This window comes from Emticicia sp. GW821-FHT11C11 (assembly GCF_058808615.1).
Genome location: NZ_JBXARV010000004.1, coordinates 1 through 426,343 on the forward strand (window position 1 = coordinate 1; position 426,343 = coordinate 426,343).

General features: G+C 41.5%; 350 protein-coding genes, 5 tRNA genes, 1 other RNA gene and 1 riboswitch. Of the genes, 202 read left to right on the forward strand and 154 right to left on the reverse strand.

Features of this window, described 5'->3' with window-relative positions; genetic code table 11:
* Positions 1 to 219 precede the first annotated feature (219 nt).
* From AC1RRY_RS19825 to kdpF, 9 genes are all read right to left on the reverse strand, one after another.
* A complete protein-coding gene (locus tag AC1RRY_RS19825; RefSeq protein WP_492823800.1) occupies positions 220 to 2,799 on the reverse strand; it encodes a cation-translocating P-type ATPase in 2,580 nt (859 codons plus the stop codon).
* A gap of 170 nt (positions 2,800 to 2,969) precedes the next feature.
* Positions 2,970 to 5,663, reverse strand: a complete 2,694-nt coding sequence (locus AC1RRY_RS19830; protein WP_492823798.1) for an alpha-L-rhamnosidase — start codon at positions 5,661 to 5,663, stop codon at positions 2,970 to 2,972.
* A 251-nt stretch (positions 5,664 to 5,914) separates the two neighbouring features.
* Complete coding sequence (locus AC1RRY_RS19835; RefSeq protein ID WP_492823797.1) at positions 5,915 to 7,654, reverse strand: sensor histidine kinase; 1,740 nt, start codon at positions 7,652 to 7,654, stop codon at positions 5,915 to 5,917.
* Between the two features lie 210 nt (positions 7,655 to 7,864).
* Positions 7,865 to 8,998 (reverse strand): sensor protein KdpD, encoded by a 1,134-nt coding sequence (locus AC1RRY_RS19840; RefSeq protein ID WP_492823796.1) that lies wholly within the window; start codon positions 8,996 to 8,998, stop codon positions 7,865 to 7,867.
* A 385-nt stretch (positions 8,999 to 9,383) separates the two neighbouring features.
* Positions 9,384 to 10,439: a porin gene (locus tag AC1RRY_RS19845; protein ID WP_492823794.1), complete on the reverse strand. Its 1,056-nt coding sequence runs from the start codon at positions 10,437 to 10,439 to the stop codon at positions 9,384 to 9,386.
* A gap of 212 nt (positions 10,440 to 10,651) precedes the next feature.
* Positions 10,652 to 11,260 (reverse strand): K(+)-transporting ATPase subunit C, encoded by a 609-nt coding sequence (locus AC1RRY_RS19850; RefSeq protein ID WP_492823818.1) that lies wholly within the window; start codon positions 11,258 to 11,260, stop codon positions 10,652 to 10,654.
* Between the two features lie 4 nt (positions 11,261 to 11,264).
* Positions 11,265 to 13,307, reverse strand: coding sequence for a potassium-transporting ATPase subunit KdpB (gene kdpB, locus AC1RRY_RS19855; RefSeq protein ID WP_492823792.1), 2,043 nt, complete (start codon positions 13,305 to 13,307; stop codon positions 11,265 to 11,267).
* An 8-nt stretch (positions 13,308 to 13,315) separates the two neighbouring features.
* Positions 13,316 to 15,043 carry a potassium-transporting ATPase subunit KdpA gene (gene kdpA, locus AC1RRY_RS19860; protein ID WP_492823790.1) on the reverse strand — a complete coding sequence of 576 codons (1,728 nt, stop codon included), beginning with the start codon at positions 15,041 to 15,043 and terminating at the stop codon, positions 13,316 to 13,318.
* Positions 15,044 to 15,048: 5 nt separating this feature from the next.
* The gene (gene kdpF / locus AC1RRY_RS19865; RefSeq protein WP_492823816.1) at positions 15,049 to 15,126 is read right to left on the reverse strand and encodes a K(+)-transporting ATPase subunit F; all 78 of its coding nucleotides are present in this window, start codon (positions 15,124 to 15,126) and stop codon (positions 15,049 to 15,051) included.
* Positions 15,127 to 15,492: 366 nt separating this feature from the next.
* Here kdpF and AC1RRY_RS19870 point away from each other — a divergent pair, with 366 nt between their 5' ends.
* Positions 15,493 to 15,618, forward strand: a complete 126-nt coding sequence (locus AC1RRY_RS19870; protein ID WP_492823788.1) for a hypothetical protein — start codon at positions 15,493 to 15,495, stop codon at positions 15,616 to 15,618.
* A 70-nt stretch (positions 15,619 to 15,688) separates the two neighbouring features.
* On the forward strand, positions 15,689 to 16,141 hold the full coding sequence (locus AC1RRY_RS19875) for a hypothetical protein (protein WP_492823786.1): 453 nt from the start codon (positions 15,689 to 15,691) through the stop codon (positions 16,139 to 16,141).
* A gap of 1 nt (position 16,142) precedes the next feature.
* Here AC1RRY_RS19875 and AC1RRY_RS19880 read toward each other — a convergent pair whose 3' ends face one another.
* The 6 genes from AC1RRY_RS19880 to AC1RRY_RS19905 form a co-directional block, all read right to left on the reverse strand.
* The gene (locus AC1RRY_RS19880) at positions 16,143 to 17,480 is read right to left on the reverse strand and encodes a sigma-54-dependent transcriptional regulator (protein WP_492823784.1); all 1,338 of its coding nucleotides are present in this window, start codon (positions 17,478 to 17,480) and stop codon (positions 16,143 to 16,145) included.
* Positions 17,481 to 17,613: 133 nt separating this feature from the next.
* Entirely contained in the window at positions 17,614 to 17,952 is a 339-nt protein-coding gene (locus AC1RRY_RS19885; RefSeq protein WP_492823782.1) for a type II toxin-antitoxin system RelE/ParE family toxin, read from the reverse strand.
* Complete coding sequence (locus AC1RRY_RS19890) at positions 17,942 to 18,157, reverse strand: hypothetical protein (protein ID WP_492823780.1); 216 nt, start codon at positions 18,155 to 18,157, stop codon at positions 17,942 to 17,944. Before AC1RRY_RS19890 ends, AC1RRY_RS19885 begins: the two co-directional genes overlap by 11 nt.
* 122 nt (positions 18,158 to 18,279) lie before the next feature.
* Entirely contained in the window at positions 18,280 to 19,608 is a 1,329-nt protein-coding gene (locus tag AC1RRY_RS19895) for a hypothetical protein (protein WP_492823778.1), read from the reverse strand.
* A 153-nt stretch (positions 19,609 to 19,761) separates the two neighbouring features.
* Positions 19,762 to 20,511, reverse strand: coding sequence for a ThuA domain-containing protein (locus AC1RRY_RS19900; protein WP_492823776.1), 750 nt, complete (start codon positions 20,509 to 20,511; stop codon positions 19,762 to 19,764).
* A gap of 172 nt (positions 20,512 to 20,683) precedes the next feature.
* Positions 20,684 to 21,436: a ThuA domain-containing protein gene (locus AC1RRY_RS19905; RefSeq protein WP_492823774.1), complete on the reverse strand. Its 753-nt coding sequence runs from the start codon at positions 21,434 to 21,436 to the stop codon at positions 20,684 to 20,686.
* Positions 21,437 to 21,576: 140 nt separating this feature from the next.
* On the opposite strand from AC1RRY_RS19905, the gene AC1RRY_RS19910 reads away from it, so the two are divergent.
* The 8 genes from AC1RRY_RS19910 to AC1RRY_RS19945 all read left to right on the forward strand — a co-directional run bounded on the left by AC1RRY_RS19910 (position 21,577) and on the right by AC1RRY_RS19945 (position 33,179).
* Complete coding sequence (locus AC1RRY_RS19910) at positions 21,577 to 22,578, forward strand: YitT family protein (protein ID WP_492823772.1); 1,002 nt, start codon at positions 21,577 to 21,579, stop codon at positions 22,576 to 22,578.
* 79 nt (positions 22,579 to 22,657) lie between these two features.
* Positions 22,658 to 23,182, forward strand: coding sequence for a gamma carbonic anhydrase family protein (locus AC1RRY_RS19915; protein ID WP_492823770.1), 525 nt, complete (start codon positions 22,658 to 22,660; stop codon positions 23,180 to 23,182).
* A gap of 122 nt (positions 23,183 to 23,304) precedes the next feature.
* The gene (locus tag AC1RRY_RS19920) at positions 23,305 to 23,880 is read left to right on the forward strand and encodes an RNA polymerase sigma factor (protein WP_492823768.1); all 576 of its coding nucleotides are present in this window, start codon (positions 23,305 to 23,307) and stop codon (positions 23,878 to 23,880) included.
* Positions 23,877 to 24,158, forward strand: coding sequence for a hypothetical protein (locus AC1RRY_RS19925; protein WP_492823766.1), 282 nt, complete (start codon positions 23,877 to 23,879; stop codon positions 24,156 to 24,158). Before AC1RRY_RS19920 ends, AC1RRY_RS19925 begins: the two co-directional genes overlap by 4 nt.
* Before the next feature lie 317 nt (positions 24,159 to 24,475).
* Positions 24,476 to 25,495 (forward strand): FecR family protein, encoded by a 1,020-nt coding sequence (locus AC1RRY_RS19930; RefSeq protein WP_492823764.1) that lies wholly within the window; start codon positions 24,476 to 24,478, stop codon positions 25,493 to 25,495.
* Between the two features lie 381 nt (positions 25,496 to 25,876).
* On the forward strand, positions 25,877 to 29,299 hold the full coding sequence (locus AC1RRY_RS19935; RefSeq protein WP_492823762.1) for a SusC/RagA family TonB-linked outer membrane protein: 3,423 nt from the start codon (positions 25,877 to 25,879) through the stop codon (positions 29,297 to 29,299).
* A 103-nt stretch (positions 29,300 to 29,402) separates the two neighbouring features.
* Positions 29,403 to 31,019, forward strand: coding sequence for a RagB/SusD family nutrient uptake outer membrane protein (locus tag AC1RRY_RS19940; RefSeq protein ID WP_492823760.1), 1,617 nt, complete (start codon positions 29,403 to 29,405; stop codon positions 31,017 to 31,019).
* A gap of 228 nt (positions 31,020 to 31,247) precedes the next feature.
* Complete coding sequence (locus AC1RRY_RS19945) at positions 31,248 to 33,179, forward strand: heparinase II/III domain-containing protein (protein ID WP_492823758.1); 1,932 nt, start codon at positions 31,248 to 31,250, stop codon at positions 33,177 to 33,179.
* A gap of 151 nt (positions 33,180 to 33,330) precedes the next feature.
* Here the strand turns inward: AC1RRY_RS19945 and AC1RRY_RS19950 are convergent, their stop codons facing one another.
* The gene (locus AC1RRY_RS19950) at positions 33,331 to 34,488 is read right to left on the reverse strand and encodes an MFS transporter (protein WP_492823756.1); all 1,158 of its coding nucleotides are present in this window, start codon (positions 34,486 to 34,488) and stop codon (positions 33,331 to 33,333) included.
* 542 nt (positions 34,489 to 35,030) lie between these two features.
* Between AC1RRY_RS19950 and AC1RRY_RS19955 the strand changes: the two genes are divergently transcribed.
* The 10 genes from AC1RRY_RS19955 (at position 35,031) to AC1RRY_RS20000 (ending at position 52,710) form a co-directional block, all read left to right on the forward strand.
* The gene (locus AC1RRY_RS19955) at positions 35,031 to 35,588 is read left to right on the forward strand and encodes an RNA polymerase sigma-70 factor (protein ID WP_492823754.1); all 558 of its coding nucleotides are present in this window, start codon (positions 35,031 to 35,033) and stop codon (positions 35,586 to 35,588) included.
* Positions 35,589 to 35,631: 43 nt separating this feature from the next.
* Positions 35,632 to 36,654: a FecR family protein gene (locus tag AC1RRY_RS19960; protein ID WP_492823752.1), complete on the forward strand. Its 1,023-nt coding sequence runs from the start codon at positions 35,632 to 35,634 to the stop codon at positions 36,652 to 36,654.
* A 568-nt stretch (positions 36,655 to 37,222) separates the two neighbouring features.
* Positions 37,223 to 40,354, forward strand: a complete 3,132-nt coding sequence (locus AC1RRY_RS19965; protein ID WP_492823814.1) for a SusC/RagA family TonB-linked outer membrane protein — start codon at positions 37,223 to 37,225, stop codon at positions 40,352 to 40,354.
* Positions 40,355 to 40,368: 14 nt separating this feature from the next.
* Positions 40,369 to 42,252: a RagB/SusD family nutrient uptake outer membrane protein gene (locus AC1RRY_RS19970; protein WP_492823750.1), complete on the forward strand. Its 1,884-nt coding sequence runs from the start codon at positions 40,369 to 40,371 to the stop codon at positions 42,250 to 42,252.
* Positions 42,253 to 42,339: 87 nt separating this feature from the next.
* The gene (locus AC1RRY_RS19975) at positions 42,340 to 45,732 is read left to right on the forward strand and encodes a VCBS repeat-containing protein (protein ID WP_492823748.1); all 3,393 of its coding nucleotides are present in this window, start codon (positions 42,340 to 42,342) and stop codon (positions 45,730 to 45,732) included.
* A 123-nt stretch (positions 45,733 to 45,855) separates the two neighbouring features.
* Positions 45,856 to 47,163, forward strand: a complete 1,308-nt coding sequence (locus AC1RRY_RS19980; RefSeq protein WP_492823746.1) for a vanadium-dependent haloperoxidase — start codon at positions 45,856 to 45,858, stop codon at positions 47,161 to 47,163.
* 110 nt (positions 47,164 to 47,273) lie between these two features.
* Positions 47,274 to 48,986, forward strand: a complete 1,713-nt coding sequence (locus AC1RRY_RS19985; RefSeq protein WP_492823744.1) for a GMC oxidoreductase — start codon at positions 47,274 to 47,276, stop codon at positions 48,984 to 48,986.
* A 36-nt stretch (positions 48,987 to 49,022) separates the two neighbouring features.
* Entirely contained in the window at positions 49,023 to 50,063 is a 1,041-nt protein-coding gene (locus AC1RRY_RS19990; protein WP_492823742.1) for a glycoside hydrolase family 2 TIM barrel-domain containing protein, read from the forward strand.
* Positions 50,064 to 50,612: 549 nt separating this feature from the next.
* Positions 50,613 to 52,082 (forward strand): arylsulfatase, encoded by a 1,470-nt coding sequence (locus tag AC1RRY_RS19995; protein ID WP_492823740.1) that lies wholly within the window; start codon positions 50,613 to 50,615, stop codon positions 52,080 to 52,082.
* A 301-nt stretch (positions 52,083 to 52,383) separates the two neighbouring features.
* Positions 52,384 to 52,710, forward strand: coding sequence for a LytTR family transcriptional regulator DNA-binding domain-containing protein (locus tag AC1RRY_RS20000; RefSeq protein ID WP_492823738.1), 327 nt, complete (start codon positions 52,384 to 52,386; stop codon positions 52,708 to 52,710).
* A 212-nt stretch (positions 52,711 to 52,922) separates the two neighbouring features.
* On the opposite strand, the gene AC1RRY_RS20005 is transcribed toward AC1RRY_RS20000, so the two are convergent.
* Genes AC1RRY_RS20005 through AC1RRY_RS20020 form a run of 4 tightly spaced genes read right to left on the reverse strand, consistent with a single transcriptional unit; the run spans position 52,923 to position 56,303 of the window.
* Positions 52,923 to 53,561, reverse strand: coding sequence for a DedA family protein (locus tag AC1RRY_RS20005; RefSeq protein WP_492823736.1), 639 nt, complete (start codon positions 53,559 to 53,561; stop codon positions 52,923 to 52,925).
* 32 nt (positions 53,562 to 53,593) lie between these two features.
* On the reverse strand, positions 53,594 to 54,046 hold the full coding sequence (locus AC1RRY_RS20010) for a VOC family protein (protein WP_492823734.1): 453 nt from the start codon (positions 54,044 to 54,046) through the stop codon (positions 53,594 to 53,596).
* A gap of 47 nt (positions 54,047 to 54,093) precedes the next feature.
* On the reverse strand, positions 54,094 to 55,962 hold the full coding sequence (locus tag AC1RRY_RS20015; RefSeq protein WP_492823732.1) for an ABC-F family ATP-binding cassette domain-containing protein: 1,869 nt from the start codon (positions 55,960 to 55,962) through the stop codon (positions 54,094 to 54,096).
* 47 nt (positions 55,963 to 56,009) lie between these two features.
* On the reverse strand, positions 56,010 to 56,303 hold the full coding sequence (locus AC1RRY_RS20020; protein WP_492823731.1) for a hypothetical protein: 294 nt from the start codon (positions 56,301 to 56,303) through the stop codon (positions 56,010 to 56,012).
* 84 nt (positions 56,304 to 56,387) lie between these two features.
* Between AC1RRY_RS20020 and AC1RRY_RS20025 the strand changes: the two genes are divergently transcribed.
* Together AC1RRY_RS20025 and AC1RRY_RS20030 are read left to right on the forward strand one after the other, a co-directional pair.
* Complete coding sequence (locus tag AC1RRY_RS20025; RefSeq protein WP_492823729.1) at positions 56,388 to 58,331, forward strand: LTA synthase family protein; 1,944 nt, start codon at positions 56,388 to 56,390, stop codon at positions 58,329 to 58,331.
* A gap of 133 nt (positions 58,332 to 58,464) precedes the next feature.
* Entirely contained in the window at positions 58,465 to 59,061 is a 597-nt protein-coding gene (locus AC1RRY_RS20030; RefSeq protein ID WP_492823727.1) for a porin family protein, read from the forward strand.
* 214 nt (positions 59,062 to 59,275) lie between these two features.
* Here AC1RRY_RS20030 and hemJ read toward each other — a convergent pair whose 3' ends face one another.
* Positions 59,276 to 59,818 carry a protoporphyrinogen oxidase HemJ gene (gene hemJ / locus AC1RRY_RS20035; protein WP_492823725.1) on the reverse strand — a complete coding sequence of 181 codons (543 nt, stop codon included), beginning with the start codon at positions 59,816 to 59,818 and terminating at the stop codon, positions 59,276 to 59,278.
* A 91-nt stretch (positions 59,819 to 59,909) separates the two neighbouring features.
* Here hemJ and AC1RRY_RS20040 point away from each other — a divergent pair, with 91 nt between their 5' ends.
* From AC1RRY_RS20040 to AC1RRY_RS20070, 7 genes are all read left to right on the forward strand, one after another.
* On the forward strand, positions 59,910 to 61,787 hold the full coding sequence (locus tag AC1RRY_RS20040; RefSeq protein WP_492823723.1) for an OmpA family protein: 1,878 nt from the start codon (positions 59,910 to 59,912) through the stop codon (positions 61,785 to 61,787).
* A 122-nt stretch (positions 61,788 to 61,909) separates the two neighbouring features.
* Complete coding sequence (gene trxB / locus AC1RRY_RS20045; protein WP_492823721.1) at positions 61,910 to 62,851, forward strand: thioredoxin-disulfide reductase; 942 nt, start codon at positions 61,910 to 61,912, stop codon at positions 62,849 to 62,851.
* An 89-nt stretch (positions 62,852 to 62,940) separates the two neighbouring features.
* The gene (locus tag AC1RRY_RS20050; protein WP_492823719.1) at positions 62,941 to 64,062 is read left to right on the forward strand and encodes a peptidoglycan DD-metalloendopeptidase family protein; all 1,122 of its coding nucleotides are present in this window, start codon (positions 62,941 to 62,943) and stop codon (positions 64,060 to 64,062) included.
* Between the two features lie 351 nt (positions 64,063 to 64,413).
* A complete protein-coding gene (gene bshB1 / locus AC1RRY_RS20055) occupies positions 64,414 to 65,133 on the forward strand; it encodes a bacillithiol biosynthesis deacetylase BshB1 (protein ID WP_492823717.1) in 720 nt (239 codons plus the stop codon).
* Between the two features lie 33 nt (positions 65,134 to 65,166).
* Positions 65,167 to 66,021 (forward strand): hypothetical protein, encoded by an 855-nt coding sequence (locus AC1RRY_RS20060; RefSeq protein ID WP_492823715.1) that lies wholly within the window; start codon positions 65,167 to 65,169, stop codon positions 66,019 to 66,021.
* A gap of 173 nt (positions 66,022 to 66,194) precedes the next feature.
* Positions 66,195 to 66,674, forward strand: coding sequence for an RDD family protein (locus AC1RRY_RS20065; RefSeq protein ID WP_492823713.1), 480 nt, complete (start codon positions 66,195 to 66,197; stop codon positions 66,672 to 66,674).
* 103 nt (positions 66,675 to 66,777) lie between these two features.
* Positions 66,778 to 67,170 carry a DUF2752 domain-containing protein gene (locus tag AC1RRY_RS20070; RefSeq protein WP_492823711.1) on the forward strand — a complete coding sequence of 131 codons (393 nt, stop codon included), beginning with the start codon at positions 66,778 to 66,780 and terminating at the stop codon, positions 67,168 to 67,170.
* Positions 67,171 to 67,516: 346 nt separating this feature from the next.
* Here AC1RRY_RS20070 and AC1RRY_RS20075 read toward each other — a convergent pair whose 3' ends face one another.
* The 3 genes from AC1RRY_RS20075 to AC1RRY_RS20085 form a co-directional block, all read right to left on the reverse strand.
* Entirely contained in the window at positions 67,517 to 69,790 is a 2,274-nt protein-coding gene (locus tag AC1RRY_RS20075; protein ID WP_492823709.1) for an NADP-dependent malic enzyme, read from the reverse strand.
* Between the two features lie 130 nt (positions 69,791 to 69,920).
* Positions 69,921 to 71,234, reverse strand: coding sequence for a cation:dicarboxylate symporter family transporter (locus AC1RRY_RS20080; RefSeq protein ID WP_492823707.1), 1,314 nt, complete (start codon positions 71,232 to 71,234; stop codon positions 69,921 to 69,923).
* On the reverse strand, positions 71,234 to 71,725 hold the full coding sequence (locus AC1RRY_RS20085; RefSeq protein ID WP_492823705.1) for a YybH family protein: 492 nt from the start codon (positions 71,723 to 71,725) through the stop codon (positions 71,234 to 71,236). The genes AC1RRY_RS20080 and AC1RRY_RS20085 overlap by 1 nt, the downstream gene beginning before the upstream one ends.
* 264 nt (positions 71,726 to 71,989) lie before the next feature.
* Between AC1RRY_RS20085 and AC1RRY_RS20090 the strand changes: the two genes are divergently transcribed.
* The gene (locus AC1RRY_RS20090) at positions 71,990 to 73,816 is read left to right on the forward strand and encodes an ABC transporter ATP-binding protein (protein WP_492823703.1); all 1,827 of its coding nucleotides are present in this window, start codon (positions 71,990 to 71,992) and stop codon (positions 73,814 to 73,816) included.
* Positions 73,817 to 74,082: 266 nt separating this feature from the next.
* Positions 74,083 to 74,556 (forward strand): YdeI/OmpD-associated family protein, encoded by a 474-nt coding sequence (locus AC1RRY_RS20095; protein WP_492823701.1) that lies wholly within the window; start codon positions 74,083 to 74,085, stop codon positions 74,554 to 74,556.
* Positions 74,557 to 74,560: 4 nt separating this feature from the next.
* Here the strand turns inward: AC1RRY_RS20095 and recQ are convergent, their stop codons facing one another.
* On the reverse strand, positions 74,561 to 76,702 hold the full coding sequence (gene recQ / locus AC1RRY_RS20100) for a DNA helicase RecQ (RefSeq protein WP_492823699.1): 2,142 nt from the start codon (positions 76,700 to 76,702) through the stop codon (positions 74,561 to 74,563).
* A 335-nt stretch (positions 76,703 to 77,037) separates the two neighbouring features.
* Between recQ and AC1RRY_RS20105 the strand changes: the two genes are divergently transcribed.
* Positions 77,038 to 78,654, forward strand: a complete 1,617-nt coding sequence (locus AC1RRY_RS20105) for a M28 family peptidase (protein ID WP_492823697.1) — start codon at positions 77,038 to 77,040, stop codon at positions 78,652 to 78,654.
* An 88-nt stretch (positions 78,655 to 78,742) separates the two neighbouring features.
* Here the strand turns inward: AC1RRY_RS20105 and AC1RRY_RS20110 are convergent, their stop codons facing one another.
* The gene (locus AC1RRY_RS20110) at positions 78,743 to 79,216 is read right to left on the reverse strand and encodes a hypothetical protein (RefSeq protein ID WP_492823820.1); all 474 of its coding nucleotides are present in this window, start codon (positions 79,214 to 79,216) and stop codon (positions 78,743 to 78,745) included.
* Here AC1RRY_RS20110 and AC1RRY_RS20115 point away from each other — a divergent pair.
* From AC1RRY_RS20115 to AC1RRY_RS20225, 23 genes are all read left to right on the forward strand, one after another.
* Positions 79,107 to 79,853: a MotA/TolQ/ExbB proton channel family protein gene (locus AC1RRY_RS20115; RefSeq protein ID WP_492823812.1), complete on the forward strand. Its 747-nt coding sequence runs from the start codon at positions 79,107 to 79,109 to the stop codon at positions 79,851 to 79,853. The two genes, AC1RRY_RS20110 and AC1RRY_RS20115, sit on opposite strands and share 110 nt — an antisense overlap.
* Before the next feature lie 60 nt (positions 79,854 to 79,913).
* Positions 79,914 to 80,513 (forward strand): ExbD/TolR family protein, encoded by a 600-nt coding sequence (locus AC1RRY_RS20120; RefSeq protein WP_492823695.1) that lies wholly within the window; start codon positions 79,914 to 79,916, stop codon positions 80,511 to 80,513.
* A gap of 33 nt (positions 80,514 to 80,546) precedes the next feature.
* Positions 80,547 to 81,098, forward strand: coding sequence for an ExbD/TolR family protein (locus AC1RRY_RS20125; RefSeq protein WP_492823693.1), 552 nt, complete (start codon positions 80,547 to 80,549; stop codon positions 81,096 to 81,098).
* A gap of 27 nt (positions 81,099 to 81,125) precedes the next feature.
* The gene (locus tag AC1RRY_RS20130) at positions 81,126 to 81,953 is read left to right on the forward strand and encodes an energy transducer TonB (protein ID WP_492823691.1); all 828 of its coding nucleotides are present in this window, start codon (positions 81,126 to 81,128) and stop codon (positions 81,951 to 81,953) included.
* 2 nt (positions 81,954 to 81,955) lie between these two features.
* Positions 81,956 to 82,198 (forward strand): hypothetical protein, encoded by a 243-nt coding sequence (locus tag AC1RRY_RS20135; protein WP_492823689.1) that lies wholly within the window; start codon positions 81,956 to 81,958, stop codon positions 82,196 to 82,198.
* Positions 82,199 to 82,349: 151 nt separating this feature from the next.
* The gene (locus AC1RRY_RS20140; RefSeq protein ID WP_492823687.1) at positions 82,350 to 83,249 is read left to right on the forward strand and encodes a PstS family phosphate ABC transporter substrate-binding protein; all 900 of its coding nucleotides are present in this window, start codon (positions 82,350 to 82,352) and stop codon (positions 83,247 to 83,249) included.
* 229 nt (positions 83,250 to 83,478) lie between these two features.
* Complete coding sequence (locus AC1RRY_RS20145) at positions 83,479 to 85,206, forward strand: hypothetical protein (protein WP_492823685.1); 1,728 nt, start codon at positions 83,479 to 83,481, stop codon at positions 85,204 to 85,206.
* A gap of 170 nt (positions 85,207 to 85,376) precedes the next feature.
* Positions 85,377 to 85,955: an adenylate kinase gene (locus tag AC1RRY_RS20150; RefSeq protein ID WP_492823683.1), complete on the forward strand. Its 579-nt coding sequence runs from the start codon at positions 85,377 to 85,379 to the stop codon at positions 85,953 to 85,955.
* 250 nt (positions 85,956 to 86,205) lie between these two features.
* Positions 86,206 to 87,198 carry a GTPase ObgE gene (gene obgE / locus AC1RRY_RS20155; RefSeq protein ID WP_492823810.1) on the forward strand — a complete coding sequence of 331 codons (993 nt, stop codon included), beginning with the start codon at positions 86,206 to 86,208 and terminating at the stop codon, positions 87,196 to 87,198.
* 103 nt (positions 87,199 to 87,301) lie between these two features.
* Entirely contained in the window at positions 87,302 to 90,019 is a 2,718-nt protein-coding gene (locus AC1RRY_RS20160) for a sialate O-acetylesterase (RefSeq protein WP_492823681.1), read from the forward strand.
* A 122-nt stretch (positions 90,020 to 90,141) separates the two neighbouring features.
* Entirely contained in the window at positions 90,142 to 91,380 is a 1,239-nt protein-coding gene (locus AC1RRY_RS20165) for a sialate O-acetylesterase (protein WP_492823679.1), read from the forward strand.
* A gap of 271 nt (positions 91,381 to 91,651) precedes the next feature.
* Positions 91,652 to 93,778 carry a T9SS type A sorting domain-containing protein gene (locus AC1RRY_RS20170; RefSeq protein WP_492823677.1) on the forward strand — a complete coding sequence of 709 codons (2,127 nt, stop codon included), beginning with the start codon at positions 91,652 to 91,654 and terminating at the stop codon, positions 93,776 to 93,778.
* A gap of 305 nt (positions 93,779 to 94,083) precedes the next feature.
* Positions 94,084 to 94,461, forward strand: a complete 378-nt coding sequence (locus AC1RRY_RS20175; protein ID WP_492823808.1) for an NADH-quinone oxidoreductase subunit A — start codon at positions 94,084 to 94,086, stop codon at positions 94,459 to 94,461.
* A gap of 177 nt (positions 94,462 to 94,638) precedes the next feature.
* On the forward strand, positions 94,639 to 95,181 hold the full coding sequence (locus AC1RRY_RS20180) for an NADH-quinone oxidoreductase subunit B (protein ID WP_101726045.1): 543 nt from the start codon (positions 94,639 to 94,641) through the stop codon (positions 95,179 to 95,181).
* A gap of 144 nt (positions 95,182 to 95,325) precedes the next feature.
* Positions 95,326 to 95,826, forward strand: a complete 501-nt coding sequence (locus tag AC1RRY_RS20185) for an NADH-quinone oxidoreductase subunit C (protein ID WP_492823675.1) — start codon at positions 95,326 to 95,328, stop codon at positions 95,824 to 95,826.
* Positions 95,827 to 95,882: 56 nt separating this feature from the next.
* A complete protein-coding gene (gene nuoD / locus AC1RRY_RS20190; protein ID WP_492823673.1) occupies positions 95,883 to 97,130 on the forward strand; it encodes an NADH dehydrogenase (quinone) subunit D in 1,248 nt (415 codons plus the stop codon).
* Between the two features lie 16 nt (positions 97,131 to 97,146).
* The gene (gene nuoE, locus AC1RRY_RS20195; RefSeq protein ID WP_492823671.1) at positions 97,147 to 97,644 is read left to right on the forward strand and encodes an NADH-quinone oxidoreductase subunit NuoE; all 498 of its coding nucleotides are present in this window, start codon (positions 97,147 to 97,149) and stop codon (positions 97,642 to 97,644) included.
* A 5-nt stretch (positions 97,645 to 97,649) separates the two neighbouring features.
* Positions 97,650 to 97,859: a zinc ribbon domain-containing protein gene (locus AC1RRY_RS20200; RefSeq protein WP_492823669.1), complete on the forward strand. Its 210-nt coding sequence runs from the start codon at positions 97,650 to 97,652 to the stop codon at positions 97,857 to 97,859.
* A 4-nt stretch (positions 97,860 to 97,863) separates the two neighbouring features.
* Positions 97,864 to 99,198, forward strand: coding sequence for an NADH-quinone oxidoreductase subunit NuoF (gene nuoF / locus AC1RRY_RS20205; RefSeq protein ID WP_492823667.1), 1,335 nt, complete (start codon positions 97,864 to 97,866; stop codon positions 99,196 to 99,198).
* A 33-nt stretch (positions 99,199 to 99,231) separates the two neighbouring features.
* The gene (locus AC1RRY_RS20210) at positions 99,232 to 100,326 is read left to right on the forward strand and encodes an NADH-quinone oxidoreductase subunit G (protein WP_492823665.1); all 1,095 of its coding nucleotides are present in this window, start codon (positions 99,232 to 99,234) and stop codon (positions 100,324 to 100,326) included.
* A gap of 10 nt (positions 100,327 to 100,336) precedes the next feature.
* Positions 100,337 to 101,512: an NADH-quinone oxidoreductase subunit NuoH gene (gene nuoH / locus AC1RRY_RS20215; RefSeq protein WP_492823663.1), complete on the forward strand. Its 1,176-nt coding sequence runs from the start codon at positions 100,337 to 100,339 to the stop codon at positions 101,510 to 101,512.
* Between the two features lie 56 nt (positions 101,513 to 101,568).
* Positions 101,569 to 102,120, forward strand: a complete 552-nt coding sequence (locus tag AC1RRY_RS20220) for a 4Fe-4S binding protein (protein ID WP_492823661.1) — start codon at positions 101,569 to 101,571, stop codon at positions 102,118 to 102,120.
* A 34-nt stretch (positions 102,121 to 102,154) separates the two neighbouring features.
* The gene (locus AC1RRY_RS20225) at positions 102,155 to 102,700 is read left to right on the forward strand and encodes an NADH-quinone oxidoreductase subunit J family protein (protein ID WP_492823659.1); all 546 of its coding nucleotides are present in this window, start codon (positions 102,155 to 102,157) and stop codon (positions 102,698 to 102,700) included.
* Between the two features lie 211 nt (positions 102,701 to 102,911).
* On the opposite strand, the gene AC1RRY_RS20230 is transcribed toward AC1RRY_RS20225, so the two are convergent.
* The 3 genes from AC1RRY_RS20230 to AC1RRY_RS20240 all read right to left on the reverse strand — a co-directional run bounded on the left by AC1RRY_RS20230 (position 102,912) and on the right by AC1RRY_RS20240 (position 106,627).
* Complete coding sequence (locus AC1RRY_RS20230) at positions 102,912 to 105,593, reverse strand: ABC transporter permease (RefSeq protein ID WP_492823657.1); 2,682 nt, start codon at positions 105,591 to 105,593, stop codon at positions 102,912 to 102,914.
* A gap of 8 nt (positions 105,594 to 105,601) precedes the next feature.
* Positions 105,602 to 105,955 carry a PadR family transcriptional regulator gene (locus tag AC1RRY_RS20235; RefSeq protein WP_492823655.1) on the reverse strand — a complete coding sequence of 118 codons (354 nt, stop codon included), beginning with the start codon at positions 105,953 to 105,955 and terminating at the stop codon, positions 105,602 to 105,604.
* Between the two features lie 315 nt (positions 105,956 to 106,270).
* Positions 106,271 to 106,627 (reverse strand): hypothetical protein, encoded by a 357-nt coding sequence (locus AC1RRY_RS20240; RefSeq protein ID WP_492823653.1) that lies wholly within the window; start codon positions 106,625 to 106,627, stop codon positions 106,271 to 106,273.
* Positions 106,628 to 106,809: 182 nt separating this feature from the next.
* Between AC1RRY_RS20240 and ade the strand changes: the two genes are divergently transcribed.
* Positions 106,810 to 108,456 carry an adenine deaminase gene (gene ade, locus AC1RRY_RS20245; RefSeq protein WP_492823651.1) on the forward strand — a complete coding sequence of 549 codons (1,647 nt, stop codon included), beginning with the start codon at positions 106,810 to 106,812 and terminating at the stop codon, positions 108,454 to 108,456.
* 199 nt (positions 108,457 to 108,655) lie between these two features.
* Here ade and AC1RRY_RS20250 read toward each other — a convergent pair whose 3' ends face one another.
* Together AC1RRY_RS20250 and AC1RRY_RS20255 are read right to left on the reverse strand one after the other, a co-directional pair.
* Positions 108,656 to 109,603 (reverse strand): threonine ammonia-lyase, encoded by a 948-nt coding sequence (locus AC1RRY_RS20250; protein WP_492823649.1) that lies wholly within the window; start codon positions 109,601 to 109,603, stop codon positions 108,656 to 108,658.
* 10 nt (positions 109,604 to 109,613) lie between these two features.
* Positions 109,614 to 110,054 carry a DinB family protein gene (locus AC1RRY_RS20255; RefSeq protein WP_492823647.1) on the reverse strand — a complete coding sequence of 147 codons (441 nt, stop codon included), beginning with the start codon at positions 110,052 to 110,054 and terminating at the stop codon, positions 109,614 to 109,616.
* Positions 110,055 to 110,425: 371 nt separating this feature from the next.
* Here AC1RRY_RS20255 and AC1RRY_RS20260 point away from each other — a divergent pair, with 371 nt between their 5' ends.
* The 7 genes from AC1RRY_RS20260 to AC1RRY_RS20290 all read left to right on the forward strand — a co-directional run bounded on the left by AC1RRY_RS20260 (position 110,426) and on the right by AC1RRY_RS20290 (position 116,716).
* Positions 110,426 to 111,067, forward strand: coding sequence for an outer membrane beta-barrel protein (locus AC1RRY_RS20260; RefSeq protein WP_492823645.1), 642 nt, complete (start codon positions 110,426 to 110,428; stop codon positions 111,065 to 111,067).
* Positions 111,068 to 111,077: 10 nt separating this feature from the next.
* The gene (locus AC1RRY_RS20265) at positions 111,078 to 111,563 is read left to right on the forward strand and encodes a hypothetical protein (RefSeq protein ID WP_492823643.1); all 486 of its coding nucleotides are present in this window, start codon (positions 111,078 to 111,080) and stop codon (positions 111,561 to 111,563) included.
* Between the two features lie 12 nt (positions 111,564 to 111,575).
* Entirely contained in the window at positions 111,576 to 112,067 is a 492-nt protein-coding gene (locus AC1RRY_RS20270; protein WP_492823641.1) for a hypothetical protein, read from the forward strand.
* 12 nt (positions 112,068 to 112,079) lie between these two features.
* Positions 112,080 to 113,000: a hypothetical protein gene (locus AC1RRY_RS20275; RefSeq protein ID WP_492823639.1), complete on the forward strand. Its 921-nt coding sequence runs from the start codon at positions 112,080 to 112,082 to the stop codon at positions 112,998 to 113,000.
* Between the two features lie 42 nt (positions 113,001 to 113,042).
* Positions 113,043 to 114,254 (forward strand): hypothetical protein, encoded by a 1,212-nt coding sequence (locus AC1RRY_RS20280; RefSeq protein WP_492823637.1) that lies wholly within the window; start codon positions 113,043 to 113,045, stop codon positions 114,252 to 114,254.
* Between the two features lie 76 nt (positions 114,255 to 114,330).
* The gene (locus AC1RRY_RS20285; protein ID WP_492823635.1) at positions 114,331 to 116,070 is read left to right on the forward strand and encodes a tetratricopeptide repeat-containing sensor histidine kinase; all 1,740 of its coding nucleotides are present in this window, start codon (positions 114,331 to 114,333) and stop codon (positions 116,068 to 116,070) included.
* Positions 116,063 to 116,716: a response regulator gene (locus tag AC1RRY_RS20290; RefSeq protein WP_492823633.1), complete on the forward strand. Its 654-nt coding sequence runs from the start codon at positions 116,063 to 116,065 to the stop codon at positions 116,714 to 116,716. The genes AC1RRY_RS20285 and AC1RRY_RS20290 overlap by 8 nt, the downstream gene beginning before the upstream one ends.
* A 144-nt stretch (positions 116,717 to 116,860) precedes the next feature.
* Here the strand turns inward: AC1RRY_RS20290 and dapF are convergent, their stop codons facing one another.
* The 6 genes from dapF to AC1RRY_RS20320 all read right to left on the reverse strand — a co-directional run bounded on the left by dapF (position 116,861) and on the right by AC1RRY_RS20320 (position 122,555).
* Positions 116,861 to 117,637, reverse strand: coding sequence for a diaminopimelate epimerase (gene dapF / locus AC1RRY_RS20295; protein WP_492823631.1), 777 nt, complete (start codon positions 117,635 to 117,637; stop codon positions 116,861 to 116,863).
* 53 nt (positions 117,638 to 117,690) lie between these two features.
* Positions 117,691 to 119,142 (reverse strand): serine hydrolase domain-containing protein, encoded by a 1,452-nt coding sequence (locus AC1RRY_RS20300; protein WP_492823629.1) that lies wholly within the window; start codon positions 119,140 to 119,142, stop codon positions 117,691 to 117,693.
* A gap of 54 nt (positions 119,143 to 119,196) precedes the next feature.
* Positions 119,197 to 119,727, reverse strand: a complete 531-nt coding sequence (locus AC1RRY_RS20305) for a DinB family protein (protein ID WP_492823627.1) — start codon at positions 119,725 to 119,727, stop codon at positions 119,197 to 119,199.
* A gap of 148 nt (positions 119,728 to 119,875) precedes the next feature.
* Positions 119,876 to 120,229: a 50S ribosomal protein L19 gene (gene rplS / locus AC1RRY_RS20310; protein WP_492823625.1), complete on the reverse strand. Its 354-nt coding sequence runs from the start codon at positions 120,227 to 120,229 to the stop codon at positions 119,876 to 119,878.
* A 255-nt stretch (positions 120,230 to 120,484) separates the two neighbouring features.
* Complete coding sequence (locus tag AC1RRY_RS20315; protein WP_492823623.1) at positions 120,485 to 121,534, reverse strand: VOC family protein; 1,050 nt, start codon at positions 121,532 to 121,534, stop codon at positions 120,485 to 120,487.
* Positions 121,535 to 121,838: 304 nt separating this feature from the next.
* Entirely contained in the window at positions 121,839 to 122,555 is a 717-nt protein-coding gene (locus AC1RRY_RS20320) for a head GIN domain-containing protein (RefSeq protein WP_492823621.1), read from the reverse strand.
* A 241-nt stretch (positions 122,556 to 122,796) separates the two neighbouring features.
* Between AC1RRY_RS20320 and AC1RRY_RS20325 the strand changes: the two genes are divergently transcribed.
* The 3 genes from AC1RRY_RS20325 (at position 122,797) to AC1RRY_RS20335 (ending at position 126,457) form a co-directional block, all read left to right on the forward strand.
* Positions 122,797 to 123,399, forward strand: coding sequence for an RNA polymerase sigma-70 factor (locus tag AC1RRY_RS20325; RefSeq protein ID WP_492823619.1), 603 nt, complete (start codon positions 122,797 to 122,799; stop codon positions 123,397 to 123,399).
* A gap of 21 nt (positions 123,400 to 123,420) precedes the next feature.
* Positions 123,421 to 124,431, forward strand: coding sequence for a FecR family protein (locus AC1RRY_RS20330; protein WP_492823617.1), 1,011 nt, complete (start codon positions 123,421 to 123,423; stop codon positions 124,429 to 124,431).
* Positions 124,432 to 124,528: 97 nt separating this feature from the next.
* On the forward strand, positions 124,529 to 126,457 hold the full coding sequence (locus AC1RRY_RS20335) for an STN and carboxypeptidase regulatory-like domain-containing protein (RefSeq protein WP_492823615.1): 1,929 nt from the start codon (positions 124,529 to 124,531) through the stop codon (positions 126,455 to 126,457).
* A gap of 154 nt (positions 126,458 to 126,611) precedes the next feature.
* Here the strand turns inward: AC1RRY_RS20335 and AC1RRY_RS20340 are convergent, their stop codons facing one another.
* The 6 genes from AC1RRY_RS20340 to AC1RRY_RS20365 form a co-directional block, all read right to left on the reverse strand.
* Positions 126,612 to 127,391 carry a DUF3575 domain-containing protein gene (locus AC1RRY_RS20340; protein ID WP_492823613.1) on the reverse strand — a complete coding sequence of 260 codons (780 nt, stop codon included), beginning with the start codon at positions 127,389 to 127,391 and terminating at the stop codon, positions 126,612 to 126,614.
* A gap of 67 nt (positions 127,392 to 127,458) precedes the next feature.
* The gene (locus tag AC1RRY_RS20345; protein ID WP_492823611.1) at positions 127,459 to 127,677 is read right to left on the reverse strand and encodes a hypothetical protein; all 219 of its coding nucleotides are present in this window, start codon (positions 127,675 to 127,677) and stop codon (positions 127,459 to 127,461) included.
* Between the two features lie 61 nt (positions 127,678 to 127,738).
* A complete protein-coding gene (locus AC1RRY_RS20350; RefSeq protein WP_492823609.1) occupies positions 127,739 to 129,715 on the reverse strand; it encodes an SGNH/GDSL hydrolase family protein in 1,977 nt (658 codons plus the stop codon).
* A gap of 42 nt (positions 129,716 to 129,757) precedes the next feature.
* Entirely contained in the window at positions 129,758 to 131,368 is a 1,611-nt protein-coding gene (locus AC1RRY_RS20355; protein ID WP_492823607.1) for a Na+/H+ antiporter, read from the reverse strand.
* Positions 131,369 to 131,529: 161 nt separating this feature from the next.
* On the reverse strand, positions 131,530 to 132,654 hold the full coding sequence (gene hemW / locus AC1RRY_RS20360) for a radical SAM family heme chaperone HemW (RefSeq protein WP_492823605.1): 1,125 nt from the start codon (positions 132,652 to 132,654) through the stop codon (positions 131,530 to 131,532).
* Positions 132,655 to 132,697: 43 nt separating this feature from the next.
* Entirely contained in the window at positions 132,698 to 133,474 is a 777-nt protein-coding gene (locus AC1RRY_RS20365; RefSeq protein WP_492823603.1) for a class I SAM-dependent methyltransferase, read from the reverse strand.
* Between the two features lie 194 nt (positions 133,475 to 133,668).
* Between AC1RRY_RS20365 and AC1RRY_RS20370 the strand changes: the two genes are divergently transcribed.
* Positions 133,669 to 134,022, forward strand: a complete 354-nt coding sequence (locus AC1RRY_RS20370; RefSeq protein WP_492823601.1) for a hypothetical protein — start codon at positions 133,669 to 133,671, stop codon at positions 134,020 to 134,022.
* Positions 134,023 to 134,096: 74 nt separating this feature from the next.
* Here the strand turns inward: AC1RRY_RS20370 and AC1RRY_RS20375 are convergent, their stop codons facing one another.
* Positions 134,097 to 135,191 carry a chorismate mutase gene (locus AC1RRY_RS20375; protein WP_492823599.1) on the reverse strand — a complete coding sequence of 365 codons (1,095 nt, stop codon included), beginning with the start codon at positions 135,189 to 135,191 and terminating at the stop codon, positions 134,097 to 134,099.
* 259 nt (positions 135,192 to 135,450) lie between these two features.
* On the opposite strand from AC1RRY_RS20375, the gene AC1RRY_RS20380 reads away from it, so the two are divergent.
* The 3 genes from AC1RRY_RS20380 to AC1RRY_RS20390 all read left to right on the forward strand — a co-directional run bounded on the left by AC1RRY_RS20380 (position 135,451) and on the right by AC1RRY_RS20390 (position 137,863).
* Positions 135,451 to 136,653 carry a proline dehydrogenase family protein gene (locus AC1RRY_RS20380; protein WP_492823597.1) on the forward strand — a complete coding sequence of 401 codons (1,203 nt, stop codon included), beginning with the start codon at positions 135,451 to 135,453 and terminating at the stop codon, positions 136,651 to 136,653.
* 111 nt (positions 136,654 to 136,764) lie between these two features.
* Positions 136,765 to 137,580, forward strand: a complete 816-nt coding sequence (locus AC1RRY_RS20385) for a lipoprotein signal peptidase (protein ID WP_492823595.1) — start codon at positions 136,765 to 136,767, stop codon at positions 137,578 to 137,580.
* A 25-nt stretch (positions 137,581 to 137,605) separates the two neighbouring features.
* Positions 137,606 to 137,863 carry a hypothetical protein gene (locus AC1RRY_RS20390; RefSeq protein ID WP_492823593.1) on the forward strand — a complete coding sequence of 86 codons (258 nt, stop codon included), beginning with the start codon at positions 137,606 to 137,608 and terminating at the stop codon, positions 137,861 to 137,863.
* Positions 137,864 to 137,945: 82 nt separating this feature from the next.
* Here AC1RRY_RS20390 and AC1RRY_RS20395 read toward each other — a convergent pair whose 3' ends face one another.
* The 6 genes from AC1RRY_RS20395 to AC1RRY_RS20420 form a co-directional block, all read right to left on the reverse strand.
* Complete coding sequence (locus AC1RRY_RS20395; protein WP_492823591.1) at positions 137,946 to 138,656, reverse strand: LysM peptidoglycan-binding domain-containing protein; 711 nt, start codon at positions 138,654 to 138,656, stop codon at positions 137,946 to 137,948.
* A gap of 130 nt (positions 138,657 to 138,786) precedes the next feature.
* On the reverse strand, positions 138,787 to 139,272 hold the full coding sequence (purE, locus tag AC1RRY_RS20400; protein ID WP_492823589.1) for a 5-(carboxyamino)imidazole ribonucleotide mutase: 486 nt from the start codon (positions 139,270 to 139,272) through the stop codon (positions 138,787 to 138,789).
* 37 nt (positions 139,273 to 139,309) lie between these two features.
* The gene (locus AC1RRY_RS20405; RefSeq protein WP_492823587.1) at positions 139,310 to 140,452 is read right to left on the reverse strand and encodes a 5-(carboxyamino)imidazole ribonucleotide synthase; all 1,143 of its coding nucleotides are present in this window, start codon (positions 140,450 to 140,452) and stop codon (positions 139,310 to 139,312) included.
* A 158-nt stretch (positions 140,453 to 140,610) separates the two neighbouring features.
* Entirely contained in the window at positions 140,611 to 141,072 is a 462-nt protein-coding gene (locus AC1RRY_RS20410; protein WP_492823585.1) for an META domain-containing protein, read from the reverse strand.
* A gap of 109 nt (positions 141,073 to 141,181) precedes the next feature.
* Entirely contained in the window at positions 141,182 to 142,426 is a 1,245-nt protein-coding gene (locus AC1RRY_RS20415) for an exo-beta-N-acetylmuramidase NamZ family protein (protein WP_492823583.1), read from the reverse strand.
* A gap of 186 nt (positions 142,427 to 142,612) precedes the next feature.
* A complete protein-coding gene (locus AC1RRY_RS20420; protein WP_492823581.1) occupies positions 142,613 to 143,395 on the reverse strand; it encodes a LolA-like protein in 783 nt (260 codons plus the stop codon).
* A 119-nt stretch (positions 143,396 to 143,514) separates the two neighbouring features.
* On the opposite strand from AC1RRY_RS20420, the gene AC1RRY_RS20425 reads away from it, so the two are divergent.
* The 5 genes from AC1RRY_RS20425 to AC1RRY_RS20445 all read left to right on the forward strand — a co-directional run bounded on the left by AC1RRY_RS20425 (position 143,515) and on the right by AC1RRY_RS20445 (position 150,708).
* A complete protein-coding gene (locus AC1RRY_RS20425) occupies positions 143,515 to 144,837 on the forward strand; it encodes a cryptochrome/photolyase family protein (RefSeq protein WP_492823579.1) in 1,323 nt (440 codons plus the stop codon).
* 173 nt (positions 144,838 to 145,010) lie between these two features.
* Positions 145,011 to 147,920: a PD-(D/E)XK nuclease family protein gene (locus AC1RRY_RS20430; protein WP_492823577.1), complete on the forward strand. Its 2,910-nt coding sequence runs from the start codon at positions 145,011 to 145,013 to the stop codon at positions 147,918 to 147,920.
* Between the two features lie 21 nt (positions 147,921 to 147,941).
* Positions 147,942 to 149,045 (forward strand): DegT/DnrJ/EryC1/StrS family aminotransferase, encoded by a 1,104-nt coding sequence (locus AC1RRY_RS20435; protein ID WP_492823575.1) that lies wholly within the window; start codon positions 147,942 to 147,944, stop codon positions 149,043 to 149,045.
* A 9-nt stretch (positions 149,046 to 149,054) separates the two neighbouring features.
* Positions 149,055 to 149,957 carry a glycosyltransferase family 2 protein gene (locus tag AC1RRY_RS20440; protein WP_492823573.1) on the forward strand — a complete coding sequence of 301 codons (903 nt, stop codon included), beginning with the start codon at positions 149,055 to 149,057 and terminating at the stop codon, positions 149,955 to 149,957.
* Positions 149,944 to 150,708, forward strand: a complete 765-nt coding sequence (locus tag AC1RRY_RS20445; RefSeq protein ID WP_492823571.1) for a class I SAM-dependent methyltransferase — start codon at positions 149,944 to 149,946, stop codon at positions 150,706 to 150,708. The genes AC1RRY_RS20440 and AC1RRY_RS20445 overlap by 14 nt, the downstream gene beginning before the upstream one ends.
* A 42-nt stretch (positions 150,709 to 150,750) precedes the next feature.
* Here AC1RRY_RS20445 and purL read toward each other — a convergent pair whose 3' ends face one another.
* Positions 150,751 to 152,997: a phosphoribosylformylglycinamidine synthase subunit PurL gene (purL, locus tag AC1RRY_RS20450; protein ID WP_492823569.1), complete on the reverse strand. Its 2,247-nt coding sequence runs from the start codon at positions 152,995 to 152,997 to the stop codon at positions 150,751 to 150,753.
* A gap of 138 nt (positions 152,998 to 153,135) precedes the next feature.
* Between purL and AC1RRY_RS20455 the strand changes: the two genes are divergently transcribed.
* From AC1RRY_RS20455 to AC1RRY_RS20465, 3 genes are all read left to right on the forward strand, one after another.
* Positions 153,136 to 153,220 (forward strand) — tRNA-Ser (locus AC1RRY_RS20455).
* Positions 153,221 to 153,429: 209 nt separating this feature from the next.
* Complete coding sequence (locus tag AC1RRY_RS20460) at positions 153,430 to 153,747, forward strand: hypothetical protein (RefSeq protein WP_492823567.1); 318 nt, start codon at positions 153,430 to 153,432, stop codon at positions 153,745 to 153,747.
* 78 nt (positions 153,748 to 153,825) lie between these two features.
* On the forward strand, positions 153,826 to 154,059 hold the full coding sequence (locus AC1RRY_RS20465) for a 4a-hydroxytetrahydrobiopterin dehydratase (RefSeq protein WP_492823565.1): 234 nt from the start codon (positions 153,826 to 153,828) through the stop codon (positions 154,057 to 154,059).
* Between the two features lie 882 nt (positions 154,060 to 154,941).
* On the opposite strand, the gene AC1RRY_RS20470 is transcribed toward AC1RRY_RS20465, so the two are convergent.
* Positions 154,942 to 155,082 carry a hypothetical protein gene (locus AC1RRY_RS20470; RefSeq protein WP_492823563.1) on the reverse strand — a complete coding sequence of 47 codons (141 nt, stop codon included), beginning with the start codon at positions 155,080 to 155,082 and terminating at the stop codon, positions 154,942 to 154,944.
* A 554-nt stretch (positions 155,083 to 155,636) separates the two neighbouring features.
* On the opposite strand from AC1RRY_RS20470, the gene rsmI reads away from it, so the two are divergent.
* The 15 genes from rsmI (at position 155,637) to AC1RRY_RS20545 (ending at position 171,405) form a co-directional block, all read left to right on the forward strand.
* Positions 155,637 to 156,305: a 16S rRNA (cytidine(1402)-2'-O)-methyltransferase gene (gene rsmI / locus AC1RRY_RS20475; RefSeq protein WP_492823806.1), complete on the forward strand. Its 669-nt coding sequence runs from the start codon at positions 155,637 to 155,639 to the stop codon at positions 156,303 to 156,305.
* A gap of 42 nt (positions 156,306 to 156,347) precedes the next feature.
* A complete protein-coding gene (locus AC1RRY_RS20480) occupies positions 156,348 to 157,289 on the forward strand; it encodes a sterol desaturase family protein (RefSeq protein ID WP_492823561.1) in 942 nt (313 codons plus the stop codon).
* A gap of 13 nt (positions 157,290 to 157,302) precedes the next feature.
* A complete protein-coding gene (gene fabG, locus AC1RRY_RS20485) occupies positions 157,303 to 158,049 on the forward strand; it encodes a 3-oxoacyl-[acyl-carrier-protein] reductase (RefSeq protein ID WP_492823559.1) in 747 nt (248 codons plus the stop codon).
* Between the two features lie 164 nt (positions 158,050 to 158,213).
* On the forward strand, positions 158,214 to 160,301 hold the full coding sequence (locus tag AC1RRY_RS20490) for a vWA domain-containing protein (RefSeq protein ID WP_492823557.1): 2,088 nt from the start codon (positions 158,214 to 158,216) through the stop codon (positions 160,299 to 160,301).
* Positions 160,302 to 160,918: 617 nt separating this feature from the next.
* Positions 160,919 to 161,917, forward strand: a complete 999-nt coding sequence (locus tag AC1RRY_RS20495; protein WP_492823555.1) for a Smr/MutS family protein — start codon at positions 160,919 to 160,921, stop codon at positions 161,915 to 161,917.
* 69 nt (positions 161,918 to 161,986) lie between these two features.
* Entirely contained in the window at positions 161,987 to 163,396 is a 1,410-nt protein-coding gene (locus AC1RRY_RS20500) for a DUF4403 family protein (RefSeq protein WP_492823553.1), read from the forward strand.
* 133 nt (positions 163,397 to 163,529) lie between these two features.
* Positions 163,530 to 163,928, forward strand: an RNA gene (rnpB, locus tag AC1RRY_RS20505) — RNase P RNA component class A.
* A gap of 142 nt (positions 163,929 to 164,070) precedes the next feature.
* Entirely contained in the window at positions 164,071 to 164,625 is a 555-nt protein-coding gene (locus AC1RRY_RS20510; RefSeq protein WP_492823551.1) for a 30S ribosomal protein S16, read from the forward strand.
* 77 nt (positions 164,626 to 164,702) lie between these two features.
* Positions 164,703 to 165,284 carry a ribosome maturation factor RimM gene (rimM, locus tag AC1RRY_RS20515; RefSeq protein ID WP_492823549.1) on the forward strand — a complete coding sequence of 194 codons (582 nt, stop codon included), beginning with the start codon at positions 164,703 to 164,705 and terminating at the stop codon, positions 165,282 to 165,284.
* A 57-nt stretch (positions 165,285 to 165,341) separates the two neighbouring features.
* The gene (trmD, locus tag AC1RRY_RS20520; protein ID WP_492823804.1) at positions 165,342 to 166,016 is read left to right on the forward strand and encodes a tRNA (guanosine(37)-N1)-methyltransferase TrmD; all 675 of its coding nucleotides are present in this window, start codon (positions 165,342 to 165,344) and stop codon (positions 166,014 to 166,016) included.
* Between the two features lie 173 nt (positions 166,017 to 166,189).
* Positions 166,190 to 166,519, forward strand: a complete 330-nt coding sequence (locus AC1RRY_RS20525) for a hypothetical protein (protein ID WP_492823547.1) — start codon at positions 166,190 to 166,192, stop codon at positions 166,517 to 166,519.
* Positions 166,520 to 166,544: 25 nt separating this feature from the next.
* Positions 166,545 to 166,898, forward strand: coding sequence for a hypothetical protein (locus AC1RRY_RS20530; protein ID WP_492823545.1), 354 nt, complete (start codon positions 166,545 to 166,547; stop codon positions 166,896 to 166,898).
* Positions 166,899 to 166,920: 22 nt separating this feature from the next.
* On the forward strand, positions 166,921 to 167,223 hold the full coding sequence (locus AC1RRY_RS20535) for a hypothetical protein (protein ID WP_492823543.1): 303 nt from the start codon (positions 166,921 to 166,923) through the stop codon (positions 167,221 to 167,223).
* Positions 167,224 to 167,534: 311 nt separating this feature from the next.
* Entirely contained in the window at positions 167,535 to 170,153 is a 2,619-nt protein-coding gene (gyrA, locus tag AC1RRY_RS20540; protein WP_492823541.1) for a DNA gyrase subunit A, read from the forward strand.
* A 139-nt stretch (positions 170,154 to 170,292) separates the two neighbouring features.
* The gene (locus tag AC1RRY_RS20545) at positions 170,293 to 171,405 is read left to right on the forward strand and encodes a tetratricopeptide repeat protein (protein ID WP_492823539.1); all 1,113 of its coding nucleotides are present in this window, start codon (positions 170,293 to 170,295) and stop codon (positions 171,403 to 171,405) included.
* A gap of 319 nt (positions 171,406 to 171,724) precedes the next feature.
* Here the strand turns inward: AC1RRY_RS20545 and AC1RRY_RS20550 are convergent, their stop codons facing one another.
* The 4 genes from AC1RRY_RS20550 to AC1RRY_RS20565 all read right to left on the reverse strand — a co-directional run bounded on the left by AC1RRY_RS20550 (position 171,725) and on the right by AC1RRY_RS20565 (position 176,713).
* A complete protein-coding gene (locus tag AC1RRY_RS20550) occupies positions 171,725 to 172,057 on the reverse strand; it encodes a hypothetical protein (protein WP_492823537.1) in 333 nt (110 codons plus the stop codon).
* A 41-nt stretch (positions 172,058 to 172,098) separates the two neighbouring features.
* The gene (locus AC1RRY_RS20555) at positions 172,099 to 172,863 is read right to left on the reverse strand and encodes a ParA family protein (RefSeq protein ID WP_492823535.1); all 765 of its coding nucleotides are present in this window, start codon (positions 172,861 to 172,863) and stop codon (positions 172,099 to 172,101) included.
* A 1,737-nt stretch (positions 172,864 to 174,600) separates the two neighbouring features.
* Complete coding sequence (locus AC1RRY_RS20560) at positions 174,601 to 175,032, reverse strand: helix-turn-helix transcriptional regulator (RefSeq protein ID WP_492823533.1); 432 nt, start codon at positions 175,030 to 175,032, stop codon at positions 174,601 to 174,603.
* Between the two features lie 871 nt (positions 175,033 to 175,903).
* Positions 175,904 to 176,713, reverse strand: a complete 810-nt coding sequence (locus AC1RRY_RS20565) for a 2,3,4,5-tetrahydropyridine-2,6-dicarboxylate N-succinyltransferase (protein WP_492823531.1) — start codon at positions 176,711 to 176,713, stop codon at positions 175,904 to 175,906.
* A 429-nt stretch (positions 176,714 to 177,142) separates the two neighbouring features.
* Between AC1RRY_RS20565 and gap the strand changes: the two genes are divergently transcribed.
* Positions 177,143 to 178,150, forward strand: a complete 1,008-nt coding sequence (gap, locus tag AC1RRY_RS20570; RefSeq protein WP_492823529.1) for a type I glyceraldehyde-3-phosphate dehydrogenase — start codon at positions 177,143 to 177,145, stop codon at positions 178,148 to 178,150.
* Between the two features lie 59 nt (positions 178,151 to 178,209).
* Here the strand turns inward: gap and trmB are convergent, their stop codons facing one another.
* The 6 genes from trmB to AC1RRY_RS20600 form a co-directional block, all read right to left on the reverse strand.
* A complete protein-coding gene (gene trmB / locus AC1RRY_RS20575) occupies positions 178,210 to 178,863 on the reverse strand; it encodes a tRNA (guanosine(46)-N7)-methyltransferase TrmB (protein ID WP_492823527.1) in 654 nt (217 codons plus the stop codon).
* Positions 178,864 to 179,068: 205 nt separating this feature from the next.
* Positions 179,069 to 180,385: a bifunctional folylpolyglutamate synthase/dihydrofolate synthase gene (locus AC1RRY_RS20580; RefSeq protein ID WP_492823525.1), complete on the reverse strand. Its 1,317-nt coding sequence runs from the start codon at positions 180,383 to 180,385 to the stop codon at positions 179,069 to 179,071.
* A 79-nt stretch (positions 180,386 to 180,464) separates the two neighbouring features.
* A complete protein-coding gene (locus AC1RRY_RS20585) occupies positions 180,465 to 181,466 on the reverse strand; it encodes a hypothetical protein (RefSeq protein ID WP_492823523.1) in 1,002 nt (333 codons plus the stop codon).
* Between the two features lie 83 nt (positions 181,467 to 181,549).
* On the reverse strand, positions 181,550 to 182,626 hold the full coding sequence (locus AC1RRY_RS20590) for an HU domain-containing protein (protein ID WP_492823521.1): 1,077 nt from the start codon (positions 182,624 to 182,626) through the stop codon (positions 181,550 to 181,552).
* A 39-nt stretch (positions 182,627 to 182,665) separates the two neighbouring features.
* A complete protein-coding gene (locus tag AC1RRY_RS20595) occupies positions 182,666 to 184,357 on the reverse strand; it encodes a TonB-dependent receptor (RefSeq protein WP_492823519.1) in 1,692 nt (563 codons plus the stop codon).
* Positions 184,358 to 184,406: 49 nt separating this feature from the next.
* Positions 184,407 to 187,418, reverse strand: a complete 3,012-nt coding sequence (locus AC1RRY_RS20600; protein WP_492823517.1) for a tetratricopeptide repeat protein — start codon at positions 187,416 to 187,418, stop codon at positions 184,407 to 184,409.
* 270 nt (positions 187,419 to 187,688) lie between these two features.
* Here AC1RRY_RS20600 and AC1RRY_RS20605 point away from each other — a divergent pair, with 270 nt between their 5' ends.
* Complete coding sequence (locus AC1RRY_RS20605; RefSeq protein WP_492823515.1) at positions 187,689 to 189,500, forward strand: M61 family metallopeptidase; 1,812 nt, start codon at positions 187,689 to 187,691, stop codon at positions 189,498 to 189,500.
* 61 nt (positions 189,501 to 189,561) lie between these two features.
* Here the strand turns inward: AC1RRY_RS20605 and AC1RRY_RS20610 are convergent, their stop codons facing one another.
* Positions 189,562 to 189,804 (reverse strand): hypothetical protein, encoded by a 243-nt coding sequence (locus AC1RRY_RS20610; RefSeq protein ID WP_492823513.1) that lies wholly within the window; start codon positions 189,802 to 189,804, stop codon positions 189,562 to 189,564.
* A 104-nt stretch (positions 189,805 to 189,908) separates the two neighbouring features.
* On the opposite strand from AC1RRY_RS20610, the gene AC1RRY_RS20615 reads away from it, so the two are divergent.
* On the forward strand, positions 189,909 to 190,943 hold the full coding sequence (locus AC1RRY_RS20615) for a tetratricopeptide repeat protein (protein WP_492823511.1): 1,035 nt from the start codon (positions 189,909 to 189,911) through the stop codon (positions 190,941 to 190,943).
* Here the strand turns inward: AC1RRY_RS20615 and menD are convergent.
* The 6 genes from menD to AC1RRY_RS20645 form a co-directional block, all read right to left on the reverse strand.
* On the reverse strand, positions 190,923 to 192,647 hold the full coding sequence (gene menD, locus AC1RRY_RS20620) for a 2-succinyl-5-enolpyruvyl-6-hydroxy-3-cyclohexene-1-carboxylic-acid synthase (protein WP_492823509.1): 1,725 nt from the start codon (positions 192,645 to 192,647) through the stop codon (positions 190,923 to 190,925). The genes AC1RRY_RS20615 and menD overlap by 21 nt on opposite strands.
* 64 nt (positions 192,648 to 192,711) lie before the next feature.
* Positions 192,712 to 193,575, reverse strand: coding sequence for a sigma-70 family RNA polymerase sigma factor (locus tag AC1RRY_RS20625; RefSeq protein WP_101725972.1), 864 nt, complete (start codon positions 193,573 to 193,575; stop codon positions 192,712 to 192,714).
* A 206-nt stretch (positions 193,576 to 193,781) separates the two neighbouring features.
* Positions 193,782 to 195,914: a polyribonucleotide nucleotidyltransferase gene (gene pnp, locus AC1RRY_RS20630; protein WP_492823506.1), complete on the reverse strand. Its 2,133-nt coding sequence runs from the start codon at positions 195,912 to 195,914 to the stop codon at positions 193,782 to 193,784.
* A gap of 185 nt (positions 195,915 to 196,099) precedes the next feature.
* Positions 196,100 to 196,375, reverse strand: coding sequence for a 30S ribosomal protein S15 (rpsO, locus tag AC1RRY_RS20635; protein ID WP_492823504.1), 276 nt, complete (start codon positions 196,373 to 196,375; stop codon positions 196,100 to 196,102).
* 171 nt (positions 196,376 to 196,546) lie between these two features.
* Positions 196,547 to 196,630 (reverse strand) — tRNA-Leu (locus tag AC1RRY_RS20640).
* A gap of 62 nt (positions 196,631 to 196,692) precedes the next feature.
* Positions 196,693 to 197,418: a DUF998 domain-containing protein gene (locus AC1RRY_RS20645; protein ID WP_492823502.1), complete on the reverse strand. Its 726-nt coding sequence runs from the start codon at positions 197,416 to 197,418 to the stop codon at positions 196,693 to 196,695.
* Between the two features lie 154 nt (positions 197,419 to 197,572).
* Between AC1RRY_RS20645 and AC1RRY_RS20650 the strand changes: the two genes are divergently transcribed.
* Complete coding sequence (locus AC1RRY_RS20650; RefSeq protein ID WP_492823501.1) at positions 197,573 to 197,974, forward strand: VOC family protein; 402 nt, start codon at positions 197,573 to 197,575, stop codon at positions 197,972 to 197,974.
* A 22-nt stretch (positions 197,975 to 197,996) separates the two neighbouring features.
* Here AC1RRY_RS20650 and AC1RRY_RS20655 read toward each other — a convergent pair whose 3' ends face one another.
* Together AC1RRY_RS20655 and AC1RRY_RS20660 are read right to left on the reverse strand one after the other, a co-directional pair.
* Positions 197,997 to 198,389 carry an iron chaperone gene (locus tag AC1RRY_RS20655; RefSeq protein ID WP_492823499.1) on the reverse strand — a complete coding sequence of 131 codons (393 nt, stop codon included), beginning with the start codon at positions 198,387 to 198,389 and terminating at the stop codon, positions 197,997 to 197,999.
* Positions 198,390 to 198,415: 26 nt separating this feature from the next.
* Positions 198,416 to 198,793 (reverse strand): hypothetical protein, encoded by a 378-nt coding sequence (locus AC1RRY_RS20660; protein ID WP_492823497.1) that lies wholly within the window; start codon positions 198,791 to 198,793, stop codon positions 198,416 to 198,418.
* Positions 198,794 to 199,335: 542 nt separating this feature from the next.
* On the opposite strand from AC1RRY_RS20660, the gene AC1RRY_RS20665 reads away from it, so the two are divergent.
* The 10 genes from AC1RRY_RS20665 (at position 199,336) to AC1RRY_RS20710 (ending at position 220,858) form a co-directional block, all read left to right on the forward strand.
* Positions 199,336 to 200,910 carry a hypothetical protein gene (locus AC1RRY_RS20665; protein ID WP_492823496.1) on the forward strand — a complete coding sequence of 525 codons (1,575 nt, stop codon included), beginning with the start codon at positions 199,336 to 199,338 and terminating at the stop codon, positions 200,908 to 200,910.
* A gap of 14 nt (positions 200,911 to 200,924) precedes the next feature.
* The gene (locus AC1RRY_RS20670; RefSeq protein ID WP_492823494.1) at positions 200,925 to 205,337 is read left to right on the forward strand and encodes a DUF6603 domain-containing protein; all 4,413 of its coding nucleotides are present in this window, start codon (positions 200,925 to 200,927) and stop codon (positions 205,335 to 205,337) included.
* A gap of 2 nt (positions 205,338 to 205,339) precedes the next feature.
* Positions 205,340 to 207,571 carry a hypothetical protein gene (locus tag AC1RRY_RS20675; RefSeq protein ID WP_492823492.1) on the forward strand — a complete coding sequence of 744 codons (2,232 nt, stop codon included), beginning with the start codon at positions 205,340 to 205,342 and terminating at the stop codon, positions 207,569 to 207,571.
* 10 nt (positions 207,572 to 207,581) lie between these two features.
* Positions 207,582 to 211,631 carry a hypothetical protein gene (locus AC1RRY_RS20680; RefSeq protein ID WP_492823491.1) on the forward strand — a complete coding sequence of 1,350 codons (4,050 nt, stop codon included), beginning with the start codon at positions 207,582 to 207,584 and terminating at the stop codon, positions 211,629 to 211,631.
* A gap of 77 nt (positions 211,632 to 211,708) precedes the next feature.
* On the forward strand, positions 211,709 to 215,179 hold the full coding sequence (locus AC1RRY_RS20685; RefSeq protein WP_492823489.1) for a YncE family protein: 3,471 nt from the start codon (positions 211,709 to 211,711) through the stop codon (positions 215,177 to 215,179).
* 38 nt (positions 215,180 to 215,217) lie between these two features.
* A complete protein-coding gene (locus AC1RRY_RS20690) occupies positions 215,218 to 216,285 on the forward strand; it encodes a hypothetical protein (RefSeq protein ID WP_492823487.1) in 1,068 nt (355 codons plus the stop codon).
* Between the two features lie 198 nt (positions 216,286 to 216,483).
* Positions 216,484 to 217,542 (forward strand): hypothetical protein, encoded by a 1,059-nt coding sequence (locus AC1RRY_RS20695; protein WP_492823485.1) that lies wholly within the window; start codon positions 216,484 to 216,486, stop codon positions 217,540 to 217,542.
* Positions 217,543 to 217,662: 120 nt separating this feature from the next.
* Positions 217,663 to 218,709, forward strand: a complete 1,047-nt coding sequence (locus AC1RRY_RS20700) for a hypothetical protein (RefSeq protein ID WP_492823483.1) — start codon at positions 217,663 to 217,665, stop codon at positions 218,707 to 218,709.
* 132 nt (positions 218,710 to 218,841) lie between these two features.
* Entirely contained in the window at positions 218,842 to 220,161 is a 1,320-nt protein-coding gene (locus AC1RRY_RS20705) for a phosphatidylserine decarboxylase (RefSeq protein WP_492823481.1), read from the forward strand.
* 151 nt (positions 220,162 to 220,312) lie between these two features.
* Positions 220,313 to 220,858, forward strand: coding sequence for a hypothetical protein (locus tag AC1RRY_RS20710; RefSeq protein ID WP_492823479.1), 546 nt, complete (start codon positions 220,313 to 220,315; stop codon positions 220,856 to 220,858).
* Between the two features lie 141 nt (positions 220,859 to 220,999).
* Here the strand turns inward: AC1RRY_RS20710 and AC1RRY_RS20715 are convergent, their stop codons facing one another.
* The 4 genes from AC1RRY_RS20715 to AC1RRY_RS20730 all read right to left on the reverse strand — a co-directional run bounded on the left by AC1RRY_RS20715 (position 221,000) and on the right by AC1RRY_RS20730 (position 225,917).
* Positions 221,000 to 222,313 carry a glycosyltransferase family protein gene (locus AC1RRY_RS20715; RefSeq protein ID WP_492823477.1) on the reverse strand — a complete coding sequence of 438 codons (1,314 nt, stop codon included), beginning with the start codon at positions 222,311 to 222,313 and terminating at the stop codon, positions 221,000 to 221,002.
* A 359-nt stretch (positions 222,314 to 222,672) separates the two neighbouring features.
* On the reverse strand, positions 222,673 to 223,878 hold the full coding sequence (locus tag AC1RRY_RS20720; RefSeq protein ID WP_492823475.1) for a DUF418 domain-containing protein: 1,206 nt from the start codon (positions 223,876 to 223,878) through the stop codon (positions 222,673 to 222,675).
* 89 nt (positions 223,879 to 223,967) lie between these two features.
* On the reverse strand, positions 223,968 to 225,131 hold the full coding sequence (locus AC1RRY_RS20725; RefSeq protein ID WP_492823473.1) for an FAD-dependent oxidoreductase: 1,164 nt from the start codon (positions 225,129 to 225,131) through the stop codon (positions 223,968 to 223,970).
* Between the two features lie 30 nt (positions 225,132 to 225,161).
* On the reverse strand, positions 225,162 to 225,917 hold the full coding sequence (locus AC1RRY_RS20730) for a helix-turn-helix domain-containing protein (RefSeq protein ID WP_492823471.1): 756 nt from the start codon (positions 225,915 to 225,917) through the stop codon (positions 225,162 to 225,164).
* Between the two features lie 245 nt (positions 225,918 to 226,162).
* On the opposite strand from AC1RRY_RS20730, the gene AC1RRY_RS20735 reads away from it, so the two are divergent.
* From AC1RRY_RS20735 to AC1RRY_RS20745, 3 genes are all read left to right on the forward strand, one after another.
* Positions 226,163 to 226,558, forward strand: coding sequence for a hypothetical protein (locus tag AC1RRY_RS20735; RefSeq protein ID WP_492823469.1), 396 nt, complete (start codon positions 226,163 to 226,165; stop codon positions 226,556 to 226,558).
* Positions 226,559 to 226,698: 140 nt separating this feature from the next.
* The gene (locus tag AC1RRY_RS20740) at positions 226,699 to 227,238 is read left to right on the forward strand and encodes a helix-turn-helix domain-containing protein (protein ID WP_492823467.1); all 540 of its coding nucleotides are present in this window, start codon (positions 226,699 to 226,701) and stop codon (positions 227,236 to 227,238) included.
* A gap of 85 nt (positions 227,239 to 227,323) precedes the next feature.
* On the forward strand, positions 227,324 to 228,262 hold the full coding sequence (locus tag AC1RRY_RS20745) for a hypothetical protein (protein WP_492823465.1): 939 nt from the start codon (positions 227,324 to 227,326) through the stop codon (positions 228,260 to 228,262).
* 130 nt (positions 228,263 to 228,392) lie between these two features.
* Here AC1RRY_RS20745 and AC1RRY_RS20750 read toward each other — a convergent pair whose 3' ends face one another.
* From AC1RRY_RS20750 to AC1RRY_RS20765, 4 genes are all read right to left on the reverse strand, one after another.
* Positions 228,393 to 228,824: a DUF1801 domain-containing protein gene (locus AC1RRY_RS20750; RefSeq protein WP_492823463.1), complete on the reverse strand. Its 432-nt coding sequence runs from the start codon at positions 228,822 to 228,824 to the stop codon at positions 228,393 to 228,395.
* Positions 228,825 to 229,046: 222 nt separating this feature from the next.
* Positions 229,047 to 229,229, reverse strand: a complete 183-nt coding sequence (locus AC1RRY_RS20755; protein ID WP_492823461.1) for a hypothetical protein — start codon at positions 229,227 to 229,229, stop codon at positions 229,047 to 229,049.
* 95 nt (positions 229,230 to 229,324) lie between these two features.
* Positions 229,325 to 229,397 (reverse strand) — tRNA-Lys (locus AC1RRY_RS20760).
* Positions 229,398 to 229,438: 41 nt separating this feature from the next.
* A tRNA-Lys gene (locus AC1RRY_RS20765) sits at positions 229,439 to 229,511 on the reverse strand.
* A gap of 284 nt (positions 229,512 to 229,795) precedes the next feature.
* On the opposite strand from AC1RRY_RS20765, the gene AC1RRY_RS20770 reads away from it, so the two are divergent.
* Together AC1RRY_RS20770 and rlmD are read left to right on the forward strand one after the other, a co-directional pair.
* Complete coding sequence (locus tag AC1RRY_RS20770; RefSeq protein ID WP_492892941.1) at positions 229,796 to 230,389, forward strand: SH3 domain-containing protein; 594 nt, start codon at positions 229,796 to 229,798, stop codon at positions 230,387 to 230,389.
* Positions 230,390 to 230,572: 183 nt separating this feature from the next.
* Positions 230,573 to 231,979: a 23S rRNA (uracil(1939)-C(5))-methyltransferase RlmD gene (rlmD, locus tag AC1RRY_RS20775; protein ID WP_492823457.1), complete on the forward strand. Its 1,407-nt coding sequence runs from the start codon at positions 230,573 to 230,575 to the stop codon at positions 231,977 to 231,979.
* Positions 231,980 to 232,020: 41 nt separating this feature from the next.
* On the opposite strand, the gene AC1RRY_RS20780 is transcribed toward rlmD, so the two are convergent.
* A complete protein-coding gene (locus tag AC1RRY_RS20780) occupies positions 232,021 to 233,172 on the reverse strand; it encodes a carboxypeptidase-like regulatory domain-containing protein (RefSeq protein WP_492823455.1) in 1,152 nt (383 codons plus the stop codon).
* A gap of 151 nt (positions 233,173 to 233,323) precedes the next feature.
* Complete coding sequence (gene dnaB, locus AC1RRY_RS20785; protein WP_492823453.1) at positions 233,324 to 234,934, reverse strand: replicative DNA helicase; 1,611 nt, start codon at positions 234,932 to 234,934, stop codon at positions 233,324 to 233,326.
* A 252-nt stretch (positions 234,935 to 235,186) separates the two neighbouring features.
* Here dnaB and AC1RRY_RS20790 point away from each other — a divergent pair, with 252 nt between their 5' ends.
* The 3 genes from AC1RRY_RS20790 (at position 235,187) to AC1RRY_RS20800 (ending at position 238,280) form a co-directional block, all read left to right on the forward strand.
* On the forward strand, positions 235,187 to 236,134 hold the full coding sequence (locus AC1RRY_RS20790; protein WP_492823451.1) for a PhoH family protein: 948 nt from the start codon (positions 235,187 to 235,189) through the stop codon (positions 236,132 to 236,134).
* 56 nt (positions 236,135 to 236,190) lie between these two features.
* Positions 236,191 to 237,486, forward strand: coding sequence for a M43 family zinc metalloprotease (locus tag AC1RRY_RS20795; protein WP_492823449.1), 1,296 nt, complete (start codon positions 236,191 to 236,193; stop codon positions 237,484 to 237,486).
* A gap of 317 nt (positions 237,487 to 237,803) precedes the next feature.
* The gene (locus AC1RRY_RS20800) at positions 237,804 to 238,280 is read left to right on the forward strand and encodes a deoxycytidylate deaminase (protein ID WP_492823448.1); all 477 of its coding nucleotides are present in this window, start codon (positions 237,804 to 237,806) and stop codon (positions 238,278 to 238,280) included.
* Here AC1RRY_RS20800 and AC1RRY_RS20805 read toward each other — a convergent pair.
* Positions 238,274 to 238,786, reverse strand: a complete 513-nt coding sequence (locus tag AC1RRY_RS20805) for an FKBP-type peptidyl-prolyl cis-trans isomerase (RefSeq protein WP_492823447.1) — start codon at positions 238,784 to 238,786, stop codon at positions 238,274 to 238,276. The genes AC1RRY_RS20800 and AC1RRY_RS20805 overlap by 7 nt on opposite strands.
* Before the next feature lie 115 nt (positions 238,787 to 238,901).
* On the opposite strand from AC1RRY_RS20805, the gene AC1RRY_RS20810 reads away from it, so the two are divergent.
* The 6 genes from AC1RRY_RS20810 to AC1RRY_RS20835 all read left to right on the forward strand — a co-directional run bounded on the left by AC1RRY_RS20810 (position 238,902) and on the right by AC1RRY_RS20835 (position 245,392).
* Positions 238,902 to 239,525: an acyl carrier protein phosphodiesterase gene (locus tag AC1RRY_RS20810; RefSeq protein ID WP_492823446.1), complete on the forward strand. Its 624-nt coding sequence runs from the start codon at positions 238,902 to 238,904 to the stop codon at positions 239,523 to 239,525.
* 4 nt (positions 239,526 to 239,529) lie between these two features.
* Positions 239,530 to 240,537 (forward strand): DNA polymerase III subunit delta, encoded by a 1,008-nt coding sequence (gene holA / locus AC1RRY_RS20815; protein WP_492823444.1) that lies wholly within the window; start codon positions 239,530 to 239,532, stop codon positions 240,535 to 240,537.
* A 739-nt stretch (positions 240,538 to 241,276) separates the two neighbouring features.
* Positions 241,277 to 241,621 carry a hypothetical protein gene (locus tag AC1RRY_RS20820; protein ID WP_492823442.1) on the forward strand — a complete coding sequence of 115 codons (345 nt, stop codon included), beginning with the start codon at positions 241,277 to 241,279 and terminating at the stop codon, positions 241,619 to 241,621.
* Positions 241,622 to 241,802: 181 nt separating this feature from the next.
* Positions 241,803 to 242,189 carry a VOC family protein gene (locus AC1RRY_RS20825; RefSeq protein ID WP_492823440.1) on the forward strand — a complete coding sequence of 129 codons (387 nt, stop codon included), beginning with the start codon at positions 241,803 to 241,805 and terminating at the stop codon, positions 242,187 to 242,189.
* A 221-nt stretch (positions 242,190 to 242,410) separates the two neighbouring features.
* Positions 242,411 to 242,806 carry a VOC family protein gene (locus AC1RRY_RS20830; protein ID WP_492823438.1) on the forward strand — a complete coding sequence of 132 codons (396 nt, stop codon included), beginning with the start codon at positions 242,411 to 242,413 and terminating at the stop codon, positions 242,804 to 242,806.
* 702 nt (positions 242,807 to 243,508) lie between these two features.
* Complete coding sequence (locus AC1RRY_RS20835) at positions 243,509 to 245,392, forward strand: sigma 54-interacting transcriptional regulator (protein WP_492823436.1); 1,884 nt, start codon at positions 243,509 to 243,511, stop codon at positions 245,390 to 245,392.
* Here AC1RRY_RS20835 and AC1RRY_RS20840 read toward each other — a convergent pair.
* From AC1RRY_RS20840 to AC1RRY_RS20850, 3 genes are all read right to left on the reverse strand, one after another.
* Positions 245,384 to 246,976, reverse strand: coding sequence for a DUF8451 domain-containing protein (locus AC1RRY_RS20840; protein WP_492823434.1), 1,593 nt, complete (start codon positions 246,974 to 246,976; stop codon positions 245,384 to 245,386). The two genes, AC1RRY_RS20835 and AC1RRY_RS20840, sit on opposite strands and share 9 nt — an antisense overlap.
* Positions 246,977 to 247,623: 647 nt before the next feature.
* Positions 247,624 to 248,493: a pirin family protein gene (locus tag AC1RRY_RS20845; protein WP_492823432.1), complete on the reverse strand. Its 870-nt coding sequence runs from the start codon at positions 248,491 to 248,493 to the stop codon at positions 247,624 to 247,626.
* 11 nt (positions 248,494 to 248,504) lie between these two features.
* Entirely contained in the window at positions 248,505 to 248,897 is a 393-nt protein-coding gene (locus AC1RRY_RS20850) for a DoxX family protein (protein WP_492823430.1), read from the reverse strand.
* Between the two features lie 100 nt (positions 248,898 to 248,997).
* Between AC1RRY_RS20850 and AC1RRY_RS20855 the strand changes: the two genes are divergently transcribed.
* Complete coding sequence (locus AC1RRY_RS20855) at positions 248,998 to 249,351, forward strand: winged helix-turn-helix transcriptional regulator (protein WP_492823428.1); 354 nt, start codon at positions 248,998 to 249,000, stop codon at positions 249,349 to 249,351.
* 374 nt (positions 249,352 to 249,725) lie between these two features.
* Here the strand turns inward: AC1RRY_RS20855 and AC1RRY_RS20860 are convergent, their stop codons facing one another.
* The 3 genes from AC1RRY_RS20860 to AC1RRY_RS20870 form a co-directional block, all read right to left on the reverse strand.
* On the reverse strand, positions 249,726 to 250,139 hold the full coding sequence (locus AC1RRY_RS20860; protein WP_492823426.1) for a VOC family protein: 414 nt from the start codon (positions 250,137 to 250,139) through the stop codon (positions 249,726 to 249,728).
* A gap of 191 nt (positions 250,140 to 250,330) precedes the next feature.
* Positions 250,331 to 252,544 carry an LruC domain-containing protein gene (locus tag AC1RRY_RS20865; protein ID WP_492823424.1) on the reverse strand — a complete coding sequence of 738 codons (2,214 nt, stop codon included), beginning with the start codon at positions 252,542 to 252,544 and terminating at the stop codon, positions 250,331 to 250,333.
* 470 nt (positions 252,545 to 253,014) lie between these two features.
* Positions 253,015 to 253,088, reverse strand: a tRNA-Met gene (locus AC1RRY_RS20870).
* 203 nt (positions 253,089 to 253,291) lie between these two features.
* On the opposite strand from AC1RRY_RS20870, the gene AC1RRY_RS20875 reads away from it, so the two are divergent.
* Together AC1RRY_RS20875 and AC1RRY_RS20880 are read left to right on the forward strand one after the other, a co-directional pair.
* Positions 253,292 to 253,675, forward strand: a complete 384-nt coding sequence (locus AC1RRY_RS20875; protein ID WP_492823422.1) for an START-like domain-containing protein — start codon at positions 253,292 to 253,294, stop codon at positions 253,673 to 253,675.
* A 78-nt stretch (positions 253,676 to 253,753) separates the two neighbouring features.
* On the forward strand, positions 253,754 to 255,226 hold the full coding sequence (locus AC1RRY_RS20880) for an LptF/LptG family permease (protein WP_492823420.1): 1,473 nt from the start codon (positions 253,754 to 253,756) through the stop codon (positions 255,224 to 255,226).
* Positions 255,227 to 255,241: 15 nt separating this feature from the next.
* Here AC1RRY_RS20880 and AC1RRY_RS20885 read toward each other — a convergent pair whose 3' ends face one another.
* Positions 255,242 to 255,883, reverse strand: coding sequence for a deoxynucleoside kinase (locus tag AC1RRY_RS20885; protein WP_492823418.1), 642 nt, complete (start codon positions 255,881 to 255,883; stop codon positions 255,242 to 255,244).
* Between the two features lie 134 nt (positions 255,884 to 256,017).
* Between AC1RRY_RS20885 and trhO the strand changes: the two genes are divergently transcribed.
* Both trhO and AC1RRY_RS20895 read left to right on the forward strand, forming a co-directional pair.
* Entirely contained in the window at positions 256,018 to 257,052 is a 1,035-nt protein-coding gene (gene trhO, locus AC1RRY_RS20890; RefSeq protein WP_492823416.1) for an oxygen-dependent tRNA uridine(34) hydroxylase TrhO, read from the forward strand.
* A 112-nt stretch (positions 257,053 to 257,164) separates the two neighbouring features.
* A complete protein-coding gene (locus tag AC1RRY_RS20895) occupies positions 257,165 to 257,722 on the forward strand; it encodes a YdeI/OmpD-associated family protein (protein ID WP_492823414.1) in 558 nt (185 codons plus the stop codon).
* Here AC1RRY_RS20895 and AC1RRY_RS20900 read toward each other — a convergent pair.
* Positions 257,717 to 258,226: a GNAT family N-acetyltransferase gene (locus AC1RRY_RS20900; RefSeq protein WP_492823412.1), complete on the reverse strand. Its 510-nt coding sequence runs from the start codon at positions 258,224 to 258,226 to the stop codon at positions 257,717 to 257,719. The two genes, AC1RRY_RS20895 and AC1RRY_RS20900, sit on opposite strands and share 6 nt — an antisense overlap.
* A gap of 125 nt (positions 258,227 to 258,351) precedes the next feature.
* Here AC1RRY_RS20900 and surE point away from each other — a divergent pair, with 125 nt between their 5' ends.
* Both surE and AC1RRY_RS20910 read left to right on the forward strand, forming a co-directional pair.
* Positions 258,352 to 259,119, forward strand: coding sequence for a 5'/3'-nucleotidase SurE (surE, locus tag AC1RRY_RS20905; protein ID WP_492823410.1), 768 nt, complete (start codon positions 258,352 to 258,354; stop codon positions 259,117 to 259,119).
* Positions 259,120 to 259,223: 104 nt separating this feature from the next.
* Positions 259,224 to 260,786: a GH3 family acyl-acid amido synthetase gene (locus AC1RRY_RS20910; protein WP_492823408.1), complete on the forward strand. Its 1,563-nt coding sequence runs from the start codon at positions 259,224 to 259,226 to the stop codon at positions 260,784 to 260,786.
* Between the two features lie 9 nt (positions 260,787 to 260,795).
* On the opposite strand, the gene AC1RRY_RS20915 is transcribed toward AC1RRY_RS20910, so the two are convergent.
* From AC1RRY_RS20915 to AC1RRY_RS20925, 3 genes are all read right to left on the reverse strand, one after another.
* Positions 260,796 to 262,322 carry a c-type cytochrome domain-containing protein gene (locus tag AC1RRY_RS20915; protein WP_492823406.1) on the reverse strand — a complete coding sequence of 509 codons (1,527 nt, stop codon included), beginning with the start codon at positions 262,320 to 262,322 and terminating at the stop codon, positions 260,796 to 260,798.
* A 126-nt stretch (positions 262,323 to 262,448) separates the two neighbouring features.
* Complete coding sequence (locus AC1RRY_RS20920) at positions 262,449 to 264,218, reverse strand: RagB/SusD family nutrient uptake outer membrane protein (protein ID WP_492823404.1); 1,770 nt, start codon at positions 264,216 to 264,218, stop codon at positions 262,449 to 262,451.
* A 29-nt stretch (positions 264,219 to 264,247) separates the two neighbouring features.
* Positions 264,248 to 267,502 carry a SusC/RagA family TonB-linked outer membrane protein gene (locus AC1RRY_RS20925; RefSeq protein ID WP_492823402.1) on the reverse strand — a complete coding sequence of 1,085 codons (3,255 nt, stop codon included), beginning with the start codon at positions 267,500 to 267,502 and terminating at the stop codon, positions 264,248 to 264,250.
* A 344-nt stretch (positions 267,503 to 267,846) separates the two neighbouring features.
* Between AC1RRY_RS20925 and AC1RRY_RS20930 the strand changes: the two genes are divergently transcribed.
* The 3 genes from AC1RRY_RS20930 to AC1RRY_RS20940 are packed head-to-tail and all read left to right on the forward strand — an operon-like array spanning position 267,847 to position 269,305.
* Positions 267,847 to 268,074, forward strand: coding sequence for a hypothetical protein (locus AC1RRY_RS20930; RefSeq protein ID WP_492823400.1), 228 nt, complete (start codon positions 267,847 to 267,849; stop codon positions 268,072 to 268,074).
* Between the two features lie 43 nt (positions 268,075 to 268,117).
* Positions 268,118 to 268,675 (forward strand): NUDIX domain-containing protein, encoded by a 558-nt coding sequence (locus tag AC1RRY_RS20935; protein WP_492823398.1) that lies wholly within the window; start codon positions 268,118 to 268,120, stop codon positions 268,673 to 268,675.
* Positions 268,676 to 268,699: 24 nt separating this feature from the next.
* Complete coding sequence (locus AC1RRY_RS20940; RefSeq protein ID WP_492823396.1) at positions 268,700 to 269,305, forward strand: LysE family translocator; 606 nt, start codon at positions 268,700 to 268,702, stop codon at positions 269,303 to 269,305.
* 41 nt (positions 269,306 to 269,346) lie between these two features.
* Here AC1RRY_RS20940 and AC1RRY_RS20945 read toward each other — a convergent pair whose 3' ends face one another.
* The 3 genes from AC1RRY_RS20945 to folE form a co-directional block, all read right to left on the reverse strand.
* Complete coding sequence (locus AC1RRY_RS20945) at positions 269,347 to 270,285, reverse strand: SPFH domain-containing protein (protein WP_492823394.1); 939 nt, start codon at positions 270,283 to 270,285, stop codon at positions 269,347 to 269,349.
* A 199-nt stretch (positions 270,286 to 270,484) separates the two neighbouring features.
* Positions 270,485 to 271,468, reverse strand: coding sequence for a c-type cytochrome (locus AC1RRY_RS20950; RefSeq protein ID WP_492823392.1), 984 nt, complete (start codon positions 271,466 to 271,468; stop codon positions 270,485 to 270,487).
* 111 nt (positions 271,469 to 271,579) lie between these two features.
* Complete coding sequence (gene folE / locus AC1RRY_RS20955; RefSeq protein ID WP_492823802.1) at positions 271,580 to 272,260, reverse strand: GTP cyclohydrolase I FolE; 681 nt, start codon at positions 272,258 to 272,260, stop codon at positions 271,580 to 271,582.
* Positions 272,261 to 272,391: 131 nt separating this feature from the next.
* Between folE and AC1RRY_RS20960 the strand changes: the two genes are divergently transcribed.
* The 11 genes from AC1RRY_RS20960 to AC1RRY_RS21010 all read left to right on the forward strand — a co-directional run bounded on the left by AC1RRY_RS20960 (position 272,392) and on the right by AC1RRY_RS21010 (position 286,561).
* Positions 272,392 to 273,732, forward strand: coding sequence for a Gfo/Idh/MocA family protein (locus AC1RRY_RS20960; protein ID WP_492823390.1), 1,341 nt, complete (start codon positions 272,392 to 272,394; stop codon positions 273,730 to 273,732).
* Between the two features lie 65 nt (positions 273,733 to 273,797).
* Positions 273,798 to 275,024 (forward strand): sugar MFS transporter, encoded by a 1,227-nt coding sequence (locus AC1RRY_RS20965; RefSeq protein WP_492823388.1) that lies wholly within the window; start codon positions 273,798 to 273,800, stop codon positions 275,022 to 275,024.
* Positions 275,025 to 275,096: 72 nt separating this feature from the next.
* Positions 275,097 to 276,275: a thiolase family protein gene (locus tag AC1RRY_RS20970; protein WP_492823386.1), complete on the forward strand. Its 1,179-nt coding sequence runs from the start codon at positions 275,097 to 275,099 to the stop codon at positions 276,273 to 276,275.
* A 30-nt stretch (positions 276,276 to 276,305) separates the two neighbouring features.
* Entirely contained in the window at positions 276,306 to 277,658 is a 1,353-nt protein-coding gene (locus tag AC1RRY_RS20975) for a galactokinase (protein ID WP_492823384.1), read from the forward strand.
* 27 nt (positions 277,659 to 277,685) lie between these two features.
* Complete coding sequence (locus tag AC1RRY_RS20980) at positions 277,686 to 278,546, forward strand: glycerophosphodiester phosphodiesterase family protein (RefSeq protein ID WP_492823382.1); 861 nt, start codon at positions 277,686 to 277,688, stop codon at positions 278,544 to 278,546.
* Positions 278,547 to 278,583: 37 nt separating this feature from the next.
* A complete protein-coding gene (locus AC1RRY_RS20985; RefSeq protein WP_492823380.1) occupies positions 278,584 to 279,936 on the forward strand; it encodes an amidohydrolase in 1,353 nt (450 codons plus the stop codon).
* Between the two features lie 92 nt (positions 279,937 to 280,028).
* Positions 280,029 to 280,661, forward strand: coding sequence for an L-threonylcarbamoyladenylate synthase (locus AC1RRY_RS20990; protein WP_492823378.1), 633 nt, complete (start codon positions 280,029 to 280,031; stop codon positions 280,659 to 280,661).
* A gap of 121 nt (positions 280,662 to 280,782) precedes the next feature.
* Entirely contained in the window at positions 280,783 to 282,312 is a 1,530-nt protein-coding gene (locus tag AC1RRY_RS20995) for an alkaline phosphatase family protein (protein WP_492823376.1), read from the forward strand.
* A 297-nt stretch (positions 282,313 to 282,609) separates the two neighbouring features.
* Positions 282,610 to 284,634: a beta-L-arabinofuranosidase domain-containing protein gene (locus AC1RRY_RS21000; protein ID WP_492823374.1), complete on the forward strand. Its 2,025-nt coding sequence runs from the start codon at positions 282,610 to 282,612 to the stop codon at positions 284,632 to 284,634.
* A 220-nt stretch (positions 284,635 to 284,854) separates the two neighbouring features.
* Positions 284,855 to 285,259, forward strand: coding sequence for a hypothetical protein (locus tag AC1RRY_RS21005; protein WP_492823372.1), 405 nt, complete (start codon positions 284,855 to 284,857; stop codon positions 285,257 to 285,259).
* Positions 285,260 to 285,412: 153 nt separating this feature from the next.
* Positions 285,413 to 286,561 (forward strand): acetyltransferase domain-containing protein, encoded by a 1,149-nt coding sequence (locus AC1RRY_RS21010; protein WP_492823370.1) that lies wholly within the window; start codon positions 285,413 to 285,415, stop codon positions 286,559 to 286,561.
* 35 nt (positions 286,562 to 286,596) lie between these two features.
* Here AC1RRY_RS21010 and AC1RRY_RS21015 read toward each other — a convergent pair whose 3' ends face one another.
* Entirely contained in the window at positions 286,597 to 287,349 is a 753-nt protein-coding gene (locus AC1RRY_RS21015) for a DeoR/GlpR family DNA-binding transcription regulator (RefSeq protein ID WP_492823368.1), read from the reverse strand.
* 54 nt (positions 287,350 to 287,403) lie between these two features.
* Here AC1RRY_RS21015 and nudK point away from each other — a divergent pair, with 54 nt between their 5' ends.
* Positions 287,404 to 287,988, forward strand: a complete 585-nt coding sequence (gene nudK / locus AC1RRY_RS21020; protein WP_492823366.1) for a GDP-mannose pyrophosphatase NudK — start codon at positions 287,404 to 287,406, stop codon at positions 287,986 to 287,988.
* 10 nt (positions 287,989 to 287,998) lie between these two features.
* Here nudK and AC1RRY_RS21025 read toward each other — a convergent pair whose 3' ends face one another.
* The 4 genes from AC1RRY_RS21025 to polA all read right to left on the reverse strand — a co-directional run bounded on the left by AC1RRY_RS21025 (position 287,999) and on the right by polA (position 293,383).
* Positions 287,999 to 288,955, reverse strand: a complete 957-nt coding sequence (locus tag AC1RRY_RS21025) for a glycosyltransferase family 9 protein (protein ID WP_492823364.1) — start codon at positions 288,953 to 288,955, stop codon at positions 287,999 to 288,001.
* Positions 288,952 to 289,851, reverse strand: coding sequence for a lysophospholipid acyltransferase family protein (locus tag AC1RRY_RS21030; protein WP_492823362.1), 900 nt, complete (start codon positions 289,849 to 289,851; stop codon positions 288,952 to 288,954). Before AC1RRY_RS21030 ends, AC1RRY_RS21025 begins: the two co-directional genes overlap by 4 nt.
* On the reverse strand, positions 289,851 to 290,468 hold the full coding sequence (locus AC1RRY_RS21035; protein ID WP_492823360.1) for a nucleotidyltransferase family protein: 618 nt from the start codon (positions 290,466 to 290,468) through the stop codon (positions 289,851 to 289,853). Before AC1RRY_RS21035 ends, AC1RRY_RS21030 begins: the two co-directional genes overlap by 1 nt.
* Before the next feature lie 65 nt (positions 290,469 to 290,533).
* On the reverse strand, positions 290,534 to 293,383 hold the full coding sequence (gene polA / locus AC1RRY_RS21040) for a DNA polymerase I (RefSeq protein WP_492823358.1): 2,850 nt from the start codon (positions 293,381 to 293,383) through the stop codon (positions 290,534 to 290,536).
* A gap of 110 nt (positions 293,384 to 293,493) precedes the next feature.
* Between polA and AC1RRY_RS21045 the strand changes: the two genes are divergently transcribed.
* Both AC1RRY_RS21045 and AC1RRY_RS21050 read left to right on the forward strand, forming a co-directional pair.
* On the forward strand, positions 293,494 to 295,005 hold the full coding sequence (locus tag AC1RRY_RS21045; RefSeq protein ID WP_492823356.1) for a vanadium-dependent haloperoxidase: 1,512 nt from the start codon (positions 293,494 to 293,496) through the stop codon (positions 295,003 to 295,005).
* A gap of 49 nt (positions 295,006 to 295,054) precedes the next feature.
* Positions 295,055 to 295,594: a YbhB/YbcL family Raf kinase inhibitor-like protein gene (locus AC1RRY_RS21050; protein ID WP_492823354.1), complete on the forward strand. Its 540-nt coding sequence runs from the start codon at positions 295,055 to 295,057 to the stop codon at positions 295,592 to 295,594.
* A 77-nt stretch (positions 295,595 to 295,671) separates the two neighbouring features.
* On the opposite strand, the gene AC1RRY_RS21055 is transcribed toward AC1RRY_RS21050, so the two are convergent.
* Positions 295,672 to 296,283 carry a 7-carboxy-7-deazaguanine synthase QueE gene (locus tag AC1RRY_RS21055; protein ID WP_492823352.1) on the reverse strand — a complete coding sequence of 204 codons (612 nt, stop codon included), beginning with the start codon at positions 296,281 to 296,283 and terminating at the stop codon, positions 295,672 to 295,674.
* A 243-nt stretch (positions 296,284 to 296,526) separates the two neighbouring features.
* Here AC1RRY_RS21055 and ispG point away from each other — a divergent pair, with 243 nt between their 5' ends.
* From ispG to AC1RRY_RS21085, 6 genes are all read left to right on the forward strand, one after another.
* Positions 296,527 to 298,497 (forward strand): (E)-4-hydroxy-3-methylbut-2-enyl-diphosphate synthase, encoded by a 1,971-nt coding sequence (ispG, locus tag AC1RRY_RS21060; protein WP_492823350.1) that lies wholly within the window; start codon positions 296,527 to 296,529, stop codon positions 298,495 to 298,497.
* Positions 298,498 to 298,510: 13 nt separating this feature from the next.
* The gene (locus tag AC1RRY_RS21065; protein WP_492823348.1) at positions 298,511 to 298,705 is read left to right on the forward strand and encodes a DUF6728 family protein; all 195 of its coding nucleotides are present in this window, start codon (positions 298,511 to 298,513) and stop codon (positions 298,703 to 298,705) included.
* Between the two features lie 10 nt (positions 298,706 to 298,715).
* Entirely contained in the window at positions 298,716 to 299,072 is a 357-nt protein-coding gene (locus tag AC1RRY_RS21070) for an MmcQ/YjbR family DNA-binding protein (RefSeq protein WP_492823346.1), read from the forward strand.
* A 4-nt stretch (positions 299,073 to 299,076) separates the two neighbouring features.
* Positions 299,077 to 299,631, forward strand: a complete 555-nt coding sequence (locus AC1RRY_RS21075) for a tetratricopeptide repeat protein (RefSeq protein ID WP_492823344.1) — start codon at positions 299,077 to 299,079, stop codon at positions 299,629 to 299,631.
* Between the two features lie 9 nt (positions 299,632 to 299,640).
* Positions 299,641 to 300,060: a gamma-glutamylcyclotransferase family protein gene (locus tag AC1RRY_RS21080; protein ID WP_492823342.1), complete on the forward strand. Its 420-nt coding sequence runs from the start codon at positions 299,641 to 299,643 to the stop codon at positions 300,058 to 300,060.
* 181 nt (positions 300,061 to 300,241) lie between these two features.
* Positions 300,242 to 302,734 (forward strand): DUF5686 and carboxypeptidase-like regulatory domain-containing protein, encoded by a 2,493-nt coding sequence (locus AC1RRY_RS21085; protein ID WP_492823340.1) that lies wholly within the window; start codon positions 300,242 to 300,244, stop codon positions 302,732 to 302,734.
* 12 nt (positions 302,735 to 302,746) lie between these two features.
* Here the strand turns inward: AC1RRY_RS21085 and AC1RRY_RS21090 are convergent, their stop codons facing one another.
* Both AC1RRY_RS21090 and AC1RRY_RS21095 read right to left on the reverse strand, forming a co-directional pair.
* On the reverse strand, positions 302,747 to 304,786 hold the full coding sequence (locus tag AC1RRY_RS21090; protein ID WP_492823338.1) for a sialate O-acetylesterase: 2,040 nt from the start codon (positions 304,784 to 304,786) through the stop codon (positions 302,747 to 302,749).
* 22 nt (positions 304,787 to 304,808) lie between these two features.
* Positions 304,809 to 307,001, reverse strand: coding sequence for a glutamine synthetase III family protein (locus tag AC1RRY_RS21095; protein WP_492823336.1), 2,193 nt, complete (start codon positions 306,999 to 307,001; stop codon positions 304,809 to 304,811).
* A gap of 187 nt (positions 307,002 to 307,188) precedes the next feature.
* Between AC1RRY_RS21095 and AC1RRY_RS21100 the strand changes: the two genes are divergently transcribed.
* A complete protein-coding gene (locus AC1RRY_RS21100; RefSeq protein WP_492823334.1) occupies positions 307,189 to 309,027 on the forward strand; it encodes an LTA synthase family protein in 1,839 nt (612 codons plus the stop codon).
* A gap of 2 nt (positions 309,028 to 309,029) precedes the next feature.
* Positions 309,030 to 309,296, forward strand: a complete 267-nt coding sequence (locus AC1RRY_RS21105; RefSeq protein WP_492823332.1) for a (2Fe-2S) ferredoxin domain-containing protein — start codon at positions 309,030 to 309,032, stop codon at positions 309,294 to 309,296.
* A gap of 28 nt (positions 309,297 to 309,324) precedes the next feature.
* On the opposite strand, the gene metE is transcribed toward AC1RRY_RS21105, so the two are convergent.
* The 3 genes from metE to AC1RRY_RS21120 form a co-directional block, all read right to left on the reverse strand.
* Positions 309,325 to 311,640, reverse strand: a complete 2,316-nt coding sequence (gene metE, locus AC1RRY_RS21110) for a 5-methyltetrahydropteroyltriglutamate--homocysteine S-methyltransferase (RefSeq protein WP_492823330.1) — start codon at positions 311,638 to 311,640, stop codon at positions 309,325 to 309,327.
* A gap of 173 nt (positions 311,641 to 311,813) precedes the next feature.
* Positions 311,814 to 312,007: riboswitch (cobalamin riboswitch) on the reverse strand.
* Positions 312,008 to 312,208: 201 nt separating this feature from the next.
* A complete protein-coding gene (locus tag AC1RRY_RS21115; RefSeq protein ID WP_492823328.1) occupies positions 312,209 to 312,733 on the reverse strand; it encodes a ferritin in 525 nt (174 codons plus the stop codon).
* A 113-nt stretch (positions 312,734 to 312,846) separates the two neighbouring features.
* On the reverse strand, positions 312,847 to 313,227 hold the full coding sequence (locus AC1RRY_RS21120) for a hypothetical protein (RefSeq protein WP_492823326.1): 381 nt from the start codon (positions 313,225 to 313,227) through the stop codon (positions 312,847 to 312,849).
* A 537-nt stretch (positions 313,228 to 313,764) separates the two neighbouring features.
* On the opposite strand from AC1RRY_RS21120, the gene AC1RRY_RS21125 reads away from it, so the two are divergent.
* Positions 313,765 to 314,781 carry a glutamine synthetase beta-grasp domain-containing protein gene (locus AC1RRY_RS21125; protein ID WP_492823324.1) on the forward strand — a complete coding sequence of 339 codons (1,017 nt, stop codon included), beginning with the start codon at positions 313,765 to 313,767 and terminating at the stop codon, positions 314,779 to 314,781.
* A 63-nt stretch (positions 314,782 to 314,844) separates the two neighbouring features.
* Here the strand turns inward: AC1RRY_RS21125 and AC1RRY_RS21130 are convergent, their stop codons facing one another.
* Positions 314,845 to 315,333: a GNAT family N-acetyltransferase gene (locus tag AC1RRY_RS21130; protein ID WP_492823322.1), complete on the reverse strand. Its 489-nt coding sequence runs from the start codon at positions 315,331 to 315,333 to the stop codon at positions 314,845 to 314,847.
* 108 nt (positions 315,334 to 315,441) lie between these two features.
* Between AC1RRY_RS21130 and mtaB the strand changes: the two genes are divergently transcribed.
* Positions 315,442 to 316,770 carry a tRNA (N(6)-L-threonylcarbamoyladenosine(37)-C(2))-methylthiotransferase MtaB gene (gene mtaB / locus AC1RRY_RS21135; protein ID WP_492823320.1) on the forward strand — a complete coding sequence of 443 codons (1,329 nt, stop codon included), beginning with the start codon at positions 315,442 to 315,444 and terminating at the stop codon, positions 316,768 to 316,770.
* On the opposite strand, the gene AC1RRY_RS21140 is transcribed toward mtaB, so the two are convergent.
* Complete coding sequence (locus AC1RRY_RS21140) at positions 316,712 to 317,230, reverse strand: hypothetical protein (RefSeq protein WP_492823318.1); 519 nt, start codon at positions 317,228 to 317,230, stop codon at positions 316,712 to 316,714. The genes mtaB and AC1RRY_RS21140 overlap by 59 nt on opposite strands.
* A gap of 42 nt (positions 317,231 to 317,272) precedes the next feature.
* On the opposite strand from AC1RRY_RS21140, the gene AC1RRY_RS21145 reads away from it, so the two are divergent.
* The 4 genes from AC1RRY_RS21145 (at position 317,273) to AC1RRY_RS21160 (ending at position 320,651) form a co-directional block, all read left to right on the forward strand.
* The gene (locus tag AC1RRY_RS21145) at positions 317,273 to 318,637 is read left to right on the forward strand and encodes a M20/M25/M40 family metallo-hydrolase (RefSeq protein WP_492823316.1); all 1,365 of its coding nucleotides are present in this window, start codon (positions 317,273 to 317,275) and stop codon (positions 318,635 to 318,637) included.
* A 242-nt stretch (positions 318,638 to 318,879) separates the two neighbouring features.
* Positions 318,880 to 319,710: an FkbM family methyltransferase gene (locus tag AC1RRY_RS21150; protein WP_492823314.1), complete on the forward strand. Its 831-nt coding sequence runs from the start codon at positions 318,880 to 318,882 to the stop codon at positions 319,708 to 319,710.
* 85 nt (positions 319,711 to 319,795) lie between these two features.
* Positions 319,796 to 320,209, forward strand: coding sequence for a hypothetical protein (locus AC1RRY_RS21155; RefSeq protein WP_492823312.1), 414 nt, complete (start codon positions 319,796 to 319,798; stop codon positions 320,207 to 320,209).
* A gap of 31 nt (positions 320,210 to 320,240) precedes the next feature.
* A complete protein-coding gene (locus AC1RRY_RS21160; RefSeq protein WP_492823310.1) occupies positions 320,241 to 320,651 on the forward strand; it encodes a hypothetical protein in 411 nt (136 codons plus the stop codon).
* A gap of 338 nt (positions 320,652 to 320,989) precedes the next feature.
* Here the strand turns inward: AC1RRY_RS21160 and AC1RRY_RS21165 are convergent, their stop codons facing one another.
* From AC1RRY_RS21165 to AC1RRY_RS21175, 3 genes are all read right to left on the reverse strand, one after another.
* Positions 320,990 to 322,318: an ammonium transporter gene (locus AC1RRY_RS21165; protein ID WP_492823308.1), complete on the reverse strand. Its 1,329-nt coding sequence runs from the start codon at positions 322,316 to 322,318 to the stop codon at positions 320,990 to 320,992.
* Between the two features lie 83 nt (positions 322,319 to 322,401).
* Positions 322,402 to 323,523 carry a porin gene (locus AC1RRY_RS21170; RefSeq protein WP_492823306.1) on the reverse strand — a complete coding sequence of 374 codons (1,122 nt, stop codon included), beginning with the start codon at positions 323,521 to 323,523 and terminating at the stop codon, positions 322,402 to 322,404.
* 340 nt (positions 323,524 to 323,863) lie between these two features.
* Positions 323,864 to 324,214, reverse strand: coding sequence for a 4Fe-4S dicluster domain-containing protein (locus tag AC1RRY_RS21175; RefSeq protein WP_492823304.1), 351 nt, complete (start codon positions 324,212 to 324,214; stop codon positions 323,864 to 323,866).
* A 117-nt stretch (positions 324,215 to 324,331) separates the two neighbouring features.
* Here AC1RRY_RS21175 and AC1RRY_RS21180 point away from each other — a divergent pair, with 117 nt between their 5' ends.
* On the forward strand, positions 324,332 to 325,351 hold the full coding sequence (locus tag AC1RRY_RS21180; protein ID WP_492823302.1) for an acyl-CoA reductase: 1,020 nt from the start codon (positions 324,332 to 324,334) through the stop codon (positions 325,349 to 325,351).
* Here AC1RRY_RS21180 and AC1RRY_RS21185 read toward each other — a convergent pair.
* The 5 genes from AC1RRY_RS21185 to AC1RRY_RS21205 form a co-directional block, all read right to left on the reverse strand.
* Positions 325,348 to 326,544 carry a vWA domain-containing protein gene (locus AC1RRY_RS21185; RefSeq protein WP_492823300.1) on the reverse strand — a complete coding sequence of 399 codons (1,197 nt, stop codon included), beginning with the start codon at positions 326,542 to 326,544 and terminating at the stop codon, positions 325,348 to 325,350. The genes AC1RRY_RS21180 and AC1RRY_RS21185 overlap by 4 nt on opposite strands.
* A gap of 21 nt (positions 326,545 to 326,565) precedes the next feature.
* Positions 326,566 to 327,408, reverse strand: coding sequence for an AAA family ATPase (locus AC1RRY_RS21190; protein ID WP_492823298.1), 843 nt, complete (start codon positions 327,406 to 327,408; stop codon positions 326,566 to 326,568).
* 18 nt (positions 327,409 to 327,426) lie between these two features.
* Entirely contained in the window at positions 327,427 to 327,963 is a 537-nt protein-coding gene (locus AC1RRY_RS21195) for a hypothetical protein (protein WP_492823296.1), read from the reverse strand.
* A gap of 76 nt (positions 327,964 to 328,039) precedes the next feature.
* The gene (locus AC1RRY_RS21200) at positions 328,040 to 329,350 is read right to left on the reverse strand and encodes a dihydrolipoamide acetyltransferase family protein (RefSeq protein ID WP_492823294.1); all 1,311 of its coding nucleotides are present in this window, start codon (positions 329,348 to 329,350) and stop codon (positions 328,040 to 328,042) included.
* A 28-nt stretch (positions 329,351 to 329,378) separates the two neighbouring features.
* Positions 329,379 to 330,653 carry a competence/damage-inducible protein A gene (locus AC1RRY_RS21205; protein WP_492823292.1) on the reverse strand — a complete coding sequence of 425 codons (1,275 nt, stop codon included), beginning with the start codon at positions 330,651 to 330,653 and terminating at the stop codon, positions 329,379 to 329,381.
* Positions 330,654 to 330,785: 132 nt separating this feature from the next.
* Here AC1RRY_RS21205 and AC1RRY_RS21210 point away from each other — a divergent pair, with 132 nt between their 5' ends.
* Positions 330,786 to 331,517: a DUF4197 domain-containing protein gene (locus AC1RRY_RS21210; protein ID WP_492823290.1), complete on the forward strand. Its 732-nt coding sequence runs from the start codon at positions 330,786 to 330,788 to the stop codon at positions 331,515 to 331,517.
* A 119-nt stretch (positions 331,518 to 331,636) separates the two neighbouring features.
* Here the strand turns inward: AC1RRY_RS21210 and AC1RRY_RS21215 are convergent, their stop codons facing one another.
* The 4 genes from AC1RRY_RS21215 to rhaM form a co-directional block, all read right to left on the reverse strand.
* Positions 331,637 to 332,095, reverse strand: coding sequence for a DUF1569 domain-containing protein (locus AC1RRY_RS21215; RefSeq protein ID WP_492823288.1), 459 nt, complete (start codon positions 332,093 to 332,095; stop codon positions 331,637 to 331,639).
* A gap of 117 nt (positions 332,096 to 332,212) precedes the next feature.
* Positions 332,213 to 333,559, reverse strand: coding sequence for a glycoside hydrolase family 88/105 protein (locus AC1RRY_RS21220; RefSeq protein ID WP_492823286.1), 1,347 nt, complete (start codon positions 333,557 to 333,559; stop codon positions 332,213 to 332,215).
* A 12-nt stretch (positions 333,560 to 333,571) separates the two neighbouring features.
* Positions 333,572 to 334,612 carry an L-rhamnose/proton symporter RhaT gene (gene rhaT / locus AC1RRY_RS21225; protein WP_492823284.1) on the reverse strand — a complete coding sequence of 347 codons (1,041 nt, stop codon included), beginning with the start codon at positions 334,610 to 334,612 and terminating at the stop codon, positions 333,572 to 333,574.
* A gap of 15 nt (positions 334,613 to 334,627) precedes the next feature.
* Complete coding sequence (gene rhaM, locus AC1RRY_RS21230; RefSeq protein WP_492823282.1) at positions 334,628 to 334,945, reverse strand: L-rhamnose mutarotase; 318 nt, start codon at positions 334,943 to 334,945, stop codon at positions 334,628 to 334,630.
* 360 nt (positions 334,946 to 335,305) lie between these two features.
* Here rhaM and gldC point away from each other — a divergent pair, with 360 nt between their 5' ends.
* On the forward strand, positions 335,306 to 335,650 hold the full coding sequence (gene gldC / locus AC1RRY_RS21235; protein ID WP_492823280.1) for a gliding motility protein GldC: 345 nt from the start codon (positions 335,306 to 335,308) through the stop codon (positions 335,648 to 335,650).
* Positions 335,651 to 335,734: 84 nt separating this feature from the next.
* Here gldC and AC1RRY_RS21240 read toward each other — a convergent pair whose 3' ends face one another.
* From AC1RRY_RS21240 to AC1RRY_RS21270, 7 genes are all read right to left on the reverse strand, one after another.
* Positions 335,735 to 336,481 (reverse strand): acyl-CoA desaturase, encoded by a 747-nt coding sequence (locus AC1RRY_RS21240; RefSeq protein ID WP_492823278.1) that lies wholly within the window; start codon positions 336,479 to 336,481, stop codon positions 335,735 to 335,737.
* A 143-nt stretch (positions 336,482 to 336,624) separates the two neighbouring features.
* Entirely contained in the window at positions 336,625 to 337,299 is a 675-nt protein-coding gene (locus AC1RRY_RS21245; RefSeq protein ID WP_492823276.1) for a DUF4159 domain-containing protein, read from the reverse strand.
* A gap of 16 nt (positions 337,300 to 337,315) precedes the next feature.
* Positions 337,316 to 338,008: a 16S rRNA (uracil(1498)-N(3))-methyltransferase gene (locus AC1RRY_RS21250; RefSeq protein ID WP_492823274.1), complete on the reverse strand. Its 693-nt coding sequence runs from the start codon at positions 338,006 to 338,008 to the stop codon at positions 337,316 to 337,318.
* A gap of 151 nt (positions 338,009 to 338,159) precedes the next feature.
* Positions 338,160 to 340,391, reverse strand: coding sequence for a sialate O-acetylesterase (locus tag AC1RRY_RS21255; RefSeq protein WP_492823272.1), 2,232 nt, complete (start codon positions 340,389 to 340,391; stop codon positions 338,160 to 338,162).
* Between the two features lie 77 nt (positions 340,392 to 340,468).
* A complete protein-coding gene (locus AC1RRY_RS21260; RefSeq protein ID WP_492823270.1) occupies positions 340,469 to 341,161 on the reverse strand; it encodes a L,D-transpeptidase family protein in 693 nt (230 codons plus the stop codon).
* A gap of 51 nt (positions 341,162 to 341,212) precedes the next feature.
* Positions 341,213 to 343,831, reverse strand: a complete 2,619-nt coding sequence (locus tag AC1RRY_RS21265) for a DUF5686 and carboxypeptidase regulatory-like domain-containing protein (RefSeq protein WP_492823268.1) — start codon at positions 343,829 to 343,831, stop codon at positions 341,213 to 341,215.
* Between the two features lie 33 nt (positions 343,832 to 343,864).
* Entirely contained in the window at positions 343,865 to 344,719 is an 855-nt protein-coding gene (locus tag AC1RRY_RS21270; protein ID WP_492823266.1) for an alpha/beta hydrolase, read from the reverse strand.
* Between the two features lie 321 nt (positions 344,720 to 345,040).
* Here AC1RRY_RS21270 and AC1RRY_RS21275 point away from each other — a divergent pair, with 321 nt between their 5' ends.
* The 7 genes from AC1RRY_RS21275 (at position 345,041) to AC1RRY_RS21305 (ending at position 353,193) form a co-directional block, all read left to right on the forward strand.
* Positions 345,041 to 345,760 carry an esterase family protein gene (locus AC1RRY_RS21275; protein WP_492823264.1) on the forward strand — a complete coding sequence of 240 codons (720 nt, stop codon included), beginning with the start codon at positions 345,041 to 345,043 and terminating at the stop codon, positions 345,758 to 345,760.
* A gap of 66 nt (positions 345,761 to 345,826) precedes the next feature.
* Entirely contained in the window at positions 345,827 to 346,921 is a 1,095-nt protein-coding gene (locus AC1RRY_RS21280; RefSeq protein WP_492823262.1) for an ATP-grasp domain-containing protein, read from the forward strand.
* An 81-nt stretch (positions 346,922 to 347,002) separates the two neighbouring features.
* Positions 347,003 to 348,100 carry a carboxylate-amine ligase gene (locus tag AC1RRY_RS21285; RefSeq protein WP_492823260.1) on the forward strand — a complete coding sequence of 366 codons (1,098 nt, stop codon included), beginning with the start codon at positions 347,003 to 347,005 and terminating at the stop codon, positions 348,098 to 348,100.
* Between the two features lie 195 nt (positions 348,101 to 348,295).
* On the forward strand, positions 348,296 to 349,108 hold the full coding sequence (locus AC1RRY_RS21290; RefSeq protein WP_492823258.1) for a type 1 glutamine amidotransferase: 813 nt from the start codon (positions 348,296 to 348,298) through the stop codon (positions 349,106 to 349,108).
* A 49-nt stretch (positions 349,109 to 349,157) separates the two neighbouring features.
* The gene (locus tag AC1RRY_RS21295) at positions 349,158 to 350,354 is read left to right on the forward strand and encodes a hypothetical protein (RefSeq protein ID WP_492823256.1); all 1,197 of its coding nucleotides are present in this window, start codon (positions 349,158 to 349,160) and stop codon (positions 350,352 to 350,354) included.
* A 150-nt stretch (positions 350,355 to 350,504) separates the two neighbouring features.
* Entirely contained in the window at positions 350,505 to 351,872 is a 1,368-nt protein-coding gene (locus AC1RRY_RS21300; protein WP_492823254.1) for a glycoside hydrolase family 140 protein, read from the forward strand.
* A 145-nt stretch (positions 351,873 to 352,017) separates the two neighbouring features.
* Positions 352,018 to 353,193 (forward strand): pectin acetylesterase-family hydrolase, encoded by a 1,176-nt coding sequence (locus AC1RRY_RS21305; protein ID WP_492823252.1) that lies wholly within the window; start codon positions 352,018 to 352,020, stop codon positions 353,191 to 353,193.
* 83 nt (positions 353,194 to 353,276) lie between these two features.
* Here AC1RRY_RS21305 and AC1RRY_RS21310 read toward each other — a convergent pair whose 3' ends face one another.
* Positions 353,277 to 355,541 carry an aconitate hydratase gene (locus tag AC1RRY_RS21310; protein WP_492823250.1) on the reverse strand — a complete coding sequence of 755 codons (2,265 nt, stop codon included), beginning with the start codon at positions 355,539 to 355,541 and terminating at the stop codon, positions 353,277 to 353,279.
* A 304-nt stretch (positions 355,542 to 355,845) separates the two neighbouring features.
* Between AC1RRY_RS21310 and topA the strand changes: the two genes are divergently transcribed.
* From topA to AC1RRY_RS21325, 3 genes are read left to right on the forward strand one after another with little or no spacing between them, the layout of a single operon-like run.
* On the forward strand, positions 355,846 to 358,314 hold the full coding sequence (topA, locus tag AC1RRY_RS21315) for a type I DNA topoisomerase (RefSeq protein WP_492823248.1): 2,469 nt from the start codon (positions 355,846 to 355,848) through the stop codon (positions 358,312 to 358,314).
* Positions 358,315 to 358,347: 33 nt separating this feature from the next.
* Positions 358,348 to 359,043, forward strand: a complete 696-nt coding sequence (locus AC1RRY_RS21320; RefSeq protein WP_492823246.1) for an SIR2 family NAD-dependent protein deacylase — start codon at positions 358,348 to 358,350, stop codon at positions 359,041 to 359,043.
* A 21-nt stretch (positions 359,044 to 359,064) separates the two neighbouring features.
* Positions 359,065 to 360,159, forward strand: coding sequence for a serine hydrolase domain-containing protein (locus AC1RRY_RS21325; RefSeq protein ID WP_492823244.1), 1,095 nt, complete (start codon positions 359,065 to 359,067; stop codon positions 360,157 to 360,159).
* 50 nt (positions 360,160 to 360,209) lie between these two features.
* On the opposite strand, the gene trxA is transcribed toward AC1RRY_RS21325, so the two are convergent.
* Together trxA and dnaE are read right to left on the reverse strand one after the other, a co-directional pair.
* Complete coding sequence (gene trxA / locus AC1RRY_RS21330; RefSeq protein WP_116984318.1) at positions 360,210 to 360,536, reverse strand: thioredoxin; 327 nt, start codon at positions 360,534 to 360,536, stop codon at positions 360,210 to 360,212.
* Between the two features lie 102 nt (positions 360,537 to 360,638).
* Positions 360,639 to 364,223 carry a DNA polymerase III subunit alpha gene (dnaE, locus tag AC1RRY_RS21335; protein ID WP_492823241.1) on the reverse strand — a complete coding sequence of 1,195 codons (3,585 nt, stop codon included), beginning with the start codon at positions 364,221 to 364,223 and terminating at the stop codon, positions 360,639 to 360,641.
* A gap of 261 nt (positions 364,224 to 364,484) precedes the next feature.
* Between dnaE and AC1RRY_RS21340 the strand changes: the two genes are divergently transcribed.
* The 4 genes from AC1RRY_RS21340 to rplT all read left to right on the forward strand — a co-directional run bounded on the left by AC1RRY_RS21340 (position 364,485) and on the right by rplT (position 367,509).
* Positions 364,485 to 365,504 carry a bifunctional heptose 7-phosphate kinase/heptose 1-phosphate adenyltransferase gene (locus tag AC1RRY_RS21340; protein WP_492823239.1) on the forward strand — a complete coding sequence of 340 codons (1,020 nt, stop codon included), beginning with the start codon at positions 364,485 to 364,487 and terminating at the stop codon, positions 365,502 to 365,504.
* A 10-nt stretch (positions 365,505 to 365,514) separates the two neighbouring features.
* Positions 365,515 to 366,792, forward strand: coding sequence for an AGE family epimerase/isomerase (locus AC1RRY_RS21345; protein ID WP_492823237.1), 1,278 nt, complete (start codon positions 365,515 to 365,517; stop codon positions 366,790 to 366,792).
* 68 nt (positions 366,793 to 366,860) lie between these two features.
* A complete protein-coding gene (rpmI, locus tag AC1RRY_RS21350; protein WP_460471488.1) occupies positions 366,861 to 367,055 on the forward strand; it encodes a 50S ribosomal protein L35 in 195 nt (64 codons plus the stop codon).
* A 109-nt stretch (positions 367,056 to 367,164) separates the two neighbouring features.
* A complete protein-coding gene (gene rplT, locus AC1RRY_RS21355) occupies positions 367,165 to 367,509 on the forward strand; it encodes a 50S ribosomal protein L20 (RefSeq protein WP_492823235.1) in 345 nt (114 codons plus the stop codon).
* 69 nt (positions 367,510 to 367,578) lie between these two features.
* On the opposite strand, the gene AC1RRY_RS21360 is transcribed toward rplT, so the two are convergent.
* Positions 367,579 to 368,034 (reverse strand): nuclease A inhibitor family protein, encoded by a 456-nt coding sequence (locus tag AC1RRY_RS21360; protein WP_492823233.1) that lies wholly within the window; start codon positions 368,032 to 368,034, stop codon positions 367,579 to 367,581.
* A gap of 505 nt (positions 368,035 to 368,539) precedes the next feature.
* Between AC1RRY_RS21360 and dnaK the strand changes: the two genes are divergently transcribed.
* A complete protein-coding gene (gene dnaK / locus AC1RRY_RS21365; protein ID WP_492823231.1) occupies positions 368,540 to 370,432 on the forward strand; it encodes a molecular chaperone DnaK in 1,893 nt (630 codons plus the stop codon).
* A gap of 269 nt (positions 370,433 to 370,701) precedes the next feature.
* A complete protein-coding gene (locus AC1RRY_RS21370; RefSeq protein ID WP_492823229.1) occupies positions 370,702 to 372,108 on the forward strand; it encodes a Gfo/Idh/MocA family protein in 1,407 nt (468 codons plus the stop codon).
* Between the two features lie 86 nt (positions 372,109 to 372,194).
* On the opposite strand, the gene AC1RRY_RS21375 is transcribed toward AC1RRY_RS21370, so the two are convergent.
* The 3 genes from AC1RRY_RS21375 to trpS are packed head-to-tail and all read right to left on the reverse strand — an operon-like array spanning position 372,195 to position 374,183.
* Positions 372,195 to 372,620, reverse strand: coding sequence for a DUF2147 domain-containing protein (locus AC1RRY_RS21375; protein ID WP_492823227.1), 426 nt, complete (start codon positions 372,618 to 372,620; stop codon positions 372,195 to 372,197).
* Positions 372,617 to 373,207, reverse strand: a complete 591-nt coding sequence (locus AC1RRY_RS21380) for a phosphatase PAP2 family protein (RefSeq protein ID WP_492823225.1) — start codon at positions 373,205 to 373,207, stop codon at positions 372,617 to 372,619. Before AC1RRY_RS21380 ends, AC1RRY_RS21375 begins: the two co-directional genes overlap by 4 nt.
* A gap of 1 nt (position 373,208) precedes the next feature.
* Positions 373,209 to 374,183, reverse strand: coding sequence for a tryptophan--tRNA ligase (gene trpS, locus AC1RRY_RS21385; protein WP_492823223.1), 975 nt, complete (start codon positions 374,181 to 374,183; stop codon positions 373,209 to 373,211).
* A 62-nt stretch (positions 374,184 to 374,245) separates the two neighbouring features.
* Here trpS and AC1RRY_RS21390 point away from each other — a divergent pair, with 62 nt between their 5' ends.
* Positions 374,246 to 374,914 carry a DUF2461 domain-containing protein gene (locus AC1RRY_RS21390; protein WP_492823221.1) on the forward strand — a complete coding sequence of 223 codons (669 nt, stop codon included), beginning with the start codon at positions 374,246 to 374,248 and terminating at the stop codon, positions 374,912 to 374,914.
* Here the strand turns inward: AC1RRY_RS21390 and AC1RRY_RS21395 are convergent.
* From AC1RRY_RS21395 to AC1RRY_RS21415, 5 genes are all read right to left on the reverse strand, one after another.
* Positions 374,911 to 376,104, reverse strand: coding sequence for an aspartate aminotransferase family protein (locus tag AC1RRY_RS21395; RefSeq protein ID WP_492823219.1), 1,194 nt, complete (start codon positions 376,102 to 376,104; stop codon positions 374,911 to 374,913). The two genes, AC1RRY_RS21390 and AC1RRY_RS21395, sit on opposite strands and share 4 nt — an antisense overlap.
* Positions 376,105 to 376,473: 369 nt before the next feature.
* Positions 376,474 to 377,199: a LytR/AlgR family response regulator transcription factor gene (locus AC1RRY_RS21400; RefSeq protein ID WP_492823217.1), complete on the reverse strand. Its 726-nt coding sequence runs from the start codon at positions 377,197 to 377,199 to the stop codon at positions 376,474 to 376,476.
* Positions 377,200 to 377,335: 136 nt separating this feature from the next.
* Positions 377,336 to 378,361, reverse strand: coding sequence for a sensor histidine kinase (locus AC1RRY_RS21405; RefSeq protein ID WP_492823215.1), 1,026 nt, complete (start codon positions 378,359 to 378,361; stop codon positions 377,336 to 377,338).
* 199 nt (positions 378,362 to 378,560) lie between these two features.
* Positions 378,561 to 380,093 carry an MFS transporter gene (locus AC1RRY_RS21410; protein ID WP_492823213.1) on the reverse strand — a complete coding sequence of 511 codons (1,533 nt, stop codon included), beginning with the start codon at positions 380,091 to 380,093 and terminating at the stop codon, positions 378,561 to 378,563.
* A 41-nt stretch (positions 380,094 to 380,134) separates the two neighbouring features.
* Positions 380,135 to 381,868, reverse strand: a complete 1,734-nt coding sequence (locus AC1RRY_RS21415) for an alpha-amylase family glycosyl hydrolase (protein WP_492823211.1) — start codon at positions 381,866 to 381,868, stop codon at positions 380,135 to 380,137.
* 158 nt (positions 381,869 to 382,026) lie between these two features.
* On the opposite strand from AC1RRY_RS21415, the gene AC1RRY_RS21420 reads away from it, so the two are divergent.
* From AC1RRY_RS21420 to AC1RRY_RS21435, 4 genes are all read left to right on the forward strand, one after another.
* Positions 382,027 to 383,913, forward strand: coding sequence for a glycoside hydrolase family 13 protein (locus AC1RRY_RS21420; RefSeq protein ID WP_492823209.1), 1,887 nt, complete (start codon positions 382,027 to 382,029; stop codon positions 383,911 to 383,913).
* Positions 383,914 to 384,022: 109 nt separating this feature from the next.
* Complete coding sequence (gene pgmB, locus AC1RRY_RS21425) at positions 384,023 to 384,673, forward strand: beta-phosphoglucomutase (RefSeq protein ID WP_492823208.1); 651 nt, start codon at positions 384,023 to 384,025, stop codon at positions 384,671 to 384,673.
* Between the two features lie 121 nt (positions 384,674 to 384,794).
* Positions 384,795 to 387,116, forward strand: a complete 2,322-nt coding sequence (locus AC1RRY_RS21430; RefSeq protein ID WP_492823207.1) for a family 65 glycosyl hydrolase domain-containing protein — start codon at positions 384,795 to 384,797, stop codon at positions 387,114 to 387,116.
* 1 nt (position 387,117) lies between these two features.
* Positions 387,118 to 387,774, forward strand: a complete 657-nt coding sequence (locus AC1RRY_RS21435) for a hypothetical protein (protein ID WP_492823206.1) — start codon at positions 387,118 to 387,120, stop codon at positions 387,772 to 387,774.
* Between the two features lie 58 nt (positions 387,775 to 387,832).
* Here AC1RRY_RS21435 and AC1RRY_RS21440 read toward each other — a convergent pair whose 3' ends face one another.
* The 5 genes from AC1RRY_RS21440 to AC1RRY_RS21460 all read right to left on the reverse strand — a co-directional run bounded on the left by AC1RRY_RS21440 (position 387,833) and on the right by AC1RRY_RS21460 (position 391,838).
* Entirely contained in the window at positions 387,833 to 388,387 is a 555-nt protein-coding gene (locus tag AC1RRY_RS21440; protein ID WP_492823204.1) for a DinB family protein, read from the reverse strand.
* Positions 388,388 to 388,432: 45 nt separating this feature from the next.
* The gene (locus tag AC1RRY_RS21445) at positions 388,433 to 388,897 is read right to left on the reverse strand and encodes a DinB family protein (protein WP_492823202.1); all 465 of its coding nucleotides are present in this window, start codon (positions 388,895 to 388,897) and stop codon (positions 388,433 to 388,435) included.
* A gap of 122 nt (positions 388,898 to 389,019) precedes the next feature.
* A complete protein-coding gene (locus AC1RRY_RS21450; protein WP_492823200.1) occupies positions 389,020 to 389,844 on the reverse strand; it encodes an enoyl-CoA hydratase/isomerase family protein in 825 nt (274 codons plus the stop codon).
* Complete coding sequence (locus AC1RRY_RS21455) at positions 389,844 to 390,674, reverse strand: hydroxymethylglutaryl-CoA lyase (RefSeq protein WP_492823198.1); 831 nt, start codon at positions 390,672 to 390,674, stop codon at positions 389,844 to 389,846. The genes AC1RRY_RS21450 and AC1RRY_RS21455 overlap by 1 nt, the downstream gene beginning before the upstream one ends.
* Positions 390,675 to 390,686: 12 nt before the next feature.
* Positions 390,687 to 391,838: an acyl-CoA dehydrogenase family protein gene (locus tag AC1RRY_RS21460; RefSeq protein WP_492823196.1), complete on the reverse strand. Its 1,152-nt coding sequence runs from the start codon at positions 391,836 to 391,838 to the stop codon at positions 390,687 to 390,689.
* A 142-nt stretch (positions 391,839 to 391,980) separates the two neighbouring features.
* On the opposite strand from AC1RRY_RS21460, the gene AC1RRY_RS21465 reads away from it, so the two are divergent.
* Complete coding sequence (locus AC1RRY_RS21465; RefSeq protein ID WP_492823194.1) at positions 391,981 to 393,585, forward strand: acyl-CoA carboxylase subunit beta; 1,605 nt, start codon at positions 391,981 to 391,983, stop codon at positions 393,583 to 393,585.
* A 109-nt stretch (positions 393,586 to 393,694) separates the two neighbouring features.
* Here AC1RRY_RS21465 and AC1RRY_RS21470 read toward each other — a convergent pair whose 3' ends face one another.
* Both AC1RRY_RS21470 and AC1RRY_RS21475 read right to left on the reverse strand, forming a co-directional pair.
* Complete coding sequence (locus AC1RRY_RS21470) at positions 393,695 to 394,801, reverse strand: MBL fold metallo-hydrolase (RefSeq protein WP_492823192.1); 1,107 nt, start codon at positions 394,799 to 394,801, stop codon at positions 393,695 to 393,697.
* An 11-nt stretch (positions 394,802 to 394,812) separates the two neighbouring features.
* Positions 394,813 to 396,228: an aldehyde dehydrogenase family protein gene (locus tag AC1RRY_RS21475; RefSeq protein ID WP_492823190.1), complete on the reverse strand. Its 1,416-nt coding sequence runs from the start codon at positions 396,226 to 396,228 to the stop codon at positions 394,813 to 394,815.
* Positions 396,229 to 396,418: 190 nt separating this feature from the next.
* On the opposite strand from AC1RRY_RS21475, the gene AC1RRY_RS21480 reads away from it, so the two are divergent.
* Positions 396,419 to 397,309 (forward strand): helix-turn-helix domain-containing protein, encoded by an 891-nt coding sequence (locus AC1RRY_RS21480; protein WP_492823189.1) that lies wholly within the window; start codon positions 396,419 to 396,421, stop codon positions 397,307 to 397,309.
* A gap of 51 nt (positions 397,310 to 397,360) precedes the next feature.
* A complete protein-coding gene (locus AC1RRY_RS21485) occupies positions 397,361 to 398,506 on the forward strand; it encodes a methionine aminotransferase (protein ID WP_492823188.1) in 1,146 nt (381 codons plus the stop codon).
* Positions 398,507 to 398,559: 53 nt separating this feature from the next.
* Here AC1RRY_RS21485 and AC1RRY_RS21490 read toward each other — a convergent pair whose 3' ends face one another.
* Together AC1RRY_RS21490 and AC1RRY_RS21495 are read right to left on the reverse strand one after the other, a co-directional pair.
* The gene (locus tag AC1RRY_RS21490; protein WP_492823187.1) at positions 398,560 to 399,684 is read right to left on the reverse strand and encodes an AEC family transporter; all 1,125 of its coding nucleotides are present in this window, start codon (positions 399,682 to 399,684) and stop codon (positions 398,560 to 398,562) included.
* 100 nt (positions 399,685 to 399,784) lie between these two features.
* Positions 399,785 to 400,978: a pyridoxal phosphate-dependent aminotransferase gene (locus AC1RRY_RS21495; protein ID WP_492823186.1), complete on the reverse strand. Its 1,194-nt coding sequence runs from the start codon at positions 400,976 to 400,978 to the stop codon at positions 399,785 to 399,787.
* A 977-nt stretch (positions 400,979 to 401,955) separates the two neighbouring features.
* On the opposite strand from AC1RRY_RS21495, the gene AC1RRY_RS21500 reads away from it, so the two are divergent.
* Genes AC1RRY_RS21500 through AC1RRY_RS21510 form a run of 3 tightly spaced genes read left to right on the forward strand, consistent with a single transcriptional unit; the run spans position 401,956 to position 407,157 of the window.
* Entirely contained in the window at positions 401,956 to 405,126 is a 3,171-nt protein-coding gene (locus tag AC1RRY_RS21500; protein WP_492823185.1) for a SusC/RagA family TonB-linked outer membrane protein, read from the forward strand.
* Positions 405,127 to 405,166: 40 nt separating this feature from the next.
* Complete coding sequence (locus AC1RRY_RS21505; RefSeq protein ID WP_492823184.1) at positions 405,167 to 406,636, forward strand: SusD/RagB family nutrient-binding outer membrane lipoprotein; 1,470 nt, start codon at positions 405,167 to 405,169, stop codon at positions 406,634 to 406,636.
* Positions 406,637 to 406,683: 47 nt separating this feature from the next.
* Entirely contained in the window at positions 406,684 to 407,157 is a 474-nt protein-coding gene (locus tag AC1RRY_RS21510; protein WP_492823183.1) for a hypothetical protein, read from the forward strand.
* 59 nt (positions 407,158 to 407,216) lie between these two features.
* On the opposite strand, the gene AC1RRY_RS21515 is transcribed toward AC1RRY_RS21510, so the two are convergent.
* The 3 genes from AC1RRY_RS21515 to AC1RRY_RS21525 form a co-directional block, all read right to left on the reverse strand.
* Positions 407,217 to 407,942: a hypothetical protein gene (locus AC1RRY_RS21515; RefSeq protein ID WP_492823182.1), complete on the reverse strand. Its 726-nt coding sequence runs from the start codon at positions 407,940 to 407,942 to the stop codon at positions 407,217 to 407,219.
* Positions 407,908 to 409,008 carry an AMP-binding protein gene (locus tag AC1RRY_RS21520; RefSeq protein ID WP_492823181.1) on the reverse strand — a complete coding sequence of 367 codons (1,101 nt, stop codon included), beginning with the start codon at positions 409,006 to 409,008 and terminating at the stop codon, positions 407,908 to 407,910. The genes AC1RRY_RS21515 and AC1RRY_RS21520 overlap by 35 nt, the downstream gene beginning before the upstream one ends.
* Positions 409,009 to 409,077: 69 nt before the next feature.
* On the reverse strand, positions 409,078 to 409,530 hold the full coding sequence (locus AC1RRY_RS21525) for a QcrA and Rieske domain-containing protein (RefSeq protein WP_492823180.1): 453 nt from the start codon (positions 409,528 to 409,530) through the stop codon (positions 409,078 to 409,080).
* A gap of 304 nt (positions 409,531 to 409,834) precedes the next feature.
* Here AC1RRY_RS21525 and AC1RRY_RS21530 point away from each other — a divergent pair, with 304 nt between their 5' ends.
* The 12 genes from AC1RRY_RS21530 (at position 409,835) to AC1RRY_RS21585 (ending at position 421,880) form a co-directional block, all read left to right on the forward strand.
* Positions 409,835 to 410,305 (forward strand): DUF2452 domain-containing protein, encoded by a 471-nt coding sequence (locus tag AC1RRY_RS21530; RefSeq protein ID WP_492823179.1) that lies wholly within the window; start codon positions 409,835 to 409,837, stop codon positions 410,303 to 410,305.
* 421 nt (positions 410,306 to 410,726) lie between these two features.
* The gene (menB, locus tag AC1RRY_RS21535; RefSeq protein WP_492823177.1) at positions 410,727 to 411,539 is read left to right on the forward strand and encodes a 1,4-dihydroxy-2-naphthoyl-CoA synthase; all 813 of its coding nucleotides are present in this window, start codon (positions 410,727 to 410,729) and stop codon (positions 411,537 to 411,539) included.
* 76 nt (positions 411,540 to 411,615) lie between these two features.
* Positions 411,616 to 412,023 carry an EVE domain-containing protein gene (locus AC1RRY_RS21540; RefSeq protein ID WP_492823175.1) on the forward strand — a complete coding sequence of 136 codons (408 nt, stop codon included), beginning with the start codon at positions 411,616 to 411,618 and terminating at the stop codon, positions 412,021 to 412,023.
* On the forward strand, positions 412,016 to 413,644 hold the full coding sequence (locus AC1RRY_RS21545; RefSeq protein WP_492823173.1) for a hypothetical protein: 1,629 nt from the start codon (positions 412,016 to 412,018) through the stop codon (positions 413,642 to 413,644). The genes AC1RRY_RS21540 and AC1RRY_RS21545 overlap by 8 nt, the downstream gene beginning before the upstream one ends.
* A gap of 32 nt (positions 413,645 to 413,676) precedes the next feature.
* Positions 413,677 to 415,218, forward strand: a complete 1,542-nt coding sequence (locus AC1RRY_RS21550) for a hypothetical protein (protein ID WP_492823171.1) — start codon at positions 413,677 to 413,679, stop codon at positions 415,216 to 415,218.
* 27 nt (positions 415,219 to 415,245) lie between these two features.
* Positions 415,246 to 416,145, forward strand: coding sequence for a class I SAM-dependent methyltransferase (locus AC1RRY_RS21555; RefSeq protein ID WP_492823169.1), 900 nt, complete (start codon positions 415,246 to 415,248; stop codon positions 416,143 to 416,145).
* A 140-nt stretch (positions 416,146 to 416,285) separates the two neighbouring features.
* Entirely contained in the window at positions 416,286 to 417,509 is a 1,224-nt protein-coding gene (locus tag AC1RRY_RS21560) for a tetratricopeptide repeat protein (RefSeq protein ID WP_492823167.1), read from the forward strand.
* A gap of 33 nt (positions 417,510 to 417,542) precedes the next feature.
* The gene (gene thrS / locus AC1RRY_RS21565; RefSeq protein WP_492823165.1) at positions 417,543 to 419,492 is read left to right on the forward strand and encodes a threonine--tRNA ligase; all 1,950 of its coding nucleotides are present in this window, start codon (positions 417,543 to 417,545) and stop codon (positions 419,490 to 419,492) included.
* Between the two features lie 135 nt (positions 419,493 to 419,627).
* Positions 419,628 to 420,188, forward strand: coding sequence for a translation initiation factor IF-3 (infC, locus tag AC1RRY_RS21570; RefSeq protein ID WP_101727042.1), 561 nt, complete (start codon positions 419,628 to 419,630; stop codon positions 420,186 to 420,188).
* A gap of 111 nt (positions 420,189 to 420,299) precedes the next feature.
* Positions 420,300 to 420,863: a Crp/Fnr family transcriptional regulator gene (locus AC1RRY_RS21575; protein WP_492823162.1), complete on the forward strand. Its 564-nt coding sequence runs from the start codon at positions 420,300 to 420,302 to the stop codon at positions 420,861 to 420,863.
* A gap of 118 nt (positions 420,864 to 420,981) precedes the next feature.
* Positions 420,982 to 421,266, forward strand: a complete 285-nt coding sequence (locus AC1RRY_RS21580; RefSeq protein ID WP_492823160.1) for a hypothetical protein — start codon at positions 420,982 to 420,984, stop codon at positions 421,264 to 421,266.
* A 173-nt stretch (positions 421,267 to 421,439) separates the two neighbouring features.
* Positions 421,440 to 421,880: a hypothetical protein gene (locus AC1RRY_RS21585; RefSeq protein ID WP_492823158.1), complete on the forward strand. Its 441-nt coding sequence runs from the start codon at positions 421,440 to 421,442 to the stop codon at positions 421,878 to 421,880.
* On the opposite strand, the gene AC1RRY_RS21590 is transcribed toward AC1RRY_RS21585, so the two are convergent.
* Entirely contained in the window at positions 421,869 to 422,249 is a 381-nt protein-coding gene (locus AC1RRY_RS21590) for a VOC family protein (protein WP_492823156.1), read from the reverse strand. The genes AC1RRY_RS21585 and AC1RRY_RS21590 overlap by 12 nt on opposite strands.
* A 39-nt stretch (positions 422,250 to 422,288) precedes the next feature.
* Entirely contained in the window at positions 422,289 to 423,203 is a 915-nt protein-coding gene (locus tag AC1RRY_RS21595; RefSeq protein WP_492823154.1) for an SAM hydrolase/SAM-dependent halogenase family protein, read from the reverse strand.
* A gap of 158 nt (positions 423,204 to 423,361) precedes the next feature.
* Here AC1RRY_RS21595 and leuS point away from each other — a divergent pair, with 158 nt between their 5' ends.
* The gene (gene leuS, locus AC1RRY_RS21600; RefSeq protein WP_492823152.1) at positions 423,362 to 426,145 is read left to right on the forward strand and encodes a leucine--tRNA ligase; all 2,784 of its coding nucleotides are present in this window, start codon (positions 423,362 to 423,364) and stop codon (positions 426,143 to 426,145) included.
* The last annotated feature ends 198 nt before the right edge of the window (positions 426,146 to 426,343 follow it).

Consider the following 426,343-nt stretch of genomic DNA (forward strand, 5'->3'; position numbering starts at 1 on the left):
TATTTGCCTCTCATTTTCCAGTAGCAATTTAAACCTTTTTCCTTATTCTTATTTCTGTTACAAACATACGAGACGTAATGCATTGCGTCTCCATTGGACTATCCACTCAGAAAAATTATTGATAGCCAACACCACAAAATCAATTCCTCTATAACCTCATTCAACGATAAGCCGCATTGCAATGCGGCTCTACTAAATTCAATATATTTCTATCAGATATCACGCCTTCTTTATCCACATCTTCACCAACTTCTCGGCCTCTACTGCCACAAACACACCGAAAGCCAGTAATGCACAGATGCCCAGTTCTTGCCATGATAATGGCTGGGTTTTAAATGCTTTGTTCATAAAAGGTACATATACTACAGCCATCTGTAACAGCAGCGTAAGTAAAACTGAGCCTATCAGCGGCAGATTTGAAAACAAACCCTTTTGCTGAAAAACAGACCGCTCGGTTCTGATGCCTATCACATGCCCCAACTGAGCCAGACTCAGTACCGTAAATACCATCGTCTGCCAGTGTTCGAGTTTCTGGTTGGTAGCCCATGCTTCGGCACCGAGTGTGATAACGGCCATCAGAATACCCATCCACACAATATGATATCCCACACCGTCGGCAAACAGGCTTTGGTTAGGCTCACGCGGAGGCCTTTTCATAACATTGGCTTCAGCTTTTTCATTTGCTAAAGCCAGGGCAGGTAGTCCGTCCGTAACCAGATTAATCCACAGAATATGAATAGGCAAAAGCGGATTCGGCAAACCCAGAAACGGCGCCACGGCTATCACCAGTATTTCAGCGCTGTTACAGGTCATGATATACTTCACAAACTTCCGGATGTTGTCAAAAATCCGCCGGCCCTCTTTAATGGCCTTTACAATGGTTGCAAAATTATCATCTAGTAATATCATGTGCGCAGCTTCTTTGCTCACATCCGTACCGTTGATACCCATCGCAATACCGATATTGGCTGCGCGTAGGGAGGGAGCATCGTTCACGCCATCACCTGTCATGGCCGCAAAATGCCCTTTGGCTTGCAGCGCTTTTACAATTCTCAGCTTCTGGTCGGGCGATACCCGTGCATACACCGCTGTCTTTTCTACCTGCGCTTTGAATTTACTGTCCGACAGTTTTTCCAGTTCTACACCCGTCAGAGCCAGTTCGTCCTCTTCCAGAATACCCAGTTCGCGGGCTATAGCCTGGGCCGTAGCCGGGTGGTCGCCAGTAATCATCACGGGTCTGATACCTGCGGTTTTACATTCGGTAATGGCCACTTTGGCTTCTTCGCGTGGCGGGTCAATCAGCCCGGCCAATCCGGCAAAAATCAGGTTTTTCTCCACGTTTTTCGGGTCAATCTTGTCGGGCAGGCTGTCGAGTATCCGGTAAGCATAGGCCAGTACTCTGATGCCCCTTTTGGCCCAGTCTTCCGATATGTCTCTGATAAGCGTCTCATCTTTTTTGTGGTTGATACTATCGGTAATGGCTTCGCTGGCACCTTTACTTATCACCAGAAACTGATCGTTGTATTGATGAATGGTAGTCATACATTTTCGCTCTGAATCGAACGGAATCAAGCCCACACGCTTGTATTTCTTAAAAAGCGACTGGTATTTCTTATAGCTCAATTCTTCAACTATATGTCCGGTTAGTGCCAGTTCAGTAGCTTCGCCAATGGGTTTTTCAGGTTTTTCAAATTTTACCTCATGATTCAGTAACATACTCAGCTTTAACATCGAAAGGTCATTCTCTTCTGTTTCAATGGGCTGTTCATGCTTCTCTGTCAGATGCATTTTGTTTTGGGTGAGGGTTCCGGTTTTATCACTGCAAATGAAGGTAACCGAACCCAGTGTTTCTACAGCAGGTAACTTTCTGACCAGCACATGCTGTTTGGCTAATCTTGAAGCTCCCCTTGAAAGTGCCACCGTTATAAGTGCCGGGAGCGCCTCAGGGATAGCCGCCACAGCCAGACTGACCGACAGAAGCAGGATATTGAATGGGTCTTCACCACGCACCAACCCTGATACAAAAAGAACAAGACATATACCAAGAATAATATACGATAGGTTTTTGCCGAATCTCGTCATACGGGCTTGTAGCGGAGTAACGGCTTCTTTTTCCTGTAACAGATTAGCTATTTTACCAAGCTCGGTATTCATACCAGTACCGACAACCAGTCCTTCGGCGGCGCCGTTGGTAACCAGCGTACCTTTAAATGCCATGTTGAGCTGGTCGCCCAATGGAATATCTGTTTCTGCTAAGGCATGATTAACCTTATCTACCGGAACCGATTCTCCGGTCAGTGACGATTCATCTATACGCAGCGCGTTTACTTCATAGAGACGGATATCGGCAGGTACCACATTTCCGGCTTCCAACTGCACAATATCACCGGGTACCAGTTCTTTTGATTCTATCATGCGTGGTTGTCCGCCACGAATGACCCGCGTTTGAGTTACACTCATTTTTTTTAGGGCTTCCATCGCTTTTTCAGCCCGGAACTCCTGTATAAAACCCACTACGGCATTCAGAATGATAATTACGAAGATGATAATCGTATCGGCCACATCACCAAAAATACCCGACAACACCGCTGCCCCTGCCAATACCAGTATCATGAAATCTTTAAACTGATTGAGGAATAACACCCAGGGCGGTATTCTCTTTTTCTCCTGTAGTTCGTTGTAGCCTTCCTGTTGTAGCCGGTTGCTTACTTCTGTATCTGACAACCCTTCTTGTGACGTATTAAATTGCTGAAACAGAGAATCGATGTTCTCCCGATAGCGTGGAACAGTTTCTTTCATAAATTTAGTTGTTTTTATTGGATTCGTTCAGTTGGTGGTTTTCTTCTGGTATTACTTGTTGTGTATTATCAATACTAAAAAACAATGGGTATTGTTTTCACCGAAGCCGATTCAAACAATACCCAACAATTTATAAATTATAGCTTTATATTCAAAAATATAATCTCTGCCTATCGTATTTCAAACAAGCATTCACCCGCTGTCAGAGAAGTTATTACCACCGCATTCGAATCGGGCTGAGCTTTTATCACTTTCCCGTTTTCGTATAGTTGTTGGCCATCCGGCAGATGGATTTTTACGGTAGCTGTGCTATTGGCCGGAATCACCAATCGGTATTCAATGCCCTTGTCTGTCCTTCTCCAGGCTGACGTAATCCTGCCCTGTGGGCCATCGTGACTGGCATCAAAGCCTGAAAGGTCTTTCACAAAATGCGGTTCTATCAGTATATTCTTAAAGCCGGGTTTTCTTTCATCGGGTTTGATACCGCCCAATGCCTTGTATATCCAGGCGCCTATTTCGCCAAACATAATGTGATTCATCGAAATATCTGACTTCGCGTCAATCGGCCAGTTTTCATACAGCGTGGTAGCTCCGTTTTTTATCCACCAACCCCACGACGGGAAGGTCTCTTGTGAGGCAACCGTATATGCCAAATCAGCATAGCCGTTTTCGCTCAGAGCATTCAATATTGCCTTCGTGCCTAATAAGCCAACGTCAATATGGTTGCCATCAGTCTGTACTCTCTGTGCCAGATTGGCCGCTACTTTGGCTTTCAGTTCGTCAGGTACAATACCCCATTGCAAAGGCACACTCAACTCGGTTTGTATACCGCTGCCATAGATGCCCTTTTCTTTGTCGAGATATTTGGCATTAATGGCCTCTTTTATTTTCTGAGCCAAATTGGCATAATAGGCAGCATCAGCAGTTTTGCCCAGTAAAGCCGCCGTTTTGGCTACGATAGTGGCATCAACAAAGTAATAGGCCGACGAAGTAAACTCAACCGGCGATTTTGATTTCACCGGCACCCAGTCGCCCAATCCCCAGGTAGTGAGGTGTTTCGGTGCAATGGTTTGTATGTAGTCTACATAGCGTTTCATGTGGCTGTAGTTGTCGGCCAGTATTTTGGTATCACCATAGAACAGATACACATTCCAGGGGATAATGGCAATGGTGCTCGTCCAGTCTGGCCCATTGCCCCATTCGTAGCCCCAACCACCCGTTGGTATAATAGACGGCAGTACTCCGTTGGCCTGTTGCTCGTCGCGGTGGTCGGCCAGCCATTTTTCATACACCGTAATGGCATCAAAATTATACAACCCTGTTTCGCTCGCAATGTGGGCATCACCTGTCCAGCCGTTTTTCTCTCTTTGCGGACAGTCAGTAGGGTATCCGAAAAGGTTCGACAGATAGGCATTATTGGTTGCCCACCAGATTTTGTTCATGGTTGGGTTAGAGGTGGTCACCTGCCCCACAGGTGGCACATCGCTGTGCATAAAATACCCTGTCAGGTTCTCTTTGCTCAGTTGCAAAGGTTTGGCACAGGTAAGCTCTACATATTGAAAACCCTTGTAATTGAAATGCGGCATGAACGTATCCTCTCCTTTGCCACTCAGGGTATAGACATCAACCTGAAACGGATCCTGATTATCGGTAGGACGATAGTGGATATCAATGTTCGACATATCGGCTGAGCCATCCGCATTCAAACGCTCGGCATGTTTCAGTCTGACTACCGTTCCTGCTTCGCCTTTTATCTGTAGTCTGCTGACACCGGATATATTCCGCCCTAAATCAAACAGCCAGGTGGTGTCGTTCAGTTTTTTCATGCTTTGAGCAGGTATTTCTTCCACATTCCTGACCGGAACCATAGCCTGAGCTACTATATTTTGTGAGGGTGAGGTTCTGAAAATAACATCTTTCCAGTTTTTATCATTGAAGTCGGCCGTGTTCCAGCCATCCTGCGCTAAGCGGGCATCCTGATGTTCTGCGGTGTAAATACTATTGAAAATAACAGGGCTCAGTGCTGTTTTCCAGTCTTTGCCACTCGAAATTACTTCAGTAGTACCGTCTTCGTAAGTAATCCGTAAGTCGAGACAGAAGGTTGGCCGACCTCTCCATGGCGCCTCGTGGAAATACCACACGGCTGTTGACTGGTGGTTATACCAGCCATTACCCAGCAATATGCCAATGGCGTTTTTGCCGTTTTGCAGGGCGGCCGTTACATCGTGTGTGACATATAAAGTACGACGGTCGAAACGCGTATACATCGGGTCAAGGCGATGATTACCGATTTTCTGTCCGTTAATGTATAATTCATACAAACCAGCTACGGCCACATAAGCCCTCGCCGATTTGATTTTCTTGTCTGCTGAAAACGCTTTTCTGAAATAGGGGGCAGGTTTGAGGTTGACATCACGGGTGTCACTGATCCAGGCACCTCTCCAGTTTTGCTGGTTCATCATACCTGTTTCAAAATTCGCCACAGTCTGGGTGGTTTTAACACCGTCTTTGTCCCAGAGTGTTACAGACCAGTAATATTTGGTAAAAGGTTGCAGCGCTTTGCCTTTGTAAACTGCCAGCGTATTGCCTGAAACCACCTTTCCGGTGCTCCATTCACTGCCTGTACCGCGGGCAACTTTGGCGGAATCTGTGTCTACTACCAGTTGATAGGCTGTTTGTTTGGCGCCTTTGCGACTGTCAGTCAGTAGCCATGTTAAACGCGGACTAGGGTTATCAATGCCTAAAGGATTCGGGAGGTATTCGCACTTTAAACCGGATGCTTGCGGGTGTGTGATGGCAAAACCATAAGGCCGGGCTATTAATAGAACCAAAGCCAGACCAATTAAGCGCACAGATAATGTCATACAATAGGGGTTGAATTACAGGCCGTAAAAATAGAGATTGTACGGGAATTATGGGCGGTTTATTGGGAAATAATGTTTAATGTTTCGTTTGTTTTCATGTTATTTGATAAGCTCACCGAATGAATTCGGTGGCTATCTAAACAAAGGAATATTAGTATTATGCGCCGACTTAAGTCGGCGTAGCAGATAAAAAACCATTGTTTCATTAGGCGGCGAATTTATTCGACGTGTTCCACAATTATAATATTTAATTACCCCTCCGCCACCGCCAGATTAAAATAAAAAGTACTGCCCATACCTATTTCGCTTTCTACCCCTATGCTGCCATTTTGCGCTTCTATAAATTCTTTACTGATGGCGAGTCCTAGTCCTGTTCCTGATTTATTGCTACCCGGTATCTGGAAATACTTGTCGAAGATTTTATCCTTATACCGTTTTTCTATGCCCTTGCCCTGGTCGCTCACCGAGAAATTGACCAGAGATTCGGCCTGCCTGATTCTGATGGTAATCCTGCTTTGCTCCGGGGAATAATTGATGGCGTTGGTCAGAAAGTTGATTAGTACCCAGGCTGTTTTTTCTGTGTCTGCCTTTACATCCGGCAAGTTTTCTTCTGCTTCGGTCAGCAGGCTGATACTCTTTTGCGCAGCCTGTGTTTTCACCGCATCTGTAGCATACTGCAATATCTGATACGGCGTACTTTTCTGGATATTCAGTTGAATATTCCCCGTTTCTACCTGCGATAAGTTAAGTAATTCACCGGTAATTTTCAGCAGTCGGCGGCTGTCTTCCTTAATGCTCTCTATCAGTTGCTTTTGTTCTTCATTGATAGCTCCTGTCTGTTGGTTTTCCAGCAGTTGCAGACTCATTTTGATAGACGATATCGGGGTTTTCAACTCATGTGAAATGGTGGCAATGAAATTGGTTTTGGCAAAATCGAGCTCTTTGAAAGGCGTAATGTTTTTCAGGATAATTACATGCCCGATCATCCGCTTGTCTTTTTCGCCGGTAGGCACAATGGCTATGTCAATCACTTCTTTTTCGAAATAACTTTCTTTATTATCGGCAAAAATCTTAATGGGCTGTTTTTTATCGCCATTGTCCTGATTTTTAGAGAATACCAGTTCTTTTACTAACGATCGCAGCAAATCATTCATCAGCGATACATCCTGCGCCTGCTGTCCAATCAGTTGTTCGGGTTTCAATCCGGTTACTTTCAGGGCTTCATCATTGGCAAAAAGTATTTTCTTGTTTTCATCCAGGCCAATCACCGGGTCGTGCATGTTGTTAACAAGCGTTTCGATACGCTTTTTCTCAAACAGTAGTTGAGATAAATTACTGTTGTTGTATTCTTCCAGTTTTTCAGCCATGGTATTAAACGAGCGTGCCAGTTCGCCGAACTCACCTTGATCTTCAAAATAAACTCTTTGAGAATAATCATTGGCTGCTATCCGCTTGATGCTGTCGGTAAGTGTCCGGATAGGATTGGCAATATTACCGGGCAGGTTAACCAAAAGGATAAAGGCAATCAGAAAACAGAGTGTACCGGTAATAGCCACCCAGATAGTAGCCGAGGCCGCCGTTTGTTTGGCTACATCGCTTTTACGTTGGATAGCCTCCATATTCAGGCGCATGATTTCGGCGATGTCTTTCCTTATCAACAGATGAGCGGTCCGGTCGAAATGATTGGCTTTTAGCATGGTGAAATGCTCCAATAATTGTCGGGTGGCGTCGCGTTCTCCTATTTCGGTAATGTTCGCGCGTTGCTTACGCAGATTGTCCGCTATTTTTGCTATGGCGCTGCTGTCGGTGGTCAGTTCATCCAATGCCATTAACATATTGCGCGAATACTCCAGCGTATTATAATTGGCTGCCAGAATATTTTCAGTATCATTTTTCAAGGCATTGATGGCCCTTGCTCCAACAAAAGTGAGCAGTGTAATGAGTATAAATAATAGCCCTACGCCGAGGGTCAGTTTGGTTCTTATTTTCATGTTAATTGTAATTATTTTACCTCACCCCAACCCCTCTCCAACAGTAGAGAGGGGCTTTTTCTTTCCTCTCAATTATTAGGGGCAAGGATAGAGTATTTTCCAGATACTATTTGGTTCAACGATGGCCTATACTAATTTTTTTCTCCCCTCCCCACAGTTGGGGAGGGCTAGGGTGGGGTTATGATCCCCCTTTAGGGGTTAGGGGCGTATTCACGACAATATCACCACATCCATATCTGCAAACGACAGTTTCTTCAACAATTCATTGAAAATATTGGTTGATAATATCACATTGAAAAGATTCAGATGCGGTTTGCCGATGCACAGCGTAGTTATCTGCCTTTGTTCAACTACTTCCATAATGCACTTGGCAATATGGCGGTCTTCTACTCTGATAATCTCTGCGCCTAATTGTGTGGCTAATTTAAAATTATTAATCAGATGTCGCTGCTTATCGAGTGCAATTTTATCACTGCTTTCTTTGGGTGTTTGTACATATAGTACGTACCATTTGCTGTTGTAATAACTGGACAATCGAGCTGTTTTTCTGATAACATTCCGGGCGGTTTTTTCATTGCTGCTGATACAGGCCAGAAATTTCTCGTGGCGGATAGCCGTATTTCTCGGAATCTCCATTTCCACCTTTCGTTCCACCTGGCTGGCCACTTCTTTCAGCGCCAGCTCCCGCAATTGCAGTATCTGCTCCGATTTAAAGAAGTTGTTCAGTGCCATTGATATCTTATCAGCAGTGTAGATTTTCCCTTCCTTCAGTCGGGTTATCAGCTCGTCGGCCGTCAGATCTATGTTCACTACCTCATCGGCCAGCCGCACAACATTGTCCGGTATTCGTTCCTTTACCTCAACGCCCGTTATCTCTTTTACTTCTTCGTTCAGGCTTTCAATGTGCTGGATATTCACGGCACTTATCACGTTGATACCCGCCTCCAGAACCTCGAGCACATCCTGCCAGCGTTTTTCGTTTTTGCTGCCCTGCATATTGGTATGTGCCAGTTCGTCAATAATCACTACCTCGGGGCGCAGATTGATAACCGCCTGCACGTCGAGTTCTTCCAGTTCTTTGCCTTTGTAGAAAATCTTCCTACGGGGTATAACCGGCAGACCCTCGAGCAACTCGTGTGTTTCTTTACGGAAATGCGTTTCAATATAGCCTATTTTAACATCAATGCCATTCCGTAGCAAAGAATGGGCTTCCTGCAACATACGGAAAGTTTTGCCTACACCGGCGCTCATACCAATGTAGATTTTGAATTTTCCCTGCCGCGACTTCCGGATTAAATCCAGAAAGTGCTGCACGTTTTCTTCTTTGTTATCCTTGGTTGACATGATGTATAATTCGGGTTCATAAATATACCGTCCCTACGAGACTTAGTTTGATTTTGTCTAGGAATGTCTACATATATATCGTCCCTATGGGACTGAAAAATTTGAGCGTAGTGCCAATTTGATTTTTTGACTATATCCCGTAGGGATAATATATCAGTAGAAAAAAAGGCATTTGCAAACACCAAGTCCCGTAGGGACGATATATTCAAATCGTTTGGCTAATCGTACCCACCACTATACCGTCTCTGTAGGAAGGATGCTTTGGTAGGATGCGATAGCTAGTTTCTATAAAATATCCCGTAGGGATAAAATATCAGTAGAAAAAGGGCATTTCCAAACACCAAGTCCCGTAGGGACGATATATTCAATTAATGCTTTATTCCAACTAAAAACTAAAACAAAAGGCACTTGTTAAATAACCAACCTGATTCTTATCGGCAAATATCCGGTCTTTACTACTGAATATGCGTCCCTCCACACGCCACAAAAGATTCTCAACGATGGCGTAATCCATATTCAGAGAATACCCGAAGGTCTGAAAACCATTGGGTGTGCCGGTGGCAATAATCACCCCGTTTTTATCCTGATAGAACTCTGCTCGGGCAGCTATTCTCAGTTTGTCGTTAGCTGAATAATGCACAATCAACACCGGAGACAGCCATGTATTATACTGACTGCTTTCGGTTGTTTTCTGTTCTGTACCCCAGTCGAATCCTGCTATTAAGCCCAGTCTTTCGTTCAACTGAAACTGTCCGTAAAAATTATTGAAATACCGCCAACGGCTCAGGCTGTCGGGTTGCTCATTACCTGCATAGGTGCTCCAGTTCAGCGTTACCGAGGCATTGGGTTTGTAAGTCAGTTGTGTACCGACGGCAGGTGTCTGATTACCGGGTACCCTCTGAATCCGCTGCCAACCGTTCAGCACCAGTCCGGCCAGATACCATTTTTCATTGGTAGAAGTAAACGACAAGCGAACACCCGATTCATAATATGGTGAGTTTTCAGCCAATATACTTCTGCTCAGATTCCATGAGTCTTTACCAATAGCGCTCTCGAAACCAATGTGCGAGGGCATAATGCCCGCATCGACCCATAAATTGATTTTTCCTGATACTTTCACACCCACGTTGGCTTCATAAACATTTTTCAGAAGCCCCTGCTCGGCAGCCATGTTGTATTGAGCATAAGTACCTGCCATGATACCCACATTCGCTCTTACCTTATCAGTATTATAAGCCACTTTCAATAAACCCAGATTCAGATTGAGCTCGTTGTGCCGGTTGTGGTTGTACAGAAAAGCTGCTTTTTCATGATTACCTGGCTTGCTGAAATCATAACTGAAATAAGTTTCTACATAGCCTGAAAACGTAAGTGGTTTTGTTTCTTGTGCATGGGCGCTCAAAACTAGGAGCGTCAATGCGGTTGCGATTAGTTTTTTCATTTTGTTGTTGTACTTGTTGATTTTAATGTTTTAACCCCTCACCTAACCTCTCCCCAACTGTGGGGAGAGGGACGCAATACCCTCCCCATTGTTGGGTAGGGTGGGGGTTTCCCAAATTCTATTTGGTAGATTTTTTCATACACTACCAGCTTCTCTACAATTATTCATTAAAGCTCTATTTATTTTGATAGCTGACACTTTAAAGAAAGGGCTTAATAATTACAACCCTCCCCATTGTTGGGGAGGGCAGGGTGGGGGCACTTCAACTCATCCAACCCTACATTCAATGCCAGTACATTTACAGCCGCTGGTCCAAACAGACCCAGAAGCGGCTTTTGGGTATGGGATTCAATTAGCGCGAGAATCTTATCTTCAGGAATATGCCTTGTTGTAGCAATACGTTTGACCTGTATTCTGGCTGATTCGGGTGAGATGTCAGGGTCTAAGCCACTGCCGGAAGCCGTTACCATTTCAGCCGTGATGGCCGATTTAGGAACCTGCGGATTATGCACCATAAAAGTGTCGATACGGGTCTGCACGGTAGCAAGATAGTCAGGATTACTAGGGCCTTTGTTACTTCCGGCTGATCCGGCTGAATTGTAGGCAACTGCCGACGGACGGCTCCAGAAATACTTGTCGTCAGTAAACGATTGGCCGAGCAGTTTATACCCAACAGTTTTACCATTTACGGCGATGATTTCTCCTTTGCCTTGATTAGGCGCTAATTGTGCAAATCCGGTGATGATAAGCGGATAGATGACTGCGAACAATACCATGCTCACAAGGGTGAGCCTGATGGCTGATAATATATTTTTCATGATTGTATCAGATAAAAAGTGAAACGGCCAGGTCAATAATTTTGATGCCGATAAATGGCACGATGATACCGCCTAGACCATAGATTAATAAATTACGACGAAGAATAGCGCTGGCACCAATGGGTTTATACGCCACACCTTTCAATGCCAGTGGAATCAATAAAGGAATAATGATAGCATTGAAGATTACCGCCGAAAGAATGGCGCTCTCCGGACTATGCAGCCCCATGATGTTCAGCCCCTGCAAGGCAGGTATGGTAGCAATAAACAGCGCCGGAACAATGGCAAAATACTTGGCGACGTCGTTGGCGATGGAGAACGTGGTCAATGTGCCGCGGGTCATGAGCAGTTGTTTGCCAATCTCCACAATCTCAATCAGTTTGGTGGGGTCGTTGTCCAGGTCAACCATGTTACCAGCTTCCTTGGCCGCCTGCGTACCGCTGTTCATGGCTACTCCTACATCGGCCTGTGCCAAGGCAGGGGCATCGTTGGTGCCATCGCCCATCATGGCTACCAGTTTACCTGATTGCTGTTCTTTGCGGATATACTGCATTTTGTCTTCCGGCTTGGCTTCGGCAATGAAATCGTCCACACCGGCTTTTTCGGCAATGTACTTGGCAGTTAAGGGGTTGTCGCCCGTTACCATCACGGTTTTTACGCCCATTTTGCGCAGACGCTCAAAGCGTTCCTGAATACCTGTTTTGATAATGTCCTGCAACTCAATCACTCCCAGTACTTGGTTATTTTCGGCGACTACCAAAGGAGTACCACCATTGCTCGAAATAGTTTTCACTCTTTCAGCCGTTTCGGCAGGAAATACATTTCCGGCTTTTTCAACCAGTTTTTTGATGGCATCGTAGGCACCTTTCCGAATGCTGGTGCCTTCAAAGTCAATCCCCGAGCTACGGGTTTCAGCCGTGAATTTGATAAAGACCGGCTTCTGAATTTTATAAGTAGATGGACTGATATCTGCCAGTTCAATGATAGACTTACCCTCGGGGGTTTCGTCAGCCATAGAACTGAGTACTGCCGCTTTAATGAAACTTGGTTCATCTATACCTTTTACGGGATAAAAATGCGTGGCCTTACGATTACCGATGGTAATGGTACCTGTTTTATCGAGCAGCAGCACATCAATATCTCCGGCAGTTTCTACAGCCTTACCCGACTTCGTAATCACATTGGCACGCAAAGCTCTGTCCATTCCTGCAATACCAATGGCTGACAGCAGACCTCCGATGGTAGTAGGTATCAGACACACAAAGAGCGAGATAAAGGCTGCAATGGTAATGGGTGTCTGTGCATAATCAGCAAAGGGTTTCAGGGTGACACACACAATAATGAATATCAGGGTGAAAGCCGCCAACAGAATGGTCAGTGCAATTTCGTTGGGCGTTTTCTGGCGACTGGCACCCTCAACTAGGGCAATCATTTTGTCGAGAAAACTTTCGCCGGGCTGGGTGGTAACCATCACCTTTATTTTGTCAGATAATACTTTCGTACCACCTGTTACACTGCTTTTATCACCGCCTGCCTCACGAATCACCGGAGCCGACTCACCCGTAATAGCGCTTTCGTCAATAGTTGCCAGTCCTTCAATAATCTCTCCGTCGGTAGGTATAATATCTCCCGGTTCGCATACAAATACGTCACCTTTTCTGAGTAGGGAAGAGGGTAAGACGTGAATCTCGTTCAGGTACATTTCGCCCACGGTCTGCACTACTTTGGCAGGAGTTTCTTCACGTGTTTTACGCAGGCTGTTGGCCTGGGCTTTACCTCTGGCTTCTGCAAGGGCTTCGGCAAAATTGGCAAATAGCAAGGTTGCCAACAGAATAAGGAACACTATACTATTATAGGCAAAGCTACCCTGATTGTCGACACCAAAGAAGATGGCAATACAGACAATCAGCATAATGAACGTTCCGATTTCGACAGTAAACATCACCGGGTTCCGGAACATGACTCGCGGATTAAGTTTGATAAAAGATTGGCCGATGGCTTCTTTTACCAAAACGCTGTCGAATAACGATGTTTGATTATTTCTGGTCATGAGAATACTTATTTAAATAGAGTAAAATGTTCTGCTAAAGGGCCTAAGGCCAAAGCAGGGAAAAACGAAAGCGCAGCAATGATGGCTATGACGGCGAAAGTCATAATCGCGAAAGTAGAGGTATCAGTTTTGAGTGTTCCGGCACTTTCGGGTATATACTTTTTACCTGCCAGCAAACCTGCAATGGCTATCGGCCCGATGATAGGAAGGTACCTGCTCAGCAGTAACACAATACCCGTACTGATATTCCAGAAAGGATTATTGTCACCCAGTCCTTCAAAACCACTACCATTATTGGCGGCGCTGGAGGTGTATTCATAGAGCATCTCCGAGAAACCATGATACCCCGGGTTGTTGAGCCAGCCTGTCGCATTGCCGTTAAACCACCAGCCCATCGGAGCGTCGTTCGCTGCCAGATAAGCGGCCATAGCCGTACCTGCCAGAATGAGCAATGGGTGAAGAATGGCAATGATAGCGGCGATTTTCACTTCTCTCGCCTCTACCTTTTTACCCAGAAACTCGGGTGTGCGGCCCACCATCAACCCGGATATAAACACACCGAGAATGATAAAGACATAGTAGTTGAGAATACCAACCCCACAACCACCATAAAAGGCGTTAATCATCATAGATAGCATTTGCATCGCTCCCGAGAGCGGCATGCTGCTATCGTGCATACTATTGACAGAACCTGTAGAGATAACCGTGGTAGCGATACTCCAGAAAGCCGAGGCCGCTGTACCGAATCGCACTTCTTTACCTTCCATGCTTCCGGTAGGTTGGGCTATGCCCAGATTCTGAATGGCAGGATTCCCTTTTATTTCAGCAATCACCGTCGGTATGGTCAGAAGCAGGAAGCCTACGGTCATCACACCAAAGATGCTCCAGGCCAGTTTTTTGCGCTTCAGGTAATAGCCCAGCGCAAAAATGAAAGCAAAGGGGATAATCATCTGTGCCATCATTTCAACGGCATTGGTCAGGTAATTGGGGTTTTCGAGCGGGTGTGCCGAATTGGCACCAAAGAAACCGCCTCCATTGGTACCCAGATGCTTGATAGCCACAAAGGCCGCTGCCGGCCCACGCGAAACCTGAACGCTATCTCCTTGCAGGGTAGTGATGGTATCTTTGCTTTCAAAGGTCATTGGGGTACCGTTCCAGGTAAGTATTGCTGCTACAACTATAGATAGGGGCAGAAGTATACGGGTGCAACTCTTTAAGAAATAATTGTAGAAGTTGCCCAGTTTATCAGCCTGACGTTCACGCATAGCATTGAACAGAACAGCCCCTGCCGCCATACCGGTTGCGGCAGAAACAAAGTGCAGGTACATCAGTCCGATTAACTGAGTGAGGTATGATACACCCGTTTCGCCCGAGTAGTGTTGCAGATTACAGTTTACAATAAACGAAATGGCCGTGTTGAAAGCCAGATCGGGCGACATTGACGGATTGCCATCGGGATTCAACGGAAGCCAGCCCTGATTCATCAGCAAAAACATACTCAGGAAGAACCAGACGAAATTAATCCCCAGCAGGGCTGAGAGATGTTCTTTCCAGTTCATCTCTCTGGTGGCATCAATGCCACTGAAACGATAGAAAAGCTTTTCTATGGGATTAAATACAGAGTCAAGAATGGTCTTATCACCCGAATAAACCCGGGCAATGTATTTTCCGAAAGGAATGGCCAGCAGAAGCGTGACCACAAACAAGGCGAGAATGCCTGATATTTCAGTGTTCATAAGATTTAGAATTTTTCGGGTTTAAGCAATACATACACGAGGTATCCAAAAACCAACATCGATAAAATGAATAGAGCTGCCATGGTTTTAAATTTTTTCGAAGAAGTGAATGGATTTGTAACAAAGGCCAAACAGGGCTGTACCGAGAATGATTAAAAGAATCGTTACCATTGTTTTATTAATTTAGTGACGATACCACTGTGCCAATCTTTGTGCCTGTTTGTTTGGTGTACTTGTAAGTAATTGATAGTGAGTGTTTTATTTTGAATAGGCGAGAGGACGCCAACAAAAAAAGCCTATCAAAATGATAAGCTTTTCTCAAAATGGTTTGGTAAACCGGTAGAGTCGCATTGCAATGCGGCTCATTGTCGAATAAAAAATAAACTACTAAAATTTAACAACCGCTAACATCATTTCCTGTTTGAGTACAGTTAAAAATCATATAGAAAATGATGGAAAGTGAAGATGTTCGTCAGATTTTTAATTGTACGAGTTTAAATGATGATGGTTTTTGGTTACTTTTTCCGCAAAAAGTAACAACAGAAGAAGAAAAAGCATTAGTAAATGAATTTTAAACGCAGCATGATTTAAGTCATTTTATTTAGTGTTTTCAAAGATTAATTTTGATTTGAAAACATCTACTTTATGAAACCAACAACAACAATCAGAAACATATTTATCTTCTTATTGGTATTTTTAGGCATAGGCGCCATTGGTGGCGGCGGAGTACTGATTATTGCTCCTGATGGCAGCATATTGGGCATGCCGGTATCTACCTTAGAGGATTCAATTTTTGCTGATTTCTTAATACCCGGGATCATTCTATTTATAGTCCTCGGTGTTATGCCTTGTATTTTAGCGATAGCTCTGGCAAAAAAGACAACCAGTGTGCTGGGAGAACGACTGAATTTTTTCAGAGATATGCTTTGGTCCTGGTCGTTCAGCATCTATGTAGCCTTCGCATTGATTATCTGGTTATTGGTGCAAATGACCATTTTTCAGGCCGTGCATTGGTTGCATATCTTTTATATGTCTTATGCTATTACCATTATTTTTGTGGCCTTACTGCCGCAGGTGAGGGGATTTTATAGGAAATAAGCTACAACCCATATTCCTCAATTTTCCTATATAACGTAGCAATGCCGATTTCGAGTAAGCGGGCGGTTTCGGCTTTGTTTCCTTTGGTGTAGTTCAATACCTTCTGTATATGCAGTTTCTCAATACTGGCCATCGAAAAAGCCGAGAGTGTTCCCTTACTGGCTTGTCGGGGTTGTTGAATATCAAAAGGTAGTAAATCAGCAGTAAGTGTGTGGGAATCAGCCAGAATAACTGCCCTTTCAATAATATTTTTCAGTTCACGTATATTGCCTACCCACTGATAATTTTCAAGCATTACAAGGCATTCATCGTCTATTTTTTCTATGCGTTTGTTGGTTTTGTCGGCAAACTGCCACATGAAATGAGTAGCCAGTAGTTCAATATCTTTTACTCTTTCTCGCAACGGTGGCAGGTGTATCTCAAATACATTCAGCCGGAAGTACAAATCAGACCGGAAATGGTGGGCTTCGTATTCGTGCTTTAAATCGCGATTAGTAGCAGCAATCAACCTGAAATTCGATTTCGTAGGTTTGGTGTCACCCAGTTTGATAAATTCGCTGGTTTCCAGCACCCGCAGCAATTTAGCTTGCAGTTCCAGTGGCATTTCGCCGATTTCATCCAGCAATAATGTACCTCCATTGGCTTCTTCAATCAGACCTTTTTTATCTTTTATGGCTCCCGTGAAAGCCCCTTGTTTATGTCCGAACAATTCGCTCTCCATGATGTCTTTACTGAAAGTGCTGCAATTAAGCATCACAAAGGTTTTCCCCGCCCGCTGACTGGCCTGGTGAATCCCCTGAGCAAAAACCTCTTTACCGGTACCGGTTTCACCTGTCAGTAAAACGGTAGTATCTATAGGTGCCACCTTTCTCGCCAGATCAATGGCCTGCTGTATGGCTTTCGATTTACCGATGATGGCCTCAAAAGAAAATTTTTCACCCACTCGTTTCTCCAAGTCTTTTACTTTCTTTTGCAGCTGTACTTTCTCAATAGCCCTGTGGAGCAGGGGGATAATCTTTTCGTTGTCGTCGCCTTTTACGATGTAGTCAAAGGCACCGTTTTTCATGGCCTGCACGCCATCGCTGATATTGCCATAGGCAGTCAACAGAATCACTTCAACCAATGGATTCGACGCTTTTATCTTAGGTAATAAATCAACCCCATTGCCATCAGGCAGTTTCACGTCAGATAATACCACATCAATCGCCTGTTGTTCCAATTTCTTCAAACCACTCCGGCAATCGCCTGCCTCCACCACCTCAAACCCCTCCGATTGCAGAATACGCGCCAGCAAGGTTCTCAGTTTTTCTTCGTCATCTATAATAAGGATTGTTTTCATTTGGGGGGAGTGCTGACTGAAAAAGATCATCTTTAAATTTATTGCTTGCAAATATAAAGATGAGAAGTTAATATGATTGAATTAAAATGGAATAAGAAGGGTAGGTTTGATTACAGATGAGTCAATTCAAAATTCAATCAATATCTTTACTTATGATTTTTAGAAGTTCTTTTTTGGTAATATTTTCTTCTTCTGATTTATCATATATCGTAACTAAATAAACGATTTCTATATCTTGCTTTTGTTCGATATAATAAGTTATGATACGAAATCCACCACTTTTACCGCCACCCTTACTTTCACTACCTAATCTTATTTTATACAGCCCAGCCCCTAAACTGACGCCAAGCTGTGGATTATCTGTTAACAATTCTGACAAAGTAAATAAATCATTGATTAATGACTTATATTTTTTTGAAAGTCGTTTGAATTCTCTGTCAAATTTGGAAAGAGTCTGAATCTCAATTTTCATTTTCCAATTCTTTAAAAAGCTGTTGAATAGGGCGACCTTGTATCTTGCCTTCTTTTAGCTGTTTCACATCTTTGACAGCACTTTTTAAAGCTTCGACAGAAACCGAAACAGTTTCGTCGTTTCCATTAATAAGCGCTTTTAGTTCTTTCTGAATATTTTCAGGAAGAACTTTGTATTGCTTATATAATATCTCTGCTACGCTCATTGATTTATATTTTTTATTTAATTTAGCGAAAAAGTTTATTAACAAGATAAATTTAGTGTCTTGATTTAGTAATTTCAATTTTTTGTTTGAATTAAATTATACTAAACCTTGAATAGTGAATTCTAATCCTTATGAGAATGTTGTGTATGAATTATCTTAAATTCTAAACTATATCCTTTCGTATCGTTAGTCCACAAGTGCTTTTTTACGGATATTTTAGCCAAAGTTTTATCCATCTTGTAATTTTCAGCATCAACTATCACTTTTTTAATTCTCTCCGGTAGCTGTTCACCAATTGCATTTTCATAAATTATTTCAGCAAATTCTAATAATTTCATTCGAGAGGCAGAATTATTAATAGTGCTATTAAAAATCTTTAAATCTAAATGGAGTTCTGTTGTTTCAAATTGTTTTCCAAGCACCATATAAGTTATAGTATCTGAAAAGAAGGAATCATTTGTTAAATTAAACGGATTTGAAATGGAACAAAACTCATCATCATAATTATTATTATAATTGGACATTTGTATTCCTTTTGAATTTAACAATTCTTTGACTTTGTAAGGTGACCAACCAAGACTTTTGTTTACCACCGGAAAATTTCTCTCGGCTTTTTGAAGAGTTTTAATTAAAGCAATTGCTTGGTCAATTTCTTGACGACTTTGTAAATTCTTTGAAAAGATTATCCTTTTCCAGCGTTCTACTCCCTCTAAGTCAACATTAAATTTAAGCATTGCTTTGAGCATTGCATACCTAAAAACACCTGTAGGTTGAAGATGTATTTTTAAAGCTATAAAAGTATTTTCATACAGAGCATACATAGAGATTCCATACAATAATGGGAGAAACATTAATGACAAGAGCCATGGCACAAAAAATTGAAGTAAAGTGAGCTGATTAAGATAGTCTTTGTAGTGATAAAAAAAATGAATCATTATTACGATTAATGAAATTAATCCCATGAACGATACTGTTTTATTTGCAAAACCATGAACTTGTTTCTGCTCTGGTTTACGAGCGCTAAATGCTAATATTCCTCCAATAATTATTGATAAAGGTACCATTAGCAATTCTATCAATAAATTAAAAGTATAAAGCCCAAAGATATACTCAAATATTATTGAAAACGCTATCAAAGGTTTAACTATTTGTTCTACGAATTTTTTAAAACTATCGGTTTTAACAGCATTGTACATTAATGGAAGAGCTACGAATATTATCCACATAATTGTGTCTTTAATTAGTGAGGTATCCCATATTTTGATTTTATACAATACAACTACGCACATAAAAGTATGGGTAATTGCAATCAAATAACCATAGACAAAATACTTATTAAAGAAGTTTTTTACTATATTTAAAAAAGATGGTCGAGTCTCTTTGTTGTAAAAAAGAAATAAAAGAAGAAGTGATCCCCATAAGAAATAAGCAATTTCTCGACTATTAAACATAATATCACAAGTTTTAAGATTGTAGATTCTTCTTAAAAAATACGAATTCTGTGAGTTGTTATTATGAAGCATTTAGCACTTTAAATGGTGAAGGCTGAGAAAAATAACTGATATTTTATATCCAAATCTCAAACCAAGCCTGAATCAAACCATTCACCTCCCCACCCCCCAAAAAAGAGCATTCTTGAAAAGTGTAGTATAAGCCTCATTATCAAACAACTCCGGTGAGTGGCCCATGAAAATATATACATTGCGGGCTTTCATGGCTGGGTTGGTCCATATCACCGGGTGGTCGCCCATTTTTATTTTAGTGTCGGGGGTATATGTGGTTTCATCCACACTGGCTATTACACGTACATTTCCGCGCGGACTTTTATTGTAGGTGTACCACTCTTCTTTGTTAATGCGGAAGGGCGTGGGCACACCTTTCATAATCGGGTGTTGTTTGTCTTCAATGTTTACGGTCCCGGCCACAAACGTAGCAATGTAGTTTTTATATCTGATGCCCCCCATGAAATCAGAAAACCATTGCCACATGGGGTATCCGTCAAATTCTCCCAGCAACGTAGCATGATGAAAGCCTATCCAGCCGCCTTTGCCTTGCTCAATGTACTTGATGAACGCCGCCGCTGCTTTTTCCTTCCAGCCGTAAGGGGGGTAGTCAAGTTGTATAAACAATTGATATTGGTTCAGAAAAGCCTCATCAATGGCATCGGTGTTATGTATATAATCAATCGTAAAGCTGCTGTCGGCCGCCAGTTTGTCCAGCCATACCTTTGCACGGGTAGAGTACTGAATATGATGCCCGCCGTTTTCAGCTAAAGCCAATACCCTGAACCGGGTTTGGGTAAAGGCTGAGTGGCTGAGAATAGAAAAAAATATAAGGGTAAATAGAGGTTTCATGATAGTGTATACTGCGTCTTTTATTTTATTTGTGATTCAGCGAATAAATTCGCTGGCTATCGAAACAAAGGTATTTTCTATTATGTATCACCGACTTAAGTCGGTGAAGAACATAAACATTCCTTTGTTCAAATAGCCACCGACTTAAGTCGGTGGCTATTTGAACGAAAACCTATTTTTCCCTCCCTGCCCAAAGTACCGCATCTCTCACCAGCGTGTAATAGTTCTTATCTTCGCAAAGTGACGCATCGTGGCCTATACCTATATATATCGTATGTGGATACCGTTCATTACACCAGATAAGCGGGTGGTCGCCCATGGGTTTGTTTTGTGTATAAGTGGTTTCATCTGCCGTGGCCAGCACCCTTACGGCGCCTCGCGGACTTTTGTTAAACTCATACCATTCGTCAGATACTTCCATTTCGGCGGGCAGGTGCCTGGTGGTAGGATGTTTCCGGTCTTCAATCTTCAGTGTGCCTTTCTGAAATTTCGGGTGGGGCGAATAAGCCACACCACCCATAAAATCTTCAAACCATTGCCAGTAAATCCGTCTGGGCGACTTAAACATATCTCCGGTTAATCCGGCTGCGTGAATCCCCACCCAGCCACCACCTTTTTCAATGTATTTCTGTAAGGCTTCCTGCTGGGCCTGCGACATATCAAACGGTGCCAGATGCAACTGTACAAATAGGCTATACCGTGCCAGATTTTCGTTGTTTACCAGACTGGTGTCGTCAGTAAAAGTGAGCTCAAAGTTATTTTCTGCTGCCATCTTTTCAAAGAAAGGCCGTGCGGCGGCAATCATTTTCAGATGATCTTTTGCCTTCGATGCTACCACCAACGCCTTAAATTTAGGCTTATGTGATAAAGACCAAAAAATTGCCGGAATGGCAATGAGATAACAAAACTTTAATAAGCGTGCCATTGACTTTTTGCTTAAAATTATCTATTTTATAAAGGTTTTTATCGACAAACGGGGCATTTTTTAAGGAATTATTAATTTTCTTAAATAGGTATAACGCCTGGAATTGAGTAACTTCGCTTTTACCACCAAAGATATAACATATGCGCAAAGAAAAAGAAAATGTTTTCCTTCGACTTCCTAAAATCTTTCTGAATCTAGTACTTTCGTTTTTCATTGGAGACGGAAGTAAAACCGACGAACGTTCTAAGTACCAGCACGCGAAAGAAATCCGTGAGGCAAAGGTTACTATAAAAAGACAGGTAAGAGATTTTTTCCTTATTATTCTGGGGGTACTGTCAGCCGGTTTCGGCCTGGATGGTTTCCTGTTACCCAATCATTTTATTGATGGCGGCGCCGTGGGTATATCCCTCTTAATCCGTGCAGTAACCGACTATCCCTTATCCATCATCCTTCTTCTGGTTAATATACCTTTTATTATATTAGGTTTAAAAATTGTCAGTAAAGAATTTGCCATTAAAACTGCCCTGGGTATTCTAGCCCTTTCGTTGGCTGTTGCCCTTATCCCGTATCCTGAAATCACACACGACAAACTCCTTACTTCCGTTTTCGGCGGATTCTTTCTTGGTCTTGGTATCGGTATGGCCATGCGTGGTGGTGGCGTAATAGACGGAACCGAGGTCTTAGCCATTACCCTCAGCCGCAGAACCAGCATGACCATTGGTGACGTAATCATGCTTATCAACGTGGTCATTTTCTCTGTGGCAGCTTATGTGTTGTCAATAGAAACGGCTCTTTATTCCATGCTTACCTACTTGTCTGCCTCAAAAACTGTTGATTTTGTAATTGAAGGTATTGAAGAGTACACAGGCGTTACCATCATATCGCTCAAACCCATGGAAATGAAGAAAATGATTATAGAAGAAATGGGCCGTGGCGTAACCGTCTACAAAGGTGAGAGAGGCTTTGGTAAAACCGGTTATACCGAGGGCGACATGAAGATTGTCTATACCGTTATCACCCGTCTGGAGGTCAGTAAACTCAACCTTGAAATAGAGAAAATAGACCCCAATGCATTCGTAATCATGACCAGCATTAAAGACACCAAAGGCGGTATGATCAAAAAACGATCGGTACCTCACTAGAATTAATTCAAAAATATAATCCGGTTTGTGTAATTTTGTGCCTGATAGAACTATCAGGCACTTTATTTTTATTATTAGCATGGCTACTATTTTACCTGTAAAAGGAGTAAGCCCTACCTGGGGCGACAATTGCTGGTTTTCGCCCAATGCCACCATCGTTGGCGATGTCACTATGGGTAAAGACTGCACCATCTGGTTTAACGCCGTGGTGCGCGGCGATGTGAACGCCATCATCATGGGAGACAGGGTGAATGTTCAGGACGGAGCCATCATCCACTGCACTTATCAGAAAACCAGAACCATCATTGGTAACAACGTAAGCATAGCGCATAATGCCATAGTGCATGGCTGCACCATTGAAGACAAAGTGCTGGTAGGCATGGGAGCCATTATTATGGATGGCGCCGTGATAGGCACAGGCTCTATTATAGCAGCCGGAGCCATCATAACTCAAAATACAGTAGTGCCGCCGAATTCAATTTATGCGGGGAATCCGGCTAAATTTCTGAAATCGGTAACACCGGAGCTGGAAGAGGTTTTTATGCGGACGGCAAACAATTATGTGATGTATGCCGGGTGGTTCAAAGAGCAGGCAGAAGAGTAATATAATTGTGCATATTTTAGTCTGAACTGATACAAATCTGTTAGAATGGTCTAAAAATACGGGTTTTTTGTGCCTGTTTTCTTATAAATAGCTATATTTGTTGTTTTAAAACGACTCAAGGGGTGGAGTACGCAAGCTTAGGTGATGACATATTGGTCAAATTGATGAGTTCGGATGATAAAGAGGCGTTTGAAGAGATTTATCGTCGGTACTGGCGTAAATTATTTCAGAAAGCGCAGCGGAAAATCTTTTCAAAAGAGATTGTTGAAGAACTTGTGCAGGATATCTTCGTAAACCTTTGGGAAAAACGTACTACTTACAACATCCAGACCCTGGGACCCTATCTTTTTACTTCGCTTAAGTATCAGATAATCTCACATATCAAGAAACAGGTATTGCAGGAAAAATTTGTTGCGCATGCCGTCAATGAGGGAGATGAAGAAGAAAACAGCCTGGAAGAAAAAATAGCATACGACGACCTGTCGCAGTCTATCAGAAAGGCCATGGAGCAACTGCCTGAAAAGACCCGCCAGATTTTCAACCTCAACCGCCTGGAAGGTAAAAGTACCCGTGAAATAGTAGAAATGCTCAATATACCAGAGCGCACTGTCGAATACCACATATCGCAGTCGCTTCGTTTTATGCGCGAGCACCTGAAAGAATTCCTTACATGGGGGCTGTTGTTGTTTCTTAAATGATTGCGCAAAGGGCGAAGAGCAGAGGGCATGGGGCGGAGCAAAGGTTGAAGGGCGAAGAGCAGAGGGCATGGGGCGGAGCAAAGGTTGAAGGGCGAAAGAGCAGAGGGCATGGGGCGGAGCAAAGGTTGAAGGGCGAAAAAGCAGAGGGCATGGGGCGGAGCAAAAGGTGGAGAGCGAAAAAGCAGAGGGCATGGGGCGGAGCAAAAGGTGGAGAGCGAAAAAGCAGAGGGCATGGGGCACTTAGAGTTAGAATTAGCTATTGTCGCGAAGTACACTAGGTAACACAAGGATTCACAATCACCAAAATACGATATAAATACTTTCATCATTATTCTTTTCGTTTTTCAACTTTCGATATAGTCCTTTTTAACTTGTACTTTTTCTGTTTTCCCTTTTTCCTTTCATCGTTCTCCCTTCTACTTCCTGATTTCCCCTTTGCCCTCCGCCCCATGCTCTCTGCCACATATAACTTTTTAAAGAATTTTTTATAAAAGCATTGTTTTGGTTGTATTATTTAAAGAATTTACAAAACTATTTGCGGTAGTTTACCGCTTTGACAGACATAGTAATAAAGCAACGATAGATACGCTAATTAATGAAAAGCCGTAAAGCATTTGGCAAGCTCCTGCAGAAGTATTTGGAGGGTAACTGTAGTGAATCTGAAAAGGAACTCGTAGAGCAGTGGTATGAACTGATCGACGAAGAACCCAGACAGAACTATACCGAACACGAGTGGGAAGCTTTGGAATACAAATTATGGCAGAAAATAGAAGTAGATGCTTTTGAAACCGACGCCAATACCGGCTTTAATTTCTGGCGTACTTATCGGATCGGAATCGCCGCTTCAGCAGCTCTGATATTAGGAGCAGGAGTCTGGTGGTACCAGAGCAAACAGAACAGCACACCCGCACTCACAACTTTACAAGAGCCTGTCCATGAATTAAAACTCATGGACAACGCCTCTTCCAAACCTATTAAAATAGAACTGGAAGATGGCAGCACCGTCACCCTAAGTCCACACAGCCAACTTCATTATCCCAATCATTTTGCTGCAAATAAAAGAGAAGTACAACTCAAGGGCGAAGCCCTTTTTGAGGTCAGTAAAAATCCGGAAAAACCATTTTATGTCATTACCGACGAACTTGTCACTAAGGTTTTAGGAACAAGTTTTTATGTGCGCACCGTTGAAGCCAAACAAAAAACCGAAGTTGAAGTGTTAACAGGAAAAGTATCGGTTTATGAAAAGGAGAGAGTCGACAACCAGAATCCCGGTGTTGTACTCACGCCCAATCACAAAGTTACTTTTTTTGCAGTTGAAAAACATTTCATTACCGGGCTGGTTACCAAACCTTTGCCGCAGATAAAACCTTTAGACAACAAGCCTGAAAGATTTGAATTTGACGACACGCCTATCAGCCAGGTGGTGGAAAAACTGAAAAAAGTTTACGGCATTGAAATAGTGCTCGAAAACGACAAACTGAACGATTGCCCGATTACTGCCGATATCACCGCACAGCCTCTTTATACCAAGCTGGATATAATATGTACAACCATTAATGGCAAATATGAAGTGAAAGGAACAACGATTTTGATAAGTGGGAAAGGCTGTGAGTAAATATTGCCGGTATCTGTCTAAGCATCTATTCAATCTTAATATAAGCTAAACCATCTATTCGAACAGGAGTATGTCAGCATTAGCAGGCGTACTCCTGCATTAACTGTGTCATCTATTTAACCTTAACATATATAATTACAATTTATTCAACTATAATTACAATCTATTCAACCCAATTGTACAACAATATGATTTGAAAGTAACAACTGTCTAACAAAAAAAGCTGACAATGGTACCAGCATTGTCAGCCCTACATTTGCCCTAGTTATGTTTTCGCTGCGAGTGAAAACCAGGGCTTCTTTTGTCAAATTCTTACCTCTAACAAAATTGTCCAAATGTATGAAAAAAAGATTACAAACAAGTAAAATCTTGCTACTTGCTATGAAAATTTCTGCTGTTCAGCTTGTATTGGCAATGATTTTCGCTACTGTTTCGTATGCTTACGATTCAAACGCTCAGGAGTTTTTGAATAAGTCAGTATCGCTAAAAGCCGAGAATCAGAGTCTTCGTATGGTGCTTGAAAGAATTGAAGAGCAGACAGATGTAAAATTTGTATATAGCTCAAAAGTCATTCACGCCAATCGTAAAGTCAGCTATACTGTTTCTGAACAAAAACTATCAAACGTATTAGAGTCTTTATTGAAGCCCTTACAGGTCAATTATCGCATCATTGGCGGGCAGATTATTCTGAACTGGGAAGAAAAACAGACTATTCTCGAGAGCATAGAACCCGAGAAAATGCTGGAAAACGCTGGAACGATAACTGCCGCTGACCAGCCCGTGAAAGGTAAAGTAACCGATAAAGACGGAGGCGAGGGTCTGCCGGGTGTGAATGTAACCATTAAAGGTACCACCCGCGGAGTAACCACCGACGCAGAAGGAAACTACTCAATCACCATACCCAACGATAAGACGATACTGGTTTTCAGCTTTTTGGGCTATGAAAAACAGGAAATTGCGGTAGGAAACCGCAGCACTATTGATATAGTACTGGGTTCTGACATGAAGGCGCTCGATGAAGTAGTTGTAGTAGGTTACGGAACCCAGAAGAAAGCAAACCTGACAGGCGCAGTGTCGAGCATTGATGCCGCAGCCATAGAAAACCGTCCGGCCAGTAACCTGGCAACTGCCATGCAGGGGATGAGCCCGGGCCTGATCATTACCCGTACCAGCGGCCAGCCGGGTAGCGAAGAGATAGGCATACAGATTCGCGGTGCTACTACTGCCAACGGTACTGTAAGCCCCTTAGTGGTGTTAGACGGAGTAGCCGTGCCTAGCAACACTTTGCAAACCATGAACCCGAACGATGTGGAGAGCATCAGCGTATTGAAAGATGCCGCTGCTGCTGCAATATATGGAGCGCAGGCGGCGGGTGGAGTTATATTGGTTACTACCAAAAAAGGTAAATCGGGCAAAGTAACTTTTGATTACCTGGCACAATACGGAACCGACTGGGCCATTAACGTGCCGGGCAGAATGTCTTTATTAGAAGAAGCAGAATTTGCCAACCTTGCCCGTGCCAACTCAGGCAGTGGCCCCGAGTACACTGCCGAAGAGATTCAGCGTATCAAAGACGGAGTTCCTTATGTAATAAACCCTGCCGATACGAGTAACTATCTTTTCTATAACCAGAAACCCCTTACAGACCAAATCCTCAGAAAATACTCTTCGATGCGTACACACAACCTGTCGATGAGAGGAGGGACCGATAAACTGAACTTCCTGATTTCGGGAGGCTACTACGGCAAAGATGGTGTTTTTAAAGTTGGCCCCGACAGCTACGACCGGTATAATCTGCGTGTGAACCTCGGTGCGCAGCTAACCAGAATATTTTCGTTAGATTCTCGTCTGTCTTATACTAATGACAAAACCGAAAGTTCATCGGCCGGTATCAATGGTCAGGGGCTTTTGTATCAGATATACCGCCTGCGTACCCGTACACCTTTCTTCACGCCCGAAGGCCGTTACAACGGTGCAGGTTCTGCTGCTACTGCTTATGCTTCTATGGAAGCCGGTGGTTTCAACGAGTACCGCCGCAACTTTTTCGATGGCGTATTTACATTGAAAGCCGCTGAAATGATAAAAGGTTTGAATCTGAGGGCAGTGTTTGGAACACAATACCGCCGCGACGACAGAGAGGTATTTAACCGGACGGTGCCACTTTGGGGCAAATCGAAAATTCTGAGTTACCTGAATCAGGTCAATTCTTATAACATAACAAACGGGCTCATTACTAATACCAATATTCAGCTATTGGCCAATTACGACAGACAATTTGCAGGTAAGCACAACCTGGGTCTGTTCGGGGGATATCAGTGGGAAGCCTTCCGTTCATCGTCGGTATACTCAGCTGCTACCAACCTGGTAAGCAACGATTTGCCGACACTGAACCTGGGCGACGACAAAACCAAAAGCAACAGCCAGAGTATCTATGCCTATGCGTATCAGTCTGTATTTGGACGCATCAACTATAACTATGCCGATAAGTATCTGGTAGAAGGTACGTTGCGCTCGGACGAAAGCTCAAGACTGGCGCCGGGATATCGCATAAAAGTGTTCCCATCAGCCTCTGCCGGTTGGAATATCCACCGCGAAGACTGGTTTGCCAATCAGCTCAAATTTGTTTCTGAATTGAAACTGCGTGCTTCGTGGGGGCGTCTGGGTGGCGCTTTGGGCAATACCCTTGGTTATTACGACTACCTGAACCAGCTGAGCCGCAGCGCTACTTTAGTATTGGGCGACTCCCGCACTTCATACATATACCAGAGTGCTATTCCGTCAGCGCAATTGTCATGGGAAACCATCGAGACTTCAAACATTGGTGCTGATTTAGGCTTCTTCCAGAACAAGCTACAGGTAAGCGCCGATTATTATGTGAAATACAACCGTAATATGCTTACACCACAGCAGTTACCGGCCGTAATTGGTATCGGTACACCTCGTAAAAACAATGGTGAGCTTAAATCGTGGGGATGGGAGGTGGAAGCACGCTACCGTGGTACTATCGGTTCAGACTTCTCTTATAACGTAGCCGCCAACCTGTCCGACAACCAGAACGAACTGTTGAATTTCTCCGGCCGTAAATTAATTGCCGCAGGTACCAACAGCATTATTGAAGGATACCCGCTTAACACCATCTGGGGGTATCAGACAGACGGTTATTTTACCAGTGTTGATGAAGTAAAAGGATGGGCATTTCAGGATAACCGCACTGGTGCAGGAGATGTGAAATACATTGACAAGGACGGCGACGGCAGACTGACCATCGGTAATGGTAATATTGCTAACCATGGTGACCTCGTGTTGCTGGGTACTACGCAGCCGCGTTACCTGTTTGGGGTGACACTTGGTTTCCAATGGAAAAATATAGATTTCACAGCATTTGTGCAGGGAGTAGGAAAACGCAGCTACCGTCCGAATGCCGAAAACATTGCGCCTCTGTTAGTTACCTGGAAACAGGCCCTGGCTGTACACAGCGACTACTGGACGCCTGAAAACACAGGAGCGCTCTATCCGAGACCTTATGTGGGTGCTACGCATAATTACCTGCCGTCTGACAAATGGGTACTTAATGCCAGCTATGCCCGTCTGAAAAACATTCAGGTAGGTTATACACTGCCTGTGAACTGGACTTCGAAAATCAATATCTCAAGAGCAAGATTGTTTTTCTCGGGACAGGATTTACTGACCGTTTCGGCACTGGGTAAATTCAAAGGATTGTTCGACCCTGAGAATCGCGATAACGTTGATAACGACTATCCGTTCTTTGCAACAGCATCAGTTGGTTTAAATCTTTCATTCTAATCAGGAACAATGACGAAGTAATAGTGAAGAATAAAAGGAGTATTGAAAAGAGATTTAATCACTCAATCGCTCATTCACTAAATCACTCATTCAAAAAACGAACATGAAATCATTTATCAAACATATATCATTCGTTGTAGCTGTTTCGGTTGGACTAACAGCCTGCGACGTGAACCGACTGCCCGAAACCAGTATCAGCGATGAAACCTTCTGGCGTTCAGAAGCCGATCTGAAATCGGCGGCCAACTATTTGTATACCTTCCTGCCGGCTTTTAATACGGAAGACGTCTGGTCTGACGACGCCGTGGGGCTGGCTTCAAACAACATCAGCGATGGCTCACGACTGGCTCCGGCTACAGATGGTAATTACAGCAATCCTTATGTTTTAATCAGAGCCGCTAACAATATTCTGGAAAAAGCGCCTAAAGCTACCGCTGCAGGCCAGGCGGCTATTGACCGCTACATGGCCGAAGCCCGTTTTTTCAGAGCCTGGGCCTATTTCTCTCTGGTACAAAAATACGGCGATGTGCCTTTGATTCTTAAAACACTTAGCGATACCTCGCTGGAGTTAACCGCTCCAGCCAGCCCGAGAGCAGACATTTACAAGCAGATTTACGATGACCTTGACTTTGCTGCCTCTAAGTTGCCTACAGCAACAGCCCTGGGTACTGCCGATTACGGCCGTGTTTCAAATACCGCTGCGTATGCATTCAAAGCCAGAGTAGCGCTTTTTGAGGGTACACGCGCAAAATTCCATCAGTATGGTAATGCCAACGAACACCTCACACTGGCCGTAGCAGCAGCGAAAGCAGTAATGGACAGCAAGCAACATGACCTGTTCGCGAGCTATTTCGGCAATTTTCAATATGAAGGCGAAGGCCGCCAGAACCGCGAAAACATCATTGTCCGGCAATATGGGGTAACTGTAACCGAGCGTGTAAGCACACATGCCTATTACAGAGGGTCATTAGAAAACGGAAACCTGAGCCCAACCAAAAGTCTGGTTGACTCATACCTGATGAAAGACGGATTGCCCATTACGAAGTCCCCATTGTATCAGCAGCCGGTTGCTTCTACTGACGTATTTACGAACCGTGACGAGCGTCTGTCGGGCACTGTAATGAAAAAAGGAGATGCCTATATGGGTACCAAGCCTGTGTTCGACATAGCTCCTCTGGTATTCAACAAAACAGGATTTACCTTCCGCAAATATTCAAACATTGACGACTGGACAACCCAGGCGTCGTTGATGGATCGTTCCATACTGCGTTATGCAGAGGTACTGGCTACTTATGCCGAAGCCAAATTTGAGCTGGATGGCCAGATCAGCGATGCTGATCTTAACTTATCGGTAAATCTCCTGCGCGACCGCGCTAAAATAGCCCGGCTGAGCAATGCTTTTATATCCGCAAACGGATTAGATATGCGCACTGAACTCCGCCGTGAACGCCGCGTTGAACTGGCACAGGAAAGCCTGCGTTATTGGGATATTCTCCGTTGGAAAATCGCTGAAACAGAATTACCGAAACCCGTTTTGGGCAATTATTTCTTCAGAGATGAGTTCGGCACTACCACAACAGTAAACCTTACGCCCGACAACTACATTCTGGTTCAGGATGCCAGTTTCCGTAAGTTTGACCCTGCAAAAGACTATTTGTGGCCATTGCCTATCAACGAAATCTCGCTCAATTCCAATCTGAAACAAAACCCTAAGTGGTGATGTAATATGCCGAACACTCCCGAAAACCTTCGGGAGTGTTCGTTTTTTGTATCGAGTAGGATGTTTAGTAATCGAGACTATAATATGCCGCCCCTACAGGACTTCGTTCGGCTTATGTCATTAGTTTCTGCTGATTTGTAATCCGTACGGGATTACAGATTCCGGAAGAATAAATTATAAGTCGGTGCCACCGCTGAAAGAAATAATGCACATTCAACCCTATACATCATGAAGAATATCTTCGCTTTATCTTTAATCATGCTGGCTTTAGTAGCCAATGCACAGGTTACCCAGCGCAATATTCTGGGCAACAAGTATACGCCTGAAGTCTACAGACAAAGCCTGATACCCCTCAGCCAATGGACGCCGTACCCCAAAACACCGGAAGAATGGAAAACTGCCTTACCGGATTCATTGATACAGGGACTAATAAAAGCCGGAGAAGCAGCCGAAAAGAAAGAAATGCCGCAACTATCGGCCAGTTTGCTGATGGAATACGTGCGCTCAGGCGATAGAGAAAAGCATTCCAAAATTTCGTATGGCCGCCGGATTAACCTCATAGATTTGGTGCTGGCCGAATCAGCAGAAGGCAAGGGGCGTTTTACAGAAGCCATCATGAATTACGTGTGGGCTATCTGCGAAGAAACTTACTGGGGAGTACCCGCACATCTAGGCGTGCAGAAAGCAAAGAATGGACTGCCTGATGCCGAAGACCCAACTGTAGATTTATTTGCCGCCGAAACAGCCTCTGTATTGGCGTTGACTGATTATTTTACGGGAGATAAATTAGATAAAATTTCACCATTGCTGCGTAAAAGAATTTATCATGAAGTAAACAGCAAAATTTTTGAGCCGATCAAACAGGTAGAGCGTTACGGATACCTGAGCAAAAAGAATCCTGTCAATAACTGGAATCCCTGGATTGTATCCAACCTGTTGATTGCTGATTTGTTTCTGGAGAAAGATGAGGCCAAACGTGCCACTTATGCGCATAATTACTCGGTGTTTATGGATGCCTATCTGAACAGCCTTGGCGATGAAGGTGGTTGCGACGAAGGCCCCAGCTACTGGTTTGCGGCAGGTGCCTGTGTGTTCGATGCCCTCGAAACCCTGCATAGCGCGTCTAATGGCAAGATTGATATTTACAACGAGCCTTTAGTGAAGAATATGGCGTCGTATGTATACAAAATGCATATTGCTGATGATTACTTCGTAAACTTTGCTGATGCCGACCCTAAGCTCCGTCCGGATGGCCTGATGTTATATCGCTTCGGTCAGGCGCTGAAAGATGATGCCCTGTCGCAGTTTGGTATGTGGGCGTATCAACGATTCCCGACCACGGCTACGTCCAACAACAGTTTTCATCGCATGCGCCGTATCACCAACCTGCTTACGGTTACTAAAATACCCAATACACCTACGGCCTACCAACCGGGTGGAGACTCATGGTTTGGCGATATTCAGGTACTCACCACGCGTTCGTTAAACGGTCTTTATCTGGCTACGCATGCCGGGCACAATGCCGAAAGCCATAACCATAACGACGTAGGCGATTTCCTGCTTTACTCAGATGGCGAGCCAATCATTATTGATGCCGGGCGTGGCAATTATACCGCCCGCACTTTTTCGTCGAAACGTTACGAGCTGTGGTTCACCCAATCGCAATATCACAATCTGCCTGTTGTAAATGGAAAAGGGCAATTGGCTGGCCGCCAATATGAGGGTATTAACGTAAAAAGTACCGTGAACGACAAAGAGGCGTCATTGAGTATGGATATTGCTCCGGCCTTTGAAAAGTCGGCAGGAATAAAAACCTGGAACCGCGAAGTGAAACTCAATAAGGTGAAGAATCAGGTAGAAATCACTGATGATTTCACACTTACCCAAAAGCCAACATCGCTCGAGCAGGTGTTTATGACCATCTGTGATGTAGACACCTCAACCCCCGGCAAAATTGTGCTCACAAGCCCGAAAGGCAAGCATCTGTCGCTGTTATACAACGCTAAAAACTGGACTGTCACAACTGATTTGCCGTCTACCGAAGGCATGGAATACAACAGTTTCAAAACCAAATGGAATAGCCGCCCGGTACGCCGGATAATTCTGACAGGCAAAAACATGGGGGATAAAGGGAAGAATGTTTTTACAGTGGTGAAATAAGTCCTGAACTGTGATTTACCTGATTGAGCTGATTACAATGATTTGTCATTTGATGGTTTCTAAACAAATGATGAATTTGTTCACTGAAACTCTTTACATAATACATAATCAAAACAATCATAAAATCAGGTAAATCAAAGTTCAGACAAAATCACAATTCAGACGCCTCCTTAAAGCTAAAAGCCACAACCAGCAGTAATACACTTACAGACCCCAGTGCAAGAGACAGAGACGTCCATTCCGCAAGAAAACCCAGTAGGGCGGGGCCTGCCAGTTGCCCGATGTAACCCAGTGTAGTAACCCCCGCTATGGCCGCACTGGCCGGTATACCGGGCATATTACCTGCCGTGCTGAAAAAAACAGGCACAATGTTGGCACAGCCAATACCAACCAGCACAAAACCTGCTACGGTTACCATGCCAATCGGCACGGCAACAGCCAGTAATAAGCCCACGGCGGCAATGATGGCCCCGGCCATTACTACTTTCTGCTGACTGAATTTATTAATGATAGTATTGCCCGACAAGCGCATAACAGCCATAGCTACCGAAAATGCCGCAAAGCCAACACCCGACATTGATTCTTCGAAATTACGGTGGAATTTCAGAAATACTGCACTCCAGTCCAGAATAGCGCCTTCGGCCAGAAAAGCCACAAAACACATAAGCCCTAGTATCAACACAGGCCCTTTCGGAATAATCAGGGTTGCTACTTCCATCTTTTTTTCTTCCGAATGCGGCAACAGAAACCTATACTGGCTCAGGCAAATAAAAACCAGTAGTAATGAAATGGCAAAAATGGCGATCATAGGCGACAACCCCAGCTCAATTAAGAACCCCAGACCCATAGAACCTATTAGCCCACCCACACTGAACAAGCCATGAAACGATGACAGAATGTATTTACCCGCTTTATCCTGTATCACTACCGACTGCGCGTTCATCGACACATCAATAGCGCCAATGGCAATACCAAACAGATACAGCGAAATAGCCAGTGTCAGGCTGCTGTCAGCAAACAGCAAAAGCGGAAGCACAGCGGCTATCATCAGGCCAGAGAGCAGCATGATTACCCGGCTACCCAGTTTATTGATAAGCGCACCGGTAAATGGCATGATGGTCATTGCACCGGCGCCTAGGCAAAGCAGTATCAGTCCGAGACCGGCATCATTGAGACCGAGCCTTATTTTGGCCAGTGGCACCATGGGTACCCAACTGGCCAGCCCAATGCCGCAAACAAGAAAATACAAAGAGGTGGCTAATCGCGCCGGACGGAATTTCTGAGGCAAAGCTGAGTCGGATAAAGGCATGTATAAAGCAGATTAGAAATTTCCAATAATAGCTAAATAAATGAATATTCATGCTATCGTTAACATAATTTAAAAAAAAGTAATAATTGTTTTTAATTCTTTGAATAATATTCTCAAATTTACAAACGATAATTAAAACAACCCATATAACTAGACTAACCCTTGTAGTTATTTCAATTTTTCTTTAACCCTTAAAACACTGGTTAAAAATCTTGAGATTTAAATTCACACCTGTCACAAGATTCTCTTAACCTAACCCGTGAAATAGTACTATACAAAGAATTTTTAAAAACTTTTAAAAGTTGCCTGGTACGCTGTGTGTATCTGCATGTAAAAGCTAACTGTTTGATTTCTAGCTTGTATTTATTTGCCTGAACCCGTTTTTCAGATTTTGTTTTAATAAAATATCTGAAAGAGCGGGATTCCGCTAAACCGTTTTAAGTTGTATTTTTTGAAGAATATTTAAAATGTTTTAGGGATTTTGCCGAGTTAATTGACTATATATATCAGAGTTCTTATGTTCGAAAAAGACCTAGCTACTAATGATGTACCAAAAGTTTAGTGATGATGAATTGGTAGATTTCTTAAAAAGCGATAATGAAACTGCTTTTGAAGAAATATATAATCGGTATTGGTACAAATTGTTCGGTATTGCCTTTCACGAAACAGGTGCCAGAGAAGAAGCAGAAGAGTTAGTTCACGATTTATTCGAGAGCCTTTGGAATCGCCGGCAGGTGAGCATCATAAAACACCTGAGCTCTTATTTGATCGTTTCTATTAAGCATTTGTCCACCAACTACATCAAGTCGCAGATCACGCAGAGAAAGTACCAGGAGTATCTGATATTTAACCAGATACAGCAATCGTACGCAACAGACGAAATTGTAAATTTTACTGACCTGTCAAAAGCAGTAGAAGAAGCAATGAAGACACTGCCTGAACGAAGCTGCGAAATCTTTAAGATGAGTCGTTTTGAAAACCGGTCGGTAAAAGACATTGCACATCAGATGAATCTCTCTGAAAAAGCAGTAGAATACCATATCACCAAAACACTCAAGGTATTGAAAGAACAACTGAGAGCGTATCATTCGGATAATTAACTTTTGAAAAAATTAAAGATACCGTTATTTACGGGCAGGGTCTATGAACCAGCATGAATTCGACAAACTACTAGAAAGATACCTGGCAGGTGAATGCAATTCTGAAGAAGAAAAACTGATTTGGGATTGGCAGGAAAACCTGCTTAAAAATACACGGATAGTATTGAACCCGGACGAAAAAGACGCCATCAGAAAACGTCTCTGGAATCGTATTTACAGCAATACCATCGGCGTGGTAGAAGAAGAATACAGTTCTACCAAAGGCCGCCTGGTTACTATGTTGAAATGGGGCATAGCGGCTATACTTCTGATCGGCCTGGTAAACGGGCTGCTTCTGATGAGAAACAAGGAAACCGCCCCGGTTGCTATAGCAGAGCCGGTAGCAGAAACAAGCGATATCGAAATTAAGAATACGTCAGATACAGACAGCGAGGTGAAACTGGAAGACGGCACCGTGGTGAAACTCAAAAGAAACAGTAGTATCAGTTATCCGAAGCATTTCGGCACAAAAACCCGCAATGTGTATTTGAAAGGGGAAGCCTTTTTTAATGTAAAAAGAAACCCCAGTGCCCCGTTTGTAGTGCACACCGGCGACCTCGTAACCGAAGTGCTGGGTACCAGTTTCAATGTGAAATCTTATGACAACACAGCAGCTATAGAGGTGTCGGTTACTTCAGGGCGTGTGTCGGTTTACGAAGCCACAGAAAAAACAATACGTAATAAGAACGGAGTAATTCTGACGCCGAATCAGAAAGTAATTTTCGACAAGGTATCAAAGAAAATCACTCCGGGCATTGTTGAAAACCCGATTGTACTGGTTCCTCAACCAACAAGAATAGAATTTGTATTTGAAGATACCCCATTGCCGCAAGTGTTGCAGAAACTGAAGAATGTCTATGGCATTGAAGTCATAGTCGAGAATCATGATCTCAACCAGTGCGTCTTAACAGCCGATTTAAACGACCTGCCACTATCCACACAACTTGAATTAATATGCCGTACCGTCAATGCGCGGTTCGAGCAGCGCGGCACCAGCTTCTTCATTAACGGAGAAGGCTGCAAATAGAAACGTTCATCTATTCAACCTTTATAATACAATTAATCACTAAAATCTAATTAAAACGAACCAGAATGAAAACATGAGAAAAAAAAGCCGACAATGTTGAGACATCATCGGCCCTGAAGCGCTCCAGATCGAACGGCAATTCGGTTTCCGGGAGCAGAGTTTTTACCTATCTTAAGTATAAAAACAACCTAAATGTATGAAAAAAGACGTACGTAGCAAACATTTTTTGCTTGAAGCAATGAAAATTACGTTTATTCAACTCTTGATGGTCTCTCTTTTTAGCGGACTTTCCTATGCCTACGATGTAAATGGTCAGGAAGTACTGAAAACTAATGTTTCTTTGAGGATAGAGTCTTTAGAAGTCAAGAAAATTCTGAGCCAAATAGAAAAACAGGCTGATGTGAAGTTTGTGTATAGTTCTAACACTATACGGTTGAATCAGAAAGTATCTATCGTGATGAGCAACACCTTATCAGAGGTACTGAACGATTTATTTACACCCCTTCAGATTTCTTATGAGGTGATTGGTGACCGCATTTTACTGAGAAAAAAATCTCAACTGCAGAAAATGTCACACATTGATGCGCTTCGCACCGATAGTGATGAGATCGTTGAGCAAACAGTAAAAGGAAAAGTAACCGAAGCCGATAAGAGCGAGGGCTTACCTGGTGTAAGTGTAACAATTAAAGGTACTACCAAAGGTACTACTACAGATATAGACGGTAACTACTCACTTGTAGTGCCAGACAACCAGTCAGTGCTTGTATTCAGTATAGTAGGGTTTGAGGCGCAGGAAGTAATTGTAGGCAACCGTTCTACTATCGACATCGCCCTTAAATCTGACGTACGCACACTGGGAGAGGTAGTAGTAGTAGGTTATGGTGTGCAGAAGAAAGAAACCGTAACAGGTTCGGTTGTGAGCGTGAAAGGTACTGAACTAGTAAAATCTCCGGCAGTTAACTTAACTAACTCGCTGGCAGGCCGTCTTCCCGGTGTTGTTGCCGTCAACAGAAGTGGAGAGCCTGGTTATGACAACTCAGCGATCCGTATCCGTGGAGCTAACACACTTAATAATAGTGAAGCCCTTATCGTAATTGACGGTATCCCTAACCGTGCCGGTGGTTTGTCTCGTCTGAACCCAGCCGATATCGAAACCATTTCGGTACTAAAAGATGCCTCTGCTGCCATCTACGGTTCTCGTGCGGCTAACGGGGTTATCCTGATCACTACCAAAAGAGGTAAAACAGGTAAACCTGAATTATCATACTCATTCAATCAGGGTTGGGCAAGACCAACAGTAGTACCTGCACTGGCTAATGCTGCGCAGTATGTTGGCATGCTGAACGACCTTGACATCTACGGACTACCGGTAAGTGAGTGGGCTGCTGCCAATCAGGCATACAAAACCAATGGTACTTATACAAGACCAAACGGTGAAGTAAGAAAAGCACCATACTCGCCTAGCGATATCCAGAAATACAGCGACGGATCAGACCCATGGTTGTATCCTAACACTGACTGGTACAAAGCTACTTTGAAAGACTGGTCGCCGCAATCACGTCATAACCTCCAATTGACAGGTGGTACTGAAAATTTCCGCTACTTGTCTACATTGGGATATCAGAAACAGGATGCCTTCTATAAAAACTCGGCAACCGGTTATGAGCAATATGATATCAGAGTAAACCTTGATGCGAAAATCAACAAATATATCAATTTGCAGATCGGCTTATTAGCCCGTGAAGAGTTCCGTCATTTCCCAACAAAAGGTGCCGGTGCTATCTTCCGTATGCAAATGCGTGGTAAACCACACCAACCGGCTTTCTGGCCAAATGGTTTACCGGGTCCTGATATCGAAAACGGTGAAAACCCTGTTGTAATTACTACTAACCAAACCGGTTACGATAACGACAAACAAGATTATTTCCAGACTAATGGACAAATCGATATCAAAATACCTGGTGTTGAAGGTTTGAAATTTACCGGTACTGCCGCTATTGACAAACGTATCCGCAGCACTAAACGTTGGGAGACACCTTGGACACTTTACGAAAAAGGTACAACACTTAACCCTGACGGAACACCAACATTGGTAGCCAGCAAACGTGGTCCGTCTGAACCTCGTCTGACACTCGGTAACGAAAACCAATTGAATATTCTATTGGGTGCTATCGGTACTTACGAGCGCACTTTCGGTTCACACGGTCTTACTGTACTAGCAGGTACAAACCGCGAAACTATTCAAGGTGATAACTTCAACGCCTATCGTCGCTACTTTATCTCTACCGCTATCGACCAAATTTTTGCCGGTGGTGACCTTGAGAAAAACAACGGCGGTGGTGCTTATGAAAGTGCACGTTTGAACTACTTCGGTCGTGTTGCTTACAACTACAAAGAAAAATATCTGGCTGAGTTCCTGTGGCGTTATGATGGTTCTGACATCTTCCCGTCGGAAACCCGTTACGGTTTTTTCCCTGGTGTGATGTTGGGCTGGGTTCTTTCTGAAGAGAGCTTCATCAAAAATGCCTTACCAGTAGTTAATTACTTGAAATTGCGTGGATCGTGGGGACAAATGGGTAACGATCAGGTGTATTTACCTAACACAACTACTCCTGCTACTTATCAGTACATGTCAACTTACGGTTTCCGTAGTTACATTATCAATGGCGTAGAAACCAAAACTTTGTATGAAACACGTATCCCTAACAACAACATTACCTGGGAGGTTGCCAATAACGCAAACTTAGGTTTGGAAGGACAATTGTTCAACGGTAAATTATCGTTCGAATTTGACGTGTTTGCTAACAAACGTACCAACATTCTTTGGTTCAGAAATGCATCAGTTCCACAATCGACTGGTTTGACACTTCCTGCTGAAAACATCGGTGAGATATCAAATAAAGGTTGGGAGTTTAACATCGGTTACCGCGGACAAGTAGGTGATTTGAAATTTAGCGCAGGTATCAACGGTGGTTATGCGAAAAACAAAGTATTGTTCTGGGACGAAGCACCAGGTGCGCCAGACTACCAACGTACTACCGGCCGCCCTATGAATACTTATCTGGCTTATATCTATGACGGCGTATTTAAAGATCAGGCTGAAATCGATGCAAACCCGATCAATTACTCGGCTATCGTAAACCAGTTACGTCCTGGAGATATGAAATACAAAGATTATAACGGTGACGGTAAAATCACTCCGGACGATCAGGTTCGTAATGATAATACTAACCTGCCGTTGTTCCAGGGTGGTGCTAACCTTTCTGCACAATACAAAAACTTCGACCTTACAGTGTTGTTCCAGGGAGCAGCCGGTGCGAAACAATACGTAAGTGCAGGTGAGTCTGGTAACATCGGTAACTTCCTGTTAGATATTTATGAAAACCGTTGGACTATTGACAACCCAAGCAGCGTACACCCACGTATCGCTAACCGTAGCGATCAGTACTACTCAGGTGGTAACACTTATTGGTTAAGAAGCACAGACTACATCCGTCTGAAAAACTTCGAGATCGGTTATACCATTCCTGATGCAGTGGGTTCGAAAATTGGTTTTAGTAATTTTAGAGTTTATGTAAATGGACTAAACATGTTGACTTGGGACAAACTGAAAGTGTATGACCCTGAGACTGATAACTCAACCGGTCAGTACTACCCTCAGTCAAAAATCATTAACGTAGGTCTAACAGCAACATTCTAAAAAATTAAACAGCAATGAATAAATTTAAGAAAATATTCGCTTCAACTGTTATAGCAGGGTTTGTTGTAGCAAGTTGTAATGATGATTTTGTGAACACCAGTCCGCTTGATCAGGTGTCTGAAACGGCGGTTTGGACTGATGCCGCGTTGGCTGAGGCTTTCGTAACTGAGATTTACGGTGGTTTGCAATTAGGAGGATTCAGTGAAGAAATGCAGGCGTCAATGACTGACGAAGCATCATTTACTCACCCGGGTCGTGGTATCACCACTATTACAGAAGCACGTTCGAATCCGGCTGAGATCGGTTGGAACAATGGCTCTAGTGCAACCGGTAACAACCGTAGTATAAGCTGGGCTAATACCTATGTTCGTATCAGATCTTGTAATCTTGCTCTGGCAAATCTGGCAACACCTAAATTTGATAACACCAGCAAAATAGCTGAGCGCCTGAGAGGGGAAGCCCTGTTTATGCGTGCTTATTACTATCATCAGTTGGTACGTAACTTTGGTGGTGTGCCATTGGTTGACCGCCCTTACGCTTTGGGCGAAGCTGATTACCTTGCTCCTCGTAATACGATGGAAGAGTGTATCAACTTTATCGTGAAAGATTGTGATGAAGCAGCAGGCTTGCTTAACGGTACTTCAATGGTGACAGGCCGTGCTTCACGAGCAGCAGCTTTGGCACTTAAAGCACGTATGCTGACTTACGCAGCCAGCGATTTGTATGACGCAAACACTGCAAAAGCAAAATCGACCGTTATGGGAGCATTCGGCAAACCAGAGTTATTGGCTATTTCGACCGGTAGCCGTGCTGAACGTTGGACAAAAGCTAAAGCGGCAGCTAAGGCAGTACTTGATATGACAGCCTATGGTTATAACCTTAATTTGTCAGCGCCTGCTACTAAAGAAGAAGGTACTACTAACTACACCAATCTATCGCTTGCGAGAAACGGTGGTGAAAAAGAAGTGCTTTTTGGCCGTTATTTCATCAATGCAAAACAGGAAGACGGTGGCCGTCAGGGCTTGTTCAATGGTCCGAATGGTTATCATAACTGGGCTGGTAATACACCTATCCAGCTCTTTGTTGACGATTATGAAATGATGGACGGTTCTAAATTCAGCTGGAGCAATGCTGAACAAAAAAGCAATCCTTATGCCAATCGTGACCCACGTTTCTATGCTTCAATCTTATATGACGGAGCACCATGGAAACCACGTACAGCTGACGTAGCAGCTAAAGACCCTGCTAACCAGATTCAGACAGGTCAGTATGAAATCATAGACGGCTCAGGCAGTAAAGTAGTTGCCCCTGGTCTGGATACCCGTAAAAGTACTGTGGAAGACTGGAACGGTAGCTACACCGGTTACTACATGCGTAAGTTTATTGACCCAAGCCCGGCTGTTGTTGACCAAAACACATGGCAACAAGTACCTTGGCCTCATATACGCTATACAGAAGCAGTGTTTAACTACGCAGAGGCTTGTATAGAATTGGGTGAAGATGCAGAAGCACGTACCTGGTTGAACAAAATCCGTTTCCGTTCAGGTATGCCTGCCATTACAGAGTCGGGTGATGCGCTGCGCCAACGTTACCGTAACGAGCGTCGCATTGAGTTGGCATTCGAAGAGCACCGTTATTATGATGCCCGTCGTTGGATGATCGCTGCCACTACTTTGGGTAGAAAAGCCAACATCATCAGCATTACGGGTACACTTAAGCCAGGCAAATCAGTTTCTCTGTATAAGTATGATCGTGAAAACTATAACTACGACTACACAGTTACTGAGCTTGATCCTGGTAAAGAAAACCGTTTGTGGTTAGATAAGATGTATTTCTTACCAATACACCGCGACGAAATGAACCGTAACAAAAATCTGGTTCAGAATCCAGGGTTTTAATTGACCTTTCAATAAATTGGGTAGTTGCGCGTTTTCCGAAGCGCTCAGCTACCCAAAATTTTTGTTTTGAAGCCTAACACCTAACCGATGAAAACCCTAAATCTGGTCTCACTTAACCTATTATTACTTTTACTGGCTTGCCAAAGTAACGACAAGTCAGCCGAAAGCGCTTCTTCCGAATCCTCGACCGAACCTCAGCTTTTCACTCTACTGGAACCTGAAAAGACCAAAGTAGATTTTCAGAATGTAATCAACGAGGGTCTGAATACCAACGTGTTGATGTATGAGTATTTCTACAATGGGGGCGGAGTAGCTGTAGGCGATGTGAACAACGATGGTTTAGACGACATTTATTTCACGAGTAACATGCAGTCAAACCGCCTTTATCTCAACAAAGGCAATATGGTTTTTGAAGATATTACAGCAGCTGCCGGAGTATCAGGCCGTGAAGGCCCCTGGAAAACCGGAACCACCATGGCTGATGTAAACGGCGACGGCCTCATGGATATTTACGTGTGCTATTCAGGTAATCTTCTGCCCGAGAAACGCACCAATCAATTGTTTATCAATCAGGGAAAAAATGCTTCGGGCATCCCTGTTTTTATAGAAAAAGCACGCGAATACGGACTCGATAGTCCGGCTGCCAGTACGCAAGCCGCCTTTTTTGATTACGACAAAGACGGCGACCTCGATATGTTTCTGCTCAATCACAACCCAAAATCTTTACCGGTTCTTGACGAGTCCACCACTGCAGATATTTTAAAGAAAGAAGATAATTCAAGCGGCATGCGTTTTTTCAGACACGACAAAGGAAAAAACGGAGAGCCCGTCTTCAAAGACATCACCAAACAGGCCGGCCTGCATAGCTCGTCGCTTTCGTATGGACTGGGCATAGCCATTGCCGACTACAATAATGATGGCTGGCAGGATATGTACGTATCAAACGATTATACCATTCCTGACTTCCTGTACCTCAACAATAAAAAGGGTGGGTTTGTTAACCAGATAGACCAGAGCGTGGGCCATTTTTCTCATTTCTCAATGGGAAGCGATGCCGCCGATATTAATAATGATGCCCTTACCGATATATTTACGCTTGATATGTTGCCGGAAGACAACCGTCGTCAGAAACTTCTGATGGCGCCCGATAATTACGAGAAGTTTGACTTCAACGTAAAAGTAGGTTTTGGTCACCAGTATATGCGCAACATGTTGCAGCTAAACCAGGGCATACTCAATGCAGGTGCTTCGGTTAAGTACCCGCAGTTTTCCGAAATCGGTCAGTTGTCGGGTATCTCAAATACCGACTGGAGCTGGAGCGCCCTATTTGCCGATTATGACAACGACGGCTGGAAAGACCTCTTCGTTACGAATGGCTATCTGCGCGACTACACCAATATGGATTTCCTGAAATACATGGGCGATTATATTCAGAACAATCAGGCTGATATCCAGCGTCAGAATGTCCTCGAACTGGTCATGAAAATGCCATCGTCGAATCTAACCAACTACATGTATAAGAACGGGCAGAATCTGCAGTTCAGAAACGTAGTAAAAAACTGGGGAATGAGCCACAACGCCAATAGCAACGGAGCAGCCTATGCCGACCTTGACAACGACGGCGACCTTGATCTGGTTGTTAACAACATCAATGTTCCTGCATTTATCTATCGCAACGATGCCGAAAAACAATTGAAAAACCATTACCTGAAAATAAAACTGAATGGCGACGGGCTTAATAAGAATGGACTGGGAGCTAAACTTACGTTGTATAAAAACGGGAAAGTGCAGTATCTGGAACAAATGCCAACCCGTGGGTATCAGTCGAGTGTTTCGCCTGTGTTGCATTTTGGCTTAGGCAGCCATACCGAAGCGGATTCACTTACGGTTGTGTGGCTGAGCGGTAAGCAACAAACACTTGCCAAAGTGGCAGCAGATAAACAACTGGAGCTGAACGAAAAAGATGCGGGAACCATCAACTCTGCTGCGCAGTATCCGGCACCGGTTCTTAAAGAAACTAATGCAGGCATAACACAGGCATTAGCTGTAAACAGTATCAACGATTTTAAAAGACAGACATTGCTGGTAAACCCACTATCGTTTGCCGGCCCAAGCATAGCTAAAGCCGATATAGATGGCGATGGCCTTGAAGATATTTTTATAGGCAGTGGGAGTGGTCAGGCCGGGCTTATATATACCCAGACCAAAGCCGGTACTTTCAGCCAGAAGAAACAAACAGCTTTTGAGGCAGATAAACAAAGCGAAGATGCAGATGCCGTTTTCTTTGATGCCAACGGCGATACTTTCCCGGATTTATACGTAGCTTCAGGTGGCTATGGTGCATTGATGCCCGACAGCCCATTGCTGCAAGACAGATTGTATCTGAACGATGGCAAGGGTAATTTTACCAAAGCAGCCAATGCTTTGCCAGCTATGTTGGTAAGTAAAGGTTGTGTAAGAGTGGCTGATATCAACCAGGATGGGAAACCCGATTTATTTGTAGGTGGACGCGTAATTCCGGGGCGATATCCTGAAACGCCGCAGAGCTATGTGCTCATCAATCAGAGCAGCACGGCAGGTGCGCGTTTTGTTGACCAGACTGACAAAATTGCACCCGGCCTTAAAAACATTGGTATGGTAACAGATGCCGCCTGGCATGATTTGAACAACGACAAAAAGCCCGAACTGATTATAGTAGGTGACTGGATGCCTGTTCAGGTATTTGCTATGGAAAGCGGTAGTTTAGCCAATGTGAGCACAAAGTATTTCGATAAAACATATACCGGCTTGTGGAATAAATTATTGCTTGATGATTTCAATAACGATGGCAGCATCGATTTGCTCATAGGTAATATGGGTATAAATTCGCAAATGCGTGCCACAGAAAAAGAACCTGCCGAGTTGTTTTACAAAGACTTTGACGATAACGGCTCGCTTGACCCGATCCTTTGTTTTTATATACAAGGGAAAAGTTATCCTTATGTAACCCGTGACGAACTGCTCGATCAGCTGAGCATTATGCGTACGCGTTTCCCGGATTACAGTAGCTATGCCGATGCTACCATGACCGACATTTTTACAAAAGAAGAGCTGGCCAATGCCAAAAAACTGGAAGCCAACACCCTTAAAACAACTTTGCTGTTAGGTAGTAAACAGGGCAAATTTACTGAAAAGGCGTTGCCTGTTGAAGTACAGTTTGCACCTGTTTATGCGCTTTCGGCTGTTGATGTAGACGCAGATGGCAAGAAAGATTTGATTCTGGCAGGTAACATTAACAGGGGGCGTTTGAGATTTGGTAAATATGATGCAAATTTGGGTCTGGTATTAAAAGGCAATGGCAACGGGCAATTTGAGGCTTTGCCTCAAACGGCATCGGGCTTGAACCTGAAAGGAGATGTGAGAAGCATAACGGTGGTCAATAATCTGTTGTTGTTTGGCATCAATCAGAAGGGTATCAAAACCTATAGTTTTAAAAAGTAGTGAGCGGGTAGAAGCGAAATCAGAGATAGTTTGTAAGGGTGATAAGGCCTTTATTCACTAATTCGCTAATTCACTCAATCACTAATTCAACCATTCACTAAATTTTTAATTGAATTCAACCCGATGAGAGTCATATTAGTATTACTTACCTGTGCCTGTATCACTTTTGGCTGCAAAAGCAAAACCGAACAAATGCCTGCATTAGGTTCAAAAGAAGTAAGTAACGTGATCAGCCGGATGACCGACATCATGATTCATGATGTATCGAATCCGCCACTGGCCAGCCGCTTTTTTTCCTACGCCTGTCTGGCAGGATATGAGGTGATGGCGCAGAACAATGATTCTATTCCTTCCATGAAGGGCAGGCTGAACAACTATCCCGATTTCAGCAAACCCAAAGTTGACGGTCCTTTCTCGCCCGAAGTGGCAGCCATTCTGGCAATGATGGAGATGTCGGCAAAAATGCAACCGTCAGGTAAACTACTGGGTGCGTATAAAGAAAAATGGATTGACTCTTGCCGCACACTCGGTTTCTCGTCTGAAGTACTTGAAAACTCTCTGGCCTATGCACAAGGCATCAGCAAACAGATGCTGGCTTATGCCAAGGGCGACCAATACAATAAAATCAGTAATTATCAGCGCTATACCCCGGGTGGAAAGGACAGCACATGGATACCTACACCTCCGGCCTATTTCCCTCCGGTTGAGCCTTATTTTCATACGGTTCGTTCTTTTACGCTTGATTCCGCCAATCAGTTCAATCCGGCACCACCCGTTGCTTTTGCCACAGATAAAAAATCTGAGTTTTACGGGCTGATGCGCCATTTATATGACGAGAAACTGACAAAGGAACACCGGGAAATTGCCGCTTTCTGGGATTGCAACCCCTTTGCTTTACAGGATAACGGCCACCTGATGGTAGGAATGAAGAAGATTTCGCCGGGTGCCCACTGGATGGGTGTCACCGGTATCGTATGTCAGCAGAAAAAACTGAGTCTGGCTAAAACCATACAGGTGCATACGGCTGTTGCCATTGGTCTGATGGACGGTTTCATTGGTTGCTGGGGAGAAAAATACCGGAGCAACCGTGTAAGGCCTGAAACCGCCATTCGCAGATATATAGACCCTAACTGGCGACCGATGTTACAAACACCTCCATTTCCTGAGTATCTCAGCGGGCATTCTACTATTTCTTCTACTTCAGCAGTTATACTGAGTCATTTCATTGGAGATAACGTTGCCTATACCGATACCGTAGAGGTACGTTTCGGTCTTCCGCCGCGTTCGTTTACCTCTTTCCATGCGGCTTCCAGCGAAGCGGCCATTTCACGATTCTACGGTGGTATTCATTTCATGGATGCCATTGAGCGCGGGCAGCAGCAGGGCACAGCCATTGGGCAGCAGGTTTTGGCACGTTTGACTAAAAATTGAATATTTTCAAGAAAAAATATTGAACTTTTGTCGGAATTTTAGAATATTTACAGATAAATAGCGTTTAACCTACGCTTGGACTTAGATATAACCCTAATTAAAAATTCCTGATGTCAAATCTGATTATAGACAGTATAAAAGAAAGGACGTTCGATGCCATTGTGATAGGTTCGGGTATGAGTGGTGGATGGGCTGCCAAGGATCTGACCGAAAAGGGGCTCAGGACACTGGTATTGGAACGCGGACGTAACATTGAACACGTAAAAGATTATCCTACCACACTTAAGAACCCATGGGAATTTGAGCATCTTGGACAGGTGCCGGATATCATCAAGCAGGAATACAAAATTCCGAGCAGACACTACATTTTTGGTGAAAGTACACTTCACTTTCTGGTAAAAGATTCAGAACAGGAATATATACAGGAACATCCGTTCGACTGGATGCGTGCTTATCAGGTAGGAGGGCGGTCCTTACTCTGGGCCAGACAAACCCAACGCTGGAGCGATTTTGATTTTGAAGGCCCGGCTCGTGACGGCTACGCTGTTGACTGGCCGATCAGATACGCCGACATTGCTCCGTGGTACAGCCGTGTAGAGAAATTTGCAGGGGTTACGGGAAACCGTGACGGCGTAGACACACTACCTGATGGTGAGTTTTTGAAACCACATGAAATGAGTTGTCTGGAAAAGCACTTCAAGCAGCAGATGGCAACGCATTATAAAGACCGCCATGTAATCATCGGTCGTGCAGCGCATCTGACAGAACCTAAAGCTATTCATTATCAGCAGGGGCGTGCCCAATGCCAGAATCGTGTTATCTGCGAGCGCGGCTGCCCTTATGGCGGTTATTTCAGTAGCGTATCGTCTACCATTCCGTGGGCGATGCGTACGGGTAAACTGACGCTACGTCCGCATTCGGTAGTGCATTCGATCATCTATGACGAGAAAAAACAAAAAGCCACAGGGGTAAGAATAGTAGACGCCAACACCCGCGAAATGATAGAGTATTACGCAAAAATCATTTTTGTAAATGCTTCTACTGTTAATTCAAACCTGATATTGCTTAACTCTATTTCGAATCGTTTCCCTAACGGCCTCGGTAATGATAACGGCCTGCTGGGTAAATATATGGCGTTTCATACATTCAGAGGTCGCATAACGGGTGAGTATGACGGCTTGCTCGATTCTACTACTGAAGGTAAACGCCCCAACAGCAGTTATGTGCCGCGTTTCAGAAATGTATATAAACAGGAGACCGATTTTCTCCGCGGATATTCGGCGGGCTTCAGCACTTCAAGAGGATATGCGCCTGACACAAGCGGCGTGGGTGAAGACTTGAAAAACAACCTGATGAAACCTGAGCTGGGGCTATGGCAGATGAATTCGCACATGATGGGGGAGACCTTACCAAAAGAGCAGAGCCGTGTGTGGCTGGATAAAGATTTGAAAGACAAATACGGAATTCCGCAATTGCACGTGTCGGTCGAATATGACGATAACGACGATAAGATGCTGAAAGATTTCTGGGAACAATATACTGAAATGTATACCAAAGCCGGGTTTAGCAACATACAGGTACACGACACCAAGCGTAATCCGGGTAGCGAAAACCACGAAATGGGCGGAGTACGCATGGGCAAAGACCCCAAAACGTCTATGCTCAATAAATGGAATCAGTTGCATCATTGCAAAAACGTGTTTGTAACCGATGGCGCATGTATGACTAGCACATCAACCCAGAACCCGTCTTTAACCTATATGGCGCTCACGGGTCGTGCCATTGACCACGCCCTGAAAGAAATGAAAGCTTTAAGATTATAAATTGTATTATATAAACTGACACCTGTTATCGCACTTATGAAAAAAAGCCTTTTATCGTTACTCTTATTTGTTTCGTTTTTTGCACAGGCACAGCGCTGGACAGCAGAGAAAGCCAATGCATGGTATGCTAAACAACCACTATTTGTCGGAGCCAATTATATTCCGGCCACGGCCATCAATGAACTGGAAATGTGGCAGGCCGATACCTTTGACCCGGCCACTATCGATAAAGAATTAGGTTGGGCAGAAGGCCTGGGCATGAACATCATGCGTGTGTTTTTGCACAATATTCCTTATGATACCGATAAGGAGGGCTTTATCAGCCGTATCAATCAGTTTCTGGCCATTGCTGATAAGCACCATATCAAAATAATGTTTGTGTTATTTGATTCCTGCTGGAACGATAATCCGAAAGCAGGCAAGCAAATGGAGCCGGTTGTAGGTAAGCATAATTCGGGCTGGGCGAGAATACCCGGCACTAAAATGTTGTTTGACTCAAGAACTTGGGGAAGCCTTGAAGCCTATACCAAAGGTATAATCAGCACCTTTGCCAATGATAAAAGAGTGATCGTATGGGACATGTTCAACGAGCCAAGCAACTCAGGTTACAATGATGCCGTAATGCCATTGCTGAGAAAATCTTTTGAATGGGCAAGAGCCGCAAAACCTTCTCAGCCGATAACCGCAGGCTGGTGGACTGACCACCCGATGAGCAACGAGTTTATGTTTGCCAATTCTGATATTATCACTTTCCATAATTATAAAGATGCAGAGAACCTGGAAGCACAGATAAAAGAACTGCAAGGCAAATTCAAAAGACCATTGATATGTACTGAATACATGGCCCGCAAACACAAAAGCACTTTTGAGACCTGTCTGCCTGTATTTAAGAAATACAAAGTCGGTGCTATTAACTGGGGGCTGGTTAAAGGTAAAACCAATACCATTTATGCCTGGGACGAGCCAATGCCTCAAGGCGGTGAGCCTGCATTGTGGTTTCATGATATCTTCCGCCCGGATGGCTCCATTTATAAACAAAGCGAAGTAGATGCCATTAAAGCAACTACGAAGAAATAATTAAAGAGCAAGAAAAAACCGCCATTATCATCGTAACAGGAGAATAGAAAATTCGGATGGATGATAAAAAGATTGAGATGGAAATCCCGTAGGGATGATATATCTGTAGTAAAAGAATGTTTTGTTCTTGTATAAGTCCCGTTAGGGACGGTATATAATATATCGTCCCTGACGGGACTCATTGTTTTGGAATACGTTTCATTTCTACGGATGTATCGTCTCTCCGAGACTTTTTCTTTGTATTTTAACCGTTACGCTCTTTAATTGAATGATAATACAGCTATGTATGGTACATTATTAACCTTTAGTGCATTTGCCACGCCTAATTATTCCTTGTATTATTATTTTCACCGAATAAATTCGGCGTCTAAAGAAACAAAGGAAACATTTTATTAGTATAAGCCGACTTAAGTCGGCTGTATGAATAAATAACACACCGTTGTTTGAATAGGCACCGACCGCGACGGCGGACCGTTTTATTCGGTGAATTATTTTGTACCTTACAAGCCTGAAAATTAACATACAACCTTGTCAGTTCATTTTTCTTTTATGAGAATCAGCCAGTTTGTGCTCCTGTTTATTCTTTCTTCCGGCTTGTATGCACAGAAGCCAAAAAAGCCCAACGTGATATATATCTATGCCGACGACCTGGGTTATGGTGAGTTGGGCTGTTATGGCCAAAAGAAAATCAGAACACCTAACCTTGATAAATTGGCCGGTGAGGGAATCCGCTTTACACAGCATTATACAGGAGCGCCTGTTTGTGCACCGGCGCGAGCCATGCTCATGACGGGCAAACATAGCGGGCATTCGTACATCAGAGGTAACTACGAACTGGGTGGCTTTGAAGACCAAAAAGAAGGAGGACAAATGCCGCTGCCTGAAGGTGCCTTCACCATCGCCGACTTAATGAAAAAGGCTGGCTATGCCACAGCGGCCATCGGCAAATGGGGTTTGGGTATGAGCAATACCACCGGCGACCCCAACAAGCATGGTTTCGATTATTTTTATGGCTACCTCGACCAAAAACAGGCGCATAATTTTTACCCTACTCACCTGTGGGAAAATGGTAGATGGGATACCCTGCGTAATGCCTACATCAAGGTGCATGAGCCATTGCCGAAAGATGAGAGCAGCCCTGTCGCCTTTGAGAAATTTAAAGGCAAAGACTACTCATTGACCAAAATGGCCGAGAAAACGCTGGCCTATATCCGTCAGCATAAAGACGAACCATTTTTTCTTTATCTGCCCTATACCGGGCCGCACCTGTCGCTACAGGCACCCGACGAAGCCGTGCAGGAATACATCGGCCGGTTTGAAGAACAACCTTACCGGGGTGGGCATGGCTATGCATCGGCATTCTACCCCAGGTCTACCTACGCCGCCATGATTACTTATATGGATAAACAGGTGGGGCGGATTATGGCTTTACTGAAAGAACTGAACCTTGATGAAAACACACTGGTAATGTTCAGCAGCGACAACGGAGCTACTTTTGATGCCGGTGGTGCCGACATCCGCTTTTTCGATAGTGTGGCCGGGTTGCGCGGCCGCAAGCAGGATTTGTATGAAGGGGGCATCCGCGAGCCTTTCATAGCCCGCTGGCCGACACAAATTAAGGCAGGGCAGGTTACTGAGCATATCAGCACACAGTATGATTTAATGGCAACCCTTGCCGGGCTCACTGGTACAAAACCTCCTCCAAACGATGGCGTTTCTTTCCTGCCCACACTTTTGGGTAAGGGTCAGCAACAGCAACATCCGTATCTGTATTTTGAGTTTCCTGAAAAGGGCGGACAAGTAGCCATACGGATGGGCCAATGGAAAGGTGTAAAAAGCAATATGAAAAAGAGTAAAGAGGCCGCGTGGGAAATTTACGATCTGAAAAACGATAGGAATGAAACCACCGACCTGAGCCATCTGCACCCTGAACTGGTCAAGCAATTTGATGCAATTGTTAAAAAAGAACATCAGCCTTCGCATATCAGAGAGTGGGAATTCATAGACCCGAAGTTCTGAGATTACTATTTTCCTCGACAAATACCACGGGCTGCGTTTCATGATTAGGTATAGCCCATTAATAATCTGCTACCAATTTCTTCTGTTCTCAAGCCGCAATGACTGTATCTACTGTCCAGACAGTAGATAAATGTATTAAAAATACTGTTCTGACAGTATTTTTAATCAAAAATAACTTGTTGAAATTTGATAAAGAATAAGGAGTAATAGCTGGCCAAAAGCCGGATATTTCATATTCAGATTTTGCTGAAAATCTTCATTTTGTTGAAGATTAAACCCTATAACTGCCAGGATAAAAGTCATGCTAAAAGATTATAAACTTTATTCGCAGGATATTATCTTTCTGAAAGCGGATATAAATTATACTGAGTTTTACATGAAAGATGGAAAAAAAATCATTTCTACATCTACCTTAAAATACCACGAGGCAGATGTACGACTGAAAGATTTCCTGAGAGTGAGTAAGTCGTATCTGGTAAACCGGCTGTATATTGGTCAGTACAGGGCGCACCACAAAGATGTAAGAATTTACTTAACCAACGGGTATGAAATAAAAGTGGCTCGTCGCCGATGTGTAGCAATCAAGAAAAGCCTTCAGGATATACCCCGGGTAAATTTTGATGAATAGAAAAAAGAACTGATAAGTAGCAATAAAGAGATATTGAAAGTATGTGCGGGTATCAAAGATATAAAGTCAAAACCTGTTGAGGTATTAAAACAACACGCTGTTCCAATAGTAAATTTGCTGTGAATAAAACGGGCTGAATTATATCGCCTAACTACTGAATTACTGCTTGCCTCTATTCTGTTTATGAATAGAGGCATCAGTTTTTTATAGCACTATTTCGTATCTTTCATTTCTTTTCGGGCATTCAGGTAACCGCGCACAACGGTGAAGGTAGTTACCGCCAGAAAGAAGATAATAATATACTCTACATAATTAAGAATACCGGGGAATCTCTCACCAAAATAGAATCCTCCGCCTACCAGTGTGATTGTCCAGATAGCCCCGCCCAGTATATTGAAAATTATAAACTTGTGGAAAGGCATTTTTACGATTCCCGCCAGAATAGGGGAGAAAGTGCGCACCACCGGTAGAAAACGGGCAATGATTAATGTCTGGCTGCCATATTTGGCAAAATATTTCCGGGTGCTGTCTATGTGTTTTTTCTTAAAAAACAGGGAGTCGGGCCTTGCCTGTATTCTGTCGCCAAAATACCAGCCGGAAAAGTAGCCCACCAGCGAACCAAACACCGCCGCCAGAAAAATACAAGTGAGCAATAAAGGAAGAGGAACATCCAGAATTTTGGTACCACAAAAAACGCCTGACAGGAATAAGAGATAGTCGCCGGGAAGAAAGAAACCAAAGAAGAAGCCGTTTTCAATGAAAATAATCATGGTAATAGCTATCAGGCCTCCCGTTCGGATTAACTCTTCCGAATCCATCAAATATTTAAACCATTCATTTATCTGTTCCATCAGAGTGTGTTTTAGGTTTTGCTGAGTTTGGTCTATAGTACTTTCGGCTCATTCAGTTCGATTACGTATCCGTCAGGGTCAGTAATATAAATCTGATAGGCACCGTCGAATCTTTGCTGGCGATGATAAGCTACTCCTTTTTCTTTCAGATAGGCTTCAATGCTATCGGCTGATTTGGCCGGGATAGTCCACGAAAAATGCCCTCCGTTTTTATCATTATTGGTTACAGGTTCATTTCTACCCAGCAAAAGGTGTAGTTCCTGACCCGGTGCAATCTGAAACCAACGTCTGATAGCTACCAGATTATCAGGTACACCCAGAGGTTTTAAGCCCACAATTTCACGGTAGAACTTCGCACTTACCTGCAGGTCTTTTACAAATAAACCCACATGATTATATGACTGGATCGGAATGCCATTCGACTGAGCAAAGCTACCGGCCGAAATACCCAACAGAAGAACAAGAATACATTTAGAAAAATTCATAGGAAGGTTGTATATAAAGGTTGAAAAATGTTTTAAATCTTTTGTCATCAGACCAGTTCAGACAACTCCAGCCAACGCATTTCTTTTTCTGCAATGGCTTCGTTTGTCTGCTCAAATTCTTTGGCCCATTGTGCCAGTTGTTCATGTGAGCTATTGCCCGAGTTCATGTTTTCAAGCAGCAATGCTTTGGTCTGCTCCAGTTTTCCGAGGTCTTTTTCCAGACCTTCGTACTCTTTTTGCTCTTTGTAACTGAGTTTTCGTCTGGCTTCAACTTTAGGCGCCGTTGGGGTGTCAGCTAATGGTTTTGGTGCCTGCGCGTTTTCTGTGGTTAATTCCGGCTTTTCGTCTTTCCAGTTGCGGTAGTCGGTATAATTGCCCGGGTAATCTCTGATGTACCCTTCGCCTTCAAATACAAACAGGTGTTCCACTATTTTATCCATAAAATAGCGGTCGTGCGATACAACGAGCAGACAGCCCCCGAAATTCATCAGGAAGTCTTCCAGTACATTAAGCGTAGAAATGTCGAGGTCGTTGGTCGGCTCATCCAGAATCAGAAAGTTCGGGTTCTGAACCAGAATTTTCAGTAATTGCAGACGACGTTTTTCTCCACCGCTCAGTTTATACACAAAGCTGTATTGCATGGCAGGCGGAAACAGGAATAAAGTCAGAAAATTGGAGATGGAAAGTTCAGTGCCATCAGCCATTTTTACATATTCTGCAATTTCACGCACTACGTCAATCACTCGTTGGTCGTCTTTAAAATCAAGTCCGTCCTGCGAGTAATATCCTATTTTAATGGTTTCACCTTTCACCACACGCCCCATATCGGGCTTTATTTTTTCGGTAATGAGTTCGAGCAAAGTGGTCTTACCCATACCATTTTTGCCTACAATACCTATGCTGTCACCTCTTTTGAAAGTATAAGAAAACTCAGAAATTATCTTCTGGGTGCCAAAAGCCTTGCTGACATGATTAATCTCTATAATCTTGCTGCCCATGCGCTCCATCTTCATGCTCAGCTCCAGTTTTTCGTCGGGGCGTTTCTTAACGGTCTTGTCTTTCAGGTCATAAAAGGCATCAACACGGCTCTGCGATTTGGTGCCCCGGGCCTTGGGTTGTCGGCGCATCCATTCCAGTTCTTTGCGCAGCAGGTTCCTGTAGTTCTTCTGGGTAGCGGCGTTCACGGCTTCCTGCGCCTCTTTTTTCTCCAGATAATAATTGTAGTTGCCGGTGTATTTATATATCTGGTTATCAGCCAGCTCTAAAATCCGGTTACATACCTTGTCAAGAAAATAGCGGTCGTGAGTTACGAGCAGCAAAGTAATGTTTGAGGACGACAGATACCCCTCCAGCCATTCGATGGTGTCCAGGTCGAGGTGGTTGGTAGGTTCATCCAGAATCAGAAAGTCAGGTTCTTCAATCAGCACACGCGCCAGTGCCACGCGTTTCTGTTGCCCGCCTGAAAGATGACCTATCAGCTTGTCGAAATCAGTAATACCGAGCTTGGCCAGAATCTGCTTCACTTTTACCTCGTAGTCCCAGGCTTTCAGTGTATCTACTTTTTCTATGGCATCGGCCAGTCTTTTATCATCATGCAGGTTCAGCGCCAGTTCATATTCTTTAATGGCGGCTGTCAGCGAGTTTTCAGATGCAAAAATGGTTTCCAGCACCGTTTTACCGGCGGGCAGATCAGGGCTTTGGTCGAGGTATCCGGTTCTGATGTCCTTTCTGATGCTGATTTCACCCGCGTCAATATCGGTCTTCCCGATGATCATATCCAGCAATGACGATTTCCCCGAACCGTTTGCACCTATCAACGCTACTCTTTCGCCTTGCAGAATACCAAAAGTAAGATTCTTAAACAGCCAGCGCTCTCCTAAATTTCTGCCGATATTTTCAGCCGATAAATAATTCATAATCTTTTAAATAAACCCCTTCGTTGTCGGTTGTGGCAAAAATACACTTAATTTCCGGTTAATCGTTCGGCCAGTTGTTCCCATTCTTCATCGAGCGATACCGACGGCATGCTTACTCCGGCTCTCCGGTACCAGTAATTGGCATTCCACTGGTCGCCCTCTTTGCGGTGCAGGTAGGCATGCAGGCGGTCGTACTCACGGGTGCCTTCTTTGCTTTGGGCTACATTGTGGGCGGCTTCCCAGTTGCCTTTATAGTCGTGCCAAAGGGCTTGTAACAAAGGAGATATATCGTTTGGAACTTTTGTTGCCGAAAGCGTGCTTTTAAATGTCTGAAGATCCATATAAGTTTCTTTACACGGTTTTTTGTTTAATCGGTACTTTAGAAAATAAAAACCGATAATTTTGTTCAAATTTACAAAACCACTATGAATTTTTTACATTTAATTGTCTGGTTCAAAAGATTAGTCTGGCTGCTGGTTATTTATACTGTTTTAAGAACACTATTTGTATTTTTTAATCTCCAGGCTTTTCAAAGTCATAACTTTGAGTCCATTGCAGAGTCATTTCTGGTGGGCTTGCCGTTCGATCTCTCTGCCATTTTTATCAGTAACAGTCTGTTTACGGTTTGCTCTTTGCTGCCGTTCAGATTTGTTGATACGCCAAAGTACCAGTCATTTCTGAAATACCTTTATTGGATACCCAACATTATTTTCTTCTGGCTCAATATTGCCGACCTTGAGTATTACAAGTTTATAGGCCGCCGTACTATTTTCGATATTTTCGGCATCATCCGCGATATCGGCCAGCAGGCCTTTAACCTGATGGGCGCTTACTGGTATCTGTTTCTTATCTGGGCGGTTATCAGTTATGTGTTCGTGAAAGGCACGCCGGTCACGGCACGTATCAATATGGTAAGGGTATATGCCGAAAACGATATCATTTTCAGAAACAGATATGTGAAAGTAGCGGTCTGGATTCTGACACTCGGCCTGAGCATTATCATTTTCCGTGGCGGATTTCAGGAAAAACCCCTGCGTATCAATCAGGCTTTCAGTCAGCACGACAACCACCTGGGCAATCTGGCCTTGAACACCACCTTTACCTTTCTGACCACCATTGATGCCAAAGGCACTGAGAAGGTGAGCTTTTTTCCGGAAACAGATCGGCAACTGGCAGGCAGGATAGAAAGATTACGTAAAAGCAATATTGATTCGGTGATACTGGGTAATCAGCCGCCACAAAATGTTGTGATTATTATACTTGAGAGTTTTGCCCGTGAATACATGGGCTACAAAAACAATTACAAGGGCTACACGCCTTTTCTGGATTCGCTTGCAGATGCAGGTATTTTCTACGAAAACTGTTTTGCCGACGGCCGGGAGTCAATCATAGCCATGCCGGCCATTACATCGGCTATCCCGCAGCTAATCGATGAACCTTTTATTACTACTTCCTATCAGTCCAACAATTTCTACGGGCTTGGTAATATTCTTGCAAAATCCGGATACACTTCGTCATTTTTCCATGCAGCCCGCAACGGCTCTATGGGTTTCGAGGGTTTTTCTCAACAGGCCGGGTTTAACAGATATTACGGCCTTGACCAATATCCGGCACAATTAATAGAAAGAGATTTTGATAAAAACTGGGGCATTTATGATGAACCCTACCTGCAATTTTTTGCGCAGGAGTTGTCGAAAGAAAAAAAGCCTTTTGTGAGTTGTGTGTTTACTCTGAGCTCTCATCATCCATATACTATACCCTCCCAGCACAAGGGTAAATTCCCGAAGGGTAATGCCGATGTACACGAAAGCGTGGGGTATACCGATTTTGCCCTCCGTAAATTTTTTGAGACGGCTTCGCAGCAGCCCTGGTTTAAAAATACCTTGTTCGTTATTACTGCCGACCACACCCAGATAAACACCGAGGCGGCCTATGCCAATCCGATAGGGGTATACCGGGTACCACTGGTATTGTATCATAGCAATCACGGGCTGGTGATGAAGCTCAGAAAAGCGGCAAATACAGAGAAAGTCTGCCAGCATGCAGATATACTGCCCACAGTACTCGACTACCTGCAGATAGACCAGAAAGCGGTGCTGCCATTTGGCGAGTCGGTTTTTGCACATACCGAAGGCCTTGCCTTACAATACAACTCGGAGGTGGCCAGAATGATAACCCGGTTTGGTAATAAAAAACTGGTGTACTTTGAAATGACCACCGCAGACAATGTTCAGGCGTTTGATGCAGCTACACACCAGCAGTTGACTATTAAAGAACAGCAGGTATATGCCGACAAACTGAAAGCGTTTGTTCAGTTTTATAGAAACGGCCTTATTGAAAACGACTGGGTGAGCCTGGGAAAACCTTAAAATTGAGGAAGATTTTCTACAAACATACAATTGGGATAAACGCCCATTATCCTGATAATGAAGTACATGCCTTGCTGGAATGCCCTTTTTAGTAGTACATGTGAATTATTTGTACTACTAAATTTTATTTGTCATGAAAACCAAACTGTTTTTATTAGGTGCGTTGCTTTCAATGTCATTAGCAGGTTTTGCTCAGTCGAGCTATTCCTGGGGGCCAAAAGTGGGTATAAATTTTACCTCTTACAGACCAAAAGTAGAGTCGTTTGACATGCATACAGGGTTTAACGGTGGCTTGTTTTTTAACTATGCAGTGAACAATTGGGGGCTGATGGTAGAGGCAACTTACTCTCAGATGGGTACTCAGGTGAATGACGGCACCAACCGTGAGCGTCTTCATTATATTCAGGTGCCTGTTACGGGCGTTTACTATTTCGGTGAATACGGCGATGCCATACGTCCTAAGTTGTTTCTTGGGCCATATCTCGGATTTTTGCTTTCATCGACTGACGTTACAGGTAAAGAGTTAGCCAACGGACAAGATGTACACAATAGTACAGATGTGGGCGGTCAGGTAGGTGCGGGTTTCAATTTCCGCATCAAAAACGAGACCTGGTTAAATACTGACGTGCGTTACACACGTGGCTTTACAGATATAACCAAAGAACCATCTACTACTTTCCGGAATGCAGGCGTAAGTATCAATGTTGGGGTTAGTTTCCCGATTAAATAAAGAGAATCAGATTATTAAAAAAGGTCTCTCCTTTCGATTTTGAAAGGAGAGACCTTTTGCATTTTTTATAGTATTTGCCTCTTGTAGAGCCGCATTGCAATGCGGCTTATCGTCGAATCAGATTACCAACAAATAATAATTCTTCATTGTGTAATTCCTTTACAAAATCATTTATCGTATAGACTGGCCTCTAGAGCCGCATTGCAATGCGGCTCTACTTTCCTTCTCTGAATTTTTTATAAGCCCGTGCTGCCAGAAACAAAAGGAAACCGAACGCAATAACGCCCAGAAACAGGTATACAAAATTGAGCAGGTTCTTTACTACCGCCAGCAGCACAATAGCAACCAGAAACAAAGTGGGTAGTTCGTTCAGCAGGCGATACTGAAATGAATTGAAAACCATATATTTCTCACCTCTTTCAAGGCGTTCTATCGTCTTTTTGCAGAAAATGTGATATCCCGTCAGCAGCACCAATAGCACCAGTTTTACATGCAGCCAACCCTGTTGCAGAAAATGAGGCGAATTAATGAGCATCAGGATACCAAATGTCCAGGTGAGCATCATAGCCGGGTTGCAGATAATCTTATAAGCTCTTTTCTGCAATTGGATGTATTCCTGCTTAAAAGCCTCACGCAAATGTTCGGGCTTTTGCTCGGCCTCGGCATAGTATACAAACATACGTACCAGATAGAATAATCCGGCAAACCATGAAACAAAACCTATAATATGTATAGATTTGAGATAAAGATGAAGCATTTTTTTTAATTTAGCCGTAAATGCTCAGGTAATTTTGATCCCTCAAAAATAAGCAACAAAACCATACGTTTAACTATTAAATTGTTTTAAAATGAACCGGCCGCTTTTGTTATTGCTCTTTTTATGTCTGTCTGAAACCATTTGGGCACAAAGCCCCGATGCAAAAGATTTTTATAATAAAGGCATTAAAAGCTTTACTGCCCGAAAACCTGACGAAGCCACAGCCAGCCTTTTAAAAGCCATTGAAAAAGACTCTACCTATGCCGATGCCTGGTTTAAACTGGGGCAAATGAGCGAAGGCGCCCGTCAGGAAGCCAATGCGTTGAAATATTACAGCAAAGTGATTCAGTTTAAACCGAATGACCCAGCCTACCGGCAGGCTTACTCCTATATAGGTACACGTGCACTGCGTGCCGGAGAATACGAAAAAGCCCGCCCTCTGCTAGAATTTGCCCTTAAAAGTGCCACACCCGGTAGCCTTATTGTAAAGCAGCTGACCCGGCAACTGGAAAATTGCAACTTTGCCATTGACGCAAAAGCAAAACAACTAAGCTATAAAAGTGCCGATATGGGTAGTGTAATCAATGCCAGAAGTTATCAGTATTTTCCGGTACTGACGGCCGATAACGAAACAATTATTTTTACGGCGCGTTCAGAAAACGGCGATGAAAACCTGTTTTATTCGCGGCTGGCAGACGGGAAGTGGACCAGCCCTGAAAGCATATCAGCCAACATCAATACCTCCGCCAACGAGGGTACCTGTAGCATTTCGGCTGATGGTCGCACGCTGGTTTTTACAAGCTGCGATGCCAAAGACAGCTACGGAAGCTGTGATTTGTATATATCAAAAAGAACAGGCAACGACTGGAGTATCCCCGAAAACCTGGGTCTGAATATCAATACCCGTGAATGGGAAGCACAACCCAGCTTGTCTAACGACGGCACCATTCTGTTTTTCTCGTCACGGCGCCCGGGTGGTTTCGGTGAAAAAGATATATGGATGAGCGAACTCAGGAACAACCAGTGGACACCCGCGGTCAATCTGGGTAATACCGTTAATACATTTAGAGACGAGGTATCACCCTTTATTCATGCCAATGGGCATACCCTTTTTTTTGCTTCCGATGGGCATACGGGTATGGGTGGTTTCGATCTCTATTTCACCGAGAAAAAACTCGATACTTTTGCAAAACCTGAAAACCTGGGGTATCCTATCAATACCCATGAAGACCAGGTGGCTCTATTCGTAACCTCCGATGGCCGGAAGGGCTATTATTCGTCGTCAGATACAAAGCAGTCTACCCGCCTGATTGAGTTTGAGATACCGGATCAGCTAAGCCGGAAATTCAGCCGGGTCAGTTATGTGAAGGGGATTGTGCAGGATGCTGCCGCAGGAAAAACCCTTTCGGCAGATATCGAGCTGTTCGATCTAAAAACCAACCGGCTGCTTGAACGGGTGAAATCGGATGAATTGACCGGTGAATACACAGCCGTGCTACCCAATGGCAGCCATTTCGGTTTGTTTATCAATAAACAGAATTATTTCAGCAAAAGCCTTTCTTTCGATTTCTCCGGCAAAACAGATGCCGACGGCAAAGTAATAAATATAATGCTGGAGCCCATTAGAAAAGACGTGGGCATTGTACTGAGCAATATATTCTTCGATTCAGGCAAGGCAGACCTGAAACCCGAATCGTTTGCCGAGCTCGATAAACTGCATAAGTTACTGCTGCAGAATCCTACCCTGCAGGTTCAGATATCCGGCCATACTGACGATGTCGGAAAAGACGCTGACAACCTGATGCTTTCAGAGAAACGGGCTGCTGCTGTAGTGGCTTATCTTACCGCCCGCAATATAAACCCAGGCCTTATAAAAGCAGCAGGTTATGGCGAAACCAGACCGCTGCTTCCGAACGATTCGGAAGAAAACCGCAGGCTTAACCGGCGTATCGAAATGAAAATTCTCTAAACTTGCCTATCCCGTCAAATTTGATGAACTTTGTGCCTTTCAAACAATGTTTATTAATCAGTAACAGGCAATAGCTTTTACTGATCAGTTTCATACTCATACAATTCACGATTATCAATAGAATGGCACAAGAACAAATAGAAGTGTTGATTTTGGGTTCAGGTCCGGCAGGTTATACGGCTGCCATTTATGCAGCCAGAGCAGGTTTAAAACCGGTGATGTATCAGGGAGGGCAACCGGGCGGACAACTAACCATTACCACAGACGTTGAGAATTTTCCGGGGTATCCTGATGGCATCATGGGGCCTGAAATGATGGAAGATTTCAAAAAACAGGCCGAACGCTTCGGAACCGACAACCGTTGGGGTATGGCCACTAAAGTAGATTTCTCAACGCCACTGGGGCATAAAGTTATTATTGACGAGACACACGAAATCATAGCCAAAACCGTTATTATAGCAACAGGTGCTTCAGCCAAATGGCTGGGTCTGGAATCTGAACAACGCCTGAACGGCTACGGGGTTTCGGCCTGTGCTGTGTGCGACGGTTTCTTTTTCAGAGGCCAGAACGTAGCAATAGTAGGAGGTGGTGACACCGCCTGCGAAGAAGCACACTATTTATCGAAGCTCTGTAAAAAAGTATACCTTTTGGTGCGTAAAGGAGAATTCAGAGCTTCTCAGATTATGCAGAAGCGTGTAGAAAACACACCTAATATTGAGATTCTGTATCATACAGAAACGCTGGAAGTGCTCGGCCAGGACGGAGTAACCGGAGTGAAAATCAGAAACAACGTCACTCAGGAAGAATCAGTACTTGATGTAACCGGATTCTTTGTAGCTATCGGCCATCAACCCAATACACAAATCTTTGACGGATTTCTGAATATGGATGAAGCCGGTTACATAGAGACCATCAAGGGCAGTGCAAGAACCAATATTGAGGGTGTTTTTGCCTGTGGTGATGCACAGGATAAAATCTATCGCCAGGCTGTAACGGCGGCCGGTTCGGGCTGTATGGCGGCGTTAGATGCAGAACGATATTTGGCAGAGAAAGATTTGCATTAAAAACTAGAAATGCCTAATATTGTTGTAAATAAGTGCCGGGCCTAACCCTCCGGCACTTATGATAGGGCAACCTAAAACAAGACTCCCAGATGAAAAAGGCATTTTTAACCCTACCCACTTTACTAGTATTGTGTATTGTCTGCTATGGTCAGTCGCCAAGAGAACGAGGCGTTAAACTGAACAAGCCCAATATACCCTCTACACAGAAAGATACCAAGAGCAAAAACCCGAATAAGCCTCAGAAACAGGATGACGAGTTTAGCTTTGAAGAAGAACCCAAGCTACGCTTTATTAACGAATTTCAGGCTTCGAAAGGCGAAAAAGCAGGCAATCTGAAAATTGAGCCCATCAAAGAACTGAATACAGCCGTGCATGAAGATACCTCAAGTATTGACGAGGGCGAAGTGCAGATTGTAGAGATAGAAGAGTTGGCCAAATTTGCCGGAAGCGACGACATGGTGAGTATAGCCAGTTATTTCTCTGTCTGGAACACCAACGTAATTGACCCTTACGGAATCGATGCGAAAGAATATGAAGAGGTTATACCTATTCAGCTTTATGATATTTCGCAAGGCAGATACTGGTCAGGGCCGATGAACAAGGGTATCACCAACTCTCAGTTTGGCTGGAGATGGCGCCGCTGGCATACTGGCATTGATTTAGACCTTGATACCGGTGAACCCATCTACGCAGCTTTTGACGGCATTGTGCGCATAGCAGGTGTACATGGTGGCTACGGCCGTTGTGTGGTTGTAAGACACTATAATGGCCTTGAAACGCTTTACGGGCACCTGTCGAAAATCAATTTTGAACCCAATACCCTCGTAAAAGCAGGTGACGAAATAGGGAAAGGTGGCAGTACCGGAAGAAGTTCAGGGCCGCATTTGCATTTTGAAACACGCTATGAGGGCAATCCATTCGATCCGAAAAATATCTTTAGTTTTAATCCGGCTAAAATTGATATCAACTCGGCAGAGTTTGTGCTTACTTCTCGGGTATACGATTATCTGAGAGGCGGTGCCAGCAAAGGAGATTTCGAATTTGATGAACCACAGGTTATTACGCGTAAAGAATGGGTACGGGTTCGTCCGGGTGATACGCTTTCTGAGATTGCCGGTCGTAATCATACGTCTATCAGTAATCTGACCCGACTGAACCACATTAAAACTTCGACCAAGCTACGTGTGGGATACAGACTCAGAATAAAATAAGGCATTAAAATTTATATTTTGTAAGCGGCGTGAAACTATTTGCGTCGCTTTTTTTTTATAATTAGGTGAACTCATAATGGTGATTGAGTGAATTAGCGAATTAGTGAATGAATAAATTAGCAGGCAACGTTTGCTTAATTTATGAATGGCGAATAAGTAATTGTTAGTTTCAATAAATTATTAACAACCGGAAAGAGGTATTCATTATAAGGATCAGTTCAAATGATGAGCATTCCAACGAAGCGAAAAAAATCATTCACCAATTTGCAATTCACTAATTCACAATTCTAATCACTCAATCACTAATCCACACAATCACTAAATTATTCTAAATAGCACTATCATAACTACATGAAATTAGATATACTAGTAATGGCTGCACACCCCGACGACGCCGAAATGTCAACCGCGGGTACAATGGCCGCTGCCATAGCCAAAGGCAAAAAAGTGGGTATTGTAGATTTTACAAGGGGTGAATTAGGCACCCGCGGCACGCCGGAGATACGTGCATCAGAAGCGGCCGCAGCCTCACAAATTCTTAATATATCAGTGCGCGAAAATCTTGGTTTCAGAGATGGCTTCTTTAAAAATGATGAGGAGCATCAGATGAAACTCATAGCTGCCATTCGTCGCTATCAACCTGAAATCGTACTGGCCAATGCCATTGAAGACCGACATCCGGATCACGGGAAAGGTGCTGCACTGGCAGTAGATGCCTGCTTTTTATCGGGTCTGCGCATGATACAGACTTTTGATACAGACGGTACACCACAGGCTGCCTGGAGACCCAGACATCTGTATCACTACATTCAGGATCGGCACATCAAGCCGGACTTCGTAGTTAATATTTCTGACTACTGGGATCTGAAAGAGGCCTCAATACGTGCCTACAAAAGCCAGTTTTACGATCCCAACAGCTCTGAGCCGGAATCATACCTGACCAGCCCTGAGTTTTTTGAATTCTTAAAGGCGCGTTCGCAGGAAATGGGACACCCGATAGGAGCTAAATTTGGTGAGGGGTTCACTAAAACCAGAATGCTGGGTGTAAAGGATTTATTTGATTTAATCTGATAAGACCGCTACTTTTGTTGCAAATTACTGTCTATGATTAATTTCCTCTTGTCGGCTCAGCAAAAAGTAAGCCTTTTTATTAACAGTGTCGTATCGTTGATAAAAGTTGTTTTTATGTCTGACTTTTCGTTGAAAACGGCTAAAACTACGAATCTTCGCTGTGGTATATTAGGTAATGGGCCATCTCTTAAAACTACTTTGGAGCAGGACGCCGCGTTTTTACGGGAACTGGAGCTTTTTGCAGTTAACCTGTTTTCGGTCACGGAGGAATATAAACAACTAAAACCCCGGAATTATTTATTGCTCGACTGGTCGTTCATGAATCCCGATCACTGGCATGGCCGTACCGGGCTACGAGGAATAGTAGAAAACACCACCTGGGAACTGAATCTGTATGTGCCTACCCGAATGATGAAATCGGAGTATTTCAGAAACCAACTGGCAGAGAACCCCAACATTAAATCTATTCCGTTCAATTATACCATTGCAACCGGTTACCAATGGCTGGTGCATGGGCTTTTTAAGCGCGGGCTGGGCATGCCTCAATGTCAGAATGTGCTGGTAGCTACCTTATTCTATGCCCTTAATATGGGCTTTAAAGAAATTTACCTCTTTGGAGCCGACCATTCCTGGCATGAACTAATCAAGCTTGGCGACAATAATAACCTGATTGTGAGCGATACTCATTTCTACGGAAATGAAGATTATAACATTGCCTTCCGTGAGACATCTTACATGAGCCAGCAGTTTTTTTCTCTTCACAAAGCCTTTTACGGGTATGAAATTTTAGCCGGATACGCCCGCGCACTAGGTATAAAAGTCTACAACGCCAGTGCCAGAAGCTACGTTGATGTTTTTGAAAAAATAAAGGTGAAAGATGTAGCATAGAAGCGGACAACACCCTGATTATAAGTATATTTTGCTGGTAAAATTTGTTTTTGTAAAGAAATATTTTTTAGATTTGATATAATTACAAACAGTCAGTTAAATTCATACTGTTTACTCTGCACATCACTGACCGTTTTGAAATTCTTCAATCTAAACCGTAAACAAATTTTACTATGAACAATGTTATCCTGGCCGGTTTTGGCAAACGCTTTGTTGCCTATATTCTTGACGGAATCATACTGGGTGTTGTCTTCTTATTATTATTTATCCCTTTCGGTGGTATCTTCGCCTTTTTAGGATTCAACGAAGGTCGCTTTGATGCAGGTGATTTTACAGACGAACAAGCCGCTGCTTTAGCCCTTACCGGCATTAGTTTTGTAGGCGTTATTCTGTTAGCTATTGTGGCCCCTATCATTTATGACGCCCTTATGACAGCCTCACCCCGCCAGGCAACCCTGGGCAAAAGCATTATGAGAATAAAAGTAGTGAAAGAAAACGGAGAGCCTTTGTCTCTGGGCGATGCGTTCATCAGGTCTTTAGTGAAATATGTCACGGGTCAGTTCTGCTTCCTGTTGTTGCTGGTATGCCTGTTTAACAAAGAGGAGCAGGGATTACACGATTTAGCTGCCCGGACACTGGTGGTAGAGGATTAAATAATGAATGAATGATGTAGTGAACAATCAATAAATGGGAGATTACAATTTTGTAAAATCTGAGCGAGTCCATTGGCTTACTAATTTAAAATTTCCTTTGTTAATGATAAACAGACTTTCTGTTAAAATATTACTGGCGGTAATAGTAGTTGCTATTACCGCCTATTATTTTTTCTATCCTTCAGTAGGTTTTTTGCCCGGTATGTCTTGCCTTTTATATGCCACAACAGGTCTGTATTGTCCGGGTTGTGGTGGTCAAAGGGCGTTTCATGCGCTTCTGCATGGCGATATCACCACAGCGGCACAGAACAACCTGCTGCTTTTTATAGTACTACCCCTTGTAGCACTGAAACTCGTAGAAGAACTAACAGGCAAAAAAGTCTTTCCTGATGTGTTTTATTCACACAAATTTTTATTACCTCTGCTATTAGTAGTTATTCTTTTTGTAGTGCTAAGGAATATCCCGACCTTCCAGTACCTGGCGCCTATTAAATAATAGTAAGCATTGGCGTCAAAAGTTTTTTACCGCAGCGCTTCACAATGAGTATATAACAACTAAAAATTGAAAGACCTTATTACGTCATTCCTGTTTGAGCACAATTAAAAATTGGGGATAATCATTATAAAATATGGGAAAATTTATCAGATTTTAATTGGCGGACGGCTAGTCTGTGAGTTAGAATGATGGGCTGCTTTTTGTGTTACTTTTTGCAGCTCAAAAAGTAACAACAGAGGAATATTATAATCAATAAACTTTAATCTGTGAAGGAATTAATAAAAACAGAAAAAGTTGTTGACCACTAAAACAAGTCAACAACTTCTAATATAAACTCTAAATAAATTTATTTCGCATCAACAACAGCAATAGCTACCATATTCACAATTTCTCTTACTGAGCTACCTAACTGCAATACGTGCACAGGTTTTTTCATACCTAGCAAAATCGGCCCAATTTTTTCAATGTTGGCAATCTCCTTCACCAGGTTATAAGCAATATTAGATGCCGACAGATTCGGGAATATAAGCGTATTGGCTCCACCATCAACCAGATCACAGAAAGGATGATTCTCTCTCAGCAAATCAAGGTCGAAAGGTAAATGCGCCTGCATTTCACCGTCTACAATCATGGTCGGGTGCTTTTCTTTCAGTATAGATACCGCTTTCTGCATTTTCACGGCATCATCTCCGTCAGCACTGCCAAAGTTAGAATAAGTCAATAAAGCAATGCGTGGCTTAATGTTGAATTTCTCTACTTCTTTGGCTGCCAGTTCGGTAATCTCAACAATTTCGTCGGTGGTAGGGTTGAAATTTACAGTGGTATCTGCCAGAAACAGCGGACCGAAACGGCTCATCAGGATATACATACCCGATACTTTTTTGACACCATCCTGACGCCCCACAATTTGTAGTGCCGGACGAATCGTTTCCGGATAGTTACGGGTCATACCGCCAATCATGGCATCGGCTTCGCCGGTTTCTACCATCATGGCGCCGTAGTAGTTGCGATTCAGCATCGACATCGTGGCTTCAAACTTATTGTAACCTTTGCGTTTGCGTTTTTCGTAGAAAATATCTCCGAATTTCTGCAGATGAGGTTCCTGTCTCGGTGAGCGCGGGTCTATGATTTCAACGCCTGCAATATCGATATGGTTTTCTAAAACCAGCTGATTGATCCGGTTTTCGTTGCCTAATAGAATCGGTATAGCAATGCCTTCGTCTATCACCTGTTGTGCTGCTTTTAGCACAGTCAGGTTCTCGGCATCAGCAAACACCACACGTTTTTTAGAGTTTTGCTTCGCTTTGGTGATAATTACCTTGGTAAGGGTATTATCCTGACCCAATCGTTTCGATAATTGCGTATCGTATGCCTCCCAGTCAATAATCGGGAACTTCGCTACCCCGGTGTCCATAGCGGCTTTGGCTACTGCCGGTGCAACGGTGGTAAGCAGGCGTGGGTCAACAGGTTTCGGAATAATGTATTTCTTGCCGAAAATCAGGTTGTTTTCTCCATAGGCCAGGTTTACAATATCCGGCACAGGCTTTTTAGCCAGATCGGCCAGGGCGTGTACTGCCGCCAGCTTCATTTCTTCGTTAATCACCTTTGAGCGCACATCCAGCGCCCCTCTGAATATATAAGGGAAGCCCAGTACGTTATTCACCTGATTCGGATAATCTGAGCGGCCGGTGGCAAAAATAATATCTTCACGAGCACTCATCGCTTCTTCATAAGCAATCTCCGGTGTCGGGTTGGCCATGGCAAACACAATACAATCTTTAGCCATAACTTTCACCATTTCCTGTTTCAAAGTATTACCTTTCGACAGACCAATGAAAACATCGGCACCGTTAAGGGCCTCTGCCAATGTGGTCTCGGCAGGCAGGTTATCGTTGGCAAATTCTATTTTCTTCCCGTCAAGATTCGTGCGGCTCGGGTGAATAAGCCCCTTGCTGTCAAACATAAAAATGTTTTTCTTCTGTGCACCCAGGCAATTGTATAAACGTGTGCAGGAAATAGCCGAAGCGCCGGCACCGTTAATCACAATTTTAACATCTTCAAATTTCTTGTTTACTAACTCAAGCGCATTTTTCAGCGCGGCGGCTGAGATAATGGCTGTTCCGTGCTGGTCGTCATGCATCACCGGAATATTCAGCTCCGCTTTCAGACGTTCCTCTATTTCAAAGCATTCCGGCGCTGAAATATCTTCCAGATTCACTCCTCCGAATGTCGGCTCCATTATTTTTACGGTTCTTACAAACTCGTCAACATCTTTCGTATTCAGTTCAATGTCAAATACGTCAATATCGGCATATATTTTAAACAAAAGCCCCTTGCCTTCCATTACCGGTTTTCCTGCTTCCGGCCCTATGTCACCCAAACCCAGTACAGCAGTTCCGTTCGATATCACCGCTACCAGATTCCCTTTGGCAGTGTATTTATAGACATCTTCCGGATTCTCATAAATAGCCATACATGGTTCGGCTACACCCGGTGAGTAAGCCAGGGTTAAGTCTCTCTGAGTGGCTGTTTCTTTCGACGGAATCACCTCTATTTTACCCGGCCGTCCTTTGGCATGGTAGTATAAGGCGTCTTCTTTCAGTGTTTTTTTCGTACTCATTTTTCGAATAAATTTTAATTCTGGCCGCAAAGGTAAGCAATCTAAACTGTTTGGTGGACAGAAAATCGGGTTTTTAGCTCACCGATTGGCCGGTTGTTGATGATAATTATTAATAGGTAAGTAATTATGCTTATTTGTTTTTGATGTTGTCGGTGACAATGTCTTCAAATTGAGCAACATTGCTAAATGCCTGATTCATTTTGTGGCGGTCGAACTCGTTTTCGTTGTTCGAAATCCATACTGTAGCCACGCCGTTGCCTATAAAATTGGTTATGGCACGCGCCTCTGACATAAACCGGTCTACCCCCAGCAATAGCGCAAGGCCTTCTACCGGAATCACTTTGATGGCTGATAACGTAGAAGCCAGCACAATAAAACCACTGCCTGTTACGCCTGCCGCACCTTTAGACGTTACCATCAGGATGCCGATGATAGTCAGAACCTGCTGAATATCGAGATGCACATTAAATACCTGCGCCAGAAAAATAACAGCCATAGAAAGGTAAATGGTTGTACCATCCAGATTAAACGAGTACCCGGCAGGCACCACCAGCCCCACTACAGATTTAGAACAGCCCATTTTTTCGAGCTTTTCCATCAATGAAGGCAAAGCCGCTTCTGATGATGAAGTACCCAACACAATCAATAGCTCTTCTCTGATATACTTCAGGAATTTTAACAGACTGATTTTATAGTGATTGAGAATAAAGTATAAAACCACAAATACAAAAATAGCCATGGTAGTATATACAGTAGCCATTAGCTTGGCCAGAGGCAGCAGGGTTTTAATGCCGTATTTGGCAATGGTAAACGCCATACCACCAAATGCCCCGATAGGCGCAAAGAGCATTACCTTATGCAAAGCCCAGAAAACTTTTTTGGAAATAGGAGACAGGAAATTAACGACCGCCTGTCGACCCGAGTAATTGCTCAGCAAAACACCCAGCGCAATAGCCACTACCAATACCTGCAGGGTTACGTTGTCCCAGAAGAATTTCATCCAGCTGAAATGGTCAGCGCTTTCGGTATATTTTGTTATATCTCCGCCTTTAATGTTTTCAGTCACCACGCCGTCGCCGGGGCGTAAAAGATTGGCCACAAAAATACCGACTATCAACGCAATGGTGGTTACTATTTCGAAGTAGATCAGGGCTTTGGCTCCAACCTTGCCCACTTTTTTCAGATCACCCATCGAAATAATACCCAAAGTAATGGTAAGGAAAATGATGGGGTTAATAAATAACTTAACTGTGCTGATGAAAACACTGCTCATCAACTCGCTGAAAGTGGTTTTTATTTCAAATTCTGAAATAAACAGGTTGATTTTGATGCCTTTTTCAAGAATCGGTTTCAGGGCAAATCCCGGATTGTAATGACCTAATAAAACACCACAGATAATGGCTGTTAAAACCCAGAATGTAAGGTTGGTAAGGAGTTTTTTCATTATAGTTGTTTTCCGCTTAGAAACATCGTCTCTGTTATATTTTTCCCGGTATCGCTGTCAAGTACGATTTTCCATTGTCCGTCCGTTTTACGGAGAACCACCGTAAATTTGCCGTAGAACCGACTCACTTTACCACCGGCATCGGTAGAAGTAATTTGATAATATCCTGTTTCAAAGGCTGCATTTTCGTTGTGAATACGATTCTCAAAGCTGAACGCGATATTGCGTTTGCTTTTTTGCTGAATATGATAGTCGTTACTTTGCTGATTACCGCGGTCGTATTCCTGATAGGTAAGAATTTTCTGTGCATCGACAGGAACGCGTATCAGGTCTTTCGAATGCAGATTCATGAAACCCGCTGCATCCATGCTATTGTATGTCCTGATAAACGGATGCCAGATCTGACTGTTGATTTCGGTTTCAATGGCATTGTTTTGCGCAATAACTGAAGAAAAACAGCACATCAGTATACAACCGAACAGGATTTTCATGAATTTTAACGGCAATTAGGTTTCAAAACAAATGTAAGCAATTAATTCATTTTGCGGAGCAGAGCAAGGGTTTTTTCTTGAACTATGATTCACCTGATTGAATGATTAAAATGATTGATAGGTTCATATTGATTATAGACTGTTCTTATGGATAATTGGATTTTAATAAAATCAACATAATATTGTTTCAGCGAAATCAGGTTAATCAGTTAAATCAAAGTTCAGGACAAACATTCGCCCAATCACTAAATAGTTCAGACAAAAATGCCTAAAGTACGGAAAGAAGAAGAAAGAATAAATTTTCGCCAAAGACTAAAAGCGCTCAGCAACCTGCCTGTTTTTATTAAAGAAGTATACCGGACTTCCCCCGGTCTTACCATCGGGAATATCATGCTCAGAGCTTTACGATCGGTTATTCCGTTGCTGGTTCTTTACCTGAGTAAATTAATTATCGATGAAGTAATCGTGCTGATAAATGCGCATTCAACCGATTTTCAACATTTAATAGTATTGATAGTGTCCGAATTCTGTCTCGTTATTGTTAGTGATTTTCTGGCGCGGGGTATCACACTTACTGATGGATTGCTGGGCGATATGTTTGCCAACCAGACCTCAATCAAGCTTATGAAGCATGCAGCCTCGCTCGACCTCGCCCAGTTTGAAGACGCCACCTTTTACGACAAGCTCGAAAGAGCACGGGTGCAGGTAAACGGACGCACCGCATTACTAACGCAGACATTCACCCAGGCACAGGATATCATTACTATGGGTAGCTTATTGGTGGGGCTGGCGGCCTTCAATCCATGGCTGATACTCCTGCTTTTTGTGGCGGTTATTCCGGCATTTCTTGGTGAGTTGTATTTCAATGCCAAAAGCTATTTTTTACAAAGAGGCTGGACACCCCAACGACGCACATTGGATTACTTCCGGTTTATTGGTGCCAGCGACGACACCGCCAAAGAAGTGAAACTCTTCGGGCTGTCTACTTTTCTGGTCGATCGTTTCCGCAGTTTATCGACACAATATTATCATGAAACCAAAAAGCTGGCTGTCAAACGGGCGGTGTGGGGTAGTGTGCTGGTGGCTATTGGAACCATAGGGTATTTTGGGGCTTATGGAATCATCGTTTTCGATACAATCAAAGGAGCTATCACAATTGGTACACTTACTTTTCTTACGGGTTCATTCCGTCAGTTGCAGACATTCCTTGAAAACTTCCTTGGCCGTTTCAACAGCATTTCGCAGGGCTCACTCTACCTGAACGACCTCTTCGATTTTTACCGGATGCAACCGGACATTGTGTCACCGACTAATCCGAGATCTGTACCCAACCCGATTCGGGAGGGCTTTGTTTTCGATAACGTAGGTTTCAAATATCCGAGGTCTGATAAATGGGCAAACCGTAACCTGAACTTTACTTTGAAAGTGGGTGAGAAACTGGCATTGGTAGGGGAGAATGGTTCAGGGAAAACCACGCTGGTGAAATTAATGACCCGCCTGTATGACCCTGACGAAGGCCGTATTTTGCTGGATGGATATGATTTAAGAGAGTATGACCTCACAGAATTGCGCCAACAGATAGGCGTGATATTTCAGGATTTCCAGAAGTTTCATTTTACTGCCGGTGAGAACATTGCCGTGGGTGATATTGATTATCTGAACAACGAATCGGAATTGAAACGCGCTGCCGGACAAAGCCTGGCTGATGTGGTGATTGAAAAATTACCTTTGAAGTATGACCAACCTCTGGGCCGGCGTTTTGCTAAAGGTATTGAGCTTTCAGGCGGAGAATGGCAGAAAGTGGCTCTGGCTCGTGCCTATTTGCGTGAAGCCAATGTGGTAATTCTTGACGAACCAACGGCTGCATTAGATGCCCGCTCCGAATTTGAGGTGTTCAAACGTTTTGCTGAACTCACCAAAGGTAAAACGGCCGTACTTATCTCGCATCGTTTCTCAACTGTCCGGATGGCCGATCGTATTTTGGTACTGGATAACGGCCAATTGCTCGAAATAGGCAGCCATGAAGAACTACTAGCCAAAAACGGCCGCTATGCCGAGTTGTTTTATTTACAGGCGGAGGGGTATAGGTAGGAGGGATTAACTTTCTCTCAATAATACGGGCGTCAGCGAATAAAGCGGTCCGACGAATCGGTCGCTGGCTAATGAAACAAAGGAATTTTATATACAGTACCGACTTAAGTCGGTACCACAAAATGCAACCGTTCCTTTGTTTCAGTAGGCGCCGAATTTATTCGGTGTTTTTAAGTCGGTACCACAAAATGAAACTTTTCCTTTGTTCCAGTAGCCACCGAATTTATTCGGTGTTTGGATAATCGATAGTATAAAATCAAATACTCATGAAGCACTCCTTCCAAGCCCAAATCTACCCAACCGGCATCAACTGGTGTGTGGATGTGCCTGCGGAAATAACGGCGCAGTTACAGGTGAAAAAAGGGTATATAAAAATAAAGGGTGAAATAAACGGCTTTGCATTTACACAAACGCTGGTGCCTGTTAAAAATGCTCCGTACAGATTATTTGTGAATGGTATCATGATGAAAGGCGGCAAGACAGCCTTGGGTGAAATAGCCCATTTCAGCATAGAGCAGGATACAGAAGCAGAAACAAGAGATTATCCCATACCCACAGCCTTGTCAGAAGCATTGAACCAACACAACCTGACAGCCGCTTTCCAAAGCCTAACCTCACATCGCAAAAAAGAAATTCTGAAATACCTGAGTTTTATTAAAACCGAAGCCACTTTACAGAAAAACATTGAAAAAGTAATCCGGCAACTGGAAGATAAAATCGAAAATGTGAGAATTCCTTAGATTCCTACTCCGCATCCCACAGTGCCATGGCAATCCTCAGTTTTCCGTAATCATATACCCCTTCCAAATCTTCAAACAGTGGCTTGAGCGGGTCAGTTTTTTTCATGTTCAGGCGTATGGCAGCGGCTATTATCTGATTATATTCGTAGCCGGGTATCAAATCGCGCAGGTTAATATCGTTGCCTTCTTCTCGTAATTTTACCAGATGACTGATAACCGTTACAGGGCTTAATTTTCTTTCCTGCGCAATGTCATCCACCGAAAGCCCTTTCTGATAAAGATCAAGCGTTTCTACATAAGTAAAACCCTTTACGATTCTGGTTTTGCCCGGTTCAGTGTTTTCTCTGGCAAAATCGAGTATCTCGTTAATAAATGCCTCGCCATACTGTCTGAACTTCTGTTCGCCCACACCAGACACCGCCAGCATCTGAATCCTGTTGATGGGGCGTTTCTGTGCCATATCAGACAACGTAGCGTCAGAGAACACCACAAAAGGAGGCAGGCCTTGTTCATCAGCCAGTTTTTTGCGTAATAGTTTCAGCTTGTTAAACAGTGCATCGCGTATAATTTCTTTCTTCGGCTTCTCTTTTGGTGCTTCAGCTTCCAAACGCGCTTTCTTCACCTCATAAGGCTCAAACCGTACCAATTCTACCTTTCGTTCACCTTTCAGTACCTGCCATGACAACGCATTCAGTTTCAGAGCATGTCGCTCATCATAAGCAATATCCAGAATACCCGAGTTGAGCATCTGGGTGATGTAGTCGGCCCATTCTTCATATTTCAGTTCCTTACCAACCCCAAAGGTTTTCAGGGTATGGTAATTATGCTCAAATATCTGTCGGGTCTGCGCACCCCGCAGAATTTCAATCAGCATACCCATGGCTACTTTCTCCTGCGCACGGGCAATGGCCGACAGCGCCTTTTGTGCAAAAACAGTCGCCTCAAATCTTACCGGAGGGTTCCGGCACACATCGCAATTGCCACAATCATGCAGCACCTCTTCATTGAAATAACTTAGCAAGACCCGCCTGCGGCAAATTTCTGTCTCAGCATATTGTTTCATGCGGTCGAGCTTAGCCATTTGCACCTCTTTCATATCTAGTGGCAGCTCCGACTTCTCAATCATGTCCTTGCGGGTTATAATATCGCCAAAGCTGTAAAACAGCAGTGTATCCGACGGCACCCCATCTCTACCCGCGCGACCAATCTCCTGATAAAAACTCTCCACGTTCGACGGCAGACTATAATGCACCACAAACCGCACGTTCGATTTATCAATCCCCATTCCAAAAGCAATGGTGGCCACTATCACCTGTATCTCGTCTTTTATGAAAGAATCCTGCACTTCAGAACGGGTTTGCGCCTCAACACCAGCATGGTAATGCATTGCCCTGATACCCAGCTTTCTCAATCCCTCGGCCACTTCTTCTGTATTCTTACGGCTCAGGCAATAAATAATCCCCGAGTCACCTGGTCGTTCGGCTATAAACTGGTGTATTACTTTCAGCCGGTTTCGTCCCGGCGATACCGACAGGCTCAGATTAGGGCGGTCAAAAGAAGCAATAAATACACTGGCATCACCAATACCCAACTGTTTCAGAATATCTTTTCGGGTTACCCGGTCGGCAGTGGCGGTCAGGGCAATCATGGGTGTGTCGGCAAAAATATCTTTTAGCACATGCAATTGGGTATATTCCGGTCTGAAATCATGCCCCCAGGTCGACACGCAGTGCGATTCGTCAATAGCAATCAGCGATATTTTCAGCGTCTTTATAAAATCAAGATAGTTGGGGCTCAGCAGTTTTTCGGGCGATACGTACAGCAGTTTCAAGGCGCCCGAACGGCACTGGTTTTCAATATCTCTTACCTCGCCGGCTGAAAGCGAACTGTTAATAAAAGCGGCCGGCACACCATTGGCCAGTAGTGCCTGCACCTGGTCTTTCATCAGCGCTATCAGGGGCGATATCACCAGTGTCAATCCTTCCAATACCAGTGCAGGTACCTGAAAACAAACCGATTTGCCCCCACCGGTGGGCATCAGCACAAGGCAGTCTTGCCCGGACAATACGGTGTCTATGATTTCAGATTGAAGCGGACGGAAAGTGTCGTAGCCAAAATATTTTTTAAGAGCCTGTTCTTTAGTCATCAAGGGTGTTGTCCGGTTTTTAAAACAAAATAATGCATAATTCTGCTATGTCTATATAAAATCCATGTATTTTTACAGGGTTTATTTAAACCCTACATGCTTTCTTGAACAGCGAATAAATTCGCCGGCTAAAAAAACAAAGGTTGTTTAATTTGATACGCGACTGAAGTCGCATGAAAATTCAATCAATCTGTTATTAAAGTAATAACCCAGGGGCATACTCCGACTTCAGTCGGTACGCCTAAGATAAAAACAAACCTTTGTTTAGATAGACGCCGACTTCAGTCGGTGAAATTTTAGACATTAATATTAACTCAACAAACCAGCATCATCGTATGAAAAAAAGCTTCTTAGCAATTATTTTGTTCTGTTCGTGCTCGTGGGTATATGCCCAAAGCAGCAATACCCTCGATAAAGCCAGAATCTACGCAGCCACCATCTCTGCCGACAATCTTAAAAAAGACCTTACCTACATTGCCTCTGACGAACTCGAAGGCCGTGATACAGGCTCGGAAGGGCAAAAAAAAGCAGCCGATTACATAGCCAAACGCTTTGCAGAGCTGGGCTTGCAACCGCTGGCATCAGACGGTAAAGGTGGAAAAGGTTATTTTCAGCATTTCAATCTGTATAAAAAAGGCTGGAAAGACGCATACATCAAAATAGGTAACAAGAAAAAAGAATTCTTTAAAGACTATTATCCTAATGGCCTTACGAGCATTCCGCAGGAAGAATCGCTGCAGGTGGTTTTTGGAGGCTTTGGTATTGAAACCGACACTTACAATGACTACAAAAATATTGATGTAAAAAATAAAGCAGTGGTTATTCTGGAGGGAGAACCAAAAGATGCCGCCGGAAAATCTTATGTCACTAAAGAAGGCGAAAAAACGGTCTGGGATGATAAAGCCGGCTTCCAGAAGAAAACGAGCATAGCCACCGGTAAAGGCGCTAAAATGCTTTTTGTGGTGTCAGCGTCTGACGAAACCGGCTTCAAAAGCCTGGCAGCTGAAAGACGGGTAGTGCTTTCGCGTTTCAACCGCATGAGCATCACCGAGGCCACTGCACCGGAGCAGGCCACTGCAAATCCTGTTTTTTATATTTCAAAAGCAATGGCTGCCGAAATGCTGGGTATTAAACCGAAAAAATTGGATAAAGTAGTTAATAAAATAACTGGTACAGGCGTTAGTACTGCCGGGTCGGTAAAGGAATCTAAAGTATCAGTAAAAGCCGAGAGGGGAGAAGTACCTCTCGAAACCATGAACGTAATGGGTTTTCTGGAAGGGACCGACAAAAAGGACGAGGTATTGCTGGTAACTGCGCACTATGACCACGTAGGCATACAAAACGGACAGATTCACAACGGTGCCGACGATGATGGTTCAGGTACCTGCGCTGTTCTTGAACTGGCACGTGCCTTTGCTCAGGCCAAAAAAGAAGGCAACGGCCCTCGCCGCAGTATTTTGTTCATGACCGTAACCGGCGAAGAAAAAGGTCTGCTGGGCTCACAATATTATGCCGACAAAGCCCCGGTTATTCCTCTGGCTAATACCGTTTGCGACCTCAACATTGACATGATCGGCCGTATTGATAAAGAACATGCCCCGCGCGAAAACTATGTGTATCTGATAGGTTCAGATAAATTATCTTCAGACTTGCATAAAATAAGTGAAGAGGCAAACAATAATTCAGTAAAGTTTGAGTTAGACTATACATATAACGATCCCAAAGATCCGAACCGGTTCTATTACCGCTCAGATCATTATAACTTCGCAAAGCATAAAATACCTGTTGTTTTCTACTTTACAGGAGTGCACGCCGATTACCATCGCCCCGGCGATGACGTGGAGAAAATCCTCTTCCCCAAGTATCGGCAGATCACCGAATTAGTATTTCATACGGCTTGGGAAGTGGCGAATCGTGAAGAAAGAATAAAGGTCGATAGTAACAAGCCCTGACAAGCCTGTTTTTTAATAAAAATAGTACTTTTCCCCGAAACTGAAATCAACAACGAAGTTTTTAGTTATATTGCTTGAGGCTTAATATTTAACTGTCTGATAATGAAAAAGTTACGTTTTCAGACCTTGCATAAAATAGAAATAAATATTCTTCAAAAAATGCAATATGATATTTTGCTAATAAAAATTTATCAGGTTTGATATTTTTTGTTTCAGCGATTTTGCTTAAACTTGTCGCAAGATTGAAAAGAATATTTGACAGGTTTTTACAAAATTTTCTATTATTAATATTCTTTGTTTTAAAATTTTCACTTTTATTTACCAAAAAATTCATTGTTTCATTTTTTAAAACCCTAAAATTTTCAAAGCTAATGGAAAAAAAGACTACAGCCCCAGCAGCAAAACCAGCAGCCCCTAAGTCTTCAAGTGGTGGATTAAATCCAGCGTTCGTTATTCCAATTCTACTAGTTATCGGTTTTTGTTTGTGGTATTTCCTTTTGGGTGATGCTTCGAACTTCTCGGATCCCGAAACAAAACACAAACCAATCACTGCTATGGGCATAGTTTATTCAGGAGGTATCATCGTACCTATCTTGTTAACTTTTATGCTTTCAGTATTGGTATTTTCAATTGAGCGTTCAATTACAATTAACAAAGCTTCTGGCACAGGCGATTTAGATGCTTTTGTTCGTAAAGTACGTTCATTAGTAGACTCAAACAACATCGCTGAAGCTATCAAAGAATGTGACAAACAAAAAGGTTCAGTAGGTAACGTTACTAAAACTGCCCTTCAGAAGTACACGCAGTTAGCATCAGACACAACATTGGCAAAAGACCAGAAATTGGTTGCATTGCAAAAAGAAGTTGAAGAAGCAACAACACTTGAGCTTCCAATGTTAGAGAAAAACCTTACAATTCTTTCGACACTTGCATCAGTATCAACTCTTGTGGCCCTATTAGGAACTGTAATCGGTATGATCCGTTCGTTCTTCGCCCTTGGTTCTGGTGGTGGTGCTCCAGATGCATCTGCCCTTGCAACTGGTATTGCTGAGGCCTTGATCAACACAGCCTTAGGTATCGGTACATCGGCTATCGCTATTATCATGTATAACTTATTTACCTCAAAAATAGATACGCTTACTTACAAGATCGACGAAATCGGAATGAGCCTTCAGCAAAACTTCGCTGCTCATCACTAAGATAAAGCAGTTAAGTTAAGAGTAGTTTAGTTTAAACTTTTAAACTTTCAAACAAAAGCTATGGCAGCACCGAAACCAGCCAGGAAGAGTCCGTCAATGGATATGACTGCGATGTGTGACGTTGCGTTCCTACTACTTACATTCTTCATCATGACTACCCAGTTTAAAAGTCAGGAGTCTGTAACAGTAGATACGCCTTCGTCAGTCTCAGAAATTAAAATTGATGACAAAGATGTGGCTACGATAACAATCGACAAAGACGGCAAATATTACTTTGGCGTTACGAATCCGCTTGACAGATACACGCTTATTCAGAGAATGAATGAGAAGTACAGCGCAGGGCTATCAGAAGCAGATCAGGCAGGCTTTACGAAATTGGCAGAAACTGGTGTTTCTATCACTTCGCTAAAACAATATCTGGCTCTTCCGGAAGCACAAAAAGGCCAGGTTAAAATTGCAGGTATTCCGAACGACAGTACTAAAAGTGAGCTTGTTGACTGGGTTAAAACTTATTTGACCGACGTAAACAAAAAAGCGAAACTGGCTGTACGTGGTGACGTGAAAACACAGTATCCTGCCATCAGAAGCCTGTTTACTGAATTAGGTAAAAGTGATATCAACAAGTTTCAGTTGATAACCGATTCAGAAACCAAAGAGTAAAAATTATTGAACCCTTAAATCACCAGATAAAAAATGGCAGAAATACAGGAATCGGGTGGTGGTGGTAAGAAAGGTGGCGGTAAGGTCCGGTCGAAGAAAGCAGGTGGTAAACCTGATATGACACCAATGGTGGACCTTGGCTTCCTGCTTATTACGTTCTTCATGTACACCACTACATTCGGCAAGCCCAACATGATGAAGTTGAACATGCCTGATAAACCAAAGCCTGACGATCCACCACCACCAGAAGTAAAGGTGACCAACACCATTACTGTTTTGATGGGCAAAGACGACAGAGTATTTTGGTATCAGAAACCTCTTCCGGAATTGACACTTGCAGATCTGAACGAAACAGACTATTCTACCGAAGGTATCAGAAAAGCTGTTTTAGTGAAGAAAGCCAACGCACTTGATGTAAACAAATTTACGGTTATCATCAAGCCAAGTGACGACGCTAACTGGAAGAATACTGTTGATATTTTGGACGAAATGGCAATTACGAAGTCTGACCGATACGCAATTGTTGATTTGGCTCCGAAAGAGAAGGAATTGCTAGACCAAAAGTTGGCAGAACCTAAAAAATAAGTAATCTAAGGATAAACAAACAAATCAATGGAAGCAAAAAATGCTAATAACATCACCTTAGATGAAATTGTATTCGAAGGACGTAACAAAGACTACGGAGCATATTCACTAAGGAAAAATTACTCCAGATACCTTACCAGAGCAGCTTTGATAGGTATCGGTATTTTTGGTGGAGCATTGTTAGCGGCTTGGAGTTTCAATAAATTCGGTGGTAATAAAGAAGAAGATTTACAAACCGTTGAAATTGACCTCTCTAAGTTAAAGGAAGAAAAACAGGATGAGAAAAAACCTGATATACCTCCTCCGCCGCCAGAGCCTGAACCACCAAAACAGGAAATAGCGCAAATCAAATTCATTCCGCCTGAACCAAAGGCTGATGAAGAAGTAAAGAACGAAGAACCACCACCAAAAGTGGAAGAGGTTGAGAATAAGGTGATTTCTAACGTGAATAAAGAAGGTGCTGAAACTGAAGAAGTTGCAGCGGCTCCTCCACCGGTAGAAGCGCCGAAACCAGCTGAAATTGAACAACCAAGAGAAGATGAAATCTTCACCACGGTTGAGCAGCAACCGGAGTTTCCGGGCGGATTAAAGGAGATGTATGGTTTCATCGGTAAAAACCTTAAATATCCGTCAGCAGCTCAACGTGCCAATGTATCAGGTAAAGTATTTGCTAAATTCGTTGTTGAAAGAGACGGACGTATCGGCGAAGTACAAATCCTGAAAGGTATTGGTTTCGGTTGCGACGAAGAAGCGCAAAGAGTAATTAAGTCGATGCCAAAATGGAATCCGGGTAAACAAAATGGTCGTAGCGTGCGTGTATTCTTTACCATGCCGATCAATTTCCAACTTGAGTAATAATGGCAGCACGACGTAATTCATCAGATAAGCAGCGTCAGGTATTTCAAAGGGTCCTGCAATTGTCGATGGGCTTGTTTGCTCTGGTATACATTGTTCTCGGATACTTTGTTATTAAATTGAAATGGTTGATGGTACCGCTCTCTGATAACCTTGCCTATGCTATGGGTGCTTTACTGGTAGCATATGGAATTTTCAGGGCATACAGAGCCTACCTTTCGATCAGGGACACGATGAATGACTGATTTATTTCTTGATATAAGCATGCCACTTTGTGAACCAGGGTGGCATGCTTTTTAATTTTTTTTTAATATTATTCATTAATTGCTTTTTTTTTTCGTTGAGTATTAAGTATTTTTACATTGTTCAAACTTAAACTATCATAGAATTACTACCATGAGAAATTTTCTTCTCTTGATAACCTGTGCTTTGTTTTTTATAAAATGTTCCAAGCCGGAAAAGCCTGATTTACCCAATGAGGGCGAAATAACTATTGCAGCCGACGAATCACTAAAACCTATTATTGAAGCACAGATGATGGCCTATAATGCCCATTATCCGAATGCTATTTTGCATGTCAGATACCTGCCTGAGCAAAAAGCAATGTCGCTGATGTTGAGTGATTCGGTCGATATAGCAGTAACCACACGCGAGGCTACTGAAAATGAGAAGGCGTATTTTGCTTCGAAAAAAATCGCTTATCTTCCTGCAAAAATGGCTCTGGATGGGGTAGCATTGATTGTTAACCCTGCGAGCCCGATGGAACATATCTCTTTGAAAGAACTGAAAGAGATATTTGAAGGCAAAACACATACAGATTATAAACTGGTTTTTGATAACAGTAATTCGAGTAACCTGAATTACATGATCCAGAAACTACAGATTAAAGACATTAAAAGAGCTAATATATTTGCTGCTAATGGAAACAAAGATGTGATTGAATACATCAAAAACAACCCAAAGGCCATTGGTGTGATAGGCGGTAACTGGATTAGCGACCTTGACGACCAGAACAGCAGAATTTTTATTGCCAGTATAAAGGTATTGGGCGTTTCAGCATCTGAAACCCCCGGCCCGAATGATTATTATAAGCCTACAACCGAATCATTAAGAGCCAGAAAATACCCCTTGGAAAGACGCGTTTATTTACACACAATGGATCACTTCGGATTAACCAAAGCTTTTATCCGTTTTTGTTGCGCTCAAATTGGCCAGCTGGTAGTTGAAAAATCAGGGCTGATACCCTATTATGTCTATCCGAAAGGGGTAATCATTAATAGGGAGCAACCCAAATAGAACCCAAACCGCAAAAGATTTGTTTAAGTGATTTGGATTCAGACGAAATTTGCATTAACAAATTATTAATAAACCTTGAATAAAAGATTTTGTCTTAATCATTAATGGCAAAAGATTTAAAAAGTATTAGCCGATTTGAACAAATTTTTTTCTGTATCGGAATTGTTTTTTAATTTTGCTTAATTTTTTTTTAATACAAAGAATTCGTAAACCTAACTTCAGAGTGAAAATGAACAAGATTTTGAGATCTTTGTCAGTATCAGCGGTGGCGGTGCTGGCGTTGTCGTTCCACACCTTGGCACAAACAGTGCAGGACGGATTGAGAAATTTGGATGCCGAGCGTTACAACGCTGCAGGAACTATTTTCAATCAACTGGTGAGTTCTGCGCCAACAGCAGAAAATTATTTCTATCAGGGGTACTATTATCTGAATCTACCTGAACCCGATCTTGAAAAAGCTAAAGATGCGTTCACGAAAGGTGCAGCTACAGATAAAAAACCTGATCCGCTCAACCGTGTAGGTTTAGGAGCCGTGAAATTATTATCTGGTGATAAAGCAGGCGCAAAAGCAGACTTTGAATTAATTAAAAAAGATACAAGAAGTAAGAATCCGGAAGTTCTGTTCAGAATAGGAGATGCTTACGCTATATCTGATAACCCTAAATTGAATGATCCGGCTGAAGCCGTATTGAATATTCAGGCAGGTTTAGACATACTGAAAGTTAAAAATAATCCTGACTACTATATCTCATTAGCTAAGGCTTTCTTGTTGAAGAACGACGGTGGCTCCGCCATGACAGCCCTTGAAAATGCCTTAGGCATGGGCCAGAAAGCAGCCGTTATCCGTACTGAAATGGGTAGAGTGTGGTTCCAGGGTAAAAGCTATCCGAAAGCACAACAGGAGTTTAACGAAGCAGTTACTGCTGACCCTGAACACGCACCGGCTTACTATTATTTGAGTAGCCTGTTCCAGGTTTTCGGAAAGTATGACCTGGCAGCTAAAAATGCAAAATTGTATCTGGATAAAAGCGAGGCTTCAGATGCTGCAAAGCTGAGATACGTGAAGCTGGCCTTTACCGTAAAAGACTATGATGGCGCTACCAACGTATTGAATTCTATTTTCGATAAAATTCAGGATCCGGTTAAATACCGTTTGAGAGGTTATACTCAAGTAGAAAAAGGTGAGTGTGCAGAAGGTATCAAAAACATTCAGGAGTTCCTGAACAAAGCACCGCAAGATCGCCACTTACCATCTGACTACGGTACTATTGGTCGTGGCTATATCTGTATCAAAGATGATGCGAACAATGCGCTTAACGACTCTTTGGGTATTTTGAGCATGGAAAAAGCGATTCAATTGGGCGATACCACTTCTAATTATCTGAACGATATCGCAGCAGTTTATAAAGCTGCCAAAAGATGGGATAAACTGGCAGCAACCTACGAGAAGTCGATTGCCGGTTCAGCAAAGCCGAATCCGCAGGATTACTATAACCTGGGTGATGCCTACATGCGTGCAAAAGACTACGTAAAGGCTGACTCGGCGCTATCAACAACAATTAAATTGTATCGTGATACGTGGTTGGTGCCTTATATTATCAAGGCGCGTGCCAAACAATATGCAAATCCGAATGACTCTACTTTCTCTGCCGCCCCTGTCTATGAGAAATACATCTCATTAGTACCGGAAGCTGAAAAAGTAAAAGATAATACAAAGAGATATCTGGCAGAAGCATACGGTTACCTGGGTACAAAAGCTCTATTGCTTGACAAAGACACTGCCAAAGCAAAAGAATACATGAATCAGGTATTGATTTATGACCCAACCAACCAACAGGCACTGAAAATTCTTGAGATTATCAACGGTGGTACTGGCACAGCCACACCTCCTGCCAATGGCGCAGCTACACCTCCTGCCAATAATAACCCGGCAAGTGGTAGTGGCCCTAAAGGCTGATAAATAATAATAAAAAAACGGCCCGTTTCTACCTGAAGCGGGCCGTTTTTTTTGCTGCTCAATAAATTATTTGTGCTGAAAACATGCAACTTACAAATTTTGATTTTATTTTTGCCGTCCTGCTCTTTACGCAAACTTGATAAGGACAGTTATGACCTATAATTTTATCTATGTTTAATCTTGTAATATTTGGACCTCCCGGTGCCGGAAAAGGCACACAATCAGCGAAGATAATTGATAAATACAAACTGGCTCACATTTCAACGGGCGATATGTTCAGAATGCATATAAGCCAGGATACAGAATTAGGGAAGCGTGTAAAACAGATATTGGCCGATGGCCTGCTGGTGCCTGATTCTATCACCATTGATATGCTCGAAGAAGAAGTGCAGCGAAATCCGGATGTAAGTGGTTTCATTTTTGATGGTTTCCCTCGCACGGTAAACCAGGCTGAGGCACTTGACAAGTTTCTGGAGGGCAAAGGAGAGAAAATAGACCTTGTATTACAATTGGATGTAACAGAGGCTGAAATTAAACACCGCATTGCGGAAAGAAAGAAAATAAGTGGAAGAGCCGACGACGACGAAGATAAACTATTAAAGCGTATCGACGAATATTTCAACAAAACCATCCATGTACTACCGTTTTATCAGGCTCAGAATAAAGTGGTAAAAGTAAATGGTATTGGTGATATTGAGGCAATATCTGGTGCAATCTGCGGAGCAATAGACAGCGCGAAGGTAGATTGATTAATTTAGTGAATAAGTGATTTAGTGATTGTGAATTAATGAATGACGAGTTAGTGAATAGTGATAGAGTATGAATGAGTTTATTAATTCATGTGATATTAGCGAAATGGTTTATTAGATGACTTGGCGATTATTGTCAGATTTATTTCAGATAGTGTGATTAATTCTAAGTACAGATATTAATCACTCATTCACTCAATCGCTAAATCACTTAATGCCTGTCTTTCGAAAGTATCAACAGACCCGATAGATTATGACAAGTAATTTTATAGACTACGTAAAAATAAATTGCCGTTCAGGCAATGGAGGGGCAGGGTCTAAACATTTTAGAAGAGAAAAACACGTACCTAACGGAGGGCCGGATGGTGGCGATGGAGGCAGAGGTGGGCATATTGTATTAAGAGGCAATGCCCAGCACTGGACACTCCTGCATCTAAAATTCCGCAAGCATATAAAAGCTGACCACGGCGTAGCCGGTGAAGGCGGCAGGCGGTCAGGAGCACAGGGTGAGGACGAAATCATAGAAGTACCCTTAGGAACCATTGCAAGAGATGCAGAAACAGGCGAGATTCTAGGTGAAGTTACTCAGGATGGAGAAAAAATAGTTTTGTTGTCTGGCGGTCGGGGTGGTCTCGGTAATTACCATTTCAGAAACTCCACCAATCAGGCTCCGGAATATTCTCAACCAGGTGAGGGAGGACAAGAATCATGGATTGTACTTGAATTGAAGGTATTGGCAGATGTGGGTCTGGTAGGTTTCCCGAATGCAGGGAAGTCAACATTATTATCGGTGGTTTCGGCAGCGAAACCTGAAATTGCCGACTACCCCTTTACAACATTGACACCAAACCTGGGTGTAGTTTCCTATCGGGAGTATAAGTCTTTTGTAATGGCCGATATACCGGGTATTATCGAAGGCGCTGCACATGGCAAGGGTCTTGGGCTACGTTTCCTCCGACATATCGAGCGCAACTCAATTCTGCTGTTTCTGGTTTCGGCTGATAGTGAAAATCCTTTAAAAGAGTACAAAACGCTACTGAAGGAGTTAAAGCAATATAATCCTGAGTTACTCGATAAAAAGAGGATCCTGGGTATTTCAAAAGCAGATTTGATTGACGACAAGCAAATCGCAAAAATTAAAAAGAAAATTCCTGTTGATTTGCCTTATGTGTTTTTCTCTTCCATGGCCAACCTTGGAATTGACGACCTGAAGGATTTAATCTGGAATAACCTGAATGAGTAAAATAGCATGATATTGACATCTGCTAAAGAGATTTTGAATAGTTATTTGATTTTACCACAAAGTTAACTTACTGTTGAGTGGACTTTTGCGATTAGTTTGAACCATGAAAAAAGTACTTGTATATTTATTATTGTTTGTAAATTCAAGTGTTTTGGCACAACTCCAGATTACTTTTCCGATGAACCGGGCTGTGTTTCAACGGAATAATTCCGGTGGAGGAGTGATTCCTGTGGCAGGTACTTTTCAGACAAGAGTAGATAGAGTAGATGCCCGGCTTGTATCAATTAAAGGTGGGGCTCCTGTCGACTGGACAGTTATTGCTCTTAATCCTGCTTCCGGAAGTTTTTCAGGCAACATTTCTGCCATTGGCGGGTGGTACTCGTTAGAAGTAAGAGCCATTCGGAACAATGAAACAATAGCCACAGCCAATGTTGAAAAAGTAGGGCTTGGCGAAGTGTTTCTGGTTGCCGGCCAATCGAATGCGCAAGGCTATGATGGGTTAGGGAGTGTCGCCTCGGCAGATGACCGCATCAATGTCGTTTCCAATTATTATTCTAATTACGGGCAATCGCCCAATATTCCATATCCTGCCATAGGGCACCTTGAAGCCAATTCAAAAATAGCTCCGGAGGGTATGAGTTCCTGGTGTTGGGGCAGGTTGGGTGATTTACTGGCTGCTAAGCTTGATGTACCCATCATGTTTTTTAATGCATCGATGGAGTCGATGGGAGTAGAAGAATGGAAAGTAAGTGCCGATGGCGGAAGAGGTCATGATTTTTATTCAGGTAATTATGCATTACCGGGCTACCCTTACGATGACCTGCGTAAATCACTCTACAATTATGTAAACATGTTTGGTGCGCGTGCCGTGTTGTGGCATCAGGGAGAAACCGACAGCGATAAAGGAACTACATTTGATGTATATAGAGAAACACTTCAGGAGGTTATTCAACGAACTAGAAACGACAGTGGTCGTGATATCAGCTGGGTAGTAAGTAAAGTATCACGTACGAAACTAAAGGAGTCATCGCCCATTATTATTCAGGCTCAGGAAGCCGTTATTCAGAATTACCCTAATGTTTTCAATGGGCCTGATACAGATGGTATCGGATTTCGTCAGGATGGCGTGCATTTTAGTGGGCAGGGATTAATACTACTGGCTAATGCATGGAACGAGCGATTAAATGCAGACTTCTTTTCCAGATCAAATCCTACTTTTGGGGCAGCTCTGCTTGGTTTCAATACAAACTGTAATGCGAATATTGCAAATTCACCACTGAACATCACCATGTCGGGTGGATTTAGTGAATACCGTTGGACAAACGGAACAAATGATTTGAACAGCAGCCAGAATATTCAGGTGAAAGAAGGATTTTTCCGGGGCAAAGCCCTCGATCACCTTGGCAATGTGTATTATACAGCAGGTGTGCAATACTCCAGTGATGTTATACCTGCCAAACCGGTTATTATTGCTGAGAGCGCCACAAGCTTTTGTGATGGTGGTGCAGTGAGATTGACTTCGTCTGTCAACGAAGAGTTTTTCTGGAATACAGGCTCAACGGGTCAGTCGATCGTAGCGTCACAGTCCGGTGTTTTTACATTGAGCAAGTTTAACTTTCTGGGTTGCACCGTTACGTCAGACATGACGAGTGTTACGGTTTTCCCAAATCCTGAAGCAAGAATTATAGCAGAAGGGCCAACCACATTCTGTGAAGAAAACTCGGTTACTTTGCGCTCTGCAACGGCCTCTGGGTATCTATGGAATACAGGCCAGAATACACCCGCCATCACTATTGACCGTTCAGGTGAATTCAGCGTAAACGTAAGAAATGAGTTTGGTTGCGAGAGCACTTCCGATAAAATCTTGATTACGGTGAATCCGAAACCACAGAGACCGAATTTAACTGTTAACGGCCCTACAGTATTTTGTGCCGATGCCAGTGTAAGTATTTCTTCTGATGTTACCACAGGAATAACATGGAATACCGGCACTGCCGGCTCGCAATTGACCGTTAACCAAACGGGTGACTATTTTGCCACTGCCACCAATCAGTTTGGTTGTCAGCGGGCATCAGGCTCCGTTGCAATCAAGGTGAATCCGCTTCCGGCTCAGCCAACTATTACGGCAAGCGGTCCGACAGCGTTTTGTGAGGGAGGCAGTGTGGAACTTTCGGCGCCGGTAAATGTTGGTTACATCTGGAATAATTCAAGCACAACCCAGAGCATTAGTACTGCTACTGAAGGTGTGTTTTCGGTGAAAGTAAGAGATGGAAACGGATGTATTTCGCCTTCGTCGGCTGAGGTACCGGTTATTGTCAAGGCAAATCCGCAAGATGTGTCTATTCTGAGGTCTGGCCCATATAGCCTGGAAGTAATAAGTACGGGTGTTATTGATTCTGAGTTTGAATGGATAAGAGATGGCGCTAAACTGCCGGATGTATACAGATTAATTAAAGTAAGACAAAACGGTGCATATACCGTAAGAGGATCAATAAACTATACTATTGGAAGTATTGCATTTCTTCGTTGTTACTCAGATTTTTCTACGCCATATAATTATGTTATTAATCCATCAGACGACGGCACAGCGATTTTCCCGAACCCCGTTTCTGATGACTTCATCAATATAGAGACACTTAATGACTACAAAAATGTCGACATCATCTTTTTCAACTTGAAAGGAGAAAGAGTGATGGGTTTTTTCATTTCTTCTCTTGACACGCGCAAAACACTTTTGCTGAGAGACATACCCAGAGGAAGCTACATAGTCAGAATAGGCAATGGAGACTTTGGAGTGTTCAAACGGGTCATTATAGAATGAAATAAGAGCAAGTAATTAAACAGAGTGATTTTTTAATGCCGAAATATCGGTTCGGAGTTGTGGAAAACAGGCTTCTTTTATAAATTTAGGAATCGGAGTAACAAATTTTTAACCTGACACCTATGCTGCGTAAAAGATTGCTTATAGTTTTATTATTGTTTATAGCACTAAATACATACGCTCAAATACAAATTGCCTTTCCGGTTTCCCGAATAGTCTTTCAGCGAGACAACAATAATAATGCAACTGTAAACATTACCGGGAATCATCAGCAACAATTGGACCGCATTGAAGCACGGGGCCTTCCGGTTAATCCGGGTCAGGGTACCGAAACAGGGTGGACAAACATACAAAATGGATTAACAACCGGGCTATTTAATGGATTTCTTCCATTGAAAGGAGGTTGGTACAACATCGAGGTCAGAGGAGTCCGGAATAATCAGATTGTAGCTACTACCACGCTCGAAAGAGTAGGGGTAGGTGAAGTCTTTATTATAGCAGGCCAATCTAATGCACAAGGAAATTCAATCTTTCCGGGCAGCACAACTGGTGCCACTGACGACCGTGTATCTACGATAGATTTTTACGAGCCTGTGTTAGACGAAAACAAATTGCCGTTTAAATTCTCTCATATGGACAACGGCACCAAAATCGCACCCTATAATTATGTGTCGTGGTTTTGGGGGCGCCTGGGCGACAAACTGGTAAAAAGATTAAACGTGCCGGTATTGTTTTATGGGGCTGCATTGGGTGGTGTGGCGATAAAGATTTGGGAGAGGTCGGCACAAGGTGAAGACCTCCGTAAAGAAATGCCGATATTTATTGCAGTGCCGGGCATGCCATATAGAGGCCTTCAGGCTGCATTGCAGCAATATGCGTCGCGCACGGGTTTACGTGCAGTTTTGTGGCAGCAGGGAGAAAGCGATGTAGGTGTACTTGGCGAGAATTACTACAACGACTTAAAAACGGTTATAGAGACTTCGCGTCATGACATCGGGAAAAGTGATTTGGCGTGGGTAATAGCGCGTGCATCTCGTAATCCGAAAATACAACCAAATATAATACATGGGCAGAATCTTGCCCTGATTAATGTTCCGGATGTATTCCCGGGGCCTTATGTTGATGAGATAGCAGGAGCACGCTTTAGATATGACAGCGTTCACTTTTATAATGAAGGTTTAAAGAGAGCAGCTGAATATTGGAACAGTGCCCTTAGTAATAAGGTATTTGTGAAGTCTAACCCTTTGGAGTCAAGAAACAAGATTTATAAGCCCTTAGAACGGCAATTAATTGTAACACTGGCTATAACACATTTCATGGCCATTATTCTAACTTCTGTGGTCAGTATAATTTGGGCATGATCTATTACCAGACAAAACCCTGATTGTTTGCAATCCGGTTTCAGAGGATCTGATAAATTACTGAACCATGAGTGACTATAAAGAATCTGAGTAACAAATTTTTAACCTGACATCTATGCTGCGTAAAAAATCGCTTGTAATTTTATTGTGGCTTATAGCTCTAAATACATACGCTCAAATACAAATTACCTTTCCGGTTTCTCGAATAGTCTTTCAGCGAGACAACAACAATAGTGCAACTGTAAACATTACAGGGAATCATCTCCAACAATTGGACCGCATTGAGGCACGGGCTCTTCCTGTTAGCCAGGGTCAGGGTACCGAAGTAGGGTGGACAACCATACAGAGTGTCTTGACAACAGGCTTGTTTAACGGGTTTCTTCCATTGAAAGGTGGTTGGTACAATATCGAGGTCAGAGGTATTCTGAATAATCAGGTTGTGGCTACTACCAGGCTCGAAAGAGTAGGGGTAGGTGAAGTTTTTGTGGTAGCAGGGCAATCTAACGCGCAAGGAACCGCAGGTTATCCGGGTGGGGCAATAGGTGCAACTGACGACCGCGTTTCTACTATTGATTACTATGAAGACGTACTGGATGAAACCAAGCTTCCTTTTAAGTTTTCTCACATGGACGACGGCACCAAAATAGCTCCTTACAATCATGTGCCGTGGTTCTGGGGGCGCTTGGGCGACAAACTGGCCAAGAGATTAAACGTGCCTGTGTTATTCTATGGCGCTGCTTTAGGTGGTATTGGCGTTGGCCCCTGGCAGAGGTCGTCACAAGGTGAAGACCTGCGTCAGGAACTACCAATGTACATTGCAGTACCTGGCATGCCATACAGAGGGCTTCAGGCTGCCTTGCAACAATATGCTTCACGCACTGGTTTGCGTGCCGTTTTATGGCAACAGGGTGAGAGCGACGATAACACCCCCGCCGAGAAATATTACAGCGACTTAAAAACAGTTATTGAGACCATCCGCAAAGATAGTGGAAAAGATAATCTGGCATGGGTAGTGGCACGGTCGTCACGCAATCCGAATGTACAGCCTAATGTTATACATGGGCAGAATCTTGCCATAATCAATATACATGACGTATTCCCCGGACCTTTGACTGACGAAATTGAAGGAGCAAGCTATAGATACGATGGCATTCATTTTTATAACGAGGGCTTAAACATGGCAGCTGAGTATTGGAACAAAGCATTGGAAGATTGGATATTCGCAAAATCCAGTCCTTTAGAAGCAAAACGCACGGTGAATGTAAGTGTAACTTGTAATACCGCTAGTGCTGATAATAAGTTTACAATTCAGGTTGAGGGAAATTATAAGGATTTTAAGTGGAGCAATGGAAGCACTGCCAAATCGATAACTGTAAACAGTGGCAGTTATTCGGTTGCAACCCACGATATTTATGGTAATGCGTTTTTCTCTCAGCCCGTAACCATTTCACCTGACAATGAGGTTACCAAACCTGTAGTAACTATTAACGGCCCTAATATCTTTTGTGCAACAGACAGCATATTGCTGACATCGTCAGTAACAACCGGTAATGTCTGGAATAACGGTAAAAGCGGGCAGAATCTGGTTATACGCGCACCGGGCGATTATTACGTTACCAGATACAGTATAAATGGTTGCAAGGCAGTATCAGAAAAGGTTACAATCAATACCAGTCCGGGGCCACCCAAACCGATAATCAGTGCTAAAGGCGCTATTGTATTTTGCCAGGGCGACAGCGTTGAGTTAAGCGCACCTCAAAGCCTGGAATACGTCTGGAATAACAAATCAAAAAGCCGGAATCTGAAAATCAGTTCTTCAGGCACATTCTTTGTTCAGGTAAAAGATGGAACCGGATGCTTCTCTCAACCGTCAGACGAGGTGCACGTAATTGTTAAAGAAAACCCACCGATTGGGGCAATAGCCCAGACAGGGCCTTATGCATTGGCGATTCCTTATGTGGGCCGCGCGGGTTCAACATTTGAGTGGTTGAGAGACGGCACAAAACTGCCAGATAATACGAGCGCCATTAAAGTAACAGCGGCTGGTTCGTACACAGTAAAAGAAATTACTACCTACACGATCGACAACCATCTACCGCTTTCTTGTGCTTCCAAACCTTCAGAGCCGTTTAATTATATATTTGAACTCTCAGACGGCTTTGCAAGAATATTCCCGAATCCGGTACAGAACAAGCTCCTGAATATTGAAGCAATGAACGAACTTAAAAATGTGTCCGTGAGTTTCTATGATATGAAAGGATCCATAGTAAAAAGTTTCTTTCTTAATGATTTGAATCCCCGGCAGACTATCTCCTTGGGGAATATGCCCAAAGGACTTTATGTAGTCATTATAACAAACAATGACTTTAATATATCTAAACGGGTAATGATAGAATAAACCGTAGCGGTATTATCAGGCAGGGCATTGGCAATATCGAATGCATTTACCTGATTGGCAGAAAAACCGGACGAAACCAAATCATGAGTCAGATTTCTCCGATCACCATGAAAGATTTCCTGACAACGTTAAAAGTTTTCATAAAATATTGAAAGGGTTGAAGATTCAACCCTTTTTTATTTTGTTTCTAAACTTTACGTTAGTAATTTTGAGACACAATTTATTTGTACCTTTACAAGGAAATTAATCCGTAATGATGTAGGGACAGAAATCCCAACCCTATGTTGTTGGTTACTATTACAGTTATTATGAAAGAATACTTGCCTTCAGATTTTCTCCCGATTTTGGTGCAGTTAATCGCTGCTATTGGTTTTATAGTGTTTACCATGATCGTAACCCATTCAATAGGGCCGAAAAGACACAGTGCAAAGAAAGATGACCCTTTTGAGTGTGGTATTGAGGCGCAGGGAGATGCCAGAGCACCTATTTCAATCAAATATTTCCTGATAGCCATTTTGTTTGTTCTTTTTGACGTAGAAATTATTTTTATGTATCCATGGGCTGTCAATTTCATGAAACTCGGCTGGTTTGGCTTTGTTGAAATGGTACTTTTTGTAAGCTTATTGATGGCCGGTTTTTACTACATCATCAGGAAGGGTGTGTTAACCTGGGAAAAAGAATAACAAAACGTAGGTCGGATTGGTAATCCGACACTTTTGTTTTAGAGCTTTTTGAGTGAATAAGTAGTTGAAAGATTAGTTATTAATCATTCATTCACTAAATCTCTAAATCACTCAATAAATTAAAAAAAATGTTTAGGCTTAAAACCGTTTTGAGTCTTTAAACACCGACTACATATTATGAGTTCAGTAAAAATGGTGGAAGCACCGGAAGGATTCGAAGGAGCTGGTTTTTTTGCTACTTCATTAGATAAAGTTATCGGTATGGCGCGTAGCTATTCACTATGGCCACTTCCGTTTGCCACTTCTTGTTGTGGTATTGAGTTTATGGCTACCATGGGTTCACACTACGACATCTCACGCTTCGGTTCAGAAAGACCAAGTTTCTCTCCCCGTCAGGCAGACCTGTTGATGGTAATGGGTACCATAGCCAAAAAAATGGGTCCGGTTGTGAAACAGGTGTATCTGCAAATGGCCGAGCCTCGCTGGGTTATTGCCGTAGGAGCTTGTGCGTCGAGTGGTGGTATTTTTGATACTTATTCGGTATTACAGGGTATCGATCGTATTATTCCGGTTGATGTGTACGTGCCGGGTTGCCCGCCACGTCCGGAGCAGATTCTTGACGGCCTGATGCAGATTCAGGAATTAGCCAGAAACGAATCATTGCGCCGTAGAAATACCCCTGAATATTCAGCTTTATTAGAATCGTATAACATACAGTAGGGAATTGAGTGATTTGTTAAAAAATTGAGCGAATGAGTGAATTAGCGATTGAGTGATTATTTTACCTTTTAATCACTCATTTACACAATCACTCAATCACTAAATGGAAAAATCACTAAATACAACAATCACTAATAGAATTACATGTTAAGTAATCAACAAATAGCAGAAGATATATTAGCTCATTTTGGTGAGAATGTAAGGAATTTTGAAGAACCTTACGGGCTTCTTACTTTTACCACCAATCGTCAGAACATAATCAATCTGCTGGTTTATCTTAATAAGCACGAAACTTTCCGCTTCCGTTTTCTGACCGATATCTGCGGCATTCACTTACCTGATAACAAAGGAGAAGAGTTTGGCGTAATTTATCATGTGCATAGTCTGGAAAACAACGTCCGTATCCGCATCAAAGTGTTTATTCCGGTTGAAGATATACACATTCCTACAGCCACTACGCTTTATGCTACGGCCAACTGGCTGGAAAGAGAAACCTACGATTTCTACGGTATTATCTTTGACGGACACCCGAATCTGAAGCGTATTCTGAATATAGATGAAATGGACTATTTCCCGATGAGAAAAGAATACCCATTGGAAGATGCTACCCGTGAGGATAAGATTGATGCCCTTTTCGGCAGATAACATAAATTTGTACAATTAGCGTCATTACAGAATTGATAGTCGGGGTTAATTGAAAAATGAATACAATGGCAGAAGAACTGATTATTCCTAAAAACACTACCGATGCATTGGCGCTTAACAGGCCAATTGTTGAAGATACAGAATATACTACGCTTAATCTGGGGCCTACTCACCCCGCAACACATGGTATTTTCCAGAATGTGTTAAAAATGGACGGCGAGAAAATTGTATCAGGAGAACAAACCGTTGGATATATCCACCGGGCTTTTGAGAAAATTGCCGAGCGTCGTCCTTTCTATCAGATAACCACCCTTACCGACCGTATGAACTACTGTTCGTCGCCCATCAACAACATGGGCTGGCACATGACCGTAGAAAAACTGTTGGGTGTACAGGTACCTAAGCGTGCCCAGTATATCAGGGTAATTATGATGGAGCTGGCCCGTATTGCCGACCACCTGATTTGTAACTCGATTCTTGGTGTAGACACCGGAGCCTATTCGGGCTTCCTGTACCTGTTTCAGGAGAGAGAGAAGATTTACGAAATCTATGAGGAAATGTGCGGTGCCCGTTTGACCACCAACATGGGTCGTATCGGCGGTATGGAGCGTGATTTGTCACCTACTGCATTGAGTAAAATCAGACAATTGATTTACCATGATTTGCCGAAAACACTGACTGAGTTCGAAAAGCTCTTCAACAGAAATAAAATATTTATTGACAGGGTAGTGAACGTTGGCCCTATTACGGCAGAACGCGCCCTTGAATATGGTTTTACAGGCCCCAACCTGCGTGCCGCCGGTGTTGACTACGACGTGCGCGTAATGGAGCCGTACTCATCTTACGAAGATTTTGAATTTGATATTCCGGTAGGCCATAATGGTGATACCTACGACCGCTTCATGGTGAGAAACCAGGAAATGTGGGAGAGTATGAAGATCATCAGACAAGCAATGGAGAACCTGCCTGAAGGTCCTTATTATGCCAACGAAGACCACTACTATCTGCCTCCGAAACAAGAGGTGTATCGTAGCATGGAGGCGCTTATCTATCACTTCAAAATTGTGATGGGTGAGATTGACGCCCCGGTGGGTGAGGTTTACCACGCCGTTGAGGGTGGTAACGGAGAGCTGGGATTTTATCTGGTAAGCGATGGTGGCCGTGCCCCTTATCGTTTGCATTTCCGTCGCCCTTGTTTTATTTATTATCAGGCTTATCCTGAAATGTGCAAAGGTGTTTCCATTTCAGATGCCATCGCAATTATGAGTAGTCTCAACGTAATTGCCGGAGAACTAGACGCCTAAAATTTGATTACCCAAAATGATTGAAACCAGAAATACAGTAGCTTTTACACCCGAACGCCTGGCTAAAGCACAGGAAATGATAACCCGGTACCCTGAAGGCAAGCAAAAATCGGCTTTGATGCCTATCATGCACCTGGCGCAGGAACAATTTGCATGGATGAGCCAGGACGTAATGGACTATGTGGCTTCATTGTTGAGTATATCGCCGGTTGAGGTGTATGAAGTAGCCACTTTTTATACCATGTTCCATCTGGAGCCGGTAGGCAAGCATGTCATTGAATATTGCCGCACTGGCCCTTGTGTATTGATGGGTGGTGAAGAAGTATACGCGCACCTGACTCAGAAATTGGGTGTTAAAAAAGGTCAGACAACATCAGACGGACTGTTTACACTGAAAGAAGTAGAGTGTCTGGCTGCTTGTGGTTGGGGGCCTTGTTTCCAGATTCGTGAGAAATACTACATGCACCTGACGAACGAAAAAGTAGATCAGATCATAGAAGAATTGTCTAAATAATACCAATGTCTGATATCCCTCAATACAAATGCCCGAAATGTGGCGGAACCGAAGCACTGGTTGATGAAATCAGAACAACGGGAGGGGCGATGTCGGCATTATTTGATGTACAGAACAGAAGATTTACGGCCGTTACCTGCAATAGGTGTTCGTACACCGAGTTTTACAGAGTAAGTCGGGATAAAATAACAGAAGTATTTGATTTTTTAACATAGTATCATGAAGATATTAACCGAACATATTAACACCCCGGGTATTGAAACTTTTGAGGTTTACCGCCAAAAAGGTGGCTATACGGCTGTTGAGAAGGTGATAAAGAAGATGACCCCCGATGAAGTGGTGGAAGAAGTAAAGAAATCAGGAGTGCGTGGTCGTGGTGGTGCTGGTTTCCCGATGGGTATGAAATGGTCTTTTCTGGCTAAACCAGAGGGCGTGCCGCGTTACCTGGTTTGTAATGCCGATGAGTCGGAACCGGGTACTTTCAAAGATCATTATCTGATGAAAAACCTGCCTCATCTACTGATTGAGGGTATGATTATTTCAAGCTATGCTTTGGGTGCTAATAAATCGTTTATCTACGTGAGAGGCGAGTTGATGTATGTCATCCGCATTCTTGAAAAAGCCATTGAGGAAGCGAAAGCAGCAGGCTTTTTAGGAAAAAATATATTGGGCAGTGGGTATGATTTAGAGCTGGTGGTGCATCCTGGTGGTGGCGCTTACATTTGTGGCGAAGAAACCGCATTGCTCGAATCACTGGAAGGTAAAAGAGGTAACCCTCGCAACAAACCTCCGTTCCCTGCCGTAAAAGGTCTTTACCAGAGCCCTACGGTTGTAAACAACGTTGAATCAATTGCCACAACCTCGTGGATCATCAATAACGGTGGCGAAGCCTACGCTACTTACGGAATAGGCAAAAGCACAGGTACCAAACTCATATCTGCTTCGGGGCACATCAATAATCCGGGTGTGTATGAAATCAATCTGGGTTTGTCATGCGACGAATTCCTGAATTCAGATGAATACTGCGGAGGTGTACGCAAAGGGCACACGCTCAAAGCCGTTGTGGCAGGGGGCTCGTCAGTACCTATCGTACCCGGGCATCTGTTCTTAAAAACAGCCAACGGTGAAGATCGCCTGATGAGCTACGAGTCGTTATCAGACGGTGGTTTTGCTACCGGAACCATGCTAGGCTCAGGAGGTTTCATCGTGTTTGACGAAACAGCCTGTATCGTACGCAATACCTGGAACTTTGCCCGTTTCTACGAACACGAATCATGCGGTCAATGTTCACCATGCCGTGAAGGTACCGGCTGGATGCAGAAAGTACTGAACCGTATTGAGCACGGAAAAGGTTCTATGCACGATATTGATTTGCTGGTTGATATTTCAAAGAAAATAGAAGGAAATACCATTTGTCCGTTGGGTGACGCCGCCGCATGGCCAGTGGCCTCGGCTATCCGCCATTTCCGCGACGAATTCGAGTGGCATATTACACACCCTGTAGAAGCCACAAAACCCGGTGCCGTTTATATGAAAGAAAGCGTGTTGGTTTAAGCATCCAGTTTTTGAATTAAGAAAAATGATTTTATGGAAAATACAGCCCCTCAATTATTTAAAGTAACCATTGATGGTGTGGAAGTAGAAGTGCCACCGGGAACAACCATTTTACAGGCAGCTCGTAAAATTGGTCCTGAAGTGGCGCCTCCGGCTATGTGTTATTATGAGCCATTGAAAGGTTCGGGTGGTAAATGCCGTGCCTGTCTGGTAAAAGTGAGTGCGGGCTCTGCCAAAGATCCACGCCCGATGCCAAAACTGGTGGCTTCTTGTATTACACCCATTCAGGATGGCATGGTAGTTGAAAACTACACCAATCCACAGGTGGTAGATGCAAGAAAATCAGTGGTTGAATTCCTGTTGATCAATCACCCGCTTGATTGCCCCGTTTGTGATCAGGCCGGAGAGTGTCATCTGCAGGATTTCTCGTACGAACACGGTGTAGGTAACACCCGTTACGAAGAAGACCGCCGTACTTTCGAAAAAGAAGACTTAGGCCCGTATATTCAACTACACATGACACGCTGTGTGTTGTGTTACCGTTGTGTGTATACTGCCGACCAGATAACCAACCAGCGTGTACACGGAGTGATGAACAGAGGTGACCACGCTGAAATTTCAACCTATATCGGTAAAGCCATTGATAACGATTTCTCAGGAAACGTGATTGATGTGTGCCCGGTAGGTGCCTTGACAGACAAAACCTATCGCTTCAAAAACCGTGTGTGGTTCTCGAAACCTGTAGATGCACATTGCGACTGCGAAAAATGCAGCGGTAAAGTGCAGCTTTGGTACCGTGGCGATGAGGTAATTCGTGTAACTGCCCGTAAAAACGAATGGGGTGAGGTAAAAGAGTTTATCTGCAATACCTGCCGTTTTGAAAGAAAACAAACCAGCGACTGGACGATCGAAGGGCCAACCAAAGTGGCACGTGCTTCGGTTATTTCAGCCAATAAATATGGTGCCAATTTGATTAAAAAGCCTGATTTCGCTATGAAACTGGCAGAGTCTCAATACAAGAAAATTGATGATGATCGTGAGTATCTGCACGAAATGAGTGAAATTGAGCAATCAGGCGACTACAAAGCGCTGATGGCAAAGGATGAAAAATATTTTGGGCATAAGTAATTAACATTATATGAACGGTTTTATTCAATGGGCAAACGAAACAATGTTTCTTTGGAAAGCCCTCATAATTTTAGTGATTTTTGCAATTACGCTCGGTATTGCGGCTTATTCGACCTGGGCAGAGCGTAAAGTTGCCGGTTATATTCAAGACAGATCAGGCCCTAATCGTGCCGGTTGGGGTGGTTTATTGCAACCATTGGCTGATGCCGGCAAGATGTTTTTTAAGGAAGACTTCATACCTGCGCAGGCCGACAAATCTTTGTTTATATTAGGCCCTTGTCTGTCTATGTTCACGGCGTTGATGTCGAGTGCAGTAGTGCCTTTCGGAGATTCGTTCCTGATTGACGGCAAAGCTGTAACTGTACAGGCTATTGAAATCAACATCGGTATTTTGTACGTGTTCGGAGTAGTTTCTTTAGGTGTATATGGTGTGATGATTGGAGGTTGGGCGTCTAACAATAAATTCTCTTTATTGGGAGCCATCCGTGCGGCGTCACAGAACATCAGCTACGAATTGGCCATGGGTATGTCTATCATCGCCATTCTGATGATGACCGGTTCTTTGTCTATCCGTACCATTGTTGAGCAACAACATGGTTTCAACTGGAATATATTTTATCAGCCGCTGGCCTGTTTGATATTCATTGTATGTGCCTTTGCCGAGTGTAACCGTACACCATTCGATTTACCCGAGTGTGAAACAGAGCTGGTAGGTGGTTACCATACCGAATATAGCTCGATGAAACTGGGCTTCTATCTTTTTGCCGAATACATCAACATGTTTGCGTCTTCGGCCATTACAGCCTGCTTGTTCTTTGGTGGTTACAACTACCCGGGTATGGATTTTGTACAAAATGCATTGACAGGCTGGTTTGGTCAAACCATTGGCCACAATCTGGCTACTTTCATAGGTATCGGAAGCATGTTTGTGAAAATTCTTTTCGGAATCTTCTTCTTCATGTGGGTACGCTGGACACTCCCTCGTTTCCGTTACGACCAGCTGATGAACTTGGGCTGGAAAGGCCTCATTCCGTTGTCGGTAGGTAATCTGATTGTTACCGCCGTAGCAATGCTTTCAGGTTATAGACTGATAGGTATCTGGTTAGGTCTGGGAGTAATGATACTGATTATGGCCGGATTCTGGGCTATGCGTCCGAAAAAGAAAGAAGCAATTCTAGGAGCTTAAAACAAAACAGACCCACTACCGCAAGGAACTGAGCACTGCATTGAAATATTAACATTATGCAATTAACTAATAGAGCTAAAAAAACAGATAAGACCGAGCTGAGTTTTTTTGAACGCAGCTACTTACCATCTTTAGCAACAGGTTTAGGGATTACCATCCGTCACTTTTTCATGAAAAAGCCGACGATCCAGTACCCTGAACAGAAAAGATATCTCGGACCTGTTTTTCGTGGACACCATATTCTGAAAAGAGATGATGAAGGACGCGAGCGTTGCACCGCCTGTGGCTTGTGTGCAGTGGCTTGTCCGGCTGAGGCTATTTCAATGGTGGCACAGGAAAGAAAGAAAGGAGAAGAGCATCTGTATCGTGAAGAGAAATACGCGGCAGTATATGAAATAAATATGCTACGTTGTATTTTTTGTGGTCTGTGCGAAGAGGCCTGTCCGAAACAAGCCGTTTATCTGCGTCACGATAAATTTGTGCCTGTATTTACTGAGCGGGAAGACGTAATTTATGGTAAGGACAAACTCGTGGAAGACCCGAACGAACGTTATCGCCGCGATGCATGGACGAAAGAAGATGCAATGAAACTTTGGAAAAACGCCTGATAGCCAGGTAACATCATTTTGAGATAATTTAGATATGGAATATTTAAAAAACTTATTACATCTTCCGCCGATATACTACACATTTGCGATTCTGTCGATACTGACGCTTTTCGGAGCATTAGGTACCGTTATGTCGCGCAACCCTGTGCATAGTGTTATTTACCTGATCGTGACTTTCTTTTCACTGTCGGCACACTATATTCTGTTGAATGCCCAGTTTCTGGCAGCAGTAAACATTATTGTATATGCAGGTGCCATCATGGTATTGTTTCTGTTCGTAATCATGTTCCTGAACCTGAGAACAGAGAACGAAGAGCTGAAAAAAGACAAAATTATTTATACTGCCATTGTTACCGCGGTAATTTTGGGTAGTATATTGATTATTTTCTTGCGCAAAGCGGATCGTGAGCCTGTTAATCCGCTTACGTATAATTCGCAAACGGGTATGGTTGAGGTTCTGGGTAAATCATTGTATGGTGAGTACCTGCTGCCTTTCGAATTGGTATCGGTATTGTTTCTGGTAGCAATGGCCGGAGCCGTAATGTTAGGCAAACGCGAAACAGGCGAAAGACATTTCTAAGATTAAAAATAGAAAGGGATAAATTCCCAATCATAAAAAATCCTTTCCCACGCAGGAAAGGATTTTTTGTTCGTACAGCCGCATTGCAATGCGGCTCCAGGGCCAGTCTGCACAATAAACACTTTTATACAGCATTATAATTATAAATCTATTTTGTTGATAACCTGACTCGACGATGAGCCGTATGGCAATTCGGCTCTACAAAAAACATTTATTCTGTCTTCAAACTCTTCATCGGATTCACTATTGCTGCTTTAATAGCCTGGTAACTGACCGTCAGGATGGCAACCATTGCAGCCAGTCCTCCGGCCACAGCAAAAACCCACCACGACAAGTCGGTTCTATAGGCGAAATCGCGAAGCCATTGATTCATGGTATAACCCGCAATGGGCGATGCGATCACAATGGCAATGAGAATCAACTTAAGATAATTGCTCAGCAATAACCCGACAATGCTGCTAACCGATGCCCCCAGTACTTTACGGACGCCAATCTCTTTGGTACGTTGATGCGTGGTAAATGCCGCTAACCCAAACAAACCCAGACAGGCAATAAGTACGGCTAATCCGGCAAAAATCCCAAAAAGTTTGCCAGTGCGTTGTTCGGACTGATAAATACTGTTGAACCTTTCGTTCAGAAATGAATAGGCCAACGGGTTGTCTGTTTCAGCTTTCCAGCGTTGTTGTATGTTATAGAGAAGTTCAGGGATATCGTTTGTCCGGATGCGCACGGCCAGTTGAGTATCGTCTTGACCTTTGAACATCACTAACGGAGCAATGCGCTGGTGCATGTTTTCAAAATGAAAGTCTTTCACTACACCAATGACAGTGAAAGTTTTTCTGCTTTCTTCGCTTCCATTCCCTACGGTGTATATCTGTTTGCCAACGGCATTTTTGAAACCGTAAGACCTGGCGGCAGCTTCATTAATCAGCACGGCCAGGTTATCAGATATCAAATCTTTGGAAAAGTTGCGTCCCTGCACCAGTTGAATCCCTAGCGTGGGCAGATAATCCTGATCAATATAATAGCTTTTCGATACATGCGTACTTGTTTGTGCACCATTTTTAATCATAATTCCATCCTGACTGTGGTTGGAGAGTCCGGCAGGCAAAAAACCGGCATTAGCCACTTTTACAACAGATGCCATAGCTGTTAGCTCATCTTTAAAGGCATTCAGTTTAGTACCTAATACTTGCGTATCGTGCAGAATCAGCACCTGTTCTTTGTTGAAGCCTACCTTCTTATTCTGCATGAACCGCAGTTGTTGATTGGCCACAATCGTAGCGATTATCATACCTATTGAAACAACGAATTGCCCGGTCACCAGGGTGTTCCGGAGCCAGCCGTTCTTTAAACCGGCCTGCAGCTTGCCCTTGAGAACCGTAACAGGTTTGAATGAAGCCAGCACGAAGGCAGGGTAACTACCAGCAAGTAGGCCAATCACCAGGCATGCCAGTATCGTACCCGAAAGCATCTGCAGATTAAAAATGGCGCCGAGTGTAAATTGTTTACCTGTCAGCGAATTAAAACTGGGTAATAGTAACAAAACAAGACCTAAAGCCAGCAGGAGCGACAGAAAAGTCAGCAGTACAGATTCGGTAAGAAACTGACTGATTAGTTGGGTATGAACTGAACCAAGCACCTTGCGAATACCGACTTCTTTGGAGCGCCCCGCCGAGCCTGCCGTAGACAAATTCATGAAGTTGATACAGGCAAGCAACAGGATAAATAATGCAATGGCCGAAAAAATGTATATGTATCTGATGTCGCCATTGGCTTCTAATTCGTCGTCCAGATGAGAATACAGATGAATATCCGACACACGTTGAAATTGAAAACCCATTCTGTTGCCCTTCTGAAGAAATTCACGAAGGTCAATGCCCAGAAACTCCTTAATTTCCGGCGCAACGTATTTGGTAAGAAAACCACTGCTTTGTGCTTCAACCTGTTGTACAGTGTGGCCTTCCCGAAGCAGTACATAGGTATATGCACCACTGGCTAACCATTTTAAACCCGGGTTAACAGACTTGAATGAACCAAACAGATCGTAGTGGAAATGGGTGTTCAAAGGAACATCTTCACAGATACCTGTCACTCTGAAAACACCCTGATTACCTATGGTCAGCGTTTTTCCGATAGGGTCTGCTTTACCAAAATACTTAAGCGCGGTTGTTTCGGTCAGTACCACTGTTTTCGGTTCTATTAACACATTTGCCTTATTCCCTTTTATCAATGGAATAGAGAAAAAAGAAAAAAAGTTTGAGTCAACAAAAGCTATACGCTCTTCTTTGAAAGTCTCCTGTCCGTTTTTTACAAGCATTGCCCCCTCTCGTCGCAGGCGGGTAACGGCTTCAACACTTGGACAGTCGCGCTGAAGCGCTTCGCCTGCAGGCTCACTTGTATATGCATAATTGAAGTCTTTGTCACCCATGTGAATAGGCATAATCATCCGGTACAAACGATCGACACGGCTATGGTAGCGGTCGTAGCTTAGTTCGTGCCTTATAAAAAGTATTATAAGCAGGCATGTTGCCAGCCCGATAGATAAACCAGCAATATTGATGGCAGTAAAGGCCTTATGCCGACGTAAGTTTCTGAACGCAATGGTCAGGTAGTTTGAGAGCATGTCTGTAAAGCGGGGTTTAGAATGGGTGTTGTAATAGCTGTAAAAAGGCACTTCTTTTTTCCGTTTGAAAAAGAATGGTGTCAGGCAGTTCAGTACTGCCCATAGGTATTCACGGCGGGCTCTAGATATACCAACCACGGTAGCCCGTTTGTAAAAGTTTTCGTGTAAATCACCTTGTACGTATTCCAACAGATGAGGGGCTACAAACCATTCCAATAATTTGTCTGCCCAAACAGGCGGTTTCGGTGTTTCAGATTGCTTTTTCATAATGATGCTTAAAGGGAATTGGTTGATATACCCAGTGACTGAAGCTTGTTTTGCGGAATGGTTTGCCAGAGTTGCGCGCGCATTTGCTGAACTTCTAACAATACGCGACCACCTGCTGTGGTTAAAGCGAATAATCGTTTACTTCTTCCGCCACGCTCTGCTGTGGCACCACCAACCGAAGAAGCCAGAAAACCCTTTTCTTCCAATCGGTATAGGGTGGTGTGTATGGCACCGATGGTAAAGTCGCGCCCGGTTAGTTCCTGTAGTTGTTCCATTACAGGTACGCCATATACTTCATCATTGCTGGCTGCTACTACCAGTAGTACCAGTTCTTCCAATTCTCCAAGAATGGTTTTTTTCATAATTTATCAATGAGGGCTATTAGATACAATATTGTAAATCTAATCAATCAGCAACAAAGCCTATCATATTAAAACTCTGATATTCTGATTAGATATAATATTGTAAATCAAATACAATGCCAATTTCAAAAAATGCTGTTTTGATAGAGAAATTGAATGAATGGAAAAGGAGGGGTGTCCAGAAACGGACAATGACAGGTACATAATCGGACAGGCAGATTGTTATTCTAGGCTCATTGAATATGCTGAAAAAATAAACAGGTATCCGATGCTTCAGGTACCTGTTCTTCTGTTCCGAATCAATGCTGTAATGCCTCAATCATCTATAGGAATCACAATCATATTCTTCTTATTCAGTTTCTCGGCGAATTCCTGCCGGGTTTGCTTTCTTTTGAAAACATAGCGGTATGCCCACAGAATAGTAGCTGTAGGGATAATATCAGTAAAAGGAAGAATTTCCTCAACAAAACCGAACACTGCCCCGATAGTGGTACGGTGTAAGGCATATATTAAACCTGAAATTACAGGCGCAAGCAGCAGGTCAAAACCCTCACCCAGGGCGGGTATCAGATAGGTTGACATCCCCAATGCATCAATGGCAAGGCTGGCCAGCAAGTCGAATCGCTGTTTCTCAGCAAATTTTTCTTCCAGTTCTTTATTAATTTTCTTCATTGCAGCGACATTTGTTTTTACATTCATTTAAACGCAAAATGTTAAAAAAAGTGTTCCTGCCACAATAGTTTTTTATGGATGGCAGTGTTTGCCGGAAAATTGAGTATTTTTAAGCCACTGTCGGTTAATGAACCGAAGATTGACAGGATTGATACAGAAAGGCAAACCAAGTATTAAATACCATGACAACTTATACGGCAAATATTGTAAATGTTTTCGACGGGACAGTAGCGTTTGGAGAAGTAACGATTGAAAACAGGCGGATTCAACAGATAAAACATCTGGGTGACGAGAGAGCAGGGGAGAGGTACATGCTGCCCGGGCTGGTGGATGCACATATCCATATTGAGAGTTCAATGCTCACACCGGCACAATTTGCCAGGCTCGCAGTAGTGCACGGAACCGTCGGCACGGTGTCTGACCCCCACGAAATAGCCAATGTGCTGGGTGTGGAGGGCGTCAGATACATGATTGAAGACAGTCGCAAAGTGCCGTTCAAATTCTGTTTCGGTGCGCCATCATGCGTACCGGCTACTACTTTTGAAACCGCAGGTGCCGAGGTGACAGTGGACGACATTACGGCGCTATTCAGCTATAAGGAAATTGGCTATCTGGCAGAAATGATGAATTTTCCGGGAGTGCTGAACGAAGACCCCATAGTGATGCAGAAGCTGGCCGTGGCAAAGGCATTCAATAAACCCATTGACGGGCATGCGCCGGGTCTGCGGGGAGCATCGGCCAAGAAGTACATTGAAGCAGGCATTGAAACTGATCACGAGTGTTTTACGAAAGCAGAAGCGCAGGAGAAGCTGAAATTGGGCATGAAAATCCTGATTCGCGAAGGCAGTGCTGCCAAGAACTTTGAGGAATTGATACCCCTTGCTGATACTTATTCTGCTGAAATGATGTTCTGTTCTGACGACAAACATCCGGATAATCTGGTAGAAGGACACATCAATCAACTGATTAAAAGGGCTGTTGCCAAAGGTATTGATAAATTCAAGGTGCTGCGCATGGCAACCATCAATCCTGTGTTGCATTACCGCATGAATGTAGGATTATTGCGCGAAGGTGATTGGGCAGATTTCATAATAGTAGATAACCTCGAAAACTTTGAAGTGCTGGAAACCTATATTGAAGGCGAAAAGGTAGCCGAAAACGGGCTGTCACTCATGGCGAACATCAAAAGTGAAGTGGTGAACAACTTTAATTGTGAGCCACTCAACCCGGCTCAGATAGAGGTGAATGAGCCATCGGAAGGAAGTCTGCTACGCGTGATACAAGCCATTGACGGACAGTTAATCACACGTCAGGAAGTGGTGGAGCCATTGATTAGTGAAGGAAAAGTAGTGCCGGATGTAGAAAGAGACATTCTGAAAATGGTGGTCTATAACAGGTATATAGATGCGCCACCTGCCGTGGCATTTATTACTAATTTTGGTCTGAAAGAAGGAGCCATCGCTTCGTCGGTAGCACATGATTCTCATAACATCATTGCAGTTGGGGTAGACGACGGGTCTATTTGTGAAGCCGTCAATCTGATTGTGAGAGAGCAGGGGGGAGTATCGGCCGTAAGTAGTACGCAGAAAGGTATACTGGCTTTGCCGGTAGCAGGTTTAATGAGCAACGAAGACGGCTACCAGGTAGCAGAAGATTATACCCGGATTGACCGCTTTGCCAAAGAGCAGTTACAAAGTACCCTGACGTCCCCATTCATGAGTCTGTCTTTCATGGCCTTGCTTGTAATTCCATCCTTAAAACTAAGCGATCTCGGCTTATTTGATGGCAACGAATTCAGATTTACCGAATTGTTCAAGGCTGAGGAGTAATTTGACTTCTCATTCCTGAACTGTGATTAAGCTGATTAAATGATTAACCTGAAAATTTGATTTCAGTTTATGATTACCTGCTTTAGTAAGCTTTATAAGCCAAATAGCATTTCATGTAAACAATTTAAAGTAAAACATAATCAATCATCAGTTCAGCGAAATCATTTAATCAGTTAAATCAAAGTTCAAGAATAATTCCTCAAAACGGCAGTTTCCCTAAGTCAACATTTCCGCCTGTCAGTATTATACCTACGCGTTTATTGGCAAAACGCTCTTTGTGTTTCAGCAATGCCGCTACAGGTACTGCCGACGAGGGCTCAATGACTATTTTCAGTTGTTCCCATACCAGGCGCATAGCCGCAACGATTTCGTCTTCACTGACTACGATAATATCTTTTACATACTTACGAATGATTTCAAGCGTTTTGTCGCCCAGATTAGTCATCAACCCGTCAGCTATGGTTTTTATGTAGGGCGCCTTTTCTATTTTACCCGATCGGAACGACAGCACCGCATCCGCCGCGCCTTCCGGTTCTCCGGCAATTACGTCAGCATTGGGTAACAGATAATGCGTGGCAAGGGCTGTTCCGCTCAGAAGACCTCCACCACCTACGGGAGCCATCAATACATCTAATGCACCCGCTTGTTCTATCAGTTCTACGGCAGCGGTGGCTTGCCCGGCTATTACGTCATAATTATTGAACGGATGAACAAACGTTGCCCCGGTTTCATCAATCACCTGTTGCACAGTACTTTCGCGGGCTTCCAGTGTGGGCTCACACTCAATTATTTCACCACCCAGATACTTCACACCGTTTTTCTTGATTTCAGGCGCATTGCTGGGCATTACAATATAAGCCTTTGTGCCAACAGCTTTAGCTGCCAGTGCAATGGCTTGGGCGTGATTACCCGACGAATGCGTGGTAATACCTTTCTGCTGCTCTTCCTTGCTCAGGCTTAGTACAGCATTCATTCCGCCGCGAGCCTTAAAAGCGCCTATTTTCTGCAGATTTTCACATTTAAAGAATACATGGCAGCCGGCCAGTTCATTAATTACTTCAGAACTCAGTACAGGTGTTTTGTTGATATACACGCTGATTCTCTCATGCGTTTGTCTGATGTCGTCAAAAGTCGGAATATGGTTCATAAAACTTGGGTTATCTGTAGTAAAAAATATAATCGGTGGTAGGTAAGGGCTCCACCTGCCCTTTAATCAGCAGCACTACCTGACCCCGGTGATAGGAGGCATGTAACGCCAGATGTGTCAGGATATCACTCACGGTATTGCTAAACTCATCTCCCCGGGAATTCCGGTAAGTAACCGTACGGCTGAAATCTTCGGTTTCAAGCAGGGCAGTCAGTTCTTTGAAATTGTCTGCCTGTAAGTCTTTCAATGCTTCTTTTTCGTAAAGCTCCCAGACTTTAGTGTCAGTACTGATGCCTTTAATGCGTGCTATCCAGATTTTCTGTGCCGCAACCATGTGCGACAACAACTCAAGCGCCCGCGCAGGAGCTTGCGGCGCTTTCAGATATCCTTCCAGTACCTGTGCATTAGCCCATTGTTCATGCGCAAAAAGTTTCTCAAAATATGCTTTCATTTTTATTCAGGTTACGATATCCTTTGCTGCAATGGCGGCAGCATGCAGACATGAAATGCTTTTGTTTCGTAACGTCTTCTAAAATAAGCTATTTTTTGATTATTAACCAACGACACAATAAACATTTACTGATCTGCTGTATAGGGATTAATACCCATAAGAATTGATAATTAGCCCCTATTGTTTACCCATAGGGTATGTAAGAACTTTGTATCAGCAAATTAAACAGCCTAAATAGCTGCGCTGGTTACTAAAAAAGTTCGAAACTTTTGGCTCAATATAAATACTAGGCAAGAGCTTTCTATTACAACCTGATGATTTGCGGCAAGACAAAAACAGTAGTATTAAAACAACATTATTAATCTGAAAAAATGAAATTAATTCTTCCTACCGGTCATCTCTCAAAGACTTTGAAAATGGCTCTTGCAACGCTTTTGTTTTGCGCTTTTACGATGTCAGCCATGGCGCAACGGCTCAATATTTTAGGCGGTATTAATATGACTGGTATTCCGCACAAAATAGGAGGTGAAAGACAGGATGGCTCAGGCAACTTTGGCTATCACGTGGGTATCGCTGTCTTCGTGCCATTCAATCTGAAAGAGTATAAAGACGATGCCTCCGGCTCAGGTATCTTTCCTACTTTGCAATTTGTAAAAAAGGGCACTTCGAAATCGAGTATCATTAACAATTCGGCTGCTGATATTAAACTAAGCTACCTGCAGCTCAACCTGCCTTTAGCCTATAATGCCGATTCGTATAATATTGGTATAGGGCCGTTTGCGTCTTATGCGCTGTCGGGCACTAAAAAATTCAGAGTAGGCAATGGTGACAAAGAAAAAATAGATTTCGGAAATGATTTGAACAGGTTGGATTATGGAGTAGGCATCCAGATGCAGTTTGGTCTGTTTAAATTCCAGTATGATCTCGGATTGGCTAACCTGGCAAAAGGTGCCAACAGTACGGCAAAAACACGCAGCTTTAGTCTCAGCTTTAACATTCCACTAGTAGAATAAAACCTGAAAAATGAAAAGTAAATACTTCTTCGTCCTTTTGAGTGAAATACTGATTGTCTCATTTGCACAAGCGCAGCAAAAGGATTACAAACCTTTACTGGATGCATTTTATGTCCATGCCGATAATAATTTTCAAGATATTATAGCCAGGCAAACCGACACAGCTTCGGTTTTTTATCCCTCAAAATTGAACGCCGATATAGGCGAAGTTAAGATTGGTAAATTTCCGAATGCTGTTACACTGAACTGGACAATCCCCTTGGCACAATCTCAAAAAGTGCAAGCAGACGTGAAAGAGTTTATTCAATCGAAATTTGCCGATGGTAAAAAATATCAGATCGTTAGCGACGGCACTGAAGAAGAGGGGTATAAAATTACGAATGTTTACCTGAATATCCCCGATAGAAGACCGCTCATCATCTTTAAAACCATTTATTATAAAAGTGGTTCAGAGCCGGGCAAGAGCAACTTTGGTATTACGATGTACGGAAAATAAAACAGAAAAAGTATGATGAAAAAAATAGTCCTTATGGTGGCATTATTTGCTTTGGCAGCCATTAAAGTTCAGGCACAGATTCAGAATAATTTCGCTCAGGAAGTACAAGCCCTCATTGATGCAGACATAGAAAAATTAAAAGGTGCAAAAGATGAAAAACTGGCAACGGTAGGTACGGCATATCAATCCACACTGCTTTTATCAGGTTTCAAAGTAGTGCTGAAAGAAACTTTTGGCGATTATCGGGTTAGCTGTACTTATAACGGTAACGCATCCGGCGAAACTATGGATATCATTGCCAAAGAGTTAATTAAACTCAAAAAAAGATTTATGGTGCTCGACAGTAAAGAGCACAGCAATCTGAGCGAAGGGTCAAAAGACAGAAGAATAGTAGTGGTAGATATTGCCGAACACATAAAGGCAGATGTAAAACTATTGGAAGGTACGGGCGGACTGCTTATACTGACCGTATACAAATTTGACAGAAATTTATTTAATAAATAAAAACATAGCTATATGAAAAACACTTTATTGAGCCTTTTATTTTTCGTTGCTACCTCCACAGCATTTGCACAGAGCAACTACAAAACAAAACTTACGACACTGCTAAAGCACGCCGAAACAGACTTTGTGAACATTACCGGTAATATTGATAATTCTTTATCAATGAAAGGGTTTCAGTTTTATGACTCAAAATTACAATTGGGAATAGGTAGTGAGTTGATTATAAAAAAAGAGAATGAGAAAGGTGCCACTTACAATCTGGATGCTGAACATAAGAATGCCAAAGAACTGGAGATAGCAGCTAAAGAATTCCTAAAAACTTATTTTGATGCATCAAAATATGATGTAAAGGAAAGTAAAGAGGAGACTTTTCAGACATACACAGTTCAGGTTTTCCCTAAAGGAACTGTAATGCCGCTAATGGAGATGTACACAGATTTTTATGATGACCTCTCTTTTCATCTGGTCATTAACATATATGGTTATTCCAAAAACTTTGCTACTATACCTACACAAAATAATTACAGAAGCAAAATTGCCTCATTGCTGTTAAATGCCGAATCAGACTTCAAGGCTATTCTCGGTAAAAAAGTATCTGAAACACCTCAGATGCATGAACCAACCGTAAAAATTGGTTTGGGTAAAGAAACCATAAAAAAAAGTACCGATGGCAAGTCGATCTCTTATGAGTTAACCGAATTGTATGCCAAATCCCTGTTGCTTGATAAAGTATTAATTGATTATATACAGAAGAACTATCCGGAACCGGAGTTTTTATTACAATCAGATGGGGATGATGAGGGTAATTCAGTTATTGAAGTGTATGCCAAAAAAAATGCCTTCCCTTTTCTGGAAGTAAGTATAGAAGTTGATGCTAAAGACCAAATTAAGTATTATTTCATAACTATTCAAAGTAAGTCGTCACGCTTATAAACCATTAATATTTAGGCCACACTGTATTTCCAAAACAAATCAATGAAAACTATAGCCCTGATAACCTGGTGTATACTGGCTTTTGCCGGTATTACCACCGCACAAAAAGGAAGAGTGACCGAAAAGCAACAACGCACCAACGAATTTATTGCCACCAGCAAAGAATACGATGAGAAAGCCAGAAACGGAACTCTTACAAATGCCGAACTGGCAACACTGACCCAACTTTTCAACGAAACCGACACCTATCTGGGTACCTACATTACAGGAGAAGAAGGCCAGTTGATTTTCAATAAACTGAACCGGATGAGGTGCTACACAATGTATACAAATATTCTGCTCAGGATTAAACACAACGACGAAGTAATAGCCATTGCCAGGCAGAGATTTAATCTGCCAGACGATAATCTGATTGTGGATGCCGAAACCGTTAAGGCAGCACACCAGTATGATTACGCCGACCGCACAAACGACAAATATGATAAACTGCAAACAGGGGGTTATATTGTGCAAAGGGCAGATTACGTTAACATAGCCGGCACTTTTTATTCGGGTTTAATAATAGCTTCGGTGCGTACCAAAAACTATTCGCTGATGGACAGCCTCTTTCTGAAAGGCATTAAATACGGCTATTACCAAAGCATACCCGATATATTAAAATCCACCATGGGCAAAAATGTATTGACTACCTACAAAACGCCGGCAGATTACGACACAAAATATATGTTGGCGGCTACCCTGGTAAAAGATGCGTTTGATGGGCTAACCGAAGAGCAAAAGAAAAGAGATGAAGAAAATATTAAAGTTAATCAGAAAATAAGCGAACTGTTCGCCTCTGCATTGAAACAAGACGTTACTACAGCCGCAGGTATAACAGGGTTTAACACCGCATTAAAATATACACTCAAAGATAAGAGCCTGAACGATATAGAAAAGGCCAACTTTATCAAAGCAAACCTGGATACATGGGCTATTCAGGCCGATAATGCCAACAGACAATGGCTGTCTGACAAGAAAATTTATGCCTTAGTTGTGAGGGATATTTCGCAGTACCTGATTAAGCCGGAAGATAAAGCCTTTAGTGATAAGTTTTGCGGGTTCATTAATAGTCACGGATTCTATGCATCAGAATCAAACCCGGGGTTGGTTTATGATTGCTATCTCTACTACAAAAACAACGGGCAGAAGAAAGAAGCCAAAAGGTTTTATAAAGAACACCTGAAAACACGGTACAGTGAGCAGTATCCTGATTAGGAAGCAATACTAATTGTTTTTTTTAATAAAACGGCTTTCTGATAATTTGTTTTAAATTTGGGAAAATCAAATCGTCTTGAAAAGAAATTACTTTATTTTATTCCTGCTTGCGCTTTCCTTTTGGGCAAATGCGCAGGTATTATCACCCGAACAGCAAAAACTGGAACATGCCTTACAGCTGCTGAAAGATTACAAACTGGATTCGGCAGAAATACAATTCAAACAGCTTTTACGTGCCGAAATCCGTGAGCAGCAACCTAAAGTTTACATCAGAGCTGAACTTAACCTCGGTAGAATTTACGGCGACAAAGGCAGCAATGTGCTGGCATTGGAACATTATCAGAATGCCCTGAAAACAGCCGAAACCGCCAATGACAAGGAGTCTGTTCCGTATGTTCTGAAAAATATCGGTGTGTTGTATGTAAGCTGGAAGAAATTTGACAAAGCTTTTGAATATTATGATCAGGCAGAAAAAATAGCATCCGTAACCGGCAACAAAGAACTGGTAGCCGATTGCCAGAACAATAAGGGCATTATTTACGAACAGCAGGGGAAATATCCGGAAGCGCTGGCTGCCTATAAAAGTGCGCTGGCCATATATTCCGAAAAAAATATTCCGGGCAAAATTTCTATGGCACTCAGCAACATTGCCATTGTGTATAAGTTTCAGAAAAATTATCAGGAAGCCATCCATTACAATATGCAGGCCATTTCTCTTTCAGAAAAACTAAAGGATAAATGGAATATGGCCGCCACATACAACAACGTCGGTAACCTGTATGGCGAAATGGGAGATTATAAAAAGGCGATTCAATTTTGTGAAAAAGCTCTGGTTATTGCCAAAGAGATCGATGCCAGAGAAATTATAGAGTCTACTTATGATAGCATGGCCGATGCCGCCGCCAAAGCAGGAGACTATAAAAATGCTTTTGCCTACCATAAATTGTTTTCACAGGCTTTGAGCGAATTTATAAACAAGGAAAACACCAGACAGCTTACTGAACTCAATGTAAAATATGAATCGGAGAAAAAACAGAACCTCATCAATCAGCAGCAGTTTGAGATTAAGCAAAAAAATAACTGGCTGATGTTTGGGGCTGTCTTGTTTCTGGTTTCGTTGCTTGCCGCTTATTTTATCTATAAAAGTTACAAGAACAAAAAGGAGAAAGAACTGCAACAAGAGATACAACAAAGGCAGGAAATGGCGGCCAAAGCCCTTTTTGAGGGTGAGCAAAACGAGCGTTTCCGCATTGCCCGCGACTTGCACGACAGCGTAGGACAAATGCTTTCACTGGTGAAAATCAATATGTCGTCGCTTCCGCAGAATGAAGCATCAGAAAGTACTCAGAAACTGGTAGACAAAACCATAGATGAGGTGCGGAATGTTTCTCATAATCTTATTCCGGAAGAACTGAATTTCGGAATTCTTCCGGCATTAGAAAACCTTGCCGACAAAGTAAATACCTCATCTGCTACCACCATGGAGGTTGTCATTGGTGATGAAGTGCGGGCAATAGAATTTCGGCAACAAAACCAGCTTTCCATCTATAGAATCGTTCAGGAAGTGGTCAATAATATGATTAAACACGCCGAGGCAAGTCTCATCAATCTATCGGTAAACAAAACGGAAAACAAACTCATCATACAAATACGTGACAACGGCAAGGGGATGGATAAAGACGCTGTTCTGCAATCGAAAGGCATAGGTTGGAAGAATATCTACGCAAGGGTACATTTGATGGACGGGAAAATCAATATTGCATCAGAAAAACTGGCAGGAACCCAGATAGAAATTACACTACCGCAAAATGGTTAACGAAGAAAAAATAAATATCATCATTGCCGACGATCACCAGATGCTGCTGGATGGTGTTAAAAATATGCTGTCAGGTATACCACAATACAACGTTGTTGCCGAAGCCAACAACGGGCAGGCGGCTTATGAAACCATAGTAGAACAACCGCAGACTTTCCGCTTGCTGCTTACCGATATCAGCATGCCTCTGCTGAGCGGCACACAGTTGTGCAGAATGGTAAAAGACAAGTTTCCGCATATTCAGGTTTTGATACTGTCAATGTACAATAATGCCGTAGCTGTTAAGGAAGCCGTACTTGCCGAAGCCGACGGCTACATACTTAAAAATGCAGGGAAAGACGAATTATTGAAGGCGATTCATCGCATTACAAACGGAGGAACTTATTTTGCCGATGATATCGTGCCTCTCATTTATAACCAGTATCACAAAGAAAAAATACAACAGGAGCAGTTGTCGGTACTCACCACGAGAGAGCGGGAAATCCTCAGCCTGATTGTAAAAGAAATGACCAGTGAAGAAATAGCCGAAAAGCTTTTCATCAGCAAAAAAACAGTCGATAATCACCGTCAGCACCTGCTGGAAAAAACCGGCTGCAAAAGCACCGTTGGTTTAGTGAAATTTGCCGTAAAACTTGGGGTTGAGTAGAATCAACTGTGCTGATAGTACTTAGGTTATTGCATTTTGCCTGTGCAAAGCTCGTTTAGACGACAACAAAAAACCGGAAGCATAGCCTCCGGTCTCAGGATAGTAAGTCAATTAAACAGGTTAAATTTATCTGCTTACAGCATATTATAATGTCCCTTCAAATACTCTTATCGCAGGGCCTGTCAGGTATACATTTTTAAAACTTTCATCAAAAGATACTTGCAGATTACCGCCATTGGTAATTACTTTTACCGGGCTGCTCATTCCATATTTTAAATGAGCAGATAGCGCGCAGGCTGTTACTCCTGTGCCACATGAATAGGTTTCGTCTTCTACACCACGTTCATAAGTTCGTACATAAATGGTCTCCTGGTCTAGCACTTCTACAAAGTTAACATTCGTGCCGCCTCGTTTTACCCATTCTTCGGCGTATCTTACTTTTTTACCTTCTTCAAAGACCTCATAGTTTTTGACATCCTTTACGTATCGCACATAATGAGGTGAACCTGTATTCATGAAGTCATAATCATTGTGTTGTTCAAGGCTGTGAACTTCACCCATTTTCAGTGAAACAGTTTCGGTACCTGCAGTGGCTACATGCTCGCCGTCTACGGCTATAAATGTAGTGCTACCGCTGAAAATACCCAGGTCTTCGGCGAATCTCACAGTGCAGCGTCCGCCATTACCGCACATGCTGCCTTCATGGCCATCGGCATTGAAATACACCATCCTGAAATCATAATCGGGGTCGTTTTCCAGCAGAATAAGCCCATCGGCTCCAATTCCAAACCTACGATGGCAAAGGTGTTCAATATAAGGCTGGCTAACAGGAAACTGTCCGTCCCGGTTATCAATCATCACAAAGTCGTTGCCTGTGCCCTGATATTTATAAAATTTGCCAGTATATTTTTGCTCGCTCATAATTCAACAACAAATTCAATACAAACTTAATTCTTTTCCCTGAAACTATATTGCTACGATTTCAATAAATCAGACTTATCTCTGCTTCTTAGCCTTATTGTTCTGGCTACAACAATTAAGAGATTACAAAAGGCTACTATGCCTAACCAGATGATTACACTTGGTGCCATCAGAAAAATTCTTTCCCAGCTTAACACTCTCTTCGATAATAAAGTGAGTAAGGTAGGAGTCAATAATAGAAAAGCTAAAGGCAATAAACGAACGATACTTTTGCTGATAACCACCCAACCTGGTTTTGACCGATGTTTATGCACCCATATTTTTAAATTCCGGAAACGAAAAATGGTGAGCAGGAGAGTCAGGATTATAAAAGTAGCTACCAGTAACTCATAGATTGAATCAGACATGAAAGGAAATTCAGGCTCCTGATTACTAAGTATATTACGCACGCCTTGCAAAAATGAATGATAGTCCTGAAAGGCATTGATACCACTATTAAACAGAATCACTATGCCGTAACCGTCTTTGGTCAGAATCATCTGTTCTGCCTGATAGGTCCATAGTACACCACTATGAGAAACGTTCTTCTCACCATCTACAAACCATCCAAGTCCATATGAACTATTAGCCGGATTCGAAAACATGGTTTCTATGCCATTCTCACTCAATAGTCTTTGTCCTTTGTATTCTCCTTTATTTAAATAGAGCATCAGCCATTTGGCCAGATCAGAAGTGGTAGATACCATACCCGCAGAGCCCTCTATAAACCAGTCGGGTTCGTCAATTTTTTTTGTTTGACCAAACAAAAATATATTTCCTTGAGGTAAACGATTTCTGAACTCTAGTGTGCTTTGATAATTGGCGGTATGTGACATCTGAAGCGGTGTAAATATGTGTTTCTGCAGATAGTCTGAAAACTTATCCTCGCTAACCACTTCAACCAGATGCGCCATTACATGGTAATTTGGGTTGTGGTAATGAAATTTCTCACCCGGGCTACTTCCTAATTTTACATTTTTCAGGTTTTCGATGGTGTTCAGGATAGAAACAGGCTGTTGTGTAAATGTAAGCTCCGGATATACCACATCAGATAAACCGCTGGTTTGATTTAGAAATTGTTTGACTGTAATCCGGTCGGCGCGGACATCTGCCATTGTAAACGAAGGAATATATTTTTTAACGGCAGAGTCCAGATTGATTTTTCCGGCTTCTGCCAATTGCATCACCGCCATAGCCGTGAATGCCTTACTCAATGAGGCAATGGCAAAAGGACTACTACTAATTATGGCTTTGTTGTTTCCATCTCTGCCGTAGCCTTTCGAGAAAATCACTTTGTTTTTATCAGTAATTGCTATCGATAAACCCGGAATATGATTTTTATCTAAGTTTTGCTGTATAAATTGGTCGATTTTTTTTAGTTGTTCAGGCGTTTGTGCCTTGGTTTGAATGCCAGTAAACGTAATAGCGAAACAAACGGCTAATATTATCTGCAATCTTATTATCATAAATAGTAAGAATTTCTCTTTTAAATTTCGTTGTAAAAGATTTTAGAACAATACCTATTTTGACGGATTCAATATTCGTAAATATTCAACCCATGGGCCTACTTGTGTTTTGTATTGATAGGCCATTACACGCACAATCTGGCTGATATGGTTCATATCGTGTACTGTCCAGGTAGATAGTAATTGCGCCAGGCTTACCTCGCCGAATGCGGGATGAATACCCGTTTTACTCAGGTCATCATCAGTCAGGTTCATTGTACGCAATATGGACAGACTTTCTTTACGCACCTGCACAAATTCTTCCAGCAGTTCCGGCAATGTTTTAGTACCAATGTTTTCAAGATGCCCAAATCTGTCGAAAGGGGGGAAGACCCTATCGGCACTATCCGACAAGATTACCTCGGCTCTTGTTATCCAATCGGTTTTTTCGGCATGTATCAGGTGGCCTATGACATCATATACACTCCAGGTGTCGTCGCCTTCGTTGTTCATAATCCAGTCGGCATCGAGTCCGTTCAGAAATAACTCCAGGGCTTGCGGGGTGCGTTCAAGAACAGCTATTGATTTTTCGAGTGAAAACTGCATGGTTTGGATGGTTTATGGCTGGTAGCCGGATACAAAAAAAGCCGCTTCAAAGAAGCGACCTTTTCCCATACAAAATTATGAAAAAGCTATTACTTTTATCTTTAGACATCTGAAACCGCCGATGGTTTAACCGGCCGGTTGATGTACATTATTTCTTTAATTCTTTAATACGGGCTGCTTTACCTTGTTTTCCACGTAGGAAGAACAATCTTGCACGACGCACTTTACCGTTACGTACTACCTCGATTTTATCAATGTTCGGTGACAAAATAGGGAAAATTCTCTCTACACCTACACCGTTTGAAATTTTGCGAACTGTAAAAGTTTCGCCATTTGTACCAGCGTTACGACGCTGAATAACCATACCGGTATAAACCTGAATACGTTCTTTGTTACCTTCTTTAATTTTAACGTGAACGTTTACTGTGTCTCCGGCTTTAAACTCGGGGTGGTTGTTTCTTTGGGCAGCAGATTCTGCTTCAACCAATTTAATCAAATCCATTTCTTTGTTATTTACTTGACTATTAATTTATTCGTTTAGTGAAGCGGCTGAACCGTACAAATCCAGCATTCTCCTAACCGGAGTGCAAAATTAATAATTCTTAGTGTAAAATCCAAAAAACGAATGGATTTTTCATTTGTTGCCTTTGTTGATGCTAATATAGTGAAAAAATATACTCAGAAAAAGCCTGAACGAAAAAAAATATAAAATTTTTCAATTTCGTATAAATATATTCGTTGCCCCCTCTGCGGTGTTTTATTCTTTCTCTTTTACTTTGCCCCAACCCATAGTGGCTACCATCCAGTCGGGCAATGGTTTTTGTGTTTTTCTCTTTTTCAGATTCAGATACCAGCCGATTTTCTTTAAAATAGGCACTTTGTGCGTTTCCACAAACTCTATCAGCGTGCCGTCCGGATCTTCCAGATACGTGAATCGTCCACCTGCTTCACCCATATCAAAAGTATCGCTGCTATCTACCGTAAACGGAAAACCGCTGGCTGCACACAATGCTTTCAGGCCGTCCATATTCAGCGTATCAAAACACAGGTGTATAAAACCCAGGTCACCCCAGCTACGGCCTGCAAATATTTTTCTTGGTTTCACGTCGGTATCCAGCGCCTGTACCAGCTCAATTTCTACATTACCAAGCAAGCGGCTGAACGCCCCCTGATTATTCATAGCCTTGCGCAACAGCACTCTTCTGAAACGTGCATTACCTTTGCCAAGTGTCTCGAAATCTTTGAAGGTGCCGCTCTGGTCATACGCCAGTTCGCTGATTCCCAACGTATCTTTATAAAGTTTCAAAGCCTTGTCAATGTCGCTTACCCCGATTATAACCCCGATAACTCCCCCTGTATTACTCTCTTTAGGTTTGAACCACGAGTCGTCTTTCACAATCTGTAATTGGTTGCCGTACGGGTCTTGTAACCAGCTATGGTCTTTGTTTTCGGGCGATGCTTCTACTTTTAAACCATGCTTTGCGGCAAATTGTTTAACATCCTGACATTTAATTTTCAAGGCAAATATACCATAGTCACCCAGTTCAGGGGTAAATTCCGGTGCCAGAGGAGCCGGGCGATTCGACTGCCATATTTCTGCTCCGCCACCGCCTGCCATGTTCAGGGCAAGAATGGCACGGCGCTGTCTGATCACTCCATTGGTGTGCGGGGTCATCAATTTGGCTTCGGCCACATCATCAAAAAGCGGGACATTCAACCCCAAAACTCTGTTATACCAACTCCAGGCCTGGCCTGCATCTTTTACTCCGATTCCGACTTGTTGAATGCCACTGATGAATTCTGACATAATACTATCTGTATAAGTTTAAAATTGTTCGTTTTTGATCCACGAATAACCCCATTTTTGCGCAAAAATCAAAATGACAGAAAATTTTATTGCCGGAAAGTCGACCAGTGAATGGATTTTATAGTTGAGTGATTCAGCAGAAATGAAAATAGCCTTCCGTTAAGAAGGCCATTGTTTTTGTTGGTAGATTCAGAAATAATCCTTAGTTAGAACCCCATCCCAACCTTCCCTACGCGGGCCGCCCCAACAATGGGGAGGAGAATATTAGCCCTCTCCCCACAGTTGGAGAGAGGGTTAGGTCTATTCAATCTTTCTCTACATGGCTGCTGCCCGAGGTATTGGAGCTCACCGTAGGGTTGCCACGGTATTTTACTTTGCTTGCTCCGCTGGCGCTTACACGCAGATTATCGCTTACGTTTACTTTGGCTGAACTGGCACCCGATACATCCAGATTAGCTTTTTCTACGGTGGCATCAAAGGCATACAATTTTGATGCGCCTGAAATTTCAGCCTCCAGATCTTTACCATTACCTTCAATGGTCAGTTCTGATGCCCCCGACAAATCGATTTCGTAGGCTCTGGCTTTGGTTACAAAAGTTGCGGTTGAAGCACCCGACAAGTCGACTTCTAGTTGGTCGAGGTTATCGAAGCCTTTTACATAAGCAGTAACTGCACCCGAGAAATCGACTTCTTTCAGGTTGGGCATTTCAATCTCTACTTCCATGCGGTAGCGTTTGGCACGCCATTTAGAAAAGTACATTTTCAGTTCTCCGCCGCTTACCTTCACAATCAGGTCGTCGATATCCCTGCGGTCTCCTTTCACAAAAACCCGGTAGTTGGCGCTCTGTTTCACTTCTACATGAAAAGCATTGCTTATTTCAAGTTTATCGAAATCATCCACATTGTAACGCTTGTCTTCCGGGTTCCGCGGCTCAATTCCATTCTGAATAATTCCGCATGAGCTCATTCCTAATGCCATCAATAGCATGGCTAAAACACTGTAAACTGTTAGTTTTTTCATAATTGTTTTTTTTGTATTTGATGCTATGACAAGCTACATGCCAGGCACCCCCATCAGCATTCCAAATTTTTCTGTTTTTTTTCTGAAATCTGAGTTCAGCAAAAACAAATAAAAAAAATTACTAAAGTAAATGGGGGTAATTGCGCGGTGGGTTGTCCTATAAAAAAACCGTTCATCAAATTGAATTTTTAAACTTTCGATAGAAACAGCTATGTTTGCATAAACTTTTAAACTTTACCGGGTGCAATTATCTGAGCAGGAAATAGTTGGTGCAATCAGGCAGGGAAATGAGCGTATTTTCGAAGTTGTATTTCGGAAATACTATCAGAGCCTTTGCAATTATGCCAACTCGATTCTGAGAGAGATGGAAGAAGCAGAAGAAATTGTACAGAATCTGTTCTCAGCGTTATGGGAAAAAAGAGCAGACCTCGAAATCAGCATTTCGTTGAAATCATATTTATACCGGGCTGTTCATAATCATTGTCTGAACCGGATCAAGCACCTGAAGATACGGGAGGAGTATCAGGAATACGCCAACAATTATTATGAAAGTTCTTATGAATCAGTAGGGCAGGCGGTTATGAAAAATGAACTGGAGCGGCGCATAGAAGAGGCCATAGAAAAACTGCCCGAGCAATGCCGTCTGATTTTCAGAATGAGCCGCTTTGAAGAGTTGAAATACCATGAAATTGCAGAGCAACTGGGGCTTTCGCCCAAAACAGTCGAGAATCAGGTGGGTAAGGCTTTGAAGATATTAAGAACCGAACTGGCAGAGTACCTGCCTCTGGTGATTTTGTTAATAGATGGCTTGGTAAGGCTGAATATAGAATATTGGTACATTTAATCAGGCAAAAGCATTCTAAACTTGAATACGAATCATTCAGATAATAAAGAAGACCTTTTAGGTAAGTATCTGGCACGGGAAACCGATGTTAATGAAGATGCTTTGCTTGAAAAGTGGCTGCAGGAAGATGATACCCACCAAAAAGAACTGGATGATTACGCCTTTATCTGGAATAAGATAGCGGATATTAAGGAAGAGAAAACACAAACGGTTGATACCGACGCAGCCTGGTTGAAAGTAAAAGCAAAAATGGATGCCCCCTCGCAGGCGAAGGTGATTCCTATGAAACCTGCTGCGCCGCAAAAGAGATTCTTCACGCTGGGCATTGCTGCCAGTATATTTGTAGTACTTACGGCAGGCTTGCTGGCTTATTTCTTTACAGGCCGCCAACCGGAAATGCTGGCGCTCACTACCACAGGCAATACATTGCAACAAACCCTGCCTGACGGCTCCATTGTTTTTCTGAACAATAATACCACGCTTACGTATCCGGAAGATTTTAAAGGCGACACCCGCGAAATTGATTTGAAAGGAGAAGCCTTTTTTGACATTAAAAGAGATGAAACCAAACCGTTTGTGATTCACGCCAATGGGTCTGACATCCGGGTGCTGGGTACTTCTTTTAATATAAAAGCATATGATAAAAACGTAGAGGTGAGTGTAGCGACCGGTAAGGTAGAATTTAAAAACAAAAAGAAAGCCACCCTTTTGGTAGCGGGCGAACAGGCAGCTTTTGAAACAGAAAACGATACAATAAGGAAACTGATTGCCGATAAAAACGCCTTTGCCTATAAGACGAAAGTTTTTGTTTTTGAAAACCAAAGCCTTGAGCAGGTGGTGAAGGTATTGGCCGAAGGCTATCACACCGACATATCGTTCAACAATAATCTCATTAAGAGCTGTCGTCTCACTACCAGATTCAATAATGAATCATTGCCTGACGCCCTGAATATCATTGCCGAAACGCTCAACCTTACGGTTTCTTCTAAAGATGGTAAATACGTATTAGAGGGACAGGGATGCTCTGAATAAACCTGCTTCCTGTTTTTTGCTGCAACCGAAAAAAAATAGTTTTCAGATAGGGGGGGAAATGTTTTCGGATGTCATAGCTACAAAAAGAGATTAATTTATGAAAAAGCTATTAACGTTTATTTTCTTACTGCACCTATCCCAGTCGTTTGCTCAGGATACCCCACCGCTCGAACGCGTAATCACTGTAAAAATCACCAACGAAAAAGTTGACAATGCCCTGAAACTGATTGCGAATGCGGGCAGTTTCAGCTTTTCGTATAATCCTGACGAGATCGATATCAACAAACGTGTGTCGGTATCCGTGCAGAATCAACCGGTTCGCGAGGCGTTGAACGCCGTTTTCGGAAACACGGTAACATTTAAAAACAGGGGTAATTATGTGATATTGAAAAGAAATATCGAAGAACTGAAAAAGGATTTTTTCGTGATGGGCTACGTTTCAGACGGGGAGACGGGCTTAAAAATTGAAAAGGCCAGTGTATATGAACCTGTTACACTGGCGTCTGCCGTCACCAACCAATATGGTTATTATCGCCTGAAAATACCTGCTACATTACAAAACGTGAACCTGCAGGTGAGAAAACAGAACTATCGTCAAGAAGAAGTAGCCGTAAAAGCCAAAAATGATGCTACTATTAATATTTCACTTCTGCCCAGCAAGCCTATCCGGGTGGCAGAAAGAAAGCCTTTTCCCGTTATTATAAAAGATACGCTGCCGGCTAAAAAGCTGGATAGTATCCCACGCATGCCGGTAGTGCCATCTGATACCGACGTAAAAACAACTTACGATAAATCAAGAAGACCGGTAGATTATGACCAATACTGGAGCGAAACAAAAGATGTTTTGCGCGATACACACAAGCAGTTAACCGACTGGCTGATAACCACGAGACAGAATATACACCTAGATAATATCCAGGACACACTCTACCGTCCGTCGCAGATATCCTTTCTACCGTTTATAGGTACCAACCATTATCTGAGCGGAAACGTGATCAACGACTATTCGGTCAATATCATTGCGGGCTATTCGCTCGGGGTAAGAAAACTGGAAGTAGGAGGGTTCATGAACCTGGTAAGAGGCAGGGTAGATGGAATACAGGCAGCCGGTTTCGCTAACCTGGTGGGCGAAAATGTAAACGGTGTGCAGGCAGCCGGATTTGCCAATCTGGTAGGGCGCAATGCTTATGGTGTGCAGGCATCTGGTATGGGAAATGTGGTTCTGGGAAATTTAAGTGGCATACAAGCCGCAGGGTTTGGCAATGTGGTGCTTAATCATACCCGGAACTCGGTTCAGGCCGCCGGATTTGCCAATGCCATAGTGCACAGCGGTAGTGGCGTGCAGGCAGCCGGATTCGCCAATCTGGTGGGCGACAACTTCGATGGCGTGCAGGCTTCTGGTTTTCTGAATCATGTAGGCAATAATTTCACAGGGGTACAGGCAGGGGTGCTAAACATTGCCTATAAAGTTGACAAAGGCTTGCAGGTAGGTGTTTTAAACGTCGCTGAAGAATCTAACTCGGTACCTGTCGGTTTGATCAGCTTCGTAAAAAGAGGTGGTTATAAACGCCTTGAACTCAGCAATGACGAGGTTAGTCCGGCCAATATCACTTTTAAAACAGGTGTGCGCCGCTTCTATAATATTTTTACTGCCGGTATTGGCTTTAATGAGCCGGGCAAGCCGCTTTTTAGCCTTGGTTACGGCTTAGGCACCGCTTGGCGCATGAACAAAATGCTCTGGCTCAATTTTGACGTAGTTAGCTCTCATTTACAAAATGATGTGGAAGAGTGGGAATTGAATCAACTGATAAAAGGCAGCCTGGGTCTTGAGGTGCACCTGACACCCCGCATAGCTCTTTTTGTAGCACCTACCATTAATTTCCATGCAACCCAGCAACCGGAGATTAACCTGGGTACTTTCAGCAGATTTAAGTTCTATGAAAAACAGGGAAGATACTTGGGTGAGCGCGCCAACCTTACCTCATGGGTGGGTTATCAGGCCGGAATCAGAATCTGTAGTATCTGATAGAATAATCGAAGTATACCGAATAAATTCGGCGGCGATTTTAGTAAAGGATAGAATTGTTTAAAACGAGCTGACTTAAGTCAGCTCTATAAAATACAAGTTCCTTTGTTATGATAGTCGGCGAATTTATTCGCTGTAACAGTAGCAAATTGTATTAGAACTTGTATCCCAGATTAAACCCAAAACCGCGGAGATTAAAGTATTTCAGATTACGGGCGTTATCGATTCTTACACCCTGCTTATCAACCTGCAGCGCCAGATACTTTTCGTTTATCTGGAATGTATCAATAATTTTTTCTCTCAATTCATTGATAAACTGGTCATCATAGTCTTTCAGATCCTGAGCTGACTCTCCTTTTACTTTGATATTACCCAAATGCACGCCCACTATAAACCAGTCGAGTGTAAACCTTTCACCTAAACGAAACTGCCTGCCAATCATGAGCCCACCTGAAAGTGTTTTAAATTCACTTTCCACCGGAAGTTCAACTCTGACCATATTGCCATGATAGGGCATGTCTACAAAAACAGGGATATTGCCAAAAAAACGCTCGTACTTTCCATATAGTGCCAGATAGAAACCAGTAGGTGCAGTCTTTCTGCCCGGATAAAAACGCAGCTCGGGTGTTACATTAAACAAACCGATAGAAGATTCCCCCTTTTTTACGTTTTCTAAATTGATATAATCAATACGTTTGTCGGCCTCATCAATGTATTTTTCAATCATACTGGCAAACGGAATTCGCTGTGCCGGACGATGCGAAACTCCCAAGGCAAAACTGAAGTGATCGCTTATTGCTTTTTCGTATTGTATCGAATAGGTCTTAAGCGCCAGAGAGGTAAGATTAACTTTCAGAACACTCGGACGGTCGTCTTGAGAAAAAGAAAGAAATGAGATACAAAAACAAAAGAGTAGACCAAAGGTAGTTTTCACGTAAATGGGATGTTGTTATTACTGACAGATGTATTGATATCGGCATCTATGCGCCAGTAACGGATTATTAATTCATATTTTCTTCTTTCGATGCCGCATACATTGAGTTGATGGCCGCCATTTCTTTAACCAGAAATGTTTGCAACTGCTCGTTGAAGTCTTTCTTGTCTTCGTCCGACAAGGTGGCATATAGCTCTTTCAGTTCCTGATTGATGCCTGCTTTTTCTTCCTCAGTTGAAGCATTCATGGCTCTGACGTGATAAGACTTAAGATTGAAATTTTTCATGCACTTTTACTGGTAATCTTTACTGCAAACTCAATAATAATCAATTAATTTTAAATACAACCTATTTTTGGGTAGAGTTTGCCAAAAAATAAACTATACGGCAGGCTGTACCTTTACTTTTTGGGTTTTTCGATGCACTGATTTTTAAATGCAGCGTATGTTTTTTGTCTGACAGACCAACTGCCAGCAACTTATACCACGGCAGATGCAGGGCGTTGCTCCATTGCGTATATAAGTCCATTTTCTGATAAGGGCCGTTATCTATTTTATAAAGTATTTCACCCGTATCGGGCCCGGATACAATCCCCAGTCCTACAGCATTGCCTGTAAAATCAAGTGTCAGCGATGCCTCCGGTGTTGTAGCTTCCAATACGGGGCAGTCCACAAATCCGTTTCTGGTGCCTGCACCGTCTGTCGGGCGCCATTGCTCTATCAGTTGCCAGCCGTTTTGTATTTTTGCCGCATGGATTGAAACATATTTTCCGCTTTCAAAACTCTTACCTTCCATTGGTTTTGGCAGCGTATTAGGACTAATTACAGCAGAAGTATCAGCCTGAAAAGCCGTATCAGCCATATGCAACAGATACTTGATACTCTGAAAATAAATCTCCTGGCCGTAAGGTGAAGGGTGCAGGTCTTTGAAATCATATTCCCAGCTAAACTCTCCGGCTTGCAGCCTGTCGGCTATTTCTTTGGCCAGATTAATTGATGGCAGCTGATAATGATTCGCTATCGATTCATGGTTTCTGATTTCCAGCGGAACAAGCCCTTTCCTATACTCGGCTGTTTTATCAGGGTCGGCAAAAGACATCAGTACAATATCTACATTCGGATTACTTTTGCGGGCATGTCTGACAATGCCCTCCAATGCCCTTATTTGCGTAAGGCTGTCGGTTTCGTTGGTATGGTCATTCACGGCTGCTTCTACAAACAGCAGGTCAGGAATACCTTTGTTTAGTACGTCCTGCTCAAACCGGAAAGCATGCGGCAAACTACCCAATGAGGGTATACCGGCATTGATAAACGTAAACGTTTTTTTTGGAAACCGCTCTTTCAGGTACTGGCTCGTTTTGTCTCTCCAACCTTTGTTGTGGGTAATAGAACCACCCAGAAAAGCCACAGTTATGGTTTCTTTTTGTGCAATTTTTATATAAAAATGTTCCAGTCCGCCTCTTAGTTGTATGTAGTTGGCCTTAGGCAGTGGCTGCACAACGGGTGTAGAATGCTGAATGATAAAATCGGCCCACCATTCCGGGTGTTCAATCGGAAAATGATGGCCTTCCAGCTTTTGCTCTCCCCGGCTCATGCTGTAAACATAGGCAGGCCCACCCAGTTTCTGATATTTCTCCACCAGTTTGAATGTGTTTTCGTCGGGTGGTACCAATTTGTCGTTTAAACCTATAATGTGCAGAATCGGTATCTTATAAGCCGCCAGTCCTTCCAGATTATCAATAGGGTTATCATTATAGGCCAGTGCCTGTTCTTCAGTAAAGCCGTATACATCCAGCAGTTGTTTCCACGATTTCTCGTCTCCTTTGCTTTTTCCTTTGCCACCCGGCCAGCTTTTAAAGTCACAGACGGGGGCTTCGGTATAAATGCAACTTACTTTTTCAGGATTCCGTTTTGCCCAGCCATACACATAAAGACCTCCCCGGCTGACACCCTCCAGCGCAACTTTGGGTGAAAACGAAAGATTTTGTGTAAGATAACGGTAGAAATCATCCCATTTGAGCATAGCCTGTGGGTCGCCATACCGATCGTTGGTATTGATATAAGCTACATGGAATCCCTTTTGGAGCAGAATGCTGTCCATACTCACATGCCAGTCGGGGAAATGAGCCCGCCAGACCCACGGATTCCCCGGCAGTGGCGTGTGTGGCTTTATATAATAAGCTGGGGTGCCGTCGAGCAGAAAATTAACTTTCTCAAAACCATTGCGGTTTTCAGTTGGCAGCAAGCTGAGCTTTTGTGCCTGTAACTGAAAACCGCAAATTAAACTGGCTATTAATGCAAAACGAAATAGATAACGTAGCGCCATAGATTTGTGACAGGAAATATGCTTTTCAGAATAAACGAATCATTAATGAACCTGAGTACTTATCTTTGCCTCATCAAAATCCAGTTGCAATTCCTGCTTACGGATTTCGTCATCGCTGAAAACGAATTCTCTCCTCAGCGTATATAATTCTTTTCTCTGAGTGCTGTATAAGTCCTGCAAAACCACATTATATTGTTCAATTTCTTTTCGCTGGCATGCCTGACATTCCATAGAGTTCAGTCTTTGATTGGTAATCGTGATATCGTTTTCAATTTCATCTTTCAGAAAACCCAGCAACTCGTTATTGGCTATTTCGCTCGAATACTTCTCATTCAGCTGTTTCAAAGCTGCATTCATTATTCTTAGTTTAATGCCTGCTTCCTGTTCTTCCCCCGGTGCAACGTGGTCTACTTCTTTCACATCCAGCCATTTAACAATTAAGGGAAGCGTTAAGCCCTGAAACACCAGCGTTACCAGAATAACCGTGAAGGTAATGAACAAAATAAGGTTACGATGTGGGAATGGCTCGCCGTTATTCAGAAAAAGTGGTATCGATAAGGCCGAGGCCAGCGAAATAACCCCTCGCATGCCTGCCCAACCGATAATAAACGGATTCTTTAAACCCGGATTAGGTTCTTTTTCGCGGATGCTCTTAAACAACCACCGCGGTATAAACGCTGCCGGATATATCCACACTATTCTGATAAGTATCGTAATGGCACTGATGATAAGCGCATATTTGATGGCTTCAATGATTGAGTATCCTTCAAGACCATTAATAATAGTCGGGAGCTCCAGCCCGATCAAAATGAACACCAGCCCATTGAGAACAAAAATCAGTGTAGACCATACGCCCGTTGTCTGCAATCTGGTTGAGCCATGTGTTAGTATTTCATGCGAGCGATATGATAAAAACAAACCGCCTGTTACCACTGCCATTACACCCGAGAAGTGGAACTGCTCGGCAACAATATACATAAAGTAAGGAGTGAGCAGGGTAAGTGCGGCATCAATACTAGGAGTAGTTGGTAGGAAACGATGCACCGCATAAGCCACATGTGCAATAGCCAGCCCTACAACAATACCCATACCGGCCACTATAAAAAAGCTACCGACCGCCTGTTGTAATGAAAACTGACTGGTAATAATAGCAGCCAGCGCAAATCGGAAAACTATTAAGCTGGACGCATCATTAATCAGGCTTTCGCCTTCCAGTATGGTAATTACGCGTTTTGGCATCTTGATGCCTTTCAGGACTGACGAGGCCGCTACGGCATCCGGTGGCGAAATGATACCCCCAAGCAAAAAGCCCAGCGCAAGCGTGAAGCCCGGAATCATGGCCGTAGAGGCGTAGGCCACTATGGCGGACGTAAATATCACAAGCCCGAAAGCCAGAAGACCAATAGGGCGTTTCCATTTCCAGAAATCGTTCCAGGAGGTATACCACGCCGCCTCGTAAAGCAAAGGCGGTAAGAAAATAAGAAAGATGAGTTCAGGGTCTACTTCAATCTGCGGAATATTGGGCACGAAGCTGATGAACAAGCCCGCCAGTACCAGAAAGATAGGAGAGGATATCCTGAATTTTTGCCCTAACATGACCAGCATGAAAATGACAAACAATAGCGATAAAATTAGTAATAGATTATAATGCATTTTTGTAAAGGTGTTATTGGGGGAACACAGTTCAGCAAAGAAAGGTTTATCTACAAGTGTATATAATGTAGATAATTATGTTTTTAGCGTTTCTCAGTCTGGCTGAATAAACAAATATAAGAAAATGCACATGAAAAGTACACATCGAACTTACCGGATTTTCAGACCAGAAAAAGGTCACTGGCTATCCTGTCGGCAAATAATTTTCCTTCCTTAGTAATCGTAATCGTCTGATTATTAAGTTCTAACAGCTTTTGAGAGAGATACTTGTCAAATACCGGCTGGTTATGCACCTGCCATTGTGCACCCACCAGTTTATTGATTTCGGCCATGTCACAACCCCATTTGGTGCGAAGCCCCGTCAGTAGGTAGTCGTTCAGTTGTTCTTCTTTCGTCAGTATTTCGTGGTCGGCCGGTATTTCACCTGCATGTATCGATTTCAGATATACCGCATTATTGGAAACATTATATTGCCTCGAAACCCCGTTGTAAGAATGGGCCGAAGGGCCAACACCCAGATACTCGTGTCGTTTCCAGTAAGAAGAGTTATGGCGCGAATACCGGCCGTCTCTGCAAAAGTTTGATATTTCATATTGTTCATATCCGGCCGACTCAAGGGTATCTACCAGAATCCGGAATTGTTCTGAGGAGAAGTCTTCGTTAATAGGTGGAATTTTATTGAGCTTCAACCACTTACCGAAAACTGTTTTCTCTTCAATGGTAAGGCAATAAGAAGATATATGTGGAACATTCAATGCAAGCGCTTTTTCCAGATCATGTTTCCATATCGCATGGGTATCGCTCGGTATGGCATAAATCAGGTCGATGGTTATGTTTTCAAAACCCATGTCCTGCGCCATTTTTACTGACTCTTCTGCCTCCGCAGCATTATGTATGCGGTTCAGTTTTATTAAATGATCAGTATTAAACGACTGTATGCCGATACTCAGACGATTGAACCCCAAACTTTGCAAGTTTTTCAGCAGGTCTTTATTTATATCATCCGGGTTTGCTTCCAGCGTAATCTCCGTATCGTCGGCCAGTGTAAAATACTTTTTAATAGTATTGAAAATATCATCTAATTCCTGTCGGCTTAATAGGGAAGGAGTCCCACCACCAAAGTAGATGGTTTCCAGGCGTTTATTGCTCAGATACCCTGCCTGCAATTCAATTTCCTTACAAATGGCTTCGGCCATTGCAGTTTTCGTGCTCAGGTTTGTACTGAAATGGAAGTCGCAGTAATGGCAGGCTTTACGGCAGAATGGTATATGAATATATAAGTGCAATGCTGGAATGAAAATCGGGCGGTTTCATCAACCGCCCGAGTATTTATTTTGTTCCTGTAAAAAAGAAATCAATACATTTTTCCGGTTCGTCAGAAAGATAGTGGTCATCCCAGCGGATTTCCGCCGCCAGTCCACCGGTTTCACTCATCAGCTTGTTTCTATTGAAACGGTTCAGAAGTTCATACGGTATTCTGAGTATCCAGGCTGGTAGCCGATGCTGCAAATCAAAAATATCGAAACGCATAATCTTGTTTACCGAGCGTTTGTTTTCTTCGTAGTAGTCCCACACTTTCTGATTGCCACCCACGCCCTGCGTTTCTACTTTTGAAAAATATTGTTGCATCAGCGTTCTTAATTCGGCTGTATCATATTCTCTGATATGCCATGGGTTCCGGCTCAGGCTATAAGGACGGTTTACTGTAGTGAGCAGTATTTTGCCACCCGGTTTCAGCACTCTCGCCGCCTCTGCTAAAAACTGATGATCGTCTTGTATATGTTCAATTACCTGAAAGGTAACGATGAAGTCGAACGTATTATCCTGAAATGCGGTCAGATGAGGTAAGTCGGCGGTTCTGAACGTATGCTTGGGATATTGCGCCTGCAATTGCGCTATAAGTGGCTCGTTTTTATCAAGACCAGTATAATGGTCGCATTTTTCTATCAGCGTTTCTACGCCGCGTCCCCAGCCGCAGCCCAGCTCCAGCACTCGGCCATGAATAATCTTGGCAGCCTCGGTATAAGGGAAATATAAACGCTGATGCACCGGGTTATCGGAAGGTATCTCTGCACTGGTGATTTCTGTTGTTGCGTATTTGCTCATAGACGCGCTCGGTATCTTTTATCCGGCCAGACGTATAACCGCCGGCCGTTTGCTTTTCTTGTTTAAGGTGCATTGGGTATCAGCACCGCTACAAAGTTACATCAAAATTATGCCTTTGTGAAATCAAAGCCCCGGTTTATGAAATTTTCAGCTATTAATAAACGTTAATTAAATATCTAAACCCATCTTGAACAATGAAAACACCTTTGTTGTTGATTGGATTTCTCTGGCTTAGTCAAAGCATAAATGCCCAGATAGGCCTGCATAGCATTTATAACCCTTCCCCACTGCTTTCCAGTAAAAAGAATAACCAGCAAAAGAAAACCCGGACTTTCGCTGAAATCAGACAGGACACGATGTTCATTAAAGGCCAGCCGATATTCTCGCAGTATATACCCAGACCGAAAAACTATCGCTCGTTGATATTGGTTGGTAACTCAATGGCCCTAATGAACCCAAACGGCATCAATGAAATAGATTTGGATCGCACCCGCAACAGAGCCAAGTTGTTATTTTTCAAAATGAAAATGTGGCGGTATTTCCGATAACAAAAAAGCATCAGATTTACACCTGACGCTTTTTCGCTTTCTTCAATTCTATTTAGTAATCGCCTTCAGTCTGCTCAGGCAGGTTGTTGGTTCATCACTTCTGTTTGTTTACGGATTGATTCCATGTGAATCAATTTGAACAGCTCCTCAACCACTTCAGGGTAAAGGTTCAATTTCTTAGCCTGTTCTGCGCGGCTGGTATGCACCTGTTTCCAACGATCCAGTTGAAGCACGGCCACGTTGTTGTCTCTCTTGTATTCTCCCAGTTTCTCAACCACTGCCATACGGGCCGCCAATACTTCTAATAGTTCGCGGTCGATGTTATCAATTTTCTGACGTAATCTGTCCAGTTCACTTTGGAAATCTTCACCATAAGACGCCTTACGTACTTCCAGTTCACGAAGCATTTCGCCCAGAGCTTCCGGCGTTAATTGTTGAGAAGCATCAGACCATGCATCGTCAGGATTACGGTGCGACTCAATAATAAGTCCGTCGTAATTCAAGTCCAATGCGCGTTGTGCCAGTTCATATAAGTAAGCTCTTTTACCAGCCATGTGGCTAGGGTCACCGATGATCGGCAATTGAGGGAAAAGCGTTTTTAATTCAACCGCCAGCTGCCACATAGGCGAGTTACGGTATTTAGTTTCCTGTGCATTAGAGAAACCACGGTGAATAGCCGCCATTTTCTTGATACCCGCACCTGCAATACGCTCAAATGCACCAACCCAAAGGGCCAGGTCAGGGTTAACAGGGTTTTTGATTAATACAGGAACATCCACACCTTTCAATGCATCGGCAAGATCTTGCACGTTGAAAGGGTTTACGGTTGTTCTGGCACCGATCCAAAGAATATCAATACCATATTTTAAAGCCAATTCGATGTGCTGAGGTGTAGCCACTTCTACCGCTACAGGCAGGCCTGTTTCTTTTTTTACAGCAGCCAACCATGGCAATGCTGCTTCTCCCATACCCTCAAAACTGCCCGGACGTGTACGCGGTTTCCAAACACCGGCACGTATCACGTGCGCATACCCTTCTTTAGCAATACGGGTTACGGTTTCGGTTACTTGTTCTTCTGTCTCGGCACTGCACGGACCAGCAATAATTAAGGGTTTTCCATTAGTATCTATCCAACTGTTAAGCGGAAGTACATCTAAATTTGCTTTCATTTCTTGTTTAAAATTTGTTTTGTCAATTTTTTCAATGCTTCTAGAGTCTATCAAATCTTTTGCAAAAGCCACTGAATGGGAGCACTGACTACCGTTGATATTACCGAATTATTGATATTGTTTCGTTGAATGTCTTTTCTTTGGCGTATATTTGCAAACTATTTTCGAACCGGGGCGTTATTTAAACGACTTTACTTCTTAAAATAGTACAATTCATCATCAAAACTGAAAAGATTAAAAGAAACCAATATTTGAAATAATGAAAACGGCTATTCAAAACCGCTCGTTAAATTTCGATGATACTTCTATTGCCTTTGCTCATCAATCAAACAGCAAGCTTCGTAAAACATATTTGATTTTTGCGTTGATGAATCAAAACTGGGTTGTAAAGATAGGAACTTTTTTTATAAAACTCGCAATAAAATTAGGATTACCTGTAAAATTACTGATTAAAAATACCATATTTTCTCAGTTTTGCGGCGGTGAAAGCATAGCTACCTGCCAAAAGACGATTGATAGCCTCGCGAAAAGCAGAGTGGGCACAATCCTGGATTATTCGGTAGAGGGCGAAGACAACGAAAAAGACTTTGATGCAACTACTGACGAGATAATCAGAACGATTGATAAGGCAGCAGCCCAACCAAAAGAGATTCCGTTTTCGGTTTTTAAAGTGTCAGGCATAGGTTCGGTAGAGCTTCTTGAAAAAGTACAAGAACATCCTGAAGACCTTATAGAAGAAGAAAAGATTGCTTACCAAAGGGTGCGAAACCGGGTAGAAAAACTGTGTGATCATGCTGCAAAACGCAATGTCAGAATTTTTATTGATGCTGAGGAGTCGTGGATTCAGGATGTAATAGACGAACTGAGCTACATAATGATGCAGAAATTTAACACAGGGGGTAAAACAATTGTCTATAACACTTTTCAGTTATATCGTTGGGAAAGCCTGCAGCATCTTACAGATGCCTGTAGCCTGGCCCGTAAAGAAAACTACCGGATAGGAGCAAAATTGGTACGTGGCGCTTATATTGAAAAAGAAAGACGCCGCGCAGCCGAATTTGAATACAAAGACCCGATCCATGCTTCGAAAAAAGACACCGATACCGATTTTAATAAAGCAGTTTATTTTTCAGTGGATAATCTGGATGTTCTCTCCATCTGTTTGGGAACGCATAATGAAGAAAGTTGTTTGTTATGTGCCGACCTGATGAAAGAGAAAGCCGTTAAGATGAACGATGAGCGAATCTGGTTTGCACAATTATTGGGCATGAGCGATAATATCTCTTTTAATCTGGCCAACGTAGGGTATAATGTTGCCAAATATGTGCCTTATGGGCCGGTGGAAGCAGTAATGCCTTACTTGTTCCGCCGCGCAGAAGAAAATACTTCAATTGCGGGCCAGAGCAGCCGGGAGTTTCTGCTGATTAAAAAGGAAAAACAAAGAAGAAAGGGGTGTGAGTAGTTTTGCATCAAATATTTTTAATAACTTTGATACGGCCTATTGTTCCAGCACTGGGTTCACCCGATAAATTTTGAAAGAAGTTTATCGGTTTTGCGTTAAACACAATAATAAATGACTACGAATAACGGATTTCCGGGGCGAAAATCTCCATACAAATATTTATTGCTTACGGTTTTATTGATTCTTGCCGATCAGGCCATTAAACTCTGGATGTACTATGATGTGCTACCCAACAACTATGGCGAATTAGATCTGATACCCGGTTTCTTCAAATTACATTACGTAGAAAACAAAGGAATGGCATTCGGCTGGACTCTGGCGGGCGAATATGGCAAATTAATGCTTACTGTTTTCCGTCTGGCTGCTATGGTTGGTATCTGCTGGTACCTGATACATCTGGCAGGTAGAAATGCACATAGCGGTTTGCTCTGGTCTATAGCTGCCGTGCTGGGGGGCGCCATAGGTAACGTAATTGATAGTACTTTTTACGGGGTCTTTCTTGGTAACTCACCGATAGATTCTCCCACACCCTGGTTCCACGGGCAGGTAATTGATATGTTTTATGCCTATGGCCTCGATGGCGATTATCCTGACTGGATTCCGTTCATCGGAGGGCAATACAATACCACACCGATTTTCAACTTTGCCGATGCCTGTATTTTTTGTGGGGTAATCAGCATTCTGATTTTCCAGAAGAGTTTCTTTATACATGAAGAAAGACAGGTAAGATCTACAGATGATAGCGAAACGGCAATTTCGGAAGAAGAAGCAACGGATACTGATGAAAACGGTGTTTCAGACGAAGAAAAACGACCTTCTGCCGTGGCAGATGAAGAAATAAAAGAAGATACAACAACAATGGATACTGACGATAAGCGCTTACCGGAAGATAACGAGGAGTCGCTTAAAGACAGATATAACGGTTAACAGAAAATAAAACTTTGAAATAACTATGGCACTTTTTTCTAAGCGGACATTCACATGGCTTATTGTTCTTAGCTTTTTAGTTATCACTATTGTACCATCACTGATACCTTCTCCTGGCATCAGAAATACAGTACTGGGAGTTTTCGGTGGTATATGTTTATTATTTCAGTTTCTTAATCTGCAATTTGTTTCGCCGCACAGAAGCAGAAAAGCCGATCTTGTTCAGGCTTGGATACTAATATTTCTGACAATCACGCTTCTGGTTGTGAACTTCCTGGTTTAAAGGATACAGCGATTCCTGATGGGAATTGAAGTCAAAAAAGATATAAGCACAAACAAAAAAGGGCCGTAAGGCCCTTTTTTTATTATTCTTTTGTTGGATACGGTATTATGAGTTTCTCGCCGCGCTCGGCAAAGTTCTTTGTCTTTTTATTGGCCTGCATTATTAAAGGAACTGAAACATTGTATTTACTGCCTACTATACGCAGAATATCACCCGGGCCTACGGTATGAATCGCCTTAATGCGTATTTTCAATTTGGTTACACCTACTTTAATGCCGCTTTCGTCTACCGTCGGATTCATCGCTTTCATAGTTTCTTTTTTTACATTGAAACGATTTGCGATTCCAAAGAAAGTTTCACCTTCACCAACAGTATGGGTATACATTTCACCGCCTGACGGTATGGCAACCTTCGCTTTTTCTTCTTTGGGTTTTTCTTCTTTGGGTTTCTCGGTTATTGCAGGAGTTTCTGCTTTAGTAGCCGGAGTTTCTTTTTTATCACCAACTGTAGGTACAGAAACATCAGGCAATGCATTTGCTGTGGGCTCTTCCGAAGGCTCGTCGCTTGCGGTCGATTCTTCCTCAGAAGATTGCATTTTTATTGAATTCGCAACAGAGTCTGCAGGTGCAGCGGTCAGGTCATCGGCAGTAGAGGTATCATCCGACATATATTTCCAACCGATGTAAAGTAAAGCGCAGATGATACTTACCAAAACCAGAAGTACAGCCATCGGTAAATTCCTGGAGGCTTCTTTCGGACGTTCATTTCGTTGTTCGCGATCTTCGAACTGCATGGTATTAGGAAATTAAGTTAATATTATAGGAAAACAAGGTTTCAACCGGATGTAATAAAGCATCACTTCGTATAAATATACAATCCATCTGCTTTAATAAACAAAGGGTGGGGCAAATAATTGTACAGGCTTATATACTTTTTTTCAATTCTTCATTCATATCTTCAACCAGATCTTTCAGCGCTTCACGGTAAGTTCTCAGTCTTTTGGCTACTTCGTCGTCGCCAACGCCCAATATCTGAGCCGCCAGTATACCTGCATTTTTAGCTCCGTTCAAAGCAACAGTAGCTACCGGTACACCTGTAGGCATTTGCAGAATGGATAATACCGAGTCCCACCCGTCAATAGAATTGCTCGATTTGATCGGAACCCCAATAACCGGTAAAGTAGTACTTGAAGCTACCATACCCGGCAAGTGAGCCGCACCACCGGCACCGGCAATAATTACCTTCAAACCCCGACGACGTGCCGAAAGGGCATAATCAAACATTTTCTGCGGTGTACGGTGTGCCGACACAACCTCTTTTTCGTAGGGAATCTCTAATTCGTCTAAAATTTCTGCAACCCCTGCCATAATTTTCCAGTCAGAGAAACTGCCCATGATAATACCAACCATTTTCTACTGTTTTGACTAATAATTAAAAGTTTAAATATTAGTTTTTGGTTATAACTTTAAGTTTTTCTTTTACAAAAATGACCTTTTCTTTTAATTTTTCAAAATCCTGCTCCACAATAGTGATGTGTCCCATTTTTCTGAATGGCTTGGTAATGCGTTTACCGTAAAGAAAAGGGTGTACCCCCTCAATAGCCAATACTTCATCCATACCCTGATAGACGGCCTCACCTGAGAAACCCTCTTCTCCCAGCAAGTTCACCATGGCAGCTTTAGCATGCGCCTGTGTGCTGCCCAGTGGCAGGTTAAGTATAGCCCGCAGGTGCTGCTCAAATTGTGACACATCATTGGCCCTGATGGTCTGATGCCCACTGTTATGCGGCCGCGGAGCCACTTCATTAATAAGTATCCGCCCATCTTTGGTCAGAAACATTTCTACTGCCAGCAAGCCGATAATATCCAGCGCATTGGCTGTCTGAATCGCAATTGCTTCTGCCTGTTTTTCAATTTCTGATGATATATCGGCCGGACTGAACAGATATTCAACCAGATTAGCTTCCGGATGAAAAACCATCTCCACTGCCGGAAAAGTACGGGTTTCTCCGTTTTCATTGCGTGCAACAATTACGGCCAGTTCTTTCTCAAAGTCAATCATTTTCTCCAGCACTCCTGGTTGATCAAAAGCTTTGGAGAAATCGTCGGCTGTTCTCAATACTTGTACACCCTTGCCGTCGTATCCGCCCTTACCCAGTTTATGCACTGCAGGCAGGAAATCGGCATGAGTAGCGGTGTCGGTTTTATCTTCTGTCAGAATAAAATCTGCCGTAGGTAAATGATTATCTCTATAGAATTGTTTCTGTACGCGTTTGTCTTGTATGATACGCAACACCGAAGGTTGCGGGAAAACCGCTTTACCCTGTTTTTCAAGTGCTTCGAGGGCTTCAATATTTACATTCTCAATCTCAATGGTAACGATGTCACAATCCTGTGCAAAAGCCATCACTGTATCATAATCGTTGAGTGAGCCGTTGACGAACTCATGAGAGATGTATTTGCATGGGGCATCACTATCCGGGTCAAGTGTTTTGATGGTGAAGTCGAAATCAATGGCGGCCTGAATAATCATCCGTCCTAATTGCCCACCGCCAAGTATACCCAGTTTTTTTCTGTTGTCGAATCTCACTAAGAAGTTTTTTTGCAAAGATAAGCGAAGAAATAATAGGATGTGTATCAAATTCAAGTATCTTTCTTGTGATACCTGCCCATAAAATGAAATTAGGGTTAAGTAAGGTTATGAGATTTTAACCTTACTTAACCCCGATATGCTAACACAACCAATAATTATCTGACCGGCTTGGCCATTCTTAGCACTTCTGCACCTCCGGCATTCAGGCTAAGCGAATTATTGGCATTAATAGTGTATGAATCCACTTTTTTCAATGTTTCAAGAAAAGTAGACTCACCTTCGCCCTGACAAGCCATTTTGGTAATAGCCATCGATTTATTGAAAGTGATTTTGTTGCCATATACTACCAAAAGACCGCTGAAGCTGTTGCAACTGGTATTGCCTGAAAATTTGTTATCGTTGATGTCGAAATTCAGTGTAGGTTTTTTTTCAGGATATAGCCCTGCCATTGACACCCGGGCGCCGGGTATGTCGGCCAGTTCCCAGCTACCGTTCAATTTAAGTGGCGCATTAAGTGCCTCTGTCGTTTTTTGAGGTGTGCTGCCTGTAGGGCGAGCGGATACACAACCTGCTACAATAAGACCCGATACGCAAATGGCAATGATTATGTTTTTCATAGCTTTGGAATGTTTTAATTTCTAATGATTTCTTTTTGTAATCTTGGACAAGACTCTCCTGTAGTAAGTTTAAAACAGGTCTAAAGTTTTTACTTATTTCACATGTGCATCAAGGATACAGCAGGTATTTCTTCCGCATGGTTTTGTAGGCTGTCAGACCCGGCTCCCAGCTTTTGCGTATTTCTTCTTCTGACTTACCCTCAATTATCTGTTTTTTCAGATTCTCTGTTCCGGCCAGTTTGTCAAAGCTATTCATTTGTTTGCTCTGGCTCATGTCAAAAAACTTCTCTTTGTAAGGGTAAGCGTTATACAATTCTATCAGCCATTTCAGATTCACGCGGCCGGTCTTTTTCAGTTCTGCCGTATCATAGTTTCTCAGATCTAGTCCGTAGCATTCTTCGTTCTGATGCAGCGGTGTTTCGCTCATACCCGGTATACTCACCGGGCGGAAATGAAAATCATATTTACCCTTCAAAGCCGGTGCACCCAGAACCGTAAACGGAATGTAGGTTCCTCTGCCCTGGCTCAGTATAGTTCCTTCAAACAGGCATATACTCGGATACAACAATATGGATTGCTGCGAATTGAGATTAGGTGAAGGAAACACAGGCAGTGCATACGACATATCATGGGTATAATTGGCCACTTTTATAATCTTCAGGCGGCACTGTATTTTGTTGGGAAGCCAGCCTTCTCCGTTCGCCATCTGCGCAAATTCTCCCATGGTCATGCCATGTGTAATCGGAATGTGATGCATACCGATACCAGAGTGCAGGTGGTCTTCAAGCATCGGGCCGTCTACACAATAACCGTTCGGATTAGGTCTGTCGAGAATCACCAGTTCTTTTCCATTTTCAGCACAGGATTCCATCACATGCGTGAGCGTATTTATATAAGTATAGAAGCGTGCGCCTACATCCTGAATATCAAATACCAGTACGTCAACATCTGCCAGATGCTCTTTCGAAGGCTTTTTGTTTTTGCCATAGAGAGAAATAATAGGAATCCCCGTTTTTTCATCAACATTATCAGCTACTTTGGCACCATTGCTGGCATTGCCCCTGAATCCGTGCTCGGGCCCGAAGATCTTGACAACCTTTACACCTAATGCTAACAGCGTGTCTACACTCGGCTTTTTGCCGATAATAGATGTCATGTTAATAACCATGCCCACTCTTTTGCCTTTCAGATAAGGCACATAAGCAGAAAGCTGATCGGCTCCGGTAATGATTTCTTTGGGTTTGCCGGTTACAGAAGCTGACTGAAAAGAATCAAAAATAGAATGCCTTACCGGAATAAGACAGATGATTATCAGTTGAACAGGAATAGTTAATATAAACAAAGTTCTTTTCATGTGCTGTATGCGTATAAACCCGGTGTTTTTAATGAATGATTCATTTGCGAATAAACGAAAATGTAACGGATTTTATGAAAAAATAAGATAGAATTTTCCGGGAAGATGCTGTATCTGCCACATAGTCACAAAAAAAGGCAGTCGATAAATTACCGACTGCCCGCTGATTATTTCAGAAAGAGTTTGTTATTCTTTGATAACAAATTCAGAATCTTTCAAACCTTTGTTTACTTTTACCGATTGTATTTCCGACACAATTTCGCCCATTTGCCCAGCTGTTCTTTTGGTTGTTGCCGGTATCAATACCTCTGTTCCCTTAAACTTCTTGTAGTTGTCGTAAGTAACAATGCTTTCAAATTTCCCTCTCGGTGTTTCGTTCGTAGTATAACTCTTTACTTTCAAACCCGAAGCCACATCAAAGTAATCTGTCCATTTTCTGCCGTCCGGAGCAGTCAGTTCTACTATGTAGGCATCTTTGCCACCCACTTTCTCAGTACCTGTTACGGCTTTTGTGATGCCAAGATCAGCATACATTAATTCAAAGAAAGGGTTATTGCGCATGGCTTGTATTTTAGCTGAATTGCCTTCCGGTTGTGGACGGTTCCCACCGTTACCTCCATTTCCACCGCCGGCGTTACCTCCGGCACCATTACCGCCGCCGCCGCGACCACCGAATCCGCCACTGCTTTTAAAAGTCTTTCCATCAAAAACGGTTGTCATTCCAGCATTTCCGTTAAAATACATGCTCGAAGCATATTTATCCGGAAACTTGTACTTAATTTCGGTTTCTGATGTACCTCTCTGGCTTTCGCTGGTAGTGCTGATGGTGATGTCCTGAATTTTCGCAATGGCATCTTTACCACCAATGGCCGCAATGTACTTGTCAATAATGGCATCAGCAGTAGGGGTGGTTTGTGCAAAACTCCCCAGAGCCACAAATGAGAAAAGGCTAACAAATATTCTTTTCATTGTTGTATATAAGTTAATAAACTATTGATTTTAGATTAGACGAACAATTAAACCAAAAGTAAAGTTTTTATTTCAACATTTCGATTAAAAAAAAGATAGCGAAGATAAAACCACTATAAATGGAGATAAAACAAAGGGTGTGTATATATTGGTTGAGAAGAGATTTAAGACTGGATGATAACGCAGGGCTCTATTACGCACTCAGAAGCGGCTACCCTGTGCTACCCGTTTTTATTTTTGATACGAATATTCTGGATGGGCTTTCTGATAAATGTGATGCCCGTGTGGAGTTCATTCATAATGCATTAGTTGACCTGAACAACCATCTGGCACCATTGGGCTCGGGTATTCTGGTAAAGCACGGTAGGCCTTTGGATGTATGGAAAGAGCTGCTTGAGCAATATGAAGTGGCAGAAGTGCATACCAATCATGACTATGAAAAATATGCCATAGAAAGAGACCGGATGGTAGGAGAGTTGCTCAATTCTAAGGGCATTGGTTTTTATACCTATAAGGACCAGGTAATCTTTGAGAAAAGCGAAGTTCTGACCGGAGGTAAATTGCCCTACACGGTGTTTACACCCTACAGCAGGAAATGGAAAGAAACCCTCAGCGATTTTTACTTACAAAGTTATCCGACTGAAAAGTACTTTCATCATTTTTATCAAACAGACCCGCAGCTACTGCTCTCATTGAAAGATTTAGGCTTTAGTAAGACAGGCCGCGAGTTTCCCGGTAAAGAGGCGGCCAATGATTTAATTGAAAGATATGACGAATTAAGGAATTACCCGGCCATCAATGGAACCAGTCGCCTGAGTGTGCATCTGAGATTCGGAACGCTCAGCATCAGAAAATTAGTCAGAAAAGCAATGCAACTGAATCAGGTTTGGTTGAACGAACTGATCTGGCGGGAATTTTATACGGGCATTCTGTTTCATTTTCCATATATCAATGATGGACTTGCCTTTAAAAAGGAATATGAAAACATAGTATGGCGTAATAATGAGGAAGAGTTTATACGCTGGTGTGAGGGTAAAACAGGCTATCCGATTGTAGACGCTGGCATGCGTGAACTGAATGAAATAGGCTTTATGCATAACCGGGTCCGGATGATAACGGCAGGTTTTCTGGTCAAACACCTGCTGATTGACTGGCGCTGGGGAGAAGCTTATTTTGCAGAAAAATTATTGGATTTCGATTTCGCGGCTAATAATGGTGGCTGGCAATGGGCGGCAGGTAGCGGTTGTGACGCGGCACCGTATTTCAGGATATTTAATCCCACTGCACAAATCGCCAGATTTGATCCGGATAGGACTTATATAAAAAGATGGGTCCCCGAGCTTAGCAGCAACCAATACCCACAGCCCATTGTAGAGCACGCCTTTGCCCGTGAACGCGCCATTAACACCTACAAAAAGGCTTTGAACAACAGACAGGTCTGATACCCGTTCATTGTTTATTCTGTTTTCATGGTTTTGTCGGGTAAATAAAATCATGAGGTATGGCCATTTTTATTATAATAAATCCGGCAGATAATAGTTAGTTTTGCAGTAGTATTTGTTTCTTCTATTAACACTAATCAGAAGTTCCCATACCCTTATTGACTGTAACCTCAATGGTATTTCTCGAAAAGTCGGCGCGATACGTATTTGAAAGACATTCTTTGGCACAGCTAAAAAATGTATGCATCGTATTGCCCAATCGACGGTCTGTTTTCTTTTTTAAGCGTCACCTCGGGCAACTCTCAGCCATTCCGTTTTTATCGCCACAGGTATTTGCCATTGACGACTTCGTTTCTCAGATGTCGGGCTTCAAGCAGATTGATTCTGTTAGCCTGTTGTTTGAGTTGTATGAGATATTCCGCACGTATGATGCCAGTGTAGATTTCGACCGTTTCATCTCCTGGGCACCCACGTTGCTTCGCGACTTTGATACCATAGACCAATATCTGATTGACAACCCCAAGGCATTATTTGATTACATAAGTGCTGCAGAAACCTTAAAGCGCTGGAATATTGAACTAGAGGAATTAAAAAAGCCCGGAATTGAACCCACTGAGGCGCTTGGCAAATATTTCAGACTTTTTGAAAACATTTATAATGTATATAATGATTTGCAAAGGGAGCTGAGACTGAAAGGGTTGGCATATAGAGGGATGTCGTACCGCTTGCTGGCCGAGGATGTCGAAACCCTTTTGTTAGAAAGCAGAATCTTTGAAAAATTCTATTTTATTGGTTTCAATGCTTTCAGCCGATCGGAAGAAATAGTAATCGAAAAACTGGTAAAGGCAGGTATAGCCGAAATGCTGTGGGATTCGGATGAGTATTTTATGAATCCTGAATACAACCAGAAAGGTGGGAATCTGCTGAGACGATACAAAAAAAACAAGGTTTTTGGTGAATGGAACTGGCAGCATAACCATTTGCTAGGCGACGAGAAGAATATCCGGATTATAGGTGTTGAGAATGCTACTTTGCAAGCCAAAATTGCAGGAGCCATTTATGCTGATGCACTGGCTATAAATCCCAACGTTTCAACGGCAATTGTGCTTTGTGATGAAAACCTTTTGTCGCCGCTAATGTATTCGCTCGACAACATTGTTACAGATTTTAATATAACAATGGGTTTGTCATTAAGAGGTTCGATGCTATATACCCTGATTGATTCAATTTTTGAACTGCAACAGAATGTAGTTGAGTTTAAAAGCAAGGGTGGAGAAACAGTCTGGGTACCCAAGTATAGCCACAGGCATATTTTTAAAGTGTTGAATCACCCTTTCTGCAGAAAATACGAGCAGATGAATTATGCGGATGCAGGAAAACAGAATGTTTTTTCTAGCACGCTCAAAGAGATAATTCTTGGCAACATTGTATACCTGAGTGATAAAGAAATGCTTGAATTCGGGAAAGGCGATAAACTGTTCCGGATTCTATTCAGCCGATGGGCTAATGACCCGAAAAAAGCGCTGCTCGCCTTTTATGATTTGATTGATGAACTGCGGGGTGTATATCAGGATTCGAAGGATGCCATTGAAACCGAATACCTGTATTTATTTCTGACGATTCTGAATCGTCTTGAAAAAATACTATTTTCTAATAAGCTCTTGAATCTTAAGAGTTTCAAGCATTTTCTATATGAATTGATCAGGCAGGAGAAAATTCCATTCAGTGGAGAGCCTGTGGCCAACCTGCAGATTATGGGTATGCTTGAAACCCGCTGCCTTGATTTCGAACGGGTTATTTTCCTGTCGGTCAACGAGGGAGTACTTCCGGGTAACAAGCATCTCAATTCTCTTGTTCCGTTCGACGCCGCCGTCTATTTTGGTTTGCCCGTGCAATCAGACCAGAATGCCATCATGGCCTATCACTTTTTCAGACTACTGCAAAGAGCCAAAGATATTGATCTGCTATATGTGATTCCAACAGGCGAGGGCCTGAACGGAGGTGGCACCGAGAAAAGCCGGTTTATTCTGCAGATAGAAAATGAACTGGCAAAAATAAATAAGCATATCAAGATTTCGTATCCGAAAATAGCATACAATAAAAATGCTGATAGTGAGATAGTTAATAGAATTGAAGTGCAGAAGAGTACGACCGTCTTAGAAAGCATAAGTAAGCTTTTGTCAGACAACGGTATTTATCCCACAAACCTGAACGAGTACCTGCATTGCAGTCTGAAATTCTACTTTAACAAAGTGGCTGGTATATCGAAACGTGAAGAGGTTGATGAAAACTTCAAAGCCGATATTTTTGGTACCTGGTTACACAATACGCTCGAGAAAATAGATCAGGAACACGGCCCGGAAATTACCAGAGAACGGATAGATTTAATTATAAGTGAGGTTCCTGAGCGGCTCGAGACTGCCTATAAGGAAACATTAGGCGGCTATGTAATTGACTCCGGCATGAATTATCTGTTCAAACACGTAGCCGAACAATTGCTGGTTGATTTCTTTACACAACAGAAAGAAACGCAGGTTTTTCCATATAAAATTCTGGAAACGGAAACGAAAATCGTAGCCTCTTTTAATGTGCAGAATCTTGAAAAAGTACAAACGGTAAAAATTGCGGGGCGCGTTGACAGGATAGAAAAATCAGGAAGTACAATCAGAGTGGTTGATTACAAAACGGGTAAGGTTCTCAAAAAAGAACTGGAAAAAGGAAGAGAACAGACGCTGGAGGAAGCCCTGGTTGATCCTGACAAAGAAAAACTACGACAACTGTGGCTTTATCAATATCTCATGCTGAAGAATATGACAGCCGACAAGTCATTTTCGATGGGTGGTGAGAAGCTGGAAGACCATGATGTGAAGGCAAAAATTTACTCTTTCAGAAATATGAAAGAAAATTTAGAAGTAAATTTGAGTTTTAATGATAACCCAACTATCTTTGGTTTTATAGAAAAATCAGAGCAGATTCTTGCCGATTTAATTAAAGAAATGTTGAATCCGGATGTCCCTTTTATGCAAACAAATGATTTGATTATTTGTGAAAGATGTGATTTTAAAGGGATTTGTGGAAGATAGCATTCACAATTTTTAAATACATTGAATATACGTACAAACATCATTCCTTTCCTGGACTTAAAACTTATAAACGAACCTTTTGAAAAATCGATTAGTGAAGTTTTAGCAAAAAAAGTTTCTTCGGGCTGGTATATTTTAGGAGAAGAAGTTAAGGAATTTGAAAAATCTTTTGCTGATTATTGTGGTGCAAAGCATTGTATCGGCGTAGCAAATGGACTCGAAGCACTCGAACTGTTGTTGATGGCGGCTGATTTTCCGAAAGGCTCAGAGATTTTGGTGCCTTCTAATACCTATATAGCAAGCATTTTGTCTGTTTCCTTAGCAGGCCTTACACCGGTTTTAGTTGAGCCCGACCTAAATACTTACCTGATTGACCCACAAAAAATAGAGGAAAAAATTACGGATAAAACGCGGGCGATTCTGACAGTGCATCTTTATGGTAAGTGCTGTGAAATGAACCCGATTAATGAAATAGCGGAAAAATACAATCTGAAAGTTTTTGAAGATGCGGCTCAGGCACACGGTGCAACATACTTCAACAAGAAAGCCGGAAATTTGTCTGATGGTGCTGCTTTTAGTTTCTATCCTACAAAAAATCTGGGAGCTATGGGTGATGCCGGCGCTATTACTACTAATGACAATCATCTGGCTAGCAAACTTTGGGCTTTACGTAATTATGGGTCTGCCGAGAAATATATTTTTGATGACAAAGGAATCAATAGCCGTTTGGATGAAATGCAGGCAGCTATCCTTAATCTGAAACTTCCATCTCTGGATGAAGTGAATGTAGTTCGTCAGAAAATTGCCCGGAGATATTTAACAGAAATTAGAAACCCGAAAGTAGTACTTCCGTTTTCAGCAACTGTCGATAGTGATATCTGGCATTTGTTTGTGGTTCGGGTACAAAACAGAGAAGAGTTCAGAAACTATCTGAAAGCTAATAAGATAGGAACCGACCTGCACTATCCGGTTGCACCACATAAGCAAAAGGCTTATAAAGAATGGGCAAATCATTCATATCCGATTTCAGAACTAATTCATAATGAGGTAGTTAGTCTGCCCATGAACCAGACACTCACGAAAGAAGAAGTGAGTTATATTATTGAAGTAATCAACCTATATTAAAATTGTCTTATGCTATTGTCAGTAGTTATACCCGTGTATAGAGGAGAAAAAACGATTTCTAAACTCGTGGAAAAGCTACATGACGAATTGAGCAATATTGAATTCGAAGTAGTATTGGTTAACGATGGTAGTCCTGATAACTCGGAGAAGGTCTGCATGCAATTACTGAATACGTATAAAAATGTACAGTTTATTTCTCTGCGAAAAAACTTCGGAGAGTTCAATGCCGTGATGTGCGGACTTCGTTATGCAAGTGGAAATTATACTGTAATCATTGATGATGATTTTCAGAACCCACCATCAGAAATCAGGAAGCTTCTTCAAGAAGCACAAGACGGAGATTATGATGTTGTCTATAGTTACTATGCTTCCAAGAAACATCATTTTGTCAGGAACCTGGGAAGCTGGGTTGTTAACCGGATTACCACCTGGTTGATTCACAAACCGCAAGAGCTTTACTTATCAAGTTTTAAATTGATGAGTAAAGAACTCATAGCAGAAGTGGTAAAGTATACAGGTCCGTATCCTTATATTGATGCATTGATTTTCAGAGCCACCAATCATGTAAGTGCTGTAGAGGTTGAGCATAACGACAGGATTGATGGAAAGTCGAATTACACTATCAAGAAACTGATCCGGCTTTTTATGATTATCATCTTCGGCTACTCAAATCTGCCTATCCGGTTAGTGATGGCAACGGGGCTTTTGTTAATTTTTACTTCGCTCTTTCTTCTTATTTTATATTTCTTTCAATTTATTTCTGAATGGCAACCGGCCATGTTCATTTTCTTTGGAGGCATTCAACTAAGTTCGTTAAGTATCATTGGTGAATATGTCGGTAAATTATTGCTGACTCAGAATGGCACCCCGCAATTTGTAGAAAAATATAATTCGATCAATGCTAAGCAGTAGGCAGGAATATCAGATGATGTATGAAGCCGAAGAAAAACTTTGGTGGTACAGAATCCTGCACGAAAAAATTCTGAAAGAGATTATCGAAAAATTTGGCGACCAGAAAAAAATCAGAATTCTTGATGCGGGCTGTGGTACAGGTGGACTGATGAAATTTCTGATTGAACAGGGGTACGGCAATATTGAAGGTTTTGATTTTTCAGAAGATGCCGTTAGTTTTTGTAAAGAGCGAAAATTGAAAGTTCAAAAAATTGACCTAACCAGTTTTGATAGTGAGTATCCGGATTTTGCTTTTGATGTCATCATCAACAATGATGTGCTTTACCAGTTTGAAGACGTGCTCATTATAAATGCTCTAAAAAATTTAGAAAGAAAATTAGAACCTGATGGCATTCTGATTTCAAACAATAATGCCTTCAATATTTTTTATGGAACGCACGACATTGCGGTAGGAGGGTTGAAGCGATTTACAAAATCAGATTTTGAAAAATATCTGCTCCACACTAATCTCAGAATTGTTCATCATTCATACTGGAGTATTTTTTTATCGCCGCTTATTTTGTCGGTTCGCTTACTTCAGCAATTACAGTTAAAATTGAACCTGATTGACAAAACTAAGGTTACGTCAGATGTGCATGTACCGGGAGATTCTGTAAATAAAATTTTATATGCAATTGTCAAGGCGGAAGAAAAGATATTCAGAAAGGGTTTTTTCGGCAGCTCACTCTTTATGGTGTACGCAAAAAAATAAAGGCCTCTTTCCGGAGACCTTTATTTTTTATATTCATTTTTCTTAATTCATTATTTTTCCGATCACGTTGTCGTAAATGTTCTTTGCAGTTTTGCAAGTGATCACTACTTCGTTGTCAATGATGAAGCTACCATCATTAACTTCTCCTACTTGAGTGAATGGAATATTTTTGCTGCTCAGTAAATTTTCAATGGCCTCTTTCTGCGACGCCTTTACCGAAACAACAACTCTGCTTTGTGCCTCGCCGAACAAGAAAGCGTCGGTTCTGAATTTTGAATCAGTTGTAATTTTAAAGCCAAGCTCATTGGTGAACGATGATTCAGCCAGAGCAATGAAAAGTCCACCATCCGATAAGTCATGAACTGATTCCACCAGTTTACTGAGAATTAATTCTTTGACAGATTCCTGCAAATTAAATTCTGTATCCAAATCAAAAGCAGGAGCCGGAGATTCTTTTACACTTCGGTAAGAGTAAAGATATTCTGATGAAGCAATATCGTCTTTCGATTCTCCAACCAGATAAATCAGGTCACCTGCATTTTTGAAATTCAGAGTCATGTGGTTGTCAGGATTTTCTAACAAGCCTAACATACCAATGGTTGGGGTAGGAAACACCGGGCCGTCATCAGAGCTCTGATTATAAAAACTAACATTGCCACCTGTAACCGGTGTGCTGAATTTTATACAAGCCTTACTCATTCCTTTGATGGCTCCGACAAACTGCCAGTATACTTCCGGATTGTATGGGTTACCAAAGTTAAGGTTGTTGGTAATGGCCAACGGCTCACCGCCGGTACATACAATATTGCGAGCAGCTTCCGATACCGCAATTTGACATCCAATTTCAGGATCAGCATTTACATATCTTCCGTTGCAATCAACAGTAATCACAATTGATTTATCTAATTCTCCTTTTTCAGGATTCCGTAATCTTACCACTGCTGCATCTGACGGACGGTTAGTGCTACGGTTAGCTGTACCAACTGTTGAGTCATATTGTTCCGTAATCCATTTTCTTGAACAGATGTTCGGATGCGACAATAAGTGTTCCGCAACTTTTACAAGTTCAGCTCTGTCCTGAATGTCAGCTACCGCATTGATATCAAATCTTTTGAAGGCCTGATAATAAGCAGGTTCACTATACTCGCGGTGATACTGCGGTGCGCCTCCACCAAGCACCAGGTCGTCAGCCGGTACATCGGCAATCAGTTTTCCGTGTTGGTAAAAATGTAATCTTTGTGTATCAGTCACTTCTCCGATTTGCGCACAGTGCAAATCCCACTTATCGAATATAGCATTGATTATATCTTCTTTACCTTTTTCTACAACCACTAACATTCTCTCCTGAGATTCAGACAGAAGAATTTCCCAACCGTGCATGTTTGCCTGGCGGGTAGGTACTTTATCTAAATCGATAATCATACCATGTTCACCCTTGGCGCTCATTTCAGAAGTAGAACAGATAATACCTGCAGCCCCCATATCCTGAATACCTATTACATATCCGGTATTGATTACTTCAAGCGTTGCTTCCAAAAGCAGCTTCTCCATGAACGGGTCACCTACCTGAACCGCCGGAAGTTTCTCAGTCGATTTGTCTGTGATATCTTCAGAAGCAAATGTTGCTCCGTGTATGCCGTCTTTGCCAGTAGCCGAACCTACAATGAACACCGGATTACCCACACCATAAGAAGTAGCCGATGCCTGTTTGCCTACTTCAACGATACCCGCCGAAAAAGCATTTACTAACGGATTGGTATTGTAGCAATCATCAAAATAGATTTCACCACCCACCGTCGGAATCCCAAACGCATTGCCATAATCACCAATTCCTTTTACTACACCTTTTAACAGGCGCTGCGTTTTTGGCAGATTGATATTTCCAAAGCGAAGCGAGTTAAGTTGTGCAATTGGCCGGGCACCCATCGTGAAAATATCACGATTGATACCACCTACACCGGTGGCAGCACCTTGATAAGGTTCAAGGGCAGACGGGTGATTATGTGATTCTATCTTAAAACTGCAGGCAAGGCCATCACCAATATCAACTAGTCCGGCATTTTCTTCACCGGCTTTAGCCAGCATTCGGTCTGAATCGCGCGGCAATGTTTTCAACCACACGATAGAGTTTTTGTATGAGCAGTGCTCAGACCACATTACCGAGAAAATTGATAACTCAGTGAAATTGGGAGTTCGTCCTAAAATTTGTTTTATCTTTTCAAATTCTTCAGACAGTAGGCCAAGTTTTTTGGCGGTTTCGAAAGTTGGAAGTTGTTCTATTGTTTCCACAAAAAGAAGATTCGTATATTTATTTACAAATTTACGCTTTTTCGGGGGCTTGTGAAAGGAAAAAAAAATGAAAAATTATTTAGAGAGGCATTGACTTTGATGGCCGAAAGCCGTATCTTTGCAAAACAATTGAGAAACAGAGAGATGGCAGAGTGGTCGATTGCGGCGGTCTTGAAAACCGTTGACTGTTAAAGGTCCGGGGGTTCGAATCCCTCTCTCTCTGCAAAGAGGGTCTTCTTAAGAAGACCCTCTTTTTTTGTGCCTTTATAGCCTTTTTTCCACGGTTTTCTCGGCAAAACCATAGTAGTATCTATCGAATTTTCTTATTCATGCTGCAAATAATTCTCCGTTAAATAAGCTTTTCTGGTTTTCTCTGGTTGCAATACCTATCTTTACTCAAATGAATTTTTCTTTTGCAATTTTTTTTATTTTATGAAAAATATTCTGAACAAATTACTTTTGGGCTTAGTAATTCCGGTTATGATCAGTGCATGTAAAGACGATGCAGTGAGCAATACTGAAACCTATAAGGATGCACGGGTCGTATTTCGTGGAGACCCGGCTGTTGATGGGTGCGGTTGGTTGATTCAGACGGAGAAAGAAATTCTTCATCCTGTTAATTTGAGCAAAGGATTTCAGGTTGATAGTCTGAAAGTCAGTATAAAATATAAGCCTTTGTCTTCTGCCTGGAATTGCGGATGGCGATTAGGGGGCTATAAACAAATTCAATTAATTACTATAGAGCGTTAAGATACCTTTCTATAATGGCCGGATTTATGGATTCGGCTTTTTTGTTGTATTTTTATAAAGTAAAAATCAAATACAGATATGTGGAAAGAAGAAAACAATCAATTGAGCAGGGAGTTCAAGTTTAAAGATTTTTCAGAAGCTTTTGCTTTTATGACTCGCGTTGCATTGCTCGCTGAGTTACATGGCCATCATCCTGACTGGTCGAATGCATGGAATAAAGTAAATATTGCTCTTTCAACGCATGATGCCGGGAACATCGTAACCGATAAAGACCGTGAACTTGCCAAAGCAATAGATAAACTATTGAAGTAATTTATCGAAATGGTGTGTGAGTAAATTATTGATAATCAGTTAATTGCATAACTGATCTGTGAAATGAACATGCCCGAAGTAAGAAGAAGAAGATTTTTTTATTCTAAAACACTGAAAATTACCCTCCAAAACAGGAAATTATTTGGCTTGAGAATTGAATATTTGAAACGAACCTGATATTATGTACAGTACAATGAATTCTCAGCGCGAATAAATCGGGCATAAAAGTATATAAAAATCCTGAAATTGCTTCTTTCGTATGCTGTGTACTTTTGTATATATACGGATATCTTATCAGGTAGCTTAATCTGAGCTCTGATGTATTTACTTTTAGTATTGAAGATTTGATAAAAGAGAATTATGTAGGCAGGAGAGCAATTGACCCGATAAGAAATTTATTAGCCATTCAACATTGAAAACTACGCAAAAATATAATTACTCAACAGGCGATCGGGTGAGTAGCGCAAGTCTGGCAAGCAACATAGAAAAGTAATGCATACTGATTCACACCAGAAGTAAATCACGGCATCACAATTCTCTACAGATTAAATCAACCTGTATTCAAAATGCAGTTAATTATTTGAGCAAAAGACAATACTACAACTAAAAAGCATCTGCATAAGTATATCAGAGCCAATCAATTGTTCGTAGTTAAAGCATATAAACTATAATCAATGCTTAATGACAAGCATGCAGGGAGAACAAATCTATAGAAATTCGATTTTTGCAGAAAAAACAGCTCACAAAAGTACTAATATAGTAAACCCCTGAACCTGTATCTTAAACAGAAGAGGTTTTTTGTAAGGAATTCTAAAGGCAAAACTCTATCATCAAATGCATTTTTGTGCATTTAAAGCTATGTAAACAAACAAAAAAAGCTTATTACCAAGCGTATGAATAGGTACGAGGGCGTGTTTGCAAGCTGGCTAAATATCCTTTAGGAGCATACAGTTCTTTCTCTTCGTTCATACGGGTCATTAAAAACCCTCCAAAAGCCAATGATGCGATAGTAAGTAGTAACATAGTTTTAGCACGTTTAGTGAGCACAAGTTTCTAATAATAACTTAAATAAGCAACAATTAAAATGGACTTATTTCCACAACAGGACTTTTTTATCCTAAAATCAGGTCAATTCTAAGTAGCTTTTAGCGTAAAAAGTTCAAATTTTATAGAAAACAGGCAGTTTTGTGAAGTACAAATCCCAGATTTATCGGGATTTGGGCGACGACTTAATAGGAGTAAGCACTGCGATGACGTGTCTGCAAGCTCATCATATATCCTTTAGGTGCGTATAGTTCATTAGTTTCGCGCATTCTTGTCATCATTAATCCTCCGACTGCGAATGCTATGGCTGCTAGTAACATGGACTTTGCGTTTAATGTTTCTCAAAGATATAGATACAATTTTGCTTTGTCAAGTATTTTCAGAAATTTTTGAAAGAAAGATATTGAGTGAATGTTTTATATCAAATGACGGATAATGGAATGATTTCCTCGACAAGTTCATTAATAAGCTTTTAATTTATATTAATCTTCCAGTTAAGGGCTTTAATTCTTACTTTTGTGAAAAAAAGTAAAGTGAAACTCGTTCTCGTTCCAACACCAATAGGTAATCTTGAAGATATTACATTAAGGGCCATTAATGTATTGAAAGAGGCTGATTTGATATTATCAGAAGATACCCGGAATACCGGTTTTCTAATGAAACACCTTAACATTTCTAAACCTCTGCAGAGCCATCATGCCTTTAATGAGCATCACACCGTAGGAAAAATAGTAGAACGACTAAAAAAAGGCGAGAAAATCGTTCTGGTTTCAGATGCAGGTACTCCAGCCATTTCAGATCCGGGATTTTTACTAGTAAGAGAATGTATTCGTAGTGGCATAGAAGTAGAATGCCTGCCAGGTGCGACTGCTTTTGTTCCTGCGCTTGTTAATTCAGGCTTGCCATGCGACCGGTTTACCTTTGAGGGCTTTCTTCCGGTGAAAAAAGGCAGACAAACGCGATTAAAATCGCTTGTTCTTGAAGAAAGAACCATGATTTTCTATGAGTCACCATTCCGCTTGCTGAAAACCCTGGAAAATTTTACTGAGGTTTTCGGCCCTGATCGCCAGGCTAGTGTTTCACGCGAAATCAGCAAGATGTATGAGGAAAACGTAAGGGGAACTTTATCGGAAATTATCGCTAATTTTGCGAATCGTACTATCAAAGGAGAAATAGTTATTGTTGTGCAGGGATGCAGTTAGGTGTTTTTCCCGGTGTTTTATTAAGTTTTAATTGTTAGTTCTATGTTTGAGAGCCTTAAACACTATACTATTGAGCAGATTGTTATCATTTTTTCTACTCCCTTATATACTATTCTGATTCTTGGGGAGATAGTTTTGAGCAATATTCAGGATCGGAAGTTTTATACCGTCAGGGATACTTTCAACAATATATACCTGATGTTGTTAAACGGGGGCATTGATTTATTATCTAGGGGTATTACGTGGGGTATTCTGGCATGGGTTTTCCAATATCGTTTTATTGAGATTCAGAACCCTTTCCTATACTGGGCTTTATTATTTGTTGCCGAAGACTTTGTGTTTTATGTGTTGCATTATGTCGATCATCATTCACGGTTTTTCTGGGCATCACATGTTACTCATCACTCATCAGAGCAGTTCAATTTAACGGTGGGCTTTCGCTCTTCCGTGTTTCAACCCCTTTACCGCTTTCTTTATTTCATTCCTTTATCGCTATTGGGTTTCAAAGCTGCAGACATTGCCGTGATGTATTCCATCACTCAGATTTACGGAATACTGGTACATACCAGTTATATACCAAAGTTTCGCAAAATGCCTTTCAGGTTGTTGGAATACGTAATTGTGACCCCTTCTCAGCATAGAGTGCATCATGCGTCCAACATAGAGTATCTGGATAAAAACATGGGCATGTGCCTCATCATCTGGGACCGGTTTTTTGGCACTTTTCAGGAAGAGATTGACGACATGCCGATAAAATACGGATTGGTGTCGCCATTAGAAAACAGAAATGCCGTCAACATTGTATTTCATGAATGGGTAAAACTATTCAAAGACCTGAGAAAACCCCTCGGTTTTGTAACCAGACTTAAGTATGTTTTTATGCCTCCAGGCTGGTCGCACGACGGCAGCACTAAAACAAGCAGAGAGTTGAGAGCCGACCTGAAAGAAGAAACAGTTGAAAATGTAGAATCAATATATCATTAATTATTAATCGTACATGAAATTACTTGAGAACAAAATTGTCCTGATAACCGGTGCTTCACGGGGAATCGGGAGAGAAATAGCCAAAAAGTTCGCAGAACAAGGTGCAAATATAGCCTTTACTTACCTGTCAAGTATAGAAAAGGGTCAGGCGCTGGAGGCTGAATTGGAAGCCTATGGTGTAAAAGCCAAAGGATACCGCTCTGACGCCTCTGATTACAATGCCGCCGAGCAGTTGGTTAACGATGTGGTAAGCGATTTCGGAACACTTGATGTGGTTATCAATAATGCGGGTATTACTCGTGATACACTTTTAATGCGAATGTCTGAGGATCAATGGGACGAAGTATTAAGGGTAAATCTGAAGTCAGTATTTAACCTTACCAAAGCGGCTACAAAGCCAATGATGAGAGCCAAACGAGGATCTATCATTAACGTAACCTCTGTTGTAGGGTTGATGGGCAATGCGGGACAGGCCAACTATGCTGCCTCTAAAGCAGGTATTATCGGCTTTACGAAATCTGTTGCCAAAGAATTAGGTTCAAGAAGTATACGTGCCAATGCCATTGCCCCGGGTTTCATTGAAACCGAAATGACCGGAGAACTGAATGAAAAGGCGTTGGAAGACTGGCTGAAAAATATTCCGCTGAAACGCCCAGGTCAGGGTGAAGAAGTGGCCGATGCTTGTGTGTTCTTAGCCTCAGACATGTCGAAGTATATTACCGGTCAGGTTTTGCAGGTTGATGGCGGCATGCTCATGTAAGCTGTTATACTATTCAACAGGAGTTTGTATCGTCAGGGATTATTTCACATAAACCCTGACGATATTTTTTTGTATCTTGTCAAAATATTTATCCACCAATGGTGTTGTTTTAGTAGTATCATTTTTCAACAAGAATTTCCCATCTAAAAATGGGTACAGGATTTATGAAGTCCGAACTAATCTTTCAGTCGTCGCCTTGGTTTATTTTGCTTTGCCTGCTGGCAGGTGCCCTATATGCTTTTCTTTTGTATCAGAAAAAAGCAAACTTTACTGTGTGGCAAAACCGATTGCTGGGAGTTGCCAGAGGCTCGCTGGTGGCTCTGCTGGCCTTTTTGCTAATAAATCCTCTGTTAAGAAGCAATAAAACAACCATCGAAAAGCCCACTGTGGTGCTGGCCATTGATAATTCAACTTCCATGACTCAGAGTGGCCAGGAGAAAGTAACCCAATTGAAAGCAGATTTACAAAAACTGAAAAATGAGATTGAAGCCAAAGGCAGCAAGGTAGAGATAAAGTCGTTGAGTGATGAAAAAGCAAATAATGAGCTTAGTAATATAGCATTTCAGGAAAAAACTACGGATATATCAGGCTTATTGGCCAATATCAAAAATAACTATGAGGGCAGAAACCTAACAGATGTAATTCTGGTTTCAGATGGAATTGCTAATGCAGGTATTTCGCCCACTTATGGCAAATATAATTTCAACGTACATACCATTGGTTTGGGTGACACTACGCTGAAAAAGGATGTGAAACTGAATGCCGTGTACGTGAACCGTATTGCTTACCTCAGTAACAAGTTTCCGGTGCAGGCAGAAATATCCAGTTTCGGCTATCAGGGTAAATCTACCTCCGTTTTATTGAAACAGGGCGGGAAAATACTGGATAAGCAGCTTGTGAATTTCGATAAAGACGCTGATTTGAAGCAAATAACCTTTTATGCCAACGCAGAGCAGAAAGGTGTGCAGCGTTATAGCATTGAGGTTGTGCCGCTTAATAGCGAGTTTTCGGTAAAAAATAATGCAAGAGACGTGTATATTGATGTGGTTGATGGTAAAGAAAAGATTCTATTGGTAGCGCTTGCGCCCCATCCGGATATAAAAGCGATTAAGTCGATCATAGAAAAAAATGAATTGTATGAGCTTACTGTAAAGATTATCCAGAGCGACAACCTCAACGAAATTGGTACCCAACCCTTTGATGTACTGATTTTGCATCAATTACCTGATTTGTATGGTACCGGAGGAAACCTCGTAACACGCCTGATGGCTCAACAGAAGCCCACACTCTTTATTCTGGGTAACCAGTCTAACATTGCAGGTTTTAATGGCATACAGCAAGCGTTAAGTATTATATGGCAGGCTGGTAGAGCAGATAAAGTAACGGCCAAATTCAATAACAGCTTTAGCCTGTTTAATCTAGATGGTGAAAAACTGAGTATACTGGAGAAACTGCCGCCTATGCTAGCACCGTTTGGCGACTACAGACCCGCTGCCGGTAGCGAAATTATTTTGTATCAGCGTGTAGGGTCGCTCACTACGCCTAAACCTTTATTAATTGCTAATACCGCCAATGCGCGTAAATCGGCGGTTTTAACGGCAGAAGGTATCTGGCTGTGGCGATTGGAAGAGTTTGCCCTGACCGATAAGCAGGAGGTAGTAGACGAAGTATTAATGAAAACCCTGCAATTGATATCTGTAAAAGACGATAAACGCAAACTAAGGGTTTATCCGATTGCCCGGGAGTTTTCGACAGATGAAAAAGTGGTCTTTGAAAATGAAGCCTATAATGATATTTATGAACGCATTTACAATCAGACTATCAAACTGGATATTACTGACGAAAAAGGAAGTACCAAAAGCTATAACTATACAATAAGCCAGGATAACACCCGGTTCGAAATAACCGGCCTTGCCGAGGGCGTATACAGATATCAGGCATCTACACAGGTATTGGGTAAAAGCGAAGTAGTGACGGGCCAGTTTGTGGTTAAAAATACCGATCTGGAAGCGCTCACCAACACGGCCGATTTCAATATGCTGCGTACACTTGCCCAGCAGAACAATGGCAGATTCTTTGAAGCCGCTCAATTAAACCGCCTGAGCGAGTACCTGACGTCTAATCAAAGCCCCGATAAAGTGACCAGTATTGAAGATATGAACGAGTTCATTAATCTGAAATGGATCTTCTTCATTCTGCTTATTTTAGCTTCTGTAGAGTGGGGCAGCAGAAAGTACTTAGGTACTTATTGACAAAACCGGCTTTATTCGTAATAAATCATTCTCCCGATTTAATTACGAATAACGAAATGCAGGAACAGGATTTTTTCGTCCTGTTTTCTTTGCTTTCAATAGGTGTTGTATTTTCCTTATATTGAAATAGGTCTGTTTGTTGTATTATTCTAAGTTGGCCGATAATTTGTCTTGATTCAGAAAACCGATTGTCTGGCTGTTTCATTAGACCCAAAAAAGAACCTGAAATTTTAGTCAGGAATGGTATTCACAAATTGGTCAATACAAAAAATGGCGTGACGGTTATTTTTAGGCCATTTAATAAAATGTTTTCATGTTTTGTGATACACGAGATTGTAAGGCGAAGGTTTTGAAATTTTTCTTAAATTGAATGCTAATTAGTTTTGCAGTGTGATTTCCCGCTTTATTTTTAGCAAAATCGCCGATGTAGCCATTGTTTTAGTAAAGCCTATTTTGGATATTTAAAAGAAATATAATAGACAATAAATAGAACTTTTCCGTGGATGATACGATGGATTTGTGAATTTTTATGAAATTATTTTTAAGGATGTCCTGTTATAATAATTACCTTGCTAATGTTTAGCAAACCTAAGTATAAATTAACATTTTGATTACTAATGAATATAGGAGACAAAGTAAGATTGCTGCATTCGAAAGAAGAAGGAATAATTACCAGGTTTTTGAAAGACAACGTAGTAGAGGTTGAGATTGAAGCCGGTTTTAAGTTACCGGTGTTGAAAAGAGAACTGGCGGTGGTTTCAAAAACAGAAAATCAGTTTTTCAAACCTGCCCAAACAATTGTTGACAATAAGCCTAAAGATGCAAAACCCGCTATAAGAGCCGATAAGGGTATCTTTCTGTCCTTTGTGCCTGTCAATGATAAATCCGTAGCCATATACCTCATCAATAATTCTGACTGGGACCTGCCGTTTTCATTTACTTTAAGTTCAGACAGAATTCATACGGGTTTACTCGGAGGACTGCTTAAAGGCAAAAGTTATCAAAAGTCGTTTTTAGAACTCGAAGCAAAAGATATTGACACCTGGGGGAGTTTTTCTTTTCAGGCTTTGTATTTTATCAATGGGCCTTTTGATGAGCGCACTACACTGACCAGAAAATTCAGAATCAGAGCAAATACATGGGCGGATCATAAGAAAAAGACGCCTCTACTTGAAAGAGAATCCTATCTGTACCAACTCGATAGCGATGAAATAGAGGCCGTGCAACCCAAAAAAGCTGAGCCCGAAAAGAATATGGTAATAGATGCGGCTAAACTCAGAGAGGGTATGATGGAAAAGAAACAAACAGAAACGCTGCCTAAAACCTATGCAAAACCTGCTTCAATGGTAGATTTGCACATTGAAGAGCTGACCAAAAATTACGCATCACTCAATAATGCTCAGATGCTTGAACTCCAGATAAGTACTTTTCTGGAAAAGTTTGAGCAGGCCATTGCCAGTGGTATGGACGATATCACGTTTATCCATGGCGTTGGAAACGGTGTTTTAAGGCAGGAAATTCAGAGAGAACTATCAGGCCATAAGAATGTTGCCTGGTTTGAAGACGCCCAGAAAGAAAAATTCGGATACGGTGCTACGCGCATTAAGATAAAATAGTGCTGAAATTCAATAATTTTTGCACTCAATCATACGTTTTGCCAAAAAAAATCAATTAACAATATCCTGATGAAGAAGCTGACAATCGTCTGTTGTTTGTTTGTAAGTGTGTTTTTAAATTTAATTCCGGAAACCAAAGCTCAGAAAACTGCTGAACCGGAAGCCCCTGAAGAAAAATATCTGCAAGATTCGGTCAAAGTGGAAAAAGTATTCTCAAATATCAGTATACCCTTCAATATTTCGTTGAGCGACATCGAGAAGCAGATCAACACATCTATTGCAGGCCTTATTTATGAAGATAACAGCTATACCGATAATAATAATGATGATTTCAAGTGCAAAGTCTGGAAAAAGTCAAACATCATCATCACGGCAGCTACAAACGATGTCTTTGATTTCACTGTTCCGCTAAAAGTATGGGCCGAACAGGGCATCGGTGCATTTGGTTTTAAGAAATACATTCCTGTTGAGTTTGAAATAAACATGAAATTCTCAACAAAATTTACAATCAGGCCTGACTGGTCTGTTCAAACAACCACTATACCGAACGGATACCAGTGGATTACGAAGCCAAAGGTGAATATAGGGTTCGATTTACCGATCGATTTTATCATCGGCAAAATAATTGATAATAACCAGACCGGCTTCGCCAGGTCTATTGATGATGCCGTTGCCAAAAACTTATCCATTAAACCGTATGTGATTCAGGCATGGAATGCCGCGTTGCAACCTTATCTGGTATCAGAAGAATACCGGACCTGGGTTAGAATCACGCCACTGGAAATCCTGATGACACCGCTGGTTACAGCCGGAAGAAACGTGAGGTCGGTGCTTGGCCTTAAAGCCTATACAGAGACCATCACAGGCGAAAAACCTTTTGCCCCCTTTGCGGTGAGCTCTGTACCTAATCTGAAACTGGTACCGACTATTCCTAACGATTTTCAGGTAGGTTTAACCAGTGATGTGCCCTTTACAGAAGCGGCAGCCCTTGCGAAGAAAATGTTTATCGGCCAGACATACGAATTCAAAGACGGAAAGTATAAAATAGAAATTACCGACCTTGATATATACGGCAGCAATGAGTTTCTGGTTATTAAAGCAGCCATCAAAGGTAAACTGAAAGGAACCATCTACATTAAGGGTATTCCGGTATACAGCGCTGCCAGAAAGAGCATTGTGCTTACCAGCACTCAATTCGATATCAAAACAAAAAATATTCTGGCCAAGGCGGCTTCGTGGCTATTGGAAGGCAAAATGGTGAAAATGATAGAAGAACAATATGGATTGCCTATAGATCAGCTTTTAGGTTACGCCAAGCAAAGCGTAGAGGCTGCCATGAACACAGAGTATAAAAAAGGAGTGAAACTAAGCGGAAAGATTGAAAGTGTGTCGCCTGATAAAGTTTACCTGACACCTTCAAGCATTGTGGCGGTTGTTATGGCCAAAGGAAAAGTAGAGCTAAAGGTTGATGGTATGTGATTTCTATTCGCATAAAAGTTAATTATTTTGCTTTTAGCGAATTTTCAGATTAAGCGTTTCCGTTTTGCGAAAACACTGTATTCAATAAAAATATTGTAAACTAAGCGGGTAGCTATTACCTTTGCAGAAAGAAAAAGCAGGTTGTCTTATCGCTGCTTGTAGGGCTAACACCCGGAAAGTTGAGGAAAGTCCGAACAGTGCAGAGCATCATGCTACCTAACGGGTAGGGGGTAATCGGGTGACTGATTATCTACAGCCAGTGCCACAGAAAATATACCGCCGCAAGGTAAGGGTGAAAAGGTAGGGTAAGAGCCTACCGCTTGTCTGGTGACAAACAAGGCATGGTAAACCTCATGAACTGAAAGACCAAATAAACCGGCGCCGGGAGTCCGCAAGGATTCCTCTAAAGGCTGCTCGCCTGAGCCGGAGGGTAGGTTGATAGAAATAACAGGCAACTGTTGTTCCAGATAAATGATAAGACTTTAACTTTACATGTTAAAGACAGAATTCGGCTTACAGGCCTGCTTTTTCTTTTTCTTTCCCGGCACCGATGTGCTTCAGGTGTGCCATAATACAAAAATTTCTTATGAATATTTGATTCCATAAGTATTTTTTATACCTTTGCAGTCCAAAAATGCGAAAAGGGGACGGGTTCCCCACTAAAACAGAAAAAAATGGCAGTTAAAATCAGATTAGCAAAAAGAGGACGCAAAAAGGCTCCATTGTATGACATCGTAGTTGCTGACGCTCGTTCACCACGTGATGGTAAGTTTATCGAGAAATTGGGTCAGTATAATCCTCAATCTACACCGGCAGGTATCACATTGAAAGATGAAAGAGCCCTTTACTGGTTAATGGTTGGCGCTGAACCAACAGACACTACTCGCAAAATTTTGTCTGTAAAAGGTATAATGCTTAAAAAACATCTACAAGTAGGTGTTGAAAAAGGCGCTATTACACAGGAAGCAGCAGATGCTCGTTTTGAATCATGGTCGACAGAAAGACAAGAAAGCCGTGAATCAAGAATAGCTAAGCTTTCAGAAGGTAAAGATGCTGTTAAAAAAGCGGCTTTCGAAGCAGAACGCAAAAAACGCGCTGATATGGAAGCAGCTAAACAAAAAGCTCAGGCTGACGCAGAAGCTGCAGCAGCGGCTGAAACAGCAGAAGCTACCGCTGAAGAAGCACCGGCAGCAGAAGCTGAAACTACAGAAGAAACAGCTGAAGCATAATTCAGAGATTCTCTTGAATGAAATTATAAAAGATCCTCGCCCAAAAGCGGGGATTTTTATATTGAACAAAGAATACTATGACAAAAGAGGATTGTTATCTATTAGGCAAAATAACCAAAACGCACGGGCTCAAAGGCGAACTCGCTATCTGGCTTGATGTGGATTATCCTGAAGAGTATGAAGAGTTGGACTCGGTTCTGCTCGAAATAAAAGGAGAACTGGTGCCACATTTTATAGAGGAGATACAAATAAGACCTAGTAAGTCAATTATAAAGTTTGAAGACATAGATACCATAGAAGAGGCGCAAAAACTCGTGAACTGTGATATTTATCTGCCTGAAGACAACCTGCCCGAGCTGGAAGACAACGATCAGTTTTACTATCATGAGATCATCAATTATGATGTGATAGATGAGGTAAAAGGTAAACTGGGTAAAGTACTGGCCGTGTATACATCAGACCGTCAGGATTTGATAGCCATGCAATATGAAGGCACAGAAGTACTGATACCTATTGACGACGAAATCGTTAAAACCATCGACAGAGATAAAAAAGAGCTCTATACCAATCTTCCTGAGGGTCTTTTAGAAGTATATCTAGACAACAACACCCAGGAGCCTGACGATAAAGACGCAGATACAGATACCCACGAATCCTGATAAGTGAATATGGAAAGCACTAACCCGGCACCTACTGATGGTTTAAACAATGACGGAATCCGCATTGATATCATTTCATGCGTGCCGCGTTTGCTCGACAGCTACTTTGACCATTCCATTCTGAAACGGGCAAAGGATGCCGGCCATGCAGAAGTACATATCCATGACCTGAGAGACTACTCCGAAAACAAGCACAGGCAGGTAGATGACTATGCTTTTGGAGGTGGCGCGGGAATGGTACTGGGAATTGAGCCGATTGCTAAATGTATTCGCAATTTGCAGACTAACAGGGTGTATGACGAAATAATATACATGACTCCGGACGGAGACCTGTTCGACCAGAAGACCGCAAACCGGCTTTCAATGACCAGGAATCTGATTATTCTGTGTGGTCATTATAAAGGAATCGACGAGCGTGTAAGAGAACATTTTATTACGAAAGAAATTTCAATCGGCGACTACGTGCTGTCTGGCGGTGAGTTGCCGGCAGCTGTAGTGTCTGATGCCATCATCAGATTAATACCCGGTGTTTTAAACGATGAAACCTCAGCCCTGACAGACTCCTTTCAGGATAATTTACTGGCTCCACCCGTGTATACAAGACCTGCTGATTTTGAAGGTATGAAGGTGCCTGAATTACTTTTATCGGGCCATGAGAAAAAAATCAACGACTGGCGGCTGGAGCAATCCATCAAACGTACACAACGCCGCCGCCCAGACCTGCTCAAATAAACTTATCACGCGCTGGCTGGCATGAGATATCCGGCGTGAATCTTTCATTTGTTGAGTAATTTATTCTACATTATTTTACCTGTATAAACGTAAAAGCGTATTTCTTTCAGGTGGTTTATTTTTTTTGGATTATCCGTAAAGGAATCAATATCCACTTAAAATAATTTAAAGCCATGAAACGGAATATTTTTGTATCTCTTGCTTCACTAATTTTATTTTTCTTTATCAGCACTAATACCAATGCTGCTACACCTGCTGCTAAGGCAGAAGAATCTGCCAAAGCTGTTAAAAGCGAAAAAGTAGAATCGGCCGAAGCGAAAGCTATTGTGGCCAGATTGGAAGAAATCAAATCGATGGATAAGTCGCACATGACTTCCCGCGAAAAGAAAGAATTACGTAAGGAAGTAAGAGCGCTTCGCACACAAATGGCAGAAATCGGCGGTGGCGTATACATCTCAGCCGGTGCCTTGATTGTCATACTTCTTTTGATTCTGTTATTGTAAGAACCTGCAGCAAAATTAACATGCCATGGAAACTAATCAAAAACCCAAACCGGAAGAAGCAGAAGAAGCGAAATTTCCGGGATACAAGCCTTATCCGGCCTCTGAAGATATCTACAGCAAAGGCATACGGGAAGATAGTATTGACCCCGAAGATATCAATAGACTGAAAGAACCCAATGAAAAAAAGGGCGAACAATGGAACGAAGCCGACTATTTGCATCAGAATACCGGGGAAGACCTGGATATTCCGGGCTCAGAACTGGACGATGAAGAAGAAATAGTAGGAATGGAAGATGAAGAAAACAATTATTACAGTCTCGGTGGCGACAACCACTCAGATCTGGAAGAAACCAACAGTGATCTTGTAGAAGATGAATAAGTACATAAATAAGCGTGCAATCATGAAAATCCTGAAAGAATTAGTGCTATTCGGAGTATTGATTCCGCTGGCATTAGCCGGATTGAGTTGTTCCGGAGAAATTGTAACCTCCCCGCCACCTGCAGCGGTGGTTGAAGTGGCACCAGGCCCACCTACACCAGGTTATGTCTGGATTCCCGGCCATTACATGGCCAGAGGAGGAACGTATGTTTGGAGAAACGGTTATTACAGGCAATCGCCACGATATAGAAAAACCTGGGTACCCGGCAGGTACGTACAAACGCATAGGGGATATGCCTACAGAAAAGGACGCTGGAGAAGGTAATTTTCTTTTCCGCAAAAAGGCTTTGTGTTTATGATGCGCTCAATCCGCATCTAAATACAAAGCCTTTTTTATTGCTATCTGATTGATACTTTTGTAATGAATTATTTTATTTAAAAGTATAATACTTATTGTTAATATCAGCCAATCATAAAACAACATTTAGCCTTGTTTGTTTTATGATATTAATCGAGCAATTCTTTTGGTAATATGCCCTCAATTTATTAAATTTGTATTATTACTATTTAAAATAGTACAAAAAAATATTCAAATAGTCATATTTATTCTACTAAAAAAAGTAAATCTTAAGGCTAATGGCTGAGGAAACAGAAAATCTAATCCCAGAATCTTCCAACAACGGCACAATTATCCCTATCAACATCGAAGACGAAATGCGCGGAGCCTACATTGATTATTCAATGTCGGTTATTATTTCGCGTGCCTTGCCCGATGTCAGAGATGGTTTGAAACCGGTCCATCGCCGTGTGTTATACGGAATGGCAGAACTCGGTGTATATCACAACCGCCCTTATAAAAAATCAGCACGTATAGTAGGAGAGGTGTTGGGTAAATATCACCCACATGGTGACTCGTCCGTATACGATACCATGGTTCGTATGGCCCAGCCATGGTCGTTGCGCTATACGCTGGTCGACGGCCAGGGTAACTTTGGTTCCATAGATGGTGACTCACCGGCTGCCATGCGTTACACAGAGGCACGTCTGAAAAGAATTGCCGAAGAATTATTGGCCGATATTAATAAAGAAACGGTTGATTTCCAGTCGAACTTTGATGATTCGTTGGAAGAGCCGTCAGTATTACCGGGCAAAATCCCTAATTTATTGTTAAACGGTTCGTCAGGTATTGCGGTTGGTATGGCCACTAATATGGCACCACACAACCTCTCGGAAGTAGTAGATGGGATAGCGGCCTATATTGACAACAATGAAGTAACTATCGAAGAGTTGATGCAGTTTATTAAGGCACCTGATTTCCCGACCGGAGCTATTATCTATGGTTACAGCGGTGTTAAATCTGCCTTTGAAACCGGTAGGGGGCGCATTGTTTTGCGTTCTGTTGCCAATTTTGAGGTGTCAAGAACAGGAAAAGATCAGATTGTAGTCACTGAGATTCCATATATGGTCAATAAGGCCATGATGATAGAGAAAACAGCTCAATTGATTAACGAAAAGAAAATTGAGGGGATTTCCGATATCAGAGACGAATCAGACCGCGACGGTATGCGTATCGTTTATGATTTGCGCAAAGACGCCGTGCCTAACGTCGTTCTCAACAACCTGTACAAATATACCCAGTTACAATCTTCTTTCAGCATCAATAACGTGTCCCTTGTAAAAGGTCGCCCGGTTACTTTGAACCTGAAAGACATGATCCGCTACTATGTAGAGCATCGTCTTGAAATTATTACCAGACGTACGCAATATGATTTAAAAGAAGCGGAAAAGCGAGCACATATTCTGGTTGGGCTTTTAATTGCGCTCGACTATATCGATGCCGTAATCACCTTTATACGTCGATCAAGAGACGCCGATGAAGCGAAGACCGGTTTGATGAAGGGTGACTTCATGACAGCCGCACAAAGAGAAGAATTCCTCACTGTTGGCCTTCAACGCTTGCAGATTGTAGATACTTTTAATAGCGATACTGAAAGCGGAAATATCTTGAGTGAAGTTCAGGCGAAGGCAATTCTTGACATGCGTTTACAACGTTTGGTAGGACTCGAAAGAGACAAGATTAATGCCGAATTTGAAGAAATCAAGAATCTGATTGAAGATTTACGTGCAATTTTAGCTTCAGAAGAAAGAAAGCGCACTATCATAAAAGACGAATTAATCGAACTGAAAGCACGCTATGGCGACGAGCGCCGCTCGAAAATAGAAATGGCGGCCGGCGAATTCAGTATTGAAGATATGATTCCTGACGATGAAATGCTCGTTACGATTTCTCATCAGGGATACATCAAGCGTACACCACTGCAGGAATACCGGACACAGGGCAGGGGAGGCACAGGTTCAAGAGGAGTGAAAACAAAAGATGAAGACTACACAGAGCATCTTTTTGCAGCAACTAACCATAATTACCTGTTGTTCTTCACCAAAAAAGGAAAATTATTCTGGTTAAGGGTATTTGAAGTGCCTGAAGGCTCTAAAACTGCCAAAGGAAGAGCAATTCAGAACCTGATCAACATAGAGGCTGACGACAAGATTCAGGCGGTATTGAACGTTACTACGCTGACCGACGAAGACTACATCAACAATAATTACATTGTGATGTGTACCGAAGAAGGAACCGTAAAGAAAACCCTTCTGGAAGCTTATTCTCGTCCGCGTCAGGGAGGTATCATAGCCATCAATATCAATGAAGGCGATAACCTGCTTGATGTAGCCCTTACCAACGGCGACAATAACATTGTAATAGCCGCCAAAAACGGTAAAGTTGTTCGTTTCCATGAGTCCGGCACACGTCCGATGGGTCGTACAGCTACCGGTGTAAGGGGTATTTCGCTGGAAGATACTGACCGCGTAATCGGAATGGTCTGCGTTTCCAGAGCTGATACACAACTGTTGGTAGTATCAGAAAAAGGCTATGGAAAACGTTCAGATATAGATGATTACCGCATCACTTCCAGAGGCGCCAAAGGGGTAAAAACCTTGAATATTACGGATAAAACAGGCGCATTGGTTGCCATCAAAGAAGTAACCGATGAAGATGACCTGATGATTATCACCAAAAACGGAATCGCCATACGTATCAAGATAGCTGACCTGAGAGTAATGGGTCGCAATACGCAGGGAGTAAGGCTTATCCGTCTGAACGAAACAGACGATATCGCATCGGTAACCCGTATCATTCGTGAAGATGAAGAAGAAGACGATAGCACTGAAGCAGCCGAAACGACCGAACAACAATAGGTAATATTCGCGCTACAAAGTAGGTGGGTTGGTCTACTTTTTGTGTTAATGCTTTGTTAATTTCCTGAAAATCCCTATTTTTCGCGAAATTAAATTGTCTAACCCTAAACGTTTAAACATCTTAAAAATCAACAGAAATATGAGAAAAACCATTTTTGTGTCTGTCTTATCAATGTTTACGGCAGGCGCATTTGCGCAATCAGGACTTGATAACCAGCTAAGAGATGCACAATGTAAGTCTGCTGCTGACGAAATCGCTAGAGGAGAGAAAGCAAGCCAGGATGCTAAAAAAGGTGCCAAATCTGCTACATGGGTTAAACTCGCTTTAGCTTATGAGGATATGGCCATCAATTGCGGTAAAGATTCTTTAGCATCTGAAAAAGCATACAATACCTATAAAAAGGCCCTTGAAGTTGAAGCTGGTGGCAAAGGTGCCAAAGATATCGAAACAGCATTGACAAGCCAGAAAATTTATACGGCTCTCATGCAGCAAGGGGCAAGTTTTTATAACGCTAAGAGTTTTTCGAATGCGCATAAATTATTCAGATTGGCTTCAGATGTAAGCCCAAAAGATACAACAGCTTCGTTATACTCAGGCATAGTTGCTCAATTGGCCAAAGATAATGCTGCAGCTAAAGTACACTTTACTAAATTTATTGAGCAAGGTGGTAAAGATGCTGCGGTTTTCTACAGCTTATCTGAAGTTTATAAAGGCGAAAACAATACTGCTAAAGCTATTGAAGTCCTTAAAAAAGGTATCGCAGCTAACCCTGGCGACAAAGATCTGAAAGGAACGCTGGTGAATCTGCAATTATCGAGCGGAAATGCTGATGAAGCCATTGACGAATTGAAAAAACTGGCAGAGGCTGATCCAACCAACGTAAACAACATGCTGAATCTGGCTATTCTTTACGATAACAAAGACAAAAAAGATGAGGCGTTGGTTTGGTACAAAAAAGTATTGGCAATTGAACCAAATAATTACGATTGTAACTTCAACCTTGGTGTTTTTTACTTCAACCAGGCGGTTAAAATCAAAGAAGAGGTTGATAAAATGGATATGAAAGAGTATCAGAAAAATGGCGGTAAAGCGATTGAGGATAAAGCTTGTGCCAAATTTGCTGAAGCAAAACCATATTTTGACATTTGCAAGTCGGTGAGAGAAAAAGAAGGTAAACCACAGGAACAAGAATTGACAGACAACCTGACAAATCTGACTGCGGTTCTTGAGCAATGTGCCAAAAGAAAATAAATAATTGTAGCAATACAAATTACAAAAAAGCCCTTAGAAATACTTCTAAGGGCTTTTTTATGGCTTTTATCGTAGGTTCAATTCAAAAACGGCTATGATAATAATAAATGCATATCACCACAAATATATCTGTTTCATTCAACTCAATCGGAATGAACCGGAGAATGGTTTAAGAGGGCAGGTTATGATTATTCTATTTAACATAATATAAATTATATAACTAAAATATGAATATCCGGATTCACCTGAGATTTGGCTGGATTCGATCATTCCCATAATATATACGGCTATGAAAAGCTCGCAAATAAAAAAAAGCATTTCAACTAAGAAATGCCTTTAATGCTTTTGGTTTTCTACCAACTTTTTTCCGTTGTTTCACTTTTTCTGGTCGTTCTTTTATTTTTTTACCTCCAAAGAAAACTCCCAGCGCCTCTATAATTATATCTTTTTGTGACATGCCTTCCCAGTACCCGTAATCTTTCATGGTTTCAACCAAATCATTCGGACAATCAAACGTAACTTTAGTAGATGGTCCACTATCTTGCAGAGCCATTAATACGGTTTGATTACTCGTCAGCGCCGCCGCCGCTGGTTGTTCAGCCGATTTGGTCGGAACTAAACTTTCAAATGTAAAATTTCTATTTTTTGCCATTTTCTTAAAGTTTTATTGAAGAATCGATTCTAACGCTCATTTTACTTATTAAAGCTGTTTAAAATCTCCTTAGTTAATTTATAATAGTCCATGGCTCCGTTACTTTCCGGAGCATACGTGAAGATATCCTGTCCACTCGCCTGAGCTTCTGAAATAGCAATGTTATCTCTGATGGTGGTAACGAAAAACGAATCACCTAACTGTTGCTTGGTGGCTTCTATAATCTCATTGCTGAGTTTTTTGTTTATTCTTGGGTTATACCGTGTTGCAAACACGCCACCCAGCTTAGTTTGAGGGCTTATCTGTTGTAGTTCCGACGAATAAGATAAAAAATTTCTCAAACCTTCATAACTTAAATATTCGGCCTGCAAAGGCACCAGATACATGTCGCAGGCAATCAGGGCTATTCTTGTCATTCCTGATAATGTCGGCGGACAATCGATCATGATGTAATCATAATTCTTCTTAATCTTTTCTAACAGTAGCTTTAAGTTAAACGGAAATACAGGCGATGCTTTAATCACATCTTCTTTTGCATTCAGTTCTGCAGCACTTGGTAGCAGATCTCCGATCGCCGTTTTAATCACAACGGTTTCAAACGGGAGCTCACCACTCAGGTAATTTCCTACATGGTTTTTCCCAACTTGAGTTTCCAGCACCCCAAAACACCTGGTAAGGCTGGCTTGGCCGTCCAGATCAATAAATAGCACCCGAGCATCTGCGAATTTCCGGAAAGCAGCACCAAGATTCTGGGTCGATGTAGTTTTACCTACTCCCCCTTTGTTGTTAACTACACTAATTGTCATTGGTTGTATATGAATAATATTGTTTGGCAATATAGAATAAATCACCCGTAGTAACAATACTAAAAGAATAACTTTTATTAATAATAATGTTTATACGATAAGATTAGTATGTTCTATTAGTAACATTTCATTTAGTAATATTAAAATATATAAATACAAAATAAATGATTAGTATTATTGATAAATATTTAAACTAAAAGTTTTATTAATACATACAAAAAAATAAACTATTTTTAGTATTTATTATAAAATAAGAAAGTTTTAAATAATATATAAATACAATACTAATATAAAAGTACTATATTATTTAAAATATTTGAATTAAATGATATTTATAGATTGAATAATAATTTTAAATTCTTATTTATTGTATTAATACTAAATATAAAATATTATGAATATGGTAATTAATAAAATGTATTATATGTCTATTACATACTTACCTTAATTATATTTATATGTATGTATGATTAGTAATAATAGTATTTGCGTAATTTTGTTTCGAAAATAAGGCCATTCAGGAGATTTCATGAGTTAAATTGAAGAGATGCCCGCATCCTGATATGAAAGTGTCTTAGAAACGAAATTTGAGGCCTTAAAATTGGCTCCGTTTTTCAGGTTTAACATTGCAATTTGTCATTTTCATGTTTTGCCCGAAAAAATGCCCGGACTTCCATTTAAATAGTCTTGCTTCGGCGATTTAAATTCTGAACTTATGTAAGCTCATGTTGATCAATGCAAAGAGAATATTTCAAAAAACTTAAGACTTCATATTGCGTCAAATTTTAATTTCAGATTCGACTCCCACTAATCGCCCCACATAATTATTGTTTAGTTCTGGCCGGTAACTGTGAATAACAAACTTCTGCATCTCTTTCTATTCTCAATTTATGGATTCAGTAAAACAACATTAACCTTACTATGTTTGCAGTTTGAGAACCATCATCCTAACCTGATATATTCTTCAGTCTTTATAATATATCTAAATCTAAATTACGGTGTTGCTGTTTCCGGTCCGGGATTAGCGTCTGCTCTCTAAAAGTATCTGATAGATTCTATTAGTAGTCTCCGCATCTTTCAATATTTGATATCACCCTATGATTGTCCGGAACAATATTTAGGAATGCCAGAAGTAGACATTATATATAATACCATAATTCAGGATTGACAGCCCTCCACCTAAGACACTTTCTTTTTACTGATGAGTCTGAAACCTGGCATCAGTTTCATTTATGCGAAATCAGTTTGTGAACTCCCTGAAATTATTAGTCAAACAAATAGGTTTATATTTTAAATACTTTTCGAATGTATAATTCTTTTTATATGTTTTGATATTATAAATAATTTATATACATTAAATAGCATTCAATAATAACTAAACTTTTATAATGTAAATTTATGTACATAATGTATAAAATAATTAAATTATATAAATTGAATTTTATTAATTATTTAAATTATATAGTATAAAATTAATTTAACCATTTAGTTAGTTTGAAAATAATAGAATAGTATTGATAAACTATTACAAATATTTATTACCTGCCGTATTATTCAATTTGAATGTATATTAATTTACGGAATGTAATAAATGTACTTCACTGTAAAATAGTATTGAAGACCTCAAATGTATTATTCATATAAGTGCTATTAGCCGGTATGCTTTGCTGCTCAAATTACCTGCACCCTCAATTCTTAAGAACGAGCATGTCCCCAAACAAATACAGCGATTAGTATTTAAGCATTGCTTGCTTCAAAGACCTGGGTGTTACCATCAGTATAGACAACAATTATTCTCGCGACGTTACCATGAGAGAAATTAGGAAAAATTGAGCTGCTGAGATTTGCATGTGACGGTAGATTATCCGTCGTTTTTCTCTCATTCAATTCTCGTAAGGGAGATGCTGCCTTTTTTTGAGGCGTAACAAGCTGATTATTAAGTGTTTGAGTGCTATTCAAAGTCTCATTCTCATCGTCCTCCAAAAACCAATCAAAACCCAATTCAGGGTATCTTTTGTAAATTTTCTGCACAATTTCCAGACTCGGCTTATTTCTGTCTGATAAAATATGCGAAATGCTTGGTCTGGGCACTCCAATCTCATCTGCGAACTTTGTAGATGTCAAGTCCTTGTCATTAATGAATCGGCGTATCTTTTCATTTAACTTCATAAACTAATAATTTATAATTGTAAGCACGATTTATTTAAAATAGTAAATACAGCAGAAGTACATAATTAACTTATCTAAATTAATTATGTACAAATATAAATAGTTTACAAACACAAATCAAGTACTTTTGTAAATAATTATTTTCTTAATGTAAATAGTAAGTAGTACGACCTGATTAATCCGTTAATAGACTTATAATCAAACCATTATATGATTCTTGAGTAATGCATTTATATATCCCCGGGATAACGAGGTGGACACATTATATTTATACGTAGATGGATGAGTGGGTTGAAGATATAAAGTAGACCTATCGCGATAAATTTATCATGAATTTAATAATGTTAAGAAATAGTATATAAAATTTCCAAATTATTACTTGACAGTTAATTCTTGTAAACTATATTTGTATCAGATTTACATGCTTTCTAACATAATCATTAAAGATAAATTTAAGTAAAGGTTTAATTTGTAGGTAGAAATGCCAACAATTTGGGATTCAATCGTCAGAAAGTCCAATCTTCCTTTAGATTGGGCTTTTTTTTTGTTTATTCCTGATCTGCTGCGAATGTGATTACTTATTTAAATTGTAGTCTATATCTCTTACTATTCAGGTTATTCACTTGATGGAAACAATTAACAAAAGTGATATGTAATTTAATTGGAATTATACATAAAAGCTTGTGATAGATGCCTGGAAGATTAATAGCGTTATAAAACATTAGAAATTATTATGAAAGGACTAATTTAATAATGTAATAATAGCTTGAGAAGTGTTGTATTTTGTAAATACTCATATTACTTTTATAAACAATAAAAAAGGGTGGCAATATACATTGCCACCCTTTTGAATAACTTATGATTTAGTATTTTAAACTGACACATTATTCTCTCTTAGCGCATCATTTAATGACGTTTTAAGGTCTGTGCTTGTTTTGCGTTTACCTATAATTAAAGCACAAGGTACTCCGAAATCGCCTGCCGGATATTTTTTAGGTAGCATTCCGGGAATAACAACCGAATTTTCAGGTACAAACCCTACATACTCCTGGCCGGTGTTAACGTCTATAATTTTCGAACTGCTTGTAATAGTAACGCCAGCGCCTAAAACGGCTCTTTTGCCTATTCTGGCGCCTTCAACCACGATACAACGCGAACCAATAAAGGCACCATCTTCAATAATAACAGGCGACGCCTGAGCCGGTTCCAATACACCTCCTATGCCTACACCGCCGCTCAGATGCACATCCTTACCGATTTGAGCACAACTGCCCACAGTAGCCCAGGTATCAACCATTGTGCCTGAGTCAACATAAGCGCCTATATTTACATAAGAGGGCATCAGGATTACTCCTTTTGCCAGATATGAGCCATAACGGGCAACGGCAGGGGGTACTACACGTACGCCAATCTTATCATAACCGGTTTTAAGCTTCATTTTATCGTGATATTCAAAGATGCCCACTTCCTGAATACTCATCTGCTGAAGTGGGAAATATAGTATGATTGCCTTTTTGATCCAGTCATGGGTTGTCCAGCTTCCATCTTCATTAGGACTGGCAACACGAATGATTCCATCATTAACCTCACTTATAATTGTTTCAATTGCGCTTTTTGTAGCCGTATCATTTAAGAGCGAACGGTCTTCCCAGGCAGCTTCAATAATTGTTTTTAAAGACATTAGGTGTTTAATTTAAATATTAATAAAAATAATGTATATGACTGATTATAAGCTATTTAACTATTAATTTTAAGTGTTTTTTAAGTAGATAATTAATTCCCTTTTACCGGTGACAAAGTTAGGGGTATATTATTATATTAACAACACCCACCCTACTTTAAGTATTTATGCAGTATAGTTAAATAAGTTATGACACAATAGGAAATACTGCATTAGTAATTTAGCGCAAAGTATTAATTAGTATATAACTAAATGTATTAGGTTAGTTACTAACCATATTAACATGTAATTAGTAGTTAATTACTATAATGTTTAGTTTTAAAGATTTGGTAGCAAATATTTAATCTTGAAAATAATCTCAGTTTTTATTAATAGAAAAAATCTTCTTAACTTGCAATATCGTACCACTTAAACCAATATATTTAAAATATGTCGAAAATTAAAGTAGCTATTAATGGATTTGGCCGTATTGGTAGACTTGCCTATCGCCAGATTTACAACATGGAAGGAATTGATGTAGTTGCGATTAACGATTTAACGAGTCCTTCGGTTCTAGCTCATTTACTAAAATATGATAGTGCACAAGGCCGTTTTGAAGCAGATGTGAATTCTACTGACAGTAGCATCGTTGTTAATGGCGAAGAAATAAAAATCTATGCGCAAAGAAGTCCTGCTGAGATTCCGTGGGGTACTCATGAAGTAGATGTAGTTTTAGAATGTACAGGATTCTTTACCGATAAAGATAAAGCTGCTGCACACTTAACTGCTGGTGCTAAACGCGTAATTATCAGTGCACCTGCTACCGGAGACCTAAAAACGATTGTGTTCAACGTAAACCACAGTATTCTTGATGGTAGCGAAACTATCATCAGCTGTGCAAGTTGTACAACTAACTGTTTGGCTCCTATGGCAAAAGCGTTAAACGATAATTTTGGAATCGTACTAGGAAGTATGACAACTGTGCATGCTTATACTAACGACCAGAATACACTGGATGCGCCACATCCGAAAGGTGACTTGCGCAGAGCAAGAGCTGCTGCTGCCAACATTGTACCTAACAGCACAGGAGCTGCCAAAGCCATTGGCCTGGTATTACCTGAATTGAAAGGTAAACTGGACGGCGGTGCGCAACGTGTGCCAACTATTACAGGTAGCTTGACAGAGCTTACAGTTGTACTTGAGAAAAAAGTTACATTGGAAGAAGTAAACGCTGCAATGAAAGCTGCAAGCAACGAAAGCTTTGGTTACAATGAAGACGAAATCGTAAGTAGCGATATCATCGGTATCACATACGGAAGTTTGTTTGATTCTACTCAAACCAAGGTGGTTACTGTTGGTGACAACCAATTAGTGAAAACCATTAGCTGGTATGACAACGAAATGAGTTACGTAAGCCAGTTGGTTAGAACTGTGAAATATTTCGCAACGCTTATCTAGTATGGAGATTAAGAGAAATTGAAATGCCTGTCAGAAAATTTTCTGACAGGCATTTTCATTTATGGTTTTGCAGCCAGATAATTAATTTTGAATCCTTTTTCGACAAACAGTTTCTCATAGTGGGTTACTATGTCGTAGTGTTCTGCCAATAATTCTGATTGATACAAATCAGTTGTTTGCCGTAGAATAGTATAGCCGGCTTCTGGAAAAGTACCTAATGAATATTCGAATAGGCCGCTGTTATCGGTTTTGAAGAAAAAATTGCCATCAGGTTTGAGTATCTTCTTATACAAAGCCAGGAAGTCTACATTTGTTAGCCTCTTTTTTTCTTCTTTGTCTCTCGGTTGAGGATCCGGATGTATCAACCAGATTTCATCCACCTCGTTTTCCTCAAAAAATTCTTCCAGAAACGTAATCGGCGTTCTCAGAAATGCCACATTGGTCAGATTAAAGTCATTTGCTCTCTTGCTGCCCCGGGCAATTCTGTCTCCTTTTATATCAATACCGATAAAATTCTTATTCGGAAACTGCCTGGCCAGCCCTACTGAGTATTCGCCCTTTCCGCAGGCCAATTCCAACACAATGGGGTTATTATTCTTGAAATAGATCTCTCTCCAGCGACCTTTAATGGTAGTATAAAGGTCCTTCCCTCTTTCAATAACATTATCTGCCTGAGCATTATGTATAAACCTTGGTAATTTTTGTCTTGCCACTCTCCTATTTAATTAAAATTATACTTATTAAAAGTAAAAAAAGTATTTTTATTATAATTTGATTCTCTTATTTTTTATCAAAAGTGCCAATAATGCACTGTTTTTTCACTTTTTCAGCCCTTCTCCTCCCCTTTTTTAATTATCAATTATACTGATTTATATTAATACTTATCAATATAAATATACTTTTATAAAAGTATTAATATTATAGTTCATTTAATTCGGCTACTACAAATGTGCTGCCTCCTATGTAAATAAAGTCGTCGTTATCGGATGCCCCGCGAGCCGTTTTTAGGGCCTCGTTAACATCTTTAATAACAAGCCCGGACAAACCGACAGAACCTGCGATTTTTGCCAGATTTTCGGCCTCTAAAGCCCGCGGAGAATCGGCCTGACAGAAATAATATTGAGCGTCGTCGGGAAACAAAGCTAGTATTTCTTCAACGTTTTTATCTTTTACAAAGCCCAGAATAAAGTGCTTCCGGCCGCTTACGAATCCGTTTTGAAACAATTTTTCAATCTGATCCAGAATAATCCGCAGCCCGTGCTCATTATGGCCGGTATCACAAATGGTAAGCGGGGCATTGTTCAATACCTGCCACCTGCCTTTCAGACCGGTGTGTGTTACCACCTCTGCTATTCCTTCGGCAATGGCATGAGCGCTAATTTGAAACCCCTTGTTTCTTAGAACTTCAACGGCCTGAAATACACCTGTAAGGTTTTTCAATTGATACTTACCAATCAGTTGAGACTCCAGGCCATGGAAAACAGCTTGACCATCTTTAGTATATACGTCTACAATCAATTTTAAACTCCCGTTTTCTGTGTGCTTTTCTTCAACCGAAAAATAGTCTTCAGCAAAGTAAATGGGTGTTTCTGCTTGCGCGGCTTTTTCTATAAAAATTTCATTGGTCTGTTCATGTCTTTCTGATATCACCACAGGTACATTAGGCTTTATAATTCCTGCTTTTTCTGAGGCAATTTTGGGTAGTGTATCGCCGAGAAGATCCATGTGGTCGAAACCAATATTGGTAATGATACTGAGCTCAGGAACGATGATATTGGTTGAATCAAGCCTTCCGCCCAGGCCTACTTCTATTACAGCTATATCAACTTGTGCTTGTGCAAAGAAGTCAAAAGCCAGCGCTACACTCAATTCAAAAAACGAAGGTCGAAGCTCTTCAATAAATACGCGATGGGTTTCGACGAACTCAATTATATTCGCTTTTTCAATAGATTTACCGTTTATTCTGAATCTTTCTGTGTAGTCTTTCAAGTGTGGCGAAGTATAGAGACCCGTTTTGTAACCGGCACTTTGCAGGATTGATGCCATATAATGCGAGGTACTGCCCTTTCCGTTGGTACCTGCGATGTGGATACTCTTAAATTTGTCTTGTGGATTACCCAGATACTGGCACAATGCGATAGTATTATCCAGATTAGGCTTAAATGCCTTAGCGCCCTCGCGATGAAAGACCGGGAGCAGGGCATATAAGTAATCTATTGTTTCCTCGTAGTTCATTGACAATAAAAAAAGGTGATTCAGAATCACCTTTTAAAGTTTTTTACAAAATTAATAAAGATTCTGCAATTATTGAATCTTAGTTGCCAGACCGGATATTGATTGTGATTGTTCCGGTAGCTCTTGCCGGAGCTGTGCCTTCCGGTGTAAGAAATGAACCCAGATTTTTCTGGATATAATTCTTATAAAAATTCTGCACAGAAGGGCTCACTGTTGACTCTGCAACACTGATGGCCACAACATCGCCCGAATCATCTACAGTGACCTTAAATACGATTTTTCCGGTTTCGCTAGAGCCATCATTCGGCAAAGAAAGTTTCTTCTTATTCCATCCGCTCAAACCACCGATTGATGCCCCTGACCCGCCACCTTTGCCCGGGTTGCCATAAAGGCTTTTCCCGTCCAGCGTGCCTCTAGGGTCACCTTTGTCGCCTACTTCACCCTTCTTACCGTCGCCATTATTATTACCACCAATGCCGTCACGCGTGCCTATGGTGCCATTAGAACTTGAATTGGCTCCATTGGCGCCTGCAGAGCCTTTAGTGCCCTTTTTGAATAACGATCCGTCATCTACCGATCTTTTCGGAGGTTCAGGCTTTGGAGGCTCCGGTTTCGGTGTTTCTGCCTTAGTTTCAACGGGTGTCGGTTTTACTACCGGTTTTGTTTCTACTTTTTTAACCGGCTTATCGCTTGTTTTGACTGTTACAGGGCTTTCTTCGTCAGACGTAACCACCGGTTTGGCGGGTGTCTCTTTAGCTACCACCTTTACGGGTTTATCAACCACTGGCGGTGGTGTAACTACCGGCTTCACTTTTAGCGGCTTTGATTCTTCTTCATTGGCCGCAGGTTTAACGTCATAATTGTTAGGTGACGGATTTGCCTTATTGGTGGTCTGCAGGTCTCCTGTGCCCACTAAATCGATGCCATAATTTAGCTCTACGCCCTCTGGTTCTTCCGGTGGAGTATAGATCAGTTTCAGAAAAAACAAAACCGTAAGGAAAGTACCGTAAATGAATATACTTATCACAAATGCCTGTGATTGTGTCTTTTTATTGTCTTCTGCGAGCGTCGTGGTCTGCATCAATAATTGCTGTTAATTTTGAACAATGAGCTACAAAAAAACCTGTAAGTGTTGCTTACAGGTTATAAATATATAGAAAACTGTTATTTACTTTTAATAATGGCTGGTTTTTCTCCTATCAATTGATGATGTCTGTAGGCAATAACCTCGGCTTCGTCGCGGGTATCAGCTTCGGCAGCTATTACTTTCATCAATCCTTCGGCTTCAACTACTCTTGGCGAAAAACCATTCTTAAGTAAATTAGCACTAAGTCTTTCTACGTTTCCTTTATTTTTGAATATCCCTGAAACAATCAAATAACGCTTTTCAGTAGTATTTATTGTCGGTAATGTTTCTGTTCTTTTGGCTGTTTCCACAGGTTTTTCAACTGTTTTTGCTTCAGCCACACTTTCAATGGCGGGTTGTGGTTTTATTTCAGCTGTCGGCGCGGTACTATCCTGTTCCTGCACTGTAGTCTCAAATCCCGTAGTATCGGTCTGAGCAACTTCTTCCGGTTTTTCTGCAATTACCTCTCTTTTAGGAATATAATCGAGCGGGTTAAAGCTGCTTCTGGTGTGACTTTCACCGTTCTTTGCGTTTGAATTTAAAACAAAATAAAGACCGGCCGAAACCAACAAAACGGGTATTGTATAGAAAACGTATTTCCACTTAGATATACCGCCCGTTGTAGTATAAGATTCTTCTTCAATAGCCAATTCATCTTCCTCTTCAAAAGTATGGCTTACCATATAACTTGGTTTATCTACTGTCCGGGGGAAAATGCTTTCGAAACCGAAACTCTCGCTGAAAAAGTTGTTCCGGCGATCAGGATCAAAAACCAGATTGTTTTCTTCATTTAACGAGAATTGGCCGATTCGCGGAAAGTGAAAAGACTTTTCGTTGGCCAGAGAACCCTTGATTTCGGATACAAAACTCTGAATAGTTCTTTTGGCTTCGTCAATCGTTACGCTTTCTCTTCTGGAGATATACGTCGCCAGAAGTCCGTCATCATGCTTCAGAATCTCATTAAAGGCGATTTTTTTCTGAGGAGGCATAAGCGACCCGCTGATATCATTCAAACTTGATGGCAGGTAGTTGGCTATAAACGCCCCGAAATTCGGAACGGCCACATAATCATGCTCATAAAGCAGTGTTCTGATGTATTCTGCAACTGGTTTCATAAGGTTTAACTTAAATTCGGGGGCAATCTTTATGCTAATTTAAAATGAAAAGTTGACTCCCACAAGAAAATTTAAACCCTGTTGCGGATAATATAAGAATCGTTCGTACTTTCTCCCTAACAGGTTATTTAGCTTAACAAAGGCTGTAAATTGTTTGCTGAACAGATAATCGAATTCGGCATTTATATCAACAAAGTCTTTATTGGTTACCAGTTCCTGAGTGGTCGGGTTCCGCGCATAGGTTTTGCCGAAATAATACAGATCAAGATTAGCCAGTAGTTTGTCAGATACAATAAACGTATTGCCCCACTTAGTGGTGAAAAGCGGACGGTGCAGTGGCCTTTCATCGCTTTTTGTTTCGTAGTGGTTAAAATCTGCTTTCAGATTAGTACGCCACATTTCAATGGGCTGGTAGTTTAGCTGCAAGGTTACGTTGAAATACTGCATACGGCGATCGTCATACAAAATAGTAAACTTGGCGGTATCACCCAGTGCATCTCCGAAATCAGGCGTATAATTGTTAAAATAATAAAGGTTTTTGTAGTAACCCATGGCTCCTCTTACGTTATAACTGAAACCTTTATCTAAATCGCCTTTGGCACCTATGAAGTACTCCTGACTTTTTTCTGTATTCAACAAGGGCACGCGCGATTTCAGATAAGGATTCTCGTTCAGCATTGAGCCCAGGGTGTTTCTGATGATATCCCCGTCGACTCCGGCAAAGAAATAATACATGCCGCGGTGTTTATAGGTAAGCTCTACTGCCGGGAAACCCGCTGTGCGGTTGATTTTCTTTGCCTCGTCAAACTCGTTGACAGCCTTGAAGCCTATGTTAGCTCCAAAATTTCGGAAATTCAGCTTGAAAGACGGCGTAACTCTGAAGAGGTTTCTTTTGTCTACTACATCATCAGTTCTTTGAGTAATATAGGCTTCGGCATCGACACCGGCTACAAACTTATCTGCAATAATCGGGAAATAGGCCCGGAAGCTAGAGCCCCAGTCAGTTTCCTGCGCATCATAGTTATTAGTTAAAGACTTGATGTTGGTTTTGATGGCATAATCAACTCTTGCATTCGGAGATGTATTCTCAAAACCTGCGTTGAACTGTACAATATTCAAGACCTGACGGATATCCTTACGGTCCAGGTCTTCGCGTGGGCGCTGATAGCCATAGAAATAGTACTGGTCTCGGTTATAATTAAAGCCAGCATTCACCTGAAACTTATCTGCCAGGTATTTTCCTGTTATTTCGGCCTTATCATACATATTGGCTGAATTCTTATCGTCAACGGGTCCGCGGGCAGTTGAGTTATGATAAGCATGCACACCGATAACCATGTTGTTTTCCTGATTGGTATTCAGAAATACCTCACCCAGTAATCGGCCATAATTACCCGCACCTATGGTTACGTAATTGTTGTAAGTTTCCAGTTCCTGATTTTTCTTGGTGCCGTCAGGAGCTACTACATTCGGCGTAAACTTTACTTCTTCTACACCTTTGGGTTTGCGGTCAAAGAAGGTATAGCGCATCTGTTTATCTTCAGAACTCGCCTTTAGCGGAGGGATTTTCTCGAAAACCCTGTTAGCCGGAGGTAACTCTACTTTCCGGTCTTTTGTGATAATAATATCGTCATCTAACTGCGCCATTGCGGGCATAAAACCAAGGCTAAGCCCTGCAATCAATAAAAAGGTGTATATCGTTTTATAGTGAGTCTGTATCTTGAATTTCATGGAGAAATACTTTAAAATGTTTGGAAAATAATCAGAAAAGCACCTGGTTTTATTCTTTATTCTCAATTTCTTTCAATTTCGCTTTGGCCAGTTCAACGGTTTCAGGTGTTTCGGCATTCTGAATGATTGATTTTAACGTTGCTTTTGCCATGAAGTAGTCGTTCTGGGCAATGTAGTTTTCAACAATCAGCATGAATCCTTTTTCATACCACGCCAGAAACTCCGAAAACTCCTGAGCCAGATCCTGCAAGGTCTTGATAGACTCCTTGTGCTTTTTAGTACGATACTGTATTTCTCCTATCAGGTATTGTGCCTCTGCACCATTTACATCCTTAGCCAGAGCAATGGTTTTCTTAAATTCTTCTTCTGCTTTGGTATAGTCGTTTTTAGCCAATGCCGCTTTACCTAAGTACAGTTGCGCTTTGTTTGAGGCTCCCATTACAATGTTGCCGCTGTTATTGATAATCTCACGGGCATAGTAAATGGTTGAATCCTGCTTGCCACTTAAGAAGTAAGCCTCAGTAAGCCCCTGCCAGGCAGTGACGATGTCACGCTTGTTGGCCGATGAGATAATCACGGCACGGTAACTGGTAATGGCATTTCTATAATTTTTAGATGCTGCTTCAATGTTTGCTGCTCTCAATGCCGACTTGGTTACAAAGCTGGTGCGGTTATCGCTCACCACCTGATTATAGTATTTCAGGGCATTGGGTTTATCGTTCAGAATATAGTAAGAGTCGGCCAGATAATATTTGGCTTCAAACATATTATTGCTGTTCGGATAGCTGCTGATAAACTTCTGAAGTGCAGCAACGGCTTTGTCATGCTTTTCGTTCAGATACAGATTTTTAGCAGTTTCGTATTCCAGTCCTTCCACTGAACCACTGCCCGGATTCCCCTTTTTGTACTCTTCAACAATGGCAGAAAACTCTTCCGGCCTGCCCAGTGTATTCAATGTTTCTTGTAAACCCAATAGTGCGTTTTCGGCTACATCTGTTTTTCCGTAGCGTATTACAATTACTTTGTAATCGTTTAGCGCAGCTTCATGGTTCTTTAAATTGCCATAGGCCAATGCACGTTTCATTAAAGCCTGCGGAATAAGCCCACTCTTCGGGCGTTCGCGCACCATTCTGCTAAGCAGGTTTACCGCGTTCTGATAGTTGCCTTTGTCGAGTTCCAACGTTGCATTCTGGAACCACGCATCATCAACCAGCCTTGAGTTTGGATACTGAGCAGAGATGCGGTCGAAGATTTGCAGAGCTTCCTGATTACGGCCAACGAAGGTCAGCGTAAGCGCCTTCTGATACATGGCATAGTCTTTCTCGGTGCGGTTATCTTTAATGGCCATATCGTAATACTTAATGGCCTCATCGTAATTCTTCACTGCCAGGTTACAATCACCTATTCTCACAATGGCATCCTCGTAGTTCTGGCGGTTTGATTCGTCTTTTCTTACTTTTATGTAATCTTTGAAATAGTTGCTCGCCAGTTTATAGTCTTTGTCGTTGTAATAAAGATACCCTAAAGCATATTTACTTTTTTGCTTCAATGTAGTGCTGCTGTTACCGTTAATGATATCCCGGTAATAACCGGCAGCTTCCGGTAGCTTGGCAGCATAAGCCGCCTCTGCTTTCCAGAAAATAGCATTTTGTTTCAGCTCATTATCAATCGGTTGGGTCAACGACTTGTTGAAAAACTCTATGGCTTTGGTGTATCTTTCGGCATTAAAGTCGAGCACACCTTGCCCGTACGTAAGGCGCTGATAAGCTTCATTAAGTTTAGGCGTACGTTTTTTGAGACCTTCTATGTAAGCAATGGCTTGTGCATAATTGTTTGATTCAAACATTACCTCGCTCATTACTTCGCTGGCTTCATCTTCATACTTACCGCCGGGGTAAGCTTTCAGGTAATTCTGGAGTTCGGTCAAACCCACTTGGCCATTACCCATGTCAATCGCTACTTTGGCATAGTTAAACTGCGATTCTTCCTGTATAATTTTATCAAAACTGCTTCCTTTCGCTTTTTCAAAAGCAGCCAGTGCAGCGTTGAGGTCATTAAGCTTTAACGATGATATGCCCAGATAATAAGCAGCCTGTTGGCCCAGTTCATTGTTCTGCCCGGCAATTTTCTTGAAATTTTCAATGGCCTTTTCATGGCTTTCGGTTTTATAGAGACTATACGCATGCCTGAAAATCACCTGATTGGAAACCGAACCCTTTCTGAATGTTTTGTATCTTTCGTAATACTTGGCTGCTTTGGTAAAATCGTCTCTGAAATAACACACCTCGGCAGTAACCAGACACATGTCGTCAATTTTCCGGCCATTGGGCTTTTCAATAATAGGTTCGGTATAAGCCAGTAGCTGGTCGTATTTCTTCGAAACGTATAGAATATTGGCAATCCAGTTAGGAATTTCTGTTCTGTAGGGTGCAATATTCTCTACTTTTTTCAAATCGGCCAGCGCCTCATCATAATTCTCGTTTTTGTAGTTAATTACACCTGCATAATAATAAGCATGGATCGTGAACTCAGAGTCCGTAGTTTTTACCTCATTAAATAAAGGCAATGCCTTTGCGTAATTGTTGGTGAGATAATACGAAATAGCCATTTTATACTTAAACTCTAATGCTTTAACCGAAGCAGAATTGATGTTAACGGCTTTTTCAAAATACTGAATCGCACGTGCATAATCGCCTTCTTCGTAGAAATAATTCCCTAAGTCGCCATAAATGACCTTTGCTTTGGGATGACCGGAGTGGTTGACCACAAAGCGTTCAATCTCAATGTCGGCATCAGGATTTTTGATATAAAGTGCCGATAAAGCTGCATAGTACTCTGCATTTGTGAGGTTAAACTCATTGGCATTCAGGTTCTTTTGTGTGGATTGAATATAATGTTTGAATTCCTCACGAGCCGGAGCGTAAACTTTTTTCTGGAAAAGTTCTATACCCTTGTGGTAATACGATTCCGGATCGGTGTAGGCAATTGTGTTTTGGGCGTATGACTGAAAGCCCATGTTTAGTAAGCAAGAGACGGTGGCAACGAATAGCGTCTTTTTCATAGGGTCTGAAATCCCCCAACCCCGCGGGGAGATTTTTTAAGAGAGTCAATATTTGGGGTTAGTAATATTGATAGTAAAAGCACTTGGGCCAATTGTAGCCAAAGGTAGCTATTGAAAATAAAAATAAACAATCTAAAAGATAAAAGTTTAAATCAAAGAGAATGTCATTTTTGTTAAAGAAGAAAAATAGAAGTAATTTCAAGCAAAAAACGTTTGTCTGAAAAAAAAATTGTTTTCGTTCATCAACAAATCCATTAATCCATTGGCAAAATGAAAAAAAATCATTTCTTTTTATTTTTTTTATTCGTATTTCTATCGTTTAACCAGCTGAATGCGCAGGTAACGCACATTAACTACACATTATCCATGAGCAAGCCCTCAACGCATTATTTTGAGGTTAGCCTGAAACTATCGGATATACTGAAGATAAAAGAGCTTCCGCAAAAGGCGTATGTCGATTTCAAAATGCCTGTCTGGACACCCGGCTCTTATCTGGTACGTGAATACGCAAAAAATGTAGAAGGCTTTGAAGCCACTGCCGGAGCAAAAAAAGTGAAGGCAGAAAAAATCAATAAGAACACCTGGCGTGTCTATACAAACGGCGCCAACGAGGTGACGGTAAACTATAAAGTATATGCCTTCGAGCTGAGCGTACGTACCAGTTTTCTGGACGATACCCACGGCTACCTGAACGGCGCAAGTATTTTTATGTATGTGCCGCAACTGAAAAAGTCGCCTTCTAAAATTGCTATTAAACCCTATACCGGCTGGAACTCCATATCGACCGGATTGAAAAAAGTAAGCGGCGAAGAAAATACATTCTATGCACCTGATTATGACATAGTGGTTGACAGCCCCATCGAGATTGGTACACACAAGGTGCTGAATTTTGAAATTCAGAACATACCTCACTCTGTGGCTATGTATAGCAATGGCCCATTGGAGTATGACGAACAAAAAGTGATTGATGCCTACAAGAAAGTAACACAGGCGGCAGCATCGGTTGTCGAAGTACATCCCTGCAAAGATTATACGTTTATCATCCATCACCTGCCGGGTGTGGGTGGTGGGCTTGAACATTTGAACTCTACCACCTGCCAGACCTCACCTATGGCTTATGTATCTGATGCAGGCTTGAAAGGATTCATGGGTTTAATAGCACACGAATATTTCCACTTGTGGAATGTGAAACGCATCAGACCAATCGCTCTTGGGCCATTCGATTATGAAAACGAAAACTACACCCACATGCTTTGGGTGGCTGAGGGCTTCACAACATTCTATTCGAACAATATTTTACTGAGAGCGGGTATCATTACTCCGAAAGAATTTGAGGATAGAACGGCGGCTTCGATTGGTGGTATTGAAAACCAGCCCGGCCAGAAAGTTCAGTCAGTAGCTGAGGCCAGTTGGGATGCCTGGATAAAATACTACCGCCCTAACGAAAACTCTCAGAACAGCACCATTTCTTATTACAACAAGGGTGGTGTAATCGGCGGGCTCATCAATCTGTTTATTATAGGCGAAACCAAAGGCAAGAAAGACCTGGATGATGTGTTTAAATTACTTTGGAGCGAGTATTACACGAAACATGGGCGCGGTTATAAAGACGAAGAGTTTCAGGCAGCTTGCGAGAAAGTGGCCGGCAAAAGCATGAACGATTTCTTTCAGAAATATGTGTGGGGTACTGATGCTATTGATTATGATGCCTTCTTTCAATATGTAGGATTAAAAACCGTGAAAGAATACGACACCAAAACACCGTTTTTAGGTGCTACCCTAACACCAAACACCAATAGGATAGCCACAGTTCTGAAAGGTGCTTCGGCCTACGAGGGCGGCTTGAATGTGAACGATGAGATATTGGAGATTGACGGAAACAAATATCCGGTAGGCAGTTACATTACCGATAAAAAGGTTGGCGATATAGTGAAAGTAAAAGTGAAACGCTTTGGCAGAGAGTTTACATATGACGTAACCCTGAAACCAAACCCGGCCGTGAAGATCAAGCTTGAAAAAGTGGGGAATCCAACGGCTGAGCAGGAAATGCTTTATAAGAAGTGGCTTTATATTAATAATTGATAGATTTGATATCAATTTGTTAAAAGGGCTCAGTCATTAAGATTGAGCCCTTTTTAATGTCCTAATCCACCGAATCCAATATCAGTTCGAAGTCTTCTGACATATCCTTGAAGCGCTGAATCACCTTCTCCATGAACGAATCTCCCAGCATTTCTTCAATTTCATCTTCACCAGATACGTCATATTCGTTCACTTTGTAGGTTTGCTCATACATGCCAGCTTCAAACTTGATAATGAACTTGTTGTTCCAGGCATAAAGCGATGTCTTGCAGTAGTTATTCGGAATTTCTTTTATAAATTTCATTGTTGTCTATGAAGTTTCGATTTTGGGGCACAATTTTACATAAGTTTTGCGGATTCCAAAAGAAAATGCAAAAAAATGAAACTGTACTTATCATTAAAAATAAAATGAATTACACATATAATACTTTTATAAAGGCAATAACTTTTAGTACTATTATACTGTCGGTTTCCTGTTCAAGGAACGAAAAAGACGCTGAATTATTCTTTATACAAGGAAATGTAGCCTATAAAAAGGCCGATTACAAAAAAGCCATTGATTATTTTACTGAGGCCATTGAGAAAACCCCCACCTTTGCCGATGCTTACAATAACCGCGGTTCGGCTAAATTGGCCATTGATAATATAAATGGCGCCATAACTGATTTTGAAAAAGCAGTTTCGCTTGATTCCGATTTCCTGCTGGCCAAGTATAACCTGGCCGATGCCTTATCAAATACCAATCGGCTTGATGAATCTCTCAGCTTGCTGAAAGCCATAGAAAAATCTTATAAAGATTCATCCTTTTATTTTGTTACGCTCAGCAATGCGCTGATACAGAAAAACAACTTCCCTGAAGCCCGGCAATCTTTACAAAGAGCCTTGCAACTTTCGCCGCAAAACGATAAGGCGCTTACTAATATAGGTTTTATAAATTATCAGGAGAAAGATTTTGAACAGGCCAGACAGAATTTTGAAAAAGCCATTGCCAGTAATCCCAAACAGGATTTTGCTCTGAATAACCTAAGCCTGATTTATGCGAACGAAGGAGATTTTGCGCAGGCGCTTGAGTTAGTAGACAAAGCCATTGCCATCAAAAAAAGTGTTTTGTACAAAAACAATAAAGGGTATTACCTGCTGAACCTTGGCAAACTACAGGAAGGTAGACAATTGGTGGAAGAAGCGTTAACAGAAAACGCCGATAATGCCTGGGCCATCAGAAACATGGGTGTCTACGAGCTCATGAAAAAGAACTACAGCCAGGCGCTGGCTCATTTTGAAAAGGCTGAAAGGCTTGACCCAGGAGTTGAGTTGATTAATTATTATCTGGGTGAAGCCTCTTTACTAAATGGCAACAAAGCAAACGCCTGCCGATACTGGCAAGTAGGTGTAAAGCTGAATGAAGGTAAATCGGCCGAACGCTTAAGAGAAGTCTGCAAATAAGCTTTTATAATCTCTGAAAACCTGAGTGCTCACTTCGCCGTCAACAAAGATTTCGAGCAGCTTGGGTTTATCGTCCTTTACGAAGAATGACGCCAGTGTTTCGCCCAGCTCTTTTTCGTTGGCAGCAGGCAGGTAGGTTACTCCGGCATCGGCACAGGTTCGGGCGGCGTTCATATTTTGTTCAGTCACAAAATAATCTTTTAGTTCGGCCTGTTTGTTTGGGCCGTCGATTATTCTGAAAATATTTCCTCCCTGGTTATTGATCATTACTACACGCAGGTTGGCAGGCAGGTGGCTATTCCAGAAAGCGTTTCTGTCATAGAAGAATGAAACGTCGCCAATCAGGCAAACCACTAGTTTTTCAGTCGACAAAGCATTACCTACAGCCGAACTCAGAATGCCGTCTATCCCACTAGTGCCTCTGTTGGCAAAAACAAGCGTTTTTTTATGCTCAGGCAAGCCCATGAGATTTGCATATCTGACAGGCATACTGTTGCCGAGGTGGAATATCGAATTCTCAGGAAAGTGTTCCAGAAACGTTTTTAAGGCTTTAAATTCAGAGAAAACCGCATCTGCAAGGAATCTGTTCAGTTTTACGCCTGTCGTTTGATCAGCAGCCTGCCAACGGGCTAAATACGAACTGTCTTCGTCGTCATCTCCTTCCTTAAATTTCTGCAGATCCAGATCGCTGAAAAGGGTTTCAAAGAAATATTGTTCCTGCACCTCCAGCTTATGGGTGAGCGTCTGGAACGGGTCAATCAGCGCCGGGTTATCCTGTACATGAAAATGAAAGCGAGGCTGATATTTACGGATAAACAATTTCAGATTTTTAGAAATAACCGACTTGCCGCAGGTAATAATCAGATCGGGCGCCAGCGATTCAAGAAATGATTCTTTTTTTGACGACAGAAACACATCATGCGCTGTAATAGCCCCTTCAAAAGCGGCATTAGAGATAATATCGCTCAAAACCGGTATTCCGAATTCATCAGAAATGCTCTTAAGAATACCGCCCAATTGCTTGTTCTGCTGTTGCCCTACTATTATTAACTTCTTTTCAGTACTATGCCAGATATCATAAAACTCCTCAAAAAAGCTGTTAGGTAGTTTTTTAGAAGCCGGAATCTGTTCAATGATTCTCACGTGCCGGTCGAATTTCACCACTTCGCCTTCAGCAGGATAAAAAGGCTCTCTGACAGGCACATTAATATGTACCGGGCCTTTCGGGAAAGCCTGAGATAGGTTAATGGCCTCATTCACCACTCTTCCAATTTGCCACACAGCATCTGTGTGGGTGTAGTCTGAGGGCAGCTGAAAGCTCTTCTTTATGTGTTTTCCGAAGATATTTTCCTGATAGATAGTCTGCCCGTCATACTGATGAATCCATTCTGCTGGGCGGTCTGCTGTTAAAACCAGCAGGGGTACTTCCTGAAAAAAAGCTTCTGTTACTGCCGGAGCCAGGTTATAAGCTGCCGTACCGGAGGTACACACCAATGACACCGTTTCGCCTGTTTTCTGTGCTATTCCCAGACCAATAAAACCGGCCGATCGCTCGTCGCTGATACTATAGGTTTTAATATCAGGATGCCGTGCCATTGAGATAGTGAGGGCAGCACTTCTTGACCCCGGGCACAGGATAGCCGTTTTTACGTTTTTCCTTGCACAGATTTCGGCAATATTATGTATGGGTTGCAGAATAGCCATAATATATGTTATACAAAAAAAGGCACGAGAATCGTACCTTTCTGATATTCTAATAATGTAATTTTTAACCTAAATAAGCCTTAAGGGCTTTGCTTCTTGAGGTTTGGCGCAAACGACGGATGGCTTTTTCTTTAATCTGACGTACACGTTCGCGTGTCAGGTTAAACTTCTCACCAATTTCTTCCAATGTCATGGCCTGCTCGCCATTTAAACCGAAATAATAGGTAATCACCTCAGCTTCACGTTGCGTCAATGTTGAAAGCGCTCTCATTACCTCACGGCGAAGCGAATCGTTAATCAAGCCCTGATCAGGTTTTTCTTCACTGTCGTTTTCAAGTACATCCAACAGGCTGTTTTCTTCACCTTGTACAAAAGGCGCATCAACAGACACGTGGCGACCCGAAATTTTCAGGGTATCGATTACTTCAGCAGCTGTAATTTCAAGTACCTCGGCAAGCTCTTCCGGAGAAGGCTCTCTTTCAAATTTCTGCTCAAGGTCTGAGAAAGTCTTAGAGATTTTATTCAATGAACCTACGCGGTTCAATGGTAAACGAACAATACGCGATTGCTCGGCTAATGCCTGCAGGATTGACTGACGGATCCACCATACCGCATACGAAATGAATTTAAACCCACGGGTTTCGTCAAATCTTTGTGCGGCTTTTATCAACCCAAGGTTACCTTCATTGATTAAGTCACCCAACGAAAGCCCCTGATTCTGATATTGTTTGGCAACAGAAACCACAAAACGAAGGTTCGCTTTGGTTAAGCGTTCCAGTGAAAGTTGGTCTCCGTCACGGATTTTCTGAGCAAGTATTACTTCCTCATCAGGAGTCAGCAAATCTACCTTACCAATTTCTTGAAGATATTTATCGAGAGATTGACTCTCCCGGTTGGTAATTTGCTTACTAATTTTTAGCTGGCGCATATTAAGTCAGTGAACTGTTTAATGAAGCGTTTTTAAGAGTACTGAATAAAGGTAATCAATATATCTCCCAAAACCAATTTCTTTATTAACGTAAAAATTTGATCGTATTCTTATTCTGATGAACAATTAATTTATGTTAACAGTTCGCTTGTATTCAAGCCATTAAACGCAATTAACTGTTCATCAGACGGCCAATAATCAGCAGATTATTGTTTAGGTGCCGGTTTTGGAAGAAGTACTTTTCTTGAAAGTCTGAATTTACCCGTTTTAGGGTCAACTTCAAGCAATTTTACCTGTAGCTCCTCTCCTATTTCTAAAACGCCGTCCATACTTGGCAAGCGTTCCCACGATATCTCAGAAATGTGCAACAAGCCTTCTTTACCCGGTAAGAACTCAACAAATGCACCAAATGGCTGAATCGACTTCACTTTGGCGTCATATACCTGTCCTACTTCCGGCTGAACCACGATTCCGTTTACACGTTTCTTGGCTTTTTCCATGCTTTCGCCGTTCGCAGAGAAAATCGAAACATATCCTTTGCCGTCTTTTTCTTCAATGGTAATGGTTGCACCTGATTCTCTCTGAATCTCCTGTACCACCTTACCACCTGGCCCGATAACCGCACCGATAAACTCTTTCTCGATAACGATCGTGAACGCTCTTGGCGCATGTGGTTTCAAGTCTGGTCTAGGGGCTTCTAAGGCCTCTTTCATTTTGCCCAGAATATGTATACGGCCTTGTTTGGCTTGAATCAACGCTTGTTCTAATACTTCAAACGACAAACCACCGATTTTAATGTCCATCTGGCAGGCAGTGATACCCTCTTCAGTACCGGTTACTTTGAAGTCCATGTCACCCAGGTGATCTTCATCACCCAGAATATCAGACAATACCGCCCATTTTCCTGTTTCGTTGTTGGTAATTAACCCCATGGCAATACCTGAAATAGGTGCTTTAATAGGTACACCGGCATCCATCAGTGCCAGACAACCCGCACAAACAGTAGCCATTGACGACGAACCGTTTGATTCAAGAATATCTGATACTACACGGATAGTATAAGGATTTTCAGATTCAGGAGGAAGGATTTTCTTCAACGAACGCATGGCCAGGTTACCATGGCCTATCTCGCGTCGTCCCGGTCCTCTGTTTGGTTTTACCTCACCGGTTGAGAATCCCGGGAAGTTATAATGCAGGAAGAATTTGCTGTAGCCCGAGGTCATAACCTGGTCTATAATCATTTCATCAAGCTTGGTTCCAAGAGTTGCAGTTGTCAATGATTGGGTTTCTCCACGTGTAAACAAGGCTGCTCCGTGTGCCGAAGGCAGATAATCTACCTCACATACAATCGGGCGAATTTCGTCTAACTGGCGACCGTCTAATCTTTTACGTTCGTCTAAAACCAGATTTCTTGACGCATAATATTGAATATCACCAAAATATGTTTTTGCAAATCCTTTCTTTTCAGCCAGTTCTTCTTCTGATAAAGTGGCCAGAAACTCATCAAGAACGGCTTTGAAACCTTCTTTTCTTACGTCTTTCTGGTTGCTGCCTAATTGGCAAACAGCGTATACTTTATCATATAACTCTTTATACATGCGCTCTTTCAGTTCAAGGTCATGTACTTCGTGGTTATACTCTCTTTTGGCAGTTTTGCCTACTTCGGTTTCAAATGCTTTTAAAGCAGCTACCTGAATTTTAATAGCGGCGTGTGCTTCGCGAATCGCTTCAATCATCTCCTCTTCCGTACACTGATCGGCTTCGCCTTCTACCATGATGATGTTATCTGCGGTACCGGCTACAATTAAGTCAAGAGAAGCTTTTGTAATTTCGTTTGATGTAGGGTTGATTACGTACTGGCCATCAACTTTGGCAACGCGTACTTCTGAGATGGGTCCGTTAAACGGTATATCAGATACGGCTATTGCAGCGGCGGCGGCCAGCGCAGCAAGGGCATCAGGCTGAATCTGCGCATCAGCAGAAATCAACGTTACGCTAACCTGTACTTCGGCATGGTAATCTTCAGGGAAAAGCGGGCGAAGTGCCCGGTCAATTAAACGGCTGATAAGGATCTCGTTGTCAGAAAGACGTCCTTCACGGCGTTGGAAGCTACCCGGGATTTTACCGGCTGAACCGAATTTTTCCTGATAGTCAACCGAAAGAGGTAAGAAATCGATACCTTCTTTGTGCTCATGCGCAGCTACTACAGTGGCCAATAACATGGCATTTCCTGATTTTACTACAACTGCTCCGTCTGCTTGTCTTGCTAGTTTTCCTGTTTCGAGGCTAATCACTTTGCCATCGGGCATTTCGATGGTCTTTGAGTGAATATTAAACATTATCTTATTGATGTATTAAACCACGTTTCCGCTTTCGACGTGGCAATTTTCTATCCGAATTCCGCGGGGATATTTCAACGGCCCTGCGCTCAGCAGGCAAAGCCCTGAAAAGATATGTATGTAATGGAAGTATACTATCTAAAAAGACAATCAGAGAATGACGTATCATTCTCTGATTGAAAAAATTACTTACGAATGCCTAATTCAGCAATAATTGCTCTGTAACGGGCAATATCTTTCTTATGCAAATAATCCAGCAAACGACGACGTTTACCAACCAGTTTCAACAAACCGGCTCTGGTAGAGTAATCATGTTTGTGAGATTTAAGATGTTCTGTAAGATGAGCGATACGATAAGTAAATAAAGCAATCTGCGACTCAGCCGAACCGGTGTCGGTTGCTTTTTTCTGGAAGCCTTTTCCTGTAAAGATTTCTTCCTTTTTCTCCGTAGTTAAATACATGTGATGTTAACTTAGATTTAAAAATGTTTATGAAAACGCAAAGATAATAATTTATTTTCACAAAAAAGTGAAAATACCAAAAATTAAGCAGTAGGACAGAAAAAAAGCCTCTCTCAAAACGGAAAGGCTTTTCAAATAACAAATGTTCAACTTAAACTTAATTCTTAAAAGTGACGATGGCGAGATTCGAACTCGCACAGGCTAACGCCCACTACCCCCTCAAAGTAGCGTGTCTACCAATTCCACCACATCGCCGGTTGCACATGCAAAACTAAACAAGGCTATAGATTATTCCAAATGATACGCAGTTTTTCATTTTATGCGCCTGTTTCAGGCTTTATTATGAACGGGATGCCGCTTTTTAATCGTACCAAAAGCATGAGTGTCCATACCGGCACAACCAAAAAACCTGCACGCTCAAACAGGCCTGCATAGCCGCTGGATTCTGTACTGTATACCGCATATAAAACAATACATATTGTCATAGCAAGGGCTGCACACAGAGTATAGATTTTCCAACCGCGCCATTGCAATTTTTTAGAAAAAAAACGGGAAGCAATGAGCAGACCGGCTATTGAACTCAGCGCTCCTACAGCAGCAAAGAGCAAATGTAACAGTCCCTGCCATGTCGGCGACTTTAAAGATAATCGCTCAGGGTCATAACCAGGTGCCGGGTCCTGATCAAAAATACCACAAAGAATAAGGCTGCAACCCGTCAGAAATGTAAGCACTGTAAATGCCTTCGCACCTTTGTTACCACCGAACAGGCTTTGCCATGCCGGGCAGGTAGAAATAACAACCAGACCTAAAAAAACAAAAGCAACTGCCTGGTACCATCCGTCCGGCCCGAGACTTAAAGCACTGAGTGATTGTTGCAGAGAATCAAAACCGGGTCGTAAAATGCCAACGATTAAAGCCCAGATCATGAACACAATTGAACTAATGACACCCAACCAGAGTCGTTTGAGTGATTCAGGTGGTACAGGAAGCAATTGGCTTATGTTATCCTGAGTTAAAGGAGTATTTGCTTCTTTATCAATCATGGTCAGATACTCAAAGGTTTGGCAGATGATTCAGAGAAGGTTTTTTTCAAATTTTGATACTAGCAAAATAGCAGAATTATTTCAGATTTCGGTATATTCCTGACAATTGTTTGAATTCAAATGCTTAAATTTCAATACAATGTTCGAAAAAGATATGACAAAAACAGAAATCTCAGGCATAGCTCCTTTTTTTATTGTAAGAAACGTTCCGGCCTCACTGAGGTTTTATCATGACCGGCTTGGATTCGACATAACATTTCAAGGACCCAGTGAAGACGATATCTTCTTTGGTATTGTTGAGCGTGGCGGAGCAATGATTGTATTAAAAGACATTGGTGTAGAACCAGTGCCTAACTATACCCGGGACATTAAAAAGGGTATCGCCCGCTGGGATGCGTATCTTCATGTTCCGAATCCTGAAGCACTGGCTATAGAATTCTCATCACGCAACGTCGGGTTCTTTAAACCACTCAAAGTTGATGATGATGAATTGTTAGGATTTGAAATTCAGGATATTGATGGATATATATTGTTTTTCGGGCGCCCACAAAATTGAATATTGTATTGGCTACAAAATTTTACTTTTTCTTACTTTTACCTTTTGCCAGCTCACTCTGAATATTCTCTTCGACTCTGAATTGAATCATCTCTTTGATGAGATCAAGCGGAAGTGGATTCTTATATGGAAACTGAATAGCCGATTTGCTGACCACCAGGTCTTTCAGTGGTGCTTCAAAATGGGTAAGGAACTCCCGGCTATAAGGATACGAAATGGTCAGGTGTTTGGCATAGGCTGAGTAATAGATTAAATAGCCTTTGTACTTGAAACATGGAATCTGATAGCTGATTACCTCTTCCACTTCAGGTACAATGTCATGTATAGCCTCACGGATGGCCTGTAAACGTTCCACTATTTCTGCCGGAAATGTGCTATGATACTCATCAATTGTTTGGTAGTCTGTCTTTGCCATAGGTTAAAATAAACAGGTTATGGTTTTTAATTAACAATCTTTCCATAAGGTTTAAATTCGCAAGGTTGTGTTTCTGATATATAGTCACATCCGAGCGAACCACTTTGTTGTCCGGGTTTTAGTTCAAAGTAATAAATTTCACAAACATCACTCCCATCATACTTCCATTTCTTTATCACAAAACCTTTTATAGTCTTAGTCGGGTGGGTATTTTTAAAGAATATTTCTTTACCTGCACTTGCCCCACACCCATATTGTATTGCTTTTGGAATTTTTTGAATGTATGCCTGTTCACTTGCTGTATTATATCCTGCAACACTGATTGTTTTGCAGTCAACAATTTGGGCATTAGTTGGCACTGTTGACACATATGCCATCAGAAGACAGAAAAATAAAGTTTTCATAGGTATTTATAAAATCAGGTTAATGCCGGTATTAACGGCAGTTTTCCAAATTTAGGATAAACTTATGTAATATTGAAGCAATTACCAGTAAGATTGAACGTGCCTGGTTTTATGATACCTGTATTGAAACCACCGCTGCGGCAGCATAAAAAATAAAGGTACCGCAAAATAGGTTTCACTTGTTTTGTTCATTTTAAATGATTCACTTTGAATCCGATAATCGCCATTGATACTAATTTAACTTTTGCCATAAAAACAAGCCATGATAACGAAAAACTTACCCAACGCCTTTCTTTCCGGTGTGCTGACCGTAGCACAGAACCCGGCACTTACGCAAAGCATAACGACTTCTTGACAGATAGTACCATTGTCTGTCTCGGGTTTTCATAAGTAACAGGACGATCTACGATCTCCTGATGACCTACTTGTATCCTATGCATAATACATTCATGTTTTATGCCCTGGCTTGCATGTGCGGTTCCTGACACAGGCAATATCATATTGAATGAAAACTAACATTAACTTTCAAACAGTTTAATGATATGCCATATACTAGTGCACCCAACGACTTATGGAGCGGACTGTTTAATAATGTAGGAGACCAGGGACAATCTTTCGATAAACCCATTTCTCCCAGTGGTACTTATTATGCATTTTTATCCAAGGCTGATTATGACGAAAGCACCGATACATGGTCTATCATGTTTGAGGTGCAAACCAAAGAATGGACTAACAATGTTTTCGACAATGGAAGTACCGAAGTTATGTGGATTGCTCCTAAAGTGCTTGCATCCATATATAACATTACATTCGTATATACTAGTCCGTTATTGTCTGTTCTTGGTTTAAAAGATTCAAACGACGTGGCTGAGGCCTCGTGGTATATAATAACTCTTACTAAACAAGACACTGGTGATGTTAACGGCATTCTTTATAACCCGGACATAGACATGAACCCGGACGACCCTGCCATGCTTTATGGTAATTATGAACTCACTTCTGCAAGTTTGTTGGTAGTGCCGGTTCTGCCTGATGCATATTCACCGAATGTACAATTATTACAAAGTGTTGTGGATGCAGGCTTAGCTCCGCAAAAGATAAAGAAAGCATTAAGTACTCGCTACTATCCCTATAAGAAAAAACAGGCTTATAAACGCCCCAGAAGTGAGGAAGAGTTTGATCAACTTACTTTTACAGCTCCTGTTACTAGTATAGGTGCGATGGATATCGGTCAAGGTAATTGTAACCTGCTAATAGACTATGCCACAGAGCCATTCCTATATTTTGATATAGGCTATCCTTTATGGTTTTATGTAGGTAGTTTACCTGCTAATATGCGCTTTGGTACACCTGGGTATCAAGGACCAATTGTCCAGAATGCAGCCGGAGATTTGGCGGTTGTACTTTCTCACTGGGATTGGGACCACTGGCGGTTAGGAAGAGTAGCAGGAATGCAGGGTCTTATATGGTTGGTACCCTTTCAACCTATTGGCGGCTCGACTTTAAATTTTGCTCTGACACTTGCCAATTGCTTTATTCATGGTGGTGCTCCTTTAAATGTTCTCGGAGGGTGCACAGTTTATAGATGTATTCCTGCTTTTGGTACACCTCCAGCGGCATTAATGAATAATTCAGGAATAGCAATGCTTGTTAATATGCGGTTTCCCACAAATAGCCCTGTGGCTACTACTGTGTTAATGACAGGCGACGCTAATTTCAATAATGTAACTGGTGGGCCATTCCTGACGCTGAGTGGTATAGAAGCGGCACATCATGGTTCGAATGCGCATGGCGCAGCAGCTAATCTGCCCCCGCAAGTACCTGCTTATAATAATGCAGGATGTGTATTCTATTCTTACGGTATGCGCCCTACTGCGGCTGGTCTGGTATACGTCTATGGTTTTCCTGTACAAGCAGCGGTTAATGCCTACAGGGCGGCAGGATGGGGCAATGTCTTAAACGGTGGCGTCGAAATTTCAACCGCTGAAGGCACCCAAATACGGGCAATACCAGCCACTTTAATGCACAGAGGCAATGTTCGCTTGGGTGATCAGACAGCTTTGCCTGTAGCCTATAACGGCACCGCATTTAATAATTTTCCGAATTGGATTAACTAATAACAGACAATGTTATGGCAGATAATACCATTAAGAACCTCAACGACGTGAAGCTATGGCTGCAACCTGTGCAGCCGGGAGAAATAGTACCTGTTTCCTCCTCCATGTTCGATGCGACGCTGGTCAATAAATTGCTCGAAATGCTACCCGGTACCAGTACGATCGACGTAACCGTTACGTCGGTTGTTCCGGATGGCGATAGCCCGTCGCTTAATGGTCATGCTACGGTAATGGGGCAGGTTAATACTAACGTTATTTTTACATTTACACAGCCTGGCAGCAATCTGTTGTTGACGCTGAATCTGAATCTGCCTGATGACGTAAGCTGGTCACTCGTGCAAGGTCTTTCCCTTGGTTTTACAAAGCTGAAAGGTACACTGGCTCCTGATGAAGAACTAAGTGTAATTTCTCTCGGCTTTGCCTGCGAAATTGCAGCCGGATCGCCAAAGCCCTTGTATTTCCCAGTTTCAATGACAATACCTACTTTTGACGGCGACTGGACACTTTCCGGTAGTTTTGATCAGCTAGGTGACCTTACTTATGACTTCCTTAATGCCATAGGCGGTAACAATGACCTTACCAGCATATTACCTAAAGAAGTAGCTGCTCAGCTCAATAATTTTTCTCTGAAGCAATTCCAGCTAAGTTTTAACCCATCAAAGCAGACAGTTGCATTTATCAGAATAGCCCTTCAATATTCTGCCAACTGGTCTTTCTTTGGCGATTTATTTGTGGTCGAAAATATAGAATTTGAATACGAAGTATTTAAGCCGCTTACTTCTGACAATTACTATCAGGCTACCCTGATTGCCAACATGACTCTGTTTGAAGGGTTCCCCTTCCAGGTTGGAGGGCAGTTTCCCGACAAAGTCGTATTTGCACAATTGCAGCCTGACAAGACTGCCGAACTTACCAAGATATTCAGTTTTCTGAAAATACCTTTGCCACAAAACTTCCCTGATGTTGAGATAAGCACGCTCAGCCTCATGTACTATACCGAAGACGGCGGGTACAATTTCAGATTGGCCATAACCAAGCCTTTACCTATTGCTGGTAAAGTAAGTCTCGACAACGCTTCTTTTGAAATGGGTGCCAATTATGACCCCGTAGGTGATAAAATGATTGGCTTTGGTAGTCTTTATGCGCATTTTACTATAAGCACTACTACTGTGCTGCTTTCGGCAGTTTACAAAGAAGGCCAGGGCGTGGATATGACCGGTGAAGTAGACAATCTGCCCATTGGCGAACTAATTGCAGAACTGCTGGATACTTTCGGTATCACCTGGTATCCTAAATTTATATCAGAGATAACCCTTACCAAACTAAAAGTTACTTACAATACCAGTTCCGGCAATTTCACGTTCGACTGCATCGGGCATATCCCAATGGCAGACAACAACGCCGTAGATATTGAAGTGAGCCTTAGTGCAATAAAATCTAATACAGCAGACGGTTACAATACAGATATTGAAGCCAAGGGGGTTGTTCAGTACAAAGAGCAGATTTACACGCTTCTTTTCTCTAAAACAGCAGCCGATACCGCCTTTGCTGCACAATGGGAAAACAAAGGCACACCGCTCGGTATCAATTCAATTGCCGATATGCTCGGTCTTGGAGATATAGTGCCTCCTATACCGCCGGAACTGGACCTTTCTCTGAAAGCCGCAGCTTTTGTATATGACAGTGCTAAAAGCCAGCCATTATTTGTGTTGGAAGCGGCATCGGCTAATCCTAATTATGGTTCTGCAGCCTTTGCTGCTATTCAGGATCTGACCACCAAAAAATGGATATTCTATTTTGGTCTGGCTACTGATGCCGTAATAGACCTGTCTAATCTGCCTATTATTGATAAAATCACGGTTATTACCGAAGGCATACTGGCCATAGAAGCCATCCATGTCGACATCGCTTCTAACCCGATCACGAAAGAGAACGCAACGCTTATTAACAGTATCATTAATAAGTATGCACCGGGCGACATCAAGTTTCCCAATGTTCCGGAGGCAGGGATGATTAATCTTGTGGCTTTCTCTATGCAGGTAAACATCGGAGGAACGAAAATACCAATCTCACTAGGAGGCGACAACACCCAGACCTTTGTATATGAGGAAGGATTGGCTGTCTATCACGACACCATCAGCAGAGTGAACGACAGAGACCGCTATTCGGTGGTACAAACCATCAGTTCAGACAATGGCGGAAGCAAAACATTCTGGTTCAATCTGCAAAAGAATTTCGGTCCCTTGTATTTCGAAAAAATCGGACTTGCTTACAAAGAACCCAACATTTATGTGCTGGTAAATTGTGCCGCAACAGCCGGAGGCCTTACCATCGGCCTTGAAGGTTTCGGAGTAAGCCTGCCCATCAGTGATTTCGGGGTCTCTTTTACCATCAGTGGTATCAGTGTAACGTTCCAGAGCGGGCCGCTTCTCATTAGCGGGGGCTTGTCCGGTACCTTCGACCCTGTAGATCTTGTAGGGCAGCTCTTCATCAAGACCAAAACAATCACTATAGGTGCCATTGGCGGTTATACCGAGGTCGACAACCGCCCTTCATTATTTGTTTATGCAGTACTCAATTATCCTATCGGCGGGCCGCCTTATCTGTTTGTAACGGGCCTGTCTGCCGGATTCGGCTTCAATCGCAGTCTGGTTCTACCCGGTATCGACGGCGTGGCCACCTTCCCATTCGTCCAATGGGCAATGGGAATGAACAATCCGCCGAGTGCTAATCCAAACGGAGATATAGCCAAGCAGGTAAAAGACGTAATGAGAACCCTCGTCGATGGAGGGGTTGTAGCTCCTCTGACAGGTAATAACTGGTTGACTGCCGGCATAAGATTCACCAGTTTCGAAATCCTCGATTCCTATGCCATGCTTACCATTGCTTTCGGTACTAAATTCGAAATCGCATTGCTGGGCTTGTCGAAACTGATACTACCACCCGGGGCTGGTGTAAAAGGGTCTAAAGTACCTGTTATTGTATATGCCGAGCTGGCATTGGCGGCGTCGTTCTCTACCGAAACAGGCCTGATAGCAGTGCAGGGGCAGTTGACAAACAGTTCTTATGTGTTATCGAAAGACTGTCACTTGACCGGAGGCTTTGCATTTTACTTATGGACAAGCGGCGAGCACTATGGCGAATTTGTAGTTACTCTCGGGGGGTACAATCCGAACTATACCGTACCGAATTACTATCCGGTTGTGCCGCGTTTAGGCATGAACTGGAAAGTAACCAACGAACTGAGCATAAAAGGTGGCGAATATTTTGCGTTGACATCTAATGCCGCAATGGCCGGCGGTTATATGGAAGCCGTATGGCAAAGCGGTGGCATTAAAGCCTGGTTTAGTGTGCAGGCCGATTTTCTAATCATGTGGAAACCTTTCTATTATGATATCAGAGCCGGTGTGAGTATTGGTGCCAGTTTCAAAATAGATTTGTGGTTTACTACCTTAAGTGTAACCATTCATGTGGGTGCCAGCATTCATATCTGGGGTCCGGAGTTTTCAGGTGTGGCAAAGGTAGACCTCTCTATTATCTCGTTCACAATTGCCTTTGGCGCCAAAACGCAGATCAAGGAAAAAACAATTTCGTGGAATTCTTTTGCAAAGGATATGCTGCCGCAGAAAAACAGCGGGTCTTCAAATGTGCGCACTATGGAGGGCGCAGATACCCCGCCTGATCCAGACGTAGTTAAGATAACCATCAGCAATGGCCTTATTATGCAATTGAGCGACAAGGAAGGTGATCTGAACTGGATTGTTAATGCAGAAAACTTTGAATTGGCCACGCAGGCAGTTATACCTTCAAAAGACTGGTTGCTGAGCAGCAACATCAGCCTCAATACTCAGGCACAAAACGCCAACGTGGTTCAGAATACAAATTTCGGGATACGCCCGACGGGTACTCAGCAGGCAGCTTTGACGTCGACGCACAAAATTACGATAACCAGCAACGAAGACAGCACCTTCAAGGCAACCAGAACTTTAGGCAAGGTGGCAAAGTCACTCTGGCAGCCGGTTCAGTTCGATTCCAGCGGAAATCCTATTCTGGGCAACCCTGTGCAGGACACCACTCTGAACGACGTACTGACAGGTTTCTCGGTTGTTCCGTTCGTTAAACCGCCTGACCATACCCTACCGATAGACCTGGTTAATCTGCAATATACATTGGCGCCCGAATTCCAGTATTTCTCCTGGGCTGCGCCATACATAGCCACTGCGGATGATTTTGAAGGAGACACTGTCGAAAATACTATTATGACCCCACTGGCAATTGATAACCGTAATCTGTTGCTGCAGGCGATCGTGAATAACGGACTTACCGTAGATACAAATATCAATGTAATCGTATTGGCCGATCCGGCGACTAATTACCTGCTTGCCGAACCTGTAATGCGCTTACTCGGAGAAGAAAAACAACTTTAGAGATGGCAAAAGAAAACAAAACCATAGCTGCGAAATCGAAACCTGTCAATACCCGAAAGAAAGCTGCCGTAAAGCTTGCTACCGGCACAGGAGACGAGGATAAAAAGGTGATTTTTATCCAGTACGATATCCCTCCGCTTAAATCCGGAGAGTACACAGTTGTTTTGGAGCAGGGTGTAAACCTGAATACGGGTACTCCCTACCGCACTTCAAGAAAATTTGCCGTAACCGGAGAGCGATTCACCCTGAGTCCTAATGATTTTAACTCTGTTTTTCCTCCTAATCTGGCCAATGGTGAGTTTTCAGGCGTGTTTCCATTGGCAGTATTCAACAGACGCACCTTGCCTTGGGAAAGAACGTCTGTCATGTCAGAACAAAGCGCTCCCTGGCTCGCCTTGTTTTTATTCAATCAGGATCAGGTGCCCGAAATAAAAAAGGGCAAGGCAAAAGACCTTGTTCCGCTGGGTACCGAAATCACGGTTGAAGGTGCTCCCGGCATAAAAGATGTAGGTACAATGCCGGCAGGGATATTGTCGTATCCGGGCATGAATAAACTGGACTACGGCGAAACACCTGAAGACCCCATTAATTATATAGACATCCCCACCGCTATTTTCAATACTGTAGCGCCGTCGGCCGCAGACCTACCCTATCTGGCGCATATCCGCGACACAGAAACGATAGACAAGACCGATAATAAAGTGCTGGACGAAGCACTTTATGCAGTAATAGTGGGGAATCGCATTCCTGTTGATGGAGCAACAAGCTATGTATTTATGGTTTCGCTCGAAAACCTGGGCAATTATCTGCCCGATGATAACGGTACGTCACATATACCTGCGGGCAACAATTTTATACGGTTGCTTACTTATAGTTCTTGGCATTTTAGTGTTAATACCAACGATGAGAATTTCGAACAGCTGCTTGAAAACCTAAACAAAAACGAACTGGGAGAAACAGGCCTGACCACACTGCAATATCCGTTTGAGGGCGACGTACCACCGGCACCAGTCGTTGAAAGTGCGCTTAAAAAACAAGCCACAGGAAATATGACCGCAGCAGATGCGGAGGTGTTGGTGCATAATGCATTGAACATGGGCTACATACCGCTCACTGAGATTCTCAGGCATCCCGGCAATACCGTTTCGTGGTACCGGTGCCCGCTTGTTCCTTATTTCATTAAAGAAACAGTCACGCCCCCTATTTCTACGCCTGATGCCATTAATAGGTATAATCCGGAGACGGGTATGTTTGATGTGTCGTATGGTGGAGCCTGGCAGATAGGCCAGTTGATGGCTTTGCAGAACAAGGCATTTTCAACGGCGCTATACAACTGGAAAAAAGGAGAAACCGTGCAGGAAGCAATTGCCGAAGAGCAGAAAATAATTATGGATAAATACAAATCCATTACTGCGTTTAACGGTCTGATGCTCACCCGTAACACGATATTATTCGCAGCCAATGATACGCCCATACCTGAAAATATTGTTCTGTGGCTAAGCCAGCTGGCTTTACTTAAAGGCGTGCCTTTCAACTATCTGGTGCCCGATGAGAGAATGCTGCCGCCCGAATCGATGCGTTTTTTCTACATGGATAATAACTGGATTAACTGTCTGTTGGATGGTGCGTTCAGTATCGGGCGTTCGTCAACCGCCGATCAAAACAAAGATTCTAACCGACTACAGAAAATGATGGCTCCGGTGAAGCACCGGGTCAGTTTATCAAGGCCGCGTAAACCGAAGCTTTTGTCTTATGCCAACAATAGTGGAACCATTACAGGCTTATTGCTGCGCTCGGCAGTTGTAGGTGGTTGGCCCGGTCTGGAAATAAACGGATACAGTGATCTGGACGGCAAAAACGAAATACAGAAACTACGCATGGAAGCGCTGTCAAGCGATACGCTCATTTGTATTTTCGACGGCATAGTTCAGATGGTGGCCGTTCATGAACCGCCGGAGGCGCTGCACGAGGGTCTGGTAAAACATGATAGCTCGTGGGCCACTACTCTGAGAGTAGTAAACGGAACCGACCCCGGTAGTCAGATTCCGGGCGCCTATTGTCCGGTTACTCTAAGGTCAGATAACCAGACACTGCAGGTGAAAAAGGCGGCAGATGCTATTAAGCAAACCTTAAACAGCCCGCCTTATAATCAGAACATACAGAATTTCACATCGGCAGAATATGCGCTTGAATTGATAAAAGGAGTAGTGAAAGTTGAATTTCTTAACAACTAATCATGCGGAAATGCAAACAACAGATACAAATGATTTAGGCCTGGTGGTTCCGGTTGATATGGCCGCACTGTGTGTAGGAATTATCGACCAAAATGACAAGACAGGTACCAGCACATTTGCAGGAGCCACTACCGTATATACAAATCAGTCGGGTAAAAATAATGCTTATGTAGGTACCAACGTAGTGCGTGCACTTTCAGCTGCTCCATGGCAGCAGTTAACAACCGGCATACACTTGCACTGGAGCCTGCCCGAAGCGCTTACACAGGGTGCAAACGGAACATCGGGTATCCTTTTATTCGGTGCGGTTCCTAATCGTTGGCTCATCAGCCGGGTGGCTATAACTAAAAACGGCCCTGTGCGCAGTACCTGGATCATCCAGAGCGATACACTCAATACTTCATTACCGGCGGGGCAACTGGCAATCACGCTCCCTGTGAAAAAATTGAACCCTTCCGATGCTGATTACAGATACACAGGCATGTACAAGGTTTTCGATGGTCAATGGGTAGACCCGGGTAATAATGATTATTTTAAAGAACAAACCGGACAGGACTTATCGGCCGTTTCAAGTGGTGACTCTTCGTTTGCCGCGTTTTATCCCAACAGCCGCAGTCTCTTTGGTTTTCAGGATACACTTGCAGATTTAAAAATTGGCCCGAACGACCCTGCCGTAGACCTCATGTATGAGGTAACCGGCTGGTTCAGTAATACCAATAATGACCCGCTGTATAACGGGAAAACAAAAGAAGAAATTAATAATCTGTATGACTGGACCTACGACGGCACCAGCGAAACAACCACTTACTCAGTCTATAGCGGCATTATACAAAACATAGCCTGGAGCCCATACAATAAGTATGTGGTAGATCAGGCCAATCAACTGCCGGTTGATGCGGCATTAACGATAGGCAATACACCGCCAGAGTGTTTTGCCGCTTATTTCAGAGATAAACTTCATCCTGATATTCCTTTTTTTGAAACCTTGCTTAATGCATTTCAAAACGGATTGCTCAGTGAGTTTATGCAACCCCAGCCAGACCAACTGGCTCAGCTGGAAGAGATGTTGCATCAGAAAACATTTGCAAGTATCGGCACCGGTACTACCTATCAGATTATCAGACCGGCAAAAGATTCACCCGAAGAAGCAGAAGTAGCCTTTCCTCTGCCACTGGCAGAAGCGCTCGATTCACTGAATGTATATCAGCAACAATGCGATTTTTATGACCATTATACGCTCAGTTTTCAGTGGCAATTATTTGCAGACTGGTATAAAATGGTGAATACCACCGATCCGGAGATTCAGAATACCCTGTACCAGCTTATCTATAACAGTCTTGGAACCACCTGGCCTCAGATTCAGGCCACTAATACAGACCTTACCAGCCAGCTTAATCAGCAAAAAATCATAGTCAATGAACTCATTACAACAATTGATGCCACGCTGGAGCTCAAGGCGACCTCGCCTGCCCGTTACTGGCAGCCCAATGAGCCGGTAATGCTGCTGGTGGCCGATCACCTGTCGAACGCCATCCGTGGCAAATCATTGAAACAGAATTATGATGAAAACGGCTATCTGAAATGCAGAACAACAGTTCAGCTTATCAGCTCAATTATAGTAAAGAACATAACCATTACCACAAGCCAGTTCAGTAGCAGCGGCTTACCAACACCTAATAACCTGCCCTACCCGCTAGTGAGCAATAACCTGCTGCTCGAATCATTGCTGCTGAACACCAACCTGGTGTCTGGGCTTACCGGTGTGGCAGCGGCAGACCTCGAAGCAGCCCTGACCTTGGCTATGAACGGCAAACCGCAGGACTTGTACACATTCACCGGAATTGTGCCCTCGGCCATGGAAGCTTTCTGGTGGCATACCAACCCGTGGTTTCCGATATTTACAGAATGGACCGTGAAATATGCTCCTTTGGAAGCCACCGAAACCAACGGACAATTACACAATTATACAACAGATCTTTTTACTGAAAACTATAAAATAGACCAGGACAATGGCGGTAGTGTTGTTTACAAAGGCAGCCTTGATCCGTCAAAAATAGATTTTAGTACTGCGCAGCAATACAAAAGCTCTGCCATTATCAGTAACAGTGCAGCAGAAACATTCTACGACCAGCTGGAAGACTATCTGGAAGTGTATCCGAACGAAACACTGCAACAAATTGCTGATGCCCTTCAGATAGGAGTTTTTGCTTCCAATGCCTTTAGCGGATTCAATAGTTTGCTGGCAATGATACAGCAAAGTATGCAGTTAAACATCAATGCAACACCGCAAAGCCCCTATTACAATATTACGCAATTAGTTGCGCAGGTAGCAGGAAAAGCGAATACGGTGTCACCTGTTCCGAATGGATATTTCAATCCGGTACGTGCTGGCTTTTTACAATTCAGCCTTAGTCTTGTTGATGTCTATGGTCAAAAAAGAACAGTCAACATTACCCAGAATATTACTTCCGAACAACTGACCACAATATATAACAACGCTGTTGTACCCAATGTCGTATATGTACCACCGGCATTGGCACAGCCGTCTCGTCTGCTGTTCCGCTGGATGTCTGCCATAGGAGATCATATACAGGAAATGAATGCGCATCCGGCTACTACGCCTATATGCGGCTGGGTATTACCCAACCATCTGAATGGCAGTTTGTTTATTTACGACCAGCAGGGGCGTTCTATGGGCACACTGGGTATGAATGGCACTCAGACTGCCATGCTGTGGCAGTCTGCACCGGGTAATAATGCTACCATCAACCAGTCAATTGAGCAGGTATTTGCTTTGCAGAATCCTAACCTGCGCGACATGGCAGTGGCTTTATACAATAACGGACCTGCATTCTTCACTAAGTTCTGGAAAGCAGTAGACAACATGCATAATTTCATTGATCCGAATAATTATGCACAAAGTGCCGACCTCGCCGTTCTCATCGGACGGCCTATTGCCTTGGGCGAAGCCATGTTAAGGCTGGAGCTGGACAGCAGCCCTGCATTGAACCAGAGCTGGACTACCCTGACCTCGGGAGAATACAGAACCGATAACCAGTTCACCAATGTGGAGTTTCCGGTTATGCTCGGCGACCTGAAGCAAATTAACGACGGACTGATAGGCTATTTTCTTGAAAATGCCGACGGATTCAATTTCTCAACCTTTTATACTGAAGGAGCTGCAACCACCGGTGACAGCGGTGTGGTAAAGCCGGTAGAAGATACCATTAAGCTCACAGCATCTCCAAAGCCGGACTCTCCTGTACCTTATGACGTCTCGGCTGATGCCAGATATGTGCTGATGTTGTTCGATCCACGGGCAACAGTACATGCTACCATGGGCATTTTGCCTACTAAAATAATCGATGTGCCTTCTGACATGTATGCCGATACCCTAAGCATACTGGAAATGACTTTTCTAACTACACCTGTATTGAAAGGCGTAACAGGCTTCAATATGCCGGTGCCGGACGAAGAAGGGTATCAATGGTCGTGGGTTGAAGAGGCAGTATTTGAAGAGAAGCCAGTATGGGAAGTAACGCCTGAAATAGGCTACGTAGGAGGCCAGGCCATTGCCGACTATACGCCTCAGACAATTCGTGAAGGATGGCTAAAACTAACACCCGAATTGTTGCGTTTCGAAATACTGAACGATAAAGGCCAGCCAACAGCCCCGGCTAATACAATCAGCACGCTTTACCTGGCCATCACAAACAGAAAACCACTCGATATCACCTTTAAGCCTGAGGTATTACCCCAAACTCCGGGTTCTGCTATCTATATACATCTTGGTCAACTGGTTAAACAGGCTGATGTGCCGCTGATTCAGTTTTCTGCGGATGGGTGGGTATTCAAATCTTTAAGTGACTCAAGATATGGCAATTACTGGCTGGCTACTCCAACCGCCGAAATGTCATTAAAACCCAAACAAACACTTAAAATGACATTAAACAATCTGAAGACTGTCGCCCATACCGGACAGGTACAAATGTACTTTGAGTACCTCAATGTTGAGGGTGTCAACAACGGCCTCGAAGCAACTCTGCTAACCCTTACTTGATTCAGTGTAAAGAATCTATTTAAAATTCTTACAGTCAATATTCTATTTATACAATAACTATTTAAAAAAAAATGGATATGCAAGACATACAAACATTTCCGCAATTGTCCTTTGCTATTAATAATCAGGGACAGGACAATACCATTTACATTACTACAGACCCAACGGTAAACAAACTGGTGTTTACAATAAAGACCAATAAAGATAGTACCAAATTTACCATTGGCAACCTGGTGCCCCCTGCAGGTGCTCCAACAGCTACCGGTTCAATATTGTATCTTGACCTCAGCTCTTTGCAAATACCGGAAAGTGATTTCAAGAATATTGTCTGCTCTGCTACCAATTGGGAATTCGCCCTTTATCCCAATAGTATTATCGGAATGGTGCCAACACAAGATATTTCCATAGATGCAAGCACAGGCAGTATCGATATAAATATTAATAATCTGGTATTGCCCTCGCCTCCGTCTACTCCAAACGTAAACTTATCTGTCTCTTACTATAGAGTAAGCCCGATTACGATTGGTAATCTGTCGCAGCTTTCGTTCTTCAAAGTACTTTTACAGGCTGCTCCGGATGGTAAAAAAGATTTACACGAAGCCATTAGCTGTGCAATTACTACCCAGCCTTATATCGTTAATACCGTTGACGATTACGCACAGGTAGAAAACAATGTTACATTTGCCTTTACCCCCGGCACTAACCCTGTAACGGTTAAGTCCGGAGTAAATACCACTTTTACTGTCAGCTTTGTGTATGCACCGTCGAGTCCGGGTTATGGTGCGCTTACAACACCTCAATCCGCACTTGATAACATTATAGTAGCACAAGGAGAAAATGCAGCAGCATGGAACATTACTCCGAATATGGATGCCCAGAATCCATGCTGGATACTACAACCACCACCAAATACTGATATTGTAGGTACCGGTATAGGTGCTATTGTTTCATTCTATGTTACCGAGATAGTTACCCGTTTTGAGCCCGGTTCTACGTTAATGTACGTGCAATATCAGAACGTGCCCGGTTTTAACGATGGGTCTTATTATCTGACTCTCACCAAAATACCTCACGTGGTTATCAAAAATCTAACGGTAACCCCTAACCCATCGGTATTAAAACAAGGTACCGCATCGGTTAATATCTCGTGGACCGCCAAAGATTATACATCACTCATGCTGGTGCCATTTTATCAGGATGTCACGACTAAAAACAGTTTCCCTGCTACGCTTAAGAAATCGACTGTTATTACTTTGGTAGCTACGGGTGCAGGTAGCAGCGCCAATCAGGCAACCATGACTGTCACGGCTGATGTGCTGTCAGTAATTAACTCATTTACGGTATCTCCGACCAATATTTATTATCACGATTACCCGCATGATTCGAAATTTTACTGGGATGTAGACACCAATGACTCTGTGTTGCTTGTCAATGATACCACGGGTAGTTCAGAAAGTGTCCCTAAATCGAGCACTAAAATTGTCAGCGTAAATACTCCGGGTATGTGGTCGCTTATCCCTCAAAACGAGGATAACCCATATACCCTTTTGCGAAATGTCCTCATTCAATCATATAAAGTAGATCCTCAGCCTAATTCATGTGGTTTTAATGCTTCAGCGGCCGCAGCTTCACCTTCTGCCGAGTTCATTGCAGTGCTTGATAAAGACACCCAGAATGTCAGAATTTTGAATTCACTCGATTTCAGCGAATACGCTTCACCGATTTCAGCCGGTGGCACCCCTGTAGATGAGGTCTTTTCTTACAGTGGTTCGTACCTTTTTGTATTAAACAGCACAGGTTCAGTCACCGTCATAAAAATAAGCTGGAACGCCACCACAGGTCTTTATGAGTTTAGTACGCTTACCTCAATTGCTATTGAAGGCGCTCCGGTTCGCATAGCCATTTCCAATGACGATAAATACGTTTTTGTTACTACTTCACTATCTGGTTCAGGCAAGTTGGTAGTTATTGAGAATACGGGCGCAGATAAGTTTGCAATCAAACAAAATATTGTTGTCACACAATCACCTGCAGGTATAGCTGTTGACCCTTCAGGGTTAAATGTATACATAGCCATGAGTGGCGACAACAGCATTGCTGTGATAGGCTACAGCTCGGTAAATGATGCATTTATGTATAGCCGCAGCATTACTAATCTGCCTCAGAACCCAAAAGATGTAGCGGTTGCCGATGAGAATGGAAAAACACTCTTAGTAGCTTGCTATGCCAGCAATCAGGTAATGGTAGTAGACTCTGATGATGACGGCACGTCTCCACGGCAGGCGTTAGATGTGAAAATATCCCCTATCCGTATCGCCACTACGCCTGATAGAGCCTACGCCTTTGTGGTTAATAACACTTCTAATGATGCCGCACTGATAAGTTGTTATAAAGGTACAGGTAACTGCAAAGTGTTGGAGTCAGCAATCAAAACGGGCAGCAAACCCAATTCTGTATCAGTAGCTTATGATGGAACAGCAGCTTATATTACCAATGAAGACAAGAGCGTGGCTGTCTTTAGCCTGATCAATTACCAGTTGCGCAATACGCCTGTAAGTATAGGCAAACAGCCGACGGACGTTATTGCCTCGCATGACGGACAGAAAATAGTCATGTGGCACAATGTGTTATATAACACCACAAAACCGGCTTTTACCAAAGGTATATTTATTTACGAAACGGCGTCGGGCACTGTATCCACCCGTCTGGACACCCAGTCAATCATTGATTGTGTTTTCTCTCCTACGGCACCAACCAGGCTCATGTATCTTATTCAGCAGGGCGATGCCAATATCTCTATTATGGAAACAGCCAAGTTTACCATAACCTCTACCATCCCGATACCCGTAGGTGTTGGAAGTAAAGTAAGGATGCCAGTAGAATTGAGTATGTCGGCAGATGCAGGAAACCTGTATGTAGTAGCAAGAGATACCGATGGCAAGTATAGTTTTCTGGCATTTGAATGCGACGAATCTAAAGGTACCTATACTCTTAAGACAGACTTAGACTTGTTCACTAATGCATCTACTTCTAATAATATCCTGCTTCAGAATACGCCTGACGGCAACAATGCATTTGTGTTAAGTTCGCTCGATAGAAAAATTTGGTGTTTGAAACGTGACAGCAGTGGTGAATACAAGCTTAATTCTACGCAAATCAGCTTATCGATGCTGTCGAAAACCATGGTCGCTGCTCCTGACAATAACACCCTGTATGTAATATTACAACAAAACATGAAATCGTCAATGGTTGTGGTGAATATTCAGGATCTGAGTTCTAAAGAACTGTTGTTCCCGCCTTCATATGCATTCCTGACCAATTTCCAGCAGGCAATCGTTTCACCGGACGGTACCAGACTATTTGTTACAGATGCCAATTCAACAGGTGTGCGTGTAATAAGTACGGCTACTTTACGCATCATACAAACGCTATCGTGGCAACAGAATCTTCAGTATCCTATTGGAATTGCCATGTTGCCTAATGCGTCGTCATTATACCTCACAGGGTTTAATAGTAATAATATGGCAATAATCAACCAAATCAGCTAATACAAGGTTTTTCTTTTCACTTTTAAAATACTAAAAATATGAGTTACGACGGATTTTTTATTAGAGACTACGTTGGCGAAACAATAGATGGACCCAAAGGTACAAGCTGGACCAATTCTCCCGATATTATTTCTACAGGTCCTACCCCTTTGGCTGACCCAGCAACTATCGAAAATGCTAGTAATTACAATAATGGGTTGCCACAGGCTAACAATCAGACACCACTTACCAATAACTGGGTGTATGTTCGGGGTGTCAATCCACAGACAACCGCGCAGACATCAACGGTATTTCTATATTGCGTTGATACGAGCATGGTTCTCTGGCCTCAGAACTGGATTTCCAACTGTATTACAGTCGGTGGTGATCAAAAAAACTGGATAACGTTAAATGCACCACCATCAACGCAAAATCAGGGTATTAAAGGAACCATTACCCCGTTTGGATGGGTGCCCCCGCGCAACAATATCCACTATTGCCTGGTAGCCTGGGCAAATAATGGCGCTGACCAGACTACTCCTCCTGATTTAGGCAGTATTGGTAGTGTAAACGATATGGCAAATTTTATTCTTACTCACCCGAATGTTGGATGGAAAAATACTACAGAAGTAGATGCAACTGTACCTACCATTCAGGGTGTAACCTCGGTTGTTGGGCCTTCAGCCGGAGGCCAGCTTACCATCGGATTACAATGCCAGAATATTCCAACGGACGGATACGTTCAGTTCTCTGTGCCCGGCCCTGATGCCGCAAACACCATTATTTTCCCTAAAACAAAAGTCACACAACCCAATGCTGCCTTTGGTTTTAGTGTTGTGTACCCTTCAATGCCGGGTGGATATGTTACCCAAATGAGCTGGACTTACTACCAGGGCGCTACACCGGTGCCTGATGGCGCCAATGTAATTCCGTTTGCCGGTACATTAGGAAATTATCCGACATTCATAGAGGATGTAAGAAAAAAATCACCTAAACACCTGGTAGATGTTCAGCATTTCGGAACCCCTACTGAGTTTTTAGCCAGTAACCAGAGCCTTGAAGTAGGCATTAAAACACTTATGGTAATAGGTTCGGTGCCATTCAAGATGACACGACCACGCTCATAATTGGTTAAGATTCTTTACGATAACGCTAAATGAAAATGGTCTCCTGTATTTGCGAAACCGAATACGGGAGACTGCTTGAAATTATCTACTGAATAGTTGTTTACAAGTGAAACTTTTGCCCTGTCTGATTTGAAAACGAGAAAAAAAACCTATCGGCCAAATCATTCAATGAACTTCCACCTTTAAAATTATAAAAAAATGAGCTACGACGGATTTTTTATCAGAGACTACGTCGGTGAAACAGTTGATGCCAATAAAGGTACAGCTTTGTCAGCTTCTCCCGATATTATTTGTACAGGTAAAACACCTTTAGCCGACGCTAAGTCTATAGTAAATGTTGATAACTATAATAAAGGGTTGCCGCAGGCTAACACACAGATTCCGCTTATCAATAATTGGGTGTATGTAAGAGGAGTTAACCCTCAAACTGTACCGCAGACGTCGACAGTCTTTCTGTATTATGTCAATACCAGCATTATTCTGTGGCCGCAAAACTGGATTTGTAAGGGCATCAGTTATGGAAGCATAAATCAAAACTGGGTAACACTTGATGCACCCGCATCAACGGATAATCAGGGAATTCAGGGAACCATTATTCCATTTAAATGGAAACCTCCGCGCAACAAGACTCATTGTTGTTTGATAGCATGGGCAAATAATGGTCCCGATCAGCTAATCCCTCCTGATTTGAGTAGTATTGACAGTTTATCAGGCATGGTAGATTTCATTCTCTCTCATCCGAATATCGGTTGGACAAATAAAACAATAGTTGATGCTACTATAAAAACTATTAAGGGCATAGCACCGATTATTGGCCCATCGTCTGGAGGGGTGCTTAGCATTGGGTTAATGTGTCAGAACCTTCCGACCGATGGATATATTGAGTTTTCAGTACCAGGACCTGATGGAGCAAATACTATCATTTTACCTAAAACAAAAATTATGAGCAGCAACTTTAGTGTTGCATTTCAGGTAGAATATCCTGCAATACCCGGTGGGTTTGTTACGAAGATGAAATGGACTTATTATCAGGGATCTACACCTGCTCCGAATGGTTCATGCATCATACCGATTATTGGAACCTGGGTAACTTCATCAGCTTTCGTTGAGAAAGTTAATCGAATTGCTCCTCAGTATCTCGTCGATGTTGATTATTATGGAACGCCTGATGACTTTTTGAAAAGTAATCAGAGTATTAATTCCGAGATTAAAAAAATGATACTAATTGGTTCTATGCCATTTGAAATGACTCGCTGATGATTTTTCATATCTACTAATACTATTAACAGTAGAGCAATGCCCTTTTGCCTTTGATTATGAAAAGTAACAGATCAGAGAATATACTATTATTTCATTCCCACTTTAAATAAAAATGACATGAGTTACGACGGATTTTTTATCAGAGACTATGTTGGCCAGACAATCAATGATACTAAAGGCCTAAACTGGAACAATTCACCAGATATCATTTGCGGTGGTGTGCCCCCTTTACAAGATCCATTTGTCATCGTAAATTCAGATAACTACAATAAAGGACTTCCACAGGCTAATATTGAAAGCCCGCTGAACAATAACTGGTTGTACATCCGGGGGGTTAATCCTCAGTCTGTACCGCAGACATCTACTGTATATGTGTATTATGTAGATATTTCTACAGTCAATTGGCCTCAGACCTGGCGAACCGATGGAATCACATTTGGAGGTGAAAGTATAAACTTTATAACCTTAAATGCTCCGGCAGTTACTAACAATGAAGGAATCCAGGGGGCTATCATTCCATTTGGATGGACACCTCCGGGTGTTAATACTAAATATTGCATAATAGCCTGGGCAAAAAATGGCTCCGATCAACTTATACCTCCCGATTTGAACAGTATCGGTCAGATTCCGGATATTGCAAATTTCGTGCTGTCGAATCCCAATATAGCCTTAAAAGCGATGGTTGAAGTAGATGCCCCGATACCCACTATACAGAATACGATTTCTATTGTAGGTCCTCAATCAGGTGGGGTAATACTGATTGGATTACAATGCAGAAATATACCCACTGATGGATTTATTGAATTTTCAGTGCCTGGTTCTGATATGTCCAACACTATCTTTTTTCCTAAAAACCGTGTCATAACACCTAATTATTACGTGGGTTTTCAGGTAGCATATCCTGCTGGGTTTGCTACATCAATGAACTGGGCATATTATCAGGGTGCAACACCACTACCAGCTGGTGCCAACATAACTCCATTTGTAGCTATACCGGTAGGTAGCGAAAATGCAAAGGAAACCAATTCACAACATTTGGCAGAAGTTCTAAACTACGGATCACCGGCTGATTTTGCAAAAAATAATCAGAATCTTAAACCAGAAATCACTAAAGTAATAATAATCGGATCGACACCATTCAACCTGAATCGGGACTCTGATTAAATAATTTAAAGGTATTAAGGTGAAATTTCAATAACTGAGACTCTGAGAATTCAAAACAACTTTTGCTCCATGTACAACCCATTTAGCATTCTAATTTAATAAATATCAAACAAAAAAAACTGTTGACTAACAATGAAAACACTACCCAAAGATTTGTCACCCGTTGTACAAGAATTACAAAACCAAATTAACGCAGACAGCACTTTTGCAAATTTGCTGAATGAGTCGCTTACTATTGCGCAGAAAGCAGCCCAGTTGAACCTGTCTGTTGATTTGTACAATGCACTCAACCAGTTGTATTCAATCACTGGGGGAACAAGCTACGGATGGCCCACCAGCAGTACAGATTACATTACGTATCTCACGCTATTTGAGCAGGTGCTTCCCAGCGAGTCAGTTCCATATAGCCCGTGGTCTAATAGCGAGGGGTATAGTCAGGAGGTGTATGATCGTCTTTGTCAGTTCTACTGGTTGGTAAATCAATCTCTGCCTGATTACAATAATAACACCTTACAGACGTATACGAATACTGTAAGCGGTTTCTCATTTGCAGATTGGTTAGATCAATACGCTACTGAATGGGGTAATTTCCTGAATACAACCGACTCATTGACACCAATAACGCTCGCGTCATTCATTGCAGATCCAATGTATAATGCAGTTGACTATTTGAATGATAGACCTAACTGGAAATCATTCAATACGTTTTTTTATCGTCAGCTGAATACTAACAAAGCCGATGGATCACCGATGCGTCCGATTGCCAACCCGGGCGATAATACAATCGTTTGTTCTCCGGCAGATTGTACATTTAAGGCATACTACCAAATCGACGGAGTAGGCAATGTATATTATACTGACGGAGCGCCTGCAAAAGTCAAATTGAAACAAACCCATGTTATCGGTAACATTAAAGACCTGCTCGGTCCGGAAGGTAGCCAATATGCCAGTGATTATTATAATGGCACTTTTGTGCACTATTTCCTGAGTCCGTTCGATTACCACCGGTTCCACACCCCAATTAGTGGTACTGTAACTTATATAACGCCTGTAACGGGCAGTGTATATCTTGATGTGAATATAACCGGTAATCAGTTTGATGCACCCGATAGTTCAGAAGGTGGTTATGAGTTCACACAAGCCAGAGGAATTGTAATAGTTGATTCGGGCAATGAGCAAGTAGGTTCAGTAGCTACGATACCTGTTGGTATGGCACAGGTTTCTTCCGTACATATGTATACTCAGTTACAAGGCCAAAGTGTAAATAAAGGTACAGAGTTCGGTTATTTCGCTTTTGGCGGGTCTGATATCATCATGTTGTTTCAGCAGCCTTATACTCAGCTTAAATTCATTACTACAGTAGCTAACGCTCAGAATCCTAGCAGCTATACTAACCCGGCAGGGTTCCATTTTGGCTATGGGCAAACTTCAGTAATTATTGGTAATAGCTAAATTTAAACAGATAAACAATGCTTTGAATGGTTCATGTCTTTAAATGAATAAGGCATGAGCTATTCAAATGTATTTAATGGCTCATCAGTTGTAAGTATTTTTTGAATCCAACGAATTAATATTTCAATAATAAACTTTAAATTCTAAAACTATGCCAAGTTCTAATGAAGTGTATTTTACTTTTAGCATGACCAATATGAATTTATTGGGCGGATCGTATACGATAACTTCATACAACGTCTCTCCCGGAGAAGATAACAATCTTGTTTTGAATTCCCCCTATGATTTTGAAAGTAATGGAGTTTTAACTTTTGGAGTAGACCGGAGTGGTACAGAAGAAGTAGCGGATTGGTTTACTGCAAGAATTAATGCCAACCAGACTACCTTTAACCATGATCCAGATGTTCTGAATTTCGCAATGTTAGGTACTCTATCTTTAGTTATTCAGGGAAAGGATATTCCTAATGGTCAAGAAATTTACGTGTTTCAGAATGTTGCAATTGCGCAAGGCCATTCTGCTTTATCTAATAACTGGTGGTTTGGTGGCCAAACAGCTGTGTGGCAAAGTGGAAATACTGTCAATATTACAGGTACGGGTAAAGACACTAGTACCGAAGCAGAAATTAGTTTCTTAAGAGGAGATAGTAGCTCTGTAAATGAGATAAAAATAACGAATGTATATATTTCTAATTCTTGAATAATTAGTAAATATTACTCTAAATAACACATCAGTTCGGAAATTGATGCATTAAAAAGTGGCAAGAATTTCTTGCCACTTTTTTTGTGATATAAACCATTTAATGCGAGACTGAGAGTAACAGTATCGATGCGTTAAATTTTAAATATCAATATTATCTGTATCAAATTTACTGTCAAGAAGATGAATTTGTGCTTCAAACTGGCTGAATCCACGCAACAGGCGAATAAGAAGGATATATCTTTCAAGCCCCAATATTTTATAGCATAGACGGGTAATTTTGTTGAATACGGCTAACTTAGAGCCATAACTCCCTACTGCTTCTTTATCTGCCTTATAAACATTACCACTCGCATTTGATTTAGTCATTCCTGATCGCTGAAGTGCAGAATGAAACGATTTTTCTCCTACTGCAAATGGGTTACCGACATTTTCCCTTTTCTTAGTTAAAGATCTGTATAACCTGCGATGAAATTTCTTGATTTCATCGCCATTTTCGAACGTACTATAAGTGTATTTTTCTTCTATGTATGCATCAACTACCTCGGCCTTATCGTTAAGCGCTTTTCTGTAAATATTCAGTAAAATTGTTATATCCTGATACGAATCTTCATTCAGAAAAGCTAAATGACTGCGTATAATCTTTTCTTTTTTTAGCTCTTTATAATTATAGCCTGAAAAATGAGTGAAAATTAATGGAAAAAACTCTTCTTCATCATTATCCTCGTTTTCTCTGGCAGATACCATCAAGGTGTTTTGATCTGAATGAATCTTTCGTTCGAAAAAATTCCATGGAGCTAAATTCATTCCCAAATGCCTTGTTATTAACAATTCATCATTATTTAAAAAACAAGGTAAAATATCCATCCATTTCTGGTCAGTGAATAGATTATTATATTGGTCTACATAACACTTGTCTATTAACTTGTCATGCCACCATACCAGAAGTTTCTGTACTTGTTTGCTGCGTTTCATAGCGCAGAAGCCTAAATTGTAGATACCTAATCCCATTAAGCTACGCTCATGAAGCTCTCCAATATATTTTTTTCTCATGATTGAAATATGTGGAGTCAACACAACATGATGTTTTTGCAGCATATCGAAAATGGCATCGAACGAATTGAACACAAGTATATCCGGATCAAGATAAACTACTTTTTCGTATCCTTTCTGATCAAAAAGATATTGAAAGCATTGTGGTTTTATAGAAGTGCAAAACTCAAGGATATCATACTTAAAGCTCATGTCCTGCCAGAGATGCGGAGGTATATCCAGATTTTCACGAGCTGACACAACGTTTTCCGGAAGAACAGTTGTATCAAATGAATCGTGAAGTTCATCGGCTACGAAAATAAAAAAATCTAAATCCGGATTATGTAATTGAAGAGATTCTTCGAGCACCTGAGCCAGACCAATGTAGTTTTTTGCTACGATAGTAAATACACAATTGTTCATTCTAATAAGTAGTGACCGTATAAGTTTTAATAACAATAGAAAAAAGAGGGTATTTCAATATTTGAATTAGCAAGCAGTACCTAAAAAGGATTGTCTCCTGTTGAAAAGATAAAATCATTGTTGTCCGGCTAAAAGTAGTTTAAGTAAGAACCAGCAAATTATGTTTGACTTTCGGGTAAAACTATTAAGTTTTTTTATTTATATATTAATACTATTAGATTTTCTTTTGACAATTTTCATTTTTGAAATTATCGGCTAACTCTAAAGCCAGATGATTTTAAATCTGCATCCGCTAAAACTATAAAAAAACGGGGCAAATCATTCGTATCTGACCTGCCCCATTTCGCAATAGTACTTAGTTAATTTTTTGTCTTTTTATAGCTAATGTTTCTCCACAGTTGTTCCAGTGGCCCAATATTCCTGTAGTTTAACCATACATTACTTACAATGATTTGAAATACATAAATAAGAACGGCAGCCAGAACCGACTGAGCAAGTGTCAGTTTTCCTGATAATCCTAAAGTATATCCATAGAACAACAGCATACAAATAAGTGTCTGCATAATGTAGTTAGTAAGACCAAGACGACCTGTATTACATATCCAGACCGAAATACCCGAAGTTTTCTTATCAAAATAAAACGACAACAAGGCAAGATATACAATGGTAAGCAATGGAGTGGCCACAAATTCAGCTATCGGTTTAAGTATGGTAAAATACTTCTGAGCCGTAAGTGTTTCCACCAGTAAATCCAAAGCAGGAAAAGCCTTCAGTATTAATAGAAAAGGTAATGCTACCAACACTGTATTTTTCCAGCGATGCTTCAGTTCCGCAATATGGCTAAACAGGTTGAGCCGCCCTGCCATTAAGCCCAGTAGAAACATGATTTCATAATGCACTGGCCCTAAAAAGCCATTTAATACGGATGTAAGCCACAGCATGGCAACGCCGAGTTTCTGCATGCTTAGCACTTCTGTAAAAGACCCATGCTGCCACGTATCTACTACCTGCATAATCACCTTGTCCATCTCGGGGTCAGAATGATCAACAGAAGCAGCCGACAGCCATCCTTTCACAAGCAGATATATAATAACAAAACTTGCAAGGCCGCCAATCCATTTCAGAATAGTAGCATTGCTTTTGCGGTTAAAGTACAACAACGTAAAGCCTAACAGAGCATATTTGTGGAGTACATCACCGAACCAGAAGATTAATCCATGAATCAGTCCAAAAAGCAAAAGTGTCCATAATCTTCGTTTGAATACACGGTTGCCATCCAAACCCTTTTCAGAGGTGTTTCTCATGATCATATAGAAGCCCAACCCGAAAAGAAAGCTGTAAATGGTATAAAACTGCCCTTTCACAAACAGATGTATAAGAAACTGCAAGGGCGCGTATGAATCTTTCTGGTCAAGATTCAGCGCATAGACCTGCTCTGGACGGAGGAACGCAAAAAGCGCATAGGTCTGTATATTAAAGATGAGTATACCTAGTAAGGCAACTCCGCGTATTCCGTCAATAACGTGTATACGCTTGGCTGTAGGTTGTGTTTCAGGCGTTTGCATGGGTGGTAGTATTTGGTTTAATGTATTCAGATCTAATGAGTTTAATGAAATTCAATGCTGCCATCAACCACACCCGTGCCATGCGTATGTTAATGAAAGCTGCTGAAAAAACTCAGCATTGCATGCAGCGCACCTTCCGAGTGCATCATCTCACCGTTCTCAAGAGATTCCTGCGCGGCTGCAGCTGCTCTCTTGCGCATATTTGTTTCATAAACTGAAATAGCTTCGGGCAATGTATCGTATTCATCCGAAGTCAGGCATTCGCTTAATTCAAGGGCATCGAGCATGGCCATGTTTACACCTTCTCCTGCAAAGGGCGGCATTACATGTGCCGCGTCGCCCAGCATGGTTAAATTAGGCAGAGCGTCCCAGGTTTGGTCTAAGGGCATACAGTATATCGGCCTTGGAACAAAGGGCGTCTCTGCCTTTTCAAACAGTTCGTGCCAGATATCGCTCCATTCGGCATATTCCTTTTTAAACCAGGCCAACAATTGTGCATTATCAGCGAAGTCCAGCCCGCTGTTTGCTCCCCAGTTTTCTTCTGCTCTGAAACTCGCATAAAAACCTATTTCTCCGTTCCCTTTCTGGCCCATCAATATATTTTTTGTATTGCCAAAAGCCATTATTTTCCCACCCTTAAGCAGGGCATCAATAGCAGGTGTTGCATTTGCGGCATCATAAACGTTGCCTTCCAGCATCGTTATACCCGAATAGAAAGGCTTAATGCCTGTGATTTTCGAGCGTATTTTAGAATTGGCACCATCCGCAGCAACCACAATGTCTGCATAAACTGATGAACCGTTTTTGAAATACAACTGCCAGCCTGCATTCTGTTTTTCCATTGAAATGAAATGACTATCCCACACAACGGTTTCGGGCTGTAACGATTCCAGCAATATTTTCCTTAACGAACCACGGTCTATTTCCGGACGGAAGTATTCACTGTCGAAATTCTCATCAGATTTGGTTTCATGGTCGCTGAAAAATATTTCTGCCTGCTCATTCATGATAAGCTTTTTATCTGCACCGGGAAGAAAATTCTTCCTGAACTCTTCTAACAAACCTGCTTTACGCAAAGCGGCTAAGCCTGATTCATCGTGCAGATCAAGCGGTGAGCCCTGCACTCGGGCACTTTTGTTGAAATCTCTTTCATATACTTTTACGTGGGCGCCTTTCAACTGTAAAAGTTTTGCCAGTGTGAGGCCACCCGGACCACCACCAACTATGACGATTGATTGATTCGCTATCAGCATGTCTTAAAATTTAGTTTTATGGCTGCAAAACTATGGCTGCTTTAAGACTGATAATAGTACAAATCGGTCGTTTTTGTTCCGGGCTAATTCTTTTGGTACTACGCCCGAGAATTTCTTTATTTCTTTTATGAAGTGATTTTGGTCTGCAAAATTCAGTTCCGGAAAAAGTTTCCCCTGCGCAATATGCGTTAATGATGCCCTGAAACGCAAAATGTTACAATAGGCTTTTAATGAAAGTCCGAATTGCTGAGTGAAATACCGATTGATTTGCCGGCTGCTCCAATATACATTATCTGCAAACTCTTTTACGCTCATCTCACCGTTCGATACATAGATTAATTCGAATAGCTTACGTTTCCTTTGATCTGTTTCTTTGGGTAACAGTTCCTTTATTTTTTCTGATGCTTTCCGGTAGAATGCATCAAAATCTTTCAAATCGTCTGCACCGAGGTTCCAGAAATCTTCCGGCAAATCTTTGGCACTATTTATGAAATCGGCAATGGACGTATGTAAAATATACTCAACGGCAAGGGGTTTAAAACTAATTACAAAGTAGCGTGTGTGCGGTGGAATACTTCTTTGTTCGGGTTCGGTTTCGAGGCCGATAAGCGTAACATGAAAAGGCCCTGAGGCAGATTGCCAGAAAAACAAATCGATTCTTCCGTCAGGCATTATGACAACTTCTTTCGCTTTATCTGACCGATTGTGAAACATTCCGATATTTTCAACAAAGTCAGCAATCGACTCATCGGGTTTTATGAATTTGTAGAAGAAGTCATCGCTCATGAATGTCTGAACCTTTTTTCAATGGCTTAAAATTACGAATTATCATGTATAAATGGAAGAATAGTATGTAAGGATGTTTGAGTGAAGCGTGTCAACTCTAAAAGCTATCGGATATGTGATTTTAATGATTGTTGTGATAAGCAAGATACCGTTAAATAATTTGTTTTAAATTTAACAGAGGCTTATGCCAGATGCTGTTATTTTGCGGTACTTTTATGACTATTCACATTTCTTATTCTGCTATCATGAAAACGAAACTACTCGCACTATTGACTATTAGCCTGATTTCTCCTTGCTGTGAAGATAAGCGAAACTATAGGCCTGATTTTGAATACGCACGTATTACCATTTTAGGCAAAGAAGACTGCCGCTTAAATGATGCAGAAAATGCCTGGATAATTAATGTATGGCCTTATGGAGGAAAAAGCTTCGGAATACCTGTTAACAGTAAAGGTAAAGTGTATAATAACGTAGTAAAAGTGTATAATTATAATTTTCAGAGAGAGTATGAAGACTCAACACAGAAGTATGCCGCCGATTTTTATTCGGAAACTGTTATAGGAAAACCATGTGAGGTAGCCAATCCGGTTATTTTTAATGTACCGACGATTCGGATAAAAGCTGTCGTTCGCACGCAATAATTCTAATTAATGAAAACCATCCTCCGTCTATATAAAATAACACTCAAACACTGTTTTAATTCTGTAAATTTGCTATGCGTAAAAGAAACTTTTGAACACATCGTATATTTAGCAAATAGAAATAATCATTAATTAAACGAATGGAAAACAGGGTTAGAATTTTAAGGGAGGCAAAAAATATGACCCAAACTGAGCTTGCCGAAAAATCAGGACTTTCTTTAAGGACTATTCAGAGAATCGAATCCGGAACTATTTTAAAGGGCTTTACCTTAAAAACCCTTGCCAAAGCCCTGGAGACTACGCCTGAAAATCTGACACTTGATGAACCGCAAATTGATATTGCCAGAGCTAAACTAATCAATAAGTCTGCCTTGTATGGTCTTGTGCTTCCTTACGGAAATGTCATATTTCCTTTAATTTTAACCAACAAAACGAAGGATTCAATAAATAAAGAGCTTGGGCAAAATATAGTAAGCATACAAATTCTGCTATCAGTTATCCTCTCGATTTCAATGATTATTAGTCCGTTTCTCCAAAAGGCACTAGCTGTAAAATTTCCCCTGTTTTTAATTCCCCTTATTACGCTCATTTGCGTTAAGCTATTTATTATTATCAAAAATGGCATTAGCCTGAACCAGAAAAGAGAACTGTATATAAAGCTTAGAATCAACTTCTTATAGAGATGTCGTTTAAATGACGTAAAACTGTCATATCCTTTTTTGCATGAAATCGACTTAAAAGACTGAAGATTGCGAAAAAAACACAATGAAGACATTTAAGAAGATCGCCCTGATTATTGTAGTGGTAATCAGTTTAAGCCTGGTGGGTGGCCACTATTACTTTGAGAAGAAATTTACTCCTCCTGAAAACTACCTGAGTGTTTCCCGGTTTGCACTCAATGTTCCGATCAAATGGAATGTGACCGACGAAAATCCCTATTCGGCCCTGTATTTACCGGTTTATCTGAAAGGAATCGACCAACCTTTCTACATGCAGCTCGATTTCGGTTCTCCCATCACTATATTTTACACAAAGTCATTGGCATCTATCCATAAAAGATATCCCAATCAGATTAAACCTGATACAGTACAAAACCGGATTGCGCTTGATTTCAGCATCGGAGACATGACAATAGCATCTAAAACTTTTTCACTATTAAAGTATGGAGAAAGTATAGATTCTGATAGCCCCAATGCTATCAATATCATCGGCACAATCGGAACAGACCTTTTAGAAAAAAGAATAACCATTCTGGACTTTAAGAATAATGCCTGTTCTTTCATACAGGATATTGAGGAGAACGGATTTGAAGATTTTGAATTCAAAAAACGTAGAATAATGATACCGGCAACTATTGAAAATGAAAAGCTGAAATTACTCTACGATTCAGGAAGCAGCAACTATGAATTGATTACCAATAAAGAAGAATGGGAAAAATACAAAACCCCGGGGACAAGAATTAAAACCGATAAAGGCAATTCCTGGGGGAATCTGTTAACCGTTATTTCTGCTCCTGCCAATCACAGAATAAAAATCGGCAACACGGCACTTCAATTGTCAGAAGTCACATACATTGAGGGAACCTCAGCAATGCAGAATTTTTTGATGAAAAGCTCAGGTATGCAGGGAATGATAGGAAACAAACTGTTTTTGAATCATAAACTGATTCTTGACTGCAAAAACGAGAAGTTTAAATTAGAGTAGCACCGGGTCGAATTGAGAGAAAACAACAAACGCCATTGTTTTTCAATGGCGTTTGTTGTTTTGGTAAGTTACTTCTGCTTCTTAGAATACGCAGCAGAAAAATCTAATTATTTCATTGTAAGTCAATGGCTCATTCTTTATGTTGAGCCTTGCCTCCATATCTTATTGCTGCTTCAAGCACATCAATATTTATATCATTCAACGTTTTGAATTTAATGCAATATCCGGTTACACTGGCTTTACCAAGTTTTTCACCATACGTTTGGGCCAGGTATTTCTTATCTTTAATACCAAGTAGATAGACAGAGATTCCGGTTTTGTTTGCACTCAAACCAATTTGAAAAAAATCTCTGGTCTTGCCATCAGCATATTGTATGGTTTGAAATCCATAGCCTATAGTTGGATTCGCAACAGTTTTATTTTCGCTGTTTTTACCATTATCGAACCATAATTTACAATCCGGTAAAACTTGAAGTGTACGTTGGTGCAATTCTTGTATTTCACCGCGTTTTGGCTCAGGTTGGCTGGTAATATACTCTTCGATTTGGTCTTCTACGTTCATAATAATTGCAGGTTGCTAACTATGGTATTTCATATTCAGTTCACCCACCCGTCAATATCTTCTTTCTTCCTAAATAAATGCCTTGCAGGCATCAATGAAGTATGTTCTGGTAAATAATGATACAAGCGCGAGGATTCTACAAACTTAACGGAATATCTTTACTTAAACGATAGAATGTCACCAATTTTAATTACCAAATAAACATGTCCTGGTTGGTCACTCTTATTTGTTCTTGGCGTTCTTTATCAGCACATACACTGAAAATATGAACACAATTATATAAACAATTGCCAAGCCGGGTCTCTCGAATTTTAAGTTTTCAAAGTCAAATTGCTTGTACAAGGTCACACCTAAAATGATTGCCACAATACCTAAAGTAAACGTTGGTACTTTTTTCTTTTCCATATTTCTGCTGTTTTATTATCAGATTAGTAATTAATGAAAAAACCCTTTAAACAATCAGTTTAAAGGGTTTTCGTTTTGTCTTTAGCTAGACTTTGTGATCCCGCTGGGACTCGAACCCAGGACCCATACATTAAAAGTGTATTGCTCTACCAGCTGAGCTACGGAATCTTGAACTGGTTTATCTACTCTAAAAAGGTTTGTAACGTTTGTGATCCCGCTGGGACTCGAACCCAGGACCCATACATTAAAAGTGTATTGCTCTACCAGCTGAGCTACGGAATCTTGTTTTGGTTAATCAGAAATCACAGATGAAGAAATTGAAAGAAGAACTGAAAAATTCATTACTTTTGCTTTCTTTAACAGCTTTGGAGTTACCCCCTTTTCCTGAATCGCGGTGCAAAATTACATTTTTTGATATTATGATGCAAACATACTTTTTGAAATTTCTGAAAAAACTTTTCCTCATATCTCTATTATTACTGCAATTCACTGATAGTCAAGCGCAAAGAAAATTATATATAACTGCTGATTCTTTATTTAAACAAAAGAAATTTGACGACGCAGCGGTGCTATACGAAAAAATCGTAAAAGATTCTCCTAATTTCAATCCAAACGTTTATCTGAAACTGGCCAATATTCATGAGAACAAAGGCGACTTCGTAATGGAGCTTTACTACCTCAATCTTTACTCGTTCAGATTTGCCGATGAACGCGTTTTTGAGAAGATATACACCATTGCAACTGAAAATGGTTACAAGGGCTATGAAAAAAACGATCTCAATTATTTCCTCTATTATTTCAGGCAGTATTCAATCTATGTCTGGATGGGCTTTCTCTTAATAGGTATATACGTATTCGTTGTTTTTATTTTTAAACGATTCAGCGACCAGTACAGCCCTGTTTCACACAAAATTATATTTCTGCTTTATCTCATCTTCTTATCTGTTTTAATAAACCTGCCTAATAACTACAGAACCGTAATTATTAAAAACGAACACGTCTATTTAAGAGACTACCCTTCGGCCGGTTCGCACATTATAGGAAGCATCAGTGAAGGGCACAGGTTGAATGTAATCAATTCGGAGGATATCTGGTATCAGGTGCTATGGGATGGCAAGTTCTGCTATCTCAAACAAAGCGATATTCTGCTCATCCATTAAGCCAATACTTACCTTGCGCAACAACCTGATTGGTATAAGCAGGGTTGTGTCTTCATTCTATTTAAAATCACAAAAGATTGGCTGAAAAAGGCCGGGCGACAGACCCTCGGAAAAGGTTTGATTTTGAAGTTTATACTAAGTTGAATAATTTTGCGGAAAAATAAACTGAATTGACCCAAACAGATGGCCAAAAACAAAACATTCGTTATTGATAGTATTGAGGTTGAAAATTTTGCAGCAGAAGGTAAATGTTTTGCAAGGCACAACGGACAAATAATCTTTATTGAAGGCAGCAACGTATCGCCGGGCGATAAAGTAAAGCTGTGGGTTAATAACCGTAAAAAGAACTACGCCGAGGCCAACGTATTAGAAATACTAGAACCCTCTCCCTTACGAATAGCTCCTTTCTGCCAGCACTTTGGTGTGTGTGGCGGTTGCAAATGGCAGCATGTGCCTTATGAAAAACAACTGGATTTGAAATGGCAGCAGGTAAACGACCAGCTAAGCAGAATCGGCAGGCTTGAACTGCCCGGCATCAATCCTATTTTAGGTTCGGCCAATACTACTTTTTATCGTAATAAACTGGAATACACTTTCTCCAACAGCAGATGGTTTACACGCGAAGAAGCCAGTTTGGGTGAAGACACAGACAGAAATGCACTGGGTTTTCACGTACCCAAGCGCTTTGAAAAAGTATTGCCGATTGAAAAATGTTACCTACAGAAAGACCCATCAAACCAGATCAGACTTGCACTTCGTGATTTTGCCAATCAGAAAGGCTACACCTATTATGATCACATAGCGCATCAGGGTTTTCTGCGCAATGTCATGATCAGAACCACTTCTATTGGCGACCTGATGGTAATGGTTCAGTTTGCGCAAAACAACGAAACAGAGATAGAGGCGGTGCTAAGCCATCTGAAAGAAAAGTTTCCGGAAATCACGTCTTTGAATTACGTGGTAAATGAAAAGCGAAACGATACCTTCCATGACCTCGATGTACATACCTTTGCAGGGAAGCCTTTCATAGAAGAAAAAATGGAAGAACTGATTTTCAGAATCGGGGCGAAATCATTTTATCAGACCAATTCTGAACAGGCTTATGAACTATATAAACTGACACGCGAATACGCCGGTTTAACCGGTAAAGAGCTCGTGTATGACCTTTACACGGGTACCGGCACCATTGCCAATTTTGTGGCCGGAAATGCAAATAAGGTAATTGGGATAGAATACGTAGAAGCAGCGGTGGAAGACGCAAAAGTTAACTCTCAGGTGAATAACATCCATAATACAGAGTTTTATGCAGGAGATATGCGGAAGTTTCTGACACAGGAATTTATTGCCGCAAAAGGTAAACCTGATGTAATCATAACTGACCCGCCACGGGCTGGAATGGACGAGCCAGTTACCCGCACCATATTAGAGGTGGCTCCGCAGAGAATTGTCTATGTAAGCTGTAATCCGGCCACGCAGGCTCGTGATTTATCGATTCTGAGCGAGAAATACGAAATTAAACAAGTGCAACCGGTGGATATGTTTCCGCATACGCACCATGTAGAGAACATAACCAGACTGGAATTGAAGTAAGGAGCTTAGCCGGAATATATTATTTTTTGTAGTAAACCTTATCAGTTCTTTTTGCCGATTGAATACCAGTTCCCTGTGGTTCTGTTTCCTAACTCTTCTGTTTTTATTGATGCATCAATACTATAGTCGTCAGGCAGCATGTTAGAGAAACCCTTAAGGCCCCAGTAATCTTTCAGCACAATATCATTTGGTCTGTTCAACCAGCCGTTTTCATTAAATCTTGCATAGCCTTTCGGTAAAACCACTTCAGAATATTCAAATGGATAATCAGCAGGGAACGGTTTTACCTGAAGGTTCTTTTTAACAACCACTAAAGGAGATTCTGACTGAATCATAAAGCTCTCAGCGTCTTTATCATAAGCGCATATCTGAGAAGCCTCGCAGGGTATCAGGGCGCCATCTTTTACTTCGTCGCTTATGGTGGCCTGTTCGTAAGGCTTATTTTTAGGCACAGCTACTTTATAAACCGCAAAATCATTCTCGGCCAGTTTATTCAATGACAACGCCATTAAAAAATTACGGAACGAATTGCTGAAAATGTCTCTTTGGTTTTTATCCCAATTGTTTTTCTCTGACAAGCTTGCCGCATCAAGTGTTTCAAAAAACTTCAGTCCTGAATAATAGGTCGTTGTGCCGTCAGACTCAAACTTATCCATATGAAACCATATCCTGAAACCCAGGGCATTGTTTCTGATAAGAATGGGCTCTTGTGCGGTGGCAACTACTTTTTTATCCTGATTATATGCTAGCCTGATAACTTCCGGATTCAGAATTTGGCAATCGGCAGCAAATTTTGAATTGCCCAATAGTGCATTTTCGAATATCCTCCATTTTGTTTCCGGGTCTTCGTCATGTGTAGCCACTACATCCTTAGATATGTTTACAGGCTCCATCCGAAACTTGAAAATCTGTATTTCATTCGAGGCATTTATCTTTCTTTTAATGATCTTATGACCCGCAAAAGAAATAATAAGTTCTGCCTGTGCAAATTTGTTGGGAATATTCAACTGGAAGCTGCCTTTTTCGCTGGTGGTGGTACCTACAGAAGTATTATTAATAAAAACACTGGCAAACGGAACAGACATGTGTTTGTCGTCCAGCACAATGCCGCTGATGGTCCAGTAGTTTTTTTGAGAGAATCCTGATAAAGAAATCAGAAAAACAATTGCCAATATGTACTTATTTGCTCGCATAAATAGTCGTCTTGCCTGCTATAACAAGACAATATTACGAAAAATTGTACTTTGGGCAATGTAAAATATAAATATCTTACGCAGAAGTGCTATTTATTGGTAAAAAAACCATTAAAAGAGATTGTAAGGAGATGAAATAAAGGAAGAATCATCAGAACGGGAACTCCTCGTCTTCAGGGTTTCGTGGCTTATTAGCCTTGCTTCCGAAAGTCATAGAGCCACCGCTGACATTGTTTCCTCCACCCTGCTCAAAAGTATCCAGGTTATTGGTTGTCGGGAATGACTTAGGTGCATTAAAATCCGTGAAACTGTCGTTCACAGGCGTATAGAATCCATCCAGATCCGAGAACTTGGTGTACTTGCCGATAAAACGAAGCCTTACGGTATCAACAGTACCGCTACGGTTTTTAGCAATGATTACCTCACCCACCCCTGCTGTCGGGTTTCCGTTCTCATCCTGCGTAATTTTATAGTATTCCGGTCGATACAGGAACATTACCATGTCGGCATCCTGCTCGATAGACCCAGATTCACGTAAGTCAGACAATTGAGGGCGTTTATCACCGCCACGGGTTTCAACGGCGCGGCTCAACTGAGATAGCGCAATAACCGGCACATCAATTTCTTTGGCAAGGTTTTTTAATGAACGCGATATCGTAGCAATTTCCTGTTCACGGTTACCACTTTTATTTCCGCCTGTATCTCCGGTCATTAACTGTAGGTAGTCAATGATAATCAACCCTATATTAAATTGGGCTTTCAGACGTCTACACTTCGCTCTCAATTCAAGAACTGACAAGGCCGGTGTATCATCAATATAAATAGGTGCTTTAGATAAGCGGTCTATTCTATGGTGCAATTGTTGCCACTCATGGCTTTCCAGTGTGCCTTTTCTTAGTTTTTCACTGTCAATTTCTGCCTCGGCCGAAATCATCCGGAGCATCAATTGGGTTGATGACATCTCCAATGAAAATATAGCTACCGGAACGTTCCATTCTACAGCGGCATTTCTCATGGCCGATACTACAAAGGCAGTTTTACCCATGGCAGGGCGGGCAGCAATAATAATCAACTCTGTTTTCTGCCAGCCGCTGGTAATACGATCCAATTCGGTAAAGCCACTGGCTACACCGGTAAGACCGTCTTTATTATTTTTCTTTTTTTCAAGCTCATCAATCGTTGCCCGCATAATCGAGCTTGCATCGGCATAGCTTTTGCGGATATTCCGTTCTGAAATCTCAAAAAACGTCTGTTCGGTTTTATCCAGCAGGTTAAATACATCGGTGGTGTCTTCAAAAGCATCACGCAATATATCTCCTGCCACGCGAATCATATCTCGCTTTATAGCTGCCTGCGAAATAATACGCGCATGCCATTCTATATTTGCTGCAGAATTAACTTTGCTGGTTAAGCGGGCCAGATATTGGGCACCTCCTACAAATTCAAGTTCACCCAGGCTTCTGAGCTGAGAAGTAACTGTCAGCAAATCAATAGGTTCTGACCTGCCGAACAATATTAAAATAGAATTATAGATTCGCTGATGCGATTCCTTATAGAAACTGGCTGATTGTAAAATATCAACCACTGTTGTCAGGGCGTCTTTTTCAATCATTAAAGCCCCCAAAACCGCTTCTTCCAATTCAGTTGCCTGAGGAGGAAGTTTACCCGATTCGTTGCGCACCAACTCAAAAGAAGGATTTTTTCCGAATCCTCTGAGCGTCTGGTTTCTTCCGGGTGTAGTATTTGGGTTTACTGGTTCCATAATATTAACACAATGTTAAGGAAAATATATTTGAGAAAAAACGTGAGTCTAAAGCCCATTAATAGGTAAACAATTGATAATCAATAATTAACTTAGAAACGCGAATTTTTTTGTGGAAAAAACATTAGATATTGTGAATAATTTTTGATTTTTGGTAAATCATTTCGGGTACATCATAAAACTAAGTTTTAAAATCCTGCGTTTTATTAGAGAATCTATTATATTAAACCAAAAATCAAACACAAAAGTATTTTGACAGAAAAAGTATTCACATTAGACGAAATATCTTTGATAGATTTTCTCGGAGTAGAAAATGGCAATATCAAAATAGTAGCGGCGGCGTTCCCACAAAGTAAGATTATTTCAAGAGGGAATCAGATAGTAGTAAAAGGAAGTAATACTGAAATCAACAAAATCTCCGACATTCTCGAATCATTGCTTGAGCACTACCATAAATATGGTAGACTGAGTGGCGAGCAAGTTAAAAACTACATACAGCAAGATATTGAATCGGCCAATCATGAAACAGCAGACGACGACGTAATTGTTTACGGCACGAAAGGAATTGTAGTGCGGGCAAAAACTGCCAATCAGAAAAAAATGATTGAGGCCGCCAAAAACTACGATATTGTATTTGCTACAGGCCCTGCCGGTACGGGTAAAACTTACACCGCTGTTGCGCTGGCAGTAAAAGCCCTGAAAGATAAGGAAGTTAAAAAGATTATCATTACAAGGCCGGCAGTGGAAGCCGGCGAGAATCTTGGCTTTTTACCCGGCGATCTGAAAGAAAAAATTGACCCTTATCTTCGCCCGATATACGATGCGCTTGAAGACATGATTCAGGCTGAAAAACTTAAATTCTACATTGAAAACAATACTATTGAGATTGCTCCGCTGGCATATATGAGGGGTAGAACTCTGAATAATGCATTTATTTTGCTCGACGAGGCGCAGAACACCACTCCTATGCAGATAAAAATGTTTCTGACACGTATGGGGCCGCTTTCAAAAACCATCATAACCGGTGACAGAACCCAGATCGACTTACCCAAAAATCAGAAGTCGGGCTTAGCAGATGCGCTTGATATTCTGAAAAACATAACCGGTATCGGATTTGTAGAACTAGACGGCCGCGATGTGGTAAGACACCGATTGGTTAGAGACATATTAAATGCTTATGAAAAAGCCGAGAGCAAATAATATTATTCTGATGGTTGCGTTGCAACCATAGGCTATTTATCTCTCGTCATAAAAGCATGAAAAAAACTTTATATTTTACAGCACTATTTATTCTGTCAGGCTGGCAGGCATGGGCACAAAGAACACAGTTTTGTGCCCATGCTATTAGTGATTCCATCCGTTCTGCCAACAATCCGGCAAGGGTCATTCAAAAAGCAAGATTTGAGCAGGCTGTTGCCAATTATCTGCGCCCCGAAAACAAACAAGGCCGTGTAGGTGGAGTATCAGACGATGAGGTAATCCGGATTCCGGTGGTGATACACGTCGTACACAATCAGCAGAATGGTACCATTAGTGGCAGCAATATCCCTGACGAACAGATTTTCTCGCAGATAAAAGTGCTGAACGAAGACTATAGGCGTAAGGATGGTACAATGGGCTATAACAACAACCCGATTGGTGCCGATGTGAAAATTGAGTTCTTTCTTGCCTCAAAAGACCCCGACGGCAACCCCACTTCGGGTATTACCCGTCACTACAGCTCTACTGCCAGTTTCAGCTTGTTAAGTGATGCCGACCGCACAAGACTATCCGGCTTATCTTATTGGGATAGCAACAAATACCTTAATATATGGGTTACTGCTTTTCGTACTCCCTATATCGGCTATGCCGAATTCCCCTATGCCGAAACCGTTGATGGTCTCAGCGACGAAATCAGCGAAAATCTGGATGGTGTGTTTATTGATTACAGAGTTTTTGGCAAAAAATCAGGTACTAATAAAAATGGTCTGTATAGTTTTGGCAGAACCACTACGCACGAAGTGGGTCATTGGCTGGGACTTATACACACCTGGGGTGACGAACGCTGTGGTACAGATTATGTAACAGATACCCCACCGACAGAAGATTCAAATAATTCAGCCTTTTGTACTGATATTTATTCAAATTGTAATGGCACCAGCACCAGAAATCTGATTGAAGATTATATGGACTACTCGCCCGACTCCTGCATGAATATCTTCACTCAAGGTCAAAAGCAAAGAATGCGTGCCGTATTGGAATTGAGCCAGAGACGCAAAAGAGTAATGAATTACGCCAAATATGAATTGCCTCCTTCTTCTATGCTTGAAGTTAGCCTGATCCCTAACCCTACAACCAAAGATAAGATTCAGGTGCAGGTGCTATTGCCTGACTTTCAGGATTTTACTATTTCATTGGTCGATATAAGAGGCCGGAATATTTATTCAGAAACTTTCCGTGATTATCCGAGTACAGTCATTACACTTAAAACTTTTGATCTGCTACCCGGTAATTATTTCATGCGGGTGGTGTCTAAACAGGAACAGACCACGAAACGGCTGGTAGTGATGTAGAATAATAGTTTCCCGAAGAAAACATCTCAAAGATAAATTTACAGTATACAGCTATCTTCAGTATTTTAAGCAAAACGTTGAAAGTATTCAGTGCAACAGCCTGACACTTTCAACGTTTTTTTGTGTTGACATTCAGTACTGCTCTTATTATCACGCTTTCAATGAGTGCTTGCCGAAGTGCCTGTTATATATATTATTAAGAGATAGATCGGTTGAAAATATTCTGTAAAAACTGCGCGAATTATAAATGGGTTTTCATATTTAAAACTTAGTTTTGCTGTTCTTTCGAACCAAAGAAACCTAAGCAAAAATCCGTGATGGAGATAGTAAAAAGAAGCAAGCCTGATTTTGATGAGATTTTTATGAACCTGGCCAAAGACCTGGCACAACGCTCGCATTGTGTAAAGGCGCAGGTAGGGGCAGTATTGGCAAAAGATACCCGGATTATTTCGATTGGTTATAACGGCCCACCTTCGGGCACACATAATTGTGACGAAGAATACCCCGAGCAGGGTTGTCCGAGAGATTCTAAGGGCAGTTGCTCGCTGGCGCTTCATGCCGAGCAGAATGCCATTCTGTATGCATCAAAAAACGGAGCAAACCTGGAGGGGAGCACACTTTACGTAACGCTTTCGCCCTGCATAGCCTGTGCCAGGGTTATTTTCACGATGAAAATAAAAAAGGTAATTTATCTGGATTCTTACGCTAAGTACAAAGGCATACCTTCAGATGAAGGAGTAGATTTCCTGCGTAAATTTGGCATTGAAGTAATAGAATTTGGGTGTACTCAATGATGTACACCCCCATGACCATGCACATGTCCATGATCTAATTCATCTGCATTGGCATTTCTGATAGCCAGAATCTTTCCTTTAAAATGTAAAGTTTCTCCAGCCAAAGGATGGTTGAAATCAAGCATCACAAACTCAGGATGTACCTCCACTACCCTACCGTTCATACGGTGCCCTTCCTCATTCGAAAACGGAATAAAGTTGCCAACCTCAAGCATGCCTTCCGGAACTTCACCATCATTAATTTTGAAATTCTCAATCGGAAAATCAATCAATGCTTCTGCATCTACTTCTCCGTAACCTTCTTCGGCACTAACCGAAAACTCAAAGGTATCTCCTACGCTAAGGTCAATCAGGTTTCTCTCAAATGCTTCTGGCAGGCCGCTTAATCCATGAATAAAAACAATGGGGTCGTTCTCGTCCGATACCTCAATAATTTCTCTTTCGTCATTTTCACCTACATATAATTCATACGCAGCCGTGACTACTTTCTGGGGTTCTACTTTCATACTTTCTGAATTTGTATAATACTGCTGAAATTTTAAAATGTACTCAAAAATGGATGCTTTATTAGCACTTAATTTTATAACTTTGCCACAAACGTACAAATTCTACCCCTGATTTATGAATTTTTTGGCACATTTATTTCTTTCAGGTGACAGTGATGAAATTTTGGTTGGGAATCTGCTGGAAGACTATGTTGTCGGTAGAATCGAGCATCCGAGAAACAGTCATTTCTCTGCAAATATTAAAGACGGAATACTGTTACACCGCTTAATTGACAGCTTTACAGATACGCATGTAATTATTGGTGCCTGTAAATCGGTGCTGTATGAAAGATACCATAAGTACGCATCGGTAGTTGTCGATATATTCTTTGATCATTATCTGGCCAGGCATTGGAACCTGTATTCTGATGAGCCGTTTGATGTATTCAGAAAAAGAGCACATCAGGCATTTCTTGATTATTGGGAAGTATTACCCGATAAAATGAAACCCATGATTGAATCGATGATTCAGTATGACTGGCTGAGAAACTACACTGAATTCTGGGGAATAGAAAGAGCACTGACAGGTGTAGCCAAAAGGGCGGCCTTTGTGTCGAACATGGAGCTGGCCGTTCAGGATCTGCAGCTGCATTACGATTTCTTTGACGAAAACTTTAAAGTGTTTTTCCCGCAACTGGTTGAACAGTGCACTACCTTCTTATCGGCACACAACTACACCCATAACTATATATTAAAGTAAGGCCATGTCAGAGATACTGAAATCAATAAAAAAAGACGCAATCAAACCTTTGTATTTTCTTCATGGCGAAGAACCCTTCCATATTGAGCAGGTGCTTGACAAGATTCAGAATCTGGCCGTACCTGAACATGAAAAGGGTTTTAATGAATTTGTATTGTTTGGTAAAGATCTGAACATGGGTGCGTTGCTGAACTACGCCCGCCGGTTTCCTATGATGGCCGAGCGGCAGCTCATCATTGTAAAAGATGCCCAACAGATTCAGGGAATTGACCAGAAGGAAAATCAGAAACTGATTGAGGATTACGCCCTGCAGCCTTTGGGTTCTACCATTCTGGTATTGGCATTCAGTAATGCACAGGACGAACGCAAGGCATGGGTGAAAGCATTCGGTAAAAATGGAGTATTGTATAACTCGAAAAAATTCTACGACAATCAATTACCCGATTTTCTGTCCGGCTACTGCCATTCAAAAAATGTAAAGATAAGCATGAAAGCCATACAGCTTCTGATTGAGCACATTGGCAACGATTTGAAAAGACTAACCGGCGAGATTGAAAAAGTAATAGTGAATTTAAAACCGGATGAAGGTGTCGACGCCGATACCATTCAGAAGTTTGTCGGAATCAGCAAAGAGTACAATGTATTTGAATTGCAGAAGGCGCTTATTCAAAGAGATGTGTTGAAAGCGAATCAGATAATTATTTACTTCGCCAATAATCCACGGGATAATCCCATTCAACCCATTATTATCATTCTGTATAATTTTTTCAGCAAAGTATTGTTGGTTCATGCGTCGAACGAAAGAACTGATGCCGCCGTGGCAGCCTTGTTAAAGGTAAACAGCTTCTTTGCCAAAGACTACCTCAATGCTGCCCGAAACTATTCTTTGCCGAAATTATCATCGGTTATCCATTCACTCAAAGTGGCTGACTTGAAATCAAAGGGTGTTGAAACCGGCGAAGAAACAGAAGGAGATATTTTGAAGAGGCTGATTTTTGAAATATTACATTAATACAAAAACATTCGCCTTTTAACTGCTAATTTTTCTTTTCACGAATAAAAAATGAATTCCTATGGATGTCTGCCTTTGTGCAAGCAATTATTTTGATACCATTTCTGAGTAATTTCTGCTACTTATATTTTATGACCAGACACCATTTTCCATTTTCAAATCAAGCCTCTGATAGTGTCATGAAGCCGGAAAAATCTAATCCTCCGGTGCTAAAAGAAATGTTAAATGGCAATAAAATAAACCGGATTTTAACAAAAATAAATTTCCGGAGAAACTGATTAGACTATAAAACACTACAAAATCAGTCTGTTTGCCATCAAGACTTCATTATCAGCTTAAGCGGACAATCATTTATCATCAATTTGTGGGTAGTATTGTGGCGATTTATGACAAATTTATACGAAAAGGCAAGATAAAGGCGCCTATCATATGAGGACTTAATCTATTGAAATTTCAAATAACCAACCAGCAAACTATGGATGGGAAATTTTGTTTACCGATGCCTCGCAAATACCAACTGAATAACTGTGTCTGGAATATGAATAAAGGCTTTGGTACCAGGTATCAAAGCCTTTATTTTTTATAGCCTTTAAGGTCGACGTATTTTTCGGTTCTGTGGTAGTAGTGCTTTTTATTTTGATTGCTTTAAAGAATCGATGGGATTTTATGTTTAAATTCGTATTTTCCTTGAGTCTTTGGCGCGGTCAGAGATAAAATTACACCAAAATGCGGTCAATCTGTGGAACCTAAGAAGAGAAATCTGGCCTTTTCAAATAACCCCGTGCATATTGAATCACTACCGAAATATAGTTGGATAGAGAGAGATACCTTATTACTTCATATTGCATTTCAGATTTTTATGGATGCCCTCGAAAAAGATAAAGTACTGGAAGTAATTGATTGGGAAACGAGCGATGAATACAAAAAAGTGAAAAGATATATTATCGAGCTCCGAAATTGGTGGATGATACGGAAAGATAAAGACCGCCTGAAAGAAATTGATTATTCAGACGACAAACAGTATGAAGAAGACAGTACTTATCTGCACATGCTGATGCTGATACGCAAATATCTGGTAGTATAACCAATCTGGCATTCAGAAAAGACATTCGATTTTATTCTTCTATTACTTCTATATGAGCTTCTATCTGAAAAATACATTCTGAATTAACCTACATTTAATACAGGTTTATTTTTTACTTCACCGATACAAGCTATCTTTATTTTATCAGTTTATATCAACCTATTACAAAACATCAAAACCTATGGAGAAATTAAGCAAATCAACCAATGCCATTAACTGGTTCGAAATTCCGGTAACAGACTTCGAAAGAGGAAAGAAATTCTACGAAACAATTTTTGAAATTGAACTTACACTCTTTCAGATGGCAGAATTTCAAATGGCTGTGTTTCCGTCAGAGCCCCCTCATGTAAGCGGTGCGCTCGTTAAAAGTGGAAGCCACGTGCCAGGCACTACAGGGGCTGTTCTTTACCTGAATGCTAATCCTGACTTGCAACTGGTACTGGATAGAATCGAAGCCGCGGGTGGACAAATAACCATGCCCAAAACTCATATTGATGATGAAACAGGCTACATGGCATTCTTTATCGATTCAGAGGGTAATTCTGTAGGACTCCATTCGAATAGATAAGCAAGCAATGAATCAAATAGAAATGCGGCATCTTCTAAGATTGCCGCATTTTTTATTGTACTGAACGGAAATTTATTATGTCATAGACTGTTCTATACTGAATTTATAGTGTCACACACTTATTGACACTATAAGTATTTGTGTCTGAGGCACTTAATTGATACATTTACAGTATGTAATGCATTGGTATCCAGACTTTTGAGTAAACAGATACAGCAATAATGGGAAATCACTGGCTGAGAAATATTATAATACAGCTATACACCTCAAACCTGCTTGAGACACAACGTTTTTATTCTTCTATTTTAAGTATCCACAGTGAAACTCTATCTTCCACACAATTAGTACTTTCATTGGAGTCTGTCAGGCTCATTTTTTCAACTGCCAAAGAGCATTCAGCCCATAACACCCAAAATCTGAGTTTTGAAGTATCCGAAATTGATAAGCTATGGGAGACAATTAAGCTTCAAGCACATGTTCTAAAACCTATTGCAGACACTGATAATGGCGCATACCGGGAATTTACCATTCAGGATAACAACGGTTACCCCTTACATTTTTTCGAAAAGAACTTATCCCACCAGTTGAGTTTCGATCTTTACCACAGCTACCAATAAGTATATAAACTACTGATAACCAGCATAATTCAGATCATTTATGCGGAAAAACTTACGCAAAAATCAGGAATAGTTTATTTGGAGGGGATTATTCACAACAACATTTTATAAAATGGTGCACTTTTCTGCTGGCAAACATATTTTGCGATATGATGGAAATTGAGGTCCATTGGAGCATGCATTAGTAAAACTATATATTTTAGACGAATACTCACTCATTCTCAGCAGGCTTCAGGGTATACTCAATTTTCAATCTTAATATGAGGAATTCAACCTGATAATTATTGATTTTTATTTGACCGTAGAAACGAATTTCGTCAATATTATTTTCTCTCATTTCAGTAATAAAAAGCTTATTCAGCTGGTATTTATTGTAATGAGAAATATAACTGCTTGATTATAAGTATAGTATATAGCAGTTCATGAAGCCTTTTTTCTCCTTATTATAAGTTATTTCCTGATTTTTCTGCCATTTTTATTGTGACTTTATTGTGTCACGTCCAAATTGACACAATAAAAACTTGCTTTACGCGAGGGTTTTGTCTACATTTACATAAGTGATAGACATGAAACATTTAAACGATACCTTCTCAATAGCCGCTTAAAGTAATTATTGTACTTCATCAAGCCAATCGTAAATATTTCATAATCAATCACTTATAGAGTTCTGATTCAACAAACCCTATTTCGTGCTTATCCTAAATGCAATTATTATTAACAGGAAAATTCTTCCATGAACGAACCGATTTCGTTACCTGGCTAAAGAAAAGTCACTCGACACACCTCGAGCTTGACCACGCTGTTATTTTCGATTTACTGGATAATCCGAAATATTCCTTTGATGCTATTATCATAGACGAACATTTCTTCTCGTCAACCAAGCAAAGTATTGAATTTGCCTGGGGATTGCACAGAAACTTCCCTGAAATACCAACCATTATGATTATCTCTCCTAGAGATAGTTATGAAGATATTTTTGAAATATACCAGAAAGGCGGTCTGTTTGATGTACTGGAACGTTATCAAATAGATTCTAAAAGCCAGTTTTCTGCATTCAGAGCAATTTTGTTCAGAATTGAGCAATCATTGAAACGGAATAATCTGATTAAAAGAAAGCTGGAAGATAAAATTCATAAGCTGAATGATGAGGTTGAGATGGCCAGATCTGAGGGCTCAGGTGAACCAATCATTAAAAGCAATGAGGCCAACCATTATTTATTTAAATTTCTGAAGTCGGAACGAGAGATTTTTCTTCAGGAACGCGAGATTTTCAGATCATTGTTCTTCAAAGATGTAGAGATTCACGACGAAGAAATTTTAAAACGTATACCTCAATTCGAGAAGTCGTTTTTAGGAAACAGCCAAAAAACAAAGACATTTTTTGAAGAAACCAGCCAGGCAATAGCCGGTGGCAACAGCTTATTGATTTATGGCAAGTCGGGTGCCGAAATTAAAGATTTGGTCACTTTCATTTATTTATTTAAAAATCTGCCTTACGAAGTACCCCTGATAGAGCTAGATTGTTCGCTTATCAGCAATGAAGATTTTGAGTCCGAAGCGTTTGGGCATTATAAGCGCATTGTCAATAATCGTTATGTCACCAATCAGGGGAAAGAAAAATTAGGTAAACTGGAGCAGGCCAATCAGGGCTTTTTATTCATCAACAACATTGACCAACTAAGCATTGGCAATCAGGAATCTTTGTATAATGCGCTTAAGAATGGGTACATAGTGCCGGTGGGTGGTTTTTTGAAAGAGCACCGGGTGGATATCGACTTAACATTGATAGCGGGTTCGGCCAAAAACCTGCATACCATGATCAACAAAGGTGAGTTTAAATGGCATTTGCTGAACTATCTTTTGCAAGGCAATGTGATAAAAATTCCGATGTTTCATGAAAGACTGGAAGATTTTAAATACATATTTCATTATATACTGATCAATTCAGGCGCTGATTTCATTCTGGAAGATGCCGCAATCGGATATTTATCTAAGCAAAACTGGCCTGATGGCGTGTTATCGCTGGAACATTTCGTAAATGTGTATCTGATGAATCTGAAGAAACCCGAGTTCTCAATTATCGGTGGGTTTGAAATTGAAAAAATTTATAACAGCTATAAGAAAGGATTTGAGGTGAAAGACAATACACCTCAGATGGCCCTTTACAGATTACACTTAAATACCAAGACAATCAGCACTGTAAGCAAAAATCTTGATTTGCTTGAAAAAACAGCTGAAGACTATTTTGCCGATTTTGAGATAATAAAAGTGGTTGATCTGGATAAACTAGCGCACCGAGAATTCCATGATTCGATAGCAGATAAGAAATCTAACCGTGGAAGAAAACGTCAGCACGAATGCCTGACCGTAAGCAGATACAAAGACAACAGTAATGGTAAGATAAATCAGCAAAGACTGGCAGTGAAATATTTGCTGAACCTGAATCCTGAAAAATGGCCTTTGCTCAGAAAAGTAACCTTCTTCAATGAGATATTGAACGAAAACACCGAACTCTTTGATAATCTTCTCGTAAATGATGATGTTGAGCAACCCTCGCTCCAAAAAGCTAAAGATAGTTTATTTTGAAGTAAAGCGGTGTTCTGATAGTATTTTAGCAATTTCGATTCCTCGTTCAGTCAATAAGTAATAGCCGTTTTTCAAGGCACCTTTAAATTCAATAAGCCGCAGTTCGCGAAGAATTTTCATTTCTCTCGCAATAGTTTCCCGCGAAACTCCCAATTGTTTGGTCAAAACATGTGTATTACTGTGCTTCGTCTGAAACAAAAGCATGATAATATCATATAACCTTTCTTTCTTCGGCTCACTGATTTCATCAAAAATGTGAAGAACTCCATTGCTCAACGGTTTTTCTTTTTCTGTTATACCCGCAGATGACGGCGGCGCAGAAGTTACTGAAGTAGCTGTTTTAGTCGAGAATTCGCCCGTTTCTCTCTCTTTTCTTTCCTGCCATTCTGTTTCGGGTACGGCTTTTTTCGTTAAAGGCGGAATGGAAGTCAAAAAAGTAGTCCCATCATGGAATTGCGGTCTTTCGGAAGAAAACTGGTTCACAAATGCCGCAATCTTTTTTAATCCGAAGCCTAATTCTTCAGCCAGGCCTAGTTCCCGAAGGAATCGTCCGATGATAGGATTCTTCGGCATAGGCTGATAATCATTCGGATCAATGTTTTTATTCAGGCTCATCCGGTTGCTGTTGGCAGTGAATGTGCCGTCTGTATTAGTAATGGCAAACTTGGCAGGTAGCCCGGAGCTGTAATCCTGATGTGTCAGAAAATTAATAAAAACCTCACGATACATCAGGTCTCGTATACCAACCCGGGTGGCATTGTTCATTACGAAGAAGTCAGGCAGGTGTTTCCTGACAAAATCCATCAACTGATAGTACGTATCTATCAGGTTGGTTGTAAATGTTTCTCTATCGTAATACCCTTCAAAACCGTCCTTTTCGCGAATAGCATCAATTCTGAAACTGGGAAAAATCCCTCTGATAACCTCATCCTTACCTAAAAGCAGAACGGCTGCAACGGTATACCCGCTTTCTCTGGTTTCCAGATCCATTCGCCACAGTCCAGAACTTTTCGTCACCTGCTCGAAGTCCATATTAAGCCAGGGATGTGACGGCCGAGTCTGAACAAGAAAGTTCATTGCTTTTTTATACACATCCATATTAAAGTGACTGGCATCAACATATTTTATAATTTTATTATCCGGGTAATAAAATCTTTTCCTTTCCTGTATTCTTATCTGATCAGAAAGGCTATCTATATAAATATTTTTTGGGCCTCGTCTTTCAAAAACCTCTTGTCCTGCTATAGTATGCACCGAATAACTATTCGGTACCTTAACATAAAGTATTTTCTCGTTGCCATACAATATAGTTTTGATAACGATTCTTGGTTTCGGATGTATCTTATCAACATCGTTTATACCGTCATTGATACTTTTTTCCAGTATGCCCAACTCAGTCTCAGTTAGACCAATCACACCCTTGTCGAAAGAATAGGCCATCAATACTTCTCCACCACTAGTGTTCAGAAATGCACAAAGCGTATCAAAAAAAACAGCAGGTAATTTTCTGTCAGTATTTAATAATTGCGTTTGTTCATCATTTCCTCTTTCTATTAAATAGTGGATATAATCTTTTGAAAACATTTTACTTTAAGTATTTATATCGATGTAAAGTTCAGGGGTTCAATCATTTTTCTGATGAGCTGTGCGGATATCGTTAAGATAACGGCCTACTATATATGTTATTTCTAACACTTCGAGTTTTTTTTATCCGGAACTACCCTATTCAGTATTGCCACGGGCAAAATTGACTTTGAATATATCGGGTTTCTATGAATTTTTTAAATAAATAATCATATTTTTTAGAAGCAAGTGATTTTTCCGGACGTAGAAGCCGAAGAACAGAATCGTAAGTACATAAGGTGTCAATGAATTTTTACTTACACTAACCTCTAAAATTGCCAATTCACTGTTTTTTATTCGTATTATAGTATTGTGGTTGTGGATATGCGATAGTTTTTGTGAAGAGAAAACAAACGCACCAAAATGCGCAATGAAGAATAAAAATAGCTCAGATTGCAATTGACAAGCATATGCATTGAGAATTAATTTATCAGAACACTGTTCAGGGCAAATTTAAAAGCGAATATTGTATTGGGTCGTTATTAAATGGTATGTATACAAAAAAAACGTGTGGATAATGTCTTGTTTCCTTCTAGTAATCTTTCAGAGCAAAATACATTCCACACGTTTATTAACTGCTAAATTATTATTAATGAACTTCTTTCATCCTAAACATATTGTTTCTGATGCTTAATCCTACTACTTTCAGGCAGATTGCTCAGGTGAGGCATTTGACCGGACTGGTACTCCTGATACAGTCTGATGATGTCTTTATTAGTATCGCCAATAAATGGACCGTAACTTACTACTTTGGCATTGTGGGGGGCGGCTGCATAAAATATAAACCGGCTGCCCTCGTCGCCTGCCTTAAAGGTAATTTCGTTTTCGCTTTGTTTACCTGCCGTATTCAACCAACCTGACTGCCCTTTGGCAATGCGGGTTAACCCGGACCATACTTCTCCTTCCAACACATATATGAATCCATTATAGTTAACAGGTACTTCCTGTTTCACCTCAGCATTATTGGCCAATTTAAAATCCACCAGTGTGAAAGGCGTATAATTTCTGAAAGGCGCAGCTAGCCCGTTGCTAGTTCCGCTATATACTCTTACTTCCGTATCGCTTGTCTGCAATGTCGGAACATCCTCTAACAATATTTGCTGCCAGAATGGTGGCGCCCATCTTTTGTCAGGCGGTAGCACTAACCACATCTGCAAAATGTGCAGGCTGGTTTTGCCAGCAATTTCTTCCGTGTGTATAATTCCCTTGCCTGCTGTCATTAATTCCATGCTGCCAGTGTGCCAGTCTTTTCCGTCACCCTGCAATACAAGCGTTACGGTTTCAAAACCCGCATGCGGATGCGCACCACCCACCGGTTTACCACCGGGAAGGTTCAGTTGATCGTCCATCAAAATCATGAACGGATCGGTGCGGCTAAAGTCCTGACCGTCGACTACTGCTTTGGCCACGTGGCCTTCACCAAGAAAACCCTGATGTGCCTGAGGCGTGCTTACATATTTTATGAATCTTGTTTCCATTGTTTTACTGTTTACTGTTGTTTAACTATTTTCTGCGCAGCAGGAAAAAGCTGTTGCAGAAATGTAGGATATCTCAAAGCAAGTGATACCCACACCAATACCTGCACTACCACTGCTATGATAACAGGCTGATTATGCTGCAAGTGTGAAGCTATCGCTCCACCCATGTAGGCAATCAATAGTAATGATCCCACCAATCCGGTTTTTGGAATAAGGTACAGAACCAATGCCACCAGTTCTATTACCCCAATGAACCAGTACGTTTGTGGGTCGAAACCCATTGATGAACCCTGAGCAACAGCCATATCATTATAAGTAAGTTTAAGGAACGCACTAAATGCAAATAATAGCCCTAATAAAATGGTGAGTGCCCACCCCGAGATTTTGTTTATTCTTTTTGTCATCGTTTTTATTTTTTGTAATTGAAATACAAATTTCTTGAACAAATAGTTTACCTTTGATACCTGTTACAAAAAGAATATCGGTTACAAAAAGGATACCATCATGGAAAATATTATTTCACATACAGAAGAAGCGTGTAAAAAAAGTAGATTGGCGATCAGAGATACATTGGATGTAGTAGGCGGAAAATGGAAAATGGTTTTATTGACTATTCTGATGACCGGAAAAAGAAGGTTCAGAGAATTATCAAGAGAGGCTGACATTTCTCCCAGAATTTTATCAAAAGAATTGCAGGAAATGGAAATGGATGGACTGGTGAGCCGGACAGTCTGCAATACCAAGCCCATCACGGTTGAATATTCTCTGACACCCTACAGTGAAACCTTAAAGGACGTGCTGGAGTCCATGAATAAATGGGGACAAATGCACAGAGACAAAATCATACATGGCGCGTGATTTGCTTTTTTTTATCTGACACCGATTTTGATTTTCGCTTCTCACGAAGGTTTCGTTTCGTTTTAAGTATATTATTGGGATGAATGACGAGTTTGTTTGAATAGTTCGTAAAGAATCATTTCAGAGCGGCTGATATCGTAATTCTGAAAAAAGAAGATGATTGAAAGGTGCAGCGATCCATTTGGGAGGCCGTTTTTATCTGTTAAAATGAGGGCTTAGTGTTTTTTAGATAGATGAATTCGAGCCTGGAGAGAAGAAAACTTCAAAATTTCTGATTTTTACGGTTTGCACCATGAAAGCAAGCAAATCGGATAAATAACTCCTGAAGATATTGTTTTACCGATTTTCACGAGATTACAATCGGGGGCTTATTCTTATTGAAAAGCAGGATTAAAAACTACTTCCCATAAGTGCCCGTCCGGGTCCTGGAAATAACCTGAATAGCCACCCCAAAACGTATCTTCGGCCGGTTTAATAATGGTGGCTCCTGCTTTTTCAGCAAGTTCCATCACTTCATCTACCTGCTCTTTACTTTCAACATTATGGCCGATAGTAAATTCAAGGGCAGACGGACTTTGCTCCTGAATACCAGTGTCTTTAGAAATACTTGTTCTGGGCCAAAGCGCTAACTTTAATCCGCTTTGAAGATCGAAGAAAGCGACAGCGCCATATTCAAATTCCGTCCCGATAATTCCTTCAGTTGATAATTTCAAACCATCCCGATAAAACGCAACTGATTTTTCAAGGTCTGCAACTCCCAATGTTAATACTGAAATACTTGCTTTCATAATAGATTTTTTCAAAGTTATTATTTCTGTGCATCTGCCTTTCTAGCTAAACGATATTTTTGCAGAAATCGTGAGTTCCGAAGGTTATGTTTTTTCCGTAAGCAATTCTTTAAACCGGCAGGTCTGAAAATGCAGAGGCTCTTCCCCAAATATAAAAGGAGAAGAGCCCTGCACTAATAGAGTAGTACTATTTATTTTCTTTCAAGGTACCAGTTTGGATTTTGAGTACCTCCACTTACTGCCCAGCTTTCAAACTTCGGATACATATCTTTAATGTTCTTCGCTTCCAGTGGATATACTAAAGAGACAGGAACACACAATCCCCAAGGTTCACTATGAATCGACTTGAACGCGTCAGCTGGTGATAATTTGCTTCCTTTCACTCTGTCAATCAAACTTCTGTCTATCTTATCTGTAGCCGCATATCCTACCATGTGCACTTCGTTTCTAACAGTAGCATTCTGGCTCGAATTAACGATAAATACATTTAAGCTTTGATAAGTGAAATTATCCAGTGGTGTATTAAACTCTATAGTAATCACCACATCTACCGGGTTATAACCTCCACCGCTTTGTGTTGATATAAATCGCGTGTCAGCGACACCGAAGGCTTTATGCGCATCGTCAACAATAGACGCTACTGCATAGGTTTGTCCTGATTCTACACCGTTAGATCCCAGCTTTAAACCAGACCCCACGAAATCTGCACGTGAATAAGTAACTGATTTCACATTTCCTGTAGGTACTCCATCCAACTGTACCGCTGCACCCATTCTCTTTGAAGCACCAACCGAGCGTAGTTTCCCTTTTAATGCAATCTTAGTAATCTTATTTGATGAATTCTGGAACTTGGTAATATTCATATCCACAACAAAGTCGTTCATGTCATAATCACCGGTATCAGGCCAGTTGTCTTCGAATGCGTAAGAATATGTTCCCAAATTAACTTCAGTCACAGGTTGATTGACTGGAGGAGTACCAGAATTGCTGTTATTATTTCCACCTGCATTACATGCGGTAGCGGCAATCACAACTGTCGATTTGTCGTAAGGTACTAAAGTAGCAGGGCTGTTCAGGATATAAAATGTACTCCATTGTCCATTAGCTGTATGCTCTGAACTGGCAATTTCCAAATTACCCGAATAAGTGATTGCTTGCCATTGGTTTTCTACATCTACTTTCTTCAAGCGGGCCAAGGCTTTGCTTGTTCCACTTCCAGTCATATAGTTTCTATTGCTATTGAACTTAGCCCAATTCCATGCATCCAGTATAGCTGAAGATGCTAGGTTAAAGCGTGTTCCGCCTGATTCTAATTTCTTCACACTTAACAAAGCCTTTTCTCCTACATTAATAATTGCATTATTGGTATTCAGATTTTCAATTGTAGTATGACAAACCGCCTCTAATGTTGCATTTGTAAGTGAAACCGTTTTAATATCCAGGCTTCCTTCGTTCCGAATCTTGGTTGATCCGGTTGTACTGGTCAAAGTCTGAAATGTAGCAGTACCAAAGTTGGTAAAACTTCCGTTGCTGAATGTAGCTTGTTTTACAGTCAATGTACCATAGTTGGAATATAAGGTTTCGTTTGACGTATTCAAATCAGATAACAACGCAGTACCATAGTTTGAAAAAGCCCCTGCCGTATTCTGAACTACGTTAGTCATATCGATTGTTCCCGTAGCTGTTGTGTACAACGCATTGTTATTACCCAGTTGGAAGGTATAATTCTGGTTTCTCCACGTTCCCTCAATATAAATTTTGGCACCGCTTGTACCATTATTTGCGTTGATTTGTCCGGTAAAAGTTATTCCTGATTTAACAACATAAGATTTGTTAGACTCTACAGTAACAGTTCCGTTTCCGGTAATCTGGATGGCATCACCCGGCACAACCACAGCAGTAGCTGTATTAACACTCGATGTACCAGTCATCGACGAGCCCGCCGCTTCACGCATAGCACCCGAAGTTGTTTTAGAAACAGATATTGAAGTAGCATTTCCTACCTCTACCATTGTAACAGATGGGGTTCCAACAGGCGAAGTCTGTTTAAGATATACATACTGTAATGCAGTAGGCACTACGATTGTTCCAACAAAATCCTGTCCCAGTTTAGCCTGGCCTGCACTCAGCAGATTAGCATCTGTACCTAGCATCGGATCGTTATCGTACAATTCAACGCGGTAAAAATACTGTCCGTTAAACTTGTCATCAACAGCTACCCGAAAATCTATCGTCTTAACAGACGACCATTTGAAGTCAGTCGGGATAGTTACCCCATTCGGAAACAATGTGGCAGAAGATTGATCTGGTTCTTTTTCAAAATCAACTTTTACACAGCTTGTGCTCAATAGGGCTATTCCTGTTAACCCTAGTAGCATACGATGAAAACTCTTTTTCTTGTTCATAATAGCAAATAGTTCAATATTAAAGGCTTTATTCTTACTGTTCAAAACAGTATAAGGTTCAATTTGTTTAACTTAACGGTACACAAAGATATAACAATTTAAAAAGATAGACGAAAAAACGAGAGTCGACTTATTAAACCGGTAGATCGTCGTTTTTAACGATACAAATTTGCATATAATAATGTTTAAGGAGCGCAGATTTTCGATGTTTGGAATAAATAAGGGAAATATTGACTATTTTTAACCGTTGAGTATTTAAGGGCAAAAATTAGTGAGTAGCATGTAGATGCCTGCAATACAATCATTTACGAGAACATAAAGCTCCGGTTTAAGAGCCTGCAGGTGGTCAAAACCATCACTAAAACATTGTTGCACTACGAATTCAAAGCAAATATTTTCTACTGTCTGTTGTACCTGAACAAAAAAAAGGCAGTTACGGTTTTGATGCGTAACTGCCTCATTATATAAAGTAGCGGGGAGCAGGATCGAACTGCCGACCTTAGGGTTATGAATCCTACGCTCTAACCATCTGAGCTACCCCGCCAAATAACAAATATCAAAAAAAATGCTCTGACGAGCCTTAGTGTTTAATATTATGTTGCAAAATTAGGGAAAGTTTTCATACATTGCAAAAAATAAAATTCACCAATCTGAATTTTAAGAAAAAATTATATATATTCTTGAAATAATGATTCATCCGTGCTGATAGGTATTAAGCATGAATGATTAACCAACAAACTTTTTGATATGGGAAAATTTAAGTTTACTCGGGAGTATGAATTTAAGGCTTCACCAAAGGTCTTATTTCAATACATCAGCACCCCATCAGGTTTGCAGCAATGGTTTGCGTCAAAAGTTAAATATGTTAATGACGGGAATTTTGATTTTGTGTGGGATAACGAAAGCCATCCGGCACGGCTCAGCTCTCAAAGAATGAACAAAGCCACCAAGTTTGATTTTCTGAATGAAGAACAACGAGGAAACTATGTAGAGTTTAAACTGGAGCAAAGTGAATTAACCAACGCCACTTTCTTTAAAGTAACCGACAACTCTGATAACACAGATGAGGAAGAACTGACAGATATGTGGGATGGTATGATAGACAAACTACGTGAGATTGTTGGTGGATAATTTGTTAAATATGCTTAACCGGCTTGTACAAACAAAATTCATTTCAGAATTTTGTGTCGGTAATTGTTTATTTCCTCAATGAAGAAAGTTGATTCGTTAGTTATAAAGTCTTTTATCGGACCATTCATATTAACTACCTGCGTGGTAGTTTTTATTTTTTTAATGCGTTTTCTGATGCTTTACTTCAACGACTTTGTGGGTAAAGATCTGGGGTACGATGTTTTTCTTAAGCTTTTTATTTATTTCTCCTTAATAACCGTTCCGATTTCGTTGCCATTGGCCACACTCCTGGCCTCTTTGATGTGCTTCGGAAACCTCGGCGAACACTCGGAGCTCACAGCCATAAAGGCCTCGGGCATTCCAATCGCCAGGGTATTACTACCTACACTGATTTTTGCATTTGGCATAAGCATATTTTCATTCTGGTTCAATAATACGGTAGCTCCCTGGGCTAATCTGAAGGGTTATAGCCTTTTATATGATGTTAAAACAACAAAGGTTACACTCAATATTAAGGAAGGGATTTTCTATGGTGAATTGCCCGGTTATAAAATCAAAGTTCAGGAGAAATTTCCGGATGGAAAGACCTTAAAAGGTGTAACCATCTACAATCATACCACCAACGAAGGAAACATGAACGTGACCATCGCCGATTCAGGTAAAATGTATACCATGTTAGATAACAACTATCTCGTATTTGAGTTGTTCAACGGAATCAATTACATGGACTACAAAAATAACCAGGGAGGTGCTCCGAATGAAACGCAATTTGTTAAGAACTCTTTCAAGCAAAACCGTCTGGTGTTTCCGTTGGAATCATTCGGTATGAAAAGAACAGACGAGTCTCAGTTTAAGTACCACGAATACATGAAGAATGTATTTGAGCTTTCGCAACAGGTGGACTCCATCCATAAAGAAATTGCAACAGCAAAAAGGGTGCAAATAGCTTCAATGGACCAATATTATAATCATCACTTGAAGAGAGTTCTAAAGGACACGGCCAACAAAAAGACGATTCTACCGGGTAAATGGGTGAATGAAAAAATAAAACCACAGAACGAAGAATCGAAAGTACTTGAAATATTCGAAACGGCTTTTAATCAGGCAAAAAGTATTCAGGATCATTACAAGACGAATCTTGATATACAAAAGAGCAAAATGAAAGATGTGTATCGGGCAGATGTAGAATTTTGGCACAAGTTCACGATGGCTTTCGCTTGTTTTGTTATGTTTCTGATAGGTTCTTCACTCGGATCTATTATCAAAAAAGGTGGTTTTGGTATGCCGGTGTTAATATCTATTACTTTCTTTATACTGATGTATGTTTTAATGCAATTGGGAGATAAATATGCCAAAGAAGGCATTTGGTATGTAATATTGGGTGTCTGGATGCCCGATTTTATATTGCTTCTGTTTGGGGTGTATTTCCTATATAAAGCAACAAACGACGCCCGGTTGTTTGACAGCGACATTTATGACGTATATCTGGACAAGCTAAAAACGTATATAAACACAAAAATTAGCAAAAAAGCTGCTTCAACTTCTGTCTAATTCGCGCGTATTTCATCATAAATGGTTGATTTCCAGCTGAGTACCTAAATTGATGTTCTTATCTATTAAATCAATTATCCCCTTTAAATCCGACTCATTTTCGGCAAAATCAAGATTGTTTACGTCTATAGTAAGCAGTTTACCATGTGTATAAAGATTTACAAAATCTTCATACAGATTATTCAGACTTTTTAAGTATTCCGGGTCGATATTCCTCTCAAAATCACGGTTACGTTTAAGAATCTGCCTTTGCAGTTTGGGTAGGTCAGCACGCAGATAAATCATAAGGTCCGGGTGAGATATCGCCTGAGTTATGGTATTAAACAAACCACGGTAAGTTTGGTAGTCAGTTTCGTTAAACTTGCCCGATTCATATAAATTGCGAGCAAAAATGTAAGCATCTTCATATATGGAGCGATCCTGAATTATAGTTCTGTCTTCCGTCAGTTTCTTTATTTTCAGCACTTGTTCAAAGCGGCTGTTCAGAAAATAAATCTGTAAATGAAACGACCACTTTTCCATGTCTTCATAAAAAGGTGGCAGATATGGATTGCCCTCAACGGCCTCAAATAGTACATCCCATCCATAGTGTTCTGCCAGTTTCGTTGCTAAAGTAGTTTTCCCCGCTCCTATATTCCCCGTAATCGCAATGTGCATTATACAATATTTATAGTTCTGATAATTTTTCAAAATAAATGCTAAAATGACTAAAATCATAGAACAACAAAAATAACTTTTGTAATTTTGCATCATTCAAATCAAGTCTGCGCCTTGAAATATTGAATTTAATTATGAACACAGAAGAAACAACTAAACAAATCGGCACGGCTCCTCAGCCGCAAAAGGGTAAATATTCAGTTTTGCTCTATTACATATACGCTCCTATTGAAAGCATAGTTGAGTATCGTGACATTCACCATCAATTCTGTATCGACAACAACATACTGGGCAGAATCATCATTGCACCAGAGGGACTCAACGGTACGGTTTCCGGCTTAGTGGAAGATTGCAAAAAATACATGAGCTGGATAAAGACAGACCCACGGTTTTCAAGAGTAGATTTTAAAGTAGAAAACCATGAAACGCATGCTTTCACGAAACTCTATGTGAGAATCAAAAAAGAAATTGTGCATTCAGAATTGCCCGTAAATCCACTTGAACGCACGGGCAAGCATTTAGAACCTGATGAGTTCAAAGAGATTTTAAAGAGCAATCCGGATGTTGTTTTGGTTGATATGCGCTCAAATTATGAGCACTCGGTTGGTAAATTTAAAGGGGCCATTACTTTCGACATGGAGAACCTTAGAGAGCTACCGGATCATATCCATGAAATTGAGCATCTGAAAGATAAAAAAGTGATCACTTATTGTACTGGTGGCATTAAATGTGAAAAGGCCAGCGCTTATCTGCTTTCTCAGGGCTTTAATGATGTGTATCAGCTGCATGGTGGTATTATCAAATATGGTCTGGAAGAAGGCGGCGAAGACTTCGACGGTAAATGCTATGTATTCGATAACCGCCTCACTACTGATGTAAACAAGGTGAATCCGGTTGTAATTTCTAAATGCCATGTGTGCGGCACTGATTGTGACAGAATGGTGAATTGCGCCAACCCCGATTGTAATGAACACGTACCTATCTGTGAAAAATGCGGTGTAGAAATGGAAGGTACCTGCTCAGTTGCCTGCAAAGAAAACCCGAGAAAACGTATATATGACGGTACCGGCTACTATGCCAAAACTACTGATGGGTATAAGCCGGAAATAGCATTAAGAACCCGGAAAAACACCAAAAACTTACACATAGTAGAAGAACTCGGATTGTAATCTGCGTACCTGTAGATATTGCCCCGGATCAGGAATGAATTTTATTTTGGAATTCTGTCCTGATCCGGGGCTGTTTTTTTATCTTTGGGTTGCATTTGAACCACAGACAGTAATGACAGCAAAGTTCTTCGCGCACCAGCATGATTTCCGCAAATGGCTGGAAGAAAACCACGAGACCGAAAAAGAATTAATGGTGGGCTACTACAAGGTAGACTCAGGCAAACCGAGTCTTACATGGTCAGAATCTGTAGACCAGGCGCTTTGTTTCGGGTGGATTGATGGTGTCCGGCGTTCAATTGATCATGAAAGTTACTGTATCCGGTTCACACCACGCAAGCCAACCAGTATATGGAGTGCAGTGAATATCAACAAAATGGAAGAAATGATTCCGAAAGGATTGGTAAAGCAGGCCGGACTAAAGGCCTATGAAAAGCGAAAAGACCATAAGTCGAAAGTCTATGCTTATGAGCAGGAGGCAGAAGCAGTATTCACACCGGAAATCGAAGCTGCTTTTCAGAAGAACTCCACCGCCTGGGATTTCTTTCAGCAGCAACCACCCTATTACAGAAAGATAATGACCCGCTGGATAACAAGTGCCAAGCAAGCAGCCACACAAACATCAAGACTGGAGAAATTGATTGATGCCTGCGTAAAAAAAGTTCGGCTATAACTTTTTGCGCATAACATAGTCGTTCATAAAGTATTCTCCTATAGGAATATCCTCTTCTGCAATTATTTCAAAGCCCATTTTCTCATAGAAAAACCGGGCCTTATTATATCGGTTCACGTTCAGGTCGAGCCACTCACCTCCTATTTCTTTTACTTCTTTTTCAACCTCGGCCAATAGTTTCTTTCCTAAACCCGCACCCTGAAAATCAGGATTCAGATAAATCTTATTCAGTTTATATACTTTTTCAGTTTCCTCTTTCGCTGAATAAGAAGCAAATGCTACGGGAACCTCTTTATGTGTATCATCAGTCAAAAACTGTAAAACAAATACCTGCCCTGCAGCCAGTTGTTCTTCCAGCCCCTCCGGGCTGTATATCAGATCGAACATATATTGTGGCTGTTGTTTTCCCAGAATAGGCACGTATGTTTCAAACCAGGTTTTTTTAGCAATTTCACGAATCAGGGCAATGTCTTCAGTGGTAGCAAATCTGTAAGTCAACTTCATGTATCAGAGAATTTTCTTTGCAAATATAAACTCTGCATACCTAACATTTTGTTAATTTGCATAAAAATTGAGATCTTACGAATCATGCGTTTACGCACAGGTGAGTACGACATTAATAAAGCTATATGAAACCACTTATTTTAGTTACCAACGACGACGGCATTACCTCAAAAGGTATTTCTGTTTTAATAGATATAGTGAAAAAAATCGGGGATGTATTCGTTGTTGCACCAGACAGCCCGAATTCAGGCATGGGGCATGCCATAACCGTTGATAGTACCATACACATAAAAAAGTCGAAAATTTTTGAAGGTGTTGAAGCCTACGAATGCTCAGGCACTCCTGCTGACTGCGTAAAACTGGCCAAACACCATTTTTTGAAGGGGAGAAAGATTGACCTTGTTGTGAGTGGTATTAATCATGGCATGAATGCCTCCGTATCAGTTCTTTATTCTGGCACCATGTCGGCGGCGGTTGAGGCATCTATTGAGGGGATTCCGGCAATTGGTTTCTCGCTTAATGACTTTCGTTATGATGCCGATTTCAGTCATACCAAGCGTTTATTGAAAAAAATAGTTGAGAAATCATTGAAAAATGGCATTCCTCCACATACTGCCTTGAATGTTAATTTCCCGGCGAAGTCTGATACGGCTATTAAAGGGATAAAAATATGCCGGCAAACCAATGGGTACTGGAGAGAAGAGTTTGATGCCCGTACAGATTTATATGGTAGACCGTACTTCTGGATGGGTGGTGATTTTGTGAATCGCGAACCTGAAAGCCAGGATACTGATATTTGGGCTATGGATAATAATTATGTTGCCATTGTTCCCGTTCAATATGATAGAACGGCGTATCCGGAAATAAAAGCATTGAAAAAGTGGAAACTTTAATTAGGAAATAATAAGATTTCGCAGGTATATTCAATCGATGGAAGCATTCGTTGTTGAGATTTAAAAACCTGCTTGCACTTCAACTACTAACTTATTTATTCGATATGGCAGTCTTAGGAAGCTTATTAAAAGGAAGCATAAAATTTACGAGTACAATACAGAAGATAAGGAAAGTAAAACCACAGAAATGGCAGAAAAAAGCCTTCACTAAGTTAATAGCAAAGGCTCGGTATACACAGTTTGGAGAAAAATATAACTTTGAAGAAATACTGAGTACCTCCATTTTTGAAAAAGGTACAGAATTCTATACGAAATTTCAGGAGACTGTTCCAATTTATGACTACAATAAAATATATGCTGAGTGGTGGCACAGAGCTCGTAACGGAGAAAAAAACGTGTGCTGGCCTGGCAAAGTGAAATATTTTGCGTTGAGTTCCGGTACGTCAGATGCGGCTTCGAAGGCGATTCCGGTTACCAAAGAAATGATTAAGGCGATCCAACGTACCAGTATCAATCAGATTATTGCGTTGGGTCATTACAATACCTTACCCTCCAATATTTACGAAAAAGGCTATTTAATGTTAGGTGGCAGCACCGCATTGAATGAGGTTGACTCTCACTATGAAGGAGATTTAAGCGGTATCACAACGGGCACCCTGCCTTTCTGGTTTCAGAATTTCTATAAACCCGGACAAAAAATTGCCGCGGAAAGAAACTGGAGTAATAAACTGGAAGAAATTACAGAAAACGCAAAGTATTGGGATATTGGTTTTCTGGCGGGTGTTCCGGCTTGGCACACTATTCTTCTCGAAAAAATCATTCAGCGCTACAATCTGAAAAACATTCATGAACTCTGGCCAAACCTTGCGGTTTTTGCCTGGGGAGGTGTTTCTTTAGAGCCTTACAAGCAAGGTTTGGAAAAACTATTCGGTAAACCTGTTATTTATATAGAAACCTACATGGCTTCTGAGGGTTTTCTGGCTTTTCAGGACAGGCCGGATGGCAACCTGAGACTAGTATTGAACCAGGGTATTTTCTTTGAGTTCATTCCTTTCAACGAAAATAATTTTGATGAAGACGGTAACTTAGTAGAAAAACCCGAAACATTGATGGTGCATCAGGTAGAAGAAGATATTGATTACGCATTATTAATTTCAACATGCGCTGGTACCTGGCGTTATCTGATTGGCGATACAGTTAAATTTACCAATAAAACTAGAGCCGAAATAAAGATTACCGGTCGTACCAAGCATTTTCTGAGTTTATGTGGCGAGCACCTGTCTGTAGATAACATGAATAATGCCATTGAGCTGGTATCTAAAGACCTGGGTATTGATGTACGCGAGTTTACAGTTATTGGTCTTAAGCATAACCCACTTTTTGCACATCAATGGTATGTAGCAACTGACGACAAAGTCGACGAAAAAGTATTATGTGAGCTAATCGATAAAAAACTTTGCGAATTAAACGATGACTATGCCGTAGAACGTGGCCATGCATTGAAAAACGTTTTCCTGAGAGTGTTACCTACCAAAGCATTCTACGAATGGATGAAGTTGAGAGGGAAAGAAGGCGGGCAGCATAAATTCCCGAGGGTATTGAAAGGAAAGGTGATTGATGAATGGGAAAACTTTGTAAAACAGAATTATGGAAAGGTTGGAGTTTAACTCCAACCTTTATTTTTTCTTATATACATCATCGCTTGTTTCATTTGGTTTTGCTTTCAGAAATTCAGCAATTTGCTCTTCACTCATACCTAACTCAATCTTAAGGTTTGGAAGGCTTTTTCTTAATTCTTCTGCACCTTTTGGGGTCACTTCGGTTTTCCAGAGGTATAGCTTCTTTAAGTTTTTAAGGCTTTTAAGATTTTTTAATCCCGAATCGGTTATTTTGTTCCCCGTGAGATTTAAATATTCAAGACTAACCAAGGGGTTGAGCTGATACAGCCCATTGTCAGTGATTTTGGTTTGCTCCAGATGTAGCCTCGTGAGTTTAGTAAGTTTTGCTACTTCGGTCAGTATTTTGTCAGTTACTTGTGTATTACTTAATCTGAGCCAGAGTGTTTGTGCCTGAGCCTTCGCAATCACAACCGCCTCATTGTCAGTCAATTTCGAATTGTTGATATAACTTATTTCTATATAATTGTTATTTTGAGCAAAAGGCAATATTAACGCTCCAGACTTTTTCAGGTCGTTCAAAACTCCTTCATCTATTTTATCAACTTCTTCGCTCAGTAATTTTTCTTCTACTTCAAACTTATCCTGTGCTACTCCGGTAGCTTGTGTAGCTCCGCCGGCGTTGCTACCCAACTTGGCCAGAACAGGTTTGATGCTTTCATTGGTTTGCACTTGCGACACTCTCTTATCAAAAGTTGCTCCCTGTTCAATCCACCATTTCAGCAGGGCAAGTTCATCTTCCGTTATCTGTACTTTGCCTTTAGGCGGCATGTGATCATCATCCGACTCCGGCAACAATATTCTTTTAATAAACTCGCTTTTTTCCACATTGCTGGCCACAAAAATAACTCCATGCTTCCCTCCTTTTTTCAGCAGATCTATTTCATCTATTCGTAAGTCACCTTTCATTTTATTAGCATTATGGCACGACTCACATTTTTGTTTGAAAATCGGACGGATAATATCCTGATAGACAAGCGCTTCGTTGATATTCTTAATTATAGGTTTTTCCTCCTGCCCTTCTTTGCTACGCTCTGTTTTTTCCGGCATTCCGAGCCAGGCTCTGAATGGTTGTGGAGTATTGTCGGTCAGGTAGGTTTCACCATGTGTTAAGTTCCCGCCATGATGCCCCGCGGCTATCATCAGTATCAACGAAAACAGTAACGACGGCGCATAAATAACCTTGCTGACACCCACCCGCTCATTCAACCATTGAATTTTTGATAACCAGGCAATCCAGCAAAAAACAGCCAGCCAAATTCCCTGCATTTTATGTTCCTCGAGTGTTTCTTCCTGATACCCGCCCTCCAGTGAAAGTAAGTATCCTGCTATGCAGGCAAACGTAGCGCTAAGAGCTGAAATCAATAATAGAACTCTGATGGTATCCGGGCTGAAACTCTGGCGTCCTGAAATTTTCAAAACCTCAAAAACACCAACAATAATCAGAAAACCTATAGGCAAATGAACAAGCAGTGGATGAAAACGGCCAAAAAAAGAAGTCCACTCAGATATAGCGAGGATTAACATCAATAATGGATTAAAGGTTGACTTATTTAATTTTAGGGGTAGTCTAACCCAAAGTTAATAAATATTACAATAAAAAAATAGCCAAAGCGCAATGCTTTGGCTATTTAAAAGATACAAAACTATGAATTAATATCCTGGATTCTGAACCAGAACGGCCTTACCGTCTTTCTGGCTGTTCAGGATTTCATCCTGAGGAAGCGGATAGTAATTATTTTTTGGAGCGGTAAATGTTTTACCAGCCATGTAACCACGTTTAACGAAAGTTCTTCCAGATGGTTCTTTACCTGAAACTGCTTCTTCTGCAGCATATTTGTTCAATACTTTATCTGCAATACCCCAACGTACAAGGTCGAAGAAACGGTGACCTTCCATAGCGAACTCTAAACGAGTTTCCATACGAACGGCATTTCTTGCAAAATCAGCTCCTTTAGAAGTAAAGGTTCCTGTAGTATAAGGCTCAACTTTGTAAGTAACAGAAGCATCCTGAACCGAACCGGTTTTAGCACGGTTACGAATCTGGTTAACCAATCCTTCAGCTGCATCCAGGTTACCCAATTCAACTTCACATTCTGCCAACCATAGAATTACAGATGACAATTTAATTACTCTGAAGTTATTGTTTACACTACGTTTGTTGGTTGAGTGCGTAGAACTGTTTTCTTCAGCCAGATAATACATCCATTTTTTACCAGTGAACGGCCCAGCATATGTCTGGTCACGAACCCAGGTAGAACCAGGCATTCCACCCCAGTCAAGGAAATTAACACCTCTGCGGCCAACTGTCCAGTCTAATCTTGGATCAACAGGAATTGATTTGTCAAGCGTGAAAGCAGTACCTGCTGCGATACCCTGATCATTTGGTAAATCAACCTGATTGTAAGTATCGCCAGAACCGTCAGCAGCTGAACCGATTAATGGTAAACCATCGGCATTAGTTTTGAAAGCATTAACCAGGTTGTGAGACGGTTGATAGAAACCGCAACATCCTCTACCAGGTCCTGTTGATGCATAAGGCCAGTTAAGGTTATCACCAGCGTTACCGTTATCACCGTTGGTACCATCATTTATAGAAAACTGCACTTCAAAGATAGACTCTGCATTATTGTTAGTGGTATTTCTATAATTATCATGATAGTTAGTCATCAATTTTTTGCCAGAGTTTTTCAATATATCCTCCAACAAAACTTTGGCAGGAGCCCATTTTTTCTGGAACACATAAGCCTTCGCTAAGAATGCTTTGGCAGCCCATTGTGTTGCTCTACCTTTTTGAGACTGTACAGCCGGAAGAGTTTGTGCTGCGAAATTGAAATCACCTTCAATTTTAGGCCAGATGTCTTCAGTGTTAGGTATTTTGGTAGAACTAGGATCATCCGCAATATAGATTTTATCATCAATATACGGAACTTTGTTCCACATTTTCTTACACTCAAAGTGATAGTAGCCTCTTAAAAAACGTGCTTCAGCAATTACCTGAGTTTTTTCAGCGTCGGTCATATCCTTAATTTCAGGACTTGCAACGATTTGAATTACTTCGTTAGCACGAGCTACGCCATCATACATACCCCACCATTTTCCAAGAAAATAAGTGTTATCAGACAACCAGTTATACTGTTCAATAAACGATTGCTCAGGTTGGTCACCGGCATCAGTACCTTTAACCGCATCATCTGACGCAACACCACCAAATACATAGTTAGATGCAGTTGAAGTACGGCCTGTATTACCAGAACCCACACCATCCAGCAAAGAGTAAGCGCCAATCAAAAGTGCAGTAACACCGTTCTTGGTTTTAAGCTGCGCCTGTGAGGCACGGCCTTGCGGTTTTATGTCGAAAAACTCGTCTGAACAGGCAAAGTTTGTTGCGACTAATAGTGCTATAATTAATGATTTTTTCATTCTTTTTTTGTCAATGTTTTTAATAGTAATTAGAATCCTAAACGCAGACCTACTAAGTATGATTTTGCAACAGGATAAGCTCCTTCATCGATACCCATGTGGATATCCTGGTTAGCTTCTCCAGATCTTCTCAAGTTAATGTCTGGATCAAGACCTGAGTATTTGGTAAAGGTTAGCATATTCTGACCTTGTACATATACCTGGGCACTGCCTAAACCAATTTTCTTAATCCAAGTGGTTGGTATGCTGTAAGTTAGCTGTACGTTTTTCAAGCGTAGGAATGAACCATCTTCAATGAAGTAAGATGATATCTGTTGGCTGGTTGCGTCACCTGAGTTCAAGCGAGGAAGTTTAGCCACATCGCCTGATTTTTGCCAAGAGTTATACAACATATCTTTTGATCTGTTACCTTGGAAAGTGTTAAAGTCGGTCCAGTATCTAACGTAGTTAAATATTTCATTACCTTGAACACCTTGTGCAAACAAGGTCAGATCCCAGTTTTTATAACCTAAGTTAACATTAACACCATAAGTGAAATCAGGGTGAGGATTTCCTATGATAGTTCTGTCGGCAGCTGTAATTACACCGTCACCATTGATATCTCTGAACTTGAATGTTCCTGCTCTGGTGTAAGAACCAAATTTAGGAGCAGCAGCAGCTTCAGCATCATCTTTAATTACACCATCAACAATATAACCATAGTAGCTGGCAATTGGCAAACCTGCTTTGGTAGCAGAAATGGCAGGAAGACGGGTAGCGAAACCAAATAAAGTGGCGTTCGGGTCATTGTTCAGCTTAAGCACTTCATTTTTGTAGTGACCAAAGTTAACACCAACAGTGTAGCGGAAATCACCTGCTTTGTCTCTGTAGTTTAAGCCGATATCAAAACCTTTATTTTGTACCTCACCAATATTAGTGTAAGGGATTGTACCAGTACCTGATGTTCTAGGAATAGCAATCTGAGTTAACATGTCTGACGTAACACGTTTGTAAAGGTCTAATACAAACTCAAGTTTGCTATTAAACAACACCGCATCTAAACCGATGTTAGTAGAAGTAGTTGTTTCCCATTTACCATTCGGGTTACCGAACTGAACAAGGTCGAAACCACCCACAATTGAAGTACCTGTACCGTTAATATCGTAAGCATTTCTGATAGGGTCAGATGCATATTGGGTATAGGCATTGTAAACGATCGGAATCAACTGGTTACCGGTTTTACCCCAGCCTAAACGCACTTTCATGTCGTTCACAAATTTCAGGTCTTTCATGAATGCATATTCAGACAGACGTACCCCAACCGAGAATGCAGGGAAGATACCGTATCTGTTAGCAGATGAGAAACGAGAAGAACCATCACGACGAAGAGTGAAATCGGCCAGATAAATATCTTTATAAGCATAGTTTACTTTACCGAATTGCGAGAACAAAGCAGTGATAGTAGCACCACCACCTGAGTTGTTCAGACCAGAAGCCGAACCTGCATCAAGGTAACGATACTCTAAATCATCAAATGCAAAACCACTTCTGTTAGCCTGGAAACCAAATCCATAAGTAGTAACGGCCTCAGTACCAACCAAAACGTTGAACGTATGAGCACCAATTTCTTTGTTATAGTTCAGTGTGTTGAACCAGGTTACTGATCTGTCGTAGTTATTGATAACGTTCAAGCTGTTTGCAGCTCTTGCTTCAGCAGCTTCAATATCACGGTGGAAATACTCCGATCTGTTAGATTGGTTGTACTCAAGACCCAGACTTGTTCTGGCTTTCAAACCAGGAATGATGTCTAGCTCAGCAAATACGTTACCGAAAATGTGCGTACCTTTTGTGATATTGTCTTTTTCACGATACAATCTCGCCAATGGGTTAGGTGCGTTACCAAGGTTAACACCTTTACTACCGGCAAAACCATTGTAAGGAGAGCTGTTAGTACCACCCAATTCTGCAGGGCCACCTGTGATGTCAAACACCGGAATGATAGGGTGAACACGAATAGCAAACATAATAGGGTTAGACTCATCGTTGTTTGTGATACCTTGTCTTTCATCATAAGATACAGTCAAGTTCTCACCCAAAGTGAATCTTCCTTTTTTGAATTCAGTGTTAGCTCTTACCGAATATCTATCATATTTAGTATATCTTAGAATACCACCTTGTTTGAAGTAGTTAGCAGAGATTGCATACTTAGCATTTGCACTACCACCTGTAGCACCAATCTGGAAGTTTGAAATCGGAGCCGGATCGAAGATTACATCCTGCCAGTTAGTACCTTCTTTGTTTGCTTTTGTAATGTTGAAGGCAGTTTTACCCAGGTTAGGGTCGGCGATATCATTAGTATAAGTATAATTGGCAGGCAAAGTACCGTAAACGTTCGGATAAATATAGTCAGCAACAGTTTGCTCACCATTAGGGCCGAATTTGTATTGAACTGATGGAGAAGTAACCGATGGGCTTTTACCTGCACCAAGATCAGCACGGTATAGATACTCACCTAATTCTTTAGTATTCAACAGGTCAAGCATTTTACCAGGTTTTTGTGTACCTGTGTAAAAATCGAACGAAAAGCTTGGTTCACCCGGTTTACCTTTTTTGGTTGTGATGATCACAACCCCGTTAGACGCACGAGCACCATAAATTGAAGCCGCAGAGGCATCTTTCAATACCTGCATCGACTCAATATCGTTAGGGTTAATCTGGTTAAGCGTACCTTGTGTTGGCACACCATCAATTACATACAAAGGGCTGTTGTTGTTAACAGAACCGAATCCACGGATACGAACCATTGTACCACCACCCGGTGAGTTGTCGTTACCAACAGTTACACCCGATGCTCTACCTTGTAACATCTGGGTTACGCTGGCGGTAGGGGTAGCAGTCAATTCTTTTGCACCCACAACAGTTACAGCACCCGTAATGTCTTTTTTACGTTGAGAAGCGTAACCGGTTACTACCACCTCATTAAGGGCTTTAGTATCAGAAACTAATGAGACATTAACTTCTGAGCGGTTTCCGATAACTTCTTCTTTGGTTTCATAACCAATAGACGAGAAAACAAGCGTTCCACCATTTTGAGGAACTTCCAACGAATAATTACCACTGGCATCAGTCGAAGTACCTTTTGTACCACCTTTGAGGAGAACTGTAACGCCCGGAAGCCCCATTTGTGCTTCACCGTCAAGAACTTTTCCAGTGATTTTTCTTTGAGCGAATGCGGTAGTCCCGAGAATGAAGAACAGCATGATCAGTGCTCTCGCCCTGATAGGAACAGAGTAGGATTGTTTCATGAAAAAAAATATAAAATTAGGTTAATAAAAAAACGTGATAATATTACGATTCGAATCTAGAGGTTCGCGTTCTTAGTTTATACGTCCGAAGGAGAATTTTAGGGTAAAAATTTCCTGTTTAGGTCGAAAAAGAATTTACTGAATCTGTTAGGGATGAATGCAATATTAAAAACATTACAATAGTATTATATTAAGAGTAAATATAAAAATAGTGCCCTAATAAATTTGAATAAATTTTTATGCAAACGTTTTAAATCGGTTAAACTGAGCGAAAATATTATAATAACGCCTTTGGTTTTCGGACTTATAAAAAGTGTCAACATGACACTTACTTGTCTAGACAAATGGCTTGGAAAAAACAGAAAATCATCCCTCCTTTTCAACAGAAATTGAATCGCAGGAAACCCGGCGGCATTGCACAAATTGTACTTATTCTATATTCAAAAAAAGTATTGAAAGTATTAAAAGTATATTTGGAAGAAAAAAATGAACAAATTGCCATGAGGTCTGTCTTGAAAAATATTGATTGTTTTTTCGGATACATTAAACCCACAGCCGGAGACGATTTTTAAAGGTAATTTTTAAGCTAACACAAAAAGTTATATTTTCGCGCTTATGAATGAAAATATAAATCCCTGGACAGTTCTTGACACGGAGGTAAAATACGACAACAACTGGATAAAAGTGCTGCATCAGAATGTACTGAATCCGAGTGGCGGTAAAGGTATATATGGTAGTGTTCATTTTAAGAACATTGCCATTGGTATTGTACCTGTTGACGAAGAAGGTAACACCTGGCTGGTGGGTCAATACAGATTCCCGATTGAGGAGTATTCGTGGGAAATACCAGAAGGTGGTAGCCCTGAAGGCGAAGACATACTTGAATCGGCAAAAAGGGAACTTCTCGAAGAAACTGGCCTGAAAGCTGAGAAATGGACCATAATATCAAAACTACATACGTCTAATTCTGTTTGTAATGAGGTATCCTATATATATATGGCAGAGGGGCTTACACAAACCACCAGCCAACCTGAAGAAACCGAACAATTACAGATCAAAAAGGTTTCTGTAAAAAAGGCATATCAGATGGTAATGGAAGACAAAATTACCGATTCCATCAGTGTAGCCGGTATATTAAAAACCATGCTATTGAAATTCCCGGATCAATTGTAACAATAATCTAAAAACAACACCAATATGCTTGAAGCGATTTCTTTAGGCTTTATGACCGGAGTAGTACTGAGTTTCGGATTCGGGAGTGTTTTTTTTGCGCTCATTCAGACCAGCATAGACTACGGTTATATGGCCGGGGTAAAAATATCTTTGGGAGTAGTATTCGGCGATATCATCATGATCGCCATTGCTTTTCTGGGAACTTCGTTTTTACCTGATATTCCGCATTTTGCCACTATTTCACGAGTATTAGGCTCTTTGCTGCTGGTTGGTTTGGGCATTTCGCAATTCAGAAATACTAAACCGGCAACCAGTATACAAGACTTTAAGCTGGCAAGGTTCTTCTATTTTTTCGGTAAGGGTTTTTTGCTGAATGTCATTAACCCCGTCAACTTTATTTCATGGATGGTCGTTTCAGCTACATTGAAGGGCTATAAATATGATACGTACGACGAAACCGCCTTCTTCACCACTTGTGTTGTAATAATTTTCGTGATGGAATCCGGCTTTGCCATTTTTGCCGATAAAATAAAAAGCAGAATGAATAACAATACTATTCAACGGGTCAAGTATTTCTCAGGAATAGTATTCATCGGCATCGGCATGAAACTGATTTACGATATATTCTGATGTATCAGGGGAGCATGAACCACTCCCCTGATGCCTCAATCTTATTTTTTGCCAATTTTCTCTTTTTCGTTGGCATCTTTCTGCTGCATGGCCATCATTTGTTTCATGGTTCGTTCCATGCCTTCTACTGAGCCGTCAAGGAAAATCACGTTTCCTTTGCCTTCCTGAGCAAAATCCTTCAATGATTCTGTCCAGAGTGAAAACAGAATCAGCGACGAATCAAGCTTTGCCTTATCCATTTCGATAGCAGCTATTGCCATACCTTTGGCTACCTCTTCTCTGAATTGCGCCAGACCTTGTCCACGCAGACGAGACGCCTCGCGTTGTGCTTCTGCCTGAATCCTGATGTAATTCCCATCGGCTTCTGCTGCCTTTGTTTTGGTAATCAACAAGGCTTGCCCTTCGTTTTCAGCAGCTGCTTTCAGGTTGTTTGACGCAACCACCTTCGACATAGACTTCACAATTTCGTCATCAAAAGTAATGTCATTAATTTGCAGATCAATGAGGTGATACCCCCAGCCCAACAGAATGTGGTCAAGGTTTTCTTTTACGTCTGACACAATCTCGGTACGCAGACCTAAAATTTGTGCCTGTTTTTTGGTAGCTACAAAACTACGGATGGAGCCCTCTATCGACCGTACCAGTGCCTGCATAAAGTTGGCCTGGTCTATAAATTTAAAGGCCACATTTTTAATCGATTCCTCCTGCTGGTCGGTTACGGTATACAAAAGCATGGCTTTAAAGTATACATTGGCCTGGTCGTTAGTAATGGCCTGAAACTGCAGTTCTGCTGAGCGGTTCTGGATAGAAATGGTACGGAATACGTATTCTATAAACGGAATCTTGAAATTAAGACCCGGTGTCATGATCCGCTGATACTTACCGAAAACTGTAATAACTGCCACATTGCCCTGCTGCACTATCACTACCGATAAGTACAGAATAACAATAATGACAACCGCAATAATGATGATATTCATAGTGTTGAAACGTTTAATTAAGAATAATAAGCCAAAGGTATATTACTTCACTAAACCTAAAACTTTTTTGTTGATAAATGGCAAAATTTGTTCAGGTATTTGTGAAATTGTTATTCAGAGAGTAGAAATACAACAAGCTGTAAACAAAAAATGGTAACCCCGCAAGATTACCATTTTTGACTATATTCAAAATCTGTAATTACGGCTTGTAAACAAATTTCTCAATCGGATTTTTGATTGGCTTAACCGATCTGAGGTATTCATAAATAGAACCCAGGTCTTTTTCGGTCATGCCTGCGTACATGGTCCAGGGCATCAGGGTGTTAAATTCTCCTTTGCCTACTTTATGCACTTTGTAGGTGCTGTCGGCATAAGATTTAAATCTGGCCACAAATGCTTCTCTGGTATAATTGCCGATACCCGTTTCTTTGTCAGGTGTCAGGTTGGCAGAGGTAACTATTCTACCATCACCCAGATTAAACGACCATCCTCCGGCAAAGTCCATTCCGGGTACTTTTTTACCTTTGTCGTCAGGTTTGGTGTGGCACTCAAAACATCCGGCGCTGTAAACCAGATACTTACCATAGGCTACCTCATTGGCCGGGTCAGGTAGTTTTCCATGATTAGGTTCAGAAGGGATGGTATTCAGGATAAAATTCATCGGAAAGTCAGCCTTTGGCTCTGCGGTGGTGTTTTCAATGGGTTTCAGAGTTTTCACAAAAGCAATGATCGAGTAGATGTCTTCCTTATCCATTTGTCCGTAATACACATAAGGCATTACCGGAAATATAGGGCTTCCGTCTTTTTTTACGCCCGACGTAACGGCGCGGTATATTTCACCGTCGGTCCAGTCTTTCAGGTTATACTGTGTAATGTTTTTGGCAATGAACGTACCCGGGAAACCAAAACGGTGGTCGAACACTTCACCGCCTTTTCCGTCTGAGCCGGCAACCAAAGGCCCCGAGAACGTGCTAAAGTCACGCGAGCTGTGGCAGTCCATACAAACAGTAACATGGTAGGCAAGGTATCTGCCCCGTTCAATTCTTTCAGGGGTTGATTCAACTTTAAGGTCTTCGGGAGCATCAATGCTTGGTAGTGCAAACTTGACATAGGCTAGCAGAATTCCTATTACTGCCACGGCAAACAATAGGAAATAGCCGATAAATCGGAGTGTTTTTTTCATGGGGCTTAAGTGTAGATAACTGGTAGTAAATAGATTATAATTTCAGTGCAAGCTAAATAAAGTTTTTTGCTGTGCCAAATTATTTTTATGTACACTCAGCAATGCAACTACTTATAAACCAAGAACTTTTAAAAACTCGTCCTTTTTCTCGGTCTGTTTAAACACACCGCCATAAAACGCTGTAATGGTAGAGCTGGTCTGGTCGCCCACACCGCGAGAAGACACACATTGGTGGTCTGCATCTATAATTACGGCCACATCTTCGGTCATCAGAGCAGATTTTAGCGCATTTCCAATCTGCATGGTCATTCGCTCCTGTACCTGCGGGCGGCGGGCATAATAATTCACTATCCGGTGTAGTTTCGAAAGCCCGATTACCTTACCGCCTGAAATATACGCAATATGCGCTTTGCCGATAATAGGCACAAAATGATGCTCGCAATTAGAATAAAACTGTATGTTCTTTTCAACCAGCATTTCGTTATAATGATAATCGTTGGTGAAAAGCGTCATCGTAGGTTTGTTTTCAGGATTAAGGCCTGCGAATGTTTCCTTTACATACATCTTGGCAACCCGTTGTGGCGTGCCTCTCAGGCTTTCATCGAGCAGGTCAAGACCGAGTATGTGCATAATCTCTCTGAAATGCCCCTCAATCATTTCAATCTTGGTGTCATCGTCCAATTCAAAGGCATCTTCACGAATCGGAGTTTCCGGATTGGAAGAAAAATGGTTCTCACCCACTTCGTCAACAGATAACTGCCTGTAGTCAAGTTTTTTATTGGTTTCGCTCATCAAAGTCCACACTGTTATTTTCATACAAAAATAAGCGATTGCCGGGCGAATAAAATAATATTTATACCTTAAACTTTTGAAATTGAATAATTAGTCTATTTTTTTGCAAACTAATCTCCTTAACATTCACTATGAATAGACGCGACTTTATTGGTGCAAGCCTTGCCTCTTCAAGCCTGCCATTTATTGTAAAAAAGAATCCCGTTGATGATAAAAAAGTAAGACTAGGCTTCATAGGAGTCGGACTACGAGGCAGAACCCATCTGCAACAGGTTATGTACAGACCAGACGTAGAAGTGACTGCCATCTGCGACATCGACAAAAACTCAATTGCCGAAGCCAACAAAATATTCCAGAAATTCAACAAAGCTTTACCAGTTGCCTATACCAAAGGTGAGAAAGATTTTGAGAACATGGTGAAGAGAGATGACATTGATGGTATAGTGATTGCGACACCCTGGGAATGGCACGTGCCTATGGCCATAGCAGCCATGAAAGCCGGAAAATATGCAGGTGTGGAAGTTTCTGCTACGGTGACTCTGCAGGAATCGTGGGATCTGGTAGATACTTATGAAAAAACAGGTTCGCACTGCATGATTCTTGAAAATGTATGTTACCGACGTGATATAATGACCGTGCTGAACATGGTACGCAAAGGGATGTTTGGCGAAATGCTGTATGGCCATTGCGGATATCAGCACGATTTACGCTTTGTGAAACTGAACGATGGTAAATCTGCTTATGGCAAAGGTGTAGAGTTTGGTGAGAAAGGTATCAGCGAAGCCAAATGGAGAACCCAGCATTCTGTAGACAGAAATGGTGACCTTTACCCGACGCATGGCCTGGGGCCGGTAGCGCACTGGATGGACATTAACTATGGCAACCAGTTCTTGTACCTCACCTCAATGGCAACGCAGGCACGTGGGTTGCATAATTATATAGTAGCAAACGGCGGTGAAAACCACCCGAATGCGAAGGTGAAATTTAAATTGGGCGATATTGTCACAACTACTATTCAATGTGCCAATGGCGAGAATATCGTTATCATACACGATACCAGCAGCCCCCGCCCCTATTCGCTGGGTTTCAGAGCACAGGGAACCAAGGGAATCTGGATGAACGACGGCAACCAGATATATCTGGATGGCGTATCTAAAAAACATGATGCATGGGAGCCTTTCGCCGACTATCAGAAAGAATATGACCATCCTCTCTGGAAAAGATTCGAGCAGGATGCCGTAAATGCTGGTCACGGCGGTATGGACTTCTTCGTTATCCGTGCATTTATTGAGTCAATCAAAAGAAAAGTAGCTCCGCCGATTGATGTGTATGACGCCGCCGCCTGGAGTGCCATCAGCCCTCTGTCAGAACTTTCTATTGCACGAGGAAGCTCTGCGGTTGAAATTCCTGATTTCACCAGAGGTAAATGGCGATCAAGAAAAAGAACATTCGGCCTGAACGACGAATATTAACAGAAGCAATTACCTGAACAAATTTAATATGACGAATCAGCAAACTGATTCTTAACCCTATTGTTATGGAACAAAATAATAAAAGCTACCTCGGACCTCTTATTCTGATTGGCATCCTGTTTTTTGTGTTTGGATTTGTCACCTGGGTAAACGGAACCCTGATTTCCTTCTTCAAGCAGGCATTCGGGCTGAGCAACACAAGTTCTTATCTGGTAACATTCGCTTTCTTTATTTCTTATACAATAATGGCTATTCCGTCATCATTTGTACTGAAAAAAGTGGGCTTCAAAAAAGGAATGTCTATTGGGTTGGGTATCATGGCCATAGGCACTTTAATTTTTGTTCCTGCAGCCAAAACAGAATCTTATCCTTTATTTCTGGTTGGGTTATTTACCATTGGTATCGGACTTACACTTTTGCAGACAGCTTCAAACCCTTACGCTACCATTCTGGGGCCGAGAGAAAGTGCTGCGCAAAGAATCAGCTTTATGGGTATTGCCAACAAAACGGCGGGTATCATCAGCCAGAAAGTTTTTGGTGGCATATTACTGGCAGGTGGTGCTGTAGGTGCGGCTTCGTCTGCGGCCGACCAGCTCGATAAAGTAGTAGTTCCTTATCTGATTCTGACAGGGGTACTGATCGTGCTTGCTGTTTTGATTCAATTGTCGAAAGGTTTGCCGGAAGTAAGCGAAGAACAGGAAGGTCTGGATCAAAGCGCAATCAGCACCAAAAGTAGTGTATTCGGTTTCCCGAATCTGGTTCTGGGGCTTATTACATTGTTCTGTTATGTAGGTGTTGAAGTAATAGCCGGCGACACAATTATCAGTTATGGTATTTCATTAGGTTTTCCGGCCGACGAAGCCAAAGAATTTGGTACGTATACACTATGGCTGATGATGCTGGGTTATGTATTGGGAATCGTGTTGATCCCTAAATATGTTTCTCAACAAACCTGGTTAAAATTATCGACCATTCTTGGCGTTATAGTAACAGTGCTGGCATTGGTTACAACCGGGTTCACTTCTGTAATGTGTATTGCTTTTTTAGGCCTGGCCAATGCCATTATGTGGCCTGCCATCTGGCCGTTGGCAATAGACGGGCTCGGTAAGTTTACCAAAATAGCCTCTGCGTGGTTAATCATGATGATAGCCGGTGGCGCTATTCTGCCATTAGTATATGGTGCTGTAGCCGATGCCATCCAAGACCCACAGATGGCCTATGCAGTTATGTTGCCTCTATACTTATTTATATTGTATTATGCCATAGCCGGTTACAAGAAAAAAAGCTGGTGAAATTATTTTAGATAATATTTGTTAACTGTTACGGGGCCTAGCCCGTAACAGTTTTATTTTAACTCACAACGAATGGAAAAAGCCTATATCATTTCTGCGGTAAGAACCCCTATCGGAAGTTTTGGAGGCGTATTATCTACTGTTCCTGCTACACGACTGGGATCTGTTGCCATTAAATCGGCAATAGAGAAGGCAAATGTGGCTCCTGACCGAATAGACGAGGTATTTTTCGGAAATGTCTGTCAGGCAAATGTCGGGCAGGCTCCGGCGCGTCAGGCAACTCTTTATGGAGGTCTTTCTCCTGAAACCAATACCACGACCATCAATAAAGTTTGTGCATCTGGCATGAAATCTATTATTTTTGGCAGTCAGTCTATAGAATTAAAAGAAAACCAGCTGGTAGTAGCCGGTGGAATGGAAAACATGTCGATGATTCCGTTCTATCTTGAAAAAGCCAGATACGGCTATGGTTATGGAAACAGTGTGTTGATTGACGGCCTGGCCAGAGATGGCCTTACTGATGCCTATCAACCTCAGGCTATGGGTTGTTTTGGTGATACCACAGCTACCAGATATAATATCAGCAGGCAAGAGCAAGACGAATTTGCAATACAATCGTACAAGCGTTCGGCTGAAGCGTGGCAGAAAGGATACTTTCAGGAAGAAGTAACGCCTGTAGAAGTAACAGATAAAAAAGGGAATATAAAAGTGGTGGCCGAAGACGAAGAATACAAAAACGTCAATTTTGAAAAAATACCAACATTGAAGCCGGTTTTTACCAAAGATGGTACCGTTACAGCCGCTAATGCTTCAACCATTAATGATGGCGCCGCCGCACTTGTGTTAAGTTCAGCTGAATCTGTGGCGTCTTTAGGCTTAACACCCGTGGCCAGAATCATTTCATATGCTGATGCCGAGCAGGAACCTGAATGGTTTACAACCTCACCGGTTCATGCTGCGCAAAAGGCATTGAAGAGAGCTGGTCTTAGCATATCTGATATTGATTATTTTGAGGTAAATGAGGCTTTTTCGGTGGTTCCCATTGTATTTTGTAAAGAATTAGGAATTACATACGACAAAATAAATATATTTGGAGGTGCCGTTTCAATCGGGCACCCGTTGGGTTGTTCAGGAGCCAGAATCGTGACTACCCTGATCAATGTATTGAATCAAAGGAAAGGAAAGTATGGTCTTGCTGCCATCTGCAATGGTGGTGGTGGCGCAAGTGCCATTATTATTGAAAAATTATAAAGTAAGCTCAATTTTAAGAAGATGTTAGCCATGACAGCTTCATTTCGACATTCTATGGAAATCAGTTCTAACAGTTCTCCGGATCTACGGAATTTTTTTGGCTCTGGTCAGAGTTTAATTCGTGCAAGTTCAACGGGCCGCTTAGATGTAATGGGCGGAATCGCCGATTATTCAGGCTCAATGGTATTACAAATGCCAATTAAGGAAAAAGCTACTGTAACAATTGGCCATAGAAATTACAATCAGCTACACATCAAAAGTCTTGACTTACCTGAAAACAACGAAATATTTATTGACTTAGGCGATCTCCCCAAAGACTATGCCGCAGCTCATCAGTATTTACATCAGTTGGAAGGTGGCGACTGGGCGTCTTATATAGTTGGCTGTTTTTTGGTTTTATTAAAAGAAAAGAACGCTAAATTAGGTGGACTAGACATACTGATACAATCAGAAGTACCTTTTGGTAAAGGAGTCTCTTCTTCTGCAGCAATTGAGGTAGCTACACTTAAAGCCATCGGGGAGTTGTTTTCAATAGAATTTACCGGAACAGAACTGCCTATTCTTGCCCAAAAAGCAGAAAATCTGGTAGTAGGCGCTCCTTGCGGACTTATGGACCAACTAACCTCATATATGGGTAAAGCCAATTACCTGCTTCCTATTCTGTGTCAGCCCGATAAGGTTTTTCCAAGTATCAAAATACCGGAGAATCTTTATTTTGTAGGTATTGACAGCGGGGTTTCTCATGCTGTAAACGGCACCTGTTATGGAGATGTCCGTACTGCCGCATCTATGGGGTATTCAATCATTGCCCAGAAACTGGGAGTAACCAGACAGGATTTGAAAAAAGGGCAGAACAGCCTTTTGCCATATTCCGGTTTTCTGAGCAATATTTCTCCGGCGCAGTACGAAATGAAATTTGAACGTACATTGAGTTCTATGTATGGAAAAGACTTTTTGACTGATTACAACACTGTAACCGACCCTTTGGCAAACGTTAAGCCTGATACTTACTATAACGTTAAGGCCTGTACAGAGCACCCTATTTATGAAAACCAACGGGTAAGACTTTTCATTGAAATGATCAAAAGTCTTAACAATCATAATTATCCGGATTTACTGCCTCTGATGGGAGAACTGATGTACCAGTCACATCAGAGCTACAATAAATGTGGTTTGGGTAATGAGCATACCGATACGCTGGTTGAAATTGCCCATTCGAAAGGAATAAAATCAGGAGTATACGGAGCCAAAATAACTGGTGGTGGTAGTGGTGGAACGGTTTGTATGTTAGTCTATGGCGTAAAAGGACTCATAACCGCGAAAGATATTCTGACTACCTATCAGAAGCAGACAGAGCAGGAGTCGCTCGCATTTTTTCAATAAGTAAACATTATATTGTAGTACATCCGTATGAGATTTATCTATCTGGTATTGTTATTTTTTGTGGTGTCGTGTCGCACTGTTCCGCAAAAAACTTACATAAAAGCACCGAAGCAGGGTTTAGTTCAGTTTTTGAAATATACACCTGGCTTTAAACCCATGATTTCTTCCCATCGGGGTGGTGGTGATATCCCCGGATATCCTGAAAACTGTATAGAGTCTTTTGCTTTCCTGGCAAGTAAAATTCCGAACATTGTTGAATGTGATATTGAAATAACCAAAGATAGTGTGTTAATGATGATGCATGACAATACACTCGACAGGACAACTACCGGCAAGGGTAAAATCATAACCCTGAATTGGGCCGATTTTAAAGATGTAAATCTGAAAGATAATGCAGGTACACTGACAAAGTATAAAATACCAACACTTGAAGAGGTTTTAAAATGGGGCAGAAATAAGGTAATTTATACGCTCGACGTGAAGCGAAATACACCATTTGAAAAGGTAGTGGCAATGGTAAAAAAGATGCATGCCGAAGAATACTGTGTAATAATTACTTATGACGTCAATCAGGCAAGAAAAGTATATGAGCTTGATCCTAACCTGATGATATCTGTTACCATTCGTGACCAGAAAGAATATGAAAGACACCAACAGGCAGGTATTCCTGACAAAAATATGGTGGCTTTTATAGGTACCAGAGAACCTAATAAGGAATTCAACGATTTCTTACATAAAAAAGGCATCTGCACTATTCTCGGAACATTGGGTAACCTCGATAAAATGACAGCTGCAAATGGTGATCATCTGTATAAAGACTTTGTGAACAAAGGCGCTGATATTCTTTCTACCGACAGAATGATTGAGGCCTACAATGCCATTAAATAGTAATTCATTTAAATAATACCTAAACTATATTTCATCAATGCGAAAACTACTGATTACGCTCTTTGCCGCTTCCTGCAGCGTGGCCGTTGGACAATCGGCATTAAAACCTAAAATCAATGCAAGTGCCGATGCTATAGAGAAAAAAGTGATTACCTGGCGTAGAGATTTTCATGAAAATCCTGAATTGGGTAATCTCGAATTCAGAACGTCTAAAATCGTTGCCGATCATTTGCGTTCATTAGGAATTGAAGTGCAGGAAAAAGTAGGAGTAACAGGAGTGGTGGGTATTCTGAAAGGTGGCAAACCAGGCCCGGTAGTGGCATTGCGCGCAGATATGGATGGACTACCCGTAACCGAGCGTGTGGATGTGCCGTTTAAGTCAAAGGTAATGACCGAATACAATGGCCAGAAAACCGGTGTGATGCACGCCTGTGGGCATGATTCACACGTGGCTATGCTGATGGGTGTGGCCGAGATTCTTTCATCCATGAAAAATGACCTGTCTGGAACCGTAAAATTCATCTTTCAACCGGCAGAAGAAGGCGTATATGACCCGAAATTGCTAAAAGACGGCAAATCAGGTGCTGAACTGATGGTACTGGAAGGCGTAATGGAAAATCCCAAGGTAGATGCAATTTTTGGTTTACATATCAGTTCGGTTACAGAGGTTGGCAAAATTGGCTACCGTTATGGAGCAACAATGGCCGCAGTCGATCAACTTGGCATTAAGCTGAAAGGTAAACAAACACACGGCGCTAACCCATGGTCGGGCGTTGACCCTATCGTTACTGCTTCGCAGATTGTAATGGGTTTACAAACTATCGTGAGCCGCAATGTAAACATTACTGAAAACCCGGCTATTGTTACAGTGGGTGCAATTCATGGAGGTATCCGTCAGAATATCATACCTGAATCACTTGAAATGATTGGTACCATTCGTACCTTCTCCCCTGACCAGCGCCAGTTGGTACACAGACGAATCAACGAAATTACCACCAATATAGCAGCAAGTGCAGGAGCATCGGCAGAGGTTAAAATCGAAACGGGGTATCCGGTAACTTACAACGACCCTACCCTTACCGGAAAAATGATAGGTACATTGGAAACCATTGCCGGAAAAGAAAATGTAAATGTACAGGCTTTACAAACCGGAGCAGAAGATTTTAGTTTCTTTCAACAGAAAGTACCGGGTCTTTTCTTCTTTTTAGGTGGTAAACCAAAAGGACAAACCAGCCCGGCCCCACACCATACACCTGATTTTTATATTGACGAATCAGGGTTCACATTGGGAATAAAATCATTGGCCAGCCTGACAGTAGATTATTTTGAATTGAATGCCCCTAAAACGGCAGATTCGCAAACTTCAAAGGGAAAGAAAAAAACGAAGTGATATAAATGATGTCTGGTAAAAAGGTTCAGAGTAAACTTTACTTTGAACCTTTTTGTTTTATAGAAACGCCAACGCAAATTGTTAAAGCAAATATGTCTGCTGAAATCATAGAAATATTTCCGGATAACCCGGATATGCGCAAGATTCGTAAAGTTGTAGATGCCCTCAAAGAAGGGGCTATCGTTGTATACCCTACCGACACAGTGTATGCAATGGGATGCGATATCTTTAACAACAGAGCGGTTGAAAGGCTTTGCAAAATTAAAGGTATTAAACCTCAGCAAAACAATTTTTCAATTGTTTGTCATGACCTCAGCAATATAGCTACCTATGCCAAAGTTTCAAATACAGCTTTTCGGCTAATGAAAAGAGCACTGCCCGGCCCATTCACATTTATTCTTCCGGCAACAGGCGATTTACCCAAAATCATGCAGACCAATCGTAAAACCATTGGTGTAAGGGTACCAGATCATGAGATCCCGCAGAAAATCATTGAAATGCTCGGCAACCCGATCATTACCACATCTGTAAAAGATGACATCGACGACATCATCGAATATCCGAACGAAATCGAAGTTATCTACGACCAGAACAAAGAAAAGGCCGATATCATCATAGATGGGGGCTGGTGCGGTATTGTGGCATCGACAGTAGTACTGGCCATTGACGACGACTTCGAGGTGATCAGAGAAGGGCTGGGCGATTTTGATGAAATTAACAGATAATTCACTTCAAAAAGTAGCCTTAATCCATTTTAATCAAGTATTTTAGCGTGTAAGAATCAGGCGAATAGCCGTCCGGCTCTTATCTGGTTTTATATCTGATTATCTGAAACCCATTCCTACTATGAAATCTCTACTCAGACAAGCAATTGTTTGTTCTCTTTTATTGTTTATTCATTCAACTTCTACCGCTCAACAAGCAAAAGAACTCAGAACACTGATAGTATTTTTTGACGGCTTGCGCCCCGACTACATTACGCCTGAAATCATGCCGAATTTATATGCTTTCAGCAAAAAAGGTTCTTATGGCAAAAAGCATCACAGCGTGTTCCCGACAGTTACCAGGGTCAATGCCTCTTCTTATGCAACAGGGAGCTACTCTAAAACCCACGGATTAATGGGCAATACGGTTTACTTCCCGAAAGTAAATAAAACGCAGGGGCTAAACACAGGTGATGCCGAAAATCTGGATAAAATCAACGAATCAGAAAACGGAAACCTACTGACCGCCATATCTCTGGGAGAAATACTGACTAAAGCGGGAAAAAAGATGATGGTTTTTAGCTCAGGTTCAACAGGATCAGCGCTTTTGCAGAATCATAAGATTGGTAGTGGAGCGGTTATCGCTACAAGCATGATTCGTCCGAAATCGTTGGAAGCAAAGGTTTTAAGCGAAGTAGGCCCTGTGCCGGCGAGTGTGAAACCCAAGCCCAACATACAACAAAATAGGTGGATTGCAGACGCGGTTATAAAATATGGCATTACTTTAGACGGACCATTGGTAAGTTCAGTATGGTTTACAGACCCTGATGGCGCTGCCCATACCTTTGGCATTGGTTCAGACTATGCTATGGAATCTATCAAAGTAGTTGACGAACAGTTTGGTCGCATTCTGGCAGATATTGAACAAAAAAAATTGACTGATAATTTTAATATACTGATTTCTGCTGACCATGGTTTTGCTACCTTTATCGGCCAAACGAACGTGGTTGATTTCCTGATTAAAGAAGGATTGAAACAAGGCAAGGACAGCGAAGATGTAATAGTATCTGAGGGCGCTATTTATGTGGAGGACAAAGATAAAATTAAAACGATAGTCAATCGTCTGCAATCGCAGGAATGGGTAGGCGGTATTTACACAAAAGCTGCCAAAGCTGGTGATAAGCAGGGAATTGTGCAGGGAACACTCTCTTTTGAGTCTATCCATTGGAATCACCCGGACAGAACAGCTGATATTCTGGTAGATTATAACTGGAACGACAACAAAAACGATAAAGGCTATACCGGTACCAGTTACGCCAAAGGAGTGGCAGGCCATGGAAGCTTAAGTCCTTACGAAGTACATATTGCCCTGTTGGCTTATGGGCCAAGCTTCAAAAAAGCCTATGAAAGCAATTTGCCAACTTCTAATGTAGACCTGGCGCCAACTATTTTGCATTTGCATCAACTGCCCATACCGGCATCAATGAACGGTAGGGTTTTTTACGAATTGCTGAACGAAAAAAATACACCGAAACTGCCGGAAGTAAAAATAGAGACCATTAAAACCAAAACAAATTTTGACGGCGGCTCTTACGAGCTTATCTTACAGCAAAGTGTGCTGGGTAAATACCGTTACCTCGATTTCTCGAAGGTGATTCGTACTGTGAAGTAATAAATTGACTCACATTATTACAGCGAATGAATCCGGTCGGTAACTTTTGAAACAATATGATATTTACTGCAATACCGACTTAAGTCGGTATGTAAAAATAAGTCCTTTGTTTAGATAGCCGCCGAATTCATTCGGTGAGATTCGCATTATTACAGCGAATGAAGCGTAATGCCAATCCGACACCATTGTATTTATTGTAATACCGACTTAAGTCGGTATGTAAAAATAAGTCCTTTGTTTAGATAGCCGCCGAATTCATTCGGTGAGATATTTATCAACCTATTCAACCATAACACCATGATAAAAAAGACATTGAGTACTCTGTGCATTTGTCTGACATTCAGTCAGCTGCAGGCACAAAGCTCGTTTTACATTGCTAATAAAGCGCCACTGGCGCCGCTGAAATATATTGAGTTACCGCTGGGTGCTGTAAAACCTAAAGGCTGGTTGCACAAGCAATTGACCATTATGAAAGACGGAACCACCGGCCATCTGGACGAGTACTATCCGAAAATCATGAAAGACAACGGTTGGTTAGGTGGCAAAGGAGATGCCTGGGAAGAAACCCCTTACTGGCTCGACGGAGCATTGCCGCTCGCCTATCTGCTTGATGACGCAACGCTGAAAACAAAAGTGCAGAAATATGTTGACTGGGTAATTGAAAGCCAGCGACCCAATGGATACATAGGAGGCATTACGAAAGATGAAAGAGCCGGTAAAACCTTATCAGATTGTAATCAGGGTGAAGACTGGTGGCCTAAGATGGTGATGATTAAAGTATTGCAACAATATTACACTGCTACAAACGATAAACGGGTTATTCAGTGCCTCAGCAAATATTTTGCGTATCAATATCAGAATCTCAGAACTTGTCCGCTTGTGAAATGGACCGAATGGGCACAGGCACGCGGTGGCGACAACCTGATGTCGGTCTATTGGTTGTATAATCTTACCGGAGAAAAATTTCTGCTTGCGCTGGGCGATATAATCTATCAGCAAACTACACCATGGACTGACCTGCTCGGTAAACGTAACTGGGTAATGCAGGCTGCTTCAAACCAGACAGATGAAAAATGGATGGACAGACACGCCGTTAACGTCGGCATGGGCATTAAACTGCCTGCTATCTATTATCAGGCCAAAAAGGATCCGGCATTATTGAAAAGCTTGAAAACAGGCTGGAGTGATATTATGACATTGCATGGATTGCCACACGGCATGTACTCGGGTGATGAAGATTTACATGGCAACGACCCGACACAGGGTATAGAGCTTTGCTCAATCGTTGAAACCATGTTTTCTATGGAGCAAATGATAGGTATAACCGGAGACCCAACCTATATGGATGCGCTGGAACGCATGACCTACAATGCCCTGCCTACCCAAACTACTGATGACTATAATTCAAGACAATATTTTCAGATTGCCAATCAGGTACAGGTAAGCCGTGGCGTGTTCGATTTCTCATTGCCATTCCAGAGAGGCATGTGCAATGTTTTCGGCCCTTATGCCGGTTATACTTGTTGCACGGCCAATATGCACCAGGGCTGGACCAAGTTTACTTCGCATCTTTGGTATGCCACACCAGACAAAGGCCTGGCAGCCTTATTATTTGCACCGAGTAGTATAACAGCCAAAGTTGGTGACGGCGCACAGGTAACTATTGATGAAGAAACCAATTACCCGTTTGAAGACCAGATTAGCTTTACCATCAATACTCCGGAATCGGTTGATTTTCCGTTCGAAATACGAATCCCTGTCTGGTGTAAGGAAGCAACCCTATTGCTTAACGGACAAAAATTACAAACAGAACAAGGAGGAGAAATAGCGAGGATTAAGCGTATATGGAAAAGCGGGGACAAACTGACACTGCAATTGCCTATGGTTGTTACAACTACAAACTGGGCAAAAAACTCAAGAGCTATTGAGCGCGGCCCGCTGGTATATGCCCTTAAAATTGAAGAAGACTGGACCACAAAGGAAATAAAAGAAGAGGGTACTTATTATGATATACAACCCAAAAGCGACTGGAACTACGGTTTACCACGTTCTGTGATTCAGAAAACAGTAGAAAACACAACAGTGACAGTGAAACCACAGTCGGATGCTTTTGTATGGAACAGTACCAATGCCCCGATAGAAATTAAAACCGTTGGAAAGAAGATTCCAGCCTGGAAACTGGTGGAAGGTGTTGCCAGACAACCCATTACAACCCGGGAAGGAGTGTATCAGGGAGAGGTAGATAAAAAAGAAGACACCATCACGCTGATACCTTACGGTTGCAGCAAAATCAGAATCGTGGCGTTCCCCGTTGTGAAATAAATCAGGTTTTTGAGGGTAAGTAGTGATTATATTTAATAGAGCGATTGATAAGGACAAACATCGTTTTTATCAATCGCTCTATAATTTCTGACCATAAAATAAGTGTTTTTCGTTTTTGTTTGAACTTCATTAAATTACTGCCTTATTTTGATAAAAATCTGATTTTAAGATATTTACAATTCTGTAGTATCGGATATAAAAAGCAAAACGATTAATGACTATGAAACAAATAGTATTTTTGATTCTGATGGTTTTTGCCTTTAGTTGCGAAAAGGATAAATCTTTCGACAGTCAATCGCTGGACGCCAGCAATGCGCTACAGAAAGCACAAAGCTATTGTGGGCAGCCTTCAGTTCAGTGGTTCGATGATTTACTTCAGAAAGCTGAGGCCGACAAAAAAGACAAAACCCACAAGGGTAATTATATTGGTTATGTATCAGTAATTAAGGTTAATAACGTGCCTTTGTTTTATACCAATTTCATGTTGGGTAGCGGTGGAGTAATATTTCATCTGTTTGATTGTAGTGGAAAAGCCGTTTATCTTTCTTCTGAAGCGCCTACTAAAATACTAGATGCCGGCAGTAATAAGTCGAACTTTATTTACACAAATATCGAGGGTTTGTAAAATAGCTTGGGTAGCGGCATCCACTGATGCCCCTTGCGATTTTCTCAAAACTTAATCAAAATTCGGTTAGAACCTTTGTTAGGAAAGAATTAATGCTGAAATTGTGATTCGGAAGTACAATTCACTCCAAAACCTGATAAACTTATAGCCACGATGCGAAGAATTAAATCAATTGATTTTACTCGCGGATTAGTCATGATCATCATGGCACTCGATCACTCCCGTGATTTACTCCACATTGGTATTAACCCAACAGATTTGACGGTAACTACTCCCAGCCTGTTTTTTACACGATGGATAACTCATTTATGTGCACCAACTTTTGTATTTTTATCGGGTGTTTCTGTTTATTTATCGGCCAGGAATACTGATATAAAAGAAAGCCAGAGTTTTTTAAGAAACCGCGGGTTGTGGTTAATAATTCTTGAGTTTACGGTTATAGGTTTCGCACTCTGGTTCGACTTCAAGTTTAGAATGTTCTTCTTTCAGGTAATAGGAGCGATTGGATTCGGATTCATCATTCTTTCGTTTTTGATGAGATTAGGGCCACAAATAATATTGACCTTGGGCGTAATCATTATTTTCTTGCATAATCTTTTGGGATTATTACCATTTGCAGAGCCTCCTTATGTTTATTTTGCGCCTTTATTCAGTTTTTCATCATTCCTAGTTAATGACACAACCACCTTTGCGGTAGGATACCCTCCTATTCCTTGGTTAGGAATAATGTTGTTAGGTTATGGTTTTGGTGGAACCATCTTTACGGAATCTCACAGAAAACGGAAAACAATCTTACTGCAGCTGGGATTCCTTTCAATTCTTTTATTTGTAGTCTTAAGATATACCAATTTATACGGTGACCCGATTCCCTGGTCTGAGCAGGAAACCACATTGTTGACCTTCATGTCATTCATGAATGTTACCAAGTATCCCCCATCCTTACTTTACACGTTAATTACACTGGGCATCTGCTTCCTTATTCTTTCGGTAAGTGCCGGTAAACGCGGGTCTTTTACCAGAGTTGTATCTGTTTATGGAAAAGTACCCTTGTTTTATTATATTATTCATTGGTATATCATTCATTTACTCATGTTCGTCATGCTGTTTATGCAGGGATTCACCTATGAAGATTTCGTCTTTGGGCCTTTTCAATTCGGTAGACCGCTAAAACCGTCCGGTCTTATACTCGGTTACGTCTATCTGATCTGGATTGCCCTGGTAATCGCCTTATATCCTTTATGCAAATGGTACGGCAATTATAAAGAAGAGCACAAAGACAATAAATGGTTAAGATATTTATAAAAAATAACAAAACGGGCCTGTAATTCAGGCCTGTTTTATTTTACAATACTGATGCCCATATTGGCATATTGATGCATTAATGCGTTATCTGCCTCTTTATCCGTGATAAGATACTGCGCAATGGTCAATGGGGCGAAAGGCAGGTATTTATCCTTCTCAAATTTACCCGAATCACACAAAAGAAAAGTCTCTCTGGCATATCTGGCCAGTGTAGTAGTAATTTCCGCCTCTTTTTCACCGGAAGCGCTGAGCCCATTGGCTAATGAAATACCATCTACACCCACAAAAGCTTTGTCGGCTCTGTATCTGGTAAAATGTTCAACGGCTATAGTACCATGGCTGGCCTGTCGTTCCATATCGATTTCGCCGCCCGCAAAATTCAGATTCACTGAAGAATTCAGCAACGCATTTACAATCGGAATGGAATTGGTTACCACTTTTATTTTCATGTTTCTGATAAACGGACACATCCGGTAAACAGTACTGCCACAATCGAGAAACACGACGTCGCCCTCTTTAATATAAGAAGCCGCAATCTGGCAGATATAATCCTTTTGCTCACTCCTGACCGCCGATTTGTTGATAAAACTGACAGGATCGTAGCTCAGGCTTAGCTTCATGGCACCACCGTGTGTTCTGTAAATCAAACCTTTTTCGGCCAGCACTGCCAGATCTCTTCTGACAGTTATCTCTGAGGTATTCAGCCAAACAGCCAGTTCCTTTACATCTACTGTGCCTAGTTCTTCTACTTTTTCTAAAATTATCTGCTTCCTGGCTTGAAAATTCATACTTAGTTTTTAAATTTGTTCAAAAATAATCAAAATAATTCAAATACAATCAAAATGAATCCTAAAGTTAGAAACCTGCATACAGAAGTTTTATCAGATAACTGGTATACATTGCGTAAAGTAACATTTGAGTGGCAGCAAAAAAACGGAGAATGGCAAAAACAAAGCAGAGAGGCCTATGATCGGGGCAATGGTGCAACCATTTTATTATATAGCAATACCACCAAGACAGTGATACTGACCCGGCAGTTCAGAATGCCGACTTACATAAACGGTAATGAAACAGGTATGCTGATAGAAGCCTGTGCGGGCCTATTAGACAAAGATGACGCAGAAAACTGTATCAAACGCGAAACCGAAGAAGAAACCGGATATCAGATCAGCCATGTGCAGAAAGTTTTTGAATCCTACATGTCACCGGGGTCGGTTACTGAAATTCTATACTTCTTTGTGGCTGAATACACCAAAGAGCAGAAAGTGAACGATGGCGGCGGAGTGACAGATGAAGAAGATATAGACGTATTAGAACTGGACTTTGCCGAAGCACTCAGAATGATGCAAAATGGCGAAATAAAAGACGGAAAAACCATTATGCTTTTGCAATATGCGCAGATTCACCAATTGATTACCTATAACTGATTGTCAGTTTTCAGGCATCAATGTTATCAAGTACCAAATCGTTCATGCATTTGAAGTGTCCTTTGGGACACTTGCTGTATCCTATTTTAGAACAGGGTCTGCACGGCAGGCCCTTGTTTTCAATAATGCTGAAATCTGTCTGGTATGGATACATCCCGAATTCAGGCACAGTATTACCCCAGATAGATATGATTCTTTTCTTAAGTGCCGAAGCAATGTGCATCAGGCCTGTATCATGGCTTATCAGGTATTCAGCCTGTCTCAGGATGGATGCCGACTGATTGAGGTTATATTTTCCGCAGGCATTATAAATTCTATCACCCAAAGCGCTTTGTATGATATCGCCGTTAGCTTCATCTTCTTTTCCTCCCAGCAACACCATCTTCCTGTCTATTTTACTACAAAGCTCAATCATTCTTTCAACGGGGAGCTTCTTGGTAAAATGCTGCCCTCCTATAGCATAAGCTACAAAAGACTGCGCTCCACCCAAAACCTCAGCCAGATTAACCTCATGATGGGGCGGTATAAAATAATCCAGACCCTTATTGTCGTTTACTACACCCAACGATTCTACCGTCTTTAAATTCCTGTCTACAATGTGTACATCAGGCATGCGGTTAATTTTGAAGTTGACCAGAAGCCATTTTTCAAAATTGAGCTTATCGAAGCTGAAAGACTTTTTGCCCAGTTTAAATTTGATAACTGAGGTACGCAGGTTATTGTGCAGATCAATTACATAATCGTAGTTTTCAGCCTTTAATGCATCTGTAAAAACGTTCAACGGGCCATCAAGCAGGAAATACTTATCTATATAAGGGTTATTCTCCACCAGCACTTTAAACTGCTTTTTGGTGGCAAAATGTACTTCTGCTTCAGGATACTGTAATTTCAGACATCGCACAACAGGGGTTGTGAGTACAATATCTCCGATAGAAGAAAACCGTAAGATTAAAAACTTAGTTTTCATTCTTTATAATTCAGGTCGATGTATTGACCATTTAATTTACGATATTTCCAGCGTTTGTGTGACCACATCCACGGTGCAGGATTATCTTTTATATCTCGCTCAAGTTTTTGTGCATGCGCTTCTATGATTTTTCCTTTGGGTAGTTCAGATGGGTCAGTGCTTATCATATCAAACACAGCCTTGTATTTGCCTCTGCCTGTTCTCTTAATGCACCCATAAACCACTGGAATATTGAACCGGCGGGCGAAAACTTCAGTACCTAAAAAAAACGAAGTTTCCTGATTCAGAAAGGTAGTCCAATAGGCTTTATCAGGTGGCGCAGACTGGTCATTAGCCAGAAGCAGAAGAAAGGGTTCTTCTGTCGGTTTGCTGATTTTTCTGGATGCCTCCTGCATCGAAATCATTTCAACGCCATATTTGGAGCGAAAATCAAGAAACATGCGGTTAAAATAGGTATTATGCTGAACCCTGTAAACTGTCTTTATTTTAAATGGCAGCATAAATGGCAATACCTGATTGACCCACTCATGATTTCCGTAATGGCCAGTTGAAACAATGCAGCTCTGACCTTTTCTAAATAACGCTTCTACTACTTCAGGGTTTTCAATGCTTACTCTTTTTAGAAGGGCTTCTTTTGAGATAGTCAAACATTTCAGCATTTCCAGAAAGAAATCGACAATATAATGAAAGAAAGCCCTTTCAATAACCAATAATTCTGCCTTACTTTTTTCCGGAAAACTATTTTCCAGATTAGCCCGAACCACCGATTTCCGGTAGCCTGCTACATAATAGATAATGAAGTAGCAAAAATCAGAAAGCAGATAAAGTAAAGGAAAAGGTAAAATGGAAATAAGATATAAAAAAGGTAAAGCTATATAGTAACCTACTGCCTGCATTAGTTCTGATTATAATTTGACAAAAATTCTTTGTACTCTTCCATCGTATCCAGGTCAAATTTCCCAAGAGGAAAATCTACCGTAATGGTTTTATCCGGATGAACCATGATTACTTTCTTGGCGCCGATGTCACCCTTTAGTTCAAGTAGCTCAGTAAAAAGTTTCCTTTTGAAAAGAACCGGTATTCCTGTCTGCCCGTCATATCGGCTGGCTACAATATCAGGTTGTTCCTCAGTACCTTCTATATTTTCCTGCGCTTTTTTAATTAGTTTATTAATAAGCTCTGTCGAAACAAAGGGCATGTCTACCGTAAGAAAAATAACGGCTTCTATATCCTTGAAAGTTATATAAGCACCAACTAAACCCATTTTTAACGAACTGGCCATCCCCTCCTGCCAATTAGGATTATCTATAATGGTAACCGGCATTCGTTCTAATTCCTTGCGAACCAATTCTCTGTTAGCACCCAAAACCACTACAATCGGATAGCAGTGCACATCCATTGCCATTTCTGTAACACGCCTGATAAGCGATTGCCCCTCAATCGACAACATTTGCTTGGGCGCTCCCATTCTTGACGACGCCCCTGCAGCCAAAATAACTATACTCACATTCATAAATACACTGTAGTAGCTGGCCAGACAAAATGACTGACCGGTTCACTATTAAATTTAAAAAAACATTAATGAGCTTCTAACCAGTTACTGCCTACGCCCATTCCGGTCTCCATCTTAACAGGTAACGGAATTGCCGTACACATGAGTTCATCTACTTTCTGTTTAAGATATTCTACTTCAGTATGGTAAGCATCAAAAACCAACTCATCGTGTACCTGTAATATCATTTTTGATTGCAGCTTTTCTTTTTTCAGGAAGTCGTGAATATTAATCATGGCTACCTTGATCATATCAGCCGCCGAACCTTGAATCGGAGCGTTAATGGCATTTCGCTCTGCAAAACCTCTGTCGACCAGATTCTGAGAGTTAATATCTCTCAGATACCGGCGCCTGCCCATAATGGTTTCAACATATTTGGTCTCACGCGCTTTGTTGATGGTGGCATCCATAAAAGTTTTAATTTTAGGGAATTCGAGCCAGTACGAATCTATTATTTCTTTGGCCTCTCCTCTTGGTATCGCCAATCGTTGCGCCAAACCAAAGGCAGAAATACCATAGATGATACCGAAGTTTACCATTTTGGCTTTCCGGCGCATATCTGATGTTACCTGATCGAGCGATACTTTGAATACCTTCGATGCCGTGGTGGAGTGAATGTCAATCCCCTGATTGAAGGCATTCAACATACTATCGTCTTCGCTAAATGCGGCCATAATGCGCAATTCTATCTGCGAATAATCGGCCGATAGAATCACATGATTCTCGTCACGTGGTATAAATGCTTTTCTGATTTCCCGTCCGCGAACCGTACGAATAGGAATATTCTGTAAGTTGGGGTTGGTAGAACTCAAACGGCCGGTAGCAGCCACCGCCTGATTATACGACGTATGTATTCTGCCGGTTTTTTTCGAAATCAGTGTTGGCAAGGCATCCACATAAGTGCTTTTCAACTTAACCAATTCTCTGAAATCCAGAATTTTCCTCACAATTTCATGCTCTCCTTCCAGTTTCGATAACACGTCTTCACCGGTGGCATATTGCCCTGTTTTCGTTTTCTTGGCGTTTTTATCGAGCTTCATGCGATCAAATAAAATCTCGCCCAGTTGTTTGGGTGAAGAAACATTAAATTCGCCTCCTGCCAGCTGATAAATATTTCGTTGGATTTCCTGTATATCAGTATCAAGCACGCGCGACATGTCGTGGAGTGTTTCGGTGCTTACTTTCACACCGGCCATTTCCATGTCTGCCAAAACATTTACCAGTGGCATTTCAACCTCTGCCAATAACTTTGTCTGTTGGCTGTCAGCACCCAAACGAGGTGCCAGCACACTTTTAAGTTGCAATGTTACATCGGCGTCTTCTGCGGCATAATCTTTTATTTTTTCAATATCAGCCTGGCGCATAGATAACTGCGCTTTACCCTTTTTACCAATCAGCGTTTCTATAGAAACGGGCTCATAGTTCAGGTAAACATTAGCCAGATAATCCATCCCGTGTCTTTGCTCCGGCTCAATAATATAGTGCGCCAGCATGGTATCATACAACTTGCCTTTTACTTCAATATCATAATTTTGCAGAATCATCAAATCGTATTTGATGTTCTGGCCTATCTTCATGATGGCTTCATTTTCAAATACTTCTTTGAATTCCTGCAAGATTGCATGCGCCTCCTGCTGGTTTTCAGGTAATGGTATGTAATAAGCCTCGCCTTTAATATAGGCAAAAGACATCCCCACAATTTCAGCATCTACGGCTTCTACAGAAGTGGTTTCTGTATCGAAACAGAATTCTTCTTGCTGTGAAAGATAATAAATAAGGCTTTTGCGCAATTCGGGTGTATTAATGAGGTGATACTCATGCACTACCGAATCAATGGTATCTTTATTGGAATGATAGTGAGCCTCAAATCCTTCCTCGTGTTCTTCCGGAAAAAGACCATTGGCTGGGGCAGACGTTTCAAATAATGAAATTTGTTCGCCTGATTTTGCCCCGATTGCCGATTTCTTTTCCGCAGCTTTAGGTGCCGGTGCGCTACCGGGTTCGTCAGGTAAAAGTCTTTTTCTCAGGGTTCTGAACTCCAGTTCATCCAATAATGGTGATAGCAATTCTACATGCGGTGGCATGATTTTGAGCTTGTCGGCATCAAAAGTTATCGGTACGTTCAGTTCTATTTTTGCCAGTTCTTTAGACAGAAGCGCAATCTCTTTATTATTCCTTACCGACTCGCCCAGTTTTCCGGTAAGTCTTTCACTATTGGCCAGCAGGTTTTCAATAGAATCATATTCGGCTATTAGCTTGGCAGCTGTTTTCTCTCCTACGCCCGGAATCCCCGGTATATTATCTACCGCGTCGCCCATCAGTCCCAGCATGTCTACTACCTGGTCAACATGTTTGATATTCCAGCGGGCGCAAACTTCGTTTGGCCCCATTATTTCTACATCTTTCCCCAGAATAGCCGGTTTATACAGATAAATATGTTCTTCTACTAATTGTCCGTAGTCCTTATCGGGCGTCATCATGTATACTTCAAATCCTTCCTGTGCTGCTTTTTTGGCCAGTGTACCAATCACGTCGTCAGCTTCATAGCCCGGCAGCATTAATGTAGGAATATCCATTGCCTCAACCAGTTTCTTTACATAAGGTATGGCTACGGTAATATCTTCCGGTTGTTCCTGACGGTTAGCTTTATAGGCAGGATACATCGTGTTTCTGAAAGTACCGCCTGGTAAGTCAAATGCAACGCCCAGATGCGTCGGTTTTTCTTTCTGAATAACCTCCAGCAATGAGTTCGCAAATCCGAAAACACAACTGGTATTTAAGCCTTGTGACGTGATTCTTGGTGCTTTCAGAAAAGCAAAATGGGCCCGGTAGATAAGAGCCATTGCATCAAGAAGAAATAATTTTTTGTCGGGCATTGTGTATTTTGTTGGTAAACTGTTGCAAAAACCTTTTCTTAATCAGATTTTTGTGCATAATTGTATTTCGGTTCAAATATTCGTCTTTTTTACAGAAAATCTCTCACACCATGAAAAAATCTTTTTTGGCCGGTATTTTAATCATCGTTAGTCTCGGGGTATTCGGGCAACAGAAAGCAACTACCAAATCAGCAACTAAAAAGAGTCCGCCGCCCACCGTAAAAAAAGCTGTGTCACCTAAACCAACTACAAAGGTAACTCAAGCGCCGGTTAATACGCAACAGGAAGAAGAAATTGAAGAAATTGATGATGCCTCAGCATCAGATTCGGTAACCACCTCACCCATTTTAAGAAAAAGAGAGCCTCAGCGAAAATATAATTATGAAACGTCAGATCTGATGGTGCACTGGCACGAGCTGATTCTGGATTTAATAGAACAAACCATTGGCTATAGCCCTAATGTTGCGGCACGTAACACGGCCTATATAAACATTGCGGCTTATGAGGCCATTCTACCGGCATATTCAGACAATTTTTCATTGTCCGGACAATTGCAGGAGTTTAAAAAACCTGACAGCCTTTTTGTTGACAGCACCAACTTCAATGCTTCTGTAGCGGCCTCGAGCGCTATTTTCAAAATGATCGACAGGCTATTTGTTTCTTCACCTTTCATCTGGATGGAGAAAGTCTATGCCCTTAATGATACCGTTAATAATCATTTTAAGCGGAAACTATCAGCCGAAACGATGGAGAAATCGCAGAAGTATGGAGCCAGAATTGCCGACTGGGTGTATAACTACTCTATGACAGACGGCGGGCACAATACTTTTATGCGTACCTACGACATGAACTACAAAATACCTGTTTGTACATCCTGCTTCGAAATTAACCGCGTTGCCGATTTAGAAAACACCGGGCCTTTACATCCGTATTGGGGGAAGAACCGTGCTTTCGTTGCCGATAATCAGAATGGCATTGATATAAAACCTAAGGTAGAATTTTCAATTTATCAGAATTCACCTTTTTATAAAATGGCACTGGAGGTCTATAATATTTCGAAAGAAGTGCTGCCAAACAGCAAAAAATTACAGATTGCCAACTTCTGGGACGACGCCGCCTCTTTTACTTACTCTGCTCCGGGGCATTCAGTATCTATTCTTACACAAGTGTTAAAACAGTATCCTAAAAGCCTCGACACAGCTGCTGAGCTATACAGCAACCTCACCATAGGTTTGAATGATACATTTATTGCTACCTGGAAAATAAAATACGAGCAGAATTTTATCAGACCCATTGCCTTTATAAAACGATACATAGACAGCAAATGGGAAGCAGCCTTATTAACACCTCCTTTCCCTGAGTTTCCGTCAGGGCATTCGGCACAATCGGCAGCTATGGCATCCATATTGACTGAAAAATTAGGTGATAACGTAAGCTATATTGATTACTCTAAGTATTTCGTAGGGCTACCTCGCAAATTTACCTCGTTCTGGGAAGCAGCCAACGAATGCAGTATTTCAAGGATTTATGGGGGTATACATTTCAGAGACGGAATAGAGCAAGGATCTGCAGTGGGCAAAATTGTAGGGAAAAATACATTGAGACTGCAATACAAAAAATAAGGTTTTTAATGCAAAACTTTAAATCCAGAATAGCTAAATCAAAATTGAAATGAAAAAATTAAGCACATCTTTACTGTTAGTTCTTGTGTTGAGCAATTTTGCTATGGCGCAGAACTTTACCTTAAAAAGTGATGATCTACGCGGGCAAGCCACTATTAAAGAGTTTTACAACAGCTTTGGTTGCACGGGTCAGAATATCTCACCACAATTGTCATGGTCGGGCGTACCCAAAGGTACACAGAGCTTTGCCGTAACTATTTATGATAAAGATGCACCTACCGGAAGCGGTTTCTGGCATTGGGTGGTGTTTAATATTCCTGCCGATGTGAGAGAACTGAAGTCTGGTGCGGGAGACGTGACCAAATCTATTGCTCCGCAAGAGTGCGTACAAAGTATTACAGATTTTGGTACTTCGGGTTATGGTGGCCCGTGTCCTCCTCCCGGTGCCCCACACGAATACCTGATAACTGTGTATGCCTTAAAAACCAAATTAGAATTAGGTAAAAATACAAGCCCGGCATTGGTAGGATTCAATCTGAATGCCAACACATTGGCCAAAGCCTCTATTGTGATGTACGGACAACGCTGAGAATCATAGCTTACTTATAAAAATAGCCGCTCGATTGCTCGGGCGGCTATTTTTATTCAGATGATCCTGACAGACAATCAGGGAATATCCATATACTTATGCGTTTGCAGGCTAACCCTCCATTGAGGATTGTCTTTTACATAATCAATTATTAGCGGCAGCATCTCGGTGTGTCTACTCCATTCGGGTTGCAGCAACAAAATGCAGTCTTTATTGACAAGCCCGGCATGTTTTTCAGCAAATGCAAAGTCAGACTTGTTATAAACAATCACTTTAAGTTCATGCGCATCTGTATAGATACTTTCGTGCGGAGTTTTAAATTTTTTAGGCGAAAAACAAACCCAATCCCATGAGCCACTCATTTCGTATACGCCAGATGTCTCAATGTTAGTTTTAAATCCGGCCTGTTGAAGTGCACCGGTCAGTTCGTCCAGGTTATACATTAAAGGTTCGCCACCCGTAATAACAGCCATGCGCCCTGTATACTCTAAAGCGCCGTTTACAATTTCGTCAATACTGAATTGCGGATGAATCGAGGCATCCCACGAGTCTTTCACGTCGCACCACACACAGCCAACATCACATCCCCCTAAGCGAATAAAATATGCCGCTTTGCCCGCATGATACCCTTCTCCCTGAAGAGTATAAAATGATTCCATCACCGGCAATTTTACTTCTTCAATAACCATTACTGTTTTTTTTTACAAAATTATTAATATTCCGGCATTTTTTCATAGATATCGCCATCTGTAGTTTATAAAATGAGAATATTAAAATTTAGTCTGCCAAAATCACAATTAACAATAGAGCAATGCATTGAAACAAAACGCCGAAATCACTTTTTTGAATTTATCTTAAATTTTTCAACCTTTCTTGTATAAAACTCGTTATATTCATGGTTAGATTTGCGTGAAAAAACTGAACATATTGTAATGTCCGAGTCTGAAAAAAAATATTGTGATTCTTTAACTGAATATACCCGAAGAAAAACGGTTCAAGTGAAAGTGGGTGACGTATGGATGGGGTCTGATTACCCGATCAGGGTACAATCAATGACTACTATCGACACCATGGATACGACCGGGTCGGTTGAGCAATCTATAAGAATGATTGAAAGCGGATGCGAAATTGTAAGAATAACCGCCCCAAGTGTAAAGGAAGCACAAAACCTTGAAAACATAAAGAACGAGCTGCGTCGCAGAGGTTATTCTACGCCTCTGGTAGCCGATATACACTTTACACCCAATGCGGCCGAACTGGCAGCAAGAATAGTTGAAAAGGTCAGGATAAATCCGGGAAACTATGCCGATAAGAAACGTTTCGAATTCATAGATTATACAGAAGAGAATTATCAGTCGGAGCTACAGAGAATAAGAGACCGTTTTCTGCCTTTGATCAAGATTTGCAAAGAATACGGCACAGCCTTGCGGATTGGTACCAATCATGGCTCGCTTTCAGACAGAATCTTAAGCCGCTATGGTGATACACCACTCGGCATGGTTGAGTCTGCTTTAGAGTTTCTGAGAATCTGCGAAGATGAAAGCTATTTCAATATCGTGATTTCCATGAAATCGTCGAACCCGCAAGTGATGGTTGAGGCTTACCGCCTGTTGGTGCAAAGATTAGCCGCCGAAAACCTGAAGCCTTATCCGCTGCACTTAGGGGTTACTGAAGCCGGAGAAGGAGAAGATGGCAGAATTAAATCGGCGATGGGAATAGGTACATTGCTGGAAGACGGATTGGGAGACACTGTTCGTGTAAGTTTAACGGAAGACCCTGAATTTGAAGCGCCTGTGGCCCGTACCCTGGTAGACCGTTATACGCATCGGGCAGAAAAAGCACAGCCCATCACTCCTGTTATTACTATTCCGATTAACCCTTATCAGTATCAGAGACGGGAAACATGGGAAGTGGGCAATTTCGGGGGTTTGAATGTACCGCGGGTTATTGCCGATTTTTCGGGTATTGTAGTTGAAAAACACGAAGATTTAAAGCCTATCGGGCACTTTTATTTGCCATTGCCAGATAAATGGCGTATGAACGATATCGGTGCTGATTATATTTACAGTGGCAATAAACCTATCCCGTTTATGCTGCCCAATGGCTTAAAGGAAATTCTTGACGCCGACGCATGGAACTTGCAAGAAGACAAAACACACAAAATACCGTTATTTGACGCAAGTGGTTTTATTAAAGCCTCGACCGACGGTCAATTGCATCAGTCAGTCAATTTCGTAAAAATAACCCTTGCCGACCTCACATCTGCTCTGATAGCTTCTCTTCAGTTGCACCATAACGTGGTTCTGGTGGTTGAAACAGCAAACGAAGCAGCCATGTCTGAGCTAAGAAAACTGTATTTTGAACTGCTCAATACCGGAGTCAGAAACCCGGTAGTATTGAAGCGCGATTACAGTAATCTGCCAGAAGTAGATGCGCAATTATACGCAGCTACCGATTGCGGCGGGCTATTGGTAGACGGTTTCGGCGACGGCATCCTATTATCTTTCGATAACCCTGCCGTTGCCAACAGTACTTCTTTTGGTATTCTGCAGGCTGCCCGTACCCGTATGAGCAAAACAGAGTACATCAGCTGTCCGTCTTGCGGTCGTACCCTGTTTGATTTGCAGGAGACCACAGCCCTGATACGCAAACACACCGACCATCTGAAAGGAGTTAAAATCGGCATCATGGGCTGTATAGTAAATGGCCCCGGCGAAATGGCCGATGCAGACTATGGGTATGTAGGTATCGGTAAAGACAAAATAGCCTTGTATCGCGGGCAGAACGTGGTAAAGAAGTCGGTTCATGCCGACAACGCAGTCAATGAATTAATAGAACTAATTAAAGAAGATGGTCGTTGGTTAGAGCCTGAAGTTTTGGAAATGGAGCTGATGAACGATTGATGCAAGCAATAAAATGTTAGAAAAACTAAAACACTATCTGGCAATCGGGCCGGTTTTTGCCTACTTTTTCAGAGTATTCCGCAAAGACAAAGAAGGTAAATACCCGCATAGTTTCAATTTGAAAATGATGCACGGAATCAACAAGATTTCCATCATCATATTTTTCATTTGTCTCGTAGTAATGGTAACCCGTTGCGCCACCCGATAATCGAAACGCTATGAACCTGGATTCTTTCAGAGAGTATTGTTTATCTAAAAAAGGAGTTACTGAAGAATTACCTTTTGGCCCCGATACCTTGGTTTATAAAGTAATGGGTAAAATGTTTGCCCTGGTAGGTATCGAAAACCAACCTCTGGTTGTAAGTCTGAAAAATACCCCTGAAAAAAACGAAGAGCTACGGGCCGAATACGACAGCGTGGTGGGCGGGTATCACATGAATAAAAAGCATTGGAATACCATTACGGCCAATGCAAGCATAAAAGACCCGGTTTTGAAAGAATGGATTACCGAGTCGTATGAATTGGTGGCTAAAAGCTTGCCAAAGAAAACCCAGGAGGAACTCAATAAAGCATAACCGGATGGAAGCTTTGCTGATTGGCATACCATTTTTGATTTACATCTATCTGAGAATCAGATCGGGTAGTGCTATCACGCCTCAGGAACATGACGAAATAGTTTTAAAGGAAGGAATAGAGGCTTATAAAGCAGGTAATTACCTGGGGGCTTTCAGATACTTTGACATAGAAGTAATAGAGCACCCCAGATCATCAACGGTTTATCTGTATCTGGGCAAGTGTCATTACTATTTCGAAAACTGGGAGGCTGCACTTGCAGATTTCGAAAAATCAATTCGTTTAGATAATTCTCTGGCAGAAACTTTTTACTGGAAAGGTCAGTGCCATTATCAATTGGAAGACTATAAAATGTCACTTTTGGAATTCAGGCGTTCTTCCAGAATGTATTTGGACAGAAACCCCGAAGTATTAAGAATGATTGGTGAGCTGGAATTTAGAATTGCTGACTTTGAAAGCGCCGAAAAAAGTTTTAAAATTGCTGCTGCATTAGGCGACAGTAAATCTACTATATTGTTACGTACGCTTTTTTATGACAACATAAAAAAAGCATCTAGTTGAATCAAAGAAATGATTGAGAATCAGTATCTGTTTGTTTATGGTACTCTGCTAAGCGAGTACGGAAACATTGAATCGCACGATTGGATAAACTTGTATGCCGAGCCAATGGGCAAGGCCAAAATGGAGGGCAAGATGTACATGGTGGACTATTATCCTGGTATTATTCCCTGCCAAAGTGGAGAGAAATACTTTGTGAAAGGTGAAATGTACAGATTGAAAGAACCCGACAAGTTATTTTCTCTCTTAGATAAGTATGAAGAGTATTATCCGATGGACCCCGACCATTCAGAATACGTGCGCAAAAGAGCAAAAGTAATTCTGAAAAGTGACGGACAAGAATATGAAGCGTGGGTGTATTATTTCAATCAGTCGATTGAAAATCTCGAATTTATGCCCAAAGGAGATTTCATAAACGAGTATCATAAATAGTTACGCTGCCATTTGCTTCGTCATTAGTCAGTTCCATTGTTTGAAAGCGCAAAACCATCAGTCTTTTTTTGCATTTTTCAAACAATATCTATCAACATATAACGTATTTCAAGAAAAGAAGCAACTATTCTCTTTGCCAATACGTTTTATCGTGTAGATTAGTGAACTGAAAAGATATGAAATGAAGCAACTTTATTTTCTGATTTTATACCTCACCACCACCATAGTTTCTGCACAAACCGCTTTCACCATTAAAGGAAAAGTAACAGATTTCGTTACACACGACCCAATCCCCTTTGCTTCTATCAGTCTTAAAAAAACTAACATAGGAAAAAACACAGACTTCGAAGGTAATTTCATCCTTCAGCTTTCCACCCTCAATTCAGATTCTTTGCTTGTCAGTTGTTTGGGATACGCCAGTAAGACAGTTTTTATCAGGCGCGATTCATTGACACAGACTTTGAATATACAACTAAGGCCCTCAGAAATACTATTGCACGAAATAACCGTTCATGCGGGCGAAAATCCGGCCTGGGCTATTATCAGAAAAGTAGTAGATGCAAAACCAGAGAATAACTACAAAAAACTGAATGCGTTCGACTACAAAAGTTATAATAAGATAGAAGTTGATATCAATAATATATCTGACAAGCTACGGAAAAGAAAACTTGCACAGAAAGTAAACAAAGCCATTGAAGCCATGGGCACCCTGACCGATGAAGAGGGCAAAGCACTGGTGCCAACTTTTATATCTGAATCGGTGTCTCATTATTATTTCAGAAATAACCCACGGCTGTCGAAAGAAATTATTGAAAAAACCAATATTAAAGGCATTGGTGTGACAGACGGGAGCCTTACGGCTCAGTTGATCGGCTCAACGTTTCAACAGTATAATTTTTATGTAAATCAGGTTAACTTGCTCAACAAAGACTTCGCCTCTCCTATTGCTGACGATTGGCGGCTGATTTATGACTATTATCTGGCCGACAGTACTTATCTGGGCGATGATTTTTGCTACAGAATTGAGTTTACCCCCAAAAGAAAACAGGATTTGGCCTTTGCCGGCACAATGTGGATACACAAAGGAACCTGGGCAATTGTACAGATTGATGCGGCTATATCTAAAGACGCAAATCTGAACTTTGTAGAAAGAATCAAAATTCAGCAGGAACTTGAGCCGGTAGATAAAATCTGGATGCCTGTGAAGAACCGGATTCTGGTTGACGTTTCGGAAGTTACCAAAGGCTCGGCCGGATTACTTCTGAAATTCACCAACTATAACGAAGACATTGTTATCAATAAACCTCAGGACATAAAGTTTTATGCAAGCGGTATTGAAATTGCTCCTGACTACAGAGAAGCAGATGGCAAATACTGGCAATCGGTTCGTCCGGAGCCTTTCACAAAAGATGAGCAACTGGCTTATTCGATGATCGATACCATCAAGACTATTCCGGCTATAAAAAACTACACCGAAATAGCCAAGATTCTTACCAGTGGCTATACAAGGTTGTTTACAGGCATCGAATTAGGTTCGCTGGTGTATTCGGGTGCAATTAATAATATAGAAGGCGTACGCCTGAGATTGGGCTTGCGAACCAATTACGAGTTTAGCAGAAAATGGGTACTGGAAGGTTACCTTGCCTACGGAACCAAAGATGAAGCATGGAAAATGGGTGGTGAAGTAACAAGGATTTTTTCACGCAAGCCCTGGACAACCGTCAATCTCAAATATACGCACGACATAGAGCAGGTAGGTTTAAGAAAAGAAGATTTAGGATTAGGGCCTGTTTTTTCGGCGTATATGCGTTTCTTCACATTGAACAGGCCTTACTATGAAGATGAAAGCCGGATTCAGTTTCAGAGAGAAGTATCCAAGGGTGTTTTTACTTCGTTTGGTTTCAGAACCCGGAGTTTTGACCCTCTCTATCATTTTCAATATAGAATTCAACCCGATTTAGGTGACTCCTCACCTCTCACCAAACGTTTTAGCACGTCAGAATTTTTGTCTGAAATCACCTTTGCAAGAGACGAGCTCGCCGTAGTGAATGATAATGAAAGGCTGAGTTTCGGAACCGTGAAGTCTCCTACTATTACCCTTAAGTATACGCTTGGGGCTAAAAATCTCTTGAATAGCGACTTCACCTATCATAACCTGATGGTCAAATACAGCCATACACTTAATTTGGGCTATTTCGGTAAAACATATTACCGGGCAGAGACAGGAGCCATTTTCGGAACCGTTCCCTATCCTTTATTAAAAAGCCATTTGGGTAACGAATCTGTTTTTATCGTAAGCAATTCGTTTAACCTGATGAATAATTTTGAGTTCATCAGCGACCGTTATTTCACTGTGCGCTACAATCATGACTTTGAAGGATTGCTTTTTAATCGGTTTCCACTCATTAAAAAGTTGAAATGGCGAACATTTACTACCGGTAAATTTCTGTGGGGAACCCTGACCGACAAGAATTATGGCATAACCCCGCAAAAAACAGAAACCGATTTCAGAACATTTTCCGGCTTAGGCAAAGCTCCTTATGTTGAATTGGGCTATGGTGTCAGTAATATTTTCAAATTCTTCAGAGTAGAAGCCATGCATCGGCTTACCTATCTTGACAAACCCGACGTCAGAAAATTCGGAGTGAAAGTTTCTGCTGAAATAACACTTTAGAATGAGCAATTTCTAATCGACAACAATTCGTTTAGTAACTTTCCGTTGATTTTTGTCTACCGCTTCCAATAGATAAATGCCAGGTTTCAGATTTACGGTTGAAACAGAAATGATGTCTGTTTTGGACGAAATCCTTTGCACAATGTTTCCGATACTATTGGTTAATACTACTTCTTGCACAGGTACTTGCAATTCTATTTTAATCTCTGCACCCAGTGAAACAGGATTCGGATAAATACGCATGAGTTCATCTTGTTCAGCAACAGGGCTCATCGGCACAGCCACTTCAATGGTATCACCATAACTATCATTATCGAATTTTAACCTGTAGTAATATTTCACGCCCTTCTTTACCTTGTAGTCGTAGTACCAGTCTTGTCCGTTATATAAACCATCACTGACGGTGGCAATTCTGCTAAAATTAAGTGGGGCATTGACCGATTTCTCAAGTGTAAAATTCTGGTTCTTAAAATTCGGCCATTCTATAGTAGTTCTTCCCGAATTATCGTCCCATTGAGCAGTCAGATCTGTTTCAACTTCAGGAGCTTCGGTAATATCAAAATTTTTGAAAGTAAGTGCATGTAATCCTCTTGAGTTTTTAAGATAAGGAATACCTTGAATCCACTCATAACCAATTATAAAATTATCGGGGCAATAGGTCACTTTTTTAGCATTGCTGGTTTCTGACAATTTTAGAATAATTTTGTTGCCGTAGCTTTTACCACTTACGATTTTCCCCTGCTGGCCATCCAGATAAATATAATCTTTAAAATAGGCCATTGTTCCATCATTCTTGGGCACACTATAATCCGGAAACTGCATTTTCTGATCTGCTTCAAATTCCAGTATTAACGCATCATGATTACGGGAAAAATAGGCCTTCTGGATATTCGGTGAATTAATTTCTGCAACATCAGTACTGTTCATGAAATCTCTGGCAATCAGTCTTGCCACATCCTTACCGTTTTGTACATAGCCCTCATAGCTATAGTGCAGGGCATCAAAACCCGGAGTACCAATAGTAGCTATTGTCTCACAATCAGGATAAATCTCGCTTACTCTCCTCTGAAAATCTCTTAAATCACCGGCTTTGTCGTTGTCAGCCCAATAGATATTATTCTGGTAAACATATATTTTCTCTATCGACTGAAAATCTTCATGAAGCTGATTACGCAGTCCATCGAACTTACCGGCATAAAGTCCGGCACGGTATGCTTCAAAAGCTTCACTTTCTCCCTGTCTCCAAATCAATATTCTGGCCTTTTTACCAAATCCGGATTTGTTGGCTTTTCTCAATAATTTGCCGTAATGATATTGGAGGTCTTCATGATTATTTTCATTGCGAATCATTAGTTCATCAATGCTCGTATTGCCTACAGAACCATTAGCAATACCAATTGGAACCTTATACTTATCAATCAATTGCCTTTGTACTTCTAAACCCAGAAGACCCGCATAATAATGATTCCATTTAGCAGTGGCTGCCCAGGAATACTGATCTGTATTAAAATCAGCAAGTATAACCCTTCCGAACTTAAATTCATCGTTAAATTTCTCTATCTCAGGAGAGCTGTTGGCCTCAGCATTTGACTGTCCGTAAATAATAATGTTATCGCCACATACTACCTGTTTGGCTTCTCTGATAAGCGTAGAATCACCGGCGCCTTTGTGGGCATAAAAATAAAACTCATATACTACCAATCCGGCTTTAATGGCTGGTTGAAAAGAAAAGTCTGCGTAAGTTGCTCCTCCTGTCTGAAAGTTGAGTTTCTGCTTTTGTCTGTATATGCTATTATTGTCTTTCGTCACAATAACCGAAACATCAGTATATTCTTGCGCGAAGAATCTTCCTTTGATATCCACCAAAGCAGTATTCAGATCATCTCGTTGATAGAGCTGAGCCTCAAGCGGAAATTCATCGTACTCAATACGTTGTGCCAATGCAGATTGAAAGGCAATAATCAGGGCAAAGCCTATAATAAAAAAAGTTTGTCCAATCTTAGTTGATTGAACAAACCTTTTAGTCTTTTTTGAATATATATTTTTATTCATTCAGAGCTGCGTATAGAAATTTTTATCGAATATATAGCAATTCTCTGTATTTCACAAGTGGCCAGTCTTCGTCATCTATCAGAAGCTCCAGTTTGTCAACATGATACCTGATTTCTTCAAAGAAATCCTTAATATCGTTGCCATACAACTTAGCCCTTTGTTCAATATCTTCTACTACATTGGCCTGTTTACGGGCTTCGGTCATTTTTTCAACTCTACTCGATATCTCCGAAACACGCAACGAAATCTCCTTAATAATATTAAGCACCGGTTCTGCTTCCTTATACAGTTCCATGTCTCTCAGCGCCTTGGCTGTCTGTACCAGTTTTGCCTGATAATTAACCGCAGTAGATACTACGTGATTCATGGCCAGGTCACCAATCAGACGAGACTCAATCTGAATCTTTTTAATGTAGTTCTCCAGTTCTATTTCGTAGCGGGCATGAATTTCTCTTTCTGTCAACACACCCAGGTTTTCAAAGATACTGATGAACTCCGGTCGTAAATAGGCTTTCAGCGCTTCCGGCGCACTTGCTATATTAGATAGTCCCCTTCTGGCTGCTTCGTCTTTCCATTCGTCAGAGTACCCGTTACCTTCAAACAATATTTTCTTGGCCTCTTTGATGTAGCCTTTCAGAATCTTAACAATCACCTCTTCTTTTTTGCCCTCATGCTCTGTCATTTCAGCATCAAAATCCTGACGGAATTTAATGAGCTGGTTCGCAACAATACTGTTTAGAACCATCATAGGCTGGGCAGAATTGGCCGAACTCCCCACTGCACGGTATTCAAATTTATTACCTGTAAACGCAAATGGTGACGTACGGTTTCTGTCCGTATTATCGAGCAAAATAGAAGGTATGCGGTTTAAGCCCAGTTTGATATAGGCATTCTCACCTTTTTCGATAGATACTATTTCTTTGTTTTCGATGTCTTCCAGAACTTTAATCATTTCTGTTCCCAGGAAGATTGATACAATAGCAGGAGGAGCCTCATTGGCACCCAGGCGGTGCTCGTTACCGGCAGTTGCAATACTGGCTCTCAGTAAATCGGCGTTATCGTGCACAGCTTTAATAACATTGATCAAAAACGTTACAAAACGCAGGCTTTCTTTAGGCTTGGTACTCGGGCCTAAAAGGTTAACACCAGTATCGGTTCCCATCGACCAGTTGTTGTGCTTGCCACTGCCATTGATACCCGCAAATGGTTTCTCATGAAACAAAACCTCAAAATTGTGTTTTTTGGCTATTTTGCGCATTACATCCATCAGCAGGATATTATGATCGCAGGCCAGGTTTACTTCTTCAAAGGTCGGAGCTACCTCAAACTGTGCCGGTGCCACTTCGTTATGGCGGGTTCTTACCGGAATACCCAGTTTCAGACACTCAAACTCAAAGTCAACCATAAAGGCATTTACCCGTGGGGCAATGCTTCCAAAATAATGATCTTCCAGTTGCTGGCCTTTGGCCGGAGCATGGCCGAAAACAGTTCTACCTGCCATCATCAGGTCAGGTCTTGCATTGAATAAGGCCTTATCCACGAGGAAATACTCCTGTTCTGCGCCTAATGTAGCAGAAACTTTCTCCACATGGCGGTCAAAAATTATAGCCACTTCAGTAGCTGCTTTGTCGAGTACTGACAACGATTTCAGCAAAGGAGATTTTGAATCAAGCAGTTCTCCGGTATAAGATACAAAAATAGAAGGCACACATAAGGTACCCGTACCGGCATCGTTATAGATAATAAAAGCCGGTGACGTCGGGTCCCAGGCTGTATAGCCACGGGCTTCGAAAGTGGCCCTGATACCTCCACTCGGGAACGACGAGGCATCCGGTTCTTGCTGAACCAGCGAGCTGCCCTTAAATTTTTCTAAGGCCTTGCCATCAAAATTGATGTCAAAAAAAGCATCGTGCTTTTCAGCCGAGCCACCCGTAAGTGGTTGAAACCAGTGAGTATAATGTGTTGCTCCTTTAGAAACAGCCCATGATTTCATGGCCGATGCTACTTCATCTGCTATTTCACGATCAATTCTTTCACCACTTTTAATGGCAGTTGTTACTTTTGTATATGCCTCCGGAGAAAGCATGGCACGCATCACATCATCATTAAAAATGTTGGCACCATAGTATTCTGTTACTTTCCCTGCAGGTACATCTACTTTAATAGTTTGGCGGCGTTGGGCTTCGTCTACCGCCTTAAATCTTAATCTTGCCATTTTTTATTAGTAGTTTTGTTGAGATGTCCTATATTTGGGGTTAAAAATAGAGAAAGAACATTGATAAAAAAAGTATTTGAAACTTTTGCCCGATAAGAATTATTTCTTTTTCAGAACCAACTGCTTTCTTATTTTACGTAGCTGTCAATCTAAATCTGGCAGCCATTCATTTTACTAAACCGATTCAATGAAAGAACGCTTACAATTTTTACTGATTTATTATGGTTTTTGGGTTATATTTTTTCTGGTTGCCAGAGTAATATTTTTGGGGTATCATATTGAAGACGCAAAACTGCTGACACTTCAAACCCTGTGGGGTATTTTCTGGAACGGCATCAGGATGGATTTCTCTATGGCCGGTTATTTATCGGTTATTCCTTTTATACTGGTTTCGTTGTCTAATTTCATCAAAAAAAGCAGACTCGAAAACTGGATTTTCTCTTATACATTTATCATGGTGCTATTTGCCAATCTGATAACCGTTATTGATTTACAGGTATTTAATACCTGGGGGTATCACCTTGATGCCACTCCCCTGCGCTACCTAAAAACCCCGCGCGAAGCCTGGGCGTCTGTTAGTTCTTCTCCTTTGCTGCAGTTGTTTGTCAGTTTTCTGATATTGCTCACAGTTGCGTCTTTAATAGTTTACAGAATTATAACCCGCAATATTGATAACTGGAACTACATTGATAACCTGCCATTTATTCCGACTTCACTGCTGATAACCATTGCTTTAATTATTCCGATCAGAGGTGGCATAGGTATATCGCCTATGAACCAGAGTACGGTATATTTCTCAACTAATAATTTCGCCAATATCTCGGCTGTCAACCCGACCTGGAACTTCTTCAGCTCACTGGTGAATGGTTCCTACGACAAGGTGAACCCGTATACATATCTGCCTAAAGAAGAACTGGGCGACAATATTAAAGAACTCTACACAAGCTCGAAAACCAACCAGAAATGGCTAAAACCGAATATCAAAAAGCCGAATGTATTGATTATTATCTGGGAGAGTTTTACCAAAAAAGCAACGGAGCATAAAATTAACGGAGTAGACGTAACCCCAAGATTCAACGCTTTAACAAAAGAAGGCATCTATTTTTCTAATATATACGCCAGTGGAGACAGAACAGATAAGGGGATTCCGGCTATACTGAGCGGATACCCGGCACAGCCTATCGCCTCTATTATAACCGAACCCAGTAAATCTGCCAAGCTGCCTGTATTGAGCAAGGATTTTGAACAGAATGCATACGCTACCGATTTTTATTATGGTGGCGAGGTCGAATTTGCCAATATAAAATCATACTTGTATTCGTCTGATTTTCAGAAAATTGTGAGTAAACAGGATTTTGATTCCAAATACTGGAATTCAAAATGGGGTGCTCACGATGAAATCGTTTTCAATAAGTTTTTGACTGATCATACCGCGGTTAATCAGCCTTTCTTTTCTACCATACTCACTTTAAGCAGCCACGAGCCGTTTGAGATACCTATTGCCAATACTTTTGAAGGTGAAGACGAGCAGACAAAGTTCATGAATGCGATGTACTACGCCGATTACTCCCTCGGTAATTTTATTGATTCGGCAAAGAAACAACCCTGGTGGGATAACACCCTGATAATTATCATTGCAGACCACGGGCATCGGATTCCGCAGACCAGTAAAAAAACAGACGACTTCAAAATTCCAATGTTGTGGCTTGGCGGAGCCTTAGCTAAAACCGGCGAGGTGGTACCATCCATTGCTTCTCAGATAGACCTGTCGTCTACACTGTTGCATCAGGTCGGTATGAATGCCTATGCTTACAACTGGAGCAAAGATATTTTTGACCCGAAAACAAAACAATGGGCATTTTTTTCGTTTAATAATGGGTTTGGCTTTGTTCAGCCTGAAAAAGGACTGGTATTTGATAACATCGGAAAAAAGATGATTCAATCAGATGGCAATATCAGCACGCATGACGTTCAACTGGGTAAAGCTTTGATACAGCGCACATTTCAGGATTATTTAGATAAATAGCCATGAGCAAGATAGATACACCGGTTCATACCATTTTTGTGTGTGACGGCAGTAAATGCGGCAGATACAGTAAGGAAGTCCGGAGGGTTTTTAAAGAGAAAATCAAAGAAAACCATCTGAAAGACAATGTACTGTTAGTGAAAATGGATTGCTCAGATAATTGTGATTACGCACCCGTGGTGAGCTTTCAGCCTGAAAATGCCTGGCACGGCGAAGTTACCGAAAGAAAAGCCGAGAAGTTTTTTGATAAGTATATATTAGAAGAGTAAAGGGTAGGCCTCACCTACCCTTCGTCTTTTATGAATTAATCTGCACAGCCTTACGAATGATACCTGCTGCCTGAATCATATTCCGTAGTGCTTCTTCTGTTTCGTGCCAACCTCTGGTTTTCAAACCGCAGTCTGGATTCACCCAAAGATTCCGTGCCGGAATTACCTCCAATGCTTTGTCGAGCAGGGTAACCATTTCGTCCACCGTCGGAATCCGCGGCGAATGGATGTCATACACACCCGGGCCTATTTCATTCGGATACTTAAAGTCTGCAAATGCTTTCAGCAACTCCATTTGTGAGCGTGATGTCTCAATCGTAATCACATCGGCATCCATGGCCGCTATGTGCTCAATGATATCGTTAAATTCAGAATAACACATGTGTGTGTGTATCTGTGTTTCGTCTGTTACACCGGAAGCACTCAGTCTGAACGCATTTACCGCCCATTGAAGGTATTCATCCCATTTCGATTTCCTCAAAGGCAAACCCTCTCTGATAGCCGGTTCATCAATCTGTATTACCCTGATACCCGCTTTTTCGAGGTCGTTTACTTCATCTCTGATAGCCAGGCCAATTTGGAAAGCCGTTTGTGAGCGCGGCTGGTCGTCTCTCACAAAAGACCATTGCAGAATAGTAACCGGGCCGGTAAGCATACCTTTCATTAAACGATTCGTTTTTGATTGTGCAAAAGCCGACCAACGAACGGTCATGGCATTGGGGCGCTCAACATCGCCATAAATAGCAGGTGGTTTCACACAACGGCTACCGTAGCTTTGCACCCATCCGTTTTGTGTAAACACATAGCCTGATAATTGTTCTCCAAAGTATTCAACCATGTCGTTTCGTTCGAATTCTCCGTGTACCAACACATCAATGCCCAGATCTTCCTGCCAGCGTATTGATTTCTCAATCTCTGTTTCAATCAGTTTATCGTAGGCTTCGGTTGTTAACTCCCCCTTTTTAAGTTTTGCTCTTAGTTGTCTTATTTCTGTGGTCTGTGGGAATGACCCAATTGTAGTAGTCGGGAAAGCCGGTAAATGCAAAGTTTTTGATTGAAGTTCCTGTCTTCTTTCAAATGTACTTATACGGTTAAAATCCTGTTCTTTCAGTTTGGTAACTCTTTCTTTTACATGCGTCTTATGGATTTTCGCCGAAACCCTGCGTTGTTCTACAGCCAGTTGATTTTCTGCTAATGCAGGCAGATATTCTTTTGCAGTGGCAGGCTCTGCAAGTCGGGCAAGCGTAATTAGCTCAGAAAGCTTTTGCTTGGCAAACGATAACCAGTTCTTGATTTCAGTAGGCACCGTTTCCTCATCTTTTTCATTGTCAAGGTCACAAGGTGAGTGAAGCAACGAACATGACGGCGCTATGGCGACTCTTTCTTTGCCCAACACATCAATGGCTTTGTTAATCAAGCTCAGTGAATGCGTAAAATCGTTTTTCCAGATGTTTCGGCCATCAATAATACCCAGAGAAAGAATCTTGTCTGAAGCTTTGAATCCGGTATTGTTCAGAATAGTCTCTAATTGTTGTGGTGCTCTTACCAGATCAACATGAATGCTGTTAACAGGCAATGTGAGTGCAAGTGAAGTATTCTCCCCCAAATCTTCAAAATAGGTTGTCACCAGAATCTTTTGCTGTGGCAATGCTTCTTTGATAACCTGATAAGCCTTTTCAAAGGCAATCTTCTCGTCAGTGTTCAAATCCATTACCAGATACGGCTCGTCCAACTGAATCCACTTTGCTCCTTTGGCAGATAGCTCACGCAATATTTCAATATAAACCGGTAGCAAGGCATCTAGCAAGTCAATCTTATTGAAACCTGTTTCTTTTTCTTTACCTAATAGTAAATAAGAAACCGGGCCAATTAAAACCGGTTTGGTCGCCAATCCTTGTGCTTGTGCCTCTTCAAATTGCGTGACAGCCTTTTTTGAAAAATAGCTAAACTGCTGATTGCGTTCAAATTCAGGCACTATGTAGTGATAATTAGTATCAAACCACTTGGTCATTTCCATTGCGCTTATGTCAATGCCCTCTTTTTGTACGCCACGTGCCATGGCAAAGTACAAGTTCAGTTCATCTGCCTTCAGAGAGTTGTATCGCGGTGGTATTACGCCCAATGCCAGCGACATATCCAGTACCTGATCGTACAATGAGAAATCGTTAGACGGAATCAACTCAATACCGGCTTCTGCTTGTATCTGCCAGTTTTTCAGCCTGATCTGCTTACCTGTTTCCAGTAATTCGTCTTTTGAGATTTTACCTGCCCAGAAGGCTTCGCAGGCTTTTTTTAATTCGCGTTTGTTACCAATGCGCGGGTAACCCAGATTGTGAGTAAACATTTGATTGATTTGTTAAAGGTTATCAATACCTCGAACCCACCAATTTCCCGGTTGATGCCGGGAATCTTTACAGAATGCATAAGGCGATGCCTACCCAACTGTTATTGCACAGTTGGAACATGCGGTTTGTTCTGTAAAGTCAATGCTTGACCAAAGCCCTACTCGTGAAGGCGTAGTCATTAAGATTAACGGCAAGTCTCCTGACTTATGAACTGGTTCTGTCGCCCTTCTCATTTCACAACAATGGGCATAACTGACAAAACTTCTAACATTCAATTACAGTAGCACGTCTGTTCGTGACTTACACACGATTCCTTCTTAATTCTATTGAAACACATCAATAAAAACCGTCAACCCGATTGAAAGGTATTACGAAGACGGAACAAATATAAGCTACTTTATCTAAATGTAAAATGTTATATAGAACATTTTTCTATTAAATTATAACATTGTAGATTTATTGACTTTTAATTACTGAAATTGTAGATAAACTTTTGAATTCAAGTGTAGCATATAAACAAAAAAGCACAGGTACATACCTGTGCTTTCAATATCTGAAAAACTAAAATTAAGCTTCGCTTCCGATTTTACCGATTTCTTTGTCTATTACAAACAAGCCGGTGTCTTCTTTGCCTATTATATCGAATAGTTCAAGAGCGCGGCGTGCATTGGCTTCTTCTTCAACTTGTTCTTTCACAAACCATTGCAGGAAGTTCTCAGTTGCGTAATCTTCAGCATTGCGGCATTTCGTAACCAGTTTGTTAATAGCATGCGTAACGCTGATTTCGCTTTGAAGTGCAGTTTCGAACACACCCTGGAAAGTGCCCCACTCTAATTGCGGTGCTGCTACTTCAGGACTGATGGCTGTTCCACCAACTGAAGCCACATAATGGAAAATTTTCAGCATGTGATCACGCTCTTCGTTCGATTGGCGGTAAAGGTATTCTGCGCTTTTGATATAACCATTGCGCTCGCACCATGAGCCCATCGATAAATATTTGGCTGAAGCTTCCGCTTCCATTTTTATCTGTGCATTTAATGCAGTTTCTATTTCTTCTTTAAGAGATGTCCGAAGTCTAACTAAATCTTTCATATTGATAATAATGTTTTTTCAAAGGTATGACATTATTACAATTCAGATGACGTAATTGTTCAAAATTAACCCGGATTGATAAAATTTAGAGATAATCTAAATATAATTTAGACTTAAACTACCTCATATTCGCCTAGAACCTCGTTCAGAACCGAATTCACGTATAACGCAAATCTGGCGCCTGACAGCAGTTCTCTCAAATGGATGAGGTCACAAAGATGCAGAGTGAAAGTTTGGTTGGAGTTAGGCGCTTCAATGATGTCGAAGTCCGCCTCGTCAGATAGATCGTAAAGTTTATCTATAATATTAATTCCGTCAATTGATCTTTTGAAATTCATGAAGTTCTGAATCTTAAAAGCTGTAGTGATACCTCCGAACTCAAGAAAGATTCTGTTGGTTGCATTACATTGCCACACCAAACCTTTAGATGTTCTGTGCAGTTCAACTTTTAAATACTCAAGCACGTTCAGGCTCTCCATTTCTACTAGACTCATTAACGGTATAAACTTTATGCTACAAATTTATACTCAGTTTAGAATAAATCCAAATAAAATCAAGAATTATTTGGAACGGGTCTAAATAATTTAAGGCATGTCTATCTATATATATAAATGTATGCTTTTTTCTTCGCCCTTATAGTCTGGTATAAACTAAGTAATTCTACCTATTCACGCCGTTTGGATAGAGGCATTGAATCTTGGAAAAATCAAATCATATAAAAATGCAATTTTCAGAATTATAAGTACAATTTTTCCCTTATTCGCATTAAATTTTACTATTTTCTGGAAAAATAGGTTTCAGAAAAATACTTATATATTCATTTTTATGTAATTTTACATCAGAACAAGATAACAGTCAATCAACGCAAACAAATGCAATCTTATTATTTCTATAATTAATTGTATTTTTTAAAGAATATAAAATTTTCGACTAAAATATTTACTGTTTGAAGAATCTTATATTGTTTTTTGCCTATATATTTGCAACATATTCTTTGATTAATAACCGAAACATCTTAAAAAATTACAGCAATGGCAGTAGCTAAATTAGAGTACATCTGGCTAGACGGTTACAAACCAACACAAAGCCTTCGAAGCAAAACCAAAATAGAAAAGAATTTCAGTGGTAAATTGGAAGATTGTGATATGTGGTCTTTCGATGGCTCTTCTACTGAACAAGCACTTGGTGGTTCATCTGATTGTTTATTGAAACCGGTATTCATCTGTCCGGACCCTGCACGTTTAGGAACGGGTTATTTAGTAATGTGTGAAGTACTGAATGCTGATGGTACTCCGCATGAATCTAATGGCCGTGCTTTAATTGAAGATGATGACAACGATTTCTGGTTTGGTTTCGAGCAAGAGTATTTCTTGTGGAATCCTGAAACCAACAAACCATTGGGCTTCCCTGTTAACGGTTACCCTGCACCACAAGGCCAATACTATTGTTCAGTAGGTGCTAACAATGCGTTCGGTCGTGAAATCATTGAAGAACACCTTGAAATTTGTCTACAGGCTGGCTTAAACGTTGAAGGTATCAACGCTGAGGTAGCTGCTGGTCAATGGGAGTTTCAGGTATTTGCTAAAGGTGCAAAACAAGCCGGTGACGAAACCTGGATTGCACGCTATTTCTTAGAAAGATTAGGTGAAAAATATAACGTTTCGATCAACTGGCATTGTAAACCATTGGGCGCAACAGACTGGAATGGTTCTGGTATGCATGCAAACTTCTCAAATACTATCTTGAGAACTGCAGGCAAAAAAGAAACGTATGACATCATTTGTCAGGCGTTTGCGCCATTCGTGAAAGAACACATTGCCGTTTACGGTGCTGATAACCACCTTCGTTTAACAGGTAAGCACGAAACGCAATCAATCGATAAATTCTCTTACGGTGTTTCTGACCGTGGTGCATCAATCCGTATCCCGATTGCTGCGGTTCAGAAAGGTTGGAAAGGCTGGTTAGAAGACCGTCGTCCAAACTCAGCGGCAGATCCATACAAAGTGGCTGCGCGTATCATCAAAACCGTAAAAACTGCAGAAGTATAAGACTTTTTCGAATAATATTTTGTTTGCAAAGCCCCATGACATTGTGATGGGGTTTTTGTTTTTTTAGTCGGCAATGGTTCTCGAAAACAAAAACACCTGCGTACCTGTTCGTTTTTCTACTTCTCTTTCTTTACTAAGACCCATTTTCTCCAGAATCCTGACTGAGGCATGATTCCGGCTGTCGACATATCCAATAATTTTCTTCGGCTTCATTATATCCAGTGCGTAATCAACCAATGCCTGTGCTATTTCGGTGGCTAGTCCTTTACCCCAATAGCCTTCAAAAAGGCTGTATCCTATTTCTACCACACCCGGCGAATCTTCAGCCAGCTTGGCAAGGCCGATAATTTGCTGAGAGGCAGCATCCAGAACAAAATAATGACCCGAAACCGGCTCGGTCGTATACTTCACATACCTTTCTATGGCTTCCTGCTTAGTAAGCGCATGCCCAGTTATGTATTTCATTACAGGATACGTGAACTGCGCCTCGCTGAATTTATCAACTGTCGTTTCGTCTATTTTCAAAAAACTGAGTCTTGAACTTTTTAGCATAAAAAAACATTGGTTTTTAAAAGCAGATGTATATTAACACCACTGGTTTTCAATGTAATAGAGACAAATCTATTAATTTTCGTTAAATTTGCACAGAAATTTGAATTTATGAAGAAAGTTGCCTTTTATACATTGGGTTGCAAGCTCAATTATTCTGAAACCTCAACCATTGGCCGGATGTTTGAAGAGCGCGGGTATCAGAAAGTTGAATTCAATCAGCAACCGGATATATTTATAATCAATACTTGTTCTGTTACTGAAAACGCAGACAAGAAGTGCAAGAAAATTGTCAAAGAAGCCAACAAGATAAATCCTGATGGCTATGTGGCTATTATTGGTTGTTATGCCCAGCTGAAACCAAAGGAAATAGCAGAGATTGAAGGAGTAGATGCCGTGCTCGGTGCTGCTGAGAAGTTCAGACTCATTGATATCATCGGTGATTTTGTAAATGAACCCAAACAGACAACTGCCAAAGTCTATAATTCAAATATTGAAGAGGCTATTGATTACCATACCTCCTACTCCCTGAATGATCGCACCCGTACTTTCCTGAAAGTGCAGGATGGCTGCGATTACCCCTGTGCATATTGTACCATACCATTGGCCAGAGGTAAAAGTCGCTCTGATACCATTCAGAATGTAGTAAAGGCTGCTTATGAAATTGCAGACAGCGGAGTAAAAGAAATAGTACTGACAGGCGTGAACATAGGTGATTTCGGTTTGCAGAACGATGAACGGAAAGAAACTTTTCTGGAACTGATAAAAGCGCTTGACGAAGTAGAAGGCATTGAGAGATTCAGGATATCGAGCATTGAGCCAAATTTGCTTACCGACGAAATCATAACGTTTGTGGCCGGGTCAAAACGCTTTGTGCCGCATTTTCATATCCCATTGCAGTCAGGCTCAAACAAAGTACTGGCGTTAATGCGCCGCAGATACAAAAGAGAATTGTATGTTGACCGGGTAAGGAAAATCAAAGAACTGATGCCCGATTGCTGTATCGGTGTCGATGTCATTGTGGGGCATCCGGGTGAAACTGACGAAGAGTTCCTGACAACGTATCAGTTTTTAAACGATCTGGATATCAGCTATCTGCACGTGTTCACTTACTCGGAGCGACCAAATACTACTGCACTAAGCATAAAACCTGTAGTGCCTGCTAACAAAAGAGCCGAGCGTTCTAAAATGTTACATATTCTGTCAGACAAGAAAAGACGCTTCTTCTACGAACAGCAACTGGGCAAAACGTTTTCGGTTCTATTTGAAGAAGACATTGAAGACGGCTTGATGCAGGGCTTCACTGAAAACTATGTTCGCGTAGTGGCCAAATACGACCCGCTACTTATCAACGAAACTAAAAGAGTGCATCTGGTTTCAATTAATGAAGAGATGCTGGTTGAGGTTGAAGAATCCTACGAAGAGTTAGTACATGCATAAGGCTTGATAAACCTATTACAAAGGATGTTTCTGACCGAGGCATCCTTTTTTGTTTACTTGCTACTAAGAATAAATTCTTAAAGTGCATCAGTTCGTTTCCCCATGGCTTCGCTACTATAAGATAAAAATAATTTATAGTAATAAAACCGACTTCAGTCGGTCTAAGAATAAAACTAAGACCATTGTTCTGATAGCCACCGACTTTAGTCGGTGTTGTGGGTATGAATCGTTTCTCCATGTCTTCGCTATTATAAAGTATAAGGTAATTTTTACTAACAACACCGACTTCAGTCGGTCTAAGAATAAAAATAAAACCATTGTTCTGATAGCCACCGAATTTATTCGGTGTTGCAGGAAATATTTCTGAATTTACGCCCATACAATCCACAATTCCCAACATTACTCTACAAACTAACTGCTTGCGTCTAAATCTTTTTACTGAGGTGCTTTCATCTGCCAATTGTTTTGTATTTTTGTTTAGACATCTAATCTGAACTTTTACATGAAAAAAGCACTATTTGCAATCAGCTTCATCATTATCTCATCTCAATTATCAGCTCAGAAAATAATCAACCGTGACCCTCAGATTGAGGCCCTGGTAAATCAGGTTTCTAGCGACAGCCTTAAAGAATATGTAGACAAACTGGTAAGTTTCGGTACCAGAAGTACTTTATCAAACACCACCGACGCCAAGCGAGGTATCGGTGCTTCCCGCAGATGGGTTTTAAGCAAATTTCAGGAATTTGCCAGGCAATCAGAAGGTAGAATGACTGCCTATATTGATACCTGGACACTGCAACCGGATGGCAAGCGTGTCGACAAACCCATTGAGATTGGCAATGTAATGGCCATACTGAAAGGTACTGACCCTAACGACAACCGGATATTTCTGGTTAGCGGACATATCGACAGTCGTGTAACAGATGTCATGAACCGTGAAGCAGATGCGCCCGGCGCCAATGACGACGGCAGTGGAACAGTGGCAGTAATAGAACTGGCCCGGGTAATGGCTAAGTCGAAGTTTCCGGCCACAATCATTTTCGTAACAGTAAGCGGTGAAGAACAAGGCCTTTTAGGTGCCAGTCATCTGGCTGAAAAAGCAGTTGCCGAAAACTGGAATATTGAAGGCGTGCTGAATAACGACATTATGGGTTCTAACCACAGCAACGAAACTAATATAATAGATAATACCCGCGTGCGGGTTTTCAGCGAGGGCTTACCGGCCTTTGAAATGGATAAGAAAGTGGGTGCGATCAGACAATATGGCGTTGAAAACGATGGCAAAGCCCGTCAGTTAGCCCGCTACCTGAAAGAAACCGGAGAAAGATATGTTGATAATCTGGAAGTGGTAATGATATACAGAAACGACCGTTTCCTTCGTGGTGGCGACCATACCCCATTTGTGAACAAGGGTTTCGCTGCTGTGCGCCTGTCTGAAATGAACGAAAACTTTTTACGCCAGCATCAGGATTTACGCGTTGAAAAAGGAATTGAAATCGGCGACCATGCCAGGTATATGGATTTTGAGTATCTACGCAAAAATACAGCCATTAATGTAGCAACTTTAGCCAATCTGGCGAAATCACCTTCCATGCCGGAAGATGTGATTCTCGATGTAAGAGGCTTAGGTAATTCAACAAGCCTGCGCTGGAAAGCCTCTAAAACGGGCAAAGTAAAAGGTTATTACGTTTTAATGCGTGAAACGGCCATGCCCTACTGGCAGAAAAAGTTTTTCACAACCGATTTGAAAATAACACTCCCTTATTCAAAAGATAACTATTTCTTTGCGGTGCAGTCTGTCAGTGAAGATGGAAACGAAAGCCTGCCGGTTCTACCAAGAGTAGGTTTAAGAAACGCTGGCGAATAATTATATTTTATCCTACAAACAGGTAGTTGATTGAAATCAGCTACCTGTTTGTATATTTGCATATCAGAGTCTATCAGACTATTTTCGGCAATTATTTTACGAAAACATCAACGTCAATAAGCTGACCTCTCCACTATCTAAGCACAGCCGATGTGTTTACAAGCATCATATGCTTATTTCATCTGAAAATCCATACATTACACAAAAGAAATTCGATTTTTAACAGCAATTGATTTATTGAGATGATAAAAAATTTAATATTTGACATAGGAATGCACAAATCAGAAGATACTGATTTCTATTTGCACAAAGGATATAAAGTAGTAGCGATTGAAGCTGATCCTGATTTGATTAAAAGGGCATCATTAAAATACAAAGACCATATTGATAAAAACCAATTAGTACTATTAAATTACGCAGTTTCTGATAAAGATGACGAAGCAGTTAAATTCAATATAGGCCAAAATACTGTATGGAACTCTCTGAAACAATCAATAACTACCAGGGAAGAACATCAAGCATATACAATTGAGGTAAAGACAAAAAAGTTATCAACCTTAATGGAATCTTTTGGAATACCCTATTATTGTAAAATAGATATTGAGGGTTATGATGAAATAGCCGTACAAACACTTCACGAATTAAAAGATTTACCTCCCTTTATATCTGTAGAGACCGAATGTATCGGCAAGAACGAAATAATTTCAGACGAAGAGGCGCTTAAAACACTATATGCACTGTATAATTTAGGATACAGAAATTTTAAATTAATTGATCAGGGTTCTCTTGTTGTCCTGGATGAAAATGTAAAGTTTTATTCAAATAATAGATTTAGGTTTCGCAACCTATTGATAAAGCTCGGGTTTCTGGCTCGGAACAGAGACCGGCTGAGCAGAGAATTCAAGTATCCATTTGTTCAGGGTGCAAGTGGCCCATTTGGAGAAGAAACTGATAAAAACTGGATAGATTATGAGCAGGCAAAAAGAACTTTGATCAGGCATCGCAATGATTACTTTCAATTGAAACGAGCAAAATATTACGGATTCTGGTGCGATTGGCACGCTAAGAAATGAGATCGCCCCAACAAAATACCTTATTTTATACTCATTCCAACCTTTTTCTATTTATTAGCATCTTTCAGTAAAACATCCTAATCAAATGAAATCATTCGTTGCTTTACTTGTAGTTGCCTTTGCTTTTGCGGCTTGTCAAAAAGATGCTGTTGTACCGGAAAAATTAGTCGGAGTATGGAACAACGCCTATCAGATCCAACACAAAACTACTGATGGTACCTGGGGGCCGTGGGAATACATTGTTACATTCGCCGCTTTGCCTCCTATCGAATTCACTGCTAAAGGCCGTTTTTTACGTGATGGTAAAGATGGCGCCGAATGTTGCACTGCCGGTAATAAGTTTACTGTCATTAACGAGAACATAATCTTCTCCGACCTGAAAAGTTGCCCGCAGATGAGCTGCAAACCATGCTCAGAATGGGGAATCACCCGATTGGATTCTGATACACTGGTAGTTGAAGCCTGCATGACCAGAAGCAAATACTCCAGAGCAAAATAGTATCGGTGCTTATATTTAAACTTATTAGATAATGAAACGGTTACTTGCTGCAATAAGTATCACAGTTGGTCTGCTATCATGTCAATCTGCCATTTCGCCTAAAAAACTGGTGGGAGAATGGAGTCCAACCTATGAAATGCAATACAAAGAAGCTAACGGTAAATGGAGACGTTGGAATACCATCAATACCTTAATGGCAATACCTAATATGGAATTTACAGCCAATGGCAATTTCCTTCGTGATGGCAAGCCCGGTGCCGCATGCTGCAGTGCAGGTAATAAGTATGCACTTTCAGGTAATACCATTACCTTTTCAGACGTAAAGGATTGTCCGAATGTAGATTGTTCACTGAGTTATCAATGGAAGATTCATGAACTAACTTCTAAATTTTTGATTTTGGAATTTGGTGAAACCAGAAGTAAATATGCAAGAGTAAAATAAAAGCGTTCTTCAGTTTAGTATAGATTAAGAAAAGGTATATAGGTTTTGCATTGATAAGCCTGTATACCTTTTCTTTTTGGTATCTGCGAATACTCAGGTGAATCTATCCAGTTGATAGTCGTTCACTCTACCTCATTCATACATATATAAAGAAAATACATTACTCAATGTTACTTAAATTTCTCTCTTTCTATTGGTCAAACTATTATAAAAAGAAAATGCCCACTAAAATAGCGGGCATTTTAACTTATGGAGTACAACAAAACCACAATAAAAGTACGGTTTAACCCGCAATTGTGATTTTGTTACAAATAATCTGTATCGTTTAGATTTAAATCTTAAACTGCTTCTAAAAGAGATTCGTCGTGTTGACTTACATCAAGACCTTCTTTTTCGTCAGACTCACTAACACGTAGTGGAAGAATTAAATCAGTGATTTTCAAAAGAACAAAAGACATTGCAAATGCAAACACCGACACAACAACCAAGGCAATCAGATGGTTCACAAATAGTTTTGATGCACCAAAGAATAAACCTTCATCAACTACGGCAGAGTTAACGCCTTTACTTGCAAAAATACCTGTCATAATCATACCAACCATACCACCAACACCATGGCAAGGGAATACATCCAATGTATCATCCAATGCTGTTTTGGTTTTCAAGTGTGCCAGGTAATTAGAGATAATAGAAGCAATAGCACCGATAAAGATTGAATGAGGAATGGTAACAAAACCTGCCGCTGGAGTGATAGCAACCAAACCAACAACAACACCAATACAGAAACCTAATGCTGAAACTTTTTTACCACGAGCGGCATCAAATAATACCCAGGCCAAACCGGCAGCCGCAGCCGCAGTATTTGTTGTAGCAAAGGCAGATGCTGCCAATGTACCTGCGCTAAGCGCCGAACCTGCATTGAAACCAAACCATCCGAACCAAAGTAAACCTGTTCCTAATAATACATAAGGAATGTTGGCTGGAGGTAAGAAGCTTCCGTCAACATGTGCACGACGGCGTTTCAGATAAATAGCACCTGCTAAAGCTGCCCAACCAGCCGACATGTGTACCACAGTACCACCAGCAAAGTCAAGCACACCCAGTTTGAAAAGGAAACCTTCCGGATGCCATGTCCAGTGTGCCAAAGGAGCATAAATGAACAAGCTGAAAAGTATAATGAACAAAACGTATGACTTGAAGTTGATACGTTCTGCTAATGAACCAGTAACAAGAGCAGGAGTAATAACGGCAAACTTCAATTGGAAGAAGGCAAATACAACCAAAGGAATAGTTGGAGCCAACGACCAAGGCTTGCTTTCTAACACTCCTTTAAACATAAAGAAAGTAGTAGGGTCTCCTACAAAGCCACCAATTGAATCACCAAATGCAAGGCTGAAACCTACAGTAACCCAAAGGATTGAGATAACACCCATTGCAATAAAGCTTTGCAACATAGTAGAAATAACGTTTTTCGCATTTACCATCCCACCGTAAAAATAAGCTAGCCCCGGTGTCATGATAAGAACTAAGGCCGTACTTACGAGCATCCAGGCTACATCGGCTCCTACTATGCCGTCAGTAACAATAGTAGTAGGCACAGCAGGCAAAAACACTCCGGCAATCGCTATGGCAAGCAAAATAATCAGAGGTAAAGGATTCTTACGCATAATGTGTTTGGGTTTAAGTGTTGTACAAAAAAATGTAACGAAATTATTATGTTTAGTTTAGGTTATTGACAAAGTGTAATTTATCAGAATTTGAAGATTAGCGCAGCGCCTAGTGTTGACTGAGAGCTTTTGGTAAAATTACCGTCGCTGTCTTCAAATTGTTCTGAGCCTGCTGCTGCTTTTGCAAAGCTATCAACACGGAACTCAGGTTTGAACAAAAGATTTGGTGAAAGAGTAACATTACCTGTTAAAGTAAATGAATTAACAGTTGTACCACCATTTGGTCTGGCAGAGTTAGTTAAACCACGAACACCGCTAGTGTTATCGAAATACTCATAACGAGCACCCAAGCCAAATTTATCAGTAAAGGCAACTTGTGCATACAAAGCAGCACCACCCCACGATTTTTCACTTTGAGTACCATAGGCAGCATTTACACCTAATAGGAATTTCTCAGTGATTTGGTACGAAGTAGTCAAATCAAACAACGAATAGTATGATTTTTCATCAGTACCTTCGTCAGAACCAATCCAGTTTACATACAAGTTCCAACCTTCAGCCGGCGATACATAGAACTGACCAATAACACCTAATTTATCGTTGTTATCGTCTTTAGTATCTATACCATTAACCAAACCAAACATCAATGACGATTTAGATGAAGTGGCGATAGTTGCTTTCAAACCTGTGTGGTAGAAAGGACCGTTACCGAAAAGGTTTGACAGCGAGTAGTTGAAGTTTACAGGGGCATCAATTACTTCGTAACCGATGTGTGTACCAAACTGACCTGCAGTTAACGAGAATTTGTCTGATGCCTTCCAGGTGATGTAAGCTTGCTTGATAGCTAAGGCTGTACTTGTTGCACCTGAAACCGGGCTGATAACGTTTGCATAGTTACCCAAGTCAGCGTGGTTACCAAAAACAATGTCAATAACTCCATCAACTTTATCAGTTGAGTAAGATAATTTAGTTTGAGCAAGACCGACCTGAAATTGACCTGGTTTTTGGTCGAAGATACGTTCGAAGCCCGATGTGCCTAAATTTGATCTTGATTTTGGATTATTGAAGTTGCCGAAGAAGTAAGTATCAACGTAACCTGAAAATGTGAGGGGATTAGGTTTTTCTTCTGTGGTTGTTGTACTTCCTTGTGCTCTGACCGTCGCTACTGAAAGCAACGATAATACTGTAAAAATCAATTTTCTCATAATAATCTTTGGTTTAAGTGGCGATTGTCTGAAATCATATTTCATTGCAAATGTTCGGTAAAAAACTTTTAATTCCAAATTTTATGTTTAAAAAAAATGAATAAATCTTTAAAAAATTATTTGGTCTACATTTTTATGTATTAAAAAATATAAAATATAGAAAAAGTACAACAAAATATAAAAACGAATATTCTTCTGATTTTTTGTTAATATTCAGTATAATATTCCGAAGTGCAATTTATTCTTAAATTTGTACAATTGAAAGAATGAGACAAAAAAAAGCCTGACGGTAAATCCGTCAGGCCATCATATGGAGAGTTAATGAATCGCTACCTTAAAATTATGCTTCCGCATGAAGCCACGTTTTTTTGGCTTCCAGTGTTTCTGCTTCTTCAACATTATCAGGGTCAGGCACACAACAGTCTACAGGGCAAACCGCGGCACATTGCGGTTCTTCATGAAACCCATGACATTCAGTACATTTATCTGTCACTATATAATAAAATTCATCCGAAACCGGTGCCATAGGGTCTTTACCGCCAATAACTGTTCCATCTCCCAATTCAACTTCTGTTAATTTTGTTCCTCCACCCCAGGTCCATTCAACTCCACCCTCATAGATTGCCGTATTAGGGCATTCTGGTTCACATGCACCACAATTGATACACTCATCTGTAATCATTATCGCCATACTCTCTCTATATTTTTAGTAGTTAACTCAAATAATCAACAAATATACAGCTTCAAAGTTTCAATTTAGTCGTATTTTTGTATGATTTTAAATACCAAGTTACTTTTTCTATAAATAATGCAATCAAAAGACCTTATTATTACATTTTCACAACTGGGAGATTTTCTGCTTGATGAAAAGAACACTGAGTTAATTCAACAATGGTCAGCCGCTGCCCGTAACGAAAATGCCTGGTTTACAGAAGATAACGTAAAATTAGCCCTCAATAATATAGCTCGTTTTTATCTTAACAAAGAATTTCTGGAAGCGTTTGTCGAAACCAATAATATTCAACCGGTTACAGAACCCCGAAAAGTGGGAATTGTGATGGCCGGTAATATTCCTGTAGTAGGTTTTCATGATTTACTATGTGTGGTTTTAAGCGGGCACATAGCTTTAATAAAACTTAGTTCGAGCGATTCTGCATTGATGCGCATACTGATTGCCCGGCTTATTGAAATCAATCCGGCCATTGAGCCATATATTCAGATAGCAGACAAACTGAATCAGTCCGATGCCGTGATTGCTACCGGAAGCGATAATACTGCCAAGCACTTCGAATATTACTTTGCTAAAGTACCACACATTATTCGTAGAAACCGGACGTCGGTCGCTATACTGACCGGTGAAGAATCACGATCCGAACTGGCCAATCTGGGTAATGATATTTTTCAATACTTTGGGCTGGGCTGCAGAAATGTATCAAAATTGTATGTGCCTGCCGGATATACATTCGATAAGTTCTATGAGTCAATCGAATACTGGAGCACCATCAACATACATCATAAGTATAATAACAATTATGATTACAACAAATCGGTATTATTGGTAAATAGAGCTCCGCATTTCGATAACGGCTTTTTGTTGCTGCGGGAAGAACAGACACTGGTTTCTGCAATTTCTGTCTGTCATTTTGAATATTACGAAAACGAAACTCATTTGCAACAACTGCTGGCAGAGCATCAGGATAAAATACAATGTGTGGTATCGAAAGATGGCAGATTCGAAAACAGTTTTGATTTTGGGAAAGCGCAATCGCCAAAACTAAACGATTTTGCAGATGGCGTGAACACAATAGCTTTTTTGAAGAATATTTAACTGAACTTCAGTTTATTGTTTTTAAGACATTTCATAGCTTTTTCAAGGCCATTGATAGTCAATGGAAACATGCGATCCTCAGACCAGTCTCTGATTAGCTTAATAGTGTGTGTATACTGCCAGTAACCATCATTAGTCGGGTTTAACCAAACCATATTCGGGAATTTCTCTCTGAATCTCGACAACCAGGTTAAACCCGATTCTTCATTATAGTGTTCTACACTACCGCGTGGTTCTGATAGTTCCCATGGCGACATGGAGGCATCACCTACAAAAATCACCTTATAATCTTTATTGTATTTATTCAGCACATCCCAGGTTGAGATGCGGTCTTCATACCTGCGGCCGTTGTCTTTCCACAAAGTCTCATACACACAGTTATGAAAATAATAATATTCCAGATGTTTAAACTGGTATCTGGCCGATGAAAACAAGGTTGAACATTCTTCAATATAATCGTCCATTGAACCACCCACATCCAATAGCAGCAATACCTTAACCCGGTTTTGCTTAGAAGCATGCATTTTTATATCGAGCATTCCGGCATTCTGGCAGGTGCTGTCAATGGTCTCTTCCAGATTCAGTTCATCTACCGCACCTTCTCTGGTCAGAATCCGAAGTCGCCTCAAAGCCATCTTAGTATTGCGGGTGTTCAGTTCAAGGTCATCGTCATAATTCTTGAACTCGCGCTTATCCCATACTTTCACTGCGCTTTTTCCACCGCCTTTCCCTCCTATTCTGATTCCGGCCGGATTATACCCGGAATTGCCAAAGGGTGACGTACCACCCGTACCTATCCATTTATTGCCCCCCTCATGCCTTTCCTGCTGCTCATCCAGCAATTCTCTGAGTCTTTCCAATAGCTTATCCAGACCTCCCATTGCCTGAATGGCCTGTTTATCTTCTTCGCTAAGTTCTCTTAAAAGGTGGGCTTTTATCCAATCGGCATCTATATTGCCCAGTAAGCTTTCAATCGGAATATTTTCTGATTCACCAAAAAACTGACCAAACAATTTGTCGAACAAATCAAGGTTTTGCTCGTGTTTTACAAAAATGGCTTTGCTCAGAAAATAGAAGTCTTCTACATTATAGGCAATCACCTCTTTGTCGAGTGCCTCTAACAGGGTCAGATGCTCTCTCAACGACACAGGCAGATGATTAGCCCTGAGATGATAGAAGAAATCTAAAAGCAATGATTGCGCGTTTAATTACAATTACTTAATACCCTTCTCGCGCAGTGCCTTATACAAATCATAATCTGATTCATTTTTCAGCAAAGCCCCCAGATAAGGTGGTATTTCGTTCAGCTTATTTAAATCGTTCAGATCGTCAGCCGATACTTTTCCCACCAGCAATAATTTGAGCCAGTCGATAAGCTCGCTGGTAGATGGTCGTTTCTTCAGATTTTTGATTTCTCTGATACCAAAGAAAATTTTGAATGCATTAACCAGCAGATTTTCTTCCAGATCCGGATAATGCACATCTACAATTTTCTGCATTGTTTCTTTGTCAGGAAAACGAATAAAGTGGAAGAAACAACGACGCAAAAAGGCATCAGGCAGCTCTTTTTCGTTGTTTGACGTAATAATAATAATCGGCCGGTGTTTGGCACGAATGGTTTGTTTCAATTCATAGCAATAAAACTCCATCCGGTCAAGTTCTTGCAGCAAATCATTCGGAAACTCGATATCTGCCTTATCTATCTCATCAATCAGCAGTACACTTGGCTCGTCAGTATCAAAGGCTTCCCATATCTTCCCTTTCTTAATGTAGTTGCTTACCTCATTCACACGGTCATCTCCCAGTTGAGAATCACGCAGGCGTGAAACTGCATCATATTCATACAAACCCTGCTGTGCTGTGGTAGTAGATTTGATGTGCCAGGTAAAAAGCGGCTTATTTAAAGCGCGGGCCACTTCAAACGCCAGCAGGGTTTTGCCCGTGCCGGGTTCGCCCTTAATTAATAAAGGTCTTTGAAGCGCCACTGCCGCATTCACAGCTGTTTGCAGCTCACGTGTGGCTACATATTGAGCGGTTCCTGAAAAACTCTCTGCCATACTGATAATCCCTCGTTTTTATTCTTCTTCTTCGCTGGTGAAACTGTAAAGTGTGTTGTCCAGTTTGAGTGTTCCGGCATTGAAATCGTTTACAAATTTGGTAATAACCTCGCTGGTTAATTCTTCCACATTCAGGGTTACGTCCAGGCCGATGCCATATTCAAAGTCTTCGTCAACCTCAATGAACTCCGAAACCTTGATTATCTCTTCTTCTTCCAGTTCTTCAATAATCTCTTCCAGCATCAGTTCCATGTCTTCCGTCATTTTGTAGTTGGGTTTGCGTCTGTCAACCTCTACATAGCTCGGATACTCCTTTTTCATTCTGGCTTCGGCTTCTTCAAAAACCAGGCTGCTGTGGTTCAGACGCAAAGTGCTCATAACCGCATCATAAATCACCTCTGAGCCATCGTGCTTGCCAACAAACTGAAAATGCGCAAACTCTCCGGTATCATTCATACCGTCTTCATCTTCAACAATTACATAATTTTGCCCTTCTTCTTTGCATTCTGCTTTCAGTTCGGCTATTTCCTGTGGGTCAAATCCTTCGTTTTTCATACAATTTAATAATGTAAGTTATATTTATGACTGAACACAACGAAGGTCTGACCACTGCCAGACCCCCATTGAGTGCTTAGAATAATTTTCTGTCTACTTCAAAGTTTTCAAGGTAATCAGAAACGCGTTTTACGAATTGTCCACCCAGTGAACCATCTACTACGCGGTGATCATACGAGTGCGAAATGATCATTTTCTGTCTGATACCAATGGTATCGCCATGAGCGGTTTCAACTACCGATACTTTTTTCTGTATTACCCCAAAAGCCAGTATTGATACCTGTGGTTGCATAATGATAGGCGTACCGGCAATATTACCAAACGAACCGATGTTTGAAATAGAAAGCGTTCCATCAGACAAGTCATCGGCTTTCAGCTTGTTTGCACGTGCTCTGTGTGCAAGTTCATTCACTTTTTTGGTCAGGCCAATCAGGCTGTATGAATCAGCCTCGTGAATCACCGGCACTATCAGATTGCCGGTAGGTAAAGCCACCGCCATACCGATATTTATTTTGCCTTTACGGATAATCCTGTCGCCGTCTACTTGAATATTGATCATCGGAAAATCCTTAATGGCTTTTACAACAGCTTCAATCAGCAATGGCGTGAACGTGATGTTTTCTCCGGTTTCCTGTTGAAACTTAGACTTTATTTTATCTCTCCACAGTGCTACATTAGTCATATCAGTTTCCACAAAAGAGGTAACATGCGCCGAAATCCGCTTCGATTCAATCATCCGCTCAGCAATCATTTTTCGCATGCGGTCCATTTCTATAATCTCGTCGGTTGCCTGTGGTGTATAGGTACTCACTGATGGGGTTGTGCTCACAGAAACCGAAGTTTTCTTTTCTTTCTTCAACTGTACATAAGCCAGAATATCATCTTTGGTCACACGACTTTCAGCGCCTGTTCCTTTCAGGCTTTCCAGTTCTTCAATAGAAATGTTTTCTTCCTTGGCTATATTCTGCACCAGCGGAGAGTAAAATCTACCACTCAGAGAATTTACTTTAGGCTCGGCATTTTCAACCAGTATTGATGTCAGCTTCGACTGCTGCTCTAATTCATTGACGATACTTTCCGGCTCTTTTTCTTCAGTTGCAGGAGCAGCTTCCGCGGGTTTCTCCTTAGCAGCACCTGCCTGCTCGGCATCTGTTTCAATAATGCATATAGGTTTGCCGATAATAGCTATTTCTCCTTGTTTTACCAGTACTTCTTTAATAACACCATCGTATTGTGAGCCTATCTCAGTATCAATCTTGTCGGTTGCCACTTCAAGAATCATCTCGTCGGCTTCAATCTTGTCGCCTACATTTTTCAACCAGTTCAAGACAGTACATTCAAATATACTTTCCCCCATTTTAGGCATTATCATTTCTACTAGAGCCATATTCTTTTTCGATTTTGTTGATGTCAGATTAAGATTCGTAGTCGCCGATCAGCATTTTTCGTAGTAAATTCAGGGCCACTACACTGCCATAATTAATATTCGTTTCCCGTTGGTTCGACATTTGAATTTTACGCGCTACCGTTTTGCCCTCCATGGCACAGGCTATCCAGAGTGTTCCTACCGGTTTTTCGGGTGTGCCACCGTCCGGCCCGGCTACACCACTGGTAGCAATGGCATAATCGGTCTTCATGAGCGCTCTTACGCCTTCTGCCATTTGTGTAACGGTTTCTTCGCTTACAGCGCCGTGTGCATCCATTGTTTCGGATTTTACACCCAGCACATTCATTTTTGCAGAGTTGTCGTAGCTTACTACACTTCCCATAAAATAGGCTGAGCTGCCCGGTACTCTGGTAAACATATGCGAGACGAACCCACCCGTGCAACTTTCAGCAGCTGATACCGTTTTTCCTTTGCTTTTGAGTAAATTCCCAATGGCAGCTTCGATGTCATCATCGTCAAAACCAAAAACAAACGAACGGATTAAAGGTAATACTTTATCAACTTCCTGCTGCACTTCTTGTTTCAGAATTTCCTCATTTTCTCCTATGCCTGTTAATCGTAAACGCACCTGGCCAAAGCTGGGCAGATATGCCAGTTTGATATGCGCAGGCAGATTATCTTCCCACTTTTCAATTTTCTCGGCCAGCAATGATTCACCAATACCTATTGTACGAATCATCTTATGATATATTACCGGTGTTTCAAAGTATTTCTTCAATCTCGGAATCACCTCATTCGTTATCAGGTATTTCATTTCGTGTGGTACACCCGGCATCGAAACAAAAATTCTGCCCCTTTCCCCTCCTGCTTTTTTCTCAAACCACATGCCCGGCGCAGTACCTGTTTTATTGGCTAGATAAGTACACCTGCTCGGAACCAATGCTTGCTGACGGTTGATTTCAGTCAATGGCCTACCCCTTTTATTAAAAAAATCAGTAACAAACGCCAGTGCATCTTCGTTGATGATCAATTCATCTTCAAAATATTTACAGAGCGTCTTTTTAGTTATATCATCTTTAGTCGGCCCTAAGCCACCTGTTAGCAAAATAATGTCTGCTCTGTTTCCTGCTTCTTCCAGTATTTCAAGAATCTTATCTTCCTGATCTCCTACTGACGACTTCCTGACGGTCTTAATACCGATTTTATCTAGTTCTGTGCTCATCCATTGGGTATTCGTATCAGTAATCTGTCCATACAGAATTTCGTCACCTATGGTTACAACTTCAGCTAAAATCGGTCTCATTGATATGTTTATTCGTTTTGTTATACCTGAATGCGTGAATAAAACTTAATTTGCACAAAAATACAATTTTCAGGGTTCATTCGTTAGTAAGACAATTATTAATTATAAAAATCCATTTAAAATTAGTCGAAAATGAGAAGATTACTTATTCTGTCGTTGATTATTAGTCTTTTGGGCATGCAGGGCTGCGCAGGGCAGAAACTAAATCTGGGTAAAGTGTTGAATGAAGTAAACAAACAAGTGCAGGGAAGCGGAGCACTTAGTACCCAGGAAGTGGTGGCAGGTTTGAAACAAGCGCTGCAGGTAGGTATTAACAAAGGAGCAGACAGTGCATCAAGATTAAACGGTTATTATCTGAATCCCACAATTAAAATTCCTTTTCCGCCTGAAGTAGAAAGAGTAGAAACCGCATTAAGAAGAGCAGGATTGGGTGGCGAAGTAGATAAATTTATTGTAGCGCTGAACCGCGGTGCCGAAGAAGCGGCTAAAGAAGCCAAACCCATCTTTATTAACGCCATCACAAGCATGACCATTACTGATGCCTGGGGAATATTAAAGGGTGAAAAGAACGCAGCCACCGAGTACCTGAAACGTACTACCTCTGAGCAATTGATTGCCAAATTCGCTCCGGTTGTGCAAAATGCCTTGCAAAAAACACAGGCCACAAAATACTATACAGAACTGGCAACTACCTATAACAGATTGCCACTGGTGAAAAAAGTAAACCCGGATTTGAATGCGTATGCCACGCAAAAAGCCATCGACGGTTTGTTTCTGTTAGTTGAAAAAGAAGAAGCGAAAATCAGAGAAAACCCATTGGAAAGAACAACCGATTTGTTGAAGAAAGTATTTGGGGCGATATAATTGAAGAAAGGCCATACCCCTCCCCGACAGCGAGGAGGGGTATTTGAAAATAATGGCTGTGATTAAGTTCTTCTAAATTGTATTCAACTTAGTAAGTGTGGTGTTACGGCTATTAAATATTACACACCAAACTGAGTCAAATGGTGGTCTACATGCTTATAAAACAAATTATTCCATTCTTCTTTTGTCAGTACACCAAATGAATCAGAAACTTTATTATTGAAGTACTCTTCTCCTAACTGCTGTGTCTTGCTAATGTACGCTACCAGCCTTTTTTTTTCAACTTCAAAATCTCTCCGGTCTTTTATAATAAAAGCTGGTGCCGTAGGCGAATTACGTTTGTAAGGTTTCACGTTCGTAGTACCCGGTTTAACAAAGAGTTTCAGCATAACCTTCATAAGCAATCCTGGTTTGGGATGTTTATCTTCATAAACCATTTCATATGCTACGCTACAATGTGCCAGCATCTGGTCTACAGTCATTTTACCCCATTGTGGAGTAGTTACCGGTTGTAGTTGGTTAATCCGGCTAATAACCTGTGTTGCAACGGGTTCTGTAAAAATGTTAGGTAAGGTCATCTGATTATTTATTTGAAATTTTCTTACATGACGAACGAAATACTAATAATAGGACAATATCTGAAAAATGCTGAAAGATTTATTATCATAATAGTAAAAATAAGATTCAAATAAGTTTCACTTGCTAAACATCACCGCACTGTCATTCAGCGCGAATCTCTTATTCTTTATTAATTTAATCATCTCTGCTCCTGCCAGTAACACCGGGCCATAGCCATGCGCGGCATATACATTTACCGGACGATAATAGTAAAAAGCAGGGTCGAAGCCCATTCCGGTTCCCACGCAAGTACCTTCTACCTGTCCTTTTTCATTTACTTTCGTGGCGACTGCATTCCAACCCAATAAGGCCATCGGGCCGTAGGTAGTGGCATCCAGCCAGCCTCTGTTAATGGCTTTGGCAATGCTGTGTGTATAAATGGCGGTGGCCGATGTTTCCAGATAAGAATCGTTACGCTCTAGCAACTGATGCCAGAACCCGGTACCCGACTGCTGAGCAGCCAACCCTTTGGCATGAGCTTTCAGTTGGTTCAGTACTGATATTCTACCGGGATGTCTCTCAGGTAGTACTTCCAGCAGCTCAACCATTGTCAGAATAGCCCAGCCGTTTGCCCTTGCCCAATGAAACTCCGGATGCGTTTCCATTTCCTGTACCCAACCGTGCATGTATAAGCCTAAATCCTTATTAAACATTCGTTTCGAAAATAGTAATACCTGCTTCACCGCTTCATCATAATACTTTTTGTCGCCGGTCAGGCTACCCATTTGTGCAATGGCGGGCACACCCATAAACATATCATCCAGCCATAAGGTATTTGGCAGCGGACGGTTACGAGCAAGGGTACCGTCTTTCAGGCGGAATTCTTTATTGACAATGTAATTGATATAATTGTCAATAATAGGCCGCAAATTGGTTTTCACAGCTCCGCTTTTCGTTGCTCTGATCATGGCTGCACACATGGCTCCGCAATCATCAAGTGCGTGCGGGTCTATTATTTGTTTCAGCGATGTCTGTTTATTAGTTTTATACACTTCTCTGAAATACGGTACTACCTCTGCCAGAAACTGGAACCTGCGGGTGGTATAGTTTGTAAAAGCGGTATCGCCGGTTACTTCACCTGCCAACAGCATGGCCTCATAAGTTACTCCCCATTCATAGCTGGTCAGGCTGAAATCTCCTTTCAAAACAATGGAGTTATTATCTATTTTCGAGTAGTCTTTTATAGCTGCATTCGTATTTTTGTCTACTACCTGCATCGGAGTAACCCTTTCGAGGTAATTTCTGACACGGTTCATAACCGTCACGATATCCTCAGGACTGGTTGTACCATATAAGGTAGGGTAATCGGGCTTTGCTGTATGCAAAGCATCTGAGTGTAAGGTTGAGGCCGGCGCCTGCTGCTGTGCAAAACACGATCCTCCGATTGCCATAACCAAAGCAATCGGTCTGAAAAATTTTAACATCTGTAAATTAGTTTAATGGACGAAATAGCTTCCCATTCCGATAAAGGCCGACGAAAGAATAATAATGAATAAGCCCAGATACAAAACCCGCATGGTAGCACTGCTGGCGCCTTTCCACTCTTTATAGAACAATCCCCATAAGGTACCTACCAGAATAATGAAGGCCATGTGGAGTGTCCATGAGGCAAAATCTAATGATTTACCTAGTTTTGATTGCCCCATACCATAGAAAAAGAACTGGAAATACCAGGTTACACCTGCCAGCATAGCCCACAGATAATTAGGCTTTAACGGAGTACTGTTATTGGTATAGTCTCCGAATGATTTATTTCTGAAATTCAGTATCATGCACCAGATAAAATTAGTAGCAAAACCACCTATTAACAGTACAGGCAAAATGGCATTATTTTTAAACAGTGGGTCGGTTCCGTTAGCTTCTGCTTGTGCTGCTATAGGTGCTCCCGCTGCCAGTCCGAAAGCAAAACAGGCGCTCATCACACCGCAGAAGGTACCCACAAACAATCCTTTTTTCAGGTTAAATTCTTTCACAGTTGCCTGCTTGCTGGCGGTATCCAATTCTTTTTCTTTCATCATTCCGGCCTTACCGCAAACAAATATCCCCACAACACAAAGCACTACGCCGGCCAAAGTAATCTGTCCAGAACTGGTAGAAATCAATTCGCCGAAACGTCCTTCATAAATAGGCGGAATAAGTGTACCAAAAGCAGCGCAGAATCCCAGAGCCACCGCCACACCTAGCGATACCCCCAGGTAACGCATGGTAAGCCCATAGGTAAGTCCCCCAAAACCCCAAAGCACACCAAATAACACAGTATAGAAGATAGTCTCACTATCTGCCGATTGAATACTGGGTATTAAATCCTGCACAGTGATGAACCCGAAAAGCCACGGCGCTATAATCCATGAGGCCACCCCTCCTATGATCCAGCCACTTTCCCACGACCATTGTTTTATATTTTTATAAGGAATGTAAAAACTGCCGGAAGCAAAGCCCCCTATGAAGTGAAAAATTATACCAAGAATTGCATTCATATTATGTAGTGTTGATTAGGGTAAGTAAAAGACTTCTTTTAATGGTTTCGAAACGGGTGAATTGTCCGGATTAGTCTCCATAATATCTGCCATATAGGCCCACCAGCGTTTAATGGTTGGTGTTTCAGGCAGAGTATCTAAAAGCTCAGGATTCTCTATTTTAAGCGAAGCAAACAAGATATTCGTTTCTTCGTCCAGAAAAATGGCATAATCTTCTACACCTATGCCTTTCAATAGTATTTTCATTTCCGGCCAGAGTTCATCATGCCGGCGTTTGTATTCCTCGGTTTGTCCGGGGTGTAGCTTCATTTTTAAGGCAACTCTTTGCATCATATCATTATTATCTAAAAACTTCTTAAACCTCATTCACATAATAATCCGGGAATGTCTGCCTGACGGTTGATCTTCTGAGCAAAGGCAAATAAATGATAAACGATTAAACAAGAAATACTGGGTAGCCGAAAGAGGAAAATCATTAGTGTGTTCAGGTCATTTCTTGTATCAAAGGTACTCATAATCTCTAATTTTCCTCTCATGTACACTCATGTTAATGAAATTTTTTCATTGAAAAGTTACATTTATTCAGATGACTTTCTGGGCGAGACAAGAGAATTATCAGTTTTTCCGCCGATTTTGAACTTTCTGTCCGGAAAATCAATTTTTAAAATATTATCTTATTTACTCTTAAATTGAATGAAGAAATCAGAGATTAATTTTACTATCGAGCTTGACACAACGAGAATCCCTGAAAAGATTTTCTGGGATGCTACCGAAAATCCGAACGAAGGAATCAATGAATCAAAGGCCATTTCCATCAGTGTATGGGATCATTACCATAAAGGTCTGCTAGGTATTAACCTATGGACAAAAGACATGGCAACAGACGAAATGAAACACTTTGCCATTGATATTGTAGGAAATGTAGCACAAATGTTAAGTGATGCAACAGGCGACAAGAAAATGATTGAGATATTGGAGAGTACCTGCAGAAGCCTGAAACGACACGTGGATGAAGAAGAAAAAAATAATCCTCAGTAATTGGTGAGGAAAACGCATAAAAAAAGATTTGACAATGCTAACCCTTTGGTTATAGTTGTCAAATCTTTTTGTTTGTAAGCTATGTTATTTTGCCCGTTTAGGCTTGATAATCTTTGTCCAGGTCAGGAATTTAATAACCGGATACGTCGGGTCAATTTCATACCATTTTTTACCGAAATTGGTTGACATCGGGTGTTTGTGGTGGTTATTCTGAAACAATTCGCCCAACATAAGAAAGTCAAAAAACAACGAGTTTTTAGATTCGTCTTTGTTATCAAAATTCTGATATCCGTACTTATGGCCACTCCAATTAACGATAGCCCCGTGGATAGGCCCCATCAAAAAGTGAATCGGCAACAGGAAAAAGAATCCCCAGTGAATGTCAAAATAGAAAAAACCAATGGTGTAGAACAGTACATAACTTACTCCCCAGCATACTCTTGAAATCCAGTTGTCCCCGATTTTATCGATAATCCCCCACTCTGGTAAATCTTTCTCGAAACGCTCTTCAATTTTATATTTATAATGAAGCAGCGCATTGTAAATCTCTTTGGTTTTCCACATCATGGTAAATACATTTTCAGTATGATGCGGTGAATGCGGATCTCTTTCAGTATCGCTGTAAGCATGGTGCATGCGATGCAGAATAGCATACGAACGAGGATTAAGATAAGAAGACCCTTGTGATACATAAGTCAGGAAATAAAAGAACCTTTCCCAGAACTTATTCATCGTAAACATTTTATGAGCTGAATATCTATGCAAAAAGAAGGTCTGACTAAATAAAGACAAATACCAATGCCCGAAAAAAAACGAAAGTGCGACAACCATTTTTATTGTTAAAGAATTAGATTAAAATACAAATATAACCGTTAAACGGTAAATTGCAGCATAATGTTACCTTGTTGCAAAAGAAACACAAAAGTTCTTCAAAATGTCCAAGTCTAGTCCTACGAATTGTACAATTAGGCTTTTCAGAAGCTGGTAAATGCATATTGCACCAGATTAGCCCCCATTTGTAGCGCTTTGAGGCGGAGTTCCTCCGGGTCATGGTATACACTCTGGTCTTCCCAGCCATTGCCGAGGTCACACTCAAAACTAAAGAACGAAATCAGCCTGCCTTGCCAGATAAGCCCATAGCCTTGCGGTGGAAGATTGTCGTGTTCGTGTACTTTAGGTAAGCCGTTCGGGAATTTGTATTTCTGCTGATAGATCGGATGAGAAAACGGCAATTCAATGAATTCCAATTCAGGGAAAACCTTTTTCATTTCCCGTCTGATGAACTTATTCAACCCGTAATTGTCATCTATATGCAAAAAACCTCCCGAAATAAGGTATTTGCGAAGGTTTTGCACTTCGGCATCGGTAAAAACTACATTGCCGTGGCCGGTCATGTGTATGAACGGATACTGAAAAATATCTCCGCTGCCTACCTCCACAATGTCTTCTTCCGGATACAGGTTCATTTTCAGATTCTGATTACAGAACCTGATTAAGTTAGGTAAAGACGTTTTATTGGCGTACCAGTCTCCACCGCCCCCATATCTCAGTTTCGCAATTTTTAGCGTGGGTTGCTGCGCATGTATACTTCCGAAACTACAAAAGAAACCAATAGTAAGTAATACAATATTTTTAAGGATACGATTCATAGTCGTTCAATCTCTGTTAAATAATATGATTGCTCAGTGTGCATGCCACAATACCTGCGGTTTCAGTTCTTAACCTGGCGTTACCCAAAGTAACCCACACAAAGTTTTCCTGCCGTGCCAGTTCGATCTCATCTGTTGAAAAATCTCCTTCCGGCCCTATCAGAATACAATGGGCCGTTTTTGGTTTCAGCAAATCCACCAGAGGTTCTGATCCCTCTGCAAGATGCGCCAGAAACCTCTGCTCCTGCTGCACCGTTTTTAGAAACTTATCAAAAGGCATTAATTCGTTAATTTTGGGTAAATAGGCTTTTAACGATTGTTTCATGGCCGACACCGCAATTTTTTCCAGCCGTTCTGTCTTTTGCTGCCTGCGTTCTGAGTGCTTTGTGAGTATTAACGAAATTTCATCGATTCCTATTTCAACACACTTCTCAATAAACCATTCTAGGCGGTCGGCATTTTTGGTAGGTGCAATAGCTATATGCAGATAATGGTCTCTTTTTTGAAAATCCTTCTGCTCTGTGATAATCCTCAGTTCACATTTTTTTTCGTGAGCCTTGGTTATTTCGCATTCGTACAACCCTCCTGCTCCGTCAACCACATGAATAATATCTTGCGGTGTTTTCCGGAGGACTTTCACACAATGTCGTGAGTCGTCGGCATCAAGAAAATGATTCTGAGCAATATTGGGCTGATAAAATAGAAGCATGTAGTTTAAAGCTATTACAAAAGGCTATACCAACCTTTTGCCAGGGTTACGCTGGTGCCATGCATTGAAATGCAGTGCATGTACGTGTGCCAAAGATAGTTATTTTGGGCTATTTTATAAAATGGCCTGAAACAACTGAAAAAATAAAGAGTTATTGAATGATAATCTTACCCGAATTTACAGATTTACCGCATTTAATACGATAAATGTAGGTACCCTTTGTCAGATTATTAGTTGATACTTTCAAGTTTTCGTTAAAACCAGACTCCGAAATGAGCCTTCCTTTCATATCAAATAATCTGAACTCAGCTCTTGCGGTGGTATTAACATTGATCATTAAGTAGTCGGTAACAGGATTCGGAAAAACACGGATAAGGTTCGGACCTGTGGGTTCATCAGACAATACAATTTTGATTACTGTAATTTCCGCTTTCCCTTCTGCCGTGCCCACTCCGCAAATGTTTTTAATTGAAGCAACAACGTAGCTCACATCATCCGTGGGTTTTACTGATAACTCTAACCCTTGCTGGTTTGTGGTATGTCTGCTTGAATCTGAAAGCTGGAAAGCATAGGGTGGCGTGCCGGTAAATTCCAGGCTGATATTGGCATCTTCACCCTCGTTTATTTCAGGCGTTTTTGTTGAAATCCTGACCCAGGCTTTATGATTTACTGCAAAACTATCTGTTGTTAAATTATTTGTCCGGTCATCTGCCATCAGTCGGATTTTATAACCTGTCCCCTCTTTCGCATCTTGCGGAATCGTTACGGTAATCGGCGACGTTTTTCCTTCCCCAATTATTCTGGCCGAAACAAATTCCCCATTTTCATCTGACAACTGTGCCTTAAAAACTGTTTCAGTATCTTCTTTGTAATTAGTAAAATGTACTTTGTCTACTGCACCTACGCATTTCTGTCCACTATCAATACTTAAGCTGAGAGGACCCAGATTAGGATTCTTTTCGATAGTTACATTCTCAAAACTGAAGGCTCTCATACCCAGTGAATTTGTCATGTGAGGCCCTCTGTAAAAAATCGACATATCAACCGGGTCTCCATAATAAGAAGGCAGGTAAGTCACTGATGTTCCTTTTTGGGTAACTTCCAGATAAATTTTGTTTTTAACACCATACCCCGACTTCACCACATCGTTTTTTCCATCTATATATATATAATCTTTCATACGCCAGACTTTTTCATAAATGGTTGTGTCATTCGGGTATTTCATCTGCATGTCTTTGTTAAACTCTAACACCAGTTTGCCATTTTCCCAATAAGCCATTTTCAGATCTGGCGAATAAACATCAGGAGATACTTCTTTACCATAAATTTCCTTATCCAGAATTCTGGCCAATTCGCCTGAATTCTGGCTATAACCTCCAAACGAATAATGCAGGCCATCATATCCAATGGTGCCGGTACTACTCACATTGGTAATCAGTTCTGAAACATCATCAGCATTTCGTTGAAATTCTCTGAGAAAAGCTGCTTTGGTATTTACCGTTGTAAGAATATTTATCTGATAGTTGTAAATCTTCTTTAAGCCCGGGAAATCAGACTTTATGTTATTAATAAATTTCTTAAACTGATCCGGATAAGCCACAGATAACTCATACGAGGTTGCATCACTTTCACCCTGTCTGAATATCAGGTACTTAATTTGTTCTATCGAACCACTTTTACGCACCTCAGTCATCATTCTGCCATAACTTGTGCTTAAGTCGTAAGGATTAGATGCATTTCTGTTATTAAGGGTACGTAAATCGGCACCACCGACTGCCGTTACTACGATTCCTACCGGATACTTGTGTTTTTCAATAAGTATTCTTTCCAGTTCCAATGGAAAAAGACCCAGGCCCGGCCAGCGTGGTGTCTCGGATGGAACCAGCCACTCACCATCATTGCCCTCAAAATTATTCATGACATGATAACGCAAAAAGGTATTTCTTGATGGCATGTAAGTGTCGACACCATTGTATCCCATGGCATTCGATTGTCCATAAAATAAATAGATATCACCTGCTACAACCCTGTCGGCCTTTCTGATTTCCTGTCCGTCAATGTATAATTTTACATTATAGTTGTAGGCACCGGCTTTAATTTTCGACGAAAATTTCACCTCCGTTTCTCCGGAAAGATTAAGTGCGCTTTCGAAATGAATTTTGTCTTCCTGCCATATTTTAAATTCAAACCTTCCCCGCTGTGTAGAGGCAACTTCTATATCAACCGAAATCGTAGCCTCATCGTTATCATCTCTTTGCAATATCTGGTTATTGGTAGGGAACTTTAGAACCGAAATCTGGCAAAAAGATTGATATGAAAATAGAAATGAAAAGACCAGTAACGGCCATAAACGTTGTTTGGATTTAAGTAGATTACTTTTCATAAAGTTATGCATTTACTAGAACTTGTATTCTTATGTTTGAACACCTCTTTGTATTATTAATCTTCTTTTAGTGTACCCTATTTTTTCATCTGGTATTCTCCCAGGTTATTGATATATATAACTGCCAGGCTTCTGCTTTGTTCGTAAGCGTCATATATATGTTTAAGATTTGTCCAGAAATTTATTAAGAGTTCATTATCAGCGTATTCAGTCTTTAGCCTGATGTAATTTTCACTGTTCAAATCACACGGGAATATATGTACGTTAACTACTCCACCCGTACTTTTAACCTTAGCCACAAGCAGAAATAGTTCTTCTATACTATCGTCTCCTATGGCTATGCATCCCTTTGAAACACAACCTCCATGAATGTAGATATCATTGCCGGGATTATCCTTATCGGCAAAAAACAGGTCTGATGAATTAGGATAGTCGATTCTTAATGAAAGGTGATAGGCACTTTGCGGGTTCAGGTTCGTAACCTGATAAACGCCCTCAGGTATCTGTAAATCGCCAGATTGCCGCTTTGGGCCGGGTGTACCTGATGACTTACAAAAATTGTAACTTTTCAATAAAATAAATGCACTCTGGTTTTTGTTTTTTGCCCAGACTTCAAGCTTTTGTTCATGTTTAAAAACTCTCAGAAAAAGGTCGAAATTGTTGGTGTCTATTGCCTTGGATATCAACAGCATTCGCACCACCTCATTTTTAGATAAAAAAGCATTCGCAACCCGCGGAAACTGCAGTTGTTTATTGAAAAAATCCGTCACAGAAATAATGGATATAAGTTGAGCAAAGGTAATAATAAAACAAGAATTACGCTACATCGTTACACCTAATTTAATCCCCGCTCTTTGATATTTCCCTTTTTCAAAACTCATGACTGCTTCCAGTCGCAGGGCTTTCATAATGCCGTCAATGCCATAGCCTATCTCAATATAATTTTTCAGAACCGGGGAATTCAGATAATTGACAAAGATATCCTCTTTCAGCCCATGCATACGTACCAGCGGCAGTTGAGTTAAAAGCAGTTTTTTAAACTCGTTAATCACATGGCCCTGCAGGTATGCACCCTTGGTACTGAACTTATACGGATTAATGTAATTAACTCCTTCTTCTCCGGGTACAGGCATGCGGGTATCTACTAATCTGTACCGCGCAAACAAACCTGTTTGTAAAGCATTGAGGTAGCTATTGTTGATATGCTTTAAGTCCATGAGATAAATCTTACTGTTATTAAAAAAATCTCCTGCTTCAATCATATAGTCTAGTTTTCCCCATAAACCGGTGTTGACATTCTGTTTCACATTCAGACTTAAATAATCAAAGTCGGCATCGAGCATTCCTTTTTTATACGTCAGAGTAATGATGGGAGCCCCGCCGGTAAGGTATTTTCTGACACCATTTCTGATTATTACCTTTGACGACGGCGTCCATTTTACCTGATTATACCAGATGAATGCTTTGTGCTGTTCAAAGGTGGCATCTCCCAACTCCATATTCGGCGGATTATTGGTTGAGAAAGCATTTTTCCGGAAATCTTTTATGGTGTAGATTTTTTCCAGGTTTTCAAGCGGAGACCTTTCGGTTAATTCAACATTGGTCGAAAAAGTCAATCGGGCATCCTGATTGTAACTGTAACCCAGGTTTACGTATTTTTTATCATAGATTTTTATGAAGTTCTGTTCGTTGAAAAGCGTAGTAACAGAATTCATCCATTCGAAAATAAGGCTATTGGGGTCAAACTGCGAAATATACTTACCCGCACCTAATGAGAGTTTCGACGTACCCTGTTCCACTTCCGCTCCTATCCTGCCTCGCACAGCCTTTTCCTGAAAAGCATACCTCAGATTACCAAAAATATTGTATCGAAATCTGGGCTTAGGGCCAAATGTTGTATGATTTTTATAACCAAGGCCTAAGTCAGACACTATACCCTCTACTGAATTATAATTGAGCCCTACAAAAGGCACATAAGGAGGTTCAAAGTGCAGATACTTGCCGTTTTTCAGTTTGAAATCATAATTCAACAGGAAATATCTCCACGATTTTTTCAGCGAGTCTCTTTTCAGACTATCCCGGTTAACCACGTGCGCTACTTTAATGCTGTCTCCATAATAATAGCTTCTTTTTTCTTCGGTTGTTAAAGGTATTTTCCGCATCGAATTCCAGAAAGCAGAGTCTTTGGTACGTGCAGCGGGGTCTATGATAAGCATTTCCCGGCTTACTACATTGGCCTCTTCTCTATTTGCCTTCGTACGCGCCTTTTTTTCTTTTTCGTACTCCTTCATTATTTTCTGAAGATTCTTCAGCGAAAACACCTTCTGATCTTTCAGTAAATCTTCTGCTCCAGATGATTTGACCGATTGTTTTGATATAGTCTCCTGCACCTTCCCTTCTCTAGTTTCATCAATCAGTTTTATTTCTTCTATAAAGGCAGGATTCGTCTTTACAGACGAGTAAGCCGCGTTCAACTGCGCTTTAATTTCAAAATCAAAGCCTAGCAGTTTACCCCAGAAATCTATCCGCTGGTTAATAGGCAACCAGACTTTTTCAATGGGGCCGTAATACTGGCTTAATTTCAGATTCAGACCGTTCTCAATGGTTTCGGCATTAATGCTATGAATGCTCCAGTAATCGTCAATAATATAAATTGTACCCTGCCACACCCCTTCACCGTACGACTTCGGTATAATTCTGATTTTATTTATAATCAACCCGCGGTCTTCAAAAAAGCCCTCATATTCAAATTTATAATATCTGAACGCCAGTGGTGACAAGGGGGAAATACGCTCGGTGCCGGGGTCATAGAAATCAAAAAGGTAGAAGCCGTCAGAGATAGAAATATTGCTGAAAGTACTCTTTTGACCCAAAACTTTGGTAAATTTTGAATGGGGTTGTGTAAACACAATTTCCATTATCGATTCTGACAAAAAAGGGATACCCTCTTTTATGTTCTGTTTGTTGAAATCTTTTTTCAGAATCAGTGGAATTTTGTTCAGCAGGATAGAATTTTTAACATAAGCACTGGCCTGATAACTCACTACCTGTTTTTGATGAATCCTGCTTTTGGCTATAGCTTTACGCATAATGGTATAGGCAGCGTCTTCTTCTTTCGAACTCACGCTTGCCTCTTTCAGCACAATGGTTTGCTCTTCCATTCTGATGTTCAGAACAATGTAATCATTGGCTATAACCACCCGTCTGGTAACAGTTTTATATCCTAAAAACTGAAAATTTATCTCATAAGTACCGGGTTTAAGATTCAGCAGGTATTCTCCTTCTGCATTGGCCATAGTGCCGGAGTTTTGCCCCTTTACTATCACAGACGTAAAAGCCAGCCGTTCACCCCTGGTATCTGCTACTATTCCCCTGATACCCCCCGCCTGTATTGCATGGCACACAAAAAAGAAAATAGTAATGAGCGTTAATCTTAACATATGGTATAAGTTTTCAATCGCCTGTAAGTTGTTTTATTTTCCAACCAGCCATTCCAGAAAAACCGGCATGGCTTCGCTCCATGTTTTGGGGTTATGTTCTCCACCTTTTATTTCGTAATATGTAATATCAACTGTTTTTTGATACCCTTGGTTTTCTAATTCTGCAATCAGGTCAAGTGTATCTTCAATTGAATCAATAATGCCATTATTATTTCGATCGTCGGTTTCATCGTTTGTACCGCATTCAAACCAGAATTTCTGCCCGGCATGATGCGTTCCATTTCTTACCAGCCCATGCATAATTCTATCGTTATAGTCATCATATCCTTCTTCATAGGCTCTTTTTCTCCACCAGAACGAACCGCTGAAAGCGCCGACTTTTGAAAAAAACTGTGGGTTGCTCCAGGTAATATCCATGGCTGAAAGCCCGCCCAGCGAAAACCCGCAGAAGTAATTATCTTCTCTGTTTGCAGAGGTGTGAAATGTATGCTGAACGTAAGGCAAAAACTCTACGGTTATAAACTGCTCGTATTTCAGAGCAAGGTTACCTCTGTTTTTGTAGTCGGGCATGGCAGACGTACCATATTCTCTGAGCCGGTTATGATTGGCATGTACAGCAACCAAAACAAAAGGTTCTATTTTATTGTTTGCATAAAGTGTTTCAAGTATCTGTTCCAATTGCAGAGCCTCCATATCCTGGCCGTCGTTCATGAATAAGACCTTGTAGGGAGCCTGAGCTGATGAATAATGAAGAGGCAGAATGATATCGTAAATAACGTCTCTGTTTAGGTATTCTGAGCGGAACTTAAGTTTTTTCTTTATTGAAATGAGCTGCACTTGTAAATAGGTTTTAAAAGACAAAAGACTGATGCCATGAATATTAGCCATGCCGAAAGAACAAATTTTCTCAAAATCATTTGTTTCATTGCGTAAATTCGACTAATATTTCACACAAATGGTTTATTCGGACAAAAATACAAATTCAACACGCGAAAACACTAAAATACGGTAAAACAATATTTTATTTTATTGATTGTATTATTCTCAAAATTTTAAATTATGTCCGACATTCATACTTACGTATAGTCGAAATTTTATTTGGTTGAATCTTTTAACATTAACAATATATCTACGAATTTTGTATAACAATTGTCTCATTAGTTCAATAAACTGCATCAAAACTAAAAACTTTTAAGCACACAAAATTCTATGGATGAACGACACCTTAAGTTCTTTTCTCATTTTCTGGGTAGAGACATCGATTTGCTGGTGAGTGGTCATTGGGGGTACCCTATTCTGATGTTCCCTACTTCGATGGGCAACTATCTTCAAAATCGTGACTTTGGTCTTAACCAATCTATTGCTCACTTTGTTAATGACGGAAGAGTAAAATTATACAATGTAGATAGCATCGATTTCCAGAGTTTTTATGGCCGTGACCTGTCGCCCGGAGTGAAAATCTACAACTATAACCTTTATACCAGATTTATTAAGGAAGAGCTCGTTCCGGCTATTCAACGCGAATGCGGTGTGCATCGCATAGCTGTGGCAGGTTGCAGTTTCGGTGGTTTTCATAGCACCAACTTTGCCCTTAAATATCCCGACCTGGTTGATTATTGCTTCAGCATGAGCGGTGCTTTTGATATCAGGAGTTTCATGAAAGGATATTATGACGACAACGTATATTTCAATAACCCGGTCGATTATATGCAGAACCAGGAAGGCTGGAAGTACAATCACATGAAAATTGTACTGGGTACTTCAGACTGGGACATCTGCAAGGGAGATAACGTAAATATGTCGCAGATTCTGGCTTCCAAAGGCATTGACCATTGGTATGACGAGAAAAAATGGGCCTCGCACGACTGGCCCCTATGGCGTGCCATGTTTCCCGAATACGTAGGCAAAATGCTGACAGGTCAACTATAGCAGCACCTCAACGAAGAATAAACAAAAACGAATAGAAAATAAAGCAAAAATTAATAAGACTCGTATATGAAAAAAATAGGAATCCTTTTTGGAATGGAAGATACTTTTCCGTGGGCATTTATTGATGAAGTAAACAGAACTGCTCCGGCTGGTATTATTGCCGAACCTGTACAGATTGATAAGGTTGAACAGAGTGTAGCAACTGACTACGCCGTAATCATCGACAGAATTTCTCAGGATGTGCCTTTTTACAGAGCATATCTGAAAAACGCGGCCCTTTGCGGAACGGCCGTAATCAATAACCCATTCTGGTGGAGCGCCGACGAGAAATTTTTCAACAATTGCCTGGCCGTGAAACTGGGTGTTCCGGTGCCTAAAACCGTTCTGCTTCCATCTAAAGAAAGACCGACGGATACGACGGACAGATCATTCCGCAACCTGAAGTTCCCGATGGATTGGGAATATATGTTTGGTCAGATTGGTTTCCCGGCCTATATGAAGCCTCATGCAGGTGGCGGCTGGAAAAGCGTTTACAAAGTTTATGACGCGAACGACCTTTGGCAAAAACATGAAGAAACAGGCCAGCTGGTCATGTTGCTACAGGAAGAAATCCAGTTTACTGACTATTATCGTTGCTACTGCCTCAATGGTAAGTACGTGCACATTATGCCTTACGAACCGCGTAATCCGCACCATTTGCGTTATGCTACCCAACCTAAAACACAAGGCGAAGAGCATAAAAAACTAATGGCAACCATTACCGATTATGTATTGAAACTCAACCATGCTTTAGGTTACGACTTCAACACAGTAGAGTTTGCCGTTCGTGACGGTATTCCGTACGCGATCGACTTCTGTAATCCGGCTCCGGATGCAGATATAAATTCGGTAGGCAATGAAAACTTCGAGTGGATTGTGAAAAATGCAGCTAAAATGGCCATTGAAAGAGCCGTAGAGCAGCAGGATGGTAAAAACAACTGCACATGGGGCACTTTCACCCGCGAGTCGGTATTGAGTAACAATGGAGGTTTGCCGGTAGCCAATACACAACCAGCCGTTGCAGAGAAAAAAGCTGCACCAGCCAAAAAGGCAGTAGCTACTCCTAAAGCGGCATCGAAAAAAGAAGAACCTGCAAAAAAAGCCCCGGCGAAGAAAAAATAATTTCTATATTGGCGGGTAATGAATACCATTACCCGCCAAATCTAAGCTGTATCCACTTTTACACCCTGAACTAAGAAAATTATGTCGCAATTTACACTAGGGATTGAGGAAGAATTTCAGACTATTGATCCCAAAACCCGTGAGCTCCGTTCACACATGGCGAAAATTGTAGAGGGTGGCCAGGTTATTCTGCAAGAGAGAATCAAGCAGGAAATGCACCAGGCAGTGGTAGAGATGATTTCGAGTGTGTGCGAAAATATTCAACAGGCCCGTGAGGAAGTTACTTATCTGCGCCGTATGCTTTTTGATCTGGCTGCCAAGCAGAATCTGCATATAGCGGCAGCAGGAACGCACCCTTTTTCGGACTGGCAAAAACAGCTGATTACTCCCAACGAAAGGTATGAAAAACTGATTGATGACATGCGGGATGTGGCAAGGTCGAACCTGATTTTCGGTTTGCATGTACACGTGGGTATTCCGAATCGAGAAGAAGGCATGCAGATTCTGAATACGGCCCGGTATTTCCTGCCGCATATCTATGCGCTGTCAACCAATTCTCCTTTCTGGTGTGGGCGTAACACAGGTTTTAAATCATATCGTTCTAAAGTATTCGATAAATTCCCCAGAACGGGTATCCCCGATTATTTTTCTAGCGTGGCAGAATACGATAACTACGTTAATCTGCTGATTAAAACCAATTGCATCGACAACGGGAAGAAAGTCTGGTGGGATATCCGCCTGCATCCGTTTTATCCGACGATCGAGTTCCGTATCTGTGACATACCCATGAGGGCAGATGAAACCATCTGTTTAGCTGCTTTGATGCAGGCTATTGTAGCTAAAATTCATAAGTTGCATCAACAGAATCTGAGTTTCAGACCCTATCACCGGATGCTCATCAGCGAAAATAAATGGAGAGCCGCCAGATATGGTATTTCGGGTAATCTGATTGACTTCGGAAAAGAAATTGAAGTACCCTATACGCATCTGGCAGAAGAACTGATGGAATTTGTTGACGATGTGCTCGATGAACTCGGCAGCAGAAAAGAGGTGGAATACATACACGAAATTATTAAAATGGGTACCGGAGCCGATAGACAATTAAATGTGTTTGAACAAACACAGAGTCTGAAAAGCGTGGTTGACTACATTGTTTCTGAAACAAAAGTAGGTTTGTAATATTTGAACGAACCAGGCGTAAAAATTTGTTATAATCACCAAGAGTACAAATCCTGCAAATGCGATAACAAGCACTTGCAGGATTTTGCTTCTATTCAGGGTTAATTTAACCTTCATTCAACAGATTTTATTAAATTTGTGTTATTTTTTACTAAACATAAGCCTTATGATACTAATCATGAGCCCCTTATTACAATGAAGATTGCGATTTTAGATATGTACGACGGTCGACCCAATGAGGGCATGCGTTGTATTAAAATGTTGTGTGACCAGTTTTTGGCGCAAGAAGGTATTGGCGGTCGATACGATATTTTTGATGTACGTCAGAAAAACGAGGTGCTGGATATAAACGAGTATCAGATTTTCATCTCAACCGGTGGACCTGGGAATCCACTTCCGGAAGGACATGCCTGGGAGAAAAAATTTACTGATTTCATCGACGGTATTTTTGCTTATAACGAAACAAACGAAGTAAAGAAATATCTTTTTCTGATATGTCATTCTTTCCAGGTAGCGAGCCATCATTTAGGCTTTGGCAGTGTTTGCAAGCGGCGATCAACCTCATTTGGTGTAATGCCCATGCACCGTACCGAAGAGGGAGAAAGCGAACCATTATTCAGCAAATTACCCGAGGTTTTTTATGCCGTTGATTCAAGAGACTATCAGTTGATACAGCCTGATTGGGAGAAAATCAGCGCGTTTGGTGCAAAAGTACTGTGTCTTGAAAAAATAAGACCATATGTGCCTTTGGAGCGTGCTATTATGGCTATCAGGTTTTCTGACGAAGTTTTCGGTACACAGTTTCATCCTGAAGCTGATTCAGAAGGGATGATGAGGTACTTTAAACAAGAAGAAAAAATGCTTGCCGTTATTAAGGAATATGGCGCCGAGAAATATGAAGAGATGATTGACAGGCTCGACGACCCCGATAAAATCATGCTTACGGAAGCGGTGATTATCCCTACTTTTCTGAGAAATGCGGCTGAAAACATTTTAGAGCCGGCTTAAGAAAAGCATATCCACAATACATATTCAATACATCAGATAAGCGTTATTTATGATACAGGAAATACGCCAGCAGTTTAACGAAAGTTTTTCAAAAGAAAAATATGAAGCCCTTCTGGCTGAAATAGAAAGAGATTTTCCATCTCAGCTAGACTTCCGTATAGCAGAAACCCCTGTGTTTGTGCCACAAGCGCTTAAAATAAAACTTTTGCAGGCTTGCAACGATATTATTGACACCCTGCTCAAAGACGATTTCAAGGAAAAAACAAACAGGGCCATTCCGGCTAATCAGTATGTGCCCAATGAAGACAGTCATCCCAATTTTCTGGCCATCGATTTTGCCGTATGCAAGGATGCTAACGGAGATTTGACACCACAATTGATTGAACTGCAGGGTTTTCCGTCCTTGTTTGCTTACCAATGGTATCTGGGTCAGAAATACAGGAAGTTTTTCGCTGTACCCAAAAACTTCAATCAGTTCTTCAACCGTCTCAATATGGCTACCTATATAGAAGCTATGAGAAAGGTGCTATTAGGTAATGAAAAACCGGAGAACGTAATCTTGCTGGAGATTTATCCTGAAAAACAAAAAACACGTCTGGATTTTGAAATCAGTAAGCAGCTTTGGGGTATAGAACCCGTTTGTTATACAAAAATAAAGAAAGACGGACGCAAGTTGTATTATGAAAAGGATGGCAGGCTTGTAGAAATCAAACGCATTTACAACCGTCTGATTTTTGATGATTTGTTGCAAAATTATCCTGATTTGCAGACAGAGTTCAAAATGACTGATGAAGTAGATGTCAAATGGGTAACCCATCCAAACTGGTTTTTCAGAATCAGTAAATTTACCCTGCCTTTACTTAAAAGTCAGTTTGTTCCTAAAAGTTATTATCTCTCTGATCTGAAAGAATACCCTGCCGACTTAGAAAACTATGTATTAAAACCCCTGTTTTCATTTGCCGGAAGCGGTGTAAAACTGAATTTTACAAAAGAAGACCTGGATGCTATAGCAGATAAAGAAAATTACCTGATTCAGCAAAAGGTAAAATATGAGCCCATTATTAAAGATACCGACGGTAATCTGATTAAAACAGAGATACGTATGCTTTTCGTATGGGACGATGCATCGCAACGTCCTACGCTTGTCACTAACCTTGCACGCCTGAGCCGTGGCGAAATGATAGGCGTAAATTTCAACAAGAATTTCGACTGGGTAGGCGGCAGTTGTGCTTTTTTTGAAGATTGATAACGACATACTCTGCTACAAAGCCGACAGGGATTTCCACCCTGCCGGCTTTTTTGTTGTCTGTGCTCATCTACAATAAATTAAATGGAACTGAATGATTTATAAATTTTATTCTTTAGTTTGTGTTACTATTCAAACCAGAAATAAAACATGAAATCAAATCGCCCCCTATTAAGCTTTCTATTGTTATGTATTGGTTTCTGCGTCTCTGCCCAGACATTTACCGTAAGCGAAAACAAACGATTTATATTAAAAGAGGGTAAGCCCTTTTTCTGGCTCGGAGACACCGCCTGGGAGTTATTCCACAGGCTCGACCGTGAAGATGCCGACTACTACCTGAAAAAGCGTGCCGCTCAACATTATACTGTTATACAAGCCGTAGCATTAGCCGAATTTGACGGACTGAACGTACCAAACACTTATGGCGACAAACCTTTGATTGATAATGATCCTACCAGACCCAACGAAGCCTATTTTAAGCACGTGGACTATATTATTGACAAAGCAGCAGAATATGGGCTGACCATAGGGTTCTTACCCACCTGGGGCGATAAGCTGAATAAATCAAGCTGGGGAAAAGGACCGGAAGTATTGAATCTAGAAAACGCCAGAGTTTACGGCAAATGGCTGGCCAACCGTTACAAAAACCGGAAAAACATCATCTGGATTCTCGGTGGCGACCGTATCCCCCGCCCCGGTTCTAACGATGTAGAAGTATGGCGGTCCATGGCATCAGGTATCGTGGAAGGCGTTGGTGGAAACAACAAAGCATTGATTACTTTTCATCCGCAACCCAACAAGGAGGGTGCAAGCGAGTGGTTCCATAACGATGACTGGTTCGATTTTAACATGTTTCAGAATGGGCATTGCCGCGATACTCCTATCTATGATAATATCAAGGGTTCTTATGACCGCACAAATACTAAACCCGTAATAGACGGTGAACCCATCTATGAAGACCACCCGGTTTGTTTCAATGCAAACGACTTAGGCACCTCAAATGCTTATGATGTACGCAAATATGCTTATTTCGATGTTTTCGCAGGAGCCTTTGGGCACACTTATGGTTGTCATGATATATGGCAGATGTATTCAACGAATCGGGAAGCCGTTAACAACCCGCACATATACTGGCAGCAGGCTTTGGATTTACCCGGAGCTAAGCAGATGCAGTTTGTAAGAAAACTGATAGAATCGCGGCCTTTTCTTGATAGAGTACCCGACCAGTCGCTTATTGTTGAAAATAACCTGTATCCTGCGGAACGGATTCAAGCCACCAGAGGGAAAGATTATGCATTTATATACACAGCAATAGGTAAAGCGTTTACGGTTAATCTGGGTAAAATTTCAGGTACACAACTAAATGCGTCATGGTTTGACCCACGCAATGGAAAAACAGAGGCCATTGCCAGCATTGAAAACAAAGGTACTCACAGGTTCACCCCGCCACGCTATGGCTATGGACAAGACTGGATATTGATTCTGGACGATGCCTCCAAGAATTTTCAAAAGCCTTAATTACGTGTAGTGAATCAAGACATTCCCGAACAAAGACTGTGAATAGTCCAAGGCTTACCTCTTTTTTGCTATTGTTTCATTTAACTATACGACGCATTTTTGAATCATTTAATTAAGCTTATTTAACCTGAAAACTACTACTGATATGAAACTATTTCTACGAATTCTTAAATGGACTGCTTTAAGCATTGTCAGCATTATCATTGTCGGATTTCTTTATCTCTACTTTATTTATTTTGCACCACCTGATTCACTTACCAAAGTAGATAAAGCGACTAACAATGAATGGCATACCGTTCCGTTCAAAGATAACACTATGTGTAGCGATGGGTCACCGTTTGCCATTTATGTAAGAAAAGGAACCTCAAAAAACATATTGATTCATTTTTCCGGTGGGGGCGCCTGCTGGGACGATACCACTTGTACCCACCCGATTTCGTTAGGAAGTATTTTTGATGGAGATTCAAGAAATCTTAAATCATTCTATTTCCCAACACTGTTCAGATTATTTCCTAAGGCATTAAGTGGTATTGCAGATAATGAAAATCCGGCGAATGCCTTTCGTGACTGGACCGTTGTCTTTATTCCCTATTGTACCGGTGACTTACACATTGGCAACGTAACAAGTACGTACACTTTCGAGGGTAAAAAATTTGAAATCCATCATAGTGGCCGTAACAACAGTTTGGCAGCACTAAATTGGGTATTTTCCAACTTTAAAGAAGTAGATAAAATAATGGTGTCAGGTGAAAGCGCCGGTGCCTATGGCTCCGCATTCTGGACACCCTACGTAGCTGACCATTATTCGGGTAAAAAGATTTATCAATTGTCTGACGGATCGTTACTTACCTCCAATCGTTGGAAAGATATTCTGGATAATGTCTGGAAAAGTGAAAGTGAAGGTTTTCTGGGCTTTCAGATCGGTAAAGATATTTTTGAAGATGCGCTCGTTCATCGGACTGATTCAGTTAAGCGGCAGATAAAATACTTGCACAGCAATTCACTTTATGATGAAGTGCTCACCAATTTTAGTGCTGCGTTAAATCATTATCCTACGAATTCGAATCATTTCATTGACGATTGGTCGCATAATACCCGAGCCTCCATGAGCCGACTCAGTAACGCCGGAATCGATTACAACTACTTCATAACCGATTGGGGTTATGATTCAACTAAACGAGCTACTCTGCACACCATGACAACAAACGAGTTTTACAATAACGCCAAAGCCGATGGAATCTCTTATGCAGAATGGCTGAAAAAGAACGTGATAGATGACGAGCCGTTATCTCTCGGAAAGAAATTGATTGAGAAGAAGTAACCCTGATGCAGAGGTTAATATGAAAAAAAATATCCCGTATTGCTACGGGATATTTTTATATGCAATGTATTATGAAATTCTTATTAAACCTCAGCGGCAATCAGATTCAAGGCTGAACCTGCTTTAAACCAGCCAATCTGGCTTGTGTTATACGTATGATTCAGTTTGATTTCATCTTTCGAGCCGTTGGCGTGGTTAGCTACCAATGTTAAAGGTACACCTTCTGCAAAAGTAGTTAGACCTAAAATATCGAAAGTATCATTTTCCTGAATTTTATCGTAATCGGCCGGATCAGCAAATGTCAATGCCAGCATACCTTGTTTTTTCAGGTTGGTTTCGTGGATACGTGCAAATGAACGAACCACAATGGCACGCACACCTAAGTGGCGTGGCTCCATCGCTGCGTGCTCACGAGACGAACCTTCGCCGTAGTTTTCGTCACCTACTACAATACTACCGATTCCGGCAGCTTTATAAGCACGTTGCACGGCCGGTACCTCACCATATTCACCGGTAATCTGGTTCTTAACCGTATTAGCAGTACCATTAGCAAAGTTAATAGCACCAATCAAAAGGTTATTAGAAATATTATCCAGGTGGCCACGATATTTCAACCACGGGCCGGCCATTGAGATATGGTCAGTAGTACATTTACCTTTCGCCTTAATCAATAGTTTCAAGCCTGAAAGATCAGTGCCTTCCCACGCTTTGAAAGGTTCCAGTAATTGCAGACGGTCAGATTTCGGGCTAACAGCTACTTTCACTTTGCTACCATCTTTTTTAGGTTTTTGGTATCCGGCATCAATTACATCGAAGCCTAACGGAGGCAACTCAACACCTAGTGGCGGATCCAGTTTTACCTGCTCGCCTTTTTCGTTGGTAAGCGTATCCTTAGCAGGGTTGAAAGTCAGACTTCCGGCAATTGCCAGAGCCGTAACGATTTCAGGCGATGCTACGAACGCATGCGTATTAGGATTACCATCGGCACGTTTAGCAAAGTTTCTGTTAAACGACGTGATGATTGAGTTCTTCTCTCCTTTTTCAGCACCATGACGCGCCCATTGACCGATACAAGGTCCGCAGGCATTCGCCAATACAACACCACCAATTGAATTGAAAGTATTCAACAGGCCGTCTCTTTCGGCTGTATAACGTACCTGCTCTGAACCAGGCGTAATCGTAAATTCAGATTTGGCCACTATATGCTTTGCTGCAGCCTGCGCCGCTATAGAAGCTGCACGGGTCATGTCTTCATAAGATGAGTTAGTACATGAGCCTATCAAACCTACATCCAGTTTCTCAGGCCATTTGTTTTTCTTAACCGCTTTGGCAAATTTAGAAAGAGGCCAGGCAAGATCCGGAGTGAAAGGGCCATTGATACGTGGCTCCAATCTTGAAAGGTTGATTTCAATTACCTGATCGTAGTAAGCCTCAGGATTATCAATACACTCCTGATCAGGGCGAAGCAAATCTTTAATGCCATTGGCCAAAGAAGCTACTCTGGCACGACCCGTCGATTTCAGGTAAGCGGCCATTTTGCGGTCATAACCAAACAATGAAGTAGTAGCACCGATTTCGGCACCCATATTACAGATAGTACCTTTACCGGTTGCTGAAAGGCTGTCTGCACCTTTACCAATATATTCAACAATATAACCTGTACCGCCTTTTACTGTCAGGCGACCGGCCACTTCAAGAATAACGTCTTTTGCCGATGCCCATCCTCTCAGTTTACCCGAAAGTTTAACACCAATCAGTTTAGGCATTTTCAGTTCCCATGCAAGGCCCGACATCACGTCGCAGGCATCAGCACCACCTACACCAATCGCTACCATACCCAAACCACCTGCATTAGGTGTGTGTGAGTCAGTACCGATCATCATACCGCCTGGAAACGCATAGTTTTCAATCACCACCTGGTGAATAATCCCTGCACCGGCTTTCCAGAAACCAATGCCATATTTATTTGAAACCGATGAAAGGAAATCGTATACTTCTTTATTTTTTTCGTTAGCTATTCTTAAGTCTTCTACAGCACCTACCTTGGCCTGAATCAGGTGGTCGCAGTGCACAGTAGACGGAACAGCAACTTTTGCGCGGCCGGTGGTCATAAATTGCAATAATGCCATCTGAGCAGTTGCATCTTGCATAGCTACACGGTCAGGGGCAAAATCAACATAATCAACACCTCTGCTATATGTTTTTGCTGGGGATCCTTCCCACAAGTGAGAATAAAGGATTTTTTCCGCTAAAGTAAGAGGTTTACCAACTAATTTGCGGGCGGCCTCTACTCTTTCGGGCATTCGAGCATAAACGCTCTTAATCATATCTAAATCAAAAACTGCCATTTGTTAAAGAAAATTTTAAATGTTAAAAACTCAAATATGGATTGGATAGATGAGGATTGCGCCAAAATTACAAAACATCGGCAAATTTTGAATAGTATATTTTTAAATATTGCTAAAAATATACATCTAAACGTAAATCTGTTGATATTATCATCGCAAGCATCTATAGAAATAACCACAAAGACCTGCATTTTTGTTCAAATCTTTCTGATTTTTGATTTTTTTAATAATTTTTCTAAAACTTTTATGCTCTCTTTTGCATTAATATCTTAATATCGCACAAAATTAAACGTAAGACCAAAGAATGTCAAAAAACTTAGTTATAGTTGAGTCCCCTGCAAAAGCGAAAACCATAGAAGGTTATCTGGGGAAAGATTTTGTTGTGAAATCGAGTTTTGGTCATGTGAGAGATCTGCCTGAGAAAGAATTGGGGATTGACATTAATAAGAATTTTGCTCCTAAATATACCGTTTCTGCTGATAAAACAAAAGTAATTAACGAGTTAAAAAAAATAGCCAAAGAATCGGAAACCGTATGGCTCGCAACTGACGACGACCGTGAGGGAGAGGCCATCTCTTGGCACTTGAAAGAATCTCTGGGACTGAAAGACAACACTCCGCGGATTGTTTTCAGAGAAATTACAAAAAAAGCCATCACCAATGCCATTGAGAATCCGCGTACCATTGACATGGACCTGGTAAATGCCCAGCAGGCCAGACGGATTCTTGACCGGTTGGTAGGTTTTGAATTGTCACCCGTGCTATGGCAGAAAATCAGAACCGGCGAACGCACCAATCTTTCTGCCGGAAGGGTACAATCAGTAGCAGTAAGGTTGATTGTTGAACGTGAAAGAGAGATTGATGCCCACAATTCAAAATCATCATTTAAAGTAGTTGCGCAGTTTCTGGTCGAAAAAGGCAAAATACTGAATGCTGAGCTGCCTAAAAATTTCGAAACCGAAGAGCAGGCCCGTGTCTTTCTTGAAAAATGCAGAAATGCCATTTTTACCATCAAAAATCTGGAAGTAAAACCTGCCAAAAAATCTCCGGCAGCTCCGTTTACTACTTCTACCTTGCAGCAGGAGGCCTCACGGAAATTAGGTTTTTCTGTATTGCAGACCATGACAGTAGCACAGAAACTCTACGAGTCAGGTAAGATTTCATACATGAGAACTGACTCGACCAATCTGTCGGGCGAGGCGATTGAAAAAGCCACAACACAGATTGAAAATGCTTATGGCGACAAATATGTTAAAGTAAGACAATACAAAACCAAAAACGAGTCGGCACAGGAAGCGCACGAAGCGATACGACCTACTGATTTTGGTAGAGAAAAAGTCGATGGGGATAGAAACGAGCAACGCCTGTATGACTTGATCTGGAAACGTGCCATTGCCTCACAAATGGCAGATGCTGAGTTAGAAAGAACCATTGCCACAATTGGTATCTCGACCACCTCTGAAGAACTGGTAGCTACCGGAGAGGTGATAAAGTTTGACGGTTTCCTGAAAGTATATCTGGAATCGAGCGACGACGAAGACGAAGAAAGCAAAGGTATGCTGCCTCCGCTTACTATCGGCCAGTTACTTGACCTCTCTGAAATGAAAGCAACCGAGCGGTTCTCGAAACCTGCGGCCAGATACACCGAGGCCAGTCTGGTGAAGAAGCTGGAAGAAATGGGTATCGGTCGTCCTTCCACTTATGCGCCTACCATTACTACTATTATTAAACGTAACTACGTTGTTAAAGAAGACAGGCCGGGTAAAGAGCGCGCTTTCAAAGAATTTTCTTTGAAAAACAATACGGTTACCGAGAAAGTGGGCAAGGAAACCTACGGCACCGAAAAAGCGAAGCTATTCCCTACCAATATCGGTATTGTGGTAAACGATTTCCTGGTTGATAATTTCGATGACGTAATCGACTACAGTTTTACGGCCAATGTTGAAAAAGACTTTGACAAAGTAGCTGACGGCAAAGTAGAGTGGCAGAAAATGATCGGCGATTTTTACAAAGATTTTCATCAAAAAGTAGAGCAGGCCGATAGTGCCAAAGCCACCAAAGGAGCCCGTGAACTGGGCGTTGATCCACGAACAGGGAAAAACGTTTCGGTTAAAATCGGCAAGTTTGGTCCTTATGTTCAATTGGGGGATAACACGGATGAAGAAAAACCAACATTTGCCAGTCTACTGAAAAGCCAGCTGGTTGATAACATTACTTTGGAAGACGCACTGGCTTTGCTCGATATGCCTAAGCTACCACGGGAAGTAGGTTTCTTTGAAGACAAACCACTGATAGTGGCCGTTGGCAAGTTTGGCCCGTACATCAGGCATGACGATAAATTCTACAATCTCGAAAAAAGCGAAGACCCTTATCTGGTTACGCAGGAGCGAGCCATTGAAATAATTGAAGCTAAACGCAACAGTGGTGATTTATCTCAACCAAAGGACCTCGGTGTCTACGAAGGGCTAGCCGTGAATGTAGGCAAAGGCCGCTTTGGTTTCTATGTAAAACATGGCGATAAATATTACAATATAGAGAAAGGTATCATTGCTGCCGAAGTGAATATCGACAAAGCCATTGAGATTATCAAGGCCAAAAAAGCGGCTGAAAGCAATAAGATTATCAGGGAGTTTCCTGAGAATCCGTCAGTGCAGGTACTGAATGGTCAGTATGGCCCCTACATTAAGGTTGGTAAACGAAATGTGAAAATTCCTAAAGGTACTGACCCTGCAACATTAACGCTGGAAGATTGCATGAAACTGGCTAACGGATAAAATCTATATGCCTAACGCAAATATCCTATTGAAATGAAGAAACTGGTTGTTTTAACAGGAGCCGGCATAAGCGCAGAAAGCGGATTGAAAACTTTCAGAGACAGTGGGGGTTTGTGGGAAAACCATAGCATTGAAGACGTAGCTACACCTGAAGGCTGGCAGAAGAATCCTGAGTTGGTCTTGCAGTTTTATAATGATCGGCGGGCAAAAGCCTGTGACGCACAACCTAATGCGGGGCATCTGGCATTGGTAGAATTGGAGAAGTATTTTGATGTAAATATCATTACCCAGAATGTAGATAGTCTGCACGAGAAGGCGGGTTCTACCAATGTATTGCATTTACATGGCGAGCTCTGCAAGGTAAGAAGTGTGAAAGATAAAAACCTGATTACAGATATAGGAGGTAAAGCTATCCGATTGGGTGACCTGGCCGAAGATGGCCACCAGCTACGCCCACATATAGTGTGGTTTGGTGAAGATGTACCGATGATTGAACCAGCCGCTGAAATAGCTGCCAGCGCTGATATATTTGTGGTAGTAGGTACTTCTTTGCAGGTTTATCCTGCCGCCGGACTGATTTATTATGTTGCCAAATCTGCACCGAAATACATTGTTGACCCACATAGTCCCGAGGGTGCAGGTAATCATAAAAATGTAACCCATATTGTAGAAACTGCTACCGTGGGCGTACCTAAACTAGCCGAAATACTGATTCGGGATTTCCGGTAGACTTTCTGAACTAAAATCTTCATGAAAAAAATCATTACCCTTCTATTGATGGCTCATATCTCTCTTGCCCAAAGTTTCACTCAAAAGCTGGATGCACTGCTAAAAGCGCATACCGGTAAAGATGAACCCGGCATGGCAGTTTTGATTATAAAAGAGGGCAAAACCCTATACAAAGACGGATTCGGACTGGCCAACACAGAAACCTATGCTCCTATTACTCCGCAAACCAATTTCAGAATGGCGTCTGTCTCAAAGCAGTTTACAGCCGCTTGTATTGCCCTGCTCGAAAACCGTAAACAACTAAGCTATGACGACAACCTGCTAAAGTTTTTCCCTGATTTCAACAAGGAAGCTGGCGCGCAGATAAAAATCAAACACTTGCTGACCCATACCTCGGGCATCTGGGATTATGAAGATTTGATACCCGAAAACCAGAGAGAGCAATTGTCAGATGCTGATGTGTTACAGTTCCTCAAGAATCAATCAAAGACGTATTTCAAGGCAGGGAGTAAATTCCGGTATAGTAATTCAGGCTTTTGTTTATTAGAACAAATAATTGAGAAAGCATCAGGCCAGAACTTCGTAACGTTTATCAAGGCGCATATTTTTGAGCCTCTGGGAATGGAAAATACAACTATTTACGAGGCCGGTAGACCCATAAGTAACAGGGCTTTTGGTTATGCCAGAAATAAAGAAGGTAAGCTTGTTTTTTCTGACCAGAGCATTACCAGTGCTACCAAGGGCGATGGTTGTGTATACACTTCTCTGGATGATTATGCTAAATGGTATGAAGCACTAATAAGGAATAAACTGATTAATACAGAAGAGGCACTAAAAAAGATTAATCACAATATAGCAGGCACAAAGAATATCAGCTATGGATTAGGCTGGTTTAATGGCACGGGTGTCAATGGATTGGAGTTATATCACACCGGAAGCACCTGTGGATTCAGCAATGTGGTAAACATAGTGCCTGCCAGAAAATTCCTGATGGTTTATTTTTCAAACATTGCAGATAATCATGGTCTCGAAAAGCCCATCAGAGATTTGCTGAAGGCCGAAAAGATAGATGCCACAGCCATTGATTTCGAAAAGGCACTAAGCCTGACCAATTAACAAGAAAGCCCGGCTCTTGTAAGAACCGGGCTTTCTTTGGCATATATAAATTAGTTCAATTGCGCTTCTAATTTCGAAGTAAGTATGTGTTTCGGCACTGCTCCAACAATTTTATCAACCAACTGACCATTTTTGAAAATCATCAACGTAGGAATAGAACGGATACCGAAGTTCATCGGAACATTCGAGTTCGCGTCTACATCCATTTTACCGATAATTGCTTTTCCTTCGTAGTCTCCGGCCATTTCTTCTACTACAGGCCCGATCATCTTACAAGGTCCACACCATTCCGCCCAAAAATCGACTAATACCGGTTTGTCTGAATTAATCAGTTCCGCAAAATTTGCATCCGTGATTTCAATTGCTTTATGTGCCATTTCTTATTGATTTAGTAAATCTGCTATCTTACTAGCAAATGTTTTTTATGTTTTAATGATGTTCTTACTCGTCTAACAAATCAGTGTTTCATAAAAGTTCCATCAGGAAAAAACAACATTTTCGTCACCTACTATTTTCCGCAATTCCTTCACAAAATCGTTTGATGATGCCACTTTTGCCTTGCGTGAAAGCAGCAAAACATCCAGTCTCTCGTCGGCATCATGCACCGATAATTTGAAATCAAATGTACCCGGGAATCTGGAAGCTGTCGCATCAATTTCTTCAATCAGACCGGCATTGATTTGCTGCAGGCCGACAATAATCTTGATTTCCTTAAACATCTTATTACGTAGTTCACTAAGCAATTCCATGTTTAAAGGTTTAAAATCCCATTCTCCTTCCCTGCCCCATTTGTTCTGCAGTTTGCCTCTGATAAACAGGAATAAACCTATGTTCAGAAATTTAGAGAAATTGACATAATCCTGTCCGAAAAGCATCATTTCCATGCTTGAAGTATAATCTTCCAGTTTCACAATACCGAATGGATTACCGTTTTTAGACTGCTTATGCTGTACTGACGACACTACCCCTCCTATTGTAATCTCCTTGTTCAGGTTCTGCGCATCAAAAACCTGGTCGAGCGGTATACAACGCTTCATTTCCATTGAGAACTCATCTAATGGATGGCCTGAAATATAAAATCCAACAACTTCTTTCTCCAGCTTTAGTTTTTGTATATCCCCCCATTGCTCGGTTGGCGCAATTTTAGGTCTGGCTATCTCAAAGCCTGTGCCACCAACAGCGCCAAATAATGAGTTTTGTCCGGCAGAATTGTTCTCATGAAACTTATTGGCATATTTAATCAGTTTTTCGATCAGGGAGCTGCCCTCGGCGTCATCAAAATACTGTGCGCGGTGCAAATCGGTAAAGCAATCGAAAGCTCCGGCATAGGCAAAAGATTCGAGTGTTTTCTTATTAACAGTTCTCAGGTTAACTCTGGTGATGAAATCAAAAATATCAGTAAAGGCGCCTCCTTTGGTTCGTTCTTCTATCACAGCATCTACAGCGGCATCACCAGACCCTTTGATACCACCCATACCAAAGCGTATCTCACCTTTTTTGTTCACACTGAACTGTTTGTGAGACTCGTTTACATCCGGCCCCAGAATGGTCAGACCTATGGCTTTACATTCTTCCATAAAGAACGTAATCTTATCAATATTGCCCAATTGTGAGGTCAATACCGCTGCCATGTATTCTGACGGATAATGTGATTTCAGATAAGCCGTCTGATACGCCACAAAGGCATAGCAGGTGGAGTGCGATTTATTGAAGGCATAAGAAGCAAAGGCTTCCCAGTCAGTCCAGATTTTTTCAAGTTTCTTTTCTGGGTGCCCTTTTGCCTGGGCTCCTTCCAGAAACTGCGGTTTTAGTTTATCAAGTGTCTTACGGTCTTTCTTACCCATGGCCTTCCGCAACACATCGGCATCACCTTTCGTGAATCCGGCCAGTTTCTGAGAAAGCAACATCACCTGTTCCTGATACACCGTAATACCATAGGTTTCGCCCAGGTATTCCTCCATATCGGGTAAGTCATAAGTAACGGCTTCGAACCCATGCTTACGCTTGATGAAATCGGGGATATAGGCAATCGGACCCGGACGATACAGGGCATTCATGGCAATGAGGTCATCCAGTCGGTCAGGCTTCAGGTCTTTCATGTATTTTTTCATACCGTCAGACTCGAACTGGAACACTGCATTGGTTTCACCGCGTTGAAACAACTCATAGGTCAAAGCATCATCAAGTGGAATAGTATCAATATCTATCTCCGTACCGTGATTCTCTTTAATCATCCTGAGGCAGTCCTTGATAATGGTCAGGTTTCGCAGACCCAGAAAGTCCATCTTGATAACTCCGGCATCTTCAATTATTTTCCCCTCATACTGCGTCACCAGCAGGTCTGAGTCTTTAGAAGTAGAAACCGGCAGAATGTTATACAACGCCTCAGGGGCAATGATGATACCTGCCGCATGGATACCCGTATTGCGTACCGTTCCTTCCAGCTTTTCGGCCTGTTGCAGTACTTTGGCTGTCAGGTCGTTGCCGTTATACATGGCACGCACCTTCTTCACGTTCTCCAGTTCATCAGGCTGTAAACCGATTTCTGACAGGCTTTTGGGGCCATCCAGAGGATAATGTATCAATTTCTTAAAATCGATGCCATAAGTAGGCTTATCGGGTATCAGCTTGGCTATGTAGTTGGCATCGGCCAATGGTAGTTCCATTACCCTGGCCACATCTTTGATAGACGACTTGGTGGCCATGGTACCGTAGGTGATAATCTGCGCTACCTGATTCTTGGAATATTTCTGCACTACATAGTCTATCACTTTCTGACGACCCTCGTCGTCAAAGTCCGTATCAATATCGGGCATTGACTTCCGGTCAGGATTCAGAAAACGCTCAAAAAGCAGATTGTACTTGATAGGGTCAATATTAGTAATACCAATACAATAGGCCACGGCACTTCCGGCAGCACTACCACGGCCCGGGCCGATCATTACGCCTAAATCGCGCCCTGCCTTGATGAAGTCGGACACGATTAAGAAATAACCGGCAAATCCCATTGATTTAATTGTAAACAACTCAAAATCAAGACGTTCCTGTACTTCAACCCCAATCTCACCATATCTTTTCAGAGCGCCCTCATAAGTAAGGTGTTTCAGATATTCCCACTGATTCATTACATCATCGGCATGTACCTTAAATTCCGGCGGTATCGGGAAGTTCGGCAACATGATATCACGCTTCAGTTTCAGCGTCTCTACCTTGCCTACAATCTCATTGGTATTATCAATCGACTCAGGTATATCGCTGAAAAGCGTGGTCATCTCCTGAGTTGTCTTGAAATAAAACTGGTCGTTATAAAAAGCAAAGCGGGTATCTCTCGAAGCCGATTCATCATCATTGAACTCCTTAGCCGATGGTGTCGACAACTTTTCGTTGGTATTTACACAAAGCAGAATATCATGCGCCACTGAGTCCTGCTGATCTACATAATGGCTATCGTTCGAGGCAATGATTTTCACACCATATTTTTTGGCAAACTTTACCAGAACCTCGTTTACTTTAATCTGCTCCGGAATATCATGCCGCTGAATCTCCACATAATAATCTTCTCCGAATCTGTCGAGCCACCATTTAAATTCTTTCTCTCCTTCTTCCTCTCCTTTTCTCAAAATCGTTTTGGGTACAGTAGCCCCAATACAACAGGTAGTAGCAATCAGGCCTTCTTTATATTGTTCAATCAACGCTTTTGTAACCCGTGGAAACTTACCATACAGCCCTTCAATAAACCCTAATGAACAAAGCTTGGTCAGGTTTTTATACCCGGTAGTATTCTTCGCCAGCAAAAGCTGATGAAAACGCTGGTCTTTTTGTTCTTTGGTAAACTGCTTGCGGGTGTGGTCTTCTACTACATAAAACTCACAACCTACAATAGGCTTTACATTGTATTTGCCTGCAGTAGCTACAAAGTCGAATACCCCGAACATATTTCCATGATCGGTAATGGCCATGGCGGGCATGTTGTCGGCTTCTGCTTTGGCAAATAATTTCTTTATGTCAGATGCACCGTCGAGCAGTGAAAACTGGGTGTGGTTATGTAAATGGGAAAATTGCATATGGTCTTCTACTGATTCAATCACACCAAATTAACTAAAAAACTTGAATTGGAACGGACTTATTTTTGAAGTAAACGATAAAACTCTGAATATCAAGTAGTCGGTTTTTTGAAATTTTAAGTCTATTAAATTAACAACTAATTGTAACAAGAAGTTTTCGTGGTTTTTAATTTCTATTCAGCATTTTTTTAGCAATTTTACCGCGTTCATGCATTTTGCATTTTTACTATAAAACTTTGAAAGAATTTAATATCCAGACTAATGCCTGTTAATAAAAGTGAAATTGATTCAATTTTTAAAAGTATAAGTGAGCTTAGAGTAGGTGTAATCGGCGACTTTGCTGTCGATTTTTATTATGATATTAATTATAATACGAAAGAGTTTTCGGTTGAAACAGGCAAAGAAGTATTCTGGGCCAGTAAACCACACTCTTCTTTAGGTGCTGCAGGTAATGTCGTCAATAACCTGAGCGCATTGGGTGTGAAAGATATTAAAGTTTTTGGCTGCGTAGGCGACGACATTTACGGCCGTGAAATGATGAGCCTGTTCAAAACCATAGGGGCAAACACACAATGCCTGAAGGTGCTCCCGGAAGATTGGGATACTTGCACTTACACCAAACCGATGGCAGCAGATGGGGAGTCCAACCGGCTTGATTTCGGCACCAACAATCATTTAGAAAACCATTTGTTTGAAGAATTACTTGGCACTTTGAGCGAATATCTTCCCGAATTAGATGTTTTGATTATCAATCAGCAGTTCCCCAATCCACTTTTGAACCCACAGCGGATTGCCATGCTCAACCAGTTGATTGCTCAATTTCCCCAGTGTCTCTTTGTATCAGATTTGCGGGCCTACGGCTACTGTATCAAAAATACCATACTCAAAGTAAATACAGAAGAAATGGCCCGGCTACTGGGTATCAAGTATATCGATGAAGCCGATGAAAGCGCCTGCATTGCTCAGGGGAAAGCCCTGCAATCCCTTATCGGCGATTGCCTGATTGTTACCCGCGGCGAATACGGGATTTTGTACATGGACAAAGAAGAAACACAAAACGTAAAAGCCGTACCGATTACCGGAGAGATTGACACCGTAGGTGCAGGTGATACCGTAGTGGCGGCTTTCTCGGCCGCAAGAGGTGCAGGCGCATCCATTCAGCATTCTTTAGAAATCGCCAATCTGGCTGCTGCCGTTACCGTGCAGAAACTCAGACAAACCGGCACAGCCAACCCGGCAGAAATCATAAACGTTTTTAAGAAACATTCAACGCTTAATTAATCATACACCTATGTACTCTAAAGAGACTGCGCTGCAGTTGCGCAACGAAATAAAAGATTACCTGAACACAGGCCTGTTACCATTCTGGATTAAAAGAACAGTAGATAATCAATACGGAGGCTTCCTCACTCATTTCGACCAATTCGGGAATGACTCAGGCGAAGACGAAAAATCATTAATAGCCCAAAGCCGCTCGGTTTTCACCTATTCTTCTGCCCACAGAGCCGGTTATGGTGACGGCAAACTGGCTGAAATGGCAAAGCATGGCGTAGATTTCTTACTCAACAAAATGTGGGACCACGAACATGGCGGATTCTACTGGATGGTAAACCGTAAAGGTGAGGTTACCTGCGACGAAAAAATTGTATACGGACACAGCTTTGCTATCTATAGTTTGAGTGAATATACTTTGGCAACCGGAGACCCACGCGGACGAGAATATGCCGAAAAAGTATTTGATTTATTGCAGGTACATGCGGTAGATACCTACTATGGTGGTTATTGGGAAATGTTCCTGAGAAACTGGGATTTAAAAGGCTCCGGAGCAGCCGGAGGCGACAGAAAAACACTTGATGCGCACATGCACCTGATGGAAGCCTTTACTACGCTCTATGAATGCACAGGAAAGCAAGTACACCGCCGTAAATTGCTAGAAATAATTGAGTTGTTGACAAAGAAAGTGATGCATCCTGAATATGGTACGGGTATTCCTCAATTCTGGGCTGACTGGTCGGTAGCGCCACAAATCAAGTTCGATATTGTGTGGGGTTGGGATCGTTTCTCAGAAGACGGACAAAAAGCTTCTGCAGAAGATAACACCAGCTATGGCCATAATTCAGAATTCGCCTGGTTGCTGATGCATGCATTAGATATCCTTGGTTTGCCTTATGATACTCACCGCGAACAGATTGTGAAATCGTACAGCCACTCGGTTGACAATGGTGTGGACTGGGAATACGGCGGCGTATTTGTAGAAGGCTCGCATGCCGGTGAAGTATACGACCGTGAGAAAGAATTCTGGCAGCAGGCAGAAATGCTAATAGGCATGCTGGACGCTTTCAGATACCTGAAAGACGAAAAATACTGGAAGGCCTATGTGAACATTCACCGCTTTGTTTTCGACAAAATGATTAACCACGAACTAGGCGAATGGTGGCCTTTAATGACCCGCCAGGGAGTGCCAATATGGAAGCATATGAGCCATTCGTGGAAGATAAACTACCACGATGTGCGCTCAATGGTGCAATCTGTGGTAAGATTAGACAAGATTTTGAGCACAAGCTTGTAAAAACAATAATTCTATTGTATTTTTGCACCCCAATTTACTTTTTTGTTCAATACTTAAAGTTCAGTACAATGCCAAAACAAAAAACCAATTCTGGAGCTAAAAAACGCTTCAAAATTACAGGTACAGGCAAAATTAAGCGTAAACACGCTTTCCATAGCCATATCCTGACAAAAAAATCAAACAAGCGTAAAAGAAACCTGGTTTCTGCAACTCTTGTTAGCTCGGCAGATACTAACCGTATCGAGTCGTTATTAAGTATGTAATTGTAGTCTGCAAAGACTCTTACATTGGTTCAATTGTTTCACCCGATGAATGGCACCAAAGAGTTTAGATGCAAATCTGATCCGCCAAAGTCAAAAAACTAAAATTAAAATGCCTAGAAGTGTCAATCACGTTGCCTCAAGAGCAAGACGTAAAAAAGTTTTAAAATTAGCCAAAGGCTATTACGGACGTCGTAAGAATGTCTGGACGGTTGCTAAAAACGCCGTTGAAAAAGGTTTGGTTTATGCTTATGCTGGTCGTAAGCAAAAGAAAAGAAGTTACCGCCGTTTGTGGATTGTCCGTATCAACGCAGGTGTTCGTCCGTTAGGAATGTCTTACTCTGTATTGATCGACAAACTAAACAAGGCTGGCATTGAATTAAACAGAAAAGTATTGGCCGACTTGGCAATGAACCATCCTGATGCGTTCAGAGCTGTAGTTGAGAAAGTAAAATAAGAAGCAGAGAATTATCTGTGAACAGGAGGTATCAATGCAAATTGGTACCTCTTTTTTTGTAGCGGCCTTTCAGCTTTCAATAATCAGGGTTTTTAAACCTTTCCATTTGCCTTCGGCATCTTTACCTATCAGATAGGCTTCAATCTCTACCCTACCCGCACGCAGATATTCCAGTTCGGTAAGGTTTTGTTCCATGATGGTTTTTATTGCAGCAAATTTTTCAGCACGTTCTGTTTCGTAGTCAGTCCATCCGTCTTTAGGAACAAGCACTACATCAAAAAATTTCTCCCAGGGCAATGACTCCACCCTGTCTGCCGGAGTAAGACCAATGTACTTTTTAAAAAGAATAGTAGTGAAAGGTGCGGCATGATCAGCCTGCCAGTCAATCACCTTCAGTTTTTCATCCGATTCACTTGGATACAGCAAATCAACCACACTTTCTTTCAGCATTTCTACTACTGATTTTCTAGGGAGTGTAGTTTCTTTGGCAGATTCTGACGGGCTACTATTAGTTTTTGTTTCCATTTTATTGTGCTATTGAAAGCTTGTAGTCCTGACAAGTCATAGCTTTTTCGTATTCTGGTTTAAATGTAAGAAAAAAATAGCAATCTTGTATGGATTGTAACACATAAAAATAAATAAAATATTAATCGGCCCGTTTGGTTCCCGCCTACCAGTCCAGAATCAATATTTCATCCTTATCAAATAAGTGCTATTTACCTGTAATTGACAGATTATCAATAAAATACTGTTTCTTGCCAGCTTTTTTTCTGAAAACTACTTCAGTCTGGCGCAATACAATTCAGCCGCTAAAAAACACCGCCCGGTCAAACGTTTGGCACGATTGAGTCATGAATGACAGGCTCATGCAGGCGCTATGCAAAACTCTAAGCCAAAAAATCTTACTTAATCAAAAAACAGGGCTTTAATTCTGCCAATCTGTCAGTTTTTTCTGCCAAATAAATGCTTGGCACGTCCATTGATAAAACAGATGTAAACGATTCTGAATTAAATTACTGAAATAATCAATATGGGAAAAATTATTGGAATTGACTTAGGAACAACAAACTCGTGTGTTGCCGTAATGGAAGGTAACGAGCCCGTTGTTATAGCCAACAGTGAAGGTGCCCGCACAACTCCTTCAATTGTAGCTTTTTTAGAAAATGGTGAGAAAAAAGTAGGTGCTCCTGCCAAGCGTCAGGCTATCACCAATCCTAAAAATACTATACAATCTGTTAAACGTTTCATGGGTAAACGTTTCAACGAGGTTAGTGCAGAAATGAAAACCATTTCTTATGATGTAGAACTAGGCCCTAACAACACACCACGTGTGCGTATAGGAGACCGTCAATATACTCCGCAGGAAATCTCTGCATTCATTTTGCAAAAAATGAAACAAACGGCAGAAGATTATCTGGGAACAACCGTAACCGAAGCCGTTATTACGGTTCCTGCTTACTTTAACGATGCCGAACGTCAGGCAACGAAAGAAGCCGGTATCATTGCAGGTTTAGATGTAAAACGTATCATCAACGAGCCTACTGCGGCTGCTTTGGCTTATGGTCTTGACAAACAAGGCAAAGACATTACCGTAGCTGTATTCGACTTAGGTGGTGGTACATTCGATATCTCGGTTCTTGAACTGGGCGACGGTGTATTTGAAGTAAAAGCTACCGATGGTGATACACACCTGGGTGGTGATGACTTCGACCAGGTGATCATCGAATGGCTGGCTGATGAATTCAAAAAAGATGAAGGCATAGACCTTCGTCAGGATGCCATGGCTTTGCAACGTTTGAAAGAAGCCGCAGAAAGAGCTAAAATTGAATTATCAAGCTCGGCACAGGCTGAAATTAACCTGCCTTATATCTTCCCGGTGAATGGTATTCCTAAACACTTGGTAAGATCGTTGAGCCGTGCCAAATTTGAGCAACTGGCTGATGCGCTTATCCAGAGAGCAATGGAGCCATGCCGCAGAGCCATTAAAAACTCAGGCGTGAATGTGAGTGATATCGAAGAAGTGATTCTGGTAGGTGGTTCAACGCGTATCCCTCGTGTGCAGGAAGAAGTAGAGAAATTCTTCGGTAGAAAACCATCTAAAAGTGTAAACCCTGACGAAGCCGTTGCAATCGGTGCAGCTATTCAGGGTGGTGTATTGACCGGTGAAGTAAAAGACATCCTGTTGCTTGACGTTATCCCGCTTTCATTGGGTATCGAAACAATGGGTGGTGTATTCACCAAAATGATTGAAGCCAATACAACCATTCCAACTAAAAAGAATGAAGTGTTCTCAACCGCTGCCGATAGTCAGCCGTCAGTAGAGCTGCATATCTTGCAAGGTGAACGCCCGATGGCTACTCAGAACCGTACTTTAGGACGTTTCCACCTGGATGGCATCCCGCCGTCACCACGTGGCATACCACAAATCGAAGTTACTTTCGACGTTGACGCCAACGGTATCCTGAACGTGACAGCGAAAGACAAAGGTACAGGTAAAGAGCAGAAAATACGTATCGAGGCTTCTTCAGGTTTGTCAGATGCTGATATTCAGAAAATGCGTGACGAAGCCAAAGCGAATGAAGAGGCTGATAAAGCGGAAAGAGAGAAAATTGAAAAAGTAAATGCCGCTGACGCGATGATTTTCAGCACCGAGAAACAATTGAAAGAATACGGTGACAAATTATCAGAAGGTAACAAATCAGCCATTGAAGGTGCTTTAGCTGAACTAAAAGCAGCGCACGGTACCAGAGATGCTGCCGCGATTGATGCCGCAATGGAAAAAATAAATAATGCATGGCAGGCTGCTTCGCAAGAGATTTATGCAGCCGGAGCCACTCCTACCGGAGAACCTACAGCTAATGCAGGTGCAACCGAAGGTGGCAGCGACGAAGTAACTGACGTAAACTACGAAGAAGTGAAATAAGCCGGCTATGCTGCAAAACGAAAAACTCCCTTAGCAATAAGGGAGTTTTTTTATGCCTGATATCAGAAAACAGGCCATCGGATTGACCTGCTAACAATCAGTTTTAATTTCTACTGCACAACACATTTTTTCCTGCCTTTTTTACCGTTGTAATCAATTATGGTGTATGTTTGTATACGGGAGCCTGACCTCTGAAAAGGCCCCATTCCAATCGAATTAAAATGACCTTTGTTAATTATTCAATCAAATAAACCTATAATTACCGGAACATGAAAAACGATAGTTCAGCCTCAAGGAGAAAGTTTTTACAACAGATTGGCGCTACCGGCTTAGTTGCAGGTGTATCGCCTTTCGCTTCTTTTGCTAATCAGGAAAAAGCCGAAGAGCGCATTTTAACCTATGAAAAAAAGATTTCAGCCAACGACAAAGTCAGAATCGGTGTTATTGGCTTTGGTGTTCAGGGACACTATGATTTGAATTCTGCCCTTAAAGTACCCGGTGTAGAATTGGCAGGTATTTGTGATTTGTATCCCGGCAGACTTGAAAATGCCAAAGAATTATATGGTAATGACCTTTTCACTACCAGAGATTACAGAGAAATTCTGGATAAAAAAGACATTGATGCCGTATTAATCTGTACTACTGATGTTTGGCATGCACGCATTACGCAAGACGCATTGGCAAAAGGCAAGCATGTATACTGCGAAAAACCAATGGTTTATAAAATCAGTGAAGGGCATCCGGTAATAGCTGCTGCCAAAAAATCGGGTAAAGTAGTGCAGATAGGTAGCCAACGTGTAAGTAGTCTTGGCCTGGCAAAAGCAAAAGAGATATTAGCAGCCGGTGAAATCGGTAAGTTGAATATGGTAAATGCGGTGTACGACCGTCAAAGCTCCATCGGTGCCTGGGAATATACCATTCCGAAAGATGCCAGCGCAGAGACAACGGACTGGGATAAATTCATTTCAATTACCGGAAAAAAAATACCTTTCGATGCCAAGAAGTTTTTCTGGTGGAGAGCCTTTAAAGAAGTAGGTACTGGTGTAGCCGGTGACCTATTCATTCACTTATTAAGTGGCACTCACTTTATGACCAATTCGAAAGGACCTGAAACTATTGTGAGTACAGGCCAATTCAGTTACTGGAAAGATGGCCGCGATTTACCCGATGTGATGTCCGGAGTAATGCAGTATCCTGATACCCCTGAACATGCCGCTTTCCAGTTAACATTACAGGTTAACTTTATCAGCGGTACAGGTGGGCAGGAAGTAACACGCCTGATTGGTTCAGAAGGAGTAATAGATGTGCAGGGTAATAATATTACTGTAAGACGTAACATTATGCCGGAAGCCCCTGGCTTTGGCGGTTACGATTCACTTTTCACCTTCTCAAAAAGCATGCGTGAAGAAATGCAGAAAGATTACGATGCCAAATGGACGCCGGAACAAAGAAAAAGAAAAACAAAAGAAGATATTACATTCAGACCTCCGGCAGGTTACAATGAACACGTAGATCACTTCACCAATTTCTTTGATTCTATCAGAACAGGAAAACCGGTAGTGGAAGATGCTGAATTTGGTTTCAGAGCCGCGGCCCCTGCGCTGGCATGTAACGAAAGTTATCTGACCAAGAAAATTATAAAGTGGGATCCTGTGGCCATGAAACTGGTTAAATAAGGCCTAAGAATCAATAATAATGATAAAGGCTGCCCGTAAGAGCAGCCTTTATCATTATATTATTATGAAAGATATACTTTAATGGCTTAATCAGCCTTTGTGAAGTGCGACGTCCGGCCGATGATTGAGATACCGATGAAGCCCCTTACATCCAGTCTTGTAGGGCTTGCCAGCGTCATTTTACAAGAATACGTCTTACCGTTTTTTGGATCATATACTTCACCGTCTTCCCAGGCGCCTTTACTTTTCTGAACAAAGTTTTTCAGGTTAACCAGACCTATTAAAGGGCGGCTTCTCAACTTCTCATCCGGATTCTGCTTGTCGGTGCGGGGTTTACCATTTTCTGTTGGCTCCTGCAGCCATATAATCTTACCAAAAATTTTATCTCCTTGTTTAAAAAACTGAATCTTACCGCTCTTTTCTTCATTATACCAGGTTCCCTGTGTGATATCCTGTGCGAAAGTAAATTTTGAAATGAGCAATAAGACAACAAATAAAGATAGTTTTTTCATGTTTTTTTTGAGAATACCTCCGTTTTAGTTAGTAATGATTGATTGATTTTTCCGACAGTCAGATAAATAATAAGTGTAATCAACATACCCACCAACGCCCCCGCAATCAAATCAGTAGGGTAATGTACTCCTACATATATACGACTATACGATACCAAAATTGCCCACGGTATAAGAAAATATTTCCACTTTACACCCTTCGGACAAATCAGTATAAATGCCAGCATCAATGCAAAACTATTGGCCGCATGGCTCGACACGAAACCGTATTGCCCGCCACAACCACCTACTACATGCACCAGATGCCCGATTATGGGATCATGACATGGCCTGAAACGCTCAAAATACGGTTTTATCAAGCCGGAAGTGATTCGGTCTGATAATCCCGCCGATACCAGTATAAATGCCAGCTTATACCAGGCATTGGGCCTTAGCTTTGTGAAAATAATATAGACAAGAAACACATAGAGAGGAATCCACGTGTACCGATGGGTAATCCATAACATGATGGTATCCCAGAACGGGGCATGAAAACCATTCAGCCAGAGGAACCACTCGTACTCAGCGTTTCTTATCGTTTCTATCATATCAGTTAAAGCCTAAAATGTTGCGTACATCCTGTATGGTCTTTCTGGCTATTTCCCCGGCCTTTTCTTCACCCGCCTTTAGCTTGTTCTCCAGGGCTTCTTTGTCTTCCATATAATAATTAAACAGCTCTCTTTCTTTTTCAAATCGCTTCAGAATCAATTCATACAAAGCCTGTTTGGCATGACCGTAGCCGAAACCGCCCTGCAGGTAATTCTGGCGCATGGTTTCTACTTCTGCTTCATTGGCAATCAGTGAGTATAATTTAAAAGTGATATCGTTATCCGGATTCTTCGGTTCTTCCAAAGGAGTGCTGTCTGAAAGTATCGATTTGATTGATTTCAGCAGTTGTTTCTCTGGTAAAAACAGGTCGATATAATTGTTATAAGATTTACTCATCTTAGAGCCATCCGTACCCGGAATCACCATCACGCTTTCATCAATCAAAGGCTCAGGAAGCGTCAGAATCTCACCATAGGTTCGGTTAAATGCTACAGCTATATCTTTCGACATCTCCAGATGTTGTTTCTGGTCTTTGCCTACGGGCACATAATTGGCGTGATACAACACAATATCGGCAGCCTGTAATACCGGATAAGTAAACAACCCGGCGTTTACATCAGAAAGCCTGTCAGACTTATCTTTAAACGAATGCGCATTGGCTAGCATCGGGTATGGTGTCTGGCAGCACAGATACCACATCAACTCTGTATGATACGCTGCCAAACGCGACTGACGATAGAAAAAGTTCTTGTCGGCATCAAAACCACAGGCAAGCCATGCCGATGCCACCGCACGGGTGTTTTCAGCCAGTGTCTGTGCGTTTTTTACCGAGGTCATTGAATGCAGGTCGGCAATAAATAAAAAAGATTCAGTGTCCGGTTTTTGAGAAAGCTTGATTGCAGGTAAAATGGCCCCAAGAATATTACCCAAATGCGGACGGCCACTTGCTTGAATACCTGTCAGAATTCTTGTCATGGTTTTGTATTAATAGTTTCGATAATTAGACGTAATTTGAGGCAAAAATAGACAATTTACCAATGCCGAATCAACATACACTTCAATTTTTAAAAAATCTGGACGAAAACAATAACCGTGAGTGGTTTCAGGCTAACAGACCTGATTACGAAACAGTCAAGGCCGGATTCGAGAAATTCTGTCAGGAAGTATTGAGCGGTCTTTGCGAGTTTCAGGAAGATTTAATAAACACCAGAGTAAAAGATTGCATATTCAGAATCAACAGAGACATTCGTTTTTCGAAGGATAAATCACCCTATAAAAAATACTTTTCTGCAGGTTTTGGCCCCGGCGGCAGGCAGTCAGGTCGGATAGATTTCTATTTCCATATACAGCCGGGTAATCAATCTTCAATAGGCGGTGGTATGTGGGAACCCACCCCTGCTCACTTGGCGAGTTTCAGACAGGAAATTGATTATAATCCCGAGCATCTGAAAGGCATTATTGAAAATGAAACTTTCAGGACTTATTACGATAAAATTTCTGGCGAAAGAGTAAAACTGGTACCCAAGGGCTACACAGCCGACCACCCTGACATTGAACTGCTGAAATATAAAAAGCTTTTCTTCTATCATCAATACACCGACGAAGAAGTAATCAGCAAAGACTTTGCAAAAGAGGTAATCAAAGGATGTTTTATATTGAAACCTTACCTTGACTACCTGAATGAGCTTTTTTATGACAATGTTTAATCAATGCTGGCCAGAATTACTTCACAGGCATGCACAATTTGCTTTTCAGTGATAATCAGCGGTGGGGCAATCCGCATGGCATTGTCGCAGTACAGAAACCAATCGGTAATTACACCTTTGCTGATAGCTCTGTCAATAATGGGTTTCAGCACATCAAAACTCTCAAACTCAGCAGCCATCATCAATCCTTTATTTCTGATTTGCTTTATTTTAGGATGCACCAGATACTGTTTGAAAAGCGCTGCTTTCTTTTCTACATCAGCCAGCAGGTTTTCGTCCAGAATGGTGTTTAAAGTAGCAAGCGAGGCCGCACAACTGACCGGATGCCCCCCAAACGTGGTAATATGACCCAGAATAGGATTATCTTTAAAAACACCCATGATCTCGTGCGGTGCAATAAAAGCACCGATGGGCATTCCGCCACCCATGCCTTTGGCGCAAAGCAATACATCAGGCACAACGCCATATTGCTCAAAAGCCCAGAACGAGCCGGTTCTCCCAAAGCCTGACTGTACCTCGTCAAATATCAGCAGTGTTCCTGTTTCGTTGCATTTTTCCCGTAATTGTCTGATGTAGTCCTTATCAGCGGGGCAAATGCCTGACTCCCCTCCTACAGGTTCAAAAAACACAGCCGCGGTTTGGCGGGTTATTTTTTCAAGATCTTCCGGTTGGTTTCTTTCTATTTTACTTATTGCAGGCAGCAAGGGTCTGAAATTCCTTTTAAAATGCTCATCACCCAGTGACAATGCTCCCTGTGTAGAACCATGATAAGACTTATAGCATGAGATTATCTCCATGCGGCCTGTAAATCGTTTGGCCAGTTTCATGGCCCCCTCTACCGCCTCAGTACCTGAATTGGTAAAGTAAACGTTATCCAGAGCAAATCCTGACAGGGATTTATAATTTGCCAGTGTTTTCACTAATGCCTGCGCCAATAACGCCTGCGGTTGTTGAATGTATTCGCCATAAACCATCAGATGCATGTATCGGTCTATCTGCTCTTTAATGGCATTGACCACATTCGGATGTCTGTGGCCTACGTTGCTTACCCCGATACCCGAAATAAGATCAATGTATTCTTCTCCGTTTTTTCCATACAGATAAATGCCTTCGGCCTTTTCAATTTCAAGTGCCAAAGGGTAGTCTGAGGTCTGGGCTACATTCTGCAGGAAAATCTCTCTGTGATTCATCTGTTACGCTTCTGATTCCGGTACAAATTTGGCATAAAAAAAACTCGCAAGCAAAGCCCGCGAGTTTTACGTACTAACCTATTATTTATGAGTAGATATTTACTCCGATTTTGAAAATCTTCACACTAACCAATTCAGACTCTGTTGTTTTGAAATTAACATCGATAATCATTTCAGAATCTGATTCTCCACTGTCTGATGATAAAAAAGTATTACTCCTTTTTTATCTCATTTACACCGTGCGAAGGGCGAAAGCATATGCAGCTTTCGTTATAAAGACGATACTTTATCCGAAAAGGATGCACAATACTACGCATAACTAGAGCGTAATTAAAATACTATCGACAAACTACCATATTTTTGCGACGTTTATTTACCTCCGATTCGACGCATTAATTCTTCCGAGAACTGCTCACTGACAGGTATTTGATGCGGACCGATACTTATTTTTAAGTTACGGATAGACTCAATTTTATTGAGCGAAACGATGAAAGATTTATGAACACGCATGAACGGCAGTGCAGATAGTTTCTCTTCGATACCTTTCATGGTCATGCGGGTAATAACAGGGCGGCTTTGTGTGGCCAGAAATATCTTGATATAATCTTTTAGTCCTTCAATATACAATATATCATTGTAGCGTATCTTCACCAGAGAATACTCGGCGTTTACAAAAAAATGTTCTTCAATAATTACCGGAGCAGGTGCCTGCTGAGTAACATTTTTTAGTTGATGCAATTCGTTGGCACGATTGCAGGCTTTGAGGAATCGCTCGAAAGAAACCGGTTTCAGCAGATAATCGATCACGTTCAGTTCAAAGCCTTCCAGCGCAAACTGCTCATAAGCTGTAATGAAAATCACCATCGGGTTCGTTACCAGGCTTTTCAGAAACTGAACCCCCGTTATACCGGGCATTTGTATATCTAGAAAAAGTAAATCTATCTGTCTGGATTCTGCTTTTTCTTTCTGGATCAACTGTATGGCTTCAAATGCATTTCTACAACGACCCACCAACTCAAGATAGGGCACCTGTCTGATATTGTCTTCCAGCAGGTCTAAAGCTAGGGGTTCGTCATCAATGGCTATACAACGCATATAATATTGGGTTTTCGTATTTTATTATAAAACTGAATGGGAATTGACTGTTTTCTTCCGATTCTGATACAAACCTAACAAATAATCCATACAATCGGCATTTTCCGGTTGAGTAAACCCTGGGGCATGTCAATCGTCAGGAGGTTTGTCTTAAGTTCAATTTCAGTTCAGTTGTATAAAAACTATCTCTTTCTTCCACTTTCAATGTGTGCTGGTCAGGGTACAACAACTCCAGCCTTCTTCTTACATTGGTAAGACCAATGCCCGAAGCACCGTCTTTTACCTCCTGAATATCAGTATTAAACTTATTGGTTACCTTAAAAAGTAACTGGTTATCAACCGTTTGCAATTCTATTCTGATAATGGGCTTTTCGATCATGCCTACCCCGTGTTTAAACGCATTTTCTACAAAAGGTATCAGTAGCATGGGTTCAATATTCTTGCTGAATGACGGCGTCTTTACAGTAAAATCAATATCTACATAATCGCCAAATCTCAGTTTCTGCAGGTCAATATAATTCTGCAGGTATTTTATCTCGTTATCAAGCGAAATCTGCTTATCGTCTTTTTCATAGAGCATATACCGCAATAAATCTGACATTTTAAGCAAAACAGGCTCAACAAGATTCGATTTTTTTCTGTTCAATGCCACCAGGCTGTTCAATAAATTGAACATAAAATGTGGAGAAATCTGAGAACGCAGAAACGATAATTCAGATTTCAGACGTTCATGCTCATTGTCCCGCTGTGTACTTTGCTGTTTCTGGTAGTCGGTAAAGAAACTATAAGAAGCACTGATACCGAATATATAAAGGTACTGAATAAATCCGTTTACATAAAACAGGGTTTGATTAATATCATAACCTACAAATCTGGTTCTGGCCAGGTATCTGCCAATTAACAGCGAAGCAATTACCAGAATGAGATAAATAAAATATCTGATAGGCTTTTGCTTATAAACCTTGGGAAACAGGTACTCTGAATGTATATAAAAAAGAAAGACCGACGAAAGCGATACATAAGCCCAATAATAATAATTGTTATAGGGGTTAATCTGGGGTCGTGAAGTATCTCGTTGAAGCGCATTTAATTGAGGCAGGGCCGTATAACCCAACCACAGAATAATATGCAGAAATACGTATAAATACCTGTTTTTAAACATTTTAGACGGTTTATACTACAATTTAGAACTATTTTCTTAGAATGAAATCTTTTTAAGATAAAGCCGCAGTGTAACAAGACCATTTTTATAATTGTATAGACTAACAACAGAAGCCTAATCCATTGGGTGTCATTAAGGCCTCATTTTGCCCTATTTCTATACTAATCTGGTAGATAATACTGATAAAATTTTATTTATTTCAGTCTTTATCTTCTACCCTCAACGATAACAACCCCGCCAGAATCATAGAAACGCCACCCAGCACAATGGTATGCATAGTATTGGCATTAAATACTTTCATGGTGAAGAATCCTAATATAGTTGCCGCTACAATTTGCGGAATAACTATAAAAAAATTGAATACACCCATGTAGTAGCCCATTTTGTTGGCAGGCAAAGCCCCCGAGAGAATAGCATAGGGCATAGATAGAATACTTGCCCAGGCAACACCCACCATGCCCATTGAAACAATAATGTGCTGAGGGTTGCTGACAAACGAAACGGAAATCAGGCCCAGCCCGCCGATAATCAGGCAAATCATGTGGGTTACTCTTCTATTCGTCCGGGCAGCTATCAGCGGTATAATGAAAGCAAATAACGCCGCAATACCGTTTCTTACGCTGGAACAGACATTCAGCCAGTCGGCACCGTCGTTATATTCTTGTTTTACTCTTTGTAATTCGGCTACTTCAGCAGCGGTTAATTGGTTTTCTTTATTCTCTTCAAAATAATTGGCAAGATTTACTGAAATCGTCACCGGATTCTCACCTGCCCTGTATTCTTTTATCTCATTAATATCTGCCTGCAAAGACCTGTATATCTTGGTTTCTTTATCATTATGCTGTGTCGATGAAAGTTTACTTTGCAGAGCAATCTCCAATTTGTCTACCAGTGCCCTGTCAACCTTCATATTATATTTTATGCTTGTAACGGCATTGGTACTGTAAATCCACATGGCAAATAAGCCAAACCAGGTAAAAAACTGCACAAGTGCCAGTTGCCCCATGGTTTTGGGCATTTTGAAAATACCCGTCACGGTTTCTTTGAAACCATCCGTCAGCCCCTTGCTTTTTGTTTCACGTTTAAACTCCTCTATGTCTTCCGGTGGAAACTCATCCGTCGTAAATACCGTATAGAATACCGCTATCAGAAAGGCGATACCCCCTATATAAAAACTGTATTTGACCGAATCAGGAATTTCGCCGGCCGAGGCAGTATTGCTAAAATGAAACCAGTTGGTGAAAATCCAGGGCAATAAGGCAGCAATAACCGAACCTACACCAATAAAGAAACTCTGCATAGCAAAGCCGGTTGTTCTTTGCCGGGAGCTAAGTTTATCACCCACAAAAGCCCTGAAAGGCTCCATTGATATATTGATAGAGGCGTCCAGAATCCAGAGCATCCCTCCTGCTACCCATAATGCCGGTGAGTTAGGCATGATGAAGAGTGCAACGGCCGCCAGAATGGCTCCGATAAAGAAAAACGGCCTCCTGCGCCCCCAGTATGGGTGCCAGGTCCGGTCGCTCAGATAGCCAATGATAGGTTGTACAATGAGTCCGGTTACAGGAGCAGCTATCCAAAGCAAAGGTATCTCGTCTTTATTGGCACCCAATGTTTCAAAAATACGGCTTACGTTTGAGTTCTGTAGTTCGAATCCGAACTGAATACCGAAAAAACCAAAACTCATGTTCCAGATCTGCCAGAAAGAAAGTAACGGTTTGCCTTTACTCATTGAAAGTTTAGGGTTAATTTGTATGATTACGCTTGTATATATCAGCTGATTTCAAAAATCAGCACACTGTTTTTCTCAATATCAATCTTTATTTTTTCTGACTTCACATCGGCCAATTCCTGTTTGTTTCCCAAAACACCTTTAAATGTGCGTTTATCAGCCGGATTCAACCCCATCATTTCCCAGGCCCCCTGAGGGATATTCACTGTGGTTGAATATGAATTTTCCAAGTCAAAGTTGCAAATAAACAACAATTTTTGATTCTCTGTAAATCTCAGATAACTAAATATTTTTCTGTCGTTATAATGTGCTGAATGGCCGTTATTATTGACATATTGTAAATCATAAAAATGGCCGAATCTCACCGCATCGCTGGCATTCACAAATTTCAGTAAGTCAGCATAGAACTTTCTGATTTTCTTTTGTTCGGCTGTCAGTTTGGCACCGTCATACGCATGGTCATTTACCCAATTCTGGAATTCCGGCACGCCCCAGTAATCAAAAATAGTAGTGCGGCCATCATCTCCGCTGAATCCCTCTGCCACAACAGGGTTCACGCCTACTTCCTGTCCGAAATACAACATCAGCGGCCCGGTGTGCAGCGTAGCGCTGACAATCATGGCAGGAAACGCCTTGAAAGCATCACCGGCAAAAAACTTGGAGCTGATACGGTGCTCATCATGGTTTTCCATAAATCGTATCATGTGATTCGAAAAATTCCCGGATTGATTTTGCCATACCCGGGTAATATCGTTGGCATCTCCAGCACCCTGTATCAATCTTCTGAGGCTGTCGTAAAGACCGACTTTGTCGTACAGATAATCAAATTTTCCCTCAAAAATATAGGACCAGTAGTCTGACGGATTGTAGGTCTCTGCAATAAATACAATTCCGGGATTCACATTTTTTATCTCCGGTATCACCCAACCCCAGAATTCCTTCGGTACCATTTCGGCCATGTCACACCTGAAACCGTCTACACCCTTTGCCGCCCAGAAAAGCAGTATGTCTTTCATCTTCACCCAGGTATCAGGTAAATGATGAAAGTATGTAGTTCTATGATCCAGATAATCTATGCCATAATTCAGTTTGGCTGTCTCAAACCAGTCATTAATGCTCGGATTGGCCATAAACACATCGTTCCCCGTCGCTTTGGCCGGGTTCTCAACATAGGGTTCCGTAACCTTTACCGGTGGATTTACATCGGGCGGTACGATAAACTCCTGCCCCGGTATGTAATAGAAATTGTTGTTAACTGCAAACTGTAATGATTTGTCATCTTCTTCTCCAAAATCTTTGAAACCTTCCGGCGTTGCATCTGAGTGGTAATTGCGCGCCACATGATTGGGTACAAAATCGATAATTACTTTCAAACCGTTTTTATGGCTGCGGTGCACAAGGGCCTCGAATTCCTGCATACGATTTTTCACATGCACAGCCAGATCGGGGTCCACGTCATAATAATCTTTAATAGCATAAGGCGAACCCGCAATGCCTTTCACAACGAGCGGATTATCTTTGGGTATTCCGTATTTAGAATAGTCTGTCATGGTGGCATGTTCTATCACTCCTGTATACCAGACATGCGAAATACCGAATTTCTTTAAGGCTTCAAGCGCTTTATCGTTAATATCATTAAACTTGCCGCAGCCGTTTTCTTTAATGGTTCCGTTAAATTTGTTGGTGGTATTCGTATTTCCGAACAACCGGGTGTATATCTGGTAAATCACCAGTTTATCGGTTGAGTGCTCTTCTTTTGTTTTTTCTTTGGTCATCTTACAGTAGTTTGTGCTGTTGCTCAATGTTGAAACAAAGCAGATTTTCTGAAACAGTAATAATTGATTGGCTTAAGTGTTTTCAAATCTAAGGAGTATTTTTTTATGAAAAAACCTTTGTATATGTTATTTTGCCACTCAAACGAATCAATTAACCTATGAAAACTGTACTTAGACCTATTACTATTTGCCTGCTTCAATTGCTGCTATTTACAAGTCTTTTTGCTCAGAAACCCGAAATACTGCGTATCAATCCCACTAACTGGTGGGTGGGCATGAAGAATCCTAACCTGCAAGTATTGTTGTATGGAAAAAACATAGCCGGACACCGGTTGACTCTCCAACCTTATGCAGGAGTAAAAATCATAAAGACACATAAGGTTGAAAACCCGAACTATCTGTTTGTAGACCTGCAGATTGCTGCCACAACCCGGGCAGGTAAACTTACCTTTCATTTAGGAACAGGCACCAACACTACCCCTATAACTTATGAACTGAAGAAGCGAACCGCCAAACCACAGGCTCTTACACAGGCTGATGTAATTTACCTGCTCATGCCCGATCGATTTTCCAATGGTGATGAAAGCAATGATAAATTTGCCGACATGGTAGATACCAATGCCAACCGGAAAAACCCATGGCTAAGGCATGGCGGCGACTTGCAGGGGGTTATCAACCATCTTGATTATTTCAAGGAATTAGGCGTAACCTCACTCTGGTTTACACCGGTGGTTGAGAATAATCAACCCGTCACCAACGAAGGTGGCAGCATGCGAAGCGCTTACCACGGTTATGGTTTCACAGACAATTATAATGTCGACAAACGTCTGGGTGGTAATGAAACCTATCTTAAGCTCGTTAAAGCTGCTCATGAGAAAGGCATTAAGATTATACAGGATGCCGTATATAACCATGTGGGTATCAACCATTGGTTTCTAAAAGATATACCGGCCAAAAACTGGCTGAACCAATGGGACAGCTATACCAATACTTCTTATAAAGATCAACCGTTATTTGATATCCACGGTTCAGTACATGACCGGAACGTTACTTCAAACGGCTGGTTTGTACCCTTCCTGCCGGATTTGAATCAGAAAAACCCTCTGGTAGCCAACTTCCTGATTCAGCACGCACTATGGACGATTGAGTACTTCAACATAGACGGCTGGCGCATTGACACCTATATTTACAACGACCTGCCGTTTATGAATCGTTGCAATCAGGCGATTCTTGATGAACATCCTGATATGCTGCTATTCGGTGAGTCGGCTGTGGGTACGGTAGTTAGTCAGGCATATTTTACCAGAAACAACTTCAATATTCCTTTCAAATGCAACCTGCCATCCAGTTGTGATTTCCAGCTACAAAACGCCATTAACACAGCCCTGAACGAGAAATTCGGTTGGAATGAAGGCGTAAATCGGCTATATCAGGTAATCGCACAAGACCTGGTCTATCAAAACCCTGAGCGGCTGGTACCTTTTGTAGAAAATCACGACAGCGACCGCTTCTTTTCAGTAATCGGCGAAGACCTCAACAAATACAAAATGGGGCTTACCTGGTTGTATACCATACGCGGCATACCACAACTGTACTACGGCACCGAAATACTGATGAAAAACTTTAAAAATCCAACCGATGCCGAAGTACGCAGGGATTTTCCGGGTGGATGGAAAGATGACACCGAAAACAAGTTTGTTGCTGCCGGAAGAAACCAGCAGGAAAACGAAGCCTTTGAATGGAACAAAAAACTGCTGAATTACCGTAAAACCTCTGAAGCACTCACTCGTGGTAAGATGATGCAGTTTTTGCCCGTAGACGGTGTTTATGTGTATTTCAGATACACAGATAAGCAAAGAGTAATGATTATCAGCAATGCCAATACCGTTGAAAAGGAAGTAAAAACCCATCCTTTTGCCGAAATACTGAAAAATACAAACACCGCCAGAAACATCATGACAGATGAAACACTCGCTGATATTCAAGGCATTAAAGTACCACCCATGACAGCTCTGGTACTGGAAATCGGTACCACCAACAAGTAAATGGTCTGGTATTCAAGATAATTTTATGTGAGGCAAAATCATTACTTATAAAACAATTAACTATTTTGCAGTGCAGCAGGCAATCCTGCTAAAACAACCTGAGAAAAGCATGATTAAGGCATTTTTATTTGATCTGGACGGAGTAATTGTTGACACGGCCATATATCATTACCAGGCGTGGCGCCAGATGGCCAACGATCTGGGATTTGATATTTCAGAAGAATTCAACGAACAGCTGAAAGGTATAAGCCGGATGGAATCGTTAGACATTATACTGCACCATGGTAAGGTTGAAGTAAGCGAAGAAAAGAAGGTTGAACTGGCCACCAGAAAAAACGAGAATTATCTTCAATTGGTCAGTAAAATGAACAAGGCTGATATTCTGCCGGGAGTTACCGACTTTTTTGTTCAGTTGAAGAAAGAAAACATCAAAACCGCATTAGGATCGGTAAGCAAAAATGCTGCGCTGATTCTGGAACGCATAGGCATGCTTGGCGATTTCGATGCTATCATTGACGGCACCAAAATTGCTAAAGGCAAGCCCGACCCTGAAGTATTTTTAAAGGGGGCCGAAGAGTTGGGGGTCTCTCCTGCCGAATGCCTTGTATTTGAAGACGCTGTAGCAGGAGTTGAAGCTGCCAAAGCAGGTGGTATGAAGGCAGTAGGTATAGGGAAAAAAGAGGTTTTGACGGAGGCAGATATAGTGGTAGAAAACCTGATCGGCTTAAATATCCATACACTTTTAGCAGAGTTGAACTGATTGTTTTGTTGAAAAACAATATATTATTGTTGATGGTATTTATACCTTAATTCCCGTTGTGATTACCAGAAAATAACACGTACTGAACATTAAAAGCTGCATTGCCGGCCGTCAATTTGCTATGAAAAATTACATTGTCCATAACGAGTGGTGTATAATAGAAGAAGGTTTCCACCCCGAATACAACGAGATAACCGAAAGCCTGATGAGCCTTGGAAATGGCCGCATGGGTGGCCGAGGGAACTTTGAAGAAAGGTATTCGGGCAAAACCTTACAGGGAAACTATGTAGCAGGCGTATGGTATCCTGACAAAACGCGGGTCGGCTGGTGGAAAAACGGATACCCGAACTACTTTGCCAAAGTGCTGAACGCCTGCAACTGGACCGGCATAGACCTCGAAATTGAAGGCGAAATACTTGATTTAGCTCATTGTGAAGTATACGATTTCAAGCGGGTGTTAAATATGCTTGAAGGGACTCTCGAACGCTCATTTATTGCAAATTTCCCATCAGGTAAATCAGTAAAAATAAATGCACTGCGGTTTTGCAGCCTAAAGGATGATGAATCAGGTGCGATTCGCTATTCCATCACTCCTTTGAATTTCTCCGGATATGCCAAACTCACTATCTCGCTGGATGGAGACGTATCCAACAAAGACTCCAACCACGGTGAACAATTCTGGAACGAAATACATAAGGAAACCGCGCATAGCGAAGGGTATCTAACCCTGGAAACGAAAAAATCGAAATGGGAATCGGTGCCTGTGTTTCAGGTTTGTACAGGTATGAAGTTCGATTTTTGCCAGCATGGCGAGCCGGTTGACCTACAAACACTGCCCATCAAAAAAGAGAAATATGTTGCTAATGAGGTAAAAGTATTTCTGAAACAAAACGAAGAAACGCTTGTCTGTAAATATGCTGTTAATCTGTCATCAGAGAACTATGCAATTGAAAACCTGACAGGCGAGGCGAAGAAATATCTGGAACAAATTGCTGCCAAAGGTTTTAGCCAGATGCTGGAAGAACAGAAACTTGCCTGGAAAAGCAAATGGGAACACAATGATATACAGATTAACGGTGATATTGCCGCTCAGCAGGGCATCAGATTCAATATTTTTCATTTGCAACAAACGTATACCGGTGAGGATGCAAGGCTAAACATTGGCCCGAAAGGCTTTACCGGTGAGAAATACGGTGGTTCTACCTATTGGGATACAGAAGCCTACTGTTTGCCTTTCTATCTGGCTACTTCAGAGCAGAAAGTTGCCCGCAACCTGCTGGTTTATCGGCACAAACATCTGAAAAAAGCCATTGAAAATGCAGAAAAACTGGGCTTTTCAGATGGGGCAGCGTTGTATCCGATGGTTACGATGAACGGCGAAGAATGCCACAACGAATGGGAAATTACTTTTGAAGAAATACACCGCAATGGAGCCATCGCTTATGCTATTTATGATTATGTACAATACACCGGCGACGAAAGCTATCTGACCGAACATGGTCTGGAAGTGCTAATTGGTATTTCCAGATTCTGGTCACAGCGCATTAACTGGTCTGTCGCGCTGCAAAAATATGTAATGCTGGGTGTTACGGGGCCGAACGAATATGAAAACAATGTCAACAACAACTGGTATACCAATTACCTTGCCGTTTGGTGTTTGAAATACACCCTAGAAGCCCTGGACAAAGTAAAACAGGATTCCACAAAATTTGAAGACATTGTGCACTTCACAACTTTTAATGAAACCACAGAAACCACACGTTGGAAAGACATCATTCACAAAATGCACTTTCCATACGACCCGCAACGACAGGTATATCTGCAACAGGATGGTTTTCTGGACAAAGAACTGTTGACAGTGGATGATATCATTCAGCATCGGCCTATTAACCAGAAATGGTCGTGGGATAGAATTCTGCGTTCGTGTTTTATTAAACAGGCCGATGTACTGCAGGGTTTGTATTTCTTTGAAGATGATTTCTCTATTGAAGAAATTGAAAGAAACTTCGATTTCTATGAACCCATGACCGTTCACGAGTCGTCTCTCTCTCCTTGCGTGCATGTCATTCTGGCAGCTATGCTGGGCAAAAAAGAGAAAGCCTACGAAATGTATGTGCGAACCGCCCGCCTCGACCTCGACGATTACAATAACGACACCGAAGATGGCCTGCATATTACTTCTATGGCCGGCACTTGGATGTCGGTAGTGAAAGGTTTCGGCGGTATGCGGGTAAAAGACGGTAGGCTGTCGTTCAGCCCGTTCCTGCCCGAACACTGGCAAAGCTTTGCGTTTATTATTGGTTTCCGCCAGCATTCTTTAAAAGTGGCTGTATACCCTGAGCATGTTATCATCGAAAATCTCACAGAAAATGCCATTACTGTTGTAGTAGAAGGAAACGAAGTGAGTATCAGTGGAAACGAAAGTGCAAATATTGCCCATTGATATGGAAATAGACCCCGGTAATAAGATAGTTCAATTATGTTCGGAGGGCATGAATGCCGAATTTGAAGGAAAAACAGCCGAGTCTGAAGCTCTCTTCAGTCAGGCATGGAATACAGCCACCAACAATTTTGAAGCCTTTATAGCCGCCCATTATATGGCTCGCAGACAGGTATCGCCTGAATTGAAGCTTGAATGGAATCTGAAAGCATTTCAGCTGGCATCAGAGATGAATGAACAGGATGTAATAAAATATTTGCCGTCGCTTTGCCTGAATGTTGGTAAATCGTATGAAGATTTGGTGCAGACTGAAAACGCTATCTATTATTACCGGTTAGGTGCCCAATATATAGCTTCATTACCCGATAGTGCCTACACTAAAATGATAAAATCAGGATTGACCGAGGGGCTTAAAAGAATGAATGCAGGCATAAACAGCAACCCTGTTTTAGATGCATTAATAGATCAATGGTGTGAACGACGTAATTTAAAAGCGATGTCGTTCATCTTACCCACGTATGTAGGCAATCTCGGTTCAGTTATTGATAAGCAAAAAATGATTAGCTCGTTAAGTTACCTGAGTGCAGCCCGTTGTCTGAATGCAGAAGACCAGAAAACAGTGGAACAACTGATTATTGATATGCAGCACGAAACTATATAAACGCAAAAGAGGCCCGAAGCCTCTTTTACTTTTTCAATATCTTTATTGTAAACGATCATTAATACTCGTCACCAAAATCATCGCTGAAATAGCGGCTGCTTGGTGCATCATCCTGATCTTCGAATTTGCTTGCTTTAGGCGCCATTTTCTTGAGAATACCAATCTGACCGTTATGGTATAAATCATGGTTGATAATACCATGCAGAAGCGTATAAAAATCATATTCACCACCCGGAACAATTTCCAGCAGGAAGTTGTCGTCTTTCTCTTCCAGGCTGCTCATGAGTTCGTCATGGCTTAGTGTCAATTCCATCTGAAGCGTTTCCCACTCAAACTCATCAATCTCCTTCAGATTTCCCCAGTTTTGCTTTTCAGTCCTGATATCAAATTCTGCATCACCCTGAATCTTCTTTAAAACAAAAATTCTCCAGGTTGTCATATGGTAAACTAATTCAGCAATAGTATGAATTCCTTTCTGACGGGCTCCGGCAGTTTTAGGCTTTATATCTTTAACATTCTCCAGCACCGACGGGCCATGCCAGGAGCCACCATGAAAAGCGGCATTCAATAAAGTTTTAATTCTGTCTATTTCTTTTGTTTGTAGTTCTTCCATTATATTTTAAATCTATTCTATTTTTCTAACCTAAAATACAGGTTGTTATTCCCACAATACCCATATCATACCCAGATGATAAGTGTCATGTTGAATCATTCCTGTCAATAATTTATAATAATCGTAATCCTGTCCCGGTACTAATTTAACCAGTAGCGAGTCATCAAATGCTTCCAGTTTATTCAGAAGTTCTTCCTGATTTGTTTTCAAGCGCTCTACCAGATTCGGCCAGTTGCCTCTGGTAATTGCTTCTTCGGTGCCGTAATTATCTTCTTCTGTTACCAGATCAAACCTGATGTTGCCATCAAGCTTTTCAAGCACGAATCTTCGCCATGCACCCAGATGATACACTATCTGACAAATGGAATGCTTCGAATATTCTTTCTTCACATCAACCACATCCAACGGCATTGAGTTCATAAATTCCATGACCGATGGCCCATGCCAGGCATCTCCTCTGAAAACTACATCCAAATTGTCGATAATCTTATCAAGCTCATTACGATTCATATGCGCCACTCTTAATTTTCGCCAAAAATAACATTTAATTTCCGGACTGCAAATTTGCGGAAATAGGAAAGATATGAAATATTACCTATTATGAAATATTTGTAAATTTTCCGTAGCTTACTTTATTTGTTTTGCCACACTGGTGGTCTTTTCTCTTTAAAAGCCAGCACACCCTCTTGTGCATCGGCAGAATCGCGGATTTCCTGTAGTAAACCGAAAAGATATTGATTTTGTTCGTTATCGGATATGGTCGACAATTGATGATAGGCCTCTATTCCCCTTTTGATAGCATACGGTGACCCACTGAGAATTATCCGCACCAGTTCAGCCACATCTGTATCCAGTGTCTCCAGAGTTGATATTTGTGTTACCAAGCCCATATCAAAGGCTTCTTGTGCTGTATACCTTTTACCAAGAATACACATTTCAAGTATTTTACGCTGTGGTATAATTTTCGATAAGGCAGCCATTACCTGCATCGGAAAAATTCCCCTTTTTACTTCGGGCAGACTAAATCCGGCTTCCTGAGCAGCTATTACGAAAGTACAACCTCCTATCAGCAAGAAACCTCCGGCAAGTACATCACCTTTTACTTTGGCAATACAGGGCTTTGATAATTGTTTAAAGGCATCTCCCAGGGTGACTTCCTGAGTCGGCTTGGGAAGTTGTTCGTTCAGCACATCAAGCGAGGGATTCTGAAAGACATTCAAATCCATTCCGGCACAGAAAACAGGTCCCTCTGCTTCCAGAACCACACACCAGATAGCATCCTGAGCATTGGCATGCGCTAGCGCAAGAGCAATTTCATGCACCATAGTTGGGGTGAAGGCATTGCGTTTTTCGGGGCGGTTAAGCGCAATACTAAAGACGTTATCCCGTTGTTCTGTCTTTATCCACTTCAAGGCAATGTGAGGAAACCGGGCAATATCTGTATCTGAAAAAAACATCAGTTAATCAGGTTTTGAAAGGCTAATTTAAGTGAATTAATCCGGTCATAATCCTCATTGCCCATAAAAGTCAGTAAATTTTCGGTAGGCATATTACCTACCAGTTCATCAGCTGCCATCGGGCAACCACCGTAACCGAGTAAGGCGCCGTCGAATCTCCGGCAACCGGCTGTATAGGCGCTTTCGATCTTTTCTTTCCAGGTATCAGGTGTGGTGTGCAAATGTGCACCGAATTCAAGTTCAGGATATCTAGGTATAAGATTACTGAACAAATAACTGATGCTTTCCGGGTCTGCTACACCTACTGTATCGGAAAGAGAAAATATGCCTATACCCAGTGTTTTCAGTTTCTGAATCCATTCCAATACAATTTCGGCGTTCCAGACATCACCATACGGATTCCCGAAACCCATAGAAATATACAGCACCAACTCTTTATTGTTATTTACACAAATCTCCTGAATCGCTTTTACCCGCTCCAGCGATTGCGCTATAGTAGCACTTGTATTCCTTAACTGAAAAGTTTCAGATACTGAAAACGGATAGCCCAGATAAGTAATTTTTGAATGTTGAGCTGCTTCCATAGCGCCTCGTTCATTGGCTACAATAGCAAGCAATTTGGTGTGAGTGTCTCCAATATTCAGTCCTTCAATCACTTCTTTGGTGTCGGCCATCTGCGGTATTGCTTTGGGCGACACAAAACTGCCGAAGTCAATGGTGTCAAACAATTGACTCGCCAGCAACTGATTGATGTAATCGATTTTCTTTTCAGTGGGAATAATATGCTTCAACCCCTGAATGGCATCTCGCGGGCACTCGATTATTTTCATGTTCAGACCTCTTTAACTCTTTGTTAATTCTCTTGCAATCACCACTTTCTGAATCTCAGACGTACCCTCGCCTATAGTACATAGTTTGGCATCTCTGTAGTACTTTTCAGCCGGATAATCTTTGGTGTAACCATAGCCTCCGTGTATCTGCACCCCTTCGTTGGACACTTCAACCGCCGTTTCTGAGGCAAACAATTTAGCCATAGCCGATAACTTGGTTACTTTCTGTCCATTATCTTTCAGAAAACCAGCTTTTCGGGTTAGTAGTTCGGCAGCTTCTATTTTAGTGGCCATATCGGCCAGTTTAAAGCTGATTCCTTGAAAATTGATAATACTTTTACCAAACTGTTCTCTCTGTTGCGCGTATTTCAGAGCTGCATCTAAGGCGCCTTTGGCAATACCCAATGAAAGCGCAGCAATAGAAATACGTCCGCCGTCCAGTATCTTCAACGACTGTACGAAGCCGTCACCAACATTGCCTAAAATGTTATCTTTAGGCACACGGCAGTTATCAAAAAACAAACAGGCGGTTTCGCTGGCTCTCATGCCCAACTTGTTTTCTTTTTTACCTGCCGAAAAACCGGGTGTTCCCTTTTCAATTACAAAGGCGGTCATGCCATGTGCGTCTCCTTTTTCTCCGGTACGCGCAATTACCACCGCCACATCTGAACTGATCGCATGGGTGATAAAGTTTTTTGAGCCGTTCAGTACAAAATAATCACCGTCTTCTAAGGCTGTTGTAGCCATCCCTCCAGCATCTGAGCCCGTTCCGGTTTCGGTTAAGCCCCATGCTCCTATCCATTGTCCTGTAGCCAGTTTCGGCAAATATTTCTGCTTTTGCTCATCGTTCCCAAAGGCCAGAATATGGTTAGTGCACAGCGAGTTGTGTGCCGCCAACGAAAGTCCGATTGAACCACAAACCTGTGATATTTCATCGATAACGGTAATATATTCCTGATACCCCAGGCCAGAACCTCCGTAAGTTTCAGGTACCAGCACACCCATAAAACCGTATTCGCCCATTTTATGAAAAAGGTCTACCGGAAATAACTGGGTTTCGTCCCACTCCATTAGGTGTGGGCGTATATAGCTTTCAGCAAAGTCTTTAGCACTTTGCCGAATCATTTCTAACTGCTCGTCTGTTTCTAATTCAAAAACTGTCATATATTTATATATCGTTGTTGAGAAATTAGTTGCAATACTAATTATTTTTTTGACAACTATTTATCATATTTACAAAATAATTGTTCAATAGTAAGAAATAATATCATTATTTTGTTCCACTAACGAAAAAGAATAAACGATTATGCTAAATCTGGAAACATTGATTGAGGAACTGCATCAAAAGAGAGAACAAATAAAACTGGGTGGTGGTTTAAAAAAAATTCAGACGCATAAGGCAAAAGGCAAAATGACCGCCCACGAAAGGATCGAATACCTGATTGATAACAATACAGAGTTTACAGAATTTGGTGTATTTGCTGGAGAAGGCATGTACGAAGAAGACGGCGGTTGTCCTAATGGAGGAGTAGTCTGTGGGATTGGCCATGTGAGTGGCAAAATGTGTGTCATTGTTTCTAACGATGCTACTGTAAAGGCCGGTGCCTGGTTTCCGATTACAGCTAAAAAGAACCTGCGCGCACAGGAAATAGCAATAGAAAACCAACTGCCGATTATCTATCTGGTCGATTCCGCCGGGGTTTATCTACCCATGCAGGCTGAGGTTTTTCCTGACAAAGAGCATTTCGGACGGATATTCAGAAACAATGCCCAGATGTCGGCCATGGGTATACCGCAGGTGGCGGCTATCATGGGCAGTTGTGTGGCCGGTGGTGCCTATTTACCGATCATGTCCGACTACGCCCTGATCGTAGAAGGAACAGGCTCTGTTTTTCTGGCAGGGTCTTATCTGGTAAAGTCCTCAATTGGAGAAGACATTGACAACGAAACCCTGGGTGGCGCCACTACTCATTGTGAGATTTCGGGTGTTACCGATAACAAATTCCCTGATGACAAGGCTTGTCTGGACGAAATCAGAAAGATATTTGATAAAATGGGACATAATCAGAAAGCTGGTTTTGATAGAAAAGCAACCATACTGCCTCTGAAAGACCCCAAAGAGATTTATCAGATTTTACCGGCCGACCGCGTGAAACCTTATGACATGGTGGAAATAATAGAGCGGATAGTTGATAACTCTGAATTTGACCAGTATAAAAAAGGCTACGGACAAACCTTGCTGTGTGGATTGGCAAGAATTGACGGCTGGGCAGTGGGTATCGTAGCCAACCAGCGCAAAATTGTAAAATCCAAAAAAGGAGAAATGCAGATGGGCGGGGTTATTTATTCTGACTCAGCCGATAAAGCAGCCCGGTTCATCATGAACTGCAATCAACAGAAAATTCCGCTGGTATTTCTGCAAGATGTAAGCGGTTTTATGGTAGGTAGCCGTTCAGAGCATGGAGGTATTATTAAAGACGGCGCTAAGATGGTCAATGCCATGGCCAATTCAGTAGTGCCCAAATTCACATTCATTGTGGGCAATTCTTATGGAGCCGGTAACTATGCCATGTGCGGCAAGGCTTATGACCCCAGATTGATTTATTCGTGGGTAACAGGGAAAATGGCCGTAATGAGTGGCGCCTCAGCTGCCAAAACACTGTTGCAGATTCAGCAAGCTGCCCTAAAAAACAAAGGCATTGAACTGACGGCAGAAAAAGAGCAGGAATTATTGAGTACCATCACAGACCGATACAATTCTCAGCTTAGCCCTTATTATGCCGCAGCCAATCTGTGGGTAGATGGGGTGATTGACCCACTTGAAACCCGGCAAATCATTTCAGCGGGTATTGAGGCAGCAAATCACGCGCCTATTACAAAGAGATATAATGTGGGGGTTATACAGACGTAAAACCCCACCCTGACCCTCCCTACGCGGGTCTCCCCAACAATGGGGAGGGAAATAAAAGTCCCTCTCCCCATTGTTGGGGAGAGGGATTAGGGAGTTGGGTTTTATACTTTTAAACCTTCCACCAAACCTTATCCGGATACTTCTCTCCTAACACAACCGGTTCACCAATCATCGGTGTGGTTATAGGCAGGTTGTTTTTCTGTGCAGCCGGCACCAATCGCTCAATCGGCTCGTTCCATGGATGATTAGCCAACACAAATTTTGCCCAGTGAACAGGTAACAACCATTTCGCTTTCAAATCTATAGCTGCCTGTACTGTCTGTTCCGGAAACATGTGAATATATGGCCAGTCTTCACCGTATTGACCGTTTTCAATCATTGCAATATCAAATGGCCCGTATTTATCCCCTATTTCTTTAAAATGAGTATCGTAGCCTGAGTCTCCGCCTAAAAACAAACGATATCCATGTATATTAACTATAAAAGCCGACCACAGCGTTTTACCTCTGGTAAGGCTTCTACCTGAAAAGTGTCTGGCAGGTGCAGCTACTATTTCTATATCTTGTGCAACACTGTGCTTATCCCACCAGTCGAATTCCACAATTTTAGCAGGGTCTGCACCCCAATATTCCAGATGAGAACCTACACCCAGCGACACGTAAAATTTCTTTACTTTGGGTATCAGTTCCACAATGGTTTTATAGTCGAGGTGATCGTAGTGATCATGCGATAAGAAAAGCATGTCTATCTCCGGCAACTCACTTGCTTTATAAATATCGGTGCCATTAAATGATTTACCGAAAGACCCGATAGGTGAAACCGAGCCACTCATAACCGGGTCTATAAGAATAGTTACATTTTTCGACTTGATGAAATACGAAGAATGACCAAACCACACTATCGTCGGGCTGTCAGCTTTCAGGCCATGCAAATCGGTTTTAACAGATGGTAGTGCTACAGAAGGCTTCGTGTCCTTAGGTCTACTGAAAAGATTCTGCATCAATTTAAAATAAGACGCTTCCTTTCGCATTACGTCTGTAGTCGATAAATTCTGAAAGGAATCATTCTTGTAATGAGACGACTTCAGGATTCTCTTAAGCCTGTTGCCAAACGGATTTTTTCCTAAAAATTTCTGACGCATAAATAAAATTGAACCTGTTGCCGACACAGTTATAAAGGCAGACAGAGCAATAAATGCCCTACGTGAAAATTTCATATAATGGTTTATTAAAGCCACTTGATAACCACATCAATCATTTTTCTGATGCGGTTATTATAAGGTGGATGAAAAAGGCTGAAACTTGAAAATTTGCTTTCTACCACCGGTTTTTTATTTGAAAACTCTTCGAAACCATATTTTCCTGACGATTTCCCGATACCCGAGTTATTCACCCCACCAAACGGCAGATTACTCTGTAAATAATGAATGGTGGTTTCGTTAATCACCACGGCTCCCGAAGACGTATTTTTCAGGAAATAATCAATGTTACTCCTTTTCTTACTGAATATATACAGTGCCAATGGCTTCTCACCAGCTGTAATATAATTCACTACTTCTTCGTGTGTATCAAACTCAATAATGGGCAATACAGGGCCGAAAATCTCCTGCTGCATAATTTCCATATCTGCATTTACGTGGCTAACCAGAGTAGGCTCAATATAGTTCTCATCAGCGATAGTATTTCCACCAACGGCAATTTTTGCACCTTTAGCTACAGCATCATCAATCAATCCTTTGATACGGTTAAAATGACGGCCATTAACTACCCGGCAATAATCTGCTGATTTTGACACATCATCACCATACATTTTTTTAATATATTTTTCTGCTTCTTCAATAAACCGGGCGGTCTTAGACCGGTGAATCATAATGTAATCAGGCGCAATGCACGTCTGGCCGTTGTTCAGTAGTTTTTCTGCAGTAATGGTCTGTGCCGCCTGCTTTATATTGGCGGTTTCATCAACAATGGTCGGCGATTTACCGCCCAGCTCTAAAGTAACCGATGTCAGATGTTTAGCTGCCGCCTGCATCACTACTTTTCCGATGGCAGGGCTTCCCGTAAAAAAGATATGATTAAAAGGCAGACTTAACAAAGCAGTAGCCACGTTGGCATCCCCTTCTACTACCGAAATTTCATTGGCTGGAAATAACTCATGAATCATCTCCGCCATTACTTTCGATGCATTAGGTACCAGTTCCGATGGCTTAATAATAACCGCATTACCTGCCGCAATGGCTTGCAACAAAGGTTTCAGTGTAAGATTGAAAGGATAATTCCACGGACTGACGATCAGACAATTGCCTTTGGGTTCGTGCAATATCTTACTGGTAGTACCCAGCATCTTTAATGGGGTTTCTACACTTTCGGGGCGCATCCATTGTTTCAGATGTTTTATAATATACTTGGCCTCACTCACTACGGGCATAATCTCCCCTATCTTTACTTCCACAATATGCTTTCCATAGTCGGCATGCAAGGCATCAGCGATGCGTTCCTGATTATCAAGCAACCAGTTCATTATACTTCTGACTTTAACAATGCGTTCTTTAGCAGTGGTAGCTGCTATAATTGGCAGGTTTTTCTTTTGCGACTGAAACAGAGCCATTATCTCTGTTTCTATGTTTGTAGGCAGATGGGTCATGAGGTGTATAGAGTTTATTACCTGATAGCAAAATTCAAAAAAAATCTTCTAATAATTCAAAAAACTTTCAAAAACAAAACAATTTGGTGGATTACTAAAATTTTTAGATATTCGGGGAGTATTTTTACATCAGAACAGACCAACCTGTGGTTGTCGGTTAGATTTCAGCAATACGTTTAAGCAAGGCCAGATGTCAGTAATAAGTAATAATCTCAAATATCTGAGACGGGTAAGCGGGTTAACACAAGAACAGTTTGCACAGCGCATAGGCACTAAGAGAGCCAATGTGGGTGCTTATGAGGAAGCACGGGCTGTGCCACCTGTTGATACCCTACAGACCATTGCAGGTACTTTTGGCATAAGTGTAGATGATTTTTTAAAGAAAGATATAAAGACTCTCCGCGAAGCACGTGACCTTACCCTGGGTTTTGATACCCAACCAGTTTATGGCCACCATTCGTCTGAAAAATCTAACCTGTCTATTGATTTCCCGACGGAGGCTGGTAACAATGAGCAGGCTTCTGGTCATCATGACAAATTTGAAGTTAAACCTGCTTTTGAGCCTGATACCTCTTTCAAAACATTAGTAACTGAAAACAAACAGCCGAGAAATATTATCCAGCTGATTCGCCGTTTTCAGTTCAATGACTACCTGATGAAAAGCAGAGATGCGAATTTTCTGCGAACCCTCACCGAGTTTCACCTGCCTAACTTACCTATTGGCGAGTATCGCGCCTTTGAGGCCGCTGAAGACTTTGCTTTTGAAGGTGCCTTACTGATTGGTTCTCTGGTTAAAAACTGGTATGACATCGCCGACGGAAAAAACTATGTATTAGTCACCAAAGCACAGGGCATTATTTACCGACGCGTTTATAATCAGGTAAAAATTAAAGGAACGCTATTGGTCAGCTCAGATAATCTGCGGTTCCCGAGCGCCGAAATATCCATTAATGATGTAATTGAAACCTGGGAAATAAAAGCATTTATCAGCTATGCATTACCTGAGCCGAGCATCAACTTCGATAAACTGAATCATCTGGCTAATGAACTGAAATTTGAACTGGATCGATTGAAAAAATAACTCACAGCCCTACACATTTTGTACCGCCACCAGGTATTGATTTTTAAACTAATGACAATTAACTCTAAACAGCCTCATGTGGGCACTACCATTTTCACGGTCATGTCGCAACTGGCTGCTGAAACCGGAGCATTAAATCTTTCGCAGGGTTTTCCGAACTACAATTGTTCTCCAAAACTGATTGAACTCGTAAACCATTACATGCAAAAAGGCATGAATCAGTATGCGCCGATGGCGGGTATCATTCCCCTGCGTGAAATACTGGCCCAGAAAACAGCCGATTTGTATAATCTGCATTACCATCCGGGTGATGAAATAACGATAGTGTCTGGCTGCACAGAAGCCATCTATGCCACCATGACAGCTATTCTGCATCCGGGCGACGAAGTCATTGTCTTTGAACCAGCCTATGACAGCTACGTACCCTCAATAGAGTTAAACGGTGGCAAAGCGGTGTATGTCACATTAACGGCAGTGAATGATTTCGCCATTGATTGGGCGGAAGTTAAAAGCAAAATCACCGACCGAACCAGAGCCATTATCTTAACCACGCCTCATAACCCGACGGGCAAGTGTCTGACACAAGATGATTTGAATCAACTTGCAGACGTGGTGAAAGGAACCGATATTTTTATCGTGTCCGACGAAGTATACGAACACATTATTTTTGATGGCAGACAACATTTGTCTCCTGCTATGCATTCCGAGTTGAAAGAGCGTACTTTTTTGTGCGGATCATTCGGCAAAACTTTTCATACTACCGGTTGGAAACTCGGCTATTGTATGGCGCCGAAAGAATTAACGGCCGAATTCAGGAAAACCCATCAATGGATTACCTTTGCTTCACCAACTCCCATGCAGTATGCCTTTGCCGATTTCATGAAAAACCCGGACAATTACTTGTCTGTGAGAGCATTTTATGAAGAAAAACGTAACAAGTTTATCAATAGCCTGAAAGGCTCTAGATTTACATGGAAACCCGCCGAAGGCAGTTTCTTTCAGATGTTGTCTTACAGCAATATTACCGGAGAATCAGACTATGAACTGGCTGTTAGATGGACCAAGGAGATTGGTGTGGCTTCGATTCCCATTTCTGTGTTTTATCACCAGCGTTACGACAATAAAATCCTGCGATTCTGCTTTGCCAAAGATGATGAAATGTTGGAAAAAGCGGCAGAAAGACTGAATAAACTATAAAAAAAACAGGGAGCACTTTCATGCTCCCCATACCACTTAAACCCTGAGAAAACTCAGGCTTTGACTTTTTCTACCTGCGTTTTAGACAACCGCATAACGGCTCTGACAGTTTTTGCCAGATACTTAGGCATAAAACTTACGGCTATTAACCCTAGTCCTGTTATGATGAGCGTTTCGGTATGTGCAAAGAATGTTCCTGCGGTAAGAATACCCATTACTAGTATGGTTGAAAATGGCAAAGAAAAAGCCAGCACAAGTACGGCAAATTCAATATTAAAAGTGCGCTTCTCTTTGGGCACCTGATTGTTTTCTTCTTTTAATGAAACTGCCGACATGTGCGCAAACGGCCAGAAACTACAGGAGCTCAAAGGCACAACTACTGCCAGCAATACCATTGCCGGCGATGAAATCTGGAAAATGGTAATAATCAGCACACTGAACAAAATGGTTATACCAGCTCTGAACAGCAATACAGAGCTAACCAGCCTGATTTTCCCTTCTTTCAACTGCACCGCCAGGCCAATGTAAACCAATACCATTGGTGTCATCAGCATGCTGGTCCGGTTAAAAATCTCTGACACCACAGGCGGCAAATCTTCAAAGCTGATTCCGAAACTTAAAAATGCAATAGCCAGTAACATCACAATGTTAATGGGCTCTTTTACCAGGCTCAATAACAAACTTTTTACTTTCCCTTCTTCTTTTATTTCCTGTGCCTTGTTGTTTTTCAGGTAAAGATTCATGGCTACAAAGTAGAGAAAGTTCAATGCAAAAAATTTGTTACCAACATCGGCCATGGCTGCTTTTGCCAGCGCCTCTTTTCCCAGAAATTCATGAATAAAAGGAAAACTGGATAAGCCCGGCGCCAGAGAAGGCATAAGCATGGTAAGCGTACGGCCAACAGAACTATCGGTTTCGATTCTGAACAATGCCAGAATGTAGGGCATCGACAAGTAAATAAAGAAATTAAATGCCAAAGTGATGAGTGGATATATCAATAAGGTAGAATCAATCTTCACTCCCATTAAAGCCACAAAAACCGTCGAAGGAAGCGCTACTGAAAGAATCATTTCCTTGATACCATTCAGCTCTGTCTTACTCCTGATTTTTGACCTTAACGCCAGGCCAATCACAATAAGAAGTATGAGTATAAAAGTTTTTTGAAGTGCTACTGCCATGAGAAATTGTAGATTTAGAAAATATATTCCCATGATGCCCGGGAAAGGGCATAAAACCCTGATCCAGGCATCAGACGAATCATATCATTTGTCTCTGAAATTAGCTAAGCTCTCCCAATGCTTTTACGAAAAGCTTGATTTCGTCCATAGTACCGATACTAACCCGGCACCATGTTTTCTTCTGGATGTCGAAGGTTCTGATGCCGATACCTTTCGAATACATCTTGGCTAAGAAATCCTTGCCATTCATAGTGATTGGGAAGATAACGAAGTTGGTATAAGACGGAATATACTTATAGTTCATCTTATCCAGATTAGCGTATAAGTAGGCTTTCGCTTCTGAGTTCAGTTTTTTGGTAGTAGTCTGAAACTCCATATCTTCGATACTGGCCGAAGCAGCCAATACTGAGGTGTAAGAAATACCCATACCACCTCTGGTAATATTCTGAATCTTATTCAGGTATGAAGGCAATGCAGCGATATAACCTACACGCAAACCTGCCATACCCATAATTTTTGAGAATGTGCGGGCAATGATTACGTTCTTGTTTTGGCCGAGTAGCGAAACCATACTTTGGGTTTCAGATCCTTCGGCCAATTCAAGATAGGCTTCATCAATGAATATGGGTACTCTTTCTGACACGCGTGAACAGAAATCCAGCAGTTCTTTGCCGGAAGTAATGCTGCCTGTCGGGTTATTTGGGTTACATATATATACTAGTTTGGTGTCGGCGTCAATGGCAGCCTCCATAGCAGGCAGGTCATGCGACCAGTCAGCTTTGCAAGGAACAGCTTTCCATTTGGCACCTACCGATTTAGCTACGCTTACCAGCGACATATAACATGGATCTGCCGAAACAATGTTACCGCCATGCATAAATTCAACAAGCGCAACTTTCTCCAATAAGTCAGACGAGCCCGGCCCCATCATAATATGATTAGGAGTTACGCCCGGTCCTTCTTTTTTTACAATCTTGGCTATTAAATCGCTTAACTCTTTCCAGGCGTATCTGTTACCTAATGATACCGAATCAACCACTGCCTGTTTGGCACTTGCCGGTGGCCCGTAAGGGTTTTCGTTGGCATTCAGACGAGCCTTTAATTGTGTCACATCAGGCGGATTGCTGATGAAGTGTTCACGCATTAAAGGAGTATAGTATAATCTGTTTTTGCTATCTATCTTTACAGGAGTATTCGGAAACGCACCCAAGCTTAGTTGAGGGGCTATCACCATACCACCAAGGGTCATCAAGCCTGACTTCAAAAGATTACGTCTGTCAATGTTCTGATTCATTTTCTTCAAGTTTTAAAGAGTGAAATGTGTTAGCTTTTTGTAAACTGATATTAATAATAAAGATACGTGTATATTATCTAAAACAGACAGTGATTTAGTTTGACTGAATCGATCAATTCAGAAGAATTTTGGCTTGCTGAAACATTAAAGTACTGCTGAAGTACCTTAATGTGATTATTAGAAATTTTAGAAAAGTATTACTGGCAACAAAAGTAATTATAATACAACATATTGTCAAAATATTTTATGTGTTAATTTTAACTTATTTTTTATATATTTTTAATTTTAACCCAGATAATACTTTAATTTCAAACATATAAATCCATGTTTTATAATTTTTACTCAGAAAATAGATAAAAATTAAACTTCGATTATATTTCACAATTATTTCCATAATCAGCATAATATTTTCCAATATTGTACATATTCAAGTTATTATTTAAAGATTTAAACTATTTTTAATACTAAATTAAAATTGTGTTAAAATAATTTGCATGTATTTTTTATAACATATACTATTGCAGTAGAAATTATTAGAAAAGTACAATAAACTTCATCAGAAGCTCACTTCCGACCGCAAAAGCCGAGTATCTGAATTTTATAAAATTTGAAACTTCTTATTAGCGAAGTTGCGGGGCTGATAGTCTGGCCATGATAACGACTATCGGCAATTGCTGAATACCAGAAAAACATATTCAGAGAAAGCTCAACCAAACAAGCGTTTGCACTATAGGCTTGCCTGCCAAAGGCATGCTAAGGGCTTTATTTGCCTCATATTTGAACTATACTAAACTAAATATCTAAACCTTAAAGATTAAGAAGAGACAGGCTTGCACCTCTCTTGCTGACGTGGCTCCCGGCTTCAATCATTGCTTGAAACTGAGCGGTCGGAATTCTGGCAACTGATTGAGTCGGAAAGCTTCGTAACAGCACCTACCTATTGTTTCAAATTAATCCTTTACAAACACCTTACACGTATGAAAAAACACGTCTACTATCTGACAGTTATATTATTACTGCCGTTAAGTATCCTTGCGCAAGACAAGTTACTGACGGGCGTAGTAAGTGCTATTGAAGAAGGTGCACTTCCTGGGGTTTCAATTGCAGTGAAAGGAACAGCCATAGGAACTTTGACAGATGCCAACGGTAAGTTTTCTGTTAAAGTACCGGCATCAGGCGGCATTTTAGTTTTCAGTGCCATTGGTTTTACTACTATTGAAGAAAAAATTGATAACAGAACAAATTATAATATTACACTTTCAGCCGATTCCCGTGCGCTGAACGAGGTCGTAGTAACAGCATTGGGGATTTCGCGGGAGAAAAAATCTCTGGGTTTCTCTCAGCAGGAAGTAAAGGGTGACAACATAGTAGAAGCGCGTTCTACCAACGTAGTCAACTCTTTATCGGGTCGTATTGCCGGTGTGCGTATCAGCAGTAATGGCGGGCCGGGTAGTGGCTCAACCATTCAGATACGCGGTTCATCGTCTGTATCAGGTAATAACCAGCCGCTGATTGTTATGGATGGCGTTCCGCTGCAACAGCAATATGATAAACAGTTTGGTGGTGGTATTTCTGAAATCAACCCCGATAACATCAAGGAGATTTCGGTATTGAAAGGCCCTAATGCCGCCGCTCTTTACGGTTCGCGCGCAGCGAACGGGGTTATTCTGATTACCTCAAAAGACGGTTCGGGCTCTAAAGGTCTGGGGATTGAATACAATGCCAACTTTACAGCTGAACGCCCGCTTGTAAAACCTGATTTTCAGAACACCTACGGTGGTGGGAATGGTTATGCAACCTGGTATTCTGATGGATGGAGCGGCGCTATACAGCCTGACGCCTACGATCAGTACAAAGCAGCTTATGGTTCGGTTTCACCCGGCAGAACCACCGGAACCGACGGAACCGATGAAAGCTGGGGTGCACCAATGGATGGCCGTCTGGTACGCCAGTGGTTTACCGGAAAAGGCGTGGCCCCACTAACTCCGCAACCTAATAACTGGAACGAGTTCTGGGAAACCGGTACCTCTTTCACTAATCACCTGGCCCTCACAGGTGCCAACGACAAAGGAAATTTCCGTCTGGCCTTCGACAGGCTGGATCAGAAAGGCCTTGCCTACAAAAATGGTTTTGAACGAACCAACGTAAAACTGAATTCAAGCTATAATGTAAATAAATTCATATCCGCTTCAGTATCAGGTGAGTATATCAAGTCTGGCGGTAATCGTACCTATCAGAATGGCGATACTTTCATCTGGTCGCACAGACACGTATCGTGGGATCAACTCGCCAATTACAGAGATTATGCCGATGTGCATATCCAGAGAGCCGTAGCCGGAAGATTACCCGACAACGACCCACCAAACTGGCAGCATACCTATTTCACCAACCCCTATTACACAAACGAGTACCTGCCTAACAATAACGACAAGGACCGTCTAATAGGAAACATTTCAATTAATGCCAAAATCCTGCCTTTCCTGAAATTGATGCTGAGATCAGGAACCGATTTATGGACAGATACCAGAATCAACATCGCTAACTTTGAAAGAGTGCGCAATGGTAACAGAACACCTGGCACTTATTCTGAAGAAGTACTCCGCCGTCAGGAAACCAATCATGATTTCTTATTTACATTTGATAAAGGCTTTGGTAAAAACATTTCATTGGTTGCGCAGGCCGGTGGAGCAGTGAGAAGCAATTATTACAAACGCAACTATACTAACGTAGGCGAACTGGTTGTAGATGGCGTTTATAACCTGTCTAATTCTAACCCAAGCCAGAACTCTGTGGCCAGCCGCATCGAAAAAAACAATGTTCAGAGTTTATATGGCTCAGCCCAACTGGGTTATCTGAATGCCCTTTTCCTGGATATCACCGCCAGAAACGACTGGTCGAGCACCTTACCTGCTAATGCCCGTTCGTATTTTTACCCATCTGTTTCTGCCAGTGCAGTTATTACAGATTTGGTAAATATTCCGAAGAGTATCCTATCATTCGGCAAAGTAAGAGCCAGCTGGGCACAGGTAGGAAACGACGCCGACCCATATCAATTGGCGCAGACTTTCCGCGCCAGTGGATCATGGAATGGGTCGATTCCAGAATACTATGAAAACATAACCATCTCCAATTCAACCCTAAAACCTGAAATCACCACAGGAATCGAGTTCGGTCTTGACCTCCGTTTTCTGAAAAACAAAGTAGGTCTGGATCTTACTTACTATGACCAAACAACCCGGAACCAGATTCTGGGGGTTGAAATCTCAAAAGCCAGCGGATACGATAAACGTATTCTGAACGCCGGGCGTATCAACAACAAGGGTATCGAAATTACGCTATCAGGCACACCTGTTGAAACCAGAACCGGCTTTAAGTGGGATATTGCTGTAAACTTTGCCCGCAACCGGAACCTGGTTATTGAGCTGGCAGAGGGTTTGTCGACCTATACGCTTCAGGAAAGAAGAGGTCTGATTTCCATTGCTCAGATAGGTCAGCCTTATGGCTCCCTGTATGGTATCGGCTTCAAACATGCCCCTGACGGACAGATTGTATATGCCGACGGCCTACCAGTGGTTGAAACAACCCCTCGTGTATTAGGGAATATTCAACCAGATTTCACCGGCGGTATCACCAACAACCTGGCTTACAAACGCCTGAGCCTTTCGTTTTTGATTGATGTGAAAAAAGGGGGTGATTTCTTCGACGAAGGAACCGGAACCGCCCGCTGGACAGGCCAGTATGCCGAAACTGCCATCGGCCGCGAAGAAGGTATCATAGGCAAAGGGGTAAAAAACGTAGGCACTGCTGATAATCCGCAATACGTAACGAACGATGTCATTGTGGCAGCCAATCAGCTGTATGGTTTTAATAACCCGAGAAGATACCACGAGGCGGCCATTTTTGACGGCAGCTATATCAAGCTGCGTGAAGTTTCAATCGGCTTCCGCTTACCTGAATCAATACTGAGAAAGGCCAGAATCCAGAACGCGAAACTCTCTCTGGTAGGTCGTAACCTGGCCATATTGTTTAAAAACTCTCCTCATATCGACCCGGAAGTTGACCGCTTCGGTGGCAATTCACAAGGGTTTGCTTATGGCGAATTACCATCATCAAGAAGTCTGGGCTTTAACCTTTCTTTAGGCTTCTGATACAGAGGACTCAGTTTTTCATTAAAAACCTTGAAACATTATGAAATCATATAAAATTATAGCTTCAATGCTGGTTTTGTTGAGCCTATCGCTGAATTCATGCACCGATGAATTCGATAAAATGAACACAGACCCCAACAACCCGACGAGCATCAGTCCGCAATATTTATTGCCTTATGCCATCGAAAAATCGGTTGACAGATACTGGGGTAGTAATATCCGTTTCGAGCGTTTGAATCTCGACGGCTCCATGCTCTGGATTCAATACCTGGCCCGCAATATTTACTCAAATGAGGGTGACAACTATGGTATCACACCTACCTTCTACAACAATACCTGGAAATCGTTCTTTAACGATGGTCTGGTAAACTTCCAGAGTATCATTAAACAGGCAGGCCCCGAAAGCAAATCACCAAACACCAATTATGAAGGTGCCGCAATGGTGATGAGAAGCTGGGTCTTTTCGGTGCTGACAGACTTGTACGGAGCCATTCCCTACTCTCAGGCCCTGAAAGGCACTGATGGAACGCCTGTCTATATTCCGGAATATGACTCGATGGATAAAGTATACGCAGGTTTACTGAATGATTTGAAAGTGGCCAACGAAAAACTGGTGGTAAGTGGCCCGGCTATTTCGGGCGATATTCTTTATGACGGCAATATCCTGAAATGGAAGAAATTCGCCAATTCATTGAGATTGCGTCTGGCGAATCGTCAGGCAGCTAAGAAATCAGTCGAATCAAAAGCTATTATGGCCGAGATTCTGGGTGATGCCGCCAAATTTCCGATTTTCACCAGCAACGACGATAACGCCATTCTGAAAAACACAGCTACACGCCCCAGTAACAACGAGTGGCATGAGGTAATGGTAATGGGCAGCCGTACCGACTGGAGCATGAGCAAAACTTTCGTAGACAAACTGACAGGCTTAGGCGATACCCGTCTATCCGTATTTGCCAATACTAATTCGGCTGGTAGATATGAAGGGATTCCTAACGGCTTGCCTGATGCCATCGCAACTACTTATCTGAGTTCAGCTTCTACATTGGGTAGTTATTTTACACAAGCTGCCACACCCAGTGTAGTGATGACTTATAGCGAACTGCTTTTGATTCTTGCCGAAGCCGCCATTGACGGTGATATTTCCGGTGACGCCAATGCCTATATGCAGGCCGGAATTAAGGCTTCGTTCGACCAGTATAAGGTAGCGCTTCCGGCAGGTTATTATGAAACTGTAGGAGCCCCGACCCGCGAAAAGATTCTGGATCAGAAATGGATTTCGTTATTCGGTAATGCCGTTGAAGCCTGGACGGAATACCGGCGCACTGGTTTCCCTGTGTTACCGGCTAAAGATTCCAGAGCCGTTTTCGAAAACGAAGGCATTCTGCCCACCCGTTTGCCCTATCCTACTACCGAGTATTCGCTCAACAAAATAAGCCTCGATAAGGGGATAACATTGAATGGCGGTGCCGATAACATGAGAACCAAACTCTGGTGGGCTGAAAAATGATTTCCGCAGAATCGTGAATTAATTACATTACGCTAAACATTAAAAACATGAGAAAGACCGCATACATATTGTTTCTGGGCGCCATAACACTGCTTTCAGGTTGTGAGAAGAAAGACCCCTTTGTAGACAGAGTAGTTTCACCCCTGCTATTCTTAGTAATAGATGATAGCGGAGTGCCTTCTAACGGAACTACCACCGAGCCCACAGTAATGAGCAAGGTTTCAAAAGATGTTGCTTTAAATATAAAACTGCTTGAGCTCGACAAGACCAATATTCTTGACCATACCAAAGGGATAGATTCAGTTGCTGTAAAATCGCTTAAAGTTACGGTGTCGATTCGTAATGGCGCAAAACTGGGAGAATTGACAACGGGTAATGACGGAAAAGCTACCCTGACAAAATCATGGGCCGATTTGGGTAAAGCCGGCGCCGGGGCGGGTACCACAGTATTATTAAGCTGGTCTGGTATTTACAAAGACGTAGCTTTTACAAAATATACCCGCATTCAGGGAACGAATTAATAATCATAGGTTGAATAGATAATGCATAAACTCATCTCAAATTTTAGAGATGAGTTTTTTTATAGCTTAAATATCTTCTGAATCTTGTGTGGCTCAATCAACATTGATTTACCCACTTCATACCAGTATCCGTCTCCTATGTTAACAAACGTGCCTTTATGTGCAGGTTTTTGATTAAAGGCAAGATCCATTATAAATTCTCCTGAAAATGTATTTTTCAATATAAAATTGAGTTCATCCCAGGGTAATACAGATGTTTTACCAGTTTCCTGATTGTCTTTCCGGCTGATTTCTACCTTCCTTTCAACAAAAGATGCCTTGATAGTTATCTCTTTTGTCTCTCCCGACTGATTCCTGTAGAAAATTAAATCCAATGGCAGTTCGCGTCCTGCTTTTTCGAAAATTGCCTGTTGGATTTCTTCGAGCAGATACGAAAATTTATCCGCATTGGCCGGATAAAAAGACTGGGCTTCAAAATCGACCTGCCAGAAATGCTGATGTGGTTCAAGAGCCTTTATTTTCAACGGCTTTGCCGATTTCAGGTTACCGTAAATAATATCTTTCCATACAGCCGGTAATTCTCCCTGCCAGCTGAAATCATCATTCAGCGAGAATCCTTCGTCGGCAATCTCTTCTTCTGTCAGAAGCTCCCGGTCTAAATAAGTAAGTTCAAAAGAAACAGTCAGTTCTTTACTTTGTTCAATATCACCGCTTAGTTCAATGGCATGAGCAAAGGGCGGCGGAATATTTTCAGAGGTTTGGTATTTGAGGGAGAACGTAGGCATTGACGGTTTTTATTTTATCGATTTTCCCGGTTGGGGTTTCAATCATTTTTTCAACAAAGAATATTTCTTTTGGAATCTCAAATTTAGATAATTTTTCTGAAAACCGCAGTCCAAGTGAATTACCGTCAGACAAAGGCTTTTTGCTCTCCACAACCAAAATCAATTTCTGACCCAGTCTTTTATCCGGCACGCCATAGGCAAAAAACCTTCCATAAAACTGAACATCTTTCAGAATCTCCTCTACTGTCTGTTCGATTTTCTCCAGCTGAATCTTCACTCCACCACTATTAATGATGTTATCAATTCTGCCTATCAGCTTAAATTTATCGTTATCGATGAGCTCAACAATATCGTTGGTTATTAACCATTCGTTTCCGGTAGTATTTGATCTGATCTTCAGGCATTCTCTTTCATCTATGGCAATTTCAACGCCATCAAGTATTCTGAAAAAATCTTCCTTGTCAGGTCCGTTAAGTCGTTTAATGGCAATATGAGATAACGTTTCGGTCATACCGTAAGTAGCGTACACCGGTGCATATACTTTCTGAATTTTCTCCAGAACCGTTTCGCTCACAGCTGCCCCGCCAATAATAATAGTTCTGGCCGCATTTAATGTTTCAAGAAAAAGCTCTGACTCGCCCAATAAAGTCTGTATCTGTAAGGGCACAAAAGCAAAAAAGTTTTTACCTCTGTTAGCGTTCAGTAAATACAGATGTTTTTCAATTCCCAGAAACGGATTTGAGCTTGGCTCTACAATCATCAGATCCATGCCTGTTTCAAAGGCACGCACCAGCATCATCAAGCCTGCAATGTAATCAACGCTCAGGCAACAAAAAGCAGTATCTCCCTCCTGCAGATTAAATGTTCTGGCCGTCAGGCGGGCCGACTCTATCAGCTGTTCCCTCGAGAAACTAACTGGTTTGGGTGCGCCCGTTGAACCTGATGTATGAATGGTAAAATTCTGCTGACCTGCATCCCAGGCTTTCTTAAATTTCAATACCTTTTCGTAATAATGATTGTCTGGATCGGTATTGATATACGTTCCGTCTTTTTCTAAAAAAATCATTGCTCCACTATAAGAAAACCCCTCACAGCTTGCACCATGAAGAGCAGAGTTAAAAAATACAGCACAAATTTACTCAAAAATACGCACTGTATTATTAGTCAGATCTACTGTAGTCAAATATTTCTTCAATGCCGTAGTAGCAGGGCCTTTCTGCACACTGCCATCAGCCTTGAATTCCGACTGGTGGTTAGGGCAAAGAAAATCATTGGAAGCTGCGCGATAATTAATAGTGGCGGCCTCGTGGGTGCAAATGGCGCTCACCGCTATAAACGTATCATCGTTTGCACGGGCAACTATAATATTCTGCGGTTTAACAACCACATTCCCTCCCCTGTTTTTCAGTGTTACATAGGTTGCATTATTAAGATCTAAAGTAAAGTCTACTTTACCGTTACTACCACCTGGATTCGGGTCTGGTACTTCACCACCTGCATCGCAGGCCTGCAGGCAGTTCATAAGCATAATGGCACCAAAGCTGATACCCACCTGCTTCATAAATTCTTTTCTGTCAATAGTATTCATATTCTAAGTCGTGTTGTATTAATATACTTAATCTTATCAAGAAGAAAGACCACAAATACATCAATTGAAATACGCAATTATCTAAATTAGCACTAGATAATAGATTTTTAATCCAAAAAATATTTAAAATATAGATATTATATCTTAAATATTATATATTTGAAGAACAATTAACAATAGCACTTTTTTACTAAACTCTAAAACCACCATTTTGGTTTGCATAACGAAGTTAAAAAATACAGACTAAACCATTATTTTTTAAATAATTAGCTAAGAAACAAAGTTTTCAAAATAAATTTGCACGATGGAAAAGAATCCGATAGACAAAATTAAAGTTGCTGAAAATCCCGGTCTGATGGAATATGCACATACCGCGGGAGGAGCTGTGATTCGTCCGGAAGACCTGGGGAAAGTAAAGGGTAAAGCGCAACTGGCTATGCGTCAGCAAACCGGAGAACAACTGAACAAGATTTATAAGCAAATGGAATTACTGGCTCAGCAGGCCAGAGAGATAAAAAACAGGATTGATATTTCTGAGCGTATTTATGACGCTGCCATAGGCTTTGAGCCAATCATTAACCATGTGTATTATCTTTACGAGAAGAAAGACGGCACAGATATTTTGTCGATGGTAGCTCCCGGTGAATGGGGACGCTCCTTTCCGTTCAACCAGTTTCTGGCAAGAGTATTTTTACTCGCCGACCATACCTGGAAAGTAGAATTTTTTCAGGAAGACGACCGCAGCGACATATTAGATTTAGATGAAATGGAATAAAATTACATAAATATTGACTGTTGCTAAAACTGACATAAAATACTAAACCACGGAGTGCCACAAAGTTTGACACAGAGTTTCACAGAGGGAAAAAGTAACAACTAAAATTAGTAACCTTAAATCATCATTTCCTGTCGAGGCGAACGGCTAGTTTACGATTAAAAATCTGGAAATGAATATTGCAAAAAGAAAATAACTATCAGATTTTTAATTGTACGAGTTTAAATGATGCGGTTTTTTGGTTACTTTTTGCGGCAAAAAGTAACAACAGAGGAATATAAAAACTGATAGATTTTCTTTACGTGTTGATAGATGAAGTTTAAAATAGGATTATTGAACTCATTGCCTCCGTATATACTTACACTTATTTAAGAATTAACAAGCATATATTAATAACCATTTAGTATTACCGATATAGATTATGACCTGGGAAACGATCAAAGAGTACGAAGACATAAAATTTACTTTCTTCGAAGGAATTGCCAAAATCAGTATCAACCGTCCGGAAAAACACAATGCATTTCGTCCGCAGACTGTCAAAGAAATGATTGACGCCATGTCGTTTTGCCGTGAAGAACCTGCAATAGAAGTAATTATATTAACAGGTGAAGGCGGAAAAGCCTTCTGCAGTGGTGGCGACCAGTCGGTGCGTGGGCACGGTGGCTATATTGGTGACGACCACATACCGCGTCTGAACGTACTCGATTTACAAAAAATGATTCGTTCAATACCTAAGGTGGTTATTGCCTCTGTAGCCGGTTGGGCCATTGGTGGCGGGCACGTATTGCACGTTGTTTGTGACCTTACCATTGCTGCTGAAAATGCGCGTTTCGGACAAACAGGCCCTAAAGTAGGTAGCTTTGACGGCGGTTTTGGTGCCAGTTATCTGGCACGTGTGGTAGGTCAGAAAAAAGCCCGCGAAATATGGTTCCTTTGCGACCAGTATAATGCGCAGGAAGCCCTTGACATGGGATTAGTAAACAAAGTAGTACCTTTAGAACAACTGGAAGAAGTAACCGTTGAATGGTGCCGTAAGATACAGGAGAAATCACCATTGTCTATCAGAATGCTGAAATCGTCATTCAATGCTGAGCTTGACGGACAAGCCGGTATACAGGAATTAGCCGGTAATGCTACCTTGCTTTACTATTTATCAGACGAAGCCAAAGAAGGTTTCCGTTCGTTCTTAGAAAAACGTAAGCCCGATTTCAAAAAATTCCCAAAGTTTCCTTAATTTGCTATCACATAAATCAGCCCCATTAACCTGGGGCTTTTTTGATTATACTTTTCAAACATTAATCAATTCAGTTATGAACTATTGGCTTGTAAAATCAGAACCATTCAAATATTCCTGGGACGATTTCGTTAATCAAGGCGTAGGGATGTGGGACGGCGTACGAAACTACGCAGCACGCAACAATCTGGCCAGTATGAAAATCGGTGATCTGGTATTGTTTTATCACTCAAACGATGGGCTCGATGTAGTGGGTATTGCTAAGGTTGTCAAAGAATCATATCCTGACCCAACCACTGACGACCCCCGATGGGTAGTTGTAGATCTGTCACCTGTAGAAAAACTGCCGAAAGGCGTAACACTGCAGGCAATCAAAGCTGATGAAAGACTACAAGACATGGCCCTGGTTCGTCAGGGAAGACTTTCAGTACAACCAGTAAAAAAAGAAGAGTTCGACATCATCGTCGCTAAAAGTTATGAATAGTATTAACGATTATTTACTACCTAAAACAAAGTTCCTTCCTCGTGTTTTTTCAGGCATAAGGGTATGGATGTTGGCATTGGTTACCATTTTCTTTGCTAATCAAGCCATTTATGCCCAGAGTGTGAAGAGGATTGAAATACCGGTTGGCGGAGACGACAACAAACTACAGGTAATTACCATAGGTGAAGAAGGCCTGCTGGTGTTATCCAAAACCTCAAAAAAGACATTCAGCATTACCAAGTTCGATACCAACCTGCAATTGGGCTGGACGCTGAACGGCGAGCTGGAAGAAAACCAATCGTACGTAGATTATTATCGTGAGGGCCGTGATGTATACCTGCTTTTCAGCAAGTTTAACAGCGACTTGTACCAGATCATTAAGGTGTCTACAGGTATCGGCATTATGCAGAAATTCTTTTTTGAGAATATTTCGCGTTTTGAGGTATCCGAATTCAAGGTGCATAATGACTTTGCCTACCTGGCAGGTATGGTAAAAGACGAACCTGTACTGATGAGCGTGAATCTTCATAAATTACAACCAAGGATTCTTGCCGGAGGCCTGAAAGGTACTGCCAGCATATCTTCCATCGATTTCGATGAAGAAAACAATCTGCTGATTGTTTCTTATTCGGTAAAAAAAGGACGCTCGAGTTACATGGTTGTGAAACGAATCAACCAGAACGGGAAAATTGTAGAGCAACTGACCGTTGAGCCCGAAGATGATTACGGCTTGCTGACAGGCAAACTCTTTTCTTTAAATGACGGCACCCAATTGATGATCGGCAACTATGGTTTCAGAGGCTATCAATCCAATGGAGTGCCTATGTCGCAGGGCTTATACATCAGCAAAGTAGATGAAGAAAATCCTGAATATCTGAAACTGCACAGTTTTACCGAATTCAAGAATTTCTTCAAGTTCATGTCTCAGAAACAACAAGACCGCATTGAACGGCAAATCAATAAAAAGCGTGATAAAGGTGGCGACTTAAAACTCAACTATCGCGTATTAGTGCATGATATTATCCAGAAAGACAATCAGTATATTCTGGTGGCAGAGGTATTCTATCCGGAGTTCAGAAACAACAATAATTTCTACGGTTCCAGTATGTACGGAAGTCCGTTCTGGAGTCCTTATGGATACGGCATGGGTAGCTATCGCTATTATGGATTGAATTCGTGGGCATGGAACCCTTGGCTTTGGTCGGGCAACAGAGGTTTTAATAACCAGCAGTTCGATGGTTTCAAATACACGCATGCCGTAGTTGCCGGATTTGATCAGAAAGGAAATTTAATATGGGACAATAGCTTTAACTTCGACAACCTGAAAAGCTATGAGCTGAAAGAAAAAGTAAAAATCAAAACTGATAACAACGAAATAACTCTAGTCTATAGCAATAAAGGTAAGCTATCGAGCAAAATTGTGCGGGGCAACGATGTGGTAGAAGGCAACAAAGTAATTGAGATAAATACAGACCGCGAGGGCGACAGAGTACGCGATACCTCAACTGATGACATCGAATTCTGGCATGGAAATTATTATCTCGCATGGGGATATCAGAAAATCAGCAACCGGAACGATGGTTCACGAAAAGTGTTTTATCTGAATAAAATTGCGTTCTGATCAGTTTTGGTGTTAAAGAAAACCGGGCATTAATGAGAAAAACAGCACTCTTTATTGGTTTATTGATTGTCAGTTTTTGTGCTTCGGCACAGGTTTTAAAAACAGTTGAGTACGAAATCAGTGGCAATCCAACCTGGCAACAGCTGATTCCGCTTGGAGACAAAGGAGTCATTCTATTCGCCAAAAAAGACATTACCAAAGCTGTAATTGTAAAATTTGATGCCGAGCTGAACAAAACCTGGGAGTCCGAGATATTTCTCGACGTAGAAAAAAAGCCTACTGCCTATACTGTAGATCATGAGCACATTACGTTCATGTTCAGTGAAACCCAGGGTATGTATTATCAGTTATTTACCATAGCGCTGAAAGACGGAAAATTTGACAATAAAGGCTTTGAACTGCGTGAGTTTTTTCAGGATCAGGATTACGCTTTTCTGAACGACCGTATCTTAATGGCCGGTAGTAATGAAAAAGGTGCCGCCTTTTATAAATTTGATTTCAATGAAGATACCGGTGAATTCGTCTCCGCCGGGCTGACTGGTAAAGCCAGCGTACAGTACTTCCATTATGATGCTGCGAAAAATATAGTTGAAAGCCTGTGGGCTATTAAGGAGTCGGGCTATACTAACGAGAAAAAGAAAAAGGGAGAGTTCATAAAAGACGCCTATGTGGTTTATGCCAGGTACGACACCACCGGTAAACTGATTGTTAAAAATACAATTGCATCTAATGCAGGCAATTTTCCGCTCACGGCCACTTTAACAGAGATTTCTCCTACAGTCAAGTTCATTTCAGGTACGTATCAGTCAAATTCCGGTGCAAAAGGCATTTTCGTTTCCAGATTGGAAGATGGAAAAACAATTGCGACCAAATTTTATGATTACCGTCTTTTACTGAAAGGTCTACCGGCTATTGATGACGCAACCGTAAAGAAAATTGCTGATAATTTTATATTGCTACCTGCCAAACCCGTTTATGGCAATAATACCTTAACCCTGGGCGGCAGTTTTTTTCAACCCAATTTTCAGACATTAACATCCAGCTCACCTCTTTACAGCGGTTATGACCCCTACCCCGGCTATGGCCGATATGGCAGTACCGGCTACAATTACCCCCGAACACAATCAAAGCAGGTATTTAAAGGTTATAATTTCTTAAATGGGTTTGTTGCCAGTTTCGATGCTGACGGAAACCTCCTCTCACAAAGCAGAATAGATATGAACCTGGTTTCGCCGCAGGTAGAAGAAAATCTGGCAGTGTCAGAAAACAACTCGACCGCCGTATGCCTGAAAGGAAGTCTGTCTATCAGCAATTTAGCTGAATTTGCACGCCCAGAAACCTACAAATTATCAGACGAACCGGCAGATGCAAAAAACACTCAATTTGTACCCACTTATCATGGCGTAAGAAATTGGTACGGAAATTATTTCCTTGCCGACGGAAGTCGTATTAAATTTGAAGCCATAAAGGATCTGGAAATCAGGAAGGAGGAAACAAGCAAACGTAAAAAAAGGCAACAATCGCTTCCGCAGACCAATATCCGTAAGATTATCTATCTAAGTAAAGTTCAGTAAAATCAGTTTCATTTAAACGCATTGACCTTGTATCAGCTTCTTCAGCCAAAAATAGACTCCTACGAATTAATAGATTCAGGTAATTTTGAAAAACTGGAACGCTTCGGCGATTATATTCTGGCTCGTCCTGAACCGCAGGCCGTCTGGGACAAATCGCTCAGTGAAGAGGTCTGGGAGCAAAAGGCTTCGGCCATTTTCAGAAAAACCAAAGGCAGAGACCAGCTTAATCCGGACGAACGGGGCGAATGGCACAACCTGAAAAAAATGCCCGAAAAATGGCTTTTACCCTACGAGCAAGGTGGCAGGCAGTATAAATTCAAGCTCTCGCTTTCTTCGTTTAAGCACGTAGGTATCTTTCCGGAACAAGCCGAAAACTGGCAGTACATTGAAGACAAACTAAAAAAAATGCCCGTGCAAGACCCGAAGGTACTTAATCTTTTTGCCTACACAGGCGGGGCATCTGTTATTGCTAAAGGCAACGGAGCCGATGTTACCCATGTAGACTCTATCAAACAGACTATTTCCTGGGCGCGCGAAAACATGGAGATAAGTCAGCTGACCGACATCCGGTGGGTAGTTGAAGATGCCCTGAAGTTTGTAAAACGTGAGGTAAAACGAGGCAAAAAATATAACGGTATCATTCTGGATCCCCCGGCCTATGGTCGTGGCCCGGATGGCGAAAAATGGATTCTGGAAGAGGGCATCAATGAACTGATAAAAGGATGCCTGCAACTGGTTGACGACCAACACTTCTTTTTTATATTAAACCTCTATTCCATGGGTTTTTCGGCGGTAATAGCTGAAACCATCATTAAGCAAAACTATCCTGCCATTACCAATGCCGAAATGGGAGAACTGGTTTTGCAGGATTCGTTCCATAAAAACTTACCCTTGGGTGTATTCTATCGTTTTGCTTCTGAATCATAATTATAAGAATCTACCTGCTTTTTATTGGCTCACTTTCAGTACCGCCATTCTATATTATGGGGAAAGGTTTTAATTGTTAGAAAATTTTCGGATTTTTGTGAAAAAATTTGCGTCTGCCTTTGTGTCACAGCGAGAAAATAATGCAAAAACAGTTCAATATATATTTTTTAATAACGCTGGTTATCTTCCTTGCCGCTTGCGGACAAGGTAACAGAGAGCGTTCGAAGATTCCTCCTACTCAGTTTCAGAATGAGGCAGATATGAACGCCGCAGCGGAAGAAGCACTGACGGAGGCTATCAGAAGCAACCCTAGTGTGGCCGAAAATTACTTTAAAAGAGCCGATGTATATTTAAAGCTGGGAAACACCGAAAGTGCATTAGAAGATATTGATCGGGCTGACCAGTTAAAACCCAATGTTGGCAAGTATCTTTTTATGAAGGCGCTTATATTGCGCAAAATGAAAAAATACAATGAGGCCTTCTCTTTTGCGCAAAGTGCAGAAATCCTGAATTTCGATACGCCTGAGTTATATACGCTGCTCGGAGATTTGTCGCAGCAAAGAAATGATCTTGCCGGAGCCGAAAAATACCTGGCCAAGTCATTACAAAATGCCCCGTTTGATGGCGAAACCCACTTTTACAAAGGCACACTAGCGGCCAGGAAAGGAGATACAGCCACAGCCATTTCACTGATTAGCAGATCTATAGAAATAAAACCGTCGTTCAGAGAAGCTTATTCTAAACTGACAGAAATATTGCAGAATTACCACATGTATGATTCTGCGTTGGTAGTGAACCAGAAAGCCATAGCGGAATTCAAGAATAATTCTGATTTCATTGTAGAAAGAGGCCTTGCATTTTTTAAGAAAGGATGGCTTGACAGCGCCTTAGTAAATTATGAAAGAGCCGCCAAAATAGACAACAGAAGAACCGACGTGCTTTTGTATTCAGCGGCTATCTATTATCGCTGGAAAAGCTACCTGAAAGCGCTGGAAAGTTATGAGAAAGTGTTGCGGATTAACAGAGATGTACCCAAAATCTATTATTTCATTGGACTTACCCAGGAGCAGCTCGGAAACATGACTGAGGCCGAAACTGCCCTGAAACAAGCTGTGGAAAGGAATCCGAACGATGACCAGGCTATAGTGGCTTTAAACAGGGTATCTGGCAGAGCAAACTATGGCTACAGCAACTATTCTTCCAATACTGATGTTATCAAAAGAACACCTGCTGCACCGGCGAAACCGACTGCAACAGAAGAACCCAAAAAGCTTTTAGATACTTCAAGAGTCAGAATCAATGCTATAAAACCTAAAGCGAAAGTAAATGTGAAGGCAGATTCTACCAGAAAAATCAAATTCTAACAACCATTATTAAATAATAGTACACCCAGTTTTATGATTAAAATTACATTACCGGACGGAAGCGTAAGAGAATATCCAAAAGGAAGCTCGAGTTACGATGTCGCTCTTTCGATCAGCGAAGGACTGGCAAGAAACGTATTGGCCGCCAAAGTGAACGGAAAAGTTCAGGATGCCAATCTACCTATTGAAGAAGACTCAACCTTGCAACTTTTGACGTGGAATGATACCGACGGTAAATCTACATTCTGGCACTCATCGGCTCACTTAATGGCCGAGGCTCTGGAAGCCCTGTATCCGGGTGTAAAATTCTGGGTGGGGCCGCCACTAGAAAATGGTTTCTATTATGATGTAGATACGAACGGAGTCACTATTTCGAACGATGACTTCAAAAAAATAGAAGATAAAATGTTGGAACTTGCTCGTCAGAAAAACGACTACGAGCGGATTCCTATGGCTAAGACAGATGCCATTAAGTATTTTGAAGAAAAAGGTGATGAATATAAATTAGATTTACTGGCCGGGCTGGAAGATGGCTCCATTACTTTCTATCGCCAGGGTAATTTCACTGATTTATGTCGCGGGCCGCATATTCCTAATACTGGTTTCATCAAAGCCGCCAAGATTATGAATGTGGCCGGGGCCTATTTCAAAGGCGATCAGAATAACAAAATGCTTACGCGCATTTATGGTATCACGTTCCCTAAGCAAAAAGAACTGGATGAATACCTGCAGTTTCTGGAAGAAGCCAAAAGACGTGATCACCGCAAGCTGGGTCAGGAACTCGAACTCTTCACTTTCTCTGAAAAAGTAGGTAAAGGGCTTCCTTTATGGTTGCCTAAAGGTGCCATGCTAAGAGAAAGACTGGAGAATTTCTTGCGCCGTGCTCAGGTAAAAGCCGGATATCAGCAGGTAGTAACACCACATATCGGCGGCAAGCAGTTATACATCACCTCAGGTCACTGGGAGAAATACGGTAAAGATTCATTTCAACCGATTGCAACACCCGAAGAAGGCGAAGAGTTTATGCTAAAACCCATGAACTGCCCTCACCACTGTGAGATATACCGCTCACGGCCGAGAAGCTACCGCGAATTACCTTTGCGTCTGGCAGAATTCGGAACCGTTTATCGCTACGAACAAAGCGGTGAGCTTCATGGTTTAACACGTGTGCGTGGCTTCACTCAGGACGACGCCCATATTTTCTGCCGTGAAGACCAGGTAGAAGATGAATTCAAAAAAGTAATCGACCTTGTGCTATACGTTTTCAAGGCTCTTGGATTCGACAACTTTTCGGCACAGGTTTCACTAAGAGACCCCGAAAACAAAACCAAATATTTTGGTACTGACGAAGCCTGGGATAGTGCAGAAAATGCCATCCGCAGAGCAGCAGCTGAAAAAGAACTGATAACTGTGGAAGAGTTAGGAGAAGCAGCCTTTTACGGACCTAAGCTCGACTTCATGGTAAAAGATGCACTGGGTCGCAAATGGCAGCTGGGAACTATTCAGGTAGATTACCAGTTACCTCAAAGATTTGATCTTGAATATGTTGGTTCTGACAACCAGAAACATCGCCCGGTAATGATTCACCGTGCGCCATTTGGTTCTCTTGAGCGTTTTATAGCTATTCTGATTGAGAATACAGCCGGAAATTTCCCGCTTTGGCTATCACCCGATCAGATTGCGATTCTGCCGATTTCAGAAAAATATGAAGACTATGCCAATGATGTGTTCCTCGAATTGCAGGAAAACGATATCAGAGGTTATGTTGACCACAGAGATGAAAAAATCGGCCGTAAGATTCGTGATGCTGAAGTAAACAAGTTACCTTTGATGCTTATTGTAGGAGAGAAAGAAGCCGAAGAAGGCAAAGTATCTGTTCGTCGTAAAGGCGAGGGCGACCTCGGCTCAATGACCATCAAAGAGTTTGTTGCCTATGCCAAAACAGAAATCAACAAAAATATACCTAAATTCGGATCGAATTAATTATCAGGCACCATTCAATCATAAAAACAGGCTATAAGCGCAGTAAAATGTTTAAAAACAGGCTTATTGTTTGTTTTTATGATTTTTGTTCCTAATTTCGTAAAATTCAATTATTAGCAACCTTAAAATCGTTAAATGGCACAACAACCATTCAATCGTAATTTCAGAAGACCAGTACAGAAAGAAGATGAACACCGTATCAATCAAAGGATACGAGTACCTCAAGTCCGCTTAGTCGGCGATAACGTGGAGCAAGGCATTTTTGATACTAATCAGGCACTTGCTATGGCTCAGGCTCAAAGCCTTGACTTAGTAGAGATAGTTCCTACGGCCAATCCACCGGTTTGTAGAATAGTAGATTACTCCAAATTTAAGTATGACCAGAAGAAAAAGCAGAAAGAGATAAAAGCCAAAGCTGCTAAGACGGTCATTAAAGAAATTCGTTTCGGTCCGCAAACAGATGACCATGACTTCAATTTCAAATTGAAACATGCTATCAGTTTCTTGAAAGAAAACGCGAAAGTGAAAGCATATGTGCATTTTGTTGGTCGTCAGATCGTGTTTAAAGACCAGGGAGCCGAATTACTAAGACGCTTCATTGCAGGGCTTGATGAATACGGTAAACCTGAGGGCGAGTTCAAACAAGAGGGTAAACGTATGATTGTTTTCATAGCACCCAAGGCTACGAAGAAATAATTATCCTGTATATAATTTTAGAAGAAGACGTATCAGTTTTTATTGATGCGTCTTTTTTTTATTTTTATGGAACAATTACCAAAGCTATGACAACTTTTAACTTCTACATTTATGCAACAGATTATTACTATTCTTGATGCCATAAAGCCGCTGTCTCCACAAATTCAGGATTTTTTAGCAAAGAAATTAAAAAATGAAATTTTCGCGAAGAAGTCGATGATTGTTCAACCGGAAACGACAAACAGAAAAATCTATTATATTGAAAAAGGAATTGTAAGAGCCTATTTTATCGAAAACGGTAAGGAACATACAACCTGGTTCTTCAAAGAAACAGATATCATTATTTCAGTGATTAGTTTTTTCTTACAAAAACCATCCAATGAATATGTCGAAGCCCTGGAAGATTGTACGATGTGGTCACTTTCTTACACAGATTTACAGTTCTTATATGAGAATTTCCCGGAATTCAATTATATCGGCAGAATGCTGACCGAAAAGTACTATTGCTTAAGTGAAATAAGAAATTACAATATCCGCATGAAATCTGTCAATGAAAGATATGTTTTTCTTCAACAACAAATTCCCGACATTCTACAAAGAGTTCCCTTAAAGTATATAGCTTCACATTTAGAAATTGAGCCGGAGACATTGAGTAGATTACGAGCAAAAAAATGATTTGAGTCAATTTTTTTTTAACCAAGCTCTAATACTTTTGCTTACTTAATAAATAGTCTACTTTGAAAATACGAAGCTACTACAGCTTAAACAAATCAGCTTTAATAATTGATAAGCAATGAAAAAAAAAGCTATTTGGTTCGGTGTTTTTACTGCTATAATTCTTTTTGCAAACTATGGAGGAATACTTAGAATACTGACAGTTGGTGTAATTTTTTCAAACCCGGAATTTCATGTCATACACTATACCTATTCAACCGAGCACGGTGAATTTAAAATGTGGGAAAATGAAATGAAAGGCCCGCACATCAGAGACATTGGCATTATTTTTAAGAGTTTCCGGGAGTGCTATCCTACTTCGCCGGACACAGTCGTTTATCGGAATTTCAGAAGAAATATATGAGAATTTTGGAACTGGCATCACTTCTTTACACATGACAGATACAAACTTCCTTACTTATCCTCGAAAGATATAAAACCTATGAAGAAAAAGACAGCGCCTTGGGGTGATTGTGCTATTCCAAATTACGCACAAGAAGTAAAGTAAGATACAACCATGCTATTCAATTTTTCGTTATGATATCTAAAATTCACTTACTGAAAATACTGACAGCCGTTTCATTTCTGCTTGTGATTATCAGTGGAGAGAAACTTTCTTTCTTTATTGGCATTTATTTACTAATAGCTATTTTCAATCCGTATTTGGTATCTGATTCAATATACTCCTACATAATTTCGGCTTTTGTGTTGTATTTATATATTTCCGGCAATGTGAAGAAAAATACGTGGTTTGATGACATAGTGAGCACCATCAGTATTATAGCTATGCAGATTTTTATCTATACTATGATAGACTTTAGATATATCCACACCAAGAACATAATCACTCTCTCTGTATTTGTTATTTTGTCGTGTATGGCATTGGGGTTAATCATCTATAGAAGAATCAAATCACCCCCTAACAGTACAGGTGCTTTCGCCGGGCAATCTATTAAGCCTAATGAATCAGGACTCTAAAAAACCAATAATGTGTCCATCCGGGTCTGCTATGTAAAACTCTTTGCCATAGGGCATTTCACGTAATGATTGCACTACGTCAACCGTCTGACTTATTATTTCTTCGTATACATGTGCAATATCATCTACCGAAATAACCAGGTCAAGATGTTCATTCTCTCTTCTTTTTTTTCTCTCTTCAGCAAAAGGCGTATCCAATTTAAGATGAACAGAATAACCATCTTTAACAATCGCAGCATAAAAATCTTCGTAAAAAAACTCGACTTCAAAACCCAAATTCCCAGTGTAGAATGCAATGGCAATATCAAGGTCAGCCACAATAAGTTGCGGACACATATTTTTTATTTTAAAGCTTGTTACAGTATCCATATGCTTAAAATTTAATGATTATACAGAGTCAGAACTTTATCATCTTGAAACCTCAATCCGCCAGTCTTGTCCGCTCGAAATCCTATAGGTATCAGCAAAGCTGCCCATATTTATTCCTAAAGACAGATTCAGAAGACTATTCATATATAAAATAGATTCGCCTTCCTTCACATCACCAAATGTATGTCCATAAGGCACTACTCCCTGATACACCAGTCTGTCTTTCTCAAAAATCTTCACATTCAACCGCTCACCATCTTTTACACCCAATGCTTTGAATGTCTTCTCGTCAATATTGGTCCATACGTTTCCATATTGTATATCTAGAATCGGTATTCCACCGGATAATACCCCTTTCCCAAATTTTGGTTTCGGATAAGACAACTTCACCAGTTCATTATTAGGCAAAGCCACTCCTACACTATTAAAATTAATGATACTGGCAGCTAATTTAGCGCCGGTATACGCAAACACATCGCGTCCATGAAAAGTGTACGAACCCTGCGAATTGGGCAACCGGTTGGCACTTGATATTTCTCTCACCTCATCTACTCCTTCACTTTCGGCTACTAGTGTAAACAAGCCGTTGTCCGGACCAACATAATAACGGTTCGCTTTGGTTTTCAATACGATCGATTTCCTTTCGGTGCCCACACCAGGGTCAACTACACAAACAAATACCGTTCCTTCTTCCCAATAGGGGGCCGTTTGTTGCAAGCGGTATGCGCCCTCCCAGATATTAAAGACAGGTATTTCATGTGTTAAGTCATGAATAACCAATTCCGAAAATTGTTTCAGTGCTACTCCTTTCATTGCTGCTACGGCACCGTCTTTTGTGCCGAAATCGGTCATCAGAACCAAAGCTGATTTCGATTTGTATGATATTATATAGATAATCCCTACTATGGCAACAATGAAAAATAACAGAATTGTAAGGAAAATTCTACGAAGCATGGCTTATAAATTTGAAGGTGTCGGCTTAATCACCGGATAAGTTTTCCGGATAATATTTAACAAATTAACAATTTAAAGCCCTAAAATACTATTTTTGCAAAAATTTTCACTCAAACTCGAGCGGCAAACGCTCGTTTACACTTTATATATCATATTTTATGTCGGAGTATAACCATCGTGAGATCGACAAGAAATGGCAGCAATTCTGGGAAGAAAACAAAACCTATGAAGTAAAAATTGACCATTCAAGACCTAAGTTTTATGTACTGGATATGTTCCCGTATCCATCTGGAGCAGGCTTACATGTAGGCCATCCACTCGGATACATCGCCAGCGATATCTATTCGAGGTACAAAAGGCTGAAAGGTTTCAATGTGTTGCACCCAATGGGTTTCGACTCTTTCGGTTTACCTGCCGAGCAATATGCTATCCAGACAGGTCAACATCCGGCTGTTACTACTGAAACTAATATCAAAACATATATCAGTCAGCTGAAAAAAATCGGTTTCTGCTACGACTGGAGTCGCGAAGTGCGCACCTCTGACCCTGCTTATTATAAGTGGACTCAATGGATTTTCATGGAGCTGTTCAAAAGCTGGTATAATAAAGATGCCAACAAAGCTGAACCCATTGAAACCCTTTATGCGAAATTTGCGCAGGATGGCACAAAAGATGTTAAGGCCGTGTGTGATGATGATGTAATAAGCTTTACAGCCGAAGAATGGAATGCACTTTCTGAAACAGAACAGTATAAAATCTCATTAAAATATCGTTTAACTTACCTTTCAGAGGCAGTTGTAAACTTCTGCCCTGCTTTGGGGATGGTGCTGTCGAACGATGAAGTGAAAGACGGCGTTTCTGAACGTGGTGGTTTCCCTGTGATTCAGAAGAAAATGCAGCAATGGATGATGCGCATTACTGCCTATGCCGATCGTTTAATTTCCGGCCTTGATAGCGTTGACTGGTCAGAATCACTCAAGGAGCAACAACGCAACTGGATTGGCCGCTCGGTTGGAGCAATGGTAAAATTTGCCATCGAAAACAAACCTGACACCCTGATTGAGGTTTTCACCACCCGTGTAGACACTATTTATGGGGTATCGTTTATGGTGTTGGCACCTGAGCATGAGCTCGTAGATTCTTTAACCACAGCCGGGCAAAGAGAGAGTATTAATAATTATATCACAGAAACCCAGAAACGCTCTGAATTGGATCGGATGTCTGACGTAAAAAAGGTTTCCGGGGCATTTACAGGCAGCTATTGTATCAACCCTTTCAACGGTGAGAAAGTACCCGTATGGATTGCCGATTATGTATTGGCCGGTTATGGTACCGGTGCTGTAATGGGCGTGCCTTCTGGTGATCAGCGCGACTGGAATTTTGCCACCCATTTCGGTTTACCGATTGTGCCTATACTGGATGCACAGGTAGATATTGACCAGCAGGCCGATGCCACCAAAGAGGGTAAATATATCAATTCAGGTATTATTAACGGCTTAGGATATAAAGAAGCAACTCAGAAACTGATTGATACACTGGAAGAAAAGGGTATTGGTAAAGGTAAGGTAAATTATCGTTTGCGTGATGCCGTATTTGCGCGCCAACGCTACTGGGGTGAGCCTGTTCCGGTTTATTTTAAAGACGATGCACCTCATTTAATTGATGAGACCGACCTGCCATTGGTATTGCCGGATATCGACAAATACCAGCCTACAGAAAGTGGCGAACCACCGTTAGGCCGAGCTGAAGGTTGGAATTATAAGGGTGAGCCATATGAGCTGAGCACCATGCCTGGTTGGGCTGGTAGCAGCTGGTATTGGTACCGATACATGGATGCACAAAACGATAAAGAGTTTGCTTCAAAAGAAGCCATTGACTACTGGCAGAATGTGGATTTGTATCTGGGTGGAACCGAGCACGCTACCGGGCACTTGTTGTACAGCCGTTTCTGGAACAAATTCCTGAAAGACCGAGGCTATGTACCCAAGGAAGAATACGCAGCCAAACTCATCAATCAGGGTATGATTATGGGTAAATCAAGTTTTGTGTATCGTTTGAAAGAAGCAGAAAAAGTGACCTTTGTTTCTTATGGATTGAAAGACCAGTACGAGACCACCAAACTGCATGTGGATGTAAATATTGTAGATAACGATATTCTGGATATTGAGCGATTCAAAGCAACAAGAAACGATATCGGTAATGACCCTCAGTTTATTCTGGAAGACGGTGTCTATCGTTGTGGTTCTGAGGTAGAGAAGATGTCGAAATCTAAGTTCAATGTTGTGAATCCTGACGATATCGTAGAAAAATATGGCGCAGATACTTTCAGATTATATGAAATGTTTCTCGGACCTTTAACTGAAAGCAAACCCTGGGATACCCGCGGTATCGAAGGCACCTACCGTTTCATCCGTAAGCTATGGCGTTTGTTCTATGACCAGAACGGTAAATATATCGTAACAGATGCTGAGCCGACAAAAGCAGAACTAAAGGCTTTGCACAAGACAATCAAGAAAGTATCTGAAGACATCGAGAATTTCTCTTTTAATACGTCTGTAAGTACTTTCATGATTTGCGTGAATGAATTGACAGACCTGAAATGCTCTAAAAAAGCGATTCTCGAACAACTGGTGATAGTGTTGTCGTCTTACACACCGCACCTTTCTGAAGAGCTGTGGGAGATTCTGGGTAATGAAAAAGGTACAGTAACTCAGCAGAGTTTCCCGGAATTCAATGCCGATCATCTGGTTGAGGATTCGTTCGAATATCCGATTCAGATAAATGGTAAGGTGAGAACTTCTATTTCTTTCCCTGCTGATATGAGCAAGGAAGAAATAGAAAAAGCCGTTCTTGAAAACGAAAACGTAATCAAATGGCTGGAAGGCAACGCACCTAAAAAACTAATTGTAGTGCCAAAAAGAATTGTGAACGTGGTAGTGTAAGATTATTGATTTTATCTGGCAGAACCACATTGCAATGCGGCTTCGCAGGTCTGTCAGATTCATTAATGCCGACAGTGCGAAAATTGAAAACACAAATTTGCCCATAGGAGACGTATAGCAATACGTCTCGTATGTTTGTAACAGAAATAAGAATAAGGAAAAAGGTTTAAATTGCTACTGGAAAATGAGAGGCAAATA

Coding starts and splice junctions, on each gene's coding strand:
- AC1RRY_RS19825 (WP_492823800.1), bottom strand. CDS start 2,799: ATGAAAGAAACTGTTCCACGCTATCGGGAGAACATCGATTCTCTGTTT.
- AC1RRY_RS19830 (WP_492823798.1), bottom strand. CDS start 5,663: ATGACATTATCTGTGCGCTTAATTGGTCTGGCTTTGGTTCTATTAATA.
- AC1RRY_RS19835 (WP_492823797.1), bottom strand. CDS start 7,654: ATGAAAATAAGAACCAAACTGACCCTCGGCGTAGGGCTATTATTTATA.
- AC1RRY_RS19840 (WP_492823796.1), bottom strand. CDS start 8,998: ATGTCAACCAAGGATAACAAAGAAGAAAACGTGCAGCACTTTCTGGAT.
- AC1RRY_RS19845 (WP_492823794.1), bottom strand. CDS start 10,439: ATGAAAAAACTAATCGCAACCGCATTGACGCTCCTAGTTTTGAGCGCC.
- kdpB (WP_492823792.1), bottom strand. CDS start 13,307: ATGACCAGAAATAATCAAACATCGTTATTCGACAGCGTTTTGGTAAAA.
- kdpA (WP_492823790.1), bottom strand. CDS start 15,043: ATGAACACTGAAATATCAGGCATTCTCGCCTTGTTTGTGGTCACGCTT.
- kdpF (WP_492823816.1), bottom strand. CDS start 15,126: ATGGCAGCTCTATTCATTTTATCGATGTTGGTTTTTGGATACCTCGTG.
- AC1RRY_RS19870 (WP_492823788.1), top strand. CDS start 15,493: ATGATGGAAAGTGAAGATGTTCGTCAGATTTTTAATTGTACGAGTTTA.
- AC1RRY_RS19875 (WP_492823786.1), top strand. CDS start 15,689: ATGAAACCAACAACAACAATCAGAAACATATTTATCTTCTTATTGGTA.
- AC1RRY_RS19880 (WP_492823784.1), bottom strand. CDS start 17,480: ATGAAAACAATCCTTATTATAGATGACGAAGAAAAACTGAGAACCTTG.
- AC1RRY_RS19885 (WP_492823782.1), bottom strand. CDS start 17,952: ATGAAAATTGAGATTCAGACTCTTTCCAAATTTGACAGAGAATTCAAA.
- AC1RRY_RS19890 (WP_492823780.1), bottom strand. CDS start 18,157: ATGAGCGTAGCAGAGATATTATATAAGCAATACAAAGTTCTTCCTGAA.
- AC1RRY_RS19895 (WP_492823778.1), bottom strand. CDS start 19,608: ATGTTTAATAGTCGAGAAATTGCTTATTTCTTATGGGGATCACTTCTT.
- AC1RRY_RS19900 (WP_492823776.1), bottom strand. CDS start 20,511: ATGAAACCTCTATTTACCCTTATATTTTTTTCTATTCTCAGCCACTCA.
- AC1RRY_RS19905 (WP_492823774.1), bottom strand. CDS start 21,436: ATGGCACGCTTATTAAAGTTTTGTTATCTCATTGCCATTCCGGCAATT.
- AC1RRY_RS19910 (WP_492823772.1), top strand. CDS start 21,577: ATGCGCAAAGAAAAAGAAAATGTTTTCCTTCGACTTCCTAAAATCTTT.
- AC1RRY_RS19915 (WP_492823770.1), top strand. CDS start 22,658: ATGGCTACTATTTTACCTGTAAAAGGAGTAAGCCCTACCTGGGGCGAC.
- AC1RRY_RS19925 (WP_492823766.1), top strand. CDS start 23,877: ATGATTGCGCAAAGGGCGAAGAGCAGAGGGCATGGGGCGGAGCAAAGG.
- AC1RRY_RS19930 (WP_492823764.1), top strand. CDS start 24,476: ATGAAAAGCCGTAAAGCATTTGGCAAGCTCCTGCAGAAGTATTTGGAG.
- AC1RRY_RS19935 (WP_492823762.1), top strand. CDS start 25,877: ATGAAAATTTCTGCTGTTCAGCTTGTATTGGCAATGATTTTCGCTACT.
- AC1RRY_RS19940 (WP_492823760.1), top strand. CDS start 29,403: ATGAAATCATTTATCAAACATATATCATTCGTTGTAGCTGTTTCGGTT.
- AC1RRY_RS19945 (WP_492823758.1), top strand. CDS start 31,248: ATGAAGAATATCTTCGCTTTATCTTTAATCATGCTGGCTTTAGTAGCC.
- AC1RRY_RS19950 (WP_492823756.1), bottom strand. CDS start 34,488: ATGCCTTTATCCGACTCAGCTTTGCCTCAGAAATTCCGTCCGGCGCGA.
- AC1RRY_RS19955 (WP_492823754.1), top strand. CDS start 35,031: ATGATGTACCAAAAGTTTAGTGATGATGAATTGGTAGATTTCTTAAAA.
- AC1RRY_RS19960 (WP_492823752.1), top strand. CDS start 35,632: ATGAACCAGCATGAATTCGACAAACTACTAGAAAGATACCTGGCAGGT.
- AC1RRY_RS19965 (WP_492823814.1), top strand. CDS start 37,223: ATGTCACACATTGATGCGCTTCGCACCGATAGTGATGAGATCGTTGAG.
- AC1RRY_RS19970 (WP_492823750.1), top strand. CDS start 40,369: ATGAATAAATTTAAGAAAATATTCGCTTCAACTGTTATAGCAGGGTTT.
- AC1RRY_RS19975 (WP_492823748.1), top strand. CDS start 42,340: ATGAAAACCCTAAATCTGGTCTCACTTAACCTATTATTACTTTTACTG.
- AC1RRY_RS19980 (WP_492823746.1), top strand. CDS start 45,856: ATGAGAGTCATATTAGTATTACTTACCTGTGCCTGTATCACTTTTGGC.
- AC1RRY_RS19985 (WP_492823744.1), top strand. CDS start 47,274: ATGTCAAATCTGATTATAGACAGTATAAAAGAAAGGACGTTCGATGCC.
- AC1RRY_RS19990 (WP_492823742.1), top strand. CDS start 49,023: ATGAAAAAAAGCCTTTTATCGTTACTCTTATTTGTTTCGTTTTTTGCA.
- AC1RRY_RS19995 (WP_492823740.1), top strand. CDS start 50,613: ATGAGAATCAGCCAGTTTGTGCTCCTGTTTATTCTTTCTTCCGGCTTG.
- AC1RRY_RS20000 (WP_492823738.1), top strand. CDS start 52,384: ATGCTAAAAGATTATAAACTTTATTCGCAGGATATTATCTTTCTGAAA.
- AC1RRY_RS20005 (WP_492823736.1), bottom strand. CDS start 53,561: ATGGAACAGATAAATGAATGGTTTAAATATTTGATGGATTCGGAAGAG.
- AC1RRY_RS20010 (WP_492823734.1), bottom strand. CDS start 54,046: ATGAATTTTTCTAAATGTATTCTTGTTCTTCTGTTGGGTATTTCGGCC.
- AC1RRY_RS20015 (WP_492823732.1), bottom strand. CDS start 55,962: ATGAATTATTTATCGGCTGAAAATATCGGCAGAAATTTAGGAGAGCGC.
- AC1RRY_RS20020 (WP_492823731.1), bottom strand. CDS start 56,303: ATGGATCTTCAGACATTTAAAAGCACGCTTTCGGCAACAAAAGTTCCA.
- AC1RRY_RS20025 (WP_492823729.1), top strand. CDS start 56,388: ATGAATTTTTTACATTTAATTGTCTGGTTCAAAAGATTAGTCTGGCTG.
- AC1RRY_RS20030 (WP_492823727.1), top strand. CDS start 58,465: ATGAAAACCAAACTGTTTTTATTAGGTGCGTTGCTTTCAATGTCATTA.
- hemJ (WP_492823725.1), bottom strand. CDS start 59,818: ATGCTTCATCTTTATCTCAAATCTATACATATTATAGGTTTTGTTTCA.
- AC1RRY_RS20040 (WP_492823723.1), top strand. CDS start 59,910: ATGAACCGGCCGCTTTTGTTATTGCTCTTTTTATGTCTGTCTGAAACC.
- trxB (WP_492823721.1), top strand. CDS start 61,910: ATGGCACAAGAACAAATAGAAGTGTTGATTTTGGGTTCAGGTCCGGCA.
- AC1RRY_RS20050 (WP_492823719.1), top strand. CDS start 62,941: ATGAAAAAGGCATTTTTAACCCTACCCACTTTACTAGTATTGTGTATT.
- bshB1 (WP_492823717.1), top strand. CDS start 64,414: ATGAAATTAGATATACTAGTAATGGCTGCACACCCCGACGACGCCGAA.
- AC1RRY_RS20060 (WP_492823715.1), top strand. CDS start 65,167: ATGATTAATTTCCTCTTGTCGGCTCAGCAAAAAGTAAGCCTTTTTATT.
- AC1RRY_RS20065 (WP_492823713.1), top strand. CDS start 66,195: ATGAACAATGTTATCCTGGCCGGTTTTGGCAAACGCTTTGTTGCCTAT.
- AC1RRY_RS20070 (WP_492823711.1), top strand. CDS start 66,778: ATGATAAACAGACTTTCTGTTAAAATATTACTGGCGGTAATAGTAGTT.
- AC1RRY_RS20075 (WP_492823709.1), bottom strand. CDS start 69,790: ATGAGTACGAAAAAAACACTGAAAGAAGACGCCTTATACTACCATGCC.
- AC1RRY_RS20080 (WP_492823707.1), bottom strand. CDS start 71,234: ATGAAAAAACTCCTTACCAACCTTACATTCTGGGTTTTAACAGCCATT.
- AC1RRY_RS20085 (WP_492823705.1), bottom strand. CDS start 71,725: ATGAAAATCCTGTTCGGTTGTATACTGATGTGCTGTTTTTCTTCAGTT.
- AC1RRY_RS20090 (WP_492823703.1), top strand. CDS start 71,990: ATGCCTAAAGTACGGAAAGAAGAAGAAAGAATAAATTTTCGCCAAAGA.
- AC1RRY_RS20095 (WP_492823701.1), top strand. CDS start 74,083: ATGAAGCACTCCTTCCAAGCCCAAATCTACCCAACCGGCATCAACTGG.
- recQ (WP_492823699.1), bottom strand. CDS start 76,702: ATGACTAAAGAACAGGCTCTTAAAAAATATTTTGGCTACGACACTTTC.
- AC1RRY_RS20105 (WP_492823697.1), top strand. CDS start 77,038: ATGAAAAAAAGCTTCTTAGCAATTATTTTGTTCTGTTCGTGCTCGTGG.
- AC1RRY_RS20110 (WP_492823820.1), bottom strand. CDS start 79,216: ATGCCCATAGCAGTGATTGGTTTGTGTTTTGTTTCGGGATCCGAGAAG.
- AC1RRY_RS20120 (WP_492823695.1), top strand. CDS start 79,914: ATGGCAGCACCGAAACCAGCCAGGAAGAGTCCGTCAATGGATATGACT.
- AC1RRY_RS20125 (WP_492823693.1), top strand. CDS start 80,547: ATGGCAGAAATACAGGAATCGGGTGGTGGTGGTAAGAAAGGTGGCGGT.
- AC1RRY_RS20130 (WP_492823691.1), top strand. CDS start 81,126: ATGGAAGCAAAAAATGCTAATAACATCACCTTAGATGAAATTGTATTC.
- AC1RRY_RS20135 (WP_492823689.1), top strand. CDS start 81,956: ATGGCAGCACGACGTAATTCATCAGATAAGCAGCGTCAGGTATTTCAA.
- AC1RRY_RS20140 (WP_492823687.1), top strand. CDS start 82,350: ATGAGAAATTTTCTTCTCTTGATAACCTGTGCTTTGTTTTTTATAAAA.
- AC1RRY_RS20145 (WP_492823685.1), top strand. CDS start 83,479: ATGAACAAGATTTTGAGATCTTTGTCAGTATCAGCGGTGGCGGTGCTG.
- AC1RRY_RS20150 (WP_492823683.1), top strand. CDS start 85,377: ATGTTTAATCTTGTAATATTTGGACCTCCCGGTGCCGGAAAAGGCACA.
- AC1RRY_RS20160 (WP_492823681.1), top strand. CDS start 87,302: ATGAAAAAAGTACTTGTATATTTATTATTGTTTGTAAATTCAAGTGTT.
- AC1RRY_RS20165 (WP_492823679.1), top strand. CDS start 90,142: ATGCTGCGTAAAAGATTGCTTATAGTTTTATTATTGTTTATAGCACTA.
- AC1RRY_RS20180 (WP_101726045.1), top strand. CDS start 94,639: ATGAGTTCAGTAAAAATGGTGGAAGCACCGGAAGGATTCGAAGGAGCT.
- AC1RRY_RS20185 (WP_492823675.1), top strand. CDS start 95,326: ATGTTAAGTAATCAACAAATAGCAGAAGATATATTAGCTCATTTTGGT.
- nuoD (WP_492823673.1), top strand. CDS start 95,883: ATGAATACAATGGCAGAAGAACTGATTATTCCTAAAAACACTACCGAT.
- nuoE (WP_492823671.1), top strand. CDS start 97,147: ATGATTGAAACCAGAAATACAGTAGCTTTTACACCCGAACGCCTGGCT.
- AC1RRY_RS20200 (WP_492823669.1), top strand. CDS start 97,650: ATGTCTGATATCCCTCAATACAAATGCCCGAAATGTGGCGGAACCGAA.
- nuoF (WP_492823667.1), top strand. CDS start 97,864: ATGAAGATATTAACCGAACATATTAACACCCCGGGTATTGAAACTTTT.
- AC1RRY_RS20210 (WP_492823665.1), top strand. CDS start 99,232: ATGGAAAATACAGCCCCTCAATTATTTAAAGTAACCATTGATGGTGTG.
- nuoH (WP_492823663.1), top strand. CDS start 100,337: ATGAACGGTTTTATTCAATGGGCAAACGAAACAATGTTTCTTTGGAAA.
- AC1RRY_RS20220 (WP_492823661.1), top strand. CDS start 101,569: ATGCAATTAACTAATAGAGCTAAAAAAACAGATAAGACCGAGCTGAGT.
- AC1RRY_RS20225 (WP_492823659.1), top strand. CDS start 102,155: ATGGAATATTTAAAAAACTTATTACATCTTCCGCCGATATACTACACA.
- AC1RRY_RS20230 (WP_492823657.1), bottom strand. CDS start 105,593: ATGAAAAAGCAATCTGAAACACCGAAACCGCCTGTTTGGGCAGACAAA.
- AC1RRY_RS20235 (WP_492823655.1), bottom strand. CDS start 105,955: ATGAAAAAAACCATTCTTGGAGAATTGGAAGAACTGGTACTACTGGTA.
- AC1RRY_RS20240 (WP_492823653.1), bottom strand. CDS start 106,627: ATGAAGAAAATTAATAAAGAACTGGAAGAAAAATTTGCTGAGAAACAG.
- ade (WP_492823651.1), top strand. CDS start 106,810: ATGACAACTTATACGGCAAATATTGTAAATGTTTTCGACGGGACAGTA.
- AC1RRY_RS20250 (WP_492823649.1), bottom strand. CDS start 109,603: ATGAACCATATTCCGACTTTTGACGACATCAGACAAACGCATGAGAGA.
- AC1RRY_RS20255 (WP_492823647.1), bottom strand. CDS start 110,054: ATGAAAGCATATTTTGAGAAACTTTTTGCGCATGAACAATGGGCTAAT.
- AC1RRY_RS20260 (WP_492823645.1), top strand. CDS start 110,426: ATGAAATTAATTCTTCCTACCGGTCATCTCTCAAAGACTTTGAAAATG.
- AC1RRY_RS20265 (WP_492823643.1), top strand. CDS start 111,078: ATGAAAAGTAAATACTTCTTCGTCCTTTTGAGTGAAATACTGATTGTC.
- AC1RRY_RS20270 (WP_492823641.1), top strand. CDS start 111,576: ATGATGAAAAAAATAGTCCTTATGGTGGCATTATTTGCTTTGGCAGCC.
- AC1RRY_RS20275 (WP_492823639.1), top strand. CDS start 112,080: ATGAAAAACACTTTATTGAGCCTTTTATTTTTCGTTGCTACCTCCACA.
- AC1RRY_RS20280 (WP_492823637.1), top strand. CDS start 113,043: ATGAAAACTATAGCCCTGATAACCTGGTGTATACTGGCTTTTGCCGGT.
- AC1RRY_RS20290 (WP_492823633.1), top strand. CDS start 116,063: ATGGTTAACGAAGAAAAAATAAATATCATCATTGCCGACGATCACCAG.
- dapF (WP_492823631.1), bottom strand. CDS start 117,637: ATGAGCGAGCAAAAATATACTGGCAAATTTTATAAATATCAGGGCACA.
- AC1RRY_RS20300 (WP_492823629.1), bottom strand. CDS start 119,142: ATGATAATAAGATTGCAGATAATATTAGCCGTTTGTTTCGCTATTACG.
- AC1RRY_RS20305 (WP_492823627.1), bottom strand. CDS start 119,727: ATGCAGTTTTCACTCGAAAAATCAATAGCTGTTCTTGAACGCACCCCG.
- rplS (WP_492823625.1), bottom strand. CDS start 120,229: ATGGATTTGATTAAATTGGTTGAAGCAGAATCTGCTGCCCAAAGAAAC.
- AC1RRY_RS20315 (WP_492823623.1), bottom strand. CDS start 121,534: ATGTCAGAATTCATCAGTGGCATTCAACAAGTCGGAATCGGAGTAAAA.
- AC1RRY_RS20320 (WP_492823621.1), bottom strand. CDS start 122,555: ATGAAAAAACTAACAGTTTACAGTGTTTTAGCCATGCTATTGATGGCA.
- AC1RRY_RS20335 (WP_492823615.1), top strand. CDS start 124,529: ATGAAAAAGCTATTAACGTTTATTTTCTTACTGCACCTATCCCAGTCG.
- AC1RRY_RS20345 (WP_492823611.1), bottom strand. CDS start 127,677: ATGAAAAATTTCAATCTTAAGTCTTATCACGTCAGAGCCATGAATGCT.
- AC1RRY_RS20350 (WP_492823609.1), bottom strand. CDS start 129,715: ATGGCGCTACGTTATCTATTTCGTTTTGCATTAATAGCCAGTTTAATT.
- AC1RRY_RS20355 (WP_492823607.1), bottom strand. CDS start 131,368: ATGCATTATAATCTATTACTAATTTTATCGCTATTGTTTGTCATTTTC.
- AC1RRY_RS20365 (WP_492823603.1), bottom strand. CDS start 133,474: ATGAGCAAATACGCAACAACAGAAATCACCAGTGCAGAGATACCTTCC.
- AC1RRY_RS20370 (WP_492823601.1), top strand. CDS start 133,669: ATGAAAACACCTTTGTTGTTGATTGGATTTCTCTGGCTTAGTCAAAGC.
- AC1RRY_RS20375 (WP_492823599.1), bottom strand. CDS start 135,191: ATGAAAGCAAATTTAGATGTACTTCCGCTTAACAGTTGGATAGATACT.
- AC1RRY_RS20380 (WP_492823597.1), top strand. CDS start 135,451: ATGAAAACGGCTATTCAAAACCGCTCGTTAAATTTCGATGATACTTCT.
- AC1RRY_RS20385 (WP_492823595.1), top strand. CDS start 136,765: ATGACTACGAATAACGGATTTCCGGGGCGAAAATCTCCATACAAATAT.
- AC1RRY_RS20390 (WP_492823593.1), top strand. CDS start 137,606: ATGGCACTTTTTTCTAAGCGGACATTCACATGGCTTATTGTTCTTAGC.
- AC1RRY_RS20395 (WP_492823591.1), bottom strand. CDS start 138,656: ATGCAGTTCGAAGATCGCGAACAACGAAATGAACGTCCGAAAGAAGCC.
- purE (WP_492823589.1), bottom strand. CDS start 139,272: ATGGTTGGTATTATCATGGGCAGTTTCTCTGACTGGAAAATTATGGCA.
- AC1RRY_RS20410 (WP_492823585.1), bottom strand. CDS start 141,072: ATGAAAAACATAATCATTGCCATTTGCGTATCGGGTCTTATTGTAGCA.
- AC1RRY_RS20415 (WP_492823583.1), bottom strand. CDS start 142,426: ATGAAAAGAACTTTGTTTATATTAACTATTCCTGTTCAACTGATAATC.
- AC1RRY_RS20420 (WP_492823581.1), bottom strand. CDS start 143,395: ATGAAAAGAATATTTGTTAGCCTTTTCTCATTTGTGGCTCTGGGGAGT.
- AC1RRY_RS20425 (WP_492823579.1), top strand. CDS start 143,515: ATGGAGATAAAACAAAGGGTGTGTATATATTGGTTGAGAAGAGATTTA.
- AC1RRY_RS20430 (WP_492823577.1), top strand. CDS start 145,011: ATGGTATTTCTCGAAAAGTCGGCGCGATACGTATTTGAAAGACATTCT.
- AC1RRY_RS20440 (WP_492823573.1), top strand. CDS start 149,055: ATGCTATTGTCAGTAGTTATACCCGTGTATAGAGGAGAAAAAACGATT.
- AC1RRY_RS20445 (WP_492823571.1), top strand. CDS start 149,944: ATGCTAAGCAGTAGGCAGGAATATCAGATGATGTATGAAGCCGAAGAA.
- AC1RRY_RS20460 (WP_492823567.1), top strand. CDS start 153,430: ATGAAAAATATTCTGAACAAATTACTTTTGGGCTTAGTAATTCCGGTT.
- AC1RRY_RS20465 (WP_492823565.1), top strand. CDS start 153,826: ATGTGGAAAGAAGAAAACAATCAATTGAGCAGGGAGTTCAAGTTTAAA.
- AC1RRY_RS20470 (WP_492823563.1), bottom strand. CDS start 155,082: ATGTTACTACTTACTATCGCATCATTGGCTTTTGGAGGGTTTTTAATG.
- AC1RRY_RS20480 (WP_492823561.1), top strand. CDS start 156,348: ATGTTTGAGAGCCTTAAACACTATACTATTGAGCAGATTGTTATCATT.
- fabG (WP_492823559.1), top strand. CDS start 157,303: ATGAAATTACTTGAGAACAAAATTGTCCTGATAACCGGTGCTTCACGG.
- AC1RRY_RS20490 (WP_492823557.1), top strand. CDS start 158,214: ATGAAGTCCGAACTAATCTTTCAGTCGTCGCCTTGGTTTATTTTGCTT.
- AC1RRY_RS20495 (WP_492823555.1), top strand. CDS start 160,919: ATGAATATAGGAGACAAAGTAAGATTGCTGCATTCGAAAGAAGAAGGA.
- AC1RRY_RS20500 (WP_492823553.1), top strand. CDS start 161,987: ATGAAGAAGCTGACAATCGTCTGTTGTTTGTTTGTAAGTGTGTTTTTA.
- AC1RRY_RS20510 (WP_492823551.1), top strand. CDS start 164,071: ATGGCAGTTAAAATCAGATTAGCAAAAAGAGGACGCAAAAAGGCTCCA.
- rimM (WP_492823549.1), top strand. CDS start 164,703: ATGACAAAAGAGGATTGTTATCTATTAGGCAAAATAACCAAAACGCAC.
- AC1RRY_RS20525 (WP_492823547.1), top strand. CDS start 166,190: ATGAAACGGAATATTTTTGTATCTCTTGCTTCACTAATTTTATTTTTC.
- AC1RRY_RS20530 (WP_492823545.1), top strand. CDS start 166,545: ATGGAAACTAATCAAAAACCCAAACCGGAAGAAGCAGAAGAAGCGAAA.
- AC1RRY_RS20535 (WP_492823543.1), top strand. CDS start 166,921: ATGAAAATCCTGAAAGAATTAGTGCTATTCGGAGTATTGATTCCGCTG.
- gyrA (WP_492823541.1), top strand. CDS start 167,535: ATGGCTGAGGAAACAGAAAATCTAATCCCAGAATCTTCCAACAACGGC.
- AC1RRY_RS20545 (WP_492823539.1), top strand. CDS start 170,293: ATGAGAAAAACCATTTTTGTGTCTGTCTTATCAATGTTTACGGCAGGC.
- AC1RRY_RS20550 (WP_492823537.1), bottom strand. CDS start 172,057: ATGGCAAAAAATAGAAATTTTACATTTGAAAGTTTAGTTCCGACCAAA.
- AC1RRY_RS20555 (WP_492823535.1), bottom strand. CDS start 172,863: ATGACAATTAGTGTAGTTAACAACAAAGGGGGAGTAGGTAAAACTACA.
- AC1RRY_RS20560 (WP_492823533.1), bottom strand. CDS start 175,032: ATGAAGTTAAATGAAAAGATACGCCGATTCATTAATGACAAGGACTTG.
- AC1RRY_RS20565 (WP_492823531.1), bottom strand. CDS start 176,713: ATGTCTTTAAAAACAATTATTGAAGCTGCCTGGGAAGACCGTTCGCTC.
- gap (WP_492823529.1), top strand. CDS start 177,143: ATGTCGAAAATTAAAGTAGCTATTAATGGATTTGGCCGTATTGGTAGA.
- AC1RRY_RS20580 (WP_492823525.1), bottom strand. CDS start 180,385: ATGAACTACGAGGAAACAATAGATTACTTATATGCCCTGCTCCCGGTC.
- AC1RRY_RS20585 (WP_492823523.1), bottom strand. CDS start 181,466: ATGCAGACCACGACGCTCGCAGAAGACAATAAAAAGACACAATCACAG.
- AC1RRY_RS20590 (WP_492823521.1), bottom strand. CDS start 182,626: ATGAAACCAGTTGCAGAATACATCAGAACACTGCTTTATGAGCATGAT.
- AC1RRY_RS20595 (WP_492823519.1), bottom strand. CDS start 184,357: ATGAAATTCAAGATACAGACTCACTATAAAACGATATACACCTTTTTA.
- AC1RRY_RS20600 (WP_492823517.1), bottom strand. CDS start 187,418: ATGAAAAAGACGCTATTCGTTGCCACCGTCTCTTGCTTACTAAACATG.
- AC1RRY_RS20605 (WP_492823515.1), top strand. CDS start 187,689: ATGAAAAAAAATCATTTCTTTTTATTTTTTTTATTCGTATTTCTATCG.
- AC1RRY_RS20610 (WP_492823513.1), bottom strand. CDS start 189,804: ATGAAATTTATAAAAGAAATTCCGAATAACTACTGCAAGACATCGCTT.
- AC1RRY_RS20615 (WP_492823511.1), top strand. CDS start 189,909: ATGAATTACACATATAATACTTTTATAAAGGCAATAACTTTTAGTACT.
- menD (WP_492823509.1), bottom strand. CDS start 192,647: ATGGCTATTCTGCAACCCATACATAATATTGCCGAAATCTGTGCAAGG.
- AC1RRY_RS20625 (WP_101725972.1), bottom strand. CDS start 193,575: ATGCGCCAGCTAAAAATTAGTAAGCAAATTACCAACCGGGAGAGTCAA.
- pnp (WP_492823506.1), bottom strand. CDS start 195,914: ATGTTTAATATTCACTCAAAGACCATCGAAATGCCCGATGGCAAAGTG.
- rpsO (WP_492823504.1), bottom strand. CDS start 196,375: ATGTATTTAACTACGGAGAAAAAGGAAGAAATCTTTACAGGAAAAGGC.
- AC1RRY_RS20645 (WP_492823502.1), bottom strand. CDS start 197,418: ATGATTGATAAAGAAGCAAATACTCCTTTAACTCAGGATAACATAAGC.
- AC1RRY_RS20650 (WP_492823501.1), top strand. CDS start 197,573: ATGACAAAAACAGAAATCTCAGGCATAGCTCCTTTTTTTATTGTAAGA.
- AC1RRY_RS20655 (WP_492823499.1), bottom strand. CDS start 198,389: ATGGCAAAGACAGACTACCAAACAATTGATGAGTATCATAGCACATTT.
- AC1RRY_RS20660 (WP_492823497.1), bottom strand. CDS start 198,793: ATGAAAACTTTATTTTTCTGTCTTCTGATGGCATATGTGTCAACAGTG.
- AC1RRY_RS20665 (WP_492823496.1), top strand. CDS start 199,336: ATGCCATATACTAGTGCACCCAACGACTTATGGAGCGGACTGTTTAAT.
- AC1RRY_RS20670 (WP_492823494.1), top strand. CDS start 200,925: ATGGCAGATAATACCATTAAGAACCTCAACGACGTGAAGCTATGGCTG.
- AC1RRY_RS20675 (WP_492823492.1), top strand. CDS start 205,340: ATGGCAAAAGAAAACAAAACCATAGCTGCGAAATCGAAACCTGTCAAT.
- AC1RRY_RS20680 (WP_492823491.1), top strand. CDS start 207,582: ATGCAAACAACAGATACAAATGATTTAGGCCTGGTGGTTCCGGTTGAT.
- AC1RRY_RS20685 (WP_492823489.1), top strand. CDS start 211,709: ATGCAAGACATACAAACATTTCCGCAATTGTCCTTTGCTATTAATAAT.
- AC1RRY_RS20690 (WP_492823487.1), top strand. CDS start 215,218: ATGAGTTACGACGGATTTTTTATTAGAGACTACGTTGGCGAAACAATA.
- AC1RRY_RS20695 (WP_492823485.1), top strand. CDS start 216,484: ATGAGCTACGACGGATTTTTTATCAGAGACTACGTCGGTGAAACAGTT.
- AC1RRY_RS20700 (WP_492823483.1), top strand. CDS start 217,663: ATGAGTTACGACGGATTTTTTATCAGAGACTATGTTGGCCAGACAATC.
- AC1RRY_RS20705 (WP_492823481.1), top strand. CDS start 218,842: ATGAAAACACTACCCAAAGATTTGTCACCCGTTGTACAAGAATTACAA.
- AC1RRY_RS20710 (WP_492823479.1), top strand. CDS start 220,313: ATGCCAAGTTCTAATGAAGTGTATTTTACTTTTAGCATGACCAATATG.
- AC1RRY_RS20715 (WP_492823477.1), bottom strand. CDS start 222,313: ATGAACAATTGTGTATTTACTATCGTAGCAAAAAACTACATTGGTCTG.
- AC1RRY_RS20720 (WP_492823475.1), bottom strand. CDS start 223,878: ATGCAAACGCCTGAAACACAACCTACAGCCAAGCGTATACACGTTATT.
- AC1RRY_RS20725 (WP_492823473.1), bottom strand. CDS start 225,131: ATGCTGATAGCGAATCAATCAATCGTCATAGTTGGTGGTGGTCCGGGT.
- AC1RRY_RS20730 (WP_492823471.1), bottom strand. CDS start 225,917: ATGAGCGATGACTTCTTCTACAAATTCATAAAACCCGATGAGTCGATT.
- AC1RRY_RS20735 (WP_492823469.1), top strand. CDS start 226,163: ATGAAAACGAAACTACTCGCACTATTGACTATTAGCCTGATTTCTCCT.
- AC1RRY_RS20740 (WP_492823467.1), top strand. CDS start 226,699: ATGGAAAACAGGGTTAGAATTTTAAGGGAGGCAAAAAATATGACCCAA.
- AC1RRY_RS20745 (WP_492823465.1), top strand. CDS start 227,324: ATGAAGACATTTAAGAAGATCGCCCTGATTATTGTAGTGGTAATCAGT.
- AC1RRY_RS20750 (WP_492823463.1), bottom strand. CDS start 228,824: ATGAACGTAGAAGACCAAATCGAAGAGTATATTACCAGCCAACCTGAG.
- AC1RRY_RS20755 (WP_492823461.1), bottom strand. CDS start 229,229: ATGGAAAAGAAAAAAGTACCAACGTTTACTTTAGGTATTGTGGCAATC.
- rlmD (WP_492823457.1), top strand. CDS start 230,573: ATGGCCAAAAACAAAACATTCGTTATTGATAGTATTGAGGTTGAAAAT.
- AC1RRY_RS20780 (WP_492823455.1), bottom strand. CDS start 233,172: ATGCGAGCAAATAAGTACATATTGGCAATTGTTTTTCTGATTTCTTTA.
- dnaB (WP_492823453.1), bottom strand. CDS start 234,934: ATGGAACCAGTAAACCCAAATACTACACCCGGAAGAAACCAGACGCTC.
- AC1RRY_RS20795 (WP_492823449.1), top strand. CDS start 236,191: ATGAAAAAAACTTTATATTTTACAGCACTATTTATTCTGTCAGGCTGG.
- AC1RRY_RS20800 (WP_492823448.1), top strand. CDS start 237,804: ATGGAGATAGTAAAAAGAAGCAAGCCTGATTTTGATGAGATTTTTATG.
- AC1RRY_RS20805 (WP_492823447.1), bottom strand. CDS start 238,786: ATGAAAGTAGAACCCCAGAAAGTAGTCACGGCTGCGTATGAATTATAT.
- AC1RRY_RS20810 (WP_492823446.1), top strand. CDS start 238,902: ATGAATTTTTTGGCACATTTATTTCTTTCAGGTGACAGTGATGAAATT.
- holA (WP_492823444.1), top strand. CDS start 239,530: ATGTCAGAGATACTGAAATCAATAAAAAAAGACGCAATCAAACCTTTG.
- AC1RRY_RS20825 (WP_492823440.1), top strand. CDS start 241,803: ATGGAGAAATTAAGCAAATCAACCAATGCCATTAACTGGTTCGAAATT.
- AC1RRY_RS20830 (WP_492823438.1), top strand. CDS start 242,411: ATGGGAAATCACTGGCTGAGAAATATTATAATACAGCTATACACCTCA.
- AC1RRY_RS20835 (WP_492823436.1), top strand. CDS start 243,509: ATGCAATTATTATTAACAGGAAAATTCTTCCATGAACGAACCGATTTC.
- AC1RRY_RS20840 (WP_492823434.1), bottom strand. CDS start 246,976: ATGTTTTCAAAAGATTATATCCACTATTTAATAGAAAGAGGAAATGAT.
- AC1RRY_RS20845 (WP_492823432.1), bottom strand. CDS start 248,493: ATGGAAACAAGATTCATAAAATATGTAAGCACGCCTCAGGCACATCAG.
- AC1RRY_RS20850 (WP_492823430.1), bottom strand. CDS start 248,897: ATGACAAAAAGAATAAACAAAATCTCGGGGTGGGCACTCACCATTTTA.
- AC1RRY_RS20855 (WP_492823428.1), top strand. CDS start 248,998: ATGGAAAATATTATTTCACATACAGAAGAAGCGTGTAAAAAAAGTAGA.
- AC1RRY_RS20860 (WP_492823426.1), bottom strand. CDS start 250,139: ATGAAAGCAAGTATTTCAGTATTAACATTGGGAGTTGCAGACCTTGAA.
- AC1RRY_RS20865 (WP_492823424.1), bottom strand. CDS start 252,544: ATGAACAAGAAAAAGAGTTTTCATCGTATGCTACTAGGGTTAACAGGA.
- AC1RRY_RS20875 (WP_492823422.1), top strand. CDS start 253,292: ATGGGAAAATTTAAGTTTACTCGGGAGTATGAATTTAAGGCTTCACCA.
- AC1RRY_RS20880 (WP_492823420.1), top strand. CDS start 253,754: ATGAAGAAAGTTGATTCGTTAGTTATAAAGTCTTTTATCGGACCATTC.
- AC1RRY_RS20885 (WP_492823418.1), bottom strand. CDS start 255,883: ATGCACATTGCGATTACGGGGAATATAGGAGCGGGGAAAACTACTTTA.
- trhO (WP_492823416.1), top strand. CDS start 256,018: ATGAACACAGAAGAAACAACTAAACAAATCGGCACGGCTCCTCAGCCG.
- AC1RRY_RS20895 (WP_492823414.1), top strand. CDS start 257,165: ATGACAGCAAAGTTCTTCGCGCACCAGCATGATTTCCGCAAATGGCTG.
- AC1RRY_RS20900 (WP_492823412.1), bottom strand. CDS start 258,226: ATGAAGTTGACTTACAGATTTGCTACCACTGAAGACATTGCCCTGATT.
- surE (WP_492823410.1), top strand. CDS start 258,352: ATGAAACCACTTATTTTAGTTACCAACGACGACGGCATTACCTCAAAA.
- AC1RRY_RS20910 (WP_492823408.1), top strand. CDS start 259,224: ATGGCAGTCTTAGGAAGCTTATTAAAAGGAAGCATAAAATTTACGAGT.
- AC1RRY_RS20915 (WP_492823406.1), bottom strand. CDS start 262,322: ATGTTAATCCTCGCTATATCTGAGTGGACTTCTTTTTTTGGCCGTTTT.
- AC1RRY_RS20920 (WP_492823404.1), bottom strand. CDS start 264,218: ATGAAAAAATCATTAATTATAGCACTATTAGTCGCAACAAACTTTGCC.
- AC1RRY_RS20925 (WP_492823402.1), bottom strand. CDS start 267,502: ATGAAACAATCCTACTCTGTTCCTATCAGGGCGAGAGCACTGATCATG.
- AC1RRY_RS20930 (WP_492823400.1), top strand. CDS start 267,847: ATGGCTTGGAAAAAACAGAAAATCATCCCTCCTTTTCAACAGAAATTG.
- AC1RRY_RS20935 (WP_492823398.1), top strand. CDS start 268,118: ATGAATGAAAATATAAATCCCTGGACAGTTCTTGACACGGAGGTAAAA.
- AC1RRY_RS20940 (WP_492823396.1), top strand. CDS start 268,700: ATGCTTGAAGCGATTTCTTTAGGCTTTATGACCGGAGTAGTACTGAGT.
- AC1RRY_RS20945 (WP_492823394.1), bottom strand. CDS start 270,285: ATGAATATCATCATTATTGCGGTTGTCATTATTGTTATTCTGTACTTA.
- AC1RRY_RS20950 (WP_492823392.1), bottom strand. CDS start 271,468: ATGAAAAAAACACTCCGATTTATCGGCTATTTCCTATTGTTTGCCGTG.
- folE (WP_492823802.1), bottom strand. CDS start 272,260: ATGAGCGAAACCAATAAAAAACTTGACTACAGGCAGTTATCTGTTGAC.
- AC1RRY_RS20960 (WP_492823390.1), top strand. CDS start 272,392: ATGAATAGACGCGACTTTATTGGTGCAAGCCTTGCCTCTTCAAGCCTG.
- AC1RRY_RS20965 (WP_492823388.1), top strand. CDS start 273,798: ATGGAACAAAATAATAAAAGCTACCTCGGACCTCTTATTCTGATTGGC.
- AC1RRY_RS20970 (WP_492823386.1), top strand. CDS start 275,097: ATGGAAAAAGCCTATATCATTTCTGCGGTAAGAACCCCTATCGGAAGT.
- AC1RRY_RS20975 (WP_492823384.1), top strand. CDS start 276,306: ATGACAGCTTCATTTCGACATTCTATGGAAATCAGTTCTAACAGTTCT.
- AC1RRY_RS20980 (WP_492823382.1), top strand. CDS start 277,686: ATGAGATTTATCTATCTGGTATTGTTATTTTTTGTGGTGTCGTGTCGC.
- AC1RRY_RS20985 (WP_492823380.1), top strand. CDS start 278,584: ATGCGAAAACTACTGATTACGCTCTTTGCCGCTTCCTGCAGCGTGGCC.
- AC1RRY_RS20990 (WP_492823378.1), top strand. CDS start 280,029: ATGTCTGCTGAAATCATAGAAATATTTCCGGATAACCCGGATATGCGC.
- AC1RRY_RS20995 (WP_492823376.1), top strand. CDS start 280,783: ATGAAATCTCTACTCAGACAAGCAATTGTTTGTTCTCTTTTATTGTTT.
- AC1RRY_RS21000 (WP_492823374.1), top strand. CDS start 282,610: ATGATAAAAAAGACATTGAGTACTCTGTGCATTTGTCTGACATTCAGT.
- AC1RRY_RS21005 (WP_492823372.1), top strand. CDS start 284,855: ATGAAACAAATAGTATTTTTGATTCTGATGGTTTTTGCCTTTAGTTGC.
- AC1RRY_RS21010 (WP_492823370.1), top strand. CDS start 285,413: ATGCGAAGAATTAAATCAATTGATTTTACTCGCGGATTAGTCATGATC.
- AC1RRY_RS21015 (WP_492823368.1), bottom strand. CDS start 287,349: ATGAATTTTCAAGCCAGGAAGCAGATAATTTTAGAAAAAGTAGAAGAA.
- nudK (WP_492823366.1), top strand. CDS start 287,404: ATGAATCCTAAAGTTAGAAACCTGCATACAGAAGTTTTATCAGATAAC.
- AC1RRY_RS21025 (WP_492823364.1), bottom strand. CDS start 288,955: ATGAAAACTAAGTTTTTAATCTTACGGTTTTCTTCTATCGGAGATATT.
- AC1RRY_RS21030 (WP_492823362.1), bottom strand. CDS start 289,851: ATGCAGGCAGTAGGTTACTATATAGCTTTACCTTTTTTATATCTTATT.
- AC1RRY_RS21035 (WP_492823360.1), bottom strand. CDS start 290,468: ATGAATGTGAGTATAGTTATTTTGGCTGCAGGGGCGTCGTCAAGAATG.
- polA (WP_492823358.1), bottom strand. CDS start 293,383: ATGCCCGACAAAAAATTATTTCTTCTTGATGCAATGGCTCTTATCTAC.
- AC1RRY_RS21045 (WP_492823356.1), top strand. CDS start 293,494: ATGAAAAAATCTTTTTTGGCCGGTATTTTAATCATCGTTAGTCTCGGG.
- AC1RRY_RS21050 (WP_492823354.1), top strand. CDS start 295,055: ATGAAAAAATTAAGCACATCTTTACTGTTAGTTCTTGTGTTGAGCAAT.
- AC1RRY_RS21055 (WP_492823352.1), bottom strand. CDS start 296,283: ATGGTTATTGAAGAAGTAAAATTGCCGGTGATGGAATCATTTTATACT.
- ispG (WP_492823350.1), top strand. CDS start 296,527: ATGTCCGAGTCTGAAAAAAAATATTGTGATTCTTTAACTGAATATACC.
- AC1RRY_RS21065 (WP_492823348.1), top strand. CDS start 298,511: ATGTTAGAAAAACTAAAACACTATCTGGCAATCGGGCCGGTTTTTGCC.
- AC1RRY_RS21070 (WP_492823346.1), top strand. CDS start 298,716: ATGAACCTGGATTCTTTCAGAGAGTATTGTTTATCTAAAAAAGGAGTT.
- AC1RRY_RS21075 (WP_492823344.1), top strand. CDS start 299,077: ATGGAAGCTTTGCTGATTGGCATACCATTTTTGATTTACATCTATCTG.
- AC1RRY_RS21080 (WP_492823342.1), top strand. CDS start 299,641: ATGATTGAGAATCAGTATCTGTTTGTTTATGGTACTCTGCTAAGCGAG.
- AC1RRY_RS21085 (WP_492823340.1), top strand. CDS start 300,242: ATGAAGCAACTTTATTTTCTGATTTTATACCTCACCACCACCATAGTT.
- AC1RRY_RS21090 (WP_492823338.1), bottom strand. CDS start 304,786: ATGAATAAAAATATATATTCAAAAAAGACTAAAAGGTTTGTTCAATCA.
- AC1RRY_RS21095 (WP_492823336.1), bottom strand. CDS start 307,001: ATGGCAAGATTAAGATTTAAGGCGGTAGACGAAGCCCAACGCCGCCAA.
- AC1RRY_RS21100 (WP_492823334.1), top strand. CDS start 307,189: ATGAAAGAACGCTTACAATTTTTACTGATTTATTATGGTTTTTGGGTT.
- AC1RRY_RS21105 (WP_492823332.1), top strand. CDS start 309,030: ATGAGCAAGATAGATACACCGGTTCATACCATTTTTGTGTGTGACGGC.
- metE (WP_492823330.1), bottom strand. CDS start 311,640: ATGTTTACTCACAATCTGGGTTACCCGCGCATTGGTAACAAACGCGAA.
- AC1RRY_RS21115 (WP_492823328.1), bottom strand. CDS start 312,733: ATGAAAGATTTAGTTAGACTTCGGACATCTCTTAAAGAAGAAATAGAA.
- AC1RRY_RS21120 (WP_492823326.1), bottom strand. CDS start 313,227: ATGAGTCTAGTAGAAATGGAGAGCCTGAACGTGCTTGAGTATTTAAAA.
- AC1RRY_RS21125 (WP_492823324.1), top strand. CDS start 313,765: ATGGCAGTAGCTAAATTAGAGTACATCTGGCTAGACGGTTACAAACCA.
- AC1RRY_RS21130 (WP_492823322.1), bottom strand. CDS start 315,333: ATGCTAAAAAGTTCAAGACTCAGTTTTTTGAAAATAGACGAAACGACA.
- mtaB (WP_492823320.1), top strand. CDS start 315,442: ATGAAGAAAGTTGCCTTTTATACATTGGGTTGCAAGCTCAATTATTCT.
- AC1RRY_RS21145 (WP_492823316.1), top strand. CDS start 317,273: ATGAAAAAAGCACTATTTGCAATCAGCTTCATCATTATCTCATCTCAA.
- AC1RRY_RS21150 (WP_492823314.1), top strand. CDS start 318,880: ATGATAAAAAATTTAATATTTGACATAGGAATGCACAAATCAGAAGAT.
- AC1RRY_RS21155 (WP_492823312.1), top strand. CDS start 319,796: ATGAAATCATTCGTTGCTTTACTTGTAGTTGCCTTTGCTTTTGCGGCT.
- AC1RRY_RS21160 (WP_492823310.1), top strand. CDS start 320,241: ATGAAACGGTTACTTGCTGCAATAAGTATCACAGTTGGTCTGCTATCA.
- AC1RRY_RS21165 (WP_492823308.1), bottom strand. CDS start 322,318: ATGCGTAAGAATCCTTTACCTCTGATTATTTTGCTTGCCATAGCGATT.
- AC1RRY_RS21170 (WP_492823306.1), bottom strand. CDS start 323,523: ATGAGAAAATTGATTTTTACAGTATTATCGTTGCTTTCAGTAGCGACG.
- AC1RRY_RS21175 (WP_492823304.1), bottom strand. CDS start 324,214: ATGGCGATAATGATTACAGATGAGTGTATCAATTGTGGTGCATGTGAA.
- AC1RRY_RS21180 (WP_492823302.1), top strand. CDS start 324,332: ATGCAATCAAAAGACCTTATTATTACATTTTCACAACTGGGAGATTTT.
- AC1RRY_RS21190 (WP_492823298.1), bottom strand. CDS start 327,408: ATGGCAGAGAGTTTTTCAGGAACCGCTCAATATGTAGCCACACGTGAG.
- AC1RRY_RS21195 (WP_492823296.1), bottom strand. CDS start 327,963: ATGAAAAACGAAGGATTTGACCCACAGGAAATAGCCGAACTGAAAGCA.
- AC1RRY_RS21200 (WP_492823294.1), bottom strand. CDS start 329,350: ATGGCTCTAGTAGAAATGATAATGCCTAAAATGGGGGAAAGTATATTT.
- AC1RRY_RS21205 (WP_492823292.1), bottom strand. CDS start 330,653: ATGAGACCGATTTTAGCTGAAGTTGTAACCATAGGTGACGAAATTCTG.
- AC1RRY_RS21210 (WP_492823290.1), top strand. CDS start 330,786: ATGAGAAGATTACTTATTCTGTCGTTGATTATTAGTCTTTTGGGCATG.
- AC1RRY_RS21215 (WP_492823288.1), bottom strand. CDS start 332,095: ATGACCTTACCTAACATTTTTACAGAACCCGTTGCAACACAGGTTATT.
- AC1RRY_RS21220 (WP_492823286.1), bottom strand. CDS start 333,559: ATGTTAAAATTTTTCAGACCGATTGCTTTGGTTATGGCAATCGGAGGA.
- rhaT (WP_492823284.1), bottom strand. CDS start 334,612: ATGAATGCAATTCTTGGTATAATTTTTCACTTCATAGGGGGCTTTGCT.
- rhaM (WP_492823282.1), bottom strand. CDS start 334,945: ATGATGCAAAGAGTTGCCTTAAAAATGAAGCTACACCCCGGACAAACC.
- gldC (WP_492823280.1), top strand. CDS start 335,306: ATGAAGAAATCAGAGATTAATTTTACTATCGAGCTTGACACAACGAGA.
- AC1RRY_RS21240 (WP_492823278.1), bottom strand. CDS start 336,481: ATGGTTGTCGCACTTTCGTTTTTTTTCGGGCATTGGTATTTGTCTTTA.
- AC1RRY_RS21245 (WP_492823276.1), bottom strand. CDS start 337,299: ATGAATCGTATCCTTAAAAATATTGTATTACTTACTATTGGTTTCTTT.
- AC1RRY_RS21250 (WP_492823274.1), bottom strand. CDS start 338,008: ATGCTTCTATTTTATCAGCCCAATATTGCTCAGAATCATTTTCTTGAT.
- AC1RRY_RS21255 (WP_492823272.1), bottom strand. CDS start 340,391: ATGAAAAGTAATCTACTTAAATCCAAACAACGTTTATGGCCGTTACTG.
- AC1RRY_RS21265 (WP_492823268.1), bottom strand. CDS start 343,831: ATGTTAAGATTAACGCTCATTACTATTTTCTTTTTTGTGTGCCATGCA.
- AC1RRY_RS21270 (WP_492823266.1), bottom strand. CDS start 344,719: ATGGCTAATATTCATGGCATCAGTCTTTTGTCTTTTAAAACCTATTTA.
- AC1RRY_RS21275 (WP_492823264.1), top strand. CDS start 345,041: ATGGATGAACGACACCTTAAGTTCTTTTCTCATTTTCTGGGTAGAGAC.
- AC1RRY_RS21280 (WP_492823262.1), top strand. CDS start 345,827: ATGAAAAAAATAGGAATCCTTTTTGGAATGGAAGATACTTTTCCGTGG.
- AC1RRY_RS21285 (WP_492823260.1), top strand. CDS start 347,003: ATGTCGCAATTTACACTAGGGATTGAGGAAGAATTTCAGACTATTGAT.
- AC1RRY_RS21290 (WP_492823258.1), top strand. CDS start 348,296: ATGAAGATTGCGATTTTAGATATGTACGACGGTCGACCCAATGAGGGC.
- AC1RRY_RS21295 (WP_492823256.1), top strand. CDS start 349,158: ATGATACAGGAAATACGCCAGCAGTTTAACGAAAGTTTTTCAAAAGAA.
- AC1RRY_RS21300 (WP_492823254.1), top strand. CDS start 350,505: ATGAAATCAAATCGCCCCCTATTAAGCTTTCTATTGTTATGTATTGGT.
- AC1RRY_RS21305 (WP_492823252.1), top strand. CDS start 352,018: ATGAAACTATTTCTACGAATTCTTAAATGGACTGCTTTAAGCATTGTC.
- AC1RRY_RS21310 (WP_492823250.1), bottom strand. CDS start 355,541: ATGGCAGTTTTTGATTTAGATATGATTAAGAGCGTTTATGCTCGAATG.
- topA (WP_492823248.1), top strand. CDS start 355,846: ATGTCAAAAAACTTAGTTATAGTTGAGTCCCCTGCAAAAGCGAAAACC.
- AC1RRY_RS21320 (WP_492823246.1), top strand. CDS start 358,348: ATGAAGAAACTGGTTGTTTTAACAGGAGCCGGCATAAGCGCAGAAAGC.
- AC1RRY_RS21325 (WP_492823244.1), top strand. CDS start 359,065: ATGAAAAAAATCATTACCCTTCTATTGATGGCTCATATCTCTCTTGCC.
- trxA (WP_116984318.1), bottom strand. CDS start 360,536: ATGGCACATAAAGCAATTGAAATCACGGATGCAAATTTTGCGGAACTG.
- dnaE (WP_492823241.1), bottom strand. CDS start 364,223: ATGCAATTTTCCCATTTACATAACCACACCCAGTTTTCACTGCTCGAC.
- AC1RRY_RS21340 (WP_492823239.1), top strand. CDS start 364,485: ATGCCTGTTAATAAAAGTGAAATTGATTCAATTTTTAAAAGTATAAGT.
- AC1RRY_RS21345 (WP_492823237.1), top strand. CDS start 365,515: ATGTACTCTAAAGAGACTGCGCTGCAGTTGCGCAACGAAATAAAAGAT.
- rpmI (WP_460471488.1), top strand. CDS start 366,861: ATGCCAAAACAAAAAACCAATTCTGGAGCTAAAAAACGCTTCAAAATT.
- rplT (WP_492823235.1), top strand. CDS start 367,165: ATGCCTAGAAGTGTCAATCACGTTGCCTCAAGAGCAAGACGTAAAAAA.
- AC1RRY_RS21360 (WP_492823233.1), bottom strand. CDS start 368,034: ATGGAAACAAAAACTAATAGTAGCCCGTCAGAATCTGCCAAAGAAACT.
- dnaK (WP_492823231.1), top strand. CDS start 368,540: ATGGGAAAAATTATTGGAATTGACTTAGGAACAACAAACTCGTGTGTT.
- AC1RRY_RS21370 (WP_492823229.1), top strand. CDS start 370,702: ATGAAAAACGATAGTTCAGCCTCAAGGAGAAAGTTTTTACAACAGATT.
- AC1RRY_RS21375 (WP_492823227.1), bottom strand. CDS start 372,620: ATGAAAAAACTATCTTTATTTGTTGTCTTATTGCTCATTTCAAAATTT.
- AC1RRY_RS21380 (WP_492823225.1), bottom strand. CDS start 373,207: ATGATAGAAACGATAAGAAACGCTGAGTACGAGTGGTTCCTCTGGCTG.
- trpS (WP_492823223.1), bottom strand. CDS start 374,183: ATGACAAGAATTCTGACAGGTATTCAAGCAAGTGGCCGTCCGCATTTG.
- AC1RRY_RS21390 (WP_492823221.1), top strand. CDS start 374,246: ATGCCGAATCAACATACACTTCAATTTTTAAAAAATCTGGACGAAAAC.
- AC1RRY_RS21395 (WP_492823219.1), bottom strand. CDS start 376,104: ATGAATCACAGAGAGATTTTCCTGCAGAATGTAGCCCAGACCTCAGAC.
- AC1RRY_RS21400 (WP_492823217.1), bottom strand. CDS start 377,199: ATGCGTTGTATAGCCATTGATGACGAACCCCTAGCTTTAGACCTGCTG.
- AC1RRY_RS21405 (WP_492823215.1), bottom strand. CDS start 378,361: ATGTTTAAAAACAGGTATTTATACGTATTTCTGCATATTATTCTGTGG.
- AC1RRY_RS21410 (WP_492823213.1), bottom strand. CDS start 380,093: ATGAGTAAAGGCAAACCGTTACTTTCTTTCTGGCAGATCTGGAACATG.
- AC1RRY_RS21415 (WP_492823211.1), bottom strand. CDS start 381,868: ATGACCAAAGAAAAAACAAAAGAAGAGCACTCAACCGATAAACTGGTG.
- AC1RRY_RS21420 (WP_492823209.1), top strand. CDS start 382,027: ATGAAAACTGTACTTAGACCTATTACTATTTGCCTGCTTCAATTGCTG.
- pgmB (WP_492823208.1), top strand. CDS start 384,023: ATGATTAAGGCATTTTTATTTGATCTGGACGGAGTAATTGTTGACACG.
- AC1RRY_RS21430 (WP_492823207.1), top strand. CDS start 384,795: ATGAAAAATTACATTGTCCATAACGAGTGGTGTATAATAGAAGAAGGT.
- AC1RRY_RS21435 (WP_492823206.1), top strand. CDS start 387,118: ATGGAAATAGACCCCGGTAATAAGATAGTTCAATTATGTTCGGAGGGC.
- AC1RRY_RS21440 (WP_492823204.1), bottom strand. CDS start 388,387: ATGGAAGAACTACAAACAAAAGAAATAGACAGAATTAAAACTTTATTG.
- AC1RRY_RS21445 (WP_492823202.1), bottom strand. CDS start 388,897: ATGAATCGTAATGAGCTTGATAAGATTATCGACAATTTGGATGTAGTT.
- AC1RRY_RS21450 (WP_492823200.1), bottom strand. CDS start 389,844: ATGTTTTTTTCAGATACAGATATTGCCCGGTTTCCTCACATTGCCTTG.
- AC1RRY_RS21455 (WP_492823198.1), bottom strand. CDS start 390,674: ATGAAAATAATCGAGTGCCCGCGAGATGCCATTCAGGGGTTGAAGCAT.
- AC1RRY_RS21460 (WP_492823196.1), bottom strand. CDS start 391,838: ATGACAGTTTTTGAATTAGAAACAGACGAGCAGTTAGAAATGATTCGG.
- AC1RRY_RS21465 (WP_492823194.1), top strand. CDS start 391,981: ATGCTAAATCTGGAAACATTGATTGAGGAACTGCATCAAAAGAGAGAA.
- AC1RRY_RS21470 (WP_492823192.1), bottom strand. CDS start 394,801: ATGAAATTTTCACGTAGGGCATTTATTGCTCTGTCTGCCTTTATAACT.
- AC1RRY_RS21475 (WP_492823190.1), bottom strand. CDS start 396,228: ATGACCCATCTGCCTACAAACATAGAAACAGAGATAATGGCTCTGTTT.
- AC1RRY_RS21480 (WP_492823189.1), top strand. CDS start 396,419: ATGTCAGTAATAAGTAATAATCTCAAATATCTGAGACGGGTAAGCGGG.
- AC1RRY_RS21485 (WP_492823188.1), top strand. CDS start 397,361: ATGACAATTAACTCTAAACAGCCTCATGTGGGCACTACCATTTTCACG.
- AC1RRY_RS21490 (WP_492823187.1), bottom strand. CDS start 399,684: ATGGCAGTAGCACTTCAAAAAACTTTTATACTCATACTTCTTATTGTG.
- AC1RRY_RS21495 (WP_492823186.1), bottom strand. CDS start 400,978: ATGAATCAGAACATTGACAGACGTAATCTTTTGAAGTCAGGCTTGATG.
- AC1RRY_RS21500 (WP_492823185.1), top strand. CDS start 401,956: ATGAAAAAACACGTCTACTATCTGACAGTTATATTATTACTGCCGTTA.
- AC1RRY_RS21505 (WP_492823184.1), top strand. CDS start 405,167: ATGAAATCATATAAAATTATAGCTTCAATGCTGGTTTTGTTGAGCCTA.
- AC1RRY_RS21510 (WP_492823183.1), top strand. CDS start 406,684: ATGAGAAAGACCGCATACATATTGTTTCTGGGCGCCATAACACTGCTT.
- AC1RRY_RS21515 (WP_492823182.1), bottom strand. CDS start 407,942: ATGCCTACGTTCTCCCTCAAATACCAAACCTCTGAAAATATTCCGCCG.
- AC1RRY_RS21520 (WP_492823181.1), bottom strand. CDS start 409,008: ATGATTTTTTTAGAAAAAGACGGAACGTATATCAATACCGATCCAGAC.
- AC1RRY_RS21525 (WP_492823180.1), bottom strand. CDS start 409,530: ATGAATACTATTGACAGAAAAGAATTTATGAAGCAGGTGGGTATCAGC.
- AC1RRY_RS21530 (WP_492823179.1), top strand. CDS start 409,835: ATGGAAAAGAATCCGATAGACAAAATTAAAGTTGCTGAAAATCCCGGT.
- menB (WP_492823177.1), top strand. CDS start 410,727: ATGACCTGGGAAACGATCAAAGAGTACGAAGACATAAAATTTACTTTC.
- AC1RRY_RS21540 (WP_492823175.1), top strand. CDS start 411,616: ATGAACTATTGGCTTGTAAAATCAGAACCATTCAAATATTCCTGGGAC.
- AC1RRY_RS21545 (WP_492823173.1), top strand. CDS start 412,016: ATGAATAGTATTAACGATTATTTACTACCTAAAACAAAGTTCCTTCCT.
- AC1RRY_RS21550 (WP_492823171.1), top strand. CDS start 413,677: ATGAGAAAAACAGCACTCTTTATTGGTTTATTGATTGTCAGTTTTTGT.
- AC1RRY_RS21560 (WP_492823167.1), top strand. CDS start 416,286: ATGCAAAAACAGTTCAATATATATTTTTTAATAACGCTGGTTATCTTC.
- thrS (WP_492823165.1), top strand. CDS start 417,543: ATGATTAAAATTACATTACCGGACGGAAGCGTAAGAGAATATCCAAAA.
- infC (WP_101727042.1), top strand. CDS start 419,628: ATGGCACAACAACCATTCAATCGTAATTTCAGAAGACCAGTACAGAAA.
- AC1RRY_RS21575 (WP_492823162.1), top strand. CDS start 420,300: ATGCAACAGATTATTACTATTCTTGATGCCATAAAGCCGCTGTCTCCA.
- AC1RRY_RS21580 (WP_492823160.1), top strand. CDS start 420,982: ATGAAAAAAAAAGCTATTTGGTTCGGTGTTTTTACTGCTATAATTCTT.
- AC1RRY_RS21585 (WP_492823158.1), top strand. CDS start 421,440: ATGATATCTAAAATTCACTTACTGAAAATACTGACAGCCGTTTCATTT.
- AC1RRY_RS21590 (WP_492823156.1), bottom strand. CDS start 422,249: ATGGATACTGTAACAAGCTTTAAAATAAAAAATATGTGTCCGCAACTT.
- AC1RRY_RS21595 (WP_492823154.1), bottom strand. CDS start 423,203: ATGCTTCGTAGAATTTTCCTTACAATTCTGTTATTTTTCATTGTTGCC.
- leuS (WP_492823152.1), top strand. CDS start 423,362: ATGTCGGAGTATAACCATCGTGAGATCGACAAGAAATGGCAGCAATTC.